Source organism: Halomonas halophila, assembly GCF_030406665.1.
Classification (GTDB): Bacteria; Pseudomonadota; Gammaproteobacteria; order Pseudomonadales; family Halomonadaceae; genus Halomonas; species Halomonas halophila.
The window spans coordinates 1-451334 of sequence record NZ_CP129121.1; the positions used below are offsets into that span (position 1 = coordinate 1).

The window sequence follows — 451334 nt, forward strand, 5'->3', positions numbered from 1 at the left end:
AGGTTTTCCACAGCGATGTCCGCAGGCGTCATCCATGTGGATAACCTGCGGGTGGCACGATACAATATCCGGTCGTTCTTCAACCGAATGGTGAGGTCGCGTGTCGCTCGCTCTCTGGCAACAATGTCTGGATACCCTGCAGGACGAACTGAGTTCCCAGCAGTTCAACACCTGGATTCGCCCCTTGCAGGCGGAGGAAGGGGACGCCAACCAGCTGCGGCTGCTGGCCCCCAATCGCTTCGTGCGCGACTGGGTCAGTGACAAGTACGCCAAGCGGATCAGCGAACTCATGCGCGAACTGTCGCCGGCCAAGCCGCCCAAGGTGGTGGTGACCGTGGGCAGTCGTCGTGTGGCGTCGCCGGCCCCGCAGACCCGCGAACTGGGCGACCCGGTCTCCGCCGCGCCTCGCGCCCCGGCGGTGCAGACGCCACCGCGTGGCGACGTGGCCGACGAGAGCGAGATCGACCAGCTGCGCGACGAGGGAGCGGAGGCGCCCCGCCGGCCTGGCAGCGAGCGCCAGGTACAGGTGGAAGGCAGCCTCAAGCACAACAGCGGCCTGAATCCGAGCTTCACCTTCGAGACCTTCGTCGAGGGCAAGTCCAACCAGCTGGCCCGGGCCGCCTCCCGCCAGGTCTCGGAGAATCCCGGCGGCGCCTACAACCCGCTGTTCCTCTATGGCGGCGTCGGCCTCGGCAAGACCCACCTGATGCATGCCGTCGGCAATGCCCTGGCCGGTCGACGCGAGAACGCGCGGGTGGTCTATCTGCACTCCGAGCGCTTCGTCGCCGACATGGTCAAGGCGCTGCAGCTCAATGCGATCAACGACTTCAAGCGCTTCTATCGCAGCGTCGATGCGCTGCTGATCGATGACATCCAGTTCTTCGCCGGCAAGGAGCGCTCCCAGGAGGAGTTCTTCCACACCTTCAACGCCCTGCTGGAGGGCGGCCAGCAGATGATCCTGACCTCGGATCGCTATCCCAAGGAGATCAGCGGCGTCGAGGAGCGCCTCAAATCGCGCTTCGGCTGGGGTCTGACGGTGGCCATCGAGCCGCCGGAGCTCGAGACCCGGGTGGCGATCCTGATGAAGAAGGCCGACCAGGCCAAGGTCGATCTGCCCCATGACGCTGCCTTCTTCATCGCCCAGAAGATCCGCTCCAACGTCCGCGAGCTGGAGGGCGCCCTGAAGAAGGTCATCGCCGACTCCCACTTCATGGGGCGGCCGATCACCCAGGACTTCATCCGCGAATCGCTCAAGGACCTGCTGGCCCTGCAGGACAAGCAGGTCGGGGTCGACAACATCCAGCGCACCGTCGCCGAGTACTACAAGATCAAGCTCGCCGATCTGCTCTCCAAGCGGCGTTCACGCTCGGTGGCACGCCCCCGCCAGGTCGCCATGGCCCTGGCCAAGGAGCTGACCAACCACAGCCTGCCGGAGATCGGCGATGCCTTCGGCGGGCGCGACCACACCACCGTGCTGCATGCCTGCCGCAAGGTGCAGGCGCTTCAGGAAGAGAACGCGGACATCCGCGAGGACTACAAGAATCTGCTGCGTCTGCTGACCAGCTGATTGCCCGAATGCGAAGGGCCGGGCCCGGCCTCAATTCCTCCAGGACAAGAGAAGTGGAGTCGACATGAAATTTTCCATCTCCCGTGAAGCGCTGCTGCGCCCGCTGGCGCTGGTCGCCGGCGTGGTGGAGCGTCGCCAGACCCTGCCGGTGCTGTCTAACGTGCTGATCCAGGTCGAGCAGGACCAGGTCTCGCTGACCGGTACCGACCTCGAGGTCGAGCTGATCGGGCGCACCGTGGCCAGCCAGGTCGAACAGCCGGGCGGCATCACCGTGCCGGCGCGCAAGCTGATGGACATCTGCAAGTCGCTGCCGGACCAGTCCGAGATCCAGCTGTCGCTGGAAGAGGGGCGGGCGGTGCTGCGCAGCGGCCGCTCGCGCTTCACGCTCTCGACTCTGCCGGTGGCCGAATTCCCGAGCATCGAGGACGGCCAGAGCAGCGTCGAGCTGAGCCTGCCCCGCGGCACCCTCAAGCACCTCATCGACTCCACCTCCTTCGCCATGGCGCAGCAGGACGTGCGCTACTACCTCAACGGCATGCTGCTGGAGTTCGCCAGCAACCTGGTGCGCGCGGTGTCCACCGACGGCCACCGCCTGGCGGTCTGCTCGCGCCCGGCCGAGATTCAGGTCGAGCCGTCGCAGAAGTTGATCGTGCCGCGCAAGGGCATTCTCGAGCTGGTACGCCTGCTCGACGACAGCGACGAGCCGGTCAGCCTGACCCTCGGCGCCACCCATATCCGCGCCCACACCGGCGACTTCACCTTCACCTCCAAGCTGGTGGACGGCAAGTTCCCCGACTACGAGCGCGTCGTGCCGCGCAACGGCGACAAGGTGTTCATCGCCGAGCGTTCCGAGCTGCGTCAGGTACTGTCGCGTACCGCCATCCTCTCCAACGAGAAGTATCGCGGCGTGCGCCTCAATCTGGAGGAGGGCAACCTGCGGGTCATGGCCAACAACCCCGAGCAGGAAGAAGCCGAGGAGAACGTGGCCATCGAATACTCCGGGCCGGCCATGGAGATCGGCTTCAACGTCGGCTACCTGGTGGACGTGCTCAACGTGCTCGACCAGGAGCGGGTGCAGATGACCCTGGCCGATCCCAACAGCAGTGCGCTGATGGAAGAGACGGGAGGCGGCGACGCCCTCTACGTCGTCATGCCCATGCGTCTCTGACGGGATGCCACTCGATCGTCTCGCCTTCCAGGGCCTGCGCAACCTGCAGGCCCTGGAGCTCACGCCCGGGCCGGGCATCAATCTCTTCGCGGGCGCCAACGGCAGCGGCAAGACCAGCCTGCTCGAGGGCATCCACGTGCTCGGCATGGGGCGCTCCTTCCGCACGCGCCGCTTGCCCAATGCCATCGCCCACGATGCCGAGAGCCTGACCCTCCACGCCCGCCTGGCGGGCGATCCCCCGGTGCCGCTCGGCGTGCGCCGCCGCCGCGATGCCGAGGAGCTCGAGCTGCGGCTGGGCGGCGAGCGCCTGGACCGCCTCTCGGGGCTGGTCGAGGTGCTGCCGCTGCAGCTGATCAATCCTGACGCCTTCCGCCTGCTCAAGGGCTCGCCGGCCGGTCGCCGCGAGTTTCTCGACTGGGGCGTGTTTCACGTGAAACACGATTTCCTCGACGCCTGGCGGCGCTATCGTCGCGCCCTCAAGCATCGGAATGCCCTGCTCAGGCATGGTAGAATGCACGATGCTTCACTGGATGCCTGGGAGCAGGAACTGGTGCTGTGGGGCGAGCGACTGGACACCCTGCGCCGTGACTGGATGGCGGACTTTCAGCCGGTGTTCAGCGAGACCCTGGCCGGGTTGATCGAGCTGCCGGGCCTGACCCTGCGCTATTCGCGGGGCTGGGATCGCAAGCGCTCCCTGGCCGAGGTGCTGCAGCAGGGGCGGGACACCGATCGCCAGATGGGATTCACGCAGCAGGGGCCGCAGCGGGCCGACCTGGGTATCCGCCTCGACCGACGGCCGGCCGTGGAGGTGCTTTCACGGGGACAGCAGAAACTGGTGGTGAGCGCCCTGAAGCTGGCCCAGGGGCGTCTGCTGGAGCAGGCCACGGGCCAGTCCTGCGTCTATCTGATCGACGATCTTCCCGCCGAGCTGGACGAAGCGCACCGCCGGGTCTTCTGCGCCTGGCTGGAGCAGATGCGCTGCCAGGCTTTCATCACCAGTGTCGACCCGGAGGCGCTGGCCGGCGCCTGGGATTCGCGGACGCCGGTGGCGATGTTTCACGTGAAACGCACCGAATCGGGGCAGGGGCAGCTGCTGCCAACGGACAGACAGACTTCATGACGGAGTAGTCAATGAGCGAACAGGCTTACGACTCATCGAGCATCAAGGTTCTCAAGGGCCTGGATGCGGTACGCAAGCGGCCCGGCATGTACATCGGCGACACCGACGATGGCACAGGCCTGCACCACATGGTGTTCGAGCTGGTGGACAACTCCATCGATGAGGCCCTGGCCGGCTATTGCAGCGAGATCCGGGTGATCATCCATCCGGACGAGTCGATCACGGTCAGCGACAACGGCCGCGGCATTCCGACCGACGTGCACGAGGAGGAGGGTGTGTCGGCGGCCGAGGTGATCATGACCGTGCTTCACGCCGGCGGCAAGTTCGACGACAACTCCTACAAGGTTTCCGGTGGCCTGCACGGCGTCGGGGTCTCGGTGGTCAACGCGCTCTCCGAAGAGCTCAAGCTGACCATCTGGCGCAACGAGCAGGTCCACGAGCAGGTCTACCGTCACGGCGTACCCGTGGCGCCGTTGTCGGTGGTCGGCAAGACCGAGCAGAGCGGCAGCCGAGTGCACTTCAAGCCCTCGCCCGAGACCTTCCACAACATCGAATTCCACTACGATGTGCTGGCCAAGCGGTTGCGCGAGCTGTCCTTCCTCAACTCCGGCGTCGCCATCCGGCTGATGGACGAGCGCTCCGGCAAGGAAGAGCTGTTCCACTACGAGGGCGGCCTCAAGGCGTTCGTCGACCACCTGAACACCAACAAGACGGTGCTCAACCCGGTCTTCCACTTCAACGTCGAGCGCGAGGACGGCGTCGGCGTCGAGATCGCCATGCAGTGGAACGACACCTTCGCCGAGAACATCTTCTGCTACACCAACAACATCCCCCAGCGGGATGGCGGCACCCACTTGGCCGGCTTCCGCGCCTCGCTGACGCGCACGCTGAACCACTACATCGAGGCCGAGGGCCTGCTCAAGAAGGCCAAGGTCAGCACCTCCGGCGACGACGCCCGGGAGGGTCTGACCGCGATCATCTCGGTCAAGGTGCCGGACCCGAAGTTCTCCTCCCAGACCAAGGACAAGCTGGTCTCGTCCGAGGTGAAGACCGCGGTGGAGCAGGAGATGGGCCGGCAGTTCGCCGAGTACCTGGTCGAGAAGCCGAACGAGGCCAAGTCCATCGTCAACAAGATGCTGGACGCGGCTCGCGCCCGCGAGGCGGCCCGAAAGGCCCGCGACATGACTCGCCGCAAGGGGGCGCTGGACATCGCCGGCCTGCCCGGCAAGCTGGCCGACTGCCAGGAGAAGGACCCGGGCCTCTCCGAGCTGTTCCTGGTCGAGGGCGACTCGGCCGGCGGCAGCGCCAAGCAGGGCCGCGACCGTCGTACCCAGGCGATCCTGCCGCTCAAGGGCAAGATTCTCAACGTCGAGAAGGCGCGCTTCGACAAGATGCTGTCCTCGGCCGAGGTCGGCACCCTGATCACCGCGCTCGGCTGCGGTATCGGGCGCGAGGAGTTCAATCCCGACAAGCTGCGCTACCATTCCATCATCATCATGACCGATGCGGACGTGGACGGCTCGCACATCCGGACCCTGCTGCTGACCTTCTTCTTCCGCCAGATGTCGCAGCTGATCGAGCGCGGTCACGTGTTCATCGCCCAGCCGCCGCTCTACAAGATCAAGCGCGGCAAGCAGGAGAGCTACCTCAAGGACGAACAGGCGCTCACCGACTACCTGACCACCACCGCCCTGGACGGCGCACGCCTGCACGTGAGTGCCGATGCCCCGGGGATCGGCGGCGAGCACCTGCAGTCGCTGGTGGATCAGTATCGTGACGTGATGCGCCGCATCGAGCGCCTGTCGCGGGTCTATCCGGACGTGGTACTGCGCAAGATCGTCCACGCCGCCCGCGTCGAGGGCGAGGAGAGCCTGCGCGATCGTGCCGCCATGCAGGGCTGGATCGACTACCTGCAGCGCGAGATGGATGCCCTGGTCGACTACGAGGGCGGCCCGCGCTATAGCTTCCGCCTGGAAGAGGACAGCGAGCGTGGCTTCTACCTGCCGGCGGTGACCCTGCTCGCCCACGGCGTCACCACCGACTTCGTGTGGGGCGTCGACTTCTTCACCAGCGCCGACTACCGCGCCATCGCCGGCCTCGGCGAGACGCTGGACGGTCTGGTCGAGGAGGGCGCCTTCGTGGCCCGCGGCGAGCGTCAGCAGCCGATCGGCAGCTTCTACGACGCCCTGGAGTGGCTGATGAACGAGGCCCAGCGTGGCCTGTCCATCCAGCGCTACAAGGGCCTGGGCGAGATGAACCCGGAGCAGCTGTGGGAGACCACCATGGATCCCGAGACGCGCCGCCTGCTGCGCGTGTCCATCGAGGATGCCGTGGCCGCCGACATGATGTTCAACACTCTGATGGGTGACGAGGTCGAGCCGCGCCGCGACTTCATCGAGCGCAACGCCCTGGTGGCCAACCTGGATATCTGATCGCCCGGTTCGATGTTTCACGTGAAACATCGCTAGCGCCGAGCTACAAGAAAACCCCGAAGGCTCAGCCTCCGGGGTTTTTCTTTTTGCTCTGGGCGATTCCAGGCTGTCGACTTGCAGCTTACGGTTGTCGTTCGAGCAGCCAGTCCACGAAGCCGGCCAGATCGTCGAACACCTGGGTCCGATCGTCGCCGGACCGCTCGGGGTGCCTGGCGAGGGTGCGCTCACCCTTGCCGGTGCGCACCAGCACCGGTCGGCAGCCGACTGCTTCGCCGGCTTCCAGGTCGCGCAGGCTGTCGCCGACCATCCAGCTGCCTGCGAGGCTGTCGATCCCGAGCTCGGTGCCCAGTCGTTCCAGCAGCCCTGGCAGCGGCTTGCGGCAGTCGCAGCCATCGTCGGGCCCGTGAGGGCAGTGCACGATGTGGGCGATCTCGCCACCGGCCGCGGCAACGAGCGCATTCAGGCGCTCGTGCATCGCGGCCAGCGTCGTCTCGTCGTAGTAACCGCGGGCGATACCCGACTGGTTGGTGGCCACCGCGACCGTCCAGCCCGCTCGGGAAAGTCGGGCGATGGCGTCGATGGCCTGGGGGTAGGGCAGGAACTCGTCGAGCGACTTCACGTAGTCGTCGGAATCCTGATTGATCACGCCATCCCGGTCGAGGATGACTAACTGGGCGGCAGGCTTCTCGGCACGCGGCATGACGGCTCCGGGCAGGATGGATCGGAAGCGGAAGTGTTTCACGTGAAACAGGCGATGCCAAGCAGGCGGGACTTGGAGAAGTGAGCGGGTCGCGCCCTGGCTGGATGAGTGTTCCACGTGAAACATCGGCGACCGGTGAGAGGTAACAGGTAAGAGGAGTCGCGAGAGAGGAGATAGTAGCGATTAGCGGGGGAGAGGGGAGAGGAAACCGGTAATCGGTGTCGGCGCGGTGATCGGAGCGATGTTCCACATGAAACATCGGCACAAAAAGAAGGGCCGGCGAGTCGCCTCGCCGGCCCTTTCACGTCGCTGGCTCCGCTTAGTGCTGGAGCTCAGCGATGTCCGCGACCTCGAGGAACAGCGCCTGGAGGCTGGCCAGCAGGGCCAGGCGGTTGCGCTTCACCGCCTCGTCATCGGCCATCACCATGACGTCGTCGAAGAAGCGGTCGACCGGCTCGCGCAGGGTCGCCAGCACGTCCAGGGCATCGCTGTAGCGTGCCTCGGCGAACAGCGGGGCGACCTTCTGGTGGCAGCCGCTCAGCGCCTCGGCAAGGGCCTTCTCGGTGTCTTCCTGCAGCAGGCCGGCGTCGACCTCGACGGTCACGTCGCCGCCCTGCTTGGCGAGGATGTTGGAGACCCGCTTGTTGGCGGCGGCCAGGGCCGCGGCTTCCTCGCGGCGGGCGAAGGCGTTCACCGCCTGCAGGCGACGGGCGAAGTCCAGCGGCTTGGTGACCGGGCGGGTACGCACGGCCAGGTAGACCTCGGCGCCGATGCCTTCGTCCTGTGCCCAGGCGCGGAAGCGGTCGAGCATGTAGGCCAGCACCTCGTCGACCAGGCCGTCGGCGTAGGGCAGTTCCTGATGCTGGGCGGCGGCCAGCTCGAGCAGCTCGCGCAGGTCCAGATCCAGCTCGCCCTGGATCAGGATGTTCAGCACGCCGATGGCGGCGCGGCGCAGGGCGAATGGGTCCTTGGTGCCGGTGGGGCGCTGGCCGATGCCGAAGATGCCGGTCAGGGTGTCGAGGCGGTCGGCCAGGGCCAGGGCCTGGCCGGCGCGGGTCTGCGGAATGGCGTCGCCGGCGAAGCGCGGCAGGTACTGCTCCTCGAGCGCCTGGGCGACTTCGGCGTCCTCGCCGTCATGGGTGGCGTAGTAGCGGCCCATGATGCCCTGCAGCTCGGGGAACTCCAGCACCATCTCGGTGACCAGGTCGCACTTGGCCAGCTCGGCGGCGCGGCGAGCCTGGTGCACGTCGCCGTCGATGCGGCCGGCGATGAAGGCGGCCACGGCGGCGTTGCGGTGGGACTTGTCGCCCAGCGAGCCGAGCTTCTGCTGGAAGACCACGCTGGCGAGGCCCTCGACGCGGGCGGCCAGCGGCTGCTGGCGGTCGGTCTCGTAGAAGAAGGCGGCATCGGCCAGGCGCGGGTGGATCACCTTCTCGTTGCCGCGGATCACCTGCTCCGGCTCGGCGCTGTCGATGTTGGAGATGGTGATGAAGCCGGGCTTGAGGTTGCCCTCGGCGTCCAGCAGGTGGAAGTACTTCTGGTTGGCCTTCATGGAGGAGACCAGGCACTCGGCCGGCACCTCGAGGAAGCGTTCGTCGAAGCCGCCGGCCAGGGCGACCGGCCATTCCACCAGGCCGCTGACCTCGACCAGCAGGTCCTCGTCGATGACCGCCTGGGCCTCCTGTACCTCGGCCTCGGCCAGCACCTGCTCGCGGATGCGCTCGCGGCGCTTGTCGCGGTCGGCCAGCACCCAGGCCTGCTCCAGCGCCTCGAGGTAGTCGTCGGCGTGGGCCAGCTCGAGCGGCTCGGGGGCGTGGTAGCGATGGCCGCGGGTGGTGCGGCCGGAGCTCAGGCCGAGGGCGCTGGCCTCGACGACGTCGCTGCCGTAGAGCATCACCAGCCAGTGGGCGGGACGGGAGAACTCGATGCGCGAGGCGCCCCAGCGCATGTTTTTCGGCACCGGCAGGCCGGCGATGGCCTTCTCGACGATGGCGGGCAGCAGGGCGGTGGTGGCCTCGCCCTGCTGCTGCTCGCGGTAGCCGAGCCAGGTGCCCTTGTCGGTTTCGAGGTGGATCAGCTGGTCGACCTCGACACCGCAGGAGCGGGCGAAGCCCTGGGCGGCCTTGGTCGGCTCGCCGTCCTTGAAGGCGGCGGCCAGCGCGGGACCGCGGCGCTCGACCTCACGGTCCGGCTGCTTGTCGGCAAGCGCCTCGACGCGCACGGCCAGGCGGCGCGGGGAGCCGTAGGCGGTCACCTCGCCGTGGGCGATATCGGCGTCGGCCAGCCCGCGGGACACGCCCTCGGCCAGGGCATCGGAGAGTTTGTCGATCGCGCCCGGCGGCAGTTCCTCGACGCCCAGTTCGACCAGAAAGCTATCGGCTGCCATCTCAAGCGTCTCCTTCGGCAAGCAGTTCGCGGCGCAGGGCTTCGGGGGCCAGCGGGAAGCCGGCGGCCTTGCGCGATTCGTAGTAGGCGTGGGCCACGTCACGGGCCATGGTGCGCACGCGCAGGATGTAGCGCTGGCGTTCGGTCACCGAGATGGCGTGACGGGCGTCGAGCAGGTTGAAGGTGTGCGAGGCCTTGAGCACCTGCTCGTAGGCGGGCAGCGGCAGGCCGGCCTCGATCAGCTTGCTGCATTCGCCTTCCTGATGATCGAAGGCGGCGAACAGCGCCGGCACGTCGGCGTGCTCGAAGTTGTAGGTCGACTGCTCGCGCTCGTTCTGCAGGAAGACGTCGCCGTAGGTGACCCTGGTGCCGTCGGGGGCGACGGTCCACACCAGGTCGTAGACGCTGTCGACGTCCTGGACGTACATGGCGATGCGCTCGATGCCGTAGGTCAGCTCGCCGGTGACCGGGTAGCACTCCAGGCCGCCGGCCTGCTGGAAGTAGGTGAACTGGGTCACCTCCATGCCGTTGAGCCACACTTCCCAGCCCAGGCCCCAGGCGCCGAGGGTGGGGGATTCCCAGTTGTCTTCGACGAAGCGGATGTCGTGAACCAGCGGGTCGAGGCCGAGACGCTTGAGCGAGCCCAGATAGAGCTCCTGGAGATTGGCCGGGGACGGCTTCATCACCACCTGGAACTGGTAGTAGTGCTGCAGGCGGTTGGGGTTCTCCCCGTAGCGGCCGTCGGTGGGGCGGCGGGAAGGCTGCACGTAGGCGGCGTTCCAGGTCTCGGGACCGATGGAGCGCAGGAAGGTCGCCGGGTGGAAGGTCCCGGCGCCGACCTCCATGTCCAGGGGCTGAAGGACCACGCAGCCCTGTTCGGCCCAGTACTGCTGCAGGGCCAGGATCAGGCCCTGGAAGGTTGTCACGTCTGGCGTCGACTGTGTCATTGCGGAAGCACCGTTGGCCATGAATTCACGAGCGGTCAAGTATACAATCACGGGCAGATCGGTTATAGGCGCAGCCCGGAATACCTGGGTTACAGGGCTGCGGGAAATCGCGAGGGGCGCCGGGGACAGCTCGCAGAGGAGGTCCTACGCCAGGGGTGAGGAGGATTCCTCCGAACGGGCTGGCCATGGATGGCCAGCACCGGCCCTGCAAGTGGCGCAGGATGCAAGAACGCCGCAGGGCGTCGGTAGCGCCCAGGGAAGGGGTCACAGCACCTCCTCGGAGAGCTGTCGCCGGATCAGCCCCGTTCGGAGGCACCCGGCTTGCCCGCTAGTGCCCGCATAGAGAGGAATCCCCATGATCGTAGTGACAGGCGGAGCCGGCTTCATCGGCTCGAATCTGGTCAAGGCACTCAACGAGCGCGGCCGCAACGACGTGCTGGTGGTCGACGACCTGAGCGACGGCACCAAGTTCGTCAATCTGGCCGACTGCACCCTCGGCGACTACCTGGACAAGGACGACTTCCTGGCCCGGGTGAAGGCCGCCCTCAACGGCGAGGCCTCGCACCTGCCGCCCATCGAGGCGATCTTCCACGAGGGCGCCTGCTCCGACACCACGGAGTGGGATGGCCGCTTCATGCTCGAGAACAACTTCGAGTATTCCAAGGAGCTGCTGCACTTCTGCCAGCTCAAGGGCATTCCCTTCATCTACGCCTCCTCCGCGGCTACCTACGGCGGCAGCGAGGTGTTCCGCGAGGAGCCCGAGCACGAGAAGCCGCTCAACGTCTACGGCTACTCCAAGCTGCTGTTCGACCAGTACGTGCGCGCCCGCCACGACGAATTCGAGAGCCAGGTGGTCGGCTTCCGCTACTTCAACGTCTACGGCCCCCGCGAGCAGCACAAGGGCAAGATGGCCAGCGTCGCCTACCACCACCACACCCAGATCAGCGGCGGCCAGGACCTCAAGCTGTTCGGCGCCTGGGACGGCTACGAGGCCGGCATGCAGAGCCGCGACTTCATCTACGTCGGCGACGTGGTCGACGTGAACCTGTGGTTCCTCGACCATCCCGAGGCCTCCGGCATCTTCAACCTCGGTACCGGCCGTGCCGAGCCGTTCAAGGCGATCGGCGAGGCGGTGGTCGACTACTACGGCAAGGGCAAGATCGAGTACATCGACTTCCCCGACGAGCTCAAGGGCCGCTACCAGAGCTACACCCGGGCCGACATCGCGCGGCTGCGCGAGGCCGGCTACGACCGCGAGTTCCATACCGTCGCCGAAGGCGTGAAGGCCTATCTGGAGTGGCTGAATGCCTGACCCGGGCGAGCGCATCCTGGTCGTCGGCCCGTCCTGGGTCGGCGACATGGTCATGGCCCAGAGCCTGTTCAAGACGCTCAAGGAACGCGACCCGGCGGCGACCATCGGCGTGGTGGCGCCGGCCTGGTCGCGGCCTATCCTCGAGCGGATGGAAGAGGTCGACGAGGTGGCCGCGCTGGAAGTCGGCCACGGCGAGTTCGGCTGGGCCGCGCGGCGCAGGCTGGCGGCCTCGCTGCGCGGGCGCTTCGACCGCGCCATCGTGCTGCCGCGCTCCTGGAAGTCGGCGCTGGTGCCCTTCCTGGCGCGCATCCCGCGGCGCGTCGGCTTCCACGGCGAGCAGCGCTACGGGCTGCTCAACGAGCGTCGCCGCCTCGACAAGGCCGTGCTCGACCAGACCGTGAAGCGCTTCGTGTCGCTGGGGCTGCCGGCCGGCGAGGCGGCACAGGGCGACTTCCCGGTCCCGCGCCCGGCGCTGCAGCGTGACGATGCCAATCTGGCATCGCTGCACGCCTCGCTCGGTATCGGGAGCCGCCCGGCCATCGCCATGATGCCCGGTGCCGAGTACGGCCCCGCCAAGCAGTGGCCGCTCGAGTACTTCCGCCGCCTGGCCGAGGCGCTGATCGCCGAGGGCTTCGAGGTGCGGGTGATGGGCGGCCCCAAGGACGAACCCGCCGGCGAGACCATCGCCGGCGGGCTCGAGCATGCGCATAACCTGTGCGGCAAGACGCGGCTGGCCGACGCGGTGGACCTGCTCGCCGACTGCCGCCAGGCGGTGACCAACGACTCGGGGCTGATGCACGTGGCCGCCGCCGCGGGCACCCGCATCCAGGCGATCTACGGCTCCTCGTCGCCGGCCTATACGCCGCCGCTCACCGGCGACGCCGAGATTCACTACCTGGCGCTGGACTGCTCGCCCTGCTTCGAGCGCACCTGCCCGCTGGGTCACACCAACTGCCTCAAGCAGCAGCCGCCGGAGAGGGTCCTGTCGGCCATCCTGGCCGGCTAGGCAATGCTGAAAAGTGTCTGCGCTCGGCTATACGGCGTTAAAACTCAACTCAAAGTCCTCATTTACAGCTCGTAAACTCCGGCTTTTCGTTGATTTTTGCCTTGTCTAACCTTCGCTCGCCGACTTTTCAGGCAATGCCCGCGGCTCTTCGCCGGAATGTTCCGCCCGGACCGACGCCGGCTCCGGGCGGGGCAGGTCGAGCCCCTCCCACAGCCGGCGCTGCAGGGCGGTCTCTTCCTTGAGCCGGGCATTGATCGCCTCCAGCCCGTGGCGCTCGACCAGCGTCGGTTCCCGCGACAGCAGCGAGACGCCGAGCCCCGCGCGGTGGTGCGCGATGCGAAAGCCCATGGCCTCCAGCACGGTGGGCAGCACGTCGAGCGTCGACCCCTCGCGGTCGAGACGGCGCGGAATCAGGTCGTTGTGCAGCAGCATCAAGGTATTGGCGCGGGGGCCGGCGATCAGTTGCTCCCAGGCCGAGACGCGCATGGTCAGGTGATCGCTGGCGAGCACCACCAGGGTGTTGGCCAGCAGCCCCTCGGCCTCCAGCCGTTCCACCAGCCGCTTGGCCAGCCAGGCCGAGCATTCCACCGCATAGAGGATGTCCTCGCCGTCGTGATCGCCCTGGCGCGCCTCGCAGGCCCGGGCCGGGTAGCCGGCGGGCGGATGGGTGCCGAGGCTGAGCGCGATCACGCCCCAGGGGCCGCCCTCCGCCTCGCGGCGGCGGATCTCCTCCCGGGTGAAGGCATAGAGGCTGTCGTCGTACAGCCCCCAGCTGTTGAGATAGTCGGGGTCCTCGAGCCGTGGGGCCAGGGTCTCGCGGCCGCGCACCCGCGTGACGCCGTGGCCGGTATAGAAACGGCCCTTGCCGGCGAAGCGGGTGCTGGCGCCGCCGAGATAGCTCAGGGCATAGCCCTGGGCCGACAGCAGGTCGCCCAGGCAGTCGACGCCCGGCACGACCCGGTCCAGGGGCTCGAACTGGCTGTCATGCAGCAGTCCCGCCGGCATCAGCGGCGTGCCGCACTGGCTGGCGATCATCCCGGCCATGGTCCAGCCGGTGTTGTCGAGCTGACGGATTCCCTCGAAGACCACGCCGCGTCGGCCCAGCTCGGCGAGTGGCCCGTAGGCGTCGCCGAAGCGTTCGCGGTCGGCATAGGTGCGTTCCAGGCTCTCCAGGTAGAGCACCAGCAGGTTGGGCGGATCGGCCGGCGCCGCCTGGATCACCGGCGGCACGTAGCGGCGATCGAGCCAGGCGCCGTCCTCGGTGACGAAGGCCATGCCGCGCTGGCCGAGCCCCAGCAGCATCGGATTGCCGAGCAGCAGTACCGCGGCCAGCAGGCGTTCATGGCGAGCCCAGCGGCCGTCGCGCCGCACCAGCCAGGTGAAGGCGGCCAGTACTGCCAGCATGGCGAGGGTATAGAGCACGGCGGCGACCAGCCGCTCGCCGCCGCCGTGATCGCTGATGCCGGCCTGCAGGTGGAAGAACACCGCCCCCAGGTCGACCTCGCCGAAGCTGTCGGCCAGATAGACGTAGATGCCCCACAGGCTCAGTGGCAGCAGCGACCAGGGCCAGCGGCGCCGCGGCATTGGTGCGGCCGCGTCCTCGCCCCAGCGCAGGCGATGGGCCAGCCACAGCCAGCCGGCGGCGATCGGCCACAGCGCCAGGGTCGGCAGCCGGGTCACGGTGACGGCGGCAAAGCCCAGGGCCACGCCGAGGGTCAGCAGTGCCCATCCGCGCGGCCGCTTCAGGCGGGCGGGGATGGCATCTTCAGCGTTCGTTCTGTTCCGCACGCTCGTTCTCGTAGAGCTCGTTGAGTTTGGCGTACTTCATGTAGGCGTGGAACGCCGTGGTCATGGCCACGGTGAAGCCGTCCGCGCCCTGGAAGAGGCCGCCCTTGAGGATCAGCTTGCGAAAGGTGGCGGTGGCCGCATGCAGTGCCGGCCGCACGGCCGAGGGCCGTTTGCCACGCTCCTTCATTGCCCAGGCATCGCGGCTGGAGAGCGCGTCGATGCGGCTGATCCAGTGTGACAGGTCACGATAGGTGAAGTGGCGAAGATGGGCGTCCAGATCCGTCACCGAAGGGGCCTGCACCGAGGAGTGCGCCTTCTTGGGCAGGTAGCCCGAGGTGGTGCGGTTGTAGAGCCGGGTGACCGGGTCGGGGTAGAAGCCCGCGGCGCGGATCCAGTGGCGGCCGGCAAAGTTGCGGCGCCTGAAGCGAAAGGCCTGCTGCGGATCGTCCAGCGCCAGGCCCTGGATCGCCGCGACGGCGTCGTCGTCGAGGCGCTCGTCGGCGTCCAGCGCCAGGATCCAGTCATGGGCGGCCTGGGGCACCGCGAAGGCCTTCTGCGGGCCGTCGCCGAGATAGGGCTGATGAATCACCCGGGCGCCGGCGGCCTCGGCGAGCGCCACGGTGTCGTCCTGGCTGCCGGAGTCGACGACGATCACCTCGTCGCAGACCCGTTGCAGGGAGGCGATGCAGTCGGTGACGTTGTCGGCCTCGTTGAGCGTGATGATGATGCCGGAGATGGGCGTCATGGGCGGGTCTCGCTGATCGAAGGAGAGGTCAGGTGCGCGGCGATGGACTCGGCGGCGGCGGCCAGGTCGATGGCCGCCATGTCCGCCTCGTGGGCGTCCTCGGGCGGGCAGAAGGCCAGGCGCCGGGCCTCGGCGTTGCAGGTCTGCCAGCGTAGCGGCGTGGCCGAACGCCGCGCAGGATAGAAGCCGGCGGTGGGGCGGTCCAGGCAGGCGGCGACGTGCAGCGGTCCGGTGGAGCCGGCGATGAACAGGTCGGCGGCCACGAGGCTCCTGGCGAAGGCCTCGAGCCCCGGGCTCGGCGGCAGGCGCCGGGCCTCGAGTCCGGCCTCGCGCAGCGTCTCGCACAGGGCATCGGCGTTGTCGGTCTCCCCGGGGCCGGCGGTGATCACCCAGGCCGGCTTCTTGCCCGCCTCGTGCAGCCGGGCATCGACGTCGCGGGCCAGCCGCGCGTAGGCCTCGGGCGTGAGGTTGACCGCCGAGCCGCCGCTGCCGGGGTGAAGGAACAGCCACGGGCGGTCATCACCGAGCCCGGTAGCCTCGGCCACGAGTGCCCGCTGGCGGGCGTGCTCGCCATCATCCAGCGGCCAGCAGGGCGGCGCCGGCCGCGTCGGCACCGCGATGCCCAGCGCCTCGAGCAGCGCCTCGGCGAGCTCCAGGTTGTAGACGTACTCGGGTTTCTCCGAGCGCGACCTGCGCTGGGTGACGCGGCGGTTGTAGAATAGCTGGGCCCACTTGGTGGCCGGCGCCAGGCGCAGCGGAATGCCGGCGCGCCAGCCCAGCCAGCCGACGCGCGGCGTGGAGTAAAGCGTCAGCAGCGCATCGAAGCGCCCGGCCTTCAGCTCGGCCAGCAGTTCGCGTCGGCCCTCGCGGCCGGCGTTGTCGCCCGGGTCGAGGATCACCTCGTCGATCCACGGGCAGGCGCGGGCCAGCGGGGCGGTATAGCTCGGCACCAGCACGCTGACGTGGGGGCGCGGCGAGGCGGCCTTGAGGGCCGCCAGGGCCGGCCAGGCCAGCATGAAGTCGCCGAGCTTGTCGTTGCGAACCACCAGCAGGCGCGGCGGCCGTTGATCGGAGAAACTCGTCATGGGGCTCCCGAGCCCCGACACCGAATGGAGGATGCCTTGAGACCCAAGGTCATGCAGCTCTGCCTCTCGAACGGCTGGGGCGGACTGGAAATGTATCCTGCGCGGATTATACCCGAGCTGGCCCGCCAGGGGTGGGAGGCCCACGGCCTGGCGCTTGAAGGCTCGCGGGTGGCGGCGAGCCTCGAGGCCGCCGGCGTCACGCCGCTGACGGTGCCGTCCCGCGGCCAGGCGCTGTGGCGGGTCGGGCGGATCCTCGCCTACCTCAAGGCCCACGGCATCGAGGTCATCCACTGCCACAAGTCCAGCGACCTGCGCCTGGGCGCGCTGCTGGCGACCCTGCGCCCGGGGCTCAGGCTGTTCTTCACCGATCACATGGGCGTCACCCGGCCCAAGCGCGACCCCTATCACCGCTGGGCCTACGGCCGGGTCACCCGGCTGTTCTCGATCAGCGAGGCGACCCGCGCCCGCAATCTCCAGGCCTTCCCGCTGCCCGCCGAGCGCATCCGCCGGCTCTACCTCGGCATCGATCCGGCGCCCTACGTGGCCGACCTGGGCGATCACGAGCGCGCGACGCTGCGCGGCGAGCTGGGCGTGCCCGAGGGTGCGGTGGCGATCGGCCTGCCGGGGCGCATCACCCCGGGCAAGGGGCAGCGGGTGTGGGTCGAGGCGCTGGCGGCGCTCGCAGAAAACCGGCCCGATTCGGCCTGGCATGGCGTGATGATCGGCGGGCTGACGGCCGAGGAGGGCAGCAACGCGGCCTTCGTCGAGGCGCTGCGCGAGCGCGTCGAGACGCTGGGGCTCGGCGCGCGGCTCACTTTCGCCGGCTTCCGCGCCGACCTGCCGCGCTGCCTGCAGGCGCTGGACGTGGTCTGCACGCCGTCGCGCAACGAGGCCTTCGGGCTGACGGTGATCGAGGCCATGGCCGCCGGTCGGCCGGTGGTGGGCGCGTCGAGCGGAGCGATTCCGGAGCTGGTGAGTCCGGACACCGGGCGGCTGGCCGATCCCGAATCCCCCGAGGCCTGGGCCGCGGCCCTGGCCGAGCTGGTCGACGACGGCGCGCTGCGCGAGCGGCTCGGCGTGGCGGGCCGGACGCGGGTGCTGGAGGATTTCACCTTGGCGCGCCACGTCGAGGCGCTGGTGGCGGAGTACGGTGCGTAGCAGATCCTAGTCGATGAGCGCCGGGGGTAAGGTGGAGCGAGGATTTTTTGCCAAGGAAGGCAAAAGTAGCTTACAGGGAGGTATTTACAGCGCCCTCGCGGAAGCTTGGGCGCCGGCAAAGCTCATCGCTAATCTTGAATAGAGTCATAGCCGCGACGGATGGCGTCCATGGCGGGGGTGGCGTCGAACTTGGTCAGCGAGCGGGCCAGCCGTTCGAGGTTGGCCTCCTGCCACTGGCCGGGCGCGCGCAGACGGCAGCGGTCGAAGTCGATCAGCCACACGCTGTCGTCGTCATCGACCAGCAGGTTGCGGGCGTTGAGGTCCACGTGGTCGAGGCCGGCGTCGTGGAAGCGGCGCACCGTGGCGCCGACCCGGGCCAGCAGGGCGTCATCGGCGTCATGGAGCCGCTCGGCCAGGGCGCGGGCGCTGTTCAGGCGCACGGTGATCAGGGCGGCCTCGTAGCTGGGGCCGTGGCGTGTCGTGACCGCCGCCACCGGGCGGGGCACCGGCAGGCCGAGCGAGAACAGGTGGGCGGTCAGGCGCAGCTCGCGGAAGGAACGGCTGCGTTCGGCGCCGGTCCACAGGTAGCGCGATTCGCTGATCCTGGCCACCAGGCCACCGCGGCGGTAGGGGCGCAGCACCCACTCGGCATCGCCGGCGGCCAGGAACAGGCTGGCCCCGCGGCCGGGTGCCTCGCCGGTGACGCGGCCCTGCCGGCGCCAGTGGTCGGGATCGAAGGTGAGCGGGCCGATTTGTGGCGCCCCATCGGCGTCACATAAACTGTCCGCATCATATAAAATGTAAACCTTTCCCGTTTGAAGCGTTGCCAATCGCATGAAGCATCCTCTGCCCGCCAGCCCCGCCCATATCGGCGTGCTGCGCCTCTCCGCCCTGGGCGATGTCTGTAACCTGGTTCCGACGATCCGCGCGCTGCAGCGTCAGTGGCCCGATGCGCGCATCACCTGGATCATCGGCAAGGGCGAGCACAGTCTACTGGCCGGCATGTCGGGGGTCGAGTTCGTCGTCTACGACAAGGCCACGGGCCTGGCGGGGATGCGCGAGCTGTGGCGGCAGCTGGCGGACACGCGCTTCGACGTGCTGCTGCACATGCAGCAGGCGCTGCGGGCCAGCGTGCTCTCCCTGGGCCTCAAGGCCGACCTGCGCGTCGGCTACGACAAGGCCCGTGCCAAGGATGCCCAGCACTGGTTCACCCACCGCCAGCTGGCGCCGCACCCCCGCGCCCACGTGCTCGAGTCCTTCCTCGACTTCGCCCGGCTGCTGGGCGTCGAGGATCTCTCGCTGGCATGGGACATGCCGATCCCCGACGCCGCCCGCGACGAGGCCGCGACGCTGACCGGGGATGCGCCCTACCTGCTGATGAGCCCCTGTGCCAATCCGCGGCTGCGCAACTTCCGCAACTGGTCGGCGGAGGGCTACGCCAGCGTGGTCGAGCACGCCTGGGTCCAGCACGGCCTGAAGACGGTGCTGACCGGCGGTGGCAGCACCCAGGAGCGCGAGATGGGCAGCCGCATCCAGGCGCTGTCCCAGCCCGGCGCGGTGATCGACGCCATCGGTGGCTCCTCGCTCAAGGGCCTGCTGGCGCTGATCGACGGCGCCCGGGCGGTGGTGGCGCCGGACTCGGGTCCGGTGCACATGGCCAACGCCCTGAACACCCCTGTGGTCGGCCTGTTCGCCACCACCAACCCGGACCGGGCCGCGCCCTACTGCTGGCGCGAACACGTGGTGAACCGCTATCCCGACGCGGTGCGCCAGTTCCTGCACAAGGACCCCGAGACGCTCCCCTGGGGGCAGCGGGTCCGTCATCCCGACGCCATGTCGCTGATCCAGGCCGACGACGTCATTCGCCATCTCGAGGCGGTGCTGGACACCGCCGCGTCCCGTCAGGAAAGGGAGCCTTCCGATGAAGCTTGATCTGACCGCGCTGGAGCATTCCCGTCTGCTGGTGGTGGGCGACGTGATGCTCGACCGCTACTTCCATGGCGGCACCTCACGGATCTCGCCCGAGGCCCCGGTGCCGGTGGTGCGGGTCGAGGAGGCCGAGGATCGCCCCGGCGGCGCCGCCAACGTGGCGCTCAACATCGCCTCGCTGGGCGCGCGGGCGGCGCTGGCCGGCCTGGTCGGCGACGACGACAACGCCGACCTGCTGAGCCGCCGCCTCGAGGACGCCGGTGTGAGCACTCACTTCGCCCGAAGCGCCGACATACCCACCATTACCAAGCTCCGTGTGATGAGCCGCAACCAGCAGCTGATCCGCCTCGACTTCGAGCAGAGCCTCGGCGACGTGGACACCGGCCCGCTGGCGGAGAAGGTCGAGACGGCCCTGGACGCCGCCGACCTGGTGATCCTCTCCGACTACGGCAAGGGCACCCTGGCCGACGTCCAGGGGCTGATCGGCCGGGTGCGGGCCGCCGGCAAGCGGGTGCTGGTCGATCCCAAGGGCAGCGACTTCCGCAAGTACCGCGGTGCCAGCGTGATCACCCCCAATCTGGCCGAGTTCGAGGCCGTCGCCGGGCCCTGCCCGGACGATGCCACCCTGTCCGAGCGCGGCGAGGCGCTGCGCGCCGAGCTGGAGCTCGAGGCGCTGCTGATCACCCGCAGCGAGAAGGGCATGACCCTGATCCGCGAGGGCCACGAGCCGCTGCACCTGCCGACCCGCGCCCGGGAGGTGTTCGACGTCACCGGCGCCGGCGATACCGTGATCGGCGTGCTGGGTCTGGCGCTGGCCGCCGGCCACGGCTTCCCCGAGGCCATGACCCTGGCCAACCTGGCCGCCGGCCTGGTGGTCGCCAAGCCCGGCACCGCCACGCTGTCCGTCGCCGAGCTCTACACCGCCCTGCACGGCGACAAGCTGGCCGAATTCGGCGTCATCGCCGAGGCGCCCCTGATCGAGGCGGTGCGGGCCGCTCAGGCCCGTGGCGAACGGGTGGTGATGACCAACGGCTGCTTCGACATCCTCCACGCCGGCCACGTGGCCTACCTGGAGCACGCCCGCCGGCTCGGCGACCGGCTGATCGTGGCGGTCAACGACGACGCCTCCATCGGACGGCTCAAGGGACCCAAGCGGCCGATCAACCCGCTGGCCCGCCGCATGCAGGTGCTGGCCGGGCTGGGCGCGGTGGACTGGGTGGTGCCCTTCGCCGAGGACACCCCGCAGCGGCTGATCGAGGCGGTGCTCCCTGACGTGCTGGTCAAGGGCGGCGACTACCGCCCCGAGGACATCGCCGGCGGTGAGGCCGTGCGCGCGGCCGGCGGCGAGGTGCGGGTGCTGGGCTTCGAGGACGGCGTGTCCACCACGGCGATGATCTCCACCATCCTCGACCGCGAGGCCTGATGGCCGGCCACCCCTGGGTGCGGCGCGGCTACTCCGCCGCGCTGCTTGCGCTGTCGCCGCTGGTCTGGCGACGGGTGTGGAAGGAGAGCCTGCCCGGGCGCTCCCGCGCCGAGCGGCTGGGGCGCATCGTCGGCTCGCCCGAGGGCGCCCACAGCCTGTGGCTGCACTGCGCCTCGGTGGGCGAGGTGCAGGCCGCCCGGCCGCTGATCGAGGCCCTGGCGCGGCGTCATCCCGACCACCGCCTGGTGATCACCACCATGACCGCCACCGGCGCAGAACGCGCCCATGCCGTCGCCGAACGCCTGCAGGGCGAGGCGCATACAGCCGAAGTGAGTCATCACTTCGTGCCGCTGGACTTCCCCGGCGCCGCCCGGCGCTTCCTCGATCGCCTGCGCCCCGATCTCGCCATCTTCTTCGAGACCGAGCTGTGGCCCAACCTGCTGGCCGGCTGCGAGCGGCGGGGCATTCCGGTGGCGGTGGTCAACGGCCGGCTCTCGCCGCGGGCCTTCCAGGGCTATCGTCGCCTCGGCAGGCTGATGGCCGAGGCGCTGTCTCACGTCAGCTGGCTGGGGGCCAAGTCCGAGGCCGACGCCGAGCGCTTCCGGGCGCTGGGCATGGCGGCGGAGAAGGCCGAGGTGACCGGCTCGCTGAAGTTCGATCTGGACCGTGATGACAAGGCCTTCGAGGTGAGTGAGCGCTTGCGCACCGGGTTCGGCCGGCGCCCGGTGTGGGTGGCGGGCTCGACCCATGAGGGCGAGGACGAGGCGCTGCTCGAGGCCCACGCGCGGCTGCGGGAGCGCTATTCCGAGGCGCTGCTGATCCTGGTGCCGCGCCATCCGCGGCGCTTCGAGGCGGCGGCGGAACTGTGCCGCCACGAGGGCATGCCGCTGGCGCGGCGCTCGCGGGACGAGGCGGTGACCTGCGAGATGGCGGTCTATCTGGGCGACACCATGGGCGAGCTGTCGGCGCTCTATGGCGCGGGCGATGCGGCCTTCGTCGGCGGCAGCCTGGTGCCGATCGGTGGCCACAACCTGCTGGAGCCGGCCGCCATGGGCGTGCCGGTGTTGACCGGTCCCGAGCTCGCCAACTTCACCGACGTGGCCGAGGCGCTGCGCGAGCGGCAGGCGCTGGTGGACGTCGACGATGCCGCGACGCTCGCCGAGGCGCTCACGCGCCTGCTCGGTGACGCGGCGGAGCGTGAACGCCTGGCCGCGGCCGGGCGTGCGGTAGTCGAGGCCAACCGCGGCGCCCTGGCGCGCACGCTGGAAGGCCTCGAACGGCTTCTTTAGCCGAAGTAAACGCTTACCCTCTTCACGCTTCCGGCGTCAGGCGTGGCCCCCGGGGCGGGCTGAAAGGCGGCTGCAGCATGAAGGTCTGATAGGTGAGCCGCTGAAACTCACGATCCAGCATGCCAAGGCCGACCAGGGACGTGATCAGGAGTGCCAGCGCATAGCCGTAGCCATAGAAGGCCGGCCCCAGCTGCTGGCTCACCACCGTCAGCCCCAGGTTGGTTCCCGCGAACAACAGGCACAGGCACAGCGCCGGCCTCAGGCGATCGAGATAGAACAGCACGTTGAGGATCGCCATGAACAGCACCTGGATGCCCACCGCCACCAGGAAGATATTGAACAGCGGCAGATACCAGGCCGAGAAGCCTAGCCAGTCGAGCAGGGCCGGTCCGGCCAGCAGCAGGGCCAGGATGGTGATGCCCTGAACCTTGAAGATATCGTAGATCCCGCGTCGTACGCTGGTGATCATCTGGCTGCGCTGTATCTCGATATGCTCGAGGGTGTCGCCGCCGCGGACGGCCTCGTAATAGGCGCTGCAGCGCTCGGCGAAGTCCGTCTCCATGCGCATCAGGAACACCGCCATGCCGGGGACGATGGAGAGGTAGGCGAGAAAGAGCGGCAGGTCGTGAATCGGCGCGGCGCGCAACGGGCCGATGATCGACTCGGAGGTGTCGGGATTGAACCAGAAGGCCAGCTTGTCGACCCAGATGCCCAGGTTGTAGCTCAGGCCGATCAGGATCAGCGAGAGATGGCGTTGTCCCCGGCGGTGGAGGTCGAAGGCCCATAGCCGCTCGCTGGGGTAGTGGCGGATCACCATGAAGAGCAGGCTGTAAAGCAGCAGGCCCTGGCCCAGCACGAAACCGCCCAGCAGCCCTTCGAGCCCCAGGTCGCGCAGCAGCAGGCCCGCGCCGAGTGTGGCGCCGTAGCCCAGGGCAAAGGCGCCCAGCACCTGATGGTAGGCCTTGACGCCCGCCACGAAGACAGCCACGCACCAGATGTTGCTCAGCAGCACGAAGGCGACCACCATCTCCAGCCGATAGATCAGCCCGGTGCCGGCGAAGGCGGGCATCGCCGCCAGTCCCAGCGTGCCCGCCGCCAGCGTCACCAGGGTCAGTAGCCCGAGGAGATTGGGCAGAACCCGCTCGGCGCGGTTCTCGAATAGCCGGTCGGCCACGAAGCGGGTGAACAGCAGCTGCACCAGGCCGGTAAATATTAGCGACGCGGCCACCAGCCAGGTCACCGAGACCAGGAACTCGGTGACGTGCCAGCTGGCATCCTGCTGGGTCGAGGCCGAGATCATCCCCAGCGCCATCACCGCCAGGATCGACAAGACCCAGGGGCCGGAGCCGATGATGCCCGCGTAGCTGTAGGCACGCAGCAGGCCCAGGTAGCTGTCCTGCTGCAGCAGCCTACGCAGTTCGAATCCGATCCCCGCCATCTTTGCTCGTCTCCTTCCCGTCACCGGGCAGTGTCCCGGTATCGACGTAGAGTTGCCGGTAGCGCGAGAGCATCAGCGCCTCGGTGTATTCCACTTCGACGCGGGCGATGCCCGCCTCCCGGGCCTGTTGCCAGGCCTGGTCGTCTTCCAGCAGTTCCGCCATGGCGGCGGCCGTGGCGGCGGGGTTGGCGATCGGCACGATGCGCCCCGAGGGCCGCTCCGTCTGGCCGTTTCCCAGCACCAGTTCACGACAGGCGCCGACGTCGCTGCACACCGCCGGCACCCCGGCGGCCATGGCCTCGAGCACCACCAGGGGCTGGGCCTCGCTGATCGAGGTCAGCACCACCAGGCGGGATTGGGCGAGTATCGTTTCGGTGCGCTGGAAGCCGAGAAAGCGTACCCGCGTCTCGAGGCCGAGCTGCTGTACCAGGTCGTGACACTCACGCGCATAGTCGGGATCCTCGCTCTCCGGCCCGACGATCCAGCCCTCGGCCTGGGGCACGCGCGACAATAGCTGATGCATGGCGCGTATGAAGGTCTTGATGTCCTTGATCGGCGTGACCCGGCCGAGCAGCGTCACGACCGGCCGGCTTGCGGCGCCTGTCGCGTCGCGCAAGGGGCGAAAGCGCTCGATGCCGATGCCGTTGGGGATCACCCGAGTGCGTTCCTCCGCGGCGCCATCGAGCAGCTGGCGCTGACGGTTGCCTTCGTAGAGGGTGGTGATGCCGCTGGCCGAGGCGTAGGTCATGCGCCCGAGACTCTGGAAGAAGCGAACCCACATGCGCCGCAGGTAGCCCGTATCGGTCTGGAAGCCGTGGGTCAGCGGATCGGTCGGGTCGCGTATCCAGTCGGCCTGTACCAGGTCGATCTGGCGTTCCTTGGTGTAGATGCCGTGCTCGGAGACCAGCAGCGGCCGTCGGGTGATGTGGTGCGCCAGGGCCCCGAGAAAGCCGGCATAGCCGGTGGAGATGGCATGCAGGCAGCGCCCCGGCGGCAGCTGCCTGGCGATGCGCGAGAGCAGGAATAGCGGGATGTGCATGTTGCGCACCGACCAGAAGTAGTCGATGAAGGAGGGGTCGGGGTAGTCACGATGGTAGTGCTCGAGGACCTGCTCCCAGGCGGCCTCGCTGTACAGGAAGTCGTCCTGGCTCAGGCCGCCGGTACGGCCCAGCAGCCGGGCGGCCTGGCACAGGGCGGCGTCCGGACTGACCTCGGGGGCGCGCAGGGTCTCATGCAGTTCGCGACTCGCCGCGAAGGCGCGCTTGTTGCCGCGCCGTTGACGCGGCGCACCGGCCCGGGGCATGTCGTCGAACAGATAGTGGCGCTCGAGGTGCACCACGTTCTCCGGTCGCGCGTAGAGGATGCCCTGATAGTCTTGTCGTCGTCCGCCCAGGAAGACCAGGGCGAAGCGCAGGTCGGGCAGCCCTCGAATCAACTGGTCGACCCAGCCGGCGACCCCGCCGCGTACCATGGGGTAGGTGCCCTCCAGCAACAGGATGATGTCGGCGGGCGGGTCGCGCCGCCTGAGTGTCGGCCAGCCGTCTGTCATCGCCATGTTTCCGTCCTGTCCCATGCGGCGGTCGCGGCCGTGTCGCCTCGAGGGGCGGCATCGGGATGCCAGAAGCTGGCCACCGGATGCAAGGTGGGGTCGCCGGCAGCGGCGGCACTGAGCCGGGCCAGCTGCCGGCGCACTTCCGGGAAGCGTCGCTGCTGGAAGGCCAGCTCCGCGCGGCGTGGTGCCAAGTCGTCGTCGTCCATCCCCAAGTGTTCGCAATGCGCGAAGGCACGTTCGGCACCCGCGACATCGCCCAGCATCGCGCACAGCCTGCCGCGCTGCAGCCAGCGCTGGGCGGTTGCCTGATGGTCCAGCGCCTGGTCGATAAACGCCAGGGCCTGTTCGAGCAGGTAACGCAGCGTGCTGCCCTGGGCCAGGCCCAGGTAGGCATACTCCCAGTACAGGGTCGAGATGGCCTCGGCGCGGCGGCCGGTCGGGTCGTCGCCGTGTTCGATGGTCCGGGTCAAGGCCAGCAGCCGGCTATCCAGCTCGCGCTCGATGGCGTTCAGCATCGAGTAGGCGAGCAGGCGGACATCGTCGGCGGCGTCCATCAGGCCTTGGCGTAGCAGAGGGACGGCCTGTCGCCGGGGCAGGTGCCGGCAGGCGAGGATCGCCTGCTGGCGCTGCTGGGGGGCGCCGGCTCCCGACAGCACGCTGCCCAGGCCGTCGCGGAGGGCCGGGTCGTTCGCCGCCAGAAGCGGCACGGCGCGGAAGGGCAGGTCGGGGAGGGGAAGCGGGCGCCAGGCCGCCGGCCTGGTGCGGCGAGCGCCGTGCAGGGCGGGCAGCACCCCCAGCACGATCCCCAGGGCGCCGATGCCTGGCAGCATGATCAGCGAGGCCAGCAGGAAGGCCAGCGTACCCGTCGCGGGGTGTGATATTCCCCTCGGCAGCCCCTGCCAGAGGCCGATGGCGAGTAGCAGGCTGGCCATCAGGTGCTGCGGCAGGCTGCGCCACCAGAGCAGCTCGGGAGTGAGCAGCAGGTAGTAGGCGGCGATGCCCTCCAGCGTCAGCCCGGCGAGCAGGCACAGGGCGATCACCGGCAGCGGAGAACGCGGTGCAGCGTCAAGCCGCCGCATGGCGGCGCTCCTGAAGGTCGAGCCCGTCGAGCAGTGCCCTGGCCGAGCGGTGGCCGTCGATGAGCCGGTGGCTCAGTCGTGCGCCCTCCTGGCGAGGGTCTTGTGGCAGCTGGGTCTCCAGACGCTGCCAGAGACGCTCGGCGAAGGCCGTGGCGGCCCGCTCGTCGGCCAGCGGCATCAGGATATGCAGGCAGGTCGCGTGCTGCCGCGTGCCGAACACCCACCCCTGATCCAGGGCGCGCAGCTGGGTGAAGGCTTCGTCGATGATGGTTCGGCCGTGCGCCTCGGCCAGTGTCCTCGGGAGCTCCAGGGTCACCAACAGTGAGGTCAGGCGGTTGCGACGGGCCTGGGCGACCCAGCGCGCCAGGCTGGTGGCGATGTCGGCGGGTGAGGCGTGTCCCTGGCGGACGTCGGCCCGGTGAAGCAGGTCGCCGAGCTGGGCGCCGAGCACCGCCAGCAGATGCAGCTGCCCGCGATGGAAGTCGAGGAAGGGCATTTGCGTGACCGCGACCAGGGCATGGATGCGCTCATGCACATCGATCAGCGGCACCACCGCGAGCAGCGACCCCTGCTCGGATAGCTGGGGATCGACGGCGCTGCCCGCATAGAGCATCTCGCGTCGCTCGAGGCAGGCGCGGATCATCGGATCGTGGCGATCGATGCTGACCTCGCCGCCGTAGCAGAGCGGCGCCTCGGTGAGGGGGCGGTGATGTTCGTCGAGGCGAATCAGCGCCGCCTGCTGGATACGGGCATTGAGCGCCAGGAAGCTCAGTATCTCGCCACCGTGCTGCTGGAGTGGTGTCCCCTGCTCGGCCAGATGCTGAAAGCGCAGGGCGAGCCGATGCAGCGAATCGCGCAGGGTGAACGGGTTGGCGGCCAGCCGCTCGGCCAGCTGATCGTGCGAGACGCGCAGCAGATGGTAATGCCGGACGAACTCGTCGAGCCGGGTGGCCTGGTCGCGGTTGATGGTCGCCAGCTGGCGCAGTCGACGCTGCCAGGTGTCGGCCATCTCGCCCGACAGCATGCCCACCAGCACCACGGCCACGGCGTTGGGCAGTGCCTGCTCGTTGTCCGGTACGAGCGCGCCGGTTCGCCACCAGGTCTCGACGCCCATCAGGGCGACACTGATCAGGGCGCTGCAGAAGCCGAAGGCAAACCCGTAGCGAATGCCGATCAACAGCGGTCCCGCCACCAGCAGCCAGGCCGTCCCACCCTCCAGCAGCAGCGGATCCTCGGGATGCAGGACGAGGCCGAACGCGGGCAGCGCCAGGCTGAGCACCAGGGTCTCCAGCATCCGCAGCCAGCGCGGTGGTGGCTCGACCGGGATATCCTCGAAACGCGTCGCCATACGCACCTCAGCGCTGTAGGGGAAGTTCGTCGACCAGGTCGGCCATCAGTTCCTGGCCGACGCCGCTGGTGGTGCTGAAGCCCCAACCGCTGCGTGCGCCACTGGCGCTCCACAGCGTCTCGCCGCTGTTGACGTCGACCACCCGCAGGCTCAGCCCCACGGCGGGCTCGCCATCCAGGCCGGCCTTGTACTGCCATTCGTCCACGGAGCCCGTGACGCCGTAGCGGATACCCTGCTGCTGGGCCCAGTCGAGGGCCTCCTGCAGGTCATGGCCGCCGGTGAGGTCGAGCAGCCCGGAGGGGGGCTGGCGGGGCGCCTGGGTCAGCGAGGTGACGCCGTGCTGGTGCAGCAGGGTGGTCAGGCCCGATTCGGCGCGCCGGCCGGCCAGCGGCGTTTCGGAGTGGTTGGCGATCGGCAGCAGCGCCCAGCGTGCGCCGGGATCCAGAGAGGCCGAGCGGTGCACGTCGGTCACGGCGCAGCCGCCGAGCGGGAGCAGGCCGATGAGCGTCGCCATGGCCAGTGAGGAAGCGAATGAACGGGACATGGGCATCACTCCTTGCTAGTGGCGGGCGGCCGTTTGGCGGCCCAGGAAGTACTGATAGGTCAGGGCAATGGCGAAACGCGTGTCGTCGCTGTTGCTTGCCCCCTGTTCGGTGCCCTGATCGAGAGTGAGCCGCAGCCCCAGCTCGTCATTGCCCAGCAGCCGGGAGCCGACAGCGAAGGTGGTGTTGATGGCGAACTCGTCGTTCGGCATGTGGTAGCCGGCATCCAGGTCGAAACGCAGCCTGGGAGAGGCCACCCGGGGGTAGGCGTGGCCCGGCTCGCCTCGCGCAATGCCTATCCCGACGCCCACGAAGGTGTTGCTGTCGTCGAGCAGCTGGTCCGGTGTGCTGCCGGCGGGCAGGCGGGCGGCGGTGTCCTCGGGCAATTGGTCCACCGGATCGTGGCGCTCGTGACTGGCCATCAGGCGTAGCTCCAGCCGCCGGCTGGCGCCCGCCATCAGGGCGTGGCTCCAATCCGCCTCCAGGCGCATGCCGTCGCCCAGTCGTTCATGCTCCTCGCGGCTGCGGAAGATCAGGTGACTGGCATCGAACGACAGGACGTCACGGGCCGTGGGCTGCCATTCGAGATTGGCGCCGACTCGGTCTTCGACCCCCAGTACTCGCATCAGGTCGCCGATCTCGGAGGTCTGGCCCAGCGCGCCGTAGACGCCGCCCGCCAGGCGCGACGTCGCCTGCCAACGCTGGTCGAGCCGGAGCTGGACCCGGGTGTCGTCGTCGCTCTCGACGCCGCCCAGCTGTAGCCGGGTATCGCTGCGTGCGCCGTTCCAGCCGAGGGTCAGCCCTGCGACGCTCTCTTGTTCCAGGCCGTCCGCATCGAGATCGAGATGCCCGGTATCCAGCCGTCGCTTCGCCAGATCGAGCCTGCCCCACCAGCGTTCGCCGGCTCGCTCGTAGCTCAGCTGGCCGCCGTCGATGCTCAGGTCGCCGAGTTCCTCATGGGAGGCACGAGTGACGAGGCGATGGGGCAGCTCGTTGGCCAGCGCCACGGCGTCGGCTCGCTGGTCATGGCCGGCGGCGGTCAGGTCGGTGGCCAGCGCCAATGCTTCCTGGCGGCGGTCGAGCCGCTGGAGGGCCGCGAACCGGTCGGCCGCTGACAGGGCGGCCGTGTCATCGTCGAGCAATCGCTTCAGGGTGGCGCGATCATTCTTCTCCAGCGCGACCGACAGGCGCTGCCAGTCGGGGCTGCGATGGCCCAGGTCGCGGGTCCGCAGCAGCAGGTAGCGGGCGTGCAGCGGTCGGTTCAGGGCCAGGTTGGCGTCGAACAGCCAATCGCTGTCTTCCACCGTCGGTGGCGTGTCGTCGAACGCCTGCAGCAGCAGGGTGTGGTACCAGCCCCGGCCGCTGTCGGGGCCGGCCAGTGTCGTCAGTGTGCCCAGTGCCCGGACCCGATCTTCCCGGCTGTCAAGGCCCGGCTGCGTCGAGGCGTTCGGGTTGGCCGCGAGTTGGGGCAGCAGGTCGGCCAGCGCCTGATGACGCAGCCGGAAGGCGGCTGCCGCGTGACCGGTCAATGCCAGGGTGTCGGCATGATCGAGCTGGAGCCAGGTATCCCGCGGCGCAGCCTGGGCTGCCGAGCGATACCATCTCAATGCCCGGTCGAGCTCCCCCAGCTGGCGATGGCCATTGGCCATGGCGGCCATCAGGTCGGTATGACCGCGGGCGGCGGCGGCCCATTCGCCGAGGCGTTGGCGAAGCATCTCGTGCTCCCCGTCGGCGGCCAGTGCATAGAGCATCCCGGCGCGGAGGTAGGGCTCGCCGGGGGCCAGGGCGAGGGCTTCCCGGTACGCCGAGACGGCACCGGGAGCATCCCGTTCCCGCAGCCGTTGAGCGCCCAGGGCCCCCCAGTAGTGGGGCGAGTCGGCCAGGGGGGCTGGATCCTGCTCGACCATCGCTAAAAGCGCTCGCGTGAGGTCGGGGCGAGACTCACGCTGGGCAAGGTCAAGCATCTCCATGATCGCGTCGGTGTCGCGCTCGGCTTCCCAGCGTTCGCGAGTCACCCGCATGGCCAGCGACAGGTCGCCGCCGTCGCCCGCGGTGCGGATGAGGCGCGTCGCCTCATCGTTCTCCAGGCTATGGCGGGCGAACAGGGCCTGATAGGCCTGCCGGCTGCTCCTCGCATCGCCGACTTGCCAGGCCAGCTCGGCGCGCTGGCGCCAGTATTCGTCGGCCATGGCCGAGGTGCTGTCGGGGTCGATGCGGCCGAGGACGGTCAGGGCCTCGTCGAGTCGCCACTGCTGGGTCAGAAGGCGACTCCGCTCGCGGGTCGCCTCGACCTCCAGCCCGGAATGCCCCGCTAGCCTGGCCCAGGCATCTTGTGCGTCCTCGAGACGGCCGACCTGTTCCAGCCAGGTGGCCAGGCGAATGCGCAGTTCCCGATCGCCGTCGCCGGCGGCTTCCCAGCGGCGAATCTGGGCGATGGCGGCGTCCGGCTCGCCCAAGGCATCGAGCAGGTCGACCAGCAGATGGCGTTCATCAGGCGTCAGTTCGCCGCGCTCGTTGAGGCGCCGCAGGGCGGCCAGGGCGGTGGTGCGATAGCGCAGACTCAGCGCGAGGGTCACGACCTCGCGATCATGCTCGGCCCGTTCGCTGGCCCGGGCCAGTCGCTCCAGAGTGTCCAGCGCCTGCCGGTGTTGGTCGGCCCACTGCTGGGTGTGGGCGAGGCGCTCGAGGTGGTCGAGCTGATTCGGTTCCAGGCGCTGCAGCCGCTCCAGGCCCTCGATGGCCGACTCCAGACGGTCGAGGCCCAGGGCGATCGAGACGTGGCGCTCGAGGGCATCCACGTCATCGGGATACAGATCGAGATAGTGCTGTGACCATTCGAAAGCCTGTTCCGGTTCGTCATGAGCCAGTGCCAGGCGAATCCCGAGCGTCAGCAACGTTTCATCATCGGGATAGTGGCTCAGATATTCCCGTGCATACGCCACGCCGATGTCGCTCTGGCTCTGTTCGGCGGCAGACAAGGCGGCCAGGGCGGCTTCCCGGCGTGGCGGGTCCTCGGAGCCGAGGGAATCCTGCTGGGCATGGGCCGCGGGGATCACCCACCCCAGCCAGCCGAGATCGTGAGGGGCATCCCCGGCGATCTGCCACGCCCGGTGCCAGGCCCTGGCCGAGCGCTCCGGTGCGCCGGCCTTGAGCCACCAGTAGCCGGCCTGGGTCAACCAGTGGTAGCCCTTCGGTGAGTCACGCTCGGCCAGCTGCTCGTAGCATTGGGCCGCGCGGGCGGGATGGCCGATTGCCAGCCAGTGATGGGCGATCGTGGCCAGGTGCGGTGGTGGAAGATCATCGCGCGACTCGAGCGCAGCGAGTTGCCGGGTCAGCCGCTCGAGGTGGCGAGCCCGCTCGGGAGCCTCTGCGGGCAGGGCCGCATAGGCCTGCCAGTTCAGCTCCAGCAGCAGCCACTGGATGTCGATGTCGTGGTTGCCGCCCAGTGGCGCCAAGGTCTCGCGTGCGGCGGCGAGCTCACCGATCTCCATGAGCTGGCGGGTCAAGGCAAGGCGCAGTCCGACGTTGTCGGGGCTGACCCTGAGCAGGGCCTGATGGTAGAGGATCGCCATGCGTTCGTAGGCGGTCTCCGGTGAGGCGCCGAGCTGCAGGAAGTGGCGGGCCGGGAAGAGGCCGATCAGGATAAGCGCCAGCAGGATGCCCAGCCCCCGCAAGGTCAAGGGCCGGATCAGGTGACCGTCGCGCATTGGATGCCGATGTCGGGAACGAAGGGGATCAGTCGTCACAGGACACCTCGATGCGATCGGAGTGGCTCCCCGCGTAGCTCAGGATCACCTGGTCGCCTTGCTGCTGCTGTCTGGCACCGGGGGCGTCGATATCGCAGCCCTCCATGCCGGCCAGCGCGATGTGCAAGGAGACCTGTTCGGCGGCAAGGCGCAGCGAGAGGCGTTTGGCGTCGTGTCGCTCCCAGCGGGAGATACGGCCGTTGGCCAGCCTCAGGTGGGGGGTCTCGGGGGGGTGTGGCGACAGCTGAAGAAGGGAATCACCGGCGCCGCTCAAGGCGACATAGCGCCCGGTGTCGGTGTCCCTGACGCCGGCCACGCCCCGGGAGGCTGCCAGATCCGGCCAGCCCAGGGCAGGGGGCAGGCGCAGGGTGCGAAGCTGAGTGGCGGCGCGGATCTGCCAACCACCGTCGAGCCTGCGGGCGATACCCAGGTCGTACCACTGGCTGGCAACATCGCTCCACGTGCTGGTATAGACCGGGAGCGTCTCCTGGGTGCTGACGTAGTCGTAGACTTGCTGCAGCGCCTTCAGTGCGGCAGGGCTCGCCGCCGAATAGAAGTGGTAGTAGATGTCGATCGGCTTGAGCCGGCGGGGACGATCGGTCAGCCGGTAGGTTTCGATGACACGGCGATAGCCCCACAGTGGTCCGCGCATGTGGTTGGTGTAGATGTTCTCGTTGGTCTGAGGAGCGTATACCTGCAGGTAGTCGCCCTGGGGACGCAGCATGGGCGACACCCGGGTCAAGGTGGGAAAGCTGTCGGTGATGTGGGTGTTGCCGCCGTTCATGTTTCGCAGGCCGATCCGTTCGGCGTGCGCAAGGGCCTCTTCCGGAGGCAAGGCGTTGCCGCTCCACAGCACCACGGACACCGACTTGTCGGGCGGCGCTAGGTGGTCATTGATGTATGCCGTGGCGCCGGCGATCTCGCGCTCCAGAGAGAACGCGTAGCCTGGTATCGGCAGGTTGTAGTTGAAGCCGGCCTGGGTCTCGCCCTGTCCGGCGAGATCGCCTTCGTCGAGCTTTTCCCACTGGAAGGGGTGACTGAAGGTGTGATTGGCAATCTCGACCCAGGGCAACTCGAAGATGCGTCGGGCGAGTGGTTCCAGCTGTGAGCGGAGATGTGGATGCAGGCTATGCGGTCCGAACTCTCCCTCGATCACCGAAACGGTGGTCGGCACACGGTAGCGTTGCAGGACCTCCGTCAACATGAGTTCGCCGGTGAAATGCGAGCCGGGAAAATCGGCTCGACTGACAAAGGCGTCGCCGTCGATCTGTGTCATCCAGTAGCGGGCGCCATTCTCTGTGGTGGGGTCCGGTACGGGGATCTCGGGGAGGGCCAGTGCGGTCTCGAGGAACGCAAAGGGATCGAGAATCCAGCGCTGCTGCGCCTCACCGGCCTGCTGAAGGATCCATGGCCAGGTGGCGATCCCGCCCCAGGGGCCGCTCAGTACCGGGGACAGGGAACGGCCCCCCGGGGCCTCCAGGGTCAGGTGGCGGATGATGTCGGCACGTGTTGTCTGATAGCCGTGCTGATAAGGCGCGGGGTGTGAAGGCATGCCTTCGAATCCCAGCATGTCGTCGTGGTCCGCGATGCGCAGCTGGCGCTGCTCGGAGCCCTCGATGAGTCCCATGTGGTTGCCCAAGGCGCCATTCAATGGGATCCCGGGGTCACCCAGGATGACGACGCGAAGACCATTGCGCATCTGTTCGAGCAGCCAGTCGGCGTAGCGTTGTCCATGGGGGATCGGACCATCGAACCAGCTGACAATGCCGGCGTAGCGGCCATTCAGGACGTCGTCGGGCAATGCGGCGTTGACGTCATGATACTCCGCCGCATAGCCCATATATTCCAGCGGCATGGCCAGGTAACGGTGGGCATTGGTGTTGGCCAGCTCACCCGCCTCGGTAGATGCCTTGTCATACAACATCAATATGCGACGAGGCACCGGCTCGATGAGCCCAACGCCCACCTGATTAAGCTGTGCCACGCTGACCCAAGGGATGAACCCCTCGGCAGCTATCCGCTCGGCGGTCCGGCGCGCCAGCTCACGATCAGCGGCCGGCACGTAATCGATGGCGATGGTGGGCAGGCCGTATTCGTCCCTCGCACGACTCAGGTGATCATGCAGCCACTGACTGTCCGTGTCTGGCACCGAACCGTAGATGCCGGTCGCTGGGTTCCAGCGTCGATAAAGGGACTCGGCTGCGATACCGACGATATCGCCATGGATGCGATCGAGTACCTCGAAACCGCGGTTGACCAGCAGCTTCATGTCGGGGAAGCGTTGACGTATCTCGCCGATCAGCTCGACCAACGCCTGCTGCTGACGCCAAGCGGCCCTGCCCTCTGGGGCAAACAGCCGATAGCTGTCGAGGGTGTCGAGGAAGAGTCCTCGGTAGCCGTCGTTCCACAATGGCTGGATGCGTTCCTCCAGCAGGTAGCGTTGCCACTCGTCGCTGGTGAGGTCGGCCACCCTGCTGTTCCAGTGAGGGTTGTCTTCGAGGAGGACCGAGTCCGGAAGATGCGAGGGCTGGGGACGCCAGGCATCGAGTTCGCCGACACTCACGTAAGCAAAGGCCTGCGTACCATGGCGCTCCAGCCGTTCCCGCTGCTTGGGTGCGAGATTGGCAGCTTCTATCGCCACCCAGTCGAACTGATCCAGTAACTCCAGTGGGGCGTCATTTCCATAGTAGAAGGCTACGCTGGGCGAAGAAGCGCCGTCCGGGATGACCGCACGAGCGGTGACAGGGGGCACTGCCAGCGCTATCGCGATGAAGAGTAGCCCAACGATGTTGCGCATCTTGTCTACCTCGCACGCGGTGCCGTGCTTCTCTCAACCATGGGACGTCGTCGTGATGGCATCGGCTGGCTGCTGCTGAATCGTGCTGGACACCAGGGCGTCGAGTCCGTCTTCCAGCGACCACTCCGCCTGTATGCCGAGCCACTGCTCGAGGCGCTGGGTATGCCCGCACGAATCGCGAATATCGTCTTGCCTGGCCGGCGAAAACTGAAGGGTGGGAGGGTGATGGGTCAGCGAGCCGAGAGTATCCAGCAAGCCCAACAGATTGGTGCGCTGCCCTGTGGCCACGTTACAGACGCCCTGGTGTCCTGTTTCCAGGGCCGACACGTTGGCTCGCGCGACATCCCGAACGTAGATGAAATCGCGAGTCTGTAGGCCATCGCCGAAGATCCGAGGGGACTGTCCGAGCAGGAGAGTGTCGAGGAAGCGTGCAATGACACCAGCATAGGGCGATTGCGGGTCCTGACGAGGGCCGTAGACATTGAAGTAGCGCAGCCCCAGGCTCGACAGACCCTGGGAGGTTTGCAGCAGCTCTGCGTAACGTTCATCCGCCCACTTTTCCAGCCCGTAGGGCGAGATCGGAGATGGAGTGAATGTCTCGCGTATTGGCAAATATCTGGGGATGCCGTAAACGGCCGCAGATGAGGCATAGACGATGCGCTCGACGCCAGCCGACGTTGCGGCGTGAAACACATTGAGCGTACCGAGGATATTGTGACTGGCCGAGGCGGCCGGGTCTTCAACGGAGCGTACGACCGACACTTGAGCCGCCAGGTGGAGACAGAGGCTGATGTCACGCATGGCCTGTGCCACGCTCGAGGCATCGCGAATGTCGCCTTTGACGAACTCCAGACGCCTGTTCTGCAGAGGCAGGTTGGAGAGGTTGCCGCTGGAAAGATTGTCCAGCACACGCACTTTATAGCCTTTTGCCAGCAGTAACTCGACGCTATGGGAGCCGATGAAACCGGCACCGCCGGTGACCAGCACCCGATGGGCGAACTGCGTCATGTTCCCTTCCCCCGTGTTGTTATAGCGGACGGCTTCTTCTGGCCGCTGTCATCTCCGTAACTGGAAGGTTGCTCAGTTACAGAAATTAACCTATGGGGTGCAGGATAAGAGGGCGGGCATACCGCTACCGCCTGTAATGGCTAATTATGCTGTGGTGGTTTTTCTCGTGGGGGAGTATGAGAGATGGGGCAGGGCCGAGCGATATCCGGCCCTGTGCAAGTGGAAGTCAGGCCGACGTCAGACGCTCGACGCCCTGGTCGGTGCCCAGCAGCAGCACGTCGGCGCCGCGGGCGGCGAACAGGCCGTTGGTGACCACCCCGACGATGGCGTTGAGCTGCGCTTCCATGGCCACGGGATCGTCGATCATGAACTCATAGCAGTCGAGGATCTGGTTGCCGTTGTCGGTGACCACGCCCTCGCGGTAGACCGGGTCGGCGCCCAGCTTGACCAGCTCCCGGGCCACGTAGGAGCGGGCCATGGGAATCACCTCCACCGGCAGCGGGAAGTCACCCAGGCACTTCACCTTCTTGGAGCCGTCGGCGATGCACACGAAGCGCTGGGCGCAGGCGGCGACGATCTTCTCTCGGGTCAGGGCCGCACCGCCGCCCTTGATCATCTGGAGGTGAGCGTTCACTTCGTCGGCGCCGTCGACATAGACGGGCACGGTGCCGACCTCGTTGAGCTCGAAGACGTCGATGCCGTGGCCGCGCAGGCGCTCGGCGCTGGCTTCCGAGCTGGCCACGGCGCCGCGAAAGTCGCCGCTCAGCGCGGCCAGCTGGTCGATGAAGCGGTTGGCGGTGGAGCCGGTGCCGACGCCGATCACCACGTCGCGCCCGAGCAGCGGGCGGATCTCGTCGATGGCGGCAGCGGCCACGGCGTCCTTGAGTTCGTCCTGGGTCATGGAGGGCTCGTCTGGCTGGAGGGTGGAAATGCCGCGCCATTATAGGCCATGGCGCCTCGCCGTGCTGGACGCCGTGCCGGCGCGAATGCTACCAATAGAGGTTCCCTCCGCGCCGCGTCACGCGGCCCCTCGCGCTACTATCGGAATGTCAGGATGCTCGAAGATACCGTCAAGAAGATTCTCCAGGCCCGGGTCTATGAGGCCGCCCGGGAAACGCCGATCTCGTCGGCCCCCTTCCTGTCCCGCCGGTTCGACAACCAGATTCTGATCAAGCGCGAAGACCTCCAGCCGGTCTACTCCTTCAAGATTCGCGGCGCCTACAACAAGATGGCGCAGCTCAGCGACGAGCAGAAGGCCAAGGGCGTGATCGCTGCCTCGGCGGGCAACCATGCCCAGGGGCTGGCCATGGCCGCGAAGCAGATGGGGGTCAAGGCGGTGATCGTGATGCCGCGCATCACCCCGGAGATCAAGGTCGCCGCGGTGCGCGCCCGGGGCGCCCGGGTGGTGCTCAAGGGCGATGCCTTCGGTGAGGCCGCGGCCCACGCCCAGGAGCTGATCGAGGAGCACGGCTACACCTACATCCCGCCGTTCGACGATATCGACGTGATCGCCGGCCAGGGCACCGTGGCGGTGGAGATCCTGCGCCAGAACCCCGGTCGGCTGGACGCCATCTTCGTGCCGGTGGGCGGCGGTGGCCTGATCGCCGGCGTGGCCGCCTACGTGAAGTACCTGCGCCCGGAGATCAAGGTGATCGGCGTGGAGTCCGAGGACAGCGCCAGCCTCAAGGCGGCCCTGGACAGCGGCGAGCGCGTGGTGCTGGACCAGGTCGGCGTGTTCGCCGAGGGCGTGGCCGTGGCCCAGGTCGGCGAGGCACCCTTCGCGGTGATGCGCGACCTGGTGGATGACGTCATCACCGTCAACACCGACGAGATGTGCGCCGCGGTGAAGGACATCTTCGAGGACACCCGCGCGGTCTCCGAGACCTCCGGAGCCCTGTCGCTGGCCGGCCTCAAGAAGTACATCCAGCAGACCGGCGCCAGCGGCGAGACCTTGGTGTGCATCAATTCCGGCGCCAACACCAACTTCGACCGCCTGCAGCACATCGCCGAGCGCACCGAGCTGGGCGAGCAGCGCGAGGCGATCCTGGCGGTGACCATCCCCGAGAAGCCGGGCAGCTTCAAGAAGTTCTGCCGGACCATCGGCAAGCGCATGGTCACCGAGTTCAGCTATCGCTATGCCGATCCCGAGCAGGCGCACATCTTCGTCGGGGTGCAGGTCAAGCCGGGCGGCGAGGACCGTCAGGCGGTGATCGACAAGCTGCGCGAGGCCGACTATCCGGTGGAGGACCTCACCGACAACGAGCTGGCCAAGCTGCACTTGCGTCATCTGGGCGGCGGCCGTCCCCAGGAGCGCTTCGACGAGGAGGTCTATCGTTTCGAGTTCCCGGAGCGCCCCGGCGCGCTGATGAACTTCCTCACCCACCTGCCCCACGACTGGAACATCTCGCTGTTCCATTACCGCAACCACGGCGCCGCCTACGGCCGGGTGCTGGTCGGCATGCAGCTGCCGGAAGACGATCGTGGCCACGTCGAGGAGCACTTCGACGAGATCGGCTATCGCTACTGGAAGGAATCGGACAATCCCGCCTATCGGCTGTTCATGGCCTGAGGATGGCGGGGCGGGTGAGTGAACGTTTGCTCGCTCGCCATATCAGGCCATGACCGTGTTGCTTTTCTTCATCCTCCGGGCATGACGGTTGTCATGCCCGGAGCCTTCCTCTAGGCTATGGCCTCGTTCGAGAATGCCGGCCGCCGGTTCCAGCGCCTGGCCGCTCTGCCCCTTCACTCGCCCGCAAGCGGCGAAGAAACAGTGTTTACGGGGTCAAATGGGCATTTCGCGGCGTCTTCGACGCCGTATAGTCGAGACAGTCACATTGTTATCCGCGCCCCGGAGCCGCCCGGGCGCGCCGTTGTCATAGCGATCGAGGGAGTCGACGATGAAGCGCAAGCCCGACCTGGTCATGATCCTGGTGCTGATCTTCGGTATCGGTGTCGTGGCGACCGGCTACGCCCAGGCGTTGGTCGGCCAGTAGGCGCCAGCGCTCAGGACGATTCCCGAAAAAAAGCGGCCGATGCTCAAGCATCGGCCGCTTTTTTCATGTCGGAACGATCCGCGAGGCGCTCAGGGGCGCACCACGCGCCGGTCGCTGACGATGGCGTCCAGCGGCACGTCCCAGGGCGCCACCGGCAGGCGGTCGACGCGCTGGCAGTCGTGGGCCAGGCCGATCAGGCGCGGCCGCGGCCCGCGGCCGCGGGTGAAGGCCAGGGTACGGTCGTAGAAGCCGCCGCCCATGCCGATACGCTGGCCGTCGTCGTCGAAGCCCACCAGCGGCATCAGGATCAGGTCCAGGGCCCAGGCCGGCGTGCGGCGGGCGCGATGGGCGCCGTGGCGGGTGCAGGGCTCCGGGATACCGAAGCGATTGGTCACCATCGGCGTGCCGGCGTGGTAGTGCACGAACCACAGGGCGTTGTGGGAAAGCGGACGCAGCACGGGCAGATAGACGCGGGCACCGCGGCCGTTCAGCCAGGGCATCAGTCGGGTCGGATCGATCTCGCCGTCGTTGGGCAGGTAGAGGGCCACGCGCCGGGCGCGCTGGACTTCGGGGAGATGCCGCAGGCGATGGCACAGTCGCCGGGCGGCCTGATATTGCTCTTGCGCGCTCAGCTGGCGGCGGCGACGGCGAAGGTCACGACGCAGGGCGCGTCGTTCGTCGTCTCTCACGGCGTGAGCGGCGGTGTCTTGCAGATCGGTCATGCGGAAAGGAGTTCCCCAGAGTGCCGCTGTCATTCTGGCCCTTGAACCCTGTGGTTCAAGGTGGGTGGCCGCAGCCGGACCGTCAGGCTTTCCGTCGCACGGACATGCACACGGGTCCGGACTAGCTGTTGGCCCCCTGGGTACTGCGCATAGGCTCGAGGGACTTAACGACTGGCGAACACCCCAGGGAACGCCTCTATCCTAGCAGAGCGAGGCCTACGTCCAAAGCGAAGAATCCTCAGCGAGGGGATGATGCCGATGGTAATGGACCAGAGCATCGGGGGCAGGACGTAGAGGGGGTTTTTGGCCAAGGATGGCCAAAGTAGCGCCCAAGGATGGGTTCATAGCGCCCCTCGTAGGCCTGTCCCCGAGTCGGCACTGAACACGATCCTCTAGCGCGAGGGTGCGTCGGCCAGCGCCTTCTCCAGGCGCGCGCTGAGCTCGCCGAGGCTCTTCTCGCCGGCGCGGCGCTCCTCGAGGGTCTCGAGCAGCTCGTGGGTGATGTTCAGGGCCGCCATGATGGCGACCTTCTCCCGGTCGACCACCTTGCCCTGGGCGTGGATGCCCTGCATGGCACGATCCAGGTAGCGGGCGGTACGCTCCAGCTTGTCGCGCTCTTCCGGCGGACAGGCGATGACGTACTGGCGCTCCAGCAGGGTGATCTCGGTGGTGGGCCGCGAGGCGTCGGTCATGGGGGGCTCCGGCGGGCCCGGACGAGCGCGCGGGATGCGGCGCCAAGGGGGCCCGATGCGTTAACATCGTGGGGTATACGTACGTCAAGTCACTATAAGAGAGCCGTTTGCGGCCGGTCAACGCGCCGCGCGGCCCTCGCACCGGATGGTCCCATGTCTCTGATCAACGAACGCCAGGATTTCTCCGACATCGCCGACACCTTCCTGTTGCACGGCAGCATGCAATCGCCGGCCTTCCTCGACGGCCGCCTGTGTGCCTCGCTGGCGCTGCACGACCTCAGCGCCGAAGGCTGGCTGGAAGTCGTGTGCCAGAACCTGGGCGTCGAGCAGCCTCGCGACGAGCCGTCCGCCGAGCGCCTGCTGGGATGGCGTCGCCAGACCGTCGAGGCGCTCTCGGCCAGCGAGATGAACTACGAGCCGCTGCTGCCCGATGAGCTGTTCTCCCTGGCCGAGCGCGCCGAAGGCCTCAAGGACTGGACCCTGGGCTTCCTCGAGGTGATCGAGGATGCCGGCGCCGCGCCGCGCAAGCAGTGGTCCGAGGCCCTGCGCGAGGCGGTCGACGACCTCAAGGGCCTGACCAGCATCGAGACCGACCTCGATGACGACCCGGAGAACGAGAACGACCTCTTCGCCCTCACCGAGCACGCCCGCATGGCCGCCATGATGCTCTACACCGAGCAGCATCCCGGTCAGCCGCAGGTCGAGAAGGTCGACGACCCCGAGGCCTACACCAAGCACTGAGGCGGTCCGGGCCGCCGGCCCGGACCGCGAGATGTCCGGCCCCGCCGCTCGGCGGGGCTCCCGCCTGCCCGAGGAACTGCCATGCCGCCCGAGATCCTGCCTCGCCCCGCCGCCATCGGCGCAGCCGAATTCCGCGAGCGCCGCCGCCGCCTGATGGCCACGCTGCCCGACGATGCCGCCGTGCTGCTGCCCGGCGCCGCGCTGGTCACCCGCTCCGGGGACAGCGAACATGCCTTTCGCCAGAACAGCGACTTTCACTATCTCACCGGCTTCCCCGAGCCCGACGCCCTGCTGCTGCTGCTCCCCGGCCGTGACGATGGCGAGAGCGTGCTGTTCTGCCAGGATCGCGACCCGGAGATGGAAGCCTGGACCGGGCGCCGGCTGGGGGCGGAAGGCGCCGAGCGCGTGCATGGCCTCGACCAGGCCTTCGGCAACGCCGAGCGCGACGAAGTCCTCGCCGAGCTGCTCGACGGCCGCACCGCCCTCTACCTGCCGCTGGACGACAGCGAGGCGCTGCACCTGGCCGAGTCGATCCGCGCCGAGCTGCAGGCCGGGGCCCGTCGCGGCGCGCGGCCACCGCTGGCCTTTGCCGACGTGTCCGTGCGCCTGCACGAGCAGCGGCTGGTCAAGAGCCCGTCGGAGCTGGCGCTGATGCGCCATGCCGGCGCGGTCAGCGCGAAGGCCCACTGCCGGGCGATGCGCGCCTGTGCCCCCGGGCTGACCGAGTACCAGCTGCAGGCCGAGCTCGAGCATGAGTTCCGGTGGCAGGGCGGTAGCGGCCCGGCCTACGCCAGCATCGTCGCTGGCGGCGGCAATGCCCGTGTGCTGCACTACATCGAGAACGCCGATGTGCTGCATGACGGTGCCCTGGTGCTGATCGACGCTGGCGCCGAGTTCGACCTCTATGCCGGTGACATCACCCGTACCTTCCCGGTCGGGGGCCGCTTCGGCGAGGCGCAGCGCGCCCTCTACGAGGTGGTGCTCGGCGCCCAGCAGCGCGCCATCGAGGCCGTGCGCCCCGGCACCACCCTGGTCGCCATCCATCGCGGTGTGGTGCGCGATCTCACCGCCGGGCTGATCGAACTCGGCCTGCTAGAGGGTGAGCTGCAGGACTGCATCGAGAACGAGGCCTGGCGGCGCTTCTATCTCCACGCCACCTCCCACTGGCTGGGCCTCGACGTCCACGATGTCGGCCAGTACCGCCAGGACGGCGAACCACGCCCGCTGGTGCCGGGCATGGTGCTGACCATCGAGCCCGGGCTCTACGTGCCCGAGGACGACGACATCCCCGCCGCCTATCGCGGCATCGGCATTCGCATCGAGGACGACGTGGCGGTGACCGAGGCGGGTCACGAGGTACTGACCGCCGACGTGCCCAAGCGGGTGGCCGATATCGAGGCGCTGATGGTCAAGGAATAACCGTTAGCAAGTTCGATAATTTATGGGTTACGTAACGTACATTATGGAATATTGGCCGTGAATCGGCATTCCAGCGCCGCCCCAGCAGGGCGGCATAAGGAGCGCCGGCTGACAGGGCCGTCAGGATGAAGGTCGTGAGGATGAGGACCGTGATGACAGCCGTAATGCAAGAGAGGAGCCGGCCATGAGCGATCTGGGCGGGGGCGAGGCCCCGCGGCACGTGGACATCGCCATCGTCGGCGGAGGACTGGTGGGCGCCAGCCTGGGCTGCGCCCTGGCACCGCTGATCGAGCGGCTGGGGCTGACGGTGGCGGTGATCGAGGCCGCGCCCATGACGGCGAAGCTCGACGCCCCCTGGCAGCCGAGCTTCGATGCCCGGGCCAGCGCCATCGCCCAGGGCTCGGTGGCACACTTCCGCACCTTGGGGCTGTGGGACGGCCTGGCCGAGCAGGCCTCGCCGATCCGCCGCATCCACGTCAGCGAGCAGGGCCGCCTGGGCGCGACCCGGCTGAATGCCGAGGAGCTCGGCGGCGAGGCCCTGGGCCAGGTGATTCCCAATGCCTGGCTGGGACGCGTGCTGCACCGCCGCCTGGCCGAGCTGCCGCTGGACTGGCACTGCCCGGCCCGGGTCGAGGAGATCCGGCCCGTGGCCGGGGGTCACCGGCTGACGCTCTCCGACGGTGCCTGCCTCGAGGCCGGTCTGACGGTGCTGGCCGACGGCGGCCGCTCGGGCCTCAAGGAGCGCCTCGGCATCGAGAGCCGCGAGCGGCCCTACGATCAGGTCGCGCTGATCGCCGGCGTCGAGGTCGACCGGCCCCACGACGGCTGGGCCTATGAGCGCTTCACCGGCGACGGCCCGATCGCCCTGCTGCCGCTCAAGGGCCAGGCCATGGAGCTGGTCTGGACCCATGAGGCAGGGCAGGAGACCGACCGCCTGGCGCTCTCCGACGGCGACTTCCTGGCCCAGCTGCAGCGCGCCTTCGGCGACCGCGCCGGGCGCTTCCGCCGGGTCGGCAAGCGCCACGCCTACCCGCTGTCGCTGGTCACGGCCCGGGAGACCACCCGGCCGGGACTGGCGGTGATGGGCAACGCGGCACACGCGCTGCATCCGGTGGCCGGTCAGGGCTTCAACCTGGCGCTGCGCGGGGTGATGGACCTGGTGGCCGCCATCGAGGCCGGCGCCGCGCGCGGCGAACCCGCCGGCAGCGCCTCCACCCTGGGCGACTTCGAGACCCGCCGCAGTGGCGACCGCCACGACGTGATCCGCTTCAGCGACGGCCTGATCCGGCTGTTCGGGCTCGACAGCCCCTTGCTCTCCCACGCCCGGGCCGCCGGCCTGGTGGGGCTCAACCTGTTGGGGCCGCTGCGTCGGACCCTGGCCCGCCGCGCCATGGGGGTGGAGCGATGACCGAGGCGCCCGTGAAGGAGGACGACAGCGTGAAGGACGAGGCGAGCGGCATGAACCGAGACGCGACGCCGGCCGGCGAGGCGATCATCGTCGGCGGCGGCATGGTCGGCGCGACCCTGGCCTGCCTGCTGGGCGAGGCCGGCGTGGCGGTGACGCTGGTGGACGCGCGCCCGGCGCCGCTGGACGCCGAGGCCGTGGGCCGCGGCCGCCCGGAGCGGCGGGTCAGTGCCCTGACACCGGTCTCCCAGCGCCTGCTCGAGGGGCTGGGCGCCTGGGCGTGGATGCAGGGCCGGCGCGTGACGCCCTATCGCGGCATGCGGGTGTGGGACGCCGAGGGCACCGGCGAGGTGGCATTCTCCGCCGAGGAGGCCGGCCTGCCGGTGCTCGGCCATATCGTCGAGAACGACGTGGTGGTGGCGGCGCTGGAATCGCGGCTGGCCGGCCTGCCGACGGTGACGCGGCGCTTCGGGGCCAGGGTCACGGGCCTCGAGGACGGGCCGGCGGGGCGTGAGCTGGTACTGGAGGGCGGCGAACGCCTGAGCGCCCCGCTGGTGGTGGCCGCCGACGGTGCCCGCTCGCCGCTGCGCGAGCTGGCCGGCATCGGCGTGACGGCGCGGGAGACCGGCCATTCGGCGGTGGTGACCACGGTGCGCACCGCCAAGCCCCATGGCGGCGTGGCGCGCCAGGCCTTCCTGTCCGACGGCCCGCTGGCCTTCCTGCCGCTGACGGTGGAGGGCGACGATCATTACTGCTCGATCGTCTGGTCGACCACGCCGGAGCACGCCGACCGGCTCTGCGGGCTCTCTCCCGAGGCCCTGGGTCAGGCGCTGACCACGGCCTTCGACGGTAGGCTGGGCGAGGTCGAGGCGGTCGACGGCGCCCTGGCGGTGCCGCTGACCCAGCGCCACGCCGAGCGCTACGTGCTGCCGGGGCTGGCGCTGGTGGGCGATGCCGCCCACAGCATTCATCCGCTGGCCGGGCAGGGCGTGAACCTGGGGCTGATGGACGCGGCGGTGCTGGCCGAGGAGCTCCTGACGGCGCGGCGGCGCGGCGTGGGGCCGGGCAGCGAGGCGTGGCTGTCGCGGTACGCGCGGCGCCGTCGCGGCGACAACGCCGCCATGCTGAAGCTGATGGATGGCTTCCGGCTGCTGTTCGGGGCCCGCCATCCGGCGCTGACCCTGGTCCGTAACCTGGGCATGTCCGGGGTCGACCGGCTGTCGCCGCTCAAGCGGTTGCTGATGCAGCAGGCGGCGGGGCACCGGGGGCGGCTGCCTGTCTCTTGTAAATGAGGGCTCTTTATCAGGCGCTGAAGGCTCTCGCCCTCCGCTGAGGGCTCTTGTCGGTAAGGGCCGCGCCCTACGCTGAGGGCTCCTGTCGACAAGGGGCTCTTTATGAGGCGCCGAAGGCTCTCGCCTAAGAGCTCTTCATGATTCGTGGAGGGCGCTTGTCGGGGCTGAGGGCTCTACGCCTGTCGCGCAGAGCCCTCGCCGTCTGCCGGGCACGGGGCTAGCCGTCGTCGGACGATTCGACCGTGGCCGCGGCGCCGCGCTCGCCCAGCACGTTCAGCGCCTTGAGCAGGTTGAGCGCCTCGCCGAGCTGGTAGTCGTCGCGCAGCCGCTCGCTCAGCTCGCTGCGGGCGTCCTTCTCGCCGTTGCCGGCCAGGTGGCCTTCCAGGTCGGCCTCGCGCACCCGCAGGCCGGTGTTGTCGGCGACCTCGAGGCGGCCGCGCACCACCTGCACGTCGGGTTCGATGCCCAGCGCCTGGATGGAGCGCCCGCTGGGGGTGAAGTAGCGGGCGGTGGTCAGCTTCAGCGCCTCGTCCTCGCCCAGCGGCATGATCTGCTGTACCGAGCCCTTGCCGAAGCTCTCGGTGCCCATCACCACGCCGCGGCGCTGGTCCTGCAGGGCGCCGGCGACGATCTCCGCCGCCGAGGCGCTGCCGCCGTTGATCAGGATGACCAGCGGCACGTCCGGTGCGGCGGTGTCGCGCCGGGCGGAGAAGCGCATGGCGCTGTCCGGCAGCCGGCCCTCGGTGTAGACGACCAGGCCGCTCTCGAGGAAGGCGTCGGCCACGTCCACCGCGGCCTGCAGCACGCCGCCGGGATTATTGCGCAGGTCGAGCACCAGGCCCTTCAGCGGGCCCTCGTCGCGCAGCGTCTCCAGGGCGTCGACGACCTGCTCGCCAGTGCGGGTCTGGAACTGGCTGACGCGCAGATAGCCGTAGCCCGGCGCCAGCAGCTCCTGCTTCACGCTCTCGGTACGAATAATCTCGCGTTCGATGGCCACCTCGCGCGGGGCGTTCTCGCCTTCGCGCATGATGGTCAGGCGGATCTCGGTGCCGGGATCGCCGCGCATCAGGTCGACGGCCTCCTGCAGCGATATGCCCTCGGTGGGCGTGTCGTCGATGCGCAGGATGATGTCCTGGGCCTGCAGGCCGGCGCGGGAGGCCGGGGTGTCGTCGATGGGGGTGATCACGGTGAGCTGGCCGTCGCGCTTGCCGACCTCGATGCCCACGCCGCCGAACTCGCCCTGGGTGGATTCCTGCAGGCTCCGGTAGGCGTCGGCGTCCAGATAGGTGGAGTGCGGGTCGAGCTCGCTGAGCATGCCGCGCATGGCGTTGCGCATTAGGGTGGCGTCGTCGACCTCCTCGACGTAGGCCCGCTTGATGCGCTCGAACACCTCGGCGAAGGCCTGGATCTCGGCCACCGGCAGGTCGTCGCCGGCCGGCTCGACGTCGGAGGCGGCCTGCAGGGGCAGCGGCAGGGTCAGCAGGGCGACCGGCAGCAGAACCGCCTTCAGGTGCCGCAGCGGGGCGTTCGTCGGGAACATGCGCTCTCTCGCGGTGTGTCGCAGATGGGTTTCCAGCATAGCGTGGCGGCGGACGCGATTGGAATAGCGTGGCAGTGGACGCTAATAAATGGCGTGGTAGCGGACGCTAATGGGATAGCGCGACGCTGATCCGGAGAAAGCCCGGCAACACGACTCGAGGAGACGCATGAATACCTCCCTGTAGCTCCCGACGCCCTGCTGCGCTCTCGCTTCCTGCTCCGCTTGCAGGGCCGGTGCTGGCCATCCATGGCCAGCCCGTTCGGAGGAGTCCTCCCCACCCTTGGCGTAGGAGCTCCTCTCGACGTGCCGCCGGGCGGCCATTTCTCGGAAAGGCGATGCTTGTTGCTAGCGTCGGGCGATCCAGCGGTTGGGATCGATGGGCTCGCCATTGCGGCGTACCTCGAAGTAGAGCCCGGCGGATGACTGGCCGCCGCTGGCGCCCACCGCGCCCAGGGTCTCGCCGGCGCTGACCGCCTCGCCGACGCCGACCGTGAAGCGCTGCAGGTGGGCGTGCAGGGTCATCACGCCGTCGCCGTGGTCGAGGATCAGCAGGTTGCCGAAGCCGCGCATCCAGTCGGCGAACACCACCCGGCCGGCATGGACCGCCTCGACCGGCGTGCCCTCGCTGGCGCGGATCACCAGGCCGTTGCGGTGCACGCCGTCGCCGCGGCCGAACGACGAGGTCACGCTGCCCTGCACTGGCCACGGCAGGTCGCCCTGGGTGGCGGCGATGTTGGTGGAGGGCGGCGGCTGCTGCATACGCGCCAGGCGTTCCTGGACCTGGCGCAGCACCCGCTCGGCGTGGGCGCGATCCTGGTCGAGCTCGGTCAGCCGCGCCTGCTCGCTGGCGAAGCGGTCGTCGAGTTTCGCCACCAGGGCTTCGCGCTCGTCGACCCGGCTGGCGAGCTCGGCGCCCTGTTCCTGCAGGGTCTCTGACAGGCGCGCCAGGCGATCGCCGCGCGCGTCGAGGGCCCGGCGATTGTCGGCCAGCGCCGCGTCGAGCCGCTCGAGCTCGTCGAGCCGCTGCCGGCGGGCTTCGGCGAGGCGGTTGAGGTAGGCCTGCAGGCGATCCAGTCGGGCCGGATCGTCCTGATTGAGCAGCAGCTTGAGCTGCGGCGTCGGCCCCAGCCGGTAGAGGGCGTCGAGCTGCTCCTCGATCGCCGTCAGCTGGGCCCGGCGCTCGTCCTCGAGGGCCTGGCGCCGGTCCTCGAGCGCCGCGACCTCGTCACGCAGGTCGCGCTTCTCGGCCTGGAGCGCGTCCAGTCGGGCATGGGTCTCGGCCAGGGCGGTCTCGACCTCGCGTAGGTCCTCGTTGGCGTCGTCCCGCGCGTCGCGGGTGGCGGAGAGGTCCTGGGTGGCCGCCTGGATGCGCTCGCCGATGGCATCCAGGCGCTGCTGCGCCTCGCGTTCGTCCACCGCCGCCGCCGGGGTGGCCAGGGCGGCGCTCAGCGCGGCGGCCATCACGAGGCCCGGCAGCCATCGCCGCCGGGCCGGGCAGCGCCGTCGGCTCACGCCTCGATCAGCACGCGGCCGGTCATTTCCTCGGGCACCGGCTGGTCCATCAGCGTCAGCAGGGTCGGGGCGAGGTCGCACAGCCGGCCGTCCTGGGCCAGGCTCAGCGGGCGCGGGCCGACGTAGATCAGCGGCACGTCGAAGGTGGTGTGAGCGGTCTGGGCGACACCGGTCTCGGGGTGGACCATCTGCTCGGCGTTGCCGTGGTCGGCGGTGATCAGGCAGGCGCCGCCGACCTTCTCGAGCGCCTCGACCACGCGGCCGACGCAGGCATCGACGGCCTCGACGGCCTTGACCGCGGCGTCGAAGTCGCCGGTGTGGCCGACCATGTCGCCGTTGGCGTAGTTGCACACGATCAGGTCATGGGCGCCGGACTCGATGGCCTCGACCAGGCGGTCGGTGACCTCCACGGCGCTCATCTCGGGCTTCTCGTCGTAGGTCTTCACATCCTGAGGCGAGGGCACCAGCACGCGGGTCTCGCCCTCGTACTCGGCCTCGCGGCCGCCGGAGAAGAAGAAGGTGACGTGAGCGTACTTCTCGGTCTCGGCGATGCGCAGCTGGGTCAGGCCGCGTTTCTCCATCACCTCGCCCAGGGTGTTGTGCAGCTCTTCCGGCGGGAAGGCGGCCGGGGCCGGGATGTCGGCGGCGTACTGGGTCATGCTCACCAGGCTGCCGCCGGCCAGCTGCGGGCGGGCCTGGCGCTCGAAGCCGGCGAAGTCGTCCTCGACGAAGGCGCGGGTCAGCTCGCGGGCGCGGTCGGCGCGGAAGTTCATGAAGAAGGCGGCGTCGCCGTCCTCCATGCGCACCGGGGTGTCGCCGGCGAGAATGGCGGTGGCGGTGACGAATTCGTCGCTCTCGCCGCGGTCGTAGGCCGCGTCCAGGCCGGCCTCGGCGCTCTGGGCGGCGTGCTCGGCGGCGCCCTCGGTGGCCAGGCGATAGGCCTGTTCGACGCGGTCCCAGCGGTTGTCGCGGTCCATGGCGTAGTAGCGGCCGATCAGCGAGGCCACGTAGCCGTTCTCGGCGCCGACCAGCTCGGCGAGCCTGGCGTTGACGCGCTCGATGGAGGCGCGAGCGCTCTTGGGCGCGGTGTCGCGGCCGTCGAGGAAGGCGTGGACGTAGATGCGCGTGGCGCCGCGCTTGGCGGCCAGCTCGGCCATGGCGAGGATGTGATCCTCGTGGCTGTGCACGCCGCCCGGCGACAGCAGGCCCAGCAGGTGCACGGCGCGGCCGGCCTCGGCAGCGGCATCCAGCGGGCCGGTGAGGATGGCGTTGTCGGCCAGCGCGCCGTCCTCGACGGCCTTGGTGATGCGGGTGAAGTCCTGATAGACGATGCGCCCGGCGCCGAGGTTCATGTGGCCGACTTCCGAGTTGCCCATCTGGCCGTCCGGCAGGCCGACGTAGCGGCCGTCGGTGTGCACCAGGGCGTGGGCGCGGGTCTCCCACAGCCGGTCCATCACCGGGGTGTCGGCGGCCAGGATGGCGTTGTCGGTGGGGTCCGGGTTGTAGCCGTAGCCATCGAGGATGATCAGGGCCACCGGGCGGGGCGTCGGGGTCGAAGAGTCGGTCATGGGTCGAAGGCCTCGTGGTTGGGGCGGTACCGCCCTGGCCCTGTGGCCTCGGACGGGGTCGCGACTTGCCTCTGCTTGCGGCATCATATCGCACGGTCCCGCCGGGCGTCATATCGCACGCCCTCGGCGGCCCCACGGCATCATGTATACTGGCGCCGCCGGCCCGGCCGGTTTTCGTTCACCGCGTACCCGAAGAAGAGTCTTTCCGAATCATGATCGATCAGCTGTTCGAATTCGTGCAGAACCACCCGCTACTGGTCGCCGCCTTCGCGCTGGTGCTGGTCGCCTGGATCGCCTACGAGATCCGCAGCGGCGGGGCCAACGGCGTGACCACCAGCGAGGCCACTCAGCTGGTCAACCGCGAGGACGCCGTGGTGCTCGACGTCCGCGACAAGAACGACTTCAAGGCGGGTCATATCGCCGGCGCCCGCAACATTCCGCAGAGCAGCCTCGACAGTCGCCTGGGCGAGCTCGAGAAGTACAAGGGCAAGCCGATCATCGTGGCCTGCAAGCATGGCCAGACCGCCGGCGTGGCGATGGCCAAGCTGACCAAGGCCGGCTTCGAGCGCGTCTACAAGCTCAAGGGTGGGATGACCCAGTGGCAGACCGACGGCCTGCCGCTGGTCAAGAAGTGATCGCGCCCTCCTAACATTCCAACGACCAAAGGATTGCTTTCCATGGCGGAAGACAACAACCCGAACAGCGGCGCCAACGGCGAGGCCGCCGGCCAGCAGGACAAGCCCCAGGTGCAGTTCGCCCTGCAGCGCATCTACGTCAAGGACATCTCCTTCGAGGCGCCGAACTCTCCGGCGGTGTTCCAGCAGCCGTTCAAGCCGAAGGTCGGCCTGGACCTGAACACCACCCACCAGAAGGTCGGCGAGGATCTCTACGAGGTGGTGATCAAGGTCACCGCCCAGGTCACCCACAGCGAGGAAGGCACCACCTCCTTCCTGGCCGAGATCGAGCAGGCCGGCCTGTTCCGCATCGGCGGCATCGAGGGTGCCCAGCTCGACCATACCCTGGGCGCCTTCTGCCCGAACATGCTGTTCCCCTACGCGCGTGAGTGCATCGACAACCTGGTCAATCGCGGCGGCTTCCCGCCGCTGATGCTCTCGCCGGTCAACTTCGAGGCGATCTACGCCCAGAAGAAGCAGCGCGAGGCCCAGCAGCAGCAACAAGGCGAGCAGGCCACGCAGTAAGCGGCCGCCGCCGGCAGCATCGCGCCGGGGCAGAGCGGCGCGAGGGCATCCCCCTCGCGCAGGCCTGCCCCGGCGCTTATCGTTTCGACCGTCCTCAGGAGAGCGTTTCGTCCATGGCGATCAAGGCCCCCCGTATCCATGTCGATGCCGCGCTGGCCGCCGGCGCCGACGTCGTCCTGCCGGAAGGCCCGGCACGCCACGTGGCCCGAGTGCTGCGCCTCGGCGAGGGCGCGCCCCTGAGGCTGTTCGACGGCCACGGCATCGAGGCCGAGGCGGTGCTGGTCGAGGCCGGTCGCAAGCGCGTGGTGGCCCGCGTCGAGGCGCTCCATGAGGGCCGCGGCGAGTCGCCGCTGGCGGTGCACCTGGGTCAGGCGATCTCCAAGGGCGATCGCATGGACTACGCGATCCAGAAGGCCGTGGAGCTGGGCGTGGCCGAGATCACCCCGCTCTACACCGAGCACGGCGACGTGCGCCTCAAGGGCGAGCGCGAGGCGAAGAAGCTGGCCCACTGGCAGGCCGTGGCCGCCAGCGCCTGCGAGCAGTGCGGCCGCGCCACCGTGCCGCCGGTGCATCCGCCGGTCGGGCTCGCCGACTGGTTGGCCGGCCGCGACGAGGCGCTGCGCCTGGTGCTGCATCCCGGCACTCCGGGCGCCCTCGACCGCGAGGACGCCATCGCCCGCGCGGCGCTGCTGATCGGCCCCGAGGGCGGCCTCTCGGACGCCGAGATCGACGCCGCCACCGCCGCCGACTTTGCCGCCCTGACCCTGGGGCCGCGCATCCTGCGCACCGAGACCGCCCCGGTGGTCGCCCTGACGCTGCTGCAGGATCGTTTCGGGGACGTCTGAGCCCCGTTCGCTCCTCCCCCTCGCGCCCGGCGCCTTTTCCCGTCGTCGGGCCGCGCCCATAATGACGGCACACTCGCAGTGGAATCCCGATCATGTCCGACTCCCGCCGATCCGCCCCACGCGCGGCCCATTCCCGTCGTGAGCCCATGCGCCGCACCCGCGAGCCGCGAGCCAGCGTCGGCGAGGTCGCCTACCTGCCGGTGGTGAAGGTCAACGAGACCGGCGCCTTCCTCGACTGGGGCCACTCGCGGGACCTGCTGCTGCCCTTCGGCGAGCAGCGCTTCCGTCCCACGGTGGGACGCCGGGTGCTGGTGATGATCCGCGAGGATGACCGCGAACGGCCCTTCGCCACCCAGCGCCTCGACCGCTACCTCGACGATCATGCCGAGGGCCTGGCCGCCGGCAGCGCCGTGGCGCTGGTGATCGCCGACCAGACCGATCTCGGTTACAAGGCGGTGGTCGACGGCCGCTTCTGGGGCCTGCTCTACCACGACGACGTGACCCGGCCGCTGCGCCGCGGCCAGCGCCTGGAGGGCCACGTGAAGCGGGTCCGCGAGGACGGCCGCCTGGACCTGTCGCTGCTGCCGCCGGGCCCGGCGCGGCTGGACGTGGTCGGCGAGGCCGTGCTCAAGGCGCTGCGCGAGAGCGGCGGCTACCTGCCGCTCTCCGACGCCAGCCCCGCCGGCGAGATCAAGGCCCGGCTCGGGGTCAGCAAGAACGCCTTCAAGCAGGCCATCGGCCGGCTCTACAAGCAGCGCCGCATCACCATCGAGAGCGGCGGTATCCGCTTCGCGCCCGGCGGGGAGCAGGACTGAGCGCCTTGGAGTCCATGGCGGCCCTGCGGCATACTGCCAGCCATCATTCCCCGCCGGGATCGCCCGGCGCCGACGAGTAGAACGATGAGCCAACGCCCCCTCAAGGTCGGCGTGGTGATGGATTCCATCGCCGACCTCAGCTTCAAGAAGGACACCAGCCTGGCCATGCTGTGGGCCGCCCAGGACCGCGGCTGGTCGTTGCACTACATGGAGCAGGAAGACCTGTTCCTGCGCGACGGCCGGGCCCACGCCCGGATGTGCGACCTCGAGGTGTTCCGCGACGCCGAGCGCTGGTACGCGCTGGGCGAGGCCGAGGCGCGCCCGCTGGCCGAGCTCGACGTGGTGCTGATGCGCAAGGACCCGCCGGTGGACGGCCACTTCCTCAACGCCGTGCACCTGCTGGGCTTCGCCGAGCGCGAGGGCGTGCTGGTGGTGAACCCCACCCGCGCGTTGCTGGAGTGCAACGAGAAGCTGTTCGCCCAGCAGTTCCCGCAGTGCTGCGCGCCGACCCTGGTGTCCTGCCGCGATGCCGAACTGCGCGCCTTCCACGCCGAACACGGCGACGTCATCCTCAAGCCCCTCGACGGCATGGGCGGCAGCGGCATCTTCCACGTCCAGCCGGACGGCCGTAACCTTGGCGCGATCATCGAGACTCTCACCGAGGGCGGCCGGCGCCAGATCATGGCCCAGCGCTACCTGCCGGAGATCAAGGACGGCGACACCCGCATCCTGCTGGTCGACGGCGAGCCGGTCGAGTTCGGGCTGGCGCGCATTCCCAGCGCCGGCGAGACTCGCGGCAACCTGGCCGCCGGCGGCCAGGGCGTCAGCCGCGAGCTGACCGACCGCGATCGCTGGCTGATCGGCCAGGTGCAGCCGATGATCCGCGAGAAGGGCCTGATGTTCGTCGGCCTGGACGTGATCGGCGACTACATCACCGAGATCAACGTCACCAGCCCGACCTGCGTGCGCGAGATCGACGACCAGCGCGGCACCGACATCGCCGGCCAGCTGATGGACGCCGTCGCCGACCGCCTCGCCGCGCGCCGGGGCTGACCCGGGAGACGCCACCGTGGCCGCCCCCGTCAACGACCCGATCCGCTATGCGCCGGTGACGCGCTCTTACCGCTACTGGCTGGCCTGGGCGGTGTCGCTGCTGCTGCATCTGGCGGTGATCGGCGTGGTGGCCAGCCGCCAGTTCGCCCCGGCGCCGCCGGAGCGCACCAGCCTCGACGTGGTGCTGGTGACACGGCCCGCCGAGGCGCCGGTGACGGCCGAGGCGCTGGCCGAGTCGGCCCAGCGCGCCGCCGGCGAGGCGGTGGAATCGCCGCCGGCGGAGTCCCATGCCGCGCCCCGGGCCGAGTCGTCGGTACCGCCGGCGGAGGTCGAGCGGGCGGTGGACCCGGCCTCGCCGGCCGAGCCCGAGGCCCAGGCGCCCCCCGAACCCGAGGCGCGCCCGCTGCCGGAGGCGCCGGCCACCGCCGAGCGACCGCGGCAGACGGCCAGCCCCGAGCCGCGCGAGAGTGCGCCCCGCTCGGCCGAGGCCACGGCCCCCGCGGCCGCCAGCGTGCCCTCGACCTCGGGGCGCGATCTGCTGGCCCAGGCCACCGCCAGCATCCGTGAGCAGGGGCTGTCCGCCGACTATGCCGGCGACGCTGCCGGGGCGGTGCGGCCGGCGGCCCAGCGGGCCGCCGAGGCCCGCTACATCGACGACTGGACGCGCCGGGTCGAGGACTACGGCAACCGCGTCCATCCGGCGCCGCCAGCGCTGGATGGCCAGCTGCGGATCCGCGTGGTGATCGGCCGCGACGGTCAGGTCAGGCGGGCGGAAGTGATACAATCCTCGGGACATTCCGAACTCGATCAGGCGGCCCTGGACACCGTCCACGGCGCCGCGCCGTACCGCCCCTTCGATGCGGGCATGGGCGAGCTGGACAGCCTGTCCATCACCCGCATCTGGCGGTTCGGCGAAGGCAACGATTACGGCGTGCGCTAGGCACCGGACGACGGCGCGCGCAGACACACGGCAGGCGCGCCCGATGCGCGCCGCCTTCCGCTGGGGAGCTCCATGCAAAGCTTGAAAAACCACTTCCTGATGGCGATGCCGCACCTGGAAGATCCCAATTTCGCCGGCACCCTCAGCTACCTCTGCGACCACGACGACAAGGGCACCATGGGCGTGATCGTCAATCACCCCATGGAGGAGCTGACCCTCGAGGCGCTGTTCGAGCAGCTCGAGCTCGAGTGCAGCACCAGCCCTCACCTCAGCGCCCCCGTCTACTACGGCGGCCCGGTGCACAAGGACCGCGGCTTCATCCTCCACGAGGGTGACAGCCAGCAGTGGGACTCCAGCCTGCAGGTGACCGACGACATCGCCCTGACCACCTCCATGGACGTGCTCGAGGCGCTGGCCGCCGGCCGTGGCCCGGAGAAGTTCCTGGTCTGCCTGGGCTGCGCCGGCTGGGAATCCGGTCAGCTCGAGCAGGAGCTGATGGACAACACCTGGCTGACCGTGGAGGGCCGTGCCGACGTGCTCTTCGAGGTGCCGCCGGAGCAGCGCCTGAGCGCCAGCGCCAATCTGCTGGGCGTCGATCTGAACCTGATGACCCGCGAAGCGGGCCACAGCTGATATGAAAGGAGCGGCCTGCGCTCGCTCAGGCGGCGTCGCCCGGAGGGACTCATGAGCGGTCAGCGCCTGATACTGGGCTTCGACTTCGGCACCCGGCGCATCGGTGTGGCGGTGGGCAACGAGCTCACCGCCAGCGCCCGGGCGCTGGAACCGCTGCCGGCGCGCGACGGCATCCCCGACTGGGACCAGATCGCGCGGCTGGTGGAGGAGTGGCGGCCCGACCTGTTCGTGGTCGGCCTGCCGCTCAACATGGACGGCAGCGAGAGCGTGATGAGCACCCGTGCGCGCAAGTTCGGCAAGCGGCTCTACGGCCGCTACGGCGTGCCCTGCGAGATGGCCGACGAGCGCGGCTCGACCCACGAGGCCAAGAGCATCGCCCGGGAGGCCGGGCACCGCGGCAACTACCGCGAGGACAGCGTCGACGGCCTGGCCGCGGTGCTGATTCTCGAAGGCTGGCTGGCCGACCGGGAAGGCCTGCCCCGCTAGGCCGTTCCCTCCTGCTTGCCTGCGGCGTCCGGCCCGCGGCGCGGCCCGCCGAGGGCTTCCCGCACGTCGATGCCGGCGAACGTCTCGATGAAGAAGGCCAGCGTGGCGGGGCGTCGGAAGCACGCTTCGAAGCGCTCCGCCGCCTCGCCCCGGCCGCGCTCCACCCGTGCCAGGTAGCGCCCGCCCTCGCGGCTGACGCGCACCACGGCCGGGTGGAGAGTGTCCCGCCCCTGCATCGTCAGCTCCCGCTCGTGTTCCAGGCGCTCGCTCAGGGCCGCCCCGTCCTCGAGCTCGGCGGGTGTGGCCCACAGGTCCTGGTCGTGATCGCCGTAGCGGAACAGCAGCAGCGCCGGCGGCGCGGCGAAGATGCTGTAGGCCAGCAGCCAGGTGAGCTCGGTGCCGGAGGGCGAGCCCGCGATCAGCCGCCAGACGCTGACGGCGATGCCCAGCACCAGCACCCCGACGAAGGGGCGCCAGCTGCGGAAGCTCATGACCCGCCGGCCGCGCAGATAGCCCCAGAGCCCGGCCACGGTCACCGCGCCGATAGCCAGGTAAAGCAGCGCCAGCGGCGTGCCGCCGCCCATCACCACGGCGGTCACACCCACCGCTAGCAGCGCGGTATAGAAGATCGCCAGCAGCGCATAGGCCCGTTTCAGGTTCATCGGCACGCCCTCCCGTCGCTAGGTGGTGTTCCTGCCAGCTTAGGAGAATCCCGCCGATCGGGCCCATCGGGCCGGGCAAGGCTTTGCAGCGTTGGCGGTCATCCACGTCGACGGTCCTGGCGGATATCCGGGGCGGCGGGCCGCCGCCCCGTTGAACGCCGGGCTCAGCCCTCGATGCTGAGCTCGGGCGTCGGCCGCTGGAAGCCGCGCGTCATCCAGGTCAGCCACAGCGCCCCGCAGGCCAGCCAGGCGCCACCGAGCAGGATCGCCTTGGCATCGAGGCTCGCCATCAGCCACAGGATGGCGCCCAGGCCGATCAACGGACAGACCAGGAACCACAGGGTGTTGAGGCCGCCACGCCGTCTTTCCCGCAGGTAGTAGTGAGCGATGACCGAGGCGTTGACCAGTGCGAAGGCCAGGAAGGCGCCGAAGTTGATGAACGAGGCCGCGGACAGCACGTCCAGCGTCAGGGCCAGCAGGGCCACGGCGGCGCTCAGCATCAGGCCGCCCACCGGGGTACCGAAGCGACCGAGTTGGCCCAGCAGGCGCTTGGGCAGCACATCGTCGCGGCCCATGGCATACAGCAGTCGCGAGCCGCTGGCCTGGGCGGCGATCCCGGAGGCGAACTGCCCCACCACGAGGCCGATCAGGAACAGCGAGACGAACATATCGCCGCCGATGTTGCGGGCGATGTCGTAGGCCGCCGCATCCGGATTGGCGAAATCGTGGCCGGGAGCTGCCAGCTGCACGAAGTACGAGACAACGATGAAGATCAGCCCGCCGCAGAGGGTGATCAGCAGGATCGCCCTGGGCAGGGTGCGCTTCGGCTCATGGGTCTCCTCGGTGAGGGTGGTCACCGCATCGAAGCCGAGGAAGGAATAGCAGGCCACCGCGGCCCCGGCCATCAACTGTGGCAGGGGAAAGCCCTCGCTGGCGCCGAGGAAGGGCGTCAGGCTCCAGAACGGCTGGGAAGGATCGCCCAGCACGTAGTGCATGGCGAGTCCCACGAAGGCGGTCAGTACCAGCATCTGCACCAGCATCATCACGCTGTTGACCGCGCTGGCGAGCTTCAGGCCGATCACGTTGATCAGGGTGGTGACGGCGATGAAGGCGAGCAGCCAGACGGCCACCGGGATCGCCGGGAAGGCCGAGTGCAGGTAGGCGGCGCCGATCAGCCAGATCACCATCGGCAGGAAGAGGTAGTCCAGCAGGATGGCCCAGCCGGCCATGAAGCCCAGCCGGGCATCGATGGATTTCCTGACGTAGGTGTACGCCGATCCCGCTACCGGGAAGGCGCTGGCCATGCGGCCATAGCTGTGGGCGGTGAACAGCATGGCGACCAGGGCGGCGATGTAGGCGCCCGAGACGGCGCCTTCGGTGACCACCGCCAGCACGCCGAAGGTGCCGAGCACGATGATGGGAGTCATGTAGGCCAGGCCGAAGAGCACGACCTGGCCGAGGGTGAGGGGCTTCTTCATGTCGGTCATGGTGTTGTCCCGCTTGTGGTTGTTGTGGGGGAAGCTGCCGGCCGCTCGGTGAGACGGGCCGGGGGGCGGATCACTCGAATCGCCAGCCGGGACCCCGCGGCGTGTCCTCGCGGGTGCCCGCGAGGCCGATCCGGCGATCGGCGAGATAGTCGTAGTCGCGGCGGGCGTCCGCGAGGCGCTGGCGGTCGAGGGAGAGAGCCGCGATATCGCGGTCGCGACCGGCGTGGAACAGTAGCTCGCCGTCGGGAGCGACCAGGGCGCTGCCCCCGGCGAAGGTGAAGCCGGCTCCCTCGCCGCAGCGGTTGGTCATGGCCAGGAAGCACTGGTTGTCCTGGGCACGGGCCTGGGCGGCGCGCGTGTGCACGGGGCCATAGGGGTCCATGTTGCCGTTGGTCACGATCAGCAGGTCGGCCCCGAGCTGTGCGATGCCCCTGGCGACTTCGGGGAACTCTAGGTCGTAGCAGATCATCAGCCCGATGGTGTGGCCCCGCCACCGGGTGCAGCCGAGCCGGTCGCCGGGGGTGACCAGGTCACGCTCGTCGGGCCACAAGTGGGTCTTGCGATAGCGCAGGGCGACCCCGTCCTCCGGGGTGATCAGGACCGTGGTGTTGAACACCCGCTTGCCGTCTCGTTCGAGCAGGCCCAGCGCCAGGGCGCAGTCCTGCTCGCGGCTGGCCTCGATCAACCGGGCGATCTCGGGGCCGTCGAGGCTCAGGGCGCGGTCGATGACGTGGCCCTCCTCGGCGAAGCCGGTCAGATGGGTCTCGGGAAACACGATTAATGAGACCTCGGGGCCCTGGGCGGCGATGACCGCCAGGGCCTCGCCGAGGTTGTGCGCGATATCGCCCTCTCGTCCGGGGAGCTGCGCCAGTGTCAGTTGCATGCTTGCCTCCGTTGTGTGTTGTACTCGTCGCCTGGAGTCGCGATATCACTCAGTATGCGGATTCCCGTTTCCATGCCTATTCCATGACGGGGTTACCCCTGTAGGGAGAGGCACCGTCGAGCGAGGCCCACCATGACACGCCCCCCTTATGCTGCCCCGCGCCCTCGGGCACCGGCCGAGCTCCTCGACGAGCTGGACTGGCATCGTGCCTTCGGGAGCCTGCTGAGCCGGGTGGACGAGGACGATTTCTGGATGGCCGTGGTGCGCCGGCTGGCGCGGCACCTGGCGTTCAACACCTGGGTGGCGTTGATCTTCCACCAGCACCGGCCGCCCACGATCCTGGCGGATAGCGACGAGGACGACGGGACCGACGAGGCGCTCTTCCAGGACTACCAGCGCGGCCTCTACCTGCTGGATCCCTTCTATGTCGCCTGCCGGGAGGCGAACGAGTCGGGCCTAGTGACGCTGGACGAGGTGGCGCCCCGCCACTTTCGCCGGACCGAGTACTATCAGCAGTACTTCAGCCGCAACATCGTGGCGGACGAGATCCAGCTCAATCGGCGGCTGGACGGGGAGCGGACGCTGTGCCTGTCGCTGGGGGCGACGACCCCCTTCGGCAGTGCCGAGCTGGGGGTGCTGCAGCTCGTCCAGCCCTGGCTGCTGGAGCTGATGCGGCTGCGCATGCATTTCGAGCCGAGCGGCGAGGTGCCGGGCCCGCACCCCTGGCATCCCCATCAGGGAACGTCCGAGCAGGTGGCGTCACGGCACGGGCTGACCCAGCGTGAGCGCGAGGTCAGCCAACTGATGCTGGGTGGTGGATCGACCAAGGAGATCGCCCGGCGGCTAATGATCTCCGTGGAGACCGTGCGGGTCCACAAGAAGCATCTCTACGCCAAGCTGGGCATCAACTCCCAGGCCGAGCTGTTTTCCTTGTTCTGGCAGGAGCGCCCCTAGGCGCCTTGCGGAGGTTCGGGGGTCAGTCGGCATCATCCACGCCGAGAGTCTTCGGCACGAACCAGGGCACGTCGCGCAGGTCCTTCTCGATCTGGTCCTCGACCTGCAGCAGGGTGGCGAAGATCGCCATGCGTACCGGGATGCCGTTGTCGGTCTGGCGGAAGATCGCCAGGCGCGGGTCGCCGTTGAGGTCCACGTCCAGGTCGTTGGCATCCGGGCGGCTGTCGCGGGGCAGCGGGTGCATGACGATGGCGTGGTCGTTGACGCGCTGGTCCATGAACGCCTTGTCCACCGTGTACTCCCGCGACAGGCTGAAGCCCTCGCTCATCTCGGCGGTGAAACGCTCTTTCTGGATGCGCGTGGTGTAGACCACGTCGACGTCGGAGAAGTCGCTGGCCAGGCTCTCGCGGGTCTCGACCCGATGGCCGCGGGAGGCGACCAGCTCGATCAGGTGCTGCGGCATTTCCAGGCCGGGGGGCGAGACCAGGGTCAGGCGCATCGGCTCGTGGAGCGACAGCAGCTTGATCAGCGAGTGCACGGTGCGGCCGAACTTCAGGTCGCCGGTCAGCAGGATATGGGCGCCGGTCAGGGCCTTGCCGCGCCGCTCGAACTCCTTCTCGATGGTGTAGAGGTCGAGCAGCGCCTGGCTGGGGTGCTCGCCGGGGCCGTCGCCGCCGTTGATCACCGGCACGTTGGTGGCCTGGGCGAACTCGGCCACCGCACCCTGTTCTGGGTGGCGCATCACGATGGCGTCGCAGTAGCCGCTCATCACCCGGCTGGTGTCGTAGAGCGACTCGCCCTTGGCCATGGACGAGAAGGTGAAGCCGGTGGTGTCGCAGACGCTGCCGCCGAGCCGGCAGAAGGCGGTGTGGAAGCTGACGCGGGTGCGGGTGCTGGCCTCGAAGAACAGGTTGCCGAGCACCGCGCCCTCCAGCACCCGGGTGACCTTGCGGCGTTGGGCAATCGGCTCCATGCGCGCCGCCACGCGCATCAGGTGATCGACGTCATCTCGTGACAGGGAATCGACGGAGAGCAGGTGAGAACTCATGCGCGGGCCTCGGCTGGCGGTGGGGGTCGCGCGCTAGTGTACTCCGCGTGGCGGCTGGCTTCAGCCCTCCCGCGCCAGGATATCCTCGTCCGGCGCGGGCATCTGGGCGCACTCGTCGAAGACGCGCAGGGTGCAGGTCCGGCATACCTCCGGGTCCAGCGTCGGCACGATGGCGTCGAGCGCCTCCGCGGACGATTCGAAGAAGCGCTCCTCGCCCAGCCGGGCCAGGTCGCCGCGTCGGCGCAGCTCGTCGAGCACGGTGCCCTTGAGCGAACTGATCATCAGGTCGCCGCCCTGGTCGCGCAGGCGCTCGGCCTCCTGCAGCAGCAGCTCGACGCCGGCGGTGTCGATGAAGTTGATGCCCTTGCCGATCAGCAGCACCCGGGTACCGGGCGCGGCGCTGAACACCCTCAGGCGACGCTGCACGTGGTCGGTGGCGCCGAAGAACAGCGAGCCGTCGATGCGCAGCATCTTCAGTTGCGGGCACTGGGTGAGCTCGTAGCGGTGGACGTTGCGGATATGGCGGCGCGGATGATCCTGACGCGGCGCCACCTCCATCACCGTCGGCCGCGAGGTGCGCTTGAGGTAGAGCACCAGCGACAGCAGCACGCCGATGTAGATGGCGAACTCCAGCGCCACCAGCAGGGTGGCGGCGACGGTGGCCGCCAGTACCATCGCCTCGTGGCGGCTGGCGCGCACCAGCTGCACGATGTGCCGGGCGTCGATCAGGTTCCAGGCGATCAGCAGGATGCCGCCGGCCATGGCCGGCAGCGGCAGGTAGGCGGTGATGCCCGGGGCGAACAGCAGGATCAGCACCAGCAGCGCGGCGGCGAACACCGAGGCCAGCGGGGTGCGCGCGCCGGCGTCGTAGTTGGCGCCGGAGCGGGTGAAGGAGCCGGAGCTGGCGTAGCAGGAGAAGAAGCCGCCGACGATGTTGGACAGCCCCTGGCCGATGAACTCCTGGTTGCCGTCGATCACCTGGCGCGAGCGCAGGGCGATGGCGCGGGCGATCGACACCGCCTCGATCAGCCCCAGCAGGGCGATGGCGAAGGCGCCGGAGGTCAGGGTGCGCAGGCTGTCCGGCGACAGCTCGGGCAGCGTCAGCGGCGGCAGGGTACCGGGCAGGGCGCCGACCAGCGCGACGCCATGGCTCGCACCGTCCATCAGCCAGCAGGCCAGGCTGCCGGCGGCCAGGCCGAGCAGTAGGTGCGGGCTGCGGCGGTTGAGGCGCCGCGCGACCACCGAGGTGACCAGCGAGATCAGGCCGACGGCCAGCGCGTAGAGGTTGGTTTCCGGCAGCGCCCGGATCAGGCCGGCCAGCTCGACCAGGAAGCCCTGGCCGTCGACGGCGACGCCGAGCAGATGCTGCATCTGGCTGGTGGCGATCAGGATCGCTGCCCCGGTGGTGAAGCCGATCACCACCGTATGCGAGATGAAACTGACCAGGCTGCCGAGGCGCAGGAGCCCCATGGCCAGCTGGATCACCCCGACCAGCAGGGTGACCGTGATCGCCGCGCCCAGGTACTCCGCCGGCGTCAGCGAGCCCAGGCCGCCGACCACGCTGGCCAGCACGATGGAGAGCGCCGCGGTGGGCCCCGAGACCATGTGCCAGGAGCTGCCGAACAGCGCGGCGACGGTGGCGGCGACGATGGCGGTATAGAGGCCGACCTCCGGTGGCAGGCCGGCGATGAAGGCGTAGGCGACGCCCTGTGGCAGCACCAGGATGGCGCCGGTGAGCCCGGCCATCAGGTCGGCGGAGAGCATCTTGCGGTCGAGGTCCCGGCCCCAGCTCAGGAACGGCAGGTAACGCGAGAGTCGGGACGCCATGGGGGAACCTCGAGTGGTGGTGCATGAGAGGCACTAGCCTAGGCAATGCCAAAAAGTGCCTGTGCTCGGCTATACGGCGTTAAATATCCGCTCAAAATGCTCATTTACCCCTACGTAAACTCCGCTTTCTCGCTGATATTTGCCTTGTCTAGCCTTCGCTCGTCGACTTTTCGGACATAGCCTATGGAAAAGTCGTTATCCTGAAAAACAAAATTTTTTGGCCTTCATGAACGGAAAAACCGAAGGTGGTCGCCCTGGATACTCAACTGCTGCAAACCTTCCTCGAGGTGAGTCGGCTGCGCAACTTCGGCCGCGCCGCCGAGAGCCTCAGCGTCTCGCCCTCCACGGTCAGCGCGCGCATCCGCCAGCTCGAGGCGCACATGGGCCTGGCGCTGTTCAGCCGCGGCCATCATCGCATCGGCCTGACCCCCGCCGGGGAGCGCATGGAGCGCCACGCGCGCTTCCTGCTCGACGCCTGGGAGCGGGCCTATGAGGACACCGCGCTCAGCGAGCGCCACCAGCGGCGGCTGGTGGTGGCCGGCGTCGCCAGCCTGTGGGACATCTTCCTCCAAGAGTGGCTCACCGACATCTATCGTGCCTACCCGGCGCTCGGCATCCGCGCCGAGGAGAGCACGCCGCTGCGGGTGGTGGAGAAGCTCGAGCAGAACATGATCGACGTCGGCTTCCTCTACGATACCCCGCGCATCCGCGAGGTGGGCGTCGAGGAGGTGGCGACCCTTCCGCTGGTGATGGTGTCGAGCCGCTCCGGCCAGCGCGCCGAGCAGGCGGTGGGCGACGGCTACATCCGGGTCGAGTGGGGCACCGCCTTCGCCAGCGTTCACGAGGGCCACTTCCCCCAGCGGCTGCTGGCGCGGGGCCGGGTCAACAGCGGGCGCATCGCCCTGAACCTGCTGCTGACGTGCGGCGGGGCCGCCTACCTGCCGCGGGACATAGTGGCGCCCCACTGCCGGGAGGAGCGCCTGTTCCCGGTCGAGGACGCGCCGCCGATCGAGCTCAAGGCCTACGTGGCCTATCGCTTCCACGGCGAGCATCGTGAGCTGATCCGGGAACTGCTCGGCAAACTGGGGTGAGGCACTTGGCGTTACGTTGGCAAGGGGGTATACGAGGAAGGGTAATGAGGGGCATGGCCGCCCCCTGGCAGGGGCGGCGGCGGGTCTCAGAACGAGGTGCGCAGGGTCAGGGTCGCGCTGCGAGGGCTGCCGTAGATGGCGCCGGCATAGAAGCCGTAGCGGTCGTAGTAGTGCTGGTCGAACAGGTTGTCGACGTTGAGGCTCAGGCGGGTGTCGTCGGTGATGTCGTAGCGGGCCATGGCGTTCCAGATCGCATAGCCCGGCCACTTGACCGCGGTGGAGCCGGTGCTGACGCCATGGCTGGGCTGCCCCGCCGGGCTCGAGACGGCATCGATATGGCTCTGGGCGTAGACGCCGCCGCCGAAGGTCCAGCGGTTGAGCCGGCCGCCGGGTTCATAGGTCGTCGACAGCTTGAACAGGTGCGAGGGATCGCTGCGCCCGTCGCTATCCACCCGGCGAAAGTGCAGATAGGTGTAGCCGCCGTAGACGTTCCAGTTCGGCGTGATGGCACCGGCCACTTCCAGGTCGACCCCCTCCGTCTCGTTGCCGGTGCCGGATTTGTAGGCCTGGGCCCCATCGGGCGTGAGGTTGCCGCCATCCATCACCGCCAGGTGTTCCTGGCGGGTGCGGAAGAGCGCGGCGGAGGCGTTCAGCTGACCGTCGAACCACTCTCCCTTGATGCCGGCTTCGTAGCTGTCGCCCTCGACGGGGTCGACGGTGGCCCCGCCGGTGTCGCGCTGGCTCTGCGGCGTGAAGATGTTGGTGTAGCTGGCGTAGAGCGAGTAGCGGTCCGACAGGTCGTAGATCGCCCCGGCGTAGGGCGTGAAGACGTCGTGTTCGTGACGGCTCGTGGTAGCGCCGTCATAGGCGTCGGTGTCGGTCTCGTAGTCGCTGACGCGCCCGCCGAGGATGATCGACAGCGGCTCGGTGACCTCGAGTCGCGTCGCGGCATAGAACCCGCGCAGCCGGGTCTCGGTAGTCTTGACCCGCCCGGTGCGGGAGGCATCCAGGCGGATGTCGTCGTCGACGCCGTGACGCCAGTCGGAGATCGCCAGGCCGTTGGTGGCGCGGAACATGCAGTAGGAGGAGTACTCGGAGGCCGTGCCGCTGGACATCGTGCATTCCTGCTCCGGGGTGCGCTCGCGCGTGCGGCTCTCGCTGGCGCCGAGCATCAGGTCGTGCCGCCGCCCGAACAGGTCATACGCGCCGCTCAGGTCGACCCCGACCGAGCGCTGTCGCGTCTCGTTCCTCTCGCGCAGGGCGTTGAGGATCGCCCCGCCGCCGTCCTGATCCCAGTAGCCGATGAAGCCGCCTGAGGGGCCGCGGTTGACCTTGGCCAGGGCGAGATTGTTGAGAGCGTCGGTGTCGCTCTGGGCCGCGTGAACGTCGAGGGTCCAGTCGTCGTTGAAGGCATGGTTCAGCGAGGCGAAGACCGTGTTGGTCCTGGACTCGGCATGGCTCCAGTCCGGTGCCAGGTTGGTGCTGCGCGAGAGGTGCGTCCTGCTGCCGTCGGCGAACCAGATGGGCACGTTGGCGCCCCAGCCCGCGCCGTCGGTCTTGCGATACTCGTATTGGTAGCCGAGGCCGAGGGTGGTGTCGTCGGTCGCATCGAAGGCGAGATTGGCCAGCGCCGCACGACGGCGCTCGGACTCGTTGTCGCGAAAGGTGTCCCCCTCCTGCTGGGTCACCACGACGCGCGAGCGAACGCGGCCATCCTCGGTCAGCGGCACATTGAGGTCCGCCCCGACCCGCGACCGGTCCCAGCGTCCGTAGGCGCCGTAGACGCTGCCGCCGAACTCCCGTTCCGGGCGCTTGCGGATCAGGTTGACCGTTGCCGAGGGATCCCCCGTGCCGCCCAGCAGCCCGTTGGCGCCGCGCACGATGTCGATGCGCTCGTAGAGGTCCATGTTCAGGGCGTTGCCGCCGCCGCCGAATCCGGAATCGCCGGAGAACTGCAGCCCGTCGACCTTCCAGTTGCCGATGTCGTAGCCGCGCGCCCGGAACGACGTGCGCACGCCGACTTCGGCCTTGCTTGCCGTGATGCCCGGCGTGAGCTCCAGGGCATCCTCGATATCCACGGCCTCACGGTCGTCAAGCTGCTGCCGGGTGATGCTGGTGACCGACTGCGGCGTTTCCCGAGGCGAGAGCGCAAGGCCGGTGGCGCTGTTCGTCTCGGGGATCGTGTAGCTCCGCTCGGGTGCCGCCTGGCGTCCGGCCTCGACCGTCATGGGAGACAGCTGGACGGGCGATTCGTCGTGGTTGGCATCGGTTGGTGTCTGGGCCACGACCGCCGTGCTGAGCATGCAGCCGCCGAAGGTGGCGGCAAGGGCACCGGTGAGCGGCTTTGCTGGTGTCCTGGCGGCGTTTCCGGTGGCCTGCGAGGCGCGATGTTTCATGAACGATCCTGTTCGAAATAATAATGATTAGCGTTTTACTGAATGAGGACCGACGATTATATTGACGCCTCAGGCGGAGAACCTTTGGCTCTGTGGGGCATATGTAATGGATGGTATTGACGACGCTCCGGCCTCGGCCTCCCGGGCCGGAGCGCACGATGAAAGCGCCCTCGCGCTGGTGGTGGACGACGACGACGAGATCCGTGAGCTGATCTGCGACTATCTGGCCGGCATGGGATACCGCACCCGGGGAGCGGCCAATGGCCGCGAGATGTGGTCTCGTCTGGACGAGGGCGTGGACCTGGTGATCCTGGATCTCATGCTGCCGGGAGAAGACGGCTTGAGCCTGTGCCGCACGCTGCGCGATCGGCGTGCGCTGCCGGTGATCATGATCAGCGCACGAGGCGCCTGCTCGGAGCGCATCATCGGCCTCGAGATCGGCGCGGACGACTACCTGGCCAAGCCTTTCGACCCTCGCGAGCTGCTGGCCCGGGTGCGTGCCGTCCTGCGTCGCAGCGCGCCGCGCCAGGACGCCCGGCCCCCCAGCGTCACCCTCGGTTCCCGACGACGCCGAACGGCGTTTCGCCGGCTGGCGCCTGAACCTCCGGACCCGGCGGCTGCAATCGCCCGAGGGGCGATCCTTCGAGCTGCCGCGCTCCGATTTCATGGTGCTGCAGGCCCTGAGCGCATCTCCCGACCGGATCGTCAGCCGCAACATGCTGAGCCGGCAGGCCTTCGGGCGCGACCATCTTCCCGGTGACCGCGCCATCGATGTCTGCATCAGCCGCCTGCGCCGCCTGCTGGAGGATGAGGCCCGCCGCCCCCGCTTCATTCGCACCGTGCGCAACGAGGGCTACCTGCTCGAACTCTCCGCCGACGCCGGCTGATGGGGGCCGCTAACGCCTGGCGCCGGCGGTGGCCCGACTCGCTCTTCGGCCAGCTATGCGTGATCGTGGTAGTCGGGGGCCTGTCGGCCCAGCTGCTGTTCGGCAGCCTCTGGTATGACGTGCGCTACAGCCAGGTGCTCGAGGAACCCGCCCGCCTGGTGATCTTTCGTACCGCGGCCGTCGTGAACCGGCTCGCCGACGGCAAGGCGATCGACGACCTGGCCACCGAGGTCTTCCACCCCCAGCTCCGTGCGGCGCCGCTTCCCTCACCGCCTCGCCAGGACGATGCCCGTGCGAACGTCGCACGCCTGATGCAGGACGCGCTGCGCCGTGAGACGGGAGAGGCCTTACCGCTGTCGCTGCTCGACGTGGATATTCGCAACGACCGCGGCGACGCCAGCACCTGGGCCGGCCTGACCGGGCTCTCGCCGGTGGTCGGACACTTCGACTTCCAGCTGCGTCTCGCCCCGAGGCGGTGGCTGCGCATCCGGGCGGACCAGGCGCAGGGGTGGAACGCCCGGCCCGCCTGGATCGTGCTGGGCGACTATGCGTTGCGCGTCTATCTGCTGCGTGCCCTGGCGCTGATCGCGGTGGCGCTGGTCGTGGTACGCGTGAGCACCCGGCCGCTGCGTCGGCTGATACGAGCCGCCTCGGCGCTGGGGCGGGATATCGAGCGGCCGCCTCTGCCGGTCGAGGGGCCGAGAGAAATGCGCCAGGCCGCTGAGGCGTTCAATGCCATGCAGCAACGGCTGATCGACCTGATCCGGGAGCGCACCGAGCTGCTGGCCGCCGTCTCCCACGACCTGCGCACCCCGCTGACCCGCATGCGGCTCCGGGTGGAGGGCATCGGGGAGGATGCGCTCAGGGAAAAACTGGTCGGCAACATCGTTCAGATGGAGACGCTGATCGCGGCGCTGCTGGATTCGGTCGGCGACGGCGCGGGGCCGGAGGAGTCGTCCGCCTTCGACCTGGCCGGGCTGGTGCGAGAGGTGGTGGACGACTTCGTCGAGACGGGCAGCGATATTCGCTGGGACGGGGCCGCCGAGGCGTTCGTCTCGGGTCAGTCCGCGAGCATTCGGCGGGTGCTGCACAACCTGATCGAGAATGCCCTGCGCTATGCGGGCAGCACCAGGCTCACGCTGCGCCTGGCCGGGCGCTGGGTCGAGCTGACGATCGAGGACGACGGCCCCGGCATCGAGATGCAGCGGCTCGCCGACATCATGCAGCCCCGTGTGCGCGGCGACGCCGAGGCGGGCGGCGCTCTCGGCTACGGCCTGGGGCTCAGCATCGCGCGGAGCATCGTGATGGCGCACCGCGGCCGGCTGAGGCTCGAGAATCGCACCGGCGGCGGGCTGAGGGTCGTGATGGCGTTGCCGGCGATGGCGTGACGATAATCGCCGGCGCACCCCCGGGAGGGGCGGGCGCCGGCCGATATCACTCGGCGCTGCCGGAGGCGGCGGCGCGAAGGTCGCCCTCGGGCTCGGGGGCGGCGAGGTTGCCGGCGAGCCGGCAGAGCGCGATGGCCGCCAGGCCGCACAGGGCCAGCACCAGGGGCATGACGTGGGGCCCCTGCACGACCAGGCTGGCCAGGTAGCCCACCGCGGCGGCGACCAGGTAATGCAGGGTGCCCATCAGGGCCGATGCCACGCCGGCCCTGGCACCGCCGGCATTCATGGTCAGCGCCGTCAGGTTGCCGAACACCAGGCCGAATGCGCCGATCGCCACGCCCAGCAGGGTGCCATAGACCGCGAGGGTGTCCATGTCCGTCATCACGGCCAGGAACAGCAGCGCACCGGCCAGGGCATGCAGGCCGAGCCCGATGAAGGTGACGCGTGCGGGCGTCATGCCGCCGGCGGCCAGCTTGTTGGCCAGGGTGCCGCCGAGGATCAGGCCCACCGAGTTGGCGGCGAACAGGTAGCTGAAACGGGTCGGCGTCATGCCGAAGTGCTCGGTGAACACGAAGGCGGAAGCGCTGATGTAGGTGAACAGCGAGCCCAGCACGAAGCCGCCGGCCAGCGTATAGGCCATGAAGACCCGGCGGCGCGACTGGGCGAGGTAGCCGCGCATCACGCTGCCGGGGTTCAGCGGCGTGCGTCGCTCGGGGGCCAGCGACTCGGGAATGGCCGTCAGGCTCCACAGCAGGCCGATGCCGCCGCACGCCGCCAGCACCCAGAAGATGCCGCGCCAGCCGCCGTGCTCGAGCATGAAGCCGCCCATCATCGGCGCCAGCACCGGTGCGACCATCATCACCTGCATCAGCAGCGAGAAGATCCTGGCGGAACTCTTCACGTCGCAGAGGTCGGCCACGATCGCGCGCGGTGCCACCAGGCCGGCGGCCGCGCCGATGGCCTGGGCGAAACGGGCGACCAGCAGCCACTCGAGGGTCGGCGCCAGCGCCGCCCCCACCGAGCCCGCCACGAAGACCACCAGCCCCACCAGGAGCGGCATCCGGCGTCCGAAGCGTTCCAGCAGCGGGCCGTACAGGCACTGGCCCAGCGCCAGTCCGGCGAGGAACACGGACAGCGTCTGCTGGACGCTGCCGGCCGAGACCCCGAAGTCCTGGCCGATCATCGGCATGCCGGGCAGGTACATGTCGATGGCCATGGCATCGAGGGCCGTCAGCAGGGCGAGCAGCACCACCAGGGCCATGCCCACGGTGCCTTGGCGGGTCGTCGCGTCAGTCATGTCGTTCTCCTTCGTTCAGGCGGTCGATGCTGTCGCGCATCAGGCGTTCCAGGGCATGCAGGCGCGCTTCGAAGCGCTCCTGGCCGATATAGATCAGGGCCACGTGGAGGCTGTCGACCATGCCCATGAAGGCATGGCCCATGACCTCGGCGTCCCGGTCGGAGAGCGCCCCGCGGACATGGCGACGCAGCGCTGCCGTGAAGCCGGCCAGCAGCTGCTGCATGTAGCCCTCGTAGCCCTGCTGGAACTCGTGGAAGAGCGCCTCGGAGGGGATGTAGGACGCCCGCAGCAGGAAGCGGAGGTGCTCGGAGTCGGCGTAGCGCGCCTGCAGGGCCTCGCAGTAGCGCTGCCCCGGCAGCGAGGGGTCGGGGTGCGCGAAGCATTCGCGGGCGAAGCGCGTCTCGATCTGCAGGGCATCCTCGAAGACCGCGCGAAACAGCGCGTCCTTGTTTTTGACATGCGAATACAGCGATGCCTTGCGAATCCCGGCATCGGCCGCGATGTGGGACAGCGAAGCCCCTTCATAGCCATGCCGGGCGAACTGCGCGACGGCGGCATTGAGTACCCGGCGCAGCGCGGGCGTCGTGGCGGATGACATCTCGTTGCTCCAGTGAATCCAGGCCTTGATGACGCTCGCCCGAGGGGGCGTGGCGTCGGGGGGGGGGGGGCGGCATCCTAACCCAAAAAGCTACCGAACGGTAGGTAGCTTTTGTGGCGTCAAAAAATGGCCGCCCGGGCCATTCCTCGATCGGCGCCCTGCGGCGCCTCTCGACAGCTCGGCCGGCCCGGCCACGCGCGATGCGATCGTGGCCGGGCCGGCGGCGTCATGCGTTTCAGAACATGGTGTTCTCGTTGGCCGACTCCTCGGGCACCGGCTGGATCACGTCCCAGTGCTCGACGATCATGCCGTCCTCTACGCGGAAGATATCGACCACGGCCTCGCCGAGGTCTTCCTCGCCGTTGGTCGAGTGGACGTGGAGCCAGACCAGATCGCCATCGGCCGCGCTGCGCACGATCTCGCTCTGGTAGTCCGGGTTATCCTGGAAGTAGCCCGCGAAGTAGTCCACGAAGGGCGCCTTGCCGTCGGGCACGCCCGGGTTGTGCTGGATGTAGTCCTCCGCGATCACGCCGGCGCTCTCGACGGTCTCGTGCTCGTTGAAGAACTGGTTGTAGAACTCGGTGACCAGCGCCCGGTTGGCTTCCTCGGCCTCGACATCGCGATCGGGCTGCGCCATGACGGCGGCCGGTGCGGTCAGCAGCAGCGCGGTGGCGGCCGCACTCAGGGATTTCAGGATCGACATGGCAGTTCCTCGTGATGTGATGTGGTGGGGAGGGAGGCACGGCCGGCGGCTCGCCGGCTATTGGTCTATAAAGTGGACCGTGGGCTAAACTTAGGCCAGCCCCGGGGCCGGCGCAAGACGTCATCTTCTCCTGACATGGTCACATCGAGATGACCTTTGGGCCGTTCTCCTGCCACTGAACCACTCGTTGAGGGAGATACCATGACAACGCCGTCCGACGACGATGCGATCGTGCTCGAACAGCCCTGCCCGATTCGCGACGTGCTCGACCGCATCGGCGATCAATGGAGCCTGCTGATCCTGGAGGCCCTGGCCCCCGGGACCCTGCGCTTCAACGCCCTGCGGCGCGAGATCGGCGATATCTCGAGGCAGATGCTCTCGCGTACGCTCAAGCAGCTGGAGCAGGATGGCTTCATCACCCGCACGCTCTACGCCGAGGTGCCGCCGCGCGTGGAGTACGCACTGACGCCCCTGGGGCGCTCCTTCCTCGAGCCGATGCAGCAGCTGGTGGACTGGGCCGAGGCCCATCACCGCACCATCGTCGCCGCTCGCGCTCGCTACCGGGCCGAGCGCGAGCCGGCCTGACGCCGGCGGCGGCTTCAGTCGAGGCCGCCGCCGGCGCTCAGTGACTGGCGCACGAACTCGCGAAAGACCCGCACCCGCGCGGGAGCATTCTGGCCGCCGAGGCTGATCGCATAGAGTCGCCCCTCCGACAGGCTCCAGTCCGCCAGCACCGGGACCAGGGTCCCCTTGGCGGCGTGTGCGGCGGCCACCAGGTCGGGCAGCGGGCCGATGCCGGCCCCCGCCAGCGCCAGCCGCAGCACGCTGGCGTAGTCGCCGGTGCGGATGACCGGGCGGATCCTCAGCTCGCGTGACCGCCCGCGGCGATCCGTGAGCGTCAGCTGCGTGGCGCCCGTGAACTCGTGCGAGACGATCAGGTGATGTTCGGCCAGCGCATCGGGGGCGTCGACGGGATGGCCATGCGCCGCCAGGTACTCCGGCGCGGCATAGAGCCCCATGCGGAACGGCGCGACCGACGAGGCCCGATAGACCATGTCCGGCAGGTTCCCGTCCTGTGCCCTCAGCGCGAGGTCGATGCGATGCGCCGCGAGATCCAGGGGCGTATCGGTGATCAGCAGCTCGACGGTGATCTGCGGGTGCCGGCGGCGGAACGCCGCGATGATCTCCGGCATGAGCTCGAGGCCGATATCCACCGGCGACGTCACCCGCAGATGGCCCTGGGGCACGTCCTGGGACTGGCGTGCGCCTTCCGCCGCATCGTCCAGCCAGGCCAGGGCCTCCTGTGCCTTGGCATAGAAGGCCAGGCCTTCCTCCGTCGGCGAGACCGCCCGCGGTGCACGCGCCAGCAGGGCAACCCCGAGGCGCTGCTCCAGGCGCGACAGACGGCGACTGATGCTGCCCTTGCTTTCACCGACCTGCCTCGCCGCGGCAGAGATGGTGCCGAACTCGGCGACGGCACAGAAGGCGCGGATATCCTCGAGCGCCCCGCCAAGAGTTGTCAGATCGTTAACCATGGGTTCCATTCCCGGCGTCTTATGTGTGTGCAGAAACTAATGCATGCTGCGCGCCTGGCCCAGTCCCCATGCTGGGCGGGGCGGGTCATGGTGGCCTTTCCCGCGCCGTCACGCCGCCAGGCGGTCGGCCATGGCGGCGCCCGGCGCCGATCCCTCCGGCGGCAATGACGTTCCGCCTTCGCCGAGCGAGCGCGAGCCCTCCGGCATGCCGGCGTCACGCCCCTCTCGCCCCATCCCATCCATAGCCGAAGCGGGCCCTCGGGCACCGCACATGAAGGAGTATGCAACATGGTCACCAGACGATCTTTCCTGCTGGGTGCCGGGGCGGGGCTGGCCACCTTCGGCCTGGGCGCCGGTACCGGCGCCTTTCTGACCGCCGATGGCGGCTGGCGTCGCGGCGCCGACCTGCCCCGCGCCGAGACGGTCGGCGCCTCCGGGTCGCTGCCCGTCCAGGCGGATGTCGTGGTGGTCGGCGCCGGCATCGCGGGGCTCTCCACCGCCCACGCGCTGCGGGATCGGGGGCTGTCCGTCGTGGTCCTGGAGAAGGGCGTGGTCGCGGGCGAGCAATCCTCCCGGGCCTTCGGCTGGATCTACAGCGCGGGCTGGCACCCGGACAAGCTGGAACTGGCGAATCGTTCGAAGACGCTGTGGGCCGACTTCGCCCGGGCCAACGAGCGCGACATCGGTTACCGCCGCACCGGCAACCTGTCGCTCCTCGAGAGCGAGGAAGCGGTGGAGGGCCAGCGGGCCTGGCTGGCCGAGGCGAAGGAGCGGGCCCCCGACATGGACGTGCGGCTCGTGTCCGGCGCAGAGCTCGAGCGGCTGACCCCCGGCGCGGGCAAGGCCTACCAGGCCGCGCTCTATTCGCCCTCGGACGGCATCGCGGAGCCGACCATCGCGGCGCCGCGGATCGCCCGTGCCTTGCAGGCGAAGGGCGTACCCGTCATCCAGCGCTGCGCCGTGCGCAGCGTCGAGACCGAGGGCGGCGCGATCCGTCATGTGGTCACCGAGCAGGGCGTGGTGCGGACCTCGAATGTGGTCGTGGCCGGCGGCGCCTGGAGCCGGCTGTTCCTGGGCAACCTGGGCGTGCCCTTCCCCCAGCTGGGCATCGCCTCGCCGCTGATGCGCGTCACCGGGGCGCAGGGCCCCGACGGTGCGGGCTATGCGCCCAATTTCACCTGGCGGCGCCAGATCGATGGCAATTACGTGGTGGGCGCGCTGCGCAACGTGGCGCCGGTGACGCGGGCCAGCTTCACCGAGCTGCTGAGCTTCCTGCCCACGCTGCGTCATGCGTCGGGCCTGGTCACCATGCGCTTCGGGCAGGACTTCTTCGAGTCGCTGCGGATGCCGACCCACTGGTCGAGCGACGAGGTCACGCCCTTCGAGCGCAACCGCTTTCTCTCGGCCAAGCCGTACCAGGACGAGCTGGATCGCCGCTTCGAGGCCCTGCGCGAGGCCTTCCCGGATTTCCGGGCGTCCGCGCCCATCGAGTCCTGGGGTGGCGTCATCGATGCCACGCCGGATTCGACGCCGATCATCTCCGCCGTCGACCGCCTGCCGGGACTGTCGCTGATCAGCGGCTTCTCGGGCAACGGCCTGACCGTCGGCCCTGCGGCGGGCGAGATGATGGCCCAGATCATCGCCGGCGAAACACCCACCGTCGATCCGGCGATCTACCGCTACGACCGCTTCTTCGACGGCTCCGACCTGACCTTCCGACACTGAGGTGCTGATGGATTCCTTGCTTCCCCCGATCGGCTTCGGCCTCGACGAGCTGGACGACCGGCAGGTCGCCCGGCTGATCCCCGCCGCCTGGCAGGCGGGCTTTCGCGCCTTCGACACGGCCCAGCTGTACGGCAACGAGGCGGCACTGGGCCGTGCCCTGAGCGACATCGGCATGGCGCGCGACGCGGTCTTCGTCACCACCAAGGTGATGAACCGCTATTTTTCGGAGACGCACTTCCTGGCCTCGGTCGAGCAAAGCCTCGACCGGCTGGCGCTGGATCACGTCGATCTGCTGCTGGTGCACTGGCCCGGCCACGGCATGCCCATCGAGCGCCAGATCGAGCTGCTGAACGAGGCGCGCGCACGGGGCTGGACGCGTCATATCGGCGTCAGCAACTACAATGCGACCCAGCTGGCCCGCGCGGTCGAGGTCAGCGAGGCGCCGATCGCGACCAACCAGGTCGAGATCCATCCCTATCTGGATCAGTCGACGCTGCGCCAGCGGGCGCACGCGCTCGGCGTGCCGCTGACCGGTTTCTTCGTGATGGCCATGGGCGCGGTGCCCCGCGACCCGCTGCTGGCCCGCATCGGCTCGGCCCACGGCAAGAACGCGGCCCAGGTGGTCCTGCGCTGGGTGCATCAGAAGGGGGACGTGCCCCTGACTCGCACCACCCGCCCCGAGCGGGTCGCGGAGAATGCCGCCATCTTCGATTTCGCCCTGTCGGACGAGGAAATGGCCATGATCGACGGCCTGGCGCGCCCGCAGGGGCGCATCCTCAGCCCGGCCAATCTGGCCCCGACCTGGGATCGATAAGGGCTGGGGGTGAAGGGGAAAGCTACCGGCGCTCAGCGCGCGTCCGGCTGCTCGCCCGGGGCGGCGCGCCGGAAGGCATCCAGGGCACGGGCATTGTCGGCGATGCGTCGGATGCGCGGGTAGGCCGAGAGGTCACACTCGAAGCGCTCGGCGTTGAACACCTGGGGCACCAGGCAGGCGTCGGCCAGGGTCGGGGCGTCGCCGTGGCAGAAGTCGCCGCTGCCGGCCTCGCGGCTGAGCATGGCCTCCAGCGCGGTGAAGCCCTCGTGGACCCAGTGGCGATACCAGCCAAGCCTGGCGGCCTCGTCGACGCCGAGCTCGCCGGTCAGGTACCTGAGCACCCGCAGGTTGTTCGGCGGATGCATCTCGCAGGCCACCAGCTGGGCCAGGGCGCGCACCCGAGCGCGCTCGGCGGGGGCCTCGGGCAGCAGCGCCGGCTCGGGGTGGACCTCCTCCAGGTACTCGCAGATGGCCAGCGACTGGGTCAGCCGCAGGCCGTCGTCGGTGACGAGCGTCGGCACCAGCCCCTGGGGATTGTCGGCGAGGTAGGCCTCGCCGCGCTGCTCGCCGGCCACCAGGTCGATCGGGGCCTGGTCGTAGGCCAGCCCCTTGAGGTTCAGCGCGATGCGCACCCGATAGGCGGCGGACGAGCGGAAATAGCCGTAGAGCGTGGTCATGGCCGGCCTCCTTACTTCGCCTCGTGCTTCACGACCCGCTGGTCGATGGCGCCGAAGATGCTCCGGCCCTCGCGGTCGAACATCTCGATGCGCACCCGGTCGCCGAAGTGCATGAAGGGGGTGCGGCTCTCGCCGTGGAGGATCTTCTCGACCATGCGCACCTCGGCCAGGCAGCTGTAGCCCACGCCGCCGTCGGCGACTGGCTTGCCGGGGCCGCCGTCGGCGTCGGGATTGGACACGGTGCCCGAGCCGATCACCGCGCCGGCGCCCAGGTAGCGGGTGCTAGCGGCGTGGGCGACGAGCTCGGGGAAGCCGAAGATCATGTCCGGGCCGGCCTCGGGCTCGCCGAACTTCTCGCCGTTCAGGTGCACGGTCAGCGGCAGGTGAACGCGGCCGTCCTGCCAAGCGTCGCCCAGTTCGTCCGGGGTCACGCAGATCGGCGAGAAGCTGGAGGCCGGCTTGGCCTGGAAGAAGCCGAAGCCCTTGGCCAGCTCGCCGGGAATCAGGCCGCGCAGGCTGACGTCGTTGACCAGCATGATCAGCTTGATGTGACCGGCGGCCTGCTCCGGCGTCACCGCCATCGGCACGTCGTCGGTGATCACCGCGAGCTCGCCCTCGAAGTCGATGCCGTGGTCCTCGCTGACCGCCTCGATGTCCTCGGTGGGCGCCAGGAAGCTGTCGCCGCCACCCTGGTACATCAGCGGATCGGTCCAGAAGGTCTCGGGCATCTCGGCGTCGCGGGCGCGGCGCACCAGCTGCACGTGGTTGAGGTAGGCGGAGCCGTCGGCCCAGTGATAGGTGCGCGGCAGCGGCGAGTGCAGGGCGGCGACGTCGAGGTCGAAGGCGCCCTCGGCGCGACCGGCGTTGAGTGCCGCGTAGCGCTCCTCGAGGCGCGGGGCGAGCTCGTCCCAGCGCTCGATCGCCTGCTGCAGGGTGGCGGCGATGTCGGTGGCGCGCACGGCGCGGGTCAGATCACGGGAGACGACGATCAGTTCGCCGTCGCGGCCGACGTTCAGGGTGGCGAGTTTCATGGGGCGTTCCTGTTATTGAGATCGTTTAAGTGCGTTGTCAGAGGGATTATCGACGGCGGAACTCAGCGCTTGTCCGGATCGAAGTGCGAGGCCAGCCCCTGCCACACGTCGACGTAGTCGCGCTGGCGGAAGTCCGCCGCCAGCGCCGTCTCGGTGGGCTGGAAGACGTAGCGGCTCTCGAACATGAAGGCCAGGGTGTCGCCCTGGTACCGGGGCTCGAGCTCGGCGTGGGTGGCCTTGTCGAAGGTCTCGGCGTCCGGGCCGTGGGGCGACATGGCGTTGTGCAGGCTGGCGCCGCCGGGCAAAAAGCCCTCCGCCTTGGCGTCGTATTCGCCGTGGATCAGGCCCATGAACTCGCTCATCAGGTTGCGATGGAAGTAGGGCGGGCGGAAGGTGTCCTCGGCCACCATCCAGCGCGGCGGGAAGATCACGAAGTCGAGGTTGGCGGTGCCGGCGGTGTCCGACGGCGAGGTCAGCACGGTGAAGATCGACGGGTCGGGATGGTCGAAGCTCACCGTGTTGACGGTGTTGAAGTTGGCCAGGTCGTACTTGTAGGGCGCGTAGTTGCCGTGCCAGGCCACCACGTTCAGCGGCGAGTGGTCGAGCCGGGTGCGCCAGAAGCGACCGGAGAACTTGGCCACCAGCTCGATGTCGCCCTCGACCTCCTCATAGGCGGCCACCGGGGCCAGGAAGTCGCGCGGGTTGGCCAGGCCGTTGGCGCCGATCGGCCCGAGGCCGGGCAGCTCGAAGGGGCTGCCGTAGTTCTCGCAGACGTAGCCCCGGGCCTGCTCGGCGCCCTGGGCCAGGCGCACCTGGAACTTGACTCCGCGCGGGATCACCGCGATCTCGCCGCCGCCGATCTCGAGCTCGCCGAACTCGGTGCGCAGCCGCAGGGCGCCGAGCTGGGGCACGATCAGCAGCTCGCCATCGGCGTCGTAGAAGAAGCGCCCGGTCATGTCGCGGTTGCAGGCGAAGAGATGCACGCCGCAGCCGGTCTGGGTGGCGGCGTCGCCGTTGACGGCGACGGTCAGCAGGCCATCGAGGAAGTCGGTGGGCGCCTCGGGCAGCGGCAGCGGGTCCCAGCGCATCTGGTTGGGGTCGGCGGCGGGGCGCGCCGGCGGCGCGGTGGCCACGCGGCCGGCATCGAGCGGCTCGTAGGCGCTTTGCGCCACCGAGGGGCGGATGCGATACAGCCAGCTGCGCAGGTTGTGCGAGCGCGGCGCGGTGAAGGCCGAACCGGAGAGCTGCTCGGCGTAGAGGCCGTAAGGGCAGCGCTGGGGCGAGTTCTGGCCCTCGGGCAGCGCGCCAGGCAGCGCCTCGCTGGCGAAATGGTTGCGAAAGCCCGGCTGATGGTCGAGCGATGTTGTCATTGTGTTGCCCTCGCGGGATATGGTTTCAAATGAAACTATATGGGCAGGCTAGCCCCCATTGGTTTCATATGCAACCATCACACGACCTTGGTAGTACGCCCGACACCGCCCCGACGAGATGCCCATGACGCCCGATGACGCCCCCGCGGAACGCTTCGACCTCGACCAGTTCCTGCCCTACCGCCTCAACCACCTGGCCGACCGCATCAGCCAGGCGCTGGCGCGCCTCTACGAGACCCGCCACGACCTGACCGTGGCCCAGTGGCGGGTGCTGGCCTGGCTGCATCATCGCGAGGAGTTGACCGCCAAGCAGATTCGCGAGGCCACGCGCATGGACAAGGCGCGGGTCTCGCGGGCGGTGCAGGGGCTGGAGGCGCGGGAGCTGATCCGCCGGCGGCCCTCGCCGGAGGACCAGCGCCGCCACGAGCTCAGGCTGACCGCGGCGGGCGAGGGGCTGCTGGCGGAGCTGATTCCCGAGGCGCGCGCCTGGGAGGCCGAGCTGGTGGCGCCGCTGTCGATCGACGAGTATCGCCAGCTGTTCGAGCTGATGAGCCGACTGGAGAGCCAGCTGGCGAAGCTGGAGTCGTAGGCGATGCCTGAAAAGTGGCTGCGCTCGCTGACTTTTCAAACACCGCCTGGGGAAAGCGGTCGAATCAGGCCGGCAGTTCGTCGGCGGCGGGAATGCGGCCGCCCAGCCGGGCGGTGATTTCCTCGGCGGCCTCGCGGATCTGCTCGCCGAGTTCGGACAGGCGCTCCTCGGGAATCCGCGCCTTGGGGCCGGAGACCGAGATGGCGGCCAGCGGAGTGCCCTGCTCGTCGTGGATGCAGGCGGCCACGCACTGCAGGCCGATGGCGTGCTCCTCGCGGTCGCAGGCGTAGCCCTGGCGGCGGATCTCGGCCAGGCTCTCGCGCAGCGTCACCGGGTCGTGGAGGGTGTTGACGGTCACCCGTGCCAGGCCGCGTTCGTCGAGCACCCGCTCCAGCTCGTCGTCGGGCAGCCAGGCCATCAGCGCCTTGCCCACGCCGGAGGCGTGCAGCGGCGCCCGGGAGCCCAGGCGGGTGATCATGCGCATCATCTGCGGCGATTCGCTCTGGGCCAGGAACACCGCGGTGCTGCCGTCGCGCACGCCGAGGTTGGCGGTCTCGCCCGTCTGGGCGGTCAGCCGGCGCAGGAAGGGCCGGCTGGCGGCGACGAAGTCGCGGGCCTCGAGGAAGCTGTTGCCGATGCGGAAGGTCTTGACGTCGATCTTCCACAGCCCGAGCTCGTTGTCCTGGGTGATGAAGCCCTGGCTCTGCAGGGCCTGGAGCAGCCGATGGGTGGTGGAGGGGGCGAGGTCGGCCTGCTCGGCGATCTCGGACAGCGCCAGGCCGCCGGGATTGCCCGCCAGGCGCTCCAGCAGGTTGAGTCCGCGCACCAGAGACTGGCTGTGGCCGCCGCTGCCCTTGCCGCTTGCCGGGCGCCCCGCCGTTCTGCGCTTGCCTTCACTCACTGCCTGATCTCCTGCTGCGACTGCTCGAGTAGTCGTTCAGCATACCGCGTCGGGCGAGAACTGTCTTGCCAGCGGAAATGGTTTCCAACTTGCCGGCCTGAGCGCAGGGCACAAACGAGACGGCCGCCTCGGGCGAGGCGGCCGGGAGGGAGTCGTTGGGCTGGCCGGAGCGGGATGCCCGGGCGCGTCGCGCGTCAGACGTCGTTGCGGAACACGCGGTCGCGGCCGGGCAGCACCAGGTTGAGCACGATGGCGCACAGCGCGCCGGGAATCAGCCCGGACTCGATGATCGCCTGGACGTTGTCGGAGAGGCCGGCGTAGAGCCCTTCCTGGGCCGGCAGGCCGATGGCCGCCGACAGCGAGACGCCGATGATCACCATGTTGCGGCGGTTGAAGGGGATGTGGGAGAGCATCTTGATGCCGGCACTGGCGATCATGCCGAACATGATCAGCACGGCGCCCCCGAGCACGGCATTGGGGATGCTCGAGATCAGCCCGCCGAGCTTGGGCAGCAGCCCCGCCAGCACCAGGAAGACGCCGCCGATGGCCACCACGAAGCGGCTGACCACGCCGGTCAGCGCCACCATGCCGACGTTCTGGCTGAAGCTGATCTGCGGGAAGGCGTTGAACAGGGCGGCGAACACGCTGGCCAGGCCGTCGGCCATCACCCCGCCGGAGAGCTCCCTGGCCGTGGGCTCGCGGTCGAGGCCGCCGGCGGTGGTGCCGACGATGTCGCCGATCGACTCGGCGCAGGTCACCACCGCCAGCAGCACCACCGGCAGGATGGCGGCCAGGTGGAACTCCAGGCCGATGGTCAGCGGCATGGGCAGCGAGACCCAGTCCGCCGAGGCGATCTGGCCGAAGTCCACCAGGCCGAAGGCGGTGGCCGTCACGTAGCCCGCGACCAGGCCGATCAGCGGCGCGGCCTCGGACCAGATGCCGCGGCCGAACTGGTGCAGGCCCAGGGTGACCAGCAGCACCAGCGCCGCCAGCAGCAGGTTGTGCAGGGCACCGAAGTCCTCGGCGCCGAAGCCGCCGCCGGCGTAGGCGAAGCCCACCGGCATCAGCAGGGTGCCGAGCATGATCACGAAGGTGCCGGTGACCACCGGCGGGAACAGGAAGCGGAACCAGGGCAGGAAGAGCCCCACCAGCGCCATGGCGATGCCGCCGCACAGCGCCGCGCCGAGCGCGGCCGGCAGGCCCATGCCCACGGCGATGGGAATCAGCACCGGCACAAAGCCGAAGCTGGTGCCCATGACGATCGGCAGCCGGGCGCCGATCGGCCCCAGCCCCAGCGACTGCACCAGGGTCGCGATGCCGGCGACGAACATCGCCGCCTGGATCATGAAGGCGGTCTGGTCCTCGGGCAGGTCGGCGGCGCCGGCGATGATGATCGGCACGGTGACGTTGCCGACGAACATCGCCAGCACGTGCTGCAGCCCCAGCGGAATGGCCCGGCGCAGGGGCGGCATGGCGTTGACGTCGTGGGTGCTGCGCACCGGTGGCGTAGCCGCCTCGCCGGCGGTCTCGGGGGTCGACATGGTGGTGGCTCCTGTTGTCGTTGTTGAAGCGGAAACCCTGTGATGTGTCCTGTCTCTCTATTGTTCGCTACGCCCTCAGCGCCCGGGCCGCGCGGTCGTGGCGGGCCAGCAGGTCGTCGAGGTCGACGCCCAGCGGCCGGCCCTCGGCCACCCGCCACTGCCCGGCGACCATCACCCGGTCGGCGCGATGGGCGCCGCACAGCAGCAGCGCGGCGACGGGATTCTCGGCGCCGGAGAAGCGGGCCTCGTCGAGCCGGAACAGCGCCAGGTCGGCCTGCTGGCCAGGCGCCAGGCCGCCGATGTCGTCGCGGCCCAGGCAGCCGGCCGAGCCGCGGGTCGCCCAGCGGATCACGTCATCGTGGCTGACCTCGCTCGGCGCGTAGCGCAGCCGGCCGAGCAGCAGCGCCTGGCGCATCTCCTCGGCGAGGTTGGAATGGTCGTTGGAGGCCGAGCCGTCCACCGCCAGGCCCACCGGGCAGCCGGCGGCCTCCAGCTCCAGGGTGCGGCACAGCCCCGAGCCCAGCACCATGTTCGACGACGGGCAGTGGGCGATGCCGGTGCCGGCGGCGCCGAGCCGGGCGATCTCGCCGTCGTCGAAGTGGATGCCATGGGCCAACCAGGTGCGCGACGAGAGCCAGCCGGTGGCCTCCAGATAGTCCAGCGGGCGCATGCCGAACAGACGCTCGCAGTAGGCGGTCTCGTCCTCGGTCTCGGCCAGATGGGTGTGCAGGCGTACGTCCCTGGCCTCGGCCAGCCGCGCGCTCTCCTGCATCAGCTCGCGACTCACCGAGAACGGCGAGCAGGGCGCCAGGGCGATGGTGGTCATGGCGCCGTCGCCGCGCTGGTGATAGGCGTCGATCAGTCGCGCGCTCTCGTCGAGGATGGTGCGCTCGTCCTGCACCACCGACTGCGGCGGCAGGCCGCCGTCGTCGCGGCCCACGCTCATCGAGCCGCGGGTCAGGGCGGCGCGCACGCCGAGCCGGCGGGCGGTCGCCACCTGGACGTCGATGGCGTTCGTCAGCGCGCCGGAGAACACGTAGTGATGGTCGGCCACGGTGGTGCAGCCGCTCATCAGCAGCTCGACCATGGCCAGCTCGCTGGCGACTTCCAGCTGCTCCTCGGTGAGGTTGGCCCAGACGTCGTAGAGCGTCGTCAGCCAGGGGAACAGCTCCTTGTTCAGCGCCGGCGAATAGGCGCGAGTCAGGGTCTGATAGAAGTGATGGTGGGTGTTCACCAGGCCCGGCAGCAGCACGTGCTGCGAGGCGTCGAAGCTGGCATCGATCGGCGTGGCGGGCGTGGCACCCGCCGGCACGGCCTCGACGATGCGCTCGTTGCGGATCACCACTCCGGCGGCGGCGGCGGGATCGCTGCAGGCACGCGGGTGGCGAATCCACAGGGTCTGGGCATTGGCGGTCATGTTGTCCTCCCGAGGGTGCGGTGGACAACAAAGGGTTACCCAAGCCCCGTCAGGCATCGGAGCGGAGTCTTGGTTCAGGTGCCTTTGTTGTGTTGTGTACGGCGTCTGTGTCGCATGCCAGAACAGTATTGTGTACAACCCGGGGCGCTGTCGAGCCCGTCTCACGACGAAAGTCTTAGAGAGTCTAACGGAGCCGGGCGTTTTCGCCCGGCCAAAAAAACCGCCGCGTCGAGGACGCGGCGGTGGCGAGAGGCAAGGCCGGCGGCGTACGGGGCGCCGTGACGGCTCAGTGGGTGTCGTCGTCGGTCTGCCGGGCCGTGGCTTTCATCTGCCTCGGATCGCGGCCCAGCGGATGCGGCTCGCCGCGTTCCTTGGCCAGGCGGATCTGCTTCTGGCGCTCGCGGGCGGCGGCGCGGGTCTTCTCCGGCAGCGAGTCGAAGCAGTGCGGGCAGCTGACGCCGGGCTCGTAGGTCTCGGCCTGCTGGTCCTCGGCGGAGATCGGCATGCGGCAGGCGTGGCACTGGTCGTACTCGCCCTCGCTGAGGTCGTGGCGCACGGTCACGCGGTTGTCGAACACGAAGCAGTCGCCGCGCCACATCGATTCGTCCTCGGGCACCTTCTCGAGGTAGTTGAGGATGCCGCCCTTGAGGTGGAAGACCTCCTCGAAGCCCTCGTTGAGCATGAAGCTGGAGGCCTTCTCGCAGCGGATGCCGCCGGTGCAGAACATCGCCACCTTCTTGTGGCGGCTCGGGTCGTAGTGCGCCTTCACGTACTCCGGAAACTCGCGGAACGACTTGGTCTGCGGGTCGACGGCGCCCTCGAAGGAGCCGATGGCGACCTCGTAGTCGTTACGGGTGTCGATCACCAGCACCTCGGGGTCGTTGATCACCGCGTTCCACTGCTCGGGATCGACGTAGGTGCCGACGGTGTCGTTGGGGTCAACGCCGTCCACGCCCATGGTCACGATCTCGCGCTTGAGCTTGACCTTGGTGCGATAGAAGGGGTGCTCGTCGCAGAAGGATTCCTTGTGATCGACGTCGGCCAGGCGCGGGTCGCGGGCCAGCCAGGCGAGCAGGGCGTCGATGCCCTCGCGGGTGCCGGACACGGTGCCGTTGATGCCCTCGCGGGCCAGCAGCAGGGTGCCTTTCACGTCGTGCTCGAGCATGGCCTGGCGCAGGGGCTCGCGCAGGTCTTCGAAATCGTCGAGGGTGACGAACTTGTACAGGGCGGCAACGACGATGCCCCCCGCGGTCTGAGGTGTGGTCATGGTGATCTCCTGGTTGTCGTCCTCGCAAAGGACGGACCGGGTTGGGGTGGCGGCATTCTACCCCTCCGCCGACGCGTGCGCATCCTGGGCTCGGACGCAACGACCCCGGCGCGGGGCCGGGGTCGTCAGCGGGGCGAGAGGGCTGTCGGGCGATCAGCCCTCGAAGCTGGTCTCGGAGTAGAGCACCCGCACGCGCTTGGTGTGGGCGACCTGGCTCAGGGCATCCAGCGCCTTCTGGCCGTAGTCCTTGTTGACGTCGATCACCACGTAACCGATGCGATCGTTGGTCTGCAGGTACTGGCCGAGGATGTTGATGTCGTTCTCGGACAGCACCTTGTTGATCTCGGACATCACGCCCGGCACGTTGTCGTGGATGTGCAGCAGGCGATGCTTGCCCGGATGCGACGGCAGCGCCACCTCGGGGAAGTTGACCGAGGTGATGGTGGTGCCGTTGTCGGAGTAGGTCACCAGCTTCTCGGCGACCTCGATGCCGATGTTCTCCTGGGCCTCCAGGGTGGAGCCGCCGATGTGCGGGGTGAGGATGACGTTGGCCAGGCCGCGCAGCGGGCTGACGAACTCCTCGTTGTTGCCCTTGGGCTCGACCGGGAAGACGTCCACGGCGGCGCCGTTGAGGCGGCCGGCCTTGAGCGCCTCGGCCAGGGCCTCGATCACCACCACGCTGCCGCGGGAGGCGTTGATCAGGATGCTGCCCGGCTTCATCAGCGCGATCTGCTCCTCGCCGATCATCCAGCGGGTGGAGGGCAGGTCCGGCACGTGCAGGCTGACGATGTCGGCGCGGGCCAGCAGCTCTTCGAGGCTACCCACCTGGCGGGCGTTGCCCATGCCCAGCTTGGTCACCACGTCGTAGTAGATGACGTCGAAGCCGAGCGATTCGGCCAGCACCGAGAGCTGGGCGCCGATGCTGCCGTAGCCGACGATGCCGAGCACCTTGCCGCGAGCCTCGTGGGAATTCTTGGCCGACTTCAGCCAGCCGCCCTCGTGGGCACGGGTGCTCTTCTCGGGGATGCCGCGCAGCAGCATGATCGATTCGGCCAGTACCAGCTCGGCCACCGAGCGGGTGTTGGAGTAGGGCGCATTGAAGACCGGGATGCCACGCACCAGGGCCGCGTCCAGGTCGACCTGGTTGGTGCCGATGCAGAAGCAGCCCACGGCCACCAGTTTCTCGGCGGCGCTGAACACGCGCTCGTTGAGCTGGGTACGGGAGCGGAGGCCGATGAAATGGACGTCGCGGATCTTCTCGATCAGCGTTTCCTCGTCCAGCGAGGTCGGCAGGTGCTCGATGTTGGTGTACCCGGCGTTGAGGAAGTGGTCCACCGCGCTCTGGTGGATGCCCTCGAGCAGCAGGATCTTGATCTTGCTCTTGTCCAGGGACGTCTTGGCCATGGTCGAATCAACCCTTCTACGGTGCGCGCCGCATACCGCTCAGGCCGGTGCTGGAGCCCTCCGGAAGGGCGGAAGCCTGAACCGCTGTCGGCTCGAAATGAGGTGGCTCATGCTACCACAGCGCGGAAATCCCAGGATGAAAATGCTGCGTCGCCGACTTGAGCTACGTGCATGATGAGGCGCGCAGCGGGACCGTCGGCCGGGATGCTCGGGGCAGACGACCCCCGGGGGGGAGCGTGTATACTGTCGCCCTCATGGTGGGAGCGACCGACGAGGAAAGCCATGGCGGAACAGCAAAGCCGTCCCCCGGACGAGGCCGATGGCCGGACCAGTGACGAGTCCGCGCCGGCGGACTTCGCCGCGACCGTCGAGCGCCTGGAGGCGCTGGTGGAGCGGCTGGAGTCCGGCGAACTGACGCTGGAGGGTTCGCTGGACGCCTTCGAGCAAGGCGTGCGCCTGACCCGTGACGCCCAGCGCCGCCTCGACGAGGCCGAACTCAAGGTCCGTACCCTGACCGAAGGCGAGGGCGGCGGCATCGACCTGCAGCCCTTCGCCCCGCCCGCGGAGGACGATGGTGAACGCTGACACTCTGGTGGCGCGACTGGCCGCCGATCGCGCACGGGCCGATGCCCGCCTGGAGACGCTCTTCGCCCGCCCGGCGGTCGCCGATGCCCGCCTCGAGGCGGCGATGCGCCACGGCGTGCTGGTCGGCGGCAAACGGCTGCGGCCGGTGCTGGTCTACGCCGCCGGCCGCGCCCTGGGCGCCGCCGATACCGAGCTGGACGCCCCGGCCGCGGCCCTGGAGCTGGTCCACGCCTACTCGCTGGTCCACGACGACCTGCCGGCGATGGACGACGACGATCTGCGCCGTGGCCAGCCCACGGTGCATCGCGCCTATGACGAGGCCACGGCGATCCTCGCCGGCGACGCCCTCCAGGCGCTTGCCTTCGAGGTGCTGGCCGAGACCGCCCATCCGCGGCTGCCGGCGATGATCGCCACCCTGGCCCACGCCGCCGGCCGTGACGGCATGGTCGCCGGCCAGGCGCTGGACCTCGCCGCGGTGGGCGGCCACCCTGACGTCACCGCGCTGGCCACCATGCATCGCCACAAGACCGGCGCGCTGATCCGCGCCGCGGTGCGCCTGGGGGGACTGGTCGCGGTGACCGAGGACGATCCCCGGCTGGCCGCCATGGAACGCTACGCCGAGGCCATCGGCCTGGCCTTCCAGGTCCACGACGACGTGCTCGACGTCACCGGCGATACCGCTACCCTGGGCAAGGCCTCCGGCGCCGATGCCGCCCGCGCCAAGCCCACCTACCCGAGCCTGCTGGGCCTCGAGGGCGCCCGCGCCCGGGCCGATGAGCTGGTCGAGGAAGGCGTGGCGGCGCTGGCGCCGCTGGGCGAAGCCGCCGCGCCCCTGGCCGAGCTGGCCCGATACATGATCGAGCGTGACCACTGAGGCGGCCTCCGGCCGCCCTGACAGATAGAGTCTTCATGAAGCTGTTCGATGACATTCCGCGCGAGCGTCCGGCCACGCCGCTGCTCGACACCCTGGAAACGCCGGCCGCCCTGCGTGCCATGGACGACGCCCAGCTCGCCCGGGTGGCCGACGAACTGCGCGCCTACCTGCTCTACAGCGTGGGCGTCTCGGGCGGCCACTTCGGCGCCGGCCTCGGCGTCGTGGAGCTCACCGTGGCGCTGCATCATGCCCTGGAAACGCCCCACGACCGTCTGGTGTGGGACGTCGGCCACCAGGCCTATCCGCACAAGATCCTCACCGGGCGCCGCGAGGCCATGACCGGCATCCGCCAGTACGGCGGGCTGGCCGCCTTCCCGCGGCGCGCCGAGTCCGAGTACGACACCTTCGGCGTCGGCCACTCCAGCACCTCGATCTCCGCGGCGCTGGGCATGGCGCTGGCGTCCCGGGCCCGCGGCGAGAACCGCCGCGCCTGCGCGGTGATTGGCGACGGCGCCCTGACCGCCGGCATGGCCTTCGAGGCCCTGGCTCACGCCGGCCACGTCGACGCCAATCTGCTGGTGGTGCTCAACGACAACGAGATGTCGATCTCCGAGAACGTCGGCGGCCTGGCCAGCTATCTGGCGCGCATTCTCGCCAGCAAGCCCTACACCAGCATGCGCGAGGGCGGCAAGAAGGTGCTCTCGCACCTGCCCGGCGCCCTGGAGCTGGCGCGGCGCACCGAGGAGCACATGAAAGGCATGGTCAGCCCGGCCACGCTGTTCGAGGAGATGGGCTTCAACTATATCGGCCCCATCGACGGCCACGACCTGCCGACGCTGGTCCACACCCTGCGCAACATGCGCGACATGGACGGCCCGCAGTTCCTGCACGTGAAGACCCGCAAGGGCCGCGGCTTCCTGCCCGCCGAGGCCGACCCCATCGGCTACCACGCCATCACCAAGCTGGAAAAGGGTGAGCCGGAGAAGAAGGACACCCCGCCGCCGCTCAAGCCGGCGCCCGCGCCTGCGCCCGAGCCGGAACCCAAGCCCAAACCCAAACCTAAAAAGTACTGCAACGTCTTCGGCGACTGGCTGTGCGACATGGCGGCGGCGGACGAGCGGCTGATCGGCATCACCCCGGCGATGCGCGAGGGCTCTGACCTGATTCGCTTCTCCCAGGAATACCCGGAGCGCTACTTCGACGTGGCGATCGCCGAGCAGCACGCGGTGACGCTGGCCGCCGGCATGGCCTGCGAGGCCATGAAGCCGGTGGTGGCGATCTACTCCACCTTCCTGCAGCGCGGCTATGACCAGCTGATCCACGACGTGGCGGTGCAGGAACTGGACGTGACCTTCGCCATCGACCGCGCCGGCCTGGTCGGCGAGGACGGCCCGACTCACCACGGCGCCATGGACCTGTCCTTCCTGCGCTGCGTGCCGGGCCTGGTGGTGCTGGCGCCGGCCGACGAGGCCGAGTGCCGGGCCATGCTCAGTGCCGCCTACCATCACGACGGCCCCGCGGCGGTGCGCTATCCGCGCGGGACCGGCCCGGGCAGCGAGATGCCCGAGCACCTGGAACCGCTCGCCATCGGCGAGGCCGAGCCCCGGCGGCGCGCCGGCGGCGAGGGCCTGAAGATCGCCCTGCTGGCCTTCGGCAGCCTCAACGGCCCCGCCGCCGAGGTGGCCGAGCGACTCGACGCCACCCACCTGAACATGCGCTCGGTGAAGCCGCTGGACCGCGACGCGGTGCTGGCCGCCGCGGCCGAGCACGACCTGCTGGTGACCCTGGAAGAGAACGTGGTCGCCGGTGGCGCCGGCAGTGGCGTCAATGAGCTGCTGATGGCGGAGGGCCACCGCGGCGCGGTGCTCAACCTGGGGCTGCCCGACGCCTTCGTCGAACACGGCAAGCCCGCCGAGCTGCTGGCCGAGTGCGGCCTCGACGCCGACGGCATCGAGGCGGCGATCCGCCGCCGGCTGGCGGGCGATGCGACCGAATCGGGAGAAGCCCCATGAGAATGATGATCTTCATCGGCGCCCTGCTGGGCTTCCTGGTCGGCGGCCCCATCGGGCTGCTGGTCGGCGGCGGCCTGGGCTACTGGCTGGCGCGCCGCCTGCGCAAGAGCATGCTCGGCAAGCTGGCCGGCATCCAGGCGCAGTTCCTCGAGTCGACCTTCGCGGTCATGGGCTGCCTGTGCAAGGCCGACGGCCGGGTCTCCGAGGACGAGCTCGAGGCCTCGCGCACCCTGTGGGACCGCCTGCGCCTCAACGAGCAGCAGCGCGCCAAGGCCCGGGCCGACTTCACCCGCGGCAAGGCGGCGGACTTCGATCTGGACGCGGAGCTGGCCAAGGTGCGCCAGATCGTCGGCGCCCAGCCGGCGCTGCGTCAGGTGTTCCTGCAGGTGCAGCTGGCGGCGGTCGCCGCCGACGGCCAGATGCACCCCGCCGAGCACGAGATGCTGATGCGGGTGATGCGCGGCCTGGGCTGCTCCGAGGAGGAGATCGCCCGCATCGAGGCGATGCTCCGCGGCGGCGGTGGCGCCGGCGCCGCGGCCGAGTCCGGGCCGACCCTCGAGGAGGCCTACCAGGTGCTGGGCGTGTCGTCCGAGGCCAGCGACGCCGAGATCAAGAAGGCCTATCGCCGTCTGATGAGCGAGAACCACCCCGACAAGCTCGCCGCCAAGGGCATGCCGGAGAGCATGCGCGAGGTGGCCAAGGAGCGCACCAGCGAGATCGGCAACGCCTACGAGCGCATCCGCAAGGCCCGCGCCGCTGCCTGACCGCACGCACCTCACCAGGCACCATCACCACAAGCCCTCGGCCTCGGTCGGGGGCTTCGTGCATCGGCCGGGAGGCGAGATCGTGCTTGCCGGATCGTCGCGCGCCCCCTAGGATGCGCGGCGCCTCGCCGTGACCGCGGCGAGCGACACGACGATCCCGGAGATTCCCCTGATGTCATTCGGAGCCTTTTCCCTCCTGCCGCCCGTGCTGGCTATCCTGCTGGCGCTGGTGACGCGCAACGTCATTCCGGCGTTGTTCTGTGGTGTCTGGCTGGGCGCCACCATGCTGGCGGGCGGCAACCCCGCGGCCGGCCTCTACAACAGCTTCGGCGACTTCATCATTCCCAGCGTCGGCGACGAATGGAGCGTCACGGTGCTGATCTACTGCGGCCTGTTCGGCGTGCTGATCGGCGTGCTGCAGCGCACCGGCGGCGCCCAGGCGATCGCCCGCGCGATCTCCGCCCGGGTCGCCTCCCGGCGCGGCGCCCAGGGCGCCACCCTCGGGCTTGGCGTGCTGATCTTCTTCGAGGACTACTTCAACGCCCTGACCGTGGGCAGCGTGATGCGGCCGATCACCGACCGGCTGCGGGTGTCCCGCGAGAAGCTGGCCTATATCGTGGACTCCACCTCGGCGCCGATGTGCCTGCTGGGGCCGGTCTCCACCTGGGTGGTGTTCGTGATGGGCCTGATCGGCACCCAGCTGACGACCATGGGGCTCGAGGGCTCCGAGTACCTGATCTACCTGTCGTCGATCCCGCTCAACTTCTACGCCTGGCTGGCGCTGGGGCTGATCGTCTTCCTGGTCGTCACCCAGGGCGATTACGGCCCGATGGCTCGGGCCGAGCAGCGCGCCCGTACCACCGGCGAGGTGATGGCCGAGGGCGCCAACCCGCCTTCCGGCCACGAGGTCGAGGAGATGGTCTCGGTGCCGGAACACCAGGCCCGCAAGCGCAACATGCTGGTGCCGATCGGCGTGCTGGTGGGGATGATTCCCCCGCTGTTCCTGTGGACCGGAGGCTACCCCGAGAACGATCTGGTCACTGCCGTGGGCGAGGCCGACGGCGGCCAGTCGATCCTGATCGCCACCTTCGTGGCGGTGGCCGTGGGGCTCGTCATGGGCATGGCCCAGAAGCTGTTCGACTTCCGCGAGGCCATGGAGATCGTGGTCGACGGCATCAAGAGCATGACCCTGGTCTACATCATCCTCACCCTGGCCTGGTCGATCGGCAGCGTGACCACCGAGCTCGGCACCGCCGACTACCTGGTGACCCTGGCCGAGGCCAGCATCGCGCCGAGCCTGGTGCCGGTGCTGCTGTTCCTGATCGGCGCCCTGGTGGCCTTCACCACCGGCACCTCCTACGGCACCTTCGCCATCCTGATCCCCATCGCCATGCCGGTGGCCATGGCCATGGACCTGCCGCTGGCGCTGGCCATCGCGGCGGTGCTCAGCGGCGGCATCTTCGGCGATCACTGCTCGCCGATCTCGGACACCACCATCCTGTCCTCGGCGGGGTCGTCCTGCGACCACATCGATCACGTGCGCACGCAGCTGCCTTATGCGATCACCGCGGGCCTGGCCGGCATCCTGGCGTTCTTCGTCGCCGGCCTGTCCGGCAGCGCCCTGATCGGCGGGGCCACCGGTGCCGTCGCGATGGTGGCCACGGCCCTGGTGCTGCGTCGCTGCTGGGGCCTGTCGGCCGAGCGGGCCGGTGCCTGACCCCGCCGAGCGCTCGCACGTCCACATGCGAAGAAGCCCTCGACCTCGGTCGGGGGCTTCTTGCGTTCGGGGCCGGCCCCGCCTAGCTGCCGCGGTAGGTGGAATAGCCGTAGGGGCTCAGCAGCAGCGGAATGTGGTAGTGCTGGTCGGTGTCGGTCACCTCGAAGGGCACCGGGATCTCGGGGAAGAAGGTCCGGGTGTCGTGATCGGCGAACCAGTCGCCGGTCTCGAAGGTCACGCGGTAGACGCCCGGGGTGAAGGCCCGGCCGTCGGGATAGAGCGCCGAGATGCGGCCCGACTCGGCGGTGGTGCCGGTGGCCAGGGCCTCCCAGCCGCTCTCGGTGCGCTGCTCGAGCTGGACCTCGACGCCCGGGGACGGCTGGCCGGACTGGATGTCGAGCACGTGCACGCTGAGCGGATTGTCGGCGGCCAGGGCCGGGGCGGCGGCGCACAGGCCGAGGGCGGCGATCAGCGTTCGGGAAAGGCGCATGGGAGAATCTCCTGTGGGGATGGAGACGCCAGCCTGACAGCGCCTCGCCGTCGCCTCCCTGACGGCGAGATGACGACTTTGTAATGGGCAGCCCGCGCGCGACGGGCTAGCCTGTGGCGTCATTTCACGAGGGCCCGATCGATGCGCATCCTGATGGTGGAGGACGAGAGCAAGACCGCCGACTACCTGGCCCGGGGGCTGGGCGAGGCCGGCTATCGGGTCGAGGTGGCCCGGGACGGGCTGGACGGCCGCCACCTGATCGAGGAGGCCGACTTCGACCTGATCATCCTCGACGTCATGCTGCCGGGTCTCGACGGCTGGGAGCTGCTGCGCCTGATCCGGCGCCGCAGCCAGGTGCCGGTGCTGTTCCTGACCGCTCGGGACGCCGTGGAATATCGGGTCAAGGGGCTGGAGCTGGGTGCCGACGACTACCTGGTCAAGCCGTTCTCGTTCGTCGAGCTGCTGGCCCGGGTGCGGACCCTGCTGCGCCGTGGCCCACCCCGCGAGCGGGAGCGCTTCCAGGTGGCCGACCTGCACATGGACGTGCTGAAGCGGCGGGTGACCCGGGGCGAGTCGCGGCTGTCGCTGACCAACCAGGAGTTCGCCCTGCTGCAGCTGCTGCTCGAGCGCGAGGGCGAGGTGCTGTCGCGGACCCTGATCGCCGCCGAGGTATGGGGGATGAACTTCGACAGCGACACCAACGTGGTCGAGGTGGCCGTGCGGCGGCTGCGGGCCAAGGTGGACGATCCCTTCCCGCGCCGGCTGATCCACACCGAGCGCGGCATGGGCTACGTGCTGGAGGAACGCCCGTGATGCGCGTGCCGGCCTCCCTGTCGCTGCGGCTGTCGCTGCTCTTCGCCCTGGTGACCCTGCTGCTGCTCGGCGGCCTCGGGGCCTATCTCTATCACGCCCTGGGCCAGCAGATCGCCTGGCGCGACGACCGGATGCTGCAGGGCCGTCTCGAGCGCATGGAGGCGCTGCTGGACGACGGCGAGAGCATCGCGGCGCTGCGCCGCCGGCCGCTGCTCTACGCCAACATGCTGGGCAATCGCGAGAGCCTGCTGTGGATGCTCGACGCCCGAGGCGCGCCGCTGATCGAGGTCAACCCGCCGGGCCTGCCGGTGCCCGCGCTGCCGCCGGCCCCGGAGGGACGGCTCGGCGAGCATCCCGCCGTCGCATCGACGCGGCTGGCCTGGCGCAGCGTCGAGCACGACGGGCGCCGCCTGACCCTGGTGGCCGGCAAGACCCTCGAGGAACGCGAGCGCATGCTGGCCGCCTATCGGCTGCGGCTGTGGCTCGCCATGGGCGCGGGCGCGGTGCTGGCCTGCGGGCTGGGCTGGGTCGTCGCCCGGCGCGGACTGCGTCCGGTCAGGCGGCTGGCCGAGCGGGCGCGCACCATCGACGTGGCGCATCTGCATCAGCGGCTGGAGGCCAGCGACGAGACGGCGGAGCTGCGAGAGCTGAGCCGCGCGCTCAACCAGATGCTGGCGCGTCTGGAGGAAGGCTTCGCCCAGCTGTCGCGCTTCTCCGAGGACCTGGCCCACGAGATGCGCACGCCGCTGGGCAACCTGCTGGGGGCGACCCAGCAGGTGCTGCAGCGGGAACGCTCGCCGGAAGAATATCGCCAGCTGCTGGGTTCCCACGTCGAGGAGTACGAGCGCCTCTCGCGCATGATCGAGACCATGCTGTTCCTGGCGCGCACCGAGCAGCCGTCGAGGACGCTGCCGCGTGAGGCGATCGAGCTGCGGGCGCTGGTCGAGCCGCTGTGCGACTACTTCGAGGGCATGGCCGAGGACGATGGCCGCGCACTGATCAACTGCACGCAGGGGCGGGTGACGGCCAACCTCGACCTGCTGCGCCGGGCGCTCGCCAACCTGATCGACAACGCGCTGCGCCATGGCGACGGCGGCACCGAGATCCGGCTGGTATCGCTCGCGGAGGACGGGTGGCTGCGCATTGGGGTGGTCAGCCACGGGGCGCCGATTCCCGATGCGCAGCGGGAGCGGCTCTTCGAGCGCTTCTATCGCGGTGATCCAGCACGGTCGCGGCCGGCGGGCACCGGCGGCCTGGGGCTGGCCATCGTGCGCTCCGTGGCGCAGCTGCACGGCGGGGAGGCCTGGTGCGAAAGCGACGCGGCCGCTACCGTCTTCTGGCTCAGTCTGCCGGTGGACGGCGGTCGAGCCGCCAACTGAGCGCTCTGGCAGCTTGTGCCAGCACAAAAAAGCCCCCGACCGAGGTCGGGGGCTTCTTGCATCGGGACGCCGGGATGCGGTCGCGATCAGGCTAGCGGCGGACGGCCGGGGGCGAGGTTCCTTCCTCAGCCCTGAGTGGCTTGGCGGGCCAGCTCGGTAGCATTGTCGCTGGAGGCGATGTGGGTCTGCTGCTGGCGAGCGTTCAGCCGCAGGCGCGCCTGGGCCATGGCCTCGCTGGCGCCCCAGGTGGCGACGACGTCTTCCTGGCTGGCGTCCTGCGCCGCGGCGCCCTGGGCGGAAGCGGTGGACAGCGGCTGCTGGTTCAGCGTCAGGGCGCGTTCGGACGCGTTGTCGGCCTGGGCGGCGAGGGGCAGGGCGGCGAGCAGCAGGCTGGCGGCGATCATCTTGGTCTTCATGGGGGACTCCTCTCTCGAATCGGTATCTGGTACGTGTGGCATCCGGTGTGTCCCGGGCCGTTCGATGTGGAGAATAATAGTAGCATGCTAAATGTAATCAAAGACACATTTAGCTATGGCAGCGATAAGATCGGCCTATCCGACGATGTCGAATGGATGGGGCGTCAGCCCGAATAGGGCAGCACGTCGACGACCACGGCGGCGAAGTGGCAGGCGCTGCCGCCCATCACGCACAGGTGCCAGGCCGCGTGGTTGAAGGGGATGGCGCGGACGGCGAAGAACACCAGGCCCAGCGAGTAGGTCAGCCCGCCGCCGACCAGCAACGCGAGGCCGGTGGCGGTGAAGGCGGTGGGCAGTTCACCGGCGGCCAGCACGATCAGCCAGCCCATCAGCAGGTAGTTGCCCATGTGTAGGCCGCCCAGCGTGAAGGGACGCATGAGTTTCAGGCCGATGCCGGCCACGGCCAGGGTCCAGATCACCGCCAGCAGCGGCGTGCCGACGGAGTCGCGCAGGTTGACCAGCAGGAAGGGCGTGTAGGTGCCGGCGATCAGGGCGTAGATCGCGCAGTGGTCGAGCATGCGGAAGGCGCGCTTGAGGCCGGGATGGCGCGTGCCGTGATAGAGGGTGGAGGCGGTGTAGAGCAGCACCAGGGTGGTGCCGTAGAGGGAGACCGCGGTGAGCTTGTAGGGGCCGTCGTTCAGCTCGCGGCTGCCCAGGGCGATCAGCGTGACCAGGCCGGCGACGCTGAGCAGCGCGCCCACGCCATGGCTGACGCTGTGCAGCAGCTCCTCGAGGAGCGAATAGCCGGGGTCGTCGCGGGGCGAGGGTCGAGGCATGACGGGCACCTCCCTTTGTCCTTCGACGGCGGCGTCGAAGGGGAGGTTCCCGTCAGTTCACTCCGCTGAGACGGTGTCCGAACGTCGGCGAGCGCAGACGCGGCTCGGGCAGCGCCTAGGACTTGCGTTCGATATCCACGTCGCTGGCCTGGGTGAAGTCGTCCAGGGCCATCATGTGGCCGAGCTTGCCGGCCTTGGTGGAGAGGTAGTGCTCGTTGTGCGGGTTGAGGCCGGTGGTCAGGCTGACCCGCTCGCTGACCTCGACGCCGACCCGGGTCAGGGCATCGACCTTGCGCGGGTTGTTGGTCATCAGCCGGAGCGCGCCGATGCCCAGCCGTTCGAGCATCGGCAGGCAGAGGTCATAGCGGCGCAGGTCGGCATCGAAGCCGAGCTGCTCGTTGGCTTCCACGGTGTCGGCGCCTTGGTCCTGCAGGTGATAGGCGCGGATCTTGTTGAGCAGGCCGATGCCGCGGCCTTCCTGGCGCAGATACAGCAGCACGCCGCGGCCCTCGGCGGCGATGCGCTTGAGCGCCTCCTGCAGCTGATAGCCGCAGTCGCAGCGCATCGAGAACAGGGCGTCGCCGGTCAGGCACTCGGAATGCACACGGCCCAGCACCGGCGCGCCATCGTCGACGTCGCCCAGGGTCAGGGCGATGTGATCCTTGCCGGTGGCCTCGTCTTCGAAGCCGTGCATGGTGAAGGTGGCCCAGGGAGTGGGCAGCCGGGAGGCGGCGATGTAGCGAATCGTCACGGTGTACCTCGATGCATGACCATGGCGTGGCCGATGGGTATTCCCGCATTCTATCAGGACGATGACGGGCTCACGAGCAGCCCGTGCGGTTCCGATGGGGTACAATGTCGCCACATTTTCCGTGGATGAGCGCCCGCATGGAACTCAAGAACGATCGCCTTCTGCGCGCCCTGGCGCGGCAGCCCGTGGACCGCACCCCGGTGTGGATGATGCGTCAGGCCGGCCGCTACCTGCCGGAATACCGCGAGGTACGGGCCCAGGCCGGCAGCTTCATGGACCTGTGTCGCGATCGCGATCGCGCCTGCGAGGTCACCCTGCAGCCGCTGGAGCGCTATCCGCTGGATGCCGCCATCCTGTTCTCGGACATCCTCACCATCCCCGACGCCATGGGCCTGGGGCTCTACTTCGAGACCGGCGAGGGACCCAAGTTTCGCAAGCCGGTGCGCACCGCCGAGGCGGTGGACGCGCTCACCGTGCCCGACGCCGAGCGCGACCTCGACTACGTGATGAACGCGGTCTCGACCATCCGCCGCGAGCTGGGCGGCCGGGTGCCGCTGATCGGCTTCTCCGGCAGCCCCTGGACGCTGGCCACCTACATGGTGGAAGGTGCCTCCAGCAAGGACTTCCGCCACGTCAAGGCGATGCTCTACGACACGCCGGATACCATGCACCGGCTGCTCGACACCCTGGCCCACGCGGTCACCGACTACCTCAACGCCCAGATCCGCGCCGGCGCTCAGGTGGTGCAGATCTTCGACACCTGGGGCGGGGCGCTCTCGACGCCGGCCTACCTGGAGTTCTCGCTGCGCTACATGGAGCAGATCGTCGCCGGGCTGATCCGCGAGCACGAGGGTCGCAAGGTGCCGGTGATCCTGTTCACCAAGAACGGCGGCCAGTGGCTCGAGGAGATGTCGGCCTCCGGCGCCGATGCCCTGGGACTGGACTGGAGCACCGAGCTGTCCGTCGCCCGGGAGCGGGTCGGCCATCGCGTCGCCCTGCAGGGCAACCTGGACCCCAACGTGCTGTTCTCGCGGCCGTCGGCGATCCGCGCCGAGGTGGCGCGCATCCTCGACAGCTACGGCGAGGGCCCCGGCCACGTGTTCAACCTCGGTCACGGCATCAGCCAGTTCACCGACCCGGATCACGTCAGCGCCTTCATGGACGCCCTGCACGAGCTGAGCCCGGCCTATCATCAACGCATCGCCCATGACTGAGCCGGCTCGGCTCACCGCCCTGCTGCGGCGCTGGCACGACCGGCGCCGCCTGTGGGCCGGGCTGGCGCTGGCCGCCGCGCTGACGGTGGCCTGGGGCAGCCTGGTGCCGGGCGATGCGCTGCCGCGCTCGCTGCCCTGGGACAAGCTCAACCACTTCCTCGGCTATGCCGCCATCGCCGGGCTGAGCGGGCTGGCCGGGCTGCGCCTGACACTGGCCTTCGCGGCGGCGGCGCTGTTCGGCGTGGCGATCGAGTTCGCGCAGATCGCGGTGCCCGGGCGCTTCGGCGGCGATCCCGCCGATATCCTGGCCAACGCCCTGGGCGCCGGCTGTGCCGTGCTGGTGCTGTGGGGGCTTCGCCGCCGTATCATGCGCTAGATGCTGACGCTTCTGCCGGCCGCCGCGGCGGTCATGGTTTCCTTTTACTCGTCATCCTGAGGGTTTCCGATGAGCTCCTCTCTTGATACCGGCCCCGACGCTGGCCTCGATTCAGGCCCCGACGCTGGCCTCAATTCCGCTGATTCCGGCTGGTTCACCGAAGTCTTCGACAGCCACGGCAGCGCCTTCTCGCTGAAGGTGTCCGAGAAGCTGCACGAGGTGCAGAGTCCCTATCAGTACCTCGAGGTCTACGCCACCGCGACCTTCGGCCATCTGATGGTGCTCGACGGCTGCGTGATGCTGACCGACCGCGACAACTTCCTCTACCACGAGATGATCGCCCACCCGGCGCTGTTCACCCACGCCGACCCGAAGCGCGTGGTGATCATCGGCGGCGGCGACTGCGGCACCCTGCGCGAGGTGCTGCGCCATCCGGGGGTCGAGAAGGTCACCCAGATCGATATCGACGAGGAAGTGACCCGGGCCTCCGAGCGCTTCTTCCCGGCGCTCGTCGAGTCCAACGACGACCCGCGCGCCGAGCTGCGCTTCGACGACGGCGTGAAGTGGATCGAGGAGGCGGACGACGACAGCATCGACGTGCTGATTATCGACTCCACCGACCCGGTGGGCCCCGCCGAGGGCCTGTTCAAGACCGACTTCCTGCGCCGCTGCCATCGCGTGCTGCGCCCGGGCGGCGTGCTGGTGCAGCAGAGCGAGTCGCCGCTCTATCACAGCGGCTCGATCATCCGCGAGCTGCGCCATGACATGCGCGAGGCCGGCTTCGACAGCGTCGCCACGCTGCCCTTCCCGCAGCCGGTCTATCCCTCCGGCTGGTGGAGCGTGACCCTGGCCGGCAAGGCGACCGATGTGGCCACCTTCCGCGAGGTGGAGGCCGCGGCCAGCGAGATGCCGCTCGACTACTACACCGTCGAGGCCCATCGCGGCGCCCTGGCGCTGCCGCCCTTCATGCGGCGGCTGTTGAACGACTGACGCTGGCGTGCAGCGCTCATAGCAACGAACCCCGGCCAAGGCCGGGGTTCGTCGTTTCATGGCGGGGCGACCGCTGTGCGGCAGACAGCGCCTACAGCCGCGGCTCGTTGGCGGGGGCCGGTTCCGCGTGGCCGCCGGCCAGGTCCAGGCTCGGCTCGTCGTGGCGACGCGGTGGCGGCGCCTGGCGCGCCACCCGGGCCGGGCTCAGCACCGCGTCTTCGGCGTCGACCTCGCGGCCGCCGGTCACCCGAGCGTGCTGTCGATCGTGGACCGCGGGTCGGCGCTCGACCGATCGGGTGACCACCGCACCGGCGGAGAAGCCGGCGCGCTGGGCGGCCAGGTGATGGGGCAGCAGCCACAGCTCGGCCAGCAGGCGCAGGGCGACCATAGCCAGCAAGATGACGCCGCCGCCCAGGGTCAGCTCGGGCCAGGCCGACAGCCAGTCGGTCTCCGCCAGCCAGGGCGTGTGCGGCGCCAGCCACAGGCCACCGGCCGCCAGCAGGCCGAGCTGCAGGACGGCGTGGCAGAACAGCAGGGTGCGGCGCGGCAGGGGATGCCGCGGGAACAGGAAATGGCGCATATCGAGTCCTCCGGGAGTCGGCCGTCGGGAGGCCGGGTAGTCGTGCCGGCGCTCCGTGCCGGCGAGGGCGGCATCCTATCCCAGCCGGCGGCCGCGCGGCAGTGTCCGCGGATGCCGACGCCTGGGAGCCTGTCGGGCTTGACGCTGATCTATTGCAAATCCCGGGCCTTCGGCCGACGTCATTCGATCGCTCTCGCTCCTGGTGTCGCCGTTTGACGCTGGGCGTCTGCTTGCCAATGCTGTGGGGATGGGAACGAAGTCTTCCTCCCGCTCATTCACCGCGTTGGCAAGGAGCGACTATGACGACCTATATCGTGGTGGCCGATGCCGCCAGGGCCCGGGTGTTCACCCGCGACGCCCTACAGCTGGAAGAGAAGGACAGCCTGGTGCACGCCGAGGGTCGCCTGCACGAGGGCGACCTGGTGACCGACCGCGAAGGCGACGTGCACGAATCGTCCGCCACCGCCGCCCGTTCCGCCGGCGGCGAGAGCACGGCCTCCGACCATCACGAGGTCCTGTTCGCCCGTGAGGTGGCCGACCGCCTCTACCGGGCGCGGGTCGAGAACACCCTGGAGAAGCTGATCCTGGTGGCGCCGCCGCGCTTCCTGGGGCTGCTGCGCGACAAGCTCGACGGCCCCACCGCCAAGACGGTCATCCACTCCCTGGCCAAGGATCTGACCAAGGCCAGCGTCGAGGACATTCGCGAGGCGGTGAGCGACCTGCGCTGAGCCGGCGGCGACACGCGGCAACGGTTTTCCGCCCGGGGACGTCAAGTCTCCGGGCGGTTTGCCGATAGGGGCAGGGAACGGCGTTATCCCGCGTCGTCACAACGAACAATGGCTCGGCGCGGCCACGCGCCGGCATCGCACTTCCTTGTCCCGATACGCGAGAGTTCCCATGACCCCTCATGTCCCGATGCGCGGGGTGGCCCGGCCACCTCGCCGACCCCTGCCGAGCGTCCGCCTCACCGGCGCCTCTTCGCCAGAACGCCAGGAGGCCGGCCATGCAGTTTAAGTCCCTGCGTACCCATGTCGCCCTGCTGGTAGGGCTGTGCATCCTGCTGGTGGCGGCGGTGCTGGTCGGCTATGCCACCGTGTCCGCCTCACGCTCCCAGGCGCTGGTGGCCGATCAGGCCGGCGAGCTGCTGGAGGAGAACGCCGAGCAGCGCCTGCGGGCGCTGGCCGAGGCCCGCAGCGAGGAGATCCAGGGCGAGCTCGAGGGTGCCCTGGCGGTGGCCCGCGGCCTGGCCAACACCAACGCCCTGATGGGCAAGCAGGACGACGAGGGCCGGCCGCGTCTGACCATGGGGCGTCGCGAGCTCTCCAACCTGACCCGCGACGCCGTGGTCGAGAATCCCGACCTGCTCGACGCCTTCATCGGCTGGGAGCCTGACGCCTTCGGTGCCGACGCCTACTTCGCCGACATCGAGGACGGCGGCTACGGCGACGACGGCCGCTTCATGCCCTGGTGGTATCGCACCGCCGACGGCGATATCCGGGTGCTCGCGCTGGGCGACGGCATGGAGAGCGAGGAGCTCGACGATCTGGGCATCCGCCAGGGCGAGTATTACCTGTGCCCGAAGGAAACCGGGCGCACCTGCGTCATCGATCCGCACTATTACGACTACGACGGCGAGCGCAAGCTGGTCACCTCCTTCAACGTGCCGATCCAGGTCGACGGTGAGTTCCGCGGCGTGGCCGGCGTGGACTTCGACGTGGCCTTCCTCCAGGGCCTGCTCACCGAGGCCAACCAGGGGCTTTACGACGGCGTGGGCGACATGGCACTGGTGGCCTCGCGCGGCATTCTCTCCGCGGCCACCCAGGCGCCTGACGCGCTGGGACGCGCGGCCGCCGACTCGCTGGATGAATCGACCCGCGAGCCGCTGGCCGCCGCCGCCAACGGCGAGACGGTCTATCGCTTCGACGAGGAAGCGGGCCGCTTCGAGCTCTATCGCCCCTTTACCGTCGGTGATGTGCCCGACCCCTGGGTGCTGGCGATCCGGCTGCCCGAGGACGCCGTGCTGGCGGGCCTGCACAGCCTCGAAGGGCAGCTGGCCGATCAGCGCCAGGCCGACTTCTGGGGCATGACCCTGGTGGGGCTGATCGTGGCCGGGCTGGGGCTGCTGGCGAGCTGGCTGATGGGCAGCGCCATCGCCCGGCCGCTGCGCCTGCTGGCCGATCGCATGCGCGAGATCGCCTCCGGCGACGGCGACCTGACCCGCCGGTTGCCGATCCGCGGCCGCGACGAGAAGGCCGAGCTGGCGCGCCAGTTCAACGCCTTCGCCGACAAGGTCAACGACGTGCTGGTCGACGTGCGCGACAGCAGCGAGTCGGTCAACGTGGCGGCCACCGAGATCGCCCAGGGCGGCCAGGACCTGTCGCGGCGCACCGAGAACGCGGCCTCCAGCCTGCAGCAGACTTCGGCCTCGATGGAGGAGATCACCGGCACCGTGGAGCAGACCGCCGAGTCGGCGCAGCAGGCCAGCGGGCTGGCGAGTTCGGCCAGCGAGGTGGCGCGTCGCGGCGGCGAGGCCATGGGCCAGGTGCGCGAGACCATGCAGGGCATCACCGAGTCGTCGCGCCAGATCGCCGAGATCGTGAAGATGATGGACAGCATCGCCTTCCAGACCAACCTGCTGGCGCTGAACGCCTCGGTGGAGGCGGCCCGGGCCGGCGAGCAGGGCCGCGGCTTCGCGGTGGTGGCCGGCGAGGTGCGCCAGCTGGCCAGCCGCAGCGCCGAGTCGGCCAAGCAGATCCGCGAGCTGATCGACACCTCGGCGACCCGTACCGAGGAAGGCGAGCGCCAGGTGCAGGTTGCCGGCGAGACCATGGAGGAACTGGTGCAGAGCGTCACTCGCGTGGCCGACGTGCTGGGCGAGATCACCAGCGCCACCGGTGAGCAGAGCGACGGCATCGGCCAGGTCAACGTGGCGGTCTCGGAGCTGGACAACATGACCCAGCAGAACGCCGCCCTGGTGGAGGAATCGACCACCGCCGCCGAGCACCTCAAGGCTCAGGCCGATCACCTTGCCCAGCTGGTCGGCGGCTTCACCCTGGCCCAGCGCTCCACCGGCGGCGCCCCGGCCCTGAGCGGTGGCCAGGCACGCCCGGCGGCGCTGCCGCACACGCACCGGGAGGAAGAACCGGCCTGAGGTGTCGGAGCCTTTCGCTCCCTCTCCCGAACGGAAAAGCCCGGCCATATGTGCCGGGCTTTTTGGTGTCTGAAGCAAAGGCGGGGCCGCGTCAGGTAGCGAGCTCCTGAGCCCGACGGTAGAGCATACGGGCGCTTTCGACGGCCACGGTCTCGTGCGCATCGAGCGTCAGCGAGGCGTTGCTGTTTCCTCCGCCCTGCCGTGCGGCCTTCATCTGCTGAGCGTAGCGCGACATCAGATGCTCGAGATTCATGCGTATCATGGTGAGCTTCAGCTCGAACTCGGCCTGAAGCTCCTCCAGGCCGACACGCTCGGCGGCATTCGCGCAGCGCTCGATGTGGTCTTGCAGCGTGTTGTCCACAAGCCGCTCGGTGGCCTGGAATCTGGGGATAAGGTCGTGGGTGATGTCGTGGACGGAGATGGTGTCGGTCATCAGTAGCTTCCTTGCATCTAGCAGATGGTCGCCCAATAAAGCCTTCCTCGATGGCCTGGGCGTTTGCGATGAGCCCCTACTCGGCCTCTCCGAGTCATACTTTAGACTTTGCGTATAGATGTCCGCTTTATGACGGATTCATGGTTGTGGCGATGAGGCTCAAGTAAGGTGCGTGTCGGCCGATAGATCCAGAAGATTCCAAACAGCTTTCATCGTGGAGGTGATTACCATGGCAGCCATTTCAGCACTCGGCGTCGGGTCCGGTCTCGATCTCAATGGCTTGCTCGATCAGCTGCGCACGTCCGAACAGCAGAAGCTTGTGCCGATCTCGGAGCAGAGAACGGAAGAGAAGGCCAAGATTTCGGCCTATGGCAGGCTGCAATCCGGCCTCGAGAAGCTGCAGGGCGCGGTGGATACGCTCAATGATGCGTCGACCTACACCAACCTCACGGCGAATGTACAGGGTGAAGGCATGACGGCCACCGTCGGCGAGGATGCCAGTGCGGGGCGCTACGAGATCACCGTGAATCAGACCGCCCGGGCCGGCAGCCTGGCCAGTGTGGGCGTGAGTGATCCCGACGCTGCTCTGGTCGGCGCGGGAGGCGACGAACTGACCCTCACGTTCGGTGACGGCAGCACCAGTGGCCCTATCAGCCTGGGGGAGGGTGATTCCCTCGAGGACATCCGCGATGCCATCAACGCGGATGAGACGGCAGGCGTCGATGCCTCCATCATCAATGACGGCACCAGTTCGCGTCTGGTGCTCAGCTCGCAGGAGAGCGGTGCTGCTGCGGGGATCGAGAGCATGTCCTTTGCCAATGGAACGCTGGCCGGTGATGCCAGCACGAAGCAGGCGGGCCGAGATGCTTCGCTCGATATCAACGGCATCGCCATCACCAGTACCAGCAATACCGTTGAGGATGCCATCCAAGGGGTGACGCTGGAGCTGGAGCCCTCGTCAGCGGGGGAGACCATGAGCCTGGTGGTCGAGCCGGATACCGAGTCGCTCAAGGAGTCGGTGCAGGCCTTCGTCTCGGCGTATAATGAGATGAAGTCCACGGTGGGTCGTATGACAGAGGCCACCGGCGACGTGGAGACCGCCGGCGAACTCGTGGGTGATCGAACGGTGCGCACCATCCAGTCGCAGCTCAGTCGTGACCTGACGAATCCTGTCAGCGGTGGCGATCTGGAGATCATGTCGGCCGTGGGCATTTCTCTTGACGAAAACGGCCGCCTGGAGCTGGATGAAGGAAAGCTGGACGAGGTGATCGCCGACAATCCACAGGGGCTGCAGGACTTTTTCGCCGGCACGACCGAGGAAGGCGGTTTTGCCGGGCGCTTGGCGGGCAGCCTCGACAACATGCTCGATAGCGAGGGCATGGTCCAGCGTGCCATCGATACGTCCGAGGGTCAGGTCGGGCGTCTCGAGGATCGTTTCGATCGCACCGAACAGCGGATCGAGCGTACCGTGGAGCGCTATCGCAGCCAGTTCAGCCAGCTGGATGGACTGATCGCCCAGATGAATTCCACCAGCGCCTATCTCTCGCAGCAGCTTGCCGGGCTCAATATGCAGAATAGCTAAGTCGTTCTGCTGGATGATCGTGCATGGCCCCGGCCCTCCGGCCGGGGCCATGTGTTTCGGATGACGGCGATGGCGGAACGAGAGGTGGTGAGGACCAGCAAAAAAATGCTTGTGTCCCCTAAAGTTTCCTCGCTGGACACCGTTATAGGGAGTAACGGCCAACGGCGCCGTTGTGGCAGGGCCCAATGCCGGGCCGTCGATCAAGACCCGAAACGGGCCTCCGCCACTGGAGCCCTCAACAGCTAGGAAGGTAATCACCATGTCCGTGATCAATACCAACATCACTTCTCTGATCGGTCAGAACAACCTGCGTTCTTCCCAGGATATGCTGGCCAAGGCCCAAGAGCGTCTGTCCTCCGGCATGCGCATCAACAGCGCCGCCGACGATGCCGCCGGCCAGGCCATCGCCAACCGCATGAGCGCTCAGATCACCGGTATGAGCCAGGCCAGCCGTAATGCCAACGACGGCATTTCTCTGGTGCAGACCATGGAAGGTGGCCTCGACCAGATCAGCGACAACCTGCAGCGTATCCGTGAGCTGGCGGTCCAGGGTGCCAACGACACCAACACCGCGGCTGACCGCTCCTCCATCCAGCTGGAGATCGACGAGCGCGTGTCCGAGATCACCCGCGTCGCCGAGTCCACCAAGTTCAACGGCACCGAGCTGCTGAGCAACGCCACTACCCTGAGCATGCAGATCGGCGCGAACACCACTGCCGCCGACCAGATCGACGTCGATACCGTCAGCATGACTGCGTCGGATCTGAGCGTTCAATCTCTGAGTGTGGCTTCCTTTGCTAGCTCTCAGTCTGCCATCACCGCCGTCGACTCCGCACTGCAGCAGATCGACGATCAGCGCGCGACCCTGGGTGCGACCCTCAACCGCTTCGACTCCGTGGTCCAGAACCTCGAGAGCAACAGCACCAACCTGACCGAGGCGCGTTCCCGCATCGAGGATGCCGACTACGCGGAGGAGGTGTCCAACATGACCAAGGCCAACATTCTCCAGCAGGCCGGTACCTCCATGCTGGCCCAGGCCAACCAGACGCCTCAGAGCGTGCTGTCCCTGCTGGGCTAAGCATCACCCGGCACCGCGGCTTATGTCGCGAACACAAGAGGCTGGCCTTAGGGCCAGCCTCTTTGTGTTTCAGGAGCGCAAAACTCCGGAAAGTGGTCGCTCCCAAGGGGTATTCGAGCGAGTGCCGTGGACGGCTAGTCGCTACTGTGGCGAGCATCCCGCGAGACCATCCTAAATCGACCGGCAAGGTGGTGTGCCCATGGCCAGGAAAAAGACAAGTCGTCCATTGAACAACCAATCTTCACAGGCCGCGAATGGCCTGAAGCAGGCTGATGCGAAGGCCTTCGAGTCGGCATTCTCTCGCGGGGACTATCCTCGAGCTCTCAAAGCAGCCAATGCTCTGGTGCAGCGTTCACCGGACTCTCCTCAGGTGCACGAGTGGCAGGCCAATGCTCTGGGACGCCTGGAGCAACTGGATGAGGCCGTCGAGGCGATGCAGCGAGCGGTCGAGCTCGTCAAGGAGCCGAGCGCCGATCATCGACTGAAGCTGGCGCAGTACCAGGTGTTGGCGGGGAAGGCTGCTCGAGCCGTGGAGGTGCTGGAAAGCGTCGTCGCGGATGAGCCCGAAAATGTTGTGGCCCTGGCCTGGCTAAGCCGTGCTTACCATCAGCTTGGTCAGAATAGCCGTGGCCTGGAGGTCAATGACCGTCTCATGTCGTTGGATGACCGCCATGAGGAAGGTCTTCTGTGGCGCTCTAGAATCCTTGATCAGCTTTCCAGGCACGACGAGACGATGGACACGCTTTGGAAGCTTCAAGAGGTCAATCCGAAGCGGGTCGGTGTACATAATCATATCGCTTCGCTTTTCACTAAAGAGGGCGACTATGATGAGGCTGAAGGACATTTTTATAGAGAAGTCGAGCTGGACCCGGCTAATGGGAAAGTACACTCGAATCTCTGGATGACATCGCACTACAACCCGGCTTATAGCGGCGCTGATCTCTTCCGGATGGCCGTCGAGTGGGATAGGCAGTTCGGCGAGCGTTCGTCATTAGGGCGGGCCTCCACGGAACGCGATGTCGGAAAGCGGCTGCGTGTCGGTCTGCTGTCGGGCGGTTTCAGGATGCATCCTGTCGGCCAGATGATCCTGCCAGCCCTGCAGAGCTTGCCGGCCGATCAGTTCGAGCTGATGTTCTACAGTTCTAACCAGTACATCGACAAGCTGACCCAGTCCATGCAGGTCATGGCGCTTCGATGGCAGTCCATCGAAGGGTTGAGCGATGGCCAGCTGGATCAGAAGATTCGCGAAGACGAGATCGACATCCTGATCGATCTCAACGGCGCCGGAGACGGGAGTCGGTATCGTACGTTGACACGTGAGCCCGCTCCCCTGATCGTCAAGTGGGTGGGTGGCCTCGTCGATACCACTGGGCTCGAGAGTGTCGATTACCTGTTGAGCGATCACATCGAAACCCCTGTGGGCGTCGATGATCGCTACACGGAAAAACTGATCCGATTGCCCGACGACTATATCTGCTACCACATTCCCCGCCATGCGCCTGACTGTAATGCACTGCCAGCCCTTACGAACGGGTATATTACCTTTGGCTGCCTGAACAATCCTGCCAAGCTGTCGGCTCCTCTGCTCGAGGAATGGGCGACTCTGCTCCATGAAGTTCCGAACAGCAAGCTGCTGCTTCGTGGTATTCAGTTCGAGAGCGAGCGTTTCCGAAACAAGATTACGGCCACCTTCACCGGACATGGTATCAGTGAAGACCGGCTCCTGCTGGAGGGGCCTGCCAAGCACGCAGAGTTCCTGGAGACCTACCAGCGCATCGATATCGCCCTGGATACCTGGCCGTACTCTGGTGGCTTGACGACCTGTGAATCGCTGCTGATGGGCGTGCCCGTCGTTACGCGGACAGGACCGACCTTCGCCGGGCGCCATAGCGCCACGCACCTGGTCAACGCCGGACTGCCTGAGCTGGTCACCGACAGCTGGGAAGATTTTCGAGCACGGGTGAAGGAACTGGTCGCTGATCTGCCCAATCTGGCGGTCATCCGCGCCGCCCTGCGCACCATTTTGCTGGATTCGCCCGTTTGCGATGGGCCGCGCTTTGCCAGCCACTTGACCACGGCGCTGCGTGCCATCTGGCAGCGTCATTGTGAAGGCAAGGCGCCGGAGGCCCTGAGTTTCCGCAAGAGCGGTGCGGCACGGTTTGCCGATGAGGAGGCTCCCGTCAAGCTGGCCCTGGCGGCTCCAGGGCAGGGGGTCGACTGGCAGCTCGAGAGCCCCGTTCTGGCCGTGGATAACGGTGCCGTTCTGGCCTCCAGGCCGGATGCGCGAGAGCTGCTGGGCAGCGGCCGTGTCGTCATGCTGAGTTTCGATCCGGCCGGCAAGATGGAAACGGTGGACCATCTTGCCCAGTATGGCGAGATTCAGCACTTCCCCTATACGGCGCTGGGTAATGGCCAGCCTGCAACTCTCTATATGGGCGAGGAAGTCGAACCGACATCGCTGCCTCCGGTCGATTCTGAAGATGATGTGGAAGCCCATGAAATTCCTTCGATAGCGCTCGACAGCGTCGAAGGGTTGCCGGCCATCGACGTTCTCGCTCTGGATGCCCGTCACGATAGCCTCGGTATCCTGCAGCATGCGTCGGAAGCACTTAAGAATACTCTGGCGGTTCAGGCCGGCGTTGTCCTGGAGCCTGCTTCGGAGCAGCATCCTGATTTTTCAAATGTGCAGTCGCTGATGCGCAAGCAGGGGTTCCGATTCCACTGTTTCGTTGGTGAGAAGAAGAAGAGCTGGTTCCCCGATGATATGGCCATCGAGCCCCGAATGGCTTCCGAAGTGGAGTCTGTCGAGGCACTTTTCATTCCCGGTCATGAGCGTATGAGAAGCTTGAGTGAGGCACAAAGGGTCAGGTTCGCCTTTATTCTGCATGCCATTTTTGGTGCCAAGGACGTGGCATTCCGTATCCTGAACGAGATGGATGGAGGCCTGGCCGCACAATACCTCGAGAGTGAGCGGCTCGTGAAAGTCAGTGATGAATCAGAGTGTGTGGCGGCTGTGTCGGCGATTGATGAAGAAGACACGATCGCCGGAGAGCTGGAAAAATTAATGAGCGAAGCATACTGAGGTGAGATGATGATGCCGCCGATCAACAAGAACCCGGATCTAGAAAATCGAGGTACAGGCCGCCAGGAAACGCCAGCTGCCTCGTCTCGAGAAAGTGATTTCATGGCGCTCCTTAAGACGGCAAAGAAGAATGAGCTGGCTGCCATGGCCAAGCTTCTGATGCCTTTCATCGCTCAGGCGGAGCTGGGGCAGCTTCGAATATGGGGGGACTCCAGCCGGCTCCATCTGGAGCGTGCGACGATCTCTGTCAACGATCTTCTGGTCAATACCCGTTCCGGCCATGTCACCGTCGAGGCTGATTGTTTCTTTGGCCATCGCTGCATGCTGTTGACCGGGACCCACGACTACACCAAGACGGGGCGTGAGCGCCTTCTGGCGGTGCCGGATTCCGGTCGGGATATTCATCTGAAGCAAGGCGTATGGCTCGGCTCCGATGTCACGGTGCTTGGCCCGGCCGTGATCGGTGAGAATGCCGTGATCGCCGCCGGCAGCCTGGTGACGGGAGACGTACCGGCCAACACCATCGTGGCCGGGCGACCGGCAAAGCCCGTGAAGAAGATTGACGGGACTGCGCTATGAAGCCGACCAAGAACCTCGTGTTTACCGTGACACACGGCAGAACCGGCACCACCATGCTGACGGAAGTCTTCAAGATGTTTGATGACACGTTGTCGGAACATGAGCCGGAACCCAATTACGCAACCGTTTTTCCGGCCGTCAAGGATGATCCACGACATGCGTTCGGCTTCCTGGAAAAGAAGCTGGCACATATCGATGGCATCGCTCCGTCGAGCTATGTGGAAACGAGCAATGTCTTCGGCAAGGGCTTTTTGATTCCTCTCCTGAGATTGGGCTTGAGGCCGGGGCTGATTTTTCTGAATCGAGAATTCCGGGAAACGGCAAAGAGCCTTTATAAACGCGGCAGTACTCCGATGCGAACCGAGCGGGGCAGGCATTACTCCGCTGATCCAAGAGTGCCCGGGAGCCTCCCTGTCTTTTCTCCGGAGCAGCTGTCGGACTATCAGCTATGTTTCTGGGGTGTGCTGGATTCCTACTATCGTCAGCTCATGGCTCGCGATATCTATGATGCCGAGGGGGGCGTCTACCACTGGGTGACCGCCACCGACTTCCATGACTTCGAGACGACGCTGGAGGTGGGGCGGAAGTTCGGTCTCGGCGTCAAGGACATCGAGGCGGCCAGAGCGTTCCACGCCTCCGTCACGCAGGAGCACCACAACCCGAACCGCGGCGGGCGAAGCGCCGATGGCATGGAACTGACTGCTCAGGAAGTCGAGGTCCTCGATCGTGTCTCGTTCTTTGCGCCAGGCTTCGTCGATGATGTGCTGGGAAGCCGGTTCATTGACCAGGGAGTCGTTGATGCCATCCACGGGGGAGCGGAGAGCTAAGCACGTGAGCGTTGCCGTGCTTCCTCGTGTGTGGCTCAGATGTCACTCTTATCATTCACCATGCCCACCATCGATATCGCCTTGAGCCTCACCCCCGCCGCCTGCCTGGCCCACTACGAGGGCCGGGCGGGCGTCGTGCATACCCGCAGCTTGGACGGTCGCAGCGTGCAGTTCCCCGCCGAGGCACTTCGCCGAGTGGTGGCCCGGGACGGGGTGAATGGTGTCTTCCGGCTATATTTCTCCCCTGAGGGGCGCTTCGAGGGCATCCTGCGTCTCTCGTCCTAGTCCTTGTGCTCAAGCTTTTCCACCACCGGCCGATAACCCTCGATCTGGTGAAAGAATGATCCGCGAGAGGCACAGGGATGGCAGAGGACGGTTACACCCGCATCGACAACCCCATGGAGATCGAGACGCTGCTCGAGACGCTCAGCGAGCCGGGCGGCGCTTCGCTGCAGTTCGGTGAGCAGGGCGAGCCGATGCCCGTGCTGCTCGCCGGGCTGGAGGCCGGCGAGGCGCTCGAGCTGGATATCAGCGCGGTCAGCGAGATCGCCGGCGAGCTGAGGGGCGGCAAGGCCTTTCGCCTGCTCGGCCAGGCCCACGGCAAGCTGGTGCGCACCCCCGAGATGACCATGGAGCACTGCAGACAGGACGATGGCCGCTTGCTCTGCCGCTGTGCCTATCCCCATCGCCTGGAGGTGCTGCAGCGTCGCGACACCTTCCGCGCGCGGCTGCGGCTGGGCATGGAGGTCAGTGCCGTCCTGCGCGATGCCGAGGGTAACCGTGCCCAGGGCGATCTCAAGGACCTGTCGCTCGAGGGCTGCCGGCTGGAGCTGCCGCTGTCGGCGACCAACCTGCTGGCCGAGGCGCCGCTGCCGCTGGATATCGCGCTGTGTTTCCCCGATGGCACGCACTTCCAGGCGCGCGGACGAGCGCGACATCGGCGGGCGGACACCGAGCGACAGACGTTGACGGCCGGCTTCCAGTTCGAGGGCCATGGTCCCGAGCAGGAGCGCCGGCTGTGGTATTTCGTGCGCGAGATCGAGCAGGAGGCGGCCCGCCACATCGAGGGGGGCGAGGCCACGCGGCCGCCGTCGCCGCTGTTCCAGGGGCCGGCCGGCGCCGAGCCGAAGGTGGGGCGTCGCGGCGCTCAAGGATACGCCACGCCGATGACACGCCGCCTGGCGCATGTCGCCGGCTATCTGGACACCCAGCTGCTCGAGCTGCGTGAAGGCGGGGAGATCGATGGCGTACAGCTGTCGCGCCATGCCGATCGCCTGTTACGGCTACACGAGGAGGACCGCGAGGGGCTGCTGTTCGCCTGCGATGCCCTGTATGGCGAATCCTGGCTGGTGGGGCACGGTCTGGGGGTGGCAGTGCGGCTGCTCGATCTGGTCGGCCGTGACTCGGTGCCTCAGGAACTGCGCAAGGCGCTGGTGGCGTCCGCCATGGTCCATGACCTGGGCAAGGCGCTGTTGCCGGATGACGTCTGGCGGTCTGCCATGCCCGACGACGGCGGTTCGCCGGAGCTGCATGAACACGTCGCCCTGCTGGAAGCGCGCATGGGCGGCTGCCAGTGGCTGTCGACGGCGGTATTCACCTCGGTGGTGCGCCGCATCAGCGAACGCCTGGACGGCAGCGGCTACCCGGCCGGTGTCACCGGCGAGGTGCTCGGCGAGCTGGAACGTGCCGCGGCGGTGGTCGATGCCGTGGATACCCTGCGTCGCCCACTCGGCGAACGCCCTGCCTGGCGCGTCGGGGCCATCTATCGCTACCTGCTCGGCCGCGAGCAGGCCTTCGACTCGCGCTGGGTCAAGCGCTACATCCGCCGCTTCGGTCTCTACCCCATCGGCACCCTGGTGCGCTTCGACGGAGGGCAGCTGGCCTGGGTTCAGGGGCTCGACGATGACGGCCGGCCATCCCGGGTCCAGCTTGCCGGCGGAGTCGAATCGTCGGGCGAGGGGCTGCATACGGTCCTGGGTGACAAGGCGCTGGAGGGCGAGGTGCTGAAAGGCGAGGTCACTCGTCGCCTCGGCGAGCCGCGCGAGGAAGTGCGCGTGGCTAAAGTCGCCACGGAGGCCGCCGATATCCCGAATTAGACCGTCCAGCGGGTCATGTTCGCCTGACTCGTGCCCCCGTCGGCTGTCAGACTGGCGACGGTTCACCTGCTGCAGACTGGGCGGGTTATCTTACCGATCGAAGGAGTAGCGGAATCATGGCGGCGATGAAGGGCGCAAATGCCTACGCAAGAGTGGGGGTGGAAAGCGGTGTGAATTCCGCCAGCCCGCACAAGCTGATCGTGATGCTGTTCGATGGTGCCCTGGCAGCCATTCGTGCGGCGCGTATCCATATCGAGGCCGGCAACACCGCGGAGAAGGGCAAGTCGATCAACAAGGCGCTGGATATCGTCAGCGGTGGCCTGGCGCCGGCCCTGGACGCCGAGCGTGGCGGCGAGATAGCAGCGAATCTGGCCTCGCTCTACGACTACATCGCCCGGCAGCTGCTGGCGGCCAATCTGCGTAATGACGTGGCCAGGCTCGACGAGGCCGAGCGCCTGCTGGGCGATATCGCCTCGGCCTGGCGCGAAATAGAGCCCCAGGCCCAGGCTGCAGGAGGCTGAGATGACGAGCGCTCGCGAAGCTTCTGTGGAGGCGGTGATCGAAGGCTATCGGACGCTGCTGGAGTGTAGCGAGCGCATGCTGTTTCTGGCGCGCGAGGCCGACTGGCCGGCGCTGCTGGAACTGGAGGCTATCTACGTACAGCAGGTCGAGCATGTTTCGGAGCTGGACGCACAGCATTCATTGATGGAAGCCGGTCAGCGACGCAAGGCGATGCTTCTGGAGGGAATCCTCGAGAACGACCGGGAGATTCGTCAGCGCCTGGCTCAGCGCCGTGACGAGCTGGGCGAGCTGATCGGTACCTCGCAGCGTCAGCGCGATCTGCAACGTGCCTACGGTAGCGGCGGGGGGCGCGTCATCCCGGGTAGCACGCGACACGATCAGGGTGCGTCGTGAGCGGTATCACGCCGCTGATCGATACGCTCCTGCACCAGGTGCTGGGCAAGCGGGTCGATACGCCCGCGCCTCAGCCGCTCAATCAGCCGGTCAAGCCGACCTCGCCGGCCGATGCGCCGCGGGCCTTGCACAGCGACTCACGCCTCGATGCGCGGGCGCCCGGTCCCGTCGTCGGCGAGGTGGCTCGTGGCCAGGGGCGCGAGGCGCCTGCGCCACAGGCGCCATCTGGTGGCGCACCCGGCTCGGCCCTGACCCACTTCAGCGCCACGGCGCGTACCATTGCCGACCTGCTGGGGCGCTTCCCGGCGCCGCCGTCGGCGGTGTCGCCCGCCGCGCCGCTGCTGGCCGCCGGTGAGTCGGCCACGCCCGAGCAGCTCGCCCAGCGGCTCTCGGGCAGCATTCGCGACAGCGGCCTGTTCTACGAATCCCATCTGGCACGCTGGTATCGAGGCGACATGCCCCGCCAGCAGCTGAACCGCGAGCCGCAGATGCTGCAGCTTCTTCAGCAGCTGCGCTTCACGCCGGTGGCTTCCGCGCCGGGCGGCTCTTCCGCCGTGGCGCTGGCCACGGCCGCCGCAACGGCGGCTTCCGTGTCTGCTTCCGGCGCGCCTGCCTCCGGCAATGCTGAGGTGCTGGCCGCGCGCGTCCAGGCGCTGCAGCCGCCCGTCCCCTTCCTGATCCGAGCCGCCATGCCCCGGGGCGAGGCGCCCGTGCTGATGCCGAGCGTCGCGGCCGGGGGGAATCCCCAGGCGCCGTCGCCCGCGCCCATGATGCCCGGCACCGCGGCCACACCGGCAGGTAACGAGGTGGCGTCGGCCCGGGGGGGCGTGAGCGCCGCCGATGCGGCACGTGCGGCTTCCGCCTCGATGGCCGATGAGGCGGCTCGTGTCGTCGAGGGGCGTCGTGAACCGGTCGCCGACGGCCTGCAGCACCTGGTGCGCCATCAGCTGGAGATGCTGGCCACCCCCCAGCTGCGCTGGGAGGGTGACGTCTGGTCCGGGGTGTTCATGGCGCTGGTGATCCAGTTGCCACACGGACGTCGCGACGGTCACCAGCAAGGCGAAGAGGGCGACGAATCGCGCCAGGACGAGTCCGGCGGATGGCGTTCCCGACTGACGCTCGAGGTGGCCGGGCTGGGGCCGCTGGAGGTCTCGCTGTGGATGCGTGAGGTGCGCCTCGATATCGACGTGCAGGTCCGTGACGCCGCCGTGAAGTCACGGCTGGAGGAAGGGCTGGAGACCCTGCGCCAGCGGTTGGCGGGGCACGGTTTCGATGACGTGCGCCTGCGTCTGACTCTGGCCGCCGAGGGGGCAGAATGACCGAGCGATCCCGGGAGACCCGACGCCAGGCGGTGGCGCTGGCCTATCAGGACGCCGAAGGCGCGCCGCGGGTGGTGGCCCAGGGCTATGGCGAACTGGCCGAGCGCATCGTCGAGGAAGCCCGGCGCCAGGGCGTCTACGTGCATGATTCGCCGGAGCTGGTGGGGCTGCTGATGCAGCTCGACCTGGACGAGGAGATTCCGCCGCGCCTCTATCAGGTGGTGGCCGAGCTGCTGGTCTGGGTGCGAGAACTGGCGGAGGCGCCCGGCGCCACGGAGTAGTGCCGCGACGGTTTCAGTCGTCGCTTTTCCGGTCGTTGAATGGCGCGATACCGCTTTCGATGAGCACCTTTCCAGTACTTTTTCATTAGATTGATCTGGGTCAATAGCATTGCGCCATTGAGCGTTGGAGACTATATGTTGCACATGCTCCCCATCGAGGGCAGTGTTACAAAAATGAAAACAACAGGCGCTACGCTCTGTCAGACGCAGACGATGGCTTGCCTATAACAACGAACGCGGCAAAAGACCGTGAAGTGGAATAAGTCAATAAAAGCAGGGAATTATGAAAACCAATCCGCACGTCGCCGAGATTCGCGAGCTGAATCTCGGCTATCTGTTGCTCGCCCAACGGTTGCTGCATCACGACCGCGCCGAGGCCATGTTCCGTCTCAAGATCGATGACGAAATGGCCGATCTGCTGACATCGTTGAGCGCGCAGCAGCTATCGCGCCTGGCCAGCACCAACCAGCTGTTGTGCCACTTCGGTGGTGAGAGCGCCGAGCAGCTGCGCCAGGTGGTCGACAACCCCCGTGATCAGGGGCTATCCCATATTCACTCCTCGCTGCTGATGGCCTCGCGCTCGATGCTGTCGGAAGGAGGTGGCCATGTCGACTAAGAGTCTGCTGGAGGAGTTGGAACAGGTGCAGCTCGCCATCGACCTGATCGAGCTGGGCGCCCGCCTCCAGGTGCTCGAGACCGAGACCGACCTCAGTCGTGCCCGGCTGATCCGGCTGTTCAAGGAGGTGCGCGGCATGTCGCCGCCCAAGGGCATGCTGCCGTTCTCCACGGACTGGTTCATCACCTGGATGCCCAACGTCCACTCCTCGCTGTTCTACAACATCTATCGGCGTCTGCTCGAGGATCTCGGCTGTCAGCGCATGGAGGCCTTCATCAAGGCCTATCGGCTGTACCTGGAGCAGGTGGCGATCGACGATGCCGAGGCCGTGTTGGGGCTGACCCGGGCCTGGACCCTGGTGCGCTTCTTCGAGAGCGACCAGCTCCAGCTCTCCGAGTGCGGCCGCTGCCACGGCCACTTCGTGGCCCATGCCCACAGCCCCTCCCACGACTATGTCTGCGGGATCTGTCAGCCGCCCTCCCGGGCCGGCAAGACTCGCAAGCGACGCGACCAGGCGGCGGCCGCCGATGCCGCATCGGCCAAGGTCGTACGCCAGGCCTGAGGCCGCTCGCCGGAGCGGGTATCTTCCCGCTCCGGCATCAACATTCTTTCTCCTCTTCCCCTCAAGTCCCCGTCGATTCCGGCCGATAACCTTCGTCAGCAACATCATTCACGTGTCGGCGAAGGAACTCGTTGTGCTGATCCTCATTGGTTATCTGGTTGTCCTGATCACGGTCTTCGGCGGCTTCGTGCTGGCCGGCGGCAGCCTTGGCCCACTTTTCCAGCCCACCGAGCTGCTGATGATCGGCGGCGGCGGTCTCGGCGCCTTCATCGCCGCCAACAACGGCAAGGCACTCAAGGCCTCGTTTCGCATCCTGCCGCGACTGCGCCGCTCCAAGAAGTACGACAAGGCGTTGTACATGGAGCTGATGGCGCTGCAGTACAAGCTGCTCGCCAAGATCCGCCGCGACGGCATGCTGGGCATCGAGCGCGATATCGACAATCCCCAGGAGAGCGCGCTGTTCAACGAGCATCCCAAGGTGCTCGCCGACCCGACCATCATGACCTTCCTCACCGACTATCTGCGCCTGATGGTCAGCGGCAGCATGGACCCCATGGAGATCGACGAGCTGATGCTCCATGAGATCGAGGCCTTCGAGCAGGAGGCGCACATCCCCGCCGATGCCATCCACAAGGTCGGCGATGCCATGCCCGCCTTCGGCATCGTCGCGGCGGTGATGGGCGTGGTGAAGGCGCTCAGCGCCTCCAACGCCGACCCCGAGCAGATGGGCGTGATGATCGCCCATGCGCTGGTCGGCACCTTCCTCGGCATCCTGCTCGGCTACGGCTTCATCCTGCCGCTGTCGAGCCGCATCGAGCGTCAGACCAAGGAGGTCGAGAAGGTGCTGCAGTGCATGCGCGTGACCCTGCTGGCCAGCCTGCACGGCTATGCGCCTCAGCTGGCGGTGGAGTTCGGCCGCAAGGCGCTGCACAGCCAGGAGCGTCCCGGCTTCAGCGAGCTCGAGGAATACGTGCGTGAATCCAAGGCGGGTGTGGGCAGCGCATGAGTCAGGGGGACAATCGCCGGCCGATCATCATTCGGCGCAAGAAGGTCGTTCAGGGCCATCATGGTGGCAGCTGGAAGATCGCCCTGGCGGACTTCATGACCGCCCTGATGGCGCTGTTCCTGGTGATGTGGATCCTCTCCACCTCCAGCCCCGAGCAGCGCGAGGGCGTGGCCGACTACTTCAGCACGCCGCTGGTGGCGGCGATCACCAGCGGCGACAGGTCCGCCGTCAGCCAGAACGTGATTCCCGGCGGCGGGCCCGATCCGACCTATCAGGAAGGCGAGCGTGCGCGCATCGACCTGCGTCAGCAGACCCGCCCCAGCGAGCGGCAGCGCCGCGCCTTCCGCGATCTGCAGCGGCGCATCGAGGCGGCGATCGAGGCCGATCCGGACCTCAAGGAGCTGCGCGACCAGCTGCGCTTCGACATGACGCCCGAGGGGCTGCGCATCCAGCTGCTGGACAACGAGCAGCGGCCCATGTTCGAGCTCGGCAGCGCCCGGGTGGCGCCCTACATGCACGATCTGCTCTACCTGATCGCGCCGCTGCTCAACGAGCTGGACAACGACCTGAGCATCAGCGGCCACACCGACAGTCTGGCCTATCTCAACGGCCAGCGCGGCTACGGCAACTGGGAGCTGTCCTCCGCCCGCGCCAACGCCTCACGCCGCGAGCTGGTGGCTGGCGGGCTGGATGCCGACAGGCTGCTGCGCGTGGCGGGCTTCGCCGATCAGGTGACGATGCCCGACACCGTGCCGAGCGACCCGATCAACCGGCGCATCGAGCTGCTGGTGCTGTTCGAGGTCGTGTCCGAGCGCATTCGCTCGCCGCGGGTGGTCGATGGAATCGGCCTGCCGTCAACGCTGGGCGGCGGCCGCCAGCCGTCGCCCGACGAATCGCCGATGGAGCGTTTCAACCAACGACTCAACGAGGCCCTGGGCCCGGCATCATCGCCCTGAGAGGCGCCATACACCCTGGGTAGGGAACCGCATGGATATCACCGATTTCTATGACACCTTCTTCGAGGAGGCCGAGGAGCTGCTGGCCGACATGGAGCGCCATCTCCTCGAGCTCGACGTCGATGATCCGGACGCCGAGCAGCTCAACGCCATCTTCCGGGCGGCACACTCGATCAAGGGTGGCGCCGGCACCTTCGGCTTCGACGTCCTGCAGCGGACCACGCACCTGTTCGAGAACCTGCTGGATCACGCGCGCCAGGGCGAGCTGACGCTGCGCCGGGATATCGTCGACACCTTTCTGGAAACCAAGGACATGCTGCACGACCAGATGGACGCCTATCGCAACGGCGACGAGCCCGATCAGGAGGCCTTCGCCCGCATCTGCGAGACCCTCAAGCGCCTGGCGCTGGAGGAGATCGGCCAGTCGCTGGACGGCGGCGAACCCGCCCCCAAGGCCGCCGAGCCGGCACCTGCTCCGGCCCCCGAGCCCGCCCCTGAGACCGCTTTTGAGACCAAGCCGGCGCCCGCCGAGGCGCCGTCCCAGGAGGGCGAGAGCCGCCTGACGGTCTCGCTGCTCAACGTCGGCGACGAGAATCGCGCCCTGCTGGTGGAGGAGCTCGAGCAGCTCGGCACCATCGAGTCGCAGGCGGGCGACGCGGCCTGCTATCGCGTCACGCTGGCCACCTCGGTGAGCGCCGAGGACATCGAGGCGGTGATGTGCTTCATCGTCGAGCCCGACCAGCTCAAGATCGAAACCGCGGAGGCCGAGACGAATGATGCATCGGCCGCCGGCGAGCGCCGGCTGGTCGTGTCGTTGCTCAAGGTCGGCGACAAGGACCGCGACCAGCTGCTGGAGGAGCTCGGGCAGCTCGGCACCGTCGAGGGGCAGTCGGGCGACGCGGCCTGCTATCGGGTGACGCTCTCCACCTCGGTCAGCGTCGAGGACATCGAGGCGGTGATGGGCTTCATCGTCGATGCCGATCAGCTGAAGATCGAGCGGGAGGCCGAGTCGGCGCCCGCGGCACCGGCCGCCTCCGAAACGCCGGCGGCGACCGAGCCGGAAGCCTCCGGCCAGGACGCGCCGCAGCCGGCGGCGAAGCCCAAGGCAGAGAAGCCCAAGGCGGCGAAAGCCGACAAGCCCAAGTCGAAGGCCAAGTCCGGTGGCGGCGAGTCCTCCTCGATCCGCGTCTCGGTGGAGAAGGTCGACCAGATCATCAACCTGGTCGGTGAGCTGATCATCACCCAATCGATGCTCGACCAGACCGTCAGCGAGCTTGACAACGTCAACCACAGCGGCCTGCACAACGGCATGAACCTGCTGCAGCGCAACGCCCGCGACCTGCAGGAAGCGGTGATGTCGGTGCGCATGATCCCGATGGATTTCGTCTTCAGTCGCTTCCCCCGCGTGGTGCGCGAGACCGCCGGCAAGCTGGGCAAGGACATCGAACTGGTCACCGAGGGCGCGGCGACGGAGCTCGACAAGAGCCTTACCGAGCGCATCATCGACCCGCTCACCCATCTGGTGCGCAACAGCCTGGACCACGGCATCGAGTCGCCGGACGCCCGCGAGGCCGCCGGCAAGCCGCGCACCGGCAAGCTGACGCTCTCGGCCAAGCACCAGGGCGGCAACATCCTGATCGAGGTGATCGACGACGGCGGCGGCCTGAACCGCGAGAAGATCCTCGCCAAGGCGCGGGAGAGCGAGCTCAGCGTCTCCGACAGCATGAGCGACGACGAGGTCTGGCAGCTGATCTTCGCCCCGGGTTTCTCCACCGCCCAGGAGGTCAGCGACGTCTCCGGCCGCGGCGTGGGCATGGACGTGGTCAAGCGCAACATTCAGGGCATGGGTGGCAACGTCCAGATCATGTCCACCCCCGGGGAAGGCACCACCATTCGCATCGTGCTGCCGCTGACCCTGGCGATCCTCGACGGCATGTCGATCAAGGTCGGCGACGAGGTGTTCATCCTGCCGCTGTCCGCGGTGCTGGAGTCGCTGCAGCCGAGCCCCGACGACCTCTACGCCATGGCCGGGGACGACGTGGTGCTCAAGGTGCGCGACGAATACCTGCCGGTGGTGCCCGTGCACGAGGCGCTGGACGTCACCGGCGCCAAGACCGAGCTGGCCGAGACCATTGCCGTGATCGTCCAGGGCGAGGGCCGCCGCTACGCGCTGCTGGTGGATGAGCTGGTTGGCCAGCAGCAGGTGGTGGTGAAGAACCTCGAGACCAACTATCGCAAGGTGCCCGGCGTGTCCGCGGCGACCATCCTCGGCGATGGCAGCGTGGCGCTGATCCTCGACATCACCGATCTGCACCGTCTCAACCGAGCCAAGAAGGAGGCGCGGCGCGACGCCCGTCCCGCCGTCTCCACGACCCTGAATCCCAAGGAGGTAGAGCCGTCATGAGCATCGAGACCACCGAAGCGGCCCTGGCCGCCACCGAGGCCGAAAACCGCGAATTCCTGGTGTTTTCGCTGGGCGACGAGGAATACGCCATCGATATCCTCAAGGTGCAGGAGATCCGCGGCTACGAGAACGTCACCCGCATCGCCAACGCCCCCGAATTCATCAAGGGCGTGACCAATCTGCGCGGTGTGATCGTGCCGATCGTCGACCTGCGCATCAAGTTCCATCTGGAGAACGTCGAGTACGGCGGCCAGACCGTGGTGATCGTGCTCAACGTCGGCGAGCGCATCGTCGGCATCGTGGTCGACGGCGTCTCCGACGTCATGACCCTGACGCCCGAGCAGATCAAGCCGGCGCCGGAGTTCGGCGTGACCCTGTCCTCCGACTTCCTCAGCGGCCTCGGCAGCCTCGAGGACCGCATGCTGGTGCTGGTGGACATCGACAAGCTGCTGACCAGCCAGGAGATGGCCCTGGTCGACAGCGTGAGCGAATAAGCCGGCACGTTCGGGCGCTCACGGCGGGAGGCGACGCGCCCGGCGTGCCGGACCATCGCGAGCAGGCTGTCATCACGTTCCTGGGCGCTGCGCTTGGCGCCCAGGCACCGACATCCTCGCGCCGCCTCGTGCCCGGCGCTCGTCTGCCATCCCCGGCAAGCAAGCCGCGCTCTGCCAATAACAACACACCCGACAAGAGGTGACGCATGCGCCAGCTGACAACGACAACAAAACTGTGGGCCACCCTGGGCATCATCTGGCTGGCCATGGGCCTGATGATGGCCTGGAGCGCCTGGGAGAATCGCCAGACCATGCTGGAGGAGCGCCGCGGGGCCCTCCAGGACACCGTCCATCTGGCCCAGAGCCTGATCGCGGGCCAGGCCGAGCGGGCCGCGGCCGGTGAGATCTCGACGGACGAGGCCAAGGCCAGGGCCGCGGCGCTGATCGAGGACATGGAGTACGACCACGGCCGCGGCTATCTCTACGTCTTCGACGACGACTTCGCGATGCAGAGCCACCCGCGCCTGGCCGCGGGCACCGACGTCGGAAGCTTCGAGAACGTCGAGGGTCGCCTGCTGTTCCGCGAGTTCGCCGAGGACGTGGCCAGCGACGACGGCTATGTCGACTACCTGTGGCCGCACACCGAGGGCAGCGAGCCGATTCCCAAGTCGTCCTACCACGAGCGCTTCGCGCCCTGGGGCTGGACGATCGGCACCGGCGTCTACATCGACGACGTCAATGCCGCCTTCATGGCGTCACTGGCCCGCTCGTTGATGGCGCTGCTGATCATCGGCGTGCCGGTCAGCCTGCTGATGGGATGGGTGATCCGTGGCGTGACCCGCTCGCTGGGGGGCGATCCCCGCTACGCCGCCGCCTCGGTGCGGGCCATCGCCGACGGCGATCTGACCCGGGAAGTGCGACTGCGCGGCGGCGACGAGCGCAGCCTGCTGTTCGATATCGAGCGCATGCGCCGGGCCCTGGTCGACACCATCGGCGACATCCATCGCGACAGTGATGCGGTGCATCAGGACGTGGAAGCGCTGGGCGAAGGCAACGACGAGCTGGCCACCCGCACCGAGCAGCAGGCCGCGGCGCTGGCCCAGACCGCCTCGAGCATGGAGCAGCTGACCACCACCGTTGGGCACAACGCCGAGCACGCCGAGCAGGCGCGCGCGGTGGCCGACGAGACCGCCCAGGGCGCCGAGCGGGGCCGCCAGGCGATGGGCGAGGTGGTCAACGCGATCGACGCCATCAATGCCAGCGCCAGCGAGATGAGCGGCATCGTCGATACCATCGATTCGATCGCCTTCCAGACCAACATCCTGGCGCTCAACGCCTCGGTGGAGGCGGCTCGGGCGGGCGAAGAGGGCCGCGGCTTCGCGGTGGTGGCCGAGGAGGTGCGCCAGCTGGCCAGCCGCTCGGCCGAGGCGACCCGGGAGATCAAGGCATTGATCGATCGCGCCGATGGTCAGGTCGTGGCGGGCAGCCGGCGCGTCAAGGAGACCGACGAGGTGATCGTCGGGATGGTGGATGACATCCGCCGTCTTTCCGGCCTGGTGGAGGAGATCTCCACCGCCACCGGCGAGCAGCGTCAGGGCATCGAGCAGGTCGGCGAGGCGGTCACCCAGATGGATCGCATGACGCAGCAGAACGCGGGCCTCGTCGAGGGCAACAGCGACGCCTCTCAGCGCCTGGTGGCGCGAGCACGAGGCCTGCGCGAGCGGGTGGCCCACTTCCGCTTCGTGGCGGGGGCCGACGTCGAGACGCCCGCCGCGCTGCCGGCGGCCGCGGCCTCGGCGCGCGAGGCCGAACCGGCCATGGCCTGATACCGAGAATTCGTGATTCGGGGCGGCAAGGACCGCCCCTCCAAGAAAGGGAGTGCGTGGTGAGGAAGCTTCTCGACAACATGACCGTGCGGGTCAGCTGGAGCCTGGTGCTGGCGCTGTTCGCCGTGCTGATCCTGGTGCTCAGCGCCCTGGGGCTCTATGCGGTGCGCTACAGCGAGGATTCGCTGCGCACGCTCAACGAGGTCAACGTGGACCAGCAGTCCTCCCTCAACCGGGCCAATGCGCAGATGCTGTTCGCGCAGACGGAACTGCGCGGCCTGCATGCCCGGCTGGGGCAGGCGGTATGGCCGGAGGAGCGCGAGTCGGTGCAGGCCGAGGCGGCCGCGCTGGGCGCGACCCTCGACGAGATCGAGGCGACCTTCCAGGACTTCCTGGCGCTGCCGCGCCAGGCGGGGCAGGACGCGCTGATCGCGTCGATCGAGGAAGACTTCACGGCCCTGATGGACCAGGGACTCAGGCCCCAGCGTCAGGCCCTGGAGGAAGGCAGCGCCCAGGCCTTCGCCGACCTGAACGAGGACGTCGACCGCCTGACCCAGGCCTTCTACACCGATGCCGTGGCCTTCTTCGAGGCCTCGGAGGCCAACGGCGCCGCTCTCTACGACGACTTCTTCGACCTGTCGCGGCTGATGAAGGGGCTGATGATCGCCGTGCTGGTGATCGCCGCCCTGGCCATCGCGGTGGTGATGTGGGGCGTGACGGCCAACGTCATCCGCCCGCTGGGCCGCCTGGTCGGCTACTTCGAGCGGGTCGAGGGGGGAGACCTGTCCCAGGATATCCCGCAGTACGGCAACAACGAGATCGGCCGCCTCTATCGCTCGCTGGACGAGATGCAGCGGGGCCTGGCGGCGACGATCGGTAGCGTACGCAGCAGCGGCGAGTCGATCTACGCCGGCTCGCAGAGCATTGCCAGCGGCAACAATGATCTCTCGTCGCGCACCGAGCAGCAGGCCTCCTCGCTGCAGGAGACCGCCTCGAGCATGGAGGAGCTGTCCTCCACCGTCGGCCAGAACGCCGACAACGCCCAGCAGGCCAGCCAGCTTGCCGTCGAGGCCACGCGCACCGCTGAAGAGGGCGGCCAGGTGGTCGGCGAGGTGGTCTCGACCATGCACGAGATCCAGCATAGCTCCCAGCGGGTGGCCGAGATCATCGGCACCATCGACTCGATCGCCTTCCAGACCAACATCCTGGCCCTCAACGCCTCGGTGGAGGCGGCCCGGGCCGGCGAGCACGGCCGCGGCTTCGCGGTGGTGGCCGAGGAGGTCCGCAGTCTGGCCAGCCGCTCGGCGGACGCGTCCAGCGAGATCCGCGGCCTGATCGAGGCCTCGGTGAACCAGGTGGAGGCCGGTACCGCCCGCGTCGACAAGGCCGGCCAGACCATGACCGAGATCGTCGCCGCCGTGCAGCGGGTCAGCGACATCATGGACGAGATCGCCGCGGCCTCCAGCGAGCAGAGCAACGGCATCTCCCAGGTCAACGACGCCGTCACCCAGATGGATCAGGTGACCCAGCAGAACGCCACCCTGGTGCAGCAGGCGGCCAGTGCCGCCACCCAGCTCGAGGCCGAGGCCGGTCGGCTGCGTGACGTCACCGGCCGCTTCCGCTTGCCCTCGGGGGCCCAGGCACCGAACCACGAGGCCGCCCGCCAGGACGACCTGGCGCGCTGGATGCCGTCGCTGGTGGCCGCTGGCGGCCAGGACGGTGGACGCACACCGGACAGCGCCCGTGGCTCGCAGCCGCCGCGCCAGCGCGATCAGGACCCGAACGAGGAGTGGGAATCCTTCTGAAGGCCGATGCGCCGCCGGTGTCATTCGGCGGCGCTCCAACTCCATAACAAATGGCCAGCATCCAGGCACGCCGTAGGGAATTGATGACATGAGAAACAATCAGCCGATCACGCAGCGGGAGGTCGTGCTCGACGACGACCACTTCCTGATCTCGCGCACCGATCTCAAGGGGCGCATCACCTATGCCAACCCGGCCTTCATCGAGGTCAGCGGCTTCTCCAAGGAGGAGCTGATCGGGGCGCCGCACAACCTGGTGCGCCACCCGGACATGCCGCCGGCGGCCTTCCAGGACCTGTGGGATACCCTGGCCGCCGGCGAGACCTGGCACGGCCTGGTCAAGAACCGCTGCAAGAACGGCGACCATTACTGGGTCGACGCCAGCGTGTCACCGATCCTCGAGGACGGCGAGGTGGTCGGCCATGCCTCCATGCGCACCAAGGCCGATCCGGCCGACATCGAGCTGGCCGAGACCGTCTATGCGCGGATGCGCGAGGGCCACAAGACCGGCTATCGCCTCGACAAGGGATGGCTGGAGCGACGCGGCCTGCGCGGCGCGCTGGGCCGGCTGAACCTGAGCAGCATGCGCGCCAAGATGGTGGCCATGGTGGCGGTGGCCGGCGGGCTGCTGGCCGTGACCGGCGGCATGGGGCTGTTCGGCATCGACGATGCCGGCCAGCGCCTGCAGACCCTCAACCGCGACGGCCTGCAGGACGTCGCGCGGCTGCAGCAGATCGACCAGGTGATCACCCAGAGCCATCAGGATCTGACCCGTCGCGAGCCCTTCGAGCTGATCAACCAGCGTGAGGAGGTGATCGCCGGGCTCGAAGAGGCCGAGACGCGCCTCGCGTCGCTGTGGGAGGGGTATCGAGGCGACGGCCGTAATGCCTCCGCGGTGGCCGATGACTTCGGCGAGGAACTCGATCACTATCGCCAGGCGGGGCTCTCGCATGCGGTGTCGCTGCTCAATTCCGACGACAACTTCCAGGTCTTCTCCAACCTGCCGCCTCATGCCAAGGAAATGCGCGACTGGGGCGAGGGGCTGTCGAGTGACGTCAACGAACTGATCGCCGAGGAGCAGCAGGCGGCCACGGCGCTGGCCGACGAGGCGAAGGCGACCGAGCAGCGTATGACCCTGGTGCTGGCGATGATGCTGGGCATCGGCCTGCTGGCGCTGGGTCTGCTGGGCTGGCTGCAGCTGCGTGCCCTGATCCGGCCGCTGCGCGGCGCGCAGCAGTTCACCCTGCAGATCGCCTCCGGCAACCTCGGCGCCACCCCGCCCCACCGCCGCCGCGATGAGGTCGGGCGCATGCTCGGCGCGCTGGAGCTGATGCGCAAGAGCCTGGGCAGCATCGTCGGTGACGTCAGCAACGGGGTCGAACGGGTGGCCCCGGCTGCCCGGGACATCGCCTCCGGCAACGAGGAACTGGCTTCGCGCACCGAGCAGCAGGCCGCCTCGCTGCAGCAGACCGCCTCCAGCATGGAGGAAATGACCACCACGGTGCAGCACAACTCCGACAACGCCCAGCAGGCCAGCGGCCTGGCCTCGGACAATGCCACCCAGACCGCCGAGACCGGCGAGCTGATGCAGCAGCTGGTGGGCACCATGGGCGAGATCACCGAAGGCTCGAAGAAGATGACGGAAATCATCGACGTCATCGATTCGATCGCCTTCCAGACCAATATCCTGGCCCTCAACGCCTCGGTGGAGGCGGCCCGGGCCGGCGAGCAGGGCCGCGGCTTCGCCGTGGTGGCCGGCGAGGTGCGTCAGCTGGCCAGCCGCTCGGCGTCCGCCGCCCAGGAGATCAAGGCGCTGATCGACGGCTCGGCCCGGCAGATCGAGGGCGGCGCCCAGCTGGTCAAGCGCGCCGAGAGCTCGCTTTCCGAGGTGCTCGAGGCCTCGACCCGGGTCAACGACATCATGGGCGAGATCACCGCGGCCTCCACCGAGCAGAGCAACGGCATCGGCCAGATCAATCAGGCGGTGATGGAGATGGATCGGGTGACCCAGCAGAACGCCGAGCGCGTGCAGGCCTCCGCCCAGGCGGCCACCGAGCTCGATCAGCAGGCCGCCGAGCTGGCCCAGGCCGTGGCCGCCTTCCGCCTGCGCGGCGCGGGCCTGGAACGAGCGCCGTCGCTGAGCGAGCGGCGCGGTGCCGCCGAGCGCCAGCCGCTGCCGGCCGCCTCCGCAAAGGCTCGCACCGCGTCCAGTGCCTCGGCCGAGGCATCCCGCGGGACGATGTCCCCGCAGACCCGCACGTCCCAGGCAGCGGACCTCGAGGAATGGGAGGAATTCTAACGTGACACAGGAGCTGCCCTCGTCGGGGCCGGGAAGCTGGGCGGGCGGCGGTCAGTTCGAGCGTGACCTCGAACTGACCGATGCGGACTTCGCCCGCATCCGTCAGCTCATCTACCAGCGGGCCGGCATCGTGCTGGCCGAGCACAAGCGGGAGATGGTCTATAGCCGCTTGGCCAAGCGGCTTCGCCATCATGGCCTGACGCGCTTCGCCGATTATCTGGCACGCCTCGAGCGCCAGCCCGATGCCCGCGAGTGGGAGGCCTTCACCAATGCCCTGACCACCAACCTCACCGCCTTCTTCCGCGAGGCGCATCACTTCCCGCTGCTGGCGACCCACGTGCGCGAGCGGCGTGGCCCTGTGCGGGTGTGGAGCTCGGCGGCGTCCACCGGCGAGGAGCCCTATTCCATCGCCATGACGCTGGCCGAGGCGCTGGGCTCGCGGGCCGGCGACGCCGAGGTGGTGGCCACGGACATCGACACCGAGGCGCTGGAGAAGGCCCGCGCCGGGGTCTATGCCATGGAGCAGATCCACAAGCTCGACGAGGCGCGGGTCAAGCGTTTCTTCCAGCGCGGCCGCGGCGCCCACGAGGGGCTGGCCCGGGTGCGGCAGGAGCTCAAGGACATGGTCGACTTCCAGCCGCTCAACCTGCTGGCGCCCTCCTGGTCGATCCAGGGGCCCTTCGATGCGATCTTCTGTCGCAACGTGATGATCTACTTCGACAAGCAGACCCAGGCGCGGATCCTCGAGCGCTTCGCCCCGTTGCTCAAGCCCGACGGCCTGCTGTTCGCCGGGCATTCCGAGAACTTTTCCTACACCACCGAGGCCTTCCGGCTGCGGGGACAGACCGTCTACGTGCGCAAGGCGCGTTAAAGAACGGGCGCGTTAAAGAACCGGGAGCGCCGGCCGATAGTGACCCCATCGGCCGGCGACGGGGGTGGCATGCCGTCCGCCGCCCGCCCGCATGGAGAGGAGACATCCCTTGAGCGCACCCAAGATCAAGGTGCTGTGCGTCGACGATTCGGCGCTGATACGCGACCTGCTGACCGAGATCATCAATCAGCAGCCCGACATGGAAGTGGTGGCCGTGGCGCCGGACCCGCTGGTGGCCCGCGACCTGATCAAGCGCCACGACCCGGACGTCATCACCCTGGATGTCGAGATGCCGCGCATGGACGGCCTCGACTTCCTGGAGCGGCTGATGCGGCTACGGCCGATGCCGGTGCTGATGGTCTCGTCGCTAACCCAGGCCGGTTCCGAGGTGACCCTGCGCGCCCTGGAACTCGGCGCCCTGGACTTCGTGGCCAAGCCGTCGCTGGGCATTCGCCACGGCATGCAGGCCTACGCCGACGAGATCGCCGAGAAGCTGCGCGCGGCGGCACGCTCGCGGCCGCAGCGCGCCCGTCGCCGTGACGCTCCGGCGCCGAAGACCCTCGAGGCTCCGCTGGTGTCGAGCGAGAAGCTGATCATCATCGGCGCCTCCACCGGCGGCACCGAGGCCATCCGCAGCGTGCTGGAGCCGCTGCCAGCGGGCAGCCCGGCGATCCTGATCACCCAGCACATGCCCGGGGGCTTCACTCGCTCCTTCGCCGAGCGCCTCGACCGGTTGTGCCAGATCACGGTCAAGGAAGCCGAGGACGGCGAGCGCATCCTGCCCGGGCACGCCTACATCGCGCCGGGGGACACTCACCTCAAGCTGGCGCGCAGCGGCGCCAACTATGTCGCGCGGCTGGACAGCGGCCCGCCGGTCAACCGTCACCGGCCCTCGGTGGACGTGCTGTTCCACTCCGCCGCCACCCAGGCCGGCCGCAACGCCATCGGCGTGTTGTTGACCGGCATGGGCAAGGACGGCGCCGCCGGGCTGCTGGAGATGCGCCAGGCCGGGGCCCAGACCCTGGCCCAGGACGAGGCCAGCTGCGTGGTGTTCGGCATGCCGCGCGAGGCCATCGCCCTGGGCGGCGCGGCCGAAGTCGTCGCCCTGGACGCGGTGGCGCCGCGGCTGCTCAAGCTGGTCGCCGCCTCCGGTCGCGCCCAGCGGGTGTAAGAAGGACTGTCATTTCGGCTCAGGAGTCGCCTCGATGCTCAACCTATTGCGCAATTTCAAGATCAGCCGGGTCGTCAACGGCGTGCTGGTTTGCTTCCTGCTGTTCCTGGTGGTGGTGGCGGGCCTGGGCTGGACGGCCAGCCGCACGGCCCATGACACCCTGTCGACTCTGGACCGGATCAACGTCGAGCAGCTCAACGAGATCAACCGCGCCGATGCGCTGCTGACCGGAGGCCTGGTCGACCTTCAGACCGCCTCCGGCCACTTCCTGATGGGGCGCACCAGCCAGGCCGATAACGCCCTGGCCTCGGCCCTGGACAAGATCGAGCGCGCCGAGGCGCGCTACGAGAACTACGCCGGCGTGCCGCGCACGCCCCAGGGCGAGGCGCTGGGCGCCCGCGTCGAGGCAGATTTCGACGCCGTGCTGGCGCTGGTGCGCGAGGGCTACGAGACCCTGGACCGGGTGGATACCCAGGGCTTCTCCCAGCTGCGTCAGCGCATGACGGAACCCCGCGAGGCCCTCGAGGCGTCGCTGACCGAGTTCGTGCGCTACGCCGGGGAGCGCGGCGACACCCTGATGGCCGACTACAGCGTCATGGAGGGCCGCTTCGGCATGATCGGCCTGGCCATCCTGGCGCTGGCGGCGCTGATCATGGGGGGCATCTACCTGACCCTGCGCCGGCTGCTGGTGCTGCCGCTGCGTCAGGCTGTGCGCGATCTCGAAGGCATCGCCGAGGCCGACCTGTCCCGCGAGATCCAGGTCAAGGGGCGCAACGAGATCGGCCAGCTGTTCGCCGCCATGCGCGACATGCAGGGCAACCTGGGTCGCATCGTCGGCGACGTGCGCCAGGGCAGCGGCGCCATTCACGGCCGCGCCCGGGAGATCTCCCGCGGCAACGCCGATCTGTCCTCGCGCACCGAACAGCAGGCCGCTTCGCTGGAGGAGACCGCCTCCAGCATGGAAGAGCTCACCGCCACGGTGCGCCAGAACGCCGACAACTCCCGCCAGGCCAGCGGCCTGGCCCAGGAGGCCACCAGCACCGCCGAGCGCGGTGGCGAGGTGGTCCAGCAGGTGGTGCAGACCATGCACGGCATCGCCGGCAGCTCGCAGAAGGTCGCCGACATCACCGGGGTGATCGACTCGATCGCCTTCCAGACCAACATCCTGGCGCTCAATGCCTCGGTGGAGGCGGCGCGGGCCGGCGAGCAGGGCCGCGGCTTCGCGGTGGTGGCCGGCGAGGTGCGTCAGCTGGCCAGCCGCTCGGCCGAGGCGGCCAAGGAGATCAAGGCACTGATCGACGGCTCCGTGACCCAGGTGCAGGAGGGCTCGGCGCTGGTCGAGCAGGCCGGTTCGACCATGCAGGAGGTGGTCGCCTCGGTGCGCCGGGTGACCGACATCATGGACGAGATCTCGGCGGCCTCCCAGGAGCAGAGCGACGGCATCGAGCAGGTCGGTCAGGCGGTGGGCCAGATGGACCAGGTCACCCAGCAGAACGCTGGCCTGGTGCAGGAGGCGGCCTCCGCCGCGTCCGAGCTGGAGGCTCAGGCCACGCGCCTGGAACAGGCCGTGTCGGTGTTCCGGCTGAGCGGTGGTGAATCCGCCGCCCTGCCGGCGGCCGGTCCGGCCGCGGCCCCCCGTCAGGCTCCTGCCCCAGCGCCGCGCGCCGAGGCCGCGCCTCAATCCCGGCCCGAGCCGACCCGCCCCGCCCCGCGGGCGGCGACCGCGGCCGAGGACGACTGGGAAGAATTCTGAACATGGCCGGTGGCGTGCCGCCGGCCCCGCAACGCAATTGCCCCGACTAGCAAAAGAAGAGGAATCCCGATGGCGGACAAGAACATGAGCATCCTGGTGGTGGATGACTTCCCGACCATGCGGCGTATCGTGCGCAGCCTGCTCAAGGAACTGGGCTTCACCAACGTCGAGGAGGCCGAGGACGGTCAGGAGGCGCTCAACAAGCTCAAGGCCGGCGGCTTCGAGTTCGTGGTGTCCGACTGGAACATGCCCAACCTGGACGGCCTGGAGATGCTCAAGCAGATCCGTGCCGATGATGATCTCAAGGAGCTGCCGGTGCTGATGGTCACCGCCGAGGCCAAGAAGGAGAACATCATCGCCGCCGCCCAGGCCGGCGCCAACGGCTACGTGGTCAAGCCCTTCACCTCGGCGACCCTCGAGGAGAAGCTCAACAAGATCTTCGAGAAGCTGGGCATGTGATACCCGGCCGGGTCCGCGCGGGCCCGGCATGCAGGAGAGGCGATGATGAGCACCGAGACACAGCCTGGCGACCACCAGGCGAACGGAGACGAACTGGTCCAGCGCATTGGCCACCTGACGCGCATGCTGCGCGACAGCATGCGCGAGCTGGGGCTGGACAAGGAGATCGAGCGGGCGGCGGACGCGATTCCCGATGCCCGCGACCGCCTGAGCTACGTGGCGACCATGACCGAGCAGGCGGCGGAGCGTGCCCTCAACGCCATCGATCGTGCCCAGCCGCTGCAGGACCGCCTCAGCGAGGGGGCCGAGGCCCTGGACGCGCGCTGGGCCGAGTGGTTCGCCGAGCCCAAGGAGCTCGACGACGCCCGCGAGCTGGTCAAGGACACCCGTGGCTACCTGGCCGAGGTGCCCCAGACGACCCAGGCGACCCACAAGGAGCTGCTCGAGATCATGATGGCCCAGGACTTCCAGGACCTGACCGGCCAGGTGATCAAGAAGATGATGGACGTCATCCGCGAGATCGAGCATCAGCTGGTGCAGGTGCTGATCGACAGCGTGCCCCAGGGCGAGGCCCGCGACAGCATGCAGCGTCGCGCCGACGGTCAGCGCGAGAGCGAGGCCAGGAAGCGCGACGAGGAGGACAGTCTGCTCAACGGCCCGCAGATGAAGCCCGAGGCCGAGGACGTGGTGGCCGATCAGGATCAGGTGGACGACCTGCTCGACCAGCTGGGCTTCTGAGTCATCGCCGAACACCGTCTGCGCCCGGCCAGCCTGGGGTCAGACCCCGGCGGTGTCGATGTGGCCGGAGAGGTGTCCGATGACGGGCCGGGTGGCGTGGCCGGGGGCTGACCCCTGAGCCATGCCCACCGCCGTCCTTTCTTCCCGCTTTCCCCTTCCGGCAAGCGGCCGAGGCGCGTGGATAAGCCCACGAAAATCGGCCCTTTTCGCCTGACCGTTCCTACCTTCCTCCCCGGATAATGGCCAGGGTGCGCACGAGTGCCCGGTGACTGGCCATGGCCGACGACAGCAGCGACGACGAGAAGACAGAAGAGCCCACGGCTCGACGCCTGGAGAAGGCGCGCGAGGACGGGCAGGTAGCCCGTTCCCGGGAGCTGGCCACCTTCATGCTGCTGCTCGGCGGCGTGATCGGCCTCGGAGCCATGGGCGCGAGCCTCTTCGAACTGGTCGGTGGCGTCATGGAGCAGGCCTTCCTGTTCGAGCGTCGGCAGGCCATGGAAACCATCCCGATGCTGGTCCAGGCGCTGGCACTGGGGCAGCGCACCCTGATCGGCATGCTGCCGCTGTTCCTGTTGCTGGCGGTGATCGCGCTGGTGGCGCCGGCGCTGCTGGGCGGCTGGGTGATCTCCGCCAAGTCGCTCAAGCCCCAGGCCAGCAAGCTCAATCCGTTCAAGGGGCTCAAGCGCATGCTGGGCGTCCAGGCGCTGGTGGAGCTCGCCAAGGCCATCGCCAAGTCGGTGCTGGTGGGCGGCGTGGGCGTGGCCTACCTCTACCTGCACCGCGGCGAGTTCATGGCGTTGATGGGCATGCCCGTCCAGCGGGCCCTGGCCGACGCCATGTGGATGGCCGCCGAGGCCTGCGGCCTGATGGTGCTGACCCTGCTGGTGGTGATCCTGATCGACGTGCCCTACCAGCTGTGGAACCACACCAAGCAGCTGCGCATGTCGAAGGACGAGATCAAGCGCGAGCACAAGGAGTCCGAGGGCGACCCCCAGGTCAAGGGCCGCATCCGCCAGCAGCAGCAGGCCATGGCGCGCGGGCGGATGATGAGCCAGGTGCCGGAGGCCGACGTGGTGATCACCAACCCCACGCACTACGCCGTGGCGCTCAAGTACGAGCAGGCCGGCATGAGCGCACCGCGGGTGGTGGCCAAGGGCACCGACGCCGTGGCGGCGCGCATCCGCGAGGTGGCCGAGGAGGCCGGGGTGCCGCGCCTGGAGGCGCCGCCGCTGGCTCGCTCGCTCTATCACCATGTGGATCTGGAGGCCGAGATCCCCGCCGACCTCTACACCGCGGTGGCGGAGGTGCTGGCCTGGGCCTTCGGCCTGAAACGCGTTGCCGAAGAGGGCGGCGAGGCCCCGCCGACCCCCGAGAACCTGCCGATTCCGGACGCCGTGGCGGCGCCGGGAGCGGGCCCTGACACCGACGAGGCACGAGCATGAAGGCCCTGAGCCAATACCTGCCGCGACGCAACCTGATGGCCGACGTGCCGATGAAGCTGCTGGCCGGCCCGCTGCTGATCATCATGATCCTGTCGATGATGATCCTGCCGCTGCCGCCCTTCGCGCTGGACCTGCTGTTCACCTTCAACATCGCCATGGCGGTGATGGTGCTGCTGGTCAGCATGTTCACCCAGAAGCCGCTGGACTTCGCCGCCTTCCCCGCGGTGCTGCTGTTCACCACCCTGCTGCGGCTGTCGCTCAACGTGGCCTCGACCCGCGTGGTGCTGATGAACGGCCACGAGGGCGGCGATGCCGCCGGCAAGGTGATCGAGGCCTTCGGCCAGTTCCTGGTCGGCGGCAACTTCGCCGTCGGCCTGGTGGTGTTCGCCATCCTGGTGATCATCAACTTCATGGTCATCACCAAGGGCGCGGGGCGCATCGCCGAAGTGGGCGCTCGCTTCATGCTCGACGCCATGCCCGGCAAGCAGATGGCCATCGACGCCGATCTCAACGCCGGCCTGATCGGCGAGGAAGAAGCCCGTCAGCGCCGCGCCGACGTGTCCCAGGAGGCCGACTTCTACGGCTCCATGGACGGCGCCAGCAAGTTCGTGCGCGGCGACGCCATGGCCGGCCTGGTGATCATGGTGGTCAACATCATCGGCGGCCTGCTGATCGGCCTGCTGCAGTACGACATGGCGTTCTCCGACGCCGCCCGCACCTACGTGCTGCTGACCATCGGCGACGGCCTGGTGGCGCAGATCCCGGCGCTGGTGATCTCCACCGCCGCCGGCGTGACCGTGTCCCGGGTGACCACCGACCAGGACGTCGGCCAGCAGATGATCAGCCAGCTGTTCGTCAATCCCAGGGTGCTGTTCCTGGCCGCCGGCGTGATGGGGCTGCTGGGCCTGGTGCCGGGCATGCCCAACCTGGTGTTCCTGCTGTTCACCGCGCTGCTCGGCGGCCTGGCCTGGTGGATGCTGCGCCAGCAGGAGCGCCAGCTGGTCGAGGAGCAGACCCAGGTCGCCCCGCCGCCGGCGCCGGAAGCCCCGGAAGCCAGCTGGGAGGACGTGCAGCTGGTCGACACCCTGGGCCTCGAGGTCGGCCACCGGCTGATTCCCATGGTCGACGCCCAGCAACAGGGCGAGCTGCTCGGCCGCATCAAGAGCGTGCGCAAGAAGTTCGCCCAGGAGGTCGGCTTCCTGCCGCCGGTGGTGCACATCCGCGACAACCTGGAGCTCTCGCCCAACGCCTACTCGCTGAGTCTCAAGGGCGCCGAGATCGGCCGCGCCGAGGCCTATCCGGGGCGCTGGCTGGCCATCGACCCGGGCCAGGTCTCCGGCGAGCTGTCCGGCACCCCGACCCGGGACCCGGCCTTCGGCCTGCCGGCGGTGTGGATCGACACCGAGCAGCGCGAGCATGCCCAGGTCTACGGCTACACCGTGGTCGACGCCAGCACCGTGGTGGCCACGCACCTCAATCACCTGTTGCACCGCCATGCCGCCGAGATGCTCGGCCGCCAGGAGGTACAGAAGCTGCTCGACAAGCTGGGCGAGGACCAGAAGTCGCTGGTCGAGGAAGTGGTGCCCAAGGCGATCTCGCTCACCGTGCTGCAGCGGATCCTCCAGCACCTGCTCGACGAGGACGTCTCGATCCGCGACATGCGCACCATCCTCGACGCCCTGGCCGAGCACGCGCCCCAGCAGCAGGATCCGGGTGAACTCACCGCCGTGGTCCGCGTGGCGCTGGGGCGCGCCATCACCCAGCAGTGGTTCGCCGGCCACGAGACCCTCAACGTCCTGGGGCTGGACGGCCAGCTCGAGCAGGTGCTGCACCAGGCCATGAACGGCAGCGGCGCCCTGGAGCCGGGCCTGGCCCAGACGCTGATGGACCAGGCCGAGCAGGCCCTGAGCCGCCACGAGGCCAGCGGCGAGCCGCCGGTGCTGGTGGTGCAGCACTCGCTGCGCCCGGTGCTGGCGCGATTCCTGCGCCGCCGCCTGAATCATCTGGTGGTGATGTCCCAGGCCGAGATTCCCGATGACCGGACCCTGAAGGTCACTACCCTGATCGGAGGACAGTGAGCGACATGAGCGTCATGCGATTCGTCGGCGAAACCAGCCGCGAGGCGATGCGCAAGGTGCGCAGCGCCCTGGGCGACGAGGCCCTGATCCTGGCCAACCGACCCACCGAGACGGGCGTCGAGATCCTGGCCATGGCCGACGAGGCGGCTGAGACCATGGTGGCGTCCACGCTTCCTGAATCCACCGCGCCGGCGCCCGCCGAGCCCGCCTCCCGGCCGCCGAGCGAGCCGGCTCCCACATCCGCGGCGCCCGACGGCGGCGGCCTGGAGGCCATGAGCGAGCGGCTGCTGCGCGAGATGCAGGACATGCGCGCGCTGCTGGCCCGGGGGGCCGCGTCGCCCGCCGCCCCGACGACATCGTCGTCCGCGGGTCGCGAGACGCTGGCCGAGACCCTGCGCGATGCCGGCTTCGGCCGCGTGGTGATCGACGAGCTGCTCCAGGGCCTGCCGGCCGAGCTGGCCGGCGCCGAGGCCGAGCCCGCCGCGGCCCAGGCCTGGCTGAGCCGCCGCCTGGCCGGTCGCCTGCCGGTGGGCATCGACCCCGAGACCTTCCTCGACACGCCCGGCATCCTGGCGCTGGTCGGTCCCACCGGGGTCGGCAAGACCACCACCACCGCCAAGCTGGCCGCGCGCTGCGTGCAGCGCCACGGCGCCGAGCATGTCGCCCTGGTCACCACCGACGGCTTCCGCGTCGGCGCCCACGAGCAGCTGCGCATCTACGCCGAGCTGCTCGGGGTGCCGCTGCACGCGCTGTCGCCCGAGCAGTCCATGGACGAGCTGCTGGCCGAGCTTGCCGGCCGGCGCTGGATCATCATCGACACCGTGGGCATGAGCCAGCGCGACCGCCGCATCATCGCCCAGGCGTCCCAGCTGCAGGGCGGCGCCGAGCGGGTGCGCATGCTGCTGGTGCTCAACGCCGCCAGCCAGCCGGGCACGCTGGAGGAAGTGGTCACTCACTATCGTCAAGCCGCCCGGGCCGCGGGCGTGGCCCTCGACGACTGCCTGCTGACCAAGCAGGACGAGGCCGGCCAGCTGGGCCCGGCCCTGGACACCCTGATTCGCCACGGCCTGCGGCTGCGCTATGTCTCCACCGGCCAGCGGGTGCCGGAGGACCTGGCGCCGGCCGAGGCCGCGCCGCTGGTCGAGGCTGCCCTGGCGGCGGCGCGCCCCGGCGATGACCTGCCCGCGGCCAGCGTGAAGAGCGCTCGCCCCGACGCCGACGCGCTGCTCGGCCAGGGCCGCCGCCTCGGCGCCCTGCTCGCCACGCTGCGTCGCCGGCTGACCGGCTTCGCCACCCTCGAGGCCGCCTGGGACCTGAGCGCGCTGCCCGCCTGCCTGCAGGAGGATCACCTCTCGCGCCTGCTGGAGGCGCCGCCGCAGCGGGCCGGCATGCTGTGGGCGGCGCGTCGCTCGCTGCCCGGGGCCGACTGGGCGATGCCCGATCTGGGCATCGACGACCGCGGCGGCTGGGTGGTGCTGCCCGACCTGCAACATCGCCAGCCGGCGGGCTGGCCGGCGCGGCTCGGTCAGGCCCGGGAGCGGCAAGGCGTGGCCGTGCATCTGCTGCCCGGCCTGCCCGACGCCGACACCTGGCTGTGGCTGGACGAGACCCGCGCCCCCTGGCTGTGCCAGGTGCGCCCCGCCCAGCGCGTCGTCCACGACGGCGAGCGCCGCTCGCTGTCGAGCCTCGAGCCGCTGGCCGAGGCCGCCGAGACCCGGGATGCGCGCTTCCGCGGCCAGACCGTGCGCGTGCGCTTCGCGCGCCTGGCGGTGGAGGCCGGCCCCGGCGGTCGCCGCGGGCCTGTGGCCTCCTGTGCCATGACCGCCTGGTTCGCCAGCCTGGTGGACCCGGAAAGCGGCCGCGTGCTGGCGCGGCGCCAGTGGCTGACCCCGCTGCCGGCCGGCGCCGACGTGCTGCCGCTGCTGATCGGCCAGCTCCACGGCGAGGCTCTGCCGCGCCAGGCGCGCCGCGCCTGGGAGCGCCTGCCGGCGCTGCTGCCGGCGGAGACCGATCGCGAGCTGCGCCAGCTGCTGGCCGCCGGGCTGGCCGCTGCGGCGGGCCATCTCGATCAGTCCTCCGATGACGATGCGGAGGAGCTGCGCGGCGATCTGCTGGCGCTGCTGGGCGGCCGTCGCCGTCGCCGCGAGGGTGCCCTGCTGGAGGCGCTGCTGCAGCTGCTGACGGCGCGGGATGCCATTCGCCACGTCGGCGCCGCCGGCCTGGAGGGGCTGCGGTGATGGCCGGCGATCAGGCCGCGGGGCTGCGCGCCTGGGCGGCCAGCCTCGATCGCCCGGCCGCCGAGGCCGGAAGCGACTCCGTGCCCGAACCGGCAGGCGTCGAGACATCGCCGGCCGAGTCGGCCGAGGCCCCGCCGACCACCCTGGTGGTGGTGGGGCTGCCGAGCACCGCGCCGGAACAGGCCGAGCGAGTGACCGCGCTGCTCGATCACTGGGCCGAGCGAGGACGGCGCTGGGTCGGCGACCCGCGGCGCTGGAAGGTGGTACCCGTGGCCATCTCGAGCCCGCATCTGGCCGTGCTGGCGCAAGAGCAGCCGCGCTGGGCGCTGTGGGTGGGCGCCGACGGCGAGGCCTTTCGCCGCGCACTGGGCGTGCTCGGCCGGCTGGCGGAAGGCGGCGGGCCGCGGCGCCTGATCGCCGTGCATCCGCCGGGGATGCCGCGCCGCGGGCTGCTCGACAACCTGCGCCAGGCCGCTGGGCATTACTTCGGCATCGACCTGCTGGTGCTGGCATGAGGCGCCGCCTGATGCTCGGGGCGCTCGCCGCCCTCGCCGGTTTCGTCCCGACGGCCCACGCCGCCGGCAGCTGGGTGGCCGAGGCGCCCTCGGTGCGTGCCGCGATCGTCGGTCGGGAGACCGCCAGCGAGGCGCTGACGCCGCCCGCCGGCACCGAGGGCCGCATCCGCGAGGTGCGCTGGCGCTTCCGTACGCCGCCCGGCCAGGGCGGGCACGCGCGGCTCTGCCATCCGGCCGGCTGCGTGACGCTGCCGGCCCCACGCGGGCGCAGCACGGCCCTGGCGGGACTGCCCGCCGGCGAGCCGCTGAGTTTTCGCTTCTCGCCGCTGCCGGGGCAGGCCCCGCTGGCGGTCGAGAGGCTGCAGGTGATCGTGAACTTTCAGTAAGGCCCAAGGCCCGTGAGAGCAGAGAGGCGAGGCTGAGCCATGTACACAGCACAAGGCAAGATCGAACAGGACGCGCTGCTGGATGACTACCTGCCGCTGGTGCGCCGTCAGGCGCTGGCGCTGCAGGTGCGTCTGCCGGCGAGCATCGAGCTGGACGACCTGATCCAGGCCGGCACCGTGGGCCTGCTGGAGGCGCTGGGGCGTTTCGATTCGTCCCAGGGCGCGAGCTTCGCCACCTTCGCCAGCCAGCGCATCCGCGGCGCCATGCTCGACGAGCTGCGCAGCCGCGACTGGCTGCCGCGCAGCGTGCGGCGTAATGCCCGGGCCGCCGACGAGGCCGCCCGCCGGCTCGAGCAGGAGCTGGGGCGCCCGGCCGAGGAGACCGAGATCGCCGCGGCCCTGGACATGGACCTCGAGAGCTATCGCCGGCTGCTCAGCGATACCAACAGCGGCCAGCTGCTGCCCTTCGAGGAGCTGATGGCCGAGGGCGGCGAGGGCCGGCTGCTGGAGGACGGCGTCGCCGAGACGCCCTTCGCCCGGCTGATCGACCATCAGCAGCGGACCCAGCTGGTGGAGGCGATCGAGGCGCTGCCGGAGCGCGAGAAGCTGCTGATGGCGCTCTACTACCAGGAAGAGCTCAATCTCAAGGAGATCGGCGCCGTGCTCGGCGTCACCGAGTCCCGGGTCTGTCAGCTGCACAGCCAGGCCGTGGGGCGACTGCGCGGGAAGCTGCGCGACAACTAACCGCATCAAGCTTGGCCGGTCGAGGCCGATAACCATCCACCGGATGGCGACAGGGCTCGGAGGCAATGAGCTTTCCCGGCGCCAGACCGCTGCGAGGGCGCTGTGAACCCTTCCCTGGGCGCTACTTTTGCCATCCATGGCAAAAACCCCTCGCATCGGCCTGTCCCCGGCGCTCATCGGCCCGTATCTCGGGCCACGAACGTCATCCACTTAATCGTCGAAACGCGACAGGGAGTCCCCCATGAACCCGTCCACCCTGATCGGGATCCTGGCCAGCATCGTGATGCTGGCGAGCGTCCTGCTGTTCACCGCCGAGTCGCCGCAGAGCTTCGTCAATCTGCCGGGCCTGGCCATCGTGCTGGCCGGTACCCTGGCCGCGACCTTCATCAGCTATCCGCTCAAGGAGGTGGTGCGGGTGGTGCGCCTGGTGGGCATCGTCTTTCGCCGCGAGAACACCTACATCCGTGACGACATCAAGGAGCTGGTGGACATGTCGCGGCTGTGGTTCAAGGGCGACGTGCGGGCCGTGGAGTCGGCCCTGGAGCAGGCCCGCAATCCCTTTCTCCGCACCGGTATCCAGCTGGTCATCGCCAACACCAAGGAGGAGGAGATCTTCGACCTGCTGCGCTGGCGCATCGCCCGGCTCAAGGCCCGCGAGCACGCCGAGGCGCAGATCTTTCGCACCATGGCCACCTATGCCCCGGCCTTCGGCATGATCGGCACTCTGGTGGGGCTGGTGAACATGCTCGAGGTGATGGAGGCCGGCGACCTGAACGTCATCGGCCCACGCATGGCGGTAGCGCTGCTCACTACCTTCTACGGCATCCTGCTGGCCAACCTGGTGTTCAAGCCCATCGCGGTGAAGCTCGAGCGGCGCACCGAGGAGCGCCTGATCGCCATGAACATGGTGCTCGAGGGCATCTCGCTGATCACCAAGCGGCGCCTGCCGTCGTTCATCGAGGAGACGCTCAACTCCTTCGTCGCCAACTATCACGACGAGATCCGTGACCCGGCGAAGGGCGGCGTTCCCAGCGGCGAGGAGGCCGGGCAGCGTGCTTGACCACGATACCCGCCAGGCGCTGGCGCCGCCCGGGCAGGGCGGCGAGGAAGGCGAGAGCTGGCTGATGAGCTATCTCGACGTCCTGACCCTGCTGATCACCCTGTTCGTGCTGCTGCTCTCCATGAGCAGCCTGGCCACGGGGGAGGGGGAAAGCGAGAAAAGTGAGATCGCCGCGCCGGCCATGCGGGCCGCGCTGGCGGTGGGCGAGGGGCTCCGACCGCGCCATGCCGGGCTGCAGCCGCGCTTCCAGGGGCTCGGCATGGACGGCGTCAGCGTCGAGCGCACCCACCAGGGGCTGACTCTGCGCATCGAGGACCGGCTGCTGTTCGACAGCGGCCGCGCCCGGGTCACCGAGGGCGGCCGGCAGGTGCTTTCGCACCTCGCCGAGCGGCTGGTCGACCTCGGCGGCGAGATATCGGTGGAGGGCCACACCGACAGCCTGCCGATCGCCACCTCGCGCTTCCCCTCCAACTGGGAGCTGTCCACCGGGCGCGCCAGCGCCGTGGTGCGCGCGCTGGCCGAGGAAGGCGTGGCGCGGGACAGCCTGCGGGCCATCGGCTACGCCGACACCCGGCCCCTGGCCGCCAACGACGATGCCGCGGGGCGCGCCGCCAATCGCCGTGTCGAACTGGTTTGGCAGGAGCCCGAGCCCGGCGCCTGAGGCGAACGCAGGCGGAGCGAGAAGCATCGATTAGCTCTTGGCTATCGTCAGCATCGCCCTATTCAATTTAACCAATGAGAGGGGGCTGGGTATTCTGATCGCGTCTTCCCCACACACGCACTCAAACAGGAGCGACGCGATGTCCCTGCTCAACACCGAAGTCAAACCGTTCAACGCCACCGCCTATCACAACGGCGATTTCGTCGAGGTCAGCGAAGAGAGCCTGAAGGGCCAGTGGAGCATCTTCTTCTTCTATCCGGCCGACTTCACCTTCGTCTGCCCGACCGAGCTGGGTGACCTGCAGGACAACTACGAGGCCTTCAAGGCGCTGGGCGTCGAGATCTACGGCGTGTCCACCGACACCCACTTCACCCACAAGGCCTGGCACGACAGCTCCGAGACCATCGGCAAGCTCCAGTACCCGATGCTGGCCGACCCGACCCACGTCGTGTCGCGCAACTTCGAGGTACTGATCGAGGAAGCCGGCATCGCCGACCGTGGCACCTTCGTCGTCGATCCGGACGGCAAGATCCAGATCATCGAGCTGAACGCCGGCAACATCGGCCGTAACGCCGAAGAGCTGCTGCGCAAGGTCAAGGCCGCCCAGTACGTTCGCGCCAACCCCAACGAGGTCTGCCCGGCCAAGTGGGAAGAAGGCGAAGAGACCCTGGCGCCGTCCCTGGACCTGGTCGGCAAGATCTAAGGACACGCCGATTTATTGCTGCGCTCGATATCCTGACCGCCGGCGGTGCTCGCTCTCCTCATGTAGCGAGCTACACTCCGGGAGCTGTGCTCCGGCGGCGGCCAGTCTCTCATCGCTCGCGACATAAATCTGCGCATCCTTTATTGGATCGCTGACCGGCGGGATTTTCCCGCTCCCCGTTACCCCGCCGAGGCGCTGCGCCTCGATCGCCCAACCAGTCGCGCAAGCGAGATCGGGACGACGTCCCGGCGGGGCCCGATTCCGGTTTTTCCTGACACGCTCCCGGGCGCGAGGCTTCGCGACCCGCACGGGGAAGTCGTGTCTGCGAGTCACATATCATCAAGGATTGCCGCCGTTATGTTGGACGACTCTCTGAAGCAACAGCTGAAAGCCTACCTCGGCAAGGTCACGCAACCCTTTGAGCTGGTCGCCACCCTGGATGACGGCGCCAAGTCCAAGGAACTGCACGCTCTTCTCGAGCAGATCGCGGGCCTTTCCGACAAGATCACCCTGTCCACCGAGGGCAGCGACCGGCGCGTGCCGTCCTTCGCCCTGCACCGCGACGGCGAGCCCACTGGGGTAGTGTTCGCCGGCATTCCCATGGGTCACGAGTTCACCTCCCTGGTGCTGGCCCTGCTGCAGGTGGGCGGCCATCCGCCCAAGGCCAGCGACGAGGTCATCGAGCAGATCCGCTCCCTCGACGCCGACCTGCACTTCGAGACCTACTTCTCGCTGTCGTGCCAGAACTGCCCGGACGTGGTCCAGGCGCTGAACCTGATGGCGATCCTCAACCCGCGCATCTCCCACGACGCCATCGACGGCGCCCTGTTCCAGGACGAGGTCGAGGCCCGCGAGGTGATGTCGGTGCCGAGCGTGTTCCTCAACGGCGAGACCTTCGATCAGGGCCGCATGAGCCTGGAACAGATCCTGGCCAAGGTCGACACCGGCGCCGTCGAGCGCGAGGCCGCCAAGCTCAGCGAGAAGCCCGCCTTCGATACGCTGATGATCGGCGGCGGCCCGGCCGGCGCCGCGGCGGCCGTCTATGCGGCGCGCAAGGGCATTCGCACCGGCGTGGCCGCCGAGCGCTTCGGCGGCCAGGTGCTGGACACCCTGTCGATCGAGAACCTGATCTCGGTGCCCCACACCGAGGGCCCCAAGCTGGCCGCGGCGCTGGAGGAGCACGTCAAGGAATACGACGTCGACATCATGAACCTGCAGCGCGCCGTCGAGCTGGTCCCGGGCGAGCCGGGCGGCGAGCACGAGGTGCGCTTCGCCTCCGGCGCCAGCCTCCGGAGCAAGACCCTGGTGCTGGCCACCGGCGCCCGCTGGCGCGAGATGAACGTGCCGGGCGAGGCCGAGTACCGCAACAAGGGCGTGGCCTACTGCCCGCACTGCGACGGCCCGCTGTTCAAGGGCAAGCGCGTGGCGGTGATCGGCGGCGGCAACTCCGGCGTCGAGGCGGCCATCGACCTGGCCGGCATCGTCGGCGAGGTCACGCTGATCGAGTTCATGGACGAACTGCGCGCCGACGAGGTGCTGCAGAAGAAGCTCGCCAGCCTGCCCAACGTCGAAGTGATCAAGGGCGCGCGCACCACCGAGGTCAACGGCGACGGCAACCGCGTCACCGGCCTGACCTACGAGGAGCGCGCCTCCGGGGAACTGCGCGAGCTGGCCCTCGAGGGCGTCTTCGTGCAGATCGGTCTGGTGCCCAACACCGAGTGGCTGAAGGACTCGCCCATCGAACTCTCCGAGCGCGGCGAGATCGTGGTCGACGAGCGCGGCATGACCTCGGTGCCCGGCATCTTCGCCGCCGGCGACGTCACCACCGTGCCCTACAAGCAGATCGTCATCGCCATGGGCGAGGGCTCCAAGGCCGCCCTGGGCGCCTTCGATCACCTGATCCGCAGCTGATCGCCCCGCGGTTCATGCGGGACGCCCTCGCCGCTTTGCGGCGGGGGCGTCCTGCGTTGGGCGGGAAAATAACGGCGAGGGCTCACCCCGCGCGGCAGAGCGTCTCCATGCGGGCCAGCGCGGCGTCGGCGCCGTCCAGGCTGAAGACCAGGAACCAGTGGTCGTCCTCGGCGCGATGGAGGCGCAGGCGCAGCGTCTCGCCGCCGCGCATCTCGTCGAGCACCTCGTCGGTGTCGGGCAGCACCAGGCGCGCGTAGAAGCCGCTGTTGCCGCGCTCGGTGATGAACTCGGCCCGGCCCTGGTGGACCCAGCCCTCATCGATCAGCAGGTCCACCGGTACCCGGTTGACGGTGCCGGTCTCGGCCTGGACCTCGTCGAGCTCGACGCGCAGCTCGAGCCAGGGGCGATCGCAGGCGTCCGGCGTGGCGTTGACGCTGAACACGCTGTCGCTATAGCTGTGCTGCTCGATGGCGCGCACGTGGCGTTCGTTCCCCAGCCGCAGCACCAGCGAGTGCCAGTCGCCGTGGGCTCGGGCGTCGTCGACGTTGTAGCTGCCGGCCAGCGCCGGGGTGGCGAGGGTCATGCCCATCAGCGCGCTTAGCGAGAGAGGCATCAGGCAAGAGAGGAAGGGGCGTGAGGAGAACATGCGGGCATCCATGACCGTGGCGTCGGGAGACTAGCACGCGGTGTCGAAGCTGTCGGCCTTACGAGGCCTGTGAGGCGTCCTCGATATTCAGCAGCTGGACCAGCTCGGCGCGCTGCTGGCCCAGCAGGTCGGCGAGGGTGTAGCGGTCGAGCACCGACAGGAAGGCCGCCAGGGCCTCGCCGAGGATCGGCTTCAGCCGGCAAGCGGGGGTGATGGTGCAGGCGTTGCCGTCGCGGAAGCATTCCACCAGGCTGAGGTCGGGCTCGGTGTCGCGCACCAGCCCGCCCAGCGAGATCTCGGCGGGCGCCCGCTTCAGCCGCAGGCCGCCGTGCTTGCCGCGGGTGGCGGTCAGGTAGCCGAGCCGATTGAGCTCCTGCACCACCTTCATCAGATGGTTGCGCGAGATGGCGAAGCGCTCGGCGATCTCCGAGATGGTCGCGCGCTCCTCGTCCTGCCCCTTCACGGCCAGATAGATCAGCACGCGTAGCGAGTAGTCGGTGAATCGGGTCAGGCGCATGGGGTCTCCGGACGCGGCGGGAAGCGGTCTTCATTCTATCACGGCGAGGGCGGGCTCCCGGCACGTCGCGTCGCCGCGGCGTTTCGCCGCGATCGGCGGCGGTGAATTGACCGGCATCAAGCCGGCGCCGGGTGGTACCCGTGGGGCCGCGGGCGGGCTGGCATAATATGGGCAGCGTTCATGGAGGTCCGATCATGCCCCAGCCACAGCCGTTCATCCGCCCCCTCGTCGAGAAGTACGACCGCCCCGGGCCGCGCTATACCTCCTATCCCACGGCGCCGCAGTTCCATGCCGCCTTCGCCGAGGACGATTATCGGGCCCAGGCCGCCCAGAGCCATCGCGTCGCCGCGCCCAAGCCGCTGTCGGCCTACGTGCACGTCCCCTTCTGCGAAAGCCTCTGCTATTACTGCGCTTGCCACAAGATCGTCACCCATCGCCGCGAGCGGGCGGCCGAGTATCTCGCCCTGCTGAAGCGCGAGATCGGTCTCCAGGCCGAACTCTTCGATAGTGAGCGCACGCTTGCCCAGCTGCACCTGGGTGGCGGCACGCCGACCTATCTGAACACTGCCCAGCTCGGTGAGCTGATGGAGGCCCTGGCGGCGGGCTTTCGCTTCGCGCCCCCCGAGGCCCGGGAGTTTTCCCTGGAGGTCGACCCGCGTACCGTCACCCCGTCGCAGCTGCATGAGCTGCGTGCGCTGGGCTTCAATCGCCTGAGCTTCGGCGTTCAGGACTTCGACCCCGAGGTGCAGGCGGCGGTCAACCGCGTCCAGGGCGAGGCCGAGGTGGCCGCCTTGATGACGGCCGCCCGGGACGCCGGCTTCCACTCGGTGAGCGTCGATCTGATCTACGGCCTGCCACGCCAGACCGTGGCCAGCTTCGCGGCCACCCTGGACAAGATCGTCGCCCTGCGGCCGGATCGCATCGCCACCTACAGCTATGCCCATCTGCCCGAGCGCTTCAAGGCCCAGCGGCTGATCCGCGACGAGGACATGCCGCCGCCCGAGCGCAAGCTCGAGCTACTGGAGCTGACCATCCATCGCCTGACCGACGCCGGCTACGTCTACATCGGCATGGACCACTTCGCGCTGCCCGACGACGAACTGGTCCGGGCCCAGCGCGAAGGTACCCTGCAGCGCAACTTCCAGGGCTACTCCACCCACGCCGACTGCGATCTGATCGGGCTTGGCGTCAGCGCCATCGGCGAGGTCGGAGACGGCTACAGCCAGAACGTCAAGGAGATCGCCGCCTATCGCGAGCGCCTCGAGGCCGGGCGGCTGCCGGTGCTGCGCGGCTACCGGCTCGACGACGAGGATCGCCTGCGCCGCGACGTCATCCACGCCCTGATGTGCCATGGTCGCGTGGACGTCGATGCCATCGAGGCGCGTCACGGCATCGACTTCGCCGGCCACTTCGACGATGCCCTGAAGGCCCTGGCGCCGATGCGTGACGATGGCCTGATCACGCTGGGCGAGCGCCGCCTCGAGGTGCGCCCGGCCGGCCGTCTGATGTTGCGCAACCTGGCCATGGTCTTCGATGCCTACCTGGACGGCGACAAGGTGCGCTACTCCCGGACCGTCTAGGCGTGGTCCCAGGGGAGCGTGATCGCCCTGTCACCCCGGTACGAGTTTCCTGCCGTCTGCCAGGCAGCCGTTTGCCTGATTCCCTCGTCGCGATAATCAGCGGCCCTTCCGATGGTGAAGCCTGCGTTCTGTGACGATGCTTAGCTTGCGTGTAACAAAATGTTGTATGGCGTTATGTCGCGTCGACGGCGAGGGCCGGCGGCGGGGGAGGGCGAGATGCAAGGGTTCAAGTTGGCTGCCCTGGTCGTCGCCGTGGGCTGTCTGTCAGCCGCCGGCGTACAGGCGCAGTCGGGAGTCGAGGGTTCCGGGGGCAGCACGCTCTCGGAAGACGAGATGGCGAGGGTCGCCAACGATCAACTGACCGAGCCGGCCGGGTCGGGGAGCCTGACCGATGCCGAGATTGACGCGTTGCTCGAGGACCTGCCGGCGCCGGCCGCCGGGGGCGGCGGTGGTGGCTGCGGCGGTGGGCTGCTGGACGGATGCGACGGCACCTTCCTGCCCCTGATTGCCGCCGTGCCGAGCGAGGAGGTCATTCCCGCGCCGACTGTGCCCACCACGCCCACTGGCGCACCCACCACACCAACGAATGGTAACGATGGCGGCGGCGATGGCGGTAATGGTGGCGGGGGTGACGGCGGCGGTAATGGCGGCGGCGGTGACGGCGGCGGTAATGGTGGCGGCGGCGGCGGTGGTTCCGGCGGCGGCGGCGGTGGTTCCGGCGGCGGCGGTGGTTCCGGCGGCGGCGGTGGTGGTTCCGGCGGCGGCGGTGGTGGTTCCGGCGGCGGCGGTGGTGGTTCCGGCGGCGGCGGTGGTTCCGGAGCCGGTGGTAATGGTGGCAACGCTGGAGGAGGTGGCGGAGCCGGTGGTACCGGTTCAGGTGCCGGCGGCGGCTTCTGACGCGTGTTGCCTGATGCCAAGCTTGGCGCCCGACCTTCACGGTCGGGCGCTTTCTTTCGTCCGCGGCTCGGGCGGATGATCCATATCATGTGTGTTGAGAGTGATTTTCGTCTATATATGGTAGTCAGATATCGCGCCGTCGGGAGCGGGCCCGTGCCATGCGACCTCCGCCGCCGGGATGCTCCGCGACAGGCGGTCGTGCGCGACCGCTGCCGTTTTCACCGCACATGAGAGAGAATCGATGCGTACCACCACTGCCAAGGATGCGCCCAGCGTCGACGAGGTGCCGCTGCAGGCGCCTTCGCTCGATATCTGGGACAGCAAGTATCGCCTCAAGGACCGTCACGGCCGGCCGGTGGACGCCGACCCCGCCGCCACCCGGGAGCGGGTGGCCCGGGCGCTGGCCGCGGTGGAGGACGACGCCGAGGCCTGGCTGCCCCAGTTCCGCTGGGCGCTGGACAACGGCGCCATCCCGGCCGGGCGCATTGTCGCCAACGCCGGGGCGGAGGCCGTCAAGCCGGCGGTCAGCCTGATCAACTGCACGGTCTCGCGCACCCTCCACGATTCGATGCGTGACATCCTCGAGGGCGTGGTGGAAGCCGGCATGACCCTCAAGGCGGGCTGCGGCATCGGCTATGACTTTTCGACCCTGCGTCCCCGCGGCGCCTTCGTGTTCGGCGCCGGGGCCGGCACTAACGGCCCGCTGGCGTTCATGGATATCTACGACAGGATGTGCTTCACCGTGGCTTCGGCGGGCGGGCGCCGCGGCGCCCAGATGGGGACCTTCGACGTCGGCCATCCGGACGTGAAGAGCTTCATCGAGGCCAAGCGCGAGGCCGGCCGGCTACGCCAGTTCAACCTCAGCCTGCTGATCACCGACGAGTTCATGGAGGCGGTTCGCGCCGACGCCGACTGGCCGCTGGCGTTCCCGCTGCATCCCGCCGAGAAGGACGACGTCGACGACAGCGAACTGATCTACCGCGACTGGCCGGTGGTCGAGGAGGGCTACACCCTCGACGACCAGGGCCGGGTGGCCTGCCGCGTGGTCGAGACGGTCCGCGCCCGCGGGCTGTGGGACACCATCATGCGCTCCACCTACGACTTCGCCGAGCCGGGCTTCATCCTGATCGACCAGGTCAATCGCATGAACAACAACTGGTTCTGCGAGGAGATCCGCGCCACCAACCCCTGCGGCGAGCAGCCGCTGCCGCCCGAGGGCGCCTGCCTGCTGGGCTCGATCAACCTCACGCGCTTCGTGCTCGAGCCCTTCGGCGAGGCGCCGCGCTTCGACTGGGAGCGCTACCGCCGGGTGGTGGCGATCTTCACCCGCATGCTCGATAACGTGGTGGAGATCAGCGGCCTGCCGCTCGACGGCCAGCGCCGCGAGATCGCGGCCAAGCGCCGCCACGGTATGGGCTTTTTGGGGCTGGGCTCGGCGCTGACCATGCTCAAGCTGCCCTACGGCTCGCCGGAGTCGCTGGCCTTTACCGAGGAAGTCAGCCGGGTGCTGGCGGTCGAGGGCTGGAAGCAGGCCCTGGCGCTGGCCAAGGAGAAGGGCATGGCGCCGGTGCTGGCCGAGTCGTTCGAGCTGACGCCGCGCATGCTGCGCGAGCGCCCGGAGCTCAAGCAGGACGGCTATCAGGCCGGCGACCGGGTGCCGGGGCGAATCCTGCACGCCCGCTACAGCCGCTACATGCAGAAGGTCGCCGAGGTCGAGCCCGAGCTGGTGGCCGAGCTCGCCGAGCACGGCGCGCGCTTCACCCATCACAGCTCCATCGCGCCCACCGGCACCATTTCGCTGTCGCTGGGCAACAACGCCTCCAACGGCATCGAGCCGTCCTTCTCGCATCGCTACTTCCGCAACGTCATTCGCGCCGGGCGCAAGACCAAGGAGCAGATCGAGGTGGTCTCCTTCGAGCTGGCGGCCTATCGCCATGTCGTCGCCCCCGAGGCCGTGGAGAGTGACCTGCCGGACTACTTCGTCACCGCCGACGGCGTCTCGCCGGCCCAGCACGTGGCGGTGCAGGCCGCCGCCCAGGCCTGGATCGACTCGGCGATCTCCAAGACCGTCAACGTGCCCACCGATTTCGCCTACGAGGACTTCCAGGATCTCTACCTGGACGCCTACGACAGCCGGCTCAAGGGCTGCACTACCTTCCGCTTCAATCCCGAGGCCTTCCAGGGCGTGCTGGTGCGCGAGGACGACCTCAAGAATACCGTCTACGTCTTCGAGCTGGAGAACGGCGAACGGCTGGAGCTTTCCGGCGACGAGACGGTGATCTACGAGGGCGAGGAGCACACCGCGGCGAACCTGCACGATGCGCTCAAGGAGGGCACCTATGGCAAGTGGTAAACCAGGGCTCGCGACGGCCATGAACGGCCGTCCGTCAAACGACACCGCATCGGCTTTCACAGGAGCCCCGTCATGAGCATCGAGATCACCTCCAAGATCCTGTCGTCCCGTGTCCGACAGCCCCAGGACGTGCCGCCGCCGGCCGACGAGGACCCGCTGACGCGGCGCATTCCCTCGCGCCCCGAGGGCACTCTGGAGGCGGTGTCGGAGAAGATCTCCTACGTCGGCGCCGAGGGCCGGCGCAAGGTCTACCTGCTGGTGTCCTTCATGCCGGTGGAGGGCGTGTTGAACGGCGAGCGGGTGGTCATCGAGCGCCCGGTGGAGTTCTTCCTGCCCTCCGGGCAGCTGTCCAGCGAGCACCAGTGGATCACCGCCACCATGCGCAGCCTGTCGCTGGCCGCTCGCGGCGGCTACGTCACCCAGGCGGTGGCCGACCTGCGCAAGGTGGCCTGGGACAAGGGCCGGGTGCGCTGCGGCATGAACCGCTGGGGCAAGCCGATGTTCCACGATTCCGAGGTCGCCGCCATCGCCTGGTCGATCCAGCAGATCCTCTACCGGCGGGGCTTCCTCGACCAGGACGGCCTGCAGGTGCCGGTGGAGGAGCTGGTGGCGCGCCACGCCCGGCGCCTGGCCGGCCGGCCCTGGCATCCGCCCGGCCCCGAGGAGCAGGCCCATGCCGAGCGCGCGGCCGAGGCCGGCCAGGGCGGGCCCATCGTGGTCGGCCAGTGCCCGGAGTGCGGCGGCGATCTGGTGATGATGGACGGTTGCCCGACGTGCTATTCGGGGTGCGGCTGGTCGAAGTGCGGCTGAGCGTCGTACGAAAACGCTCTGCGCTCGCCGAGTCTTCGTTCCAGCACTGATTCGCGCGATGGACCGATGCGAATCGCCGAGCCGGTCAACGCTCGGCGAGGTGTCGGACGATCCCCGACACGACCGTCAGCCCCGGCCGGTGCCGGGGCTTGTTTGTTGCGATGCAGCACAACAGATCGAATCGAACGTTTAAATGCAAGCCCGTGCGCCGACTCTCGGCTCTGTTATGTTCGTCCTTGCTGAATAACAAGCACAAACATTTTCTCAACAGCAATGGAGTCTAGGATCATGCGCTACAACAACAAGACGCTGATCGCCCTGTCCGTCGCGACCCTCGGCCTCGCGGCGGTCAGCACCACCGCCTCGGCCGCCACCCTCGACGAGGTGAAGGAGCGCGGCAACCTGCGCTGCGGCGTCAACGTCGGGCTGTCCGGCTTCTCCTCGCCGGACGAGAACGGCAACTGGCAGGGGCTGGACGTCGAGACCTGCCGCGCGGTGTCCTCGGCCATCTTCGGCGATCCGGAGAAGGTGGTCTTCACCCCGCTGACCGCCAAGGAGCGCTTCACCGCCCTGCAGTCCGGCGAGATCGACGTGCTGTCGCGCAACACCACCTGGACGGCCACCCGCGACAACTCCCTGGGCCTCAACTTCACCACCACCACCTTCTACGACGGCCAGGGCTTCATGGTCGCCAAGGACCTCGGCATCGAGAGCCTGGAGGACCTCGACGGCGCCTCCATCTGCATCCAGTCGGGCACCACCCACGAGCTGAACCTGGCCGACTACTTCCCCTCCCGGGGCATCGACATCAACACCGTGACCTTCGACACCCCGGACCAGACGGCCCAGGGCTTCGCCAGCGGCCGATGTGACGTGCTGACCTCCGACACCTCCCAGCTCAGCGCCCTGCGCCTGCAGCTGCCGGAGCCGGACAGCGTCGAGATCCTCACCGAGCTGATCTCCAAGGAGCCGTTGGGTCCGGTGGTGCGCCAGGGCGACGATCAGTGGCTGGACATCGTCCAGTGGTCGGTGTTCGCCATGGTCAACGCCGAGGAACTGGGCGTGACCAGCGACAACGTCGACGAGATGCAGCAGAACCCGCCCAATCCCCAGGTCGCACGCCTGCTAGGCGACGACGGCAACTACGGCGAGCAGATGGGCCTCGAGAACGACTGGGCCTACGACATCATCGCCCAGGTCGGCAATTACGGTGAGGTGTTCTCCGCCACCGTGGGCGAGGAGTCCCCGCTCGCCATCGGCCGCGGCATGAACGCGCTGTGGAACGAGGGCGGCATCCTCTACGCACCGCCCATCCGCTGATCGGCGTCGATCCTTCGTCTCCCCTCACCCCCGCCCGGGGGTGAGGGGCCGTTACCCTGCATTCGAGGCTCGACATGCTGCGTTCTTCGTCTTCCGAGCGGGGGCCGCTGTGGCGCGACCCCGCCGTGCGCGCGCTGGTGATCCAGGCCCTGCTGCTGCTGGGGCTGGCGGCGCTGATCGTGATGCTGGTGACCAACACCCTGGCCAACCTCGAGGCCCGGGGCATCACCACCGGCCTGGGCTTCCTCCAGGAGCGGGCCGGCTTCTCCATTCCCCAGACGCTGATCGCCTACAGCGGCGACAGCACCTACGGCCGCACCTTCGTGGTGGGGCTGCTCAACACCTTGCTGGTGTCCGGCCTCGGCATTGTCGCGGCCACGGTCATCGGCTTCGCGGTGGGCATCGCCCGGCTCTCGAGCAACTGGCTGCTGGCCCGGTTGGCCGCCGCCTACGTCGAGATCTTCCGCAACATTCCACTGCTGGTGCAGATCCTGTTCTGGTACTTCGCCGTGCTCCAGGCGCTGCCCAGCCCGCGCCAGAGCCTGTCGCTGTTCGAGGCGCTGTTCCTCAACGTGCGCGGCCTGGTGATGCCGGCCCCTGTGGCCCAGCCGGGCTTTGATGCCACCCTCTGGGCGCTGGCCCTGGCGGTGGCCGCGGTGGTGGGGCTTTCGCTCTACGCGCGGCGGCTGCAGACCCGCACCGGCAAGGCACTGCCGGTCTACCGGCTCGGCGCGCTGATCCTGCTCGGCCTGCCGCTGGCGGTGTTCCTGGTGACCGGGCGGCCGCTGGCCTGGGACGTGCCGGCGCTGGCCGGCTTCAACTTCTCTGGCGGCGTGACGATCATCCCCGAGCTGATGGCGCTGTGGCTGGCGCTGTCGATCTACACCGCCTCCTTCATCGCCGAGATCGTGCGCTCGGGCATCCAGTCGGTGCCGAGCGGGCAGGTCGAGGCCGCCCGGGCGATCAGCCTTCCCGGCAACATCACCCTGCGCAAGATCGTGATTCCCCAGGCGATGCGGGTCATCGTGCCCCAGCTCACCAGCCAGTACCTGAACCTGATCAAGAACTCCTCGCTGGCCACGGCCATCGGCTACCCGGACCTGGTGGCGGTGTTCGCCGGCACCACCCTCAACCAGACCGGCCAGGCCATCGAGATCATCGCCATGACCATGGCGGTCTACCTGCTGATCAGCCTGGTGGTGTCGGCGCTGATGAACCTCTACAACGCCCGCACCCTGATGAAGGAGCGCTGACATGGCCGAGATGGCGACACGAATCGAGATGATCGAGGCGCGCCGGCCGCCGGACCTGCGCCGCGGTGTGATGGGCTGGCTGCGCGCCAACCTCTTCAACGGGCCGCTCAACAGCGTCATCACCCTGTGCGTGCTGGCGGTGCTGGGCTGGGGGCTGTGGCCGCTGGTGCAGTGGGCGCTGATCGACGCCGACTGGCTGGGCTCGACCCGCGAGGCCTGCAGCGGCGAGGGCGCCTGCTGGGTGTTCATCAGCGCCCGCTACGAGACCATCGTCTACGGCTTCTATCCCGAGGCCGCTCGCTGGCGGGTCGATACGGTGTTCATGATGCTGGGGCTGCTGATCGCCTGGCTGGCGATTCCCCGGCTGCCGGCCAAGCGCTGGGTGGGTCTGTTCGCCCTGGTCGGCTTCCCGGCGGTGGCCTACGTGCTGCTGCTCGGCGGCCACTTCGGGCTGATGGCGGTGCCGACCCGCGAATGGGGCGGGCTGATGCTGACCCTGACGGTGGCCGTCGTGGGCATCGTCGGCTCGCTGCCGCTGGGCGTGGTGCTGGCGCTGGGGCGTCGCTCGCAGATGCCGTTGGTGCGCGGCGTGTGCGTGGTGTTCATCGAGTTCTGGCGCGGCGTGCCGCTGATCACGGTGCTGTTCATGGCCTCGGTGATGCTGCCGTTGTTCGTGCCCAGCGAGGTGGAGTTCGACAAGCTGCTGCGGGCGCTGATCGGCATCATGTTCTTCTGGAGCGCCTACATGGCCGAGGTGGTGCGCGGCGGCCTGCAGGCCATTCCCAAGGGACAGGAGGAGGCCGCCAAGGCGCTGGGCATGGGCTACTGGCGACGCATGGGGCTGATCGTGCTGCCCCAGGCGCTGAAGCTGGTGATCCCCGGCATCGTCAACACCTTCATCGCGCTGTTCAAGGACACTTCACTGGTGCTGATCATCGGCCTGTTCGATCTGCTGGCGATCATCCGCTCGGGGCTCACCGACAGCAACTGGCTGGGCTTCGCCACCGAGGGCTACGTGTTCGCGGCGCTGATGTTCTGGATCTTCTGCTTCAGCATGTCGCGCTACAGCCAGTACATCGAGCGGCGCCTGCATACCGGCCACAAGAGCTGACCGGCAGGCACGGAATAACAAGCACTTAACAAACGCTTTCAAGAACGAGGAAACACCGGCATGGCGACCACCAACACGGCCAGCGCCCCCGCCGACGAGCCGATGATCTCGGTCGAGGGGCTCAACAAGTGGTACGGCGACTTCCACGTCCTGCGCGACATCGACCTGAGGGTGGCGAAGGGCGAACGCATCGTCATCTGCGGCCCTTCGGGGTCGGGCAAGTCGACCCTGATCCGCTGCCTCAACCACCTCGAGGAGCATCAGCAGGGCCGCATCGTCGTCGACGGCGTGACCATGACCCAGGACGTGAAGCGCATCGAGCAGATCCGACGCAACGTCGGCATGGTCTTCCAGCACTTCAACCTGTTCCCGCATCTGTCGGTGCTCGACAACTGCTGCATCTCCCAGACCTGGGTGCAGAAGAAGCCCCGGGCCGAGGCGGAGAAGACCGCCATGGAGTTCCTCGAGCGAGTGCGCATCGCCGACCAGGCGCACAAGTATCCCGGCCAGCTCTCCGGCGGCCAGCAGCAGCGCGTGGCCATCGCCCGGGCGCTGTGCATGCGCCCCGAGGTGATGCTGTTCGACGAGCCCACGTCGGCGCTGGACCCGGAGATGATCAAGGAGGTGCTCGACGTCATGGTCGAGCTGGCCCAGGACGGCATGACCATGCTCTGCGTGACCCACGAGATGGGCTTCGCCAAGACCGTGGCGGACCGCGTCATCTTCATGGACCAGGGCCAGATTATCGAGCAGGCCCCGCCGGAGACCTTCTTCAATCACCCGGAATCGGACCGAACGAAGCTGTTCTTGAGCCAGATACTCGGCCACTGAGCCGGTTCTGGTCGGGGCTACAAAAACGGCCCGGACGCCAAGGCGTCCGGGCCGTTCTTTATGAGGCGAGGATGATCAGGCGGCGTCGAGGGGACGCGCCGGGCCGAAGTGTTCGTAGTGGCGACGCTCGTCGGGAATGCCCAGCGCCTTCAGGCTGCGGTCCACGGCGGACATGAACCCCTGGGGGCCGACGAAGTAGCAGCGCGCGCCTTCGGGCAGGTAGCGGGCCAGCAGGTCGCGGTCCACGCGGCCGAGGTGATCGGCGCCGTCGCCGCTTTCCTGAACGCTGACCGCGGTCAGCCGCTCGGGATGCTCGTCGGCCAGGGCCGCGAGCTCGTCGGCGAAGGCGCGCTGCTCGGCGTCCTGGGCGGCGTGCAGGTAGACCACCCGGCGGCCCTCGGCCAGGGCCTGGCGGGCGATCGGCAGCATCGGCGTCTGGCCGACGCCGCCGCTGGCGAGCAGCAGGGGCTCGTCGCCGGCCATCAGGGTCAGCTCGCCGGCGGGCGGCAGCAGCTCCAGGGTGTCGCCCACGGCCATGGCATCGTGCAGGTGCCGGCTGGCTACGCCGCCGTCCTCGCGTTTCACCGAGATGCGAACGCTGCGGCCGTTGGGCAGCGCCGAGAGGCTGTAGTGGCGATGGACCGGCTGGCCGTCGATGGTCAGGCGCACGCCGATGTACTGGCCGGGGAGATGCTCGGCCACGGGGCCACCGTCGGTGGGTTCCAGCACGAAGGAGCGGATCACCGAGCTTTCCTGGCGGGTCTCGGCGATGCGGAACTCGCGCGGGCCACGCCAGCCGCCGGGCCGCTGTTCGAAGGTCCAGTAGCGCTTTTCCTCGAGCTCGATCAGCAGGCCGGCGAGCTCCTCGTAGAGCGCGCCCCAGGCGTCGGCGATCTCCGGCGTCACGGCATCGCCCAGCACCTCGCCGATGGCGGCCATCAGGCACTCGCCGACGATCGGGTACTGCTCGGGGCGGATGTCCAGCGACACGTGCTTGCTGACCACCGTGGCCAGCACCTCGTGCACCCGTTCGGGGTCCTGGCGCAGCTGCACGTAGGCGAGCACCGCCGCGGCCAGCGCCCGCGGCTGTCCGCCGTTGGCCTGGTGGGTCTGGTTGAACAGCGGCGCGACCTCGGGGTAACGCTCGAACATCAGCGGATAGAAGCGCTGGGTGATGGCATCGAGATGCTCGGCGACCACCGGGGCGGTGGCGGCGATCAGGCTTTCCTGGGCTTGAGTCAGCATGGGCGGCTCCTGGGCAAGAGTGGGCGGCGCGTCTCTTTAAGATGCATTTAAAATACCTCTAAAGAGGGGCGGCCCACCAGCCCCCGAGGTGGGCAAGATTGTCGCAGTCGCGTCTTGTCCTGATCTCGGTCAAGAATGACGGCCCGAGCCTCGCACATCGTCGGGAAAGGGAGGGGCGGCTAGGCTGGTAGGCAGGCGACGCTTCGGCGGGGAGGGCGCATGGATATCGTCAGGGTCTTCGATGCCAGCTATGCACGAGCCCTGGCCCATGAGGTCGAGGGTCAGGGGTTCTTCGATGCCTTCTACCGACGCTTCCTGGAGGGGTCGACGGAGGTGGCCGAGAAGTTCCGCGGCATCGACATGGATCGCCAGCAGGCGATGCTCAAGAAATCCTTCTATCACCTGATCAGCCTCTACGCGGCCAGCCATGACGGCGACTACCTGGCGCGGGTGGCGATTCGCCACAACCGCGCGCATCTGGACATCCGTCCGGCGCTCTATGATCGCTGGCTGGAGGCAATGATGGCGACGCTGCGCGAGTACGATCCCGAGTGCGGCGACGAGGAGGAGCTGGCCTGGCGGCTGGTGATGGCCCCGGGGATCGCCTACATGAAGTTCCACTACGACCGTGAGGCACCAGTGGGCGATAGGGACGCCGAGGACGACGCATTCGACGGATAAGGACGTTTCTTGATGCCTGTCATGGTCCGGGCCGAACGCCGCGGCGCACAATGCCGATACCCAAGTTCCACCCTCGGATATGGTGCATGATGGCTCCTCGTTCCCTCACGACACGCCTGCCGGTGGCGGGCCTGGCCTTTCGCCCCTTCTTCCTGCTGGCCGCCCTGTTCGGCATCGTCGCGCTGATGGCGTGGCTGGCCTTCTGGCAGGGCGACGTCCTGCTGCGGCCTTGGGGCGGCATGCTGTGGTGGCATCAGCACGAGATGCTGTTTGGCTTCGGTGCTGCCGTCATCGCCGGTTTTCTGCTCACCGCGGCGCAGAACTGGACCGGCCGTCCCGCCCCGACCGGCCTGCCGCTGCTGGGCCTGGTGGCGCTGTGGGCCGTGGCCCGCGGACTGCTGGCCTTCCCCATCGGTCTGCCGGGGTGGGGCGTGATGCTGATCGATGTGGGGTTCCTGGTCGCGGTGGCGGGCGTGATGGCGCGGATGGTCATCGCCGCCGGGCGCTGGCGGAATCTGGTCTTCCTGCCGCTGCTGGGGCTTCTGGCCGTGGCCAACCTGGCCATGCACCTGGGAGCCTGGTGGGGAGATGGCGAGCTGGCACGGGCGGGGGCTCGCCTGGCGGTGCTGCTGATCGCTGCCGTGATGGTGGTGCTGGGCGGCCGAGTGATACCGCTGTTCACCGCCAATCGCCTGGGCGGCCCCCGGCCCCAGTCCCGGCGCTGGCTGGAGGGGGCGACCCTGGGCAGCATGGCGGCGGTGCTGGGGGCCCAGCTCGCCGTCCTGCCGGGGATGGCGCCGCCCGAGGGCGTGATGGCGGGGGCGCTGGCCCTGGCGGCCCTGGCCAATGCGCTGCGGCTGGCGCGCTGGGGCGGGCTGCGTACGTGGCGAGAGCCGCTGCTCTGGGGGCTTCATGTCAGCTATGCCGCCCTCCCGCTGGGCCTGGGCATGTGGGCGCTGGCGGCGCTCGGCGCCTTTCGCGTCGAGCTGGCGGTGCACACGCTGACCGTCGGGGCCATGGGGACCATGATGCTGGCGATGATGGCGCGGGTCTCGCTGGGGCACACCGGCCGCCCCATCGTGACGCTGCCGGGCATGGGGGTGGCGCTGGGCCTGCTGGCCGTGGCCGGCCTGCTGCGTGGCCCCTTGCTGGCCGCGTTGCCGGGTATCACGCATCTGACCTACAGCCTGACCATCATCCTGTGGTGCCTGGCCTATGCGATCTTCCTGCTGCACTACGCGGTCCCGCTGAGCTCGGCGCGCAGCGACGGAAAGGCAGGCTAGGCGCGAAGACAAGCGACCGAGTCCGGCCAGTCGTCGAGGCCCCTTCCATGGAACACTATCTGCTGATCAAGCATCTTCACATGAGCATCGCCGGGTTCAGCCTGGCCTTGTTCATGCTCCGGGCCTGGTGGTCGGTGCGTGGGTCGCCCAGGCCGGCGCGTCGCTGGGTTCGCGGGCTGCCGCACCTGGTCGACAGCGCCCTGCTGGGGTTGGGTGTCTGGATGATGGTGGGGCTCTCGCTATGGCCACACCAGCAGCCGTGGCTCGCGGCCAAGCTGTTGGGGCTGCTGGTCTACATCGGGCTCGGGAGCGTGGCCATCAAGCGCGGGCGCACGCCGGTGATCCGCGGGCTGGCGGCCGGCGCCGCTCTGCTGGCCTTCGCCTTCGTGGTCGGGGCGGCCATCCGCCATAGTCCCTGGTCCTGGCTGGCCTGAGACGTGGCTTCCTATACTGTGGGCGTCATTCGTCGTCAGAAGGAGTCCCACATGCCGAGACAGGAACTTCCCGCCGGTGCCGGCCGGGTCGCCGAACGTCACCCGGAGGTATGGCGCGCCTATGCGGCGCTGGGCAAGGCCTGTGCCGAGAGCGGGCCGCTGGATGCCCGCACTCGCCGTCTGGTCAAGCTGGCCCTGGCGGTGGGCGCCGGCTCCGAGGGCGCCGTGCATTCCCATGTCCGTCGTGCCCTGGCCGAGGGCGAGTCGTCGGCGGCGCTGGAGCAGGTCGCGCTGCTGGGCGTTCCGACCCTGGGGCTGCCGGCCAGCGTCGCGGCCCTGACCTGGATCGGCGACATCATCGATGACGACGACTGAGGTGCCCCGCAGGACGCTCCGGGCTACTTCTCGACCCCCATCTGCACGGCCCACACCGCCGCCTCGACCCGTGAGCGCAGCCCCAGCTTCTTGAGCAGGTGCTTGACGTGGACCTTGACCGTGCCCTCGCTGATCGCCAGTCGACGGGCGATCAGCTTGTTGCTCAGGCCTTCCGCCAGGGCGGCCAGGATCTCGCCTTCACGGGCGGTCAACGAGTCCAGCAGGTTCTCGCCCGGTTCCGGGCGAGGGCCGCTCAGTGCTTTCGCCAGCAGGCCGGCGAGGCGTGGGCTGACCGCCATGCGCCCCTCAGCGGCCTCCTTGATCGCCGCCAGCAGGTCTTCGGGTTCCATGTCCTTGAGCAGATAGCCGTCGGCGCCGGCGCGCAGGGCAGCGACCACGTCCTCCTCGGCATCGGAGACCGTGAGCATGACGATGCGAGCCTCGACGCCGTACTCGCGCAGCGCGCGCAGGGCGTCGAGGCCATCCCGCCGCGCCATGTTCAGGTCCATCAGGATCAGCGTCGGGGACAGGCGGCCCGCGGCCTCGATGGCGGCTTCCCCGTCGGCGGCCTCTCCGGCGATCGCCAGTTCGGGATCCATCTCCAGCAGCTGGCGCACCCCCCGACGGAACAGCGGATGGTCGTCGACGATCAGGATCGCGGTACTCATGGCGTGTCTCCCGGCAATGAGGTGGCCGTCGTCTCTCGGTGGAGCTGAGGCGTGAAGTGCAGCCTGACCTCGGTGCCCCCTTCGGCCGGCTCGTGCAGCTCGAGGCGACCGCTCAGGCTGGCGGCGCGTTCGTGCATGATGATGGTCCCGTAGTGTTCCGGCTGGTTCGATGTGCCCCCCAGACCGACGCCGTCGTCGCGGATGCTGACCGCCACGCGGCCCGCCTCGTCGGTGCTCAGGCTGACCTCGCAGCGCTTCGCCCGGGCGTGATGGACGACGTTGGACAGCGCCTCGCGAACGATCTGCAGGGTATGCACCTCCTCATTGGGTGACAGTGGGCAGTGATCGAGGCAGTAGTCGAGGCGAAGGGACAGCTCACCGCGACGGACGAATTCGCGCACCGTCTCCTCGAGGGCAGCCTCCAGCCCGGCGTCAGACATCTTCAGGCGGAAGGTGTTGAGCAGCTCGCGGAGCTGACGGTAGGCGGCGTTGAGGCCTTCGCGCAGTTCATCGACGATCGCCTCGGTGTCGGCATGGGCCCCGCCGGCCCGGGCCTGGGCCTGCAGGCGGGAGACCTGGATCTTCAGGTAGGAGAGCGACTGGGCCAGCGAGTCGTGCAGTTCTCGAGCGATCACCGCGCGTTCGTCCATCAGCGCCAGCCGGCGCTGCTCGGCGTAGCCCTGGGAGAGCGATAGCGAGGTGGCGATCAGACCGGCGATGGTTTCGACCAGGTCGCATTGCCAGCGCCGAGGCGGCGACTCGGGCGAATATTCGAGCAGCAATACCCCGTAGTTCCGCCCCGCCTCGTTCACCGCGACCCGATACACCCAGGGGGTGTCCCCGTTGCCGTCGAGACAGGGCTGGCAGGCCGGCGCGCGACAGAAGTCGGGGCAGTCGTCGGGTCGGGTGGAGAGCCGCAGGTAGGCGCGCTCGGCATCGCTCTGGCTCAGGCACAGGGTGACGGGGCCCAGACCGGTGACGGCGGCGAGGTCTTCGAGCACCCGGCGGTAGCTGGCATCGCCGATGGGGGCGCCGTTGAGCTGGCGCGCGGCCTGGTAGAGCACCTCGAGCGTCTCGTTGCTGCGCTCGAGCTCGGCGGTCTTGGCCTCGACGCGCGCCTCGAGCTGACCGTAGATCCGGGACAGGCTGTCGTTCATCTGGTTGATGGTGCGCGACAGAAGGCCCAGTTCGTCGTCGGCCGCGTAGCGGGTGCGGCCGCTGAAGTCGCCGCGCCGTGAGCGATCGACGACCCTGAGCAGGTCACGCAGCGGCGGCATGACATCGGTGGTCAGCTTGTACATGGCCAGGAACACCAGGCCCAGGGTCAGGAACAGGATGACCCCCTGGAACAGGCGCATCAGCTGGATTCGCGACTCGGCCTCGCGCTGGAGCTGGTCGACCAGGCGGTCCACCTGGTCGACGAAGTCGCCGACCGGTAGCGTGGCCGGAACGCCCGCCGCTTGCATCCGCGGCCGCAGCCGGTCGTGCCATTGCGCGATGACGGTGCGGTACTGGCGGTTCAGCGGATGCCGTGGATCGTCCGCCAGGCGTCCGGTGATCGCCGGCGAGGCGAGGCTGCGCTCGAGTTCGGCGATCTGCGCCCGGCGAGCCTCGCTGTCGGCATCGGCCCGTTGGGTGGTGCTCAGCAGACGATAGGCCTGCATGCGCAGGGCGCCGGCCTGGTTGATGGCGGCCGCGTCGCCACGGGCGTTCTCGGCGATGATGATCGAGCCGAGCATGCTGGTCAGCGCCAGCAGCACGATGCCGGCCATCGCCAGGCCGGCGCGGAAGGACAGGGAACGGGGCATGACATCCGGCATCGCGCCAGGGGCGCCGCCTACCTCCAAAGAGTCGCCTTTGTCACCACGCCCGGTGCAACACCGGGCGGCAGAAGCAAATGCTAGTTGAATCAGTGGGTTGTGAAAAAACTCCTGCTACCTCCAAAGAGGTAGACACGGCTAGGGTCGGGGATGGCGCTCCGAAGCGCCTTGACCCAGGTCAACGGCCTCGCCTCACCGCCGGCGCTAAGGTCCTCCTACCGCGTCTTTCGCACCTTCGGTCCGGTGGAAGGGCGCTCCCGGAAGCCTTTCACCGAGCCAGAGGGGGAGATCATGGCCAACCCCGCCCCATCGACCAGGCGCGCCCAGAATCGCGCCCTGTTCCTGTCCACGCTGGCGTTCACGCTGTGCTTCGCGGTGTGGACGCTGTTCTCCATTCTCGGCCTGCAGATCAAGCAGGAGTTCGCCCTGTCGGACACCCAGCTCGGCCTGCTGATGGCGACCCCGGTGCTCACCGGGTCGATCAGCCGCCTGTTCCTGGGCATCCTCACCGACCGCTTCGGCGGGCGCTGGGTGTTCAGCCTGCTGATGCTGGCCACGGCGGCCTGTGTCTACCTGCTGACCTTCGCTACCAGCTACCCCATGCTGCTGCTCGGCGCCCTGGGCGTCGGCCTGGCCGGGGGCTCCTTCATCGTCGGCGTGGCCTACACCTCGGCCTGGTTCGAGCAGGAGCGCCAGGGCACCGCCCTGGGGATCTTCGGGGCCGGCAACGTCGGCGCCGCGGTGACCAACTTCGGCGCCCCCTTCCTGCTGCTGGCGCTGGGCTGGCAGGGGGCGGCGCTGGTCTACGCCACGGTGATCGCGATCATGGGCGTGGCCTTCCTGCTGCTGGCGCGGACCGATCCGCAGAGCGAGCGTCGCCGCGCCGAGGCCGTGCCGCTCAGGCAGCAGCTGGCGCCGCTGGTCGAGGTTCGCGTGTGGCGCTTCTCGCTGTACTACTTCTTCGTGTTCGGCGGCTTCGTCGCCCTGGCGCTGTGGCTGCCCCACTACCTGGTCGAGGTCTACGGCCTGAGCATCACCGCCGCCGGCATCGTCGCCGCGCTGTACACCATTCCGGCGTCGCTTTTCCGCGTCCTTGGCGGCTGGCTGTCCGACCGCTACGGCGCGCGGCGGGTGATGTACTGGACCCTGATCGCCTCGGTGGCCTGCACCTTCCTGCTCAGCTACCCGCCGACCCGCTACCGCGTGCAGGGCGTTCACGACATCCTGGAATTCTCGTTCGCCATGAACCTGGTCGGCTTCGTCGTGCTGATCATGGTGCTGGGCTTCTTCATGTCGCTGGGCAAGGCGGCGGTGTTCAAGCACATCCCCAGCTACTATCCGCAGCACGTCGGCGCGGTCGGCGGGGTGGTGGGCATGATCGGCGGCCTGGGCGGCTTCTTCCTGCCGTTGACCTTCGGCATGCTCAACGATGTGGCGGGCATCTGGCAGAGTTGCTTCATGCTGCTGTTCGCGGTGTCCGCCGCGGCGCTGGTGTGGATGCATTACGCCATCCTGCGTGCCAGCCGTCAGGAGTGGCGGGCCGGCCGGGAGGTCACCGACCTGCCGGAGCTCGCCACGCCCAGCCGTTTCGTGCTGCAGGACTGGCGCCCGGAGGATCCGGATTTCTGGTCCGAGAAGGGCAAGCGCATCGCCACCCGCAACCTGTGGATCTCGATTCCCAATCTGCTGCTGGCCTTCTCGGTGTGGATGGTGTGGTCGGTGGTGGTGGCCAAGCTGCCCCAGGTGGGTTTCGACTACACCTCCAACCAGCTGTTCTGGCTGGCCGCGCTGCCGGGACTGTCCGGCGCCACGCTGCGCATCTTCTACAGCTTCATGGTGCCGATCGTCGGCGGCCGGCGCTTCACGGCGCTGTCGACCGCCTCGCTGGCGTTGCCGGCGCTGTGGATCGGCTTCGCGGTGCAGAATCCCGACACCCCCTATCTGGTGATGCTGATCCTGGCGCTGCTGTGCGGCTTCGGCGGCGGCAACTTCGCCTCGAGCATGGCCAACATCTCGTTCTTCTATCCCAAGCGCGAGAAGGGCAACGCCCTGGCGCTCAATGCCGGGCTGGGCAACCTGGGCGTCAGCGTCATGCAGTTCCTGATCCCGCTGGCGATCACCGCCGGGGTGTTCGGCGCGCTGGGCGGCGAGCCGCAGACGCTGGGCGACGGTGAGCGCCTGTGGCTGCAGAACGCCGGCTTCGTCTGGGTGCCGTTCATCCTGCTCGGCGCCGTGGCGGCCTGGTTCGGCATGAACGACATCGCCAGTGCCCGCTCCTCTTTCAAGGATCAGGCGGTGATCTTCAAGCGCAAGCACAACTGGCTGATGTGCGTGCTCTACACCGGCACCTTCGGCAGCTTCATCGGCTACTCCGCGGGTTTCCCGCTGCTGGCGTCGAACCAGTTCCCGGAGGTCGACGTGCTGCAGTTCGCCTTCCTGGGGCCGCTGGTGGGCGCCCTGTCCCGGGCCGGCACCGGCTGGGTCTCGGACCGCTTCGGCGGGGCCAGGGTCACCCTGTGGGTGTTCGCGGCGATGATCGCCTGCGTGGCCGGGGTGCTGTTCTTCCTCGGGATCAAGGACCAGCCGGGCGCGTTCTGGGGCTTCTTCGCGATGTTCCTGCTGCTGTTCTTCTTCACCGGCGTGGGCAATGCCAGCACCTTCCAGATGATTCCCGAGATCTTCCGCCAGGAGGTGGCGCGACTGATGCCGACCCTCGACGAGGCGGCTCAGCGTCAGCAGAGCGAGAAGGAAGCCGCGGCGACCATCGGCTTCACCTCGGCGATCGCCGCCTACGGGGCCTTCTTCATTCCCAAGACCTTCGGCAGCTCCATCGCGCTGACCGGGGGGGCCGAAATGGCGCTGTACGGCTTCATTGCCTTCTACGCGATCTGCGTGGCCCTGACCTGGTTCTACTACACCCGCCGCCACGCCGAGATCCGCCTGCAGGCGCCCGAGCACGCGGCGCAGACGCCAACCGCCTCGCCGAGCCGCTGAGGAGAGAGCATCCATGAGTCACTTTCTGGACCGCCTGAAGTACCTGACCCGCCGCCCCGACGACTTCGCCGGGAGACACGGCGAGACCCGCGACGAGACCCGCGACTGGGAGGACGGCTATCGCGCGCGCTGGCAGCACGACAAGGTGGTGCGCAGTACCCACGGGGTCAACTGCACGGGGTCGTGCAGCTGGAAGATCTACGTCAAGAACGGCCTGGTCACCTGGGAGACCCAGCAGACCGACTATCCGCGTACCCGCCCGGACCTGCCCAACCACGAGCCCCGCGGCTGTCCGCGCGGGGCCAGCTACTCCTGGTACCTGTACAGCGCCAACCGCCTGAAACATCCGCTGATCCGCAAGCCGTTGCTGGCGCTGTGGCGGGAGGCCCTTGCCGAGCATGGTGACCCGGTGAACGCCTGGGCCTCCATCGTCGAGGACCCGGCCCAGGCCAGGCAGTACAAGCGCGCCCGCGGCATGGGCGGCTTCGTGCGCGCCGACTGGGACGAACTCAACGGCCTGATCGCCGCTTCCAACGTCTACACCGCCAAGCAGTACGGGCCGGACCGCATCATCGGCTTCTCGCCGATTCCGGCCATGTCGATGGTCTCCTACGCCGCCGGCAGCCGCTATCTGTCGCTGATCGGCGGCGTGTGCATGAGCTTTTACGACTGGTACTGCGACCTGCCGCCGGCCTCGCCGATGACCTGGGGCGAGCAGACCGACGTGCCGGAGTCCGCCGACTGGTACAACTCGGGCTACATCATCGCCTGGGGGTCCAACGTGCCCCAGACCCGCACCCCGGACGCCCACTTCTTCACCGAGGTGCGCTACAAGGGCACCAAGACCGTCGCGGTCACCCCGGACTATGCCGAGGTCGCCAAGCTCACCGACGAGTGGCTGTCCGCCAAGCAGGGCACCGACGCGGCCCTGGCCCTGGCCATGGGCCACGTCATCCTCAAGGAATTCCATCTCGACAACCCCAGCGCCTATTTCACCGACTACGTGCGCCGCTACACCGACATGCCCTGCCTGGTGGAGCTCGAGGTTCGCGAGGACGGCAGCCACGTGCCCGGCCGGCAGCTGCGCGCCAGCGACTTCGCCGATGGCCTGGGTCAGGACAACAATCCCGAGTGGAAGACCCTGGTCTGGGACGAGCTCGGCGATCGCCTCGTCGTGCCGCGCGGCTCCATCGGCTTCCGCTGGGGCGAAGCGAGCGGCGACGACGAGGACGAGAGCAAGGGCAAGTGGAACCTCGAGTCTCTCGACGCCGACGGCACCGAGATCCGGCCGAGGCTCAGCCTGGCCGAGGCCCATGACGAGGTGGCTCGGGTGGCCTTTCCCTACTTCGGCGGGATCGAGCATCAGCACTTCGATCACGTGAAGAGCGGCGGCGCCAGCGACGAGCTGCTGTTCCACTGCCTGCCGGCCAAGCGGATGACCCGGGCAGACGGCCGCGAGGTGCTGGCGGTCACCGTGTTCGACCTGATGTGCGCCAACTACGGCATCGACCGCGGGTTTAGAAGCAAAGAGGGCAAGGACGACGGCGCCACCGCCTTCGACCAGGTCAAGCCTTATACCCCGGCCTGGCAGGAGAAGATCACCGGCGTGTCCGCCGAGCAGTGCCTGCGCATTGCCCGGGAGTTCGCCGACAACGCCGACAGGACCGGCGGGCGTTCCATGATCATCGTCGGTGCCGGGATGAACCACTGGTACCACATGGACATGAACTACCGTGGCCTGATCAACATGCTGGTCATGTGCGGCTGCATCGGCCAGAGCGGCGGCGGCTGGGCGCACTACGTGGGCCAGGAGAAGCTGCGCCCGCAGACCGGCTGGCTGCCGCTGGCCTTCGGCCTGGACTGGCAGCGGCCGCCGCGGCAGATGAATTCCACCTCCTTCTTCTACAACCACTCCAGCCAGTGGCGCTACGAGAAACTCGAGGTCAAGGAGATCCTCTCGCCGCTGGCCAAGGCCGAGGACTACTCCGGCAGCCTGGTCGACTTCAACGTGCGCGCCGAGCGCATGGGCTGGCTGCCCTCCGCGCCGCAGCTGGCCACCAATCCCCTGTCGCTGGCCGGCCAGGCCGCCGAGGCGGGCCAGGCCACCGCGGACTACGTGGTCGACCGGCTCAAGGCCGGCGAGCTGCGCTTCGCCGCCGAGGATCCCGACGACCCGAAGAACTTCCCGCGCAACCTGTTCATCTGGCGCTCCAACCTGCTCGGCAGCTCGGGCAAGGGCCACGAGTACATGCTCAAGTACCTGCTGGGCACCCGCCACGGCATCCAGGGCAAGGACCTGGGCGAGGCCGGCGGCCAGACGCCCGAGGAGGTCGTGTGGCGCGAGCAGGCGCCTGAGGGCAAGCTCGACCTGCTGGTGACGCTGGACTTCCGCATGTCCACCACCTGCCTGTACTCGGACATCGTGCTGCCCACGGCGACCTGGTACGAGAAGGACGACCTCAACACCTCCGACATGCACCCCTTCATCCACCCGCTGACCGCGGCCACCGACCCGGCCTGGGAGTCGCGCAGCGACTGGGAGATCTACAAGGGCATCGCCAAGGCGTTCTCCAAGGTCTGCGTGGGCCACCTGGGCGAGGAGACCGACCTGGTCACCCTGCCGCTGCAGCATGACTCCCCCGCCGAGCTGGCCCAGCCCGAGGTCCGCGACTGGAAGAAGGGCGAGTGCGAGCCGGTCCCCGGCAAGACCCTGCCGGCGCTGGTCGAGGTCAAGCGCGACTACCCGGCCACCTACGAGCGCTTCACCTCGGTGGGGCCGCTGCTCGACCGCCTGGGCAACGGCGGCAAGGGCATCGGCTGGAAGACCGAGAAGGAGGTGGAGCTGCTCGGCAGGCTCAATCAGGTGAAGTCCGAAGGGCCGGCCAAGGGGCGACCGCGCATCGAGTCGGCCATCGACGCCGCCGAGGTGATCCTCACCCTGGCGCCCGAGACCAACGGCCAGGTGGCGGTCAAGGCCTGGGGCGCGCTGTCGGCGATCACCGGCCGCGACCACAAGCATCTGGCCGTGCCCAAGGAAGAGGAGAAGATCCGCTTCCGCGACGTGGTGGCCCAGCCGCGCAAGATCATCTCCAGCCCGACCTGGTCCGGCCTCGAGGACGAGCACGTCTCCTACAACGCCGGCTACACCAACGTCCACGAGCTGATCCCCTGGCGCACCGTCAGCGGCCGCCAGCAGTTCTATCAGGATCATGCCTGGATGCGCGCCTTCGGCGAGAGCCTGCTGGTCTATCGGCCGCCCATCGACACCAAGGCCGCGGTCGGCCTGGCCGATGACAAGGGCAACGGCAACCCGGAGATCGCGCTCAACTGGATCACGCCGCACCAGAAGTGGGGCATCCACTCCACCTACTCCGACAACCTGCTGATGCAGACCCTGTCCCGGGGCGGGCCCATCGTCTGGCTGTCCGAGGACGACGCGGCGTCCATCGGCGTCGAGGACAACGATTGGATCGAGCTCTACAACGCCAACGGCGCCATCGCCGCCCGGGCGGTGGTCAGCCAGCGGGTCAAGAACGGCATGGCGATGATGTACCACGCCCAGGAGCGCATCCTGAACATGCCGGGCTCCGAGATCACCGGCACCCGTGGCGGCATCCACAACTCGGTCACCCGCGTGTGCCCCAAGCCGACCCACATGATCGGCGGCTATGCCCAGCTCTCCTACGGCTTCAACTACTACGGCACCGTCGGCTCCAACCGCGACGAGTTCGTCATCGTGCGCAAGATGAAGCGCATCGACTGGCTGGACGGCGAAGGCAACGACTATGAGCAGGAGGCCGTGAAATGAAGATTCGTTCCCAGGTCGGGATGGTCCTGAACCTCGACAAGTGCATCGGCTGCCACACCTGCTCGGTGACCTGCAAGAACGTCTGGACCAGCCGCGAGGGCGTCGAGTACGCCTGGTTCAACAACGTCGAGACCAAGCCCGGCATCGGCTATCCCAAGGAGTGGGAGAACCAGCACAAGTGGAACGGCGGCTGGCTGCGTCGCCAGGACGGCCGCATCGAGCCGCGCATCGGCGGCAAGTGGCGGGTGCTGGCGAACATCTTCGCCAACCCCGACCTGCCGGAGATCGACGACTACTACGAGCCGTTCACCTTCGACTACCAGCACCTGCACACCGCCCTGCCGGGCGATCACCAGCCCACCGCCCGGCCGCGCTCGCTGATCTCCGGGCAGCGCATGAACAAGGTCGAGTGGGGGCCGAACTGGGAGGAACTGCTCGGCACCGAGTTCGCCAAGCGACGCCGCGACGCCAACTTCGAGCAGGTGCAGGCCGATATCTACGGCCAGTTCGAGAACACCTTCATGATGTACCTGCCGCGGCTGTGCGAGCACTGCCTGAACCCCACCTGCGTGGCGTCCTGCCCCAGTGGGGCGATCTACAAGCGCGAGGAAGACGGCATCGTGCTGATCGACCAGGACAAGTGCCGCGGCTGGCGGATGTGCATCTCCGGCTGCCCCTACAAGAAGATCTATTACAACTGGAAGAGCGGAAAGTCCGAGAAGTGCATCTTCTGCTACCCGCGCATCGAGGCCGGCCAGCCGACGATCTGCTCCGAAACCTGCGTGGGCCGCATCCGCTACCTGGGCGTGCTGCTCTACGACGCCGACCGCATCGAGGAGGTGGCCGGTGCCGCGGATGAGCGCGACCTCTACCATCGCCAGCGCGAGATCTTCCTCGACCCGAATGACCCTGAGGTGATCGCCCAGGCCCGCCGCGACGGCGTCGCCGATAGCGTGATCACCGCGGCCCAGCAGAGCCCGGTCTACAAGCTGGCCATGGAATGGGGCCTGGCGCTGCCGCTGCACCCGGAGTATCGCACCCTGCCCATGGTCTGGTACGTGCCGCCGCTGTCGCCGATCCAGTCCGCCGCCGAGGCGGGTCAGGTGGAATACGACGGCGTGCTGCCGAAGATCGAGTCGCTGCGCATCCCGGTGAAGTACCTGGCCAACCTGCTCACCGCCGGCGAGGAGGCGCCCGTGGTGCTGGCCCTCAAGCGGCTGATGGCGATGCGCCTCTACATGCGCGGCAAGCACGTGGACGGCGCGGCCGACGCCGCGGTGCTCGAAGAGGTCGAACTCAGCGAGGCCCAGGTCGAGGAGATGTATCGCTACCTCGCCATCGCCAACTACGAGGATCGTTTCGTGATCCCCACCGCCCATCGGGAGATGGCCGTCGACGCCTTCCCCGAGCGAGGCGGCTGCGGCTTCAGCTTCGGCGACGGCTGCCACGGCGGCGACAGCGAAGCCAGCCTGTTCGGCGGTCGCAAGCAGACCACCACCCTGGTCCAGCCCGTCGAGGTCTTCGACCCGCATGGCGGCAGCGCCGAGGAGGCCCGTCATGACTGATGCCGCCCGCGTCCAGCCCGAACCGGCGGATGACATGCTGAGCCTGCGGGTGCTGGCCCGGCTGCTGGATTACCCCGATCGTGAGCTCCAGGCCGCCGTCGGGGAGATGAACGCGATCCTCGACGCCGAGCGGCGGCTGCCGGGCAATCTGCGCACCGCCCTGATGGACTGGTGCCGACGCCTGGCCGCGGCCGATCTGCTGGACCTGCAGGCCGAATACGTGGCGCTGTTCGACCGTGGCCGGGCCACCTCGCTGCTGCTCTTCGAGCACGTCCACGGCGAGTCCCGCGACCGCGGCCAGGCCATGGTCGACCTGCTGGCCGAGTATCGCGCCGCCGGCTTCGAGCTCGACGCCCGGGAGCTGCCCGATCACCTGCCGCTGTTCCTGGAGTATCTCTCCACCCGGCCCGAGGCCGAGATCGGCCGCTGGCTAGGCGAGGTCCGCCACATCCTGGCCAGGCTCACCGCACGCCTCGAGGAGCGTGAGGCCGATCACGCCCTGGCGATACTGGCCCTGCTGGCGCTGATCGGCGCCGAGGACGACGTGAACGCGCATCGCGAGCCGGTGAGTCAGGAGGCGCGGGACGATACCCCCGAGGCCCTGGACGCCGTCTGGGAAGAGGAGGCGGTGCGCTTCTCCGCCGGCTCCGACCAGGACTGCGCCCTGCAGTCCGCCGAGGGTCGGCGGCTGGCCGAACGCAAGAAGGCGACGCACGACGAGGCGGTCCGGATCCTCGAGCCCGGCGCCCCGAGGCAACAAGGAGAATCGTCATGAGCTATGTCCACACCCTGCTGTTCGGGCTCTATCCCTATCTCGCCGGCAGCGTCTTCCTGATCGGCAGCCTGCTGCGCTTCGACCACGGCCAGTACACCTGGAAGACCGGCTCCAGCCAGATGCTCAGCTCAAGGAACATGCGCCTGGCCAGCAACCTCTTCCACGTCGGCATCCTGGTGATCTTCTTCGGCCATCTGGTGGGCCTGCTGACGCCGCACTGGGTCTATGCCCCCTTCATGAGCGCCGGCACCAAGCAGCTGGTGGCCATCGTGGTGGGCGGCATCGCCGGCGTGATGTGCCTGATCGGCGGTGCCATGCTGGCCTGGCGCCGCCTGACCAACGCCCGGGTCAAGGCCTCGTCGGGCCCGATGGACACCGTCATCATCCTGCTGCTGGTACTGCAGGTGTCGCTGGGCCTCGCGACCATCATCCCGGCGCTGGGCCACCTGGACGGCGGCGTGATGCTCCGGCTCGCCAGCTGGGCCCAGGCCATCGTGTTCTTCCAGGGCGGCGCCGCCGAGCATCTCGTCGGCATCGGCCTGATCTACCAGCTGCACATCCTGGTGGGGCTGACCATCGTGCTGGTCTTCCCCTTCACCCGCCTGGTGCACGTCTGGAGCGCGCCGCTGGGCTATCTGATGCGGCGCTACCAGATCGTGCGCCGTCGGGCCTGAGCGACCCTCCAGGGAGAGGCGACATCATGCAGAAGATCGATATCGAGACCGTACCGGGCGGCGCGACGCCGCCCCCGATCCGGGTCGGCGAGGCATCCATCGACCATGCCGCGATCGCCCGCGAGATGCAGTACCACCCGGCGGACAGCGCCGGCGACGCCCGGGGCCGGGCGGCCCGCGCCCTGGTGGTGCGCGAGCTGCTGCGCCAGCGCGCGGGGCAGCTGGGGCTGGCGGTGGAGGAGGACGCGGACATCGAGGCCGCCATCGCCGCGTTGCTGGAGCGCGAACTGGACGTCCCCGAGCCCGGCGAGGAGGACTGCCGGCGCTTCCACGGTGCCCACCCCGAGCGCTTCAGCGAGCCGACCCGGCTGCGGGTGCGCCACGTGCTGCTGGCGGCGGCGCCGGACGACGCCGAGCGCCGGGACGGCGGCTATCGACGCGGACAGGCGCTCCTCGAGCAGCTACGAGAGGCGCCGCAGCGCTTCACCGAGCTGGCCCAGCGGCATTCGGATTGCCCCTCGAAGGAGCAGGGCGGCGAGCTGGGTTGGCTGGTGCCCGGCCAGACGGTGCCCGAGCTGGACCGCGCCCTGCGGCATCTGCCGGTCGGGCTCCACGGCCGGCCGCTGGCCTCCCGCTACGGCTGGCACCTGGTGTGCATCGACGAGCGGCAGGAGGGCCGGGCGCTGCCCTACGACGAGGTCGCCGAGCGGGTCCGGCACAGCCTGCGCGAGCGCGCCACCCGCCGCGCACTGCGCCACTACCTGCTGGCGCTGGAGGCAGAGGTCGGCGTGGAGGGGATCGCGCTGGACGACGATGCCGCGGGCAGCCTGATGCAGTGACGTCCAGGCCGATGGCGGCCGTCGGTGTCAGTGAAGAGATGAAAGAGGACGTCGCCATTCCGGTAGGGCGAAACGCCCCGCTCTGCTTAGATGGAAGGCGACCCTTTCGCCACCCGAGGATGCCTCATGACCGCCACCGCCACGGACGTCGTCTCCGCCGACGAGATCCGCGACCGCTTCTCCCGGGCCATGTCGGCCATGTACCAGGCCGAGGTGCCGCAGTACGAGACCCTGCTCACGCTGGTCGACGAGGTGAACCGCGAGACCCTGGCGCGCGATGCCGCCCTGGCCGAGCGGCTCGAGGCCTTCGATGAGCTGAACCGTCTCGGCGTCGAGCGCCACGGCGCCATCCGCGTCGGCAGTGCCGAGGAACTTTCCATGCTGCGCCGGCTGTTCGCGGTGATGGGCATGTATCCGGTGGGCTACTACGACCTCGCCGAGGCCGGCGTGCCGGTGCACTCCACCGCCTTCCGCCCGGTCGACGACGCGGCGCTGGCGCGCAACCCCTTCCGCCTCTTCACCTCGCTGCTGCGCCTGGAGCTGATCGAGAGCGAGGCGCTGCGCGAGCGGGCCGCGGCGATCCTGGCCGAGCGCGACATCTTCACCCGCGAGGCCCGGGAGCTGATCGCCCTGGCCGAGGACCAGGGCGGGCTCACCGACGAGCAGGCCGATCGCTTCGTCACCGCGGCGCTGGAGACCTTCCGCTGGCACCGCGACGCCACCGTGGACCTCGACACCTACGAGGCGCTGAACGCCGAGCATCGCCTGATCGCCGACGTGGTCTGCTTCCGTGGGCCGCACATCAACCATCTGACGCCGCGCACCCTGGACATCGACGAGGTCCAGCGGCGCATGCCGGCGGCCGGCATGAACCCCAAGGCGGTGATCGAGGGCCCGCCGCGCCGCGACTGCCCGATCCTGCTGCGCCAGACCAGCTTCAAGGCGCTGGAGGAGCCGATCCGCTTCGCCGGCGATCGCCAGGGCACCCACACCGCGCGCTTCGGCGAGATCGAGCAGCGCGGCGTGGCGCTGACCGCCGAGGGCCGGGCGCTCTACGACCGCCTGCTCGCCGCCTCCAAGGAAGGCACCGCCGGGCTCGCCCACGAGGCGCACCAGCAAGCCCTGGCCGAGGCCTTCGCCGACTTCCCGGACGACGAGGCCGAGCTGCGCCGCCGCGGCCTGGCGTTCTTCGAATATCGGCTCACCGACGCCGGGCGCGCCTCTGGCCCGGTCGACGCCTCGGATCCCGAGGCGCTGATCGCTCGCGGCCTGGTGGTCGCCCGGCCGATCACCTACGAGGACTTCCTGCCGGTCAGCGCGGCGGGCATCTTCCAGTCGAACCTGGGCGACGGCGGCGGCGAGGCCTACGCCGGCCACGCCAACCGCGCGGCCTTCGAGGCCGACCTGGGGGCGGCGGTGACCGACGAGCTCAGCCTCTACGCCGAGCGGGAACGCGCCTCGCTGGCCGCGGTACGCGAGGCGCTGGCCGGCTAGCGGTCGACGATGAATAAGCCGGGCGCCGCCTTGTCTTGCGAGGGCGGCGCTCGGCTATGATGGGGTGTCGCCCATGGACCGGGACTCCGCATGCCGCTGCTGTCTGTTCTCGATACGCTGTCGCTGTCGCCGCTGTCCGGCGGCCTCGACCTCACGCTGATCCTGCTGTCGGTGCTGACCTCGGCCTTCACCGCGGCCTTCGGTGCCGGCGGCGGGGTGCTGATGATCATGGCCCTGGCCCAGGTGATGCCGGCGGCCGCGCTGATTCCGGTGCACGGCATGGTGCAGCTGGGGTCCAACGTCGGCCGCGCGGGCATGACCTGGCGCCATCTCGACCGCGCCACCCTGCTGGCCTTCCTGCCCGGGGTGGCGCTCGGTGCCCTGGCGGCCGCCTGGCTGCTGATTCGCCTGCCCGCCGGGATGCTGGAGCTGTGCATCGCCGCCTTCGTGCTCTTCACCCTGTGGGGCCCGGGGCTGCCCGGGCGCGCCCTGGGCCGGCTCGGCACCCTGATCGTCGGCGCGGCCACCACCCTGCTCTCGAGCCTGGTGGGGGCCAGCGGCCCGGTGGTGGCGGCCTTCATCAAGCAGCGCCAGGAAGGCCGCCTGGCCAAGGTGGCGACCTTCTCCGCCTGCATGGTGGCCCAGCATCTCACCAAGGCCTTCGTGTTCGGCGCCGCCGGCTTCGTGTTCCATGACTGGCTGGGACTGATCCTGGCCATGGTTGCGGCGGGTTTCGTCGGCACCTGGCTGGGCCTGAACCTGCTGAAGCGGCTTTCCGATCGCCGCTTCGACGACCTGTTCCGGCTGGTGCTGACGCTGCTCTCGCTGCGCCTGGCCTGGCTCGGCGCCGCGCGTCTCTGGGGCGGCTGAGCGGCGCGTCCGAGCCGCACGTTGAAAGGCGTTCCCGCAAGGCGCCGTCATCCTCGGCGGACTTGGCGTATCTTGAAAGGCAGCGCCGGCACCTCGTCGGCGCCTGAATCGTCGCTGCCGAGGCCACCCATGCGCCGTTCCCTCTCCCTTCGCGCGCTGACCGCCGTGTCCATCGTCGGCCTGATGCTGATCGTGGCCGGGGTGCTGCTGTGGCATGGCGTCCGCGGTGCCGACAAGCTGATGGTCCGCGCCGTGGAAGACACCGGCCGCCAGCTGGCCGTGACCACCGAGGAGCGGGCGCGGCGGCTGATCGATCCGGCCCGGGTGGTGGTGACGCTGCTGGCCCAGGACGACCTGGCGTCGCGCCAGCGGCTCGTCGATCGCCTGCGGCACCTGCCGCTGCTGGCCGCCTCGCTGGAGGCGCACTCGGCGGCCAGCGCCGTCTACGTGGGCTATGAGGACGGCGACTTCCTGCTGCTGCGTCCGGCCGGGCGGGTGCCGCAAGAGCGGCTGCCCGAGGTGCCCGACGCCGACCAGGCGGCCTATCTGGTGCAGGCGGTCGACCGCGATGCCAGTGGCAACGCCCAGGCCGAGTGGCGGCTCTACGACCGCGACCTGAACCTGCTGGGCCGGCGGCTCCAGCCGGGCGACGCCTTCGATCCCCGGGAGCGCCCCTGGTATCGGCGGGCGATGGCGGCCAGCGGCGCCTGGCTCACCGAGCCCTATGCCTTCTTCACCACCCGCGAGATCGGCATCACCCTGGCCCGGCGCAGCCGCCACGGGCGCGCGGTGGTGGGGCTGGACGCCTCGCTGGCCGATCTCGGCAGCGAGATGGACGCGCTGGGCATCACGCCCGGCACCCGGCTGGCGGTGGTGTCCCGCGACGGCCGGCTGCTGGCGCATCCCGACGTGGAGGCGCTGCTCGCCGAGCATGGCGGCTCGCCGCGGCTGGCGACGCTGGATGAACTGGACGACCCGGTGCTGCGGCGGCTCGGCCGCCTGACCCGGGGCGAGGGTGCCTCGCTGGGGGCCGCGGCCCCGGGCGAGGCGGCCTCCGACGACGACGCCTTCGGCGCCTCGGCCCGCTTCCGGGTCGACGGCGAGGACTGGTTCGGCATGCGGCTGCCGTTCCGCATTCCCGGCGTGGAGCCGGCCACGCTGCTGATGGTGGTGCCGGAGCGCGGGCTGCTCGCCGGCACCCGTGAGCTGCTGTGGCAGCGCTCGCTGGTGGCCGTGCTGCTGGCCCTGGCGCTGCTGCCGCTAGGCGTGTGGGTCGGCCATCGGCTCAGCCGCCCGCTGAACGCCCTGGCCGAGCAGGTCCGGGCGCTGGGCGATTTCGACTTCTCCGCCTGCCGCGGGGTGCGCTCGCCGGTGCGCGAGGTGCAGCAGCTGAGCGGCGCCCTGACGGGCATGGCCGAGGGCATCGCGGGCTTCCAGCGCATGACCCGCACGCTGAGCCGCGAGCCGCGGCTGGACACGCTGCTCGCCACCGTCCTCGAGGACCTGCTGAACATCACCGACAGCCGCCACGGCGCCATCTACCTCGAGGACGAGAGCGATCCCACCCGCTTCGCCTGTGAGGCCGAGCAGGGCCAGGGCGATCCCGACGATCCGCTGCCGGCGTGCCTGACCCTGAAGGCCCCCGACGAGACCGGCATGGCGGCGCTGGAGCGCCGGGCCGCGGCCAGCGGCTATCTGGTGCAGCCGCTGTGCAATCGCAGTGGCCATCGCATGGGGCTGCTGATACTGGCGCTGCGCGCGTCGGGATCGGGCGGCGATCGTTCCTGGCGGCGCTTCGTCGAGGAGCTCTCCGGGGCGGCGGCGGTGGCCATCGAGACCCGCCGCCTGCTGGAGGGCGAGAAGCGCCTGCTGGACGCCATCGTCGAGCTGATCGCCGGAGCCACCGACGCCAAGTCGGCGCATACCGGCGGCCACTGTTCGAGGGTGCCGCAGCTGGCCGAGATGCTGCTGGAGGGCGCCCACCGCTCGACCAGCGGCCCCTTCGCCGACGAGACGCTGGATGACGACCGTCGCACCGCCTTCCACCTGGCGGCCTGGCTGCACGACTGCGGCAAGCTGACCACGCCCGACGAGGTCATGGAGAAGGCCACCAAGCTGGAGGCCCGCTACAACCGCATCCACGAGATCCGCACCCGCTTCGAGGTGCTGTGGCGCGACGCCGACGTCGCCTACTGGCGCGGGCTCGCCGAGGGCGGCGACGAACCCGCGCTGGCCGAGGCGCGACGGCGCCGGCAGGACGAGCTGCAGGAGGCCTTCCGGCTGGTGGCCGAGCTCAACCGCGGCGGCGAGGCGGTCGACGAGACTCGCCTGGCGCGGCTCGAGGCGATCGCCGACTGGCGCTGGTGGCGCCACTTCGACGACCGCCTCGGCGTGTCCGAGGATGAGTCCGCACGACTGGCGCGCGAGCCCGAAGCCCCGCCGCCCGCCGAGGAGCGGCTGCTGGCCGATCGCCCCCGGGACCGCCTCGACTGGGCCGTCGCGCCCCCGCCGGTGGCCGAGGGCGACCCGCGCAACCGCTGGGGCTTCGCCATGCAGCCGCCCGAGGTGGCCGGCGACCAGGGCGAGCTCTACAACCTGCGGGTGGCCCGCGGCACGCTCAACGACGTCGAGCGCTTCCGCATCCAGGAGCACATCGTCCAGACCATCATGATGCTCGAGTCGCTGCCCTGGCCGGCACACCTGCGGCGGGTGCCGACCATCGCCGGCAACCATCACGAGCGCATGGACGGCCGGGGCTATCCGCGCCGGCTGGTGCTGGCCGAGGCCAGTCTGGAGGAGCGCATCATGGCGGTGGCCGACGTCTTCGAGGCGCTGACCGCCGCCGACCGGCCCTACAAGCCGGGTCTGACGCTGTCGCGCTCGCTGTCGATCCTGGCCGGCATGGCCCGCGACGGCCATCTGGATCCCGACATCTTCGTCCTGCTGCTCGACAGCGGGGTGTGGCGCGACTACGCCGAGCGCTTCCTGGCGCCGGCGCAGATCGACGAGGTGGACATCGACGCGCTCAAGAACGAGGCTGGATGTCCGACAATGAAAAGTGGAAATGGCGCCTCGGGCCGCGTTTCGCCCTGTACAGGGCAGGCCCCTGGGTCATAATGCACTCATAAAGCGCGTCATTCTTCAGGGGAACACCGATGCTGCCGACTCCGATTTCCGGCTGGCGAGTGAGTCTGCTCGCCGCCCTCGTCATGGCCAGCGTGCTGCTGGCACCGCTCGCCCAGGCCGAGAATCCCCGCTATGCGGGCATCGTCATCGACGCCGACTCCCACGAGATCCTCTACGCCGAGAACGCCGATGCGCCGCGCTATCCGGCCTCGTTGACCAAGATGATGACCCTCTACATGCTGTTCGAGGCCATCGAAGGGCGCAGCATGAGCCTGGGGCAGCCGCTGCCGGTGTCGCGGGCGGCGGCGGCCATGCCGGCCACCAAGCTCTATCTCAAGCCGGGCGACAGCATCCCGGTGGAGACCGCCATCGAGTCGCTGGTGGTGCGCTCGGCCAACGACGTGGCGGTGGTCGTCGCCGAGGCGCTGGGCGGCAGCGAGCGCCACTTCGCGCGGATGATGACCGAGCGCGCCCGCGAGCTCGGCATGCGCCACACCACCTTCCGCAACGCCTCCGGCCTGCCGGACGACGCCCAGGTCACCACCGCCCGCGACATGGCGGTGCTGGCCCGTCGGCTGATGCTCGATTTCCCGCAGTACTACCACTATTTCTCGCTGCAGGACTTCACCTGGCGCGGCAACACCTACCGCGGCCACAATCGCCTGCTGGCCAACTACCCGGGCGCCGACGGCCTCAAGACCGGCTTCATCCGCGCCTCCGGCTTCAACGTCGCCACTTCGGCGGTGCACGGCGGCCGGCGCATGCTCTCGGTGGTGATGGGCGGCTTCACCGCCGCCTCCCGCGACGAGCACATGGCCGACCTGCTGAACCGCGGCTTCGCCCGCGCCGCCCTGGCCGACGGCCACGGCTGGCTGGCCCGCACCGAGATCGCCGACGAGCGCCTGATGCCGCTGCCGGGCCGCACGCTGCCGCCGGCCGGTCAGATGCTGGCGAGCCGCGACAGCGCCGCGCCGGCACCGGCCGCGACGGTATCCGCCCGGGCGCCCGAGCCGGCCTCGACGCCGGCGGCCAGCGAGCCGAGCCGCGCCGCCGCGCCGGGGCCGGTGGTACAGGAGGTCGCCGCCCCCTCGCCGGACGAGGCGATCGTGGCCTCGGCGCCGAGCGCCGACGCGGCCGTCGGCGGTGCGGCGGAGGCGGATCCGCTGACCGCGCTGATCGACCGCGACGAGCGGACCGGCGGCTGGGGCGTGCAGGTCGGCGCCTTCAGCGACGCCGATCACGCTCGTCGCCTGGCCGACCGCGCCGCGGCCCGACTGGCCGCGGAGCTGGATGACGCCCGGGTCGACGTGCCCTGGGTGGCGCAAGCCGGCGTCTACCGGGCGCGGTTGGTCGATCTGGGCGAGCGCCAGGCCCGCAGCGCCTGCCAGCGTCTCCAGTCCCAGGGCATGGACTGCATGGTGGTCCAGGCCTCGCTCTGACCCTCGGTTCCGGCCCCTCTCACCGCCCCGACGGTCAGGCCGTCGGGGCGGTGTCGTTTCCCCTCCCTCGACGCGCGCACGGAGGCGCTGCATGGCTCCCTCTCTGAAAGGCATCCTGTTCATGTGCGGCGGCGTGCTGTGTCTGGCCCTGGGCGATGCCCTCACCAAGTGGCTGGGCGCGGTGCATTCGCCGCTGCAGATCATCTTCTTCCGCACCCTGGTGTCGCTGCCGCTGATCGTGCTGATCGCGCGCTTCAATGGCGGCCTGCGCACCCTCGGCACGCGGCGTCCGGGTGTGCACCTGCTGCGCGGCCTGATCTTCACCGCCACCATGATCACCTTCATGTGGGGGCTGGTGCTGCTGCCGCTGGCCACCGCCACGGCGATCGCCTTCGCCGCGCCGCTGTTCGTGACGCTGCTGTCGGTGCCCTTGCTCGGCGAGCGGGTCGACCGTCCGACCTGGCTGGCCACGCTGCTCGGCTTCGTCGGGGTGCTGGTGGTGGTGCGGCCCGGGGCGGCCGGTTTCCAGCCCGCCATGCTGGTGGTGGTCGCCGCGGCGCTGTTCTATGCCCTGACCATGATCACCGCGCGCCGCTACGGCGAAGGGGAGCACCTCTGGGCCATGGTCTTCTACACCACCCTGGTGCCCTGCCTGGCCGCCTCCCTGACCCTGCCCTGGGTCTGGCAGGCCCCGGCGCCGCTGCACTGGCTGGGCTTCCTGGGCGCTGGCGTGCTCGGCGTCGGCGCCATGGTGGGCCTGACCCAGGCCTTCCGCTACGCCCCGGCGGCCATTGCCGCGCCCTTCGACTACACGGCACTGCTGTGGGCGACCCTGCTGGGCTGGGGCTTCTGGGGCGAGATGCCCGACCCCTGGGTGTTCGCCGGCGGCAGCCTGATCATCGCCAGCGGCCTGGCCATCGCCTATCAGGAGCGGCGCGTCGCGCTGAACCGGCGGCCTTCCCTGTGACGCAGGTCGCGTCGGCGACCCGGCGGGAAGGCGCGGGCGGCGGCCTCCGGGTCCGGGGTGCCGCAGATCGCCGAGACCACCGCCAGGCCGCCGGCACCGGCGCGGCGCACCGCCTCGACGTGCTCGACCTTGAGCCCGCCGATCGCCACCGTGGGCAGCGGGCTGGCGGCGGCCAGCGCCGCCAGGCCGTCGACGCCCAGCGGCGCGGCATGGTCCTGCTTGGTGGCCGTGGCGAACACCGGGCCGAGGCCCAGGTAGTCGAGGCGCCCGGCGTCCAGCCGTGCCAGCTGTTCGTGGGTCTGCACCGAGAGGCCGAGGATGGCGTCCGGGCCCAGCGCGGCACGGGCATCGGCGACCTCGCCGTCGTCCTGGCCGATGTGCAGGCCGTCGGCCCGACTGGCCAGCGCGACCTCGAGGCGGTCGTTGATGATCAACGGCACGCCGCTGCCGGCCAGGGCAGCCTTCAGGCGCCGGGCCAGCGGGATCATCTCGGCGTCGGCGGCGTGCTTGTCGCGCAGCTGGACGACGCTGACGCCGCCGCGCACCGCGGCCCGTACGGTCTGCTCCACGCCGAGGGCGGCGCACAGCTCGGGGTCGGTGACCAGGTAGAGGGACAGATCAAGGCGCATCGGTGAGCTCCAGGTGGATACGGTCGGCCAGCGGCGTAGCGAGGGTGTCGGGATCGAGGGCATAGAGGGCGTCGAGGAAGGCCACGGCGAAGCTGCCGGGGCCGGCGGCGGTCTCGGCGGCGATCTCCCCGGCCGCGGCGTAGGCGGTCAGCGCCGCCACCGTGGCCTCGAACGGATCCTCGGCGCCGGCCAGGAAGGCGCCGACCACGCCGGTCAGGGCGCAGCCCATGGTGGTGACGCGAGGCATCAGCGCATGGCCGCCGCAGACCCGCGTCAGGCGTCGGCCGTCGGTGACCAGGTCGACCTCGCCGGTGACCGCCACCACGGTGGCATGCTCGCGGGCCAGCGCCACGGCGGCGCGCTCGGCGCTGTCGGCGCTGTCGGTGCTGTCCACGCCGCGCCCGCCGCCGCCCTGTCGGGCCAGCGCCAGGATCTCCGAGGCGTTGCCGCGGATCGCGGTCGGCCCCAGCGCCAGCAGCCGGGCGCCGGCCTGGCGACGAAAGCGGGTGGCGCCCACCGCCACCGGGTCGAGCACCCAGGGCGTGTCGGCGTCATTGGCGGCGCGGGCGGCGTCGTCCATGGCGTCGAGCCAGTGGGGCGAGAGGGTGCCGATGTTCAGCGTCAGGGCGGTGGCCAGGCCGGCGAACTCGGCGGCCTCCTCGCGGGCGTGGACCATGGCGGGCGAGGCGCCCAGCGCCAGCAGCGCGTTGGCCATGAAGTTCATCGCCACGTGGTTGGTGATGTTGTGAACCAGCGGGGTGGTGCGGCGCACGCGCGCCAGATGCGGCGCGGGATCGAGGGAATGCATCGGGCCTCCTGGCGACGGGAGGCGCGGCCACCGAGGGAGCCGGCACGACTCCCTCCGCCGGCATTATCCGGGTCAGGTAGTGAGGGTGCCTCTCAGCCGCGGCGGATCATCGCCCCGGCGCCCCTGTCGTCGGGCCTCACTATCGCCCTTCGTCCGATGCATGTAAAGCCGGCGGGCGTCGCCTCAGGCGGCCAGCTGGAGCACGGCCAGGGTCAGCAGGCTGGCCTGGGAGACGCTCTGGAGATCGGCGCTCATGCCGTTGCCTTCCTCCTCGGGTTCGAGGCGCATCGCCGCGTTCAGGGGGCGAAGCAGCAAGGCGGCGCCGGCGGCCAGGGCGACCAACGCCAGCGGCAGGCTACCCACGCCCCAGGGGCTGATCAGCCATTCGACGACGAGCAGCAGCACGCCGCCCAGGGCCAGCCACAGGGGGCGGCGCAGGGCGGCGTCGAGAGAGGTCGGGGGCATGGCGTGCATGTCGATGTCTCCTTTCCGGTTGTCGTTGGGCTATTCAGCCCACCACCGTAACGGCGTTGGCTTAAAGTCGGCTTACACCAACGCTAAGGGAGCGACATGACGATGCCGTGTCAGGCGCGGGGCAGCCGCACGCTCACGCGCAGCCCGCCGCCGGGGGCGTCGCCCAGCGTCAGGCGGCCGCCGTGGCGCTGTACCAGACGGTCGACGATGGACAGTCCGAGGCCGGCCCCGGCTCCCGCACCGCCGCGGTGGAAGCGCGCCAGCGCCTGCTGGCGGCCGTCCTCGGGGATGCCGGGACCGCTGTCGTCCACCCGCAGCACCAGCACTCGCTCTTCCGCCGTCAGTGCCACGTCGATGCGGCTGCCGGCGGGGGAGTGACGGATGGCGTTGCCGACCAGGTTCTTGATCAGGGTGGTGACGGCGCCGGGCTCGGTGGTCAGCGCCCAGTCGGCCGCCTCGTCGGCCTCCAAGTGCAGGCTCTGGTCGTGGTCGGTGGCCAGCGGCATCAGCTCGGCCAGCGACTCGCGCACCTCGTGCAGCAGGTCGATGCGCTGATCCGGGGCGCCTTCCTGCTCCGGGTCCAGGCGTGCCAGGGTCAGCAGCTGGCCGACCAGCCGGGTGGCGCGGGCCAGGCCGTCGCGCAACAGGGTCAGCGCCTCGCGCCGATCCGCCGGATCCTCGGTGGCCAGGGCGTTCTGGGCGTGCAGGTCGAGCACCGTCAGCGGGGTGCGCAGCTCGTGGGCGGCATCGGCGATGAAGCGCTTCTCGCGGGCCCGCAGGGTGCGGATCCGCGCCAGCAGGCCGTTGAGGGCGCCGACGATGGTGGCCAGCTCGCGGGGCAGTGGGTCGTCGGGCAGCGGGTTCAGGCGCTGGGGGTCGCGGGCTTCGATCTGGGCGGCCAGCCGTGACAGCGGCCGCAGCCCCCAGCCGATCGCCCACCACAGCAGTACCGCCAGTGCCGGCAGGCCCACGAGGTCCGGTACCAGGGTGCGCAGGGCGATGCCCCGGACCAGCTCGCCGCGCACGTCGCCGCGCTCGCCGACCAGCACCCGCAGGTCGTCGCCGCCGAGGACGAAGACGCGCCACTCGCGTCCGTCCAGGGTCGCGTCGCCGTAGCCGGCACGACGCTCGGTGAACGGCGCGGTCGGCGCGCCGGCGGAGCGCAGCAGCAGCCGCTCGTCGCGCCAGACCTGGAAGGCCACCTCGCCCTCGTAGCGGTGGCCGCCGTCGGTGCCCGGCGTGTTGCGGCGCAGGGCGTCGTCGAGGCTCGCCAGCAGCGCCTCGCGCCGGGCCTCGGGCAGCGGCGTGCGCACCAGGCCTTCCAGCAGCCGGGCCTGCTGGGCCAGGCGGGCGTCGAACAGCGCCGCCACTTCGCGGGCGGCGTCGCGATAGCTGGTCACGCCGATCGCCAGCATGCACAGCGCGACCACCAGCAGCGCGATGCCCAGGGTGCGGCGGCGGATGGAGCTCATGGGATCCTGTTTCCGGGTGCCTCGTCCGCCGGGGCCTTGTCCATGATGTAGCCGATGCCGCGCAGGGTGCGGATCAACTCCGGGGCCAGCTTCTTGCGCAGGTGGTGAACGTGGACCTCGATGGCGTTGCTCTCCACGTCCTCGTCCCAGCCGTAGAGCAGGCGGGCCAGGGTGTCGCGGGTGAAGGCGTGGCCCGGGTGGCTGAGGAATTCCTGCAGCAGGGTGAACTCGCGGCGCGACAGCGTGACCGGCTGGCCCTGGTAGGTGACGCGGCGGTTCTCCGGGTCGAGCACCACGCCGCGGTGGCGCAGCTCGCTGCTGACCAGGCCCTGGCTACGGCGCAGCAGGGCGCGCAGCCGTGCCTTGAGCTCGTCGACCTCGAAGGGTTTGGTCAGGTAGTCGTCGGCCCCGGCATCCAGGCCCTGGATGCGCTGCTCGATGCCGTCGCGGGCGGTCAGCACCAGCACCGGCACGCGATGGCCGCCGCGGCGCAGCCGCGTGAGCAGGTCGATGCCGTCGAGCCGGGGCAGGCCCAGGTCGAGGATGACGGCATCGAAGGGCTCCTCGTCGCGCAGGGCGTTGAGGGCCTCGATACCGTCGCCGAGGATGTCGACGGTGTAGTGCTCGGGTTTCAGCGCCAGGCGAATGCCCGACGCCAGGCTGGGATCGTCTTCCACCAGCAGTATGCGCATGGGCCTTCCTTGTCGGTGCTCCGGTCATGCCGATACTCGCCTCGAAGGCCGCGCCTGTCGACCCTGGCGGCTCAGGGTGGCGGGGTGATGAAGCGGCGGATGGTGGGCAGCTGGCGGCGCAGGGCGCGATCGATCAGCCCCGGCCACAGAGCGTTGAGCCGGGCGAAGATCGGCTCGGCGCGGCCCAGCCGGGTCTCCTTGCGACCGCGTTCGATGGCGCGGCGGATCTGGACGGCCACTGTTTCCGGGGCGTCCATGGCGTTGCCCAGCGCCCGGTTCATCTCCTCCATGGCCGGGGCGTTCATGGCGGTGCGGGTGGCCCGCGGGGCGATGTAGTGCACCGCGATCGGCGAGTCCGACAGTTCGCGGCGCAGCGCCTGGGTGAAGCCGTAGAGCGCGAACTTGGTGGCGCAGTAGGCGGCCTGGCCGGGATAGCCGATATGGCCGAAGGCCGAGCCGACGTTGACCACCAGGCCCTGCTCGGCGCGGCACAGCCGGGGCAGCAGGGCGCGGGTCAGCTGCAGGGTGGCGGTCAGGTTGACCGTCACCAGGCGCTCGATGGCCTCGTCGTCGGCGTCCTTGAACAGCTCGGCGCGGTTGGCGCCGGCGGCGTTGATCAGCATGGTGCACTCCAGCCGTTCGGCGGCCGCCACCAGCCGGGCGCGATCCTCGGCGCGAGTGAGGTCGGCGGCCTGGGCCGTGATCTGGCCGGGATACAGGCGGCACAGCCGCTCCAGGGCCTCGGCGTCGCGGCCGGTGACCAGCAGCTGGGCGCCGGCGGCGGCGAGTTCGTCGACCAGCGCCTGGCCGATGCCGCCGCTGGCGCCGGTGATCAGCACCCGCTGGCCGGGCCAGCCCTGGGTGAGATAGTGCGGTTCAGACCAGCGCATCGGTCAGCCCCCGGGCGGCTTCGCCCCCCGTGCAGCGGGCGGTGACGCCCCGGAACATGGCGCCGTAGAGGCGATAGACCATGCGCGCACCTTCGATCACCGCGTTCAGATCGTCCTCCTCCAGGCTGTCGATCAGCGTCTCGAAGAAGGCCAGGTGGCCGATATCGAGGCTGCCGTGGGAGCTCAGGTAGCGCACGGCGTTGTCGGGCAGACCGAGGCGCGCCTGGAGCTGTTCGGCGGCGCGGGTGGCCACCGCGGTGCTGGTGCCCTCGAGCACCTGGACCATGCCGAAGAAGACCACCGGATTGCCGTGCTCGATCCGGTCGCGCACGTAGGCCACCATCAGCGTCGTGGCCGGGTCGGGCGAGGCGGCGGCCGCCGCCTCGGGGTCGCCGCCGGCGGCGCGGATGTCGTCGAGGATCCACTGCTCGTGGCCGTATTCCTCCTCGACGTACTCCACCAGGGCGCCGCGCAGCCAGCCCAGCCGGTCGGGCAGGCGGGCGCCGCAGGCCATCATCAGCGGCACCGTGAAGCGCACGTGGTGGTAGGCCTGGCCGAGGAAGGCCAGGTACTCGTCGCGCCCGACCTCGCCCTGCATGGCGCGGGTCATCATGGGCGTGTCGAGCAGCCATTCGCGCTCGGCGCGGGTGGCGTCCTGCAGGCGTTGATAGGCACTCATGGGGTCACTCCTCGGTGGTCGTGATGGGGCGGACTCGATAGGTCGGCCGCGATGCGTCGGTCGTGGTGACATTCGCGCCGGGGCGGGTCGGCCAGTCCCGGTAGGCGGCCAGGATGGCCGCGCGGCGCAGGCGGCCGTTGGCCGTCAGCTGGTCGTTGTGGGGGGTAAAGGGCGCGCAGCGGCGCCATTCGCTCACCCGCGCGTAGTCGGGCAGGGTGGTGTTGGCGGCGGCGATCTCGGCCTCGATGGCGGCGTCGGGCAGGTTCGCGGCGGCCGGCACGATCAGCGCCCGGTTGTGGGCCAGGGCCTCGCCGTGGACCAGGGCCTGGGCGATGCCCGGCCGGGTGGCGAGCACGCCCTCGACCCACTGGGGATCGACGTTGCGCCCATAGGCGGTGATGAAGACCTCGCGGCGGCGGCCCTCCAGCACCAGGGCGTTGCCCTCCCAGCGGCCCAGATCGCCGGTGGCGTGCCAGCCGGCGACCGGCGGCTCGCCCAGATAGCCGAGCATGGTGGCGCCGCTCACCTCGACCTCGCCGTCGGCGCGCAGCCGCACCCGGGCGTGGGGCAGCGGGCGGCCGACGCCGCAGGGCGCCTCGCCGGGCCGGTTGAGGCACACCACCGAGGCGCACTCCGAGAGGCCGTAGCCCTCGGCCACCGGCCAGCCGGCGGCCAGGGCGCGCTCGAGCAGCGGCGCGGCGACCCGGGCGCCGCCCACCGCCACCAGCCGCAGCCCCTCGGGCGCGCGGGGCGCGGCGTCGACCAGCGCCTGGAGCTGCTGTGGCACCAGGATCAGGCTGTGCGGCCGGTAGCGCTCGATGGCGGCCAGCGCGGCCCCGGCGTCGAAGCCGCTGGCACCCTGCCAGCCGAGCTCGGCGGCGCCGGGCAGCGCCACCCCGGCGCCGAGCCACAGCGGCAGGTAGAGCCCGCCGAGGTTCTCGAGCAGGGTGGCCAGCGGCAGCATCGCCAGATGACGCTCGATCTCCACCGGGGCGACCGCCTCGGCAAGGCTCGTTGCCACCGCCAGCACCGCCTCGGTGTCCAGGCACACGCCCTTGGGCGCGTCGCTGGTGCCGGAGGTGAAGGTGATGCGGGTGGTGCCGGGATGCAGGGCCGGCGGGGCCGGAACCGGGCGTGTGGCGACGCCGCCCGGGTCGGGCGTACCGAAGCCCAGCGCCTCGCCGCCGGGGCCGATCCAGGCATCGAGGCCGGCCCGCTCGACCAGGTGGCTACGCTGGGCGTCGCCGAAGAAGGCCGGCACCGGCACCGCGACGCGGGAATCGGTCAGCAGCGCCAGGTCCCACAGTGCCCATTCGACGCCGTTGTCCAGCGCCAGGCCCACGCGGGTCGCGCCGACCGCCGCCAGCCGAGCGCGCCGCGCGTCGATGGCGGCGGCCAGCTCGCCGTAGCTCAGCCGCTGCGTGCCGTCCCACAGCGCCGTGGCCTCGGGGGCGCGCTCGGCGTGGGCGGCCAGGCGGTCGAGGAAGCGTTCACGCCGGTCGGACATGGTCGCCCTCCCGTCGCGTCGAGAGCAGGCCGGCGGCGCGCAGCCGCTCGCGGGCCAGGCGCAGGTCGCCGGCCATCACCCAGGGGTGCTGATCGTAGTAGTGGCCCCAGGCCTCGCGCTCCTGGCCCAGCCAGGCCGGATCGGCCAAGCGCAGCGGCATCAGCTCGATGCCCAGCCGGCGGATGCCGTTGATCACCGCCGGGATGGCCGTGAACAGCACCCAGTGCAGGCCTTCCTCGGCCAGCTGGTCGATCAGGTAGGAAAACAGCACCCGCTGCAGCCCGCGCCGGGTGCTCACCAGGTTGCCGATCTCGGCGATGCCGCCGCGGGCGATCGGTGTGCCCAGGGCCTGGGTCAGGCTGGCCTCGGCGGAGGCGTCGAGATAGCCCTCCTGGAACAGCCGGCCCTCGTCGGCGCGCCGCACGCCCACCGCGGCCACGGGCCGCTCCTGCTGCCACAGGCCGAACAGGCGCGGCAGGTACTGGGTGATGCGGGCATCGTGCTGGGTGGCGAAGCAGTGGCTGACCAGCTGCTCCAGTCGGTGGCGCTCCGACCAGTGGCGGGCTTCACGCCACTCGATCGGCGACTCGGGGGTGGGGCGTATGACGGTCAAGGACATCGGGGTGTCTCCGTGACGATTCCCCGACAGTCTGGGATTTAATACTTAACCGGCCCTTAATATCGCCAGACGCATACGAAAACGCCGGCCCTGGGGCCGGCGTCGAGGAAGCGAGGCGAGCGCTGGCTTACTTGCCGGGCTGCTTGACCAGCCGCAGGTAGGGTTTCTGCTCGTCCCAGCCCTCGGGGAACAGCTTGGCGGCTTCCTCGTTGCTGAGCGCCGGCACGATGATGCAGTCGCCGCCCGGCTGCCAGTTCACCGGGGTGGCCAGCTTGTGCGAGTCGGTCAGCTGGAGGCTGTCGAGCACGCGCAGGATCTCGTCGAAGTGGCGACCGGTGCTGGCCGGATAGGTCAGCATCAGGCGGATCTTCTTGTTCGGGTCGATGATGAAGACGCTGCGCACCGTCAGGGTGTCGTTGGCGTTGGGATGGATCATGTCGTAGAGATCGCTGACCTTGCGGTCGGCGTCGGCCAGCAGCGGGAAGTTCAGGGCGCAGCCCTGGGTCTCTTGGATGTCGCCGACCCAGGCCTTGTGATCCTCCAGCGGGTCCACCGACAGGCCGATGGCCTTGGTGTTGCGCTTCTCGAACTCCGGCTTGAGCCGCGAGACCTCGCCGAGCTCGGTGGTGCACACCGGGGTGAAGTCCTTGGGATGGGAGAACAGGATCACCCAGCTGTCGCCGGCCCATTCGTGGAAGTGGATCGGGCCTTCGGTGCTTTCCTGGGTGAAGTCCGGGGCGATGTCGCCGAGTCGCAGTGCCATGCTGGCCTCCTGAATCGTGTTCGAAGTTCGATGCGTCGGGTGGCATCGCGGCGCGATGCCGGGAAATCGGAGAGGGCGAGCCCTCAGGGCGCCGGAGCGGCGGCGCCCAGGAAGCGTTCCTGCCAGTAGTCCAGCGCCAGCGAGGTCACGCTGACCCGTCGACCGCGGCCGGGGGCGTGAATCATCTCGTCGTCACCCATGTAGATGCCGACGTGGCTGGCATCCCCGCCGCCGGCGGTATCGAAGAACAGCAGGTCGCCGGGGCGCGCCTCGTCGATCGGTGGCAGCTGCTCGAACTGGCGGCGCGAGGTGCGTGGCACGGGGATACCCGCCCGCGAATAGACCCGCTGCACCAGCCCCGAACAGTCCAGCCCGCTGGCATCGGTGCCGCCGAAGCGATAGGGCGTTCCCAGCGACTGGCGGGCTTCGGACAGGATCATCGCCCGATCCATCGACAGCCCCTCGGCGTCGCGGGTGGCGAGCTGGGGGCCGGCGCAGCCGGCGAGTGTCAGCAGCGCCAGCATCACCAGCGGCATCAGTCGCTCGAGGCGTATCTCGACGCAGGGCGCCGGGGTGGATGAGGCTGGCGTCGCTGACATGGGCATCTCTCGGGGCGTTCGTATTCCCTCTCGTCGTTCCCAGCCTAGCCGTCCAGCCCGCGGCTGTGAACATCAGCGGAAGGCGATTCTGGTGCCGTGGGTCAGCATCTCGTCCGGGGTCATGGCATGGCCGGGCACGCCGATCATCTCGTCGCCGCACTGGTCGGCCCAGGTCAGCACGCCGTGGCTCAGGCCCAGATCGCCCAGCAGGTCGCGGATCTCGCCGGTGCCGAGGAAGGTGAGGGTCTTGCCCTGCTTGTCGGAGAGGGTGGAGATGCCGTTGGCGTGGTGGAAGCGCACCGTGTAGATGCCGTCCATGGACTCCACCTCGACGATCGGCGAGAAGCCGTGGCCGAGGGCATGGGCGAGCTCCTTGAGGGTGATGTGGTCTCCCAGGCTCTGGTCGATGTTGGCCATCTCGGACTCCTGACGCGTGGTGGGTTGTACAGACAATGTAGAATCGGGAGACGCCCCTCGCCAGTGGCGATCCTGCATGTCAGGATACGAGAACAGGCGCAGCAGGCGTGGCCGGGGTGTTTGGCGTGGAAATCAGTATTTGTACAATCTCCGTATCGGAAAATCTTCGCGGTAGCATGACGCTCGGGGTGGAAAAGTCGCCATCTTGCCTCCATACCTGAGGCATCGCATCGATTCGACGACGTTCGAGCCCTGACCAGGAGATCCCATGAGCTTCAACGGCGAGCAACATCCCGGCGTGAAGACCGCCACCGGTGACACCGATGGCTTCCGCCTCAACCACACCATGCTGCGGGTCAAGGACCCGGAGGCTGCGCTGGCCTTCTACTCCCGGGTCTTCGGCATGTGCGTGCTGCGCCGCCTCGACTTCGAGGAGATGCAGTTCTCGCTCTACTTCCTCGCCAAGCTCGAGGACGGCGATCAGGTGCCGGAAGACACCGACGAGCGCACCGTCTGGACCTTCTCCCAGAAGGGCCTGCTGGAGCTGACCCACAACTGGGGCACCGAGCACCAGCCCGACTTCGCCTATCACGACGGCAACGCCGAGCCCCAGGGCTTCGGCCACATCTGCTTCACGGTGCCGGACCTGGACGCCGCGGTGGCCTGGTTCGACGCCAACGAGGTCGAATTCATCAAGCGCCCCGACCAGGGCAAGATGAAGGACGTGGTCTTCGTCAAGGACGTGGACGGCTACTGGATCGAGGTGGTCGAGGCCGCGAAGATGATTGGCAAGGGCGACTGAATCGGGCCCGGGTCGTCGGCGAGCGTTGACGGCCTGGCTTGTCGATATAGCCCAGGGGCATTAGGGTCTGCGACGTGTTTCACCACGGCGCATCCCGCCAAGGAGTCCCTATGTCCCTGTCCCGTCGTCCCCTCTCTCTCGTGCTGGCCGGCTCCCTGCTGGCCGTGAGCGGCGTTTCCCAGGCCGCCGAACCGGAACAGGTTCGCTTCTCCGTCCCCGCCTGGCCCGGCGTGACCGTCAAGACCGCGCTGGCGTCCACCCTGCTCGAGACTTTGGGCTACGCGCCCCAGTCGGCCGAGCTCGGCTCCACCATCACCTACGAGGCGCTGGCCCAGAACGAACTGGACGCCTTCCTCGCCGCCTGGCTGCCGGGCCAGCAGAGCATGTACGAGGCCGCCCTCGAGCGTGAGTCGATCGTCGACCTGGGCAACAACGTGGACGGTGCGCGTCTCGGTTTCGCGGTGCCGACCTACGTCTACGAGGCCGGCCTGACCTCGGCCGAACAGCTCGACGATCCGGAGTATGCCGACCAGCTCGACAGCGCGATCTACTCCATCGAGGCCGGTTCCGGCATGAGCGAGATCCTCAACGGGGCGGTGGACAACGACACCTACGGCCTGGGCGACTGGCATCTCTCCGAGACCTCCACGCCGGGCATGCTGAGCGCGGTGAAGAGCGCCATCGATCGCGAGGAATGGATCCTCTTCGCCGCCTGGACGCCGCACTGGATGAACATCGAATACGACGTTCAGTACCTCGACGATCCCGAGAACATGTGGGGCCCGGACGAGGGCGCCAGCGACGTGAAGACCCTGGTGACGCCGGCGTTCGCCGAGTCCAATCCCAACGCTTCCAGGCTCCTCGACCAGCTGAGCTTCAGCGCCGACGACCAGAGCGAGATGATCCTCGGCTTCAGCTATCAGGAGCGTGAGCCGGACGCCGTGGCCCTGGAATGGCTGCGCGAGCATCCGGCCCGGGTCAAGGCCTTCCTCGACGGCGTGACCACCCGCGACGGCGAGCCTGCCTGGCCGGCGGTGCAGCAGGCACTGGAGATTCCGGACGCCTGATGCGCGATGCGCCATCGCACGACGCAAGAGGCCGCCCTTCGGGGCGGCCTCGCTGCGTTCAGGGGACCGATCGCTTCAGGCGAAGGCGTAGAGGTCCATCGCCAGTACCCCGTGCTCGACGCTGTGGTGCAGCCGCTCGGCGGGCCCACCGGCGCCCATGGCCACCAGCAGCGGCTGGAAGTGCTCGGGCGAGGGATGGTTGGCCCGCGCTTGGGGCGCGGCCTGCCAGTCGAGCAGGGCCTCGCGGTCGCCGGCGGTGAGGCGCTGGTGCGTCCAGTCGGCGAACTCGCCGACCCAGCCCGGCATCGGCGCGTCCAGCGCCTGGGTCGAGCGCAGGTCGTGGGTCAGGCTGCCGGAGCCGATCACCAGCATGTTCTCCTCACCCTCCGGTTTTCTCAAGAGCGCCTTGAGCCGATCCCCGAGCGCCACCAGCTCGGCGTTGGACCAGACGGTGGGCAGCGACAGCGAGACCACCGGCACGTCGGCCGCGGGAAACATCAGCGACAGTGGCACCCAGGCGCCGTGATCCAGGCCGCGCTCCACCGGCACGGCGTTGAGCTCGCGGGCCAGGCGCCTGGCCAGCTCGGGCTCGCCCGGGGCCGGGTACTGGCACTCGAACAGCGCGCGCGGAAAGCCGCCGAAGTCGTGGATGGTCTCGGGCCGCTCGCTGACGCTGACCATCAGGCGTCGGCTGGCCCAGTGGGCCGACACGATCACCACGGCGGCGGGTTTCAGGTGGCTGCCCAGCTCGCGCAGGAACTCGTGGGCCGGTGTGCGCGTCAGCGCCAGCATCGGCGATCCGTGGGAGATGAACAGGCTGGGTAATATGAGCACGGCCTCCTGATCGGGAGCGGGAGAAGGGCTCGACGCCGCCCGGCGGGCGGCGTCTCGGTGCTGTCGAAACGCGGCTCAGGCGAAGCGGCGGCTGAGCACCAAGCGCCCTCCGCCGAGGCCGGCCTGCGCCAGCAGGGCGATGGCCCAGAACAGCGGGAACTCCCAGCCGCCGCCCTCGTTGGAGAACATCCAGCCGTTGCCGGAATGTACCCAGGTGGCGCCGAGCAGGGTCGGGATCATGGCCAGGGCGACCCAGCGAGTGTAGACGCCCAGCAGCAGGGCGGCGCCGCCGCCGATCTCGGCCAGGATCGTCAGGTAGGCGAACTCGCCCGGCAGGCCCAGCGACTCGAAGTAGCCGACGGTGCCGGGCACCGTGAACACCAGCACCTTGAGCAGGCCGTGGGCCAGCGCCATGACGCCCAGCGACAGGCGCAGCAGGGTGATGGCCGCCGGCTGGAGGCGGTCGAGGGCGTTCGGCTGGGCGGCGGTGTGGGTCGTCATGGTGTCTCTCCGTCAGCGGGATGTTGTCGTGATGGACGGACACTCTAAACGCGGGCGATGGCGCGATAATCCGCTGCTAAGACACATTACTATTGCCTATTTGGCAACAATGTCGGAGGGAAATCCGGCGATCAGAGACCCAGCTCGTGCTCCCAGCAGGGGGGATCGCCCCAGGCATCGGCGAGCAGGGCCAGGAAGCGGTCGACCTTGGCCGGCAGGTGGCGGCGGGCCGGGTAGAGGCCGTTAACGTCCAGGACCGGGGCGGCCTCCTCGAGCTCGAGCGGCACCAGGCGGCCCTCGCGGATGCTGTCGGTGACCAGGAAGCTCGGCTGCTGGGCGATGCCGAGCCCGGCCTCGGCGGCGTGGGTCAGCACGTCACCGTTGTTGCTCTCCAGCGGCCCGTTGACCCGGAAGCGGCTGTCGACGAACTGCCATTCCCCGCCCCGGCCGCCGGGTCGGTAGCGCAGGCAGCGGTGCCGTTCCAGGTCCGCCAGACGACGCGGGGTGCCGTGTTCGGCCAGGTAGCCCGGCGAGGCGCACAGCACCAGCTTGCAGCGGGTGAGGCGGCGGGCGACGTGAGTGGAGTCGGGCAGGTGGCCGATGCGGATCGCCAGATCGTAGCCCTCCTCGAGCAGGTCGACCCGGCGGTCGTTGAGGTCGAGGCGCACCTCCAGGGCGGGATGCTCGACCATGAAGCGGGCCACCAGCGGCGCCAGGTGGCGGGTGCCGAAGCTCATCGGCCCGTTGAGGCGCAGCCGGCCGCGCATCTCGCTGGCGCCGCTGCCGACCTCCGCCTCGGCCTCCTCCAGCGACTGCAGGATGCCCTGGGCGCGCAGCAGGTAGCGCTCGCCGGCCTCGGTCAGGTGCAGCCGGCGGGTGGTGCGTTGGAGCAGGCGCACGCCGAGGTGATCCTCGAGTTCCATCACCTGCCGCGAGACGCGGGTGCGCGACAGGTCCAGCGCCTCGGCGGCGCGGGTGTAGCTGCCGAGCTCGGCGACCCGCACGAAGGCGGTCATGGCATCCAGCAGGTTCATGGGGCGCTCCCTGGCGTGGCCGACGGGGCTATCTTCGCACGCCCGCCCCCGAAACGACGACGGCGCCACCCGAGGGCGGCGCCGTGTGGAGCGAGCCTGGGAGGCGGCTCAGTGGTCGTGGTCGGCGTGCTCGTGGGCCGCGTCCTCGGTGGCCAGGGCGTCGTGCAGCAGCCAGGCGTTATGGCGCATCATGCCCAGCCAGGTGCTGGCCTCGCCTTCGGCCGCCAGGGCGCCGGAGTAGAGGGTGCCGGCGATCGGCAGGCCGGTTTCCTCGGCCAGCTGCTCGATGATCGCCGGGCTGGTCATGTTCTCCTGGAACAGCGCCTGAACGCCCTGGTGGTTGATCACCTCGATCAGCTCGGCCATGCGCGCGGCGCTGGGTTCGGCCTCGGTGGAGAGTCCGGCCGGCGACAGGAAGTCGACGCCGTAGGCGCGCGAGAAGTGGTTGAAGGACTGGTGGCCGGTGATCACCGCGGTGTGCTTGGGCAGCTCGTCCATCAGGGCGTGGACCTCGGCGTCCAGGGCATCGATGCGCTGCTGATAGTCCGCCGCGCGCTCGCGGTAGTCGGCCTCGTGGGACGGGTCGACGGCGATCAGGCCGTCGCGGATGTTGTTCACGTAGAGCTCGCCGAGGCCCAGATCCAGCCAGGTGTGCGGGTTCATGCCCTCGTGAGCGTGGGCATGGCCGGCGTGGCCGTGATCGTCGTGGCCGGGCTCGTCGTGGTCATGCTCGTCGTGGCCATGTTCTTTGTGACCGTCGTCATGGCCGTGCTCCACCTCGTCCGCGTGGGCGGCCTCGCCGAGCGCCTGCTCGATGCCGTCGGTGGCCACCACGGTCGGCCCCGCGTAGTCGCTGGCCTCGACCAGGCGCGACATCCAGCCCTCGAACTGCAGGCCGTTGAGCACCACCAGGTCGGCCTCGGCCAGGGCACGGGCGTCGGTAGGGCGCGGGGTGAAGACGTGGGCGTCGCTGTCGGCGCCGACCAGCGAGGTGACCTCGACGTGGTCGCCGCCGATCTGCTCGACCATGTCGGCGAGCACGCTGAAGCTGGCGAGCACCTGCACGGGCTCCTTGGCCTGGGCGGCGGGCAGGGTCAGCAGGGCGGCGGCGCCGGCGGCGAGGGCAGAGGGCTTGGCGAAGGTCATCAGTGGGCTCCGAGACAGGAAAGGAATGACGGGTGAGGCGTCAGTGGTCGGCGGTCGGCGCGTTCAGCGGCGCGGCGCGGCGCCGATAGCGGGCGGTGAGGCTGTGCTGGCGCCCGAACAGCGCCGAGAACACGTAGGCCACGCCGGCCATCAGGATGATCGCCGGGCCGGAAGGCAGGCTCAGGTGATACGACAGCAGCAGGCCGCCGGCGCTGGCCACCATGGCCACGCCGATGGCGATGACGATCAGGCCCTCCAGGCGATTGCTCCAGAAGCGCGCGGTGGTGGCCGGCAGCATCATCAGGCCCACCGCCATCAGGGTGCCCAGCGTCTGGAAGCCGGCGGTGAGGTTGAGCACCACCAGCCCCAGGAAGACGCCGTGCACCAGGCCGCCGCGCACGCCCTGGCCGCGCAGGAACAGCGGGTCCAGGCATTCCACCACCAGGGCGCGGAAGATCACCGCCAGCGACACCACGATCAGGCTGGCGATGCCGGCGATCAGCAGCAGCGCGGTGGAGTCCACGGCCAGGATCGAGCCGAACAGCACGTGGGTCAGGTCGACGCTGCTGCCGCCCAGCGACACCATCATCACCCCCGCGGCCAGCGAGATCAGGAAGAAGCTGGCCATCGCCGAGTCCTCGCGGTGGCCGGTCATCTGCGACACGCTGCCGGCCAGCACCGCCACCAGCAGCCCCGAGAGGATGCCGCCGAGGCTCATCATCGGCAGCGAGAAGCCGGCGAACAGGAAACCCAGCGCCACGCCGGGGAGGATGGCGTGGGACATGGCGTCACCGATCAGGCTCATGCCGCGCAGCATCAGGAACACGCCCAGCGGCGGGGCGGCCAGCGACAGCGCCATGCCCGCCACCAGGGCGCGCTTCATGAAGCCGTAATCGAAGGGGGCGGCGAGCCAGGCATCAAGCAGGGCCAGCATGGGAAACCTCAGGAAAATCGAAGGGCAGGCGCGGGGCGCGGGCGGGCTGGCCGGCGTTGTACTCGAGCAGCGCCTCGGGGCTGACCCAGCGGCCATGGCCGCCGGAGAGCATCAGCACGTCGTCGGCCAGGCGCGAGAGCTGTTCCATGTCGTGCAGCACCACGATCAGGGTGGCGCCCTTGGCGGCCATGTCGCGCAGCACGTCCATCAGCACCTCGACGGTTTCGGCGTCGACGTTGGCGAAGGGCTCGTCGAGCAGCAGCAGCTCGGCCTCCTGCATCAGGGTGCGGCCGATCAGCGCGCGCTGGCGCTGGCCGCCGGAGAGCTCGCCGAGCTGGCGGTGTGCCAGGTGCGAGATGCCCAGGCGCGCCATGATCTCGCGGCCGCGGCGATAGTGCGGGCCGCAGTAGCCCTTGAAGGCGCCGTGGCTGGGCCAGGTGCCGCTCATGATCAGCTCTTCCACGCTCATCGGGAAGGACAGGTCGAGGGCCAGCTGCTGGGGCAGCCAGGCGCGGCGCTCCTTGGGCACCTGGCTTTCGACGCTGCCGGATACCGGCGTCAGCATGCCCATGATGGCGGCGATCAGGGTGCTCTTGCCGGCGCCGTTGGCGCCGATCAGCGCGGTCACCGCGCCGTCCTGGAAGCGGCCGTCGAGGTGCTCGAGCACCGTCTGGCCACCGCGGGCGAGCTGAAGATCGTGCAGTTGCAGGCGTGCCATCAGGCGAAGCCTCCCGTGGCCCAGACCACCGCCAGCCACAGGATCGCCAGCGGGGCGGCGACCAACAGCAGCCGGCGCGGGGCGGACAGCGACATCAGCGAGAAATGGCAGGGCCCTTCGGGGCGATGGCGATGGGATCGATGCGCCATGGTGATACATCTCCGCGAAAGTGGCATGCGTTATAACATAACAATACGGGCGCTCGCCAGCGCCGTCTCCCGCGACTGGCGCGGCATCGACGCATGTGCGGCGCCGGGCCCCTGATCCTAGCACCGCGACGAGGCGCCGGGCCGGCCACGGGCGGCGGGCACCGCACCACCAGCGACCTGACCCGCCGGCGGCCGGCGCGCTACACTGCGCGCTCACTCCCTGTGCTCGGAAGGAATCGTCATGACCCGCAAGACGCCCCTGCGCTCCCTGCTTGCCGCCACCCTGGCCACCGGCCTGGCCGTGACCGCCGCACCCGCCTTCGCCATCGGCGCCACCGGCCTCTACCTGGGCGGCGGCCTGGGCCAGATGCACGGTGATAACGACTTCGACGACGAAGCCGGCATGTATAAGCTGACCGCCGGCTACAATTTCGGCTGGCTGCCGTTCCTCGACCTGGGCGCCGAGCTCGGCTACGTCAACGGCGACAGCCTGCACGGCGACGTCGACGGCCGCTCCGGCACGCTGGAGGTGGAGGCCTTCGAGGCCATGGGCGTGGCCGGGCTGAGCTTCGGCCCGCTGGGCGTCTACGCCAAGGCCGGCATGGCCGACTGGGACGCCGAGCGTCGCGGCCGCGGCCTGACCCGCGACGACTCCGGCACCGACCCGGTCTACGGCCTGGGCGCGCGCGTCGAGCTGCTCGACATCACCGGCCGCGTGGAGGTCGAGCGCCTCGACACCGACGAGATCGGCGATATCGACATGGTCACCGCCGGCGTCGTTTACACCTTCTGATGGCGTGGTCGCTGCTGAATGACGCGGGGCACGCCGATGGCGTGCCCCGTGTTTTTGTTCCCGGCGTCTCTGCCCCGGCCTGGGGGCAAGGAAGGCGGAGTCAGGCGCCGAATTCCTCGGTGTCGACATCCGCCTGCGCGGCCGCGCCGTAGCGGCCGCCCCTCACCTGGTCGGGCGTCAGCATGGCGTCCAGCCGAGCGATGGTCGCGGCGTCCAGGTGCAGCGATTCCGCCGCCAGGTTCTCGCGCATATGCGCGATGGAGCGCGAGCCGGGAATCGGAATGATGTCGTCGCCCTTGGCCAGCAGCCAGGCCAGGGCCAGCTGGCCGGGTGTCGTGTCCTGCTCTCGCGCCACGGCCTTGAGGTCGTCCAGCAGGCGCAGGTTGTGCGGGAAATGCTCGGCGCTGAAGCGCGGCATGCTGCGGCGCATGTCGCTCTCCTCCAGGCGGGCAGGATCTTCCACCGTCCCCGACAGGAAGCCCCGGCCCAGCGGGCTGAACGCCACCAGCGCGGTGTTCGACTCTCGGCACGCGGCGATCAGCCCGATCTCCGGGTTGCGCGTCCACAGCGAGTACTCCGACTGCACCGCGGCGATGGGATGCTCGGCCCGGGCACGGCGCAGGGTGGCGGCGGATACCTCGGACAGGCCGACGCCGCCGATCTTGCCTTCCTCCACCAGACGCCCCAGCTCGCCCACGCTCTCCTCGATCGGCACCGATTTGTCCCAGCGATGCAGGTAGTACAGGTCCAGATGGTCGGTGCCCAGCCGCGCCAGGCTCGCCTCGCACTGCCGGCGCAGCGTCGCCGGGCGGCCGTCGATCACTTTCTTGCCCTGCTCGGGATCGATGGCCATGCCGCACTTGCTGGCCAGCAGGATCTCGTCTCGCCGGCTCGCCAGCGCCTTGCCCACCAGCGACTCGTTGGCCGTGGCCCCGTAGAGGGTCGCGGTATCGACGTGGCGATAGCCCATGTCGACGGCCGCCTGCAGGGCGCGCACCGCCTCGGGCTCCGGCATCGGGCTGCCGTAACCGTGGGAGAGGTTCATGGCGCCCAGGCCGATGCGGGGCGAAGCGACTTCCTTGAGGCGAGCGAAGACGGTCGACATGGAGACTCCTCGTGGGGATGGGGCTAAGAGGGGGCAAAGCGGAAGAGGGCATCATGCCGGCTCAGGCCCGGGTGATCCAACCAGCGCGTTCAACTTCGAGCCGTGCAAAGCAACCTGAAACGTTGGCATCAAGAGGCGGGTGACGGTGGCGGATTTTGCTTAAGCCTGCTTAGCTAATTGCGTCGTTTCCTTATGGGCGCGCCGGTATCCCGACAGGGAACGGTATCCCTGTTATGAAGTCGGCACGGTGGCAGGTGTTATGACGCCTAATGGTGATTAATTTTATTGTTTTTTCAATGGCTTGAGAGACGGATGTTGGCGGTATAACCCGAATTAACGTGACGGCACGTTCCAGTGAACAAGCGAGCTGGCCACCTAATACCTGTTATACCGGAGAGGACTAACACTTCTAGCCTTCTCCGGCTTTTCCTTTCCTGCCAGCCTTACTCCACCAACCCACTTAACCGATCCGGGAAGTTGGTGAACATCCCGTCCACGCCCCAGTCGAGCAGGCGCTGCATCTGCTCGGGGTCGTTGATGGTGTAGGGGTGCACCAGCAGGCCGTTGTCGTGGGCCTGTTCCACAAAGCCGGCGTCGATCACGTCCTCGCCGTCGTAGACGACGTTGGGGCCGATGCCCACGGCGTAGTCGGCGATGGCCTGGAAGTCGGCGTCGCTGATCTCGGCGGGCGGCGGGGTCACCCCGGTCCATTCGGTCAGGCCGCTGCCGTCCTCGGCGGGGGAGTACCACACCAGCTGCACCAGCGGGATGTCGGCGTTGAGCGCGTGGACCTGCTCGAGGCTGTCCTGGCTGAACGACTGAATCACCACCGAGCCGGAGGCCACCAGCCCCTCGGCCTCGAGGGTCTCGACCAGCGCACGTTGCAGCTCCGGGTAGCGCTCCGGCGACTTGGTCTCGATGTAGTAGCGCACGTCGCTGCCGTAGCGGTCGATCACCTCGTCGAGGGTCAGCAGCTCGGCGCCGGCATAGGCGTCGTCGGCCCGCTCGGGGTGGGCGGCGTTGAACCAGCTGCCGGCGTCCAGCGCCTTGAGCTCGGCCAGGCTGTGGTCCTTCACCGGGCCGCTGCCGTCGGTGGTGCGGTCCAGGGTGTCGTCGTGGATCACCATCAGCTCGCCGTCGGCGCTCATGTGCAGGTCCAGCTCGAGGTAGTCGGCGCCCATCTCGCGGGCCTGCTGGTAGGCCGGCCAGGTGTGCTCCGGCGCGTGGCCGCTGGCCCCGCGGTGGGCGATGATCTGGAAGTCCTGAAGGTCGTCGAGCTGCTGCTGGAGGGCGTCGGCCTGGGCCGCGAGCGGGGCGGCGAGGCCGAGGGCCAGGGCGGTGGCGAGGGGAAGGCGGATGGCGATCGTCATGGGAGTCCTTTTATTGAATGATCGTACAACAACGTAGCGCGCCTGGCCCGAGTGAGCAAACGGCCGTTCGACGTGCGGGCTGTCAACGCTGCCTCGACATGCTTCCATGGGAAGATGACCGCTTCGCGGCCGTGCCATCACCCTGCCATCAGCACGAGGAGACACCATGAGCGATTCGTCCCCCTATGAGCGGACCCAGGCCGCGCTGGATGCCCTGCACGCACAGGACCCGCGCCGGGTGGAGGTGGCGGGGGAAACGCTGCCGCTGGAGCTGTGGCACGCCGGACGCATGAGCGACTGGCTGAACGCGCTCGACGAGGCGCCGGACGAGCTGGTGCGCCTGGCGGTGCACAACCAGCACCTGCAGCGCTGGCAGGTGCCGCGGGGCGATTATCCCGAAGGCCGGGTGGGCTACCTGACCTGGCGCCGCGACCAGGGCAAGCGCGCCGGCGAGACGACCGCCCGGGCGATGCGCGAGGCCGGCTACGCGGAGGAGGACGCCGAGCGGGTGGCGGCGATGATCCGCAAGCAGGGCCTGGGGCGCGACGCGGGCACCCAGGCGGTGGAGGACTGCGCCTGCCTGGTGTTCCTGGAGAACTACTTCGCCGATTTCTCGAAGCAGGTCGATCACGACCACCTGATCCGTATCGTGCAGAAGACCTGGAAGAAGATGTCGCCCCGGGCCCACGAGCTGGCCCTGGGGCTGCCGATGAGCGACGAGGCGCGGCGGTTGGTGGAGGAGGCGCTGGCGGGCTGAGCGCCGGCCCGTCGTCACGGGCGCGCCGCCGCCGGATTGCCCGGCGGCGGTGCAGCGACTGGCCGGCCGCGTCCTTCAGCGTCACGGTCAGTGTCTCGCTCTCGCCGTCCAGGTCGACCTGACCGAAGAACTGGTAGCCGTCGGAGGGTGGCAGGTTGGCCTGGCCTTCCGGCGGCGCCTTCTGGAACACCACCTCGGGGCCGAAGGTGGCGTCGAGCTCGCCGGGGCCGAAGGTGCCGGCGTGCAGCGGGCCGCTGACGAACTCCCAGAACGGGGCGAAGTCCTGGAAGCTCGCGCGCTCCGGCGAGTAGTGATGCGCCGCCGTGTAGTGCACATCGGCGGTCAGCCACACCACGTTGTGGATCGCCTCGTCGCGGATCGCCTTGAGCAGCCGGGCGATCTCCTGCTCGCGGCCCAGCGGCTGGCCGGGCTCGTCGTTGGCCACGGCCTCGAAGCGATCGTCGTCGCGCACCACCAGGCCGATGGGCATGTCGGAGGCGACGATCTTCCAGGTGGCGGTGGAATCGCGCAGCGAATTCAGCAGCCAGCGCAGCTGCTCCGCGCCGAGCAGATCGGCGCCGCGCTCCTGACGGTTGCGGTCGTTGGCGCCGCGGAAGGTGCGCATGTCGAGCATGAACACTTCCAGGCCCGGGCCGTAGGCGAAGCGGCGGTAGATGCGCCCGGGCGCCTCGGGGCGCTGACGCAGCGGCATGTGCTCGAGGAAGGCCTGGCGGCCGCGGGCGGCCAGCAGCGAGGCGTTCTTCTCGGTGTAGCGGTCGTCTTCCAGCAGCTCGCCGGGATACCAGTTGTTGGTGGTCTCGTGGTCGTCCCACTGGGCCAGCATCGGCACCTCGGCGTTGAAGCGCCGCACGTTGGCGTCCAGCAGGTTGTAGGCGTGCTGGCCGCGGAATTCCTGCAGGGTCTCGGCCACCTTGAGCTTCTCCGGCGTCACCCGGTTGCGCCACAGGCTGCCGTCGGCGAGCTCGACGCTCTCCTGCAGCGGGCCGTCGGCGTAGACGGTGTCGCCGGAGTGGATGAAGAAGTCGGGGCGCTGGTCGAGCATGGTGGCGTAGGTGGTCATGCCGCCGCGCGACTCGTCGATGCCCCAGCCTTGGCCCACGGTGTCGCCGGACCACACGAAGCGCACGTCGCGTGGCGTCTGCGGCGGCAGGCGCAGCCGGCCGGTGACCGGTTCGCTGATCGCACGGTGGTCGCCCAGGGCGGCGAAGCGCACCCGGTAGTGCACCTCGTCCATGCCGCCGAGCCCGGTGGCGTCCAGCTTCGCGGTGAGGCCGCCGGTCGGCAGCGCTTCGGGGCCGTGAAGCTGGCGGGCGGCGCGGAACTCGGGGTTGTCGGCGATCTCGAGCAGCATCCGGGCCGGGCGGTCGACCCGCGACCACAGCATGGCGCGGTCGGCGAGCATGTCGCCGCTCATCACGCCGCCGTCGACGACCGGGCGCCGGGCTTCGGCCAGCACGATGCCGGGGGCGACCAGGCCGGTGCCCAGCGTGGCGCCGCCGGCCAGGCCGAGCTTGAGTACGCCGCGTCGCGTCATGCGCATGATCCGTCTCTCCTCAGGGGTGAATCCCCTAGGATGGCGGCGGTCGATGACGCTGGCTTGGCAGCCGTGTGACGTCGCGGTGACCTTGACCTGCGTCATGCCATCGTTGCCCTCGCTTGACAGATCGGCCCCTCCCTCCCCATATTTGCACTTGATAATCGTTATCATTAAATAGCCCTATCGGGAGGGTGACATGGCCTATCACATCCGGGCGGCGTCTCGCGGTACCAGCCCCAGCCTGCAGATCTGCGATGTCAGCGCCTGTTCCGTACGCATGGCCTGGCAGCCGTGCGTGGCGTCGGGCGAAGAAGAGGATGAGGCCGAGCTGGAGGCGCTGCGTCGCGATGAGGCCATCGCCGAGCATCTGCGCCGCTTCCTGCAGACCACCGAGCGCTATCTCAAGGGCGAGCTGGATGGCATGCCTCGCCTGGGCGCCTGGCGCCGAAGCTGAGCCAGCGGCCGAGCCGGCACTCAGGCGTCGCCGAGCGTCACCGTCAGCGTGTCCTCGCCCTCGCAGGGCTTGCCGTGGCGCAGCACCAGGCGCCGCTGGCGCAGGTTCATGACCACCGCGAACAGTGTCTCCATGCGTTCCTCGGCCGGCTGGTCGGGGTTGAAGTGGCGGCAGATCGAGAGCGGGGCGTTGTCGTGGTCGGCGAGCATCGCGAACAGCGCCTCGGCATCGACCGCCGCGCCCAGCGGCAGCCGTTCGCGCAGCAGCGCGTCGATGCGCGTGAGCCGGGTGCCGGAGTCCGGCCGCGGGAAGTCCTCCACCTGGCAAGTGGCGGTCTCGGCGTAGAGGTGGTTGGTGTGGGTGACCGCGCCGCCGCGGGGCTCCAGCACGCCGGGCAGGCCGGGATGCACCTCGAAGCCGGCGGAGCGGCCATCGCCGCTGGCGATCAGGAAGTGGGCCGGCGAGCAGACCCGGTCGTGGGTGACCACCCGGGTTGCCGCGTCGAACGACTCGGCCTCGAGGATCTTGCGCAGCGCCACGTGGATCGGCAGCCCCTCGCCCAGGGTCCGCGAGCGAATGGCGTTGAGGCACACGCCCACCCCGTTCTCGTTCAGGCCGATCTTGGCCACCATTCCTGCCTCGCCGACGCTGACCAGGCTCGGCGCGCCCGTCGGGCGCAGCTCCATCGCCACCACGTTGTGCAGCTGGTCGCTGCGCCAGTCCCAGTTCTGGGCCAGCCACTGGGTGCCGTCGCGGTTGATCGAGAGCGCGGTGCAGCCGCCACTGGCCTGGGTCAGCGAGATCTCGCTGCGGCAGTTGAGGGTGAGGATGTCCTCGAGATCGAGCCCGGCGCCGCGGGCGATGCCGGCCATCTCGTCGAGAATCTCGGGGAAGCCGCGTTCGATCATCGGCACGAAGCGCTCGGCGACGCGGCGGGCCTCGGCCCAGCGCAGGCCGACGAAGTCGTGGAACAGCCGATCGTAGACCTCGATGCTCGAGGTGATCAGGGCGGCGTGGGTGCGGCCGTGGGCCTCGCCGATCTCGGCGCGGGAACCGGAAAAGACGCTGAGCATGCAGACCTCCAGAGCGAGAGAGGGAATGCGCTCAGCCTAGCAGGATCGGAAGGTGCGCCGGGCGGAAGCCTCGCCCGGCATCTATGTGGTACGGGACTGATCCGTCGACAGGTCGACGAGGGGCGCTGTGAACCCGTCCATGGGCGCTACTTTTGCCATCCATGGCAAAAACCCCCTCTATGACCTGTCCCGGCGCCCCGTTTCATGCTGGGCAGCGGGGCGGTATCAGCTCTTGCGCGGGGCGTTGTAGACGCTTTCGTCCAGCTCGCCTTCGCTCTTGCCGACCAGGGTGGTGACCATCAGGTCGCCGGCCACGTTGACGCTGGTGCGCGCCATGTCGAGCAGGCGGTCGATGCCGGCGATCACCGCGATGGCCTCCAGCGGCAGGCCGATCTGGGCCATGACGATGGACAGCATCACCAGACCGGCGCCGGGCACGCCGGCGGTGCCGATCGAGGCCAGGGTGCCGGTGACGATGATCATGCCGTAGTCGGCCAGGCTCAGGTCGAAACCGATCAGCTGGGCGATGAACACCGCGACCACGCCCTGATAGATGGCGGTGCCGTCCATGTTGATGGTGGCGCCCACCGGCAGCACGAAGCCGGACACGCCCTCGGAGACGCCGAGGTTGTTGCGCGCGCAGCGCAGCGATACCGGCAGGGTGCCGGACGACGAGGCCGAGGAGTAGGCCACCACCAGGGCGTCGAGGATGCCCTGCAGGTAGCGCAGCGGATTCAGCCTGCCGATCAGCGCCAGCAGGCCGGAGTAGACCAGCAGCACGTGCAGGGCGCTGGCCAGGTAGGCCACGCCGATCACCTTGGCCAGCGGCAGCAGCACCTCGAGGCCGTAGCTGCCGGCCACATGGGCGATCAGGCCGAACACGCCGATCGGCGCGAAGGCCATGACGATGTTGGTCAGCTTGACCATGGCCTCGGCGAAGCCTTCGAACACGCGCACCACCGGCTCGCCCTTGTCGCCGATCAGGGTCAGCGAGATGCCGAGCCCGATGGCGAAGACGATGATCTGCAGGATGTTGCCGCTGGCCAGGGCATCGATCGGGTTCTGCGGCACCAGGCCGACCAGGATCTCGCGCAGGCTGGGCGCCTCCTTGGCCTCGACGCCGCCGTCGAAGCTCATCTCCAGGCCGGTGCCGGGCTGGAACAGCCAGGAGGCGAACAGGCCGATGGCGATGGCGAAGGCCGTGGTCAGCAGGTAGAGAGCGATGGTGCGCGCGCCGATGCGGCCCATCTTCTGCGGGTCGCGCATGGCGGTGATGCCGACCACCAGGGTCGAGAACACCAGCGGCACGATCAGCATCTTGATGGCGTTGATGAAGATATCGCCGAGCGGCTTGAAGAGGCTGGCATCGTCGCCGAGCAGGGCGCCGGTCAGGACGCCGAGCGCCAGGCCGGCGAGGATCTTCTGCCACAGCGGGATGCGCCGCCAGAGGCCGCCGCCGGTGGTCGTCGTGGAATCGGTCAAGGGAATGGCTCCTTTCTGTTTTGTCGGCTTTTAGTAGCGGGAAATCATGCCGGAGCGCGATTCTACAGAAAGGAGTATTTAAAAACTTACGTGAGTGCGGCAGTGATTCACTGCTGTGGCAGCACCTCGTCCAGCAGTGCCATGAAGGCCGACCATGAGCGCTCGTCGGCGCGCTGCCGATAGCGGTCGGTGTCGAGGACGGTGAAGGCGTGGGGCGCGCCCGCGTAGATGCCGATCTCGTAGTCGACGCCCGCGCCTTCCAGCTGACGGGCCAGCGATGTCACGTCTTCCAGCGGGATGGCCTCGTCGCCGCCGCCGTGGGCGATCAGGATCGGCGGGGTGTCCGGCCCATAGCCCTGGCCCTCGGGGGTCGCCAGGCCGCCGTGGAAGGTGGCGTAGCCGTGCACGTCCTCGGCTGCGTCGCTGCGCGCGAGCTCCAGCGCCACGGCGCCGCCGAAGCAGTAGCCCATCACCACGGTCGGCGTTGCCGCGCCCTGGGCGCGGGCCTCGGCCAGCCCGGCCAGGGTCAGCTCGCGCATGCGCTTGCGGTCCTGGTAGAGCTTCGCCGTCTCGGCCTTCTTGGCGTCGGTTTCCACCGGGCGGTTGCCCTGGCCGTAGAGGTCGAGGGCGAAGGCGTCATAGCCCTGTTCGGCAAGCATCTCGGCGCGCCGGCGCTCGTAGTCGGTCAGGCCGTCCCAGTCATGGACGATCAACACCGTGCCGCGGGGTTCGTCGTCGGCCGGGGCGAAGTAGCCGGTGAAGGCTTCGTCGTTCACGCGATAGTCGATTTCCCGGCCGTCGGCCTGGGCGGTGCTGGCCAGCGCGGCCAGGGTCAGAAACGTCAGCGGTCGCATCGTGGGGCTCGGCGATGGAGGAATGGATCCTCAGTATAGGCGGCCAGCGTTGAAGCGCTCGTTCGATCGCTGAAACGCGGGAAGGGAGGCTTGCCAATCAAGATGTTGCAGGCGGCTTGGCGGTTTCCAGCGTTGGCAGCCACGGGTTGTGTTTTAGGCGGAGGCCTTCCAGATTGAGGGGGTGTGATTCGCGCAGCGGATGATTCGAGCAACCAGAGCGAGACCAACAATCATGAAGAAACGCGTTCTAGCATCGGCGGTGGCCGCGACCACCCTGGCCCTCTCCGGCATGGCCCAGGCCGAGGTCAAGATCGGCTTCCTCGGCGGCTTCACCGGCGGCATCGAGAGCCTGACGCCGCCGATCTTCGATGGCGCCAATCTGGCGGTACAGCAGATCAACGAGCAGGGTGGTCTGCTGGATGGCCAGGACATCGTCATGCCGACCGGCGATACCACCTGCTCCGACGCCTCGGCGGCCTCCAATGCGGCCGACCGCATGGTCAACACCGAGCAGGTCACCGCCATCGTCGGCGCCCTGTGCACCGGCGCCACCGTGGCCGCGGCCAACAATGCCGCCATCCCGGGCGGCGTGACCATGGTTTCCCCGGCGTCCACCGCGCCGGCGGTCACCGAGCTGGATGACAACGACCTGGTCTTCCGCACCGTGCCCTCCGACGCCTTCCAGGGCGAGATGCTGGCCAAGCTGCTGCTCGACAAGGGCATCCAGGAAGTCGCGGTCACCTACGTCAACAATGACTACGGCCGCGGCCTGGCCGATGCCTTCGTGGCCGCCTACGAGAACGGTGGCGGCATGGTGCTGGAGAACCTCGCCCACGAGGATAACCGCGCCGACTACCGCTCCGAGCTCGGCTCGCTGGCCGCCACCGGTGCCCAGACACTGGTGGTGCTGGCCTACGCCGATACCTCCGGCCAGACCGTGGTCCGCCAGGCCTACGAGAGCGGCATGTTCACCCAGTACGTGGGCGGTGACGGCATGGTCGGCGACAGCCTGGTCGAGGCCATCGGCGCCGACGTGCTCAACGGCATGATCGCCACTCGTCCGGGCAGCCCGGAGCTGCCGGGCACGGCCATGTTCAACCAGCAGGCCAACGCGGCCGGCATCGATCCCAGTGCGGTGTTTGCCGCCCAGGCCTACGACGCCGCCTTCCTGCTGGGTCTGGCCATCGAGGAAAATGGCAGTGCCGACCGCGAGGGTCTGAACGAGGCGCTGCGCAGCGTCGCCAGCGCCCCGGGCGAGGTGATCCTGCCCGGTGAATGGGAGAAGGCCAAGGAGCTGATCGCTGCCGGCACCGAGATCAACTATGAAGGCGCCTCCGGTACCCACGAGTTCGATGCCAACGGCGACGTGCCGGGCGTCGTGCAGGAGATGCTGGTCGAGGACGGCACCTTCACCATCCAGGGCTACGTCGACGCCGAGGAATAAGCGCGACCGTACCGTTCCAACGAACGCCCCGCCCTCGTCTTCAGAGGGCGGGGCGTTTTTGGCTGCGGCCGCTTCGCCACGACACGGGGCGAGGTACGATCCGTTCGGGAGGTCGGATCAGAAAGTCCTTGCACTATCCCGGTGATAGCCCGTAGGATACGCATCCGCTGCCGGCGACGGGCAACGTTGCAGGCGGTGATGAGTGGCAAAAGCGCTTGTTTCTCTTGAGATTTTTCGGCGATTGTCGGAATCGCTCGATTGACAGGGTCAGCGGAATCGGTAAAATGCCCGCCACTCGCTACGGTAGCCCGCTGAGGGCTCGATCGGACCTCGCTTCACTCGCTGAAGACGGCCGCTCGGTCATCCGCTTCGCTCTCTCGAGAGCTTGAAGATCCCCGGTTGACACGACGCGCCGATCACGTAGAATACGCCTTCCTTGCGAGGCACTGGTCAAGCGGCCGGGAACGCAAGATGCTCTTCTCCTTATTGAGTAGAGCTGCTCTTTAACAATCGATCAGATAATTCATGTGGGCGCTTGTCGGGATGTCGGTGACCAGTCACTAGATATCAAGACAAGCGACTCGTCAAAGAGACGTTTGAATCTTGAACCAGGTTTGGTTCCACCTTAGGAACTATCAAGCTTTTAACTGAAGAGTTTGATCATGGCTCAGATTGAACGCTGGCGGCAGGCCTAACACATGCAAGTCGAGCGGAAACGATCCTAGCTTGCTAGGAGGCGTCGAGCGGCGGACGGGTGAGTAATGCATAGGAATCTGCCCGGTAGTGGGGGATAACTTGAGGAAACTCAAGCTAATACCGCATACGCCCCAAGGGGGAAAGCAGGGGATCTTCGGACCTTGCGCTATCGGATGAGCCTATGTCGGATTAGCTAGTTGGTGAGGTAATGGCTCACCAAGGCCGCGATCCGTAGCTGGTCTGAGAGGATGATCAGCCACATCGGGACTGAGACACGGCCCGAACTCCTACGGGAGGCAGCAGTGGGGAATATTGGACAATGGGCGAAAGCCTGATCCAGCCATGCCGCGTGTGTGAAGAAGGCCTTCGGGTTGTAAAGCACTTTCAGCGAGGAAGAACGCTTGTGGGTTAATACCCTGCAAGAAGGACATCACTCGCAGAAGAAGCACCGGCTAACTCCGTGCCAGCAGCCGCGGTAATACGGAGGGTGCAAGCGTTAATCGGAATTACTGGGCGTAAAGCGCGCGTAGGCGGCTTGATAAGCCGGTTGTGAAAGCCCCGGGCTCAACCTGGGAACGGCATCCGGAACTGTCAGGCTAGAGTGCAGGAGAGGAAGGTAGAATTCCCGGTGTAGCGGTGAAATGCGTAGAGATCGGGAGGAATACCAGTGGCGAAGGCGGCCTTCTGGACTGACACTGACGCTGAGGTGCGAAAGCGTGGGTAGCAAACAGGATTAGATACCCTGGTAGTCCACGCCGTAAACGATGTCGACTAGCCGTTGGGGTCCTCGAGACCTTTGTGGCGCAGTTAACGCGATAAGTCGACCGCCTGGGGAGTACGGCCGCAAGGTTAAAACTCAAATGAATTGACGGGGGCCCGCACAAGCGGTGGAGCATGTGGTTTAATTCGATGCAACGCGAAGAACCTTACCTACTCTTGACATCGAGCGAACCATCCAGAGATGGATGGGTGCCTTCGGGAACGCTCAGACAGGTGCTGCATGGCCGTCGTCAGCTCGTGTTGTGAAATGTTGGGTTAAGTCCCGTAACGAGCGCAACCCTTGTCCCTATTTGCCAGCGATTCGGTCGGGAACTCTAGGGAGACTGCCGGTGACAAACCGGAGGAAGGTGGGGACGACGTCAGGTCATCATGGCCCTTACGAGTAGGGCTACACACGTGCTACAATGGCCGGTACAATGGGCTGCCATCCCGCGAGGGGGAGCTAATCTCATAAAGCCGGTCTCAGTCCGGATCGGAGTCTGCAACTCGACTCCGTGAAGTCGGAATCGCTAGTAATCGTGCATCAGAATGGCACGGTGAATACGTTCCCGGGCCTTGTACACACCGCCCGTCACACCATGGGAGTGGACTGCACCAGAAGTGGTTAGCCTAACTTCGGAGGGCGATCACCACGGTGTGGTTCATGACTGGGGTGAAGTCGTAACAAGGTAGCCGTAGGGGAACCTGCGGCTGGATCACCTCCTTAATCGACGACGTCACCGCCACCCGGCAAGTGTCCACAATGAATTATCTGATCGGCCAGAGCAAAAGACTGTTTGGGTATAGACCCAGCGTGACCAATGGGTCTGTAGCTCAGTTGGTTAGAGCGCACCCCTGATAAGGGTGAGGTCGGCAGTTCAAATCTGCCCAGACCCACCAAATTTTATCCAGTACCGCGTTGTTTTGTGACTCGCATAGCAGGCTATGCGTCGCCACAAAACGCCTTGTCCTGAATAAAATTCCCATGTCACGTATGGGTATTCAGAGGGGCCTTAGCTCAGCTGGGAGAGCGCCTGCCTTGCACGCAGGAGGTCAGCGGTTCGATCCCGCTAGGCTCCACCACGCTCCACAGGGTCCTGCAGTCGGTTTTATGTGAATCCGCAGTCACAAACGATCATTGCAAAAGGCAATGACACGTTTGTGACTGTCGATTGACAGTCGCTCTTTAACAATGTGAATCATGCTGACAAAGTCCCTCTCCTACCCGGGAGAGGGCATGAGATACGTCTCAAGCGTATCCGGCAATTGTCGTGGTTGTCATCGCGGATCAGACCCCTTGGGGTTATATGGTCAAGCGATGAAGCGCACACGGTGGATGCCTTGGCAGTCAGAGGCGATGAAAGACGTGGAAGCCTGCGATAAGGTTCGGCGAGGTGGCAAACAACCTGCGACCCGGACATCTCTGAATGGGGAAACCCACCTATCGTCAGATAGGTATCGTGCACTGAATACATAGGTGCACGAGGCGAACCGGGGGAACTGAAACATCTAAGTACCCCGAGGAAAAGAAATCAACCGAGATTCCCCCAGTAGCGGCGAGCGAACGGGGACCAGCCCTTAAGCGGGTGAAAGGTTAGGCGAATGAGTTGGGAAACTCAGCGATACAGGGTGATAGCCCCGTAGTCGAAAGCCTGATCCCGTGAAATCGAGTAGGTCGGGGCACGTGAAACCCTGATTGAAGACGGGGGGACCATCCTCCAAGGCTAAATACTCCTGACTGACCGATAGTGAACCAGTACCGTGAGGGAAAGGCGAAAAGAACCCCGGAGAGGGGAGTGAAATAGACCCTGAAACCGTGTGCGTACAAGCAGTGGGAGCGGGCTCGTCCCGTGACCGCGTACCTTTTGTATAATGGGTCAGCGACTTATATTCAGTGGCGAGCTTAACCGTATAGGGGAGGCGTAGGGAAACCGAGTCTTAACTGGGCGACCAGTCGCTGGATATAGACCCGAAACCGGGCGATCTATCCATGAGCAGGTTGAAGGTTGAGTAACATCAACTGGAGGACCGAACCAGGATCTGTTGAAAAAGATTTGGATGACTTGTGGATCGGAGTGAAAGGCTAATCAAGCCCGGAGATAGCTGGTTCTCCTCGAAAGCTATTTAGGTAGCGCCTCACGTATCACCGCCGGGGGTAGAGCACTGTTTCGGCTAGGGGGTCATCCCGACTTACCAACCCGAGGCAAACTCCGAATACCGGTGAGTGCAGCGTGGGAGACACACAGCGGGTGCTAACGTCCGTTGTGAAAAGGGAAACAACCCAGACCGTCAGCTAAGGTCCCCAAATCCTGGTTAAGTGGGAAACGATGTGGGAAGGCTCAGACAGCTAGGAGGTTGGCTTAGAAGCAGCCATCCTTTAAAGAAAGCGTAATAGCTCACTAGTCGAGTCGGCCTGCGCGGAAGATGTAACGGGGCTCAAACCAGGTACCGAAGCTACGGGTGCATCGAATGATGCGCGGTAGAGGAGCGTCGTGTACGCCGACGAAGGTGAGTCGAGAGGCTTGCTGGAGGTATCACGAGTGCGAATGCTGACATGAGTAACGATAAGGGGGGTGAAAAACCTCCCCGCCGGAAGACCAAGGGTTTCTGTTCGACGCTAATCGGAGCAGAGTGAGTCGGCCCCTAAGGCGAGGCCGAAAGGCGTAGTCGATGGGAAACGGGTCAATATTCCCGTACTTCACTGTATTGCGATGGGGGGACGGAGAAGGCTAGGTGAGCCAGGCGTTGGTTGTCCTGGTGAAAGTCAGTAGGCTGGGGGATTAGGCAAATCCGGTTCCCCAAGGCCGAGAGACGAGACGAACAGACTACGGTCTGGAAGTCATCGATGCCACGCTCCCAGGAAAAGCCTCTAAGCTTCAGATACAGTGGAACCGTACCCCAAACCGACACAGGTGGTCAGGTAGAGAATACCAAGGCGCTTGAGAGAACTCGGGTGAAGGAACTAGGCAAAATGGTGCCGTAACTTCGGGAGAAGGCACGCCGGTATTAGGTGAAGCCCCTTGCGGGTGGAGCTGACGCCGGTCGAAGATACCAGGTGGCTGCAACTGTTTATTAAAAACACAGTACTCTGCAAACGCGTAAGCGGACGTATAGGGTATGACGCCTGCCCGGTGCCGGAAGGTTAATTGATGGTGTTAGCGTAAGCGAAGCTCCTGATCGAAGCCCCGGTAAACGGCGGCCGTAACTATAACGGTCCTAAGGTAGCGAAATTCCTTGTCGGGTAAGTTCCGACCTGCACGAATGGCGTAATGATGGCCACGCTGTCTCCACCCGAGACTCAGTGAAATTGAAATCGCAGTGAAGATGCTGTGTACCCGCGGCTAGACGGAAAGACCCCGTGAACCTTTACTACAGCTTCACACTGGACGCTGATGTTGCTTGTGTAGGATAGCTGGGAGGCTTGGAAACCCGGTCGCCAGATCGAGTGGAGCCAACCTTGAAATACCAGCCTGGCATCATTGGCGTTCTAACTCCGGTCCGTTATCCGGATCGAGGACCGTGTGTGGTGGGTAGTTTGACTGGGGCGGTCTCCTCCCAAAGCGTAACGGAGGAGCACGAAGGTACCCTCAGCACGGTTGGAAATCGTGCAATGAGTGCAAGAGCATAAGGGTGCTTAACTGCGAGACAGACACGTCGAGCAGGTACGAAAGTAGGTTCTAGTGATCCGGTGGTTCTGTATGGAAGGGCCATCGCTCAACGGATAAAAGGTACTCCGGGGATAACAGGCTGATACCGCCCAAGAGTTCACATCGACGGCGGTGTTTGGCACCTCGATGTCGGCTCATCACATCCTGGGGCTGAAGTCGGTCCCAAGGGTATGGCTGTTCGCCATTTAAAGTGGTACGCGAGCTGGGTTTAGAACGTCGTGAGACAGTTCGGTCCCTATCTGCCGTGGGCGTTGGAGATTTGAGAAGTGCTGCTCCTAGTACGAGAGGACCGGAGTGGACGACCCTCTGGTGTTCCGGTTGTCACGCCAGTGGCATCGCCGGGTAGCTATGGTCGGACGGGATAACCGCTGAAAGCATCTAAGCGGGAAGCCTCCTTCAAGATGAGATCTCCCCGAGGCCTCGAGCCTCCTGAAGGGCCCAGCGAGACGAGCTGGTTGATAGGTCGGGTGTGGAAGCGCTGCAAGGCGTTGAGCTAACCGATACTAATGGCCCGTGAGGCTTGACCATATAACACCCAAGTGGTCTGTGATGGACAACAGACGACGGCGGATACGCGAGAGACATATCTCGTCAGCATGATTCGCATTGCCTTTTTCGCCTGACGACCATAGCGTGCGGGAACCACCTGATCCCATGCCGAACTCAGCAGTGAAACCGCTCAGCGCCGATGGTAGTGTGGGAGTTCCCATGCGAGAGTAGGTCATCGTCAGGCACTTATACCGGAAAAGCCCCGACCTCAGATGAGGTTGGGGCTTTTCTCATTGGGCCGGCGAAAAATAGGAGACAAGGGGAGTTCCCATGGAGAGTCGCGGGAGCCGCCCTCCGGGTCGCCGGCCGGATCCTCGTCAGGCACTTATATCGAGAAAACCCCGGCTCATCGAGTCGGTTTTTTTTCATTCGGGGCGATGAAAAAGAGAAGACAAGGGCGTTCACCTGGAGAGTATCGGCACGCCGACCGGGCTCCGTCAGGCACTTATTACCGAGATAACCCCGAGCCTAGAAGGCTTGGGGTTTTTCATGTCTGGACGGTCGAACAGGGTGCCGAGACCGAGCCTGGATCGATATTCGAAAAAACGCCCCGTCCTCTTCAGGAGGGCGGGGCGTTCGTGGGCGGGACGAAGCGCTAGTCGACGTGCTTGGTCTTCTCGGGTAGCAGCCCCTTGGGCGCGAAGCGCAGCACCAGGGTGATCAGCAGGCCGATCACGAACACTCGGGCCTGAAGCGCGCGGCTGTCGAGGCTGGCCGGAGCATCCCAGCCGAAGGTGCTCTCGCCGAAGTGCACGGCCAGCTCCATCAGGAACAGCGCCAGCGGCTCAGACATCAACCAGATGATGTACACCGCCACGGCGCCGAAGATGGTGCCCAGGTTGTTGCCGGGGCCGCCGAGGATGACCATCACCAGCACCAGGAAGGTGTGGTTCAGCGGCAGGTAGCCCTGTGGGTCGAACAGGCTGTTGAAGCTCGCCAGCACGGCACCGCCAATGCCCATCAGGATGCAGCCCAGCACGAAGATCTCCAGGCGGCGTCGGTTGATGTTCTTGCCCATGGCCGCGGACGAGATCTCGTTGTCGCGGATGGCGCGGATCATCCGCCCCCAGGGGGCGTGGTAGGCGCGGTGCAGCAGGAAGAAGATCGCCGCGATCACCACCGCCGTCACCGACAGGTACAGCGCGCGGGCCAGGGTGAAGCCCACTTCGGCGGGGCCGGGCACCGGCCAGGGCAGCGGCGATACGGTGGCGGTGCCGCGGGTCAGCCAGTCGGAGTTCTTGAGGAACGCCTTGATGATCTCGGCGATGCCGATGGTGGCGATGGCCAGGTAGTCGCTGCGCAGGCCCAGGCAGACGTGGCCGATGAAGTAGCCCACGCCGCCGGCCAGGGCGCCGCCGACGATCCAGCCGACCCAGGGCGGCAGGCCCAGGCCGCCGACGAAGCCGGCCTGGGACTCGATCTGCCCGGTCACGCTGCGGAAGGCGCTGATCACTACCAGGTAGAGCACCACGGCCAGCACCACGGTGATGACGGTGCGCAGCTTCTTCGGCACGCCGATGCGGTCGAGCCGCGAAGCGCCGAACACCACCAGCGCGGCGCCGACGATATAGCCCAGCACCACGGCGAGCTCGCCGGGCAGCTCGGAGTCCCAGAAGGCCTCGTTGACCGGCACGCTGAAGAACATGGCGCAGAAGCCGCCCAGGGCGACGAAGCCCATGACGCCGGCATTGAACTGGCCGGCATAGCCCCACTGGATGGTCAGGCCCAGGGCCAGGATGGCGTAGCAGGCGGCCTCGACCAGCATGCGGGTGCTGTAGGCGGCGCCCATGATCCCGTAGACGCCGAGCACGGCGATCAGCAGGGCCACGAAGATGACCACCTCGCGCAGCGGAAAGCGGCGCGGGGCGGCGACGGTATCGGTGCGTTTCGTGCTCATCAGATCACCTTGCCCTTGAAGATGCCGGTGGGGCGCCACACCAGGATGGCGACGAGGATGAAGAAGGGCACCACGATCTTGTACTCGGTGCCGACGAAGGCCAGGTTGCCGGGCAGCGACAGCCACTCGGGCAGGCTGTCACGGAACGGCCGGAGCAGGATGCCCCAGTTGAACACCGCCAGCGTCTCGGCGAAGCCGACCACGAAGCCGCCGGCGATGGCGCCGTAGGGGTGGCCCACGCCGCCGACGATGGCCGCGGCGAAGATCGGCAGCAGCAGGAAGAAGCTGAGGTCCGGCTTGAAGGTCACGTCCAGCGACAGCAGGGTGCCGGCGATGGCGGCCAGGCCGCCGGCGAGCACCCAGGTCACGGCAACGATGGTGTTGGTGTTGATGCCCGAGGCCTGGGCCAGCGAGGGGTTGTCGGACATCGCCCGCATGGCCTTGCCCAGCCGCGAGCGCGACAGGAAGAAGTGCAGTGCCACCACGCTGATCAGCGTCAGCGCGAACAGGTAGAGCTGCGGCTCGGTGATCACCACCGGCACTCGCACGCCCTCGATGGGCAGCGGAATGCGGAAGATCTCCTTGCGGTCGTCGACGTAGAGGCTCTCGCCGCCGGTGCCGGCGAACAGCCGGATCAGCCCCTGCAGCATCAGGGTCACGCCCAGCGAGGCGATGACCATGACGATCGGCTTCACGCCGTGGGCACGCAGCGGCTTGTAGAAGGTGCGGTCGATGCCCACCGCCAGCAGCGCGGTCAGCGCCATGGCCAGCGGCAGCATGATCAGCGGCGTGGGCACGCCGATGGCGGCGCCGGCCTGCGGGAAGAGGGTGGTCAGCAGCAGCACCATGAAGGCGCCGAAGGTCATCATGTCGCCGTGGGCGAAGTGGGCGAAGCGCATGATGCTGAAGATCAGCGTCACGCCCACCGCGCCGATGGCGTAGATCGAGCCGGCCACGCTGCCGGCGATCACCACGTTGTTGATGAAGAAGACGAGTTCGTTCACGGGGTCTCTCCGATGTGCCGTCGGGGCGGTCTCAGCCGCCGAGGAAGCTCTTGGCGACGTCCGGGTCGGCCAGCAGGGCCGCGCCGGTGTCGGTGAAGCGGTTCTGGCCGGCGGCCAGCACGAAGCCCTTGTCGGCGATGGCCAGCGCCTGCTTGGCGTTCTGTTCGACCATCAGGATGCCGACACCGGCGGCGTTGACCTCCTTCACCCGCTCGAAGATCTCGTTCATGTACAGCGGCGAGAGCCCGGCGGTGGGCTCGTCGAGCAGCAGCACCTCGGGCTCGGCCATCAGCGCGCGGCCCATGGCGACCATCTGGCGCTGGCCGCCGGAGAGCTCGCCGGCGGGCTGGTGGCGCTTGTCCTTGAGCGGCGGAAAGAACTCGTAGACCCGGGACAGCATGCGCTTGACGTTACCGGGCTTGAGGTAGGCGCCCATCTCCAGGTTTTCCTTCACCGAGAGGCTGGGGAAGACGTTGTATTCTTGGGGCACGAAGCCCATGCCCTTCTGCACGAGCTTGTTGGGCGGCAGGTTGTGGATGGGTTCGCCGCGCAGCAGGATCTCGCCCTGGCTGACGTGGAGCAGGCCGAACACGGCCTTGAGCATGGTCGACTTGCCGGCCCCGTTGGGACCGACGATGACGCCGATCTCGTCCGCCTCGATGGCCATGTCCACCCCGTTGAGGATGTTCATGCCGCCGTAGCCGCCGTGCACGTCGCGTGCGTCGAGTAGTGGCATAGCTGGTTCTCTGCGTTGTCGTTATCGGGCGGGATCCGGCCGCCCGTCGTTGTTGTTGCTGCGACGGGCATTCCTCGGGTGACGGGGAATGCCCTGGTGTCGCGGACCCGCTCCTTGAGCCCCGGGAGCGTCGGTGCCCCTAGGCCGCCGGAGAACCGAAGTAGGCCTCGATGACCTCGGGGTTGTTCTGGATCTCCTCGATGCTGCCCTCGACCATCACGCTGCCCTGGGCCAGCACGATCACCGGGTCGCAGAGCCGCGCGATCATGTCCATGTCGTGCTCGATGACCAGGAAGGTGTAGCCCATCTCGCGGTTGAGGCGCTCGATGTTGCCGACCAGGTCGCCGAGCAGGGTGCGGTTGACCCCGGCGGCGATCTCGTCCAGCAGCACGACCTTGGCGTCGGTCATCATGGTGCGGCCGAGCTCGAGCAGCTTCTTCTGGCCACCGGAGAGGTTGCCGGCCAGCTCGTTGCGCACGTGGTGCAGGCCGACGAAGTCGATCACCTCCAGCGCCCGGCGCCTCACCTCGGCTTCCTCGCGTCGCACCTGACCCGGCTTGAACCAGGAGGCGAACAGGTTCTCGCCGGCCTGGGCGGGCGGCACCATCATCAGGTTCTCCAGCGCCGTCATGTTCGAGAACTCGTGGGCGATCTGGAAGGTGCGTAGCAGGCCCTTGTGGAACAAGGCGTCGGCGGGGCGGTTGGTGATGTCCTCGCCGTCGAAGAGGATCTGGCCCGAGTCGAGCGGCAGGGCGCCGGCGATGATGTTGAACAGCGTCGACTTGCCGGCGCCGTTGGGGCCGATCAGGCCGGTGATCGAGCCTTCCTCGACCTGAAGGGAGCAGTCGTTGATGACCTGGAGGCCGCCGAAGGCCTTGTTGACGTGTTGGACGTCGATGATGGCGGACATGGTGCCCTCGTTATGCATTGTTCATTGTTATGGGGTGGAGCGAGGGGCCTCATGAGCCGTGGCGCTCCACCAGGAAGCTGTGTGCGGCGGCGAAGGCGCCGACGATCACCGCCGCGCCGATGGCCGGAACCCAGTAGCCCTGTACCTGGGGAATGCTGCGCAGGAACACGAAGGCCACGGCGGCCGGCGCCACGAAGCGTACCAGCAGGCGCCAGACCCGGAACCAGCTCGCGCCGGTGCGCATCTCCTTGGTCACTTCGCCATGGGTCAGTACCCAGCCGGCGAACAGCGCGATCAGCAGGCCGCCGAGCGGCATGAAGATGTTGGTGAGCAGCTCCAGCACCGCGAAGGGGCTGCGGCCGAACAACTCGTGGAAGGGCGAGTCGCTGGCCCAGGCGTTGAAGCTGAACACCGTGAGCAGGCCCAGCGCCCAGCTGGCCACCACCATGGCGGACACCGCCTGGGGGCGGCTGAGGTCGAAGCGCTCGACCAGGTAGGCGGCCACCGGTTCGATCAGCGAGATCGCCGAGCTCAGCGCCGCGCCCAGCACCAGCAGGAAGAAGACGGCACCGAGCAGCGTGCCGCCGGGCATCTCGCCGAAGGCCAGCGGCAGGGTGACGAACATCAGCCCCGGGCCCTCGGCCGGGTCGAGCCCGGCGCCGAAGACCAGGGCGAAGATCGCCAGGCCGGCGACCAGCGCCACGGCGGTGTCGACGATGGCCACGGTGAAGGCGGTGCCGGTCAAGGAGGCGTCGCCGGACATGTAGGCCCCGTAGGCCATGATGGCCCCCATGCCGAGGCTCAGGGTGAAGAACGACTGGCCCATGGCCTCCAGCCAGCCCTCCAGGCTCAGATCGGCCAGGTGGAAAGTGAACAGAAAGTCCGCGGCGGCGGCCATGTCGCCGATCATCACCGCGTAGGCCAGCACCACCATCAGGATCACGAACAGTGCCGGCATCAGGATGCGCAGGCCGTTCTCGATGCCGCGATGGACGCCGAGCCCGACGATCAGCGCCGAGGCGCCGATGAACAGGCTGTGGTAGAGCGCCAGCAGCGGCGGCGAGGCCAGCAGGACATCGAAGCTCGCGGCCACGCGCTCGGCATCGGCGTCGATCAGTCTACCGCTGAGCATCAGCCCGGTGTAATGAATCGCCCAGCCGGCGATCACCGAATAGAAGCTGAGAATCACGAAGGCCGAGACCGCGCCCAGCCAGCCGATGGATTCCCAGGCGCGGGAGGTGTGATGGGTGCGGGTCAGGAAGCGCATGCCCATGATCGGGCTGCGTCGGCTGTTGCGGCCGAGCATGGTCTCGGCGATCAGGATCGGGATGCCGACCGCGAAGATGGTCAGGGCGTAGACCAGCAGGAAGGCCCCGCCCCCGTTCTCGCCGGCCAGGTAGGGAAAGCGCCACAGGTTGCCCAGCCCTACCGCCGAACCGACGGCGGCGAGCAGGAAGGTGCCCTTGTGCGTCCAGACGTTGTTGGTGCTCATCGGTTCCCGGCGCTCGCGGCCTCGTGACTCGGGCCCCACGGCCACGAGCGGGCCATGGGGGCTGCGTGGGGCGGTGCCGCCCCATGGTCGTCACTGTGCGCCAGACGCGGGGTACTTGACCAGATGGCTAGCGTTTAGGGGCCGTTGGCGATGGCGGATGGTAATCCGGTCGCCGGCTCAGTCGGGATCGTCGTCCGCCTCGGGGTGACGCGGCTCGAGCGCACGCAGGGCATCGGGCAGGCGCACGGTGTCGCCGAGCGCCAGGTCGCCGACGTGCTGCTCGCGGCGTCCGTTGTCGTCGGCGATCAGCGCAACCACCTCGCCGATGCTGGTGTCCTCGACGTGGGCGTCGACCCGCACCCGCACCGTGAAGCCGCGGAAGTGGGCGCTGATGATGCTGCCCTCGTGGGGCTCCGGGTAATCCTGGGGATGGTCCTGGTAGTAGCGCAGCACGCTGGCGCTGCCGGGATCGTCCCATTCGACGTGCTTGTGCATCGGGCTGGCCTCCATGGCGAATGCTGGAGCCTCAGCATAGTCCCCGGCCGGGGGGCGAGGCCACCGATGGAGGGAAAGGGCTGGCACGGCGGCCGCTGAAACGAAGGAGCCCGCCATGATGGCGGGCTCCTTGTGCGCAGCGAATCGCGGCGCTCAGACGCGCGGTGCGGCGAAGACGCTTACTTCTTCTTGGCGCGCTTGCGCTCGTTCTCGGACAGCAGCTTCTTGCGCAGGCGGATGTGGTTCGGGGTGATCTCCACCAGCTCGTCGTCGTCGAGGAACTCGATGGCCTGCTCCAGGGTGAAGCGGATCGGCGGGGTCAGCACCAGGTTCTCGTCGTTGCCGGAAGCGCGCATGTTGTCGAGCTTCTTGGCCTTGGTCGGGTTGACGACCATGTCCTCGGCACGGCTGTTGATGCCGATCAGCATGCCCTCGTAGACCTCGGTGCCGTGCTCGATGATCAGCTTGCCGCGGTCCTGCAGCGCGAACAGCGCGTAGGCCAGGGCCTTGCCGGAGACCATGGAGACCAGCACGCCGTTGCGACGCTCGACCGAGGCGTCCGGCTTGAGGTCGCCGTAGTGGTCGAAGCGGCTGGTCAGGATGCCGGTGCCCGAGGTCAGGGTCAGGAACTGACCGCGGAAGCCGATCAGGCCGCGCGCCGGGATGATGAAGTCGAGACGCACCCGGCCCTTGCCGTCGGGGTTCATGTTCTTGAGCTCGCCCTTGCGGTAGCCGAGCTCTTCCATGATGGCGCCCTGGTGCTGCTCCTCGCAGTCGATGATGACTTCTTCGTAGGGCTCCTGCTCCTGGCCGTCGATCTCGCGGATGATGACCTCGGGGCGGCCCACGGCCAGCTCGAAGCCTTCACGACGCATGCTCTCGATCAGCACCGAGAGGTGCAGCTCGCCGCGGCCGGAGACGATGAACTTCTCGGGGGAGTCGCCCTGCTCGACGCGCAGCGCCACGTTGTGGATCAGCTCCTGGTCGAGGCGATCCTTGATGTTGCGGCTGGTGACGAACTTGCCGTCCTTGCCGGCGAACGGCGAGTCGTTGACCTGGAAGGTCATGGACACGGTCGGTTCGTCGACGGTCAGCGCCGGCAGCGCCTCGACGGCAGACGGGTCGCACAGCGTATCGGAGATCGCCAGATCCTCGATGCCGGTGATGCAGATGATGTCGCCGGCGGTGGCTTCCTCGGTCTGCACGCGCTCGAGGCCGAGGTGGGTCATGACCTGGCCGATCTTGCCGCGGCGGGTGTTGCCTTCCTTGGAAACGACGGTGACCTGCTGGTTCGGCTTGACGCTGCCGCGGGTGATGCGGCCCAGGCCGATGACGCCGACGTAGCTGTTGTAGTCCAGTGCGGAGACCTGCATCTGGAACGGCGCTTCCAGCTCGACCTTGGGCGGCTCGACGATGTCGACGATGGCCTCGAACATCGGGCGCATGTCATCGCTCAGCTCTTCCGGCTCGGTGCCGGCGATGCCGTTGAGCGCGGAGCAGTAGATGATCGGGAAATCGAGCTGCTCGTCGGAGGCGCCGAGGTTGTCGAACAGGTCGAAGATCTGGTCGATGACCCAGTCCGGGCGGGCGCCCGGGCGGTCGATCTTGTTGACCACGACGATCGGCTTGAGGCCCTGGTCGAAGGCCTTCTGGGTCACGAAGCGGGTCTGCGGCATCGGGCCGTCGACGGCGTCGACCATCAGCAGCACGGAGTCGACCATGGACATCACGCGCTCGACCTCGCCGCCGAAGTCGGCGTGTCCAGGGGTGTCCACGATGTTGATGTGGTAGTCGCGGCCCTTGCCATCATCCCAGCGGATCGCCGTGTTCTTGGCCAGGATGGTGATGCCGCGTTCCTTCTCCTGGTCGTTGGAGTCCATGATGCGCTCCTGGCCTTCGGCCTTGCGGTCCAGGGTGCCGGACTGCTGGAGGAGCTTGTCGACCAGGGTGGTCTTGCCGTGGTCGACGTGAGCGATGATGGCGATGTTGCGAAGATTCTCGATCACGACGGGATCCTGCTGGGAAATTGGGGTGGCATTATAGGGTCAGGACCTCGACGCTACCAGCCTTGTAGCCGCCGGAATCCGGATCGTCGAGGTGTTTTTCGCCATGGGGCGCGTCGCACGGCGTCCGAACGGCGGAAGCGTCGGTTTGGTGCGCGAGAAAAGAAGGTGTGCACGCGTTTGGTGCAAAGAGGCCTTCCAGGCTCCATTTTGGGGCGTTCGGCACGGCCTGGAAGGCGTCATGAGCGGGCATGGTACGGGGTGGTCGGCTTTGCACTCTCATGGAGCAATTTTTTTCTTCTTTCTCTTCAGCTGTTTATAGATCGGTGTCGGCGTGCGTCGTCATTTTGGCACGCTGTATGCTTTGTTTCGGACAATGCCATGGTCGTGCATGGCGGCGTGGGCATCGCGCCGACGCCATGCTACAACGTCGACTGGACACACCCACGACCGACGACAGACCGATTCAGCGGAATACCAACACCAGCCACTGTACCCTGGAGGACCTCATGTCCGAGAAGACTCTCGCCCTGATCGAAGAGCATGACGTGAAGTGGATCGACCTGCGCTTCACCGACACCAAAGGCAAGGAACAGCACGTCACCATTCCGGCCCGTGACGTCGACGAAGAGTTCTTCGAGAACGGTCAGATGTTCGATGGCTCCTCCATCTCCGGCTGGAAGGGCATCAACGAGTCCGACATGATTCTGCGCCCGGAAGACGGCACCGGCTTCCTCGACCCCTTCACCGAAGACGCCACCCTGATCCTGCGCTGCGACATCATCGAGCCGGCCACCATGCAGGGCTACGAGCGTGACCCGCGCTCCATCGCCAAGCGCGCCGAGGCTTACCTGCAGTCCACCGGTCTGGGCGATACCGCCTTCTTCGGTCCGGAGCCCGAGTTCTTCATCTTCGACGAGGTGCACTGGAAGGCCGACATCGAAGGCGCCATGTACAAGATCACCTCCGAGGAAGGCGCCTGGGCCACCGACCGTCAGGTCGAAGGCGGCAACCTGGCGCACCGTCCGCGCGTCAAGGGCGGCTACTTCCCGGTTCCGCCGGTCGACAGCTTCCACGACATCCGTGGCGCCATGTGCAACACCCTCGAGGCCATCGGCCAGTCCGTCGAGGTGCACCACCACGAGGTCGCCAACGCCGGCCAGAACGAGATCGGCGTCAAGTTCAACACCCTGGTGAAGAAGGCCGACGAACTTCAGGAAATGAAGTACGTGGTGCACAACGTCGCCCACGCCTACGGCAAGACCGCCACCTTCATGCCCAAGCCGCTGGTCGGTGACAACGGTTCCGGCATGCACGTCCACCAGTCCTTCTGGAAGGACGGCCAGAACCAGTTCGCCGGCGACGAGTACGCGGGCCTGTCCGAAATGGCGCTGTACTACATCGGCGGCATCATCAAGCACGCGCGTGCCCTGAACGCCTTCACCAACGCGTCCACCAACTCCTACAAGCGTCTGGTGCCGGGCTTCGAAGCGCCGGTCATGCTGGCCTACAGCGCCCGCAACCGCTCCGCTTCCATCCGTATCCCGTACACCGCCAGCCCGAAGGGCAAGCGTGTCGAGGCGCGTTTCCCCGACCCGACCGCCAACCCCTACCTGTGCTTCGCGGCGATGCTGATGGCCGGCATCGATGGCATCAAGAACAAGATCCATCCCGGCGACGCCATGGACAAGAACCTCTATGACCTGCCGCCGGAAGAAGGCAAGTCCATCCCGACCGTCGCCGAGAGCCTGGACCAGGCCCTCGAGGCGCTGGCCGAGGACCGTGCCTTCCTGACCGAAGGTGGCGTGTTCACCGACGAGATGATCGATGCCTACATCGAGCTCAAGGAAGAGGACGTCGAGCGCCTGCGCATGACCACGCATCCGGTCGAGTTCGACATGTACTACAGCTGCTGATGCCGCGCGGCGCCTGGCGCCGCGCTCCAGCACGCGAAAGGCACGCCCGAGGGCGTGCCTTTTTTGTGCGTCTTTCTTTTGCGTGTCTCGATGCCGCGGGCTGACCCCGTCATGGCCATCAGTGGATCAGCATGTGACCGACGATGCCCATGGCGAAGCCGAGCACTGCGCCCAGCGGCGGCCCCCAGTGGCGTTCGAGGCGGGCCTGGGGGGCCAGGTCCTGAAACACCGAGTAGAGGATGCCGCCGGCGGCGAACAGCATGATCGCGGCCACCGGGGTGGGGTAGTCGCCCAGCCACCAGAGCCCGCCCAGCCCCGCCAGCGGGCCCAGCCAGGCCATGGCGAAGAACAGCGTCAGCAGGCGCCGGGCCGAGTAGTGGGTGGTCTCGCGCAGCTCGCGATAGGCGTTGAAGCCTTCCGGCAGGTTCTGCAGCGTCATCAGCAGGGCCAGCAGCACGCCGCTGCCACCGCCATAGGTGAAGGCGGCCCCCAGAGCCAGGGCTTCGGGCAGGAAGTCGGAGAGCATGGCCGTCAGCTGGCTGGCGGAGGTGCCGTTGCGGTCGAGCAGGATGTCGATGCCCATGAAGGCCAGGCCGCCGGCGAGGAACCAGAGCATGGCCGGCCCCGGGGCCAGCGCCTCTAGGCTGTTGGGCACCAGCACCAGGGCCACCGCCGAGAGCAGGGCGCCGCCGCCGAAGGCGATGATGCCGTGGCGCAGCTCGTTCTCCAGCCAGTTCGGCCCGAGGCGTTCCACCTGGGCGACCCAGCCCCCCAACGGCATCGCCATGCCGGCCACCAGGGTCAGCAAGACCACTTTCTCCCATGCCTCCATGCCCGTCGCTCCTTGGCTGTTGGTGTCGCCGCCTCATCCTACTCTTCTTCACCCGGGGCGCGAACGTGGATTCCGTTCCGGGTCGACGGTGGGCTAGGCTTGGAGCAGGACGATGGCAGGCGCACGGCGCGCCGCACGGGACCGTCACGGAGCTCGGGAGAGACGCATGCAAAAGGTTGTCATGACACTGGCGCTGGGCCTGGCGATGAGCCTGCCGGCCGTCGCGCAGACCATCTATCGCACCACCGATGCCCAGGGCAACGTCGTCTTCACCGACGACCCCGGGCGCGGCGGCGAGGCGGTGGAGCTCGATCCGCTCACCGTGGTGCCGTCGCGGCCGGTGCAGCCGCTGTCGAGCGCCTCGTCCGGTCGGCCCGAGAGCACCACGCGCTACGGCGAGCCTGGCCAGCCCTTCATGCCCTACGACGTCTTCGCGATCGCCTCCCCCGAGCAGCAGACGACCCTGCCTACCGGGGCCGCGGGCAACGTTCAGGTGCAGCTCGCCATCCGCCCCGACCTGCGCGACGACCATCGCGTGCGGCTGCTGGTGGACGGCCAGGTCAGTCAGTCCGCCATGCACACCGACACCTTCCTGCTCTCCAATCTCAACCGCGGTGAGCACCGGGTGCAGGCCGAGCTGCTCGACGCCTCCGGCGCGGTGCGCCACCGCACCTCGCCGCTGACGCTCTACGTTCAGCGGGCCAGCGTCAATCTGCCGAGCAATCCCAACAATCCCGCCAACCATTAGCTGCCCCCTCGCCGGCCGCATCGACCGCTGTGTCCGGATGGCTCCCCGAGGCCCTGTATCCCACCGCCGGCGCGTGACGACGGGCACTTCGATGCCTTCGATCACGCCGACCGGGTGAGCGAGGGCAGCGCCTTCCGCCATGCCGAGGCGCTGCGCGGCGATCGTCCGCCCGGAAGCGATCGCCGTCGGCACGACCATGAAGCATGGCGAGCGCATCACGCCCCGCGAGCGCACTTCAGGAAGCCGCTCGAGCCGGAGTGAGCGCTGCCTCGCAGTGCGTGCACCAGCGTGGTGCACTACCATGGTGCATGATCCCCATGTCGGATCAGCCGGGAGGCGACGCCATGCCGTCTTCCCCAAAGTGGCGCGCTTCTTGCAGCACATGAGGGAGGCGCCGCATCGTTTCGCCGCCGGAATGCACCAACGGGAATGCCTTCATGTATCAACGCCTGATGGAACACCTCACCACCGCCGTGCTGCTGCTGGATGGCCGGCTGCAGCTGCGCTGGATGAATCCGGCGGCGGAGGCGTTGCTGGCATTGAGCCGCTCGAGGGTCACCGGCCTGCCGCTGCCGGGGCTGGTGAACTCGGATGACGATATCGGCGAACTGCTGGCCAAGGCACGCGACGAGTTCCATCCCTACACCCAGCGCGAGGCGCGCCTGACCCTGCCCACCGGCGACGCGCTGACGGTGGACTACACCGTCACGCCGCTGTCGGCGGACGAGCTGCTGATGGAGCTGGAGCCCCGCGACCGGCTGCTGCGCATCTCACGCGAGGAGGCGCTGCAGACCCGCCAGGAGACGATCAAGGTGCTGGCGCGGGGGCTCGCCCATGAGGTCAAGAATCCGCTGGGCGGCATCCGCGGCGCCGCCCAGCTGCTGGAGCGCGACCTGGGCGACTCCCAGCTCACCGAGTTCACCCGCATCATCGTCGAGGAGGTCGATCGGTTGCGCGACCTGGTGGATGCCATGCTCGGCCCCCATCGGCTCAATCGTCCCGAGCCGCTCAACATCCACAAGGTACTGGAGCGGGTCCGGGCCCTGGTGTCGGTGGAACACCCCGAAGTGACCTTCACTCGCGACTACGATCCCAGCCTGCCGGATCTGATGGGCGACGAATCCCAGCTGATCCAGGCCATCCTCAACGTGGCACGCAACGCCGTGCAGGCGATGACCGAGGCCGGCATCGAGGGGCCGACCCTGGTGCTGAAGACCCGCGCGCGTCGCCAGTTCACCCTCGGCGCCGAGCGCCATCGCCTGGTCTGCCAGGTGAGCCTCATCGACAACGGTCCCGGCATCCCCGAGGAGCTCAAGGAGACGCTGTTCTACCCCATGGTGTCCGGCCGCGCCGAGGGCAGCGGCCTGGGGCTGTCGATCGCCCAGTCGGTCCTGCACCGCCACCAGGGGCTGATCGAATGCGACTCCCGGCCGGGCCAGACCGAATTCCGACTGCTGATACCGCTGGAGACATCCCATGACTGAAGCCGCACGCGTCATGATCGTCGATGACGATCGCGCCATTCGCTGGGTGCTGGAGCGCGCTCTGGCCCAGCCCGACCTCGAGGTCGAGAGCGTCGAGCGTGCCGACCGGATCCTCGAGCGGCTGCTCGAGGATCCGCCCGACGTGCTGGTCACCGACATCCGCATGCCGGGCCTGGACGGCTTGGACCTGATGGCGAAGGTGCGCGAGGCGCATCCGGAGCTGCCGGTGATCGTGATGACCGCCCATTCCGACCTCGACAGCGCGGTGGCCTCCTATCAGGGCGGTGCCTTCGAGTACCTGCCCAAGCCGTTCGACGTCGACGAGGCCCTGGCGCTGGTGCGCCGCGCCGTGGCCCATGCCCGCGAGCGCCAGCGCCCGGTGCACGCCCCCGAGGGGCTGGACGCCGAGATCATCGGCGAGGCGCCGGCCATGCAGGAGGTGTTCCGCGCCATCGGTCGGCTGTCGCAGTCGCACATCACGGTGCTGATCAACGGCGAGTCCGGCACCGGCAAGGAGCGCGTCGCCCAGGCGCTGCATCAACACAGCCCGCGGGCCGGCAAGCCGTTCATCGCCCTGAACATGGCGGCGATCCCCCGCGACTTGATCGAGTCCGAGCTGTTCGGCCACGAGAAGGGCGCCTTCACCGGCGCCACCGCCCAGCGCCAGGGGCGCTTCGAGCAGGCTGATGGCGGCACCCTGTTTCTCGACGAGATCGGCGACATGCCCGCCGAGACCCAGACCCGCCTGCTGCGGGTGCTGGCCGACGGCGAGTTCTACCGCGTGGGTGGCCACACCTCGGTGAAGGTCGACGTGCGCATCATCGCCGCCACCCACCAGAACCTGGAGGGGCTGGTCGAAGACGGCCGCTTCCGCGAGGACCTGTTCCACCGCCTCAACGTCATCCGCATTCACCTGCCCAAGCTCGCCGACCGCCGCGAGGACATTCCGCGCCTGGCCCGCCACTTCCTGGCCGAGGCCGCCAAGGAGCTCGCCACCGACGTCAAGGTGCTGACGTCGGAGGCCGAGACCCACCTGACGCGGCTGGCCTGGCCGGGCAACGTGCGCCAGCTGGAGAACACCTGCCGCTGGCTGACGGTGATGGCCTCCGGCCACGAGGTGCTGGTCGAGGACCTGCCGCCGGAGCTGCGCGAGGCCGACGAGGGCGGCGCCGCCGGCGACTGGCGCCTGGCCTTCCGCGACTGGACCGATCGCGCGCTCGCCGCCGGCCACACCCATCTGCTGGAGGAGGCGGTGCCGGACTTCGAGAAGATCCTCATCGAGACCGCGCTCAAGCACACCGGTGGACGCAAGGGCGAGGCCGCCGAACTGCTTGGCTGGGGGCGCAACACCCTGACCCGCAAGCTCAAGACGCTGCTGCCGGAGATGGCGGAGGACTGAGCCGCCGAGCCGCTGGGCTGGGGGCGCAATACGCGCTCTCTCAAGGGCCGGCAAGCTCAAGACGCTGCTGCCGGAGATGGCGGAGGATCAGTTGCGAGGTGCGAGGTACGAGGAGCAAGAGGTGAGGAGTGAGTAATAAAGAAGGGCGCCCTGCGGGGCGCCCTTCTTCTGTTCCGGGCTCAGGAACGCCGCTTCCGCTCAGCCGCGCTCGAGCGGCTGGGTGCGCTTCTCGAGCCAGGCCAGGGCCTCGCCCTCGAGCTTCGGCGCGAGCCGGCTGCGGACCTCGGCGTGATAGGCGTCGAGCCAGTCGGCCTCGGCGGGGTCGAGCAGGGCGACGTCGATCGGCCGGGCATCGATGGGGCACAGGGTCAGCGTCTCGAAGCGCAGGAAGTCGCCGAACTCGCTGGCCTCGGCGGGGCGGTTGGCGGCCAGGTTCTCGATGCGGATGCCCCATTGGCCCGGGCGATACACGCCGGGCTCGATGGAGGTGATCATCCCCGGCTGCATGGCGGTGTGCGGCGCCACCGGCGCGTACCAGGCGATTACCTGCGGGCCCTCGTGGACGTTGAGGAAGTAGCCCACGCCGTGGCCGGTGCCGTGGCCGTAGTCGCGGCCGCTGGCCCACAGCGGGGCGCGGGCGATGGCGTCGAGCTGCGGCGAGGGGATGCCGCGCGGGAAGTGCGCCCGGGACAGGGCGATGGTGCCCTTGAGCACCCGAGTGTAGTCCTCGCGGTGGGCGTCCGTGATGGTGCCCACCGGCACCACCCGGGTGATGTCGGTGGTGCCGCCGTGGTACTGGCCGCCGGAGTCGATCAGCAGCAGGCCGTCGCCCTCGATGGTGGCGTGGGCCTCCGGCGTGGCGTGGTAGTGCGGCAGCGCACCGTTGGCGTTGTAGGCGGCGATGGTGCCGAAGCTGCGGCTGACGAAACCGGGGCGGCGGGCGCGGGCGGCGGTGAGCTGCTCGTCCACGGTCAGCTCGGTGACCGCCTCGCCGCGCTCCAGCGCGGCCTCGAGCCAGGCGAAGAACTCGCACAGGGCCGCGCCGTCCTCCTCCATGGCCTCGCGCACGTGGGCCAGGTCGGCGTCGCTCTTGCGGCCCTTGGCCAGGGTGCTGGGCTGGTAGGCCTCGGCCAGCGCCACGCCCTCGGGCAGCGCCTCGCGGGTGCCCAGGGTCAGCTTGGCCGGGTCGATCAGCACCCGGGCGTCGGCCGGCAGCGCATTGAGCCGGCGATGCCAGTCGGCGTAGTCCGCCACCGCGATGCCGTCGTCGGCCAGCGCCGCCGTGAGCTCGTCGTCGAGCTTGCCCGGGGCGATGAACAGCGTGGTGGTGTCGCGGCCCACCAGCAGGTGGGCGAGGAACACCGGGTTGAACGCGACGTCGGCGCCGCGCAGCTGGGTCAGCCAGGCGATGTCGTCGAGGGTCGAGATCGGGTGCCAGTCGGCGCCGTGCTCGGCCATGGCCTCGCGCACCCGGGCCAGGCGCTCGCCGCGGGTCTCGTCGAGATAGGCCGCCGGATGGGCGTAGAGCGGCGCCTCCGGCAGCGCCGGGCGCTCCGGCCAGATGGCGTCGAGCAGGTCCAGGTCGCCGCGCAGGCGAACGCCCGCCGGGGCCAGATGCGCCTCGAGCCGGCGGGCATGAGCCAGCGCCACCACGTCGGCGTCGAAGCCGAGGGTGGCGCCCTCGTCGAGCCGATCGGCCAGCCAGCGCATCGGCGCGTCGGCCTGGCCGGGCTGTAGCTTCATCAGCGCGATGCCGCTGCCGGCCAGCTGTTCCTCGGCCTGAACCCAGTAGCGGCTGTCGACCCACACGCCGGCGGCGTCCTGGGTCACCACCAGGGTGCCCACCGAGCCGTCGAAGCCGGACAGCCAGGCGCGGCCGGCCCAGTGCTCGGGCAGGTACTCGGAGTTGTGCGGGTCGGAGGAGGGCAGCCACCAGGCGTCGATGGCGTGTTCGCGCATGACCTCGCGCAGGGCGTCGAGACGTTGGCGGGCGGTGTCGGCACTGGGTGAGGTCATGCTTGGGCTCCTGAGTCGAGGGTGGCATCGGCGCCCGCGCGACGGGCGGCCGCCGGGTCGATGAGACGATGGTGTCCGAGCATGCGCTTGAACACCGGGACGAGCAACAGCAGCACCGCGGCGAAGATCACCAAGGCGATGGCGGAACGGCCGAACAGCTCGGGCAGCTGCTGGACTTCCTCGGGATTGACGTGGCCGCCGATCAGGCCGGCCACCAGGTTACCGAGCGCCGAACCGGTGAACCACAGGCCCATCAGCTGACCCTGGGTGCGCCGCGGCGACAGGCCGGACATGGTGGAGAGGCCCACCGGGCTCAGGCACAGCTCGCCCAGCGTCAGCAGCAGCATGCTGGCGATGATCCACAGCGGCGAGACCAGCCCCGGGCCGCTCAGCACCTGCTGGGCGGCCAGTACCATCAGGCCGAAGCCGGCGGCGGCCAGCAGCAGGCCGAGCACGAACTTCATCGGGCTGCCGGGTTCCAGGCGACGGCGCCCCAGCGCCGGCCACAGCCAGCCGAACAGCGGGCCGAGCAGCACGATGAAGATGGGGTTCAGCGACTGGAACCAGACGGTGGGAATCTCCCAGCCGAACAGTCCGCGGTCGGTGTAGTTCTGGGCGAACAGGTTGTAGGAGGTGGGCTGTTGCTCGAAGGCCGCCCAGAAGAAGGCCGCGGCCACGATCAGCACGAAGCACACCGTGACCCGGGCACGCTCGTCGCGGTTCAGGCCGTTGAACAGCATCAGGTAGGCATAGAAGCCGATCGCCACCACGATCAGCACCGTGGTCATGACCTCGGCCAGGGCGCGGGCGTCGATGTGGATGACGTCGGTCGCGCTCAGCACCACCAGCCCGGCGATCAGCGCCATGATGCCGGCGACCCAGCTTCCGACGTGGCGGCGGCTTTGGGCCGGGGCATCCCAGCTGGCCTCGCGGCCGCGCTCGCGGTCGGCGCGCTGCATGGCCGGCACCGCCCACAGGCGGAAGATCAGCAGCGCTGCCAGCATGCCGAGCCCGCCGATGCCGAAGCCCCAGTGCCAGCCCCAGCGCTCCAGCATCACGCCGCTGATCAGCGGCGCCAGCAGCGCGCCGAGGTTGATGCCCATGTAGAAGATGGCAAAGCCGCCGTCGCGGCGCACGTCGCCGTCATCATAGAGGCCGCCGACCATCACCGAGATGCAGGTCTTGAACAGTCCCGAGCCGAGCACGATCAGGATCAGGCCGACGAAGAAGGCCGGCGCGCCGAACGGTGCCGACAGCGCGATGGCCAGGTGGCCCAGGGCGATCAGTACCGAGCCGTACCACACCGCCCGGCGCTGGCCGAGCCAGTTATCGGCCAGCCAGCCGCCGGGCAGGGCGGCCAGATAGATGGCGCCGGCGTAGAGACCGACGATGGCCGAGGCGGTCTTCTCGTCGAACCCCAGGCCGCCGTCGAAGAGGCTGGCGGCCATGAACAGCACCAGCAGCGGGCGGATGCCGTAGTAGGAGAAGCGTTCCCACATCTCGGTGAAGAACAGCGGCCCCAGCGGGCGCGGATGGCCGAAGAAGCCGCGATCCCGTCGGGAGGTCGCGGCGTCGGAGGTGGAGGTCATGAAACGTCTGCCTTGTCGCTTGCTTGTGCATTGTCGACCGCGCCCGGCGAGAGTCCACGACGCCATATGTTGGCGTTTGCTGCTGAATAACCAGCAGTGTGGATGGCATTTTTTCTGTCTGGCGCGGTTCAGGCGGGCGATTCTATGGTGTTTTGTTAGCCAACGAAATACGACGGAAGCGGTATGGCGAGGCGCGCCTCGGGGAAGGGGCGGCGCGCCACCGCCAAAAGACTAATGTGAGCGGTTTCGAGCGCTGCCTATAGTGACTCGACGCGTGCCTTGCACGCCGTCTTTCGGAAGGGAGTCCGTCGTCATGTCCGTCGCCGATCGCCTCGAGCGTCAGCCTTCGCGAGTCCATGTCACCGAGGTGGGGCCGCGGGACGGCCTGCAGAACGAGTCCGTCATCCTGAGCACCGCCGAGAAGCTCGAGCTGGTGCATGCGCTGATGGATGCGGGCGTCCGCGCCTTCGAGATTTCCTCCTTCGTCAGCCCCAAGGCGGTGCCGGCGCTGGCCGATGCCGGCGAGCTGGTCGCCGCGCTGCGCGGCTTCGAGGGCCTTCACCTGTCGGCCCTGGTGCCCAACCGCCGGGGTGCCGAGCGCGCGCTGGAGGCCGGCGTCGACGCCGTGGTGATGTTCGTCTCGGCCTCGGAGACCCACAACGCCAAGAACGTGAACCGCTCGGTGGCGGCCTCGCTCGAGGGCTTCGAGGAGGTGGCGCGGCTGCTCGAGGGCAGCGGCGTCGAGCTGCGCGGGGCGATCGCCACCAGCTTCGGCTGTCCCTTCGAGGGCGATATCGAGGTCGGTGCGGTGGGGCGGATCGCCCGCCACTTCGCCGACATCGGCGTGCGCCACGTCTCGCTCGGCGACACCACCGGCATGGCCACGCCGCCGCTGGTCAGCGAGCGCATCCGGCACCTGCGCGAGGACGCCCCGTCGATCGTCCCCACCCTGCACTTCCACAACACCCGCGGCATCGGCCTGGCCAACGTCATGCAGGGGCTCGCCCTCGGCGTGGACCGCTACGAGAGCTCCATCGGCGGCCTCGGGGGCTGCCCCTTCGCGCCCGGGGCCTCGGGCAATATCGCCAGCGAGGATCTGGTCTACCTGCTCGACGAGATGGGCATCGACACCGGTATCGATCTCACCGGCATGATCGAGGCCGCCCGGGTCGCCACGCGGCTGATGGGCCGCGACCTGCCGGGGCAGGTGTCCAAGGCCGGGGCGCGCCTGACGCTCGGCGACTGTTCCGCCGTTCCCACCGCACGAGGATGAGCATGCTCGACTCCGCCACGTCTTCTTCGGGTTCCCTGCAGGGCATCCGCGTCATCGACCTGACTCGGGTGATCTCGGGGCCCTTCTGCACCCAGATACTGGGCGATCACGGCGCCGAAGTGATCAAGGTCGAGCCGCCCGGACGCGGCGACATCGTTCGCTCCCAGGGCAACATGGTGAACGGCTTCAGCTGGTACTTCGCCCAGTTCAACCGCAACAAGCGTTCCCTGACCCTGGACCTGCGCCAGGAGGAGGGCAAGGCCGTGCTGAGCCGGCTGCTGGAAGACGCCGACGTGCTGGTGGAGAACTTTCGCCCCGGTGTCATGGCCAGGATGGGCTTCAGCGACGAGGTGCTGCGCGAGCGCTTCCCGCACCTGGTGGTGGGGCGCATCAACGGCTTCGGCTCCAGTGGCCCGTATCGAGATCGTCCGGCCTACGACTTCATCGCCCAGGCGATGAGCGGCTTCATGGGCGTGAACGGCCACGAGAGCGGCGAGCCCATGCGGGCCGCGCCGCCGATCAGCGACATGGTCGCCAGCCAGAACCTGGCCTTCGGCATCAGCGCGGCGCTGGTGCGTCGCGAGCGCACCGGCCAGGGCGATATCGTCGAGACCGCGCTGACCAACGGCCTGATCAGCATGATGGGGTATCTGGCGGCGGAGTACTTCGCCACCGGCGAGGTGCCGAAACGCACCGGCAACGACCATCCCATGCTCTACCCCTACGGCTTGTTTCAGGCCAGCGACGGCGAGGTCGCCATCGCGCCGAGCAACGACACCATGGTCGAGCGCTTCCTCGGCGCGCTCGACATGCTGGAACTGCTGGAGGACGAGCGCTTCCTCGACAACCGCCGCCGCATGGACAACCGCGAGGCGCTGCGCGAGATCCTCGACCGCGAGATCGCGCGGCGCAGCGTGGCGGAGTGGATCGAGCACTTCAACGAGGCCGGGGTGCCCTGCGGCCGAGTCTACGACCTGCACGAGACGTTCGAGGATCCGCAGGTCCGCGAGCAGCAGATGGCGCTGGAGCTCGACCAGGGCGAGCGCGGCAAGGTGCCGACCACCGGCTTCCCGGTGAAGATGTCCGAGGCCCCGGCGGCCATCCACCACCCGGTGCCGGAGCTCGGCGAGCACACCGAGGAGATCCTCGCCGCGCTGGGGTTGGCGGCCGCCGAGCGCGGGGCGCTGCGCGACAAGGGCGTCATCTGAACCGCCCCTGCGGGGCAGGCACAGCAGCACGACAACAACAAGGACCAGGAGCGACGACATGCCGATCACTTCCATGACACCCCGCCGCCTGATGGCCTCCACCCTGCTGGGGCTGGGCCTGACGGGCGGCCTTGCCGGCCAGGCGCTGGCCATCGACGAGTGCATCGCCCCGGCCGACCCCGGTGGCGGCTGGGACTTCACCTGCCGCTCGGTGGGCCAGCTGCTGCGCGAGCTGGACCTGGTCGACGGCAACGTCCAGGTGACCAACATGCCGGGCGGCGTGGGCGCCGTGGCGTTCTCCAACGTGGCCGGCAAGCGTGCCGACGACAGCGATCTGATGGTGGCCACCAGCACCGTGGGCATGACCCAGATCGCCCAGGGGCGCTACCCGGGCGACGCCGACACCATGCGCTGGCTGGGGATGCTCGGCACCGACGTTGGGGTGATCCTGGTCGATGACGAGAGCGCCTATCAGACCCTCGACCAGCTGCTCGAGGCGATCGTTGCCGACCCCACCTCGGTGGTGATGTCCGGCTCCAGCGGCGCCGGCGGCTGGGACCATATCCGCGCGCTGATGCTGGCCAAGGCCGCGGGGCTGCCGGGGGATCGCATCGGCGCGCTACGCTGGGTGCAGTTCGACGGCGGCGGGCCGGCCGTGACCCAGATGATGGGTGGTCACGTGGATGCGGTCTCCACCGACCTGGGCGAGATCGCCGGCTTCATCGAGTCCGGCGACGTGCGGGTGCTGGCGGTGCTCTCCGACGAGCCGCTGCCCGAGCCGTTCGACGCGCTGCCGACGGCCGTCTCCCAGGGCTACGACGTGACCGGTTACAACTGGCGCGGTTTCTATACCGGTGGCGAGGTCTCGGACGACGATTACGCGGCCATGGTCGAGACCCTCCATGCCCTTTATGAAAGCGACGAGTGGAAGGCGGTCGCGGCGCAGAACGGCCTGGTGCCGCTGTGGCGCGGTGGCGACGAGTTCAGCGACTTCGTGCGCGAGTCGATCGACAGCGTCGAGGCCATTTCCCGCGAGATCGGAGTCATTCAGTGAGCGCCGCCCCGCCGATTCGCCATGCCGCCCTGGGCGACCGCATCGCCGGGGCGGCGCTGGCACTGCTGGCGCTGGGCGCCTGGTGGCACTCGCATACCTTCGTCACCGGTTTCATGCAGCCGGTGGGGCCGGGGGTCTTCCCCCGGCTGGTCAGCGTGCCGCTGGGCGTGCTGTCGCTGTACCTGATTGCGCGCCCCGGCATCAATCAGCGCTGGCCGGAGAAGACGGCGCTGGTGCGCCAGCTCGGCATGCTGCTGCTGCTGGGCTGCTATGCCATCGTGCTCGAGCCGCTGGGCTTCGTGCCGGCGACGCTGCTGGCCACGGTGCTGCTGATGCGCCTGTTCGGTGCCCGATGGCGTCAGGCCCTGCCATACGGGGCGCTGCTCGGGTTTGCGCTGTACGTGCTGTTCGAATTCGCCCTGGGCATTCCGCTGCCCGACACGCCCGGCTGGAGTGGGTAGCGATACGTCATGGATATTCTCGACTTCCTCGTGCACGGGTTCGCGGTGGCGCTGCAGCCCGAACATCTGCTGCTGGCGCTGATCGGCTGCACCGTCGGTACCCTGATCGGCGCCCTGCCAGGGCTGGGGCCGGTGAACGGCGTGGCGCTGATGATCCCGCTGGCGTTCAACTTCGGGCTGGCGCCCACCGCGGCGCTGATCCTGCTGGTCAGCGTGTATTACGGCTGCATGTATGGCGGCCGCATCAGCTCCATCGTGCTCAACATTCCCGGCGACGAGCCGGCGATGATGACGACCCTCGACGGCTACCCGATGGCGCGCGCCGGCCGCGGCGGCGAGGCGCTGGGGCTGTCCGCCGTGGCCTCCTTCGTCGGGGCGACCATCGCCACCATCGGCCTGACGCTGTTCGCGCCGCTGCTGGTCAAGGTGGCGATCCGCTTCGGGCCCGCCGAGTACTTCGCGCTGTTCATGCTGGCCTTCGCCACCATCGGCGGGGTGACCTCCGGCAGCTTCACCAAGAGTTTCATCGCCGCCTGCCTGGGCCTGCTGCTCGGCACGGTGGGGATCGATCCCGTCAGCAGCGTGGCGCGCTACACCTTCGGCTGGTATGAGCTCTATGACGGCATCGACTATCTGGTGGCGCTGATCGGGCTGTTCGCCATCTCCGAGTGCCTGCTGTTCCTGGAGCGTGATCATCGCCTGGAGATCACGCCCGTGCGGCTCGGCTCGGCCGTGCCGGGCATGCGGCGCTCGAAAAGCTGCGCTTCGACCATCGGCCGCGGCTCGCTGATCGGCTTCATCGCCGGTGTGCTGCCCGGCGCCGGCGCCTCGCTCGGCAGCTTCCTGTCCTATTCGCTGGAGAAGCGCCGCTGGGGCGACAAGGGCGACTTCGGTCGCGGCGACCCCCGCGGCGTGGCGGCCCCGGAGGCGGGCAACAACGCCGCCGCCGGCGGGGCGCTGATCCCCATGCTGTCGCTGGGCATCCCCGGCAGCGGCACCACCGCCATCCTGCTGGCGCTGCTGCTGTCGATGAACATCACCCCCGGGCCGCTGCTGTTCGAGCAGCAGCCGGACATGGTCTGGGGCCTGGTGGCGGCGCTGTTCATCGGCAACGTCATGCTGCTGGTGCTCAACATCCCGCTGGTGGGGCTGTTCGCCAAGGTGCTGCAGGCGCCCTCCTGGTTCCTGATGCCGATGGTGGTGCTGGTGGCCTTCGTGGGGGTCTATTCGCTCAACAACAGTCCCTTCGACCTCTTCATGATGCTGGCCTTCGGCGTGCTCGGCTATGTGCTGCGCAAGCTCGAGATTCCCACCGTGCCGGTGGTGCTGGGGCTGCTGCTGGGTGGGCAGATGGAGTTCAACCTGCGGCGGGCGATGTCGATCACCGGCGGCGACTGGAGCATCCTGTGGAGCAGCGGGATCTCGATCGGCATCTATGTCTTCGCCGCGACCCTGCTGTGCGCCGGGCTGATCTATGCGCTGCTGGTCAAGCGCCGGCTGGTCTGACGGAAAGCGAAAGCCGCGCCGGCGGCTTGGGTGGCGTGCCTCCCGGTGCCAGAATGAAGGCCTCAAGGAGGAACGCCCATGACGCAGATGACCTGGGAGCGGCTGCTCGACCCGGCCCGGCTCCATGACCGGCGCGGCACGTCCCGCGACGAGATCGGCCGCAGCCCCTTCCACAAGGACCACGACCGCATCGTCTTCGCCGGCTCCTTCCGCCGCCTGGGGCGCAAGACCCAGGTGCACCCGCTGACCGACAACGATCATATCCACACCCGCTTGACCCACTCGCTGGAGGTCGGCTGCGTAGGGCGCTCGCTGGGCATGAGCGTCGGCGAGGGGCTGCGCCACCGGCTGCCCGAGGACATCACGCCGGCCGATCTCGGCGTGATCGTCCAGGCCGCCTGCCTGGGCCACGACATCGGCAACCCGCCCTTCGGCCACGCCGGGGAGTACGCGATCCGCGACTGGTTCAAGCGCGCCGAGAGCGACGGCAGCGGGCTGCTGGAGGGGCTGTCCGACGCCGAGCGCGCCGACCTGCTGACCTACGAGGGCAACGCCCAGGGCTTTCGCATCGTCACCCAGATCGAATACAACCAGTTCCGCGGTGGCATGCGCCTGACCGCGGCGACGCTGGGCACCCTGCTCAAGTATCCCTGGACCGTCGAGCACGGCGGCAGCGCCGGCAAGTTCGGCTGCTACCAGAGCGAGGCCCATCTGCTGACCGAGGTGGCCGAGCGGCTGGGGCTGCTGCCCCAGGGCGAGAACCGCTGGAGCCGGCATCCGCTGGCCTGGCTGGTCGAGGCCGCCGACGACATCTGCTACGCGCTGCTCGACCTGGAGGACGGCCTGGAGATGGGCATCCTCGGTTTCGACGAGGTGGCCGGCATCCTGACCCAGATCGCCGGCGGCGAGCCCGGCGACTTCGCGACCATGCGCGAGGAGGGCGTGTCCCAGCGGCGGCGGATCGCCGCGCTGCGCGGGGCGGCCATGGAGCGGGCGGTGACCGAGGTGGCCGGAGCGTTCGTCCAGCACGAGGCCGAGCTGCTCGGCGGCCGGCTGCGCCACGACCTGCTCGAGCTGTGCCACCCGGACCTGGACTGGGGGGTGAAGACGGCCAAGCAGCTGGCGCGGGAGCGCATCTTCCGCAACGAACGCAAGGCCAAGCTGGAGATCGGCGCCTACACCACGCTGGGCATCCTGCTGGAGGCCTTCATCGGCGCCGCCCACGAGCTGCACCACACCGGCGGCTCGACCTTCAAGCACCAGCGGGTGCTGGCGCTGATCGGCGAGAACACCCCGCGCCCCTCCTGGTCGCTCTACGACAGCTACCGGCGCATGCTCGACTTCATCGGCGGCATGACCGACCACTACGCGGTGGATCTGGCTCAGGAGATGGGCGGGCGGCTCAGGGGCGACTGAGCGGCGGGCCTCTGCGGCGCCGGTTCAGGCCGTCAGCTGCAGCGGCGGCTCCCCGTCAGGATCGCGATCGTCGTCGTCCAGGCCGATGACGCGGCGGATGGCGTCGCCGATGCGCCGGCTGCTGTTGGCGATGCCCTGGTTGCCGAACAGGCGGTTGAACTCGAACACGTAGGGATGCCCGTCGACCATGGCGATGTCGAAGCCGGCGTGGTCGATGTCGAGCTCGCGGGCCAGGCGGCGGGCCAGACCGATGGCCGCCTCGGGAATCGCCGCGTGGTCGATTCGTCCGCCCTGGCTGACGTTGGCGCGATAGCCCTCGAGCGGCGTGATCCGCCAGTAGGCGGCGATCACCTCGCCGACGACCAGCACGATGCGCAGGTCACGGTCGATCGGCAGCCGCGCCTGGGCATACAGCACCGGCTCCTCGGCGACGTGGTCGTCGAGATCCTGGCGCGACGCGATCAGCCGTACGCCCTCGCCCATGGCGCTCTTGATGCGCTTGGCGATGAAGGGGTAGCCGAAGCGCGCCTCGATGTGGTCGAGAGCGGCGCGGGAGGTGCCGCGAATCTCGGTGGGCGGCACGTGCTCGGGGCACAGTGCCAGGAAGGCGCGGGTCTGCTGGACCTTGTCGTGGCCCAGGTGGTAGCTGGCCAGACTCGGGAAGATGCGCGCGCCGAGCCCGTAGGCCAGGGCATTGACCTGCCAGTATTCGGGGAACAGCAGCCAGTCCGCCTGACGGATCTCCTCCAGGTGATCGTACATGCGTTCCGGCTTGATATAGCGCACCCCGGGAATCCCCAGGGTGCGAAAAACGTCGAACGTGATGAGTTTCATGGTGATGAAAAGGCCATCTCCTGCGAAGGCGGCGAATTATTATCCGCCTTCATGGTTCTGGCAAGCGTTATCGGCCCTCGGGCATCCCCGAGGCAGGCATGATGAGGAGGAGCGCACGACAGTGAAGCGTGCTAGACCGTATTGGCGGCCGAAGAAGGTGCTGCTGATGGGGCTGCTGGGCGGCTGGCTGGCCGTGACCTCGGCCCTGCCGGCCTCGGCGTCATCGCCACTGGCGCTGGACGGTGTCGATCACTACACCTTGGCGCTGACCTGGCATCCCGGCTTCTGCGCCAGTCGCTCGCGGCCGCCACGAGAGTGCCGGGAGGCCCGGCTGCGGCGCGGGGCGGACGACGGCTTCGTGCTGCACGGGCTCTGGGCCTCGCTACCCGACGACTTCCGCGAGCGCGGGGTCACGCGTCGTGACTGGTGGCGCCAGGGATGCTTCCTGGAAACGCCACGGCCGGACGGTGGTTTCTGCCGCGCCCATGCGCCGCTGGCGCTGCCGGACGCCCTCGGGCGGCGGCTGGATCGTGCCATGCCGGGGCGGGCGAGCTGCCTGGATCGCTACCAGTACGCCAAGCACGCGGCCTGCCTGGCGCTGCCCGAGGAAGCGCTGTTCGCGACCTCGCTCGAGCTGCTTGAGGCAGTGAACGACAGCGCCTTCGGCGACTTCGTGGCGCTGCATCGTGGCGGCGTGGTGGGGCGCAACGCCCTGATCGATGCCTTCGAGGCGGCTTTCGGCGAGGGCCGGGGGCGGGCGCTGCGCCTGGAGTGCCGCGGGCGCGGCAACCGGCTGCTGACCGAGGTGCGTATCGGCATCGATGCCGAGGCCCTCGACCGCTTCCCGTCGGCCGACAGCCTGGTACGGCTCGGCCGCGGGCGCTGCGCGACGCGGGTCAGGATCGCCGATTTCGACTGACGGCCATCCCTCAGTGCGGGGCGCGGCGGTGGATCGCGGCGATCACCGCCTCGCGGGTGGCGTCGTCGAGGGCATCCAGACGCCGCTCGGGCAGCCGCTCGGCCAGGGCATCGCCGCTGACCACCAGCAGGTCATCGGCGGCCTCGGGGTGCTCGATCTGCCAGCCAGGCAGGGCCAGCACGCCCTGCACCGGCACCGGTTGGCCCAGCTCTTGCTCCAGCCATTCGGCCAGCCAGCGCGCGGCGCGGCGGGTGTCGCGCAGCGGGCGTCGCTCGATCCAGCCCGGGAAGCGCAGGCGAGCGTGTTCGACCGTGACGCGGTTGTCCTCCTCGCCAGAGGGGCGCACCGTCGGGCTGCGGGCCCAGGTCTCGACGGCGAACACGCCATGGGGCGTGATCGCCACGTGATCGAGCGTGTCGCCTTCGGCGGGCACGTCGTGGAAGATGACGTAGGGGTGTGACTCGGGGCGGATCAGTCGCTCGAGCTCCTGGCCCACCGCCAGTTCGCAGGCCAGCCCCAGCTTGAGGCGGCGGATGCGCTGGAAGTCGCGGATCAGTCGGAAGCAGAAGATCAGCACCAGCAGCGTGGAGAGCGCGCCGTAGAGGGTCCATTCGACCCATTCCGGTTCGTCGGAGAACAGCATGCGCCCCATGCCGTAGACCAGCGGCGTCATGATCACGATCGGGCCCAGGGCGCCGTTGAGGAACAGGCCGGCGAAGGCGCGGTCCAGACGGTCGCGCAGCGACTGGCCCGGCTCGCGCAGCGGGTGGGCGTCGAAGGGCGAGCTGACCCGGGCGTCGTGCAGATTGCGCAGCCCGACCACGATCACCGCGGTCGCCGCCAGAGGAAACAGGAAGATGAGGGGAATCAGGTATTCCAGCCAGGCCATCGGGAGTCCTTGCCCGTGGGGGATCCCGTCTATTGTAGACAGGATCGGCGCCCCGAGGCCATGCTCGGCGCGCATGCCGAGAAGCGAGGAGTGACATGAGCGATCGTCAGGCGCCGCTCGGCGCCGATCTCGAGGCCCTGGCGGCCTTCGTGGCGAGCACGCCGCGCCTGGCCGTGCTGACCGGGGCCGGCGTCAGCACGGCCAGCGGCATCCCCGACTATCGCGACGACGGCGGCGACTGGAAGCGCTCGCCGCCGATGCAGCATGGCGTCTTCATGGGCAGCCAGGCCGCCCGGCAGCGCTATTGGGCGCGGGCGCTGATCGGCTTCCGCACGCTTCAGGAGGCGCGCCCCAACGAGGCCCATGGTGCCCTGGCGCGGCTCGAGGCCGAAGGGCGGGTGATCGGCATCATCACCCAGAACGTCGACGGCCTGCATCGCCGCGCCGGCTCGCGTCGGGTGATCGAGCTGCATGGCCGGGCCGACCTGGTGCGCTGCATGGGCTGCGGGGCGACACGCATGCGCCATGATCTGCATGCCGAGCTGGCCCGCCACAATCCCGACTGGCTCGACACCGGCGCCCGGGCCGGTCCGGATGGCGATGCCGACCTGGAAGCGGACTTCGCGGGCTTCCGTGTGCCGGACTGCACCCGCTGCGGTGACGGCATCTGGAAGCCGGACGTGGTGTTCTTCGGCGACAGCGTGCCTCGCCCCCGCGTGGACGAGGCCTTCGCGTTGCTGGAGGAGGCCGACGGGCTGCTGGTGGTGGGCTCGTCGCTGATGGTCTACTCGGGCTTCCGCTTCGCCCGCGAAGCCGCCCGGGCCGGCAAGCCACTGGCCTGTCTGAACCTCGGACGCACCCGCGCCGACGACCTCTATACGCTCAAGGTCACGGCCGGCGCCGAGGCCGGGCTGGCCGCGCTGGTCGAGACGCTGAAGGAAGGGCCTAGCCGCCGGCCAGCCTGACCTTGAACCCTCGCTTCTCCAGCTCGCCCTTGAGCACCTCGCGCTGGTCGCCTTGAATCTCGATCACGCCGTCCTTCAGGGCGCCGCCGGTGCCGCAGCGTTTCTTGAGCTCCTTGGCCAGGGTCTTGAGCTCGTCGGCCTTGAGCGGCACGCCATCGACCAGGGTCACGCCCTTGCCCTTGCGGCCCTTGGTCTCGCGGCGTAGGCGCACGATGCCGTCCAGGCCCGCCAGGCGCTCCTCTTCGGCGGCCTCGGCGCAGCGGCAGTCGTCGACGGGCTGGCGGCACTCGGGGCAGGTGTCGCCGTGTTCGGTGGAGTAGACCAGGCCACGCAGCTGGTCCTGGAGAGATGCCATGGGGCCTCCTCGGCAATGGATGCGGGCCCCAGATGATACGAGGCCCGGCGGCGGCGGTCGATGCGGGCGGGCCTTGCGCGTCGGCTCATGTGTGCCGACGGTCGGGCCCGAGGACCTCGGGGCCGAGCTCGGAGGCCTGGCTCAGCCCCAGCAAGCCGATCGTCCGGTCCACTTCTCCGCGCAGCAGGTCGAGGGCATGCGCGACGCCGGCCTGGCCGCCGGCGGCCAGGCCGTACAGCGTCGCTCGCCCCAGCCAGACCGCATCGGCCCCCAGGGCCAGCGCCTTGACGATATCCGTGCCACGCCGGAAGCCGCTGTCGATGAACAGCTGGCAGCGTTCGCCGACGGCCTTTCTGGCGTCGGGCAGCACCTCCAGCGGCGAGCAGGCGCTATCGAGCTGGCGCCCCCCATGATTGGAGAGTACCACCCCGTCGACGCCGAGTGTCGCGGCCTGCTCGGCCTCGGCCGGCGCCAGGATGCCCTTGACGATCAGCTTGCCCTGCCAGTGATCGCGCAGCCAGGCGATATCGTCCCAGTTGAGGGAAGGGTCCAGCTGCTGGCCGATGATGGCCGAGGCGCCCTGCACGCTCTGCTTGCCGGGCGGCAGCAGGTCGCCGAGGTTCTTGAAGGTGGGCATGCCGTCGGGGATCAGCACGTCGGCGATCCAGCGCGGGCGGGTCAGCAGATGCAGGAGATTGCGCAGCGTGGGCTGCATGGGCTTGCGGAAGTTGCGCAGGTCCCACTCCCGGTTGCCGTAGATGGCGCTGTCGGTGGTGACCACGAGCGTCTCGTATCGCGCCGTTCGGCAGCGTTCGACCAGTTTCCTGACGTAGTCGCGGTCGCGATAGAAGTAGATCTGCATCCAGGCCCTGAGGTCTTCGACGTCGGCGATCTCCTCCAGCGAGGTGGTGGCCACGTTGCTGAGCACGAAGGGGATGTTCGCAGCGGACGCCGCCGCGGCCAGCTTCAGGTCGCCGTTCTTCGTCATCATGCCGTTGTAGCCGGTCGGTCCGATCACCAGAGGCAGGGCATGTTGCCGGCCCAGCAGGGTGGTGGACAGGTCCCGGGGGCCGACGCGCGTCAGGGTTTTCGGTTCGAACCGGTAATCGTCGAACACCCGGCGGTTGCGATCCAGCGTGCGTTCATCGTCGGCACCGCCCTCGAGATACTCATGGACAAAATGGGGCAGTCTGCGGCGGGCGATCCGCGCCAGGTCCTCGATGTTGAGTGCCTTTCGATAGTCGGTTCCGGCATAGCTGGCGCGTTCCACGTGGGTCTCCCTTTGCCGATGGCGCATGACACCAATGTCTAATAACGAAGCGCTTTTCGCTCTCCTGCCATACTACCATACTAGTTGCATCGAAAAGGCGAGGGCCCATGGCCGTGCCGATAACGGGGTGACGTCATGAACACGACATTGCAGGCGCTGTGGCAGGAGATGCGCGACGAGGGGGCGGTGCGCCAGCGGCTCTACACGGTGCTGCGGCAGTCGATCATCCGCATGGTGCTGGCGCCGGGGCAGGCGCTGTCGGAGAAGGAGCTGGCCGAGACCTTTTCGGTCAGTCGTCAGCCCGTCCGCGAGGCCTTCATCCGGCTGTCGGAGGCCGGACTGGTCGAGGTGCGCCCCCAGCGTGGCACCTTCGTGGTCAAGATTTCGCAGCAGGCCGTTCTCGAGGCCCGTTTCGTGCGCGAGGCGGTCGAGGTGGCCGTGGCACGAGAGGCCGCCAGCAAGGGGCTGAGTGATCGCACCCTGGCGGAGCTGCACGAGCTGATCGCGCGACAGCGCCGGTGCATCGAGCCGGCGGATCACGATCGCTTCTTCCTGCTGGATGAAGAGTTCCATCGCACCCTGTCGCTGGGGGCCGGGCAGCAGACCGCCTGGAAGGTGGCCGAGGAGGTCAAGGCGCAGCTCGATCGCGTGCGCTATCTGAGCGTTCCCGAGAGCACGCCGCTCGACAAGCTGATCGCCCAGCACCAGGCGATCGTCGATGCAATCGAGCGACGCGATGCCGACGCGGCCGCCGAGGCGATGCGTGTTCACCAGTGCGAGATCCTGCAGTCGCTGCCCGACCTCGTGAGCCGATTCCCCGAAATGTTCCAGTCCGCCCTGATACCACCGCTTGTCGAGGAGAGCCAGGCATGAAGATCGAACGGGCCTATACCATCGTCACCGCACCGGGGCGCAACTTCGTCACCCTCAAGATCGTTACCGACGAGGGCGTCTACGGCATCGGTGATGCCACCCTCAACGGCCGCGAGCAGGCGGTGGTGGCCTATCTCGAGGAACACGTGATCCCGGCCCTGATCGGCCGCGATCCCCAGCGCATCGAGGACATCTGGCACTACCTCTATCGCGGTGCCTACTGGCGCCGCGGTCCGGTGACCATGACCGCCATCGCCGCCGTCGACATGGCGCTGTGGGATATCAAGGCCAAGGTCGCCGGGATGCCGCTGTACCAGCTGCTGGGCGGCAAGAGTCGCGAGCGAGTGATGGTCTACGGCCACGCCACCGGCAAGGACATCGAGTCCTGCCTCGAGGAGGTCGCGCGCCACGTCGAGCAGGGCTATCGCGCGGTTCGCGTGCAGGCCGGCGTGCCGGGGATCGCCAGCATCTACGGCGTGGCCAAGCGCCCCGGCGAGCGCTACGAGCCCGCCGATGCCGACCTGCCGGCCGAGCACGTCTGGAGCACCGCCAAGTATCTCAACCACGTGCCCAAGCTGTTCGCCGCCGTGCGCGAGCGCTTCGGCGATGACCTGCACGTGCTGCACGACGTCCACCACCGACTGACGCCCATCGAGGCGGCGCGACTGGGCAAGGAGGTCGAGCCCTACCACCTGTTCTGGCTCGAGGACTGCGTGCCGGCCGAGAACCAGGAGAGCTTCGGCCTGATCCGCCAGCACACCACCACGCCGCTGGCGGTGGGCGAGGTCTTCAACAGCCTCTTCGATGCCAAGGCGCTGATCGAGAACCAGTGGATCGACTATATCCGGGCGACCCTGACCCATGCCGGCGGCATCACCCACATGCGGCGGCTGGCCGACCTGGCCGGGCTCTATCACGTGCGCACCGGCTTCCACGGCCCGACCGATCTGTCGCCGGTCTGCCTGGGGGCGGCGATCCACTTCGATACCTGGGTGCCCAACTTCGGCATCCAGGAGTACATGCCTCATGCGGACGTGACCAACGAGGTCTTTCCCCACGACTACCGTTTCGAGGATGGCCACTTCATCGTCGGCGAGACGCCTGGACACGGCGTCGATATCGACGAGGACGCGGCCGCCCAATATCCCTATCGCCGTGCCAGCCTGCCGGTCAACCGGCTCGAGGACGGCACGCTGTGGCACTGGTAACGAGGTGAATCGATGAAAGCCTTTCAGGTAAACGCGCCCCAGGACTACCGGCTGGTCGAGGCCGAAGCCCCCGCGGTGGCCGCGGGCGAGGTCCAGGTGAAGGTGGCCTTCGCCGGGATCTGCGGCTCCGACATGCACATCATCCACGGTGACAACGCCTTCGTGCGTTTCCCGCGGATCACCGGCCACGAGTTCGCCGGGCTGGTCGAGGCGGTGGGCGAGGGTGTCGAGGGCGTGGCCGTCGGCGACCGGGTGTGTATCGATCCGGTGATCAGCTGCGGCGAGTGCTATCCCTGCCGCATCGGCCGTCCCAATGTCTGCACCGCGCTGGAAGTGATCGGCGTGCATCGCAACGGCGGCTTCGAGGAGCGGGTCAACGTGCCGGCCGGCAACGTCCATCGCCTGCCCGAGGGGCTCGGGCTGGATGCCGCGGCGCTGGTCGAGCCCTATACCATCGCCGCCAACGTGCTGAGTCGCATGCAGCCGCATCCGGGCGATCGCCTGCTGATTCTCGGGGCCGGCGTGATCGGCCTGACCATTCTGCAGGTGGCTCGCGCCCAGGGCATCGAGGACATCACCGTCAGCGACGTCATCGACGCTCGCCTGGAGACCGCTCGCGAGCTGGGCGCCACCCGAACCCTCAACGGCGCCGAGCAGGACGTCGAGGCCGAGGTTGAGGCGCTGACCGGCGGTGAAGGCATGCCGCTGATCGCCGATGCCGCCTGCGTGCCGGCCCTGCTGCCGCAGATGCTGCGCATGGCGTCGCCGGCGGGCCGCATCGGGCTGCTTGGCTTCAACCCGACGCCCAGCGATCTGGTGCAGCTGGAGGTGATCAAGAAGGAGCTGACCCTGGTCGGCTCGCGACTCAACAACCGCAAGTTTCCGGAAGTGATCGAGCTGATGGCATCCGGGCGACTCGATCCGCTGGCGCTGGTGAGCCATCGCCTGCCCTTCGACGACATGCCCGGGGCCATCGAGATGATCGATCATCATCCCGAAAGTGCCCGCAAGGTACTGATCGAGATCGGTGCCTGAGGGCTGCACTCGCGCCATCCAGCCAACAACACACAACAGCAAGTGCCAGGAGAACACGCCATGTTCAAGCGACTCGTCACCAGCGCCGTCCTCGGCGCCGCCCTGCTCGGCAGCCAGGCCAGCCTCGCCGCCGACTACACCCTGAAGTTCGGCCATCTGGCCAACGAGCAGCACATCTGGAACCAGGCGGCCCTCAAGTTCAAGGAACTGGTCGAGGAGAACTCCGACGGGCAGATCGAGGTTCAGGTCTATCCCAACGAGCAGCTCGGCGCCGAGATGGACGTCATCAACAGCATCCAGCTGGGCACCGCCGACATGACCATCACCGGCGAGAGCCTGCAGAACTGGGCGCCCAAGGCGGCGATGATGGCCGTGCCCTATGCCTTCCGCGACTCCGAGCACCTCAGGCAGGCCGTGGAAGGGGATATCGGCGACCAGATCGAGGCTCAGATCACCGAACGCGCCAACCTGGTGCCGCTGGCCTGGTTCGAGCGCGGCCCGCGCGAGCTGACCAGCAACCGTCCGATCACCTCGCCCGAGGATCTGGACGGCATCCGCCTGCGGGTGCCCAACGTGCCGCTGTTCGTCGACGCCTGGGAGGCGCTGGGCGCGCGGCCGACGCCGATGGCCTTCAGCGAGGTCTTCACCGCGCTGCAGCAGAGCACCATACAGGCCCAGGAGAACCCGCTGAGCCTGATCGAGAGCGCCAGCTTCGATGAGGTGCAGGACTACGTGAACCTCACTGGCCACGTGCGCAGCTGGATCTACGTGGTGATCGGCAGGAACCAGCTCGAGGCGATGCCCGACGACTTGCAGCAGGTCGTGCGTGATGCCGCCCAGGAGATGCAGGCCTACGAAGCCGACCTGTTCGCGACGGACCAGGAGCGTCTGCGCCAGAGCCTGGAGGAGCGCGGCATGGAGTTCGTCGAGGTTGACACCGAGGCCTTCGCCGAGAAGGCGCGCCCGGCGGTGCTCGAGGCGCTGAACGACGAGCAGCGTGCGCTCTACGACGCGATTCAGGACCTCTAAAGTACGGGGCGGGCACTTCGGTGCCCGCCACTTCCTTCCTGTTGCCATTGGGGTGGCCGATCACCCCCGAGAGGTGTACCCATGGATGCTTCCGAGCAGCGGGCCGTCGAGGAGCTCGACGCCCTGTCGGCGGTGCCACGCCTGCCGGGCCTGGCCGGTCGTGTGATCGGCTGGCTCGATACCCTGTTCACCTTCCTCGCGACACTGGCACTGGTGGGCATCGCCGCCACCGTGCTGCTGCAGGTCGTCGGGCGTCTGGCGCTGCCTTCCTCGCCGGCCTGGACCGAAGAACTGTCGCGTTACCTGTTCATCTACATGGTCGCCCTCTCCGCCGGCGTGGTGATCCGCCGGCGCCGCAACGTCAACGTGGAGCTCTTCCATCACTGGATGGGGCCGCGCGGGCGGGCGATCTACCAGGTGCTGGTATGCCTGCTGGTGGGGGGCTTCGCCCTGATCGTGCTGCCCTACGCCTGGCAGTACGCCGCCAATGGCACCTGGCAGACCTCGCCGACCCTGAGGGTGCCCATGCTCTACATTTTCTTCTCCACCGTGGTGCTGTTCGGGCTGGTCCTGCTGTATAGCGCCATCGGTGTCATCGAAGGCCTTTGGGGTGCCTGGCACCCGGCCTCCCACGCCGATACGGAGACCCCGTGATGGAAGTGATCGCGCTGTTCGCCGTCTTCCTGGTGCTGCTGCTGGTCGGGGTGCCGATCGCCTTCTCGCTGGGCATCGCCTCGCTGAGCTATCTGCTGCTGGCGGGGATTCCGCTGACCATCGTGCCGCAGCGCCTCTACTCGGGAATCGACACTTTCGTGCTGTTGTGTATTCCCGGTTTCGTGCTGGCCGGGAACCTGATGAACGTCGGCAACATCACCGAGCACATCGTGCGTTTCTCCAACGCCCTCGTCGGCCACATCCGCGGCGGCCTGGGCCTGGCCAACGTCGGCGGCTCGATGATCTTCGGCGGCATCTCGGGCACGGCCGTGGCGGATGCCGCCAGCATCGGCTCGGTGATGATTCCCGGCATGTCGAAGGCCGGCTACGACAAGCCGTTCTCGGCCGCCGTCACTGCGGCCTCCTCGACCATCGGGCCGATCATCCCGCCCAGCGTGCCGATGATCATCGCCGGCTCGCTGACCGGCGTCTCGGTCGGCCGCATGTTCCTGGCCGGCGCCATCCCGGGCATCCTGCTGGGCGTGGCGATGATGGTCACTGTCTACCTGCTGGCCATTCGCCGCGGCTATCCCAAGGAGAAGCGGGTATCCCTGCTGCAGCTGGTGCGCGAGGGGCGCACCGCCTTCTGGGCGCTGCTGATGACCGCCATCATTCTCTACGGCATCATCGGCGGTTTCTTCACGCCCACCGAGGCCTCCATCGTCGCCAGCCTCTATGCGCTGGTGGTCGGCATGTACGTCTACAAGGGGCTCTCCTGGCGCAAGCTGCCGGCCATCCTCACCGACACCGTGCTGACCTCTTCCGCACTGCTGCTGCTGGTGGGGCTGGCCAACCTGTTCGGCTGGATCCTGACCAGCGAGCAGATTCCCCAGATGGTCGCGTCCGGCATCCTGGCGATCAGCGAGAATCCGCTGGTGGTGATCCTGATCCTCAACCTGATCATGTTGTGCGTCGGCGCCTTCATGGAGACGATCGCTGCGCTGATCATCCTCTTCCCGGCGCTGCTGGGCGTGGCGACCGGGGTGGGCATGGACCCGGTGCACTTCGCGGTGATGGCGGTGCTCAACCTGATGATCGGCCTCACCACACCACCGGTGGGCGTCTGCCTGTTCGTGGTCTCGGGGATCGGCAACCTGCAGGTGCTGACCGTGGCCAGGGCGATCCTGCCGTTCCTGATCTGCAACCTTGCCGTGCTGCTGCTGGTGGCCTACGTGCCGGCCATCTCGATGTGGCTGCCCAACCTGATCCTCGGCCCGTAAGGCCGCGCCCCTGACATGGAGAGCATGATGCAGAGTGTCAAACGGCTGCCGGCCAGTGCCGGCAGGGTTCGAATCGGCATGGTCCATCTGGGCCTGGGCGCCTTCCACCGCGCCCACCAGGCGGTCTACCTGGAGCGCTATCGCCAGCGTACCGGCGATGACGCCTGGGGCGTGAGCAGTGCCAACCTGCGTGCCAGCGTGGCGCTGGTCGATGCCCTGCGCGAGGCCGGCCATCGCTATCACGTGGCCGAATACGCCGACAGCGAGCATGTCACCGTGCGCGAGATCGGCGTGATCGAGGAGACGCTGTTCACCGGCAAGGACGAGAACGGCCGCTGGGGGCGCGACGTCGAGACGCTGCTCGAGCGCATGGCGTCCCCCGAGACCCGCATCGTCACCCTGACGGTGACCGAGAAGGGCTATTTCCTGAGCCCGGCCAGCGGCGAGCTGCTGGTCGACGACCCGCTGGTGGCCGCCGATATCGCTCATCCCGAGGCGCCGCGTACCGCGCCGGGGCTGCTGGTCGAGGCGCTGGCGCGACGTCATGCGGCAGGGCAGGCGCCGTTCACGGTGCTCAGCTGTGACAACATGCCCGACAACGGCAAGCGCACCCGGGCCGCCGTGATGGCGCTGGCGGCGCGGCGCGATGCCGGGCTGGCCGACTGGATCGCGGACGAGGTCGCCTTCCCGTGCAGCATGGTCGACCGCATCGTGCCGGCCATGACCGAGGCCGACTTCTCGCGCCTGGCAGTGCTCGGCATCGAGGATCGCAACGCCGTGGTCGGCGAGTCGTTCAGTCAGTGGGTGGTCGAGGACGACTTCCCCCAAGGGCGTCCCGACTGGGCCGCGGACGGCGTGGAGATGGTGGCCGACGTGGCCCCCTTCGAGACCATGAAGCTGCGGATGCTCAACGGCAGTCATTCCCTGCTCGCCTACCTGGGCGCGCTGGGTGGCATCGAGACGGTGGCCGAGGCCGTGGGCCGCGAGGATCTGACGTCGCTGCTGCGCCGCTACATGCTCGACGAGGCCGCCTCGACCCTCGCCATGCCCGAGGGCACGGACCTCGACGCCTACGCCGAGCAGCTGCTGGCCCGCTTCGCCAACGACAGCCTGCACCACCGTCTGCAGCAGATCGCCATGGACGGTTCCCAGAAGCTGCCCCAACGCTGGCTGAGTGGTGCCGAGATCCACCTTGCCGCCGGGCGAGACGTGGCCTGCACGGCGCTCGGTGTGGCCGCCTGGATTCGCTACACGGCCGGCACAGACCTGGCCGGCACCCCCCACGCCGTGGACGACCCGCTGTCCGACCGCCTGGCGGCGCTGCATGTGCGTCATGGCGATGACATCGCCGGTCTCGTTTCCGCCTTCATGGCCGTGGAAGACGTTTTCCCGCCGGCGCTGGCGGCCGAGCCGCGTTTCGTCGCCGCCGTCACCGCCGCCTACACCGATCTGACACAACAGGGGCTGGCCGGGGCGCTGGACGCCCTCGGACGGGCCTGATCGAGAGGACACTCCCATGGAACATACCTGGCGCTGGTTCGGCCCCGCGGACCCCATCACCCTCGACGAGATTCGCCAGACCGGTGCGACCGGCATCGTCACCGCGCTGCACGAGATTCCCAACGGCGAGGTCTGGCCGGTGGAGGCCATTGAAGAGCGCAAGCGAATGATCGAGGCCGCCGGCCTGTCCTGGTCGGTGGTCGAGAGCGTGCCGGTACACGAGGACATCAAGAAGGGGTTGCCGGAGCGTGACGCCCATATCGCCGCCTACCAGCAGACGCTGCGCAATCTGGCGGCCTGTGGCATCGACACCGTCTGCTACAACTTCATGCCGGTGCTCGACTGGACGCGCACCGACCTGAGCTGGCGCCTGCCGGACGGCGGACTGGCGCTGCGCTTCGATCAGGTCGCCTTCGCTGCCTTCGACCTCTACCTGCTGGCGCGCCCCGGCGCCGAGGCCGAGTACTCCGATGCCGAGAAGACCGAGGCGAGGGCGTATTTCGACGACCTCGACGAGGCCGGGCGAGCGCGCCTGAAAGACACCATCATCGCCGGGCTGCCCGGCGCCGAGGAGCACTACACGCTCGAGCAGTTCCGGGGTGTGCTGGCGGAGTATGCCGAGATCGATGCCGAGCGGCTGCGCGAGCATCTGGGCGACTTCCTGGAGGCCATCGTTCCGGTGGCCGAAGAGGTAGGCGTACGCCTGGCGATTCACCCCGACGACCCTCCCCGGCCGCTGTTCGGTCTCCCTCGGGTGGTGTCCGACCCCGAGGACGCCCAGTGGCTGCTCGAGCGGGTGCCGAGTCCGGCCAACGGGCTGACGCTTTGCACCGGCTCCTACGGCGTCAGCGCCGATATCGACCTGGTGGGCATGGCCGAACGCTTCGCGCAGAATATCTACTTCGCTCACCTGCGCTCCACGCAGCGCGAGGCACCGGACTCGCGCTCCTTTCACGAGGCTCCGCACCTGGGCGGGGACGTGGACATGGTCGGCGTGGTCCGGGCGCTCGTCGCCGAGGAGCGTCGTCGCGAACGCGAAGGCGGCCCGCGGCTGCCGCTGCGCCCCGACCATGGCCATCACATCCTCGACGATCAGCACCGCGATACCGCCCCGGGGTACCCGCTCTACGGGCGCCTCAAGGGGCTGGCCGAGCTGCATGGCGTCGAATTGGCGGTGAGGCAGCTTGGGGCGTAACGCCATGTCTCCCGCAGGAAATGAAAAAGGGGCGGCCCGCGTGGGCCGCCCCTTTTTGTGTGCCGGCGGAGTGTTTACGGCTTATCGATGCTTCGCCATATCCGCCATCCACTGGCGGATGCCGTAGGTCCAGGGCGGCAGCCGGTCCGAGCGATCGACGCGATTGACCAGCGCGCCCAGCGACGGCGTGGCGATGGTCACCACGTCGCCCAGGTGGTGGGTGAAGCCCTGGCCTTCGCCGTCGCGGTCCTGGATCGGCGAGAACATGGTGCCCAGGAACAGCATGAAGCCGTCCGGATACTGGTGATGCGCGCCGAGGGTCTGGCCCACCAGGTCGAGCGGATCGCGGCTGATCTGGCGCATGTCGCTGGAGTCCTCCAGCACGAAGGCGTCGTCGGCGCCCTCGATGCGCAGCGACACCCGGGCCCGGCGCACCGTGTCCAGGGTGAAGCGCTCGTCGAACAGGCGAATGAAGGGGCCGATGGCGCAGGAGGCGTTGTTGTCCTTGGCCTTGCCCAGCAGCAGGGCGCTGCGCCCTTCCACGTCGCGCAGGTTGACGTCGTTGCCGAGGGTGGCGCCACGGGGCCGGCCGGCGGCGTCCACCGCCAGCACGATCTCCGGCTCCGGGTTGTTCCACTCGGAGGCCGGATGCAGGCCTACGCCGCGGCCGAAGCCCACCGCCGACAGCGGCTGCGCCTTGGTGAAGACCTCGGCGTCCGGCCCGATGCCGACCTCCATGTACTGGGACCAGGCGCCGCGGGCCTGGAGTTCGGCCTTGAGCGCCATGGCCGCCTCGGAGCCGGGCACGATCTTCGACAGATCGCCGCCGATCACCTGTTTCAGCTCCTCGCGCAGCTCGCCGGCCCGGGCCGGATCGCCGCCGGCCTGCTCCTCGATCACCCGCTCCATCAGGCTGACCGCGAAGGTCACGCCGCAGGCCTTGATCGCCTGGACGTCGCAGGGCGCGAGCAGGTAGGGCGCCTCGGGCGCCTCCGCCAGGGAGCGCGCGAGCAGTTCCTCGACCGGGCCGAGGTCCTCGCCCTCGGCCGTGGCCACCAGCTCGGCCGCGTTGTCGCGCTCGAGCAGGTCGGCCATGCAGGCGACGCGCGCGCTGATGTCGACCACCCGGCCGTCGCGGACGACGACCAGGGCCGGGCCCGGATGGGGCGTATCGCGCCAGACCCGGCCGACCAGCAGCGCCTGGTCGGCATCCTCGGGCAGGGCGAAGGTCATGCTATCGGACATGAACGCCTCCTCAGGCCTCGCGCTGGCCGTCGACCAGGCGGCTGACGCCGGCCGGGTTGCCGTCCTTGATGGCCTCGGGCAGCAGGCCCTGGGGCAGGTTCTGGTAGCACACCGGGCGCAGGAAGCGATGGATCGCCGCGCTGCCCACCGAGGTGGTGCGCGCGTCGGAGGTGGCCGGGTACGGGCCGCCGTGGACCATGGCGTGGCACACCTCGACGCCGGTGGGCCAGCCGTTGGCCATCACCCGGCCGGCGCGACGCTCGAGGGTCGGCAGCAGCGCGCGGGCGGCGTCCAGGTCGGCGTCGTCCATCTGCAGGGTGGCGGTGAGCTGGCCTTCCAGGGACTCGGCCACGCGTTTGACCTCGTCGAGGTCGGCGCACTCGACCACCAGCGAGGTAGCACCGAAGACCTCGGCCTGCAGCGCCTCGTCGCTCATGAAGTCCTCGGCGGAGGCCACGAACAGCCCGGTCTGGCAGGCGTTGGGGCCGTCGCCGGCGTTGCCGCGGGCGATCTCGCGGGCCTTGCTGCTGGCGACCAGGCCGTCGACGCCCTGCACGTAGGCGTCATGGATGCCCGGGGTCAGCATGGTCTGGGCCGCGGAGCCCTTCACCGCCTCGGCGGCGGACGCCACGAAGGCATCCAGCGCCTCGCCCTTGACGGCGATCACCAGGCCGGGATTGGTGCAGAACTGGCCGGCGCCCATGTTCAGCGAGCCGACGAAGGCCTCGCCCAGCGCCTGGCCACGCGCCTGGAGCGCTTCCGGCAGCAGGAACACCGGGTTGATGGAGCTCATCTCGGCGTAGACCGGGATCGGCTCGGGGCGCTCCTGGGCGGCCTGCATCAGCGCGGTGCCGCCGCCGCGGGAGCCGGTGAAGCCCACGGCCTTGATGCGCGCGTCGCGCACCAGCGCCTGGCCGACCTCGCGGCCGGAGCCGTAGAGCAGCGAGAACACGCCCTCGGGCAGCTCGCATTTGGCCACGGCGCGCTGCACGGCGCGGCCGACCAGCTCGGAGGTGCCGGGGTGGGCGGAGTGGGCCTTGACCACCACCGGGCAGCCGGCGGCCAGCGCCGAGGCGGTGTCGCCGCCGGCCACGGAGAACGCCAGCGGGAAGTTGGAGGCGCCGAACACGGCCACCGGGCCCAGGGCGATGTGGCGCTGGCGCAGGTCGACCCGCGGCATCGGCGCACGCTCGGGCAGGGCCGGATCCAGGCGCACGTCGAGCCACTCGCCGGCGCGCACGACCTTGGCGAACAGGCGCAGCTGGCCGCAGGTGCGGCCGCGCTCGCCTTCCAGGCGGGCCCGCGGCAGGCCGGACTCGGCCATGGCGCGAGTGATCAGCTCATCGCCGATGGCCTCGATCTCGTCGGCCACGGTCTCGAGGAACGCGGCGCGGGCTTCGAGGCCGGTCTCGCGGTAGGTATCAAAAGCGGCCCAGGCCAGCTCGCAGGCGCGCGCGACCTCGGCCTGGCCACCCCCGGGATAGACCGGGGACAGGGTCTCGCCGGTGGCGGGATCGACGGCCTGGATCGCCTTGCCGTCGCTGAGCACGGCCTGCTGGCCGATCAGTTGCTTGCCTTCCAGTGTCATGGGGTCTCCTCTCGTCGTTACTTCGACTTTGAGATGAGTTTGAACTAAGTGAAGGTATGTTCAATCTTTTTACTTACTGTGTAAGCGAGACCTTCGTCTAATTTCGGTGGAGATACGGCCTGAATTGCAGGCTCGGGAGGCCTCAGGCGGGGCCGTGGATGGTGTTGGCCAGCACTTCGGCGGCGGCACCGCGTGCGGCGGTGAAGGTGCTGTCTTCGATGATGCGCAGCGGGAGCCGCTGTGTCGCGCCGAGTAGTCGGTTCTGATTGGCCGTGAAGTAGTCCAGGGCCGGTGTCAGAAGGGGGGGGCCGAGCCGTGTCAGGGAGCCACCCAGGACGATCTCGGCGGGGTCGAGGGTGTGATACAGGTTGAGCAGCAGGGTGCCCAGGGCTTCGCCGGCGCGCCGGATTGCCAGGTCGACCTCCGGCGCTTCCAGCCGCCCCAGCAGGTTGGTGACCAGGTCCTCTTCCTCGCCGACGCCCAGGGCGGCCCGAAGCGCCCAGCCGCTGACGAGTGTCTCGGCGCAGCCGCGATTGCCGCAGTGGCAGTAGAGCCCGCCGGGTTGCAGCACAGTATGTCCGATTTCTCCGGCCAGGCCGTGGATACCGCGAGTGACCGCCGGCCAGTGGCCGCCACCGACGATGCCGCTGCCGATCCCGGTGCCGGCACTGACGTACAGGAGGGATTCCGGTGTCTTGTCGGTGCGGAAATACAGTTCGCCGAAGGCGGCCGCCTTGGCCTCGTTGTCCAATAGCCATAGGCCGGCGATGCCCGGCAGCGATTCGCGCAGGAGGTCGAGGAACCGTACGTCACGCCAGCCAAGATTGGGCGCCAGGCGCAGGAGGGGGCGGTCGGGGGCGATGGGGCCAGGGAGCGCGACGCCGAGCCCCAGGCACTGGCGGTCGTTGAGCTCGGGATGGTCGATCACCTCGCGGATCAGATCCGCGAGGGCCTGGGCGGCGGTCTCGGGAGCGGTCGGCTCCATGCGCACATGGCGCTGGTGGATCGTCGTGCCGGACAGGGTGCAGGCGACCACCTGCAGGCCGTGGACACTGACCTCGGCGCCCAGCAGTACATGGCGGTGTTCATTGAGGTGCAAGGCCCGCCCCGGTCGTCCCCCGCTGCTCTTGAGCAGATCTCCTTCGACTAGCCATCCCTGCTTCAGCAGCGTCTGAACGCCGCCCCCCACGGTCGCCTTGGTAAGCTGTGCCCGCGTGGCGATGTCGGCCCGCGTCATGCCGGGGTTGCGGCGCACCATTTCGAGAATGGCGCTGCGGTTGAGTCGCTTCAGGAAATGAAGGTCCCCTGCCTGATGCTGATTGGAGGTGATGGTCATGATGCGGCTTGGGATCGTCCGTCGTTGACGCAGGGCTTCGCCGGCTGGCAGCGGTGTGTGGTCGATGATGCCCGCCGTGGCGAGTGAGCCGATTATGACATCTGGACGGAGGGGAGGCGATGTCGAGGACGGCGCTCGTCGCTGTCTGACGGCGGCCTTCCCGCTTGGCACGATGTCGTTGCCAGGGTGAGGGGCGTTTTCCGGGGAGCTCAGGTTCCTGAAATAGACCTTTGTCTCATGGAAGTCGTCATGGGTGAGGCGGAATACTTGCTGCTTAGTAAGAGGTATTAACTAAAGGCGGGCTCATTTCCGCCTTCGGCCTCGGGTATCCCGCCCCTGTCATCTCGGATCGGCATATGCACAGGGCACAGCAGAGAGAGGTTTCGCATGAATTCGGCTATCTATCCCAGCCTCACCGACAAGCGCGTGGTGATCACCGGTGGCGGCTCCGGCATCGGAGCGGCACTGGTCGAGGCCTTCGTCAATCAGCAGAGCGAAGTGCACTTCATCGACGTGGTCGAGGACGAGTCGCGCGCGCTGGTGGACCGGCTGGGCGGCAAGCCGGTCTTTCACCACTGTGACCTGACCGATCTCGAGGCACTGTCGAAGGTATTCCAGCGGATCGGGACCGTCGACGTCCTGGTCAACAACGCGGCCAACGATGACCGCCATACCCTGGGCGACATCACGCCGAGCTACTGGGACGAACGGATCGCAGTGAACCTGCGCCACGTGATGTTCGCCATCCAGGCCGCGGCGCCGGGTATGAAAACGCGCGGTGGCGGCTCGGTGATCAACCTCGGCTCGATCAGTTGGCATCTCGGCCAGGAGAGTCTGGCGATCTACGAAACCGCCAAGGCGGGTATCGAGGGCATGACGCGTGCGATGGCCCAGGAACTGGGGGGAGACAACATCCGCGTCAACTGTGTGGTTCCCGGCAACGTCAAGACGCCGCGTCAGTCGCGTTGGTACAGCCCCGAGGACGAGCAGCAGATCGTCGCGGAGCAGAAGCTCAAGGTTCGGATCCATCCCCATCATATCGCCAGCATGGTGCTGTTCCTGGCCTCCGATGACGGCGCTGCTTGCACCGCGCACAACTACTGGGTGGATGCCGGGTGGTGTTGAGCCATCCGGGGCGCGATGACGAGACGTCATCTGCCACGTAGTCAGTCAATTCCCGACCATAACGCATAATGAAAGGGAGGTAGCATGCCTCAAGACAGGTCTCCGCAACGTACCGCTTACATCTTCATCATCTGCTGCGTGGCCGCCATCGGCGGCTTCCTGTTCGGCTTCGACAGCGGTGTCATCAATGGCACCGTCGACGGCCTCCAGGAATCCTTCGACTCGAACAGCGTCGGCACCGGCTTCAATGTCGCCTCGATGCTGCTGGGCTGTGCCGTAGGCGCCTTCTTTGCCGGCCGGCTGGCGGACCGATATGGCCGTCGCACCCTGCTGATCGTCTCGGCGACCTTCTTCCTGGTGAGTGCCTGGGGATCGGGCGTTGCCGACGGCTCCCTGGAGTTCGTCATCTATCGTGTGCTTGGCGGCATGGCCGTCGGTGCGGCCAGCGTCATGACGCCGGCCTATATCAGTGAGGTGGCTCCCTCCCGCTATCGCGGCCGTCTGGCGACGATCCAGCAGGTGGCGATCATCGGCGGTCTGTTCGTCTCCTTCCTGAGCAACTATTTCCTGTCCGGCATCGCGGGCTCCTCCGTGTCCGAATTGTGGCTGGGGCAGGCGGCCTGGCGCTGGATGTTCTGGATGGAGTTGCTGCCGGCCGGGGTCTTCCTGGTGGCCCTGATGTTCATCCCCGAGAGCCCGCGTTACCTGGTGAGCGTGGGCAAGACGGCGCGCGCCGAGCGGGTGCTGGGCCTAGTGTCCGCCAGTGATCGGGTCGCCACCAAGCTGTCCAATATCGAGGCCTCGCTGGAGCGCGATCGCAAGCCGAGCCTGCGTGACGTGCTCGACCCCGTCAGCGGCAAGGTACGCAGCCTCATGTGGGTCGGCGTCGGGCTGGCGGTCTTCCAGCAGCTGGTCGGTATCAATGTGGTGTTCTATTACGGCGCCGTGCTGTGGCAGTCGGTCGGCTTCTCGGAAAGCGATGCCCTGCTGATCAACGTGATCAGCGGCGCGGTCAGCATCGGAGCCTGCCTGGTGGCGATTGCCCTGATCGACAAGATCGGCCGCAAGCCGCTGCTGTGGGGTGGCTCGGTCGGTATGGCCCTGACGCTGTCGATGATGGCGTATGCCTTCGCCAGTGCCGACATGGTCGACGGTGGTCTCGAGATGTCGGATCACATGGGCACGATGGCGCTGCTGTCTGCCAATGCCTATGTGCTGTTCTTCAACGTCTCCTGGGGGCCGGTCATGTGGGTCATGCTGGGCGAGATGTTCCCCAACCAGATGCGCGGTTCCGGCCTCGCCATCTCGGGGCTCTGCCAGTGGACCGCGAACTTCGGTATCACGATGACCTTCCCGATTCTCCTGGCGACCATCGGCCTGGCTGGCGCCTATGGCTTCTATGCGCTGTGTGCGGCGCTGTCCATCCTGTTCGTGGTGAAGTTCGTCAGGGAGACCAATGGCAAGGAGCTGGAGGAGATGGCATACGAATAAGCCTGTTTCGCGCCACCTGCCATCCGCGGCGGCGCGTCATGCCTCTTCAGCAACCGCTCTCCTCTATTGACGAGATAGTGTCATGAACGACCTTAATCACAAGATCACTCCCGACCGGCTGCGCTCGCGCGACTGGTTCGACAACCCGGATCATCCCGGCACCACCGCGCTGTGCCTGGAGCGCTACATGAACCAGGGCATCACCCTGGAGGAGCTGACCAGCGCCCGGCCGATCATCGGCATCTGCCAGTCGGGATCGGACCTCACGCCCTGCAACCGCCACCACATCGAGCTGGTGAAACGGGTCAAGGACGGCATTCGCGCCGCCGGCGGGGTGCCCTTCGAGTTCCCGCTGCATCCGATCCACGAGAACGTGCGCCGCCCCACCGCGGCGCTGGATCGCAACCTGGCCTATCTGGGCCTGGTCGAGGTGCTGCACGGCTATCCGCTGGACGGCGTGGTGCTGACCACCGGCTGCGACAAGACCACGCCGGCCAGCCTGATGGCCGCGGCCACGGTCAACATCCCGGCCATCGTGCTGTCCGGCGGGCCGATGCTCAACGGCTGGCGCGGGGCCGAGCGCGTCGGCTCCGGCACCGTGGTGTGGGAGATGCGCAAGCGTCTGGCCGCCGGCGACATCGACTACCCCGAGTTCCTGTCGCGGATCGCCGATTCGGCGCCCTCGGTGGGCCACTGCAACACCATGGGCACCGCCTCGACCATGAACTCGCTGGCCGAGGCACTGGGCATGAGCCTGCCCGGCTCGGCGATGATCCCCGGGCCCTACAAGGAGCGCGGCGCGGTGGCCTACCAGACCGGCGAGCGCATCGTCGACATGGTGTGGGACGACCTGCGGCCGAGCGACATCCTGACCCGCGAGGCGTTCGAGAACGCCGTGGTCACCTGCTCGGCGCTGGGCGGCTCGTCCAACGCGCCGATCCACATCAACGCCATCGCCCGCCATGCCGGCGTCGCGTTCGACAACGACGACTGGCAGCGGCTGGGCCACGAGGTGCCGCTGCTGGCCAACGTGATGCCGGCCGGGGCCTATCTCGGCGAGGAGTTCCATCGCGCCGGCGGCGTGCCGGCGGTGATGTTTGAGCTGCTCGAGGCCGGGCGACTCCACGGCGAGGTGGCGACCGTCAACGGCCGCACCCTGGCCGAGAACCTGGCCGGCCGCGAGACCGCCGACGACGAGGTGATCCGCCGCTACGCCAACCCGCTGGTCGAGTACGCCGGCTTCCTCAACCTCAAGGGCAACCTGTTCGATTCGGCGCTGATGAAGACCAGCGTGATCGCCGCGGACTTCCGTGAGCGCTTCCTCAGCGACCCCGAGGACCCCAACGCCTTCGAGGGCAGGGTGGTGGTGTTCGACGGCTCCGAGGACTATCACGCCCGCATCGACGACCCCGCGCTGGAGATCGACGCGCGCACCATCCTGGTGATGCGTGGCGCCGGCCCGGTGGGCCATCCCGGCGGCGCCGAGGTGGTCAACATGCAGCCGCCCGAAGCCCTCATTCGTGCGGGGATCGAATCCCTGCCGTGCCTGGGCGACGGCCGCCAGTCCGGCACCTCGGGTTCGCCGTCGATCCTCAATGCCTCGCCGGAGGCCGCCACCGGCGGGCCGCTGGCGCTGCTCGAGAGCGGCGACCGGCTGCGCGTGGACCTGGGCCGCTGCGAGGTGACGCTGAGGGTCGACGACGCCGAGCTGGCCGCGCGCCGCGAGCGCCTGGAGGCCGACGGCGGCTATCGCTACCCGGGCCACCAGACGCCCTGGCAGGAGATTCAGCGCTCGATGGTCGAGCCGCTGGACCGCGGCATGACCCTGGCGCCGGCGACGAAGTATCGCGACGTGGCCCGGCTCAGCCCGCCGCGGGACAATCACTGAGCGAGTCGGGAGAGAGGCAGTGACGGAATCGGATATCCGGGTCGCGCTCGATCTGGACATGAGCCTGGGGGAGAGCCCGCTCTGGTCGGTACGGCACCAGACGCTGTACTGGGTGGACATCAATCGCGGCCACCTCTACGCCTGGCAGCCGCAGAGCGGCGACGCGCCGACCGTGGTGGAACTGGGCGAGAAGGTGGGGTGCATCGCCCTGCATCGGGACGGGCTGCTGGCGGCGAAGGCCTCCGGCATCGACCGGCTGACGCTGCCCCTGGGCGGCCGGCACGAGCGGCTGGTCGACAACCCCGAGTGGCAGGCACGCGGCAATCGCTTCAACGACGGCCGCTGCGATGCCTCCGGACGCTTCTGGGTGGGCACCATCGACGCCGACGAGACGCATGCAACGGCGGCGCTCTATCACCTGGAAGACGGGGCGCTGCATCTACGCCGCTCCGGCATCGGTATCGCCAATGGCCTGGCCTTCAGCCCGGATCGACGCTGGCTCTATCACACCGATTCGCTGACGCGGTGTATCCAGCGCTATCCCTTCGACGTCGAGAGCGGCGACATGGGCTCGCCCGAGATCTGGGTGGACCTGGAAGCGCACGGGCTGCCCGGGGTGCCCGACGGAGCCGCGGTCGACAGCGACGGCAACTACTGGAGCGCGCTCTACGGCGGCGGGCGCATCGTCTGCTTCTCGCCGCAGGGTCAGCTGCTCGCCAGCCACGCGCTGCCCTGCCTGCACCCGACCATGGTGGCCTTCGGGGGGGCGGATCTGCGCACGCTGTATATCACGACCGCGACCCAGCATCTCGATGACGAGGCGCGCAAGCGCTGGCCCCTGGCGGGCAGCCTCTTCAGCATGACGGTGCCCACCCCGGGGCAGCCCGAACCGGAGTGCGCCTCGAGCGCGCCACTCGCCGACGCGACCTGACGCGTCGAGGCGCCCTCCACCGCCGGCTCAGGGAGCCGGCGTCACCTCCGCCGCCAGGGCGACGATCGCCACCGGCAGCTCGCTGGCGTGGCCGATGGCAACGGCGCCCTCGGGCGTCGTCTCCTCCTCGGGGAAGCGGTTCAGGTGCACCACCCGCATGCCGGCATCGAGGCCGGCCGCCACGCCTACCGCGGCATCGTCGATCACCACGCAGCGCTCGGGTGGATGACCCATGGCTTCGGCGGCCTTGAGATAGAGCGTCGGGTCGGGCTTCCACACGCCCAGGGTATAGGCGCTGAACAGCCGGTCGCCGAAGTGGTGGCCGAGCCCGGAGCTTTCCATGGCGCAGCGGATCTTGCGCTCCGGGCCGTTGGAGACCACCGCACGGGGATGCTCGGCGAGGGCCTCCAGGGCCGCCGGCATGCCGTCGATCGCGGCCAGCTCCGCGCGCATCCGCGCTTCCATCCGTGCCCGCATCTCGTCTTCCGCCGACCGGCGGCGCGCCTCGTCGAGGCTGCCGTGGTGGGCTTCCAGTGCCTGCACGATGGACAGGAAGCGCACGCCGCGAAACTCGTCCATGTACTGGCGGGCGGTGAAGGGCAGGCCGTGGCGCGGCAGGATCTCGGCCATCACCTCGGCCAGCAGGATCTCGCTGTCGACCAGGGTGCCGTCGGAATCGAAGAGCAGGCAGAGGGGCTGGGGCATGGTGTCCTCGTGATCGATCATGGAGTCAGGCCGGCGTGCGGGCCGGTTCGTTGAACGGGCTCAGCGGCCGCTCGCCGGACAACGCCAGGCGGATGTTGTCCACCGCGCGCTTGGCCATGTCATAGCGGGTCTCGTGGGTCGCCGAGCCGATGTGCGGCAGGGCGACCACGTTGGCCATGCGGGGCAGTGGGGAATCGGCCGGCAGTGGCTCGCGCTCGAAGACGTCGAGCCCGGCGGCGCGGATGCGTCCGGTGTCCAGCGCCTCGATCAGCGCCGCCTCGTCGACCACCTTGCCGCGGGCAATGTTGACCAGGATCGCCGAGTCGCGCATCAGGCCGAGCTCGCGTTCGCCGATCAGCCGCTCGGTCTCGGCGCTCAGCGGCACGGTGACGCAGACGAAGTCGGCCTCGGCGAGCAGTTCGTCCAGCTCGCGGCGCCGGGCGCCGAGTTCGTCCTCGAGCGCCGGCTTCGGCGAGGCGTTGGAATAGAGAATGCGCATGCCGAAGCCCAGCGCGCCGCGCCTGGCGATGGCGGCGCCGATACGCCCCATGCCGACCATGCCCAGGGTCTTGCCGTGCACGTCGCTGCCGTAGTGGGCCTCGCCGATGCTGGCCTGCCAGTCGCCGCGACGAACGAGGTTGGCCAGCTCCACGGCGCGGCGGGCCGTCGCCATGATCAGCAGGAAGCCGGTGTCGGCGGTGGTCTCGGTGAGCACGTCCGGGGTGTGGCACAGCTGGATGCCTCGGCGTGCCAGTTCCTCGACCGGATAGGCGTCGACGCCCACCGAAACGCTGGAGATCGCCTCCAGCTGCGGAGCGGCATCGAGCAGCTCGGCGGTGATCGAGCGGCCGGCGCCGATCAGGCCGTGGGCCTCGGCCAGGGCGGCGCGGAAGCCCGGGTCGTCGAGGTCATCCAGATGGCCGAAGTCGTCGACGTGGAAGTCGCGCTTCAGCTCGGCGAGCAGGTCTTCGGGAAGAGGGCGATAGACGGCAATTCGCTTCGACATGGGCATCTCCTTGCTCCTTGGGTGTCGGTCATGCCTCGAGCTCGGTGAGGCGTTCGCGTGAGGGTAGCCCTTCCATATCGCCCGGCACCTGCACGGCGAGGGCGCCGATCAGGTTGCCGCGCCGCAGGGCCTCACGCGGCGAGCGGCCGTCGAGCAGGGCGCTGATCGCCCCGACCGCGAAGCCATCGCCGGCGCCCACGGTGTCGACGACGTTGGAGACGGCCACGCCGGGAATCTCGAAGCTCTCCTCGTGCCCGTCGAGCGTACCACGGTAGTAGCTGCCTTCCGGGCCCAGCTTGATGATCACCGCCCGGGCGCCGCGGTCGAGGTAGAAGCCGGCGATGTCGTGGGGCGTGTCCAGCCCGGTCAGGCGGCGGCCCTCCGCCAGGCCCGGCAGCACCCAGTCGGCGTGGCCGGCCATGGCGTTGAGGGTGTCGCGCATCTCGGCCTCGCTGGCCCACAGCGACGGGCGCAGGTTGGGGTCGAAGGAGATGCTGGCGCCGGCCTGGCGGGCCCGCTCGAGCATGTGCCAGGACAGCTCGCGGCAGCTGGCCGAGAGGGCCGGCGGGATGCCGGTGGCGTGCAGGTGACGGGCGGCGCCGAAGTTCACCGCCCGGGCATCTTCCGGCGACAGCCGGCTGGCGGCGCTGCCGCGGCGGAAGTATTCGACGTGCGGATCGGCGCCGCCCTGGGCGCGTTCCTTGAAGATCAGTCCGGTGGAGGCGTCCGGGTCGCCGGTCAGGTGACGGCAGTCCAGGCCCTCGGCCTCGAGGGTGTGGCGGATGTAGCGGCCGAAGCCGTCGTCGCCGACCCGGCTCAGCCAGCCGACGCCGAAGCCCAGTCGCGCCAGGCCGATGGCGACGTTGGTGTCCGCGCCGGCGATGCGTCTCTGGAAGCGTTCGACCTCGGCCAGTTCGCCGGCGGCCTCGGCGACGAACAGGGTCATGGCCTCGCCGAAGGCGAGAATCTCGGGGCTGGGGGAGGGTGTGGTCATTGGCGGTATCTCCTGCATCATGATGGGAACGTTACCATCGAGCGGCGAGTCGCGCCGCTCGATGGCGCTATGGTGTCAGCGGCGGGTCGAGCCGCGGGCGATCAGGGTCGGTGAGAAACGGACCTGCCGGGGCGGGCGCCGGCTATCGGTCAGGCGCTCCAGCAGGCTGTCCATGGCGGCCCGGCCGATCGCCTCGGTGGGCTGGGCGAGGGTGGTGATGCCGGGGCCGACCAGGCCGCACCAGTCGAGTTCGTCGATGCCCATCAGGCCGGTGGTGCCGAGGGTGTCGCCGCGGGCCTGCAACACGCGGGTGACCGCCAGAGTGACGTTGCCGTTGGCGCACAGCACGGCCCTGGGGGCGGCGGCCGGGCGGTCGAGGAAGTCGGCGATGGCGCGCTCCAGGGCCGGGCTGTCGTCGAGCGGCAGACAGCAGACCTCACCCTCCAGCCCATCGGCGCCGAGCTTGGTCCAGAAGCGCTCCAGGCGGCGCTGGCGCGAGCTGGCGCGTTCCGGCGGCTCGCTGATGTACAGCAGCTCGCCGTAGCCCTGGGCCCGCAGATGCTCCAGGGCGGCGTCGATGGCGCGGTCGTTGTCGAGGCCGACCATGTCCGCCTCGAGATCGTCCAGCGAGCGGTCGAGCAGCACCAGCGGCGTGTCCCGCTCGGTCAGGGCCGCGAGCTCCTCGCCGGGGTGGCCGGCGACGTTGAGCACCAGGCCTTCGACACGGTACGACGCCAGCAGCGCCAGATGATCGCGTTCCTGGGCGGGGTCGTTGTCGGTGTTGCAGACCATCAGCGAGAAGCCGTGGGCGCGGCAGGCCTGCTCCACGCCGTGCATCACCGCCACCGAGAAGGGGTTGCGGATGTCGGCGACCAGCATGCCGATCAGCCCCGACTGTCCGCCCTTGAGGCCGCGCGCGATGCGGTTGGGCCGGTAGCCGAGTCGGCTGGCGCTGGCGGCGATGCGCTGCTGCATGTCGGGCGACAGCCGGCTGCGCTCATCGCCGAAATAGCGCGAGACGCTGGTCTTGGAGACGCCAGCGTCGCGGGCGACTTCCAGGATGGTGGCGCGGGATCGGCGTGTCGGAGCGGTCATGAAGGGGCATCACGAAAAATGGGAACGTTCCCAAATTAGTGGCAAGCGCCATGACATGACAAGTCCGACGTGATTAGACCATGGTGGAGAAGCGGGCCCCTAGGCCCGTGACAGCGAGCGCTGGCGGTCGTGTTCCAGGCGGGCGATCACGGTGGGCAGCTGGAACATGCTGGTGATCATGATGGCGCCTTCCGGCGTCTCTTCTGCGTCGGGGAAGCGGTTGAGGTGGATCACCGTCATGCCGGCATTCAGCGCCGCCTGGACGCCGACCAGGGCGTCGTCGATGGCCACGCAGTCCTCGGGCGCGTAGCCCAGCATGGCCCCGGCGTGGCGATACAGGCAGGGGTCGGGCTTCCAGCACTGCGCCTCGTAGGCGCTGAACAGGTGATCGCCGAATACCGGCTCGAGGTTGGTCGCCAGCAGCGAGGTGCGGATCTTGTTGATCGGCCCGTTGGAGACCACGCCCATGGGATGGCCGGACAGGGCGGCCAGGGCCTCGGCGGCGCCGGTGATCGGCGTCAGGTCGGTGGCCAGGCGGCGGTTGAGGTTGGCGCGCATGTCGCGCTCCAGCACCTCGAGGCGGTCCGGGTCGACGGCGCCATGGCGGCTCTCCAGCTCGGCGACGATATGGCGGAAGCGGGCGCCGCGGAACTCGCCGGCGTAGTCGCTGGCCTGGAAGGGCAGGCCGGCGGCGGTCAGACTGGTTTCCATCTCGGCGGCGAGCAGGGGCTCGCTGTCGACCAGGGTGCCATCGCAATCGAAGAGTAGGCAGAGAGGGCGGGCCATCACCGGTAACCTCGCGGGCGTGTCATTCGGCTTTAACGCTATTGTCTCATATCGGCAGCGTTCATCTTTAGTTTAAGACCATTTCCGCGACTTTGTGAACAGTGTTTTTCAATTCAATCTTTGCTGCACATTCTTCATGCGCCGGGTGAGATCAGCCCGGCGCCATCACCAGCATCGCCGCCCCGGCCAGATAGCAGCCGGCAATGGCCAGGCTCTCGAAGCCGATGCGGCCGGGCCCCAGGCGCTCGCGGTGGATCATGCCGACCATCAGGATGGCGGTCATCAGCAGCGAGATCGCCACCCACAGCGCCACGCCGTCGGGCATGGCGTGATAGATCGAGCCGCCGCGATAGGCCGCGTCCGAGGCGGCCACGAACAGGGTGTCGAAGGCATTGCCGCCGATGATGCCGGCCACGGCCAGGGTCAACGCGCCCCGGCGCACCGCCGCGATCGAGGTCACGAGCTCCGGCAGCGAGGTGACCACCGCGGTCATCAGCACGCCCACCACCGACTGCCCGAGGCCGGTGTCCTCGGCGATCACCGAGGCCACGCCTTCCAGCAGCCAGCCGCTGGCGCCGAGCACCACGGCCAGGCCCAGGAAACTCAGCCACAGCCGCGTCGCCGAACGGTTCCGGGCCTGCTCGTCCGGCACGTCCGGCGTCGTTTCCCGGGTCTGGGCCGGCCGCCACATGGGGCGGTCGCGGGTACGCTCCGCCAGCCGCAGCCCGAACAGGTAGCTGATCACGATCAGCGGTGTGACGGGGTGGACCTGCCACAGGGTCCATTCCGGGGCGAAGCGGCCCACCAGCACCAGGGTCAGCAGGCACAGCAGCAGGCCGCCCTGCATCAGGTTGCCGATGGAGGCGGCGGCGTGCTCCAGGTTGGCGCGCCGGTGGGTCAGGTCGGCGATGGTCAGGAACAGGGTCTGGACGGCGATGCCCCCCAGGGCGTTGCTCATCGCCAGGGTGGGGCGGTCGGCCAGCGCCGCCGAGACCGACAGCACCAGTCCCGACAGCGAGGTGGCCATGCCCAGCAGCACGGCGCCGGCGATGGCCTCGCCGAGGCCGGTGCGGTCGGCCAGGTCGTCGACGATGTGCGTCAGCCGCGTGCCGGCGACGCCGATCACCAGGGCGCAGGCGACGAACGCCGCGAAGGCGAGGGGCAGCGAGAGGGCGCTCAGCATGGCCGGCGGCCGTTCGGCATGAGGACGGGATGTCGCGAGGGGGACGGAAAGGCCGAGGGCGGCGCGGGCATGGGAGCTCCTGGCTGGGCATGACGGCGGCGATGCGCGAGCCGCCAGTCCAGCGCGAAGCCGGGTGTCGCGTCAAGGCGCCGAGGGGATCGAGCGCCTTGAAACGCCTCGGCCCCGCATGAGCGGGGCCGAGGGCGTGGGGCGGTGAATCGCGGCGTGGATCAGCCGCGGTTGCGGGCCGGGGCGTTGCCCAGTGCCTGATGGGCGCGCTCGAGGTCCTCGGGTTCGAGCTCCCAGGCCTTGGGGTCCAGGTCCAGATCCGGGTGATCCTTGGCGTTGAAGACCGGTTGCTCCACGCCGGCGCGCATCTGGCCGTCGAAGTCCCGCAGGATGCGCAGGCCCGGCTTGAACAGCATGATCAGGGCGATCAGGTTGGCCACCGCCAGCAGGCCCATGGTCACGTCGGCGAAGCCGAACGCGGTGCCCAGGTCGGTGGTGGCGCCCCAGCAGACCAGCAGCACGATGGTCACGCGGAAGGCATTGAACAGGCCCTGATTGCGGCGGCTGAAGAAGTTCAGGCTGTTCTCGCCCAGATAGTAGTTGTAGAGGATGGTGCTGAAGGCGAACAGCAGCAGCGCGATGCTGACGAAGGTGCGGCCCCATTCGCCGACGTGGTCGGCCAGGGCGGCCTGGGTCAGGGCGATGCCGGCGACGTCGACGCCGGCGCCCGCTTCATAGACGCCGCTGAGCAGGATCACGAAGGCGGTGGCGGAGCAGATGATCACGGTGTCGATGAACACCGAGAAGGCCTGCACGATGCCCTGGTTGGCCGGGTGCGGCACGTAGGCCACGGCCGCCACGTTGGGCGCGCTGCCGAGGCCGGCCTCGTTGGAGAACAGGCCGCGCTTGAGGCCCATCATGATGGCCGCGCCGATGCCGCCGCCGATGGCCGGCTCGAGACCGAAGGCGCTCTTCACGATCAGCGCGATGACGTCCGGAATCTGGGTGATGTTCAGGGCCAGCACCACCAGCGCGATCAGCAGATAGCCGCCGGCCATGATCGGCACCAGGAACTCGGAGATGCGGGCGATACGCTTGATGCCGCCGAAGATGATCAGGCCCACCAGCAGCGCCAGGCCGAGACCGCTGTAGAGCACCGGCACGCCGAAGGCGTCGCCGAAGGAGGTGGCCACGGAATAGGACTGCAGGGCGGTGAAGGCGAAGCCGAAGGTCACCAGCAGCAGCGCCGAGTAGACGCCGGCCAGCCAGTTCCAGTGGCGGCCAAGGCCACGGGAGATGTAGTAGGCCGGGCCACCGCGATAGGTGCCGTCGCCTTCGGCGGTCTTGTAGGTCTGCGCCAGGGTGCACTCGAGGAAGCTGGTGGCCATGCCCATCAGGCCGACGACCCACATCCAGAACACGGCGCCGGGGCCGCCAAGGGTGATGGCCACGGCGACGCCGGCGATGTTGCCGCCGCCGACCCGGCCGGCCACCGACAGCACCAGCGCCTGGAAGGAGCTCAGGTGGCCGTGCTTGTCCTTCTTGAAGGCCTGGCTGGCGCCCAGGATGCGGAACATGCGGCCGAAGTAGCGGAACTGCACGAAGCGCGAGGCGACGGTGAAGCCGATGCCCACGGCGATCAGCAGTACGATCAGGACCTTGCCCCATAGCAGGTCGTTGAGGAAAGCCAACATTCCATTCATCTCCATCTTGGCGTTATTCGCGGTGCGGGGGATTTAAGCAGGCCGCGGTCACGCTGTGATTTGACGCTATGGTGCAGCCTGGCGCACCATGCGCCGCACCCAGTGCACCAGGGTGCACCATCTTGGGGCGAGCGCCCGACAGGAACCCACCGACATGCATGACGACTTCGCGGCCAACCTCCGGCTGCTGTGCAGCTACTACCGCTCCATCGCCGAGGTCTGCCGCCGGCTCGACATCAATCGGGCCCAGTTCAACCGCTATCTCAGCGGCCGCTACAAGCCCGCCAGCAACACCATGCGCCGCATCTGCGACTTCTTCGGCGTCGAGGTGCACGAGATCCTGCTGCCCCACGACGAGTTCCGCTCGCTGGTGCGGCTGCATCCGACGCCGGACGGCGAGTCGCCCGAGCGGGCGCCGTCGCTGGGGCTGCCCGCCGCGCTGCTCGAGCAGGGGCGTCAGGGCATGTCGCGCTATCTCGGCTGCTACCACGAGTATTACCTGGCCATGTCGCGGCCCGGGCAGGTGCTGTGCACCCTGGTCTGCCTCGAGCGGCGCGGCGAGGACGTGCTCTACCAGCGCACCGAGCGCATGCCGCCCCGTGCCGGTGGCCGCCACTGGCACAACCGCTATCAGGGCGTGGCGCTGCTGCTGACCGACCGCCTGTTCCTGGCCGATCACGAGTCGCTCAACGGTCACGAGATGACCCAGACCATCCTCTTCCCCAGCTTCAAGAGTCACGTCGCGCGACTCACCGGGCTCAAGCTGGGCGTGGCCGACAGCAGCGAGCGCATGCCCTGCGGCGTGCGGGTGGTCTACGAGCGCATCGCCGACACGGTCAGCCCGCGCCAGGCGCTGGCGCAGTGCGGCCTCTACGATCTGGACGACCCGGCCCTCGATCCCGATATCGTGGCGGCGATCCACAACGACATCGGCCCCGGAGAGTGGCATTTCCGGGCGCGCTACCTCTAGGCAGGCACGTCAGCGTGCGGCGTGGCGGCCGCAGTTCTCGCGGTAGGCCGGGGCGTCGGCGCCCAATGCCAGCTGCTCGGTGACGGTGTGGTAGTAGAACGGCAGGGCGGGGCGGTCGGCGCGCACGGCGTCGCCGCACAGGCCGTAGCCCTTGTTCACCTCGAGCAGGCGCTCGATCTCGACGTCGTCCTGGGCGTTGAGGCGCTCGGCGATACGGGCGGCGATCTGGTCGTTGCGGTCGTTGTCGGCCATCCACTGGCCGCCGAAGATCAGGCCGGCGACGAGCAGGATGGCGACCACGGGAATCCACAGATTGTGCATGGCGGGGCTCGCATGATGCCCGCCGGCACGGAGGCCGGCGGGGCGGGGACGCTTACTTGACGCGCGGGTCCAGTTCGCCGCGCTCGTAGCGCAGGAACATCTCTTCCAGGTTGATCGGCTTGATCTTGCTGGCCTGGCCGGCGGTGCCGAAGGCTTCGTAGCGGGCCTTGCAGACTTCCTTCATGGCCGCGGTGCTGACCTTGAGGAACTTGCGCGGGTCGAACTCGGCCGGGTGCTCGGCCAGGAAGCGACGCACCGCGCCGGTGGAGGCCAGGCGCAGGTCGGTGTCGATGTTGACCTTGCGCACGCCGTGCTTGATGCCCTCGACGATCTCCTCGACCGGCACGCCGTAGGTCTCGGGGATGGCGCCGCCGAACTCGTTGATCACCTCGAGCCACTCCTGCGGCACGGAGGAGGAGCCGTGCATCACCAGGTGGGTCTCGGGGATGCGGGCGTGGATCTCCTTGATGCGCTGGATGGAGAGGGTGTCGCCGGTGGGCGGCTGGGTGAACTTGTAGGCGCCGTGGCTGGTGCCGATGGCGATCGCCAGGGCGTCCACGTGGGTGGCCTTGACGAACTCGGCGGCCTCTTCCGGGTCGGTCAGCAGCTGGTCGTGATCGAGCTTGCCCTCGGCGCCGACGCCGTCTTCCTCGCCGGCCATGCCGGTTTCCAGGCTACCCAGGCAGCCCAGCTCGCCCTCGACGGAGACGCCGCAGGCGTGGGCCATCTCGACGGTGCGACGGGTGACGTCGACGTTGTAGTCGTAGCTGGTCGGGGTCTTGCCGTCGGTGCCCAGCGAGCCGTCCATCATCACCGAGGAGAAGCCCAGCTGGATGGAGCGCTGGCACACCGCGGGGCTGGTGCCGTGGTCCTGGTGCATGACCACCGGGATGTGCGGGAATTCCTCGACGGCGGCCAGGATCAGGTGGCGCAGGAAGGGCGCACCGGCATACTTGCGGGCGCCGGCGGAGGCCTGGACGATCACCGGAGAGTCGGTCTCGTCGGCGGCTTCCATGATGGCGCGCATCTGCTCGAGGTTGTTGACGTTGAACGCCGGGATGCCGTAGCCGTGCTCGGCGGCGTGGTCCAGCATCTGGCGCATGCTGATCAGTGCCATGAAGTCACCCTTTGTCGTTTGAGGCGGCGGGCTGCGCCGCCTGCATCGCAGTAATGATGGTTTATTTTGCGGCGGCTTCGAGGGCCGCGACCGCCGGCAGCACCTTGCCCTCGACGTATTCGAGGAAGGCGCCGCCGCCGGTGGAGATGTAGGAGACCCGGTCGGCGATGCCGTACTTGTCGATGGCCGCCAGGGTGTCGCCGCCGCCGGCGATGGAGAAACCGTCGCTCTCGGCGATGGCGTAGGACAGCGCCTCGGTGCCGTGGCCGAACTGGTCGATCTCGAACACGCCGACCGGGCCGTTCCACAGGATGGTGCCGGCGGCCTTGAGCTGCTCGCCGAGCCTGGCGGCGGTGTCCGGGCCGATGTCGAGGATCATCTCGTCATCATTCACCTGGTCGACCGGCTTGGTCACCGCGGTGGCGCTGTCGGAGAACTCGGTGGCCACCACCACGTCGGAGGGCAGCGGGATCTCGACCTTGTCCATCAGCGCCTTGGCGGCCTCGACCAGGTCGGCCTCGTGCAGCGACTTGCCGACGTTGTAGCCGGCCGCGGCGATGAAGGTGTTGGCGATGCCGCCGCCGACGATGATGCGGTCGCACTTCTCGGACAGCGCGTTGAGCACCTCGAGCTTGGTGGAGACCTTGGAGCCGCCGACGATGGCGGTCATCGGGCGCTTGGGCGTGGCCAGCGCCTTCTCCAGTGCCTCGAGTTCCTGGGCCAGCAGCGGGCCGGCGCAGGCGGCGGGAGCGAAGCGCGCCACGCCGTGGGTCGAGGCCTGGGCGCGGTGGGCGGTGCCGAAGGCATCCATCACGTAGACGTCGCACAGCGCGGCGTAGGCCTTGGCCAGCGCCTCGTCGTCCTTCTTCTCGCCCTTGTTGAAGCGTACGTTCTCCAGCAGCACGACCTCGCCGTCGGTGAAGGCGGGTGCCGTCTCCAGGTAGTCCTCGACCAGGCGCACCGGGCGACCGAGCAGGCCGGAGAGATGCTCGGCCACCGGCGCCAGGGAGAACTCCTCGGCCGGCTCACCCTCGGTGGGGCGTCCCAGGTGGCTCATCAGCATCACCTTGCCGCCGGCCTCGAGTGCCGCCTGGATGGTCGGCAGGGCGGCCCGCAGGCGGGCGTCGCTGGTCACCTGGCCGTTCTTGACGGGCACGTTCAGGTCCTCGCGGATCAGCACTCGCTGGCCGTCGAGGTCGAGGTCGGTCATCTTGCGCACGTTCATGGAAGCAGATTCCTCGTCTGGGAAAGCCGAAGGGGTCTCAGGCATCGGAGGGTGGCACCGGGCCCAGTCGCGCGATGCGGCCGGCGACGTCGAGCATGCGATTGGCGAAGCCCCACTCGTTGTCGAACCAGCACAGCATCTTGATCAGGCGGCCGCCGGCCACCCGGGTCTGGGTGGCGTCCACGATACCGGAGCGCGGATCGTGGTTGAAGTCGACCGAGGCCATGGGCGTTTCGGTGTAGCCGAGCAGCCCGGCGAGCCGTCGGGCGCTGGCCTCGCGGAGCAGGGCGTTGACCGTCTCGGCGTCGGTATCGGTGCGCACCGAGAGGGCCAGATCCATGGCCGAGACGTTGATGGTCGGCACCCGCACGTGCAGGCATTCGAAGCGGTCGGCCAGGTGCGGCATCAGGCGGTTGATGCCGCGCGCAAGGCCGGTGTCCACCGGCACGATGGAGTGCATTGCCGAGCGCGTCAGGCGCAGGTCGGTCTGGTGATAGGCGTCGATCACCGGCTGGTCGTTCATCGCCGAGTGAATGGTGGTGGTGACGCCGTGGTCGAGGCCCAGCGCCTCGTCGAGCACCGTCAGCACCGGCACCAGGCAGTTGGTGGTGCAGGAGGCGGCGGAGATCACCCGGCACTCGGGCGTCAGGTCGGCGTCGTTGATGCCGCTGACGATGGTGGCGTCGACGTCGCTCTCGGCGGGCTGGGAGAACAGCAGTCGCGCGGCGCCGGCGGCCAGGTGGGCCTCGGCGACATCGCGCTCCTTGAAGCTGCCGGAGCATTCCAGCACCAGGTCGATCCCGAGCTCGGCCCAGGGCAGGGCGGCCGGGTCGGCCTCGGAGAGCACCCGGATCGGACGGCCGTCGATCACCAGGTGTTCGCCGTCGACTTCCACGCTGCCGGGGAAGCGACCGTGGGTGGTGTCGAAGCGGGTCAGGTAGGCGATGGTGTCGAGCCCGGACAGCTCGTTGAGGGCCACTACCTCGAGTTCCGGCATGTCGCGCTCGACGAGCGCGCGCAGCACGCACTGGCCGATGCGGCCGTAACCGTTGATGGCGATGCGTAGGGCCATGGCCTGTCCTGGGCTCCCGAATCCGGTGGGCGAGAGGCGGCGATTCTAGCCTATTTCGCGATCGGCGTCGCCGGTCGGGGCGGCCGAGGCATGCGCGTCGGCGCCGCTCATGCTGCCGTGTGCGACGAAAGTCGCCCGCTGGCGGAGGTGGCGTCTAGAGGCCCAGCAGCCGCCAGGCCAGCGGCAGGCACAGGGCGGTGAGGATGCCGGTCAGGCTCATCCCCAGCGAGGCGAAGGCACCGGCGGCGGGGCTCATCTCGAAGGCGCGCACGGTGCCGATGGCATGGCCGTTGACCCCCAGGGCGAAGCCGAGGATACGATGGTCGCGAATGCCCAGCGCCGGGGCCAGCAGGCTGACCGCCAGGGTCGCCATCACGCCGGTGAGCAGCAGCCCGCCCATCAGCAGCGGCACCGAGCCGCCGAGTTCCTCGACGATGCCGAGCGCGATCGGTGCGGTCACCGACTTGGGGGCCAGCGAGGCCAGCACCTCGGGGCTGGCGCCCAGCGCCCAGGCCAGCGCCAGCGAATAGCACGAGGCCAGGGCCGCCGCCGGCGGCAGACTCAGCGCCAGCGGTTTCCACAGCGTGCGGATGTGGGGCAGCTGCTGGTAGAGGGGCACCCCGAGCGCCACCGTGGCCGGGCCGAGCAGCAGCATCAGCCAGTCGGCGCCGCGCCGGTAGTCGGCGACGTCGATGGACAGCCCCCACAGTGTGGCGGCGACCAGCAACGCGGCCAGCAGCACCGCCGGGCACCAGCCGGGGCGCCCCAGGCGCTCGACGGCCCACAGGGCGGCGAGATAGGCGGCCAGCGTCAGGGCGATGGCCGACAGCGGAGTGGCCAGCAGCGCTTCGCGCACCGCCACCAGGGCGTCGCTCATGAGCGGGACTCCGGCGGCGCGTCCGCGTCGGGCTCGGCGGGCATGCAGCGGCGCATCAGCAGCAGGGTGGTCAGCACGCTGGCCAGGGTGCCGACCACCAGCGCCACCGCGACGGCCAGCCACTGGCCGGCGAAGTCGTCCGCGACGAAGAACACGCCCACCACGCCGGGCATGATCAGCATCGCCAGCAGGCCGATCAGCGGCTGGCCGGCGGCGGCGATGTCATCGAGCCGGCCGATGCGCAGCATCAGCAGGATAGTCATCAGCAGCATGCCCACCACCCCGGCCGAGACCGGCAGGTCGAGCAGCACCACCAGCGTCTCGCCGGCCAGCCACACCCCCGTGAGCCACAGAAACCCGCGCAGTACTGCGATCACCTCGTCCTCCCTGACGGATTGTTCCACTCAGGCGTCATCATGCCAGAGCGGCGGGGGGAAATCCGTTCGCCGTCGCTGGCCGCGCCCTGTGGGCGCCCGGAGACTGTCGCTGGCGGGAGGCGCCGACAAGTCGGGTTCGGGGGAGCGAAGACGACGCCGTTTTCGTCGCGTCGGTGGGCTGTCGACGGCCGGCGCTTGCTCTAGGCTAGGGGAACCGTCCGTCAATCATCAGGAGAGAGGGTGCGATGACCGATATAGCGCAGTTGCTCGGCAGCGAAACGGAAAGCCTGCTGACCCACCAGTGCCGGGGCATTCCGGCGGCGTCGATTCACGCGCCGGGCCCGGACTACGTCGACCGGGTAATGGCCCACAGCGACCGCCGGCCCCACGTGCTGCGCAACATGCAGGCGCTGTTCGATCACGGTCGGCTCGGCGGCACCGGCTACCTGAGTATCCTGCCGGTGGATCAGGGCATCGAGCACTCCGCCGGGGCGTCCTTCGCGCCCAACCCGCTCTACTTCGACCCGGCCAACATCGTCGAGCTGGCCATCGAAGGCGGCTGCAACGCCGTGGCCTCGACCCTGGGCGGGCTGTCCTCGGTGGCGCGGCAGTACGCGCACAAGATCCCGATGCTGCTCAAGCTCAACCACAACGAGACGCTGACCTATCCGGCGGTCTACGACCAGACGCTGTTCGCCCAGGTCGAGCAGGCCTTCGAGATGGGCTGTGCGGCGGTGGGGGCGACCATCTACTTCGGCTCGCCCGAGAGCCGCCGCCAGATCGGCGAGATCAGCCAGGCCTTCGAGCGCGCCCACGAGCTGGGCATGGTCACGGTGCTGTGGGCCTACCTGCGCAACCCGGCCTTCAAGCACGAGGGCCAGGACTACCACACCGCCGCCGACCTCACCGGCCAGGCGATCCACCTGGCGGCGACCCTCAAGGCCGATATCGTCAAGCAGAAGATGGCCGAGACCAACGCCGGCTATCGCGACATCGGCTTCGGCCACACCCACGCCAAGGTCTACGACGAGCTGACCTCCGAGCATCCCATCGACCTGGCCCGCTACCAGGTGGCCAGCAGTTACATGGGCCGCGCCGGGCTGATCAACTCCGGCGGTGCGGCGGGCGGCGAGAGCGACCTGGCCCAGGCGGTGCGCACCGCGGTGATCAACAAGCGCGCCGGGGGCATGGGGCTGATCTCCGGCCGCAAGGCCTTCCAGAAGTCGATGGCCGAGGGCGTCGAGCTGCTCCATGCCATCCAGGACGTCTACCTGGACGACGGCATCACCCTGGCTTGATCCGGGGCGCGAGAGGCACAACGAAAAAGGCACGGCATAAGCCGTGCCTTTTTCGTTGTCACCTCGCCGAGCGGGCGCCAGACATGGCTCAGGCGTCGATCAGCTTGCGCGCCTCGCGCAGGTTGGCAAGCGTCATGGCGCAGGAGTCGGCGGCCTCGCGGCCCTTGGTCACGAAGTGTTCGTGGTAGAAGGCCGTGTGGGTGGCGTGCTCGTGGAAGTGGTGGGGCGTGAGCACCACCGACAGCACCGGCACCTCGGTGTCCAGCTGGACGCGCATCATGCCGTCGATCACCGCGTGGGCGACGAAGTCGTGGCGGTAGATGCCGCCGTCGACCACGAAGCCGGCGCCGACGATGGCGTCATAGCGGCCGCTTTTCGCCAGCAGCTTGGCCTGCAGCGGGATCTCGTAGGCGCCGGCGACGCTGACAACGTCGATGCGGTCGGCCGCGATGCCGTGCTGCTCGGCGAGGGTGGCGGTGAAGGCCTCGCGGGCCTGGCCGACGATGTCGCTGTGCCAGCTGGCCTGGATGAAGGCGATGCGGGGGGCGTGTTCGAACTTCGACTGATTCATGGTCTTCCTCGAAAAAGCTACCAGAATCAGGGCATGCGGAACCGTCGACGGATAAACGGGGCGTGCGGCATCGACCGCGCGTCCGCGCCTTCCCGGCTGGGGTGCCGTTCTCTTTCATCCGGACTGTGACCGTCGGCTTCGGGATCTCACCGAATCTGCTGACCCCGGCAACCGTGTTGGCCGGCCGGGCGCTCGCGGGCTCGTGTCGCTGGCAGGCTCGTATCGAACGAGGCGCGCGGGACCATCACCGCCGGTGGGGACTTTCACCCCGCCCTGAGAACAGTGGCCATGGGACATGGCCGAGGCTTCATCATAGGGGCTCGCGCGGGGCGCGCCAAGGCGTGGCGTCCACAAAAAAGGCACGGCGTGAGCCGTGCCTTCTCGATGTCGCAGAGAGTGTTGCGATCAGTCGTCGTCGGCATCGTCCAGCAGCTGCTCGGCCTCGCCCACCACGTTTTCCACGGTGAAGCCGAAGTGCTTGAACAGGTCGCCGGCCGGGGCGGACTCGCCGAAGGTGCTCATGCCGACGATGCGGCCCTCGAGACCCACGTACTTGTACCAGAAGTCGCGATGACCGGCCTCGACGGCGATGCGGTTGCCCACTTCGGCCGGCAGCACGGCCTGGCGGTAGGCGGCGTCCTGGGCGTCGAAGACGTCGGTGGACGGCATCGACACCACGCGCACCGCGCGGCCCTGCTCGGCGAGCACGGCGGCGGCGTCCATGGCCAGGCCGACCTCGGAGCCGGTGGCGATCAGGATCAGCTCCGGGGTACCGTCGCAGTCCTTGAGCACGTAGCCGCCGCGCTGGATGTCGGCCAGCTGCTGGGTGTCGCGCTGCTGGTGCGGCAGGCCCTGGCGGGACAGCACCAGCGCGGTCGGGCCGGCCTGACGCTTGATGGCCGCGTTCCAGGCCGCGGCGGTCTCCACGGCGTCGCAGGGGCGCCAGGTGGAGAGATTCGGCGTGGTGCGCAGGCTGGTCAGCTGCTCGACCGGCTGGTGGGTCGGGCCGTCCTCGCCCAGGCCGATGGAGTCGTGGGTGAAGACATAGGCCGCGCGCTGGCCCATCAGCGCCGCCATGCGCACGGCATTGCGCATGTATTCCATGAAGATCAGGAAGGTGGCGCCGTAGGGCACGAAGCCGCCGTGCAGGGCCAGGCCGTTCATGATCGCGCCCATGCCGAACTCGCGCACGCCGTAGTGCAGGTAGTTGCCGCCCGGCACGTCGGTGGAGATCGCCTCGGCGCCCTTCCAGAAGGTCAGGTTGGACGGCGCCAGGTCGGCGCTGCCGCCGAGCAGTTCGGGCAGCTGCGGGCCGAGCTCGTTGAGGCAGGCCAGCGAGGCCTTGCGGCTGGCGACGGAGTCGCCCTTTTCCTGGGCCTGCTTGATCATCGCCTCGCTGGTCAGCTCGGCGGGCAGCTCGCCCTTCTGGCGGCGCAGGAACTCGCGGGCCAGCTCCGGGTGGGCCTCGGCGTAGCGGTCGAAGCGCGTCTGCCACTCGGCCTGGCGGGTGCTGCCGGCCTCGTTGGCGTCCCAGCCCTGGTAGATGTCTTCCGGCACGTGGAAGGGCGCGTGGGACCAGCCCAGCTGCTGACGGGCCGCGGCGACCTCGTCCTCGCCCAGGGCGGCGCCGTGGCACTCTTCCTTGCCCTGCTTGTTGGGCGCGCCGAAGCCGATGATGGTCTTGCAGACGATCAGGCTCGGCTTGTCGTCGTGCTGGCGGGCCAGCTCGATGGCGGCCTTGATCTCCTCGGGCTTGTGGCCATCGACGGCGGGCACCACGTGCCAGCCGTAGGCCTCGAAGCGCTTGGCGGTGTCGTCGGTGAACCAGCCCTCGACCTCGCCGTCGATGGAGATGCCGTTGTCGTCGTAGAAGGCGATCAGCTTGCCCAGCTGCTGGGTGCCGGCCAGCGAGCTGACCTCGTGGGAGACGCCTTCCATCAGGCAGCCGTCACCCAGGAAGCAGTAGGTGTAGTGGTCGACGATCTCGTGGCCCGGGCGGTTGAACTGGGCCGCCAGGGTGCGCTCGGCGAGCGCCATGCCCACGGCGTTGGCCAGGCCTTGGCCCAGCGGGCCGGTGGTGGTCTCGACGCCCGGCGCGTAGCCGTATTCCGGGTGGCCGGCGGTCTTGGCGTGCAGCTGGCGGAAGTTCTGCAGCTGTTCCAGGCCGAGCTCGTAGCCGGAGAGGTGCAGCAGGGAATAGAGCAGCATGGAGCCGTGGCCGTTGGACAGCACGAAGCGGTCGCGGTCCGGCCAGTGCGGGTCGGCCGGGTTGTGCTGGAGGTAGTCGTTCCACAGCACCTCGGCGATGTCGGCCATGCCCATGGGGGCGCCGGGGTGGCCGGAATTGGCCTTCTGGACGGCGTCCATGGACAGGGCGCGAATGGCATTGGCCAGTTCGAAACGGGACGGCATGGGGGTCAGCTCCTCGCCTGCGGCAGATAAGTAGCAATGACGCAGCCCGGTCGGGGGTGGCCGGGCATGGATCTCGGCTGGAATGTGCCGCGAAATGGGGCGGCACGCACGAATCAGGGCGAACATTGTCGCCGAATGGGCCGCGGCCTTCAAATCGCCGCGCCAGCGTGCGCGCCTGGCGGCCCCGGCGTCGGAGCGGCGCTAGGAAGCCCCGCGGCGAGCGTGTAAAATCCGCTCCCAGCCGGTCCGCCCGGGCCTCGGCGCCATGCCACCGCCCGAGCCTTGGGGCCAGATGCCTTCCTCCCATTTCCTGAGGGCCGAGGACGCCATGAGCGAATACTCCCTGTTTACCTCCGAATCCGTCTCCGAGGGGCACCCGGACAAGATCGCGGATCAGATCTCCGACGCGGTGCTCGACGCCATCATCGCCCGCGACCGCAACGCCCGCGTGGCTTGCGAGACCATGGTCAAGACCGGCGTGGCCATCGTCGCCGGCGAGATCACCACCTCGGCCTGGGTCGACCTGGAGGACCTGGTGCGCCGGGTGATCCTCGACATCGGCTATACCTCCTCCGACGTCGGCTTCGACGGCGAGACCTGCGGCGTGCTCAACCTGATCGGCAAGCAGAGCGTCGACATCGCCCAGGGCGTCGACCGCAGCAAGCCCGAGGACCAGGGCGCCGGTGACCAGGGCCTAATGTTCGGCTACGCCACCGACGAGACCGACTCCTACATGCCGGCGCCGATCCACTACTCGCACCGTCTGGTGGAGCGCCAGGCCGAGCTGCGCCGCAACGGCATGCTGCCGTGGCTGCGTCCGGACGCCAAGAGCCAGCTGACCTTCCGCTACGACGAGCACGGCAAGCCCTGCGCCGTCGACGCCGTGGTGCTCTCCACCCAGCACGACCCGGAGATCGACCAGGACGACCTGCGCAAGATGGTCAAGCGCGAGATCATCGAGCAGGTGATCCCGGCCGAGTGGCTGACCGAGACCACCGAGTACCACATCAACCCGACCGGCAAGTTCGTGATCGGCGGCCCGGTGGGCGACTGCGGCCTGACCGGGCGCAAGATCATCGTCGACACCTACGGCGGCATGGCCCGCCACGGCGGCGGCGCCTTCTCCGGCAAGGATCCGTCCAAGGTCGACCGCAGCGCCGCCTACGCCGGCCGCTACGTGGCCAAGAACATCGTCGCCGCGGGCCTGGCCGAGCGCTGCGAGATCCAGGTCTCCTACGCCATCGGCGTGGCCGAGCCGACCTCGGTGTCGGTCAACACCTTCGGTACCGGCCGCATCAGCGACGAGCGCATCATCGAGCTGGTCCGCGAGCACTTCGATCTGCGGCCCAATGCCATCACCAGGATGCTCGACCTGCTGCACCCGATGTATCGCCTGACCGCGGCCTACGGCCATTTCGGCCGCGAGCCGTTCGAGACCTCCTACACCTGGACCGACACCCAGGGCGAGGAGCACACCGAGACCTTCACCGCCTTCCCCTGGGAGAAGACGGACCGCGCCCAGGCGCTGCGCGACGCCGCCGGCCTGTAAGCGACCTCGCCTCCGGGTGACTCGGGGCCCCGTCCGGCACATCGCCGGGCGGGGCCCTTTGCTAGGGTTGAGGCAGGCCCTCCGGAGTGCCCGCCATGCCGCGCCGTCTTTCCCTGCTTCTCCTCTGCCTGTGGTCGTTGCCGCTGCTCGCCGACTGTCCGAGCTGGTCGACGCCCCGGGCCGAGCGCGAGCTCAGCGCATTGCACGACCGCCTGAGCGCCTGGAACGCCGCCTATCGCCGCGACGGTAGCTCGCCGGTAAGCGACGCCGTCTATGATCAGGCCCGAGCGCGTTTCGACGCCTGGCGCCGCTGCTTTCCCGAGCAGGCCCCCGATGCGCCGGCACCCGACACCGGCCCGGCCGGCGAGCTCGCCCATCCCGTCGCCCAGACCGGGCTTGCCAAGCTCGCGGATGAAGACGCCGTGCGCGCCTGGCTGGCGCGACGTGACGATGCCTGGCTGCAGCCCAAGGTGGATGGCGTGGCGGTGACGCTGGTCTACGAGGACGGCCGGCTGGCCCGGGCGATCAGCCGCGGCGACGGCGAAAGCGGCCAGGACTGGACGCGGCAAGTACGGCGCTTGCCCGCGGTGCCCGAGCGGCTGACGGGCACGCCGCCGGCCCGCGTGGTGCTGCAGGGCGAGCTCTACCGGCGCCTCGACGGCCACGTTCAGGCGGAGACGGGAAGCGCGGGCGCGCGCAGCGAGGTGGCGGGCTGGCTGGCGAGGGAAGAGCTCGATGCGACCACGGCCGGCGAGATCGGCCTGTTCGTGTGGGCCTGGCCCGACGGGCCGGCGACCATGGGCGAGCGCCTCGAGGGCCTCGCCGCCATGGGCTTCCCCGAGACGGCGCGCTGGAGCCGCCCCGTGGCGGCGTTTGAGGAGGTGAAGCGCCTGCGCGATCGTCGCTATCGCGGTGCGCTGCCCTTCGCCACCGACGGCGTGGTGCTCAAGCAGGGCCGTCGGCCGGACGGCGAGCGCTGGCGAGCCGAGCCGCCGGACTGGGCCGCGGCCTGGAAATATCCGCCCCGGGAGGCGCTGGCCGAGGTGCGCGGCGTCGAGTTCCGCGTCGGCCGCACCGGGCGCATCACGCCACTGCTGCACCTGGTGCCGGTCACCCTCGACGGACGCCGCGTGAGCCGGGTGTCGGCGGGCTCGCTCGAACGCTGGGAGACACTCGATATTCGCCCCGGCGATCGCGTGGTCGTGGCCCTGGCCGGGCTGACGATCCCGCGGCTGGACGGCGTGGCCTGGCGGGCGGTCGAGCGGCCCGACCTCTCGCCGCCGTCCGCCGATGACCATGGCCCGCTTTCCTGCTGGCACCCGACGCCGGGCTGCGAGGGCCAGTTCCTCGAACGGCTGACCTGGCTCTCCGGCGGATCGGCGCTGTCCATCCCCGGGCTCGGGCCGGGCACCTGGCGCGCCCTGCTCGAGGCCGGCCTGGTGCGGGATCTGCTCGACTGGCTGGCGCTATCGCCCGCCACCCTTGAGGGCGCCTCCGGCATCGGCGAGACCCGAGCCCGGCGGCTGGCCGAGCGCTTCGCGGCGACCCGGGCACGGCCGTTCGCCGCCTGGCTCGAGGCCCTCGGGCCGCCGCCCGGCTGGGACGCGGGGGACACCACGGGCTGGACGACCCTGGCGTCTCGACGCGAACGTGACTGGCGAGGCCTGCCCGGCGTGGGACCGGTGCGGGCCGAGGCGCTCGCGGCCTTCTTCGCCGACCCACAGGTACGAACGCTGGCGGCCCGGCTCGAGGCGGCCGGCATCGATGGTTTCTCGGGCGCCGCGAGCGTCCTCCCCGCGCAGCGTTGATTGTCCGCCGCTCGGCGGGCTGCCTATAGTGAGAGTCACGCTTTTCGTCGAGAAGAGGTGACCCATGAACCAGCCCGTCGTATCCGCCCCGCCGACCACGGACCACAAGGTGGCCGACCTCGAACTGGCCGACTGGGGCCGGCGCGAGATCCGCATCGCCGAGACCGAGATGCCGGCGCTGATGGCGATCCGCGACAAGTACCGCGACCGCCAGCCCCTGGCCGGTGCGCGCATCGCCGGCTGCATCCACATGACCATCCAGACCGCGGTGCTGATCGAGACCCTGATCGACCTCGGTGCCACGGTGCGCTGGTCGTCGTGCAACATCTTCTCCACCCAGGATCACGCCGCCGCGGCCATCGCCGCCGCCGGCATCCCGGTGTTCGCCTGGAAGGGCGAGACGGAAGAGGAGTTCTGGTGGTGCATCGAGCAGACCGTGAAGGGCCCCGACGGCTGGGCGCCCAACCTGGTGCTCGACGACGGCGGCGATCTCACCGCGCTGCTGCACGACAAGCGCCCCGAGTTGCTCGACGCGGTCCACGGCATCAGCGAGGAGACCACCACCGGCGTGCACCGGCTGCTGGAGATGGCCCGGGACGGCTCGCTGCGGGTGCCGGCGATCAACGTCAACGACGCCGTGACCAAGTCCAAGAACGACAACAAGTACGGCTGCCGCCACTCGCTGAGCGATGCCATCAAGCGCGCCACCGACCACCTGCTGGCCGGCAAGCAGGCGCTGGTGGTCGGCTACGGCGACGTGGGCAAGGGCTCGGCGGCCTCGCTGCGCCAGGAAGGCATGATCGTGAAGGTCAGCGAGATCGACCCGCTGTGCGCCATGCAGGCCTGCATGGACGGCTTCGAGGTGGTCTCGCCCTACTCGGGCGGCGTCAACGAGGGCATGCCTAGCATCGACCGCGCGCTGCTGTCGCGCATCGACCTGGTGGTGACCGCCACCGGCAACATCGACGCCTGCGACGCGGCCATGCTCAAGACCCTCAAGCCCGGCGCGGTGGTGTGCAACATCGGCCACTTCGACAGCGAGATCGACACCGCCTACATGCGCCGCCAGTGGCACTGGGAGGAGGTCAAGCCGCAGGTCCACAAGGTCTACCGCGACAGCGATCCCGGCGAATACGACCCGGACAGCCGCGACTACCTGATCCTGCTCTCGGAGGGGCGGCTGGTGAACCTCGGCAACGCCACCGGCCACCCGTCGCGGGTGATGGACGGCTCCTTCGCCAACCAGGTGCTGGCGCAGATCCACCTCTATGAGGGGCGCTTCGCCGAGCGCGACGAGGCCGAGCGGCGCGCAGCACTCACCGTCTCGGTGCTGCCGCGCCACCTGGACGAGGAAGTCGCCCGCTACATGGTGGAAGGCTTCGGCGGCGTGGTCACCCGCCTGAGCGAGGCCCAGGCCGAGTACACCGGCGTCGCGCCCGAGGGTCCGTTCAAGCCCGATGGGTATCGCTACTAGGTCTGGCTTCGACCGGAGCTGGAAGAACGCCCGCTTCGCGGGCTTAAGCTGGAAGCTTGAAGAAGACTCTTGACCCCATGATGGCGGGTTCATGCTGTCTTCCAGCTTCCCGCGACATGGGATCGTCACCTCGTCGCCCGGGGACTGTCATGCGCGGCGGGCATCCTGACCGGGTCACGTCAGGAGAATGCCCATGTCGACGCCCCCACGCGCGCGAACCCTCTTCGTGTCCGACATCCATCTCGGTACCCGGGACTGCCAGGCCGAGCTGCTGGCCAGCCTGCTGCGCCGGGTGCGGCCGGAGCGGCTCTATCTGGTCGGCGACATCGTCGACCTGATCGCCATGCAGAAGCGGGCGGTGCTGCCGCCGGCCCAGCAGCGGCTGGTGGCCAGGCTGCTGCGGCTGGCCCGCGGCGGCTGCGAGATCATCTATATCCCCGGCAATCACGACGCCGCCCTGCGCCGGCTGTGTGGGTTGCGCGTCCATCGGGTGCAGATCGAGCGCCGGGCGATCCACGTCACCGCCGACGGCCGGCGGCTGTTGGTCAGCCACGGCGACGAGTTCGACACCCACGTGCGCATCGCGCCCTGGATGCTGGCGCTGGGCGACGGCATGCACCAGTTCGTGCTGGCGCTCAACCGCTGGTGCAACCGTGCCCGGGGCGTGCTGGGGCTGCCGTACTGGTCGCTGGCCAGCGCGCTGAAGCGCCGGGTCGGCGCGGCCCAGCGCTACGTCGCCCAGTTCGAGCAGGCCGCCCTGCATCAGGCGGCCCGGGAGGGGCTCGACGGCTACGTCGGCGGCCACATCCACAAGGCCGGCTTCCGCGCCCGGGACGGCGTGCTCTACTGCAACGACGGCGACTGGGTCGAGCATTGCACCGCGCTGCTCGAGACCCCGGACGGCGCCCTGCGGCTGATCGACTGGCGGGGCGAGCTGATCGAGCGCGAGCCGCTCGTCGACGCCCCGGCCGTGCCCGAGGACGCGGATCTGGTCGGCGCCGCCCGGGTGCCGTGAGGCGCGGCTGGCCCGAGCGCGATCAGCCGCTGATCAGCGGCAGCATCCAGCCGAGGTAGAGCGGGATCAGCAGCGGGGCGGCGAGGGTGGTGAGCAGCACGGCCAGGGCGCCCTTCTCCGGGGCCATGCCGAGCTCCATGGCGACCACCACCACGTTGGCGGCCATCGGCACCACGCCGATCAGCAGCAGCGCCGTGGCCAGTGCGGGCGACAGGCCGGTCGTGGCCTGCAGGGCCAGTACCGCGCCCAGCGCCAGCAGCGGCCAGAAGACGTAGCGCACCGCCACGCAGGCGCCGATGAAGCGCCAGTCGAACTGGCGTATCGAGACCCGCCCCAGCGTCATGCCGATGATCATCATGCCGAGCAGGGTATAGGCGGGCGGGAAGACCTCGAGCCCCTCCATCACCGCGTTCGGCACCTCGAGGTCGGCGCCCTCCACCAGCAGCGCCGCCAGGAAGGCGTAGATCAGCGGCAGGCGCAGGATCTTGGCCAGGCTGTCGCGCACCGAGAAGCGACCCCGGGCGCTGAGATAGAAGCCCAGAGTGAACTCGTAGAGGGTCACGCCCAGCACGCCGAACAGGTACAGCGTCACGCCCTCCGGCGGCAGCAGCACCAGCGCCACCGGCAGGCCGAAGTAGCCGGTGTTGCCGGTGCCGGCGGAGAAGGCCAGCACCGCGCCTTCCTCGCCGGGCAGGGCGCGCCGGGCCACCGCGCTGACCAGCAGTGCCACCAGGCAGGCGGCGGCGAACAGCGAGGCGGTGATCAGCAGGTAGGCCGGGGTCGGCCCGCCGAGGATCAGCCCGCGGAAGAAGGTCAGCGGGGCGATCAGGTAGATCAGCAGGGTAGCGATGGGGCGGGGATCGACGGCCAGCCGCCGGGCCGCCAGCCAGCCCAGGCCGACGAAGGCCAGCAGCGTCCACAGCGGGCCCATTAGGGTATCGGGATCGAGGCTCATGCGTCGTCGTCTTCCTTGTCGAGCGAGGCCTCATGATGCCTGTTCGAGGCAGGACTGTCAGGCGGCCGCGGCGGGTATCTGGAGTCTCAGTCATGAGGAACCCGGGCTCTACATGAAAGAAATCGATACAGGACCGACGAAACTTTCATTGGTCGGCGCGCCGCCGGCTGTCCACAATAGGCGCATTCATCCGCCGCCCGTCGCCGACGCGGCTCCTTCACCGCTCCATCAAGAGGACTGGATCGATGAGCGCACAAGAGCACCCGCTGGGTATCAGCTTCGAATTCTTCCCGCCGAACACCGAGGCCGGGCGTGACAAGCTGATGCAGACCCGGGATGCCCTGGCCACCCGCGGCCCGCGCTTCTTCTCCGTCACCTACGGCGCCGGCGGCTCCACCCAGCATCGCACCACCGACACCGTGCGCATGGTGCGCGAGTCCGGCTTCACCACCGCGCCGCACCTGTCCTGCATCGGCAGCGAGAAGGCGGCCCTGCGCGACCTGCTGGCCCAGTATCGCGAGGAAGGCATCGACAGCCTGGTGGCCCTGCGCGGCGACCTGCCCTCCGGCATGGGCGGCATCGGCGAGCTGCGCTATGCCAACGAACTGGTCGAGTTCATCCGCGAGGAGACCGGCGACCACTTCAACATCGCCGTGGCCGCCTATCCGGAGACCCATCCTCAGGCGCCGAACGCCGACCGCGACGTGGAGAACTTCGCGCGCAAGATGAAGGCCGGGGCGAACCTCGCCATCACCCAGTACTTCTTCAACGCCGACGCCTATTTCCGCTTCGTCGAACGGGCCCGCGCCCTGGGCGTCGAGGCGCCGATCGTGCCCGGTATCATGCCGATCACCAACTACACCAAGCTGGCACGCTTCTCCGATGCCTGCGGCGCCGAGATTCCGCGCTGGATCCGCAAGCAGCTCGAGGCCTACGGCGACGACAGCGAGTCCATCGCCGCCTTCGGCGAGGACGTGATCTCACGCCTGAGCCAGCGCCTGCTCGACGGCGGCGCGCCGGGGCTGCACTTCTACACGCTGAACCAGGCCGAGCCCTCGCTGCGGGTGGTGGACAACATCTGCGGCTGAGCCCAAGGGCAGCCCCGGCTGCACTTCCCTTTCTATCTCGGCCTGAGCCAGGCCGAGCCCTCGCTGCGGGTGGCGGACAACATCTGCGGCTGAGCCGATGGCGCAGCGTGACGTAAGAAGGGCCCTGCCAGCGATGGCAGTGCCTTTTGTTTTCCGGCTCGTGGGAAGCCGGCGCATCGACGGTCCGTCTCCCGAACACATCTGTCTCCTGAATAGGCCGCGAGCCGTATCGGCTGGAGCCCGTGCCCGGTGACGCGGACAACGCAAAAGGGCCCGCCAATGGCGGGCCCTTTCTGCATCCATGCTTCGGCGATGGCGATCGCGTCAGCTCGACGTCGCCGTGCGGGGCGTGCCGCCGCCGTGACGGCCTCGCTGCATCAGCAGCAGGGCCGCGCCGATGGCCAGTCCCGCCACGTCGGTGACGATGCCGCCGTAGATCATGCACAGCGCGCCGACCAGCATCACCAGCCGCTGCCACTGCTTCACCGGGCCGAAGAACCAGGACTGCACGGTGGCCGACAGCAGCACGATGCCGAGAGTGGCGGTCACGCCGACCCGCAGGATCTGCAGCCAGGAGCCTTCCATCAGCATCGCCGGGCTGTAGAAGAACATGAACGGCACGATGAAGGCGGCCAGGCCGATCTTGAACGAGGCCACCGAGGTGCCCATGGCGTTGTCCCCGGAGATGCCTGCCGCCGCGTAGGAGGCCAGCGCCACCGGTGGAGTGATCGCCGAGACCACCGCGAAGTAGAACACGAAGAAGTGCGCTACCAGCGGCTGGATGCCGATCTCGATCAGGCCGGGGGCGACCACCGAGGCGGCCACCGCGTAGGCGGCCGTGGTCGGCATGCCCATGCCCAGCAGGATCGAGATGCACATGGCGAAGAACAGTGCCAGCAGCTGGCTGACGCCGGCCAGGCCGAGCAGCAGCGAGGAGAAGCGTGCGCCGACGCCGGTCAGGGCGATGACGCCGACGATCAGGCCGGCGCAGGCGCACACGGCGATGATCTGGATGGCCATGGTGCCGGCCAGCTGCAGGGCCTTGAGGATGGCGCGGGGGCCCATCTTGTAGGGCGAGATCCAGCTCACCATGGCGGCCGAGGCGGTGGCCAGGGTGCCGGCGCGGATCACCGAGTAGCCCATGAACAGCGCGGCGATCAGGATGATGATCGGCGCGAACAGGTAGACCTGCTTGACCAGCTTCGAGAACAGCGGGATCTCGTCCTTGCGCATGCCGCGCATGCCCTTGCGGGCGGCCTCGAAGTCGACCATGCAGTAGATCGACAGGAAGTAGAGGATGGCCGGGATCAGCGCGGCCACGGCGATCTCGGTGTACGGGATGCCGGTGACCTCGGCCATGATGAAGGCGCCCGCGCCCATGATCGGCGGCATGATCTGCCCGCCGGTGGAGGCGGCGGCCTCGATGGCGCCGGCGCTGCGGCCGGGGTAGCCCACCTTCTTCATCAGCGGGATGGTCAGCGAGCCGGTGGAGACCACGTTGCCGGCGCTGGTGCCGTTGATCATGCCCATCAGGCCGGAGGCGAAGATCGACACCTTGGCCGGGCCGCCGCGGGCGCGGCCGGCGGCGGCGAAGGCGAAGTTGACGAAGTAGTCGCCGACCTTCGAGGCCTGCAGGAAGGCGGCGAAGATGATGAACAGGATGATGTAGGTCGAGGACACCGCGGTGGTCGGCCCGAGCACGCCGGCGTCGGTGTAGACCTGGCTGAAGAAGCGGCCCACCGAGAGGCCCGGATAGCCGAGGAAGCCCGGCAGGTAGGGGCCGGCGAACACGTAGATCAGGAAGATGGAGGCGATGATCACCAGCGCCAGGCCGGCCACGCGGCGGGTCAGCTCGAGGATCAGCGCCGCGCCGGCGATCGCCGCGTAGGAGATGCCCATGGGCGCGAAGGGCGTGCCGGTGGAGGCGCGCAGCGGGCTGTTGAACATCACCAGCAGGTAGCCGGCGCTGGCCACGGCGCAGACCATCAGCACCAGGTCGGCCGGCGACAGGCGGTTGCGATACTGGCGGAAGCTCCACGACAGCACGATGGCGGCGGCGGTGGCCAGCATCAGCGGGTAGCCGTAGTGGAAGGCCTCGACCTCGGGGGCGATGCGCATGGCGCCGTCGTTCATGGCGCTCTGCATCATGAACACCTGGAACAGCGCGTAGCCCGCGGGAATCAGCAGCGCATAGCTCAGCCAGCCCAGCCAGGCGGGCGAGCGGGCACGGCCTTCGTCGGCGAAGCGGGTGCCGGCATAGAGGCCGTAGCCGAGGATCAGCGCGCCGCAGATGTGCACGATGCGGAACGACCAGGTCTCCATCGGATAGAGGTTCAGCGAGATCAGATGGAAACTGGAGTAGGCGATGGCAATGGCGGCGAATAGCAGCCACTGCCAACCGGTGTAGAGGCGGCGGTTGGATTCCACCGCATCGTCGTCGACGCCCTCGGCGACGACGGGAGTGACCTCCTCGTCGTCACGCTCGGCGTGACGGGGATCGGGATGCTGGGACATGGGAGTCACCCTCGGGGAACAGGCGATGATGCGACGGACGCCCCCGCGCCGGGATGGCGCGGGGGCGCGGAACGGTCAGTGGATCAGAGCTTCTGGTCTTCCGGGATCTCGTAGCCGTTTTCCTCGTACCAGCGCACGGCGCCCGGGTGGAACGGCAGCACGGTGTTGTACTGGATGTTCTCCGGCACGCTGAACTGGGCGCTGCGGTGGATGTCGCGCATGCGGTCGTTGTTTTCCAGGCTCAGCTTGGTGATCTCGTAGACGAAGTCCTCGGGCAGGTCACAGCCACCGATGGTGAAGTTCCACATGGAGACCGCCTGAGCGTCTTCCTCGAGGGTCTGGTAGGTGCTGGCCGGGATCTGGAACGGCGAGACCGGGAAGGCGTCGACGATCTGCTGCTGCTCTTCGTCGGTGAACTCGATGATGTTGACGTCGGTCTGCACCTCGAGCTGGCTGACCGCCGGCACCGGGATGCCCGCGGCGAAGGCGATGACGTCGATCAGGCCGTCCTGCAGCTGGCCGCCGAGGTCGTTCCAGCCGCCGTTGCGGCGCTCGAAGTCCACGCCCAGTTCCTCGAGGATCTTGGGGAAGTAGGTGTCGGACGTGGAGGCCGCCGGGCCGAAGCCGATGGTGGCGCCGTCGGGGATGTCGGAGATCGACTCGATGCCGCTGTCGGCCAGGGTGGTGATGGAGAACGGGGTCTCGTACATCGGGAACAGTGCGCAGACGTTGTCCATCGGCACGCCGGGAGCCAGCGGGCTCTGGCCGGCCTTCGCCTCGGCGGCCGGACCCATGGTGGTCAGGCCCAGGGCCAGGTCACCGGTGTGCACCAGCGCCAGGTTCTGGTTGGGGCCGCCGGTCACTTCGCCGCCGCCGGAGAGGCCCAGCTCGTCGGCGATCATGTTGGCCCAGCCGGAGCCGTAGACGAAGTAGGTGCCGCCCTGGCTGGCGGTGCCCACGGTGAAGCTCTCCGGCCATTCGCTGCGATCGGCCTGGGCGCTGCCGGCGACCAGCATGGCGCCGGCCAGGGTGCCGGTGAGGATCCGGGTGGTGGTGGACATGGCGTTTCTCCCGTCGGGATTGTTCATTGTGGTCGGTCCGAGCGGAGAGTGCTCGGGCCGGCTTGCGACGCCCATGCAGCAGCAAGGGCCGTTCCACAACGGGAAAAGTTTCTTTATTTCATGGAGTTAAAAAAGAGTGTTTCGACAAAGGTCGAAGTCGCCTGGATGGGGATGTTCCGGGAATCCGCACATGGGGTGGCTCGCCATGTGCGGAATTCCGCACAGGTTCAGTCGGCGGCGTCCGGCGGGCTCAGTGCCTCCAGCAGGCGGCTGGCCTGATGCAGGTCGTTCATCAGCGAGGAGGCCTGCCAGGCGTCGAGCCGCTGCCGGCGCAGTCGCTCGGCCAGCTCGTGCTGCCAGTGGCGGCGGGTCTCTTCCAGCCCGCTGCCGGCCTGGGCGCTGTCCGGGGCGTTGGCCAGGCGGTTGAGGCCCTCGGCCACCGCCATGCGCAGGTCGTCGTGGGCCTCGCGCAGCGGGCTGTCGGGGGCGGCGTGGCGCAGCAGGCTGCGCTGCAGCACTTCGCCGAAGCGCACCGCCTCGACCAGCCGCAGGCTGCGCTCGTAGAGGGCGTTCAGGCGTGCTTCCTGCGCCTCGGTGAGCGGTACGTCGATGCGGGCGTAGAAGTCGAGGATATCCGCCAGCAGTGGCTTGATGCGGGCGTGGTAGCGGGCGTTGACCGAGGGCCAGTCGTCGGGATCGATGGCGGCCCGGGCCGCCTCGCGGTCCGGCGGGTGGCCGATGACCTCGGCGCTGGGCATCAGGATCGCCGCGCACAGCAGGTGATAGGCGCGCCGCTCCAGGCGCCGCGCTTCCTGTTCCATGGCCGCCACGGCGGTGTCGGCGTGCTCCAGGGCGGTGTCGTCCAGGTAGCGGGCCTGGGCCGGGTCCTGGCGCGCGGGATCCGGCATCCAGCGCTCCAGCCACCCGGCCAGGCGGGAAATCCAGGGCAGCATCAGCAGGATGCCGAGGCCGTTGAACAGGGTGTGGAAGAGTGCCAGCTTCAGCGTCCAGTCGTCCGCGGCGATGCCGAACAGGCCGGCCAGGGCGTCGACCAGCCAGGCCAGCGGCAGCAGCAGGGCCAGGGCCACGCAGGCGGTGATCAGGTTGAAGATCACATGGGCGCCGGCCAGCCGGCGCCCGGCGCTGCCCGCGCCCAGGGCGCCCATCAGGGCGGTCACGGTGGTGCCGACGTTGGCGCCGATGGCGATGGCCAGCGCCGGCAGGTAGGGCAGCTGCCCCGAGGCCAGCGCGGTGAGGATGATCAGCAGCGTGGCGTGGCTCGACTGCATCACCACGGTGGCGACCACGCCGAACAGCACGAACAGCGGCCAGTGCCAGATGTGATCGCCGGCCAGGCCGTCCAGCGACAGGCCGTCCTGCCAGGCCTCGAAGCCCAGCTTCATGAAGTCGATGCCGAGAAACAGCAGCCCCACGCCGAGCAGCAGGGTGGCGATTCCGGCGCGGGCGCCCTGCAGCACCCGCCCGCCGATCAGCCCCAGCGCCAGCAGCGGCATGGCGTAGCTGGCCAGGTCGATCTTGAGGCCGAAGGCGGCGATCAGCCAGGCGCCGGTGGTGGTGCCGAGATTGGCGCCGAAGATCAGGGCGATGGCGCCGGGCAGAGCGACCAGCCCCGCGCCGACGAAGGACATCGCCAGCAGGGTGACCAGCGAGCTGGACTGGACCAGGGCGGTGGTCAGCGCGCCGACGCCGATGGCTCGCAGCGGGCCGCGGGTGGCGTCGTGCAGCCAGCGGTCGAGGGTGCCGCCGGAGAGGCGCTTGATGGCGTCCTCGAGATGGGTCATGCCCCACAGGAAGACGCCGAGGCCGGCGGCCAGGGTGGCCAGGTCGACGCGTGCCACCAGCAGGGCGGCGGCCGCGGCCAGGCCGAGCGCCTCGAGCACCCGGCGGGGCGGGATCAGCGGTCGGGCCGCGGCGAACACGGGTGGCTCAGCCCTTGGGATCGAGGATCTTCACGGTCTGCAGGTCGTCGGCCTGCGGCTCGCTCGGCTCGCGGTTGACCCGGGTCTCGAGCTCGGGCATCGCCTGCTCCTCGATGGGCAGCTGCTCGAAGAAGTCGCAGCTCACGCACTCGCGGTAGCGGATACCGTGCTGCTCCCAGCTGCGGATGCGATCCATCTCGGCGCAGCGCGGGCAGATGGCGCCGGCGATAAAGCGTTTCTGGGTGGCCATGAGGCCTCCTGGGAATCGATGAATGTGGCGTGTCACGGCACGTCGTGCCGTCATTCTAACCGACACGGCGCGCCGGGGTGGGCCGGCGCGCCGTGTCGATGACGTCGGTCAGGCGGCTGTCTCGGGTCGCTTGATCAGGCCGCCCGGATGCCGCTGTGACGCAGCAGCGGCTCGACGCTGGGCTCGCGGCCGCGGAAGGCGCGGAACAGCGCCGCGGCGTCGCGGGAGCCGCCGCGCTCGAGGATCTCGGTGCGGAAGCGACGGCCGGTCTCGGGGTCGAAGATGCCGGCCTCCTCGAAGGCGCTCCAGGCGTCGGCGGACAGCACCTCGGCCCACTTGTAGCTGTAGTAGCCCGCCGCATAGCCGCCGGCGAAGATGTGGCCGAAGCCGTTCTGGAAGCGGTTGAAGGCCGAGCGCGGCACCACCGAGACGGCGTCGCGCACCTCGTCGAGCAGCGCCTGGATGTCGGCGGCGGAGGGCGCGGCGGCCTCGCGGTGCAGGCGGAAGTCGAACAGCGAGAACTCGAGCTGGCGCGCCATGCCCATGGCCGACTGGAAGTTCTTGGCCGCCAGCAGCTTGTCGAACAGTTCCGCCGGCAGCGGCTCGCCGGTGTCGACGTGGCCGGCGATCAGATCGAGGCCCTCGCGCTCCCAGCAGTAGTTCTCCATGAACTGGCTGGGCAGCTCCACCGCGTCCCAGGCCACGCCGTTGATGCCGGAGATGTCGGCGACGGTCTGGCGGGTCAGCATGTGGTGCAGGCCGTGGCCGAACTCGTGGAACAGGGTGGTGACCTCGTCGTGGGTCAGCAGCGCCGGCTTGTCGCCCACCGGGCGGGTGAAGTTGCAGGTCAGGTAGGCCACCGGCAGCTGCAGCGCATCGCCTTCCAGGCGCCGCACCCGGCACTCGTCCATCCAGGCGCCGCCGCGCTTGCCCTCGCGGGCGTAGAGGTCGAGGTAGAAGCCCGCGATCGGCGCGCCGTCATCGAGGATGCGGAAGTAGCGCACGTCGGGATGGTAGCGCGGGGCGTCCTCGTCTTCCTCGAAGGTCACGCCGTAGAGCCGCTCGACCACCTGGAACAGGCCGTCGACCACCCGCGGCGCGGGGAAGTAGGGGCGCAGCTGCTCCTGGGAGATGGCGAAGCGCGCCTCGCGCAGCTTCTCGCTGGCGTAGCCCACGTCCCAGGGCTCGAGGGCGGCCAGGCCCAGCTCATCGCGGGCGAAGGCGGCCAGCTCGTCGAATTCCTCGCGGGCCTGGGGCACGGCGCGCTCGGCGAGGTCCTCGAGGAAGCCGATCACCTGCTCGGGCGACTCGGCCATCTTGGTGGCCAGCGAGTAGTCGGCATAGGTGGCGAAGCCCAGCAGCTCGGCCAGCTCGCGGCGCAGCGCCAGGGTCTCTTCCATCACCGGGGCGTTGTCGAACTCGCCGGCGTTGGGCCCCTCGTCGGAGGCGCGGGTGACGAAGGCGGTGTAGACCTCGCGACGCAGCTCGCGGTCGTCGGCGTGGGTCATCACCGGCAGGAAGCTGGGGAAGTCCAACGTGATGCGGTAGCCCTCGCGGCCCTTGGCCTCGGCGTTGGCCGCCAGCGTGGCCAGGGCGCTCTCGGGCAGGCCGGCCAGCCGGGTGGCGTCCGGCAGGTCCAGATGCCAGGCCTGGGTGGCGTCCAGCAGCTGGTTGGAGAAGGTGTTGGCGAGGCTCGACAGCCGCGACTGGATCTCGCCGTAGCGGCGCTTCTGTTCGGGCGGCAGGTCGACGCCGGCCAGGCGGAAGTCGCGCAGGGCGTTGTCCACGGTGCGGCGCTGGCCTTCGTCGAGCGCGGCCCAGGCCGGGCCGTCCTTGAGCGCCTGCCAGGCGCGGAACAGCCCCTCGTGCTGGCCGAGCCAGGTGCTGTAGTCGGAGAGCAGGCCAAGGCTGGTCTCGTAGGCCTGGCGCAGCGCCTCGTTGTTCATGGTGCCGTTGAGGTGCGAGACCGGCGACCAGGCCCGGGACAGGCGGTCGTTCAGCGCCTCCAGCGGCGCGGCCAGGGTCTCCCAGGTCGGCGTTTCCCGCTCGGCCCTGGCCACCAGGGCCTCGATGGCCTCGCGGTTCTCCGCCAGCAGCGTCTCGATGGCCGGCACCACGTGCTCGGGGCGGATCTCGGCGAAGGGCGGCAGGGTGTGGGCGTCGAGCAGGGGGTTCGTGGACATGCGCACCTCGGGATGCAAAGGAGTGACAGCGCTTAGATGCGGGCGGCCGGGCCGGGTTTCAATGTGCTAGGCTTGGCGCCCTTTGCAACTTCAGGCCGGAGACGAGGCGATGAACGAGACCCTGGAGCGCTGGAGCAGCCGCCGCGCCTTCATCCTGGCGGTGACCGGGGCCGCGGTGGGGCTGGGCAACATCTGGCGCTTTCCCTATATCACCGGGGAGAACGGCGGCGCCGCCTTCCTGCTGCTCTACGTGGCCTTCGTGCTGCTGCTGGGGCTGCCGGTGATGATGGCCGAGATCCTGATCGGCCGCGCCGGGCGTAGAAGCCCGATGCAGTCGCTCAGCCACCTGGCGACCCAGGCCGGACACAGCCGCCACTGGCGGTGGCTGGGGCTGTTCGGCGCCTTCACGGTGTTCTGCATTCTGTCCTTCTACTCGGTGGTCTCGGGCTGGTCCATCGAGTTCCTCGTCTCGTCGATCAACGGCGACTTCGTCGGCCAGGACGCCGCCAGCATCGGTGCCGGTTTCGATGCCTTCCTCGCCGATCCCGCCCGCATGACCTTCAACCACACCCTGTTTCTGGTGATGACCATGCTGGTGGTGGCCGCCGGGGTGACCAAGGGGCTGGAGCGGCTCAACAACATGCTGATGCCGCTGCTCTACCTGCTGCTGCTGGTGCTGGCCGGCCACGCTGCCACCACCAGCGGCTTCGGCCCGGCGCTGGCCTGGCTGTTCACGCCGGACCTGTCGGCGATGACGCCCATGGTGATGATCCATGCCATGGGCCATGCCTTCTTCACGCTGGCAGTGGGCGCCTGCGCGCTGATGGCCTACGGTGCCTACATGCCGGACCACCAGAGCCTGCCGCGGGCGGCGGCCGGGGTCGCGGTGCTGGACGTGACCGTCGCCCTGCTGGCCGGCATCGCCATCTTCTCGGTGGTGTTCGCCCAGGGCATGGACCCGGCCGAGGGCCCGGGGCTGATGTTCGTGACCCTGCCGGTGGCCTTCGCCGACCTGCCGTTCGGCGCCTTCTGGCTGTCGCTGTTCTTCCTGCTGCTGCTGCTGGCCACCTGGACCTCGTCGATCAACCTCGCCGAGCCGATGGTGGCCACGCTTCAGGGCTGGGGGCTCGGTCGCGGACAGGCCGCCGCCGTGGTGGGGGTGACGGTATGGCTGGTCGGCCTGCTGTCGGTGCTGTCGTTCTCGACGCTGGCCGACGTCCATGTGCTGTTCGGCATGAACGTCTTCGAGCTGGTGACCACGGTGCCGCCGGAGATCTTCCTGCCGGTCGGCGGCGCGCTGATCGCGGTGTTCGCCGCCTGGGTGCTGCCCGAGGTGGAAGCACTGCGGGCCCTGGACGCCGGGCCCACCGGCTTTCGCGTGTGGCGCACCACAGTGCGCTGGGTGTCGATTCCGCTGACGCTGGTAGTATTGATCTCCGGACTGATCTGACGACGGGAGGCGTGTGATGAGCGAAGCCAAGACCCTGAGGCCCTGGAAGGGCACGAGCCCGCAGCTGGGCGAACGCGTCTACATCGACCCGGCCTGCATGGTGCTGGGCGACGTGGTGCTGGGCGACGACTGCTCGGTGTGGCCGATGGCGGTGATCCGCGGCGACATGCACCGCATCCGCATCGGTCAGCGGGTGAGCATCCAGGACGGCAGCGTGCTGCACATCACCCATGCCAGCGACTTCAATCCCGACGGCTTCCCGCTGACCGTCGGCGACGATGTCACCGTCGGCCACAAGGCGATCCTGCACGGCTGCACCCTGGGCAATCGCATCCTGGTGGGCATGGGCGCCATCGTCATGGACGGCGTGGTGGTCGAGGACGAGGTGATCATCGCCGCCGGCGCCGTGGTGCCGCCGGGCAAACGCCTGGAGGGTGGCCACGTCTATGCCGGCAACCCGGCCAAGGCGCTGCGCCCGATCAAGGACAAGGAGCGCGCCTTCTTTCCCTATACCGCTGGCAATTACGTCAAATTGAAGGATGAGTATCTGGCGGCCAAAGAGTGATGGGCTGTGGCTCCGAGCGAGCGCTGGCTCGGGGCTCAGAGTCATCCGGCGAGGACACGCATGAATACGTCCCTGTAGCTCCCGGCGCCCTGCAGCGCTCTCGCATCCTGCTCCGCTTGCAGGATCGGTGCTGGCCATCCATGGCCAGCCCGTTTGGAGGAATACTCCTCACCCATGGCGCAGGAGGTCCTCGTCGGATGACCCGTCGCCCCTTGTCCTGTCTGAGTACTGGACCTGGGGAGGCAGCGTGGCCTCAATGATGTGCAATAAAGGCGTAACCCGCCAACCGCTTGTTTTCTTTGGCCATGCCGAGCGCTAAACTGTTGTTTTATCCAGTCAGTGAGGCGCCGCGGGCATGGCCGACTTCCGAACCCACCTCGGCGTGGCCGCGACCCTGGGCGCGGTGGTCGCCCACGGCGGCTGGCAGGCCGGGCTGTGGGCGTTCTCCGAGGGGCTGCCCGTCCTCGCGCTGATCACCTTCGGCGGCATTCTCCCCGATATCGACGCCGACCGCTCCAAGGCAATTCGCCTGATCTTCAACCTGCTGGCGATCCCCGCCGTGGTCGCCGGGGCCCTGTGGCTGCAGGCCCGGCTGGACCCGGGGCCACTGATGGTGGCCTGTGGCGGCATCTACCTGGGCGTGCGCTACCTGGGCGGGGCGCTGTTCTGCCGTTTCACCGTGCATCGCGGCATCTGGCACTCGCTGCTGGCCGCGGCGCTGTGCGGGCTGACCGCCACGGCGCTCAGCCATCGGCTGTTCGCGCTGCCCGACCGGCTGGCCTGGATCTACGGGGCGGCGCTGGCGCTGGGTTTCGTGATCCACCTGCTGCTCGACGAGCTGTACAGTGTCGATCTCACCGGGGCACGCCTCAAGCGTTCCTTCGGCACCGCGCTCAAGCCCTTCGACTGGCGTCAGCCCGGCAACTCGCTGGCCATGCTGGCGGTCATCGTCAGCCTCTCCCCCTGGCTGCCGCCCTGGCAGCCGCTGGTCGACCTGGTGGCTCAGGGCTCGGCGTTCTGGCGGTAGTCCTCGGCCCTCAGGCCATGTTTCTTCAGCTTGTCGTAGAGCGTCTTGCGCGGCACGTCGAGGGCGTCGCAGACCTCGCTGACGCGGCCCTGATGGCGGGCCAGCGCCTGGCTGATCAGGCTCTTCTCGAACAGCTCCACCTGGCGCGGCAGCGGCAGCTCGCCACCCTCGCTCTCGCCGCCTTCCAGCAGCGTCTCCAACCGGTAGTCGCAGGTGATTCCCAGCAGCACGTAGCGCTCGGCGAGATTGCGCAGCTCGCGCACGTTGCCGGGCCAGTCGTGGGCCAGCAGCGCCGAGGTGCCGGCGGCGTCCAGTGGCGGCGCCTCCAGGCCGCTGCGGTTGGCGGCCACCACCGCGAAGTGCTGGAACAGCAGCGGAATGTCCTCGCGGCGCTCGCGCAGCGGTGGAATCGGCAGGGTCACCACGTTGAGGCGGTAGTAGAGGTCCTCACGGAAGTCGCCGGCCTCGGCAGCGGCCTTGAGGTCGACCTTGGTGGCGGCGATCACGCGGATGTCCAGCGGTACCGCCTGATTGGAGCCCAGCCGCTCGATGCTGCGCTCCTGCAGTACCCGCAGCAGCTTGACCTGCAGCGACAGCGGCATGGATTCGATCTCGTCGAGGAACACGGTGCCGCCCTGGGCGTGCTCGAACTTGCCGATGCGCCGCTCCACGGCGCCGGTGAAGGCGCCCTTCTCGTGGCCGAACAGCTCCGACTCGATGGTGCTCTCCGGCACCGCGCCGCAGTTGATGGCGACGAAGGGCCGGCCGCCGCGGGCGCTGCGCTCGTGGATGGCGCGGGCCACCAGGTCCTTGCCGGCGCCGGTCTCGCCGAACAGCAGCACGTCGGCCTCGACCTGGCTGATGCGCTGGACCATCGAGGCCAGCCGCTGGATCGCCGGGGTGCGGCCGACCAGGCGCGGGCCGGGGGCCGACTGCTGGGCCTCGAGTTCGGCCTTGAGGGTGCGGTTCTCGAGGCTCAGCCGACGCTTGTCGATGCCACGTCGGACGACTTCCACCAGGTGCTCGCCGGCGAAGGGTTTCTCGAGGAAGTCCCAGGCGCCGTCGCGCATCGCCGCCACCGCGGTGGAGACGTCGCCGTGGCCGGTGATCAGCACCACTGGCAGGTCCGGGTCGCGATCGCGGATCTCGCGCAGCAGCGCCATGCCGTCCATGCCAGGCATGCGGATGTCGCTGATCACCACGCCGGGGAAGTCCGGGGTCAGGGCCGCCAGGGCGTCCTCGGCGCGTTCGAAGGCCCGGGGCTCGTAGCCGGCCAGCTCCAGGGTCTGGCCGGCGGTGATGCGCAGGTGCGCCTCGTCGTCGATGATCATCACCGGGGTCGCCGGGGACTCATGCATGGGATTGCCGCTCCTCGCTGGATGCCGGGGTATCGGTGCCCGCGTCGCGTGGCAGGCTGATGGTGAAGCGGGCGCCGCCCTCGGCGCCGTTGGCGACCTCCAGGCGGCCGCCCAGGTCGTCGATGATACGCGCCGAGATCGACAGGCCCAGCCCCAGGCCGCTGCCGGCGGCCTTGGTGGTGTAGAAGGGCTCGAAGATGCGCGACAGCCGATCCTCGGCGATGCCGGGGCCGTTGTCGGCCACCGCCAGGCGCACCCGGTCGCCCTCGGCGGCGATCTCGAGCGTCAGCCGCGGCGATGGCGTCTCGGCCATGGCCTGCAGGGCGTTGCCGATCAGGTTGACCAGCACCTGCTCGAGGCGCACCGGGTCGGCGCGCACCCAGAGCTCGTCCTCGGGCCAGCGGCGCTCCACCGCCACGTCACCTTCGCCGAGCCGGGCCTGGAACAGCCGCAGGGCGTAGTCGAAGCAGGAGGGGGCCGAGACGGCGGTCAGGCTGTCGCCGCTCTTGCGCGAGAACTGGCGCAGCTGGGCGCTGATCTCGGCCATGCGTTCGGTGAGCTCGACGATCTGACCGAGGTTGGCATCGGCGGCCTCGCTGCGGCTGCGGGCGATGAAGGCGCGGGCGTTCTCGGCGTAGGCGCGGATCGCCGCCAGCGGCTGGTTGAGCTCGTGGTTGATGCCGGCGGCGAGCTGGCCGAGTACCGCCAGCTTGGCGGCCTGGACCAGTTCGTCGCGGGTCTCGCGCAGGCGCTGTTCGGCCAGGCGGCGCTCCTCGATCTCGTCGGAGAGGCGCCGATTGGTGGCGGTCAGGTCGCGGGTGCGTGCCTCCACGTGGCGCTCCAGCTCGTCGCGGGCCCTGGCCAGGGTGCGGCGTTCGCGCTCGGCGAAGCGCTCGCGCTCGCGGCGCAGCCGCAGCCGCTGCCAGCCGATGCCGCCACCCAGCACCACCAGCCCGTAGAGGCCGCCGGCCAGCGCCGCCGCCAGCCACTGGGCGTCGACCACCGGGGTGAGCGGCTTGAGGATGTGCATGTCCCAGCCGAAGCCGGGCACCGGCCGGGTCAGGCTCAGGTAACGCTCGCCGGCCAGCGGGCCATCGGAGAAGCCGACCAGCCGGGCGTTCTCGCCGCGCCGTTCGAGCTCGCGGATGCCGGCTGGCGGCAGCGGTTCATCGCCGTAGCGCCGCGAGGCGTGCAGGGCGGCGAGCTCCGTCTCAGCGAGGGGCTCCAGGGCGGTGAGGCGCAGCGCTCGCCGGCTGGCCATGAACACCACGCCGTCGCCGTCGGTGACCAGCAGCTCGGCGTCCTGTTCCGCCCAGCTGTCCTCGACGGCGTGCAGCAGCACCTTGAGTACCATCACGCCGTCGGGCCGGGCGTTCGGCGCGGTGTCGTCGAGCCAGATCGGTGCCGAGAAGTAGTAGCCGCGCTCCTGGGAGCGCAGGCCGAGGCCGAAGAAGCGCCCCTTCTGGCCCTGCATGGCGTCCTGATAATAGCGTCGGAAGCTGTAGTTCTCGCCGATGAAGGTGCTCTCGCGGTGCCAGTTGCTGGCCGCCAGGGTGTCGCCGTGGCGGTCGAGCAGGTAGATGTCCGAGACGTCGGCGGTGGCGCGGAAGCGGTCGAGCAGGCGGTTGAGCGGCATCGGATCCTGCTGGGCAGGCGTCGCCAGGAAACGCTTCACGGCCTCGCGGGAGGCGAGCAGCTCGGGCAGGTAGTCGTGACGGGACAGGTGCCCGGTGAGCCCGGCCACCGACAGTCGCAGCTCGTTCTCGGCGTCGTCGCGCAGCGCCTGAAGGGCCTGTTCACGGGCGACCTGGGCGGTCTGCCACAGGCACAGCGCCAGGCCGGCCAGGCCGATCAGGGCCAGCAGCAGGCGTAGACGACGCCGGCGAGGGGAGGGCGAGGCGGTCGTCATGCGTCGGGCGCGGGCATGGACTGGGCGCGGCGCAGCGAGCGCTGGGCGCGGGTCTCGGCGCGGGCCGCGGCCAGCAGGTTTTCCTCGACGTAGACCAGATGGTCGTGAGCGCAGGCGCGGGCCTCCTCGGCGCGGCCCTGGAGGATGGCATCGAGCAGTGCGCGGTGTTGGGTCATCAGCCGCTCGCGGGCGTCGGGCTTGGCGAACAGCGCCTCGAGGTTGTCGACGATGCTCTTCTCGAGCAGGTGAAAGATGCCGCGAATGGTGTGCAGCAGCATCACGTTGTGGGCGGCCTCGGCGATGGCCAGGTGGAAGGCGGCGTCGGCCTTGGCCTCTTCGGCCGGGTCCCGGGCCTCGAAGCGGTCCTCGAGCTCCTCGAAGCGCTGCAGCAGCACCGCCTTGTCGGTGGGCGTGGCGCGCAGCGCGGCATAGTAGGCGGAGAGTCCTTCCATGGCGTCGCGAAATTCGAGCAGGTCGAGGTGGAACTCGCCGTGGCGCGAGAGCATCTCCAGCAGCGGGTCGCTATAGCCGCTGTGCAGGTCCTCGGTGATGAAGGTGCCGCCGCCCTGACGGCTGTGCAGCAGGCCGCGGGCGGCGAGCTTCTGGATCGCTTCGCGCAGCGAGGGGCGCGAGACGCCGAAGCGTTCGGCCAGCTCGCGTTCCGGTGGCAGGCGCTGGCCGGGCTTGAGGCTGCCCTCGAGAATCAGTGCCTCGAGGCGTTCGGTGATCACGTCGGCGAGGCGCGGCTGGCGCAGGGTCTGGTAGGACATGGCGGCGTTCCTGGGCGCGAGGTCTTTCGGCGCATGGTAGCGTCATTCAATTGGTATTACCAATATGGCGCATTTTTTGTCGTATGCCGTTGTGCTGGTTTTTCAAGGTCTTGCGTGGCGCTTTTCATGGCTTAATACCAAGGTATAAGCGCCTTTTGCGGCGGGAATTTTGACACCCTCGCGGCCGGGCCATAGGGTGCGGTAACCAGTCGATGTCAATTGGTTTTACCAATTATGGCTTGCGAGGCGCCGAGCGTCTCGCGCTGTGCCGAAGCGCCGCCCGACTGGAGAGATTTCTTGCGCCCGCGTGCGCCCGTGCCTGAAGGCCTTCGAGTCGTCTTCGTGGTGCTCGCGCCGGCCTCTATTGATCGCTCATCCATTGTACAGGGCCCGCCATGATCATCTCCGCCGCCACGGACTATCGCCAGGCCGCCAAGCGTCGCATCCCGCCCTTTCTCTTTCACTATGCCGACGGTGGCGCCTATGCCGAGCATACGCTCAGGCGCAACGTCGAGGACCTCGGCGAGATCGGTCTGCGCCAGCGCGTGCTGAAGGACATGTCCTCGCTGTCGCTCGAGACCGAGCTGTTCGGCGAGTCCATGGCCATGCCCGTCGCCCTGGCACCCGTGGGGTTGACCGGCATGTACGCCCGGCGGGGCGAGGTGCAGGCGGCCAGGGCTGCCGCGGGAAAGGGCATCCCGTTCACCTTGTCCACGGTGTCGGTCTGCCCCATCCATGAGGTCGCCTCGGCCGTGGATCGGCCCATCTGGTTCCAGCTCTACGTGCTGAAGGATCGGGGCTTCATGAAACATGTGCTGGAGCGGGCCAAGGCCGCAGGCGTGAAGACGCTCGTCTTCACCGTCGACATGCCGGTGCCCGGGGCGCGCTATCGCGATGCCCACTCCGGAATGAGCGGCAAGCATGGCGGCATCCGGCGCATGCTGCAGGCCGCGACCCGTCCGCGCTGGGCCTGGGACGTGGGTATTCACGGTCGCCCCCATGATCTGGGCAACGTCTCGGACTACCGCGGCCAGCCGACGGAGCTCGAGGACTATATCGCCTGGCTCGGCAACAACTTCGACCCTTCCATCTCGTGGAAGGACCTGGAGTGGATCCGCGAGTTCTGGGGCGGCCCGATGATCATCAAGGGCATCCTCGACCCCGAGGACGCCCGCGATGCGGTGCGCTTCGGCGCCGACGGAATCGTGGTTTCCAACCACGGCGGTCGCCAGCTGGATGGCGTGCCGTCCTCCGCCCGCGCGCTGCCGGCCATCGCCGATGCGGTGAAGGGTGACCTGGCCATCCTCGCCGATTCCGGGGTGCGCAACGGCCTCGACGTGGTGCGCATGGTCGCCATGGGGGCCGACAGCGTGCTGCTGGGCCGGGCCTTCATCTATGCGCTGGCCACCGCCGGCGAGGCGGGCGTGGCCCATCTGCTCGAGCTGATCGACAAGGAGATGCGCGTGGCCATGACGCTCACCGGGGCGCGCACCATCGCCGACCTCGGGCCGGACTCGCTGGTCACCGAAGCGCGTCTTCGCGGCAGCAACGCCTGAAGCCCCGCCGGGCGTCGCGTTTTCCGCTATAGTGCGGCTGTCCCGCCGTCGCGGGGCATCGTCACCATATGTAGGGAGACATGATGTGGATACCCAAGGAATTCGGAAGCATGCCACCCCGGGCCGCCTGCTGGCGGGTCTGGTCGGCCTCACGCTGCTGGCCGGCTGCGGCGACGACGAGGCGCGCTTTGTCTCGGCGCCGGAGATGCAGGCCGGCGACAGCCTCGAGGGCGAGCTGACCTCGACCAGCCCGGTCAACCTCAACAACGGCACCCGCTATTCGGCGCACTGGATGTGCGGCAGCGGCGAGGCGGAAAGCTACCGCTACACGCTGGACGCGCCTTTCGCCGCCTCGCTGGCGGCCTTCGACGACCAGGGGCGCTGGATCGGTTCGGCCGAAAGCGGCCCCGACGGCGAGCCGGCGATCCTGCTGAGCGCGGCCGAGGCGCAGCGCTGCACCTTGGTCGTGATCAACGGGCAGGATGGCGCCGCCTTCGGGCCCTATACGCTGGCAGCCGAGGCAACCGGCGACGAGGACGGGCTGCAGGCCGACCGGCCGTTGGTCGGCCGGTTGGACGACGGCAGCGCCGAACACTCGCTCAGCCTGGACGCTCCCGCCCACCTCAATCTGGCGCTGTCCGGCGAGGAAGGGCTCGACATGCATCTCGTGGGAGAGGGGGTGAATCAGCGGGCCGAGTCCTGTGCGCCGGGCGAACTTCGTCTCGATGCCTATCTGGAGCCTGGCGACTACCGCGTTCAACTGGGGCAGGCGGCCAAGCCCAACGTGGCGGCGACGGAGTGCGACAGCCAGGTGCTGAGCACCGGCGGTGCTTATCAGCTGGTCGCCGAACAGCGCGACCTCTCCGACGGTCGACGCAACGGCGGGCCGCTGCGAGATGGCGATCGCATCACCGGTACGCTCGAAGGTGAGTCGACCAATCACTACACCCTGCATCTCGATGAGCCCTCCGAGGTGACCCTGGATCTCGGTTCGACGGCCTTCGATACCGTGTTGCACCTCAGTGGCAATGACACCCAGATCAGCGACGACGATGGCGGCGGTGGCACCGATTCGCGCATCCAGACGGTGTTGATGGCCGGCGACTATCGCGTCGAGGTGGCCAGCTACGGTGGCAATCGCGGTGACTACGCGATCGAGCTGCGGCGCAGCGAATTCGACGGCGAGTTCCGTAACGACGGGCCGATTGCCAGCGGCGAGGAGGTGCGCGGGCAGTACGTCGGCGTCGCCGAGAACCGCTATCGCTTCACCGTCGAGGAGACGGCCGAGGTGAGTCTGGCGCTCGACTCGCAGGACTTCGATCCGATGCTGTATCTGCAGGGGGAGGGCGTCGAGCTGACCGACGACGACAGCGGCGGCGATCGCAACTCGCTGATTAACACCGTGTTGCAGCCCGGCGACTACACCCTGGAAGTGCAGAGCTACAGCGGCAGCGGTGTCTACACCCTGCGTGCCGGGTCGAATGCCTTCGAAGGCCGCATGAGCGACGGCGGCCAGGTGGGGACGGGCGACACGGTCTACGGTCAGCTGGCGGTCGGCAGTCGACTCGACTATCAGCTGGTGGTGGAAGAGGAGCGTGACGTGGTGCTGGAGAGTACCTCCAGCGCCGTGGATACCGTCATGCGCCTGACCGGCAATGGCGTCAACGAGCAGAATGACGATGCCCCCGGCCTGGGGCTCGGCTCGCGAATCACCAGGCATCTGCAGCCCGGGACCTATGACGTGGAGATCAGCGCCTTCGGCAGCAGCTCCGGCATGGTGCGTCTGTTCATCGGCGAGTAAGGGATAACGTCGGGGCGTCGCGTCGGCGGCGCCCCGATGATACATCCTGGTGCAGCGAGAAAGTCCTTGCACCATGCCGGGGAAGTCCGTAAAGTACGCATCCGCTGCCGGCGACGGGCAACGTTGCAGGCGGTGATGAGTGGCAGAAGCGCTTGTTTTTCTTGAGATTTTTCGACGGTTGTCGAAAGCGCTCGATTGACAAGGTCAGCGAAATCGGTAAAATGCCTGCCACTCGATCGGATGTCGCTTCACGCCGTTGTCGCGATGGTCGGTCGCCCGCTTCGCTCTCGAGAGCTTGAAGATAACGGGTTGACACGACGCGTCGATCACGTAGAATACGCTTTCCTTGCGAGGCACTGGCCAAGTGGCCGGTAACGCAAGATGCTCTTTAACAATCGATCAGATAATTCATGTGGGCGCTTGTCGGGATGTCGGTGACCAGTCACTAGATATCAAGACAAGCGACTCGTCAAAGAGACGTTTGAATCTTGAACCAGGTTTGGTTCCACCTTAGGAACTATCAAGCTTTTAACTGAAGAGTTTGATCATGGCTCAGATTGAACGCTGGCGGCAGGCCTAACACATGCAAGTCGAGCGGAAACGATCCTAGCTTGCTAGGAGGCGTCGAGCGGCGGACGGGTGAGTAATGCATAGGAATCTGCCCGGTAGTGGGGGATAACTTGAGGAAACTCAAGCTAATACCGCATACGCCCCAAGGGGGAAAGCAGGGGATCTTCGGACCTTGCGCTATCGGATGAGCCTATGTCGGATTAGCTAGTTGGTGAGGTAATGGCTCACCAAGGCCGCGATCCGTAGCTGGTCTGAGAGGATGATCAGCCACATCGGGACTGAGACACGGCCCGAACTCCTACGGGAGGCAGCAGTGGGGAATATTGGACAATGGGCGAAAGCCTGATCCAGCCATGCCGCGTGTGTGAAGAAGGCCTTCGGGTTGTAAAGCACTTTCAGCGAGGAAGAACGCTTGTGGGTTAATACCCTGCAAGAAGGACATCACTCGCAGAAGAAGCACCGGCTAACTCCGTGCCAGCAGCCGCGGTAATACGGAGGGTGCAAGCGTTAATCGGAATTACTGGGCGTAAAGCGCGCGTAGGCGGCTTGATAAGCCGGTTGTGAAAGCCCCGGGCTCAACCTGGGAACGGCATCCGGAACTGTCAGGCTAGAGTGCAGGAGAGGAAGGTAGAATTCCCGGTGTAGCGGTGAAATGCGTAGAGATCGGGAGGAATACCAGTGGCGAAGGCGGCCTTCTGGACTGACACTGACGCTGAGGTGCGAAAGCGTGGGTAGCAAACAGGATTAGATACCCTGGTAGTCCACGCCGTAAACGATGTCGACTAGCCGTTGGGGTCCTCGAGACCTTTGTGGCGCAGTTAACGCGATAAGTCGACCGCCTGGGGAGTACGGCCGCAAGGTTAAAACTCAAATGAATTGACGGGGGCCCGCACAAGCGGTGGAGCATGTGGTTTAATTCGATGCAACGCGAAGAACCTTACCTACTCTTGACATCGAGCGAACCATCCAGAGATGGATGGGTGCCTTCGGGAACGCTCAGACAGGTGCTGCATGGCCGTCGTCAGCTCGTGTTGTGAAATGTTGGGTTAAGTCCCGTAACGAGCGCAACCCTTGTCCCTATTTGCCAGCGATTCGGTCGGGAACTCTAGGGAGACTGCCGGTGACAAACCGGAGGAAGGTGGGGACGACGTCAGGTCATCATGGCCCTTACGAGTAGGGCTACACACGTGCTACAATGGCCGGTACAATGGGCTGCCATCCCGCGAGGGGGAGCTAATCTCATAAAGCCGGTCTCAGTCCGGATCGGAGTCTGCAACTCGACTCCGTGAAGTCGGAATCGCTAGTAATCGTGCATCAGAATGGCACGGTGAATACGTTCCCGGGCCTTGTACACACCGCCCGTCACACCATGGGAGTGGACTGCACCAGAAGTGGTTAGCCTAACTTCGGAGGGCGATCACCACGGTGTGGTTCATGACTGGGGTGAAGTCGTAACAAGGTAGCCGTAGGGGAACCTGCGGCTGGATCACCTCCTTAATCGACGACGTCACCGCCACCCGGCAAGTGTCCACAATGAATTATCTGATCGGCCAGAGCAAAAGACTGTTTGGGTATAGACCCAGCGTGACCAATGGGTCTGTAGCTCAGTTGGTTAGAGCGCACCCCTGATAAGGGTGAGGTCGGCAGTTCAAATCTGCCCAGACCCACCAAATTTTATCCAGTACCGCGTTGTTTTGTGACTCGCATAGCAGGCTATGCGTCGCCACAAAACGCCTTGTCCTGAATAAAATTCCCATGTCACGTATGGGTATTCAGAGGGGCCTTAGCTCAGCTGGGAGAGCGCCTGCCTTGCACGCAGGAGGTCAGCGGTTCGATCCCGCTAGGCTCCACCACGCTCCACAGGGTCCTGCAGTCGGTTTTATGTGAATCCGCAGTCACAAACGATCATTGCAAAAGGCAATGACACGTTTGTGACTGTCGATTGACAGTCGCTCTTTAACAATGTGAATCATGCTGACAAAGTCCCTCTCCTACCCGGGAGAGGGCATGAGATACGTCTCAAGCGTATCCGGCAATTGTCGTGGTTGTCATCGCGGATCAGACCCCTTGGGGTTATATGGTCAAGCGATGAAGCGCACACGGTGGATGCCTTGGCAGTCAGAGGCGATGAAAGACGTGGAAGCCTGCGATAAGGTTCGGCGAGGTGGCAAACAACCTGCGACCCGGACATCTCTGAATGGGGAAACCCACCTATCGTCAGATAGGTATCGTGCACTGAATACATAGGTGCACGAGGCGAACCGGGGGAACTGAAACATCTAAGTACCCCGAGGAAAAGAAATCAACCGAGATTCCCCCAGTAGCGGCGAGCGAACGGGGACCAGCCCTTAAGCGGGTGAAAGGTTAGGCGAATGAGTTGGGAAACTCAGCGATACAGGGTGATAGCCCCGTAGTCGAAAGCCTGATCCCGTGAAATCGAGTAGGTCGGGGCACGTGAAACCCTGATTGAAGACGGGGGGACCATCCTCCAAGGCTAAATACTCCTGACTGACCGATAGTGAACCAGTACCGTGAGGGAAAGGCGAAAAGAACCCCGGAGAGGGGAGTGAAATAGACCCTGAAACCGTGTGCGTACAAGCAGTGGGAGCGGGCTCGTCCCGTGACCGCGTACCTTTTGTATAATGGGTCAGCGACTTATATTCAGTGGCGAGCTTAACCGTATAGGGGAGGCGTAGGGAAACCGAGTCTTAACTGGGCGACCAGTCGCTGGATATAGACCCGAAACCGGGCGATCTATCCATGAGCAGGTTGAAGGTTGAGTAACATCAACTGGAGGACCGAACCAGGATCTGTTGAAAAAGATTTGGATGACTTGTGGATCGGAGTGAAAGGCTAATCAAGCCCGGAGATAGCTGGTTCTCCTCGAAAGCTATTTAGGTAGCGCCTCACGTATCACCGCCGGGGGTAGAGCACTGTTTCGGCTAGGGGGTCATCCCGACTTACCAACCCGAGGCAAACTCCGAATACCGGTGAGTGCAGCGTGGGAGACACACAGCGGGTGCTAACGTCCGTTGTGAAAAGGGAAACAACCCAGACCGTCAGCTAAGGTCCCCAAATCCTGGTTAAGTGGGAAACGATGTGGGAAGGCTCAGACAGCTAGGAGGTTGGCTTAGAAGCAGCCATCCTTTAAAGAAAGCGTAATAGCTCACTAGTCGAGTCGGCCTGCGCGGAAGATGTAACGGGGCTCAAACCAGGTACCGAAGCTACGGGTGCATCGAATGATGCGCGGTAGAGGAGCGTCGTGTACGCCGACGAAGGTGAGTCGAGAGGCTTGCTGGAGGTATCACGAGTGCGAATGCTGACATGAGTAACGATAAGGGGGGTGAAAAACCTCCCCGCCGGAAGACCAAGGGTTTCTGTTCGACGCTAATCGGAGCAGAGTGAGTCGGCCCCTAAGGCGAGGCCGAAAGGCGTAGTCGATGGGAAACGGGTCAATATTCCCGTACTTCACTGTATTGCGATGGGGGGACGGAGAAGGCTAGGTGAGCCAGGCGTTGGTTGTCCTGGTGAAAGTCAGTAGGCTGGGGGATTAGGCAAATCCGGTTCCCCAAGGCCGAGAGACGAGACGAACAGACTACGGTCTGGAAGTCATCGATGCCACGCTCCCAGGAAAAGCCTCTAAGCTTCAGATACAGTGGAACCGTACCCCAAACCGACACAGGTGGTCAGGTAGAGAATACCAAGGCGCTTGAGAGAACTCGGGTGAAGGAACTAGGCAAAATGGTGCCGTAACTTCGGGAGAAGGCACGCCGGTATTAGGTGAAGCCCCTTGCGGGTGGAGCTGACGCCGGTCGAAGATACCAGGTGGCTGCAACTGTTTATTAAAAACACAGTACTCTGCAAACGCGTAAGCGGACGTATAGGGTATGACGCCTGCCCGGTGCCGGAAGGTTAATTGATGGTGTTAGCGTAAGCGAAGCTCCTGATCGAAGCCCCGGTAAACGGCGGCCGTAACTATAACGGTCCTAAGGTAGCGAAATTCCTTGTCGGGTAAGTTCCGACCTGCACGAATGGCGTAATGATGGCCACGCTGTCTCCACCCGAGACTCAGTGAAATTGAAATCGCAGTGAAGATGCTGTGTACCCGCGGCTAGACGGAAAGACCCCGTGAACCTTTACTACAGCTTCACACTGGACGCTGATGTTGCTTGTGTAGGATAGCTGGGAGGCTTGGAAACCCGGTCGCCAGATCGAGTGGAGCCAACCTTGAAATACCAGCCTGGCATCATTGGCGTTCTAACTCCGGTCCGTTATCCGGATCGAGGACCGTGTGTGGTGGGTAGTTTGACTGGGGCGGTCTCCTCCCAAAGCGTAACGGAGGAGCACGAAGGTACCCTCAGCACGGTTGGAAATCGTGCAATGAGTGCAAGAGCATAAGGGTGCTTAACTGCGAGACAGACACGTCGAGCAGGTACGAAAGTAGGTTCTAGTGATCCGGTGGTTCTGTATGGAAGGGCCATCGCTCAACGGATAAAAGGTACTCCGGGGATAACAGGCTGATACCGCCCAAGAGTTCACATCGACGGCGGTGTTTGGCACCTCGATGTCGGCTCATCACATCCTGGGGCTGAAGTCGGTCCCAAGGGTATGGCTGTTCGCCATTTAAAGTGGTACGCGAGCTGGGTTTAGAACGTCGTGAGACAGTTCGGTCCCTATCTGCCGTGGGCGTTGGAGATTTGAGAAGTGCTGCTCCTAGTACGAGAGGACCGGAGTGGACGACCCTCTGGTGTTCCGGTTGTCACGCCAGTGGCATCGCCGGGTAGCTATGGTCGGACGGGATAACCGCTGAAAGCATCTAAGCGGGAAGCCTCCTTCAAGATGAGATCTCCCCGAGGCCTCGAGCCTCCTGAAGGGCCCAGCGAGACGAGCTGGTTGATAGGTCGGGTGTGGAAGCGCTGCAAGGCGTTGAGCTAACCGATACTAATGGCCCGTGAGGCTTGACCATATAACACCCAAGTGGTCTGTGACTGACAACAGACGACAGCGGATACGCGAGAGACATATCTCGTCAGCATGATTCGCATTGCCTTTTTCGCCTGACGACCATAGCGTGCGGGAACCACCTGATCCCATGCCGAACTCAGCAGTGAAACCGCTCAGCGCCGATGGTAGTGTGGGAGTTCCCATGCGAGAGTAGGTCATCGTCAGGCACTTATACCGAGAAAACCCCGGCTCATCGAGTCGGGGTTTTTTCATGTCCGAACGTTTAATGTGATCTCCTCCAAAAAACGTCCCGTCCTCTTCAAGAGGGCGGGGCGTTTTTGGTTTGGCTGACACGGTGGATCAGTCCGTGACTTCGTATAGCTCGATCGGAGTGCCGTCGGGATCGGCCAGGAAGGTGAAACGCGCGCCGGTGAACTCGTCGACGCGGATCGGCTCGGGCGCCGCGCCGCGTGCCTCGAGCAGAGCGACACAGGCATCGAGGTCGGGCGTGGCGAGCGCCAGGTGGCGAAGCCCGCAGGCCTCGGGGTAGCTAGGACGCGGCGGCGGCGAGGGGAAGGAGAGCAGCTCGAGCTGAATGCCGCCCGGCAGGCGCAGGTCGAGCTTGTGGCTGTCGCGTTCCTCGCGATAGGCCTCGTTGAGGATTTCGGCGTCCATCACCTCGAGGTAGAAACGTCTGGCGCGTGGGTAGTCGGCGGTGATCAGCGCCACGTGGTGCACGCGGCTCAGGGGCAGTCGTGAGTCGGCCATGGGGGCCTCGGTATCGGTCGGGAGAGTATCTGTCCGGCGGGGCGGGCGAGGGGCGTCGAGCGACGCCCCTGACGTTCAAGGTCGGCTCAGCGGCAGAGTTCTTCCAGCACCTCGACCAGGCTGTCCATCTCGTCCTCGGTACCGATGGAGATGCGCAGCCAGCCGTCCAGCGCCTCGGTGTTGAAGTGACGCACCAGCACGCCGCGCTCGCGCAGGCCGACGAACAGCTGGGCGGCATCCTGCTCGGGGTGGTGCACCAGCAGGAAGTTGCTCTGCGACGGCAGCACCTGGAAGCCGAGGCTCTCGAGGCGCGTGCGCGTGCGCTCGCGGGTGGTGATTACCGCCTCGCGGCAGGCGTCGAAGTGCTCGCGGTCCTCCAGCGCGGCGACGCCGATGGCGCTCGCCAGGCTGTCGATCGGGTAGGAGTTGAAGGAGTCCTTGACCCGCTCCAGCCCTTCGATCAGCTCCCGCGAGCCCACCGCGTAGCCGAGCCGCAGGCCGGCCAGACTGCGCGACTTGGAGAAGGTGCCGGTGACCAGCAGGTTGGGGAAGCGCTCGATCAGCGGGATGGCGCTCTCGCCGCCGAAGTCCACGTAGGCCTCGTCGACCAGCACCACCGACTCGGTGAGGCGCTCGAGCAGCGCGGCGATCGCCTCGCGGCCGTGGCCGTGGCCGGTCGGCGCGTTGGGATTGGCGAAGATGGCGCCGCCGGCGTCCGGCGAGAAGGCCTCGAGGTCGACGCGCCAGTCGGCGTCCAGCGGCAGGGTGCGGCGCTCCACGTCGTAGAGCCGGCAGTACACGGGATAGAAGCTGTAGGTGATGGCCGGCATCTCGAGCGGGCGGCCGTTGGCGAAGAAGGCCTGGAAGGCCAGGGCCAGCACCTCGTCGGAGCCGTTGCCGACGAACACCTGCTCGACCTCGACGCCGAACTCCCGGGCCAGCGCCTCGCGCAGGCCATGCGACTCGGGATCGGGATAGCGGCGCAGATGGTCGGCCGGAAACTCCCGCAGCACCGCCTCGACGCCCGGCGCCGGCGGATAGGGGTTCTCGTTGGTGTTCAGCTTGATCAGGCGCTCGCGGGGCTGCTCGCCGGGAACGTAGGGCGTCAGCTCGCGGACCTTGGGGCTCCAGAACTTGCTCATCGTCACTTCTCGGATCGTGGGGCAATCCGTTCATGGTCGCCCGGGGGCGACGCCCGCGCAAGCCGGCCCGCGGATGATCGCCGGACGAGGGGCAAGCCGGTGCTGTTCGGGCTGTGCGCTGTTCCCACGAGAGGTTATGCTGTGGGGCAGGCTGCCGTGAAGGCGGCGTCATGCCCATTGGTTAGGAGGACGAATATGCAAATCAGGACGTTGCTGGCCGGTTCCGCGATGCTTGCCCTGCTGGCAGGCTGTGCGGGTGGCCCTGGCGGGCAGGGCACCGAGCCCGGAATGGAAGCGACCCAGAGCACCTACCAGGGCACGCTGCCCTGCCGTAACTGCGAAGGGATCGATCTGAACGTGACCATGATGGGCGATGCCCAGAGCCCTGCCGCGGATCGCACCTTCGACCTGCAGGCCTCCTACCGCGGCCACCCGCAGAATCCGCCGGACGAGAACTACGAAGGTCGCTGGCAGCTGCTCGACGGCACCGCGGACAATCCCGATGCCACCGTCTACGAGCTGACGCCCCAGGGCGAGGGCCAGACCTACTTCTTCCTGCGCCTCGACCCGCAGACCCTGGAACTGATCGACCCCCAGCGTCGCCGCTTCCAGAACAACGAGATGCTGCGCCTGAAGCGCCTGTAAGGCAGCGGAACGCGTAGCAGCGAGGGGCGGCCGGCGGGCCGCCCCTCGTCGTTGGGCCTTCGGGCCTGTTATTCCAGAGAAACCGTCGTCGGACATTCCATGGCCAAAGCGAAAAGCGCCTTCGTGTGCACCGAATGCGGTGCCGAGTACAGCAAGTGGCAGGGGCAGTGCACCAGCTGCCGCGAGTGGAACACCCTGAGCGAGATCCGGCTGTCGGCCGCCCGTCCCGGTGCGGGCAATGGCGGCGGGGGCGGCTCCGCGGGGCGGGGCGGCTATGCCGGGGCGGTCTCCCGCGAGGTGATCGACCTCGCCAACGTCGATCTCAGCGAGGTGCCGCGGCTCTCCTCGACCTTCGAGGAGTTCGACCGGGTGCTGGGCGGCGGCCTGGTGCCGGGCTCGGCGGTGCTGCTGGGCGGCCATCCCGGCGCCGGCAAGTCGACCCTGCTGCTGCAGACCGCCTGCAAGCTGGCCCAGCAGCGCAAGGTGCTCTACGTCACCGGCGAGGAATCGCTGTCCCAGGTGGCGATGCGCGCCCACCGCCTGCAGCTGCCTACCCAGGGCCTGCAGATGCTGGCCGAGACCAGCATCGAGACGATCCTCGGCGTGGCCGAGCGCGAGGGTCCCGATATCCTGATCATCGATTCCATCCAGACCACCCACCTCGAGGACATCTCCTCGGCGCCGGGCGGCGTGGCCCAGGTGCGCGAGTCCGCCGCGGCGCTGACCCGCTTCGCCAAGCAGTCCAGCACCGTGCTGCTGCTGGTCGGCCACGTGACCAAGGACGGCACCCTGGCCGGCCCCAAGGTGCTGGAGCACATGATCGACGCCTCGCTGCTGCTCGAGGGCGGCGCCGACTCGCGCTTCCGCACCTTGCGCGGGCAGAAGAACCGCTTCGGCGCGGTCAACGAGCTCGGCGTGTTCGCCATGCTCGAGCACGGCCTCAAGGAGGTGAAGAATCCCAGCGCCATCTTCCTGTCGCGCACCGAGGAGCAGGCGCCCGGCAGTCTGGTGATGGTGGTCTGGGAGGGCACCCGGCCGATCCTGATCGAGGTGCAGGCGCTGCTCGACGACTCGGCGCTGGGCAATCCGCGGCGGGTGGCGGTGGGCGTCGACCAGAACCGTCTGTCCATGCTGCTGGCGGTGCTGCATCGCCACGGCGGACTGTTCACCGGCGATCAGGACGTGTTCCTCAACGTGGTCGGCGGGGTCAAGGTGCTCGAGACCAGCGCCGACCTGGCGGTGCTGCTGGCGGTGGTGTCGAGCCTGCAGAGCCGCCCGCTGCCGCGTGAGCTGGTGGTGTTCGGCGAGGTCGGCTTGTCCGGCGAGATCCGCCCGGTGCCGAGCGGCCAGGAGCGCATCGTCGAGGCCGCCAAGCACGGCTTCCGGCGCGCCATCGTGCCGCGCGGCAACGCCCCCAAGCACTCGCCCGAGGGCATGGAAGTGGTGCCCGTGGACAAGCTGGCCGATGCGCTGGAAGCACTCTAGGCGCCCACCCCGCGAAGCGTGAAATCGCCGTCCAGCGACGGGGCGGGGGCGCGGTGTTGTAGAATGCCGGGAAACGACGCCAAGGAGACCGTGATGAGTGCCATCCGTCTGACGCAGTACAGCCACGGCGCCGGCTGTGGCTGCAAGATCGCCCCCGACGTCCTCGACGGCATCCTCGCCAAGGCCGGGCCGGGTGCCAGCCACTCGCGGCTGATCGTAGGCAACCAGGGCCGCGAGGACGCCGCCGTCTACGACCTGGGCGACGGCCGCGGCATGATCGCCACCACCGATTTCTTCATGCCGATCGTCGACGATCCCTTCGACTTCGGCCGTATCGCCGCCACCAACGCCATCAGCGACGTCTACGCCATGGGCGGCACGCCGATCATGGCGCTGGGCATCCTCGGCTGGCCGATCGACAAGCTCGGCGCCGATATCGCCGGCGACGTGGTCGGCGGCGCCCAGGCGGTCTGCCGCGAGCTGGGCCTGGCGCTGGCCGGCGGCCACTCCATCGACGCGCCGGAGCCGATCTTCGGCCTGTCGGTCAATGGTCTGGTCGACCTCGAGCACCTCAAGCTCAACAAGGGCGCCCAGGTCGGCGACCTGCTGTACCTCACCAAGCCGCTGGGCGTGGGCCTGCTGACCACCGCCGAGAAGCAGGGGCTGATCCAGCCCGGCCACCAGGGCCTGGCGCGGCGCACCATGCTCGCCTCCAACCGCATCGGCGCCGAGCTGGCGAAGATTCCCGGCGTGCATGCCATGACCGACGTCACCGGCTTCGGCCTGGCCGGTCATCTCAGCGAGGTCTGCGAGGCTAGCGGTGTGGCCGCGCGCATCGACTTCCGCCGCCTGCCGCGTCTCGCCGAGGCCGAGTCCTACCGCCGCCAGGGCGCGGTGCCCGGCGGCAGCGCCCGCAATCGCGAGGCCCTGGGCAAGGCCCTGCCGGCCATGGATGACGCCCACTGGCAGTGGCTGTGCGACCCGCAGACCTCCGGCGGCCTGCTGCTGTCGGTGCATCCGTCCTGGGAGGATGACGTCGAGCGCGTCGGCCGCCAGTACGGTCTCGAGCTCGAGCCGTTCGGCGAGGTGATCGCCGAGCGCGGCGAGACGCGCATCGAGGTGAAGGGATGAATCTGCCGCTGGTCGAGCCGGACCTCGCGCTGCTGCGCGAGGGTCGGGCCCTGATCGACGTGCGCGCCCCGGTGGAGTTCGCCCAGGGCGCGCTGCCCGGGGCGGTCAACCTGCCGCTGATGGACGACGAGGAGCGTCATCTCGTCGGCATCGCTTACAAGCAGCAGGGCCAGCAGGCCGCCATCGAGCTGGGCGAGCGGCTGGTCAGCGGCGGCATCAAGGCCGCCCGGGTCGACGCCTGGCGGCGCGAGCTGGAGGTCCATCCCGACGCCATCGTCTACTGCTTCCGCGGCGGGATGCGCTCTCAGATCGCCCAGCAGTGGCTGGCCGAGGCCGGCATGACCCGGCCGCGCATCCGCGGCGGCTGGAAGGCCATGCGCCAGGCGCTGTGCGCGCACATCGACGCCGCCGCCGAGCGGCCGATGCTGGTGGTGGGCGGACTCACCGGCTGCGCCAAGACCTCGCTGATCACCGCCCTGGATCAGGGCCTGGACCTGGAGGGCTGCGCGCGCCATAAGGGCTCGGCCTTCGGCCGTCATCCGCTGCCGGCGCCGTCGCAGATCGACTTCGAGCACGCCATGGGGCTGCGGCTGCTGGAGCTGCCGGGGCCGCTGGTGCTGGAGGACGAGTCGCGCCACATCGGCTCGGCCAACGTGCCGCTGACCTTCTGGCGCGGCATGGAGGCCGCCCCGCGGATTCGCGTCGAGATGCCGCTGGACTGGCGGCTGGCGCAGATCCACAAGGACTACATCGACGATCTGTGGACGGTCTATCGCCAGCAGTTCGGCGACTGGCTGGGCTGGACGCTGATGCGCAAGCAGCTGTCCGGCGCGCTGGGTCGGCTCAGGAAGCGCCTCGGCGGCGCCCGGCTGGCGCGGCTGCAGCGCTTGCAGGAGCTGGCCTTCCGCGAGCACGAGCGCGGCAATCGCCAGGCCCACGAGGCCTGGCTGGCACCGCTGCTCACCGAATACTACGACCCCATGTATCGCTACCAGCTGGAGAAGCACGACGACCAGCGCTTCCTCCACGTGGGCGACTGGGACAGCTGCCTGGCCTTCGCCCGCGACTGGGTCGCCGAGGCCGAATCAGCGCGCCGGCCGAGCGCCACCGCCTCTGCCTGAGGGGTCAGCGCATCGTGGCGTGCCTGGCCCACTGGGTGAGCACCCGGTCGAGCAGCGGCGCCAGGCGGTCGAAGCGCCGTGAATCGTCGAGCATCGCCTCGCGCTCCTGGCGATAGGGGCTCTCGGCGTCGCCCTCCGGGCGCGGCAGGTGGTCGAGCATGGCGGTGACGCTCTCGGCGGTGGACTCCAGATGGCACAGCAGGCCGATCACCCGGCCGGCGTCCCAGGCGAAGCCCTGCAGCGGGCTCGCCGCGGTGCCGCCCAGCGGCAGGGCATCCTCGGGCAGGGCGAAGATCTCGCGGTGCCAGGTGAAGGCCTCGAAGCGCTCGGGCAGGTCGAAGGGGCTGGCCTCGGCCAGAGTCACGGTCTGCCAGCCGGTCTCGGCCAGGGTGCCGCGGGACACCGGGGCGTCCAGCGCCTCGGCGATGCGCCGGGCGCCGTGACCGATGCCGAGCAGTGGCTTGCGGCCGTCCAGGGTGCGCTCGATCAGCTTGCGCTCGCCACGATCCCAGGCGGCGGGCGCCTCGCCCTCGGGAGCGTCGAGCACGATCAGCGCCTCGACGTCGCCGGGCCGCGGCGGCAGCTCGCCCTCGTCGAGGTGGAACACGGTGTGGCTGTGGCCCATGCTGTCGAGCCAGTCGCCGATGCGGGCGGGCCCCAGATGGGGGCTGTGCTGAAGCAGGTGAACGTGCATGCGGGCGACCTCGCCATATCGGCAAAAACTTCAGGGAAGGCAGGGTACATGAACGCGGCCCTCAAGGAACAGATACTGACCGTGCTGGCCGAGATCCCGCCGGGGCGGGTCACCACCTACGGGCGCATCGCCGCCATGACCGAGGGCGGCACGCCCCGGCTGGTGGCCCGGGCGCTGCGCGAGCTGCCGTCCGGACACGGCCTGCCGTGGTTTCGGGTGATCACCGCCTCGCGCAAGCTGGCCGACCATCCCGGCGCCGACGAGCAGCGCCGGCGGCTGATCGGCGAGGGTGTGGCGTTCGATGCGCGGGGCAGAGTGGCCCCCGAACGGCTCTGGCCTTGAGTGAGCACAGGGACGATGTCGAGACAGCGATATTCCAAGGAGAATCCATGAGCGGTTTCTTTCAGCGCCTGCAGCGGCTCGAGCCGCGCCGTCAGCAGGCCTTCATGGCGGCGCTGTGCGAGCGGCTGCTGCCCAACTATGCCTTCTACGCCGAGGCCACCGGCCACGGCGATCCCAAGGCGCTGCGGGTCGTGCTCGATCTGGTGTGGGAGCGGCTGGCGGTCAAGGACGCGCGCATCGACTTCGATCGCCAGGCCGAGAAGCTGGCCGAGCTGGAGCCGCCGGCCGAGGATGACAGCTTCGGCGCCCGTCGCGCGCTGGAAGCGGTGGTGGCGATCTCGTCGCTGCTCGACACCCTGCGCGGCGACTCGCCGGAGGCGGTGCTGGAGGTGAGCCGGACCTCTCGCGGCGGCGTGCGCGCCTTCATCGAGCTGACCGAGGGCGAGGAGGACGGCGAACGCCTCGCCGCCATCGTGCGCGAGCATCCGCTGATGGGGGACGAGAACGGCTTCCAGGATGCGGTGCTCGAGGCGGTGGAAGGCGAGCTCGGCCGCGACGCCCTCAAGGCGCTGCGCCGGCTGGGCCGCAACGAGGGCGTCAGCAACCTGGGGCTGTCGATGGACTAGCGGCTAGAAGCGCGCACCGGCGGTCACCATCATGCCGGCGGTGCCGAACACGATCAGGTCGGACTCGAAGCGTCCCCATCGCGCGCCCACGCTGGGCAGCGCTACCGGCGCGGTCTCGAAGCGGTTGAAGGGGATCTTGTCGCGGTACTCGTCCTGGTAGCCGTGCAGCAGGCCGCCGGTGAGCTTGGCGCGTATAGTCAGCCGCTCGGTGGGCTGCCAGAAGGGGAACTCGCGCCCCGCATACCAGTACCAGGTGGGCTGGTCGAAGGAGTTCTTGAACCAGGCGGTGCCGGCGAGCCAGCGCTGCGGGTTATGCAGCTCCAGGCTGACAAGCTGCTGCCGGTTGTTGTGTTCCGGGTCGGCGCTGAAGTGTCGGGTGTAGAGGCTGGTCTGCACCAGCACATGGTCCAGCGTCGGCGCCGGGGGCCAGGCCGGCTCCGCCTCGGCGGCGGCCGGGCCGGCGAGCGCCAGCATTGCAGGCAGGGCCAGCCTGCCTGCCACCTTCCATGGTGATGTCATTCGTGTCCTTGTCTCCGGAGGCCTGTCAGAGGCGCATTTCGATGCCGCGTTCGGCCATGTAGCGCTTGGCCTCGGGGATGGTGTACTCGCCGAAGTGGAAGATGCTGGCCGCCAGCACCGCGTCGGCGCCGCCGTCCTTCACGCCCTCGACCAGGTGGTCGAGGTTGCCCACGCCGCCGGAGGCGATCACCGGCACGCTCACCGCTTCCGAGATGGCGTGGGTCACGCCGATGTCGAAGCCGATCCTGGTGCCGTCGCGGTCCATGCTGGTCAGCAGCAGCTCGCCGGCGCCCAGGTCGACCATCTTCCTGGCCCACTCCACGGCATCGAGCCCGGTGGGGCGGCGGCCGCCGTGGGTGAAGATCTCCCAGCGCGGTGCCTCGCCTTCCTCGGAGACCTTCTTGGCGTCGATGGCCACCACGATGCACTGGCTGCCGAAGCGCTCGGCGGCCTCGTGCACGAACTCGGGGTTGTGCACGGCGGCGGTGTTGATCGACACCTTGTCGGCGCCAGCGTTGAGCATGGTGCGGATGTCGTCGCAGGTGCGGATACCGCCGCCCACGGTCAGCGGGATGAAGACCTCGCCGGCGATGCGCTCGACCATCTCCACCGTGGTGCCGCGGTCCTCGTGGCTGGCGGTGATGTCGAGGAAGGTGATCTCGTCGGCGCCCTGCTGGTTGTAGCGCTGGGCGATCTCCACCGGGTCACCGGCGTCGCGGATGCCGATGAAGTTGACGCCCTTGACCACCCGGCCGGCATCGACGTCCAGGCAGGGGATGATGCGCTTGGCGAGTCCCATGGTGTCAGCTCCCGTCGCGTTGGCCGGTGAGGCGGTCGCACAGTGCCTGGGCCTCGGCCACGTCCAGGCTGCCTTCGTAGATGGCGCGACCGGTGATGGCGCCGAGGATGCCCGGCTCGCCGGCCGCGATCAGTTCGCGCAGGTCGTCGAGGTTGGTCACGCCGCCGGAGGCGATCACCGGCAGGCCACCCTCGCGGGCCAGCTCGGCGGTGGCCTCGACGTTGACGCCGCCCATCATGCCGTCGCGGGCGATGTCGGTGTAGACGATCGAGGACACGCCGTCGTCGGCGAAGCGCTTGGCCAGTTCGGTGGCCTTCAGGGTCGAGACCTCGGCCCAGCCGTCGGTGGCCACGAAGCCGTCGCGAGCGTCCAGGCCGACGATCACGTGGCCGGCGAAGGCCTGGCACATCTCGGTGACGAAGGCCGGTTCCTTGACCGCCTTGGTGCCGATGATGACCTGGGACACGCCGGCGTCCAGGTAGTGCTCGATGGTCTCGGCCGAGCGGATGCCGCCGCCGATCTGGATCGGCAGGTTGGGGTAGGCGCGGGCGATGGCGGTGACCGCCTCGCCGTTGACCGGCTCGCCCTCGAAGGCGCCGTTGAGGTCGACCAGGTGCAGGCGGCGGGCGCCGGCCTCGACCCAGCGCGCGGCCATGGCCACGGGATCGTCGCCGTAGGTGGTGGCATCGTCCATCCGCCCCTGCTTGAGGCGAACGCACTTGCCGTCCTTGAGATCGATGGCGGGGATTACCAGCATGTCCAGTCCTCTACGGGCGCTCAGCGGGCGCCCCTTTGATTGTCAGGCGCGGCAGCGGGCGCCCTGGAAATTGTCGTAGGCGCGGCAGCGGGCGCCCTGGAAATTGTCGTAGGCGCGGCAGCAGGCGCCCTGGAAATGGTAAGGGGCGCGGGGTCGGGCGCCCTTGAAACCGTTGTCATGGGCGCGGCAACGGGCGCCCTGGAAATGCTGCAGTGGCCGCTCAGGGCTCCCACTGCACGAAGTTTTCCAGCAGTCGAAGGCCGGCCCGGGAGCTCTTCTCCGGATGGAACTGCACGGCGAAGGTGGCATCGCGGCCGGTGGCCACGTGGGCGGTGACGCGACCGTAGTCGGTGGTGCCGAACACCTGGGCGTCCTCGCCGGCCTCCACGTAGTAGCTGTGCACGAAGTAGAAGTGCTCCTGGTCGTCGATGCCCTTCCACAGTGGGTGGTCGTGGCGCTGGCGCACCAGGTTCCAGCCCATGTGCGGCACCTTCAGGCGATGGTCCATGTCGTCGCGCATGTCGACGGGGAAGCGGCGCACCTGGCCGGTCATGAAGCCCAGGCAGTCGATGCCGCCGTTCTCCTCGCTGCGCTGATGCAGCATCTGCTGGCCGACGCAGATGCCGAGCAGCGGCTTGGCCTGCTGGGCCAGCAGCTCCTCGACCAGGCCGCGCAGCTCGGTGCGCTCGAGTTCGCCCATGCAGTCGCGGATGGCGCCCTGGCCGGGCAGCACCAGGCGCGTGGCGCCCTGGATGCGGCGGGCGTCGCGGGTCACCACTACGTGCTCGTGGGTGACGTGCTCCAGTGCCTTGGCGACGGAATGCAGGTTGCCCATTCCGTAGTCGATGACGGCAATGGTCATGGGACGCTCCTCGTGTCGGTCGGCGGGATCACAGGCTGCCCTTGGTGGACGGCATCTGGCCGGCCATGCGCGGGTCTTCGGCGGCGGCCATGCGCAGCGCCCGGCCGAAGGCCTTGAAGATGGTTTCCGCCTGATGGTGGGCGTTGAAGCCCTTCAGGTTGTCGATGTGCAGGGTGACCTTGGCGTGGTTCACGAAGCCCTGGAAGAACTCCCAGAACAGCTGGGTATCCAGGCGGCCGATGCTGGCGCGGGTGAACTCGACGTCCATGAACAGGCCCGGGCGCCCGGAGAAGTCTACCACGACCCGCGACAGCGCCTCGTCGAGCGGCACGTAGGCGTGGCCGTAGCGGTAGATGCCGCGCTTGTCGCCGATCGCCTGGTCGAAGGCCTGGCCCAGGGTGATGCCGAGATCCTCGACGGTGTGGTGGTCGTCGATGTGCAGGTCGCCCACTGCCTTGATCTCGAGGTCGATCATGCCGTGGCGGGCGACCTGGTCGAGCATGTGGTCGAGGAAGGGGACGCCGGTCTCGCAGACCAGCTGGCCCTTGCCGTCGAGGTTCACGGTGACCGTGATCTGGGTTTCCTTGGTGTCGCGGGTGACCGTGGCGATACGCTCGGACATGTCGGGTCTCCAGCGCCTGGGCGCGTGTCGTGATGGGGGGGCCGCCGTCGGGGCGGAAAAGACGGGGCGGCCCCGCCGTTGCAAGGCTGCCATTATAGTGAAACGCTACCCCCATTCGCTACAATGCCCCAACCATGCGGCAGGCCCGGCCTGCCTCTTTCAGGGAGATACCTGCATGCCGGTCACGCTACAGCGCGTCGATCAAGCGACCTGGGAAGCGGACGCCCAGGTACGCCACGATCTGACACGCATCTACGCCGATGCCCCCGCCGAGCGCCTGCCGGCCCCGCCCGAGCGATTCGTCGACGACCATCTGGCCGCCGAGCGCTTCTTCTTCTGTGCCCGTTTCAATGATCGTCTGCTGGGGGCGCTGGCCGTCTCCCCGGATGACCAGGCCTGGTGGCTGTCGCACCTGTGCGTGCGCCAGACCACCCGCCGCCGCGGCGTCGGCTCGCGGCTGCTGGCCCTCACCGGCGAGGCCGCCCACGCCGACGGCCGCCGGCTGCGCGTGCTGGCCTCCCAGCTGCCCATGGCCGATCAGGTGCTGCTGAGCCGCATGGGCTACCGCCTGACCCAGGAAGGCGACTACTTCGAACTGGATCTCTCGCCCAAAGGAGCCGGGCAATGAAGCGAATCCTGCGTACTCTGCTGGCCGCCATCGGGGTCCTCGGCCTGGTGCTGGTCGGTGCCGTGGTGTTCATCACCACCTTCTTCGACCCCGAGGACCTCAAGCCACGACTGGTCGACGTCGTGCGCGAGCACAGCGGGCTGGAGCTGGAGCTGGACGGCCCGCTGAGCTGGTCCTTCTACCCGCGGCTGGGTGTCGGCGTGGAAAGCGCCGAGGCGCGCCTGCCGGAACAGGTCGTCGACGACGCGCCCTTCGCCGCCTTCGACCACGCCGAGGTCAGCCTGGCGATGGCCCCGCTGCTGCGCGGCGAGATCGCCATCGACGGCCTGACCCTCGAGGGGGTCGACCTCAACCTCGAGCGCAACGCCGAGGGGCGTGGCAACTGGGAGGCGCTGATCGAGCGCCTGCGCAACCGCGGCGAGCAGGCCGAGGCGGTGCTGGCGCCGGCCAGCGCCGGCCCCAACCCTCGTGGCGATGCCAGCGCCCTGGACGTGGCGCTGAACATCGCCAGCGTGCAGGTGCGCGGCGGCCGCATCGACTATCGCGACGTCCAGGCCGGGCGAGAGATAACGCTCTCGGACGTCGACATCACCGGCAGCAACGTCAATCCCGATCATCCCTTCCCGCTCAGCGCCAGCCTCGACGTCGCGCTGCGCGACGGGCTGGGTGCCGAGACGCCGCAGCTGGCCAGCGAGCTGAGTCTCGAGACACGGGTCAGCCTGGGGCTGGCCGAGGGGCGTCATGTGCTCCAGGGGCTGGCGCTGGACACCCATACCCGCCTCGACGGTGCCGACGAAGCCCAGCGGCTCGAGCTCGCCGCCGACGAGCTGGTGCTCGATCTCTCCGGCGACCGGGTGCGGGTGAATGGTGGCCAGCTGGAGGCCGGCCTGATGGGCCCGCGGCTGGGCGAGCAGCGCCTGCCGCTGTCGCTGGCCTTCGGTCTCGACGCCGACCTGGCCGCCCGAAGCGCTCGCCTGAGCGAGCTGGCGCTGAGCGGGCCCGACGGCCTCGACCTCCAGGGCAACCTGACGCTGACCGAGCTGGTCGAGGCGCCGGCCTACGAGGGCCAGTTGAGCCTCGCCGAGCTCTCGCTACGGCCCTGGCTGGAGCGCTTCGACGCTCTGCCGGACATGGCCGCCGACGCGGCCCTGAGCCAGGTGGCGCTGACCAGCCCCATCGAAGGCGACCTGGAGCGCGTCACCCTCGACGGCCTTAACCTCAAGCTCGACGGCAGCACCTTCAACGGTCGCCTGGGGGCGAACCTCGACGGCACGCGCCTGGAGGCCGACCTGCAGGGCGACCGTCTGAACATGGACGACTACCTGCCGGCCGCTGATCCTTCCGCCGAGACCGCCGGCGGCCCGAGCCTGCCGGGCGTGGGGCGTGCCCTGGCTCAGGACGCACGGCAGGCGCTGCTGCCCGCCGACTGGCTGGCCACGCTTTCCCTCGACGCCGAGCTGAGCCTCGGCGAATTGATCCTGATGGATCAGAGCTTCAGCGACGTCAGCCTGACGCTGGCCGGGAATAACGGCCGTCAGCGGCTGGTGAACTTTGCGTCCGGCCTCCACGAGGGCCGTCTCTCGGCCACCGGCGAGCTGGACGCCCGCGAGACGCCGCTGCGCTGGCAGCTGTCGCCGCGCGTCGAGAACCTGCGTCTGGGCTCGCTGCTGACTTCGCTGGGCGAGGAGCCGGCGCCGCTGGAAGGCAGGCTGAGCGCCGAGGGCGAGCTGACGACCCGCGGCAACAGCGTGCCCGAGCTCAAGCGTGCCCTGAACGGTCGGCTCGCCACGCGCCTGGCCGAGGGGCGCATTCCCGGCGTCAACGTCTCCCAGGAGCTGTGCACCACCACCGCGCGCCTGGAAGGCGAGAGCACCAGCCGCGACTGGGCCCCGGACACCCGCTTCCAGCGCGCCGAGGCCAGCTTCCGCATCCGCGATGGCGTGGCCGAGAGCGATGACCTGAATGTCGCCATCCCCGGCATCGGCCTGGGCGGCGAGGGCAGCTTCGACCTGACCAGCGAGCGCTTCGCCCTGCGCGCCAACGCCCGCTTCACCGGCGAGGACGTGGACGCCGCCTGCGAGGTCAATCGGCGGCTGGTCGACGTGCCCTTCCCGGTGCGCTGCGAGGGTCAGCTGGGCGGCGACAGCGGCGAGTGGTGTCGCTTCGACCGCGACGCCTTCCGCTCCACGCTGGGCGACCTGCTGCGCGAGGAAGTCTCTCAGCGCGCCAACGACAAGCTGCGCGAGAGCCTCGGCAACGCGGTGGAAAAACTCGACGAACGCATCGGCGATGATTCGCGTCGGGAACTTCGCGACGCCCTCGATGGTCTCTTCAATTGAGCAAGCAATAGCCAGTCCCTGCGCCGACTCTTATAGTCGGCGCTTTTTTTCGTGCCGAGACAATGCCCATGACGGAGACGCCCCCCGCCATCCTGCCTCCCGACACCTTCCAGCGACGCCTGCTCGAGTGGTTCGACGTCCACGGCCGCCACGACCTGCCCTGGCAGCACGAGCGCACGCCCTACCGGGTGTGGGTCTCGGAGATCATGCTGCAGCAGACCCAGGTCGCCACCGTGATTCCCTACTTCGAGCGCTTCATGGAGCGCTTCCCCGACGTGCGCTCGCTGGCGGCCGCCGAGCAGGACGAGGTGCTGCATCTATGGACCGGGCTCGGCTACTACGCCCGCGGGCGCAACCTGCACAAGGCCGCCCAGGTAGTCGTAGAAGAACACGACGGCGAGTTCCCGGTGCACAGCCTCGACGCCATGGCCGCGCTGCCCGGCATCGGCCGCTCCACCGCCGGCGCGGTGATCGCCCAGAGCACCGGCCGGCGGGCGGTGATCCTCGACGGCAACGTCAAGCGCGTGCTCACGCGGCTGCACGCCGTGGAAGGCTGGCCCGGCCGGCCCGCGGTGGAGCGTGAGCTGTGGGGCCTCGCCGAGCACTACACGCCCGAGCGCCGGGTGGTCGACTTCACCCAGGCGATGATGGATCTGGGCGCCACCCTGTGCCGTCGCGGCCAGCCCGACTGCGAGCGCTGCCCCTTCAATGACGTGTGCGTGGCCCGGGCACGCGGCGAGCAGAAGCGCTTTCCGGAGTCCAAGCCCAGGAAGGCCATTCCCACCCGCACCACCACCATGCTGCTGCTGCAGGACGAGGCCGGGCGGGTACTGCTCGAGCAGCGCCCCTCCAGCGGCCTGTGGGGCGGGCTGTGGAGCCTGCCGCAGTTCGATACCTCGCTGGAGCTGCGCGCCTGGCTCGACCACCACGCCCCCGGTGCTAGCCTGGAAGCGCCCTGGGAGGCCTTCACCCACGTGTTCAGCCATTTCCGCCTCGAGATCACCCCGCAGCCGGCGCGGGTGAGCCGGCTCGACGGCGTGGGCGAGGCGCGGCGCTGGTTCGACCCCGCCGAGCCGGACAGCATCGGCCTGGCCGCGCCGGTGAAAGGCTTGCTGGACGCGCTGCGCCCCTTCACCCTGAGCGTCCAGGACGCGCCCCATTCTTCCTCATCCCAGGAGCCATGACCGATGAGCCAGACCGTCTTCTGCCGCAAGTACCAGCAAGAACTCGAGGCCCTGCCGTTCCCGCCGCTGCCGGGCAAGAAGGGCCAGGAGATCCAGGCCACCGTTTCGAAGCAGGCCTGGGAGGAGTGGCAGGCCCTGCAGACCCGCCTGATCAACGAGAAGCACCTCAACATGCTCGAGCCCTCGGCGCGCGAGTACCTGATGGAGCAGCTGGAGCGTTTCCTCGATAACGAGCAGACCGATCAGGCGGAAGGCTTTGTGCCGCCCGAAAAGTAGGCGTGACGGGGCCTGCAGCCGTCTTCCAACTTTTTGAATCGAAAAGAGTTGACGACAGCGGGCCATTACGGTTTAATACGCACCGTTGGCGAGGGCCAGATAGCTCAGTCGGTAGAGCAGGGGATTGAAAATCCCCGTGTCGGCGGTTCGATTCCGTCTCTGGCCACCACGTTGGGGTATAGCCAAGCGGTAAGGCACCGGTTTTTGGTATCGGCATGCGCAGGTTCGAATCCTGCTACTCCAGCCACGCCAACATAAGTTTTCGAGAAGCCGTGAACGAAGGTTCACGGTTTTTCTCGCTCAGGGAGGATCTTTCCTCCTCGCATGGGTTGCAGGCGCCGTTGCCGGCATAGCTCAGTTGGTAGAGCAACTGACTTGTAATCAGTAGGTCCCGGGTTCGACTCCTGGTGCCGGCACCATTTAAAGTGCTTTGCGATCAACGCGTTAGAGCGACATCTAAACCGCCCTTGAAGGCGGTTTTTTTGTGCGTGTCAACAAAGTGTCAACGCCTCCCTTCCTCGAAGCAAAAAAAGCCCCTCGGGACATGAGAGGCTGAAAGCCGTACCAAGCGGGGGAATGCTTTGACGGCAAGAAAAAATAAATGAAATAAAGTTTCAAATAAAGCAAATTATTGTTAGTTAACAAATGCTTACCTTGGCTCCGTTTCCTCGTGAAGCTTGGCGATCGCTCGAGACGAGCGACAACCTCGAGGGGGCGGGAGCGAAGTGGCCGTAGCGCAGGGGGGGGCATGGATATCGAGGGGGCCGGCGCTCTCCTTCCGGCAAAAAAAAGACCCGCCGGAGAGGGCGGGTCAGACGGCTTGCGAGCAGGGACATTCGTTAAGCCTGCTCATCATACCCAACGGAGGCATTCTCCATGCTGGAGTATGCGCCCTCATTCAGGGGGTGTTTGCACTCAAGTTGTTGATACGCCTGCCGAAGCAAAAAAAGCCCGCCAAACGGCGAGCCGGAATCTCGGATTTTCCCAAAGCCAGATCCATATCACGTGTCACCTCGTGATAGAGCCATTCTAACTTCGGATTCTTGCACTTGGATGACGTCGGACCTGGGGTGTCCGGCTTCGGACAAAAAAAGCCCGCCGGGGCTGGCGGGCAAAGGGACTTACAGGACAGGGAACTCGGTAAGTGTGCTAACTGTACCGCTCCGACTCCGCGGCGCCCATCCAAGAATCTGCATGGCTCCGTTAGCGTGGGTCTATCGCCGCACCACCGCTCTGGCAAGCAGTGACTCGTTGGATGGCGAGCCAACGTGCCGGGGGAGTCCCGGCGCCTAGACACGATTCCCGTGATGAGCCTCTCGAGGCAGGCGCGTGTCTTCATCCCGCGAGGACAGGGGCGCGTCTAGAGGCAGCTGATCCGGTCGCGGCCATTGCGCTTGGCGGTGTACAGGGCGGTGTCGGCACGCTTGAACAGCTGCGCATGGGTTTCCCCCCTGTGATGCTCGCTGACGCCGCCGCTGACGGTGACCTGGAGTGACTGACCGTCCTCCAGGGTGAGGCGGCCGGCGTCCACATGTTCGCGCACCCGCTCCAGGACGGCGACGGCCCCCGGGGTGCGGGTACCACGCAGTACCACCACGAATTCCTCGCCGCCGGTGCGTGCCACCAGGTCGTCCTCGCGCAGGCTCTCGGCGACCCGTCCGCTCAGCCACTGGAGCACGGTGTCGCCGGCGTCGTGGCCATGCAAGTCGTTGATCCGCTTGAAGTGGTCGATGTCGATCACGGCGAGGGAGAAAGGCTCGTCACGGGCCTCGTGGGCATCGATCAACGCTTCGACGTGCTGGTCCAGATAGGCGCGGTTGGGCAGGCCGGTCAGGTAGTCGCGCAGTGCCTTGTTGGCCATGCGGTCGAGCTCCTGGCGGACCTGCTCGATCTCCGCCTCGTCGGTGATCACGCGCTCCACCGCGTCGGCGATCAGCCGCACCAGCTCGATCTCCATCTGGTCGAAGGGTTCCTGGCGCGGCTGGGCGCTGGAGAAGTTGAGCGTGCCCCAGACCTCGCCGTTGAGGCGCAGCGGCGTACCGATGTAGGTCTCCAGCCCGAAGGTCTGGTAGCAGGGATGGCCACTGATGCGCGTGTCCTGGCCGGCCGCATTGGTGTGGAAGACGTCCTCGGTATCGAGCATCACGCGGCAGTAAGTATCGCCCAGGGCAAAGGTGTCGCCCGGCGAGAGGTCCGCCACGTCGGAGGCGGCCCACTTGAGGATGTACTGCTCGTCGATGATGCGGCTGACCAGGCCGATATCCAGAGACAGATAGGCGAGCGCGTCGCGCAGCAGTTGATCGACGATCTTGTCGGGGCCGATGTCGGTGCGGTTCGTGCTGCTGTGCACGTCGCGCAGCAGCTGGATCATGGCGCGGTACTCGGAGATGTCCTGGATGATCGCGTACAGGCCGACCACCTCGCCCTCCAGGAAATCGGGCGTGTAGTGCACCTTGAAGTAGCAGGTGCGGCCATCCGCGAGGGTCAGGCGATCCTCATAGGTGATCTCCTCGCCCGCCAGCGCTCGCTGCAGGCGCGGCTGGATGCGCTCGAAGGAGGCGGGCGTCATCACCGTGGCGACCGGCCTGCCGTACAGCGACTCGCGATCGATGCCGATGAAGTCCACATAGGCCTGGTTGTTGAAGCGGAAGCAGAACTCACGATCGACGTAGGCCACCATGATGGGCAGCTGATCGGCGAGCCGTCCGATGATGCCCTGGTCGACTTTCATGGTCGTGGTGAGCTTGATGACGAAGCTGCCATCGGCGAGGCCATAGTAGCTGCCGGCGCCGTCCTCGAACCCCCAGGTCTCGCCGGGGCGAATCTCCTGGCGCGCCAGGCTTTCGGCCACGGCGCCACCGAGCCGGGCGCGTATGTCCTTGAGCTCGGGCAGGGCCATGCCGATAAGCGCCGCCGGTTCCCGGTCCAGCAGCATCCGGGTATCGCCCAGGGCGTCGATGATGCGCTGGTCGCGCGAGACATGCAGGTAGGCGGATTGCGAGAGGCTGAGCACCTCCTCCCACCAGGCAGGTTGGTTGGCCACGCTGGATCACCCTTGTGGAGCTTTTGTCGACGATGTTCTTACTCTGCCTCTGTCGCACGCGCGGGTCTATGAGCGATTTTGCGAATATTGATCGTGGGCCGTCATCGAGTCTGTGGTGGTGCGATTCGTTGCTCGATGCCCCTATCCCGAGACGAAAAAAAGCCCGCCCCGGAGGGGCGGGCCAACCTCGCATCTGGTGTGATGCTCGCTCTGCCTGATCACGAGCACGCCTCGTGATGGTTCCATCCTGGCCCCGTTGTCTTGCAATGAGATGACAGGGCTGGGCGGGCCCCGATGATATCGCGCACAAAAAAGACCCGCCGGGACTGGGCGGGTCATGTAAGGCTTACCAAGCGGGGAACTCGAGTAAGCCAAGCTATCATCCCATGTTGCTTATATGACTAATGTTTAAAAATGCCAACATTCTTGCCCGCTTTTTATTGCTCAAGCGTTCAGCGATGCCGCCGGCAGGCCGACCCGACCCGACCCGACCCGACCCGACCCGAGCCGGCATCGGCAACGAGCCCTTGAAATGCCGCCAGGGCGTCGCCAGTGTACGGCCCTGGGGCCGCCATGGCCCCGGCCGTGCGGCTGACCGCCGTCGGTAGCGAGATCGAATCTGAACCCCATTCCGACTGCAAAGGAGGTAGTGGATGTCAGTGCAGACATCGTCCGACCGACCGCATCATCAGGCGACTCCGTTCGATATCGTCGATTCCCCGGATCCCCAGAGCCGGGTGCGCAGCGCCCCACGCCCCGGCGAGGACCCGTATCCCACCCGGCTGTCCGAGCCCCTCGACCTGCCGTGGCTGAGTCGCCACGAGCCGGTGGTGAAGGGTCATGACGGCGAGGGCCCGCTCTCCGCGGCGCAGCTCGACGCGTTCGAGCGCCAGGGCTTCCTGTTCGAGCCCGATTTCCTCACGGGCGACGAGCTCGACGAGCTGCGTCGGGAGCTCAAGGTGCTGCTCGAGAACGACGCCTATCGCGGCCGCGATTTCAGCATCACCGAGCCCCGGGGCAATGAGATCCGCTCGCTGTTCGCCGTGCACTTCCTGTCGAAGGTCTTCGGCCGCCTGACCCATGATCCGCGCCTGACCGGTCGCGCCCGGCAGATCCTCGGCGGCGAGCCCTACGTGCATCAGTCGCGCATCAACTACAAGCCGGGCTTCGAGGGGCAGGGCTTCAACTGGCACTCCGACTTCGAGACCTGGCACGCGGAGGACGGCATGCCGGCCATGCACGCGGTGAGCGCCTCCATCGTGCTGACCGACAATCACGCCTTCAACGGCCCGCTGATGCTGGTGCCGGGCTCCCACCGGGTGTTCGTGCCCTGCCTGGGCGAGACGCCGGAGGACCATCACAAGCAGTCGCTCAAGACCCAGGAGGTCGGGGTGCCGAGCCGCGAGGCGCTACGCCGGCTGATCGATCGGCACGGCATCGAGGCGCCCACCGGCGCCGCCGGCGGGCTGCTGCTGTTCGACTGCAACACCCTGCACGGCTCCAACGCCAACATGTCCCCGGATCCGCGCAGCAATGCCTTCTTCGTCTACAACCGCCGCGACAACCGCTGTGTCGAGCCCTTCGCCGCCGGCAAGCGCCGGCCGCGTTTCCTGGCGCATGCGCCCGACGAGGCCTGGACGCCGGAGGACTGACGCCGCGCCACCCCTGGGCGTAGACTGAACGGCAGTGTCGTTCCATTCGTCAGCCAGGAGTCGCATCGTCATGCGTTTCATTCCCCGTTTCACCGATGGCCGGGCCTGTCCCCAGCCGCTGGGCAAGATCGTCTGCGTCGGTCGCAACTACGCCGAGCATGCCCGGGAGCTCGACAATCCGGTGCCCAGCGAGCCGCTGCTGTTCATCAAGCCGGCCACCAGCGCGGTGAGCCTCGAGGAGGCGATCGATGCGCCCTTCGCCCGTGGCGAGGTGCACTTCGAGACCGAGCTGGCGCTGCTGGTGGGCGAGACGCTGAAGGACGTCGGCGCCGCCGAGGCGGAGCGGGCCATCGTCGGTATCGGCCTGGCGCTGGACCTGACCCTGCGCGACGTCCAGGGCAAGCTCAAGGAGAAGGGCCATCCCTGGGAGGTGGCCAAGGGCTTCGATGGTGCCTGTCCGATGTCCGCCTTCCTGCCGCTCGGCGAGGTGCCGAACTGGAGCGCCCTGGCCTTCACCCTGGCGGTGGACGGCGAGGAGCGCCAGCACGGCCACGGCGCGGACATGCTGTTTCCGGTGCCCGATCTGGTCGCCGAGATGAGTCGCCATTTCACCCTGGAACCGGGCGACGTGGTACTCACCGGCACGCCCGCCGGCGTCGGCGAGCTTCCCCGCGGCGCCGAGCTGCGCCTGTCGCTGACCGGCGGGCTGGAGGTCGTGACCCGCGTGGTCGATTGACGCGACGCGAGGGCTCGGAAACGCGAAGGCCCCCGCCGGCATTGCCGGCGGGGGCCTCGTCGTGAGAGGGCGCCTCGGGCGAGGTGCCCCTGGCCGTTACTGCTGGGGCAGCTTGTAGGCCATCACGTAGTCACCGATGGTGGTGCCGATGGAGCCATGCCCCCCCGCGACCTGGACGACCATCTGCTCGCCCTGGCTGTTGAGGTAGGTCATGGGCGTGGCCTGGCCGCCGGCCGGCAGGCGGGTTTCCCACAGCTGCTCGCCGGTCTCGAGGTCGTAGCCGCGCAGGTAGTCGTCCACGCTGGCGGCCAGGAACACCACGCCGCTGTCGGTGATCACCGGACCGCCGATACCGGGCACGCCCAGGCGGATCTTCAGCGGCAGCGCGGTCATGTCCTCGACGGTGCCGTTCTTGTGCTGCCAGGCGACCTCACCGGTACGCAGGTCGGTGCCGGCCACGTAGCCCCACGGGGGCTGCTGGCAGGGCACGCCGAACGGCGACAGGAAGGGCTTCATCTCGACGGCGTAGTCGGCGCCGGCGTTCTCGTTGAGGCCCTGCTCGCCCTGGTTGGTCTCGCCCAGGTCGGCGCCGTCCTTCGGCACCAGGGTGGAGGTGAAGGCTAGGTAGAGCGGCATGCCGAACATCACCTGACGCTTCGGATCCACTGCCAGGCTGCCCCAGTTGAAGACGCCGAAGTTGCCCGGGAACACGATGGTGCCCTGCTCGGAGGGCGGCGTGTACTGGCCTTCGTAGCGCAGCGACTTGAACTGGATGCGGCACATCAGCTGGTCGAAGGGCGTGGCGCCCCACATGTCCGCTTCGCGCAGGGTCGGCGGACGGAATGTCAGGTCGGAGATCGGTTGGGTCTCGGCGGCGTGGTCGCCCTCGATAGTGCCCTGGGGCGCCGGCCGCTCGGAGATCGGGAAGATCGGCTCGCCGGTCTCGCGGTTCAGAACATAGACGTCGCCCTGCTTGGTGGGAATCACCAGTGCCGGTTGGCGGCCCTCGTCGGTGTCGAGGTCCAGCAGGCTCGGCTGGGCCGGGGTGTCCATGTCCCACAGGTCGTGGTGCACGAACTGCTGGACCCACTCGACCTGGCCGGTCTCGAGGCTCAGCGCCACCACCGAGCTGGCATAGGTCTCCTCGGCTTCGCTGCGGTACATGCCCAGCTGGTCCGGGGTGCGGTTGCCCATCGGGAAGTAGACCATGCCCAGCTCCTCGTCGGCGCTGGCGATCGACCAGCTGTTCGGCGAGCTGGTGCTGTAGGTCTCGTCCTCGGCGATCGGGGCGGTATCATCCGGATGGGCCGGATCCCAGTTCCACACCAGCTCACCGGTCTTGGCGTCGTAGGCACGGATCACGCCGGACGGCGAGTTGACGGCGTAGTTGTCGTTGACCGCACCGGCGACCACGACCTTGCCATCGGCCACCACGGGGGGGGAGGTGGAGTAGTAGAAGCCGGCCTGCTTGTACGGCATGTTGTGCATCAGGTCCAGCTCGCCGTTGTCGGCGAAGTTGGCGCAGCGGGCACCAGTGTTCGGATCCACCGCCAGCAGGCGGGCGTCTGAGGTCGGCATGAACAGCTGGGCGTCGCACTGGATCGGAGCGCGATCCTCGGCCGGGGCGCTGGCAATCTGCACGTCGAGGCTGTCGGCGTCGCCCTCGGCCGGCGGCAGGTAGGACACGCCGCGGCAGGTCTGGTGCTGGCGCGAGCTTTCGTCCGGCACCTTGGCGTCATACACCCACTGTTCCTCGCCGGTGTCGGCGTCCAGCGCGATCAGCCAGTTGTGCGGAGTGCACAGGAACAGCGAGTTGTCGATCTTGAGCGGAGTGACCTCGTAGGTGGTCTCGGTGACGTCCTCCGGGCGCTTCACGTCGCCGGTCTGGTACTGCCAGGCCAGCTCCAGGTCGGCCACGTTCTCGGGCGTGATCTGGTCCAGCGGCGAGAAGCGCTGGCCCATGTTGCTGCGCCCGTAGTCGTGCCAGCTTTCCTCGGGGCTGTCGCCGAGGTCGGGGGTCTCGTTGACGACCTCTCGGTTCAGCTCGCCGTCGATGCGGTGCGGGTCCACGGCCATGCTGCCCAGCAGCCCCACGCCGACGATCGCCCAGACCGGTAGCAGCACGGCGGTGCCGAAGCGCGAGCCGCCCTTGGCCGGCCACAGCAGCGGGATGGCGAGCAGCAGGAAGATGCCCAGGCGCGGCGCCAGCGCCCACCAGTCATAGCCCGATTCCCACAGCGACCAGGCGGCGGTCGCCACCAGGAACAGCGCGTACAGCAGTTGGGCCTTGGGACGGCGCGAGCGCGTCATGGCGCCGACGGCGATCAGCACGATGCCGGACAGGGCGTAGTACCAGCTGCCGTCGAGAGTGACCAGCCACAGGCCGCCCCCGAGCAGGGCCAGCCCCGCCAGCCAGAAAATGAGGGAAAGTATGATCATGATCCCATGCTCCTTGCTCCTTGCGAATAACAATGCGATGCACCCTATGGTAAATCATTAGGGTGCAAATCAAAATGACATCGACAGTTCGTCGCCAGCTGTCGCCCCCGCCATCACGATGCCACCCCTTCACTATGGTCTAATGAAGGAGAGGCGTCAGGCGCGGTCGGTCAATGGCGAGTCATTCGAGGTAGGTATAGCCCTCGAGCCCCTCCGAGAGGTCGTCGAGGAAGCGCGCCTGCTCATCGGCCGTAAGGCCGCTGGCGGCGAGCTGGTCGGCGAGGCGCTGGCGCAGCACCTCGGCGTCGAAGTCCACGTAGCCGAGCACATCGGCCACCCGGTCGCCGCGGCGCCGATGGTCGAGGCGCCAGGCGCCGGTCGCGTCCAGCGACGCATCCACCGAGTCGGTGTCGCCGAACAGGTTGTGCAGGTCGCCGAGGATCTCCTGGTAGGCGCCGACCAGGAAGAAGCCTAGCAGGCGTTCCTCGTCGTCGCCCCACTCGGGCAGCGGCAGGGTGGCCTCGACGCCTTCGCCGTCCACGTAGCCGTCGATGCGGCCGTCGCTGTCGCAGGTGATGTCCTGCACGACCGCGCGCCGGGCGGGCGGACGGTCCAGGCCGGAAAGCGGCAGCACCGGGAAGATCTGATCGATCCCCCAGACATCGGGCACCGACTGGAACAGCGAGAAGTTGACGAACAGCTTGTCGGCCAGCTTCTCGGCCAGTTCGTCGTGGATCTCGCGATGGGCGCGGTTGCGCGGGTCGAGGCGCTCGCGCAGGCGGGCGCAGGCAGCGGTGTAGACGCCTTCGCCCTCGGCGCGGGCCTCGAGCCCGGCCAGCCCCATCACGAAGCGCTCCTGCAGCTCGCCGATGGCCTGGCCCAGGTCGTGCCAGGCCTCGACCAGCCCGCGTGGCGCGGGGGACTCGGCCAGGGCGTCGTGGACCCGCCACAGCTCGGCGACCTGCGGGTCGCCCTCGACCCGGGCGGCTGGTGCCCGGGTCTCGGCGCGCTCCTCGCCGATCACGTTGGTGATCAGCACCGCATGATGGGCGGTTAGGGCGCGGCCCGACTCGCTGATCAGGTGCGGATGAGGCAGCCCCTCGGCGTCGCATACCTGGGCGAAGGCCGCGACCACGTTGCGGGCGTACTCGCGCATCGAGTAGTTGATCGAGCAGAAGCTGCGCGAGCGGGTGCCCTCGTAGTCGATGCCGAGCCCGCCGCCCACGTCCACGGTATCCACCGGCGCGCCCAGCGCGATCAGGCTCTGGTAGAAGCGGGCGCACTCGCGCAGGCCGCGCTGGATGTCGCGGATGTTGGCGATCTGCGAGCCCAGGTGGAAGTGCACCAGCTGCAGGCTGGCCAGGGCGTCGGCCTCGCGCAGCCGCTCGACCACGGCCTGGATCTGCCCGGCGGTGAGGCCGAACTTGGACTTCTCGCCGCCGGTATTCTGCCACTTGCCCTTGCCCACCGAGGCCAGCCGGGCGCGCAGGCCGATGCGCGGCCGCACGCCGAGGCGGTCGGCTTCCTCGAGGATCAGCGGCAGCTCCGAGAGCTTCTCCACCACCAGATAGACGCGATGGCCGAGCTTCTCGCCCATCAGCGCCAGGCGGATGTACTCGCGGTCCTTGTAGCCGTTGCAGACGATCAGCGAGGGGCCGTCGCCGGACAGCGCCAGCACCGCCAGCAGCTCAGGCTTGCTGCCGGCCTCCAGGCCGACCCGGTCGTGGCCGCGTTCGCGGGTGGCGAGGATCTCCTCGACCACCCGGCGCTGCTGGTTGACCTTGATCGGGTAGACCGCGGTATAGCCGCCGCCGAAGCCTTCCTCCGCCATGACCCCGTCGAAGGCGGCACACAGCTGCTCGACGCGGTCATGGAGGATGTCGGTGAAGCGGACCAGCACCGGCAGCCGCAGGCCGGCCTCGCGCAGCTGCGCGATCAGCGGCGCGAGCGGCAGGGCGGGGCCCTCGTCCTCGCCGTGAGGGCGCACCAAGGCCCGGCCGTCGTCGGCCACGTCGAAGTAGCCGCTGCCCCACTGGTCGATGTTCCAGGTGTGCCGGGCGCGCTGCGCGGGTCCGGCCATGCTGCCCATGGTCAGGCTCATCGAGCGGCCTCGAGCAGCGGCAGGGCGCCTTCGGCGATACGCCGCTTGAGCACGCCGCGGAACGCCTCCGGGTCATGAGGCGTGAGGTCATGGGCGGGCGGGTCGACATAGACCACCAGCAGCCGCGACAGCCAGTAGCGCAGCGCGGTCATGCGCAGCATCATCGGCCAGGCCTCGCGTTCGCTCTCCTCCAGCGGACGCCGCGCCTGATAGGCGCCGAGCAGCGCCTCGTAGCGCGCCGGGTCGAGCCGGCCGTCGGCCTCGGTGGCCCAGTCGTTGATCACGATGGCCAGGTCGAACAGCAGGTCGCCGGTGCAGCCGTTGTAGAAGTCGATCAGCCCGCCCAGCTCGTCGCCGTCGAACAGGGTGTTGTCGCGGAACAGGTCGCCGTGGATCGCGCCCTGGGGCAGCGTCGGCGCATCGCCGAAGAAGCCCTGGTAGATCTCCACCTCGTCCTTCATCAGCGCCTGGTCCTCAGGAGAGAGGTAGGCCAGCACCTTGTGGTGCATCGGCAGCAGCCAGTGCAGGTCGCGCGGGTTGGGCCGGTGCCCCGGGAAGCGCTGCGAGACCCGGTGCATGCGGCCCAGGGCGTCGCCCAGCGCCCGGCATTGGGCGAGGTTGGGCGCCTCGGGATGCTTGCCGGGCAGGCGCGGGAACAGCAGCGCCGGCTTGCCGGCCAGGCTGTGCAGGGCGATGCCGTCACGGTCGTGGAGCGGCCCGGGCACGGGCAGGCGATGCTCGTCCAGGTAGTCGAGCAGCTCGACGAAGAACGGCAGCTCTTCGTGCTCGCCCTGCTCGAACAACGTGAGCACCAGCTCGCGACGGTCGGTGGTGACGAAGAAGGTGCTGTTCTCGGTGCCGGCGGGCACGCCCTTGCAGGCGATGAGCGAGCCGGCATCGAACTGGCTCAGGAACGTCTCGACCTGGGAGTCGGTCAGCGGTGTGAATACGGCCATGGATGTCTCGCCCGGGTATGCGAAGCCGCCTATTGTAGCGGCTTGGCGGCGTGATGCACGAACCGGGTAGGAAGGGCGGCAACGTCACGGAGCATGGCTGATCCGGCGACAGGTCTGCGAGGGGCGCTATGAACCCATCCGTGGGCGCTACTTTGGCCATCCCTGGCCAAAAACCCCCTCTACGACCTGTCCCCGGCGCCGCCTGGTTGTCCCGGCCTCAGAAACGCTTGATGACCCACTCGGGCACGGCGATGCGCTGGCCGTTCTGGCGTTCGAAGTCGCCGTCGCCGTCGCGGTCGACGAGGTAGTAGGAGGGCCCGGTGGCGGGCTTGATCTCGATGGCGTAGAGCTCGCCGTTGACTCGGTACTCGCGGATGGTGCGGTCTTCTTCCTGGCGGATGGTGACGTCCGGCTCGACGTCGGTGCTGGACTGGGCCAGGGCCGGCAGGGCGGCGGTGACGAGGGCCAGGCCGGCCAGCGGCGCGAGCAGCGCGGAGCGTATGAGGTTCATGGTGTTCTCCTGACCATGGGGTTGCCCCCAGTGTATGCCCTTGGCGGTCGACCACGCATGCTTTGCCCGGCAAATCGCCTCGGCAATGCGTATCATGACTGACCAGAGTCAGGGGCGGCGTTCGTGATGACCGCCGCTCCCGACACGTGATCATCTGCCCAGCCTGCAAGGGATGCCGATTCATGGCCGACACCCCCATCGTCCTCGTCGACGGTTCCTCCTATCTCTACCGCGCCTTTCACGCCCTGCCGCCGCTGACCACCTCCGAGGGTCTGCCCACCGGCGCCGTCAAGGGCGTGCTCAACATGCTCAAGCGGCTGATCAAGGACTACCCCGACAGCCCCATGGCGGTGGTGTTCGATGCCCCGGGCAAGACCTTCCGCGACGAGCTCTACGCCGAATACAAGGCCCAGCGCCCGCCGATGCCGGACGACCTGCGTGACCAGGTCCAGCCGCTGCACGACTGCGTGCGCGCCCTCGGCCTGCCGCTGCTGTGCATCCAGGGCGTGGAGGCCGACGACGTCATCGGCACCCTGGCGCGCCACGCCACCGAGGCCGGACGCGACGCCGTGATCTCCACCGGCGACAAGGACATGGCCCAGCTGGTCAATGCCCACATCACCCTGGTCAACACCATGAAGGACGAGACCCTCGACGTGGCCGGGGTGAAGGAGAAGTTCGGGTTGCCGCCGGAGCGGATCATCGACTTCCTGGCGCTGATGGGCGACAAGGTCGACAACATTCCCGGCGTGCCGGGGGTCGGCGAGAAGACCGCCCTGGGGCTGCTGCAGGGCATGGAGGGCGGCCTCGAGACCGTCTACGCCGACCTGGAAAAGGTCAAGACGCTGGGCTTTCGCGGCGCCAAGACGCTGCCCAAGAAGCTCGAGGAGCACCGCGACCAGGCCTTCCTGTCCTACGAGCTGGCCACCATCAAGACCGACTGCGAGCTGCCGGTGGGCCTCGACGACCTGGACATCGCCCACCCTGACCGCGAGTCGCTGGCCGAGCTCTATCGCCGCCTGGAGTTCATGGCCTGGCTGTCCGAGCTTCTGGAAGGCAAGGACAAGGGGGTCGATGACGCCTCGTCGGGCGAGGGCGCCGAAGGCGGCGAGAGCGGTGGAGAACGCGAGGGCGAGAGCGGCGGCGCCGAGCGCGAGGATGTGGTGATCCTCGAGCAGGCCGACCTCGACGCCTGGCTTGCGCGTTTGAAGGAGGCCGAGGCCTTCTGCTTCGATCTCGAGACCACCAGCCTCGACTACATGGAGGCCGAGATCGTCGGCGTCGGGCTGTCCCTCGAGCCCGGCGAGGCCGCCTACATCCCGCTGGCCCACGACTACCTGGATGCGCCGGCCCAGCTCGATCGCAAGGCCGTGCTCGAGGCGCTGACGCCGCTGTGGGCGGACGCCGGCAAGGCCAAGATCGGCCAGAACCTCAAGTACGACATCTCGGTGCTGGCGCGTCACGGCATCGAGGTGGCGGGAGCCCTCGAGGACACCATGCTCGAGTCCTACGTGCTGGATTCCACCGCCACCCGCCACGACATGGACTCGCTGGCGCTCAAGTACCTGGGCGAGAAGACGGTCAGCTTCGAGGACATCGCCGGCAAGGGCGTCAAGCAGCTGACCTTCAACCAGATCGCCCTGGAGCAGGCCGCGCCCTACGCCTGCGAGGACGTCGACATCACCCTGCGCCTGCACCGCGAGCTGCGCCCGCGGGTCGAGGCCGAGGGGCGCCTGGCCGAGGTGCTCGACAGACTGGAGCGCCCGCTGATCCGGGTGCTGTCGCGCATGGAGCGCGGCGGCGTGGCGCTGGACGCCGAGCGCCTGCACGCCCAGAGCCAGGAGCTCGGCCAGCGCATCGGCGAGCTCGAGCAGCAGGCCTTCGAGCTCGCCGGGCGCGAGTTCAACCTGGGCTCGCCCAAGCAGCTCGGCCAGATCCTGTTCGAGGAACAGAAGATCCCGGTGATCAAGAAGACGCCCAAGGGCGCGCCGTCCACCGCCGAGGCCGTGCTCGAGGAGCTGGCGCTGGACTACCCGCTGCCCAAGGTGATCATGGAACACCGCGGCCTCTCCAAGCTGCGCTCCACCTACACCGACAAGCTGCCGAAGCTGGTCAACAAGGCCACCGGCCGGCTGCACACCAGCTACCACCAGGCGGTCACCGCCACCGGGCGGCTGTCGTCCTCCGATCCCAACCTGCAGAACATCCCGATCCGCACCGAGCAGGGGCGCAAGATCCGCCAGGCCTTCGTCGCGCGGCCCGGCTATCGCATCGTCGCCGCCGACTACTCGCAGATCGAGCTGCGCATCATGGCGCACCTGTCCGGCGACAAGGGGCTGCTCGAGGCCTTCGCCGCCGACCGCGACATCCACGCCGCCACCGCCGCCGAGGTGTTCGGCGTGGGGCTCGACAAGGTCTCCCCGGACCAGCGCCGCAGCGCCAAGGCGATCAACTTCGGGCTGATCTACGGCATGAGCGCCTGGGGCTTGGGCCGCCAGCTGCACATCGAGCAGAAGCAGGCCAAGACCTACATCGACCGCTACTTCGACCGCTATCCCGGCGTGGCCCGCTACATGGAGCGCATCCGCGCCCAGGCGGCCGAGGACGGTTTCGTCGAGACGGTGCTCGGCCGGCGCCTCTACCTGCCGGAGATCCACTCCCAGAACCGTGCCCGTCGCCAGGGCGCCGAGCGCACCGCCATCAACGCGCCCATGCAGGGCACCGCGGCGGACATCATCAAGCGCGCCATGATCGACGTCGACGCCTGGCTGGCCGAGGGCGAGGTCGACGCCATGATGGTCATGCAGGTCCACGACGAACTGGTGTTCGAGGTCGCCGAAGACGCCGTCGACACCTTCATTCCCGAGGTGAAGCGGCGCATGCAGGCTGCCGCCGAGCTCGATGTGGCGCTGATCGTCGAGGCCGAGAGCGGCGTTAACTGGGACGAGGCGCACTGACACGTTCATCGTGCCATGCTGTGTGAATGGCTGTGAGAACACCGGTGGGTCACGAGGGCCCGATCGAACAAGGAGGAGAGTGATGCGAAGGATCATGATGCCATGGTTGCTGGGCGCGGGCGTGGCCCTGCTGTCCGGTTGCGCGAGCCAGGCCACCGAGCAGACGGCGGCGGAGCGCTTCGACTGCACCGCCCTGAACCAGGCGATCACGAGTGCGGAGACGGGCTTCGAGGACATCAAGGGGCGCCTGGAGACCACCGATCTGACCCGCACCTGGCAGACCGACACCCAGGCGTTTCATGACGCCTGCGTGATCACCTCGGCCCGCCGGCCCGACCACTACCTGTGCTTCGGCCCGCTGGCGACCGACGACCCGCGCGGCGCGCTGGTGGCCGGCGGCGAGGCCCTCGGCCGGTGCCTGGGGGAAAGCTGGCAGTCCGAGCGCACCGCGCCGGACCGACTCGCGTTCACCCGCCAGGGCCGCGAGCCCGTGGTGGTGCTCGAGAGCTTCCTCAACGACCGCGGACGCCGCATGGGCACCCTGGGCGTGTACCAGAACGCCGCGGACGCCGCGCCCCGGCCGGGCGAGGAGTGAGGTGTGCTGAGGGCTTGACGGTAGACTGGATGGCCATATACTAAGCGTGAATAGTGCCCGCGAGGCCTAACTGGCAACCTTATCCGCCAGAGCAGCCTCGCGGGCTTTCTTGTATTCGGACCCCAGAGATGACGATGAAGACGGCCATTCTGATTGATGGTGGTTTCTTCGTGAGGCGCTATCAGGCTATCAAGGCGCGAGTCGCACCGGACGAGAACATCACGGCTGAGACCTTGGCGCGTGATATCTCAGCGTCGGCCTTCCGATGGATTCGTAAAGCCAATCCCCATGGTTATCGACAGCGAGAGCTGTACCGGATCTTTTTCTATGATTGTGCCCCTGAGCGGCATAACGCAGGGCCGCACCCTCTCACGGGCGAGATCGTTCGGGTCGAGGACACGATCGATTTCGCCTTTCGAGAGGCCTTGCATGAGCAGCTGCGGCGTCAGCGCAAGGTGGCGCTCCGCCTTGGCGAGCTTCATGTTAAAAACGGGGATTGGACCCTATCCAAGGATGCGATTCGCCGTCTTCGTGCCGGGGCGACGCTGGACGAGCTGGAGCCTGCGAGCATTTTCTACAAGGTCAAGCAGGCCGGCGTGGACATGAGAATCGGCCTTGATATCGCATCGATCTCTCAGCAGGGGCAGGTAGACCAGATCATACTCGTTGCCGGAGACTCGGACTTTGTTCCTGCCGCCAAGATGGCGCGTCGCAATGGCATCGATTTTATACTCGACCCCATGTGGAATCCTATTCGTCCAGACTTGAACGAGCATATCGACGGCATCTGCTCGGTGATGCCGAATCCCAAGGGAGACGGCCGAGAGAGAAGGTGAGTATCAGGCATGATGCAAAGAGCCCGAGTTCATGACTCGGGCTCTTTGCCGGGGAGGGCGATCAGGCACTCGATAAATGCTGTGCCAGCCCAGTGCTTACCGCCAGCCGACGCGATCGAAGATACGCACCGCCTGCGGATTGTTCTCGCCCAGCACGCTGACGTTCAGGTCGTCGGTCTTGACGTCGCCCCAGGAGGCCAGCACCTCGTCGACCGGCTCGCCCTCGACCGCCGGGAACTCGTGGTTGCCGGTGGAGAAGATCGCCTGGGCGGTGTCGGAGGCCAGGAACTCCAGGAAGCGCACGGCGTTTTCCGGGTGCGGGGCATCCTTGACCATGCCGGCGCCGCCGACGTTGATGTGAGCGCCACGGTCGTCCTGGTTGGGGAACAGGATCTGGAGCTTCTCGGCGGCCTCGCGGGTGGCGTCGTCGTCGGAGGTCAGCATGCGCACGTAGTAGTAGTGGTTGGCCACCGCCACGTCGCACTCGCCGCTGGCCACGCCCAGCAGCTGGTCGGTGTCGCCGCCCTCGGGGTCGCGGGCCATGTTGTCGACCACGCCCTGGGCCCACTGCTCGGCGCCTTCCTCGCCGTGGTGGGCGATCATCGAAGCCAGCAGCGACTGGTTGTAGATGTTGTTCGAGGAGCGGATGCAGATCTCGCCCTCGAAGCGCGAATCGGCCAGGTCCTCGTAGCTCGAGAGCTCGTCGGCGCCGACGGCCTCCGGGTTGTAGAAGATCGCGCGCACGCGCTGGCTGAAGCCGAACCACTTGCCCTCGGGGTGGTGCATGTTGGCGGGCAGGCGCTCGTCGAGCAGTTCGGAGTCGACGCTGGCGAAGATGTCTTCCTGCTCGGCGCGCCACAGGCGGCCGGCGTCCACGGTCATCATCACGTCGGCGGGGCTGGCCTGGCCCTCGCGCTTGATGCGCTGGATCAGCTGGTCGGAGCCGCCCTCGAGCACGTTGACCTCGATGCCGGTCGCCTCGGTGAAGGCGTCGTAGAGGTCCTGGTCGGAATCGTAGTGGCGGGCCGAGTAGACGTTCACCTCGTCGGCGACGGCGGGGGCGGCGAAGGCCGCACCGGCCATCAGAGCGGCGAGGGGCATGACGAGACGACGGGACTGTGACATCGGAGACCTCATGGTCGGGGAAGTCGGTATCGACTTCGAATGATAATAGGTTGTATTAGTCTTGCCATTGAAGCGCCTGGTCGCCGTGGCGTCAACCGGCATCGCGGCGCCGATAAATGGCGACGAAAAGACGAAGGTTTCGCGTTACCATGAAGGCCCTGTCACGTCAGCGCCCGGTGCTTGCCCATGACCAGCCACGCTCAGCTTTCCCCCGCCGCCGCGCCGGAACAGGCCCCGGCCCCGGTGCTCGCCATGCACAACATTCGCCACGCCTACGGCCACCACCTGGCGGTGGAGGACGTAGGCCTGGAGGTGCGTCCCGGCGAGGTGGTCTGTCTTCTGGGGCCCTCCGGCTGCGGCAAGACCACGCTGCTGCGCATCGTCGCCGGGCTCGAGGTGCTCCAGCAGGGGCGGGTCGACCTCGACGGCCGGCCGATCGGGCGCCCCGGCCAGGCCCACCTGCCGCCGGAGAAGCGCAACGTCGGCCTGGCGTTCCAGGATTCGGCGCTGTTCCCGCATCTCTCGGTGTTGCAGAACGTCGGCTTCGGCCTCGAGTCGCTGCCGGCCAAGGAGCGCCGCAAGCGTGCCCTTGAGCTGCTCGACCAGCTGGGCATGGGACGCTTCGCCGAGAGCTACCCGCACATGCTGTCCGGCGGCCAGCAGCAGCGCGTGGCCCTGGCCCGGGCGCTGGCGCCGGCGCCGCGACTGATGCTGCTCGACGAGCCGTTCTCGAGCCTGGACGCCCGGCTGCGCGATCGCATCCGCGACGACACCCTGCACGTGCTCAAGAAGGTCGGCGCCGGCGCCCTGCTGGTGACCCACGACCCGGAGGAGGCGATGTTCATGGCCGATCGCATCGCGCTGATGCGCGACGGCCACATCGTCCAGATGGGCACCCCCCGGGAGCTCTACTGCGCCCCGGTCGATCCCTTCGTGGTGACCTTCTTCGGCGAGGTCAATGAGCTCGAGGGCATGGTGCGCGACGGTCGCGTCGACACCCCGGTGGGTGAGGTGATGGCCCATGGCCTGGAGGAGGGCGCCCGGGCGCGGGTGATGATCCGCCCTGAGGCGCTGCGCGTGGTAGCCCTGGAAGAGCCGCCGGCGGATCACCACAGCCACGTGATCATGGCCAAGCTGTTGGGCCGCACCAGCCTGCTGCACATCTGCGCCCACGGCGGCGGCAGCGAGTCGCATCTGCACGCCCGGGTTCCCGGCGTGTTCCTGCCCGAGGAGGGCCAGCCGGTCACGATCCGGCTGGATCCGTCACAGGTGTTCGTCTTTCCCGCCACTGCCCCCGCCGCTGCCGGGGCGTGAGCCGCGCATCGCCAGGCTGAGCAGGATCACCGGAATGATGCCCACCGCGACGATGGTCAGCGAGGCAGTGGAGGCCTCGGCCAGGCGCTCGTCGGCGGCCAGGTTGTGGGCCCGTACCGCCAGGGTGTCGAAGTCGAAGGGGCGCAGGATGATGGTCGCCGGCAGCTCCTTCATCACGTCGACGAACACCAGGATGCCGGCGGCCAGCAGGCTGCCGCGCATGATCGGCGTGTGCACGCGGCGCAGGGTGCCGCCGGCGGTCTGTCCCAGGGTGCGGGCGGCCGCGTCCATGCTCGGCGTGACCTTGCCGAGGCTCGCCTCCAGGGCGTTGAACGACACCGCCAGGAAGCGCACCACGTAGGCGTAGATCAGGATGAAGGCCGAACCGCTGAAGATCAGCCCGGCCATCACCCCGTAGTGCTCGCGCAGGAAGCCGTTCAGGGTGTCGTCCAGCCAGGCGAAGGGGATCAGGATGCCCACCGCCACCACCGAGCCGGGCACCGCATAGCCCATCGCCGCCACCCGGGTGGCGGTGCGCGTCAGCGGCCCCGGATTCAGCCGCGCGCCGTAGCTCAGCACCAGCGCCAGCCCCACCGCGACCAGCGCCGCCACGGCCGCCAGCAGCAGGCTGTTGCCGGCGAATTCCAGGAACCGGGCGCCGAACAGCGAGTCCCCGCCCTTGATCGACAGGTAGCCCAGCAGGCCGCTGGGAATCAGGAAGCCGACCAGCACCGGCGCCAGGCAGGCCAGGGTGGCGGCGGCGGCGCGCAGGCCGCCGAGCCGGAACTCCGGCAGCTGTTGGTAGCGGCCGGTGGTGTGGAAGTAGCGGCGCTTGCCCCGCGAGGCGCGCTCGAGCAGCACGAAGCAGATCACGAAGGCCAGCAGGCAGGCCGCCAGCTGGGCGGCGGCGACCTGCTCGCCCATGCCGAACCAGGTGCGGTAGATGCCGGTGGTGAAGGTATCGACGCCGAAGTACTGTACCGCGCCGAACTCGTTGAGGGTCTCCATCAGCGCCAGTGACACGCCGCCGACGATGGCCGGGCGCGCCAGCGGGATGGCGATGCTGGTGAACAGCCGCCAGGGGCCGCGGCCCAGGGTGCGGCCGACGTCGAGCACGCACACCGACTGCTCGAGGAAGCTGGCCCGGGCCAGCATGTAGACGTAGGGGTAGAGCACCAGGGTGATCAGGGTCGCCGCGCCGCCCAGCGAGCGGATGTCGGGGAACCAGTAGTCGCCGCGCTCCCAGCCGAAGGTCTCGCGCAGGGCGCTCTGCAGCGGCCCGGCGTACTGCAGGAAGTCGGTGTAGGCGTAGGCGATCACGTAGGTCGGCACCGCCAGCGGCAGCAGCAGGGCCCACTCGAACAGCTTGCGCCCGGGGAAGCGGCACATCACCACCAGCCAGGCGGTACCGGTGCCGATCACGAAGGTGCCGAGCCCCACCGTGATGACCAGGAAGAGCGTGTTGGCCAGGTAGCGGCCGAGCACGGTGCTGGCCAGGTGCTGCCACACGTCACCGGCGGGCATCACGATATGCGCCAGCACGGTGAGCACCGGCAGTGCCACCACGGCGGCGATGAGCAGGGTCAGAACGCTCCATGCATCGAGGCGCCATCTGGACCGCGGGGCAGCCGAGGCGGGTCGATGGCTGAGGGGGCTGGACAACGCAGGATCTCCTTCCGGTGGGCCGTCACCGGCCAGATGCGAGTGGCTGGCGGGTGAAAGATAGTATCAGCTGCTCGGCGGGGTCGCAGCCAGACGGACGGTCCCGCGACGCCCCCGGAGGGCCGGGCGTCGCGGGTGGGTCGGGCGAGGAGGGGGCGTCGGCTGCCGGGCTAGTAGCCCAGCCACAGCGAGGGCAGCCCGGTCACCAGGGCCGGGAAGACCGCCATCAGCACGCAGGCCAGCAGGATCAGCGCGCAGAACGGAATCACCGCCTTGTACAGGTCCAGGGTCTGGATCTCCGGCGGCGCCACGCCCTTGAGGTAGAACAGCGCATAGCCGAACGGCGGGGTGAGGAAGGAGGTCTGCAGCACCACCGCCACCATCACCACGAACCACAGGGTGTCGACGCCCATGGCCTCGATGATCGGCAGCATGATCGGGAAGCTCAGCAGCACGATGCCGGTCCAGTCGAGGAACATGCCCAGCACGAACACCAGCAGGAACATCAGGATCAGCGCGCCGGTGGTGCCGCCGGGCATCGCCAGCACCAGCTCGCTGATCACGTCCATGCCGCCGCCGATCGAGAACACCCCGGTGAAGGCGGTGGCGCCGACCAGCACGAACATCACCATGGTGGTGGTCTTGCCGGCCTCGATGAAGGTGCGATAGCAGGTCGAGACCTTGCGGTCGCCGAAGATCAGGAACAGCACGAAGGCCAGGGTCACGCCGATCGCCGAGGCCTCGGTGGCGGTGGCGATGCCGGTGAACAGCGCGCCCAGCACGCCGAGGATCAGGCTCATCGGCGGCAGCACGTACTTGCCGAGGCGCACCACCAGCTCGCCGGTGGAGAGATCGGCACGCTCCTCGGCGGCCACCGGCGGGCCATAGCTTGGCTTGATGAAGCACACCAGCAGCACGTAGCCGGCGTACAGGGTGCCCAGCAGCAGGCCCGGCACCAGGGCGCCGGCGAACAGCGCACCCACCGAGACCGGCGAGTAGCTGGCCATCAGGATCAGCATGATGCTCGGCGGAATCAGAATGCCCAGGCAGCCGCTGGCCATGATCACGCCGGCCGACAGGCCCTTGTGATAGCCGTACTTGAGCATCGGCGCCAGGGCGATCAGCCCCATCACCGCGATCGAGGCGCCGACGATGCCGGTGGTGGCGGCCAGCAGCACCGAGACGATGACCACGGTCAGCGCCAAGCCGCCGCGCACCCGGCCGAGCAGCAGGCGCATGCTCTCGAACATTCGCTCGGTGACGCCGGAGTCGTTGAGGAAGCGCGCCATGAGGATGAACAGCGGGATGGCCACCAGCACGTAATTGTCCATGGCCCGGCCGTAGATGTTGTTGATGATGATGCCGAGCACCTGGGGGCCGGGGCCGAACCAGGCGCCGAGCACCGCGGTGCCGCCCAGCACGAAGGCCAGCGGATGACCCATGAACAGCCCTACCAGCAGGCCGCCGAACATGAACAGGGTGAGCATTTCCGGGCTCATGAGGCGTCCTCCGATGACGACGGGCCGGCGGTCAGCTCGCCGACGGCACGGATCACGATGGCGATGGCCTGCAGCAGCACCAGCACGCCGGCGATGACCAGCACCGCCTTCACCGGGTAGACCGGGATCGAGACGATGCCGTAGGTGGATTCACCGCGGCTCCAGGAGCGCTCGAAGAAGCGCCAGCTGTAGGTGATGAGCATCAGGATGAAGGGGGTGAAGAACAGCAGGTAGCCGAGCAGCTCGATCAGTGCCCGGCCGCGCCGCGAGAGCAGTCGCTTGAGCACGTCCACCTCGACGTGGGCGTGATGCTTGAGACCGTAGGCGGCCATCAGCATGAAGTGGCTGCCGAACAGCATGGTGGTGACATCGAAGGCCCAGTCGCTGGGCCGGCCGAAGAAGAAGCGCATGGCGATGTCGTAGACCACCACGATGGTAATGATCGCGATCAGCGGGGCGATCAGGCGACCGAAGCCCTCGTTGAGGGCGTCGATGGCCCGGGCGATGGCATGCATCCGGAGAGCCTCCTCGAATAACGTATAAAGCCGGCGGCCTCGAGAGTGCCGCCGGCCGGACAGGGGAATCGGGCCGTGAACCGCTTACGGGTTCATGCAGGCCTCGATGTCCTCGAGGGAGGGCAGGTTGTCGGTGACCCGGCTCATGTTGAAGGGCACCGAGACGTCCCGCCACTGGGCGTAGTCCTGCATGTAGCTGATCATCGAGTGGTAGACCTTGGCGTGCATCGGGTCCTCGCAGGCGCCCTGCACGATCACCTCGTTGGTGATGTCCTGGATCGTCGCCAGGTCTTCCTCGGAGAGCTGGTTGATGGTGGTGCCGTCCTCGAGGAACTGGGCGGTGCCCTCGGTGGACTGCTTCTCGGACCAGGCCAGCGACCAGGCCATGGTCGCCTCGGCGGCGATCTTCAGGGTCTCCTGGGTCTCCTCGGAGAGCGCGTCCCAGGCGTCCTGGTTGATCATCACGCCGAACACGCTGGCCGACTGGTGCCAGCCCGGCGTCATCCAGTAGTCGGCGACCTCGGAGAAACCGGCCTTGTAGTCCACGCCCGGGGTCGAGAACTCGGCGCCGTCGACCACGCCGCGCTCGATGGCCTGGTAGATCTCGCCGCCGGCCAGGGTGACCTGGGAGCCGCCGAGCTGCTCCAGCACCCGGCCCTGGTCGCGGCCCGAGAGGCGCAGGCGCTTGCCTTCCAGGTCGGCGAGGCTCTCGATCGGCGTGCCGCCGCGGAAGCCGGACTCGTTGTTGGTGATGCCGTAGGGCAGATAGACCATGTTGTACTGGCCGTAGACCTCCTGATAGAGATCGAAGCCGCCCCACTGGTTGATCCAGTTCAGGTAGTCCACGCCGTTGAACAGGCTGGTGGTGGTGGCCAGGGGCGAGAAGGCCGGGCTGCGACCCGCCCAGTAGCCCGGCCAGTCGCCGGCGGCCTGGATGCTGCCGGTCTCGGTGGCATCGAACACCTCGGTGCCGGGCATCAGGGTGCCGCCGGCGTAGAACTCGATCTTCAGCTCGTCGCCGGCCAGGTGGTTGACCAGCTCTGCCCAGTGGCGGTCGATCTGGATCAGATCGAGGTTGTCCGGCCAGGTGGTGGTCATGGTCCAGGATTCCTGGGCCTGGGCGGTGCTGGTCAGGCCGGCCAGGGCGATGCCGGCAGCCAAGCCGGTCAGGGCGAAACGCGTCGGCTTCATGGCGATACTCTCCCGAAAGCTTGTTCTGGTTGTGGGGATGATGCGGTGCAAAAAACACGGTCGCCCGCCGGTGAGGGGCTCGGCGTGGCGACCCTGGAAACAAGCTAGCATGGGGCGCAGGGAGCGCGAGAAGGCCTCCAAACGTCGAAGTGGCGGCCGCGCGGGTCGGCAGTGTTGTCCTTCTGGTCAGGAAAAATCCTTGATTTTCAGGTGTATAAAACAAGGGTATGGCCGGTATGCTGCATCGCCGAAGGGGCGCCGGGCGTTGAAAGGGCGTCACCCGCTTAGACCAAAGTTCAGCGATTGAAGAGACTACTGATGGAAGCTTCCGTGCCCGCCGAGCTGCTGGCCTGTCAGCTCTGCCTGGGCGAACGCCGCTGGCGGGGCCTGGTGTGGCTGTCCGGTGAGGTCGAGGATGTGCGTGCCCGGGGACTGGCGCTCTGGCATGCCCTCGGCGTCAAAGCGCCACTGTGGGTCGGCCCCGAGCCGCCTGCCGGGCTCGAAGCCGCGGCCTGGCTGCCCGCCGCCAAGGCGCGGAACCGGCTCGGCGGCGAGCACGACCTGATCGTCTTCGACGCGTTGTCGCCCGGGGCCGGCTTCGACCCCGACGCCTTCGGCGCGCTCTCGGGCACCCTGCGCGCCGGTGGGCTGCTGGTGCTGCTGACCCCCGACGACTGGGGCGCGCGCCCCGACGCCGACTACGCCCGGCTCGCCGCCCACCCGCATGCGGCCGAGGCGCTCTCGGCGCACTATCTGGCGCGTCTCGCCCGCCTGCTGGAGGCGTCGCCGCGGACGATCCGCTGGCCCGCCCAGGGCGTGCCGATGCTGCCCGACTGGCCCGAGGCGTCGCCGTCCGGACCGGCAGCCGAGCCGGCGCCCGACGATGGCGACTGCCTGACCGCCGATCAGGCCGAGGCGGTGGCGCGGCTGGTCCGGCTACGCCGGCGCCGGCCGCTGGTGCTCACCGCCGACCGTGGTCGCGGCAAGACGGCGGCGCTCGGCATCGCCTGCGCCCGGCTGCTGGCGAAGGCGCAGCAAGACGGCGCCGAGATCGAGATCCTCGTCACCGCGCCGCGCCCCGCGGCGGTGGCCGGGCTGTTCGAGCGTCTCGCCGCGCTGTGCCCCGAGGGCCGGCGCCAGGGGAACCGCTTCGAGGATGCCGGCGGCCGCGTGACCTTCCTCGCGCCGGACGAGCTCAGCGCCCGCGTCGCGCGCGGCGAGGCCGGCGGCGCCGGCACCTGGCTGCTGGTCGACGAGGCCGCGGCGATGCCGGCAGGGCTGCTCGGGCAGTGGCTGTCGGCCTTCCCGCGCATCGCCTTCGCCACCACTGTGCACGGCTACGAAGGCGCCGGACGCGGCTTCGCGCTGCGCTTCCGCGCGCGGCTGGAGCGCCTGACGCCGGAGTGGCGGGAGTATCACCTGTCCGCGCCGATCCGCTGGGCCGAGGACGACCCGCTGGAGGCGTTGACCTCGAGGCTGCTGATGCTCGACGCCGAGCCGGTCGCGCCCGATGACATCGGATCGAAGGCCACGGCCGCCTGGCGGGTCGAGTCGCCGGAGGCGCTGGCCCATGACGAGCCGCGCCTGCGGACGCTGTTCGGGTTGCTGGTGCAGGCCCACTACCGCACCACGCCGAGCGATCTGCGCCACCTGCTGGACGGTCCGGACACCCGGGTCGTCACCCTGGGCGATGCCGCCGGCCCCGCGGCCGTGGCGGTGGTGGCCGACGAGGGCGGCTTCGACGCTGCCCTGGCCGAGCGGGTGGCGCGGGGCGAGCGCCGCCCGCGCGGGCACCTGATGGCCCAGTCGCTGGCCGCCCACGCCGGCTCGCGGGAGGCGCTGACCGGTCGCCTGCGACGGGTGCAGCGCATCGCCGTGCATCCGGCCGCGCGTCGCCGGGGCCTGGGACGCGAACTGCTGACGCGGGAGCGAGAGGCGGCCGGTGAAGCGGGCGTCGCCCTGCTGGGGGCGAGCTTCGGCGCCGAGCCGGGGCTGCTCGCCTTCTGGCGCGCCCAGGGCTTTCGCACGGTGCGCCTCGGCCTGACCCGCGAGGCGGCCACCGGCGAGCACGCGGTGATGGTGGTCGCGCCGGCGGGCGAGGGCGGCGAGGCCCTGGCCGAGCGGCTGGCGAGCCATTTCCAAGCCCTGCTGCCGTCGCTGCTGGCCTTCGAGCTGAAGGCGCTCGACCCGGCGGTGGCGCTGGCGCTGCTGGCCGAGGGCGAGCCCCGGCCACTCGATGACGCCGCGCGCCGCGACCTCGAGGACGTGGCCCACGGCCACCGCGACCCGGCGCTGGTGCGGCCCGCGATTCAGGCGCTGATCCGCCTTGTCGCCGCCCGCGAAGGCACCGTCGAGGCGGACGCCGACCTCACGGCGCTCGCCGCCTGGGCCTTCCAGGGCCGCGACACGGCCTGGCTGGCCGCACGGCTGGGGCTCGCCGGCGGCAAGGCGGTGGACGCCTGGCGCCGCCAGCAGGTGGCGCGCCGGCTGGCCGGGCCGACGCTTTCCTCGGGCCGGGGCGAGGGGTAGAGTGCCCGGGTCAACGTCGATACAGAAGCACCATGAACGCACATCTCGAGCAGCTCTCGCCGCAGCCCCTGTGGCGCCACTTCCGCACCCTGTGCAACACGCCGCGCCCCTCCGGCCACGAGGCCGCGCTGGTGGCCCTCCTCGAGGCCTGGGCCGACCAGCGCGGCCTGGCCCACGACCGCGACGCCTACGGCAACCTGCGCCTGCGCAAGCCGGCCAGCCCTGGTCATGAAGGCGCGCCGGGCATCGTGCTGCAGGGCCATCTGGACATGGTCGCCCAGGCCAACGCCGATCATCCCCACGACTTCACCCGCGACCCCATCGATACCTTTGTGGAGGATGGCTGGCTGCACGCCCGCCACACCACCCTGGGCGCCGACAACGGCCTCGGCGTGGCGGCGGCGCTGGCGGTCCTCGAGGATGACACCCTGACCCACGGCCCGCTGGAGGCGCTGTTCACCCTCGAGGAGGAGTCCTCCATGGGCGGCGCGCTGAACCTGGCCGAGGACTGGCTGGACGGCCGGCTGCTGCTCAACCTGGACTCCGAGGATCGCGGTCAGGTCTACATCGGCTGCGCCGGCGGGGCCGACGTGATGGTCGACGCCCAGCTGCCGACCTCGGCGCTGCGCGACGAGGAAGTCGCGGTGCGGTTGTCCCTCACCGGTCTGCGCGGCGGCCACTCCGGCATCGACATCGACAAGGGCCGCGGCAACGCCAACCGCCTGCTGATGCGGGTGCTGCGCGACCTGGAGTCGCTCGACGCGCGGCTGGTCGACTATCGCGGCGGTACCCTGCGCAACGCCCTGCCGAGGGAGGCCTTCGCCACCCTGGCGCTGCCCGTCGACGCCGTCGAGGCCGCCCGCGAGCGGCTGCCGACCCTGGAGGCCCGGCTGCGCGACGAGCTGGCCGGCGCCGACGACGGCCTGGCGCTGGCGCTCGAGCGCGTGTCGGCCCCCGAGGGCGAGGCGCTCACCCGTGATGCCAGCCGGCTGCTGGTGGCCGCGCTGCACGCCGCGCCCTGCGGCGTCGAGCGCATGAGCGTGACCGTGCCCGGGGTGGTGGAGACCTCCAACAACCTGGGCGTGGTGTCGCTGGAGGCGGGTCGCTTCCATCTCTGCGCCCTGGTGCGTTCGCTGCGTGACAGCGCGGTCGAGGATCTGGCCGACCGCTTCCGCGCGCTGTTCGACCTGATCGGCGCCCGCACCCGGGTCGAGAACGCCTATCCGGGCTGGACGCCGGACCCCGATAGCCCGCTGCTGGCCCGCTTCCGCGCGCTGCATGCCGCGCGGCTGGACGTCGACCCCCAGGTCAAGGTGATCCACGCCGGCCTGGAGTGCGGCATCCTCGGCGCCAAGTACCCGGACATGTCGATGATCTCCTTCGGCCCGCTGATCCGCGGCGCCCACTCGCCGGACGAGCGGGTCGAGCTGGCCTCGGTGGAGGAGTTCTGGGGTTTGCTGCGAGCGCTGATAGAAGACCTGGCGTAGAAAGTGGCTGCGCTCGGCTATACGGCGTTAAAAATCAGCTCAGAATGCTCATTTACGGCTCGTAAACTCGCGCGCGAGCCCGGTCCGCTTCTTCGCTGCTTTTTGCCTTGTCTAGCCTTCGCTCGCCGACTTTCTCGAGGTTCGAGTGTCAAGGTCGCTGGTGAGAGTTGGCGTTTGGTTCGATAAACCAGTGCGATTTGCCGACCCGGTCGCGATCGATGCGTCGGGGGCCGTGGGGGTGTCGTGGCCGGGGATCGTGCGGGCGCCAGCGGTCGTCGAGGTCGATCCGCGGCTCGACGATGATCAGCGGCGTCGCGCTATCGTGTCGCCGGGGCTCGGTCTCTCGCGGATGGGTGCGATAGCGGCCCGGCGTCTCCCGATCGTCCGGGCCGTTGCCGTAGTAGGCGGGCCCGTGCTGATGCGTCTCGCCGGTGCCGTAGACCACGGGCCCGTGGCGGATGTCGTCCGCCATGGCCGGCGATGGCAGCGCGAGCGGCAGCAGGAGCGAGGCGAGCAGGGCGGTCGTCGGGCGGCGCATCGAAGCCTCCTCGGCGGGTGAGCGGTGTTCCCAGTATAGTGACGGCGATATCGCCGCGCGGGAGCGTGCGGCGTTCGCGACGGGCGTGATCAGGGAGGGCAGCATGCTCGATGAGATGACGGGAACCGGCGGTGGCGTGATGATCGCCCTCGGCGCGCTGGCGCTGCTGGCCGTGGGCTGGGGCATTGCCCAGCGGCGCCGGCTGGCCGAAACGTGCCGCGAGCGGGATGAGGCGCGCCGCGAGCTGTCCGAGACGCGCGACGAACTGGCCGAGCGCCGGAACGCCGCCGCCCGGCTGGAGCAGGAGCTGACCCAGAGCGACGCCCAGCTCGACGGCTGCCGCGAGCGGCTGGAGAGCCTCGAGGCAGAACTCGGCGAGGCCCGCGACCGGCTGGCCGAACAGCGCGAGCGCTCGGCTCGGCTGGAGGCGGAGCGCGAACAGACGGCGCTCCGCCATCGCGAGCAGCTGGCGCTGCTGGAGGAGGCCCGGGAGCGGCTCAAGGACGAGTTCCACCAGCTCGCCGGCAAGGTCTTCGAGGAGCGTCAGCAGGCCTACAGCGCCCAGAGTCGCGAGAGCCTGGAGGCCTTGCTCCAGCCGTTCCGCGAGCAGGTCGAGCAGTTCCGCCAGCGGGTCGAGACGCTGCACGGCCAGGAGCAGCGCGAGCGCGGCTCGCTCAAGGCCCAGCTCGACCAGCTGGCCGGGCTCAACGCCCGACTCGGTGACGAGGCGGCCACGCTTGCCCGGGCGCTCAAGGGCGATCAGAAGGCCCAGGGCAACTGGGGCGAGCTGATCCTCGAGACGGTGCTGGAGCGCAGCGGCCTGCGCCGCGACGTCGAATACCGTCGCGAGGTGTCGATCGACGGCGAGGCCGGCCGGCAGCGTCCCGATGCCGTCATCTACCTGCCCGAGTCGCGCCATCTGATCGTCGACGCCAAGGTCTCGCTGGTGGCCTGGAACCGGGTGGTCAACGCCGAGGGCGAGGCCGAGCGCGAGGCGGCCATGGGCGATCACCTGCGCTCGCTGCGCGCCCACGTGCGCGGGCTCGCCGCCAAGGACTATCCCGCCCTGCCGGGGCTGCACTCGCCGGACTTCGTGTTCCTGTTCGTGGCGGTGGAACCGGCCTTCGCGGCGGCCTTCGAGCGCGACCCGACGCTGTTCCAGGAGGCCTTCGACCGCCAGGTGGTGATGGTCACGCCGACCACGCTGCTGGCCAGCCTGCGCACCGTGGCCGGGCTGTGGAGCCTGGAGCGCCAGAACGAGAACGCGCGGCTGATCGGCGAGCGCGCCGAGCGGCTGCTGACCAAGTTCTCCGGCCTGGTGGAGAGCCTGCAGGAGGTGGGGCGCCATCTTGAGCGCGCCGGTGACAGCCATCGCCGCGCGGTCAACCGGCTCTCCGAGGGCCAGGGCAGCCTGGTGGCCCAGGCCCGCGAGCTGGAGCGGCTGGGCGTGCGCATGAAGAAGCCGCTGCCCGACGAGCTGGTGCGTGCCGCCGAGGGCGAAGCGTCGGGCGCCGCCGCGTCGGGCGACGAACCGTCCTGACTCTTTCCCGACCAACGCAAGACGCCGCCCCGAGGGGCGGCGTCATCTGGTGCTGGTGCGTTTTCAGGCTCAACCGAGATAGGCGTTGAGCATCCAGACGGTTTTCTCCTGCTCGCGGATGTAGTCGCCGACCTGGGCCGCGGTGCCCTCGTCGTCGGCATCGGAGGCCAGCGAGAGGATCTCGCGCTGCAGCTCGAGCATCTGCTGGTAGCCCTGAACCACGCCGCGCACGCAGGCCTGGCCGTCGTGAACGTTCTTGTCTTCCTCGATGCTGGCGATCTTGAAGTAGTCGCTGTAGGCGTGCACCGGGGTATGGCCCAGGGTCAGGATGCGCTCGGCGACTTCGTCGACCTTGGTCAGCAGGTCGGTGTAGAGCTCCTCGAACTTCTCGTGCAGCTGGAAGAACTGCTGGCCCTTCACGTTCCAGTGGTAGCCGCGCACGTTCATGTAGAAGATCTGATAGTTGGCCAGCAGGACGTTGAGTCGCTCGGCGAGCTGGCTGGCGCTGCCTTCGTGCAGGCCGATGCTGTTGGTGTCGCTCATGTAGATGCCTCCTTGATCTCTGTACTGCCGATGTAGGCGAGCAGTGTATGCGAGCAGAGCATGGGGGATAAGCTAATTGACTGCATCGCCATCATAGCCCTGTTCCATGACATCGAGGCGTCGTCGCCGTCTTTCAAGGGGGCGCGCTGCTAGACTCCAGGCAGATCTAGGAGAAATCGCGCATGTGGCGTCCATTGGGAATCATCCTGCTCGCGGGGCTGGCCGGCTGTCAGGCGCTGCCATCACAGCTGCCGGTGGCCGAGCCGCCGCCCGCCGAGGCGTGCCACTGGCCGCGCGGCGACGACGTGCCGCCGATCACCCTGGCTGGCGCGGTGGCGGCGCTGGAGGACGACGACTTCCTGATCCGCCACACCGAGACGACGCTGGGGCTGGTCAGCGCCGAGCGCTCCCGGCGTACCTTCTTCCACGGCGCCCCCGAGCCGGACATCTTCCTGCTGGGCGCGTCCCGCGGCGCCGTCGGCCACGGGGTGCTGATCGGCGGCGGCGTGGGCTTCGGCCTGCTCGACGACGAGGCCACCGAGATCGAGCGGGTCTCGGTGGCGATCGGCGAGCGGACGGTGCGGGTGAGCCGGGATATCCGCCTGTTCGACTGGCGGGGCGAGCTGCGCCGCTCGCGCACCGCCAGCGACGACGGCTTCTGCCGCGAGCTGCGCGAGGCGATGCGCCGTCGGTCGGAGGAGGCCTCATGAGACGTTCGGGCGTGACACGGGCGGCGCTGCTGGCGCTTGGGCTGATACTGGGACCAGGGCTGGGGCTGGGAGGATGCGCGACGCCGCCGTCGCCGGCCGTGCCCGCCACCCGCACGCTCGCGGTGGCGCCGGCCTCGGTGCTGGAGGCCTCGCTGTCGATGCTGATGGAGCGCGGCTATGTGATTCGCCACGCCGACGCCGAACTGGGGCGCCTGGAGGCGGTGATCGCCCGCTGGCCCGGCTATCGCGTGCAGCTCGATATCGAGGCGGCCGACGGCGTGAACGGCGAGGCGAACGTTGGCCGGAGCCGGCTGGCGATGACCGCCTGGCGCGGCGGCCGGCCGCTGCCGCCGTCGCTGGTCGAGCCGCTGCTGACCGAGCTGAGCGTTCGCCTCGACCGCTAGCCTCTCTGACTTACGACCCGCGCAGGGTGTCGATGCCGTCGACGATCGCCAGCAGCCGGTCGCGCATCGCCGCCAGGCCGTCCAGATCGTAGGGTTCGGCCTGGCCCTGGCCCCAGACCGGCCCCGGCCAGGCGTCGTCGCCTTCCCGGCGCAGCACCACGTGCAGATGCAGCTGCGGCACCAGGTTGCCGAGGGTGGCGATGTTGAGCTTGTCGCCGCCGAGGGTCTCCTTGATGGCGCGACCGAGCAGGCCGGCCTCGCGCCACAGCTGCTGCTGATCGTCCTCGCTCATGTCGAATACCTCGACCACGCCGGTCCGGCGCGGAATCAGCACCAGCCAGGGGTAGCGGGTGTCGTCCATCAGCCGCAGCTGGCACAGCGGCAGCTCGGTGAGCGGGAGGCTGTCCTCGATCAGGCGGGGATCCAGCGTGACGTCCGTCATGGGGGCTCCTGGTGGCATCCTGGGGGCGTGATGGCGCTATGATGGCACAGCGCGGCGCCCGGCGATGCCCCGGGCGCGTCACCGACCGGAAAGGATGCCATCATGACGCCACTCGAGCTCCTGGCCCTGTTCGCCATCGGCGGGCTGGCCGGCTTCATCAACGTGCTGTCGGCGGGGGGCTCGATGCTGACCCTGCCGCTGCTGATCTTCCTGGGGTTGCCGCCCCAGGCCGCCAACGGCACCAACCGGGTGTCGGTCGCCCTGCAGAGCGTGTCGGCGGTGGCCAACTTCTTCCGCGCCGGCGCCCATCACCTGGGCCTGAGCCTGCGCCTGGCGGTGCCGGCGATGCTCGGCGCCCTGCTCGGGGCTCGCCTGGCGCTGGACGTGAGCGACGCCCTGTTCGAGACCGTACTGGTGGTGGTCATGGCGCTGTCGGCGCTGCTGATGCTGCTGCCGCAGCCGAAGCTCGAGACCCGGCCGCTGACGCCGGAGCGGCTCACGCCGGCGATCTATCTGGCGATGTTCGCCATCGGTCTCTACGGCGGCTTCATCCAGGTCGGGGTGGGTATCCTGTTCATCGTGGTGCTCTACCGCTTGCTGAAGATCGACCTGGCCCAGGTGAACGTCTTCAAGGTGCTGATCGTGCTGGTCTACACCCTGCCGGCACTGGCCGTGTTCGTGTTCGAGGGCCAGGTGCGCTGGGGCTACGGCCTGGCGCTGGCCGCCGGCAGCATGACCGGCGCCTGGCTGGCGGTGAAGGTCAACATGAGCCCCAGGGGGGCGCTGTGGGTGAAGTGGCTGACCGTGGCGGTGATCGTGGCGATCATGCTGCGGCTGCTGTTGACCTGATGGGGCTGGCTCAACGCGCCGGGTTTGCTAGATTGAATCGGCACAGGCAGTTCTCATGAACCCATACTCAGGAGCTCATATGAAACGGACTCTTCTGCTGTCGATCGCCGCGCTCTTCACCCTGTCCCTGCTCGCCGGCTGCAACACCGTGCGCGGCGTGGGCCAGGACATCGAGCAGGGTGGCGAGGCGATCCAGGAAACCTCCTACTGAAGCTTCATCCGGCGCCGTGTTCGACCTGGGCACGGCGCTCCTCTTCCTCGGCCTGCTTGCGCCGTTGCTTGCGCATCTCGGCCTTCTCGAAACGCAGCCGCTGGGTATCGGTCTCGAGGGCCAGCTCCGGTACCCGGGCCGGCTTGCCGTGCTCGTCCACCGCCACCATGGTCAGGTAACAGCTGTTGGTGTGGCGGATCAGCTTGTTCTGGATGTCCTCGGCGACCACCTTGATGCCGATCTCCATGGAGGAGCGGCCCACGTGATTGACGCTGGCGAGGAAGGTCACTAGCTCGCCGACGTGGATCGGCTGCTTGAACAGCACCTGGTCCACCGACAGGGTCACCACGTAGTGCCCGGAGAAGCGGCTGGCGCAGGCGTAGGCCACCTCGTCGAGCTTCTTGAGGATGGCGCCGCCGTGCACCTTGCCGCTGAAGTTGGCCATGTCGGGGGTCATCAGCACGGTCATGGTCAGCTCGTGCTGGCCGGAAAGGGCGTGTTCGTCCATCGAGAGGGGATCCTTGGGTCTATTTTCCCCACAGCATAACGCCTTGCCCCCGCAATGGGGACAAGGCGTTCCTGGTTGCCATTGTTTAAAAGAGAGCGCTGGTTACAACCAGGTCAGGCCGACGGCGATGATGATGCCGGTCAGCAGCAGCTGGACCAGGCAGAAGCCCATGATGTCCTTGGCCTTGAGGCCGGCGATGCCGAGCACCGGCAGGGCCCAGAACGGCTGCAGCAGGTTGGTCCAGGCGTCGCCCCAGGCCACGGCCATGGCGACCCGCGGCACGTCGACGCCCAGCGCCTCGGCGGCCGGCAGCATCACCGGCGCCTGCACGGCCCACTGGCCGCCGCCGGAGGGCACGAAGATGTTGACGATGCCGGCGCTGATGAAGGTCCAGAACGGCAATGTGGTCTCGGTGGCCAGCGAGACCAGCGCCTGGGACAGCGTCTCGGCCAGCCCCGACTGCACCATGATCGCCATGATGCCGGCGTAGAAGGGGAACTGGATGACGATGCCGGCGCCACCCTTGATCGCCTCCTGCAGGCTCTCGAGCAGGCTGCGCGGGGTGCGGTGCAGCACGATGGCCAGGAACAGGAACAGGAAGTTGACCACGTTGAGGTTGAGCCCGCCGCCCTGCAGCACGAAGTGGTCGACCAGGAACAGGAGCCCGGGGATGCCGACCAGCCAGGCCAGGGTCATGCTGTTCTCGAGGCGTTCCGCCGGGCGGGTGATGCGCACGCGCCGCTCCTCGTCGTCCTCGAGCAGGCTCGGGTCGATGAACACGCTGTCCTTCTCGTCGGGCAGCATCAGGCGGTTGAACAGCGGTACGGCGACGAACAGCGCCACCACGATGGCCAGGTTGAACAGCGAGAAGATGGTTTCGGAGGTACCGATCACGCCGATCTGCTCGACGCTGAAGTGGCCCTCGGTGGCGATGGTCAGCGGCACCGAGCCGGCCAGGCCGCCGTGCCAGACGATGAAGCCCGAGTAGGCGCTGGCCACCAGCAGCCGGTAGTCGACGCGGATCTGCTTGGCGAGCTCCTTGGCGAACAGCGCGCCGACCACCAGGCCGAAGCCCCAGTTGATCCAGCTCGCCGCCAGCGACACCAGGGTGACCAGTACGATCGCCGCGCCGGCGTTGTTGGCCAGGCCGGCGAGGCGCCGCAGCAGGCGTTTCACGGGCGGCGAGCTGGCCAGCATGTAGCCGGTGACCAGCACCAGCAGCATCTGCATCGAGAAGGTCAGCAGGTTCCAGAAGCCGTCGCCCCAGAAGCGCAGCACCGCCAGCGGCGTCTGGCGTTCCACGGCGATGGCCGCCGCCGCGGCGATCACGGTCAGCAGCAGCACGAAGATATAAGGGTCGGGCAGGTAGCGTTCGACCAGCTTCACGGCCGGACGCGAGATTACCTTCAGCATGGAGACATCCCTTTTCGCTGGTGAAGAGCCGCCGGAGCGGCTGGGAGAGCAAGCCTCGGGTCAATTGACGCCAACGTAAAGGTAAAATGTAGTCAAAGCCGACGAATGTCTAAGTTTTTCCGCCCGACGCGGTTTAAACGTCGGTGCCTGACCAGCGCGTGCGGCGGTAGTGAAGGTAATAGGCGATCAGCACCCCCGAGCGCACCGCGGTGAACAGGGTGAAGGCCAGCCATAGCCCGTGGTTGCCGAGGCCGCGACTCAGCCACCAGGCGGGCAGATAGACCGCCAGGGCGATGAAGATGCTGTTGCGCATCTCGCGCGTGGACGTGGTGCCGATGAAGACGCCGTCGAGCAGGTAGCTCCACACCGCGATCAGCGGCATGGCGACCATCCACGGCAGGTACTCGCCGGCGGTGTCGCGCACTTCCGGCAGCCCGGTGAGCAGGGCGATCAGCCAGGGGCCGCCGATGGCGAAGGCCAGGGAAGCGAGGCCGGCGGTGAGCAGCGAGAAACGCGCCGCGGCGCGCACCGAGGCGGCGAACTCCTCCCAGCGACCGCGGCCCACTGCTCGGCCGGTCAGCGCCTCGGCGGCGTGGGCGAAGCCGTCCAGGCCGTAGGAGGTCAGCATGATGAACTGCAGCAGCACGGCGTTGGCCGCCAGCACGGTGTCGCCCTGGGCGGCGCCGCGGGAGGTGAAGAAGGCCATGGCAAACAGCAGCCCCAGGGTGCGCACGAACAGCTGGGCGTTGACCGCGAACAGCTCACGGTAGGCCGAGAGCCGCAGCAGCCGCGCGCGGCGAAAGCGTCCGCCGAGGCCCGCCAGCTGGTGCCACACCCGCCACAGGCCGAAGGCCAGCGCCGTGTAGTCGGCGATCACCGTGGCCCAGGCCACGCCGTCGCTGGTCATGCCCAGGCCGACCACGAACACCAGGTCCAGGACGATGTTGACGCCGTTGGTCAGCACCAGCAGCGCCAGGGTCACCCGTGAGTTCTGCTGGCCGAGGAACCAGCCGAGGATGGCGTAGTTGGCCAGCACCGCCGGCGCCGAAAGCAGCCGGATGCCGGCGTATTCCGCGGCCAGCCGGGTGGCCTCGGGGCTGCCGTCGAGCAGCCGGAGGCCGAGCGCGATCAGGGGGTCGCCGGCCAGGATCAGCACGACGCCGATCGTCGCCGCCAGCAGCAGCGACTGGCCCAGCAGGGTCTTCACCGATTCGTCGTCCTCCCGGCCCGCCGCCTGGGAGGTCAGCCCGGTGGTGCCCATGCGCAGGAAGCCGAAGCCCCAGTAGAGGAAGCCGAACAGGGTGGCGCCGAGCGTCACCGCGGCCAGGTAGCGGGAGTCCGGCAGATGGCCGACCACGGCGGTATCGACCAGGCCGAGCAGCGGCACGGTGATGTTGGAGAGGATGATCGGCCAGGCCAGAGCCCAGATGCGCTGTGAGGAACGGGCGGTCGAGGCGGTCGCGGTCACGGTGGCTCCGGTCGGTGGCTGGAGGCGGGGAGCATGGCCGCTGGCATCGGGCAGTGCAAGCGGCCCGGCGTCGCCAGTCCGTCTACGCTGGAGAGAAAGCCGGGGAGGCGTCCCCGAATGTCACCATCGCAGGAGGGACGAACCATGACACGAGTGAACGGTGGGAGCCTGGGGCTGGCGTTGCTACTGGCGCTGCTGATGAGCGCACCGTCGGCGCTGGCCACGGACGATGAAGCGCGTCCCAGCGGCGGCGCCATGGCGGTGGATGCCCTGTTCGCCCGGCCGCTGCTGGCCGCGGCCACGGTGGGTGGCACGGCGTTGTTTCTGGTCTCGCTGCCGTTCAGCGCCCTGGGCGGCAACGTCGAGGAGGCCGCGGAGACGCTGATCAAGACGCCCGCCGAGGCGACCTTCCGGCGCTGTCTGGGCTGTGAGGTGAGCCGCCGCGGCGACGAACGCTAGGGCGCCACTGGGTGCCCGGCACAAGACACGACGCCCCGCTCGAGGCGGGACGTCGTGGTGTCTGTCGTCGCGGCGTCTGTAGTGGCGAGACGGTCAGGCGGCGGTGATGCGCTCGTACTTCGCCATCAGCTGCTCCTGGCTCTCCTTGCGCTCGGGGTCGAGCGGGATGCAGTCCACCGGGCAGACCTGCTGGCACTGGGGCTCGTCATAGTGGCCGACGCACTCGGTGCACAGACCGGGATCGATGACGTAGATCTCTTCCCCCGGCGAGATGGCGCCGTTGGGGCATTCGGGTTCGCAGACGTCGCAGTTGATGCACTCGTCGGTGATCATCAGGGCCATGGAGTACCTCACGAAAATCGCGGCCGGCGGGCTCGGGCATCATGCCCGAGTGCCATGGTCAGGTATTGTAATGCCGCTTCAGCGTTTCGGCGACCTCGGGGTGCACGTGCTTCGAGACGTCGCCGCCGAGCCGGGCGATCTCGCGCACCAGGCTCGAGGAGATGTAGGAGTTCTCCACCTCCGGTGTCAGGAACACCGTCTCGAGCTCGGGCATCTGGGCGCGGTTCATGTTGGCCAGCTGCAGCTCGTACTCGAAGTCCGAGACCGCGCGCAGCCCGCGCAGCAGCACCCGGGCCTGCTGCTGCTTCATGAATTCGGTCATCAGCCCCGAGAAACCCGTCACCTCGACGTTGTCGAGGCCCTCGACCACCCGGCGCGCCAGGGCGGTCCGGGTATCGAGGTCCAGCGTCGGCCCCTTGCCGGGGCTGGTGGCGATGGCCACCACCACCTTGTCGAACAGCCGCGAGGCGCGCTCGATCAGGTCGAAGTGGCCGTTGGTAATGGGGTCGAAGGTGCCGGGGTAGACGGCGACGTTCATCACGCTTCTCCGTCGTCGAGGCGTCCGAAGGGGTTGTCCACGGCCAGCGAGACCGGCTTGGCGTAGCCCGGGATGCGGATGCTGTCCGCGCCGACCTCGAGCTCGGGGCCCTCCAGCACGCCCTCGCCGAAGCGGTAGCGCGGCTGGAAGCGGCCACGGTCGGCCTCGTGGCGATAGGCGGCGGCGGCCTGGCGGGTGGCCTCGCGGCGGCTGCGCCATTCGTCCATCGCGGCGTCGCCGTGGCGGGCGGTCATCAGCCGCTCGGTGACGGCCGGCGACAGCACCACGCCGGTGGCGTTGTTGCCGCCGAAGCCCTTGGCGTTGACGAAGGCGGCGTCGGCGGCGAAGCGCAGCGGCTCGCGGAACAGTCGCAGGCGTTCGGCGTGCAGGTCTTCGGGCTGGCTGTCATCCAGGGTCGGGATGCCCGGCAGCAGGTCGTGGGCGAAGCTGCCCAAGGCGCTGGCCAGCTGGTCGCCGGCGGCGCTGCCCTGGGAATGGCCGACGAAGGCCTTGACCGCCACCACCGGCCAGTCCTCGATGCCGTGGGCCTGGGCGACCATGTCGAAGACGTGGGACTCGGTCTCGCGGTTCTTCGGCGTGCTGGTGCCGTGGGCGTGCAGGAAGGTGCGTTCGCGCAGGGCGGTCTCGCCGAGCATCTCGCGCACCAGCGAGGCGGCCTTGCCGAGGGTGATGTAGTTGCCGATGCCGGGCGCCGAGATCGAGCGCTTCCAGCCGTCGGCGTTGACGAACACGTCCGGCACGCTGCCCAGCACCTCGGCGCCGACCTCCAGCGCCAGGGCGTCGTCCATCAGCATCACGAACTGACTGGACTCGCCCATGGTGAAGCCGCAGTTGCGGGCGAACGGGCGGCAGGCGCGCTGGTAGTCCAGGTCGGTGAGCAGCTCGAGGGCGTCCAGCGCCTTGAGACTCTCGTCGTCGGCCAGGGCGCCCATGGTGCGGAAGCCCTCGATGATCTCGGGGGTGATCGGCGCGTCGGCGGTGCCGACCATCACCACCCGGCGGCGGCCGGCGCGGATGTCGTCGACGCCCAGGCGCAGGTTGTAGAGGAAGCTGGCGCAGGCGCCGAGTGCCGCGCCGGTGCTGCCGACGCTGCCGAGGACATAGGCGTTGAGGAAGTCGGCCGGCATCTGGCCGTAGCCCAGCGGCATCTGCTTGGAGGTGGCGCGCTTGCCGGTGGCGAAGCTCTTGAGCAGCCCGCCCCAGCCGTCGTCGTCGAGCTGGCCGATGGAGTTGCCGGCGTAGACGGCGACCTGGTCGGGGTCGAGTCGGTCATGCAGGTCTTCCCAGGCCAGGCCGCTGTCGCCCAGGCAGTCGCTGGCGGCGAAGATCGCCATGGACAGGCCGCGCGGGTGGTGCACGCTGCGGTACAGCTGACCGGGCTCGAAGCCGGAGGGCAGCTGGCCGGCGGCGCGCACCTGGGCCGGGCGAGTCTCGGGCAGCATGACGTCCATCTCGCCGGCCGGCACCGTCACTTCCAGATGCTTGCGGTCGATCTCGCGGACCTGCCAGGTGGGCGGCAGGCTGTCCGGCAGCTGACGACGGCGTACCCGGAAGGTCATCGGCGCCTCGAGATCGAGGCTGGCGCGACGGTTGGCGGGCAGGCCCTCGGCGTTGAAACGGGGGTCTTCGTTGCGACGGATCAGGGTATGGTCGAGCACGCGCTGGCGGGTCTGCTCGACGATGGCCGCGGCGTCGAGGGGGTTGCCGTCGGCGTCGTGCCAGGCATCGTCGGCCTGGGCGCTGGCCAGGCGCATCATGGCCGCCAGGCCGAGCAGGGTCTGGGCTTGGACGTCGTCGGGCAAGGCGTCGAGCACGGTGCGGCGAAACGCCTGATGTCCCGAGGCTCGGCCGGCGGGATTCACGCCACCCATGCCCACGATCACCGGTAAATGTGACAAGCCGGGTTCCTCGTAGTGCGGTTGATATATGGGCTGCTATTGTCCTTTTGGCCAAGGATCATAGCACCCGGCCCGGTGCGCCGTCATGCGGGGCATGGAGGGGTTTTCCACAACCCGGCCGGCCGGGCAGGCGAGAGGCCCTCGGGCCGGCCCATGGCTGGTAGAATGCATGCCTTCCCAAGCCCCCGACCGATCACCGCCATGTCCGAGCGTTCCCGCATCATCACGTCCAACCAGCCCGGCCCCCATCACGATCTGGCACGCCGGGTCGAACGGGCCCTGACCCATCCGCTGCGCAAGCCGCTGGCCGATCATACCCGCGAGGCCTTCGCCGCGGCCGAGGCGTGGCGGGCGTCGTACGGCGAGGCGCCGCTGATCCTCGACGCCTGCTGTGGCGTGGGGCTGTCGACGCGGCGGCTGGCCGAGGCCCATCCCGACTGCGTGGTGATCGGCGTGGACCGCAGCGCCGACCGGCTGTCCCGGGAGCACGGCGCGCCGCCCGACAATGCCCTGCTGGTGCGTGCCGACCTGGTGGACTTCTGGCGGCTGGCGCTGGCCGCCGGCTGGCGCCCGGTACGCCACTACCTGCTGTACCCGAACCCCTACCCCAAGTCGACGCACCTCAAGATGCGCTGGCAGGGGCATCCGGTGTTCCCCGCCATCCTGGCGCTGGGCGGGCGGCTGGAGCTGCGTTCCAACTGGCGGCTCTACGTCGAGGAGTTCTCGCTGGCGGTCGAGCAGGCGACCGGCGTCGCCGCGCCGGTGGAAGCCCACGATCCGGCGGGGGATTTCCTGACCCACTTCGAGCGCAAGTACCACCTCAGCGGTCAGCCGCTGTGGAGGATGGTCGCCGAGCTGCCGCATCGTCCGGGGCTGCTGCCGGTCGAGTGAGGCGGCTCAGCGGCTGCGGCGGTCGCGAAATCGTTCACCCAGCGTCCGCCGCAGCCAGCGGGCGATCGGCCCCTGGGCCGCGTCCCGGCGCGAGACCGTCTCCACGTCGAGGATCGGCAGGGTGCCCAGGGTGTCGTCCGACAGCGTGACCAGGTGCTCGCGGAACGGTGGATAGCGGGCGATGTGCTCGGGGACCAGGGCCCAACCGAGGCCGCGAACGGCCAGCTCACCCATCGAGTAGAAGCTGTTGAGGCGCCAGAACTGGGCGCTGAGCGGCGTTTCGGCGTCGTCCCCCGAACGCGAGGCGATCAGCAGCTGGCGGTGATGGGCCAGATCACTGAGGGAAGGCGGCCCCTGATCGGCCAACGGGTGGTCGCGGCCGACCACCAGCGACTGGCGCAGATGGGCGATCGGCATGCCCTCGAGCAGCGGGCCGCGGCCGAGCCGGCCGAGCAGGATGCCCAGATCGGCGGTGCGATCCTCGACCCAGCCGGCGATATCGCCCTGGGCGCCGTAGAGCAGGGTCAGCTGCAGGGCGGGATAGTGGTGGGCCAGGGCCTCGAGGGTCTCGTCCACCGGCGGCATCTCGACCAGCGCCTCGTCGATGGCCAGCACCAGCCGGGCCTCCTCGCCCTCGGCGATGGCCCTGGCGCGGGAGTCCAGCCGCTGGCACTGGCGCAGCACCGCGCGGGCCTCGTGGAGCAGGGCCTCGCCGGCCTCGGTCAGGCGCGGCAGGCGGCCGTCGCGGTCGAAGAGCGTGCAGGCCAGGTCGGCCTCCAGGTGAGCGACGGCGGTGCTCACCGCCGACTGGGCGCGGCCCAGGTGCCGGGCCGCGGCGGAGAAGGAGCCGCACTCGGCGCAGGCGATGAGCACTTCCAGCTGATCGAGGGTCCAGCGCATGGGTGACCTATCGGATTTGTAGATGGAATCTAACTCGTATCCATCGCCATGGTGGCGAGAATAGTCCGTCAGGTCGAGGCCAGATGGTCTCGTGACGATATCTTGGGAGGTGACGATGCGCTCCTGGAAGGAACGCCTGACGCATACCACGCTGTTCGAGGCCGGCGGCCTGTTGATGGTGACGCCACTGGCCAGCTGGCTGACCGGCCATGACATGGGCGAGATCGGCGTGCTGGCCGCAGGGCTGGCCACCGACGCCATGCTCTGGAACCTGGTCTGGAATCGCGTCTTCGATGCGCTGGTGCCGACTCGTCGCCGCAGCCTGAGACAGCGCTTCGCCCAGTCCTTCGGTTTCGAGCTCGGTCTGCTGGTGATGACCCTGCCGGCGGTCGCCTGGTGGATGGGCATCGGCCTCGTGGAGGCCTTCTGGCTGGACCTCGGCTTCATGCTGTTCTTCCTGGCCTATGCCATGGTCTTCAATACGCTGTTCGATCTCGTGATGCGCCGTCGGCTGGCGCGGGGAGGTGCCTGATGGCCTATCTGTACCTGGCACTGGCGATCGTCGCCGAGGTGGTGGCGACCAGCTCGCTGAAGGCCTCCCAGGAGTTCACCCGGCTGTGGCCGAGCGTGACCGTGGTGGTCGGTTACGTGCTGGCCTTCTACCTGCTGACGCTGGCGCTGCGCACCCTGCCGGTGGGCATCGCCTATGCCTTCTGGGCCGGGCTCGGCATCGTGCTGGTGACCCTGATCGGCGTCCTGGTCTACGGCGAGCGCCTGGATGCGCCGGCGGCGCTGGGCCTTGCCATGATCATCGGCGGGGTGGTGGTCATCCAGGCCTTTTCCCGGGTGTCTGCCCACTGAGGTGGCGCACGGTCGAATCGCGCCTGGGGCACGGGTAGACTGCGGCTCTGCCGCGCTTTCTCCTGTGCCCTTCGACCTCACGGATGATGCCCATGCTGTCTCGCTGTCTCTCGCTCTGCCTGCTGTCGCTGCTGCCCCTGACCGCCCTGGGGCACGGGTTCTCCCACCTCGAGGAACTGGCCGATGACGGCTTCCTGATCGGTGCCGAGGCGCGCCTGCTGGGCAACGGCGAGCCGGGCGAGACCCTGGGCAGCCTCTCGCCGGAGCGCCAGCTGTCGCCGGCCTCGGTGTCCAAGATATATACCGCGGCGGCGGCACTCGAGCGCTTCGGCCCCCAGCATCGTTTCACCACGCAGCTGCTCGGCAGCGCCGAGCCCGACGCCGAGGGCGTGCTGCAGGGCGACCTGATCCTCGATGGTGGCGGCGATCCGGCACTGACCACCGAGGACCTGTGGCGACTGGTGCAGCGGCTGCATCAGGCCGGGGTGCGCGAGGTCGCTGGCCGGCTGGTGGTCAGCCAGTGGCGCTTCGGCCCGGTAGCCTGCCTGACCACCGATCGCTGCGACGGCCAGCGTCGCGTCGACAACGCCTACAGCGCGCTGCTCTCCTCGGCGGCGGTCAACTACGGCAATTGGTGCGTGACCGTGGCGCCGGCGCGTACCGCCGGCGCGCCGGCCCAGGTCACGCCCTGCGACGGCCAGGCCGATCTGGTGCGCATCGACAACCGCATCGAGACCCGGCCGCCCGACAGTGGCACCCAGCTGGCGGCGGAGCGGGTCACCGACGGCGACGGTGACGTGATGCGGGTGTCCGGGCAGATTTCCACCAATGCTCGTCCGCGCGAGCTCTATCGCACCAGCTCCGACCCCGCCGAGCAGGCGGGCCGCACCTTGATGGCAATGCTCGAGCAGGCCGGCATCGCGGTGGCCGGCGGGCACGTCACCACCACGCTGGAGCCGCCGGCCAGCGCCTCACGCCTGGCCGCGGTGGACGGCAAGCCGCTGCAGGAGCTGCTGCTGCGCACGCTCAACTATTCCAACAATTTCATGGCCGACACCCTGACGCTGGATCTGGCCAAGACGCCGCGCCCGTCGCTGAGCCAGGGTGGCGATGCCATCGAGGCCTTCGCCGGCGGCCTGGCGGGCCACGGCCCGCTGCGCCTGGACAGCGGCAGCGGCCTGACGCCGGAGAACCGCACCAGCGCCGCCGGGGTGAACGTGCTGCTCGAGCACATGTTCCGTCAGCCCTCGCTGTTCCCGAGCTTCGTCGCCGCCCTGCAGTCGCCGAGCAACGGCGTGATGCGCTTCATTCGCCGCGGCCCGGCGACTTTCCAGGACCACGTCATGCTCAAGACCGGCACCCTCAACCAGCCGGTGTCGGTGCGCGCCGCGGCCGGCTACTTCCGCACCCGCACCGGGCGCTGGGGCGTGTTCAGCGTGCTGGTCAACGGCACCGGCTCGACGCCCTACCTGAGCTGGTCCCAGGTGCTGGACCGGCTGTCGGTGGACCTCTCGGCGATGATCGAGGCGCACTGAGTCACGTTGGCCGGCGCGTCATAATTGCCCCATTCGGCTCTGCTACCATCGGCGTTCCCACGCCGAAGCTGATGGATGAAATCGATGAAACCCGGATACACCGGCTGGCGCCATCTGGTGCACTCCACTCGTTACTCCCTCAAGGGCCTCGGGGCGGCCTATCGCCACGAGGCCGCCTTTCGCCAGGAGCTCGGCCTGTGCCTGGTGATGGCACCGCTGGCCGTGTGGCTGGGCCGCGAGCCGGTGGAGTGGATCCTGCTGATCGGCAGCTGCCTGCTGGTGCTGATCGTCGAGCTGCTCAACAGCGCCATCGAGAACGTGGTCGATCGCATCGGCCCGGAGCGCCACAAGCTCTCCGGCCGCGCCAAGGACATTGGCTCGGCGGCGGTAATGATGGCGCTGCTGACCGTCGGTCTGACCTGGGGGCTGATCGCCTGGGACCGGTTCCTGGGCTGAGGCGGGCGGCCGCCGGCTAGTGCGCGGCGCCCCGGCTTGGGTATGCTGAGGGCATCGATCAACCGGATGCGAGACGCCCATGGCCCTGCCCGACGACTTCCTGCCGCTGGACGCCATTCCCGAGCCGCTGGCGGCCCCGCTGCAACACGCCCGGGAACGCCTGGCCACGGCCCTCGAGCAGGCCGACAACCTGGCCGACATGCGCCAGCAGGAAGGCCCCGGCGAGAGCTGGGCGGCGCTGGCACCGCATCGCCGCGCGCAGCTGGCGCGGGTGCTGGCGGTGTCGGAGTTCGTCGCCGAGACGCTGATTCGCCACCCCGACTGGCTGCCGCAGCTCGATGCCCTGGGCGAGCTGGACGCCGCGCCGGACGCCGACACCCTGAGCGAGACCCTGGCCGAGCGCCTGGAGGCCGCCGAGGACGAGGCGGCCATGCACGCCGCGGTGCGCCGCTTCCGCCAGGCGCGCATGCTGGGCATCGTGTGGCGCGACCTGACCCGTCCGCCGGGCATCGACATGTGGGCCACCGCGGCCGCCGTCACCCGGCTCGCCGAGACCTGCCTGGAGCAGGCGCTGGCCTGGCTCGAGCGGCACTTCGAGGCGCGCTGGGGCCGCCCCGGGCCGCGCGCCGACGGCGGCGAGCAGCGCCTGGTGGTGCTCGGCATGGGCAAGCTCGGCGCCGGCGAGCTCAACCTCTCCTCCGACATCGACCTGATCTTCGCCTTCCCCGAGAAGGGCGAGACGGTGGGCGGGCGCAAGGCGCTCGAGCACCAGGAATACTTCACCAAGATCGGCCAGAAGCTGATCGGCGCGCTGGACGCGGTGACCGCCGACGGCTTCGCCTTCCGCGTCGACATGCGCCTGCGCCCGCTGGGCGACGGCGGTCCGCTGGTCGGCAACTTCGCCTCGCTGGCCAGCTACTACCAGGACCAGGGCCGCGAGTGGGAGCGCTACGCCATGCTCAAGGCGCGCCCGGTGGCCGGCGATCTCGAGGCCGGTGCCGAGCTGCTGGCGAGCATCCGACCCTTCGTCTATCGCCGCTACCTGGACTTCGGCGCCATCGAGTCGCTGCGCGAGCTCAAGGCGATGATCAACCGCGAGGTGCGCCGTCGCGGCATGCAGGACAACATCAAGCTCGGCCCCGGCGGCATCCGCGAGGTGGAGTTCGTGGTCCAGGCCTTCCAGCTGATCCGCGGCGGGCGCGACACCGAGCTGCAGGTCACCTCGCTGAAGACGGCGCTGTCGCGCCTGCCGGACCTGGGCCTGCTGCCCGCCGCGGTGGTCGACGAGCTGATCCCCGACTACGTCTTCCTGCGTGACCTCGAGCATGCCATCCAGGCGCTGGAGGATCGTCAGACCCAGACCCTGCCGGCCGAGGAGGTCGCCCGCGAGCGGGTGGCCCTGGCGCTGGACATGGAGGACTGGCCGGCGCTGATGGCGCGGCTCGACGAGGTGCGCGATCGGGTCCGCCGGCACTTCGACGCGGTGATCGCCGACCCCGAAGACGCCGACGAGGATGCCCCCGCCCCGGCGGGCGGCCGCGAGCGCGAGGAGTGGCGGGCGCTGTGGCGCGGCGAGCCGGGCGAGGAGGAGGCCGAGGCGCGCTTCCGCGAGGCGGGCTTCACCGATCCGGCCGCCGCCTGCCGGCGCCTGCGTGCGCTGCGCGACTCGCGCCAGGTGCAGGCCATGCAGCGCATCGGCTACGAGCGCCTGGAGGCGCTGATGCCGCTGCTGCTCGACGCCGCCGCGGACAGCGAGGCGCCTGACGTGGCCCTGGAGCGGGTGCTGCCGCTGGTCGAGGCGGTGTTGCGGCGCACCGCCTACCTGGCGCTGCTGCGCGAGAACCCCGAAGCGCTGGAGCATCTGATGCACCTGTGCAGCGCCAGCCCCTGGATCGCCGAGCAGCTGGCCCGCCACCCGATCCTGCTCGACGAGCTGCTGACCCCGGACACCCTCTACACGCCGGCCGACAAGGCGCGGCTGGCCGACGAGCTGCGTCAGGCCCTGGGGCGGATTCCCGAGGGCGACGAGGAGGCCGAGCTCGAGGCGCTGCGCGTGTTCAAGCACGCCCAGGTGCTGCACGTGGCGGCCTCCGACATCGCCGGCACCCGCCACCTGATGAAGGTCAGCGACTATCTCACCTACATCGCCGAGGTGATCCTCGAGACGGTGCTGGCCATGGCCTGGAAGCACCTGACCCGCAAGCACGGCTTCCCGCTGCGTCGCGACGGCGAGCGCTGCGGCCAGGCGCCGGAGTTCCTGATCATCGGCTACGGCAAGCTCGGCGGCATCGAGCTCGGCTACGGCTCCGACCTGGACCTGGTGTTCCTCCACGACGGTGCCACCCGCGGCAGCACCGACGGCGACCGGCCGATCGACAACGCGGTGTTCTTCACCCGCCTCGGCCAGCGCATCATCCACCTGCTCACCGCGGTGACCCCGGCCGGCAGCCTCTACGAGGTCGACATGCGCCTGCGGCCCTCGGGCAACGCCGGGCTCCTGGTGTCGAGCCTCGACGCCTTCGCCGACTACCAGCGCCGCGAGGCCTGGACCTGGGAGCATCAGGCGCTGGTGCGCGCCCGGGTGGTGGCCGGCCACGACACCCTGGCCGAGGGCTTCGACGCCGTGCGCGGCGAGATCCTTGGCCGCGAGCGCGACGTCGAGGCGCTGCGCGAGGAGGTGGTGGCGATGCGCCACAAGATGCGCAAGCACCTGGCGAGCCAGGGCGAGGGCGACGACTTCGACCTCAAGCAGGATCCGGGCGGCATGGTCGACATCGAGTTCCTGTGCCAGTACGCGGTGCTGGCGATGGCCCACGACAGCCCGGCACTGCTGCAGTGGAGCGACAACATGCGCATCCTCGAGACCCTGGAGCAGTGCGGCCGGCTGCCCGCCGAGGACGGCGAGCGCCTGCGCGAGGCCTACCTGGCCTGCCGCACCGCGGCCCATCGCGCGGCGCTGACCGGCGATTCGGCCCGTGGCGACAACGCCGACTTCGCCGCGCATCGCCAGGCGGTCATCGCGGTCTGGCAGCGGCTGCTCGAGCCGGCGTCAGGAGACGCCTGAGGATGACGCCTGGCGCTGCCAGCTCGCGAGCGCGGCCTCCAGGCCGTGCAGATCGAGGGTGGTGGTTACGTCCGCGGGGAAGGGCGAGGCGGCGGGATCGGCGGTGACGCCGACGAAGCCCGTGCCGTTGGAGCTGGCGGCCCGATAGTCGTTGTAGGAGTCGCCGACCATGACCGTGCGGCCGGCGCGGTGTCCGTGGCGGTTCAGCAGCTGGCCGAGCCCCGTCACCTTGTCCGGCGGCGAGCCGATCACCTCGTCGAAATGGCCGGCCAGGTCGCGCCGGGCGACGATCTCGCGCAGCTCGTGCTCGGGCGTGGCGGACAGCAGGTAGATCGGCAGGCGGCCCCGATGGCGGTCGAGGAAGGCCAGGGCGCCGGGGATGGCGGGGGTGGCGAGGATGCGCTGCTCCACGTCGGCCTTGAAGCGCCGGCACAGGGTGTCGATGGACGCCTCGTCGGCCTGGCGGCCGAGGATCTGCGCCTCGATATGGCGGAACTTGACCTCCCGGGGCTGGCCGCCGCGTCGGCCCAGGTAGGCGCGCACCGCCCGGCGCAGGGGCTGGGGCTGGTCGTCGTAGAGGGCGGCGAAGGCCTCGCGCTTGAGATGGGCCGAGTCGAGGATCACGCCGTCGAAGTCGAAGACCAGCACGTTATCCGGATCGGAGAAGAAGTCGCTCACGTCGGGCTCCGCTTCACGCGCGCCACCGGGCCGCGTTGTCGTGGGGAGGGAGCGCGCTTCGGGAAGGCCGGGAAGCCGTGGCCCGGAGGTATCGCCGTTTCCCGTACCGCGCCCGCCAGCAGGGGCATCGGGGCACTGGGTTCGAATGTCGAACTAAAGTGCTTTGGCCGAACAAACTAGAATCGGTTTCCAGTAGTGTCAATGTGGCGTGAGGTCATCTAAGACCAAGGTTGGAGCCCGCCTGCCGGTGAACGTGGCGGCGCCGAAAACGCTGTCGTGGCGGGCTCTAGGTTCTGTCTGAAAAGTCTGCACGCAAACAACGGTCTATGCAGGCCAGGCATACCATCGCCCGGAAGCTGCTGGCCAACTTGTCGTAACGGGTGCAGACCCGGCGTAGCTCTTTGATCCAACCGAAGCAGCGCTCAATGATGTTTCGCTCCCGATATCGGGGCTTGTCAAAGCCCCTCGGAGCGCCAGGGCGCGGTTTTCGCTTCATCTTGCGCCGGGCAATGATCGGCTTCATGCGATGCCGGCCGCAGTAGCGGCGAAGCGGGTCGCTATCGTAGCCCTTGTCCGCCACGATGAAGCGGCAACGCTTACGAGGTCTGCCCTTGGTTCCAGGCAGTTGCACCTCCTCCAGGGTGGGAATGAAGTGCCGCGTATCCGAATCCTGCCCCGGCGACAGCGTGAAGGTCAGCGGCCAACCATGACGGTCACAGACCATATGGATCTTGGTCGTCAGGCCGCCGCGACTCCGTCCCAGGGCATGGTCTACGGGCTCTACCTGTCCCCCTTTTTGCCGCCTCCAGAGGCGGCCCGGGTGGCGCGGATTGATGTCGAATCGATCATCCAGGTGTCCAGATCCATCAGGCCATCCTCTCGCAAGCGAAGTTGGAGGCGCGCCAGAATGGCCTCGAAGGTGCCATCATCGCGCCACTGACGGAAACGGTCATAAACGGTCTTCCAAGGGCCGTAGCGCTCTGGCAGATCACGCCACTTAGCGCCCGAGCAGAGGATCCAGAAGATGCCGTTCAACACCTGGCGGTCATCGCGACGGGGACGGCCTGACCTCTGCGGCGGCGAGACGATGTCTTCAATGAGGGCCCAGCCATTGTCGGAGATCTCGTAGCGTCCTGCCATGGGTCACCTATGCAGCTGCAGCATGGGACACATTAGCAAATCCGACTTTTCGGACAAAGCCTAGGGGAGGAGCGCCGTGAGGCGGGGAACCGGCCGCCGGCAATTGCGGCTTGCCTTGCTACCCGGGATGTCGTGCATAATGCGAACTTTATGACGCTATGCGAACAGTTTGCCAGGGCGTCTCTCGCCGCGTCGACGCGACCCTGCCGGGGATGTGGCGAGGATCTCTCGATCCGATTGTCAGGAGGTTCAGATGCGTGCCATCGCCACCGTGTGCCTGAGTGGAGATCTGCGGACCAAGCTGGAGGCCATCGCGCGCGCCGGCTTCGGCGGCGTGGAGATCTTCGAGAATGATCTGCTGTCCTTCGACGGCTCCCCCGAGGAGGTGCGCGAGCTCTGCGATTCGCTGGGGCTGTCCATCGTCGCCTTCCAGCCGTTCCGCGACTTCGAGGGCATGCCCGAGCCCCAGCGCAGCCGCAACCTGCAGCGTGCCGAGCGCAAGTTCGATCTCATGGAGCAGCTTGGCACCGATTTCCTGCTGGTGTGCAGCAATGTCTCGCCGCAGTCCGTCGGCGATCTCGACCGGGTGGCCGCGGACCTGCGCGAGCTCGCCGAGCGGGCCGGCCAGCGCGGCATCCGCATCGGCTTCGAGGCGCTGGCCTGGGGCCGCCATATCTCCGACTACCGGGATGCCTGGGAAGTGGTGCGGCGCGCCGATCACCCCTATCTCGGCGTGGTGCTCGACAGCTTCCATATCCTCTCCCGCGGGCATGACCTCTCGACCATCGGCAAGATCCCCCGCGACAAGATCTTCTTCGTCCAGGTGGCCGATGCGCCCCTGCTCGACATGGACGTGCTGCAGTGGAGCCGCCATTTCCGCTGCTTCCCCGGCCAGGGGCGCCTGCCGCTCGAGGCCTTCATGCGCGAGCTGGCCCGGTCGGGCTACGACGGTCCGCTGTCGCTGGAGATCTTCAGCGATGCCTTCCGCGCCGCGCCCACCGAGATCACCGCCCTGGACGGCCTGCGCTCGCTGATCTGGCTCGAGAACCTGGTCGAGGATGGCCCCTGGGCGGGGCGGATTCCGCCGGCCCCGCACTACCGCGGCATCCATTTCATCGAGTTCACCCTCGACGAGGAGAGCGCCGCGCCGCTGGGCGAGTTCATCGGCGCGCTCGGCTTCCGCCACGTGGGGCGCCACCGCTCGAAGAACGTCGAGCTGTGGAAGCAGGGCGAAGTGCATCTGGTGCTCAACTTCGAGACCGACAGCTTCGCCCATACCTTCCGCCTGCTGCATGGCACCTCGGTGTGCGCCGTGGGCTTCCGCGTCGATGATGTGGAGCAGGCGCTGGACCGGGCCCGCGCCTTCCAGGCGCCGCGCTTCCGCGGCCAGGTCGGCGAGGGCGAGATGGAGATACCGGCCCTGCGCGGCATCGAGGGCAGCCTGGTCTACCTGGTCGACGACCAGGCGGCCGGCGACCTGCAGTGGCGCACCGACTTCGAGCTGTTCGATCAGGAGAGCCGCGACGAGGCGGGGCTGGTGCGGGTCGATCACCTCTCCTATGTGCTGCCGGCCACCCAGCTGCTGGGCTGGCAGCTCTTCCATCGCACCGTGTTCGGCTTCGCCGCCGAGGCCGAGAACGAGATCGTCGATCCGCGCGGAATGATGGTCAGCCAGGCGGTGGTCAGCCCGGATCGCAGCATCCGTCTGCCGCTCACCGTGTCCCAGGTGCAGGACACCCAGCCCGGGCGCTTCCTCAGCGAGTTCCGCGGCGGCGTGCAGCAGATCGCCTTCGAGAGTCGCGATATCTTCGCCACCGTTGACGAGATCCAGGCCCGTGGCCTGCCGCTGCTGAGGATTCCGGGCAACTACTACGACGACCTCGAGGCGCGCTATGACCTCGACGAGTCGTTGCTTGAGGCCATGCGGGCCCGCAACATCCTCTTCGACCGCAACGACGACGGCGACTTCTTCCATGCCTACACCGAGACCTTCTCGGGGCGCTTCTTCTTCGAGATCGTCGAGCGGCGTGGCGGCTATCAGCAGTTCGGCGAGGCCAATGCCGGCATTCGCCTGGCGGCCCAGTCGAAGAGCGGATGACACGCCACGGGGAGTCTGCGGTCCCCGTCCGAAGATTTGATATCCACACAGGCCCCGGACAGGGCCCGTTCAGGAGATGACGCCATGAAACTGGGGCTGATCGGCAAGGCCATCATGAATTCCAGCTCGCCGGACCTGCACGTGCGGCTGGGCGAGCTGACCGGCATTCCCGCTACCTATGATCTGTTCGATGCCAACGAGCTACCCATCGACTCCCTGGACAGCCAAGTGCGTCGGGTGATGGCCGAGGGCTATCGAGGCGTCAACGTCACCTTTCCCTGGAAGGAGGCGGCGGTACAGCTGGCCGACGAGGCCACCGAGGGCGCCCGCATGGTCGGCGCGGCCAACACCCTGGTGTTCGAGGACGGGCGCATCCTCGCCGAGAACACCGACTTCACCGGCTTCGTCAGCGGCTTTCGCGCCACCCTCGGCGAGCGCGTCCCGGGGCGGGTGCTGCTGATCGGCACCGGCGGCGTGGGCAAGGCGGTGGCCTTCGGGCTCGGCCGGCTGGGCGCCGAGGAGATCGTGCTCCTCGACCTCGACGAGGCCAAGGCCCGTGGGCTCTGTGAGGAGCTCGGGGCCGAGGGCTTCCCGGCCTCGTGGATTCGCCCCGAGCAGCTGGCCGAGACGGTGGCGCGCTGCGACGGCCTGGTCAACTGCACGCCCATCGGCCACGAGAAGAGCCCCGGGTGCCCGATTCCCGGGGAGCTCATCGAGGCCCGTCACTGGATCTTCGATGCGGTCTACGTGCCGGCGGTCACCGAGTTCATTGCCGCCGCCCGGGCGGCCGGAGCCAGCGTGATGAGCGGCGTCAGCCTGTTCGTCTTCCAGGGCGTGGACGCCTTCAAGCGCTTCTGCGAGGATGCCGACAGGCGCGCCGCGGCCGACGAGCAGGCCGCCGCACTGTTCGCCCACTACAAACGGGAACTGCTGAAGGAGAATGACGGATGAGCGTGGGCAAGGTCCTGGTGCTGCACGGTCCCAACCTCAACCTGCTGGGCACTCGCCAGCCGGAGATCTACGGTCACGAGACCCTGGCGGACATCGACGACGCCCTGCGCGCCAGGGCCGCCGATCACGGCTGGGCGATCGACTGCCGCCAGAGCAATCACGAGGGCGAGCTGATCGATGCCATCCACGCCGCCCGCCTGGACGGCACCGGGGCGATCATCATCAACCCGGCGGCTTACACGCACACCTCGGTGGCGATTCTCGACGCCCTGAACGCCTTCGACGGCCGGGTGATCGAGGTGCATCTGTCCAACGTGCACAAGCGCGAGAGCTTCCGTCATCACTCCTACGTGTCGCTGCGCGCCGACGGCGTGATAGCCGGACTCGGCAGTCGAGGCTACCATGCCGCCCTGGAAGCATTGATCGCGGCCGGCTGAGAGCCGCTCCCTGTCCTCCGGGCCCGCCATGATGCGGGCCTTTTTTCTGGAACCTCGTTGCATTTGTCGTCGGCGATGCCCGGTGCCGTCAAGCCGGAGCCTCGCGACGGACGAGCGCTGGAACGCTGTCATGCAGCGGCCTGCAGGCAGGTGGGGAGGGAGTGACTTCAACCTTGGTCGTAATCCGATGGCGCCTCGTTGACACCCCGGCGGGGGGATTCTAGTGTTCGTCTCGTGCACTTAAGTTCGTTAGGCGAACTGAAAGCCTCCGGTCGGTGTTGGAACCAGAGACACAAACCATAATTAAGGGAGATCTCCCATGAACGTCAGAGCCGCCAAGTTAGCCTTTGCTGGTACCGCCCTCGCCGTCGGCGTGGCCTCGGTCGCCGAGGCGCAGCCGCAGACGATTCGTTTCGGCCACGTGGATCCGGATAACTGGCAGAATTCCAAGAAGGGAGCCGCCGCCCGGATCTTCAAGAACATCGTCGAGTCCGAAACCAACCTGTCGGTGGAGCTGTTCCCGGCCGGATCGCTGGGGGACGAGGACGAGATGATCCAGCAGGCCATCGACGGCATGACGCCGGTGGTGATGGTGTCCGGCGCCATGTCCAAGGTCTGCCCGGCCGCCAGCGTGCTGGACATTCCCTACATGTTCGAGTCCCCGGTGGTCGCCTGGGACGTGCTCGACGGCGAATTCGGCGACGCCCTGGCCCAGCACTGCCTGGAGCAGACCGGCCTGCGTACCCTGGGCTACGGTGAAACCGGGTTCCGTCACTTTACCAACAGCGACCACGAGATCCGCACGCCGGCGGACATGGAAGGCCTCAAGTTCCGCGTTCAGGATATTCCGCTTTACGTGGAGATGGTCGAAGGCCTGGGCGCCGAGCCCACGCCGATCGCCTGGTCCGAGCTTCCCACGGCGCTCTCCACCGGGGTAGTCGACGGCCAGGAGAACCCGGTGGGTACCATCTACAACAACAATCTGCATGAACTGCAGGACTACATGACCCTGGACGGCCACGTATACGGGACCGACTTCCTGCTGATCAACGAGCAGTTCTTCAGCATGCTGTCCGAGCAGGATCAGCAGGTGCTCGAACGTGCCGGTGAAATCGCCGGCAACATGGGGCGGTCCATCCAGCAGTTCACCACGGCCGAGGGGCTGAACGCGGTTCAGCAAGAGGGCATGCAGGTCTACAGCCCGACCGCGGACGAGCTGGCCGCCTTTCGCGAACAGGCCCAGCCGCCGGTCATCGAATGGCTGCGTGAGGACCTGGGCGACGATGCCGAATGGATCGACCGCCTCCAGCAGGCCGTGGCCGACGCCACCGCCGACGAATAACGCCGCCCCTCACGCCGTGCCGACCGAGCGTCGGCACGGCGTCTCCCCCTGACAGCATTAGACGGAATACCCATGGCAACCCTCTTCCATTTGACCCGGCGCCTCGCCACGGGGGTCTTCGCCCTTGGCGCCGGCCTGTCGATGGCGTTGATCTTCCTGATCGTGTTCGGCAACGCCTTCATCCGCTATCTCTTCGGCAGCTCGCTTGCCTGGGGCGATCAGGTGCCGGTCTTCCTCGGCATCTACGGCGTGATGTTCGGCCTGGCGCTGGCCTACGTGCAGGACCGCCACGTGCGCTTCGGTCTGATCGTCGACTTCCTGCCGGACCGGGCCCGCGAGGCGCTGTTCGTGGTCGTCGACCTGGCCGTGATCGTGATCGGCGCGCTGCTGGCGCGGTCCGGCTACCTGTTCATGGAGAGCCGCGGCGGGATGCGGATCTCCGGCCTGAGCGGCACGGTGCGCAGTCTTCGGGAGGCCACCGGCATGGAGTGGGTCGCCTCGCTGGGCACCCTGGCGCCGTACCAGTTCGCGCTGTGCCTGGGAGGGGCGATGCTCGCCGTCGCCGCGCTGATCAAGCTCGTCGAGCGCCTGACGTCACTGTGCCATCCGTCTTCCGAGGTGTCCTGACATGGTCTACGCCATCCTCTTGATCGGCCTCGCCATCGGCGTGCCGGTCGCCTTCGCCATCGTCGCCGCGCTGCTCTACTTCATGAGCAACGCCGGCTTTCCCTACCAGCTCTCCACCGTGGCCACCCAGATGTTCTCGGGGCTCAACTCCTTCGCCCTGCTGGCCATTCCGCTGTTCGTGCTGGCCGGCGAGCTGATGAACGAGAGCGGCATCACGGTGCGCATCATCGCCTTCTCCAAGGTGCTGATCGGGCGGGTGCGGGGCGGTCTGGCCCACGTCAATATCTGGGCCTCTGTGATCTTCGCCGGGCTGTCCGGCTCCGCGGTGGCCGATACCTCGGCGCTGGGGCGGGTGTTCATCCCCGAGATGGAGAAGGAAGGCTATCCGCGCGACTTCGCCGCGGCGCTGACCGCCGCCTCCTCGGTGATCGGGCCGATCATTCCGCCGAGCATTCCGGTGATCATCTATGCGCTGATCGTCTCCGGGGTCTCGGTGCCGTCGCTGTTCCTGGCGGGCATCGTGCCCGGGGTGCTGCTGGCGATGTTCCTGTCCGGCTACGTGATGATGTTCGCCAGCAAGTACGAGAAGCGTCGCGACGTCGAGATGCCCAAGGAGGAGAAGCGCTCCATCCTGATCGACGGCATCATCCCGCTGCTGATGCCGGTGTTCGTGGTCGGCGCGATCCTGCTGGGCATCGTCACGCCCACGGAGGCCGCGGCCTTCGCCGTCGCCTACGCGCTGTTCGTGGGGACGGTGCTGTTCCGCAAGCTCAGCTGGCGCGACCTGCCGGGGATCTTCTCGCGCACCATGGTCGACAGCGCGGTGATCATGATCATCATCGCCGCGGTGGGCGCCGCCAACTGGCTACTGACCTACAACCGCGTCCCCAACCTGCTCACCGAGCTCACGCTGTCCTACATCTCGACCCAGTGGACCTTCCTGCTGGCGGTGATCGTGCTGTTCCTGCTGGTGGGGCTGTTCCTCGAGGGCATCGCCGCCATGCTGGTGCTGGTGCCGATCCTGCATCCCATCGCCATGAGCCTGGGCGTGGACCCGGTGCACTTCGGCATCGTGGTGATCTTCAACCTGATGATCGGGCTGATCACGCCGCCCATGGGGCTGTGCCTGTTCGTCGCCGACTCGGTGGCCAAGGTGGGGCTGGGACGGCTGTCGATGCGCATCCTGCCGCTGTTCCTGGTGGAGCTGCTGGTGCTCTTCATCATCACCTTCGTGCCGGTGACGGTGACCGGCCTGCCGAGCCTGCTCGGCTACTGACGCCTCCCTGGCGGGGGATTCGCGGCGGGCGCTCGAGAGGGCGCCCGCCGTTTTTTGTTGTTGCTGTTTTCGCCGGCGGCGTGAATGCCGCGTCAGGCTACGGCGAAGAGATCGATATGGTGGATCAGCCACAGCACCAGGCTGATGGTCATGAAGGCGACCAAGGTGCTGACCATCAGGGTCGCGGCGGCGATCTCGCCCAGTCCGAAGCGCTGACCGAATAACGGGTAGACGCTGATCATCGGCGCGCAGGAAAACAGCAGGGCGGCGGTGATCAACAGGGGATCGACGTCTGGCAGCAACAGGAATATGCCGAGCACCGCCAGTGGGTGCAGCAGCAGCTTGCCTATGGCGATCTGGCTCATGTCCAGCGCCATGCCGTGGGGCCGCAGGCCATACAGCGAACCGCCGATCACGAACAGGGCGGCGGGGCCTGCGGCTTCGGCCAGCATGTCGATGACCTTGGCCGCCGGGCCCGGCAGAGAGAGGCCCGACGCGGCCATCAGCACGCCGATGAGCAGACCGATGAGAATGGGATTGCGCACCAAGCGTCTTCCCGTCTGGTAGAGCGTTTTTCGCAGGCCGTTGCCGGCCTGCTGCCCCATCTCCGCGAGGATCAGCGCCAGTGGAATGATCAGCAGGTTCTCGATCATCATGTTCAGAGCCAGTAACACCGCCGCGGGTGGCCCCAGCGCCATGGCGGCTACCGGATAGCCGATGAAGCCACTGTTGGCGGTGGACATGCCCAGCGCCTGGATGGCGCCGTTGGCCAGCGGCTTGCGCTCCAGCCCCAGGGTGAGGGCCAGGCCGAGCGTGAAGACCGCCAGCGAGCCGATACCGTAGGCCAGCAGATAGGTAGCGTCGAAGACCTCTTTCAACGGGTTCTGGGTCAGGGCGCGGATCACCAGAGCTGGCAGGGCGAAGAACATGACGAAGGTTGCGATGCCCTGCAGCGGCGCCGCCTCGATGATGCCGCCGGCACGGGCCAGATAGCCCAGGCCGATGATCAGGAAGATCGGGGTGGTGATGGCGAGAATGTCGAGCACGTAAGCCTCCTTGCCGTCGTGCCGGGTGACGGAATCAGGTGAAGAGTCGTGAGGACAGCCAGGCCTGGGACAGCTCCTCGGCGGCCTGGCGCAGGCTGGGCGCCAGGCGATGCATGCGCGGCTCGTCGAGTCGCACGCTGGGGCCGGCGACGCTGAGGGTGCCGAGCACCTGGCCGTTCAGCGGGTGCGTCACCGTGACGGCCAGCGCCGCCGTGCCGACCCCGCATGTTCCACCTGCCAGCTGTAGCCGTGGGTCCGGGTCCGGTTCAGGTAATCGATGAGCTCGTCATGGGACCGCGGCGCCTGGGGGCCGTAGTCGTCCGCCGGGCCGGTGTCCTGAGCCTCCACCAGGGCGATCGCCTCCTGATTGCTGAGTCGGGCCAGCCAGGCGTGGCCGGAGGCGGTGCAGAACAGCGGCGCCTCGCGTCCCATGTCGGGGTCGTAGCGCAGCCCGGAGCGGGCCCCTTGGGCCTTGGCGATCCAGATCTGGCGCTGGTTCTCGATGATGCCCAGGCGCACCAGTTCTCCCGACTCCTCGGCCAGCCGGTCGAGGATCGGCTGGACGATATCGGGCGCGCCGCTGCTGGCCAGGAAGCGGCTGCCCAGGGCGACCAGGCGAGTGGTCAGCTGGTAATGGGCGCTGAGCGATTCCTGGCGCACGTAGCCCAGGCGGATCAGCTCCTGGCAGATGCGGTGGGCGGCGCTCTTGGGGATCTCCAGCCGCTGGGCGAGTGTCTGCAGTGGCAGGCCGCGGGCATCGCCGGAGAGGGCGTCCAGCACGCCGAGGGTGCGCTCGATCAGGCTTGATGCCATGGCGATGTCCTTCTGGATGGCAGGGGGCCTTCACCCCCGGTCAGAGACGGGGCTCAGCTGACATGGGTGCGAATCAGGCGCACCTTGTCCTGCAGCAGCGGCAGGAACGACTGGGTCAGGGTGTCGAAGTCGATGCGCGCGGCGTTGGTGCTGACGTTGATGGCGCCGAGCAGCGTGCCGTTGGCGTCGAAGGCCGGCACCGCCAGGGAGCGCAGTCCGGGATCCAGCTCCTGGTCGACGATGCTGTAGCCCTGCTGGCGGACCTGCTCGATGCAGTTGCGCAGCTGGGTCTTGTCGGTGATGGAGCGCTCGGTGTGGGCGCTGAGCGTCACCCGCTCGAGGTAGGCATCGAGCTCGTCGTCGGGCAGCTGGGCCAGCAGCACCCGGCCCATGGAGGTGTAGGCCGCGGGCAGGCGGGTGCCGACCGACAGGGTGATGGCCATCAGACGATGTCGGGCCGACGAGCGGCACACGTAGGTCACCTCGTCGCCGTCCAGCACGCCCAGCGACGAGGATTCGCCGATCTCGGTGGTGATGTCTTCCAGATACTGCTGGATCACCGCGCGATACTGGTTGGCCGACAGATACGAATAGCCGAGCTGCAGCACCTTGGGCGTCAGCTCGAAGTGGCGCTGCTGCTTGCGCACGTAGCCCAGGGCATGGAGCGTCAGCAGGAAGCGTCGGGCGCGGGCGCGGTTCATGTCCGTCTTGGCCGCGACCTCGCTCAGCGTCATGCGCGGGGTGTCGTCATCGAAGGCCTGGATCACCTCCAGGCCACTGGCCAGGGCGGTGACGAAGTCGCGATCGTCCGGGGTCAGGGTGTCGTCTTGCATGGGCGCATCATCGCAGGTTGTCCGTATCGAGTTGATGGGGCATCCGCCAACAATCTAGCATAATGTTCGAACTGCGAACACTTGTGCGACTTTAGTCAGGGTCGCCATGACCGCTCTAGATTGCCACTTCCTGCCCACCGCGGAGATTCTGCCATGCCCGTCGATATGCTCCAGTCCCCCTTCATGAGTCAGGAGGCCCAGGCGGCCAGCCGCGACGAGGACTTCGTCGGCGCGATGCTGGCCTTCGAGTTGGCCCTGGCCGAGACCCAGGAGGCCGAGGGCGCCATCCCCGACGGCACCGCCGAGCGCATGCGGGCCCATCTGGAGGGGCATGCCTTCGACGTGCCCGCCATTACCGCAGGCATCGCCAGCGGCGGCAACGCCGCTATTCCCTTCGTCAAGGCCGGCCGCGCCGCGCTGCCCGACGATCTCAAGCGCTACTGGCACCTCGGCGCCACCAGCCAGGACGTGGTCGACAGCGCCCTGATGCTGCTGCTCGCGCCGCGCCTGGCGCGGCTCGATGCGATGCTGGAGCGCTGCCGCAGCGCCGGCATCGCGCTGATGGTGCGCCACGACGAGACCGTGATGGTCGGACGCACGCTGATGCAGCAGGCGCTGCCGATCACCTTCGGCGTCAAGGTGGCGCACTGGGCGCTGGGCCTCGAGGAGGGGCGCCGGCGGCTGGCCGGGCTGACGCTGCCGGTGCAGTTCGGCGGCGCGGTGGGCGTGCACTCCGGTTTAGACGGGCCGGGCCGGGGCGAGCAGGGGCTTCAGATCATGGACGGTCTCGCCGCGCGGCTAGGCCTGGCGGCGCCGGTGCTGCCCTGGCACACCGATCGCCAGCCGATCCATGCCCTGGCCAGCGCCGTCGATGCGCTGGCCGGCGCCGCCGAGAAGCTGGCACTGGACGTTTCGTTGCTGACCCAGACCGAGCTGGGCGAGGTGGCCGAACCCGCCGGCGAGGGCATGGGCGAATCGTCGTCGATGCCCCACAAGCGCAATCCGGTGCGCTGCGCGATGATCCGCGGGGCCTGCCGCCGGGTCCATGGCCATGCCTCGGTGATCCTCAACGCCACGGCGCAGCCGCTGGAACGCGGGCTCGGCGAGTGGCACGCCGAGTGGATGCCGCTGGTCGACGGCGTGCTGCTGCTGGAAGGCGCACTGGAGCAGGCCGCCGTGCTGCTCGAGGGGCTGGAGGTCAACGCCGAGGCCATGCGCCGCAATCTCGCGGTGACCGGCGGCGCGATCATGGCCGAGCCGGTGGCGCGGCGGCTGACGCCGCAGCTGGGGCCCGATGCCGCCAAGGCGCTGGCGGCGGACGCGGCCGAGCGCGCCCGACAGGCGGCGTTCCCCTATGCGCAGGCCCTGGAAACGCTGCTGGGGGAGCGGCACCCCGAGCTGGCGGGCGAGATCACGCGCGATGAGCTCGAGGCCGCCACGAATCCAGCCTTATACCTTGGTAGCAGCAAGGCCCAGGTCGCGCGAGCGGTCCGCTGGCTGGAAGGCTGAGTAACTCGCTGAAAAAAATGGAAATTCGATCAATGACAGGAGCCGACCATGCCGGCTCCTGGCGTTTCCGGCGTTTGACGCCGCGGGGCGTGCGGATTAATTTGTTCGTACTGCAAATCTATGTGCGTATACCGAACTCTTCGACGCGCATGGAGATCCGAACAGCAACCGTGAACGCCGGCGATCCCTGCACACTCCTCGATCCGGGCGTTCCCATCAGAGGCGACTATCATGGCCGAGATCCTCAGCCTGCATGACGCGGTGGCGCGCTACGTCGAAGACGGCGCCACCGTGGCCATGGAGGGCTTCACCCACCTGATTCCCTTCGCCGCCGGGCACGAAGTCATCCGCCAGGGCAAGCGCGACCTGACCCTGATCCGCATGACGCCGGACCTGGTCTACGACCAGCTGATCGGCGCCGGCTGCGCCAAGAAGGTGATCTTCTCCTGGGGCGGCAACCCCGGCGTGGGCTCGCTGCACCGCCTGCGCGACGCGGTGGAGAAGGGCTGGCCGCATAAGGTCGAGATCCTCGAGCACAGCCACGCCGCCATGGCCTGCGCCTTCGAGGCCGGCGCCGCCGGGCTGCCGCTGGCCGTACTGCGCGGCTACGTCGGCAGCGAGCTGCCAAACGTCAACGACCAGATCAAGTTCATCGAGTGCCCCTTCACCGGCGAGCGCCTGGCCGCGGTGCCGTCCGTGCGCCCGGACGTCTCCATCGTCCACGCCCAGAAGGCCGACCGCGCCGGCAACGTGCTGGTCGAGGGCATCGTCGGCGTGCAGAAGGAGGCGGTGCTGGCCGCCACGCACAGCATCGTCACGGTCGAGGAGATCGTCGACGATCTCGACACCCATACCAACGCCTGCGTGATCCCGGGCTGGGCCATTGACGCCATCGCCGTGGCCGAGCAGGGCTCGCTGCCGTCCTACGCGCACGGCTACTACCCGCGCAACAACCGCTTCTACAAGGAGTGGGACACCATCGCCCGCGACCGCGATGCCTTCACCCAGTGGATCGAAGAGAACGTCATGAACGCCGGGGAGACTGCCTGATGAGTAGCGTCGAGAAGAGCCTGGACTACACCGCCGGCGAGATGATGACGGTGACCGCCGCGCGGGCACTGGAGAACGGCACCACCTGCTTCGTCGGCATCGGCCTGCCCAGCGAGGCCGCCAACCTGGCGCGCTTGACCCACGCCCCGGACGTGGTGCTGATCTATGAATCCGGCACCCTGCAGACCAGGCCCGAGGTGCTGCCGCTGTCGATCGGCGACGGCGAACTGTGCGAGACCGCGCTGACCACCGTCTCGGTGCCGGAAATGTTCCGCTACTGGCTGCAGGGCGGCAAGATCAACGTCGGCTTCCTCGGCACCGCCCAGATCGACCGCTACTGCAACCTCAACACCACCCTGATCGGCGACTACACCGCGCCCAAGGTGCGCCTGCCGGGCGGCGGTGGGGCGCCGGAGATCGCCACCAACGCGGGCGAGGTGTTCATCACCCTCAAGCACTCCAAGCGCGCCTTCGTCGACCAGGTCGACTTCATCACCACCCTGGGCTTCGGCCGCGACGGCAAGGGCCGCGACGGCGTGCCCAACATCGGCAAGGGCCCGACCCGGGTGATCACCGACCTGTGCGTGATGAAGCCGGATCCCGAGACCAAGGAGCTCGTCGTGGTGTCGCTGCACCCGGGCGTGACCGCCGAGCAGGTCCAGGAGGCCACCGGCTGGGAGATCCGCTTCGCCGAGACCCTGGAGAACACGCCGGAGCCCAGCGCCCGCGAGCTCGAGGTGCTGCGCGCACTCAAGGAGCGCACTGCTCAAGCCCACGCCGGCCAGTAAATCAGGAGAGTATCGAATATGACCGATGTCTATCTCTGTCATCCCCGCCGCAGTGCCATCGGCCGCTTCGGCGGCACCCTGGCCAGCGTGCGCCCGGACGACCTGGCCGCCGACATCTTCAAGGCGGTGCTGGCCGAGGCTCCCCGGCTGGAGGCCGCGGCGATCGAGGAAGTCTTCATGGGCTGCGCCAACCAGGCCGGCGAGGACAACCGCAACGTGGCGCGCATGTCGTCGCTGCTGGCGGGCCTTCCGCCCTCGGTGCCCGGCACCACCATGAACCGCCTGTGCGGCTCGGGCATGGACGCGGTGGGCACCGCCTTCCGCGCCATCAAGGCCGGCGAGATGGACCTGGCGCTGGCCGGCGGCGTGGAGTCCATGTCCCGCGCGCCCTACGTGATGGGCAAGGCCGAGAGCGCCTATGCCCGCGGCCAGCAGATCGAGGACACCACCATCGGCTGGCGCTTCGTCAATCCGCTGATGAAGAAGGTCTATGAGACCCACTCGATGCCCGAGACCGCGGAGAACGTCGCCGAGCAGTTCGGCATCTCCCGCGAGGATCAGGACGCCTTCGCCGCGCGCTCCCAGGCCAAGGTCGCCGCGGCCCAGGAGGCCGGGCGCTTCGCCGAGGAGATCGTCGCCATCGAGATCCCGCGCCGCAAGCAGGAGCCGCTGATCTTCGATACCGACGAGCACCCGCGGGCCGGCACTACCGTCGAGAAGCTCGCCAAGCTGCCGACGCCGTTCAAGGCCGAGGGCGGCAGCGTCACCGCGGGCAACGCCTCCGGCGTCAACGACGGCGCCGCGGCGATGCTGGTGGCCAGCGCGTCCGCAGTGGAGCAGCATGGCCTGACGCCGATGGCGAGAATCGTCGGCATGGCCACCGCCGGCGTCGAGCCGCGCATCATGGGCTACGGCCCGGTGCCGGCCGTGCGTCGCCTGCTCGAGCGCACCGGCGTGTCGCTGGACGAGATCGACGTCATCGAGCTCAACGAGGCCTTCGCCGCCCAGGCGCTGGCCTGCATGCGTGACCTGGGCCTCGAGGACGACGACCCCCGGGTGAATCCCAACGGCGGCGCCATCGCCCTGGGCCATCCGCTGGGCATGTCCGGCGCGCGGCTGCTGCAGACCGCCGCCGTGGAACTCCAGAAGAGCGGCAAGCGCTACGCGCTGTGCACCATGTGCGTCGGCGTGGGGCAGGGCATCGCCACGCTGATCGAGAGAGTATAGAAAGAGACGCTCGACCGTCTCCGGGGCCGGCGTCGCCGGCCCTTCCCGTTTCCTGTACGGAGAGAACGCATGGCATTTCTGAACATCGACGGGCGCAGCGTGGCCTATCGCCTGCTCGGCGCCGAGGCCAATCCGCTGGTGATCCTGGCCCATCCGCTGGGCATGACCCAGGCGGTCTGGGACGACGTGCTGGCGGCGCTGCTGCCGCGCTATCGGGTGCTGACCTGGGACCTGCCCGGTCACGGCGCCAGCGAGGCCTGGCCGGCCGACGGCGGCGAGATCACCCCCGAGGCGCTGGCCGCCGAGGCGCTGGCCCTGGCCGAACAGGCCGGCGCGGCACACTTCCACTTCGTCGGCACCTCCATCGGCGGCGTGATCGGCCAGCAGCTGCTCAAGGCGCACGCCGAGCGCCTGCTGTCGGCGACGCTGACCAATACCGGCGCGGTGATCGGCAACGCCGAGCTGTGGAGCACCCGGGCCGGGCGCGTGCGCGAGGAGGGCCTGGCGGCGATGGCCGGCGAGATCGTGCCGCGCTGGTTCGCGCCCGATCTGGTGGCGCGCGTGCCGGCGCTGGACCAGGGCTGGCGCGTGCAGATGGGCCGCACCGACGACGAGAGCTACGCGCGGCTGTGCGAGATGCTCGGTCGCACCGACTTCCGCGGCCAATTGAAGGGCCACGGAGTCGACGTGCACCTGCTGGGCGGCAGCGAGGACATGGCGACGCCGCCGGAGACGCTGCAGACCCTGGCCGCCGAGTGCGGCGGCGTGCCGCTCGAGGTCATCGAGCGCATCGCCCACGTGCCCTCGGTGGAGGCGCCCGAGATGGTCGCCAAGCGGCTGCTCACGTGGATGGCCGCGGATCGTTCGCGGGTCGGCGAGCAGGGCGTGGCCTACGCCGAGGGCCTCGAGACGCGCAAGCAGGTGCTGGGCGAGGCCCACGTGGCGCGCTCCACCGAGAACGCCAACAGCCTCGACGCGCCCTTCCAGCAGATGATCACCCGCCTGGCCTGGGGCGAGCTGTGGAGCAACGAGGACCTGACCCGCGCCGAGCGCAGCATGATCACCACCGGCATCCTGGCCGCCCTGGGGCGCGAGGAGCTGGAGCTGCACCTCAAGACCGCCAAGCGCATCGGCCTCAGCGAGGCCCAGCTGCGCCAGGTGCTGATGCACGTGGCCGTCTACGGCGGCGTGCCGGCGGCCAATCATGCCTTTGCCCTGGCCAAGCAGCTGGGCTGGGGAGAGGCGCAGGACTGACGCCGGAGGAGCCCCGATGCTGAGCTCACGCATCAAGCTGCGTCATCTGCAGGCCTTTCTCGAGGTGGCGCGGCAGCGCAGCTTTGCCCGCGCCGCCGAGTGCCTGGCGATCAGCCAGCCGGGCGTGTCCAAGACCATCCGTGAGCTCGAGGAGATCCTCGGCGCCGAGCTGTTCGAGCGCGGGACCCAGGGCGTGGCGCTGACCCAGGCCGGCCTGACCTTCCTGCGCCACGCCGGGCCGGCGATCCGGGCACTGGAGGAAGGCGTCAGTGCGGTCGGCGATGCCCACCAGGGCGCTCGCTGGCTGCGCGTGGGGGCGCTGTCCACCGTGGAGAGTCGCCTGCTGCCCCATGCCATTCGGCGCTGGCAGGCTGCCCAGTCCTCGGAGTCGGTCGGCGTCGACGTGGTGACCGGGCGCAGCGCCTTCCTGCTCTCGCAGCTGCGCCTCGGCGAGCTCGACCTGGTGGTGGGGCGCATGACCGAGGCGCGCGAGATCCGCGACCTGACCTTCGAGCATCTCTACTACGAGCCGCTGGTGCTGGTGGTGCGCGTCGGCCATCCCCTGGCCGGCGTCGCTTCCCTGGCGCCCGGTCGGCTGGTCGAATTCCCCTGGGTGCTGCCGCCGCCGCAGACCACGCTGCGCCAGCAGGTCGACAGCTTCTTCGTGCGCCATGGGCTGGAGCTGCCCGGCCGGCTGCTGGAGACCCTGTCGCTGCCGGTCAGCGCGGGCTACACGCGGGACAGCGAGGCGATCTGGGTGGCGCCCCGGGAAGCCGTGATCGAGGAGCTCGAGGCCGGCCGGCTGGTCGAGCTGTCGCTGCCGCTGGAGGGGCAGGGCGGTTCGGTGGGGCTGTGTATCAACGCCAGCATGCAGCCGTCGCTGGCGCTGGAGGCCTTCTGCGAGGCGCTGCGCGAGACGGCCTCCGAGCGCTGACGTGATGATGTTCAAGCCATAACCATAGGGTTATGGGGTCTCGGCGAGACGTCAATTGGCAGCCCTGCGACAGGACGCCACACTGCCGATATCGGTCCGGCGCGCCCGAGGTGCGTCGTCCTACTTCACGCCAGCAAGAGAACTCGAGATGCAAAACGACAACAAGCGCTTCGTGGAGCGCGACCGTGACTGGCATCCCCCGGCCTATGCCCCGGGCTACAAGACCAGCGTCGCCCGCTCGCCGAGCCAGTCCCTGGTCAGCCTGCAGACGCCCAGCGCCTCCGAGCTGACCGGTCCGGACTTCCGCCAACTGCGCATGGGGCGCTACGACAACGACCTGCTGATGAACTTCCGCGAGGACCCCGCCCTGGCGGGCAGCGCCGGACTGCCGGCGGGCGAGCGGATCATCATGTTCGGCCGCGTGGTCGATCAGTACGGCAAGCCGGTGCCGCATACCCTGGTGGAAATGTGGCAGGCCAACGCCGGCGGCCGCTACCGTCACAAGAAGGACGGCTACCTGGCGCCGCTCGATCCCAACTTCGGCGGGGTGGGGCGCTGTCTCACCGACGAGCAGGGCTGGTATCGTTTCCGCACCATCAAGCCCGGCCCCTATCCCTGGCCCAACGACGTCAACAGCTGGCGCCCGGCGCATATTCACGTCTCGGTGATGGGGCCGGCAATTTCCACGCGCCTGATCACCCAGATGTACTTCGAGGGCGATCCGCTGATCCCGCTGTGTCCGATCGTGCAGACCCTGCGCGACCCCGAAGCCGTCGAGACCATGATCGGTCGTCTCGACATGGCGCGCAGCCGCCCCATGGACTGCCTGGCCTACCGCTTCGACCTGGTGGTACGCGGCGAGCTGCAGACCTACTTCGAGAACCAGTGACACAGGATCAGGGGACCCTCATGAAACAGCCCAATTCCCAGCCCACCGCCGAGCTGATGCTGCGCGAGACCGCGTCCCAGACCGCCGGCCCGTACGTGCACATCGGCCTGGCCCTGGATGTGGCCGGCCTGCCGGAGCGCGACGAGGAAATCTGGAACCGCATGGCCCGGCCCGAGGCCGATGGCGAGCACATCGAAGTGGTCGGCACCGTCATCGACGGCAACGGCGACCTGGTGCGCGACGCCCTGCTCGAGGCCTGGCAGGCCGACGCCCGGGGCGAGTACCGGCCCGAGTTCGACCTCGAGCAGCCGTTCAACGGCTTCGGCCGCACCGCCACCACCGCGGAGGGTGCCAGTGAGTGGCGCCTCGAGACCATCAAACCGGGCACCGTCACCCGCGGCGACGGGCGGGTCATGGCGCCGCACATCAACCTGGCGATCTTCGCCCGTGGCGTGAACATCCACCTGCAGACGCGCCTCTACTTCGAGGACGAGGCCGAGGCCAACGCCGCCTGCCCGGTGCTGAACGCCGTCGAATCCCCGGCCCGTCGCCAGACGCTGATTGCACGGCGCGAGGAGGCCGACGGCCGGGTGCGCTACCGCTTCGACATCCGCCTGCAGGGCGAGGGCGAGACGGTGTTCTTCGACTTCTAGGCCCGCGACGGTCATCTTTCCCCGAGTGCGACAGACCCTGCTCCGGCGGGGTCTTCGTCGTGGTCGCATGTGCGTTTCAGGGTGGCCGTCGGCTACGACCAAAGTCGCTTTTCGCCCCGGCATTGGGTGGTTTACCTTCAGGTCGTAATCACGAACACATGTTCACCATGCGAACTCGGCATGGCGCATCACAACGATACAAGACGTTCGGAGAAGCCCCATGAAGACTCACGTCACCGCCTGCCTGCTGGCCGCTTCCGTGGCCGGTTTGACCGCCGCCTCCGCCGAGGCCGCCACCACCCTGCGCATGGCCCACTTCTGGCCCGGCGCCTCCGCCATCAACCAGGATCTTTTCGAGGACTGGGCGCAGACCATCGAGGAGGCGTCCGACGGCGAGCTGCGCGTCGAGATGTATCCCTCCGGCACCCTGGCCAAGCCCGATGGCATCTACGAAGCGGCGGCCAACGGCATCGCCGACATCGGCGCCACCGCCCAGGGCTACACCGCCGGGCGCTTCCCGCTGTCGCAGATCGTCGAGCTGCCCGGCGTGGCCACCAGCGCCACCCAGGGCGCCTGCGTGCTGCAGACCCTCTACGATGACGGCCATCTGGACGCCGAGTACGAGGACACCCGCCCGCTGTTCATGTTCACCACCGGTCCGGGGGGCATCCACACCATCGACACCGACGTGCAGGTGCCCGTGGATCTCGAGGGGCTGCGTATCCGCCGCCCGACCTCCGTAGCCGGCGACATCCTCGAGAACATGGGCGCCAGCCCCGTGGGCATGCCGGCCCCGGACATCTACACCGCCATGCAGCGCGGCGTGATCGACGGCCTGAGCTTCCCCTGGGAAGGCATGAAGGTGTTTCGCCTCAACGAGCTGACCGAGCACCACACCGAGGTGCCGTTCTACTCGCTGATCTTCGTCGCCACCATGAGCCAGCGCACCTATGACCGCCTGAGCCCCGAGCAGCAGGCGGTGATCGACGACAACTCCGGCATGCAGTGGGCCGAGAACGCCGGCGCGGTGTTCGACCGCCTCGACCGCGAGGGCAAGCAGGAGGCCGCCGAGGCCGGCCATACCATTCGCGAGATCGCCGATCCGCTGCAGGATGCCGACTGGCAGAAGCCGCTCCAGGACGGCATCGACGGCTACCTCGCCGGCCTCGAGGAGCGCGGCCTGCCGGGCCGCGAGGTCTACGAGGCGGCGCTGGCGGCCAGCGAGTCCTGCGCGGCTCCCCAGGAATAATCCATGATGACGGCCTATCTGGAACGGGCCAGCCGCGGGCTGGCCCTCGTCTGTCGGGTGGTGGCCGGCGTCGCCCTGGTCGCCCTGCTGGCGGTGACTATCGCCGATGTCAGCACCCGCTATCTGTATCGCCTCACCGAGGGCGCCATCGCCCTGCGCGTGACCGGCAGCGTCGAGCTGGTCAGCTATCTGATGCTGTGCTCGCTGCTGGCGGCCATGGCCGCCAACGTCGAGAAGAGCCAGGTGGTGGTGGAGGCCTTTTCCCATGGCCTCGCGCCGGCCATCAAGCATCGCCTGCACGGGGGCTATCTGCTGGGCTTTGCGGCGCTGGGCCTGATCCTGTGCCTGGGCCTGTTCGACTCGGCGCAGAGTGCCGCCTCCCACGGCGAGGTGACCCAGGACCTGCGCCTGCCGATGAGCCCCATCTACTACGCGGCGTCGCTGCTCAGCCTGCTGCTGGGCGTGCGTAGCCTGATCGAGGCGCTGCTCGGTGCGCTGTTCGGTCACGAGTCGGAGGTGTCCCATGGGGAGTGAAATGATCGGCGCGCTGGGCCTCGGCGCGCTGCTGATCCTGATGATCCTGCGCGTGCCGGTGGCGCTGACCATGCTGATCGTCGGCGTGGTGGGCTTCGCCCAGGTGATCAGCTGGGACGCCGCCATCGCCCAGCTCAAGACGGTGCCGGTGGAGGTGCTGTCCAACTACAGCTTCAGCGCGGTGCCGATGTTCATCCTGATGGGCGTGCTGGCGGCCCACTCCGGCATGGCCGGCAAGCTGTTCCAGGCCACCCGGGTGATCTGCGGCGGCTGGAAGGGCGGGCTCGCCATCGCCGCGGTGGGCTCCTGCGGGGTGTTCTCGGCGATCTCCGGCTCGTCGCTGGCCACCGCCAGCACCATGACCCGCGTCGCGCTGCCGGAGATGGAGCGCTACGGCTATCACCGCGGCCTGGCCACCGGGGCGCTGGCCGCCGGCGGCACCCTGGGCATCATGATCCCGCCGTCCATCGCGCTGCTGATCTACGCCATCCTCACCGAGCAGTCGGTGGGCGACATGTTCATGGCCGGCCTGGTGCCGGGGCTGATGGGGCTGGTGATGTACGCCCTGACCGTGACCGTGGTGATGCGCATGAAGCCGTCGCTGGCGGTGGCCGGCGAGGCGACCCCATGGCGCGAGAAGCTGGCCTCGCTGGGTGGGCTGGTGCCGTTCTTCGCGGTGTTCCTGATCATGATCCTGGGCATCTACTTCGGCATCTTCACGCCCACCGAGGGCGCCAGCGTGGGCGCCTTCGCCACCCTGCTCTATGCCCTGGCCAAGGGCCTGCGCGGGCGCGAGCTGTGGCGCGCGGTGCAGGAGACCCTGGCGCTGTCGACGGTGGTGTTCTTCATGCTGGTGGGCGCCGACACCCTGGGCTACTTCATCTCGGTGTCGCGGATCTCGTTCTCGATCAGCGACTTCCTCTACGGCATGGAGCTGGCGCCGATCGTGGTCGTGCTGTGCATCCTGCTGATGTACTTCGTGTTGGGCATGTTCATGGATTCCATCGCCATGCTGGTGATCACGGTGCCGGTGGTGTTCCCGATCATCCAGTCGCTGGGCATCGATCCGGTATGGTTCGGCATCGTCACGGTGCTGACCGTGGAGCTGGGGCTGATCACCCCGCCGGTGGGCATGAACGTGTTCGTGATCAAGGCCATGGCGCCGCACGTGGCGCTGGGCGAGATCTTCCGCGGCGTGTCGCCGTTCATTGCCTCGGACTTCGTGCGCCTGGCACTGCTGATCCTGTTCCCGGCGCTGACGGGGCTGTTCCTGCTCTAGGCCAAGTGCGGCCGAGCCTTAACGCCCGCTGCCCGCCTCGCCGGGCAGCGGGCGTTGTCGTCTGGCCCTAGATTTCCTCCCGCGAGCCATCCCGGTCGGCCACCGGTGATGTCATGCCGTCTTCCATCTCGCCGTTCTCGCTTTCGCCCTGACGCCGGCGGAAGTCGCGCGGCGGCGCGCCGGCGAGGCGCTTGAAGAAGCGCGTGAAGTAGGCGGGCTCGGAGAAGCCGAGCCCGTCGGCCACTTCGCCCACCGTCAGGTTGGTATAGATGAGCTGGCGCTTGGCCTCGAGCAGCAGGCGCTCGTGGAGCAGCTGCAAGGCGCTGCGTCCGGCCAGGCGCCGGCACAGCAGGTTGAGGTGGGCGCTGGTGATTCCCAGCCGTTCGGCGAACCACTCGATCCCGGGCTGCTCGGCGTAGTGCGCCTCGATCAGCGTCTGGTACGCCTGCAGGTGCGTCCTGGTCTCGTCGCGCTGCCGGGGAGCGGGGGCCTGGGCACTCGTGGCCGGGGCGGCCAGCCTGGCCGTTTCCACGATCAGCGCCTCCATCAGGGCCTCCAGCAGGCGACGGCGGCCCGGGGCCGGGTGGCGATACTCGTCGTCGATCTGCCCGATCAGGGTCGCGATGCGCTCGCGCTGCCGCGGCGCGGTCAGGGGATGGGCCTCGGGGCGGGCCAGCACGCCGGCTTGGTCGGCCAGGCGCTGCTGCAGTCCTTCGACCAGCGGGCGCGACAGGGTGACGATGTGGCCCTCGGTGTCCGGCGAGAAGCGGAAGCCGTGGATGCTCATGGCCGGCACCACGATCAGCAGCGGGGCGTCGAAGGCCCGGCTGCCGCCCTCCAGTTCCAGCCGCACGCCGCCCGCCGAGAGATGCAGCAGGTGGTGGAGGTCGGCGTGGCGATGGGCGCGGATATGCCAGTCATGGCGCTGGCTGCGTTCGGGAATCGACTCGCAGTGCAGCAGGTCCGGCGTCGGCCACTGGCGGGTCTCGCCGTAGAGCTTGAACACGGGCACGAGGGAGTCGGGCATGGCGGCGCATCCTGAATGGGGGCTACGACCAATGTCGGTCATGAATGCCGGGAATGTCCAATTTCTGGCGGCGAAATTGCCTTATAACGGCGGCCGGTTAAGGGAAAAATGCAACTCTACAACGATAAACCCCTACACGGTGGAGTTCGCCATGAAGACACGGGTCGCCATCATCGGAGCCGGGCCCTCGGGGCTGCTGCTGGGCCAGCTGCTGAGCCGGCAGGGCATCGACAACGTCATCCTCGAGCGCAAGAGCGGCGAGTACGTGCTGAGCCGCATCCGCGCCGGCGTGCTGGAGCAGGGCATGGTCGACCTGCTGCGCGAGGCCGGCGTGGACGAGCGCATGGACGCCGAGGGCCTGCCCCACGACGGCGTCGAGCTGGCCTTCGACAACCGCCGGGTGCGCATCGACCTGGCCGGGCTGACCGGCGGCCAGCAGGTGATGGTCTACGGCCAGACCGAGGTGACCCGCGACCTGATGGCGGCCCGCGAGGCCAGCGGCGGCACCACGATCTACGAGGCCGGCAACGTCCAGCCCCACGACCTCGAGAGCGACAGCCCCTACATCACCTTCGAGCAGGACGGCGAGACGGTGCGTCTCGACTGCGACTACGTGGCGGGCTGCGACGGCTACCACGGCGTGTCGCGGCGCTCGATCCCCGAGGGCCGCATCAAGGCGTTCGAGCGCGTCTATCCGTTCGGCTGGCTGGGCCTGCTGTCCGATACGCCGCCGGTGGCCGATGAGCTGATCTACGCCCGCCACGAGCGCGGCTTCGCGCTGTGCAGCATGCGCTCCGAGACCCGCAGCCGCTACTACATTCAGGTGCCGCTGGACGAGAAGGTGGAGGACTGGTCGGACGAGCGCTTCTGGGAGGAGCTCAAGCGCCGCGTGCCCGACGAGGTCGCCGAGGCGCTGGTCACCGGCCCGTCGCTGGAGAAGAGCATCGCCCCGCTGCGCAGCTTCGTGGTCGAGCCGATGCAGCACGGCCGGCTGTTCCTGGTCGGCGATGCGGCCCATATCGTGCCGCCCACCGGCGCGAAGGGCCTCAATCTGGCGGCCAGCGACGTGAACACCCTCTACCGGCTGCTGGTCCAGGTCTACCAGGAGGACCGCACCGACCTGATTCCGCGCTATTCCGAGACCTGTCTCCGGCGTATCTGGAAGGCCGAGCGCTTCTCCTGGTGGATGACCTCGATGCTGCACAAGTTCTCCGAGGAGGAGGACTTCGGCACCCGCATGCAGCAGGCCGAGCTCGACTACGTCACCGGCTCCGAGGCGGGGCTCACCACCATCGCCGAGAACTACGTCGGGCTGCCCTACGAGTCGCTGGAATAAGCGGGATAAGTCGCCCCGGCGGCCGAGCGGCGGGGGGCGACCGGCGGCGGGGCCTTTCCCTTGGCAGCGACAGAGGAGGGAACCCTGACCATCATGCGCGTGCTGCTGGTCGGAAAGGGTGGCATCGCCGGCGTCCACATGAAGGTCCTCGGAGCGGTGCCGGGAGTGGAGGTCTCCTGCCTGGTCGAATATCCGCGCCTTCGCCGCCGCCATCCGCGAGGGTCGTACGCCCGAGTCCTCCTTCGACGGCTGCCTGCCGAGCATGCGGGTGCTCGATCGTCTGCAGCGGGACATGGCATCCTCGTCGGGATAAGAGGCGACGACGCCTGACCGACAAGAGAGACCGAGATGCGAGTACTGCTGTGGGGCCTGCTGGCTCTGGTGCTGGCCGGCTGTGACGAGACCCCCACCGGGCGCTCGCAGCTGGCGTTGGTCCCCGATGCCCTGATGGCCAAGCTGGGCGCGGACAGCTTCGACGAGATGCGCGAACGCCGGCCCATCGTGGAAGACGCGGCCCTCGAGCGGCGGGTGCGGTGCGTGGCCGACGCGGTGGTGGACGCCGCCCGGCGCCACTATCCCCGGGCGGACGTGCCCGAGGCCTGGGAGGTGGTGGTGTTCGACGACCCCACGCCCAACGCCTTCGCCTTGCCCGGCGGGCGGATCGGCGTGCACCGCGGCTTGTTGCGGGTGGCCGAGACGCCGGCCCAGCTGTCAGCGGTGATCGGCCACGAGGTCGCCCATGTCCTGGCCGATCACGGCAACGAGCGACTCACCCAGCGGCTGGGCATCAAGGCGGCGCTGCTGGTGGTGGGGCTGTTCAGCGAGGGCGAGCTGGCCGGGGAGCCGCTGAGGCAGGCGCTGGGGGTCGGCGCGCGGCTGGGCATCAGCCTGCCGTTCAGCCGCACCCACGAGGAGGAAGCCGACCTGATGGGCCTCGAGATCATGGCAGCGGCCGGTTTCGCCCCCGAAGCGAGCGTCGCGCTGTGGCGCAACATGGCCGCGGCGGGTGGCGGCCAGCCGCCGCAGTTTCTCTCCACCCACCCCGCCCACGAGTCCCGCATCGAGGCGCTCCAGCGCCACCTGGCGGGAGCCCGACGCCTGGGCCCGGAGGCCGCCCCGCCGGCCTGTGGTCTAGGGGGGAAGGGCGACAAGCGGGCGCCCGGGGCGTAAGGTGCGAAGGCTCGTGCCACGGACGCTGACCGACCCGCCATGAACGATCGCCTTACGCCCTTTCAGCTGCTGATCCTGATCCTGTCCTTCTACGTGCTCGGCGCCTTGGCCGTGGACGTGCTCTTCGACCTGCGGCCCGAGGTCTCGCGGCTGCTGCACTATCTCGACCTGGTGGCCTGCCTGTTCTTCTTCGCCGACTTCTGCGTGCGCTTCCGGGCCGCCCCGAACAAGTGGCGCTTCATGCGCTGGGGATGGATCGATCTGGTGGCGAGCATTCCGGCCGGGCTGCTGTTCGCCGGCCGCCTGGTGAGGGTGGTGCAGGTGATCCGTCTGCTGCGGGCGATCAAGTCGCTGCACATGATCTGGCGGCTGCTGTTCCGCAATCGCGCCGAGGGCATCTTCGCCTCGGCCGCCACCGCAACCCTGCTGCTGGTGGCCTTCGGCTCGGTGACCATCCTGCTGGTCGAGGGGCCCAATCCCGAGAGCGCCATCGACACCGCCGAGGAAGCGCTGTGGTGGGCCTTCGTGACCGTGACCACGGTGGGCTACGGGGACTTCTTCCCGGTCACCACCCTGGGACGGATGGTGGCGGTGGCGCTGATGGTCGCCGGGGTGGGGCTGTTCGGCAGCTTCGCCGCCTACGTCGGCTCGCTGTTCGTCGATGACCAGGACAGCGAGCAGTCGCGGCTGCACCGGGCCAATCGCGACCTGATCCGCGATCTTCATGGCGAGGTGCGCGCCCTGCGCGAGGAGGTGGGCGCGCTGCGCGGCGAGCTGGCTCGCCGGGACGAGGAGGCAATCGGCGACGAGCGCCGTCGGGACTAGGCCGCTTCTGAATCGCCGCCGAGCGGCCTAGCGCTCGTCGTCCTTGACCACGTAATCGCCTTCCAGGGTGTCATGCCCGACGGTACGGCCCTGGCGCGCCTCGCGCTCCCGTGACGGGGGCTCGCGATGGGCGCCGCCGCCCACGTCCTCGGCCTGCTCGGCGCGCATCTGCTCCATGCGCTTCTTCATGCGGTGGCGCAGGAACGGCAGCATCAGCCAGCCGACCAGCAGGAACACCAGGCCGAGCAGGGTGCCGACGATCATCATGGCGCCGAACAGCAGCCAGGTGAGCACCAGCCGGGGGCCGCTCATGCCCCCGGTCGGGCGCGCCTGGCGCGCCCGTTCCCGCCACTGCTTGGCCGCCATCCAGGCGGCGTTGTGGTCTTGCCCTTGGCGTCGATCAGTCATGTTCCACTCCGGTGACCTTCAGGTCGTGATCGAGTGTGAGTTCGAGCTCGCGGCCGTCGCCGTCGAGGCCTTCGATCTCGATATCGTCGACCCCATCGACATCGAGGGTGGAGAATCGTTGCAGACCGTTGCGGCGAGCATTGGCCAGCGCCTGGCGCAGCTGGTCGCCGGTGAGGCTCCAGTCGGGGATCTGGCTGCGGGTCTGGGCCTCGTGAAGCAGCGTACCATCCTCGACCCGCATGTCGACCTCGAGCTCCCAGCCATCGTCGCGCCAGCCCTCGAGCTCCAGGCGATGGCCGTCGTCGAGGTCGAGCTCGGCATAGTGGCTGAAGCCGTAGGCGTCGGCGCCGTCGAGCAGGCGCATCAGGTCATCCTGGCTCAGGCCGCCGCCGTCGGCCAGGACGGTGCCGGTCATGCCGGCCAGTGTCAGGGGGGCGATCCATTGAGTGAGCGTCTTCATCGTGGCTCTCCTTGTCGTGTGGCGTCGGGGTGAAACGTCGGGAGAGGCGTCGTGTGCAGCCTCGTGATGTCGTTATCGCACCGCCCGTCTTGCCGTGGGCTGACGCCGCCGTTCATGTTCGGTTCACGTCGCGGCCCGTTGGGGCGAGGCGTTCCATCAGCCTGCCGCGGGGCGGCTGTCGGTCCGCTGACGGCGGCGTTAATGGTGCATTCATGCGCCGTCTGGCACTCTGCCGCCATGAACACGTTCTCAAGATGGCGGCGATCCCGCCGGCTGGCCGGGCCGCTCGCCGCGAGCCTGCTGATCGCCGCCCTGGGCGGGCCGATGATCGCCGCCCAGGCCGATGACGACGAGGAATGGCAGGCGCTGCACGAGGCGGTGCGCAACGGACGCATCGTGCCCCTGACCGAGGTGCTCGACTGGCTCGAGGCGCGCTATCGCGGCCAGGTGCTGGAGATCGAGCTGGATCACGATGACGGCGAGCGCCGCTACGAGATCGAGATGCTCGGCCCCCAGGGGCAGGTGGTGGAGTTCGAGTTCGATGCCGAGGACGGACGGCTGATGGAGATCGAGGGAGTGAACATCGAGGGCATGCGACGCCAATGAAGGTACTGCTGATCGAGGATGATCGGGCGCTGGCCGAGGCGCTCTCCGAGGCGCTGAGCGAGGCCGGGCTGCTGGTGGAGGCCGCCGGCACCGGCGGCGAGGGCGACTATCTGCTGCGCACTGAGCGCTACGACGCCGTGGTGCTCGACCTGGGGCTGCCCGACGGTGACGGCACCCGCTGGCTGGCCCAGTGGCGCGACGACGGCATCGCCCTGCCGGTGCTGGTGCTGACCGCCCGCGAGCGCTGGTCCGACAAGGCCGCCGGCTTCTCCGCCGGGGCCGACGACTACGTCACCAAGCCGTTCGAGACCGCCGAGGTGCTGTTCCGCCTGCATGCCCTGGTGCGGCGCAGCCACGGCCACGCCCACCCGGTGCTCTCCGCCGGCGCCTTGTCCTACGACACCCACACCGGCAGCGTGACCCTGGCCGGGCGGCCGGTCTCGCTGACCGCTCAGGAATCGCGGCTGCTGGCCTACCTGATACACGCCACGCCGCGGGTGGTCAGCCGCAGCGAGCTGGCCGAGCACGTCTACGACCGCGACCACGAGCCCGACTCCAACGTCATCGACGTCCAGATCAGCCGGCTGCGCCGCAAGCTCGGCGGCGAGCGCATCGAGACCCGCCGCGGCCAGGGCTATCGCCTGGTGGCGCCGGAGGACGAGCCGACGTGATCCCCACCCGCTGGAGCCTGGCGCGCCGGCTGCTGCTGGCCGCCGGGGTGCTGGTGCTGGTGGTGCTGCCGCTGGCCGGCGGCGGGCTCGCCTACACCTTCCGCCAGACCGTCACCGCCTCCTTCGACGAGCGCCTGGATTCGATGCTGCGCGTGCTGCTGGCGTCGGTGGAGCGCGAGCCGCTGAGCGGCCGGCTGACGGTGGCGCCGGCGCTGGGCGACGCGCGCTTCGAGCGGGTGTTCTCCGGCTGGTACTGGCAGGTCGGCGACGGCCAGGGTACGACGCGCATCTCGCGCTCGCTGTGGGACCAGCGCCTGCCGCTGAGCGGGAGCGCCGATGGCGTGACCCGTCGCGACATCACCGGGCCGCGCGGTGAGCCGCTGCGGCTGATCGAGCGCCGCATCCGGCTGGCCAACTATCCCCGCCCGCTGCGGGTCGGGCTGGCGGTGTCGCGTCAGGAGCTCGACGACGAGGTGGCGCGCTTCGAGTGGCTGCTGTGGCTGTCGCTGCTGACGCTGGGCGTGCTGCTGCTGGGCGGGCTGGCGGCGCAGATCCGCTGGGGGCTGGCGCCGCTGCGCCGCCTGCACGCCGATCTGCGCGAGGTGGAGGCCGGCCGCGAGGAGCGCCTCGGCACTCGCCTGCCCGCGGAGCTCGGCGAGCTGGCCGGGGCCATGAACGAGGTGCTGGCCCGCGACCGCCGGCTGATCGAGCGCGGTCGCGCCGCCGCCGGCAACCTGGCCCACGCCCTCAAGACGCCGATCAGCGTGCTGGGCACCCTGGCCGGTCGCCACCCCGAGCCCGAGCGCATCCGCGCCGAGCTGACCCGCCTCGACGAGGCGGTGCGTCACCATCTGGCCCGCGCCTCGGCCGCCGGCGGCGCCTCGCTGGCCGGTCGCGTGCGGGTCGACGAGGCGCTGGCGCCGGTGATCGATGGCCTGGGGCGGCTGGCCGAGCGGCGCGGCATCGTGCTGGACGCCGAGCTCGAGGATGCCCTGTCGCTGCGGGTGGACGCCCAGGATCTGCAGGAAATGGTCGGCAACCTGCTCGAGAACGCCCTGAACTGGGCGCAGGGCCGGGTGACGCTGCGGGTCGCCGGCGAGGCCGGGGAGGCCTGCCTCGATATCGAGGACGACGGCCCGGGGATGAGCCCCGAGCAGCGCGAGGCCGCCTTGGCCCGGGGCGCGCGGCTCGACGAGCGGCGCTCGGGCAGCGGCCTGGGCCTGGCCATCGTCGAAGACCTGATGGCGCTCTACGGCGGCCGGCTGACCCTCGAGGCGGCGCCGCTGGGCGGGCTGGCGGCGCGTATCCGACTGCCGCTCGGGGGGGCGGCGTAGGCCGCCGGCTCGGCTCCCTTCCCGCCTTTTCTCTGTTTCTTATCCGTCAGTCGCCGGCCTGCCACAGGTCGGCGACGATCTCGTAGCTCCTCAGCCGATCCTCGAGGCTGTAGACGTCGGTGTGCAGCATCAGCTCGTCGGCGCCGGTGGCCTCGAGGAAGGCCTCGAGCCCCTCGCGCACGGTGTCCGGGCCGCCGACCACCGCCGCGCCCAGGAACTGCTCGACCTGCGACTGCTCCAGCGGTGACCAGTCCATGTGCTCCGTCGGCGGCTGGGCCAGGATGCGCTGGCCGCGCACCAGGCCGAGAAACTTCTGGCGTGCGGTGCTGGCCAGGTACTCGGCCTGCAGGTCGCTGTCGGCGGCGATCACCGGCAGGCCGACCATGGCGTAGGGTTCGTCGAGCAGCGCCGAGGGCCGGAAGTTGTCGCGATAGACCCGGAGCGCCTCGTGCAGCCGGGCCGGCGCGAACTGGGCGGCGAAGGCGAAGGGCAGGCCCTCGCGGCCGGCCAGCCGCGCGCTGTAGTCGCTGGAGCCCAGCAGCCACAGCGGCACCCGGGTGCCCTGGCCGGGCACCGCGCGCACCCGCTGGCCGGGGCGCTCGTCGTCGAGATAGCCCTTGAGCTCCTCGAGGCGCTGGGGGAAGTCGTCGACCCCGGCGAAGGCGTCGCGGCGCAGGGCGGCCATGGTCGCGGCGTCGGCGCCCGGGGCGCGGCCCAGGCTCAGATCGATGCGGCCCGGATAGAGCGTTTCCAGGGTGCCGAACTGCTCGGCGATCACCAGCGGCGGATGGTTGGGCAGCATGATGCCGCCGCTGCCGACGCGGATGCGCGAGGTCTGGCCGGCAACGTGGCCGATCAGCACCGAGGTGGCGGCGCTGGCGATGCCGTCGATGCTGTGGTGCTCGGCCAGCCAGAAGCGCTCGAAGCCGCGCCGCTCGGCCAGCTGGGCCAGGGCCACGCTGTCGTCGAAGGTCTCGGCGGCGCTGCCGCCCTGGCGGATCGGGGCGAGGTCGAGCACCGAGAGCGGAATCTCGTTGAGGCGGGGCATAGGGGCTCCAGTCATTAGCTTGCTCAATGTTATATGGGGACGACCGCGACGCGACACAATGGCCGTGGTCGAATGGACACGCCCGCTGGCTTCGTCCCGGCAGCCCCCTTAAGCTCAGGGAACAGGATGCACAAGGAAGCTTGCTCATGTCGCCCAGGTCCCCGGGCTCCTCGTCACGACGGCGCGGGGCCACCCCGCATCGCCGGTCGCACCGCCTCGACTGGACGCTCCTCGATCGCTGGCTGGATCGGTTGGTCATCCTGGCGGTGATCACCGCCTTGCTGGTGGGCGGTTCGGCGCTGATCGTCAGCCTGGTCCTGTGAGACGGTACGCCGAGGACGCGTGCCTGACATGGATGCGTCACGACGGGAGGTGAGTGAATGCGCGGAGGGACCCTGATCCTGCTGCTGGGGCTGGTCGGCGTCGGCATCGCCTTCGACAAGGGCGTGTGGACGCTGCCCGCCGGCTGGAATCCCTGGCGGCCGCTGGCCGTGGAAAACCCGCCGACGCCGCTGACGCGCTGGAAGCTCGGCCGCCTGCAGGACGATCCCGAGGCGTGCCTGGCGGTGCTGGCGCGCAGCGACGAGCCGGCGCTGGCCTATACGCCGCTGGCCGATCACGAGCCGGTGGCGGGCTGTCCGCTCGAAAACGTTGTGCGCCTGGAGCGCTCGGGGGTGAGATTCAGCTCGAGCTTCGTGGCCAGCTGCCCGCTGGCGGTAGCCTGGCTGCGCTACGAGCGCCATCGCCTGCAGCCCGCCGCAAGGGCGCTGTTCGGCGAGCCCGTGGCGTCGGTGGAGCACTACGGCAGTTTCGCCTGCCGCAATATCTACGGCCGCGAGGAGGGACGGCGCAGCCAGCACGCCACGGCGGAGGCGCTGGACGTGGCCGCCTATCGGCTCGCCGACGGCCGGCGCATCGCGCTGCCCGGCGACTGGGGCGACGACGATGTCGAGGGTGATTTCCTGGAGCGGGCCCGGCAGGGTGCCTGTGACGTCTTCGGCACCGTGCTGGGCCCGGATTACAACGCCGCGCATGCCGATCACTTCCATCTCTCCATGCGCGGCTGGCGGGTCTGCCGCTGAGCGCGATCAGCGCTCGTCGAGGTTGATGTCTTCCTCGTCGGTGGCCGCGCCGGTGGCCGCGCCCACGCCGCCGCCGATCACCGCACCCTCGCTTACATCGCCGCCGGTCACGGCCGCCGCGCCGGCACCCACCGCTGCACCCACGCCCGCACCGCTCGCGGCGCGCTCGCCGGTCGTCGTGCCGCAGCCGGCGAGGGCCAGGGTCAGCAGTGCGCCGGCGGTAAGCATCATGGTCCGTTTCATGGTGTATCTCCTTTTTCGGATGAATTCCCTCGTGGGATGCACCTTAGACGAATAAGTTTCGGAACGCCGTTTTTCTGGTCCCCTCGAGGTTCCGCCGAGCGATGACGATGGGCCGGGCCCGCTTCTTGCATCGCGTTCTCTGCATTAGCGAATGACGAAACCTGACGCAGGGCACCGCCCCATACGATAACAAGGAGTCTGCTCGTGCAAGAGAATCGTATCCTCGACCTGGCCTACGGCATGTCCGACGTGACCCGCGAGAAGATCGGACGGATCGAGAGCATCACCCGCCAGACCGAGATCCTGGCCCTCAACGCCCGCATCGAGGCGGCCCGCGCCGGGTCGGCGGGCGCCGCTTTCGGCGTGGTCGCCGAACAGATGGGCGAGGTGTCCAGCGACATCCAGCGCATCGCCCGCAGCTTTCGCGACGAGGTCGCCCGCCAGACCGCCGAGCTGCAAGAGGCGGGCACGTCCATGGTCGATGACTTCCGCGGCCAGCGCCTCACCGACCTGGCCCTGAACGCGGTGGAGATCATCGACCGCAACCTCTTCGAGCGCTCCTGCGACGTGCGCTGGTGGGCTACCGACAGCGCCGTGGTTGAAGCGGCCTCGGCGCCGGATGACGCGGCCCGCCAGGCCCACGCCAGTGACCGGCTGGCCACCATCCTGCGCTCCTACACCGTCTATCTGGACCTGTGGGTCGCCGACCGGGACGGCCGGGTGATCGCCACCGGCCGTCCCGACCGTTATCCCGAAGCCATCGGCGCCGACGTCTCGAGCGACGACTGGTTCCAGCGGGCGCTGCGCACCGCCTCCGGGGACGACTTCATCGTCGCCGATATCGAGCGCAATCCCTCCCTGGAAGACGCCGCAGTGGCCACCTACGCCACCGCGATTCGCGAGGGCGGCCGCGAGGACGGCGCGGTGACCGGCGTGCTGGGCATCTTCTTCGACTGGGCGCCCCAGTCCCGCGACGTGGTGCAGGGCGTGGGTCTGTCCGAGGAGGAGCGCGAGCGCTGCCGGGTGATGCTGGTCGACGCCCGCCACGGCATCATCGCCGACTCCCTCGGCGAGGCGGCCCTGGGCGAGACCTTCCCGCTGTCGCCCGAGGGCCGCGAGCGCGGCTTCGACCGCGACGAGCGGCGCCTGGTCGCCTTCGCCGAGACGCCGGGCTACGAGACCTACGAGGGCCTGGGCTGGTATGGCGTGATCGAGTATCGGCGCGATGCGGCCCCGCAGGCCGAGCCGACGCGCGAGCCGGTCCTCGCCGCACCTTGAGAGTGAATCGGTCGTCATCAGCTGCACTTTATTGGTGCGTGTCGTCGGTCGGGGTGGCGGGATGGCCGTGCTGGCCTCATCATGAGACCGTCACCATCGAGACCGGCCGACGGGAGGCCACGACGACGCCATGCTGGGATTCCTTCAGGGAGCCGCCTACGGCCTGTTTCTGACCTGCCTGCCCTGGTGCCTGGCCGGGCTGGCCAGCCCGCGGCTGGCGCTGGCCAGCGAGCACCCCACCCGCTGGCAGGTGGTGGTGCGCTACGCCTTCCTGGTGCCCTTCCTCAGCCTGCTGATGTGGCTGACCTCGCTGTGGGGCGGCTTCGACCCCAGCCTCGGCGGCTGGCTGGCGGGGCTGGTCGGCATCGCCGTGGAGCTGCCGCTGGAGCGTCGCTGGCGACGCTTCCGGGCGCGGCGCCACAAGCGCCGGCTCGAGGAGATGCTGCGCGCCGAGGCCACCCGCCGCCGTCACGAGTCGACCCGCGAGGCCGGCGTCAGCGAGCTCGACCCCGACCACCCGCCGGCGGAGGCCGACGAGGTGGTGCAGGCGCTGTGCCGGGCCAAGCAGGCGCTGCTGGAGGTCGACCGTGCCGATCACGCCGCCCAGGTCGATCGCCTCTACAGCCGCTACGGCAACGTGCTGGAGGTCATGGCCTCGCGCTTCACGGCCGGCGAGCTGGCCCACGAGCGGGCCCGTTCGTTGGTGGTCGAGGTGTGCATGGGCGCGGTGGACAACTTCACCGCCATGGCCTCCCAGGCCCGGGGCGTGGCCGGCCTCGACATCGACTTCATCCGCCGCCGCCTCGGCCATGAGGCCGGCAGTCTGTCGGCCAACGAGACCGACGCCCTGCGCCGCCGGCTGGCGCTGATCGAGGACACCGAGAAATCGCTGCGCCGGCTGGCGGCGCGCAACGAGGCGGCGCTGACCGCGCTGGACGACACCAGCGTGGCGCTGTCGCGCATCGTCACCGGCCGCCCGCGGGCCAGGGTCGGCGCCGACCAGGCCTGCGAGGAGCTGCGCCGCTTCATCGACGGCGCCGGGCGCTACGGCCGCGAGACCTGACCCGGCGCGCCCCCTGGCAACATCAAGGAGAGCCCACCATGACCGACGCGTCTCAGCCCGAGGGCAGCCCGCTGTCGCTGCCGCCCGTGGAACGCATTGCCGAGGAGCTGGAGCGGCCGGCCGCGGACGAGGCCGGACGCGCCGCGGCGGACCCGCAGCTCGCGGCCATGGCCGAGGCCTTCGTGACCGAGACCCTGGGCGACGAGGCCGAGGGTGCCGCCGCCCGGCAGCGTCGGGCGGTGGACGAGATGGGCCTCGAGCTCCAGCAGCAGGCCGCGCGCCAGAGCGAGATGCTCAAGACGCCGCTGCGCCAGCTGGCCCGCCATGGCGAGGAAGGCGGGCCCGTCGCCAAGGCGCTGGTGGCGCTGCGCGGCCGCATGGACGACCTGGACCCTCGCCATCATCGCCTCGAGCCCGGCCGCTTCGATCGGGTGCGTCGCCTGCTGCCGGGCACCAGCAGCCGGCTGCAGCGCTACTTCCACCGCTTCGAGACCGCCCAGCAGGCGCTGGAGGCGATCATCGCCGATCTCCAGGGCGGCCGCGACATGCTGGAGCGGGACAACCTGACCCTCGCCGACGACCAGGAGGCCATGCGCGCGACCCTCGACCAGCTCGAGCGCCAGGTGTCGCTGGGGCGGCTGATCGACGAGCGCCTGATGGCGGCCCGCGACGGGATCGTCGACGACGACCGCCGCGCCTTCGTCGAGGAGGAGCTGCTGTTCCCGCTGCGCCAGCGCATCCTCGACCTCCAGCAGCAGCAGGCGGTATGCCAGCAGGGCGTGCTGGCGCTGGAGGTGATCATCCGCAACAACCGCGAGCTGATGCGCGGCGTCGACCGGGCGGTCAACGTCACGGTGTCGGCGCTGAGCGTGGCGGCCACCGTGGCGCTGGCGCTGGCCAACCAGCGGCTGGTGCTCGACCGCGTCGAGTCGCTCAACGCCACCACCAGCGAGACCATCGCCGGCACCGCCCGGGCGCTGCGCCAGCAGGGCGTGGACATCCAGACCCGCGCCGCCTCCGCCAACCTCGACATGAAGGCCCTCGAGGGCGCCTTCGCCGACGTCATGGCGGCGGTCGACGACCTGGCGAGCTATCGCCGCGAGGCGCTGCCGCGGCTGGGCGAGCAGATCGAGCGGCTCGAGGGGCTGACCCGCGAGGGCGGCGGCGCCGTGGAGCGCCTGGCCCGCGAATCCGGCGAGTCGGGCGAAGCCGGTGAGCCGGGCGATTCCGCCGGGTCAGACAAGCGCTGATCCCGGCGGCGCCAGTTCTTTTAACGCATTCCTTCCTGTCTTTTTCCCTCTCTGATGTCCCGCCGGAGTCGAGCGATGGCCCCGAGCGTGGGCGCCGTGACGCGCCATTGTCTCAATTCAACGACCGAATCGCCGAAGTCAGACTAGGGTGGCAAATAGTGTCATGCGATCGGCGGAGAGTGATTTCCGTCAATCGTCATAAAAAAGCATCAAAAAAGGCAGGGGGAACTCATGCAGTTGAACTACCGCAAGTGGTGGCAGCGTGGGAGCGAAGAGGCATCGGCAGGGGCACCGGTGCTGGATCGCGCGGCGCCCGAAGGGCTCGCCGAGTCGGTCATGGAATCCGCGGTGGACGGCATGGTGGTGATCGATGTCGCCGATCGGGTGGTCCGCTTCAATGCCGCGGCGGAGCGGCTCTGGGGGCTGTCCCGCAAGGCGGTGCTCGGCCAGCCGGTGGACCGGCTGGTGCCGGAGCTGCTGCGCGACGAGCATCAGGACCATCTGCACGTCAGCCGCGCCAGCGGCCGGGACGTCCAGGTGGGGCGGCATCGCGAAGTGATGCTGGAGCGCCCCGACGGCAGCCGGCGGCGGGTGGGCATCGCGCTGTCCCGCGTCGCCCTGGGCGACGGCGAGGGCTATGCCGCCGTGGTGCGCGAACTCGGCGAGGAGCGCCCGTCGGATCAGGGCGCCCATCAGGCGCTTGAGCAGTGCCTGGACGCGGTGGTCAGCATCGACGACCAGAACCGGGTGACCTTCTTCAACGCCGCCGCCGAGCGGCTGTGGGGCTGTCGCCGCGAGCAGGTGCTGGGCGAGAACGTCAATCGCCTGGTGCCCGGGGCGATCCGCGGCCAGCACGACGGCTTCGTCGATCGTCACCGCCGCCACGGCGACGACCGCATCGTCGGCACCAGCCGCGACGTCCAGCTGGAGCGCTTCGACGGCGAGACGCGCTGGGTCAATCTGGCGCTGTCGCGCTTCGTGGTCGACGGACGCCAGTGCTACACCGCCTTCGTGCGCGATATCACCGAGGAGCGCGAGTTCCGCACCCTGATGGAAAGCACCCTGGAGCAGGCCGTCAATGCCGTGGTGACCATCGACGAGCAGAATCGGGTGACCTTCTTCAACGCCGCCGCCGAGCGGCTGTGGGGCTATGAGCGTCGCGAGGTGCTGGGCGAGAACGTCAAGATGCTGGTGCCCCACGCCATCCAGGGAAATCACGACGCCTACGTGCAGCGCAATCGCGATACCGGCGAGGACCGCATCGTCGGCAGGACCCGCGAGGTCGAGGTGGTGCGCAAGGACGGCGATTCGACCTGGGCCAGCCTGTCGCTGGCGCGCATCCGCATCGACGAGCGCCTGGTCTACACCGCCTTCCTGCGCGACGTGGCCGAGGACGTCACCCATCGCGCCAACATGGTCGAGCGCACCGAGGAGTTCGCCAAGGCCAACCAGCGGGTCACCCAGTTCGCCGAGGACATCGAGGCGATCGCCATGCGCACGCATCTGCTGTCGCTCAACGCCTCCATCGAGGCGGCGCGGGCCGGCGAGGCGGGGCGCGGCTTCTCGGTGGTGGCCGAGGAGGTGCGCGCCCTGGCCGAACAGGCCACGGGCTCGGCCAAGGACATCGGCGAGGTGGTCGGCCACACCCAGGCGCTGTTCCAGGAGCTGCAGGACGCCCTCAAGGCCATCGAGGCGAGCGCGCGCGGCGGCTGAGGCGTCTCCGTCTGGACTATGCTGCAGGAGTAATGTTCGCGTCGCCCTGACGGCGCCCGGGATCGGCCCGTGGCGCCGCCGACGGGCGGCAGGGAGCGATCATGAACACCGCAGTACGCAACGTCTTCGTGGTCGGGCTGGACGACTTCAACCGTCAGCGGCTCGAGAGCCTGAAAGGGGCAGAGGACTGCCGCTTCCACGGCGTCATCGCCCCCGAGGCGGTCTACGACACCGAGGTCTTCGACATCGCCGCCATGCTCGAGGAGTCCACCGCCCAGCTGGAGGCCTTCGACGGCACGGTGGATGCCATCGTCGGCTACATGGACTTCCCCGTCTCGACCATGCTGCCGATCCTCTGCGAGCGCTTCGGCACCCGCTCGCCGACGCTTTCGAGCCTGCTCAAGTGCGAGCACAAGTACTGGAGCCGGCGGGTGCAGCAGGAGGTCATTGCGGAGCACATCCCGGCCTTCACCGCCTTCGACCCCTTCGACGACGAGGCCCTGACGCACATCGGCGAGGCGGGGTTTCACTTCCCGTTCTTCGTCAAGCCGATCAAGTCCTCCGGCTCGCGGCTGGGCTTTCGCATCGATACCCCGGAAGACTTCCAGCATGCCATCGAGCGCCTCCGGGCCGAGATCGGCCTGATTGCCGACCCCTTCAACACCGTGCTCGAGCAGGCCCGGCTGCCGGACGAGATCGCCGCCGTGGAGGGCCACTTCTGCATGGCCGAGGCGATCATCGGCGGCTGGCAGTGCACCGTGGAGGGCTACGTCTTCGAGGGCGAGGTGGTCAGCTACGGCATCGTCGACTCGCTGCGCTATCCCCAGGTGCTGAGCTTCTTCCACTACCGCTATCCGTCCGGGCTGCCCGATCCCGTCCAGGCCACCATGCGCGAGCTCAGCGAGCGGGTGATGCGCCACATCGGCTTCGACAACTCGGCGTTCAACATCGAGTTCTTCTGGGACGAGGTGCAGGACCGCATCTGGCTGCTCGAGATCAACACCCGGCTGTCGCAGTCGCACTGCGACCTGTTCGAGAAGGTCGACGGTGCCAGTCACCAGCAGGTCGCCATCGACCTGGCGCTGGGCCGGCGGCCCGGCATGCCCCATCGCCGGGGCGAGTTCGCGGTGGCGGCCAAGTTCTTCTATCGGGTGTTCTTCGTCGATGCCGTGGCCGTCAGGGTGCCGAGCGACGAAGAGATCGCCGCCCTGGAGGCGGATTTTCCGGGCACGGTGATCCACCTGCAGGTGGCGCCCGGCCAGCGGCTGTCGACGCTGCCGGAGCAGGACAGCTACAGCTTCGCGCTGGCGCATGTCTGGATGGGCGCCGACGGCGCCGAGCAGCTGCTGGAGCACTACGAGCGACTGGCGGCGCGGTTGGTGTTCGAGTTCGATGAGATCGTGGGCTGAAGAAGGAGGGCAGCAGGATGCGCATCGTCGAGGACTTTCCCCGCAGGGTCCAGGAGGAGGAAACCTGGATTCCCATGGCCGACGGCACGCGCCTGGCGGCCCGCATCTGGCGGCCGGTGGACGCCGAGGGCCATCCGGTGCCGGCGATCCTCGAGTATCTGCCCTATCGCAAGCGCGACCTGACCGCAGCCCGCGATGTCCAGAGCCATCCCTACTGGGCCGGCCACGGCTATGCCGGGGTGAGGGTCGACATCCGCGGCACCGGCGAGTCCGACGGCGTGCTCACCGACGAGTACCTGCCCGAGGAGCTGGCCGACGGCGTGGCGATCATCGAGTGGCTGGTCGCCCAGCCCTGGTGCAGCGGCGAGGTCGGCATGATCGGCATCTCCTGGGGTGGCTTCAATGGCTTGCAGATCGCCGCCCTGCAACCGCCGGCACTCAAGGCGGTGATCACCTTGTGCTCCACCGACGACCGCTACGCCGACGACATCCACCACATGGGCGGCTGCCTGCTGGGCGACAATCTGTCCTGGGCCTCGACCATGTTCGACGGCAACGCCTGCCCGCCGGACCCGGCGCTGGTCGGCGATCGCTGGCGCGACATGTGGCTCGAGCGCCTCGACGGCAGCGGCCTGTGGCTGGCCCAGTGGCTCGAGCACCAGCGCCGCGACGACTACTGGAAACACGGCTCGGTGTGCGAGGACTTCGCCGCCATCCGCTGCCCGGTGTATGCCATCAGCGGCTGGGCCGACGGCTACTGCAACGCCGTCTTCCGCCTGCTGGCGGGGCTCGAGGTGCCGCGCAAGGGGCTGGTCGGCCCCTGGTCGCACAAGTATCCGCACCTCGGCGTGCCGGGGCCGGCCATCGGCTTTTTGCAGGAATCGCTGCGCTGGTGGGACCAGTGGCTCAAGGGCCGTGACACCGGGATCATGGACGAGCCGATGCTGCGGGTGTGGATGCAGGAGTCGGTGCCGCCCTCGGCGCGCTACGCCGAGCGACCGGGGCGCTGGGTGGCCGAGCCGAGCTGGCCGTCGCCGCGCATCGTGCCGACGTCGTTCCGTCTGAGCGTGGGCCACGACCTGCTGCCCGAGGCGCCGGACGCGCCGGAGGAGGGCGAGGTGATGACGCTGCGCTCGTCGCTGTCGGTGGGGCTCTACGCCGGCAAGTGGTGCTCCTACAACGCGCCGCCGGACCTGCCCCATGATCAGCGCGACGAGGATGGCGGCTGCCTGGTGTTCCAGACGCCGCGGCTGGAGGAGGCGATCGAGATATGCGGCCAGCCTACGGTCGAACTGGAGCTCGAAGCCGACCGGCCGGTGGCCATGGTGGCGCTGCGGCTGATCGACGTCGCCGAGGACGACAAGGCCACCCGGGTGTCCTACGGCCTGCTGAACCTGACCCATCGCGACAGCGACGAGCATCCCGAGCCGCTGGAGCCCGGCCGGCGCTACCGGGTGACGGTGGCGCTCAAGCACATTGCCCAGCAGTTCCCGGCCGGGCACGCGATCCGGCTGTCGCTGTCCACCAGCTACTGGCCGCTGGCCTGGCCGGCGCCGCGGCCGGTCACCCTGACGCTGTGCCCCGGGCGCAGCCGTTTGATGCTGCCGGTGCGCGCGCCGCAGCCCGAGGAGGAGGCGGCGCTGCCGGCCTTCCTCGAGCCTGAGGGCGCGCCGCCCATCGCCAAGACCCTGATCCAGCCCACCCAGGAGAGCTGGCGGGTGATCCGCGACCTGGCCAACGACCAGACCACCCTCGAGGTGATCAACGACGAGGGCCGCTACCGGCTCGACGCCATCGACCTGGAGATCGCCGGCCGGGTCACCGAGCGCTACCGTTACTCCTACGGTAGCTACGACAGCGTCAGCGGCTGGACCGAATGGGAACGCACCTTCCAGCGCGGCGACTGGGAGGTGCGCACCCTGACCCGCACGCTGATGACCAGCGACCCGGACAACTTCCGCCTGCGCGCCACCCTGGACGCCTGGGAAGGCGAGACACGCATCTTCGCCCGCACCTGGGACGAGACGATTCCACGGGATCTGGTGTAGCGGGGTAGGGGGACGTCGTCGATAGTCGGCGAGAGGCGCGGCTGCTATCTTGGCCCCTTTCTCGACAGGGATGCCCCGCCATGAGCGTGACCACCGCCGACGCGCCCGCGACGCCCCGGGCCTCGCGCAAGGAGATCCTGGGCTGGGCGATGTTCGACTTCGCCAACCAGGCCTACACCCTGCTGATCATCACCGTGGTGTTTGGCGAGCTGTTCACCACGGTGATCGTCGGCGACCGCGGCGACGGCTATCGCTGGGCCAACTTCCTGTGGAGCCTGGCGCTGGCGATCAGCTACCTGCTGGTGGTGATCACCGGGCCGCTGTGCGGCGCGGTGATGGACTACCGGGCGGAGAAGAAGCGCTTCCTGTTCGCCAGCTACGTGGTCACCATCGTCGCCACCGCGCTGCTCTATTTCGTCGCCCCGGGTTACGTGTGGCTGGGGCTCGTGCTGATCGTGGTCTCGAACTACGCCTACTCCATGGGCGAGTCCTTCATCGCCGCCTTCCTGCCGGGGCTCGGGCCGCCCGAGTCGCTGGGCCGCATCTCGGGCTTCGGCTGGGCGCTGGGCTACGTCGGCGGGCTGTTCGCCGCCGGCTTCACCCTGGTGGTGCTGGGCGAGGCTAGCGCCGAGAACTTCGAGCGCATCCGCTGGGTCGGGCCCTTCGCCGCCGGCTTCTTCCTGGTCACCGCCATTCCCACCTTCCTGTGGGTGAAGGAGCGCGGCACGCCGCAGAACAGCGGGCTGTCCTACCGCACGATCGCCTGGCGGCGGGTCTCGACCACCCTCCACGAGCTGCGCCGCTTTCGCGACCTGGCCATCTTCCTGGTGTCGCTGCTGTTCTCCATGGCCGGGGTCTACATCATCATCGCCTTCGCCTTCATCTACGGCGCCCAGGTGATCGGCTGGGACGAGTCCGTGCGCAATGTCATGTTCATCATCGTGCAGATCACCGCCGCCGCCGGGGCGATCGGCTTCGGCGCCATCCAGGACCGCATTGGCACCCGGGTGACCTACCTGATCACCCTGGTGCTGTGGGTGGCGGCAATCCTGGCGATCTGGGCCACGCCAACGCTCACCGCCTGGCTCAACGCCGCACTGGAACTCGACTGGCAGGCCCAGCACCTGTTCCTGCTGGTCGGCTGCCTGGCGGGGCTCAGCCTGGGCTCGAGCCAGTCCGCCAGCCGCGCCCTGGTGGGGCTGTTCTCGCCGAGCCGCAAGGCCGCCGAGTTCTTCGGCTTCTGGGGCCTGGCCAACAAGCTCGCCGGGGTGGTGGGCATCGTCGCCCTGGGACTGCTGCAGTCGGTGGTCGGACTGCAGGCCTCGATCCTGCTGTGTGCGGGACTGTTCATCGTCGCCATCCTGATCTGCCTGTTCGTCGATCAGCAGAGAGGCATGCGGGCGGCACGAGAGTGGGAAGCCCGCAACGGCCGCTAAGGCCGATTGACTGCTGCGCTCGATATCTTGGCCGCCGGCGGTGCGCGCCATCCTCATGTAGCAGGCTACATTCCGGTGGCTGTGCTCCGGCGGCAGCCAACCTATCGTCGCTCGCGACGTCAATCGACGCTTAGCTGATTTCCTCGGGAGCCTGCTTGATGCCAAAAATCTACTTGGGGCGTTCGAGGGCGAACAGGTCGGTGGTGCGGCTATAGTCCGAGCCGGCCATGCGGCCGACCGGGCGCAGCGTCTCGATGTCGACGTGGCGGCCGTCCCAGACCTCGGGCGCGGCGTGCACCGCGACCACCTCGGCGAGCACCAGATTGCCGGCCAGCGGGCTGTCGCCGAAGCGGATCACCTCGCGCAGCCGGCAGCCGAAGGCGATCGGCGACTCGGCGATGCGCGGCACCCTGAGTTCGCCCATCGGCGCCTTGGTCAGGCCGGCGTGGTCGAACTCGTCCTCGCCGCGGGGCAGGCTGGCGCTGGTGGCATTGAGCGCCTCGGCCAGCGCCTCGCTGCCGACGTGGATCACGCATTCGCCGACTTCGTCGAGGTTGTGGAGGGTGTCCTTGGCCTTGCCCTCGCCGTTGAGCAGCGGCGAGAAGGCCAGCACCGGCGGGTTGACGCTGGCCACGTTGAAGAACGAGAAGGGTGCCAGGTTGGCGCGCCCCTCGGCGTCGACGGTGGCGACCCAGGCGATGGGGCGCGGGGCGATGGCGCCGGAGAACAGCCGGTAGATCGTGCCGGCCTCGAGGGCGTCGGTGCCGAGGGTGCCGGCAGCGCGAGCAGCGTCGGAGGCGGGGGCATCGTCGGAGAAAGAGGCGTCGCTCATGATCGCTCCTTGAGGGTGAACGAAAGGCTTCATCCCAGCATGGGCGCCGGCGGGCGTCCAGTGTCATGATGGGCGAGCCGGATGACGGGAGGGCGATGAATGAGCGAGCAGGGCGGTGGCGTGAAGCGTACGGGGCTGGGCATGATGCTGGCCTTCTGGGCGCTGCTGATCGGGCTCGGCACCTGGTGGTTCCAGGGCTGGTTCGAGGCGCGGGAGAACCCCAATGCCCACCTCGCCGAGTCGCTGGACGGCGGTCCGCTGACGCTCGAGCGCAACGCCAACGGGCACTTCGTGGCCACCGGGCGCCTCAACGGCGAGCCGGTGACCATGCTGCTCGACACCGGCGCCACTCAGGTGGCCGTGCCCGCGGATCTGGCCGAGCGCCTCGACCTGCCGCGGCGCGCCGCGGCCAGTTTCTCCACCGCCAACGGCCGGGTGCGCGGCCACCTGACGACCCTCGAGGAGGTGCGTCTGGGCGGTCTCGTCGCCCGCGATGTGCCGGGCTCCGTCGTGCCCGGGCTCGAGGGCGGAACGGTGCTGCTGGGCATGAGTTTCCTCGGCCGCTTCGAGCTGCAGATGCGCGGCGACACCCTGACCCTGCGGTTGCCCGAGAAGGGCAAGGGCTGAGCGCCGACGGGGCTCACCCGCCGGCACGAGGCTGATACCATGGCCAGCATGAACAGCGTCACCTCCGCCGCCGCGCTCACGGCCTCCCTGGACGATCCCTTCTACTACCTGGCGAACTTCCAGTGCGTGCTGGACTGGGTGGCCGCGCGCCACGCGGACCTGCTCTCCGAGACCGAGCGTGCCTTCCTCGCCGACTTCCCGAGCCTGCCCCGGGCCTGCCGGGCGTTGCTGGTGCGCATGGTGATGCGCAAGGGCGAGCATTTCCGCGTCTCGCGCCTGGCCTATGACGAGATCGGCGATAGCGAGGCCGCCCTCGGCCCGCTGATCGAGGCCGGCTGGGTCGAGGCGGCCCCGCCGCTCACCCTCGACGAGCTGTTCCGCCAGCTGCGCTTGGCCGAGCTCAAGCAAGCCTTCGCCGACGAGATCGCCGCGGCCGGCCTGCCGAAAAGCGTGGCCAAGGGCGCGCTGCACGCCGCCCTGGCCGAGCGCGGCCACGCGCCGCGCCGGCTGGAGGACTGGTGGCCGGCGGCGCCGGATCGCGTGGTGCGCCTCACCCTGATGGAGCTCTGCGACCGGCTCAGGCTGATGTTCTTCGGCAACCTGCGCCAGGACTGGGCGGAGTTCGTGCTCGCCGAGCTCGGCCTGCAGCGCTTCGAGAGCGTGCCCTTCGGCGCGGACTCCCGCGCCTTCCAGCACCGCGACGAGGTCGACGCCTACCTGGCCCTGCACCGGCTGCGTGAGCGCCTCGACGACGGCGAGTGCCCGGCGGCGCTGGCCGCCGAGGTGCCGCCGGCGCCCGACAACGCCTGGCTGGCCGCCCGCCGCGCGCGGCTGCTGCTGAAGCTGGGCCGCGAGGCCGAGCGTCGGGGCGAGGCCGAGGCGGCCCTCGAGGCTTACGCCGCCGCCGGCCTCGGCGAGGCGCGGGTGCGCCGGCTGCGGCTGCTCGAGCGGCGCGGCGAGTTCGCGCTGGCCCATCGGCTGATCGAGGCGGCCGAACCGGTGGGCGAGGCCGAACGCCAGGCGCTGGCCCGGCTGCGCCCGCGGCTGTGTCGCAGGCTGGGCCTGCCGGCGCCGCCCCACGAGATCGAGCCCGCGTCCGAGCGGCTCGACCTGGTGCTTTCACCGTCTCCCGGCGGCGTGGAGCGGGCGGTGGCCGAGCATCTGGCCACGCCCGAGGCGCCGGTGTGCTTTGTGGAGAACACGCTGATCACCGGGCTGTTCGGCCTGCTGTGCTGGGAGGCGATCTTCGCGCCGCTGCCCGGCGCCTTCTTCCATCCCTTCCACACCGGGCCCGCCGATCTCCATCGCGAGGACTTCGTGGCCCGGCGCCGCGAGCGGTTCGACGCCTGCCTGGCCCAGCTCGACGACGGTCGCCATCGCGAGACCATCCGGGCGCGCTTTCGCGACAAGTGGGGCCTGGCCTCGCCCTTCGTGCACTGGGGAGCGCTCGACGAGGCGCTGCTGGAGCGCGCCCTGGCCGCCATCCCGCCCGCACACCTGCGGGGCCTGTTCGAACGGCTGCTCGACGATCCGCGCGCCAATCGCGCCGGACTGCCCGACCTGATCCAGTTCTTCCCCGAGGGTGAGAAAGGCGAGGGCGGCGCCGGCTATCGGCTGATCGAGGTCAAGGGCCCCGGCGATCGGCTGCAGGACAACCAGCGCCGCTGGCTGGCCTTCTTCCATGCCCATGACATCCCGGTGGCGGTCTGCCACGTGTGCTGGGAAACGCCATGAGCGGTGCGGAGAGTGAGGCCCTGGGCGAATCCGAGAGAGGAGCCGTGAGCGAGGCCGGCCGCCGCGTCGCCGTACGGGCGCTGTGCGAGTTCACCGCCCGGGAGGGCGATCTGGACCACCGGTTCACCCCGGCGCCCAGCGCAAGAGAGGGCATCGAGGGCCACGCCCGGGTGCAGAGCCGACGCGGTGACGGCTTCGAAGCCGAGGTGGCGCTGTCCGCCGACGTCGCCGGCCTGACCGTGAGCGGCCGTGCCGACGGCGTCGACCCCGCGGCCAACCGCCTGGAGGAGGTCAAGACCCATCGCGGCAGCCTCGAGCGCATGGCCGCCAACCAGCGCGCCCTGCACTGGGCCCAGGCCGAGGCCTACGGGGCGCTGCTGTGCGCCGAGCGCGGACTCGAGTCCATTACCCTGGCGCTGGTCTACCTGGATATCGCCACCGGCCGCGAGACCGTGCTGACCCGGGAGGCGAGCGCCGAGGAGTTGTGGGCGCGGCTCGAGGCCCACGCCCGGGCCTACGTGGCCTGGGCCGATCAGGAGGCCGAGCATCGTGCGGCGCGGGACGTGGCCCTCGGCGCGCTGGCCTTCCCCCACGGCGACTTCCGCCCCGGCCAGCGGACCCTGGCCGAGGACGCCTACCGCGCCGCCGCCACCGGCCGCTGCCTGCTGGCCGAGGCGCCCACCGGCATCGGCAAGACGCTGGGCACCCTCTATCCGCTGCTCGCCGCCATGCCCCGCCAGGGCCTCGACCGGCTGGCGTTTCTGACCATGAAAACCCCGGGGCGGCGGCTGGCGCTGGACGCCCTGACGGACCTGGGCGCCGACCGCGACAGCGAGCGATTGCCGCTGCGGGTGCTCGAGCTGGTGGCCCGCGACAAGGCCTGCGAGCATCCCGATTTCGCCTGCCACGGCGAATCCTGCCCGCTCGCCCAGGGCTTCTACGACCGGCTGCCGGCGGCGCGCCGCGACGCCGTGGCCCGCGGCTTCTGGGATCGTGCCTCGCTGCGCGCGCTGGCCCTCGAGCACGGCGTCTGCCCCTACTACCTGGGCCAGGAGCTGGCCCGCTGGGCCGACGTGCTGGTCGGCGACGTCAATCACTACTTCGACGACGGCGCCCTGATCCACGGCCTGGCCCAGGCCGAGGGCGCGCGCCTCGGCGTGCTGGTGGACGAGGCCCACAACCTGGTCGACCGGGCCCGGGGCATGTACAGCGCGGCGCTCGACCAGCGACGGCTCAACCGGTTGCGCAAGGGTGCGCCGCCGGCGCTGTCTCGGCCGCTCTCGCGGCTCTCGCGGCGCTGGCAGGACCTGCTGCGCGAGGCCGAGGATCACGAGTGGCAGGCGCTGGACGAGGTGCCGGGCGGGCTGCTCGGCGCCCTGCAGCAGGCGGTGGCGGCGATCACCGACTACCTGGGCGAGCACCCCGCCGGCGGTGATCCGGCGCTGCAGGAGTTCCTGTTCGAGGCCCTGGCCTTCGCCCGCCGCGCCGAGACCTTCGGCGAGCACTCGCTGTGCGAGCTCGAGCGCCACGGCCGCGGCCGGGCTAGACTCGCGATCCGCAACCTGGTGCCGGCGGATTTCCTGGCGCCGCGCTTCCGCGCCGCCCGCTGCGCGGTGCTGTTCTCGGCGACCCTGAGCCCGCCGGGCTATCATCGCGACCTGCTGGGCCTGCCCGACGATACCGTCATCCGCAGCGTGCCGGCGCCCTTCGTCGCCGAGCAGCTCGAGGTGCGGCTGCGCCGTGACGTCTCGACCCGGCTGCGCGACCGCGAGGCGTCGCTTTCGCCCATCGTCGCCGAGCTGGCCGGCCAGTACCGGCGGCGGCCCGGCCACTACCTGGCCTTCTTCAGCAGCTTCGCCTACCTGGAGGCGGCGCTGGCGCGCTTCCGCGAGGCCTGCCCCGGGATTCCGGTGCGTGCCCAGCGGCGCGGCATGGACGAGGCCGAGCGCGAGGCCTTCCTGGCCGGCTTCGCGCCCGGCGAGACCGGCATCGCCTTCGCGGTGCTCGGCGGCGCCTTCGCCGAAGGCATCGACCTGCCCGGCGAGCGGCTGGTCGGCGCCTTCGTGGCGAGCCTCGGCCTGCCGCCCTTCGACGCCTACCATGCGGCGCTGGAGGCGCGGCTGGAGGAACGCTTCGGCCGCGGCTTCGACTACGCCTACCGGGTGCCCGGGATGATCAAGGTGGTGCAGGCCGCCGGTCGGGTGATCCGCGGCCCCGAGGACCGGGGCGCGGTGGTGCTGATGGACGACCGCTTCGCTCGGGCCGAGAATCTCGCCCTGCTGCCCGACTGGTGGCAGCTGGCGCCCTGATCCGCGCCGCACGTTTTCGCCATTCCGCTCTTGCCGACGAGGACACGCCGATGACCCGAACCCGCCATGAATGCCCCACCTTCCAGCTGCGACTGGTCGCCGATCGCGACGTGGTGCTGGGGCCCGGCAAGATCGACCTGCTGGCGGCGATCGCCCGGGAGGGCTCGATCACCGCGGCCAGCCGCGCGCTGAACATGAGCTACAAGAAGGCCTGGCAGCTGATCGAGACCATGAACCGCCACTTCCCGAGCGAGGTGATCGCCACCAGCACCGGCGGCAGCACCCGCGGCGGGGCCGAGCTCACGCCGCTGGGCGAGGAGCTGCTGACGCGCTATCGGGCGATCGAGCGCCGCCTCGATCCCGAGGCCTGCGACGATGCCCGGGCACTGCTCGCGCTGATGACCGTGGAGGCGCCGGAGGCGTCGAGCTGATCGCGCTTGCCTGGACGTTCATGGAGCGCTAATGTTCCGTTGTTTCCAAAAAGACATAACGGGAGTTTCCATGCCGCGGTTCACCGCTCGTCATCCGCTGCGCGTCCTCGGCGTGGGCCTCGCCCTGGCGCTGGGCGTCGCCGCCGTGCCGGCCCAGGCCGAGCCCGATGCCGAACCCAAGGTGCGAATCTTCGCCGCCGCCTCGCTCACCGACGCCCTGAATACCGCCATCGAGCGTTTTGAAGCGGGCCACGACGTCGACGTGGTGCCGGTCTATGCCTCCTCGTCCACCGCGGCGCGCCAGGTCGCCCGGGGCGCACCGGCCGATCTCTACTTCTCCGCCAACGAGCAGTGGATGGACTGGCTGGGCGAGCAGGGCATCGAACTCGCCGAGCGGGCCGACCTGCTGCAGAACCGCCTGTCGCTGATCGCCGCCGACGACGAGACGGCGTCCTTCACTCCCGGCGACGGCACGCCGCTGAGCGAGCTGCTGGCCGACGGCGAACGCCTGTCGGTGGGCGACCCCGACCACGTGCCGGCCGGCATCTATACCCGCCAGGCGCTCGAGTCCCTCGGCGAGTGGGAGGCGCTGGCCCCGCGTCTGGCCCGGGCCGACAACGTGCGCGCCGCCCTGGCGCTGGTCGAGCGCGGCGAGGCGCCGCGGGGCATCGTCTATCGCACCGACGCCCTGGCCAGCGACCGGGTGCACGAGCTGGGCCTGTTCCCGCTCGACAGCCACCCGGCGATCCGCTATCCGGTGGCGCTGATCGACCCGCCGGCCGATGGCGCCGCCGAAGCCTTCCGTGCCTGGCTGGGGAGCGACGAGGCGATGGACGTCTTCGCCCGCTTCGGCTTCGAAGCCGCCGGCGCCGAGCGCTAGTCGATGCTGTCGCCGGTGGAGGTCGAGGCCATCCTGATCAGCCTGCGCGTGGCGGGCACCGCGGTGGTCTGGATCCTGGTGCCGGGCATCGCCCTGGCATGGCTGATGGCGCGCCGCGAGTTCCGCGGCAAGGCGCTGCTCGACGGCGTGCTGCACCTGCCGCTGGTGCTGCCGCCGGTGGTGGTCGGCTATCTGCTGCTGCTGTCGCTGGGCCGTCAGGGCTGGCTGGGCCGGTGGCTGAACGAATGGTTCGCCGTGAGCCTGCCCTTCACCTGGCAGGGCGCGGCGGTGGCCGGCGGGGTGATGGCCTTCCCGCTGCTGGTGCGCGCCGTGCGGCTGTCGCTGGAGGCGGTGGACGTCGACCTGGAAGCCGCGGCCAGCACCCTGGGCGCCGGTCGCCTGCGGGTGCTGTTCACGATCACCCTGCCGCTGGCGCTGCCGGGGCTCTTGACCGGCACCGTGCTGGCCTTCGCCCGGGCGCTGTCGGAGTTCGGCGCCACCATCACCTTCGCCGCCAACATTCCCGGCGAGACCCGTACCCTGCCGCTGGCGCTCTACACGCTGATCCAGACGCCCGGCGCCGAGGCCGCCGCGGCCCGCCTGTGCGCGATCTCGGTGATCATCGCCATGGTCTCGCTGGTGGCCTCGGAGTGGCTGGCCCGGCGGGCCCGGCGCCGGCTTCGTCAGCGCGATGGGTAATGGAGAGGATGCCATGTCATATGTGACCGCCGCCCATGACGGCGCCGCCGGCGCGCGCTCGGCGCTGACCCTGGATGTCGAGCAGCGCCTCGGCGACTTCTCGCTGTCGGCGTCGCTGGCGCTGCCTGCGAGCGGCGTGACCGCGCTGTTCGGCCCCTCGGGCAGCGGCAAGACCAGCCTGCTCAGGATGATCGCCGGGCTCGATGCGCCGCACCGCGGGGCGATCCGTCTCGGCGACGAGACGCTGGTGGATACCGCGCGCGGCATCCGGGTGCCGCCGCATCGGCGCCACCTGGGCGTGGTGTTCCAGGAGCCGCGGCTGTTTCCCCACTACCGGGTGCGCGGCAATCTCGCCTACGGCATGCGCGGCGCCGGGCACGAGCGCTTCGATGCCGTCGTCGAGCTGCTCGGCCTCGGCGCGCTGCTGGAGCGCTTCCCGGCGACGCTGTCCGGCGGCGAGGCGCGCCGGGTGGCGATCGGCCGCGCGCTGGTCAGCGAGCCGCGACTGCTGCTGATGGACGAGCCGCTGACCGGCCTCGACGGCGCCCGCAAGCAGGAGCTCTTGGACTATATCGCGCGGCTGGCCGGCGACATCGACATCCCCATCGTCTACGTCAGCCACGACCCCGACGAGCTGACCGCCATCGCCGACCACCTGGTGCTGCTCGAGCAGGGCCGGGTGGTCGCCGACGGGCCGCTGGACGCGCTGCTGCAGCGCTTCGAGCTCACCGAACGGCTGGGCGGCTTCGATGCCGCCACCCTGGTCACGGCGACGGTGGAGGACCACGAGCCGCACTATGCGCTGAGCCAGCTGCGCCTGGCCGACGGCCAGCGGTTGACGCTGCCCGCGGTGGACGCCGTGCCCGGCACGCGGCTGCGGCTGCGCATCCCGGTGCGCGAGGTGGCGCTGGCCCTGGGCGAACCCGGTGCCATCAGCTACCGCAACCGGCTGCACGCGACGGTCGAGGAGATCGGCCCGTCGCAGCCCGGGCAGGCCGCCGTGGAGCTGCGCCTGCGGCTCGGTGAGAAGTGGGGCGGCGAGCAGATGCTGCGCGCGCGGCTGACCCGCAAGTCCCTCGACGAGATGGGACTCGAGCCTGGCATGCCGGTTGTTGCCCTGGTGCGCAGCGTGGCCTTTGACACCCGACACTCCTAGAAACACGTCTCCCAGGTATCGATCACGGACAGGCCGTCATCGACGAGGTGGATCAGCCGCCACTTGTCGAAGGTCAGGCAGGGGTGGGAGGCGCCGAAGGCGACCACGTCGCCTACGCGCACGTCGTCCGCGCCTTCCGGCAGGGCGACGAAGGTGTGCTGATCCATCTGCCTGGTGACGTCCCAGCCCGCCACCGACAGCGGCGCCTCGACGCGTCCGCCTTCCCGATAGCGCACCAGCGGCTCGGGCAGGCGGTCGCCGCCGATATCGCGCTTGCCGAGCGCCACGATGGCGAGCCCCGGCTCCGGCAGCGACTGCACCTGGGCGTAGACCGTGAGCGCCGGGCGCAGGCCCTCGTGCAGGTCCGGGCGGCGCGCCAGCACGCCGCGCTGGGCCTCGCGGTAGAGGCCGTGGTCGTGCACCACGTAGCAGCCCGGGCGCAGCACCGGGGTGAAGCGGTCCTCGAGGCCGCCGTCGCGGAAGGTCTCGGCGATCAGGTCGTACCAGGCCGAGCCCGAGGCGGTGACGATCGGCGAGGCGACGCCGAACAGCCCCTCGTCCGCCAGCCGGTGAAGGTTCTCCACCAGCCGCTCGCCATAGGCGCGAACCCTCGCGGCCGGATCGTCGCCGTGGACCACGCCTTCGTAGCCCTCCAGACCGGCCAGCGTCAGCCCCGGCCGCGCGGCGATGTCCCGAGCCAGCTCCGCGACCTGCTCGTCGTCTCGGCAGCCGCAGCGTCCGCTCGCCACGCCCACCTCGATCAGCACCGGCAGCGTCAGGCCGGCGTTGGCGAAGACCTCGCCCAGCTCGGCCACGTTGTCGTGGCCGTCCACGGTCACGTAGAGCTCGGCGCCGGCGCGCATCAGCGCGACGGCGATCGCCATGTTGGCGCGGCCGACCAGCTGGTTGGCCAGCAGCAGGCGCGTGGCGCCCTCGGCGAAGGCGGCGCGGCACTGGGGCAGGGTGGCCAGCGTGATGCCCCAGGCGCCGGCCTCGAGCTGGCGGCGAAACAGTGCCGGGGTCATGGTGGTCTTGCCGTGGGGCGCCAGCCGCGCGCCGTGGCGCTCGGCGAAGGCCTGCATCCAGGCCAGGTTGTGGGCCAGCGGCGCCTGCTGGATCACCGCGGCGGGCAGGCTGACGTCGGCCAGCAGGTCGCGGCCGGTCTCCGGGGTGCCCTTGTGATGGGTCATGAGGTCTCCTGTCACGTTGTGCCGCGCCGCTCCGGCGGACGCTCGGGCGCGGTGGTGGCGATGTCTTCGTCGGCCTCGAACAGCTCCTCGAGCTCGCGGGCGGCCTGCTGGATGGTCTGGATCTGCTCGCGCTTGTTGCCGAACACTTCCAGCTGGCGTTTCAGGGCGCGCTCGTCGTGAGGGCGGAAGGTCTCCACGGTGTGACTGGCCTGCTCGCGGGAGATGCCGACGCCGACCAGCACCTCGCGGGTCAGCTCCAGGCTCGCCGGCAGCAGCTCGCGGATGATGTAGGTGACCTCGGCGCGCATCAGCAGCTGGGCGTGGTAGCGATCCCGGGCCCGGGCGTAGACGCGCAGGTGCGGGAAGCGCCGCTTGACCCGCTGGACGATGCGCATCGAGGTCTCGATGTCGCCGATCGCCACCACCATCACCCGGGCCTTGTCGGCGCCGGCGGCCTCCAGCAGGTCGAGGCGCGAGGCGTCGCCGAAGTAGATGTCGTTGCCGTAGCGGCGCACCACGTCGACGCGCTCGGCGTTGCTGTCGAGCACCGTGTAGGGAATCTTCAGCCCCTGCAGGATGCGGCCCATGATCTGCCCGAAGCGACCGAAGCCGGCGATGATGATCTGCGGGCCGATGGGCGGCGGGCGGTCGTAGTCGCGGCGCGGCCTGTCGGCCTTCAGCAGCGGCCGGATCAGCCGTGCGTGGAGCAGGAACAGCACCGGCGTGGCGGCCATGGACAGCGACACCACCAGCACCAGCAGGCCGACCAGCGAGGCGTCGAGCAGGCCGGCGGCCCCCGCCGCGGTGAGCAGCACGAAGCCGAACTCGCCGCCCTGGGAGAGTAGCGCGCCGAGGTTCAGCGCCGTCTTCCAGTCGCGACGGTAGAGCCGGGCGGACAGGGTCATGGCGAGCCACTTGGCGGCCAGCAGGCCGGCGGCGAGGCCCAGCGCCAGGCCGGGCTTCTCGGCCAGCAGGCCGATCTGGGCGGTCATTCCCACTGCCATGAAGAACAGCCCCAGCAGCAGGCCGCGGAACGGCTCGATGTCGGCCTCGATGCTGTGGCGATACTCGGAGTCGGCCAGCAGCACCCCGGCGATGAAGGCGCCGAGCGCCATGGAAAGCCCGGCCAGCTCCATCAGCAGGGCGGCGCCGATCACCACCAGCAGCGCCGTGCCGGCGAATACCTCGCGGCTGCGAGTGCCGGCGGCGAAGCGGAACAGCGGGCGCAGCAGGTAGCGGCCGCCGACGATCAGCCCGACGAAGGCGCCGACGGCGATCAGCACCTCGGCCAGCAGGTGGGTCCAGTCGCCGCCCAGGGAGGCGCCGCCGGCCAGCAGCGGAATGGCCGCCAGCACCGGAATGGCGGCGATGTCCTGGAACAGCAGCAGGGCGAAGGCGTAGCGGCCGTGGCGGCTGCCCAGCTCGCCGCGCTCGCCGAGCAGCTGCAGCACCAGCGGCGTGGAGCACAGCCCCAGGCTGAAGCCGACCACCAGTGCTGCGGCGGGCGAGAGGCCCGCCAGCAGGGCCAGGCCAGTCAGCAGCGTCGTGGTGACGGCCACCTGCAGGCTGCCGAAGTGGAACACCGCCTTGCGCATCAGCTTGAGGCGGGCCGGCTTGAGTTCCAGGCCGATCACGAACAGCAGGAACACGATGCCGACCTGAGAGAACTGCAGCACGGCGTCGGCGTCCGGCACCAGGCCCAGCGCCGAGGGGCCGATCACCACGCCGGCGACCAGATAGCCGAGCACCTCGCCGAGCCCCAGCCGCTTGACCAGCGGCACGATCAGCACCGCGGCAACGAGGAAGATCAGGACGTTGTAGAGCAGGGCGATGGCCACGTCGGGCTCCTTGGATGGCGGATTGGTGGGAGCGGCTTCCTTTCTATCCTAACGCAGGGCCCCGTTGGCAGGGCCGGCCACCGGCGCGTCGGGCGGCTCAGCGGCGGGATTCGGGCGGAGTATCGACCGGGGCATCGGGCGGCTCGCCGCGGTCGCACTTCACACAGGGCAGCCGCAGGCCCAGCCGCGAGCGGCGCCCGGCCTCGGTGGTCACCCAGGGGCGCTCGGCCCAGGGCGGCTGGTGGCGGACGTGCTGATGGTGGCCGCAGGCCAGCTCGGCGACCCAGTGGCCCTCGTCGTCGCGGTGATAGCCGACGATCGGCTGCTCCATCTCAGGCCTCGGCCAGGCCGGCGCGGGGCAGCACCTCGTCGCGGGTCAGCGGCGCCAGCGGCAGCGCCAGGGCCTCGGCCGGCGTCACCCAGCGCAGCTCGGCGATCTCGGCGGCGGCCTGCAGCGGGCCGTCGAGCTCGGCGCGGAACAGATGGGCGTGCAGCCCGTGGCCGGGCTCGTTGGCGGCCGGGGCGCTGAACTCGCCCAGCGGCTCGAGGCGCGTCGGCGGCTGGCCGAGCTCCTCCTCGAGCTCCCGGATCAGGGCCGCGGCGGGAGACTCGTCGGGCTCGATCTTGCCACCGGCCTGCATGAAGGCCTCGGTGCCGCGCTTGCGCACCAGCAGCAGGCGGCCTTCGGCGTCCTCGATCAGGGCGGCGGCGATATGCAGGATGGGGGTGTCATTCATCGGGGCAGGCTCCTGGAAACGACGCGGGGCCGCCCCTTGAGGCGGCCCCGGGAGAGGCGCGAAGACGCGGCCTAGAAGGCCAGCTCCACGCCGGCATAGACGCTGCGGTCCGGCGCCGTGTTGAAGTAGCGGCCACGTTCGTCGTTGATGACGATGTTGTCGTAGTACTCGCGGTCGAACAGGTTCTGCACGCCCACGTAGGCCTTGAGCAGGGTGTCGTCGCCGAGGCGCCAGCCGTCGCCGGCACGCAGGTTGGCCAGCCAGACGTCGTCGATCTTCACCCTGTTCTCGTCGTCGGCAACCATCGAGCCCACGTAGCGGGTCTCCAGGGTGGCGAAGCGCTCGCCGAGGCCCTGCCAGGTCAGCTGGTTGACCCAGGTGCGCTCGGGCAGGCCCGGGATGCGGTTGTTGGCGAGGTCTTCGCCTTTGTCGTTGACGTAGTCCTGGAACTCGTAGCGCGCCAGGGTCAGGGCGCTGTCGAGTCGCCAGTCCTCGGCGAACTGCCAGCCCAGGGCCACTTCCAGGCCATCCTGGCGGCTGCGGCCGGCGTTGCGGTAGAAGTCGCGGCCGCCGTCCTTGTAGGCGATCAGCGAGTCGCGCACCCGGGTCGAGAACAGCGCCACGTCGTAGTCGAGGCCGGCGTCGACGAAGCTGCCGCGCAGGCCGATCTCGCGGTTCCAAGCCTTCTGCGGCTCGATGTCCGGGTTGAAGCCGCCGACGCGGGCCGGGTTGGCGAACTCGGTGAAGGTCGGCGTCTCGTAGGCGGTGCCGGTCGAGAGGTAGGCCTGGTGGTCGGGCAGGTAGCGATAGCTCAGCCCGGCGCTGCCGCTCCACTGATCGAAGCTGCGATCGCCGCCGTTGTCGCCGTCACTGAGATAGTCGTCGTCGATATCGAACTTGGTGTGGTCGAAGCGGGTGCCGAGCGACACCGTCCAGCGGTCGGTCAGGTCCAGGTCGCCCTGGGCGAAGACGCCGACCGAGCTGGCGGTCTGGGTCTCGTCGGCGACGCGGCCCTGATGGTCGCCGTCGATGGTGACCTCGTCGCGATAGCGTTCGTCCTCCTGTCGCGCCACGTCGACGCCGGTCACGTAGCTCAGCGGCAGGCCGCCGACGGTCAGCGACTGGCGGTACTCGGCGCTGCCGCCGTAGTAGTCGCGATCGTAGGCGACGAAGCTGTCGCCGGCATAGGCCAGCTGCTGCTCGAAGTCGCGCTTCAGGTAGAAGCCGCGCAGGGTCAGCTCGCCGGGGCCGGCGGCCAGGTCCTCGTACTCCAGGCCGAGCAGCTGCTGGTCGACCGACTGTCCCGCATCGATACGAGTCGGTGAATAAAAGTTGCTGCCCGTTATTGTGCCTTTGCGGTCCTCGCTGACCGCCTCGGCGGTCAGGCCGCCCGGATCCTCGGAGCGCGGATTGTCGAGCAGGTTGACGATGGCGGTGATCGAGCGGTCGGCGTCCAGCTCGCGGCGCAGCTTGGCGTTGAGCTGGTACTTCTCGACCTCGCTGTGATCGCGATAGCCGTCCATGCCCAGCGCCGAGACGCTGACGTGATGTGACCAGGGGCCCTCGACGCCGCCGTTGCTGAGGTTCAGCTTGCGATAGCCGTCGCTGCCGCCCTCGACGCGCAGCCTGGTGCCCGGATCGCTCTCGCCGTCGGCGGTGGTGACGTCGATCACGCCGCCTGCGGCGTTGCCGTACTGCACCGCCGCCGGGCCGCGGATGACCTCGATGCGCCGGGCGCTGTCCAGATCGATGGCATCGAGCTGGGCCTGGCCGTCGGGCAGGGTGTAGGGAATGCCGTCGACGCGCACCGTGATGCCGCGCACGCCCCAGGGCGTGCGGGCGCCGAAGCCGCGGATCGACACCCGCTCGCCCTGGACGAAGTTGTGACGGTTCTGGAGATACAGCCCCGGCACGGTGGCCAGCGACTCGTTGAGGCGCTCGCGGGGCTGGCCCTGGGCGATCTGCTCCTCGTCCACCACGGACACGGCGGCGGGCGTGGCATAGAGTTCACGCTCGAGACGCGATGCGCTGACCGTCAGCGGCTCGAGGGCGAGCTCGGCGGCCTGGCCGGCGGCGGGCAGCAGCAACAGGGGCGTCATCAGGGGGGCGAGTGACCGTCGGGGCATGGGGCGTCGAGTCTCCGGGGCGGGAAATGAGGGCGAGAATGTTCTCATTCTAACGAGTTTCAGGCAAATCGAAGGGCGGCGCGGCCCGGACCTTCAGCGTCGACCAGAGCTCAGCCTGGCGCAACGACGACATGCCCGCCTGGCGGCTACCCTGAGAAGACGGCAGCAGGGAGGGCGCGGGGTGCGACGCACGCTGGAGCACGGGGCGGGACGCGGCAGGAGCTCGGTGATCGGCCTGCTGCTGGCGGCCAACGGCCTGACCTTCGTGGCCCAGCTGCTGCTGCCGGGGCCGATGCTGCGCTACCTGGCGCTGTGGCCGCTCGGCGCGGCGCCGGAGGCGCTGCCCTCGGGGCTGCCGGCGGGCGAGTTCCATCTCTGGCAGCTCTTGAGCTATGCCTTCCTGCACGGCAGCCTCTTCCATCTGGCCATCAACATGTTCGTGCTGTGGATGTTCGGCAGCCCGCTGGAGCGCGACTGGGGCAGCCAGCGCTTCGCGCGCTACTACGTCCTGTGCGTGCTGGGAGCGGGGGCGGCGCAGCTGCTGGTGGTGTCGATGTCGACCGGCCCCTTCGCGCCCACGGTGGGCGCCTCGGGTGGCGTCTATGCGCTGCTGCTGGCCTTCGGCCTGCGCTATCCGAACCAGTACATCCTGCTGCTGATCCCGCCGGTCCCGATGAAGGCCAAGTACTTCGTGATCGTCATCGGCGTGGTGGAGCTGTGGTCGGGCATCGCCGGGACCCGCCAGGGCGTGGCGCACTTCGCGCACCTGGCAGGCATGCTGGTGGGGCTGGCGCTGATCCTGAGCCGGCACCGGCGCCCATGAGCCTTCCGGCCTATTGCTTGGGCGGTTCGACGTGGCCGCCGAAGCCGAAGCGCATCGCCGACAGCAGGCGGTTGGCGTAGGTGTTCTCCTTGCGCGAGGCGAAGCGCGAGAACAGCGCGTTGGCCAGCACCGGGGTGGAGACACCCTGTTCCACGGCGGCATCGACGGTCCAGCGACCCTCGCCGCTGTCGGAGACGGCGCCGGAGTAGTGGTCGAGGCGCGGGTCGCCGGCCAGCGCCTGGGCGGTGAGGTCGAGCAGCCAGGAGGAGACCACGCTGCCGCGCCGCCAGACCTCGGCCACGTCCGCCAGGTTCAGGTCGAAGCGCTGGTCTTCCGGCAGGTCCGGCGAGGCCTTGCTCTGCATCAGCTCGAAGCCTTCGGCGTAGGCCTGCATCAGGCCGTACTCGATGCCGTTGTGGACCATCTTGACGTAGTGGCCGGCGCCCACCGGGCCGGCGTGAATGTAGCCGCGCTCGGCGCGCTCGTTCGGGGCGTTGCGGCCGCGGGTGCGCTCCAGGTCGCCGTAGCCGGGGGCCAGGCTGTCGAACAGCGGCTCCAGGCGGTCGAAGGTCGCGTCCTCGGCGCCGACCATCATGCAGTAGCCGCGCTCGAGGCCCCAGACGCCGCCGGAGGTGCCGACGTCGACGTAGTGCAGCCCTTTCGGCTCGAGCGCCTTGGCACGGCGGATGTCGTCCTTGTAGAAGGTGTTACCGCCGTCGATGATGGTGTCGCCCGGCGCCATCAGCTCGGCCAGCGCGTCGATGGTGGCCTCGGTCGGCTCGCCGGCGGGCAGCATCACCCAGACGGCGCGCGGCGCGTCGAGGCTCTCGACCAGCGCGGCGAGGCTCTCGGCGTGGCCGATGCCGTCGTCGACGAGGGCCTGGGCGGTGGCGGCGTCCTGGTCGTAGGCGACGACTTCATGGCCGTCGCGCACCAGGCGGCGTGCGATGTTGCCGCCCATTCGGCCGAGTCCGATGATACCGAGTTGCATGTTGCTTCCTTTGACGTGATACGGGATGGGGTGCGGGACGGCGGCAAAGCCTACCCATTGCGGCGTCGCGACGCAAAGCGGGCCATGTCGCCTGACATGGCCCGCCGAGCGTGACGCTCGCGTCTCGCTAGGAGCAGAGGACGATCAGTCCCAGCTCAGGGCGCCGCCCACCTGGTATTCGGTGACGCGGGTCTCGAAGAAGTTCTTCTCCTTGCGCAGGTCGATGATCTCGCTCATCCACGGGAAGGGGTTTTCCGCGCCCGGGAACTGCTCCTTGAGGCCGATCTGTGCCAGGCGGCGGTTGCAGATGAAGTGCAGGTACTCCTCCATGATCGCCGCGTTCATGCCCAGCACGCCGCGGGGCATGGTGTCGCGCGCGTAGGCGATCTCCAGTTCGGTGCCCTCGAGGATCATCTGGGTGACCTCGTCCTGGAACTCGGCGGTCCACAGGTGCGGGTTCTCGATCTTGATCTGGTTGATCATGTCGACGCCGAAGTTCAGGTGCATCGACTCGTCGCGCAGGATGTACTGGAACTGCTCGGCGACGCCGGTCATCTTGTTGCGCCGGCCCATGGACAGGATCTGGCTGAAGCCACAGTAGAAGAAGATGCCCTCGGTCACGCAGTAGAAGGCGATCAGGTTGCGCAGCAGCTCCTGGTCGGTCTCCGGGGTGCCGGTGTGGAAGTCCGGGCGGGCCAGCGACTGGGTGTGCTTGAGGCTCCAGGCGGACTTGGCCGAGACCGAGGGCACCTCGCGGTACATGTTGAAGACCTCGCCCTCGTCCATGCCCAGCGACTCCACGCAGTACTGATAGGCGTGGGTGTGGATCGCTTCCTCGAACGCCTGGCGCAGCAGGTACTGGCGGCACTCGGGGTTGGTGATCAGGCGATAGACGGCCAGCACCAGGTTGTTGGCGACCAGCGAATCGGCGGTGGAGAAGTAGCCCAGGCTGCGTTCGACGATGCGGCGCTCGTCCGCGGTGAGGCCGTCCGCGCTCTTCCACAGCGCGATGTCGGCGTTCATGTTCACTTCCTGGGGCATCCAGTGGTTGGCGCTGCCGTCCAGGTACTTCTGCCACGCCCACTCGTACTTGAAGGGCACCAGCTGGTTGAGGTCGGCGCGGGCGTTGATCATCCGCTTCTGCTCGACGTCGATGCGCTGGGCGCCCATCTCGAGTTCCTCGAGGCCGGCGGCCACGTCGAGTTCCTCGAGGGACTGCTTGGCGCGGGCCAGACGGTCCTGCTCGGCGACCTGGTAGGCGCCGGCGCTGTCGCGGACCTCCTCGGCGGGTGCCTCGGCCTTGGGTGCGGGCTGCGGCGCCGGAGCCGGCTGCGGGGCTTCGGCGGTGGCGGTGTCGTCTTCGTGGAACTCGTTCCAATCGATCATCTGTGTCTCTCCCGGTGGTCGGCCGGATGGTCCGCAGGCGTTCGCGTCGGGGGAGCGCTGCGGCAAGGGTAGAAGGGGCGGAGCCGGAGGGAGATCCCTCCGGCTCGAGCGGTGGCGCGTGACGCCGTTACTGGCAGGCCTCGCAGCCCAGCTCGTCGATCTCGCCCGCGGAGGGCGCACGGGAGCCGCCGCCGTTCTTGCCCTGCAGGAAGTCGTCGATGCCCTTGGGCTCCTGCTTGGCTTCCGGCGCGGCGGACGGCGTCGGGGCGGCGCCGGGCGAGGCGTTGCTCACCGCGTTGAGGTTGCCGCGGTCCACGGTGGACTTCTCCACCGAGGTGGCGCCCAGGGCGCGCAGGTAGTAGGTGGTCTTGAGGCCGCGGAACCACGCCATGCGGTAGGTCACGTCCAGCTTCTTGCCGGAGACGCCCTTGATGTAGAGGTTCAGCGACTGGGCCTGGTCGATCCACTTCTGGCGACGGGCGGCGGCCTCGACCAGCCACTTGGGCTCGACCTCGAAGGCGCTGGCGTACTTGGCCTTCAGGTCGTCCGGCACGCGGTCGATGGGCTGCACGGAGCCGTCGTAGTACTTGAGGTCGTTGATCATGACCTCGTCCCACAGGCCGCGCTCCTTCAGGTCGTTGACCATGTAGGAGTTGACCACGGTGAACTCGCCGGACAGGTTCGATTTCACGAACAGGTTCTGATAGGTCGGCTCGATCGACTGCGAGACGCCGCAGATGTTCGAGATGGTCGCGGTCGGGGCGATGGCCATGACGTTGGAGTTGCGCATGCCCTGGGCGGCGACCTTGTCGCGGATGCGATCCCAGTCCTGGGTCGTGGAGGTGTCGACCTCGATGTACTTCGCGCCGCGCTCTTCCTTCAGCTTCTCGACGGAGTCGATCGGCAGCACGCCCTGGCTCCATAGCGAGCCTTCGTAGCTCTGGTAGTGTCCGCGCTCGGCGGCCAGGTCGCTGGAGGCCTCGATGGCGTGATAGCTGACCAGTTCCATGGAACGGTCGGCGAAGGTCACGGCGTCCTCGGAGGCGTAGGCGATGTCCTGGGCGTAGAGGGCATCCTGGAAGCCCATGATGCCGAGGCCCACCGGGCGGTGCTTGAAGTTCGAGTTCTTCGCCTGCGGCACCGCGTAGTAGTTGATGTCGATGACGTTATCGAGCATCCGCACCGCGGTCTTGACGGTCTTCTTCAGCTTGTCGCCGTCGAACTCGCCGTCGACCACGTGCTGGGCCAGGTTGATGGAGCCCAGGTTGCACACCGCGATCTCGTCGACCGAGGTGTTCAGGGTGATCTCGGTGCACAGGTTGGAGCTGTGGACCACGCCGGCGTGCTGCTGCGGGCTGCGCAGGTTGCACGGATCCTTGAAGGTGATCCACGGGTGGCCGGTCTCGAACAGCATCGAGAGCATCTTGCGCCACAGGTCCTTGGCCTTGACGCGCTTGAACAGCTTGAGCTGGCCGTTGCGGGTCATCTCCTCGTATTCCTGGTAGCGCTTCTCGAAGGCGGCGCCGTACAGGTCGTGGAGGTCCGGGCAGGTGGCCGGCGAGAACAGGGTCCACTCCTGGTCGTCGAAGACGCGCTTCATGAACAGGTCCGGCACCCAGTTGGCGGTGTTCATGTCGTGGGTACGACGACGGTCGTCACCGGTGTTCTTGCGCAGCTCGAGGAACTCCTCGATGTCGAGGTGCCAGCTCTCGAGGTAGGCGCAGACGGCGCCCTTGCGCTTGCCGCCCTGGTTCACGGCCACGGCGGTGTCGTTGACCACCTTGAGGAACGGCACCACGCCCTGGGACTTGCCGTTGGTGCCCTTGATGTAGGAGCCCAGCGCACGCACCGGGGTCCAGTCGTTACCCAGGCCGCCGGCCCACTTGGAGAGCAGGGCGTTGTCGCGGATGGCGCTGTAGATGCTGTCCAGATCGTCAGGCACGGTGGTCAGGTAGCAGCTGGAGAGCTGGCTGCGCACGGTGCCCGCGTTGAACAGGGTCGGGGTGGAGGCCATGTAGTCGAAGCTTGAGAGCAGCTCGTAGAACTCGATGGCCCGCGCCTCGCGGTCGTCCTCGTTGAGCGCCAGGCCCATGGCGACGCGCATGAACATCACCTGGGGCAGCTCGTAGCGCACCTCGTCGCGGTGGATGAAGTAGCGGTCGTAGAGGGTCTGCAGGCCCAGGTAGGTGAACTGGGCGTCGCGGGTGTGGTCCAGGGCATCGCCCAGGCGCTCGAGGTCGAACTCGGCGAGCTGCGGGTCGAGCTGCTCGAATTCGATGCCCTTCTCGATGTAGGCCTGGAAGGCCGGCTTGTAGAAGTCGGCCATCTCCTGGTAGGTCGCCTCGTCGGCGATGCCCAGGAACGACAGCGCCTCGCGGCGCAGGTTGTCCTGCAGCAGGCGGGCGGTGACGTAGGTGTAGTTGGGATCCTTCTCGACCAGGGTCCGCGCGGTCATCATCAGCGCCTGGGAGACGCCGTCGGCGCTCACGCCGTCGTAGAGGTTCTTCAGCGAGTCCTCGACGATCTTCTGCGGATCGACGTTGGTGAGATTCTCGCAGGCGTCGAAGACCAGGGTCTCGACCCGGCCCAGGTCCAGCGGGCGAGTGCTGCCGTCCGGCGCGGTGACGTTGAGCGTCGGGTGCGGCTTCTCGATGTCGGCGCCGGCCTCGGCGCGGGCCCGGGCGTGCTCCTCGCGGTACAGCACGTAGGCGCGGGCGACCTTCTGCTCACCGGCGCGCATCAGGGCCAGTTCGACCTGGTCCTGGATATCCTCGATGTGCACGGTGCCGCCGTCGGGCATGCGGCGCTGGAAGGCCTGGGCAATGCCCTCGGAGGCCTGCTGCACGAAGTCGCGGACCCGCGAGGAGGTGGCGGCGTTGTCGCCCTCCACGGCGATGAAGGCCTTGCTCAGGGCCACGGCGATCTTGCCGGCATCGAAGGGCGCGACATCGCCGGTGCGCTTGATGACACGCAGGGTCTGCGGAGCGGTGACGGAGACGGACGAGTGGTCCTGGGCAGCGGTGGTATCCATGGCGCCGGGGTCCCTACCTTGTCGATTGAAGAAGGCCGCCGTGGGCACGACGGTTGACAGAATCTGGAGTGGTTGCTATGGCACAGTATATGGTGTGCTAGCCCCAAGCGGGCACAAGATAGTGTGCTTTCCCTCGTTCATCAAGTGGATAACTTTGTGGATGATTTGTGACCTTTCGGGGGGTGTTTCGAGGGCTTCTCGCCAGCCCGCGCGGTTGGGCCGCTGGCGCCGATTCGGGGTGGGCGTCGACGAGCGAAGGAACGCGTTGTCGGGTATTCTTTAGCTATCGGTGGTCGGACGAGTGCCGACGACCCACACCATCCGCACGCCCATTGAGGAAGATGACGCACAAATGGACGACAGCCTGGACCCTTCCGAGCAGGATCACGTACTGATCATCGAGGATGATGAGCGCCTGGCCGAGCTGACCCGCGACTACCTCGAGGCCAACGGCTTTCGGGTGACTCTCGAGCCCGACGGCGCCCGGGGTGTCGACAGCATCCTCGCCCTGCAGCCCGACCTGGTGATTCTGGACCTGATGCTGCCCGGCGAGGACGGCCTGTCGATCTGCCGTCGGGTGCGCGCCGACTACCCCGGGCCGATCCTGATGCTCACCGCCCGTACCGACGACATGGACCAGGTGTTGGGGCTGGAGATGGGCGCCGACGACTACGTGGCCAAGCCGGTGCAGCCACGGGTGCTGCTGGCGCGCATGCGGGCGCTGATGCGTCGCCGCGAGACCGGCGCCGTCGGTGAGGAGCCGCGGCTGGCGTTCGGGCCGCTGGAGATCGACAGCTCGACCCGTGAGGCCTTCCTCTCCGGCGAGCGCGTCGACCTGACCAGCGCCGAGTTCGATCTGCTGTGGCTGCTGGCCAGCAACGCCGGCCGGGTGCTGACCCGGGAAGAGATCTTCTCCCAGCTGCGCGGCATCAAGTACGACGGTCAGGATCGCTCCATCGACGTGCGGGTCTCGCGGATTCGCCCCAAGATCGGTGACGATCCCAACCAGCCGCAGCGGATCAAGACCGTGCGCAGCAAGGGCTACCTGTTCGTCAAGGAAGGCTGATGGCGTCCTTCCGCCTGCTGCCCAGGGCCCTGTCCGACAGCACCTTCCTGCGGGTCTACGTGCTGCTGGCGCTGGCCCTGGTGATGAGTTTCGCCCTGGCGCTGCTGGCCATCACCGTGGTCGACAAGGTGCGGCGTCAGCACTATCAGGAACAGCTCGCCGAGGCGCCGATGACGCTGTTCAGCGCTCGGCTCGAGGCGCTGCCCGCGGAGAGGCGTGACGCCTGGCTGCGCGAACAGAGCGCCCGGCTCGGCATTCGACTGTCGCTGCACGAGATGACCGACTATCCGCTCGGCTACTTCGAGCGCGCGCGGCTCGAGGGCGGCCAGACCCTGGTGCGTCAGACCGAGACCATGGGCTGGCTGCTGCACCGCCGGCTGGACGACGAGCCGCGGCTGCTGCGCCTGGAGCTGGCCTCGCTGGGTGAGCATCAGCTGGTGGGCCTGGCGCGGCAGCTGGGTCAGTGGCTGGTCGAGGTGCCCCCGGAGCGCCGCGCGGCGCGGCTCGACCGGCTGCGTAGCGGGGTGATCCAGCTGAGCCTGACCGACACGCCGCCCGAGGGGCTCGACCCGACGCGTCTGGCTTCGCTGAGCGATGCCGAGGTGGTGGTGCGCCTGCTGCCCCAGCGCTGGGCGATGTCGCTCTATCTTCAGCTGCCGGTCGCGTCGGGCGGGACCCAGTGGGTCGAGGTCGGCCCGCTCAACGCCTTCGAGCCGCTGCCGGCGTCGCTGTTGCTGCTGTTGCTGCTGATGCTGCTGGGCATGCTGGCGGTGATCATCTACCTGATCGTGCGCGGCGTGGAGGCACGCATGGCACGCCTGGAACTGGCCGCCACCCGCATCGCCGCCGGCCGCCTGGACACCCGGGTCAAGGTCGAGGGCAACGATTTCCTGAGTCGGCTGGGCATGGCGCTGAACGGCATGGCGACTCAGGTGCAGTCGCTGCTGCGCGGCCAGCAGGACATGATCCGGGCGGTGTCCCACGAGCTGCGCACCCCGGTCGCGCGTATCCGCTTCGCCGTTCAGATGGTCGAGGACATGACCGACGAGCCGGGCGTGCGGCGCCATCTGCAGGGCATCGACGCCGACATCACCGAGCTCGACGACCTGGTCGACGAGATCCTGACCTACGCGCGCCTGGGCAGCGAGACGGCCAACGGCGTGCCCATGGAGACCTCGCTGGTGGAGTGTCGCGCGATGGCCGAACGCGTCATCGAGGCGCTGCACCCGCTGCACGCCCAGCTGAGCCTCAGCTTGGTGCCCGGCGAGGAGGTGGAGGCCGCGGCCGAGTCGCGCTATCTGCAGCGGGCCCTGCAGAACCTGGTGGCCAATGCCTGCCGCCATGCCCGCGCCCGGGTGTTGATCCGCATCCACGGCGAGCCACGGCTGGTGCGCATCGACATCGAGGATGACGGCCCCGGGGTGCCGGTGGCCAAGCGCAGCGAGATCTTCAAGCCCTTCGCGCGTCTCGACGACAGCCGGGCCCGCAACTCGGGCGGCTACGGCCTGGGGCTGTCGATCGTGCAGAAGGTGATGGCCTGGCACGGCGGCAGCGTGATGGTGGACGCCAGCCCCTCGCTCGGCGGGGCGCGCTTCACGCTGCTGCTGCCCCAGCGCGCCGCGGGGCATGACGCCTGAGCCGGGCGCTCAGGCCGGCTTGACGCCCTCCAGCACCGCAAACGAGGTCTCCCGGGCGGTGCGCAGGAAGTCTTCCATCCAGGGCGCATCGCGCGTCTCCTCGCGGATCGCCGCGAACAGCGTGCTCCACACCCCGTGCTCGCCCAGCGGCACCGCCTTCACGTAGTCCCGCTCCAGATATTCGGTCAGCGCCCAGTTGGGCAGCGCGCAGACGCCGCGGCCGCTGGCCACCAGCTGCATCATCATGATCGTCAGCTCGGCGGTGCGTACCTCGCGGGGCCGGCAGTCGGCCGGGTCGAGGAACTGGGTGAAGACGTCCAGTCGTCCATGCTCCACCGGGTAGGTGATCAGCGTCTCGTCGACCAGGTCCTGCGGCGCCACGAAGGGGCGTCCGGCCAGGCGGTGCTGGCGGGCCACGGCCAGCAGTCCCTCGTAGCGGAACAGCGGTTCGTAGTGGACGCCGGGCAGCGGCTGTGGATCGGCGGTGATCACCAGGTCGAGCTGCTCCCGGGCCAGGGCCGGCAGGGGGTCGAAGTGATGGCCGCCGGGAATGTCGATCTCCACCTCGGGCCAGTGATCGCGGAAGTGGTCCACGGTGGGCATCAGCCACTGGAAGCAGCTATGGCATTCGATGGCCATGTGCAGCCGGCCCTGTTCGTTGCCGGCCAGCCGGGCCAGGTCGCGTTCCGCCATGCGAACCTGGGGCAGCACCTGTTCGGCCAGCGCCAGCAGGCGTAGCCCGGCGCGGGTGAATTCCACCGGCCGGGTCTTGCGCAGGAACAGCGGGCTGCCCAGCCGCTCCTCCAGGTCCTTGATCTGGTGGGAAAGGGCGGACTGGGTCAGGTGCACCCGCTCGGCGGCTTCGACCAGGGAGCCGGCGTCGCGCAGGGCGATGAGCGTGCGGAGGTGGCGGAGTTCGAGCATGCTTTTGAGCTAACTTCATGATGATGAAGAGCAAGTTTAGTTTTATTCAGACGTATGGGCCAGTCGGATGCCGCGGCCCGCGTCGAGGTCGTGCCATGGCTTCGGAGCGCGGGGCATGGCGCCAAATGCGCTCGGCGGCTGGTATGCTGGCGACGATGGAGTCTCGTCGCACAAGGAGTCATTGCCATGTTCCGCCTTTCTTCCTGCCGGATCGCCCTGCCGCTGCTGATGTCGCTGGGCCTGTCCGGCTGCATCACCTACGTCAACTCGCCGACCCCCGAGCCCGCTCCCGAGCCGCCCGAGACCAGTGACGCGGGCACGTCCGCCGAGGCCGACGCGCCCAAGGCGCCGTTGCTGCCGTCGACGCTGTTTCCCGGCGAGGCCGACGAGCTGGTCGGCTGGCGCTGCACCCCGGCCCAGGATCTGGTGACCGCCGAGGGCGACGACGAGCTGCGACTGTGGTCGGCCCTCGGCGCCACGCGGCTCACGCCGTCCGTGGTGGCCAGTGGCAGCCGCTATCAGAACGGCGGGCTGAGCGTATGGCTGAAGGGCGACGAGGCGCTGGTCGAGAGCCAGCGGGGCCGGCTGGACTGCCGGCGCGACATCACCCTCGATGCCCTGACCCGCGAAGGCCATCCCGGCGTGATGTTCCACGGCCGTGGCAACGAGCCGGGCTGGCACCTGGCACTGGCCAACGACGTGCCCGAGCTCGACCTGACGCTCGACTACGGCGAGCGTGAGATGACGCTGCCCTATCGGGTGACCACCCTCGACAACGGCGCCGGCCGGGTGATCCTGGCCAGCGGCCAGGCAGCGCGGCCCTTCACGCTGCGCATCGAGGCCAAGGCCTGTTTCGATGACATGAGCGGCCAGCCCTGGCCGGCCCGGGTGACGCTGTCGCTCAACGGCGAGACCTATCGGGGCTGCGGGCAGGGGATCGCGCCCTGAGGGGCAGGATGTTCGACGCGATCGAATGATAGGCGCGGTTTTTTCCGCTTATCGTGGCCAAAAACGAATATATAATGGCGATCATTCTTACGCTCACGAAGCTTCAAGGAGATCGCCATGACCCGCGTCCTCGTCCTGACCTCTTCCATCCTCGGCGGCAACTCCCAGGCGTTGGCCGATCACTTCAGCACCCTGGCCGGCGAGCGCGACGGCGTGGAGATCACTCGCCGCGATCTGGTGGCCGACGATCTGCCGCACCTGGGGCTGCCGGAGCTCGCCAGCTGGCAGGTGGCCCCGGAAGAGCGCGATGCCGAGCAGCGCGAGCTGGCGGCCCGTTCCGACGCCCTGATCAAGGAACTGCTGGCCCATGACGTGGTGGTGCTCGGCGTGCCGATGTACAACCTCGGCGTACCGTCGCAGATGAAGGCCTGGTTCGACCGCGTGCTGCGCGCCGGCGTGACCTTCCGCTACACCGAGAACGGCCCGGTGGGCCTGATCGAAGGCAAGCGGGCCATTCTGCTGGCGGCGCGCGGCGGCGAGTACGCCGGCTCCGAGCTCGATAGCCAGACCCCGCACCTCACCCACATGCTGGGCCTGATGGGCATCGGCGAGGTGGATACCGTGTTCGCCGAGGGGCTGAACATGGGCGAGGCCAAGCACGACGCGGCCATGAACGAGGCCCGCCAGGCCATCGCCGGCCTGGTCGAGCGCCTCTGAGCCGGCGATGCCGACCTGAGCATCATCCATCGCGTAACAGGGCGACCCTTGGGTCGCCCTGTTCGCGTTCTGGGATAGCCGGTCAGCAGGTGGCGGACGTTGACAGCCGCCAGCGAGGCTCGACGAACTGACCGACGCAGAGCCGCGGTTCGGTGGAGAGGATTCGCGTGCCCAGCCGCCTCAGCGCCGCCTCGCTGTCACGGCGCCGGGGCTCGAGCTGGTAGGGCGCGGCGAGCGGCCGCCAGCCGTCGTCGGTGCGCTCGGCGAGGGCGAAGTGGAAGGCGTGGAAGCCCGGGAAGCCCAGTCGCAGATCGGTGGCCACCAGGGTGGCCGGCTCCCGACTCTCGTCGACCTCGTAGCGCAGGAAGGGGCCGGCGAACCAGTCCAGGCGACGCCCGCTGGCATCGTCCCGGACCACGGTTTCCCACTCGCTGCCGCGGGAGAAATGCTCCAGCCGGGGCCGCCGGTCGCCATCGAAGACGCCGACCAGCGTCTCGTGGTAGCGGTCCGCCTCGGCCACGCTGACGCGCCACAGCAGGATATTGAAGGGCGTGGGCTGGATGAGACGCGGCGCGTCCTCCAGGCCGTTCTCGGCGAGCACCGGCTCCACGCGCTGCTCGATCAGGGTCCGGGCGCCCAACGACAGCACCAGGTACAGGCAGGACAGTGCCAGCCCCCAGCGGGTGGCGCCGATTCGTCCGCTGAACAGGGCGATCAGTACCGTCGCCAGCAGCGGCAGCGAATAGAACGGGTCGATGATGAACACCAGCGGGTAGGCCGTCGGGCGAAGGTCCAGCGGCCACCAGATCTGGGTGCCGTAGGTGGTCAGCGCGTCCAGCAGCGGGTGGGTCAGCAGGCAGAGGCCGAAGAAGGCCAGCCAGCGTCCCGGGGAAATGTCCCGCGCCTTGGCGAAGCGGGCCGATAGCCCGGCGAGCAGGGCCGCGAGTCCGGCCAGCACGAACAGCGAATGGCTGAAGCCGCGGTGCTGGGTGACGTTGGCCACGGCGTCGCCGTAGTCGATGATCACGTCGAGGTCGGGCAGGGTCCCGAGGGCGGCGCCGATCAGCACCGCCTTGCGGCCCAGCCGTCGGCCCAGTACGGTGCCGCCGATCGCCGCGCCCAGCGCGGCCTGTGTCAGGGAATCCATGGGCGAAGAGGGTCCTCGGGTCGCGGTGATATCAGGGGGCGGGGCGTGTCGTCTCGCTGGCCCGGGCCCAGGCGGGGCCGGCGGCGAGGACGCGGGCCTGGACCGGGCAGTCGTCGCGATGGGCGCCGGGCAGGTAGCCGCTGCTCATCAGGAACTCGCCGACGATCTCCGGGCCGGTGAAGCGGAAGGTCCGCTTGAAGAGCCCGACCCAGTCGGCGTGGGGGCGCGGATGATGGGCCTCCAGCCAGGCGTGGAAACTGCCGTGCTCGTCGCGCAGGTGCTGGATCACGCCGGCATTGTGGATGACGGCGTCGACCTTGAGGCGGTTGCGGATGATGCCGGCGTCGGCCAGCAGCCGGGCACGCTCGACATCGCCGTAGGCGGCCACGCGGTCGACGGCGAAACCCTCGAAGGCGTCGTGGAAGGCGTCGCGCTTCTTGAGCACGGTCAGCCAGGACAGTCCCGCCTGGTTGATCTCCAGGGCCAGGCGCTCGAACAGCGTGTCGTCATCGGCAACGGGGAAGCCGTATTCATGGTCGTGATAGGGGCCGTGAAACGGATGGCCGGGGGCCAGGTCACAGTAGTGGCTCATGGAACCTGCTCGTCGAGGAAGGCGTCGGGGAGCATGATGCCTCAGCATGCCCCCGCCGACAGCACTTGTGAAATTCAATCGATCCGCGAAATAGGGAGAGAGACATGCAATATCTGCACACCATGGTCCGGGTCAGCGATCTGGACGCCTCGCTGCACTTCTACTGCGACCTGCTGGGGCTCAAGGAAGTGCGCCGCAAGGAGAACGAGAAGGGGCGCTTCACCCTGGTATTCCTCGCCGCCCCGGCAGACGAGTCGCGCTCCACGGAGCTGCAGGCGCCGGAGCTCGAGCTGACCTGGAACTGGGACCCGGAGACCTACACCGGCGGCCGCAACTTCGGCCACCTGGCCTATCGCGTGGACGACATCTATGCGCTGTGCGAGCACCTCCAGGCCAACGGCGTGACCATCAACCGCCCGCCCCGCGACGGCCACATGGCCTTCGTGAAGAGTCCCGACGGCATCTCCGTGGAGCTGCTGCAGGCCGGTGAGGCGCAGGCACCGAAGGAGCCGTGGGCATCCATGGAGAACACCGGCAGCTGGTAAGCGGCCGCCGGCCTGTCCTGCGGAAATGAAAATGCCGCCGACGGAGGCCCGTCGGCGGCATTGTCTGTGCGGGGCAGTGGCGCGGGCGCTCAGTCGGGCCGGAGCGCCATGCGTCCGCTGCCGAGGAAGACCAGCGCCAGGGCGCCGGCGAAGAACATGCCTTGCAGCTCGAGCTGCCAGCCGCCGTTGTCGTTGAGCATGAACAGCTCGCCGGTGTGGGCCAGCAGCACCGCGACCAGCATGTTGCCGGCCATCAGCAGACCCGCCAGTCGGGTCTGCCAGCCGAGGATGGCCATCACCGGGGCGACGACCTCGCCGATCAGCACGCCGTAGGCGAGCACGGCGGGCAGCCCATAGCCCTCCAGCAGGCCACCGATCCAGTCGAACGAACCGGGGTTGAACAGCTTCGAGATGCCGTGAAACAGGATCAGGCCGCCCACGGCGAGTCGCAGCAGCAGCTTGCCGAGGGGATCGTTGTGCAGGGCGTTGAGCATGGGACCTCTCCTTGTTCGATGGGATGCGCAAAGCATTGTCCGAGACGCCGGCCTGGGGCAAGCTTGATCTCGATATCGATACGCTCCCGCCAACGTTCAAGGATGACGCCATGTCTGCCCCCCTTCGCCTTGCCCTGCCGCTGATGCTGGCCGCGCTGATGGCCGGCTGTGCCGCCGGCCCCGCGCCGGTCCCCCCGCCCGGCGACACCGTTTCCGGCCCGGTGGTCGGGCCTCGCTGGAACCTGCTGCTGGTGGGTACCAGCGAGCGATTGGAGATGCCGGCCACGCCCTGGTTCCAGGTCGCGGCGGACGGCAACGTCATCGGCAGCGACGGCTGCAACCGCTTCACCGGCAGTGTCGCGCTGGATGCGCAGAACCGCATCGAGTTCTCCTCGCTGACCTCGACCCGCCGCGCCTGCCCGGACATGGCCGGCGCCCGCCAGGTCACCGAGATGCTGGACGAGGCCTATCGCTACCTGATCGATCATGACCGGCTGGTGTTCTTCGGCCCCGACCAGCACGTGCTGGGCGGCTTCCGCCGCGTCGACTGAGGCGGTCGATACCGCCAGGACGATCAGAGGAAAAGACGACAAGGGCCCGCCTGAATCAGACGGGCCCTTGTCGTGGGGCGCCGTCGCCGACCGGCTCAGTGCCGGAGCGGGAGGCGCGGCAGGGCCTGTCGAATGGCGCGCGTCAGCCCCTCGGCCATCGGCGTGCACAGCACCCAGGGCAGCAGCAGCAGGGCGATGCTCAGCGCGCCGATGTAGACGTCGCTGAACCAGTGGGCGCCGACCAGGATGCGCGGCGCGCTGAGCAGCACCACGAAGGCCAGGCTCCAGCCGGCGATGCAGCGATCCGCGAAGCGCAGCATGAAGCCGGCGAAGACCATCAGCATCAGGCCATGGTCGCCCGGGAAGCTGTTGGCATCGGAATCCTTGGTCGGGATGCTGACGATGTCGGTCAGCCGCGCGGCGTGCTCGAAGAAGCGCGTCGGGCTGGGGTGGCCGTAGCTGATCGCCTCATTGGTGATCAGCGCCACGATGCCGGCGGTGATCAGCATGGTCACGCCGATGGCGGTCCAGTGTCGGACGCGATCCTCGCGCGTGTCGCGGCGCATGGCCAGGGTGAAGAGCAGGCCCAGTATCCCGAAGGAGATCGCGTCGAAGGCGCGTGAGTTGAGCACCGCCAGCAGGTCGGCCCAGTGGGGGTTCTCCGGCGAGATCCAGGCGTTGAACAGCCAGAAGAGATGGTCGTCCAGGTCGATCCACAGGATGCCATGCGGCACGGCCCAGCTCAGCAGCAACAGCACGCCGGCGAGGTTGTAGGCCGAGATGCGCTTGAGCATGCCCCGCTGGTCGTACAGCCGCCGGGGCCAGGAACGGACCGGACCCAGGCGCCGACAGGCGCCGTCGAAGAACGTCGCCAGCCGCCTGATGAGCGTCGAGATCGAGGCATTGCACAGCACCCAGGGCAGCACGACCAGGGCGATGGCCAGCGATCCGAGATAGACGTCGCTGACCCAGTGGGCGCCGCCCATGATGCGCGGCAGCGTGACCAGCACGCTGAGGGCCACCGCCAGGCTGGCGATCAGCCGGTCGGCGAAGCGCAGCATGAAGCTGGCGAACACCATGGCCATCAGCCCGTGATCGCTGGGGAAGCTGTTGGACGCCTCGTCCTTGGCCGCCAGGGCGGTGTGTTCGCTCAGGAAGTTGACGTCCTGGTGCCACAGCGTGGGGCTCGGGCGTGCCGCCAGCAGGTTCTGGTGCAGCAGCTCGCCGAGCAGGGCGGCCACGGCCGACATCACCAGGCCGATCGCCAGCCACTTCTGCCAGCTGCCCCTGGGGTCTCGGTGCATGGCGAAGAACATCATGACCATGAGCACCGCGAACATCGCCAGGTCGAAGGCGCGGGTGTTGAGTGCCGCCAGGAATTCGGTCCAGTACGGGTAGGCGGGACCGATGAACTGGTTGAAGAAGTAGAAGACGTCGTCGTCGAGGCGGGTCCAGGCCAGCGCGGTGGGGAGCCACCAGCTCGCGATCAAGGCGAAGCCAAGAAGGTTGTAGAAGAGGATTCGGCGCAGCTGCATGACCAATACCCTGATAAGGATTAGCCGGTTATTTTAATCGATGTCGAGAATCAAAAACAGTGTTTGCTAACTGTCCCGATCGATCGCTGTTCGCGGTGGGCGGACCGGCGGGCGTGAAGCACTCGGCCCCGCCATAGGCGGGGCCGAGTGGGAGTAGTGCTTGGCGAAAGAAGGATCAGAGCGCGGCGATCTTGTCGCGCTGTTCGACCAGCACCTTGCGGGCGGCGGCGAAGTCCGCCAGCTTGTCGCGCTCCTTCTGCACCACCGCCTCGGGGGCCTTGGCGACGAAGCTGTCGTTGCCGAGCTTCTTCTCGATGCCGCCGATCAGCTTGTCCTGCTTCTCGATCTCCTTGGCCAGACGCGCGAGCTCGGCGTCCTTGTCGATCAGCCCGGCCATGGGCACCAGCACTTCCATCTCGCCGACCAGCTGGGTGGCCGACAGCGGCGCCTGTTCGGGATCTTCGAGCCAGGTGACGCTCTCGAGCTTGGCCAGCTTGGAGAGGAACAGCCGGTTGGCCTCCAGGCGCTCGCTGTCGCCGGCGGTGCCCTTGGTCAGCAGCGCCTCCAGCGGCTTGCCCGGGGCGATGTTCATCTCGGCGCGGATGTTGCGGATGGCCACGATCACGCCCTTGAGCCACTCGATGTCGCGGGTGGCGTCCTCGTCGATCAGCGCCTCGTCGGCCTGCGGCCATGGCTGGGTCATCACGGACGGACCCTCGACGCCGGCCAGCGGGGCCACGCGCTGCCAGATCTCCTCGCTGATGTAGGGCATCATCGGGTGGGCCAGGCGCAGCACGGCCTCGAGCACGCGCACCAGGGTGCGGCGGGTGCCGCGCTTGGCGGCCTCGGAGGCGCCGTCGTCCCACAGCACCGGCTTGGAGAGCTCGAGGTACCAGTCGCAGTACTCGTTCCACACGAAATCGTAGAGCGCCTGGGAGGCGTGGTCGAAGCGGAACTCCTCCATCGCCCTGGTGACCTGGGCCTCGGTCTTCTGCAGCTGGGAGATGATCCAGCGGTCGGCCAGCGACAGCTCGACCTCGCCGCCGGCGGCGCCGCAGTCCTCGCCTTCGGCGTTCATCAGCACGTAGCGCGAGGCGTTCCACAGCTTGTTGCAAAAGTTGCGGTAGCCGTCGAGGCGGCCCATGTCGAACTTGATGTCGCGGCCGGTGGTGGCCTGGGACAGAAAGGTGTAGCGCAGGGCGTCGGTGCCGTGGGGCTCGATGCCCTCCGGGAACTCGCCGCGGGTGGCCTTGGCGATGGCCTTGGCCTTCTGCGGCTGCATCATGTTGCCGGTGCGCTTCTCGACCAGGGCGTCCAGGTCGATGCCGTCGATCAGATCGATGGGGTCGAGCACGTTGCCCTTGGACTTGGACATCTTCTGGCCCTGGGCGTCGCGCACCAGGCCGTGCACGTAGACCTGCTTGAAGGGCACCTCGCCGGTGAACTTCAGGGTCATCATGATCATCCGGGCGACCCAGAAGAAGATGATGTCGAAGCCGGTGACCAGCACGCTGGACGGGTGGAAGGTCGCCAGCTCCGGGGTCTGCTCGGGCCAGCCCAGGGTGCCGAAGGTCCACAGCCCGGAGCTGAACCAGGTATCGAGCACGTCGTCGTCCTGGGTCAGCGCGAGGTCGTCGGCCAGGCCGTGCTTGGCGCGGGCCTCCTCGGCGCTGCGGGCCACGTAGACGTTGCCCTCGGCGTCGTACCAGGCCGGGATGCGGTGGCCCCACCACAGCTGGCGCGAGATGCACCAGTCCTGGAGGTCGCGCATCCAGGCGAAGTACATGTTCTCGTAGTTCTTCGGCACGAACTCGATGTCGCCGTTCTCCACCGCGGCGATAGCCGGCTTGGCCAGCTCCTCGACGGCGACGAACCACTGATCGGTGAGCAGCGGCTCGATGACGTCGCCGGAGCGATCGCCGTAGGGCAGGGTGTTGCTGACGGTCTCGACCTGCTCGAGCAGGCCGGTGGCGTCCATGTCGGCGACCAGGCGCTCGCGGGCCTCGAAGCGGCCGAGGCCTGAGTAGGCGGCGGGCAGCGAGGTGTCGATGTCGGCCAGCGGGCGGCCCTGGAGGTCGAACGCCTCGGCGGCCTCGAGGACGGCGGCGTCCTTGGAGAAGACGTTGATCAGCGGCAGGTTCTGGCGCTTGCCGACCTCGTAGTCGTTGAAGTCGTGGGCCGGGGTGATCTTCACGCACCCGGAGCCCTTCTCCATGTCGGCGTGCTCGTCGGCCACGACGGGGATGCGGCGGCCGACCAGCGGCAGCTCGACGAACTTGCCGACCAGCGAGGCGTAGCGCGGGTCTTCCGGGTTGACCGCCACGGCGCTGTCGCCGAGCAGGGTCTCGGGACGGGTGGTGGCGACGACCAGGTAATCCTTGCCGTCGTCGGTGGTCACGCCGTCGGCCAGCGGGTAGCGGAAGTGCCAGAACTGGCCCTGCTGGTCCTTGTTCTCGACCTCGAGGTCGGAGATCGCGGTGTGCAGGGTCGGGTCCCAGTTGACCAGCCGCTTGCCGCGGTAGATCAGATCCTCTTCATAGAGGCGCACGAAGACTTCCTGCACGGCCTTGTAGAAGCCGTCGTCCATGGTGAAGCGCTCGCGGGACCAGTCGACACTGGCGCCCATGCGGCGCAGCTGGCGGGTGATGTGGCCGCCGGACTCGTGCTTCCACTCCCAGATCTTGTCGGTGAAGGCCTCGCGCCCGAGGTCGTGGCGGCTCTTGCCTTCCTCGGCGGCGACCTTGCGCTCCACCAGCATCTGGGTGGCGATGCCGGCGTGGTCGGTGCCCACCTGCCACAGGGTGTTGCGACCCTGCATGCGCCGCCAGCGCGTCAGGGTGTCCATGATGGTGTCCTGGAAGGCATGGCCCATGTGCAGGCTGCCGGTGACGTTGGGCGGCGGGATCATGATGGAGAACGGCTCGCCCTCGCCGGAGGGGGCGAAGCGGTTGTCGGCTTCCCAGCGCTCGTACCAGCGGGTTTCGATCTGCTCGGGTTGGTAGGTCTTGTCCATGGGGTCTTCCGGGTCGAAGGAGGTGGCGACGACGCGGCACGGCGGGCCCTCGGGCCGGCGGTGCGGGACGCGAAAAATGGGCTCGATTATAGCCCGAGGGGCCGGGTGGCGTCATGGGCGGCCGGCAGGCTTCTCGATGCAGTGAGGGGCGCCGGGGGCAGGTCGAAGAGGGGTTTTTGGCCATGGATGGCCAAAGAAGCGCCCAGGGATGGGTTCATAGCGCCCCTCGGAGACCTGTCGACGGAATAGCCCCGAACAATGCGGCTCAGGAAAAGGAGGAGCTCAGGCCCCGGCGCGCAGATGGTGCGGCGTGACCGGGTAGCCGCGCTTCTTGTAGGTCTGCCAGCAGCGCCGCTTGGCGGTCAGCACCGCCTGGTGCTGGTTGATGATCTCGGCGACCCGCTCGAAGCGTGAGAACCACTCGGGAATCTCCGGGTGCAGGTTGAGCATCGCCTGCACGCCAGCGTCGCCGGGCGGCGGTTCCTGCCAGCCGAGGGTCACCGGCACGCTGTCGGCCTGCTCGCTGCCGAGCAGCGCGTGGGGCAGGTAGGCGTCGGGCCGGAAGGTCCAGAGGGTGTCGTCCAGCTCCCGGGCCATGGCCTCGTCCTCGGCGTGCAGGTGCAGCCGATAGCCCTTGCGGGCGATGGTCTCGGCGAGCCGGCAGGCGAATGCCAGCCGCGCTTCCAGGGTGGTCTCGGGGAGGATGTAG

Annotated in this window: 390 protein-coding genes, 7 tRNA genes, 6 rRNA genes, 1 other RNA gene, 1 pseudogene and 2 riboswitches (1 of these 407 running past the window's edge); of the genes and pseudogenes, 233 read left to right on the top strand and 172 right to left on the bottom strand. The window is 68.7% G+C overall.

Going from position 1 to position 451334, the window contains the following annotated elements; genetic code table 11:
- The first annotated feature begins 100 nt into the window (after window positions 1-100).
- The 4 genes from dnaA to gyrB all read left to right on the top strand — a co-directional run bounded on the left by dnaA (window position 101) and on the right by gyrB (window position 6287).
- Window positions 101-1567 (top strand): chromosomal replication initiator protein DnaA, encoded by a 1467-nt coding sequence (gene dnaA, locus QWG60_RS00005; protein ID WP_046078887.1) that lies wholly within the window; start codon window positions 101-103, stop codon window positions 1565-1567.
- 64 nt (window positions 1568-1631) lie between these two features.
- Window positions 1632-2735 (top strand): DNA polymerase III subunit beta, encoded by a 1104-nt coding sequence (gene dnaN, locus QWG60_RS00010; protein ID WP_035594570.1) that lies wholly within the window; start codon window positions 1632-1634, stop codon window positions 2733-2735.
- A gap of 4 nt (window positions 2736-2739) precedes the next feature.
- On the top strand, window positions 2740-3855 hold the full coding sequence (gene recF / locus QWG60_RS00015) for a DNA replication/repair protein RecF (RefSeq protein ID WP_146909150.1): 1116 nt from the start codon (window positions 2740-2742) through the stop codon (window positions 3853-3855).
- An 11-nt stretch (window positions 3856-3866) separates the two neighbouring features.
- Window positions 3867-6287, top strand: coding sequence for a DNA topoisomerase (ATP-hydrolyzing) subunit B (gene gyrB / locus QWG60_RS00020; RefSeq protein ID WP_046078889.1), 2421 nt, complete (start codon window positions 3867-3869; stop codon window positions 6285-6287).
- A 121-nt stretch (window positions 6288-6408) separates the two neighbouring features.
- On the opposite strand, the gene gmhB is transcribed toward gyrB, so the two are convergent.
- From gmhB to glyQ, 3 genes are all read right to left on the bottom strand, one after another.
- Entirely contained in the window at window positions 6409-6987 is a 579-nt protein-coding gene (gene gmhB, locus QWG60_RS00025) for a D-glycero-beta-D-manno-heptose 1,7-bisphosphate 7-phosphatase (protein WP_146908840.1), read from the bottom strand.
- 319 nt (window positions 6988-7306) lie between these two features.
- Window positions 7307-9373 carry a glycine--tRNA ligase subunit beta gene (gene glyS / locus QWG60_RS00030; RefSeq protein ID WP_146908842.1) on the bottom strand — a complete coding sequence of 689 codons (2067 nt, stop codon included), beginning with the start codon at window positions 9371-9373 and terminating at the stop codon, window positions 7307-7309.
- Window position 9374: 1 nt separating this feature from the next.
- Window positions 9375-10319 carry a glycine--tRNA ligase subunit alpha gene (gene glyQ / locus QWG60_RS00035; protein WP_107181048.1) on the bottom strand — a complete coding sequence of 315 codons (945 nt, stop codon included), beginning with the start codon at window positions 10317-10319 and terminating at the stop codon, window positions 9375-9377.
- Window positions 10320-10674: 355 nt separating this feature from the next.
- Between glyQ and rfaD the strand changes: the two genes are divergently transcribed.
- Together rfaD and waaF are read left to right on the top strand one after the other, a co-directional pair.
- A complete protein-coding gene (gene rfaD / locus QWG60_RS00040) occupies window positions 10675-11631 on the top strand; it encodes an ADP-glyceromanno-heptose 6-epimerase (RefSeq protein ID WP_046078892.1) in 957 nt (318 codons plus the stop codon).
- Complete coding sequence (waaF, locus tag QWG60_RS00045) at window positions 11624-12637, top strand: lipopolysaccharide heptosyltransferase II (RefSeq protein ID WP_046078893.1); 1014 nt, start codon at window positions 11624-11626, stop codon at window positions 12635-12637. The genes rfaD and waaF overlap by 8 nt, the downstream gene beginning before the upstream one ends.
- A 105-nt stretch (window positions 12638-12742) precedes the next feature.
- On the opposite strand, the gene QWG60_RS00050 is transcribed toward waaF, so the two are convergent.
- The 3 genes from QWG60_RS00050 to QWG60_RS00060 are packed head-to-tail and all read right to left on the bottom strand — an operon-like array spanning window position 12743 to window position 16255.
- Window positions 12743-14425, bottom strand: a complete 1683-nt coding sequence (locus QWG60_RS00050) for a sulfatase-like hydrolase/transferase (protein WP_379825964.1) — start codon at window positions 14423-14425, stop codon at window positions 12743-12745.
- Complete coding sequence (locus QWG60_RS00055) at window positions 14403-15170, bottom strand: glycosyltransferase family 2 protein (protein ID WP_035594596.1); 768 nt, start codon at window positions 15168-15170, stop codon at window positions 14403-14405. The genes QWG60_RS00050 and QWG60_RS00055 overlap by 23 nt, the downstream gene beginning before the upstream one ends.
- Window positions 15167-16255: a glycosyltransferase family 9 protein gene (locus tag QWG60_RS00060; protein ID WP_146908845.1), complete on the bottom strand. Its 1089-nt coding sequence runs from the start codon at window positions 16253-16255 to the stop codon at window positions 15167-15169. The genes QWG60_RS00055 and QWG60_RS00060 overlap by 4 nt, the downstream gene beginning before the upstream one ends.
- A 36-nt stretch (window positions 16256-16291) precedes the next feature.
- Between QWG60_RS00060 and QWG60_RS00065 the strand changes: the two genes are divergently transcribed.
- Window positions 16292-17413: a glycosyltransferase family 4 protein gene (locus QWG60_RS00065; protein WP_246124669.1), complete on the top strand. Its 1122-nt coding sequence runs from the start codon at window positions 16292-16294 to the stop codon at window positions 17411-17413.
- A 128-nt stretch (window positions 17414-17541) separates the two neighbouring features.
- On the opposite strand, the gene QWG60_RS00070 is transcribed toward QWG60_RS00065, so the two are convergent.
- The gene (locus QWG60_RS00070) at window positions 17542-18249 is read right to left on the bottom strand and encodes a 3-deoxy-D-manno-octulosonic acid kinase (protein ID WP_146908847.1); all 708 of its coding nucleotides are present in this window, start codon (window positions 18247-18249) and stop codon (window positions 17542-17544) included.
- Here QWG60_RS00070 and QWG60_RS00075 point away from each other — a divergent pair.
- Genes QWG60_RS00075 through waaA form a run of 3 tightly spaced genes read left to right on the top strand, consistent with a single transcriptional unit; the run spans window position 18248 to window position 22054 of the window.
- On the top strand, window positions 18248-19345 hold the full coding sequence (locus tag QWG60_RS00075) for a glycosyltransferase family 9 protein (RefSeq protein ID WP_146908849.1): 1098 nt from the start codon (window positions 18248-18250) through the stop codon (window positions 19343-19345). The genes QWG60_RS00070 and QWG60_RS00075 overlap by 2 nt on opposite strands.
- Complete coding sequence (gene hldE / locus QWG60_RS00080; protein ID WP_035594610.1) at window positions 19335-20765, top strand: bifunctional D-glycero-beta-D-manno-heptose-7-phosphate kinase/D-glycero-beta-D-manno-heptose 1-phosphate adenylyltransferase HldE; 1431 nt, start codon at window positions 19335-19337, stop codon at window positions 20763-20765. The genes QWG60_RS00075 and hldE overlap by 11 nt, the downstream gene beginning before the upstream one ends.
- Entirely contained in the window at window positions 20765-22054 is a 1290-nt protein-coding gene (gene waaA / locus QWG60_RS00085) for a lipid IV(A) 3-deoxy-D-manno-octulosonic acid transferase (protein WP_146908851.1), read from the top strand. Before hldE ends, waaA begins: the two co-directional genes overlap by 1 nt.
- Before the next feature lie 22 nt (window positions 22055-22076).
- On the opposite strand, the gene pelG is transcribed toward waaA, so the two are convergent.
- From pelG to rpiA, 9 genes are all read right to left on the bottom strand, one after another.
- Window positions 22077-23492, bottom strand: a complete 1416-nt coding sequence (gene pelG / locus QWG60_RS00090; RefSeq protein WP_146908853.1) for an exopolysaccharide Pel transporter PelG — start codon at window positions 23490-23492, stop codon at window positions 22077-22079.
- Window positions 23464-25047: a GT4 family glycosyltransferase PelF gene (gene pelF / locus QWG60_RS00095; RefSeq protein ID WP_246124670.1), complete on the bottom strand. Its 1584-nt coding sequence runs from the start codon at window positions 25045-25047 to the stop codon at window positions 23464-23466. The genes pelG and pelF overlap by 29 nt, the downstream gene beginning before the upstream one ends.
- Window positions 25038-26123, bottom strand: a complete 1086-nt coding sequence (locus tag QWG60_RS00100; RefSeq protein ID WP_146908855.1) for a HEAT repeat domain-containing protein — start codon at window positions 26121-26123, stop codon at window positions 25038-25040. The genes pelF and QWG60_RS00100 overlap by 10 nt, the downstream gene beginning before the upstream one ends.
- Window positions 26110-27471: a PelD GGDEF domain-containing protein gene (locus tag QWG60_RS00105; RefSeq protein ID WP_146908857.1), complete on the bottom strand. Its 1362-nt coding sequence runs from the start codon at window positions 27469-27471 to the stop codon at window positions 26110-26112. The genes QWG60_RS00100 and QWG60_RS00105 overlap by 14 nt, the downstream gene beginning before the upstream one ends.
- A gap of 7 nt (window positions 27472-27478) precedes the next feature.
- Complete coding sequence (locus QWG60_RS00110) at window positions 27479-28015, bottom strand: hypothetical protein (RefSeq protein ID WP_146908859.1); 537 nt, start codon at window positions 28013-28015, stop codon at window positions 27479-27481.
- Between the two features lie 15 nt (window positions 28016-28030).
- Window positions 28031-31720: a tetratricopeptide repeat protein gene (locus tag QWG60_RS00115; protein WP_146908861.1), complete on the bottom strand. Its 3690-nt coding sequence runs from the start codon at window positions 31718-31720 to the stop codon at window positions 28031-28033.
- 28 nt (window positions 31721-31748) lie between these two features.
- On the bottom strand, window positions 31749-34556 hold the full coding sequence (locus QWG60_RS00120) for a bifunctional glycoside hydrolase 114/ polysaccharide deacetylase family protein (RefSeq protein WP_246124671.1): 2808 nt from the start codon (window positions 34554-34556) through the stop codon (window positions 31749-31751).
- Window positions 34557-34589: 33 nt separating this feature from the next.
- Window positions 34590-35564, bottom strand: coding sequence for an NAD-dependent epimerase/dehydratase family protein (locus QWG60_RS00125; protein ID WP_046078907.1), 975 nt, complete (start codon window positions 35562-35564; stop codon window positions 34590-34592).
- Between the two features lie 226 nt (window positions 35565-35790).
- Window positions 35791-36465 carry a ribose-5-phosphate isomerase RpiA gene (gene rpiA / locus QWG60_RS00130; RefSeq protein ID WP_046078908.1) on the bottom strand — a complete coding sequence of 225 codons (675 nt, stop codon included), beginning with the start codon at window positions 36463-36465 and terminating at the stop codon, window positions 35791-35793.
- Between the two features lie 48 nt (window positions 36466-36513).
- Between rpiA and ilvA the strand changes: the two genes are divergently transcribed.
- Window positions 36514-38133 (top strand): threonine ammonia-lyase, biosynthetic, encoded by a 1620-nt coding sequence (gene ilvA, locus QWG60_RS00135; protein ID WP_281288381.1) that lies wholly within the window; start codon window positions 36514-36516, stop codon window positions 38131-38133.
- A gap of 513 nt (window positions 38134-38646) precedes the next feature.
- Here ilvA and QWG60_RS00140 read toward each other — a convergent pair.
- From QWG60_RS00140 to QWG60_RS00150, 3 genes are all read right to left on the bottom strand, one after another.
- Window positions 38647-39279 (bottom strand): 5-formyltetrahydrofolate cyclo-ligase, encoded by a 633-nt coding sequence (locus tag QWG60_RS00140; RefSeq protein ID WP_046078910.1) that lies wholly within the window; start codon window positions 39277-39279, stop codon window positions 38647-38649.
- A gap of 8 nt (window positions 39280-39287) precedes the next feature.
- A non-coding RNA gene (ssrS, locus tag QWG60_RS00145) (6S RNA) lies at window positions 39288-39472 on the bottom strand.
- 199 nt (window positions 39473-39671) lie between these two features.
- Window positions 39672-39971 carry a cell division protein ZapA gene (locus tag QWG60_RS00150; protein WP_035594624.1) on the bottom strand — a complete coding sequence of 100 codons (300 nt, stop codon included), beginning with the start codon at window positions 39969-39971 and terminating at the stop codon, window positions 39672-39674.
- 153 nt (window positions 39972-40124) lie between these two features.
- Here QWG60_RS00150 and QWG60_RS00155 point away from each other — a divergent pair, with 153 nt between their 5' ends.
- From QWG60_RS00155 to QWG60_RS00170, 4 genes are all read left to right on the top strand, one after another.
- Window positions 40125-40712, top strand: a complete 588-nt coding sequence (locus tag QWG60_RS00155; protein WP_046078911.1) for a UPF0149 family protein — start codon at window positions 40125-40127, stop codon at window positions 40710-40712.
- 81 nt (window positions 40713-40793) lie between these two features.
- Window positions 40794-42131, top strand: a complete 1338-nt coding sequence (gene pepP / locus QWG60_RS00160) for a Xaa-Pro aminopeptidase (protein ID WP_046078912.1) — start codon at window positions 40794-40796, stop codon at window positions 42129-42131.
- Window positions 42132-42315: 184 nt separating this feature from the next.
- On the top strand, window positions 42316-43539 hold the full coding sequence (gene ubiH, locus QWG60_RS00165; RefSeq protein ID WP_046078913.1) for a 2-octaprenyl-6-methoxyphenyl hydroxylase: 1224 nt from the start codon (window positions 42316-42318) through the stop codon (window positions 43537-43539).
- Window positions 43536-44828 carry a UbiH/UbiF/VisC/COQ6 family ubiquinone biosynthesis hydroxylase gene (locus QWG60_RS00170; protein ID WP_379825956.1) on the top strand — a complete coding sequence of 431 codons (1293 nt, stop codon included), beginning with the start codon at window positions 43536-43538 and terminating at the stop codon, window positions 44826-44828. Before ubiH ends, QWG60_RS00170 begins: the two co-directional genes overlap by 4 nt.
- 217 nt (window positions 44829-45045) lie before the next feature.
- Here QWG60_RS00170 and QWG60_RS00175 read toward each other — a convergent pair whose 3' ends face one another.
- The 3 genes from QWG60_RS00175 to gpmI all read right to left on the bottom strand — a co-directional run bounded on the left by QWG60_RS00175 (window position 45046) and on the right by gpmI (window position 49448).
- Window positions 45046-46368 carry a S41 family peptidase gene (locus QWG60_RS00175; RefSeq protein WP_146908865.1) on the bottom strand — a complete coding sequence of 441 codons (1323 nt, stop codon included), beginning with the start codon at window positions 46366-46368 and terminating at the stop codon, window positions 45046-45048.
- Between the two features lie 345 nt (window positions 46369-46713).
- A complete protein-coding gene (locus tag QWG60_RS00180) occupies window positions 46714-47829 on the bottom strand; it encodes a murein hydrolase activator EnvC family protein (protein WP_146908912.1) in 1116 nt (371 codons plus the stop codon).
- Between the two features lie 47 nt (window positions 47830-47876).
- Window positions 47877-49448: a 2,3-bisphosphoglycerate-independent phosphoglycerate mutase gene (gpmI, locus tag QWG60_RS00185; RefSeq protein WP_146908867.1), complete on the bottom strand. Its 1572-nt coding sequence runs from the start codon at window positions 49446-49448 to the stop codon at window positions 47877-47879.
- Between the two features lie 212 nt (window positions 49449-49660).
- On the opposite strand from gpmI, the gene QWG60_RS00190 reads away from it, so the two are divergent.
- The 8 genes from QWG60_RS00190 (at window position 49661) to ruvX (ending at window position 55419) form a co-directional block, all read left to right on the top strand.
- Window positions 49661-50083: a rhodanese-like domain-containing protein gene (locus QWG60_RS00190; protein ID WP_035599925.1), complete on the top strand. Its 423-nt coding sequence runs from the start codon at window positions 49661-49663 to the stop codon at window positions 50081-50083.
- Between the two features lie 42 nt (window positions 50084-50125).
- Complete coding sequence (secB, locus tag QWG60_RS00195; RefSeq protein WP_035599928.1) at window positions 50126-50647, top strand: protein-export chaperone SecB; 522 nt, start codon at window positions 50126-50128, stop codon at window positions 50645-50647.
- Between the two features lie 113 nt (window positions 50648-50760).
- The gene (locus QWG60_RS00200; protein WP_146908869.1) at window positions 50761-51492 is read left to right on the top strand and encodes a 16S rRNA (uracil(1498)-N(3))-methyltransferase; all 732 of its coding nucleotides are present in this window, start codon (window positions 50761-50763) and stop codon (window positions 51490-51492) included.
- A 92-nt stretch (window positions 51493-51584) separates the two neighbouring features.
- Entirely contained in the window at window positions 51585-52307 is a 723-nt protein-coding gene (locus QWG60_RS00205; RefSeq protein ID WP_375700443.1) for a CvfB family protein, read from the top strand.
- Window positions 52308-52391: 84 nt separating this feature from the next.
- Entirely contained in the window at window positions 52392-53360 is a 969-nt protein-coding gene (gene gshB, locus QWG60_RS00210; RefSeq protein ID WP_146908872.1) for a glutathione synthase, read from the top strand.
- Window positions 53361-53376: 16 nt separating this feature from the next.
- The gene (locus tag QWG60_RS00215) at window positions 53377-54300 is read left to right on the top strand and encodes an energy transducer TonB (protein WP_146908874.1); all 924 of its coding nucleotides are present in this window, start codon (window positions 53377-53379) and stop codon (window positions 54298-54300) included.
- A gap of 72 nt (window positions 54301-54372) precedes the next feature.
- Window positions 54373-54933 (top strand): YqgE/AlgH family protein, encoded by a 561-nt coding sequence (locus QWG60_RS00220; RefSeq protein ID WP_035599298.1) that lies wholly within the window; start codon window positions 54373-54375, stop codon window positions 54931-54933.
- 51 nt (window positions 54934-54984) lie between these two features.
- Complete coding sequence (ruvX, locus tag QWG60_RS00225) at window positions 54985-55419, top strand: Holliday junction resolvase RuvX (RefSeq protein ID WP_146908876.1); 435 nt, start codon at window positions 54985-54987, stop codon at window positions 55417-55419.
- Here ruvX and QWG60_RS00230 read toward each other — a convergent pair.
- From QWG60_RS00230 to QWG60_RS00240, 3 genes are all read right to left on the bottom strand, one after another.
- Window positions 55416-56081, bottom strand: coding sequence for a hypothetical protein (locus QWG60_RS00230; RefSeq protein ID WP_146908878.1), 666 nt, complete (start codon window positions 56079-56081; stop codon window positions 55416-55418). The two genes, ruvX and QWG60_RS00230, sit on opposite strands and share 4 nt — an antisense overlap.
- Window positions 56082-56245: 164 nt before the next feature.
- Entirely contained in the window at window positions 56246-57568 is a 1323-nt protein-coding gene (locus tag QWG60_RS00235; protein WP_146908881.1) for an APC family permease, read from the bottom strand.
- 70 nt (window positions 57569-57638) lie between these two features.
- Window positions 57639-58451: a carbon-nitrogen hydrolase family protein gene (locus QWG60_RS00240; protein WP_146908883.1), complete on the bottom strand. Its 813-nt coding sequence runs from the start codon at window positions 58449-58451 to the stop codon at window positions 57639-57641.
- Between the two features lie 132 nt (window positions 58452-58583).
- On the opposite strand from QWG60_RS00240, the gene QWG60_RS00245 reads away from it, so the two are divergent.
- Complete coding sequence (locus tag QWG60_RS00245; RefSeq protein WP_146908886.1) at window positions 58584-59405, top strand: helix-turn-helix transcriptional regulator; 822 nt, start codon at window positions 58584-58586, stop codon at window positions 59403-59405.
- 22 nt (window positions 59406-59427) lie between these two features.
- On the opposite strand, the gene pyrB is transcribed toward QWG60_RS00245, so the two are convergent.
- Together pyrB and QWG60_RS00255 are read right to left on the bottom strand one after the other, a co-directional pair.
- Window positions 59428-60453, bottom strand: coding sequence for an aspartate carbamoyltransferase (gene pyrB, locus QWG60_RS00250; protein WP_146908888.1), 1026 nt, complete (start codon window positions 60451-60453; stop codon window positions 59428-59430).
- Between the two features lie 60 nt (window positions 60454-60513).
- Window positions 60514-62280: a SulP family inorganic anion transporter gene (locus QWG60_RS00255; RefSeq protein WP_146908890.1), complete on the bottom strand. Its 1767-nt coding sequence runs from the start codon at window positions 62278-62280 to the stop codon at window positions 60514-60516.
- Window positions 62281-62525: 245 nt separating this feature from the next.
- Here QWG60_RS00255 and QWG60_RS00260 point away from each other — a divergent pair, with 245 nt between their 5' ends.
- Window positions 62526-63371 (top strand): LysR family transcriptional regulator, encoded by an 846-nt coding sequence (locus QWG60_RS00260; protein ID WP_146908893.1) that lies wholly within the window; start codon window positions 62526-62528, stop codon window positions 63369-63371.
- Window positions 63372-63457: 86 nt separating this feature from the next.
- On the opposite strand, the gene QWG60_RS00265 is transcribed toward QWG60_RS00260, so the two are convergent.
- Entirely contained in the window at window positions 63458-65767 is a 2310-nt protein-coding gene (locus tag QWG60_RS00265) for a TonB-dependent siderophore receptor (protein ID WP_046078984.1), read from the bottom strand.
- A gap of 106 nt (window positions 65768-65873) precedes the next feature.
- On the opposite strand from QWG60_RS00265, the gene QWG60_RS00270 reads away from it, so the two are divergent.
- Genes QWG60_RS00270 through QWG60_RS00280 form a run of 3 tightly spaced genes read left to right on the top strand, consistent with a single transcriptional unit; the run spans window position 65874 to window position 68042 of the window.
- On the top strand, window positions 65874-66527 hold the full coding sequence (locus tag QWG60_RS00270; RefSeq protein ID WP_222593864.1) for a response regulator transcription factor: 654 nt from the start codon (window positions 65874-65876) through the stop codon (window positions 66525-66527).
- A complete protein-coding gene (locus tag QWG60_RS00275) occupies window positions 66433-66654 on the top strand; it encodes a winged helix-turn-helix domain-containing protein (RefSeq protein WP_246124672.1) in 222 nt (73 codons plus the stop codon). Before QWG60_RS00270 ends, QWG60_RS00275 begins: the two co-directional genes overlap by 95 nt.
- 59 nt (window positions 66655-66713) lie before the next feature.
- On the top strand, window positions 66714-68042 hold the full coding sequence (locus QWG60_RS00280; protein WP_186810071.1) for an ATP-binding protein: 1329 nt from the start codon (window positions 66714-66716) through the stop codon (window positions 68040-68042).
- Window positions 68043-68088: 46 nt separating this feature from the next.
- Here the strand turns inward: QWG60_RS00280 and QWG60_RS00285 are convergent, their stop codons facing one another.
- The 3 genes from QWG60_RS00285 to QWG60_RS00295 form a co-directional block, all read right to left on the bottom strand.
- Entirely contained in the window at window positions 68089-69339 is a 1251-nt protein-coding gene (locus tag QWG60_RS00285; RefSeq protein WP_146908897.1) for a multidrug effflux MFS transporter, read from the bottom strand.
- Entirely contained in the window at window positions 69332-69937 is a 606-nt protein-coding gene (locus QWG60_RS00290) for a TetR/AcrR family transcriptional regulator (protein WP_046078988.1), read from the bottom strand. Before QWG60_RS00290 ends, QWG60_RS00285 begins: the two co-directional genes overlap by 8 nt.
- 235 nt (window positions 69938-70172) lie before the next feature.
- Window positions 70173-70640 carry a nuclear transport factor 2 family protein gene (locus tag QWG60_RS00295; RefSeq protein WP_046078989.1) on the bottom strand — a complete coding sequence of 156 codons (468 nt, stop codon included), beginning with the start codon at window positions 70638-70640 and terminating at the stop codon, window positions 70173-70175.
- 201 nt (window positions 70641-70841) lie between these two features.
- Here QWG60_RS00295 and QWG60_RS00300 point away from each other — a divergent pair, with 201 nt between their 5' ends.
- A complete protein-coding gene (locus tag QWG60_RS00300) occupies window positions 70842-71225 on the top strand; it encodes a winged helix-turn-helix transcriptional regulator (protein ID WP_046078990.1) in 384 nt (127 codons plus the stop codon).
- Window positions 71226-71239: 14 nt separating this feature from the next.
- Here the strand turns inward: QWG60_RS00300 and QWG60_RS00305 are convergent, their stop codons facing one another.
- Window positions 71240-72175, bottom strand: coding sequence for a LysR family transcriptional regulator (locus QWG60_RS00305; RefSeq protein ID WP_046078991.1), 936 nt, complete (start codon window positions 72173-72175; stop codon window positions 71240-71242).
- 288 nt (window positions 72176-72463) lie between these two features.
- On the opposite strand from QWG60_RS00305, the gene QWG60_RS00310 reads away from it, so the two are divergent.
- Together QWG60_RS00310 and QWG60_RS00315 are read left to right on the top strand one after the other, a co-directional pair.
- Window positions 72464-73900: an NAD(P)/FAD-dependent oxidoreductase gene (locus QWG60_RS00310; RefSeq protein ID WP_146910314.1), complete on the top strand. Its 1437-nt coding sequence runs from the start codon at window positions 72464-72466 to the stop codon at window positions 73898-73900.
- Window positions 73901-73907: 7 nt separating this feature from the next.
- Window positions 73908-74714: an aldo/keto reductase gene (locus QWG60_RS00315; protein ID WP_146910315.1), complete on the top strand. Its 807-nt coding sequence runs from the start codon at window positions 73908-73910 to the stop codon at window positions 74712-74714.
- 32 nt (window positions 74715-74746) lie between these two features.
- On the opposite strand, the gene maiA is transcribed toward QWG60_RS00315, so the two are convergent.
- The 3 genes from maiA to hmgA all read right to left on the bottom strand — a co-directional run bounded on the left by maiA (window position 74747) and on the right by hmgA (window position 77792).
- Window positions 74747-75391: a maleylacetoacetate isomerase gene (gene maiA, locus QWG60_RS00320; protein WP_146910316.1), complete on the bottom strand. Its 645-nt coding sequence runs from the start codon at window positions 75389-75391 to the stop codon at window positions 74747-74749.
- Window positions 75392-75402: 11 nt separating this feature from the next.
- A complete protein-coding gene (locus QWG60_RS00325; RefSeq protein WP_146910317.1) occupies window positions 75403-76422 on the bottom strand; it encodes a fumarylacetoacetate hydrolase family protein in 1020 nt (339 codons plus the stop codon).
- A 62-nt stretch (window positions 76423-76484) separates the two neighbouring features.
- On the bottom strand, window positions 76485-77792 hold the full coding sequence (hmgA, locus tag QWG60_RS00330) for a homogentisate 1,2-dioxygenase (protein ID WP_146910318.1): 1308 nt from the start codon (window positions 77790-77792) through the stop codon (window positions 76485-76487).
- Between the two features lie 124 nt (window positions 77793-77916).
- Between hmgA and QWG60_RS00335 the strand changes: the two genes are divergently transcribed.
- A complete protein-coding gene (locus tag QWG60_RS00335; RefSeq protein ID WP_290130910.1) occupies window positions 77917-78381 on the top strand; it encodes a MarR family winged helix-turn-helix transcriptional regulator in 465 nt (154 codons plus the stop codon).
- Between the two features lie 64 nt (window positions 78382-78445).
- Here the strand turns inward: QWG60_RS00335 and bhcR are convergent, their stop codons facing one another.
- The 5 genes from bhcR to serA form a co-directional block, all read right to left on the bottom strand.
- Window positions 78446-79282 carry an HTH-type transcriptional regulator BhcR gene (gene bhcR / locus QWG60_RS00340; RefSeq protein ID WP_146910201.1) on the bottom strand — a complete coding sequence of 279 codons (837 nt, stop codon included), beginning with the start codon at window positions 79280-79282 and terminating at the stop codon, window positions 78446-78448.
- A 194-nt stretch (window positions 79283-79476) separates the two neighbouring features.
- Window positions 79477-80823, bottom strand: a complete 1347-nt coding sequence (locus tag QWG60_RS00345) for a uracil-xanthine permease family protein (RefSeq protein WP_146910203.1) — start codon at window positions 80821-80823, stop codon at window positions 79477-79479.
- 67 nt (window positions 80824-80890) lie between these two features.
- Window positions 80891-82240, bottom strand: coding sequence for an 8-oxoguanine deaminase (locus QWG60_RS00350; RefSeq protein ID WP_146910205.1), 1350 nt, complete (start codon window positions 82238-82240; stop codon window positions 80891-80893).
- A 286-nt stretch (window positions 82241-82526) separates the two neighbouring features.
- On the bottom strand, window positions 82527-83507 hold the full coding sequence (gene trhO / locus QWG60_RS00355; RefSeq protein WP_146910207.1) for an oxygen-dependent tRNA uridine(34) hydroxylase TrhO: 981 nt from the start codon (window positions 83505-83507) through the stop codon (window positions 82527-82529).
- Window positions 83508-83660: 153 nt separating this feature from the next.
- Window positions 83661-84911 (bottom strand): phosphoglycerate dehydrogenase, encoded by a 1251-nt coding sequence (serA, locus tag QWG60_RS00360; RefSeq protein WP_107180944.1) that lies wholly within the window; start codon window positions 84909-84911, stop codon window positions 83661-83663.
- A 282-nt stretch (window positions 84912-85193) separates the two neighbouring features.
- Here serA and QWG60_RS00365 point away from each other — a divergent pair, with 282 nt between their 5' ends.
- The 5 genes from QWG60_RS00365 (at window position 85194) to QWG60_RS00385 (ending at window position 90863) form a co-directional block, all read left to right on the top strand.
- On the top strand, window positions 85194-85496 hold the full coding sequence (locus tag QWG60_RS00365) for an exodeoxyribonuclease VII small subunit (RefSeq protein WP_035599268.1): 303 nt from the start codon (window positions 85194-85196) through the stop codon (window positions 85494-85496).
- On the top strand, window positions 85483-86370 hold the full coding sequence (gene ispA, locus QWG60_RS00370; protein WP_107180945.1) for a (2E,6E)-farnesyl diphosphate synthase: 888 nt from the start codon (window positions 85483-85485) through the stop codon (window positions 86368-86370). Before QWG60_RS00365 ends, ispA begins: the two co-directional genes overlap by 14 nt.
- Window positions 86371-86405: 35 nt before the next feature.
- Window positions 86406-88382, top strand: coding sequence for a 1-deoxy-D-xylulose-5-phosphate synthase (gene dxs / locus QWG60_RS00375; protein ID WP_146910209.1), 1977 nt, complete (start codon window positions 86406-86408; stop codon window positions 88380-88382).
- The gene (gene djlA / locus QWG60_RS00380; RefSeq protein WP_046079027.1) at window positions 88379-89146 is read left to right on the top strand and encodes a co-chaperone DjlA; all 768 of its coding nucleotides are present in this window, start codon (window positions 88379-88381) and stop codon (window positions 89144-89146) included. Before dxs ends, djlA begins: the two co-directional genes overlap by 4 nt.
- A gap of 172 nt (window positions 89147-89318) precedes the next feature.
- Complete coding sequence (locus QWG60_RS00385; protein ID WP_146910211.1) at window positions 89319-90863, top strand: Na+/H+ antiporter NhaC family protein; 1545 nt, start codon at window positions 89319-89321, stop codon at window positions 90861-90863.
- An 82-nt stretch (window positions 90864-90945) separates the two neighbouring features.
- On the opposite strand, the gene uraH is transcribed toward QWG60_RS00385, so the two are convergent.
- A complete protein-coding gene (gene uraH, locus QWG60_RS00390; protein WP_046079029.1) occupies window positions 90946-91353 on the bottom strand; it encodes a hydroxyisourate hydrolase in 408 nt (135 codons plus the stop codon).
- 141 nt (window positions 91354-91494) lie between these two features.
- Between uraH and QWG60_RS00395 the strand changes: the two genes are divergently transcribed.
- On the top strand, window positions 91495-92166 hold the full coding sequence (locus QWG60_RS00395) for a heavy metal response regulator transcription factor (RefSeq protein ID WP_046079030.1): 672 nt from the start codon (window positions 91495-91497) through the stop codon (window positions 92164-92166).
- Entirely contained in the window at window positions 92166-93545 is a 1380-nt protein-coding gene (locus QWG60_RS00400; protein WP_222593881.1) for a heavy metal sensor histidine kinase, read from the top strand. Before QWG60_RS00395 ends, QWG60_RS00400 begins: the two co-directional genes overlap by 1 nt.
- 125 nt (window positions 93546-93670) lie before the next feature.
- Here QWG60_RS00400 and QWG60_RS00405 read toward each other — a convergent pair whose 3' ends face one another.
- The 3 genes from QWG60_RS00405 to ribA all read right to left on the bottom strand — a co-directional run bounded on the left by QWG60_RS00405 (window position 93671) and on the right by ribA (window position 95548).
- Window positions 93671-93961: a hypothetical protein gene (locus tag QWG60_RS00405; RefSeq protein WP_046079032.1), complete on the bottom strand. Its 291-nt coding sequence runs from the start codon at window positions 93959-93961 to the stop codon at window positions 93671-93673.
- A 164-nt stretch (window positions 93962-94125) separates the two neighbouring features.
- Window positions 94126-94797, bottom strand: coding sequence for a PAQR family membrane homeostasis protein TrhA (gene trhA / locus QWG60_RS00410; protein WP_046079033.1), 672 nt, complete (start codon window positions 94795-94797; stop codon window positions 94126-94128).
- A gap of 115 nt (window positions 94798-94912) precedes the next feature.
- Window positions 94913-95548 (bottom strand): GTP cyclohydrolase II, encoded by a 636-nt coding sequence (gene ribA / locus QWG60_RS00415; RefSeq protein ID WP_035599739.1) that lies wholly within the window; start codon window positions 95546-95548, stop codon window positions 94913-94915.
- Window positions 95549-95685: 137 nt separating this feature from the next.
- Here ribA and hemE point away from each other — a divergent pair, with 137 nt between their 5' ends.
- From hemE to speE, 3 genes are all read left to right on the top strand, one after another.
- The gene (gene hemE, locus QWG60_RS00420) at window positions 95686-96762 is read left to right on the top strand and encodes a uroporphyrinogen decarboxylase (protein ID WP_035599742.1); all 1077 of its coding nucleotides are present in this window, start codon (window positions 95686-95688) and stop codon (window positions 96760-96762) included.
- Window positions 96755-97138: a VanZ family protein gene (locus QWG60_RS00425; RefSeq protein WP_107180950.1), complete on the top strand. Its 384-nt coding sequence runs from the start codon at window positions 96755-96757 to the stop codon at window positions 97136-97138. The genes hemE and QWG60_RS00425 overlap by 8 nt, the downstream gene beginning before the upstream one ends.
- 69 nt (window positions 97139-97207) lie before the next feature.
- On the top strand, window positions 97208-98128 hold the full coding sequence (gene speE, locus QWG60_RS00430; RefSeq protein ID WP_146910216.1) for a polyamine aminopropyltransferase: 921 nt from the start codon (window positions 97208-97210) through the stop codon (window positions 98126-98128).
- Window positions 98129-98219: 91 nt separating this feature from the next.
- On the opposite strand, the gene QWG60_RS00435 is transcribed toward speE, so the two are convergent.
- The gene (locus QWG60_RS00435) at window positions 98220-98708 is read right to left on the bottom strand and encodes a hypothetical protein (RefSeq protein ID WP_107180952.1); all 489 of its coding nucleotides are present in this window, start codon (window positions 98706-98708) and stop codon (window positions 98220-98222) included.
- Between the two features lie 299 nt (window positions 98709-99007).
- On the opposite strand from QWG60_RS00435, the gene QWG60_RS00440 reads away from it, so the two are divergent.
- Together QWG60_RS00440 and QWG60_RS00445 are read left to right on the top strand one after the other, a co-directional pair.
- Window positions 99008-99436: a host attachment protein gene (locus QWG60_RS00440; protein WP_046079037.1), complete on the top strand. Its 429-nt coding sequence runs from the start codon at window positions 99008-99010 to the stop codon at window positions 99434-99436.
- Window positions 99437-99711: 275 nt separating this feature from the next.
- Complete coding sequence (locus tag QWG60_RS00445; RefSeq protein WP_290130911.1) at window positions 99712-101859, top strand: methyl-accepting chemotaxis protein; 2148 nt, start codon at window positions 99712-99714, stop codon at window positions 101857-101859.
- Between the two features lie 91 nt (window positions 101860-101950).
- On the opposite strand, the gene QWG60_RS00450 is transcribed toward QWG60_RS00445, so the two are convergent.
- Complete coding sequence (locus QWG60_RS00450; RefSeq protein ID WP_146909692.1) at window positions 101951-102292, bottom strand: hypothetical protein; 342 nt, start codon at window positions 102290-102292, stop codon at window positions 101951-101953.
- Between the two features lie 229 nt (window positions 102293-102521).
- Here QWG60_RS00450 and fliD point away from each other — a divergent pair, with 229 nt between their 5' ends.
- The 35 genes from fliD (at window position 102522) to ahpF (ending at window position 142745) form a co-directional block, all read left to right on the top strand.
- A complete protein-coding gene (fliD, locus tag QWG60_RS00455) occupies window positions 102522-103874 on the top strand; it encodes a flagellar filament capping protein FliD (RefSeq protein ID WP_146909694.1) in 1353 nt (450 codons plus the stop codon).
- 259 nt (window positions 103875-104133) lie between these two features.
- Window positions 104134-104952 carry a flagellin N-terminal helical domain-containing protein gene (locus QWG60_RS00460; protein WP_146909696.1) on the top strand — a complete coding sequence of 273 codons (819 nt, stop codon included), beginning with the start codon at window positions 104134-104136 and terminating at the stop codon, window positions 104950-104952.
- Between the two features lie 199 nt (window positions 104953-105151).
- Window positions 105152-108034, top strand: coding sequence for an O-linked N-acetylglucosamine transferase, SPINDLY family protein (locus tag QWG60_RS00465; RefSeq protein ID WP_146909698.1), 2883 nt, complete (start codon window positions 105152-105154; stop codon window positions 108032-108034).
- Window positions 108035-108046: 12 nt separating this feature from the next.
- Entirely contained in the window at window positions 108047-108613 is a 567-nt protein-coding gene (locus QWG60_RS00470; RefSeq protein ID WP_222593873.1) for an acyltransferase, read from the top strand.
- Window positions 108610-109440 carry a hypothetical protein gene (locus QWG60_RS00475; protein ID WP_035596915.1) on the top strand — a complete coding sequence of 277 codons (831 nt, stop codon included), beginning with the start codon at window positions 108610-108612 and terminating at the stop codon, window positions 109438-109440. Before QWG60_RS00470 ends, QWG60_RS00475 begins: the two co-directional genes overlap by 4 nt.
- 39 nt (window positions 109441-109479) lie before the next feature.
- Window positions 109480-109725, top strand: a complete 246-nt coding sequence (locus QWG60_RS00480) for a DUF2835 domain-containing protein (RefSeq protein ID WP_307725213.1) — start codon at window positions 109480-109482, stop codon at window positions 109723-109725.
- Between the two features lie 77 nt (window positions 109726-109802).
- Window positions 109803-111536: a PilZ domain-containing protein gene (locus QWG60_RS00485; protein WP_146909702.1), complete on the top strand. Its 1734-nt coding sequence runs from the start codon at window positions 109803-109805 to the stop codon at window positions 111534-111536.
- Between the two features lie 116 nt (window positions 111537-111652).
- A complete protein-coding gene (gene fliS / locus QWG60_RS00490) occupies window positions 111653-112057 on the top strand; it encodes a flagellar export chaperone FliS (protein ID WP_146909704.1) in 405 nt (134 codons plus the stop codon).
- Window position 112058: 1 nt separating this feature from the next.
- On the top strand, window positions 112059-112451 hold the full coding sequence (locus QWG60_RS00495; RefSeq protein WP_146909706.1) for a flagellar protein FliT: 393 nt from the start codon (window positions 112059-112061) through the stop codon (window positions 112449-112451).
- Window positions 112448-113770, top strand: coding sequence for a flagellar hook-length control protein FliK (locus QWG60_RS00500; protein WP_146909708.1), 1323 nt, complete (start codon window positions 112448-112450; stop codon window positions 113768-113770). Before QWG60_RS00495 ends, QWG60_RS00500 begins: the two co-directional genes overlap by 4 nt.
- Complete coding sequence (locus tag QWG60_RS00505) at window positions 113767-114051, top strand: EscU/YscU/HrcU family type III secretion system export apparatus switch protein (protein ID WP_046077938.1); 285 nt, start codon at window positions 113767-113769, stop codon at window positions 114049-114051. The genes QWG60_RS00500 and QWG60_RS00505 overlap by 4 nt, the downstream gene beginning before the upstream one ends.
- A gap of 283 nt (window positions 114052-114334) precedes the next feature.
- A complete protein-coding gene (gene flhD, locus QWG60_RS00510; RefSeq protein WP_146909710.1) occupies window positions 114335-114667 on the top strand; it encodes a flagellar transcriptional regulator FlhD in 333 nt (110 codons plus the stop codon).
- Window positions 114657-115229, top strand: a complete 573-nt coding sequence (gene flhC, locus QWG60_RS00515) for a flagellar transcriptional regulator FlhC (protein WP_146909713.1) — start codon at window positions 114657-114659, stop codon at window positions 115227-115229. Before flhD ends, flhC begins: the two co-directional genes overlap by 11 nt.
- A 133-nt stretch (window positions 115230-115362) precedes the next feature.
- On the top strand, window positions 115363-116235 hold the full coding sequence (gene motA / locus QWG60_RS00520; protein ID WP_107180973.1) for a flagellar motor stator protein MotA: 873 nt from the start codon (window positions 115363-115365) through the stop codon (window positions 116233-116235).
- Window positions 116232-117191 carry a flagellar motor protein MotB gene (gene motB / locus QWG60_RS00525; protein ID WP_046077934.1) on the top strand — a complete coding sequence of 320 codons (960 nt, stop codon included), beginning with the start codon at window positions 116232-116234 and terminating at the stop codon, window positions 117189-117191. The genes motA and motB overlap by 4 nt, the downstream gene beginning before the upstream one ends.
- A 31-nt stretch (window positions 117192-117222) precedes the next feature.
- The gene (locus QWG60_RS00530; protein ID WP_146909715.1) at window positions 117223-119595 is read left to right on the top strand and encodes a chemotaxis protein CheW; all 2373 of its coding nucleotides are present in this window, start codon (window positions 117223-117225) and stop codon (window positions 119593-119595) included.
- Window positions 119592-120089 (top strand): chemotaxis protein CheW, encoded by a 498-nt coding sequence (gene cheW, locus QWG60_RS00535; RefSeq protein WP_035596940.1) that lies wholly within the window; start codon window positions 119592-119594, stop codon window positions 120087-120089. The genes QWG60_RS00530 and cheW overlap by 4 nt, the downstream gene beginning before the upstream one ends.
- Window positions 120090-120295: 206 nt before the next feature.
- Window positions 120296-121915 carry a methyl-accepting chemotaxis protein gene (locus QWG60_RS00540; protein WP_046077931.1) on the top strand — a complete coding sequence of 540 codons (1620 nt, stop codon included), beginning with the start codon at window positions 120296-120298 and terminating at the stop codon, window positions 121913-121915.
- A gap of 59 nt (window positions 121916-121974) precedes the next feature.
- Entirely contained in the window at window positions 121975-123720 is a 1746-nt protein-coding gene (locus QWG60_RS00545; RefSeq protein WP_281288401.1) for a methyl-accepting chemotaxis protein, read from the top strand.
- Window positions 123721-123808: 88 nt separating this feature from the next.
- Complete coding sequence (locus tag QWG60_RS00550; protein WP_146909717.1) at window positions 123809-126016, top strand: methyl-accepting chemotaxis protein; 2208 nt, start codon at window positions 123809-123811, stop codon at window positions 126014-126016.
- Between the two features lies 1 nt (window position 126017).
- Window positions 126018-126887 (top strand): protein-glutamate O-methyltransferase CheR, encoded by an 870-nt coding sequence (gene cheR / locus QWG60_RS00555; protein ID WP_107180977.1) that lies wholly within the window; start codon window positions 126018-126020, stop codon window positions 126885-126887.
- 109 nt (window positions 126888-126996) lie between these two features.
- Complete coding sequence (locus tag QWG60_RS00560) at window positions 126997-128058, top strand: protein-glutamate methylesterase/protein-glutamine glutaminase (protein WP_035596951.1); 1062 nt, start codon at window positions 126997-126999, stop codon at window positions 128056-128058.
- A gap of 34 nt (window positions 128059-128092) precedes the next feature.
- Entirely contained in the window at window positions 128093-129811 is a 1719-nt protein-coding gene (locus QWG60_RS00565; protein WP_146909719.1) for a methyl-accepting chemotaxis protein, read from the top strand.
- A 69-nt stretch (window positions 129812-129880) separates the two neighbouring features.
- The gene (gene cheY / locus QWG60_RS00570) at window positions 129881-130270 is read left to right on the top strand and encodes a chemotaxis response regulator CheY (protein ID WP_035596957.1); all 390 of its coding nucleotides are present in this window, start codon (window positions 129881-129883) and stop codon (window positions 130268-130270) included.
- Window positions 130271-130315: 45 nt separating this feature from the next.
- The gene (cheZ, locus tag QWG60_RS00575; RefSeq protein WP_046077957.1) at window positions 130316-131008 is read left to right on the top strand and encodes a protein phosphatase CheZ; all 693 of its coding nucleotides are present in this window, start codon (window positions 130316-130318) and stop codon (window positions 131006-131008) included.
- 275 nt (window positions 131009-131283) lie between these two features.
- Window positions 131284-132450, top strand: a complete 1167-nt coding sequence (flhB, locus tag QWG60_RS00580) for a flagellar biosynthesis protein FlhB (RefSeq protein ID WP_035596960.1) — start codon at window positions 131284-131286, stop codon at window positions 132448-132450.
- On the top strand, window positions 132447-134528 hold the full coding sequence (gene flhA, locus QWG60_RS00585) for a flagellar biosynthesis protein FlhA (RefSeq protein ID WP_046077926.1): 2082 nt from the start codon (window positions 132447-132449) through the stop codon (window positions 134526-134528). Before flhB ends, flhA begins: the two co-directional genes overlap by 4 nt.
- Before the next feature lie 5 nt (window positions 134529-134533).
- Window positions 134534-136765 carry a flagellar biosynthesis protein FlhF gene (flhF, locus tag QWG60_RS00590; protein ID WP_146909721.1) on the top strand — a complete coding sequence of 744 codons (2232 nt, stop codon included), beginning with the start codon at window positions 134534-134536 and terminating at the stop codon, window positions 136763-136765.
- Window positions 136765-137280 carry a hypothetical protein gene (locus QWG60_RS00595; protein ID WP_146909723.1) on the top strand — a complete coding sequence of 172 codons (516 nt, stop codon included), beginning with the start codon at window positions 136765-136767 and terminating at the stop codon, window positions 137278-137280. The genes flhF and QWG60_RS00595 overlap by 1 nt, the downstream gene beginning before the upstream one ends.
- Window positions 137277-137666 carry a flagellar protein FlhE gene (locus tag QWG60_RS00600; RefSeq protein ID WP_046077922.1) on the top strand — a complete coding sequence of 130 codons (390 nt, stop codon included), beginning with the start codon at window positions 137277-137279 and terminating at the stop codon, window positions 137664-137666. Before QWG60_RS00595 ends, QWG60_RS00600 begins: the two co-directional genes overlap by 4 nt.
- Before the next feature lie 39 nt (window positions 137667-137705).
- Window positions 137706-138410 carry an RNA polymerase sigma factor FliA gene (locus tag QWG60_RS00605; RefSeq protein WP_146909725.1) on the top strand — a complete coding sequence of 235 codons (705 nt, stop codon included), beginning with the start codon at window positions 137706-137708 and terminating at the stop codon, window positions 138408-138410.
- 241 nt (window positions 138411-138651) lie between these two features.
- On the top strand, window positions 138652-139470 hold the full coding sequence (locus QWG60_RS00610) for a motility protein A (RefSeq protein ID WP_046077920.1): 819 nt from the start codon (window positions 138652-138654) through the stop codon (window positions 139468-139470).
- Window positions 139463-140131 carry an OmpA/MotB family protein gene (locus QWG60_RS00615; RefSeq protein WP_046077919.1) on the top strand — a complete coding sequence of 223 codons (669 nt, stop codon included), beginning with the start codon at window positions 139463-139465 and terminating at the stop codon, window positions 140129-140131. Before QWG60_RS00610 ends, QWG60_RS00615 begins: the two co-directional genes overlap by 8 nt.
- Window positions 140132-140270: 139 nt before the next feature.
- On the top strand, window positions 140271-140834 hold the full coding sequence (gene ahpC / locus QWG60_RS00620) for an alkyl hydroperoxide reductase subunit C (protein WP_035599890.1): 564 nt from the start codon (window positions 140271-140273) through the stop codon (window positions 140832-140834).
- A gap of 357 nt (window positions 140835-141191) precedes the next feature.
- On the top strand, window positions 141192-142745 hold the full coding sequence (gene ahpF, locus QWG60_RS00625) for an alkyl hydroperoxide reductase subunit F (protein ID WP_146909727.1): 1554 nt from the start codon (window positions 141192-141194) through the stop codon (window positions 142743-142745).
- Window positions 142746-142827: 82 nt separating this feature from the next.
- Here ahpF and QWG60_RS00630 read toward each other — a convergent pair whose 3' ends face one another.
- Together QWG60_RS00630 and QWG60_RS00635 are read right to left on the bottom strand one after the other, a co-directional pair.
- The gene (locus QWG60_RS00630; protein WP_237022303.1) at window positions 142828-143391 is read right to left on the bottom strand and encodes an invasion associated locus B family protein; all 564 of its coding nucleotides are present in this window, start codon (window positions 143389-143391) and stop codon (window positions 142828-142830) included.
- 58 nt (window positions 143392-143449) lie between these two features.
- Window positions 143450-143908 (bottom strand): Rrf2 family transcriptional regulator, encoded by a 459-nt coding sequence (locus QWG60_RS00635; RefSeq protein ID WP_046077917.1) that lies wholly within the window; start codon window positions 143906-143908, stop codon window positions 143450-143452.
- Between the two features lie 194 nt (window positions 143909-144102).
- On the opposite strand from QWG60_RS00635, the gene hemN reads away from it, so the two are divergent.
- The 8 genes from hemN (at window position 144103) to QWG60_RS00675 (ending at window position 154063) form a co-directional block, all read left to right on the top strand.
- Window positions 144103-145488, top strand: coding sequence for an oxygen-independent coproporphyrinogen III oxidase (gene hemN / locus QWG60_RS00640; RefSeq protein WP_107180996.1), 1386 nt, complete (start codon window positions 144103-144105; stop codon window positions 145486-145488).
- A gap of 333 nt (window positions 145489-145821) precedes the next feature.
- Window positions 145822-146385, top strand: coding sequence for a hypothetical protein (locus tag QWG60_RS00645; protein ID WP_290130912.1), 564 nt, complete (start codon window positions 145822-145824; stop codon window positions 146383-146385).
- A gap of 241 nt (window positions 146386-146626) precedes the next feature.
- Window positions 146627-148738, top strand: coding sequence for an adenosylcobalamin-dependent ribonucleoside-diphosphate reductase (locus QWG60_RS00650; protein ID WP_146909073.1), 2112 nt, complete (start codon window positions 146627-146629; stop codon window positions 148736-148738).
- 72 nt (window positions 148739-148810) lie between these two features.
- Window positions 148811-149548 (top strand): hypothetical protein, encoded by a 738-nt coding sequence (locus tag QWG60_RS00655; protein WP_046077914.1) that lies wholly within the window; start codon window positions 148811-148813, stop codon window positions 149546-149548.
- A 288-nt stretch (window positions 149549-149836) separates the two neighbouring features.
- On the top strand, window positions 149837-150868 hold the full coding sequence (locus QWG60_RS00660) for an amino acid ABC transporter substrate-binding protein (protein ID WP_046077913.1): 1032 nt from the start codon (window positions 149837-149839) through the stop codon (window positions 150866-150868).
- A 74-nt stretch (window positions 150869-150942) separates the two neighbouring features.
- Window positions 150943-152121, top strand: coding sequence for an amino acid ABC transporter permease (locus QWG60_RS00665; protein ID WP_046077912.1), 1179 nt, complete (start codon window positions 150943-150945; stop codon window positions 152119-152121).
- A gap of 1 nt (window position 152122) precedes the next feature.
- The gene (locus QWG60_RS00670) at window positions 152123-153232 is read left to right on the top strand and encodes an amino acid ABC transporter permease (RefSeq protein WP_379825920.1); all 1110 of its coding nucleotides are present in this window, start codon (window positions 152123-152125) and stop codon (window positions 153230-153232) included.
- Window positions 153233-153292: 60 nt separating this feature from the next.
- Window positions 153293-154063, top strand: a complete 771-nt coding sequence (locus QWG60_RS00675; RefSeq protein ID WP_272899144.1) for an amino acid ABC transporter ATP-binding protein — start codon at window positions 153293-153295, stop codon at window positions 154061-154063.
- Window positions 154064-154138: 75 nt separating this feature from the next.
- Here QWG60_RS00675 and hmpA read toward each other — a convergent pair whose 3' ends face one another.
- On the bottom strand, window positions 154139-155308 hold the full coding sequence (gene hmpA, locus QWG60_RS00680) for an NO-inducible flavohemoprotein (protein WP_146909075.1): 1170 nt from the start codon (window positions 155306-155308) through the stop codon (window positions 154139-154141).
- Window positions 155309-155527: 219 nt separating this feature from the next.
- On the opposite strand from hmpA, the gene QWG60_RS00685 reads away from it, so the two are divergent.
- The 4 genes from QWG60_RS00685 (at window position 155528) to QWG60_RS00700 (ending at window position 158081) form a co-directional block, all read left to right on the top strand.
- Entirely contained in the window at window positions 155528-155989 is a 462-nt protein-coding gene (locus tag QWG60_RS00685) for a globin (protein WP_052719249.1), read from the top strand.
- Between the two features lie 86 nt (window positions 155990-156075).
- Window positions 156076-157272 carry an NnrS family protein gene (locus QWG60_RS00690; protein WP_107182516.1) on the top strand — a complete coding sequence of 399 codons (1197 nt, stop codon included), beginning with the start codon at window positions 156076-156078 and terminating at the stop codon, window positions 157270-157272.
- 47 nt (window positions 157273-157319) lie between these two features.
- Window positions 157320-157706 (top strand): SirB2 family protein, encoded by a 387-nt coding sequence (locus QWG60_RS00695; protein ID WP_046077910.1) that lies wholly within the window; start codon window positions 157320-157322, stop codon window positions 157704-157706.
- Window positions 157707-157757: 51 nt separating this feature from the next.
- On the top strand, window positions 157758-158081 hold the full coding sequence (locus QWG60_RS00700; RefSeq protein WP_046077909.1) for a carboxymuconolactone decarboxylase family protein: 324 nt from the start codon (window positions 157758-157760) through the stop codon (window positions 158079-158081).
- Window positions 158082-158104: 23 nt separating this feature from the next.
- Here the strand turns inward: QWG60_RS00700 and narL are convergent, their stop codons facing one another.
- Both narL and QWG60_RS00710 read right to left on the bottom strand, forming a co-directional pair.
- Window positions 158105-158749, bottom strand: coding sequence for a two-component system response regulator NarL (gene narL, locus QWG60_RS00705; RefSeq protein WP_046077908.1), 645 nt, complete (start codon window positions 158747-158749; stop codon window positions 158105-158107).
- Complete coding sequence (locus QWG60_RS00710; RefSeq protein WP_186810079.1) at window positions 158746-160557, bottom strand: histidine kinase; 1812 nt, start codon at window positions 160555-160557, stop codon at window positions 158746-158748. The genes narL and QWG60_RS00710 overlap by 4 nt, the downstream gene beginning before the upstream one ends.
- 303 nt (window positions 160558-160860) lie before the next feature.
- On the opposite strand from QWG60_RS00710, the gene QWG60_RS00715 reads away from it, so the two are divergent.
- The 11 genes from QWG60_RS00715 (at window position 160861) to QWG60_RS00765 (ending at window position 179120) form a co-directional block, all read left to right on the top strand.
- Window positions 160861-163563, top strand: a complete 2703-nt coding sequence (locus QWG60_RS00715) for a nitrate/nitrite transporter (protein WP_146909079.1) — start codon at window positions 160861-160863, stop codon at window positions 163561-163563.
- Window positions 163564-163576: 13 nt separating this feature from the next.
- Window positions 163577-167371, top strand: a complete 3795-nt coding sequence (locus tag QWG60_RS00720) for a nitrate reductase subunit alpha (RefSeq protein ID WP_146909081.1) — start codon at window positions 163577-163579, stop codon at window positions 167369-167371.
- A complete protein-coding gene (gene narH, locus QWG60_RS00725; protein WP_146909084.1) occupies window positions 167368-168936 on the top strand; it encodes a nitrate reductase subunit beta in 1569 nt (522 codons plus the stop codon). The genes QWG60_RS00720 and narH overlap by 4 nt, the downstream gene beginning before the upstream one ends.
- Window positions 168929-169711 (top strand): nitrate reductase molybdenum cofactor assembly chaperone, encoded by a 783-nt coding sequence (narJ, locus tag QWG60_RS00730; RefSeq protein ID WP_146909086.1) that lies wholly within the window; start codon window positions 168929-168931, stop codon window positions 169709-169711. Before narH ends, narJ begins: the two co-directional genes overlap by 8 nt.
- Entirely contained in the window at window positions 169708-170385 is a 678-nt protein-coding gene (gene narI / locus QWG60_RS00735; protein ID WP_146909088.1) for a respiratory nitrate reductase subunit gamma, read from the top strand. Before narJ ends, narI begins: the two co-directional genes overlap by 4 nt.
- 26 nt (window positions 170386-170411) lie before the next feature.
- Window positions 170412-171224, top strand: a complete 813-nt coding sequence (locus QWG60_RS00740; protein WP_146909090.1) for a peptidylprolyl isomerase — start codon at window positions 170412-170414, stop codon at window positions 171222-171224.
- A 126-nt stretch (window positions 171225-171350) separates the two neighbouring features.
- Window positions 171351-172718, top strand: coding sequence for a 2-oxoadipate dioxygenase/decarboxylase HglS (hglS, locus tag QWG60_RS00745; protein ID WP_146909092.1), 1368 nt, complete (start codon window positions 171351-171353; stop codon window positions 172716-172718).
- Window positions 172719-172808: 90 nt separating this feature from the next.
- Complete coding sequence (locus QWG60_RS00750; protein ID WP_146909094.1) at window positions 172809-173588, top strand: sulfite exporter TauE/SafE family protein; 780 nt, start codon at window positions 172809-172811, stop codon at window positions 173586-173588.
- Between the two features lie 129 nt (window positions 173589-173717).
- Entirely contained in the window at window positions 173718-176705 is a 2988-nt protein-coding gene (locus tag QWG60_RS00755; protein ID WP_146909096.1) for an HD domain-containing phosphohydrolase, read from the top strand.
- Window positions 176706-176743: 38 nt separating this feature from the next.
- Complete coding sequence (locus tag QWG60_RS00760; RefSeq protein WP_046077899.1) at window positions 176744-178153, top strand: serine hydrolase; 1410 nt, start codon at window positions 176744-176746, stop codon at window positions 178151-178153.
- Window positions 178154-178244: 91 nt separating this feature from the next.
- Complete coding sequence (locus tag QWG60_RS00765; RefSeq protein ID WP_046077898.1) at window positions 178245-179120, top strand: DMT family transporter; 876 nt, start codon at window positions 178245-178247, stop codon at window positions 179118-179120.
- On the opposite strand, the gene thiE is transcribed toward QWG60_RS00765, so the two are convergent.
- The 12 genes from thiE to QWG60_RS00825 form a co-directional block, all read right to left on the bottom strand.
- Window positions 179078-179749 carry a thiamine phosphate synthase gene (thiE, locus tag QWG60_RS00770; RefSeq protein WP_246124678.1) on the bottom strand — a complete coding sequence of 224 codons (672 nt, stop codon included), beginning with the start codon at window positions 179747-179749 and terminating at the stop codon, window positions 179078-179080. The two genes, QWG60_RS00765 and thiE, sit on opposite strands and share 43 nt — an antisense overlap.
- Entirely contained in the window at window positions 179739-180557 is an 819-nt protein-coding gene (gene thiM / locus QWG60_RS00775; RefSeq protein ID WP_046077896.1) for a hydroxyethylthiazole kinase, read from the bottom strand. The genes thiE and thiM overlap by 11 nt, the downstream gene beginning before the upstream one ends.
- A 32-nt stretch (window positions 180558-180589) precedes the next feature.
- Window positions 180590-180692, bottom strand: a riboswitch (TPP riboswitch).
- A gap of 48 nt (window positions 180693-180740) precedes the next feature.
- The gene (locus QWG60_RS00780; RefSeq protein ID WP_046077895.1) at window positions 180741-181031 is read right to left on the bottom strand and encodes a hypothetical protein; all 291 of its coding nucleotides are present in this window, start codon (window positions 181029-181031) and stop codon (window positions 180741-180743) included.
- 110 nt (window positions 181032-181141) lie between these two features.
- Window positions 181142-182503, bottom strand: a complete 1362-nt coding sequence (locus tag QWG60_RS00785) for an ATP-binding protein (RefSeq protein WP_046077894.1) — start codon at window positions 182501-182503, stop codon at window positions 181142-181144.
- The gene (locus QWG60_RS00790; protein WP_035599536.1) at window positions 182500-183195 is read right to left on the bottom strand and encodes a response regulator transcription factor; all 696 of its coding nucleotides are present in this window, start codon (window positions 183193-183195) and stop codon (window positions 182500-182502) included. The genes QWG60_RS00785 and QWG60_RS00790 overlap by 4 nt, the downstream gene beginning before the upstream one ends.
- Before the next feature lie 71 nt (window positions 183196-183266).
- Entirely contained in the window at window positions 183267-184085 is an 819-nt protein-coding gene (locus QWG60_RS00795) for an SDR family oxidoreductase (protein ID WP_146909099.1), read from the bottom strand.
- Window positions 184072-184764, bottom strand: a complete 693-nt coding sequence (locus QWG60_RS00800; protein ID WP_146909101.1) for a TenA family transcriptional regulator — start codon at window positions 184762-184764, stop codon at window positions 184072-184074. The genes QWG60_RS00795 and QWG60_RS00800 overlap by 14 nt, the downstream gene beginning before the upstream one ends.
- Before the next feature lie 4 nt (window positions 184765-184768).
- Complete coding sequence (locus QWG60_RS00805; RefSeq protein WP_146909103.1) at window positions 184769-186271, bottom strand: AMP-binding protein; 1503 nt, start codon at window positions 186269-186271, stop codon at window positions 184769-184771.
- On the bottom strand, window positions 186255-186890 hold the full coding sequence (locus QWG60_RS00810) for a thermostable hemolysin (protein ID WP_146909105.1): 636 nt from the start codon (window positions 186888-186890) through the stop codon (window positions 186255-186257). Before QWG60_RS00810 ends, QWG60_RS00805 begins: the two co-directional genes overlap by 17 nt.
- Before the next feature lie 127 nt (window positions 186891-187017).
- Complete coding sequence (locus tag QWG60_RS00815; RefSeq protein ID WP_046077890.1) at window positions 187018-187653, bottom strand: peroxiredoxin; 636 nt, start codon at window positions 187651-187653, stop codon at window positions 187018-187020.
- Between the two features lie 83 nt (window positions 187654-187736).
- Complete coding sequence (locus QWG60_RS00820) at window positions 187737-188252, bottom strand: C40 family peptidase (protein WP_246124679.1); 516 nt, start codon at window positions 188250-188252, stop codon at window positions 187737-187739.
- A gap of 72 nt (window positions 188253-188324) precedes the next feature.
- On the bottom strand, window positions 188325-188669 hold the full coding sequence (locus QWG60_RS00825) for a DUF6482 family protein (protein WP_035595751.1): 345 nt from the start codon (window positions 188667-188669) through the stop codon (window positions 188325-188327).
- A 268-nt stretch (window positions 188670-188937) separates the two neighbouring features.
- On the opposite strand from QWG60_RS00825, the gene gloA reads away from it, so the two are divergent.
- Entirely contained in the window at window positions 188938-189471 is a 534-nt protein-coding gene (gloA, locus tag QWG60_RS00830; RefSeq protein ID WP_046077888.1) for a lactoylglutathione lyase, read from the top strand.
- 110 nt (window positions 189472-189581) lie between these two features.
- Window positions 189582-190538, top strand: coding sequence for an ABC transporter substrate-binding protein (locus tag QWG60_RS00835; RefSeq protein WP_146909107.1), 957 nt, complete (start codon window positions 189582-189584; stop codon window positions 190536-190538).
- A 75-nt stretch (window positions 190539-190613) separates the two neighbouring features.
- Here the strand turns inward: QWG60_RS00835 and QWG60_RS00840 are convergent, their stop codons facing one another.
- The 7 genes from QWG60_RS00840 to QWG60_RS00870 all read right to left on the bottom strand — a co-directional run bounded on the left by QWG60_RS00840 (window position 190614) and on the right by QWG60_RS00870 (window position 195854).
- Entirely contained in the window at window positions 190614-191366 is a 753-nt protein-coding gene (locus QWG60_RS00840) for a dioxygenase family protein (RefSeq protein ID WP_146909126.1), read from the bottom strand.
- Between the two features lie 81 nt (window positions 191367-191447).
- Complete coding sequence (locus tag QWG60_RS00845) at window positions 191448-191873, bottom strand: DoxX family protein (RefSeq protein WP_107182498.1); 426 nt, start codon at window positions 191871-191873, stop codon at window positions 191448-191450.
- Between the two features lie 131 nt (window positions 191874-192004).
- Window positions 192005-192907, bottom strand: a complete 903-nt coding sequence (locus tag QWG60_RS00850; protein ID WP_146909110.1) for a LysR family transcriptional regulator — start codon at window positions 192905-192907, stop codon at window positions 192005-192007.
- Between the two features lie 108 nt (window positions 192908-193015).
- Entirely contained in the window at window positions 193016-194053 is a 1038-nt protein-coding gene (locus tag QWG60_RS00855) for a metal ABC transporter solute-binding protein, Zn/Mn family (RefSeq protein WP_146909112.1), read from the bottom strand.
- 40 nt (window positions 194054-194093) lie between these two features.
- The gene (locus tag QWG60_RS00860) at window positions 194094-194987 is read right to left on the bottom strand and encodes a metal ABC transporter permease (protein ID WP_046077882.1); all 894 of its coding nucleotides are present in this window, start codon (window positions 194985-194987) and stop codon (window positions 194094-194096) included.
- On the bottom strand, window positions 194971-195705 hold the full coding sequence (locus QWG60_RS00865) for a metal ABC transporter ATP-binding protein (protein WP_046077881.1): 735 nt from the start codon (window positions 195703-195705) through the stop codon (window positions 194971-194973). The genes QWG60_RS00860 and QWG60_RS00865 overlap by 17 nt, the downstream gene beginning before the upstream one ends.
- Window positions 195705-195854 carry a hypothetical protein gene (locus QWG60_RS00870; protein WP_173834991.1) on the bottom strand — a complete coding sequence of 50 codons (150 nt, stop codon included), beginning with the start codon at window positions 195852-195854 and terminating at the stop codon, window positions 195705-195707. The genes QWG60_RS00865 and QWG60_RS00870 overlap by 1 nt, the downstream gene beginning before the upstream one ends.
- 241 nt (window positions 195855-196095) lie before the next feature.
- Between QWG60_RS00870 and QWG60_RS00875 the strand changes: the two genes are divergently transcribed.
- Window positions 196096-196647: an outer membrane protein gene (locus tag QWG60_RS00875; RefSeq protein WP_146909114.1), complete on the top strand. Its 552-nt coding sequence runs from the start codon at window positions 196096-196098 to the stop codon at window positions 196645-196647.
- 100 nt (window positions 196648-196747) lie between these two features.
- Here the strand turns inward: QWG60_RS00875 and QWG60_RS00880 are convergent, their stop codons facing one another.
- Both QWG60_RS00880 and QWG60_RS00885 read right to left on the bottom strand, forming a co-directional pair.
- Window positions 196748-197752 carry an aldo/keto reductase gene (locus tag QWG60_RS00880; RefSeq protein ID WP_046077879.1) on the bottom strand — a complete coding sequence of 335 codons (1005 nt, stop codon included), beginning with the start codon at window positions 197750-197752 and terminating at the stop codon, window positions 196748-196750.
- A gap of 443 nt (window positions 197753-198195) precedes the next feature.
- Window positions 198196-199122, bottom strand: coding sequence for a glycerophosphodiester phosphodiesterase (locus tag QWG60_RS00885; RefSeq protein ID WP_146909116.1), 927 nt, complete (start codon window positions 199120-199122; stop codon window positions 198196-198198).
- Between the two features lie 166 nt (window positions 199123-199288).
- Between QWG60_RS00885 and QWG60_RS00890 the strand changes: the two genes are divergently transcribed.
- Complete coding sequence (locus tag QWG60_RS00890) at window positions 199289-199879, top strand: DUF4202 domain-containing protein (RefSeq protein WP_107182485.1); 591 nt, start codon at window positions 199289-199291, stop codon at window positions 199877-199879.
- A gap of 139 nt (window positions 199880-200018) precedes the next feature.
- On the opposite strand, the pseudogene QWG60_RS00895 reads toward QWG60_RS00890, so the two are convergent.
- Window positions 200019-201608 (bottom strand): annotated as a pseudogene (locus tag QWG60_RS00895) (alkaline phosphatase D family protein); the annotation flags it as partial.
- A 25-nt stretch (window positions 201609-201633) separates the two neighbouring features.
- Between QWG60_RS00895 and QWG60_RS00900 the strand changes: the two are divergent.
- Window positions 201634-201891 (top strand): hypothetical protein, encoded by a 258-nt coding sequence (locus tag QWG60_RS00900; RefSeq protein WP_046077875.1) that lies wholly within the window; start codon window positions 201634-201636, stop codon window positions 201889-201891.
- 20 nt (window positions 201892-201911) lie between these two features.
- Here the strand turns inward: QWG60_RS00900 and QWG60_RS00905 are convergent, their stop codons facing one another.
- From QWG60_RS00905 to QWG60_RS00915, 3 genes are all read right to left on the bottom strand, one after another.
- On the bottom strand, window positions 201912-202964 hold the full coding sequence (locus QWG60_RS00905; RefSeq protein ID WP_146909118.1) for a C45 family autoproteolytic acyltransferase/hydolase: 1053 nt from the start codon (window positions 202962-202964) through the stop codon (window positions 201912-201914).
- Between the two features lie 225 nt (window positions 202965-203189).
- Window positions 203190-204446 (bottom strand): dicarboxylate/amino acid:cation symporter, encoded by a 1257-nt coding sequence (locus QWG60_RS00910; RefSeq protein ID WP_035595784.1) that lies wholly within the window; start codon window positions 204444-204446, stop codon window positions 203190-203192.
- Window positions 204447-204553: 107 nt separating this feature from the next.
- The gene (locus QWG60_RS00915; protein WP_146909120.1) at window positions 204554-205300 is read right to left on the bottom strand and encodes a dienelactone hydrolase family protein; all 747 of its coding nucleotides are present in this window, start codon (window positions 205298-205300) and stop codon (window positions 204554-204556) included.
- Window positions 205301-205529: 229 nt separating this feature from the next.
- Here QWG60_RS00915 and QWG60_RS00920 point away from each other — a divergent pair, with 229 nt between their 5' ends.
- From QWG60_RS00920 to rrf (QWG60_RS00945), 6 genes are all read left to right on the top strand, one after another.
- Window positions 205530-206744: an ABC transporter substrate-binding protein gene (locus tag QWG60_RS00920; protein ID WP_046077947.1), complete on the top strand. Its 1215-nt coding sequence runs from the start codon at window positions 205530-205532 to the stop codon at window positions 206742-206744.
- Between the two features lie 644 nt (window positions 206745-207388).
- Window positions 207389-208926, top strand: a 16S ribosomal RNA gene (locus tag QWG60_RS00925).
- A 96-nt stretch (window positions 208927-209022) separates the two neighbouring features.
- A tRNA-Ile gene (locus QWG60_RS00930) sits at window positions 209023-209099 on the top strand.
- A 107-nt stretch (window positions 209100-209206) separates the two neighbouring features.
- Window positions 209207-209282: transfer RNA gene (locus QWG60_RS00935), tRNA-Ala, on the top strand.
- A gap of 226 nt (window positions 209283-209508) precedes the next feature.
- Window positions 209509-212395 (top strand): 23S ribosomal RNA (locus tag QWG60_RS00940).
- Between the two features lie 90 nt (window positions 212396-212485).
- Window positions 212486-212600 (top strand): 5S ribosomal RNA (gene rrf, locus QWG60_RS00945).
- The 16S, 23S and 5S rRNA genes sit together here with 2 tRNA genes alongside, the layout of an rRNA operon.
- Window positions 212601-213011: 411 nt before the next feature.
- On the opposite strand, the gene QWG60_RS00950 is transcribed toward rrf (QWG60_RS00945), so the two are convergent.
- The 7 genes from QWG60_RS00950 to typA form a co-directional block, all read right to left on the bottom strand.
- Window positions 213012-214313, bottom strand: coding sequence for a branched-chain amino acid ABC transporter permease (locus QWG60_RS00950; protein ID WP_146909807.1), 1302 nt, complete (start codon window positions 214311-214313; stop codon window positions 213012-213014).
- A complete protein-coding gene (locus QWG60_RS00955) occupies window positions 214313-215317 on the bottom strand; it encodes a branched-chain amino acid ABC transporter permease (protein WP_046078510.1) in 1005 nt (334 codons plus the stop codon). Before QWG60_RS00955 ends, QWG60_RS00950 begins: the two co-directional genes overlap by 1 nt.
- Window positions 215318-215348: 31 nt before the next feature.
- Window positions 215349-216053 carry an ABC transporter ATP-binding protein gene (locus QWG60_RS00960; protein ID WP_035595723.1) on the bottom strand — a complete coding sequence of 235 codons (705 nt, stop codon included), beginning with the start codon at window positions 216051-216053 and terminating at the stop codon, window positions 215349-215351.
- A gap of 139 nt (window positions 216054-216192) precedes the next feature.
- A complete protein-coding gene (locus QWG60_RS00965) occupies window positions 216193-216963 on the bottom strand; it encodes an ABC transporter ATP-binding protein (protein WP_046078509.1) in 771 nt (256 codons plus the stop codon).
- 49 nt (window positions 216964-217012) lie between these two features.
- The gene (locus QWG60_RS00970; protein ID WP_146909809.1) at window positions 217013-218455 is read right to left on the bottom strand and encodes a sodium-dependent transporter; all 1443 of its coding nucleotides are present in this window, start codon (window positions 218453-218455) and stop codon (window positions 217013-217015) included.
- A 177-nt stretch (window positions 218456-218632) separates the two neighbouring features.
- On the bottom strand, window positions 218633-218950 hold the full coding sequence (locus QWG60_RS00975) for a hypothetical protein (protein ID WP_046078508.1): 318 nt from the start codon (window positions 218948-218950) through the stop codon (window positions 218633-218635).
- A gap of 179 nt (window positions 218951-219129) precedes the next feature.
- Window positions 219130-220956, bottom strand: coding sequence for a translational GTPase TypA (typA, locus tag QWG60_RS00980; RefSeq protein WP_046078507.1), 1827 nt, complete (start codon window positions 220954-220956; stop codon window positions 219130-219132).
- Window positions 220957-221462: 506 nt separating this feature from the next.
- Here typA and glnA point away from each other — a divergent pair.
- Window positions 221463-222869 (top strand): glutamate--ammonia ligase, encoded by a 1407-nt coding sequence (glnA, locus tag QWG60_RS00985; protein WP_035595733.1) that lies wholly within the window; start codon window positions 221463-221465, stop codon window positions 222867-222869.
- 118 nt (window positions 222870-222987) lie between these two features.
- Here glnA and QWG60_RS00990 read toward each other — a convergent pair whose 3' ends face one another.
- On the bottom strand, window positions 222988-223701 hold the full coding sequence (locus tag QWG60_RS00990) for a ZIP family metal transporter (RefSeq protein ID WP_046078506.1): 714 nt from the start codon (window positions 223699-223701) through the stop codon (window positions 222988-222990).
- A 166-nt stretch (window positions 223702-223867) separates the two neighbouring features.
- Between QWG60_RS00990 and QWG60_RS00995 the strand changes: the two genes are divergently transcribed.
- From QWG60_RS00995 to ntrC, 3 genes are all read left to right on the top strand, one after another.
- Window positions 223868-224449 (top strand): DUF4124 domain-containing protein, encoded by a 582-nt coding sequence (locus tag QWG60_RS00995; protein ID WP_146909811.1) that lies wholly within the window; start codon window positions 223868-223870, stop codon window positions 224447-224449.
- 437 nt (window positions 224450-224886) lie between these two features.
- A complete protein-coding gene (gene glnL, locus QWG60_RS01000; protein WP_035595739.1) occupies window positions 224887-225933 on the top strand; it encodes a nitrogen regulation protein NR(II) in 1047 nt (348 codons plus the stop codon).
- Window positions 225926-227332: a nitrogen regulation protein NR(I) gene (ntrC, locus tag QWG60_RS01005; protein ID WP_146909813.1), complete on the top strand. Its 1407-nt coding sequence runs from the start codon at window positions 225926-225928 to the stop codon at window positions 227330-227332. Before glnL ends, ntrC begins: the two co-directional genes overlap by 8 nt.
- A 198-nt stretch (window positions 227333-227530) precedes the next feature.
- On the opposite strand, the gene QWG60_RS01010 is transcribed toward ntrC, so the two are convergent.
- On the bottom strand, window positions 227531-229348 hold the full coding sequence (locus QWG60_RS01010; protein WP_146909816.1) for an aminopeptidase P family protein: 1818 nt from the start codon (window positions 229346-229348) through the stop codon (window positions 227531-227533).
- Complete coding sequence (locus QWG60_RS01015) at window positions 229345-230937, bottom strand: peptide MFS transporter (protein WP_146909818.1); 1593 nt, start codon at window positions 230935-230937, stop codon at window positions 229345-229347. Before QWG60_RS01015 ends, QWG60_RS01010 begins: the two co-directional genes overlap by 4 nt.
- A 313-nt stretch (window positions 230938-231250) precedes the next feature.
- Between QWG60_RS01015 and QWG60_RS01020 the strand changes: the two genes are divergently transcribed.
- From QWG60_RS01020 to QWG60_RS01045, 6 genes are all read left to right on the top strand, one after another.
- Entirely contained in the window at window positions 231251-232210 is a 960-nt protein-coding gene (locus QWG60_RS01020) for a hydroxymethylglutaryl-CoA lyase (protein WP_146909820.1), read from the top strand.
- A 2-nt stretch (window positions 232211-232212) separates the two neighbouring features.
- Window positions 232213-233418, top strand: coding sequence for a CaiB/BaiF CoA transferase family protein (locus QWG60_RS01025; RefSeq protein WP_046078500.1), 1206 nt, complete (start codon window positions 232213-232215; stop codon window positions 233416-233418).
- A 58-nt stretch (window positions 233419-233476) separates the two neighbouring features.
- Complete coding sequence (locus QWG60_RS01030) at window positions 233477-234472, top strand: Bug family tripartite tricarboxylate transporter substrate binding protein (RefSeq protein ID WP_107181128.1); 996 nt, start codon at window positions 233477-233479, stop codon at window positions 234470-234472.
- On the top strand, window positions 234469-234933 hold the full coding sequence (locus QWG60_RS01035) for a tripartite tricarboxylate transporter TctB family protein (RefSeq protein ID WP_181454223.1): 465 nt from the start codon (window positions 234469-234471) through the stop codon (window positions 234931-234933). The genes QWG60_RS01030 and QWG60_RS01035 overlap by 4 nt, the downstream gene beginning before the upstream one ends.
- A gap of 9 nt (window positions 234934-234942) precedes the next feature.
- Window positions 234943-236439, top strand: a complete 1497-nt coding sequence (locus QWG60_RS01040; protein WP_146909822.1) for a tripartite tricarboxylate transporter permease — start codon at window positions 234943-234945, stop codon at window positions 236437-236439.
- A gap of 78 nt (window positions 236440-236517) precedes the next feature.
- Window positions 236518-237855, top strand: coding sequence for a deoxyguanosinetriphosphate triphosphohydrolase (locus QWG60_RS01045; protein ID WP_046078497.1), 1338 nt, complete (start codon window positions 236518-236520; stop codon window positions 237853-237855).
- A gap of 24 nt (window positions 237856-237879) precedes the next feature.
- Here QWG60_RS01045 and QWG60_RS01050 read toward each other — a convergent pair whose 3' ends face one another.
- Window positions 237880-238689 (bottom strand): ATP-grasp domain-containing protein, encoded by an 810-nt coding sequence (locus QWG60_RS01050; RefSeq protein WP_146909824.1) that lies wholly within the window; start codon window positions 238687-238689, stop codon window positions 237880-237882.
- Between the two features lie 121 nt (window positions 238690-238810).
- Between QWG60_RS01050 and QWG60_RS01055 the strand changes: the two genes are divergently transcribed.
- Window positions 238811-239608, top strand: coding sequence for a ribonuclease T2 family protein (locus QWG60_RS01055; RefSeq protein ID WP_246124731.1), 798 nt, complete (start codon window positions 238811-238813; stop codon window positions 239606-239608).
- A 10-nt stretch (window positions 239609-239618) separates the two neighbouring features.
- On the opposite strand, the gene QWG60_RS01060 is transcribed toward QWG60_RS01055, so the two are convergent.
- Complete coding sequence (locus QWG60_RS01060; RefSeq protein ID WP_046078494.1) at window positions 239619-240497, bottom strand: nuclease-related domain-containing protein; 879 nt, start codon at window positions 240495-240497, stop codon at window positions 239619-239621.
- 95 nt (window positions 240498-240592) lie between these two features.
- On the opposite strand from QWG60_RS01060, the gene QWG60_RS01065 reads away from it, so the two are divergent.
- Window positions 240593-241462 (top strand): NAD-dependent protein deacetylase, encoded by an 870-nt coding sequence (locus QWG60_RS01065; RefSeq protein WP_107181130.1) that lies wholly within the window; start codon window positions 240593-240595, stop codon window positions 241460-241462.
- Here the strand turns inward: QWG60_RS01065 and QWG60_RS01070 are convergent.
- Window positions 241443-241817 carry a translation initiation factor Sui1 gene (locus QWG60_RS01070; protein WP_107181131.1) on the bottom strand — a complete coding sequence of 125 codons (375 nt, stop codon included), beginning with the start codon at window positions 241815-241817 and terminating at the stop codon, window positions 241443-241445. The two genes, QWG60_RS01065 and QWG60_RS01070, sit on opposite strands and share 20 nt — an antisense overlap.
- An 85-nt stretch (window positions 241818-241902) precedes the next feature.
- Window positions 241903-243087 (bottom strand): alpha-hydroxy acid oxidase, encoded by a 1185-nt coding sequence (locus tag QWG60_RS01075; protein ID WP_107181132.1) that lies wholly within the window; start codon window positions 243085-243087, stop codon window positions 241903-241905.
- A 135-nt stretch (window positions 243088-243222) separates the two neighbouring features.
- Between QWG60_RS01075 and QWG60_RS01080 the strand changes: the two genes are divergently transcribed.
- The 8 genes from QWG60_RS01080 (at window position 243223) to uxuA (ending at window position 251861) form a co-directional block, all read left to right on the top strand.
- Window positions 243223-243960, top strand: a complete 738-nt coding sequence (locus QWG60_RS01080) for a GntR family transcriptional regulator (RefSeq protein WP_046078490.1) — start codon at window positions 243223-243225, stop codon at window positions 243958-243960.
- Window positions 243957-245168 carry a D-mannonate dehydratase ManD gene (gene manD, locus QWG60_RS01085; RefSeq protein ID WP_046078489.1) on the top strand — a complete coding sequence of 404 codons (1212 nt, stop codon included), beginning with the start codon at window positions 243957-243959 and terminating at the stop codon, window positions 245166-245168. The genes QWG60_RS01080 and manD overlap by 4 nt, the downstream gene beginning before the upstream one ends.
- Before the next feature lie 12 nt (window positions 245169-245180).
- Complete coding sequence (locus QWG60_RS01090; protein ID WP_046078488.1) at window positions 245181-246203, top strand: Zn-dependent oxidoreductase; 1023 nt, start codon at window positions 245181-245183, stop codon at window positions 246201-246203.
- 60 nt (window positions 246204-246263) lie between these two features.
- A complete protein-coding gene (locus QWG60_RS01095; protein ID WP_046078487.1) occupies window positions 246264-247232 on the top strand; it encodes a TRAP transporter substrate-binding protein in 969 nt (322 codons plus the stop codon).
- Window positions 247233-247313: 81 nt separating this feature from the next.
- On the top strand, window positions 247314-247886 hold the full coding sequence (locus QWG60_RS01100; RefSeq protein WP_046078486.1) for a TRAP transporter small permease: 573 nt from the start codon (window positions 247314-247316) through the stop codon (window positions 247884-247886).
- Window positions 247886-249166: a TRAP transporter large permease gene (locus QWG60_RS01105; RefSeq protein ID WP_046078485.1), complete on the top strand. Its 1281-nt coding sequence runs from the start codon at window positions 247886-247888 to the stop codon at window positions 249164-249166. The genes QWG60_RS01100 and QWG60_RS01105 overlap by 1 nt, the downstream gene beginning before the upstream one ends.
- Before the next feature lie 27 nt (window positions 249167-249193).
- The gene (locus tag QWG60_RS01110; protein ID WP_146909827.1) at window positions 249194-250666 is read left to right on the top strand and encodes a mannitol dehydrogenase family protein; all 1473 of its coding nucleotides are present in this window, start codon (window positions 249194-249196) and stop codon (window positions 250664-250666) included.
- 16 nt (window positions 250667-250682) lie between these two features.
- A complete protein-coding gene (gene uxuA, locus QWG60_RS01115) occupies window positions 250683-251861 on the top strand; it encodes a mannonate dehydratase (RefSeq protein ID WP_146909830.1) in 1179 nt (392 codons plus the stop codon).
- Between the two features lie 81 nt (window positions 251862-251942).
- On the opposite strand, the gene QWG60_RS01120 is transcribed toward uxuA, so the two are convergent.
- The 3 genes from QWG60_RS01120 to QWG60_RS01130 all read right to left on the bottom strand — a co-directional run bounded on the left by QWG60_RS01120 (window position 251943) and on the right by QWG60_RS01130 (window position 256030).
- Window positions 251943-253106: a fumarylacetoacetate hydrolase family protein gene (locus QWG60_RS01120; RefSeq protein WP_290130913.1), complete on the bottom strand. Its 1164-nt coding sequence runs from the start codon at window positions 253104-253106 to the stop codon at window positions 251943-251945.
- A gap of 10 nt (window positions 253107-253116) precedes the next feature.
- Window positions 253117-254694: an aldehyde dehydrogenase (NADP(+)) gene (locus QWG60_RS01125; RefSeq protein WP_290130914.1), complete on the bottom strand. Its 1578-nt coding sequence runs from the start codon at window positions 254692-254694 to the stop codon at window positions 253117-253119.
- A gap of 142 nt (window positions 254695-254836) precedes the next feature.
- Window positions 254837-256030, bottom strand: coding sequence for an ROK family transcriptional regulator (locus QWG60_RS01130; RefSeq protein ID WP_146910377.1), 1194 nt, complete (start codon window positions 256028-256030; stop codon window positions 254837-254839).
- 387 nt (window positions 256031-256417) lie between these two features.
- Between QWG60_RS01130 and QWG60_RS01135 the strand changes: the two genes are divergently transcribed.
- The 4 genes from QWG60_RS01135 to QWG60_RS01150 all read left to right on the top strand — a co-directional run bounded on the left by QWG60_RS01135 (window position 256418) and on the right by QWG60_RS01150 (window position 261465).
- Entirely contained in the window at window positions 256418-257155 is a 738-nt protein-coding gene (locus QWG60_RS01135; protein WP_146910379.1) for an SDR family NAD(P)-dependent oxidoreductase, read from the top strand.
- Window positions 257156-257239: 84 nt separating this feature from the next.
- Window positions 257240-258646 carry a sugar porter family MFS transporter gene (locus QWG60_RS01140; RefSeq protein WP_146910381.1) on the top strand — a complete coding sequence of 469 codons (1407 nt, stop codon included), beginning with the start codon at window positions 257240-257242 and terminating at the stop codon, window positions 258644-258646.
- A gap of 82 nt (window positions 258647-258728) precedes the next feature.
- A complete protein-coding gene (locus tag QWG60_RS01145) occupies window positions 258729-260534 on the top strand; it encodes an IlvD/Edd family dehydratase (RefSeq protein WP_290130915.1) in 1806 nt (601 codons plus the stop codon).
- Between the two features lie 19 nt (window positions 260535-260553).
- Complete coding sequence (locus tag QWG60_RS01150; RefSeq protein WP_246124716.1) at window positions 260554-261465, top strand: SMP-30/gluconolactonase/LRE family protein; 912 nt, start codon at window positions 260554-260556, stop codon at window positions 261463-261465.
- A gap of 27 nt (window positions 261466-261492) precedes the next feature.
- Here QWG60_RS01150 and QWG60_RS01155 read toward each other — a convergent pair whose 3' ends face one another.
- The 7 genes from QWG60_RS01155 to QWG60_RS01185 form a co-directional block, all read right to left on the bottom strand.
- Window positions 261493-262170, bottom strand: a complete 678-nt coding sequence (locus QWG60_RS01155; protein ID WP_146909640.1) for an HAD family hydrolase — start codon at window positions 262168-262170, stop codon at window positions 261493-261495.
- A gap of 25 nt (window positions 262171-262195) precedes the next feature.
- A complete protein-coding gene (locus QWG60_RS01160) occupies window positions 262196-263176 on the bottom strand; it encodes a 2-hydroxyacid dehydrogenase (RefSeq protein WP_046078514.1) in 981 nt (326 codons plus the stop codon).
- A gap of 28 nt (window positions 263177-263204) precedes the next feature.
- Window positions 263205-264170 carry a sugar kinase gene (locus tag QWG60_RS01165; protein WP_146909638.1) on the bottom strand — a complete coding sequence of 322 codons (966 nt, stop codon included), beginning with the start codon at window positions 264168-264170 and terminating at the stop codon, window positions 263205-263207.
- A gap of 75 nt (window positions 264171-264245) precedes the next feature.
- On the bottom strand, window positions 264246-265265 hold the full coding sequence (locus QWG60_RS01170) for a LacI family DNA-binding transcriptional regulator (protein ID WP_146909636.1): 1020 nt from the start codon (window positions 265263-265265) through the stop codon (window positions 264246-264248).
- A 99-nt stretch (window positions 265266-265364) separates the two neighbouring features.
- Window positions 265365-266051, bottom strand: a complete 687-nt coding sequence (locus QWG60_RS01175; RefSeq protein ID WP_146909634.1) for an HAD family hydrolase — start codon at window positions 266049-266051, stop codon at window positions 265365-265367.
- Between the two features lie 151 nt (window positions 266052-266202).
- Window positions 266203-267234, bottom strand: coding sequence for a sodium:calcium antiporter (locus QWG60_RS01180; protein ID WP_046078480.1), 1032 nt, complete (start codon window positions 267232-267234; stop codon window positions 266203-266205).
- A gap of 230 nt (window positions 267235-267464) precedes the next feature.
- Complete coding sequence (locus tag QWG60_RS01185; protein WP_035597196.1) at window positions 267465-268937, bottom strand: alanine/glycine:cation symporter family protein; 1473 nt, start codon at window positions 268935-268937, stop codon at window positions 267465-267467.
- A gap of 163 nt (window positions 268938-269100) precedes the next feature.
- Here QWG60_RS01185 and QWG60_RS01190 point away from each other — a divergent pair, with 163 nt between their 5' ends.
- Window positions 269101-269916, top strand: a complete 816-nt coding sequence (locus QWG60_RS01190; protein WP_046078479.1) for a helix-turn-helix transcriptional regulator — start codon at window positions 269101-269103, stop codon at window positions 269914-269916.
- Window positions 269917-269925: 9 nt separating this feature from the next.
- Here QWG60_RS01190 and QWG60_RS01195 read toward each other — a convergent pair whose 3' ends face one another.
- The 6 genes from QWG60_RS01195 to QWG60_RS01220 all read right to left on the bottom strand — a co-directional run bounded on the left by QWG60_RS01195 (window position 269926) and on the right by QWG60_RS01220 (window position 274902).
- A complete protein-coding gene (locus tag QWG60_RS01195) occupies window positions 269926-270237 on the bottom strand; it encodes a hypothetical protein (protein WP_146909632.1) in 312 nt (103 codons plus the stop codon).
- A gap of 52 nt (window positions 270238-270289) precedes the next feature.
- The gene (gene fba, locus QWG60_RS01200; protein ID WP_035597188.1) at window positions 270290-271354 is read right to left on the bottom strand and encodes a class II fructose-bisphosphate aldolase; all 1065 of its coding nucleotides are present in this window, start codon (window positions 271352-271354) and stop codon (window positions 270290-270292) included.
- A gap of 61 nt (window positions 271355-271415) precedes the next feature.
- Window positions 271416-272579, bottom strand: coding sequence for a phosphoglycerate kinase (locus QWG60_RS01205; RefSeq protein ID WP_107181137.1), 1164 nt, complete (start codon window positions 272577-272579; stop codon window positions 271416-271418).
- A 37-nt stretch (window positions 272580-272616) separates the two neighbouring features.
- Entirely contained in the window at window positions 272617-273651 is a 1035-nt protein-coding gene (locus QWG60_RS01210) for a type I glyceraldehyde-3-phosphate dehydrogenase (protein ID WP_046078476.1), read from the bottom strand.
- A 154-nt stretch (window positions 273652-273805) separates the two neighbouring features.
- A complete protein-coding gene (locus QWG60_RS01215; protein WP_046078475.1) occupies window positions 273806-274528 on the bottom strand; it encodes an LrgB family protein in 723 nt (240 codons plus the stop codon).
- On the bottom strand, window positions 274525-274902 hold the full coding sequence (locus QWG60_RS01220; protein WP_046078513.1) for a CidA/LrgA family protein: 378 nt from the start codon (window positions 274900-274902) through the stop codon (window positions 274525-274527). The genes QWG60_RS01215 and QWG60_RS01220 overlap by 4 nt, the downstream gene beginning before the upstream one ends.
- Before the next feature lie 248 nt (window positions 274903-275150).
- On the opposite strand from QWG60_RS01220, the gene QWG60_RS01225 reads away from it, so the two are divergent.
- The gene (locus QWG60_RS01225) at window positions 275151-276203 is read left to right on the top strand and encodes a class I fructose-bisphosphate aldolase (RefSeq protein ID WP_035597176.1); all 1053 of its coding nucleotides are present in this window, start codon (window positions 275151-275153) and stop codon (window positions 276201-276203) included.
- Between the two features lie 88 nt (window positions 276204-276291).
- Here QWG60_RS01225 and QWG60_RS01230 read toward each other — a convergent pair whose 3' ends face one another.
- Entirely contained in the window at window positions 276292-276774 is a 483-nt protein-coding gene (locus QWG60_RS01230) for a 6,7-dimethyl-8-ribityllumazine synthase (RefSeq protein WP_107181139.1), read from the bottom strand.
- Between the two features lie 102 nt (window positions 276775-276876).
- A riboswitch (FMN riboswitch) is annotated at window positions 276877-277059 on the bottom strand.
- A 120-nt stretch (window positions 277060-277179) separates the two neighbouring features.
- Complete coding sequence (gene tkt, locus QWG60_RS01235; protein ID WP_146909630.1) at window positions 277180-279186, bottom strand: transketolase; 2007 nt, start codon at window positions 279184-279186, stop codon at window positions 277180-277182.
- A gap of 328 nt (window positions 279187-279514) precedes the next feature.
- Between tkt and metK the strand changes: the two genes are divergently transcribed.
- The 4 genes from metK (at window position 279515) to QWG60_RS01255 (ending at window position 285032) form a co-directional block, all read left to right on the top strand.
- Window positions 279515-280735, top strand: coding sequence for a methionine adenosyltransferase (metK, locus tag QWG60_RS01240; RefSeq protein ID WP_046078472.1), 1221 nt, complete (start codon window positions 279515-279517; stop codon window positions 280733-280735).
- A 95-nt stretch (window positions 280736-280830) separates the two neighbouring features.
- Window positions 280831-282543, top strand: coding sequence for an NAD-dependent DNA ligase LigB (gene ligB / locus QWG60_RS01245; RefSeq protein WP_146909628.1), 1713 nt, complete (start codon window positions 280831-280833; stop codon window positions 282541-282543).
- Between the two features lie 64 nt (window positions 282544-282607).
- Complete coding sequence (gene ahcY, locus QWG60_RS01250; protein WP_146909626.1) at window positions 282608-284017, top strand: adenosylhomocysteinase; 1410 nt, start codon at window positions 282608-282610, stop codon at window positions 284015-284017.
- 193 nt (window positions 284018-284210) lie between these two features.
- Window positions 284211-285032 carry a UDP-2,3-diacylglucosamine diphosphatase gene (locus tag QWG60_RS01255; RefSeq protein WP_046078469.1) on the top strand — a complete coding sequence of 274 codons (822 nt, stop codon included), beginning with the start codon at window positions 284211-284213 and terminating at the stop codon, window positions 285030-285032.
- A gap of 22 nt (window positions 285033-285054) precedes the next feature.
- On the opposite strand, the gene QWG60_RS01260 is transcribed toward QWG60_RS01255, so the two are convergent.
- The gene (locus QWG60_RS01260; protein WP_146909624.1) at window positions 285055-285987 is read right to left on the bottom strand and encodes an AEC family transporter; all 933 of its coding nucleotides are present in this window, start codon (window positions 285985-285987) and stop codon (window positions 285055-285057) included.
- A gap of 245 nt (window positions 285988-286232) precedes the next feature.
- Here QWG60_RS01260 and metF point away from each other — a divergent pair, with 245 nt between their 5' ends.
- Window positions 286233-287075 carry a methylenetetrahydrofolate reductase [NAD(P)H] gene (metF, locus tag QWG60_RS01265; RefSeq protein WP_046078467.1) on the top strand — a complete coding sequence of 281 codons (843 nt, stop codon included), beginning with the start codon at window positions 286233-286235 and terminating at the stop codon, window positions 287073-287075.
- 324 nt (window positions 287076-287399) lie between these two features.
- Here the strand turns inward: metF and QWG60_RS01270 are convergent, their stop codons facing one another.
- The 5 genes from QWG60_RS01270 to prlC form a co-directional block, all read right to left on the bottom strand.
- Window positions 287400-289589, bottom strand: coding sequence for a TRAP transporter permease (locus QWG60_RS01270; protein ID WP_146909622.1), 2190 nt, complete (start codon window positions 289587-289589; stop codon window positions 287400-287402).
- Window positions 289590-289672: 83 nt separating this feature from the next.
- Window positions 289673-290650, bottom strand: coding sequence for a TAXI family TRAP transporter solute-binding subunit (locus QWG60_RS01275; protein ID WP_146909620.1), 978 nt, complete (start codon window positions 290648-290650; stop codon window positions 289673-289675).
- Window positions 290651-290877: 227 nt separating this feature from the next.
- On the bottom strand, window positions 290878-292590 hold the full coding sequence (locus QWG60_RS01280) for a Na/Pi cotransporter family protein (protein ID WP_146909618.1): 1713 nt from the start codon (window positions 292588-292590) through the stop codon (window positions 290878-290880).
- A 7-nt stretch (window positions 292591-292597) separates the two neighbouring features.
- Window positions 292598-292840, bottom strand: coding sequence for a YheV family putative zinc ribbon protein (locus QWG60_RS01285; RefSeq protein WP_035597144.1), 243 nt, complete (start codon window positions 292838-292840; stop codon window positions 292598-292600).
- 134 nt (window positions 292841-292974) lie between these two features.
- On the bottom strand, window positions 292975-295023 hold the full coding sequence (prlC, locus tag QWG60_RS01290; RefSeq protein ID WP_146909615.1) for an oligopeptidase A: 2049 nt from the start codon (window positions 295021-295023) through the stop codon (window positions 292975-292977).
- Window positions 295024-295132: 109 nt separating this feature from the next.
- On the opposite strand from prlC, the gene QWG60_RS01295 reads away from it, so the two are divergent.
- The 3 genes from QWG60_RS01295 to QWG60_RS01305 all read left to right on the top strand — a co-directional run bounded on the left by QWG60_RS01295 (window position 295133) and on the right by QWG60_RS01305 (window position 298065).
- A complete protein-coding gene (locus tag QWG60_RS01295) occupies window positions 295133-296473 on the top strand; it encodes a sodium-dependent transporter (protein WP_035597138.1) in 1341 nt (446 codons plus the stop codon).
- 16 nt (window positions 296474-296489) lie between these two features.
- A complete protein-coding gene (locus tag QWG60_RS01300; RefSeq protein WP_146909613.1) occupies window positions 296490-297038 on the top strand; it encodes a gamma carbonic anhydrase family protein in 549 nt (182 codons plus the stop codon).
- Between the two features lie 355 nt (window positions 297039-297393).
- The gene (locus QWG60_RS01305; RefSeq protein ID WP_046078461.1) at window positions 297394-298065 is read left to right on the top strand and encodes a metal-dependent hydrolase; all 672 of its coding nucleotides are present in this window, start codon (window positions 297394-297396) and stop codon (window positions 298063-298065) included.
- On the opposite strand, the gene QWG60_RS01310 is transcribed toward QWG60_RS01305, so the two are convergent.
- From QWG60_RS01310 to QWG60_RS01320, 3 genes are read right to left on the bottom strand one after another with little or no spacing between them, the layout of a single operon-like run.
- Window positions 298041-299423, bottom strand: a complete 1383-nt coding sequence (locus QWG60_RS01310; RefSeq protein ID WP_046078460.1) for a sigma-54-dependent transcriptional regulator — start codon at window positions 299421-299423, stop codon at window positions 298041-298043. The two genes, QWG60_RS01305 and QWG60_RS01310, sit on opposite strands and share 25 nt — an antisense overlap.
- The gene (locus QWG60_RS01315) at window positions 299416-301332 is read right to left on the bottom strand and encodes a sensor histidine kinase (RefSeq protein WP_146909611.1); all 1917 of its coding nucleotides are present in this window, start codon (window positions 301330-301332) and stop codon (window positions 299416-299418) included. Before QWG60_RS01315 ends, QWG60_RS01310 begins: the two co-directional genes overlap by 8 nt.
- Window positions 301329-302102 (bottom strand): GntR family transcriptional regulator, encoded by a 774-nt coding sequence (locus tag QWG60_RS01320; RefSeq protein ID WP_146909608.1) that lies wholly within the window; start codon window positions 302100-302102, stop codon window positions 301329-301331. The genes QWG60_RS01315 and QWG60_RS01320 overlap by 4 nt, the downstream gene beginning before the upstream one ends.
- A gap of 395 nt (window positions 302103-302497) precedes the next feature.
- Here QWG60_RS01320 and lldD point away from each other — a divergent pair, with 395 nt between their 5' ends.
- The 7 genes from lldD to rrf (QWG60_RS01355) all read left to right on the top strand — a co-directional run bounded on the left by lldD (window position 302498) and on the right by rrf (QWG60_RS01355) (window position 311200).
- Entirely contained in the window at window positions 302498-303658 is a 1161-nt protein-coding gene (gene lldD, locus QWG60_RS01325; protein WP_146909606.1) for an FMN-dependent L-lactate dehydrogenase LldD, read from the top strand.
- An 85-nt stretch (window positions 303659-303743) separates the two neighbouring features.
- Entirely contained in the window at window positions 303744-305459 is a 1716-nt protein-coding gene (locus QWG60_RS01330) for a PPC domain-containing protein (RefSeq protein WP_146909604.1), read from the top strand.
- Between the two features lie 529 nt (window positions 305460-305988).
- Window positions 305989-307526: ribosomal RNA gene (locus tag QWG60_RS01335) — 16S ribosomal RNA — on the top strand.
- A 96-nt stretch (window positions 307527-307622) separates the two neighbouring features.
- Window positions 307623-307699: transfer RNA gene (locus tag QWG60_RS01340), tRNA-Ile, on the top strand.
- 107 nt (window positions 307700-307806) lie between these two features.
- Window positions 307807-307882 (top strand) — tRNA-Ala (locus tag QWG60_RS01345).
- Between the two features lie 226 nt (window positions 307883-308108).
- Window positions 308109-310995, top strand: a 23S ribosomal RNA gene (locus tag QWG60_RS01350).
- A 90-nt stretch (window positions 310996-311085) separates the two neighbouring features.
- Window positions 311086-311200: ribosomal RNA gene (rrf, locus tag QWG60_RS01355) — 5S ribosomal RNA — on the top strand.
- 133 nt (window positions 311201-311333) lie between these two features.
- Here the strand turns inward: rrf (QWG60_RS01355) and gloA2 are convergent.
- Window positions 311334-311741, bottom strand: a complete 408-nt coding sequence (gene gloA2 / locus QWG60_RS01360) for an SMU1112c/YaeR family gloxylase I-like metalloprotein (protein ID WP_146908915.1) — start codon at window positions 311739-311741, stop codon at window positions 311334-311336.
- 86 nt (window positions 311742-311827) lie between these two features.
- Window positions 311828-312883: a histidinol-phosphate transaminase gene (gene hisC, locus QWG60_RS01365; RefSeq protein ID WP_046078134.1), complete on the bottom strand. Its 1056-nt coding sequence runs from the start codon at window positions 312881-312883 to the stop codon at window positions 311828-311830.
- A 195-nt stretch (window positions 312884-313078) separates the two neighbouring features.
- Between hisC and QWG60_RS01370 the strand changes: the two genes are divergently transcribed.
- The 4 genes from QWG60_RS01370 to mnmH all read left to right on the top strand — a co-directional run bounded on the left by QWG60_RS01370 (window position 313079) and on the right by mnmH (window position 317265).
- Window positions 313079-313528: a copper resistance protein NlpE N-terminal domain-containing protein gene (locus QWG60_RS01370; RefSeq protein ID WP_035594702.1), complete on the top strand. Its 450-nt coding sequence runs from the start codon at window positions 313079-313081 to the stop codon at window positions 313526-313528.
- 99 nt (window positions 313529-313627) lie between these two features.
- Window positions 313628-315013, top strand: a complete 1386-nt coding sequence (gene radA, locus QWG60_RS01375) for a DNA repair protein RadA (protein ID WP_046078133.1) — start codon at window positions 313628-313630, stop codon at window positions 315011-315013.
- 90 nt (window positions 315014-315103) lie between these two features.
- The gene (gene selD / locus QWG60_RS01380; RefSeq protein WP_379826044.1) at window positions 315104-316144 is read left to right on the top strand and encodes a selenide, water dikinase SelD; all 1041 of its coding nucleotides are present in this window, start codon (window positions 315104-315106) and stop codon (window positions 316142-316144) included.
- On the top strand, window positions 316141-317265 hold the full coding sequence (mnmH, locus tag QWG60_RS01385) for a tRNA 2-selenouridine(34) synthase MnmH (protein ID WP_046078131.1): 1125 nt from the start codon (window positions 316141-316143) through the stop codon (window positions 317263-317265). The genes selD and mnmH overlap by 4 nt, the downstream gene beginning before the upstream one ends.
- A 4-nt stretch (window positions 317266-317269) precedes the next feature.
- On the opposite strand, the gene QWG60_RS01390 is transcribed toward mnmH, so the two are convergent.
- Entirely contained in the window at window positions 317270-317959 is a 690-nt protein-coding gene (locus QWG60_RS01390) for a type 1 glutamine amidotransferase (RefSeq protein ID WP_146908918.1), read from the bottom strand.
- Window positions 317960-318007: 48 nt separating this feature from the next.
- Here QWG60_RS01390 and QWG60_RS01395 point away from each other — a divergent pair, with 48 nt between their 5' ends.
- Window positions 318008-318301 carry an MGMT family protein gene (locus tag QWG60_RS01395; RefSeq protein WP_146908921.1) on the top strand — a complete coding sequence of 98 codons (294 nt, stop codon included), beginning with the start codon at window positions 318008-318010 and terminating at the stop codon, window positions 318299-318301.
- A gap of 47 nt (window positions 318302-318348) precedes the next feature.
- Window positions 318349-318927 carry a YjaG family protein gene (locus QWG60_RS01400; RefSeq protein WP_046078128.1) on the top strand — a complete coding sequence of 193 codons (579 nt, stop codon included), beginning with the start codon at window positions 318349-318351 and terminating at the stop codon, window positions 318925-318927.
- Between the two features lie 3 nt (window positions 318928-318930).
- On the opposite strand, the gene QWG60_RS01405 is transcribed toward QWG60_RS01400, so the two are convergent.
- The 5 genes from QWG60_RS01405 to hisB all read right to left on the bottom strand — a co-directional run bounded on the left by QWG60_RS01405 (window position 318931) and on the right by hisB (window position 322486).
- Window positions 318931-319446, bottom strand: coding sequence for a hypothetical protein (locus QWG60_RS01405; RefSeq protein ID WP_052719276.1), 516 nt, complete (start codon window positions 319444-319446; stop codon window positions 318931-318933).
- 25 nt (window positions 319447-319471) lie between these two features.
- Window positions 319472-320245 (bottom strand): imidazole glycerol phosphate synthase subunit HisF, encoded by a 774-nt coding sequence (gene hisF, locus QWG60_RS01410; protein WP_046078126.1) that lies wholly within the window; start codon window positions 320243-320245, stop codon window positions 319472-319474.
- 4 nt (window positions 320246-320249) lie between these two features.
- The gene (gene hisA, locus QWG60_RS01415) at window positions 320250-321002 is read right to left on the bottom strand and encodes a 1-(5-phosphoribosyl)-5-[(5-phosphoribosylamino)methylideneamino]imidazole-4-carboxamide isomerase (protein WP_035594723.1); all 753 of its coding nucleotides are present in this window, start codon (window positions 321000-321002) and stop codon (window positions 320250-320252) included.
- A 220-nt stretch (window positions 321003-321222) separates the two neighbouring features.
- Window positions 321223-321864: an imidazole glycerol phosphate synthase subunit HisH gene (hisH, locus tag QWG60_RS01420; protein ID WP_035594726.1), complete on the bottom strand. Its 642-nt coding sequence runs from the start codon at window positions 321862-321864 to the stop codon at window positions 321223-321225.
- A 28-nt stretch (window positions 321865-321892) separates the two neighbouring features.
- Entirely contained in the window at window positions 321893-322486 is a 594-nt protein-coding gene (hisB, locus tag QWG60_RS01425; protein WP_035594728.1) for an imidazoleglycerol-phosphate dehydratase HisB, read from the bottom strand.
- Between the two features lie 175 nt (window positions 322487-322661).
- Here hisB and QWG60_RS01430 point away from each other — a divergent pair, with 175 nt between their 5' ends.
- The 7 genes from QWG60_RS01430 to QWG60_RS01460 all read left to right on the top strand — a co-directional run bounded on the left by QWG60_RS01430 (window position 322662) and on the right by QWG60_RS01460 (window position 327332).
- Window positions 322662-323114, top strand: coding sequence for an acetyl-CoA sensor PanZ family protein (locus tag QWG60_RS01430; RefSeq protein ID WP_035594730.1), 453 nt, complete (start codon window positions 322662-322664; stop codon window positions 323112-323114).
- On the top strand, window positions 323111-325453 hold the full coding sequence (locus QWG60_RS01435) for an AsmA family protein (RefSeq protein WP_146908923.1): 2343 nt from the start codon (window positions 323111-323113) through the stop codon (window positions 325451-325453). Before QWG60_RS01430 ends, QWG60_RS01435 begins: the two co-directional genes overlap by 4 nt.
- 68 nt (window positions 325454-325521) lie before the next feature.
- Window positions 325522-326637: an A/G-specific adenine glycosylase gene (mutY, locus tag QWG60_RS01440; protein WP_046078123.1), complete on the top strand. Its 1116-nt coding sequence runs from the start codon at window positions 325522-325524 to the stop codon at window positions 326635-326637.
- Window positions 326638-326640: 3 nt separating this feature from the next.
- On the top strand, window positions 326641-326913 hold the full coding sequence (locus tag QWG60_RS01445) for an oxidative damage protection protein (RefSeq protein WP_035594738.1): 273 nt from the start codon (window positions 326641-326643) through the stop codon (window positions 326911-326913).
- 93 nt (window positions 326914-327006) lie between these two features.
- Window positions 327007-327082: transfer RNA gene (locus QWG60_RS01450), tRNA-Phe, on the top strand.
- 3 nt (window positions 327083-327085) lie between these two features.
- A tRNA-Gln gene (locus QWG60_RS01455) sits at window positions 327086-327160 on the top strand.
- A 96-nt stretch (window positions 327161-327256) separates the two neighbouring features.
- A tRNA-Thr gene (locus QWG60_RS01460) sits at window positions 327257-327332 on the top strand.
- 941 nt (window positions 327333-328273) lie between these two features.
- Here the strand turns inward: QWG60_RS01460 and QWG60_RS01465 are convergent.
- On the bottom strand, window positions 328274-329956 hold the full coding sequence (locus QWG60_RS01465; RefSeq protein WP_146908925.1) for a sensor domain-containing diguanylate cyclase: 1683 nt from the start codon (window positions 329954-329956) through the stop codon (window positions 328274-328276).
- A gap of 653 nt (window positions 329957-330609) precedes the next feature.
- On the opposite strand from QWG60_RS01465, the gene thpD reads away from it, so the two are divergent.
- Together thpD and QWG60_RS01475 are read left to right on the top strand one after the other, a co-directional pair.
- Window positions 330610-331608, top strand: coding sequence for an ectoine hydroxylase (gene thpD / locus QWG60_RS01470; protein WP_146908927.1), 999 nt, complete (start codon window positions 330610-330612; stop codon window positions 331606-331608).
- A gap of 70 nt (window positions 331609-331678) precedes the next feature.
- Window positions 331679-332344: a fumarylacetoacetate hydrolase family protein gene (locus QWG60_RS01475; protein WP_035594743.1), complete on the top strand. Its 666-nt coding sequence runs from the start codon at window positions 331679-331681 to the stop codon at window positions 332342-332344.
- Between the two features lie 96 nt (window positions 332345-332440).
- Here the strand turns inward: QWG60_RS01475 and QWG60_RS01480 are convergent, their stop codons facing one another.
- From QWG60_RS01480 to QWG60_RS01495, 4 genes are all read right to left on the bottom strand, one after another.
- Entirely contained in the window at window positions 332441-334783 is a 2343-nt protein-coding gene (locus tag QWG60_RS01480; RefSeq protein ID WP_046078121.1) for a glucose/quinate/shikimate family membrane-bound PQQ-dependent dehydrogenase, read from the bottom strand.
- A 181-nt stretch (window positions 334784-334964) separates the two neighbouring features.
- Window positions 334965-336884, bottom strand: a complete 1920-nt coding sequence (gene speA, locus QWG60_RS01485; RefSeq protein ID WP_046078120.1) for a biosynthetic arginine decarboxylase — start codon at window positions 336882-336884, stop codon at window positions 334965-334967.
- Window positions 336881-337840, bottom strand: a complete 960-nt coding sequence (locus QWG60_RS01490) for a homoserine kinase (RefSeq protein WP_146908929.1) — start codon at window positions 337838-337840, stop codon at window positions 336881-336883. The genes speA and QWG60_RS01490 overlap by 4 nt, the downstream gene beginning before the upstream one ends.
- Before the next feature lie 217 nt (window positions 337841-338057).
- On the bottom strand, window positions 338058-338351 hold the full coding sequence (locus QWG60_RS01495; RefSeq protein ID WP_146908931.1) for a DUF2782 domain-containing protein: 294 nt from the start codon (window positions 338349-338351) through the stop codon (window positions 338058-338060).
- A 182-nt stretch (window positions 338352-338533) separates the two neighbouring features.
- On the opposite strand from QWG60_RS01495, the gene polA reads away from it, so the two are divergent.
- The 3 genes from polA (at window position 338534) to QWG60_RS01510 (ending at window position 342739) form a co-directional block, all read left to right on the top strand.
- Window positions 338534-341308 (top strand): DNA polymerase I, encoded by a 2775-nt coding sequence (gene polA, locus QWG60_RS01500; protein WP_146908934.1) that lies wholly within the window; start codon window positions 338534-338536, stop codon window positions 341306-341308.
- An 82-nt stretch (window positions 341309-341390) separates the two neighbouring features.
- The gene (locus tag QWG60_RS01505) at window positions 341391-341903 is read left to right on the top strand and encodes a hypothetical protein (RefSeq protein ID WP_046078116.1); all 513 of its coding nucleotides are present in this window, start codon (window positions 341391-341393) and stop codon (window positions 341901-341903) included.
- A gap of 128 nt (window positions 341904-342031) precedes the next feature.
- Window positions 342032-342739 carry an NYN domain-containing protein gene (locus tag QWG60_RS01510; protein WP_222593866.1) on the top strand — a complete coding sequence of 236 codons (708 nt, stop codon included), beginning with the start codon at window positions 342032-342034 and terminating at the stop codon, window positions 342737-342739.
- 96 nt (window positions 342740-342835) lie between these two features.
- On the opposite strand, the gene QWG60_RS01515 is transcribed toward QWG60_RS01510, so the two are convergent.
- Entirely contained in the window at window positions 342836-343864 is a 1029-nt protein-coding gene (locus tag QWG60_RS01515; RefSeq protein ID WP_046078115.1) for a Fe(3+) ABC transporter substrate-binding protein, read from the bottom strand.
- A gap of 186 nt (window positions 343865-344050) precedes the next feature.
- Here QWG60_RS01515 and QWG60_RS01520 point away from each other — a divergent pair, with 186 nt between their 5' ends.
- Window positions 344051-345178 carry an ABC transporter ATP-binding protein gene (locus QWG60_RS01520; protein ID WP_146908936.1) on the top strand — a complete coding sequence of 376 codons (1128 nt, stop codon included), beginning with the start codon at window positions 344051-344053 and terminating at the stop codon, window positions 345176-345178.
- Here the strand turns inward: QWG60_RS01520 and QWG60_RS01525 are convergent.
- The 4 genes from QWG60_RS01525 to dctP (QWG60_RS01540) all read right to left on the bottom strand — a co-directional run bounded on the left by QWG60_RS01525 (window position 345128) and on the right by dctP (QWG60_RS01540) (window position 350045).
- Window positions 345128-346840 (bottom strand): ABC transporter permease, encoded by a 1713-nt coding sequence (locus QWG60_RS01525; protein ID WP_107181437.1) that lies wholly within the window; start codon window positions 346838-346840, stop codon window positions 345128-345130. The two genes, QWG60_RS01520 and QWG60_RS01525, sit on opposite strands and share 51 nt — an antisense overlap.
- 170 nt (window positions 346841-347010) lie before the next feature.
- Window positions 347011-348339: a TRAP transporter large permease gene (locus QWG60_RS01530; RefSeq protein ID WP_035594767.1), complete on the bottom strand. Its 1329-nt coding sequence runs from the start codon at window positions 348337-348339 to the stop codon at window positions 347011-347013.
- Entirely contained in the window at window positions 348336-348854 is a 519-nt protein-coding gene (locus QWG60_RS01535; RefSeq protein WP_035594771.1) for a TRAP transporter small permease subunit, read from the bottom strand. The genes QWG60_RS01530 and QWG60_RS01535 overlap by 4 nt, the downstream gene beginning before the upstream one ends.
- Window positions 348855-348938: 84 nt before the next feature.
- Window positions 348939-350045, bottom strand: coding sequence for a TRAP transporter substrate-binding protein DctP (gene dctP, locus QWG60_RS01540; protein WP_046078112.1), 1107 nt, complete (start codon window positions 350043-350045; stop codon window positions 348939-348941).
- A gap of 318 nt (window positions 350046-350363) precedes the next feature.
- On the opposite strand from dctP (QWG60_RS01540), the gene QWG60_RS01545 reads away from it, so the two are divergent.
- Both QWG60_RS01545 and QWG60_RS01550 read left to right on the top strand, forming a co-directional pair.
- Window positions 350364-352574, top strand: a complete 2211-nt coding sequence (locus QWG60_RS01545; RefSeq protein ID WP_146908938.1) for a tRNA(Met) cytidine acetyltransferase TmcA — start codon at window positions 350364-350366, stop codon at window positions 352572-352574.
- 32 nt (window positions 352575-352606) lie between these two features.
- Window positions 352607-354061: an aminoacyl-histidine dipeptidase gene (locus QWG60_RS01550; protein WP_146908940.1), complete on the top strand. Its 1455-nt coding sequence runs from the start codon at window positions 352607-352609 to the stop codon at window positions 354059-354061.
- 148 nt (window positions 354062-354209) lie between these two features.
- Here QWG60_RS01550 and QWG60_RS01555 read toward each other — a convergent pair whose 3' ends face one another.
- Entirely contained in the window at window positions 354210-354599 is a 390-nt protein-coding gene (locus QWG60_RS01555; RefSeq protein ID WP_146908942.1) for a hypothetical protein, read from the bottom strand.
- A 103-nt stretch (window positions 354600-354702) separates the two neighbouring features.
- Between QWG60_RS01555 and rmuC the strand changes: the two genes are divergently transcribed.
- Complete coding sequence (gene rmuC, locus QWG60_RS01560) at window positions 354703-356139, top strand: DNA recombination protein RmuC (RefSeq protein WP_107181442.1); 1437 nt, start codon at window positions 354703-354705, stop codon at window positions 356137-356139.
- A gap of 69 nt (window positions 356140-356208) precedes the next feature.
- Here rmuC and QWG60_RS01565 read toward each other — a convergent pair whose 3' ends face one another.
- Window positions 356209-356682 carry a Dps family protein gene (locus QWG60_RS01565; protein WP_035599316.1) on the bottom strand — a complete coding sequence of 158 codons (474 nt, stop codon included), beginning with the start codon at window positions 356680-356682 and terminating at the stop codon, window positions 356209-356211.
- 182 nt (window positions 356683-356864) lie between these two features.
- Between QWG60_RS01565 and QWG60_RS01570 the strand changes: the two genes are divergently transcribed.
- Together QWG60_RS01570 and QWG60_RS01575 are read left to right on the top strand one after the other, a co-directional pair.
- Window positions 356865-357392, top strand: coding sequence for a hypothetical protein (locus QWG60_RS01570; RefSeq protein ID WP_046078107.1), 528 nt, complete (start codon window positions 356865-356867; stop codon window positions 357390-357392).
- Entirely contained in the window at window positions 357389-357796 is a 408-nt protein-coding gene (locus QWG60_RS01575; RefSeq protein WP_052719270.1) for a hypothetical protein, read from the top strand. Before QWG60_RS01570 ends, QWG60_RS01575 begins: the two co-directional genes overlap by 4 nt.
- Before the next feature lie 10 nt (window positions 357797-357806).
- Here the strand turns inward: QWG60_RS01575 and QWG60_RS01580 are convergent, their stop codons facing one another.
- Window positions 357807-358238 (bottom strand): HIT domain-containing protein, encoded by a 432-nt coding sequence (locus QWG60_RS01580; protein WP_146908944.1) that lies wholly within the window; start codon window positions 358236-358238, stop codon window positions 357807-357809.
- A 102-nt stretch (window positions 358239-358340) separates the two neighbouring features.
- Between QWG60_RS01580 and QWG60_RS01585 the strand changes: the two genes are divergently transcribed.
- Complete coding sequence (locus QWG60_RS01585) at window positions 358341-359087, top strand: sulfite exporter TauE/SafE family protein (protein ID WP_107181443.1); 747 nt, start codon at window positions 358341-358343, stop codon at window positions 359085-359087.
- Between the two features lie 79 nt (window positions 359088-359166).
- On the top strand, window positions 359167-359298 hold the full coding sequence (locus tag QWG60_RS01590) for an entericidin A/B family lipoprotein (protein WP_035599326.1): 132 nt from the start codon (window positions 359167-359169) through the stop codon (window positions 359296-359298).
- Between the two features lie 4 nt (window positions 359299-359302).
- On the opposite strand, the gene QWG60_RS01595 is transcribed toward QWG60_RS01590, so the two are convergent.
- The 3 genes from QWG60_RS01595 to QWG60_RS01605 all read right to left on the bottom strand — a co-directional run bounded on the left by QWG60_RS01595 (window position 359303) and on the right by QWG60_RS01605 (window position 362687).
- Window positions 359303-359806, bottom strand: a complete 504-nt coding sequence (locus QWG60_RS01595) for an acyl-CoA thioesterase (protein ID WP_046078104.1) — start codon at window positions 359804-359806, stop codon at window positions 359303-359305.
- A gap of 102 nt (window positions 359807-359908) precedes the next feature.
- Entirely contained in the window at window positions 359909-361219 is a 1311-nt protein-coding gene (locus tag QWG60_RS01600) for a short-chain fatty acid transporter (protein ID WP_046078103.1), read from the bottom strand.
- A 133-nt stretch (window positions 361220-361352) separates the two neighbouring features.
- Window positions 361353-362687, bottom strand: a complete 1335-nt coding sequence (locus tag QWG60_RS01605; protein ID WP_107181445.1) for an MATE family efflux transporter — start codon at window positions 362685-362687, stop codon at window positions 361353-361355.
- A gap of 144 nt (window positions 362688-362831) precedes the next feature.
- Here QWG60_RS01605 and QWG60_RS01610 point away from each other — a divergent pair, with 144 nt between their 5' ends.
- A complete protein-coding gene (locus tag QWG60_RS01610) occupies window positions 362832-363146 on the top strand; it encodes a hypothetical protein (protein WP_146908946.1) in 315 nt (104 codons plus the stop codon).
- Between the two features lie 93 nt (window positions 363147-363239).
- Here the strand turns inward: QWG60_RS01610 and QWG60_RS01615 are convergent, their stop codons facing one another.
- The 3 genes from QWG60_RS01615 to QWG60_RS01625 are packed head-to-tail and all read right to left on the bottom strand — an operon-like array spanning window position 363240 to window position 365918.
- On the bottom strand, window positions 363240-363488 hold the full coding sequence (locus tag QWG60_RS01615; protein ID WP_046078101.1) for a YfhL family 4Fe-4S dicluster ferredoxin: 249 nt from the start codon (window positions 363486-363488) through the stop codon (window positions 363240-363242).
- Window positions 363489-363546: 58 nt separating this feature from the next.
- Entirely contained in the window at window positions 363547-364026 is a 480-nt protein-coding gene (coaD, locus tag QWG60_RS01620) for a pantetheine-phosphate adenylyltransferase (RefSeq protein ID WP_035599346.1), read from the bottom strand.
- On the bottom strand, window positions 364026-365918 hold the full coding sequence (locus QWG60_RS01625) for a beta-ketoacyl synthase (RefSeq protein ID WP_035599349.1): 1893 nt from the start codon (window positions 365916-365918) through the stop codon (window positions 364026-364028). The genes coaD and QWG60_RS01625 overlap by 1 nt, the downstream gene beginning before the upstream one ends.
- A gap of 228 nt (window positions 365919-366146) precedes the next feature.
- Between QWG60_RS01625 and trmB the strand changes: the two genes are divergently transcribed.
- Window positions 366147-366836: a tRNA (guanine(46)-N(7))-methyltransferase TrmB gene (trmB, locus tag QWG60_RS01630; protein ID WP_046078099.1), complete on the top strand. Its 690-nt coding sequence runs from the start codon at window positions 366147-366149 to the stop codon at window positions 366834-366836.
- A 6-nt stretch (window positions 366837-366842) separates the two neighbouring features.
- Here the strand turns inward: trmB and QWG60_RS01635 are convergent, their stop codons facing one another.
- Window positions 366843-367736: a LysR family transcriptional regulator gene (locus QWG60_RS01635; protein WP_046078098.1), complete on the bottom strand. Its 894-nt coding sequence runs from the start codon at window positions 367734-367736 to the stop codon at window positions 366843-366845.
- 115 nt (window positions 367737-367851) lie between these two features.
- On the opposite strand from QWG60_RS01635, the gene QWG60_RS01640 reads away from it, so the two are divergent.
- The 5 genes from QWG60_RS01640 (at window position 367852) to glnE (ending at window position 373652) form a co-directional block, all read left to right on the top strand.
- Window positions 367852-368268, top strand: coding sequence for a PACE efflux transporter (locus QWG60_RS01640; protein WP_146908949.1), 417 nt, complete (start codon window positions 367852-367854; stop codon window positions 368266-368268).
- Window positions 368265-368597: a DMT family transporter gene (locus QWG60_RS01645; RefSeq protein ID WP_173835036.1), complete on the top strand. Its 333-nt coding sequence runs from the start codon at window positions 368265-368267 to the stop codon at window positions 368595-368597. Before QWG60_RS01640 ends, QWG60_RS01645 begins: the two co-directional genes overlap by 4 nt.
- A gap of 92 nt (window positions 368598-368689) precedes the next feature.
- Window positions 368690-370132 (top strand): D-alanyl-D-alanine carboxypeptidase/D-alanyl-D-alanine endopeptidase, encoded by a 1443-nt coding sequence (gene dacB / locus QWG60_RS01650; RefSeq protein WP_107181449.1) that lies wholly within the window; start codon window positions 368690-368692, stop codon window positions 370130-370132.
- An 84-nt stretch (window positions 370133-370216) separates the two neighbouring features.
- Entirely contained in the window at window positions 370217-370588 is a 372-nt protein-coding gene (locus tag QWG60_RS01655) for a diacylglycerol kinase (protein ID WP_035599364.1), read from the top strand.
- A 79-nt stretch (window positions 370589-370667) separates the two neighbouring features.
- Window positions 370668-373652 (top strand): bifunctional [glutamate--ammonia ligase]-adenylyl-L-tyrosine phosphorylase/[glutamate--ammonia-ligase] adenylyltransferase, encoded by a 2985-nt coding sequence (gene glnE, locus QWG60_RS01660; protein WP_146908951.1) that lies wholly within the window; start codon window positions 370668-370670, stop codon window positions 373650-373652.
- Here the strand turns inward: glnE and QWG60_RS01665 are convergent.
- Window positions 373638-374330: an HAD family hydrolase gene (locus QWG60_RS01665; protein ID WP_146908953.1), complete on the bottom strand. Its 693-nt coding sequence runs from the start codon at window positions 374328-374330 to the stop codon at window positions 373638-373640. The two genes, glnE and QWG60_RS01665, sit on opposite strands and share 15 nt — an antisense overlap.
- Window positions 374331-374616: 286 nt before the next feature.
- Window positions 374617-375470 (bottom strand): IS5 family transposase gene (locus QWG60_RS01670; RefSeq protein WP_146910409.1). Its coding sequence is split into 2 segments (ribosomal slippage): window positions 374617-375128 and window positions 375128-375470, totalling 855 coding nucleotides; the frame shifts between segments, so codons are not numbered across the junction.
- Between the two features lie 253 nt (window positions 375471-375723).
- Here QWG60_RS01670 and QWG60_RS01675 point away from each other — a divergent pair.
- From QWG60_RS01675 to QWG60_RS01700, 6 genes are all read left to right on the top strand, one after another.
- On the top strand, window positions 375724-377568 hold the full coding sequence (locus tag QWG60_RS01675) for a bifunctional sugar phosphate isomerase/epimerase/4-hydroxyphenylpyruvate dioxygenase family protein (RefSeq protein ID WP_146910349.1): 1845 nt from the start codon (window positions 375724-375726) through the stop codon (window positions 377566-377568).
- A gap of 84 nt (window positions 377569-377652) precedes the next feature.
- A complete protein-coding gene (locus tag QWG60_RS01680; RefSeq protein ID WP_146910351.1) occupies window positions 377653-378519 on the top strand; it encodes a shikimate dehydrogenase family protein in 867 nt (288 codons plus the stop codon).
- A complete protein-coding gene (gene aroQ, locus QWG60_RS01685) occupies window positions 378516-378956 on the top strand; it encodes a type II 3-dehydroquinate dehydratase (protein ID WP_146910353.1) in 441 nt (146 codons plus the stop codon). The genes QWG60_RS01680 and aroQ overlap by 4 nt, the downstream gene beginning before the upstream one ends.
- A gap of 319 nt (window positions 378957-379275) precedes the next feature.
- Window positions 379276-380298 carry a TRAP transporter substrate-binding protein DctP gene (gene dctP, locus QWG60_RS01690; RefSeq protein ID WP_146910355.1) on the top strand — a complete coding sequence of 341 codons (1023 nt, stop codon included), beginning with the start codon at window positions 379276-379278 and terminating at the stop codon, window positions 380296-380298.
- Between the two features lie 72 nt (window positions 380299-380370).
- Window positions 380371-380925 (top strand): TRAP transporter small permease, encoded by a 555-nt coding sequence (locus QWG60_RS01695; protein WP_146910357.1) that lies wholly within the window; start codon window positions 380371-380373, stop codon window positions 380923-380925.
- Between the two features lies 1 nt (window position 380926).
- On the top strand, window positions 380927-382201 hold the full coding sequence (locus QWG60_RS01700) for a TRAP transporter large permease (RefSeq protein ID WP_146910359.1): 1275 nt from the start codon (window positions 380927-380929) through the stop codon (window positions 382199-382201).
- Window positions 382202-382293: 92 nt separating this feature from the next.
- Here QWG60_RS01700 and QWG60_RS01705 read toward each other — a convergent pair whose 3' ends face one another.
- From QWG60_RS01705 to QWG60_RS01720, 4 genes are read right to left on the bottom strand one after another with little or no spacing between them, the layout of a single operon-like run.
- Complete coding sequence (locus QWG60_RS01705) at window positions 382294-383247, bottom strand: AEC family transporter (RefSeq protein WP_146908797.1); 954 nt, start codon at window positions 383245-383247, stop codon at window positions 382294-382296.
- Between the two features lie 34 nt (window positions 383248-383281).
- Entirely contained in the window at window positions 383282-383440 is a 159-nt protein-coding gene (locus tag QWG60_RS01710; RefSeq protein ID WP_281288380.1) for an IclR family transcriptional regulator C-terminal domain-containing protein, read from the bottom strand.
- Complete coding sequence (locus QWG60_RS01715) at window positions 383437-384060, bottom strand: IclR family transcriptional regulator (protein ID WP_281288379.1); 624 nt, start codon at window positions 384058-384060, stop codon at window positions 383437-383439. Before QWG60_RS01715 ends, QWG60_RS01710 begins: the two co-directional genes overlap by 4 nt.
- Window positions 384061-384113: 53 nt before the next feature.
- Window positions 384114-384893, bottom strand: coding sequence for an IclR family transcriptional regulator domain-containing protein (locus QWG60_RS01720; protein ID WP_146908795.1), 780 nt, complete (start codon window positions 384891-384893; stop codon window positions 384114-384116).
- A 153-nt stretch (window positions 384894-385046) separates the two neighbouring features.
- Between QWG60_RS01720 and QWG60_RS01725 the strand changes: the two genes are divergently transcribed.
- From QWG60_RS01725 to QWG60_RS01775, 11 genes are all read left to right on the top strand, one after another.
- Window positions 385047-386402: a class-II fumarase/aspartase family protein gene (locus QWG60_RS01725; RefSeq protein ID WP_146908792.1), complete on the top strand. Its 1356-nt coding sequence runs from the start codon at window positions 385047-385049 to the stop codon at window positions 386400-386402.
- Window positions 386403-386633: 231 nt separating this feature from the next.
- Window positions 386634-387452: a CoA transferase subunit A gene (locus QWG60_RS01730; RefSeq protein ID WP_146908790.1), complete on the top strand. Its 819-nt coding sequence runs from the start codon at window positions 386634-386636 to the stop codon at window positions 387450-387452.
- Entirely contained in the window at window positions 387452-388240 is a 789-nt protein-coding gene (locus QWG60_RS01735; RefSeq protein WP_146908788.1) for a CoA-transferase subunit beta, read from the top strand. Before QWG60_RS01730 ends, QWG60_RS01735 begins: the two co-directional genes overlap by 1 nt.
- Before the next feature lie 18 nt (window positions 388241-388258).
- Window positions 388259-389467, top strand: coding sequence for a 3-oxoadipyl-CoA thiolase (gene pcaF, locus QWG60_RS01740; RefSeq protein ID WP_146908785.1), 1209 nt, complete (start codon window positions 388259-388261; stop codon window positions 389465-389467).
- Between the two features lie 69 nt (window positions 389468-389536).
- Complete coding sequence (locus QWG60_RS01745; RefSeq protein WP_146908782.1) at window positions 389537-390721, top strand: alpha/beta fold hydrolase; 1185 nt, start codon at window positions 389537-389539, stop codon at window positions 390719-390721.
- A 16-nt stretch (window positions 390722-390737) separates the two neighbouring features.
- Window positions 390738-391655 carry a pca operon transcription factor PcaQ gene (gene pcaQ, locus QWG60_RS01750; protein ID WP_146908780.1) on the top strand — a complete coding sequence of 306 codons (918 nt, stop codon included), beginning with the start codon at window positions 390738-390740 and terminating at the stop codon, window positions 391653-391655.
- A 148-nt stretch (window positions 391656-391803) separates the two neighbouring features.
- The gene (pcaH, locus tag QWG60_RS01755) at window positions 391804-392544 is read left to right on the top strand and encodes a protocatechuate 3,4-dioxygenase subunit beta (RefSeq protein ID WP_146908778.1); all 741 of its coding nucleotides are present in this window, start codon (window positions 391804-391806) and stop codon (window positions 392542-392544) included.
- 20 nt (window positions 392545-392564) lie between these two features.
- Window positions 392565-393197 carry a protocatechuate 3,4-dioxygenase subunit alpha gene (pcaG, locus tag QWG60_RS01760; RefSeq protein WP_146908776.1) on the top strand — a complete coding sequence of 211 codons (633 nt, stop codon included), beginning with the start codon at window positions 392565-392567 and terminating at the stop codon, window positions 393195-393197.
- A gap of 220 nt (window positions 393198-393417) precedes the next feature.
- The gene (locus tag QWG60_RS01765; RefSeq protein WP_146908774.1) at window positions 393418-394446 is read left to right on the top strand and encodes a TRAP transporter substrate-binding protein; all 1029 of its coding nucleotides are present in this window, start codon (window positions 393418-393420) and stop codon (window positions 394444-394446) included.
- Window positions 394447-394449: 3 nt separating this feature from the next.
- Entirely contained in the window at window positions 394450-394980 is a 531-nt protein-coding gene (locus QWG60_RS01770) for a TRAP transporter small permease (RefSeq protein ID WP_307725203.1), read from the top strand.
- Entirely contained in the window at window positions 394970-396259 is a 1290-nt protein-coding gene (locus tag QWG60_RS01775) for a TRAP transporter large permease (RefSeq protein ID WP_146908772.1), read from the top strand. The genes QWG60_RS01770 and QWG60_RS01775 overlap by 11 nt, the downstream gene beginning before the upstream one ends.
- Window positions 396260-396326: 67 nt before the next feature.
- On the opposite strand, the gene QWG60_RS01780 is transcribed toward QWG60_RS01775, so the two are convergent.
- Window positions 396327-397286 carry a helix-turn-helix domain-containing protein gene (locus QWG60_RS01780; protein WP_146908770.1) on the bottom strand — a complete coding sequence of 320 codons (960 nt, stop codon included), beginning with the start codon at window positions 397284-397286 and terminating at the stop codon, window positions 396327-396329.
- A gap of 151 nt (window positions 397287-397437) precedes the next feature.
- Between QWG60_RS01780 and pobA the strand changes: the two genes are divergently transcribed.
- The 3 genes from pobA to QWG60_RS01795 all read left to right on the top strand — a co-directional run bounded on the left by pobA (window position 397438) and on the right by QWG60_RS01795 (window position 400617).
- Window positions 397438-398622 carry a 4-hydroxybenzoate 3-monooxygenase gene (pobA, locus tag QWG60_RS01785; RefSeq protein WP_146908767.1) on the top strand — a complete coding sequence of 395 codons (1185 nt, stop codon included), beginning with the start codon at window positions 397438-397440 and terminating at the stop codon, window positions 398620-398622.
- A gap of 348 nt (window positions 398623-398970) precedes the next feature.
- Complete coding sequence (locus QWG60_RS01790; RefSeq protein WP_146908765.1) at window positions 398971-399792, top strand: M48 family metallopeptidase; 822 nt, start codon at window positions 398971-398973, stop codon at window positions 399790-399792.
- A gap of 39 nt (window positions 399793-399831) precedes the next feature.
- The gene (locus QWG60_RS01795) at window positions 399832-400617 is read left to right on the top strand and encodes an ion transporter (RefSeq protein WP_146908762.1); all 786 of its coding nucleotides are present in this window, start codon (window positions 399832-399834) and stop codon (window positions 400615-400617) included.
- Between the two features lie 27 nt (window positions 400618-400644).
- Here the strand turns inward: QWG60_RS01795 and QWG60_RS01800 are convergent, their stop codons facing one another.
- The gene (locus QWG60_RS01800; protein WP_146908760.1) at window positions 400645-401025 is read right to left on the bottom strand and encodes a hypothetical protein; all 381 of its coding nucleotides are present in this window, start codon (window positions 401023-401025) and stop codon (window positions 400645-400647) included.
- Window positions 401018-401485 carry a hypothetical protein gene (locus QWG60_RS01805; protein ID WP_146908758.1) on the bottom strand — a complete coding sequence of 156 codons (468 nt, stop codon included), beginning with the start codon at window positions 401483-401485 and terminating at the stop codon, window positions 401018-401020. Before QWG60_RS01805 ends, QWG60_RS01800 begins: the two co-directional genes overlap by 8 nt.
- Before the next feature lie 237 nt (window positions 401486-401722).
- Here QWG60_RS01805 and QWG60_RS01810 point away from each other — a divergent pair, with 237 nt between their 5' ends.
- Genes QWG60_RS01810 through QWG60_RS01820 form a run of 3 tightly spaced genes read left to right on the top strand, consistent with a single transcriptional unit; the run spans window position 401723 to window position 404096 of the window.
- Complete coding sequence (locus QWG60_RS01810; RefSeq protein WP_146908756.1) at window positions 401723-402091, top strand: PepSY domain-containing protein; 369 nt, start codon at window positions 401723-401725, stop codon at window positions 402089-402091.
- The gene (locus tag QWG60_RS01815) at window positions 402088-402762 is read left to right on the top strand and encodes a response regulator transcription factor (protein ID WP_146908754.1); all 675 of its coding nucleotides are present in this window, start codon (window positions 402088-402090) and stop codon (window positions 402760-402762) included. Before QWG60_RS01810 ends, QWG60_RS01815 begins: the two co-directional genes overlap by 4 nt.
- The gene (locus QWG60_RS01820; protein ID WP_146908751.1) at window positions 402759-404096 is read left to right on the top strand and encodes a sensor histidine kinase; all 1338 of its coding nucleotides are present in this window, start codon (window positions 402759-402761) and stop codon (window positions 404094-404096) included. The genes QWG60_RS01815 and QWG60_RS01820 overlap by 4 nt, the downstream gene beginning before the upstream one ends.
- A 46-nt stretch (window positions 404097-404142) precedes the next feature.
- On the opposite strand, the gene QWG60_RS01825 is transcribed toward QWG60_RS01820, so the two are convergent.
- Window positions 404143-405144: an LLM class flavin-dependent oxidoreductase gene (locus tag QWG60_RS01825; RefSeq protein WP_146908749.1), complete on the bottom strand. Its 1002-nt coding sequence runs from the start codon at window positions 405142-405144 to the stop codon at window positions 404143-404145.
- Between the two features lie 146 nt (window positions 405145-405290).
- Between QWG60_RS01825 and QWG60_RS01830 the strand changes: the two genes are divergently transcribed.
- Entirely contained in the window at window positions 405291-405467 is a 177-nt protein-coding gene (locus QWG60_RS01830; RefSeq protein ID WP_186810067.1) for a hypothetical protein, read from the top strand.
- A 57-nt stretch (window positions 405468-405524) separates the two neighbouring features.
- The gene (locus QWG60_RS01835; RefSeq protein WP_146908747.1) at window positions 405525-406226 is read left to right on the top strand and encodes an extensin-like domain-containing protein; all 702 of its coding nucleotides are present in this window, start codon (window positions 405525-405527) and stop codon (window positions 406224-406226) included.
- A gap of 6 nt (window positions 406227-406232) precedes the next feature.
- Here QWG60_RS01835 and QWG60_RS01840 read toward each other — a convergent pair whose 3' ends face one another.
- The gene (locus tag QWG60_RS01840; protein WP_146908745.1) at window positions 406233-406469 is read right to left on the bottom strand and encodes a hypothetical protein; all 237 of its coding nucleotides are present in this window, start codon (window positions 406467-406469) and stop codon (window positions 406233-406235) included.
- Window positions 406470-406673: 204 nt separating this feature from the next.
- Here QWG60_RS01840 and QWG60_RS01845 point away from each other — a divergent pair, with 204 nt between their 5' ends.
- The 7 genes from QWG60_RS01845 (at window position 406674) to QWG60_RS01875 (ending at window position 416666) form a co-directional block, all read left to right on the top strand.
- Entirely contained in the window at window positions 406674-407747 is a 1074-nt protein-coding gene (locus QWG60_RS01845) for a methyl-accepting chemotaxis protein (protein WP_281288378.1), read from the top strand.
- A gap of 130 nt (window positions 407748-407877) precedes the next feature.
- Window positions 407878-408810, top strand: a complete 933-nt coding sequence (locus QWG60_RS01850; RefSeq protein WP_107181415.1) for a cobyrinic acid a,c-diamide synthase — start codon at window positions 407878-407880, stop codon at window positions 408808-408810.
- Between the two features lie 38 nt (window positions 408811-408848).
- Window positions 408849-410060 carry a toxic anion resistance protein gene (locus tag QWG60_RS01855; RefSeq protein WP_146908743.1) on the top strand — a complete coding sequence of 404 codons (1212 nt, stop codon included), beginning with the start codon at window positions 408849-408851 and terminating at the stop codon, window positions 410058-410060.
- A 231-nt stretch (window positions 410061-410291) separates the two neighbouring features.
- Complete coding sequence (locus tag QWG60_RS01860) at window positions 410292-411773, top strand: PAS domain S-box protein (protein WP_146908741.1); 1482 nt, start codon at window positions 410292-410294, stop codon at window positions 411771-411773.
- Between the two features lie 101 nt (window positions 411774-411874).
- Window positions 411875-413182, top strand: a complete 1308-nt coding sequence (locus QWG60_RS01865) for an ATP-grasp domain-containing protein (protein ID WP_146908739.1) — start codon at window positions 411875-411877, stop codon at window positions 413180-413182.
- Window positions 413183-413199: 17 nt separating this feature from the next.
- Window positions 413200-415230 carry a CocE/NonD family hydrolase gene (locus QWG60_RS01870; RefSeq protein ID WP_146908737.1) on the top strand — a complete coding sequence of 677 codons (2031 nt, stop codon included), beginning with the start codon at window positions 413200-413202 and terminating at the stop codon, window positions 415228-415230.
- Between the two features lie 80 nt (window positions 415231-415310).
- Window positions 415311-416666: an MFS transporter gene (locus tag QWG60_RS01875; RefSeq protein ID WP_107181410.1), complete on the top strand. Its 1356-nt coding sequence runs from the start codon at window positions 415311-415313 to the stop codon at window positions 416664-416666.
- 169 nt (window positions 416667-416835) lie between these two features.
- On the opposite strand, the gene QWG60_RS01880 is transcribed toward QWG60_RS01875, so the two are convergent.
- The gene (locus tag QWG60_RS01880) at window positions 416836-417498 is read right to left on the bottom strand and encodes a flavin reductase family protein (protein WP_237022341.1); all 663 of its coding nucleotides are present in this window, start codon (window positions 417496-417498) and stop codon (window positions 416836-416838) included.
- A gap of 99 nt (window positions 417499-417597) precedes the next feature.
- Here QWG60_RS01880 and QWG60_RS01885 point away from each other — a divergent pair, with 99 nt between their 5' ends.
- The 7 genes from QWG60_RS01885 (at window position 417598) to modC (ending at window position 425334) form a co-directional block, all read left to right on the top strand.
- Window positions 417598-418125, top strand: a complete 528-nt coding sequence (locus tag QWG60_RS01885) for a retropepsin-like aspartic protease family protein (RefSeq protein ID WP_146908734.1) — start codon at window positions 417598-417600, stop codon at window positions 418123-418125.
- Between the two features lie 48 nt (window positions 418126-418173).
- Window positions 418174-419859 carry a VRR-NUC domain-containing protein gene (locus tag QWG60_RS01890; RefSeq protein ID WP_186810068.1) on the top strand — a complete coding sequence of 562 codons (1686 nt, stop codon included), beginning with the start codon at window positions 418174-418176 and terminating at the stop codon, window positions 419857-419859.
- Window positions 419856-422168, top strand: coding sequence for a helicase C-terminal domain-containing protein (locus QWG60_RS01895; RefSeq protein ID WP_246124666.1), 2313 nt, complete (start codon window positions 419856-419858; stop codon window positions 422166-422168). Before QWG60_RS01890 ends, QWG60_RS01895 begins: the two co-directional genes overlap by 4 nt.
- Before the next feature lie 50 nt (window positions 422169-422218).
- Window positions 422219-422599 carry a winged helix-turn-helix domain-containing protein gene (locus QWG60_RS01900; protein WP_046079578.1) on the top strand — a complete coding sequence of 127 codons (381 nt, stop codon included), beginning with the start codon at window positions 422219-422221 and terminating at the stop codon, window positions 422597-422599.
- Window positions 422600-422669: 70 nt separating this feature from the next.
- Window positions 422670-423479 (top strand): molybdate ABC transporter substrate-binding protein, encoded by an 810-nt coding sequence (gene modA / locus QWG60_RS01905; protein WP_146908730.1) that lies wholly within the window; start codon window positions 422670-422672, stop codon window positions 423477-423479.
- A 3-nt stretch (window positions 423480-423482) separates the two neighbouring features.
- Window positions 423483-424178 carry a molybdate ABC transporter permease subunit gene (modB, locus tag QWG60_RS01910; RefSeq protein ID WP_046079576.1) on the top strand — a complete coding sequence of 232 codons (696 nt, stop codon included), beginning with the start codon at window positions 423483-423485 and terminating at the stop codon, window positions 424176-424178.
- 13 nt (window positions 424179-424191) lie between these two features.
- Window positions 424192-425334 carry a molybdenum ABC transporter ATP-binding protein gene (gene modC, locus QWG60_RS01915; protein WP_146908728.1) on the top strand — a complete coding sequence of 381 codons (1143 nt, stop codon included), beginning with the start codon at window positions 424192-424194 and terminating at the stop codon, window positions 425332-425334.
- On the opposite strand, the gene QWG60_RS01920 is transcribed toward modC, so the two are convergent.
- The 5 genes from QWG60_RS01920 to QWG60_RS01940 form a co-directional block, all read right to left on the bottom strand.
- Window positions 425331-426524: an amino acid deaminase gene (locus tag QWG60_RS01920; RefSeq protein ID WP_146908726.1), complete on the bottom strand. Its 1194-nt coding sequence runs from the start codon at window positions 426522-426524 to the stop codon at window positions 425331-425333. The genes modC and QWG60_RS01920 overlap by 4 nt on opposite strands.
- A gap of 11 nt (window positions 426525-426535) precedes the next feature.
- Complete coding sequence (locus QWG60_RS01925; protein WP_107181401.1) at window positions 426536-428362, bottom strand: monovalent cation:proton antiporter-2 (CPA2) family protein; 1827 nt, start codon at window positions 428360-428362, stop codon at window positions 426536-426538.
- Window positions 428363-428459: 97 nt separating this feature from the next.
- Window positions 428460-428693: a DUF3565 domain-containing protein gene (locus QWG60_RS01930; protein WP_107181400.1), complete on the bottom strand. Its 234-nt coding sequence runs from the start codon at window positions 428691-428693 to the stop codon at window positions 428460-428462.
- Between the two features lies 1 nt (window position 428694).
- The gene (locus QWG60_RS01935) at window positions 428695-429099 is read right to left on the bottom strand and encodes an NUDIX hydrolase (RefSeq protein ID WP_146908724.1); all 405 of its coding nucleotides are present in this window, start codon (window positions 429097-429099) and stop codon (window positions 428695-428697) included.
- A gap of 71 nt (window positions 429100-429170) precedes the next feature.
- Complete coding sequence (locus tag QWG60_RS01940) at window positions 429171-431225, bottom strand: TonB-dependent receptor family protein (protein WP_146908722.1); 2055 nt, start codon at window positions 431223-431225, stop codon at window positions 429171-429173.
- A 181-nt stretch (window positions 431226-431406) separates the two neighbouring features.
- Between QWG60_RS01940 and QWG60_RS01945 the strand changes: the two genes are divergently transcribed.
- Window positions 431407-432048 carry a rhomboid family intramembrane serine protease gene (locus QWG60_RS01945; protein WP_222593862.1) on the top strand — a complete coding sequence of 214 codons (642 nt, stop codon included), beginning with the start codon at window positions 431407-431409 and terminating at the stop codon, window positions 432046-432048.
- A gap of 10 nt (window positions 432049-432058) precedes the next feature.
- On the opposite strand, the gene gnd is transcribed toward QWG60_RS01945, so the two are convergent.
- From gnd to QWG60_RS01960, 3 genes are all read right to left on the bottom strand, one after another.
- Window positions 432059-433039, bottom strand: a complete 981-nt coding sequence (gene gnd / locus QWG60_RS01950) for a phosphogluconate dehydrogenase (NAD(+)-dependent, decarboxylating) (protein WP_046079569.1) — start codon at window positions 433037-433039, stop codon at window positions 432059-432061.
- Window positions 433040-433183: 144 nt separating this feature from the next.
- Window positions 433184-434425: a ribonucleotide-diphosphate reductase subunit beta gene (locus tag QWG60_RS01955; protein ID WP_035599502.1), complete on the bottom strand. Its 1242-nt coding sequence runs from the start codon at window positions 434423-434425 to the stop codon at window positions 433184-433186.
- Between the two features lie 127 nt (window positions 434426-434552).
- Window positions 434553-437456 carry a ribonucleoside-diphosphate reductase subunit alpha gene (locus tag QWG60_RS01960; RefSeq protein ID WP_107181396.1) on the bottom strand — a complete coding sequence of 968 codons (2904 nt, stop codon included), beginning with the start codon at window positions 437454-437456 and terminating at the stop codon, window positions 434553-434555.
- A gap of 352 nt (window positions 437457-437808) precedes the next feature.
- On the opposite strand from QWG60_RS01960, the gene QWG60_RS01965 reads away from it, so the two are divergent.
- Window positions 437809-438522 carry a winged helix-turn-helix domain-containing protein gene (locus tag QWG60_RS01965; RefSeq protein WP_046079567.1) on the top strand — a complete coding sequence of 238 codons (714 nt, stop codon included), beginning with the start codon at window positions 437809-437811 and terminating at the stop codon, window positions 438520-438522.
- Window positions 438522-440159 carry an ATP-binding protein gene (locus QWG60_RS01970; protein ID WP_046079566.1) on the top strand — a complete coding sequence of 546 codons (1638 nt, stop codon included), beginning with the start codon at window positions 438522-438524 and terminating at the stop codon, window positions 440157-440159. Before QWG60_RS01965 ends, QWG60_RS01970 begins: the two co-directional genes overlap by 1 nt.
- Window positions 440160-440168: 9 nt before the next feature.
- Here QWG60_RS01970 and QWG60_RS01975 read toward each other — a convergent pair whose 3' ends face one another.
- A complete protein-coding gene (locus QWG60_RS01975; RefSeq protein WP_035599496.1) occupies window positions 440169-441083 on the bottom strand; it encodes a LysR family transcriptional regulator in 915 nt (304 codons plus the stop codon).
- Window positions 441084-441269: 186 nt separating this feature from the next.
- On the opposite strand from QWG60_RS01975, the gene QWG60_RS01980 reads away from it, so the two are divergent.
- Window positions 441270-442031, top strand: a complete 762-nt coding sequence (locus QWG60_RS01980) for a COG3650 family protein (protein WP_146908720.1) — start codon at window positions 441270-441272, stop codon at window positions 442029-442031.
- Between the two features lie 117 nt (window positions 442032-442148).
- A complete protein-coding gene (locus QWG60_RS01985; RefSeq protein ID WP_046079565.1) occupies window positions 442149-442748 on the top strand; it encodes an FMN-dependent NADH-azoreductase in 600 nt (199 codons plus the stop codon).
- Between the two features lie 82 nt (window positions 442749-442830).
- Here the strand turns inward: QWG60_RS01985 and QWG60_RS01990 are convergent, their stop codons facing one another.
- Entirely contained in the window at window positions 442831-443895 is a 1065-nt protein-coding gene (locus QWG60_RS01990) for a metal-dependent hydrolase (protein WP_146908718.1), read from the bottom strand.
- Between the two features lie 31 nt (window positions 443896-443926).
- Complete coding sequence (locus QWG60_RS01995) at window positions 443927-444487, bottom strand: DNA-3-methyladenine glycosylase I (RefSeq protein ID WP_107181392.1); 561 nt, start codon at window positions 444485-444487, stop codon at window positions 443927-443929.
- Window positions 444488-444591: 104 nt separating this feature from the next.
- Here QWG60_RS01995 and QWG60_RS02000 point away from each other — a divergent pair, with 104 nt between their 5' ends.
- Window positions 444592-445032 carry a VOC family protein gene (locus tag QWG60_RS02000; RefSeq protein ID WP_035599973.1) on the top strand — a complete coding sequence of 147 codons (441 nt, stop codon included), beginning with the start codon at window positions 444592-444594 and terminating at the stop codon, window positions 445030-445032.
- 89 nt (window positions 445033-445121) lie between these two features.
- Here the strand turns inward: QWG60_RS02000 and QWG60_RS02005 are convergent, their stop codons facing one another.
- Window positions 445122-445526: a DoxX family protein gene (locus tag QWG60_RS02005; RefSeq protein ID WP_046079562.1), complete on the bottom strand. Its 405-nt coding sequence runs from the start codon at window positions 445524-445526 to the stop codon at window positions 445122-445124.
- A 110-nt stretch (window positions 445527-445636) separates the two neighbouring features.
- On the opposite strand from QWG60_RS02005, the gene QWG60_RS02010 reads away from it, so the two are divergent.
- On the top strand, window positions 445637-446077 hold the full coding sequence (locus QWG60_RS02010) for an META domain-containing protein (RefSeq protein ID WP_146908716.1): 441 nt from the start codon (window positions 445637-445639) through the stop codon (window positions 446075-446077).
- A gap of 95 nt (window positions 446078-446172) precedes the next feature.
- On the opposite strand, the gene QWG60_RS02015 is transcribed toward QWG60_RS02010, so the two are convergent.
- From QWG60_RS02015 to QWG60_RS02025, 3 genes are all read right to left on the bottom strand, one after another.
- On the bottom strand, window positions 446173-447612 hold the full coding sequence (locus tag QWG60_RS02015) for a phosphatase PAP2 family protein (protein WP_146908714.1): 1440 nt from the start codon (window positions 447610-447612) through the stop codon (window positions 446173-446175).
- 175 nt (window positions 447613-447787) lie between these two features.
- A complete protein-coding gene (locus QWG60_RS02020) occupies window positions 447788-450625 on the bottom strand; it encodes a valine--tRNA ligase (RefSeq protein WP_146908706.1) in 2838 nt (945 codons plus the stop codon).
- Between the two features lie 282 nt (window positions 450626-450907).
- A protein-coding gene (locus QWG60_RS02025; protein ID WP_016855202.1) for a DNA polymerase III subunit chi crosses the window boundary here: on the bottom strand, window positions 450908-451334 show its 3' portion. It continues 17 nt past the right edge of the window; the window shows 427 of its 444 coding nt (coding positions 18-444); the start codon falls outside the window, past its right edge; it ends in the stop codon at window positions 450908-450910.

What these genes read in the sequence shown, in the direction of transcription:
- QWG60_RS01970 (WP_046079566.1), top strand. Translation starts at nt 438,522, where the DNA reads ATGGCGTCCTTCCGCCTGCTGCCCAGGGCCCTGTCCGACAGCACCTTC.
- manD (WP_046078489.1), top strand. Translation starts at nt 243,957, where the DNA reads ATGAAGATCGAACGGGCCTATACCATCGTCACCGCACCGGGGCGCAAC.
- QWG60_RS01445 (WP_035594738.1), top strand. Translation starts at nt 326,641, where the DNA reads ATGAGCCAGACCGTCTTCTGCCGCAAGTACCAGCAAGAACTCGAGGCC.
- QWG60_RS01580 (WP_146908944.1), bottom strand. Translation starts at nt 358,238, where the DNA reads ATGACGGACGTCACGCTGGATCCCCGCCTGATCGAGGACAGCCTCCCG.
- QWG60_RS00305 (WP_046078991.1), bottom strand. Translation starts at nt 72,175, where the DNA reads ATGGTTAACGATCTGACAACTCTTGGCGGGGCGCTCGAGGATATCCGC.
- QWG60_RS00150 (WP_035594624.1), bottom strand. Translation starts at nt 39,971, where the DNA reads ATGACCGACGCCTCGCGGCCCACCACCGAGATCACCCTGCTGGAGCGC.
- QWG60_RS00800 (WP_146909101.1), bottom strand. Translation starts at nt 184,764, where the DNA reads ATGAGTGCCTATCAACGCCTGCAGGACGCCACCCGCGCCGAGCGCGAA.
- QWG60_RS00595 (WP_146909723.1), top strand. Translation starts at nt 136,765, where the DNA reads ATGGCCGGCGATCAGGCCGCGGGGCTGCGCGCCTGGGCGGCCAGCCTC.
- QWG60_RS00270 (WP_222593864.1), top strand. Translation starts at nt 65,874, where the DNA reads ATGGATGGTATTGACGACGCTCCGGCCTCGGCCTCCCGGGCCGGAGCG.
- pelF (WP_246124670.1), bottom strand. Translation starts at nt 25,047, where the DNA reads ATGGCGATGACAGACGGCTGGCCGACACTCAGGCGGCGCGACCCGCCC.
- mutY (WP_046078123.1), top strand. Translation starts at nt 325,522, where the DNA reads ATGACGGAGACGCCCCCCGCCATCCTGCCTCCCGACACCTTCCAGCGA.
- QWG60_RS00200 (WP_146908869.1), top strand. Translation starts at nt 50,761, where the DNA reads ATGGCGATCAAGGCCCCCCGTATCCATGTCGATGCCGCGCTGGCCGCC.
- QWG60_RS02010 (WP_146908716.1), top strand. Translation starts at nt 445,637, where the DNA reads ATGTCTGCCCCCCTTCGCCTTGCCCTGCCGCTGATGCTGGCCGCGCTG.
- QWG60_RS01270 (WP_146909622.1), bottom strand. Translation starts at nt 289,589, where the DNA reads ATGTCCCAGCATCCCGATCCCCGTCACGCCGAGCGTGACGACGAGGAG.
- QWG60_RS01050 (WP_146909824.1), bottom strand. Translation starts at nt 238,689, where the DNA reads ATGAAACTCATCACGTTCGACGTTTTTCGCACCCTGGGGATTCCCGGG.
- QWG60_RS01675 (WP_146910349.1), top strand. Translation starts at nt 375,724, where the DNA reads ATGCGTGCCATCGCCACCGTGTGCCTGAGTGGAGATCTGCGGACCAAG.
- QWG60_RS00905 (WP_146909118.1), bottom strand. Translation starts at nt 202,964, where the DNA reads ATGCTCAGCGTCTTTTCCGGTTCCCGCGCCGAGATCGGCGAGGCCCAC.
- QWG60_RS01835 (WP_146908747.1), top strand. Translation starts at nt 405,525, where the DNA reads ATGCGCGGAGGGACCCTGATCCTGCTGCTGGGGCTGGTCGGCGTCGGC.
- polA (WP_146908934.1), top strand. Translation starts at nt 338,534, where the DNA reads ATGGCCGACACCCCCATCGTCCTCGTCGACGGTTCCTCCTATCTCTAC.
- QWG60_RS01165 (WP_146909638.1), bottom strand. Translation starts at nt 264,170, where the DNA reads ATGACCACACCCTCCCCCAGCCCCGAGATTCTCGCCTTCGGCGAGGCC.
- QWG60_RS00870 (WP_173834991.1), bottom strand. Translation starts at nt 195,854, where the DNA reads ATGGCGCATCGATCCCATCGCCATCGCCCCGAAGGGCCCTGCCATTTC.
- QWG60_RS00055 (WP_035594596.1), bottom strand. Translation starts at nt 15,170, where the DNA reads ATGACGCCCATCTCCGGCATCATCATCACGCTCAACGAGGCCGACAAC.
- QWG60_RS00445 (WP_290130911.1), top strand. Translation starts at nt 99,712, where the DNA reads ATGCAGTTTAAGTCCCTGCGTACCCATGTCGCCCTGCTGGTAGGGCTG.
- pepP (WP_046078912.1), top strand. Translation starts at nt 40,794, where the DNA reads ATGCCGCCCGAGATCCTGCCTCGCCCCGCCGCCATCGGCGCAGCCGAA.
- ntrC (WP_146909813.1), top strand. Translation starts at nt 225,926, where the DNA reads ATGACTGAAGCCGCACGCGTCATGATCGTCGATGACGATCGCGCCATT.
- QWG60_RS00275 (WP_246124672.1), top strand. Translation starts at nt 66,433, where the DNA reads ATGGTGCTGCAGGCCCTGAGCGCATCTCCCGACCGGATCGTCAGCCGC.
- QWG60_RS00760 (WP_046077899.1), top strand. Translation starts at nt 176,744, where the DNA reads ATGCTGCCGACTCCGATTTCCGGCTGGCGAGTGAGTCTGCTCGCCGCC.
- aroQ (WP_146910353.1), top strand. Translation starts at nt 378,516, where the DNA reads ATGAGCGTGGGCAAGGTCCTGGTGCTGCACGGTCCCAACCTCAACCTG.
- QWG60_RS01215 (WP_046078475.1), bottom strand. Translation starts at nt 274,528, where the DNA reads ATGAGCGACGCCCTGGTGGCGGTGCGCGAAGCGCTGCTGGCCACTCCG.
- QWG60_RS01625 (WP_035599349.1), bottom strand. Translation starts at nt 365,918, where the DNA reads ATGGGTGGCGTGAATCCCGCCGGCCGAGCCTCGGGACATCAGGCGTTT.
- QWG60_RS01565 (WP_035599316.1), bottom strand. Translation starts at nt 356,682, where the DNA reads ATGAGCGACACCAACAGCATCGGCCTGCACGAAGGCAGCGCCAGCCAG.
- QWG60_RS00685 (WP_052719249.1), top strand. Translation starts at nt 155,528, where the DNA reads ATGGATATCGTCAGGGTCTTCGATGCCAGCTATGCACGAGCCCTGGCC.
- QWG60_RS01720 (WP_146908795.1), bottom strand. Translation starts at nt 384,893, where the DNA reads ATGCAAGACGACACCCTGACCCCGGACGATCGCGACTTCGTCACCGCC.
- modC (WP_146908728.1), top strand. Translation starts at nt 424,192, where the DNA reads ATGTCATATGTGACCGCCGCCCATGACGGCGCCGCCGGCGCGCGCTCG.
- QWG60_RS00790 (WP_035599536.1), bottom strand. Translation starts at nt 183,195, where the DNA reads ATGCGCATACTGCTGGTGGAAGACGATCCCAGCCTGGCGTCGGGCATT.
- QWG60_RS00915 (WP_146909120.1), bottom strand. Translation starts at nt 205,300, where the DNA reads ATGCGACCGCTGACGTTTCTGACCCTGGCCGCGCTGGCCAGCACCGCC.
- waaA (WP_146908851.1), top strand. Translation starts at nt 20,765, where the DNA reads ATGGCCGGCCACCCCTGGGTGCGGCGCGGCTACTCCGCCGCGCTGCTT.
- hisB (WP_035594728.1), bottom strand. Translation starts at nt 322,486, where the DNA reads ATGTCCGAGCGTATCGCCACGGTCACCCGCGACACCAAGGAAACCCAG.
- ubiH (WP_046078913.1), top strand. Translation starts at nt 42,316, where the DNA reads ATGAGCGATCTGGGCGGGGGCGAGGCCCCGCGGCACGTGGACATCGCC.
- rmuC (WP_107181442.1), top strand. Translation starts at nt 354,703, where the DNA reads ATGCTCGATGAGATGACGGGAACCGGCGGTGGCGTGATGATCGCCCTC.
- QWG60_RS01830 (WP_186810067.1), top strand. Translation starts at nt 405,291, where the DNA reads ATGTCGCCCAGGTCCCCGGGCTCCTCGTCACGACGGCGCGGGGCCACC.
- ilvA (WP_281288381.1), top strand. Translation starts at nt 36,514, where the DNA reads ATGGCGCCTCGCCGTGCTGGACGCCGTGCCGGCGCGAATGCTACCAAT.
- QWG60_RS01935 (WP_146908724.1), bottom strand. Translation starts at nt 429,099, where the DNA reads ATGAATGACACCCCCATCCTGCATATCGCCGCCGCCCTGATCGAGGAC.
- QWG60_RS01840 (WP_146908745.1), bottom strand. Translation starts at nt 406,469, where the DNA reads ATGAAACGGACCATGATGCTTACCGCCGGCGCACTGCTGACCCTGGCC.
- pyrB (WP_146908888.1), bottom strand. Translation starts at nt 60,453, where the DNA reads ATGAGTTCTCACCTGCTCTCCGTCGATTCCCTGTCACGAGATGACGTC.
- QWG60_RS01570 (WP_046078107.1), top strand. Translation starts at nt 356,865, where the DNA reads ATGTGGCGTCCATTGGGAATCATCCTGCTCGCGGGGCTGGCCGGCTGT.
- QWG60_RS01515 (WP_046078115.1), bottom strand. Translation starts at nt 343,864, where the DNA reads ATGTCACAGTCCCGTCGTCTCGTCATGCCCCTCGCCGCTCTGATGGCC.
- narI (WP_146909088.1), top strand. Translation starts at nt 169,708, where the DNA reads ATGAGCTATGTCCACACCCTGCTGTTCGGGCTCTATCCCTATCTCGCC.
- QWG60_RS01300 (WP_146909613.1), top strand. Translation starts at nt 296,490, where the DNA reads ATGAGCGAAGCCAAGACCCTGAGGCCCTGGAAGGGCACGAGCCCGCAG.
- QWG60_RS00220 (WP_035599298.1), top strand. Translation starts at nt 54,373, where the DNA reads ATGCAAAGCTTGAAAAACCACTTCCTGATGGCGATGCCGCACCTGGAA.
- QWG60_RS01255 (WP_046078469.1), top strand. Translation starts at nt 284,211, where the DNA reads ATGTCGACGCCCCCACGCGCGCGAACCCTCTTCGTGTCCGACATCCAT.
- radA (WP_046078133.1), top strand. Translation starts at nt 313,628, where the DNA reads ATGGCCAAAGCGAAAAGCGCCTTCGTGTGCACCGAATGCGGTGCCGAG.
- QWG60_RS01090 (WP_046078488.1), top strand. Translation starts at nt 245,181, where the DNA reads ATGAAAGCCTTTCAGGTAAACGCGCCCCAGGACTACCGGCTGGTCGAG.
- QWG60_RS00755 (WP_146909096.1), top strand. Translation starts at nt 173,718, where the DNA reads ATGCGCCGTTCCCTCTCCCTTCGCGCGCTGACCGCCGTGTCCATCGTC.
- QWG60_RS00965 (WP_046078509.1), bottom strand. Translation starts at nt 216,963, where the DNA reads ATGTCCGCCATCATCGACGTCCAACACGTCAACAAGGCCTTCGGCGGC.
- QWG60_RS01060 (WP_046078494.1), bottom strand. Translation starts at nt 240,497, where the DNA reads ATGGCCTGGCTGGAATACCTGATTCCCCTCATCTTCCTGTTTCCTCTG.
- lldD (WP_146909606.1), top strand. Translation starts at nt 302,498, where the DNA reads ATGATCATCTCCGCCGCCACGGACTATCGCCAGGCCGCCAAGCGTCGC.
- QWG60_RS01395 (WP_146908921.1), top strand. Translation starts at nt 318,008, where the DNA reads ATGAACGCGGCCCTCAAGGAACAGATACTGACCGTGCTGGCCGAGATC.
- hemN (WP_107180996.1), top strand. Translation starts at nt 144,103, where the DNA reads ATGCCCCAGCCACAGCCGTTCATCCGCCCCCTCGTCGAGAAGTACGAC.
- QWG60_RS00885 (WP_146909116.1), bottom strand. Translation starts at nt 199,122, where the DNA reads ATGACGATCGCCATCCGCCTTCCCCTCGCCACCGCCCTGGCCCTCGGC.
- QWG60_RS00880 (WP_046077879.1), bottom strand. Translation starts at nt 197,752, where the DNA reads ATGTCGACCGTCTTCGCTCGCCTCAAGGAAGTCGCTTCGCCCCGCATC.
- QWG60_RS01530 (WP_035594767.1), bottom strand. Translation starts at nt 348,339, where the DNA reads ATGAGCCCGGAAATGCTCACCCTGTTCATGTTCGGCGGCCTGCTGGTA.
- gshB (WP_146908872.1), top strand. Translation starts at nt 52,392, where the DNA reads ATGAGCCAACGCCCCCTCAAGGTCGGCGTGGTGATGGATTCCATCGCC.
- QWG60_RS01210 (WP_046078476.1), bottom strand. Translation starts at nt 273,651, where the DNA reads ATGGCCCTACGCATCGCCATCAACGGTTACGGCCGCATCGGCCAGTGC.
- QWG60_RS00465 (WP_146909698.1), top strand. Translation starts at nt 105,152, where the DNA reads ATGGCCAGGAAAAAGACAAGTCGTCCATTGAACAACCAATCTTCACAG.
- QWG60_RS00480 (WP_307725213.1), top strand. Translation starts at nt 109,480, where the DNA reads ATGTCACTCTTATCATTCACCATGCCCACCATCGATATCGCCTTGAGC.
- QWG60_RS00855 (WP_146909112.1), bottom strand. Translation starts at nt 194,053, where the DNA reads ATGACCTTCGCCAAGCCCTCTGCCCTCGCCGCCGGCGCCGCCGCCCTG.
- QWG60_RS00610 (WP_046077920.1), top strand. Translation starts at nt 138,652, where the DNA reads ATGAACCCGTCCACCCTGATCGGGATCCTGGCCAGCATCGTGATGCTG.
- QWG60_RS01010 (WP_146909816.1), bottom strand. Translation starts at nt 229,348, where the DNA reads ATGACCTCACCCAGTGCCGACACCGCCCGCCAACGTCTCGACGCCCTG.
- QWG60_RS01885 (WP_146908734.1), top strand. Translation starts at nt 417,598, where the DNA reads ATGAGCGAGCAGGGCGGTGGCGTGAAGCGTACGGGGCTGGGCATGATG.
- flhB (WP_035596960.1), top strand. Translation starts at nt 131,284, where the DNA reads ATGGCCGACGACAGCAGCGACGACGAGAAGACAGAAGAGCCCACGGCT.
- QWG60_RS01730 (WP_146908790.1), top strand. Translation starts at nt 386,634, where the DNA reads ATGGCCGAGATCCTCAGCCTGCATGACGCGGTGGCGCGCTACGTCGAA.
- thpD (WP_146908927.1), top strand. Translation starts at nt 330,610, where the DNA reads ATGTCAGTGCAGACATCGTCCGACCGACCGCATCATCAGGCGACTCCG.
- QWG60_RS00900 (WP_046077875.1), top strand. Translation starts at nt 201,634, where the DNA reads ATGGCCTATCACATCCGGGCGGCGTCTCGCGGTACCAGCCCCAGCCTG.
- QWG60_RS00670 (WP_379825920.1), top strand. Translation starts at nt 152,123, where the DNA reads ATGGCCGAGATGGCGACACGAATCGAGATGATCGAGGCGCGCCGGCCG.
- QWG60_RS00645 (WP_290130912.1), top strand. Translation starts at nt 145,822, where the DNA reads ATGGCGAGGGTCGCCAACGATCAACTGACCGAGCCGGCCGGGTCGGGG.
- QWG60_RS00475 (WP_035596915.1), top strand. Translation starts at nt 108,610, where the DNA reads ATGAAGCCGACCAAGAACCTCGTGTTTACCGTGACACACGGCAGAACC.
- flhC (WP_146909713.1), top strand. Translation starts at nt 114,657, where the DNA reads ATGTCGACTAAGAGTCTGCTGGAGGAGTTGGAACAGGTGCAGCTCGCC.
- QWG60_RS00950 (WP_146909807.1), bottom strand. Translation starts at nt 214,313, where the DNA reads ATGAGCACGAAACGCACCGATACCGTCGCCGCCCCGCGCCGCTTTCCG.
- QWG60_RS00810 (WP_146909105.1), bottom strand. Translation starts at nt 186,890, where the DNA reads ATGTCCTTGACCGTCATACGCCCCACCCCCGAGTCGCCGATCGAGTGG.
- QWG60_RS00815 (WP_046077890.1), bottom strand. Translation starts at nt 187,653, where the DNA reads ATGGCACTGCGACTCGGCGACATCGCCCCGGACTTCACCCAGGAAAGC.
- QWG60_RS02000 (WP_035599973.1), top strand. Translation starts at nt 444,592, where the DNA reads ATGCAATATCTGCACACCATGGTCCGGGTCAGCGATCTGGACGCCTCG.
- QWG60_RS00060 (WP_146908845.1), bottom strand. Translation starts at nt 16,255, where the DNA reads ATGACGAGTTTCTCCGATCAACGGCCGCCGCGCCTGCTGGTGGTTCGC.
- QWG60_RS00435 (WP_107180952.1), bottom strand. Translation starts at nt 98,708, where the DNA reads ATGCGCCATTTCCTGTTCCCGCGGCATCCCCTGCCGCGCCGCACCCTG.
- hglS (WP_146909092.1), top strand. Translation starts at nt 171,351, where the DNA reads ATGACCGCCACCGCCACGGACGTCGTCTCCGCCGACGAGATCCGCGAC.
- QWG60_RS00700 (WP_046077909.1), top strand. Translation starts at nt 157,758, where the DNA reads ATGCCGAGACAGGAACTTCCCGCCGGTGCCGGCCGGGTCGCCGAACGT.
- QWG60_RS01930 (WP_107181400.1), bottom strand. Translation starts at nt 428,693, where the DNA reads ATGGAGCAGCCGATCGTCGGCTATCACCGCGACGACGAGGGCCACTGG.
- cheZ (WP_046077957.1), top strand. Translation starts at nt 130,316, where the DNA reads ATGAGCACCGAGACACAGCCTGGCGACCACCAGGCGAACGGAGACGAA.
- QWG60_RS00120 (WP_246124671.1), bottom strand. Translation starts at nt 34,556, where the DNA reads ATGCGCAACATCGTTGGGCTACTCTTCATCGCGATAGCGCTGGCAGTG.
- QWG60_RS01320 (WP_146909608.1), bottom strand. Translation starts at nt 302,102, where the DNA reads ATGTCCTACCAGACCCTGCGCCAGCCGCGCCTCGCCGACGTGATCACC.
- QWG60_RS01180 (WP_046078480.1), bottom strand. Translation starts at nt 267,234, where the DNA reads ATGCTGAGCGCCCTCTCGCTGCCCCTCGCCTTCGCGGCGTTCGTCGCC.
- QWG60_RS01680 (WP_146910351.1), top strand. Translation starts at nt 377,653, where the DNA reads ATGAAACTGGGGCTGATCGGCAAGGCCATCATGAATTCCAGCTCGCCG.
- QWG60_RS00100 (WP_146908855.1), bottom strand. Translation starts at nt 26,123, where the DNA reads ATGCGGCGGCTTGACGCTGCACCGCGTTCTCCGCTGCCGGTGATCGCC.
- thiE (WP_246124678.1), bottom strand. Translation starts at nt 179,749, where the DNA reads ATGCGCCTTGATCTGTCCCTCTACCTGGTCACCGACCCCGAGCTGTGC.
- QWG60_RS01260 (WP_146909624.1), bottom strand. Translation starts at nt 285,987, where the DNA reads ATGAGCCTCGATCCCGATACCCTAATGGGCCCGCTGTGGACGCTGCTG.
- fliD (WP_146909694.1), top strand. Translation starts at nt 102,522, where the DNA reads ATGGCAGCCATTTCAGCACTCGGCGTCGGGTCCGGTCTCGATCTCAAT.
- ahcY (WP_146909626.1), top strand. Translation starts at nt 282,608, where the DNA reads ATGAACCAGCCCGTCGTATCCGCCCCGCCGACCACGGACCACAAGGTG.
- hisA (WP_035594723.1), bottom strand. Translation starts at nt 321,002, where the DNA reads ATGCTGGTAATCCCCGCCATCGATCTCAAGGACGGCAAGTGCGTTCGC.
- QWG60_RS01065 (WP_107181130.1), top strand. Translation starts at nt 240,593, where the DNA reads ATGAGCGATCGTCAGGCGCCGCTCGGCGCCGATCTCGAGGCCCTGGCG.
- QWG60_RS00550 (WP_146909717.1), top strand. Translation starts at nt 123,809, where the DNA reads ATGAGAAACAATCAGCCGATCACGCAGCGGGAGGTCGTGCTCGACGAC.
- QWG60_RS01735 (WP_146908788.1), top strand. Translation starts at nt 387,452, where the DNA reads ATGAGTAGCGTCGAGAAGAGCCTGGACTACACCGCCGGCGAGATGATG.
- QWG60_RS01615 (WP_046078101.1), bottom strand. Translation starts at nt 363,488, where the DNA reads ATGGCCCTGATGATCACCGACGAGTGCATCAACTGCGACGTCTGCGAA.
- QWG60_RS00495 (WP_146909706.1), top strand. Translation starts at nt 112,059, where the DNA reads ATGACGAGCGCTCGCGAAGCTTCTGTGGAGGCGGTGATCGAAGGCTAT.
- QWG60_RS00875 (WP_146909114.1), top strand. Translation starts at nt 196,096, where the DNA reads ATGACCCGCAAGACGCCCCTGCGCTCCCTGCTTGCCGCCACCCTGGCC.
- QWG60_RS00460 (WP_146909696.1), top strand. Translation starts at nt 104,134, where the DNA reads ATGTCCGTGATCAATACCAACATCACTTCTCTGATCGGTCAGAACAAC.
- QWG60_RS01140 (WP_146910381.1), top strand. Translation starts at nt 257,240, where the DNA reads ATGCCTCAAGACAGGTCTCCGCAACGTACCGCTTACATCTTCATCATC.
- dctP (WP_046078112.1), bottom strand. Translation starts at nt 350,045, where the DNA reads ATGAAGCCGACGCGTTTCGCCCTGACCGGCTTGGCTGCCGGCATCGCC.
- QWG60_RS01435 (WP_146908923.1), top strand. Translation starts at nt 323,111, where the DNA reads ATGAAGCGAATCCTGCGTACTCTGCTGGCCGCCATCGGGGTCCTCGGC.
- QWG60_RS00795 (WP_146909099.1), bottom strand. Translation starts at nt 184,085, where the DNA reads ATGCGCTGGTCTGAACCGCACTATCTCACCCAGGGCTGGCCCGGCCAG.
- QWG60_RS00400 (WP_222593881.1), top strand. Translation starts at nt 92,166, where the DNA reads ATGCGCGTGCCGGCCTCCCTGTCGCTGCGGCTGTCGCTGCTCTTCGCC.
- QWG60_RS01765 (WP_146908774.1), top strand. Translation starts at nt 393,418, where the DNA reads ATGAAGACTCACGTCACCGCCTGCCTGCTGGCCGCTTCCGTGGCCGGT.
- pcaF (WP_146908785.1), top strand. Translation starts at nt 388,259, where the DNA reads ATGACCGATGTCTATCTCTGTCATCCCCGCCGCAGTGCCATCGGCCGC.
- QWG60_RS00630 (WP_237022303.1), bottom strand. Translation starts at nt 143,391, where the DNA reads ATGTTCTCCTCACGCCCCTTCCTCTCTTGCCTGATGCCTCTCTCGCTA.
- QWG60_RS00605 (WP_146909725.1), top strand. Translation starts at nt 137,706, where the DNA reads ATGTACACAGCACAAGGCAAGATCGAACAGGACGCGCTGCTGGATGAC.
- QWG60_RS01895 (WP_246124666.1), top strand. Translation starts at nt 419,856, where the DNA reads ATGAGCGGTGCGGAGAGTGAGGCCCTGGGCGAATCCGAGAGAGGAGCC.
- QWG60_RS01405 (WP_052719276.1), bottom strand. Translation starts at nt 319,446, where the DNA reads ATGACATCACCATGGAAGGTGGCAGGCAGGCTGGCCCTGCCTGCAATG.
- QWG60_RS00175 (WP_146908865.1), bottom strand. Translation starts at nt 46,368, where the DNA reads ATGTTCCCGACGAACGCCCCGCTGCGGCACCTGAAGGCGGTTCTGCTG.
- QWG60_RS00540 (WP_046077931.1), top strand. Translation starts at nt 120,296, where the DNA reads ATGCGCCAGCTGACAACGACAACAAAACTGTGGGCCACCCTGGGCATC.
- QWG60_RS01070 (WP_107181131.1), bottom strand. Translation starts at nt 241,817, where the DNA reads ATGGCATCTCTCCAGGACCAGCTGCGTGGCCTGGTCTACTCCACCGAA.
- QWG60_RS00140 (WP_046078910.1), bottom strand. Translation starts at nt 39,279, where the DNA reads ATGACCGATCTGCAAGACACCGCCGCTCACGCCGTGAGAGACGACGAA.
- QWG60_RS01400 (WP_046078128.1), top strand. Translation starts at nt 318,349, where the DNA reads ATGAGCGGTTTCTTTCAGCGCCTGCAGCGGCTCGAGCCGCGCCGTCAG.
- flhD (WP_146909710.1), top strand. Translation starts at nt 114,335, where the DNA reads ATGAAAACCAATCCGCACGTCGCCGAGATTCGCGAGCTGAATCTCGGC.
- QWG60_RS00265 (WP_046078984.1), bottom strand. Translation starts at nt 65,767, where the DNA reads ATGAAACATCGCGCCTCGCAGGCCACCGGAAACGCCGCCAGGACACCA.
- QWG60_RS01030 (WP_107181128.1), top strand. Translation starts at nt 233,477, where the DNA reads ATGCCGATCACTTCCATGACACCCCGCCGCCTGATGGCCTCCACCCTG.
- QWG60_RS01725 (WP_146908792.1), top strand. Translation starts at nt 385,047, where the DNA reads ATGCCCGTCGATATGCTCCAGTCCCCCTTCATGAGTCAGGAGGCCCAG.
- QWG60_RS01700 (WP_146910359.1), top strand. Translation starts at nt 380,927, where the DNA reads ATGGTCTACGCCATCCTCTTGATCGGCCTCGCCATCGGCGTGCCGGTC.
- QWG60_RS01505 (WP_046078116.1), top strand. Translation starts at nt 341,391, where the DNA reads ATGCGAAGGATCATGATGCCATGGTTGCTGGGCGCGGGCGTGGCCCTG.
- ahpC (WP_035599890.1), top strand. Translation starts at nt 140,271, where the DNA reads ATGTCCCTGCTCAACACCGAAGTCAAACCGTTCAACGCCACCGCCTAT.
- speA (WP_046078120.1), bottom strand. Translation starts at nt 336,884, where the DNA reads ATGAGCCTGACCATGGGCAGCATGGCCGGACCCGCGCAGCGCGCCCGG.
- QWG60_RS01315 (WP_146909611.1), bottom strand. Translation starts at nt 301,332, where the DNA reads ATGACGACCGCCTCGCCCTCCCCTCGCCGGCGTCGTCTACGCCTGCTG.
- QWG60_RS01920 (WP_146908726.1), bottom strand. Translation starts at nt 426,524, where the DNA reads ATGACCCATCACAAGGGCACCCCGGAGACCGGCCGCGACCTGCTGGCC.
- maiA (WP_146910316.1), bottom strand. Translation starts at nt 75,391, where the DNA reads ATGACCACGCTCTACGGCTATTTCCGCTCGTCCGCCGCCTATCGGGTG.
- QWG60_RS00890 (WP_107182485.1), top strand. Translation starts at nt 199,289, where the DNA reads ATGAGCGATTCGTCCCCCTATGAGCGGACCCAGGCCGCGCTGGATGCC.
- QWG60_RS00635 (WP_046077917.1), bottom strand. Translation starts at nt 143,908, where the DNA reads ATGCGCCTGACCCGATTCACCGACTACTCGCTACGCGTGCTGATCTAT.
- QWG60_RS00690 (WP_107182516.1), top strand. Translation starts at nt 156,076, where the DNA reads ATGATGGCTCCTCGTTCCCTCACGACACGCCTGCCGGTGGCGGGCCTG.
- QWG60_RS00240 (WP_146908883.1), bottom strand. Translation starts at nt 58,451, where the DNA reads ATGCAACTGACACTGGCGCAGCTCCCCGGACGAGAGGGCGATATCGCG.
- QWG60_RS00385 (WP_146910211.1), top strand. Translation starts at nt 89,319, where the DNA reads ATGTCATTCGGAGCCTTTTCCCTCCTGCCGCCCGTGCTGGCTATCCTG.
- ruvX (WP_146908876.1), top strand. Translation starts at nt 54,985, where the DNA reads ATGAGCGGTCAGCGCCTGATACTGGGCTTCGACTTCGGCACCCGGCGC.
- dctP (WP_146910355.1), top strand. Translation starts at nt 379,276, where the DNA reads ATGAACGTCAGAGCCGCCAAGTTAGCCTTTGCTGGTACCGCCCTCGCC.
- QWG60_RS01475 (WP_035594743.1), top strand. Translation starts at nt 331,679, where the DNA reads ATGCGTTTCATTCCCCGTTTCACCGATGGCCGGGCCTGTCCCCAGCCG.
- QWG60_RS01610 (WP_146908946.1), top strand. Translation starts at nt 362,832, where the DNA reads ATGACACGAGTGAACGGTGGGAGCCTGGGGCTGGCGTTGCTACTGGCG.
- serA (WP_107180944.1), bottom strand. Translation starts at nt 84,911, where the DNA reads ATGGCCAAGACGTCCCTGGACAAGAGCAAGATCAAGATCCTGCTGCTC.
- QWG60_RS01875 (WP_107181410.1), top strand. Translation starts at nt 415,311, where the DNA reads ATGAGCGTGACCACCGCCGACGCGCCCGCGACGCCCCGGGCCTCGCGC.
- QWG60_RS00780 (WP_046077895.1), bottom strand. Translation starts at nt 181,031, where the DNA reads ATGCACGCCATGCCCCCGACCTCTCTCGACGCCGCCCTGCGCCGCCCC.
- QWG60_RS01110 (WP_146909827.1), top strand. Translation starts at nt 249,194, where the DNA reads ATGCAGAGTGTCAAACGGCTGCCGGCCAGTGCCGGCAGGGTTCGAATC.
- QWG60_RS00290 (WP_046078988.1), bottom strand. Translation starts at nt 69,937, where the DNA reads ATGTCATCCGCCACGACGCCCGCGCTGCGCCGGGTACTCAATGCCGCC.
- QWG60_RS01640 (WP_146908949.1), top strand. Translation starts at nt 367,852, where the DNA reads ATGCGCTCCTGGAAGGAACGCCTGACGCATACCACGCTGTTCGAGGCC.
- QWG60_RS01825 (WP_146908749.1), bottom strand. Translation starts at nt 405,144, where the DNA reads ATGCCCCGCCTCAACGAGATTCCGCTCTCGGTGCTCGACCTCGCCCCG.
- djlA (WP_046079027.1), top strand. Translation starts at nt 88,379, where the DNA reads ATGAGAATGATGATCTTCATCGGCGCCCTGCTGGGCTTCCTGGTCGGC.
- QWG60_RS00105 (WP_146908857.1), bottom strand. Translation starts at nt 27,471, where the DNA reads ATGGCGACGCGTTTCGAGGATATCCCGGTCGAGCCACCACCGCGCTGG.
- QWG60_RS01850 (WP_107181415.1), top strand. Translation starts at nt 407,878, where the DNA reads ATGCTGGGATTCCTTCAGGGAGCCGCCTACGGCCTGTTTCTGACCTGC.
- QWG60_RS01860 (WP_146908741.1), top strand. Translation starts at nt 410,292, where the DNA reads ATGCAGTTGAACTACCGCAAGTGGTGGCAGCGTGGGAGCGAAGAGGCA.
- QWG60_RS01285 (WP_035597144.1), bottom strand. Translation starts at nt 292,840, where the DNA reads ATGGCCACCCAGAAACGCTTTATCGCCGGCGCCATCTGCCCGCGCTGC.
- QWG60_RS01040 (WP_146909822.1), top strand. Translation starts at nt 234,943, where the DNA reads ATGGATATTCTCGACTTCCTCGTGCACGGGTTCGCGGTGGCGCTGCAG.
- QWG60_RS00170 (WP_379825956.1), top strand. Translation starts at nt 43,536, where the DNA reads ATGACCGAGGCGCCCGTGAAGGAGGACGACAGCGTGAAGGACGAGGCG.
- tkt (WP_146909630.1), bottom strand. Translation starts at nt 279,186, where the DNA reads ATGCCGTCCCGTTTCGAACTGGCCAATGCCATTCGCGCCCTGTCCATG.
- QWG60_RS01900 (WP_046079578.1), top strand. Translation starts at nt 422,219, where the DNA reads ATGACCCGAACCCGCCATGAATGCCCCACCTTCCAGCTGCGACTGGTC.
- QWG60_RS00865 (WP_046077881.1), bottom strand. Translation starts at nt 195,705, where the DNA reads ATGGCACGCCTGCAACTGCACGATCTTCAGCTCGCCCGCGGTGGCCAG.
- QWG60_RS00075 (WP_146908849.1), top strand. Translation starts at nt 18,248, where the DNA reads ATGAAGCATCCTCTGCCCGCCAGCCCCGCCCATATCGGCGTGCTGCGC.
- narJ (WP_146909086.1), top strand. Translation starts at nt 168,929, where the DNA reads ATGACTGATGCCGCCCGCGTCCAGCCCGAACCGGCGGATGACATGCTG.
- QWG60_RS00440 (WP_046079037.1), top strand. Translation starts at nt 99,008, where the DNA reads ATGACGACCTATATCGTGGTGGCCGATGCCGCCAGGGCCCGGGTGTTC.
- fba (WP_035597188.1), bottom strand. Translation starts at nt 271,354, where the DNA reads ATGGCACTGATCAGCATGCGCCAGATGCTGGACCACGCCGCCGAGCAC.
- secB (WP_035599928.1), top strand. Translation starts at nt 50,126, where the DNA reads ATGGCGGAAGACAACAACCCGAACAGCGGCGCCAACGGCGAGGCCGCC.
- QWG60_RS00970 (WP_146909809.1), bottom strand. Translation starts at nt 218,455, where the DNA reads ATGAGCACCAACAACGTCTGGACGCACAAGGGCACCTTCCTGCTCGCC.
- uraH (WP_046079029.1), bottom strand. Translation starts at nt 91,353, where the DNA reads ATGCGCCTTTCCCGAACGCTGATCGCCGCCCTCGGCCTGTGCGCCGCC.
- QWG60_RS00990 (WP_046078506.1), bottom strand. Translation starts at nt 223,701, where the DNA reads ATGGAGGCATGGGAGAAAGTGGTCTTGCTGACCCTGGTGGCCGGCATG.
- glnL (WP_035595739.1), top strand. Translation starts at nt 224,887, where the DNA reads ATGTATCAACGCCTGATGGAACACCTCACCACCGCCGTGCTGCTGCTG.
- recF (WP_146909150.1), top strand. Translation starts at nt 2,740, where the DNA reads ATGCCACTCGATCGTCTCGCCTTCCAGGGCCTGCGCAACCTGCAGGCC.
- trhA (WP_046079033.1), bottom strand. Translation starts at nt 94,797, where the DNA reads ATGCCTCGACCCTCGCCCCGCGACGACCCCGGCTATTCGCTCCTCGAG.
- uxuA (WP_146909830.1), top strand. Translation starts at nt 250,683, where the DNA reads ATGGAACATACCTGGCGCTGGTTCGGCCCCGCGGACCCCATCACCCTC.
- QWG60_RS01770 (WP_307725203.1), top strand. Translation starts at nt 394,450, where the DNA reads ATGATGACGGCCTATCTGGAACGGGCCAGCCGCGGGCTGGCCCTCGTC.
- QWG60_RS00450 (WP_146909692.1), bottom strand. Translation starts at nt 102,292, where the DNA reads ATGACCGACACCATCTCCGTCCACGACATCACCCACGACCTTATCCCC.
- hmpA (WP_146909075.1), bottom strand. Translation starts at nt 155,308, where the DNA reads ATGCTGACTCAAGCCCAGGAAAGCCTGATCGCCGCCACCGCCCCGGTG.
- QWG60_RS01020 (WP_146909820.1), top strand. Translation starts at nt 231,251, where the DNA reads ATGTCCGTCGCCGATCGCCTCGAGCGTCAGCCTTCGCGAGTCCATGTC.
- QWG60_RS00660 (WP_046077913.1), top strand. Translation starts at nt 149,837, where the DNA reads ATGCGCTACAACAACAAGACGCTGATCGCCCTGTCCGTCGCGACCCTC.
- QWG60_RS00295 (WP_046078989.1), bottom strand. Translation starts at nt 70,640, where the DNA reads ATGTCGATCCTGAAATCCCTGAGTGCGGCCGCCACCGCGCTGCTGCTG.
- QWG60_RS01975 (WP_035599496.1), bottom strand. Translation starts at nt 441,083, where the DNA reads ATGCTCGAACTCCGCCACCTCCGCACGCTCATCGCCCTGCGCGACGCC.
- pobA (WP_146908767.1), top strand. Translation starts at nt 397,438, where the DNA reads ATGAAGACACGGGTCGCCATCATCGGAGCCGGGCCCTCGGGGCTGCTG.
- waaF (WP_046078893.1), top strand. Translation starts at nt 11,624, where the DNA reads ATGCCTGACCCGGGCGAGCGCATCCTGGTCGTCGGCCCGTCCTGGGTC.
- QWG60_RS01495 (WP_146908931.1), bottom strand. Translation starts at nt 338,351, where the DNA reads ATGAACCTCATACGCTCCGCGCTGCTCGCGCCGCTGGCCGGCCTGGCC.
- hisF (WP_046078126.1), bottom strand. Translation starts at nt 320,245, where the DNA reads ATGGGACTCGCCAAGCGCATCATCCCCTGCCTGGACGTCGATGCCGGC.
- QWG60_RS00975 (WP_046078508.1), bottom strand. Translation starts at nt 218,950, where the DNA reads ATGCACAAGCACGTCGAATGGGACGATCCCGGCAGCGCCAGCGTGCTG.
- QWG60_RS01080 (WP_046078490.1), top strand. Translation starts at nt 243,223, where the DNA reads ATGAACACGACATTGCAGGCGCTGTGGCAGGAGATGCGCGACGAGGGG.
- pcaH (WP_146908778.1), top strand. Translation starts at nt 391,804, where the DNA reads ATGCAAAACGACAACAAGCGCTTCGTGGAGCGCGACCGTGACTGGCAT.
- QWG60_RS00715 (WP_146909079.1), top strand. Translation starts at nt 160,861, where the DNA reads ATGGCCAACCCCGCCCCATCGACCAGGCGCGCCCAGAATCGCGCCCTG.
- gnd (WP_046079569.1), bottom strand. Translation starts at nt 433,039, where the DNA reads ATGCAACTCGGTATCATCGGACTCGGCCGAATGGGCGGCAACATCGCA.
- gloA (WP_046077888.1), top strand. Translation starts at nt 188,938, where the DNA reads ATGAGCTTCAACGGCGAGCAACATCCCGGCGTGAAGACCGCCACCGGT.
- QWG60_RS00785 (WP_046077894.1), bottom strand. Translation starts at nt 182,503, where the DNA reads ATGAGCTCCATCCGCCGCCGCACCCTGGGCATCGCGCTGCTGGTGGTC.
- QWG60_RS01160 (WP_046078514.1), bottom strand. Translation starts at nt 263,176, where the DNA reads ATGTCGAAGCGAATTGCCGTCTATCGCCCTCTTCCCGAAGACCTGCTC.
- QWG60_RS00190 (WP_035599925.1), top strand. Translation starts at nt 49,661, where the DNA reads ATGATCGATCAGCTGTTCGAATTCGTGCAGAACCACCCGCTACTGGTC.
- QWG60_RS01130 (WP_146910377.1), bottom strand. Translation starts at nt 256,030, where the DNA reads ATGACCATCACCTCCAATCAGCATCAGGCAGGGGACCTTCATTTCCTG.
- QWG60_RS01805 (WP_146908758.1), bottom strand. Translation starts at nt 401,485, where the DNA reads ATGAAGACGCTCACTCAATGGATCGCCCCCCTGACACTGGCCGGCATG.
- QWG60_RS00300 (WP_046078990.1), top strand. Translation starts at nt 70,842, where the DNA reads ATGACAACGCCGTCCGACGACGATGCGATCGTGCTCGAACAGCCCTGC.
- QWG60_RS00530 (WP_146909715.1), top strand. Translation starts at nt 117,223, where the DNA reads ATGGATATCACCGATTTCTATGACACCTTCTTCGAGGAGGCCGAGGAG.
- QWG60_RS00665 (WP_046077912.1), top strand. Translation starts at nt 150,943, where the DNA reads ATGCTGCGTTCTTCGTCTTCCGAGCGGGGGCCGCTGTGGCGCGACCCC.
- QWG60_RS01775 (WP_146908772.1), top strand. Translation starts at nt 394,970, where the DNA reads ATGGGGAGTGAAATGATCGGCGCGCTGGGCCTCGGCGCGCTGCTGATC.
- gpmI (WP_146908867.1), bottom strand. Translation starts at nt 49,448, where the DNA reads ATGACCGACTCTTCGACCCCGACGCCCCGCCCGGTGGCCCTGATCATC.
- QWG60_RS01990 (WP_146908718.1), bottom strand. Translation starts at nt 443,895, where the DNA reads ATGGATTCCCTGACACAGGCCGCGCTGGGCGCGGCGATCGGCGGCACC.
- QWG60_RS01795 (WP_146908762.1), top strand. Translation starts at nt 399,832, where the DNA reads ATGAACGATCGCCTTACGCCCTTTCAGCTGCTGATCCTGATCCTGTCC.
- QWG60_RS00110 (WP_146908859.1), bottom strand. Translation starts at nt 28,015, where the DNA reads ATGTCCCGTTCATTCGCTTCCTCACTGGCCATGGCGACGCTCATCGGC.
- QWG60_RS01170 (WP_146909636.1), bottom strand. Translation starts at nt 265,265, where the DNA reads ATGACCGCTCCGACACGCCGATCCCGCGCCACCATCCTGGAAGTCGCC.
- QWG60_RS00675 (WP_272899144.1), top strand. Translation starts at nt 153,293, where the DNA reads ATGGCGACCACCAACACGGCCAGCGCCCCCGCCGACGAGCCGATGATC.
- QWG60_RS00860 (WP_046077882.1), bottom strand. Translation starts at nt 194,987, where the DNA reads ATGCTGGCCCTGCTTGATGCCTGGCTCGCCGCCCCCTTCGATTACGGC.
- QWG60_RS00650 (WP_146909073.1), top strand. Translation starts at nt 146,627, where the DNA reads ATGCGTACCACCACTGCCAAGGATGCGCCCAGCGTCGACGAGGTGCCG.
- QWG60_RS01190 (WP_046078479.1), top strand. Translation starts at nt 269,101, where the DNA reads ATGCATGACGACTTCGCGGCCAACCTCCGGCTGCTGTGCAGCTACTAC.
- QWG60_RS01295 (WP_035597138.1), top strand. Translation starts at nt 295,133, where the DNA reads ATGAACGAGACCCTGGAGCGCTGGAGCAGCCGCCGCGCCTTCATCCTG.
- QWG60_RS00315 (WP_146910315.1), top strand. Translation starts at nt 73,908, where the DNA reads ATGGATTCCTTGCTTCCCCCGATCGGCTTCGGCCTCGACGAGCTGGAC.
- rfaD (WP_046078892.1), top strand. Translation starts at nt 10,675, where the DNA reads ATGATCGTAGTGACAGGCGGAGCCGGCTTCATCGGCTCGAATCTGGTC.
- QWG60_RS01880 (WP_237022341.1), bottom strand. Translation starts at nt 417,498, where the DNA reads ATGAGCGACGCCTCTTTCTCCGACGATGCCCCCGCCTCCGACGCTGCT.
- prlC (WP_146909615.1), bottom strand. Translation starts at nt 295,023, where the DNA reads ATGTCCACGAACCCCCTGCTCGACGCCCACACCCTGCCGCCCTTCGCC.
- QWG60_RS00960 (WP_035595723.1), bottom strand. Translation starts at nt 216,053, where the DNA reads ATGCCACTACTCGACGCACGCGACGTGCACGGCGGCTACGGCGGCATG.
- QWG60_RS01175 (WP_146909634.1), bottom strand. Translation starts at nt 266,051, where the DNA reads ATGGCCCGCCCTCTCTGCCTACTCTTCGATTGCGATGGCACCCTGGTC.
- QWG60_RS01120 (WP_290130913.1), bottom strand. Translation starts at nt 253,106, where the DNA reads ATGTCCGATAGCATGACCTTCGCCCTGCCCGAGGATGCCGACCAGGCG.
- dxs (WP_146910209.1), top strand. Translation starts at nt 86,406, where the DNA reads ATGAAGCTGTTCGATGACATTCCGCGCGAGCGTCCGGCCACGCCGCTG.
- QWG60_RS01535 (WP_035594771.1), bottom strand. Translation starts at nt 348,854, where the DNA reads ATGCATGCCATCGCCCGGGCCATCGACGCCCTCAACGAGGGCTTCGGT.
- QWG60_RS00205 (WP_375700443.1), top strand. Translation starts at nt 51,585, where the DNA reads ATGTCCGACTCCCGCCGATCCGCCCCACGCGCGGCCCATTCCCGTCGT.
- QWG60_RS01810 (WP_146908756.1), top strand. Translation starts at nt 401,723, where the DNA reads ATGAACACGTTCTCAAGATGGCGGCGATCCCGCCGGCTGGCCGGGCCG.
- QWG60_RS00720 (WP_146909081.1), top strand. Translation starts at nt 163,577, where the DNA reads ATGAGTCACTTTCTGGACCGCCTGAAGTACCTGACCCGCCGCCCCGAC.
- QWG60_RS01960 (WP_107181396.1), bottom strand. Translation starts at nt 437,456, where the DNA reads ATGGATACCACCGCTGCCCAGGACCACTCGTCCGTCTCCGTCACCGCT.
- QWG60_RS00230 (WP_146908878.1), bottom strand. Translation starts at nt 56,081, where the DNA reads ATGAACCTGAAACGGGCCTATGCGCTGCTGGCGATCTTCTATACCGCG.
- QWG60_RS00125 (WP_046078907.1), bottom strand. Translation starts at nt 35,564, where the DNA reads ATGACGCAGTTCGCCCATCGGGTGCTGGTCACCGGCGGTGCCGGTTTC.
- QWG60_RS00155 (WP_046078911.1), top strand. Translation starts at nt 40,125, where the DNA reads ATGTCTCTGATCAACGAACGCCAGGATTTCTCCGACATCGCCGACACC.
- QWG60_RS01125 (WP_290130914.1), bottom strand. Translation starts at nt 254,694, where the DNA reads ATGACACTGGAAGGCAAGCAACTGATCGGCCAGCAGGCCGTGCTCAGC.
- QWG60_RS01105 (WP_046078485.1), top strand. Translation starts at nt 247,886, where the DNA reads ATGGAAGTGATCGCGCTGTTCGCCGTCTTCCTGGTGCTGCTGCTGGTC.
- pcaQ (WP_146908780.1), top strand. Translation starts at nt 390,738, where the DNA reads ATGCTGAGCTCACGCATCAAGCTGCGTCATCTGCAGGCCTTTCTCGAG.
- QWG60_RS01600 (WP_046078103.1), bottom strand. Translation starts at nt 361,219, where the DNA reads ATGCTGAAGGTAATCTCGCGTCCGGCCGTGAAGCTGGTCGAACGCTAC.
- thiM (WP_046077896.1), bottom strand. Translation starts at nt 180,557, where the DNA reads ATGCATTCCCTCGATCCCGCGCCGCATCTGGCGCGCGTGCGCCGCACC.
- QWG60_RS01585 (WP_107181443.1), top strand. Translation starts at nt 358,341, where the DNA reads ATGACGCCACTCGAGCTCCTGGCCCTGTTCGCCATCGGCGGGCTGGCC.
- QWG60_RS00710 (WP_186810079.1), bottom strand. Translation starts at nt 160,557, where the DNA reads ATGCCCCGTTCCCTGTCCTTCCGCGCCGGCCTGGCGATGGCCGGCATC.
- QWG60_RS01555 (WP_146908942.1), bottom strand. Translation starts at nt 354,599, where the DNA reads ATGCGCCGCCCGACGACCGCCCTGCTCGCCTCGCTCCTGCTGCCGCTC.
- QWG60_RS01100 (WP_046078486.1), top strand. Translation starts at nt 247,314, where the DNA reads ATGGATGCTTCCGAGCAGCGGGCCGTCGAGGAGCTCGACGCCCTGTCG.
- QWG60_RS01185 (WP_035597196.1), bottom strand. Translation starts at nt 268,937, where the DNA reads ATGTTGGCTTTCCTCAACGACCTGCTATGGGGCAAGGTCCTGATCGTA.
- QWG60_RS01800 (WP_146908760.1), bottom strand. Translation starts at nt 401,025, where the DNA reads ATGACTGATCGACGCCAAGGGCAAGACCACAACGCCGCCTGGATGGCG.
- ahpF (WP_146909727.1), top strand. Translation starts at nt 141,192, where the DNA reads ATGTTGGACGACTCTCTGAAGCAACAGCTGAAAGCCTACCTCGGCAAG.
- metF (WP_046078467.1), top strand. Translation starts at nt 286,233, where the DNA reads ATGAGCGCACAAGAGCACCCGCTGGGTATCAGCTTCGAATTCTTCCCG.
- narL (WP_046077908.1), bottom strand. Translation starts at nt 158,749, where the DNA reads ATGAGTACCGCGATCCTGATCGTCGACGACCATCCGCTGTTCCGTCGG.
- QWG60_RS00485 (WP_146909702.1), top strand. Translation starts at nt 109,803, where the DNA reads ATGGCAGAGGACGGTTACACCCGCATCGACAACCCCATGGAGATCGAG.
- QWG60_RS00235 (WP_146908881.1), bottom strand. Translation starts at nt 57,568, where the DNA reads ATGACCGACATGAAGAAGCCCCTCACCCTCGGCCAGGTCGTGCTCTTC.
- QWG60_RS01095 (WP_046078487.1), top strand. Translation starts at nt 246,264, where the DNA reads ATGTTCAAGCGACTCGTCACCAGCGCCGTCCTCGGCGCCGCCCTGCTC.
- QWG60_RS01390 (WP_146908918.1), bottom strand. Translation starts at nt 317,959, where the DNA reads ATGCACGTTCACCTGCTTCAGCACAGCCCCCATCTGGGGCCCGCCCGC.
- motB (WP_046077934.1), top strand. Translation starts at nt 116,232, where the DNA reads ATGAGTCAGGGGGACAATCGCCGGCCGATCATCATTCGGCGCAAGAAG.
- trmB (WP_046078099.1), top strand. Translation starts at nt 366,147, where the DNA reads ATGTCCGAGCGTTCCCGCATCATCACGTCCAACCAGCCCGGCCCCCAT.
- QWG60_RS01745 (WP_146908782.1), top strand. Translation starts at nt 389,537, where the DNA reads ATGGCATTTCTGAACATCGACGGGCGCAGCGTGGCCTATCGCCTGCTC.
- QWG60_RS01430 (WP_035594730.1), top strand. Translation starts at nt 322,662, where the DNA reads ATGCCGGTCACGCTACAGCGCGTCGATCAAGCGACCTGGGAAGCGGAC.
- glyQ (WP_107181048.1), bottom strand. Translation starts at nt 10,319, where the DNA reads ATGACACAGTCGACGCCAGACGTGACAACCTTCCAGGGCCTGATCCTG.
- QWG60_RS00825 (WP_035595751.1), bottom strand. Translation starts at nt 188,669, where the DNA reads ATGGCCAACATCGACCAGAGCCTGGGAGACCACATCACCCTCAAGGAG.
- QWG60_RS00325 (WP_146910317.1), bottom strand. Translation starts at nt 76,422, where the DNA reads ATGAAACTCGCCACCCTGAACGTCGGCCGCGACGGCGAACTGATCGTC.
- QWG60_RS00820 (WP_246124679.1), bottom strand. Translation starts at nt 188,252, where the DNA reads ATGTCAGCGACGCCAGCCTCATCCACCCCGGCGCCCTGCGTCGAGATA.
- QWG60_RS02015 (WP_146908714.1), bottom strand. Translation starts at nt 447,612, where the DNA reads ATGCAGCTGCGCCGAATCCTCTTCTACAACCTTCTTGGCTTCGCCTTG.
- QWG60_RS01145 (WP_290130915.1), top strand. Translation starts at nt 258,729, where the DNA reads ATGAACGACCTTAATCACAAGATCACTCCCGACCGGCTGCGCTCGCGC.
- QWG60_RS01135 (WP_146910379.1), top strand. Translation starts at nt 256,418, where the DNA reads ATGAATTCGGCTATCTATCCCAGCCTCACCGACAAGCGCGTGGTGATC.
- modB (WP_046079576.1), top strand. Translation starts at nt 423,483, where the DNA reads ATGCTGTCGCCGGTGGAGGTCGAGGCCATCCTGATCAGCCTGCGCGTG.
- pelG (WP_146908853.1), bottom strand. Translation starts at nt 23,492, where the DNA reads ATGGCGGGGATCGGATTCGAACTGCGTAGGCTGCTGCAGCAGGACAGC.
- flhF (WP_146909721.1), top strand. Translation starts at nt 134,534, where the DNA reads ATGAGCGTCATGCGATTCGTCGGCGAAACCAGCCGCGAGGCGATGCGC.
- QWG60_RS00765 (WP_046077898.1), top strand. Translation starts at nt 178,245, where the DNA reads ATGGCTCCCTCTCTGAAAGGCATCCTGTTCATGTGCGGCGGCGTGCTG.
- rpiA (WP_046078908.1), bottom strand. Translation starts at nt 36,465, where the DNA reads ATGACCCAGGACGAACTCAAGGACGCCGTGGCCGCTGCCGCCATCGAC.
- QWG60_RS00245 (WP_146908886.1), top strand. Translation starts at nt 58,584, where the DNA reads ATGACACGCCCCCCTTATGCTGCCCCGCGCCCTCGGGCACCGGCCGAG.
- QWG60_RS01155 (WP_146909640.1), bottom strand. Translation starts at nt 262,170, where the DNA reads ATGCCCCAGCCCCTCTGCCTGCTCTTCGATTCCGACGGCACCCTGGTC.
- QWG60_RS02020 (WP_146908706.1), bottom strand. Translation starts at nt 450,625, where the DNA reads ATGGACAAGACCTACCAACCCGAGCAGATCGAAACCCGCTGGTACGAG.
- QWG60_RS01205 (WP_107181137.1), bottom strand. Translation starts at nt 272,579, where the DNA reads ATGAACGTGCGCAAGATGACCGACCTCGACCTCGACGGCCAGCGAGTG.
- QWG60_RS01575 (WP_052719270.1), top strand. Translation starts at nt 357,389, where the DNA reads ATGAGACGTTCGGGCGTGACACGGGCGGCGCTGCTGGCGCTTGGGCTG.
- narH (WP_146909084.1), top strand. Translation starts at nt 167,368, where the DNA reads ATGAAGATTCGTTCCCAGGTCGGGATGGTCCTGAACCTCGACAAGTGC.
- QWG60_RS01025 (WP_046078500.1), top strand. Translation starts at nt 232,213, where the DNA reads ATGCTCGACTCCGCCACGTCTTCTTCGGGTTCCCTGCAGGGCATCCGC.
- QWG60_RS01230 (WP_107181139.1), bottom strand. Translation starts at nt 276,774, where the DNA reads ATGAATCAGTCGAAGTTCGAACACGCCCCCCGCATCGCCTTCATCCAG.
- QWG60_RS01595 (WP_046078104.1), bottom strand. Translation starts at nt 359,806, where the DNA reads ATGGACGAACACGCCCTTTCCGGCCAGCACGAGCTGACCATGACCGTG.
- QWG60_RS00850 (WP_146909110.1), bottom strand. Translation starts at nt 192,907, where the DNA reads ATGAACCTGCTGGATGCCATGACCGCCTTCGTGCGGGTCGCCGAGCTC.
- QWG60_RS01980 (WP_146908720.1), top strand. Translation starts at nt 441,270, where the DNA reads ATGTTCCGCCTTTCTTCCTGCCGGATCGCCCTGCCGCTGCTGATGTCG.
- QWG60_RS00470 (WP_222593873.1), top strand. Translation starts at nt 108,047, where the DNA reads ATGCCGCCGATCAACAAGAACCCGGATCTAGAAAATCGAGGTACAGGC.
- QWG60_RS00350 (WP_146910205.1), bottom strand. Translation starts at nt 82,240, where the DNA reads ATGACCGCCAATGCCCAGACCCTGTGGATTCGCCACCCGCGTGCCTGC.
- dacB (WP_107181449.1), top strand. Translation starts at nt 368,690, where the DNA reads ATGCTGTCTCGCTGTCTCTCGCTCTGCCTGCTGTCGCTGCTGCCCCTG.
- cheW (WP_035596940.1), top strand. Translation starts at nt 119,592, where the DNA reads ATGAGCATCGAGACCACCGAAGCGGCCCTGGCCGCCACCGAGGCCGAA.
- hisC (WP_046078134.1), bottom strand. Translation starts at nt 312,883, where the DNA reads ATGAGCAAGTTCTGGAGCCCCAAGGTCCGCGAGCTGACGCCCTACGTT.
- hemE (WP_035599742.1), top strand. Translation starts at nt 95,686, where the DNA reads ATGGAACTCAAGAACGATCGCCTTCTGCGCGCCCTGGCGCGGCAGCCC.
- QWG60_RS01015 (WP_146909818.1), bottom strand. Translation starts at nt 230,937, where the DNA reads ATGACCTCCACCTCCGACGCCGCGACCTCCCGACGGGATCGCGGCTTC.
- QWG60_RS01370 (WP_035594702.1), top strand. Translation starts at nt 313,079, where the DNA reads ATGCAAATCAGGACGTTGCTGGCCGGTTCCGCGATGCTTGCCCTGCTG.
- QWG60_RS00425 (WP_107180950.1), top strand. Translation starts at nt 96,755, where the DNA reads ATGACTGAGCCGGCTCGGCTCACCGCCCTGCTGCGGCGCTGGCACGAC.
- metK (WP_046078472.1), top strand. Translation starts at nt 279,515, where the DNA reads ATGAGCGAATACTCCCTGTTTACCTCCGAATCCGTCTCCGAGGGGCAC.
- glnA (WP_035595733.1), top strand. Translation starts at nt 221,463, where the DNA reads ATGTCCGAGAAGACTCTCGCCCTGATCGAAGAGCATGACGTGAAGTGG.
- gloA2 (WP_146908915.1), bottom strand. Translation starts at nt 311,741, where the DNA reads ATGGCCGACTCACGACTGCCCCTGAGCCGCGTGCACCACGTGGCGCTG.
- QWG60_RS01985 (WP_046079565.1), top strand. Translation starts at nt 442,149, where the DNA reads ATGACCCGCGTCCTCGTCCTGACCTCTTCCATCCTCGGCGGCAACTCC.
- QWG60_RS00695 (WP_046077910.1), top strand. Translation starts at nt 157,320, where the DNA reads ATGGAACACTATCTGCTGATCAAGCATCTTCACATGAGCATCGCCGGG.
- dnaN (WP_035594570.1), top strand. Translation starts at nt 1,632, where the DNA reads ATGAAATTTTCCATCTCCCGTGAAGCGCTGCTGCGCCCGCTGGCGCTG.
- QWG60_RS02005 (WP_046079562.1), bottom strand. Translation starts at nt 445,526, where the DNA reads ATGCTCAACGCCCTGCACAACGATCCCCTCGGCAAGCTGCTGCTGCGA.
- ispA (WP_107180945.1), top strand. Translation starts at nt 85,483, where the DNA reads ATGGTGAACGCTGACACTCTGGTGGCGCGACTGGCCGCCGATCGCGCA.
- QWG60_RS00845 (WP_107182498.1), bottom strand. Translation starts at nt 191,873, where the DNA reads ATGACGACCCACACCGCCGCCCAGCCGAACGCCCTCGACCGCCTCCAG.
- QWG60_RS00255 (WP_146908890.1), bottom strand. Translation starts at nt 62,280, where the DNA reads ATGGCGTCCCGACTCTCGCGTTACCTGCCGTTCCTGAGCTGGGGCCGG.
- QWG60_RS00505 (WP_046077938.1), top strand. Translation starts at nt 113,767, where the DNA reads ATGACCGAGCGATCCCGGGAGACCCGACGCCAGGCGGTGGCGCTGGCC.
- QWG60_RS01545 (WP_146908938.1), top strand. Translation starts at nt 350,364, where the DNA reads ATGGAAGCTTCCGTGCCCGCCGAGCTGCTGGCCTGTCAGCTCTGCCTG.
- QWG60_RS01955 (WP_035599502.1), bottom strand. Translation starts at nt 434,425, where the DNA reads ATGATCGATTGGAACGAGTTCCACGAAGACGACACCGCCACCGCCGAA.
- QWG60_RS00805 (WP_146909103.1), bottom strand. Translation starts at nt 186,271, where the DNA reads ATGTCCGACCGGCGTGAACGCTTCCTCGACCGCCTGGCCGCCCACGCC.
- QWG60_RS01870 (WP_146908737.1), top strand. Translation starts at nt 413,200, where the DNA reads ATGCGCATCGTCGAGGACTTTCCCCGCAGGGTCCAGGAGGAGGAAACC.
- QWG60_RS01855 (WP_146908743.1), top strand. Translation starts at nt 408,849, where the DNA reads ATGACCGACGCGTCTCAGCCCGAGGGCAGCCCGCTGTCGCTGCCGCCC.
- QWG60_RS00405 (WP_046079032.1), bottom strand. Translation starts at nt 93,961, where the DNA reads ATGAAGACCAAGATGATCGCCGCCAGCCTGCTGCTCGCCGCCCTGCCC.
- QWG60_RS01890 (WP_186810068.1), top strand. Translation starts at nt 418,174, where the DNA reads ATGAACAGCGTCACCTCCGCCGCCGCGCTCACGGCCTCCCTGGACGAT.
- QWG60_RS00070 (WP_146908847.1), bottom strand. Translation starts at nt 18,249, where the DNA reads ATGCGATTGGCAACGCTTCAAACGGGAAAGGTTTACATTTTATATGAT.
- glnE (WP_146908951.1), top strand. Translation starts at nt 370,668, where the DNA reads ATGGCCCTGCCCGACGACTTCCTGCCGCTGGACGCCATTCCCGAGCCG.
- QWG60_RS01780 (WP_146908770.1), bottom strand. Translation starts at nt 397,286, where the DNA reads ATGCCCGACTCCCTCGTGCCCGTGTTCAAGCTCTACGGCGAGACCCGC.
- QWG60_RS01815 (WP_146908754.1), top strand. Translation starts at nt 402,088, where the DNA reads ATGAAGGTACTGCTGATCGAGGATGATCGGGCGCTGGCCGAGGCGCTC.
- QWG60_RS00285 (WP_146908897.1), bottom strand. Translation starts at nt 69,339, where the DNA reads ATGACTGACGCGACGACCCGCCAAGGCACCGTGGGCATGGCCCTGGTG.
- glyS (WP_146908842.1), bottom strand. Translation starts at nt 9,373, where the DNA reads ATGGCAGCCGATAGCTTTCTGGTCGAACTGGGCGTCGAGGAACTGCCG.
- speE (WP_146910216.1), top strand. Translation starts at nt 97,208, where the DNA reads ATGAGCTCCTCTCTTGATACCGGCCCCGACGCTGGCCTCGATTCAGGC.
- QWG60_RS01695 (WP_146910357.1), top strand. Translation starts at nt 380,371, where the DNA reads ATGGCAACCCTCTTCCATTTGACCCGGCGCCTCGCCACGGGGGTCTTC.
- QWG60_RS00995 (WP_146909811.1), top strand. Translation starts at nt 223,868, where the DNA reads ATGCAAAAGGTTGTCATGACACTGGCGCTGGGCCTGGCGATGAGCCTG.
- QWG60_RS00345 (WP_146910203.1), bottom strand. Translation starts at nt 80,823, where the DNA reads ATGTCGACCCCCGAGACCGCCGGCGAGGCGGCTACGCCACCGGTGCGC.
- QWG60_RS01940 (WP_146908722.1), bottom strand. Translation starts at nt 431,225, where the DNA reads ATGCCCCGACGGTCACTCGCCCCCCTGATGACGCCCCTGTTGCTGCTG.
- QWG60_RS00835 (WP_146909107.1), top strand. Translation starts at nt 189,582, where the DNA reads ATGTCCCTGTCCCGTCGTCCCCTCTCTCTCGTGCTGGCCGGCTCCCTG.
- QWG60_RS00180 (WP_146908912.1), bottom strand. Translation starts at nt 47,829, where the DNA reads ATGGCCGCCGCGCTGAGCGCCGCCCTGGCCACCCCGGCGGCGGCGGTG.
- QWG60_RS01715 (WP_281288379.1), bottom strand. Translation starts at nt 384,060, where the DNA reads ATGGCATCAAGCCTGATCGAGCGCACCCTCGGCGTGCTGGACGCCCTC.
- QWG60_RS01275 (WP_146909620.1), bottom strand. Translation starts at nt 290,650, where the DNA reads ATGTCCACCACCACCCGGATCCTCACCGGCACCCTGGCCGGCGCCATG.
- QWG60_RS00600 (WP_046077922.1), top strand. Translation starts at nt 137,277, where the DNA reads ATGAGGCGCCGCCTGATGCTCGGGGCGCTCGCCGCCCTCGCCGGTTTC.
- coaD (WP_035599346.1), bottom strand. Translation starts at nt 364,026, where the DNA reads ATGAACGTCGCCGTCTACCCCGGCACCTTCGACCCCATTACCAACGGC.
- modA (WP_146908730.1), top strand. Translation starts at nt 422,670, where the DNA reads ATGCCGCGGTTCACCGCTCGTCATCCGCTGCGCGTCCTCGGCGTGGGC.
- fliS (WP_146909704.1), top strand. Translation starts at nt 111,653, where the DNA reads ATGGCGGCGATGAAGGGCGCAAATGCCTACGCAAGAGTGGGGGTGGAA.
- QWG60_RS01490 (WP_146908929.1), bottom strand. Translation starts at nt 337,840, where the DNA reads ATGGCCGTATTCACACCGCTGACCGACTCCCAGGTCGAGACGTTCCTG.
- QWG60_RS00395 (WP_046079030.1), top strand. Translation starts at nt 91,495, where the DNA reads ATGCGCATCCTGATGGTGGAGGACGAGAGCAAGACCGCCGACTACCTG.
- QWG60_RS01865 (WP_146908739.1), top strand. Translation starts at nt 411,875, where the DNA reads ATGAACACCGCAGTACGCAACGTCTTCGTGGTCGGGCTGGACGACTTC.
- gyrB (WP_046078889.1), top strand. Translation starts at nt 3,867, where the DNA reads ATGAGCGAACAGGCTTACGACTCATCGAGCATCAAGGTTCTCAAGGGC.
- QWG60_RS01995 (WP_107181392.1), bottom strand. Translation starts at nt 444,487, where the DNA reads ATGAGCCACTACTGTGACCTGGCCCCCGGCCATCCGTTTCACGGCCCC.
- QWG60_RS01965 (WP_046079567.1), top strand. Translation starts at nt 437,809, where the DNA reads ATGGACGACAGCCTGGACCCTTCCGAGCAGGATCACGTACTGATCATC.
- QWG60_RS01590 (WP_035599326.1), top strand. Translation starts at nt 359,167, where the DNA reads ATGAAACGGACTCTTCTGCTGTCGATCGCCGCGCTCTTCACCCTGTCC.
- QWG60_RS01310 (WP_046078460.1), bottom strand. Translation starts at nt 299,423, where the DNA reads ATGCATGAGTCCCCGGCGACCCCGGTGATGATCATCGACGACGAGGCG.
- QWG60_RS01550 (WP_146908940.1), top strand. Translation starts at nt 352,607, where the DNA reads ATGAACGCACATCTCGAGCAGCTCTCGCCGCAGCCCCTGTGGCGCCAC.
- hldE (WP_035594610.1), top strand. Translation starts at nt 19,335, where the DNA reads ATGAAGCTTGATCTGACCGCGCTGGAGCATTCCCGTCTGCTGGTGGTG.
- flhA (WP_046077926.1), top strand. Translation starts at nt 132,447, where the DNA reads ATGAAGGCCCTGAGCCAATACCTGCCGCGACGCAACCTGATGGCCGAC.
- QWG60_RS01195 (WP_146909632.1), bottom strand. Translation starts at nt 270,237, where the DNA reads ATGCACAATCTGTGGATTCCCGTGGTCGCCATCCTGCTCGTCGCCGGC.
- QWG60_RS01305 (WP_046078461.1), top strand. Translation starts at nt 297,394, where the DNA reads ATGGCCGACTTCCGAACCCACCTCGGCGTGGCCGCGACCCTGGGCGCG.
- QWG60_RS00750 (WP_146909094.1), top strand. Translation starts at nt 172,809, where the DNA reads ATGCCGCTGCTGTCTGTTCTCGATACGCTGTCGCTGTCGCCGCTGTCC.
- QWG60_RS01225 (WP_035597176.1), top strand. Translation starts at nt 275,151, where the DNA reads ATGACCGATATAGCGCAGTTGCTCGGCAGCGAAACGGAAAGCCTGCTG.
- QWG60_RS01045 (WP_046078497.1), top strand. Translation starts at nt 236,518, where the DNA reads ATGACGCAGATGACCTGGGAGCGGCTGCTCGACCCGGCCCGGCTCCAT.
- QWG60_RS01520 (WP_146908936.1), top strand. Translation starts at nt 344,051, where the DNA reads ATGACCAGCCACGCTCAGCTTTCCCCCGCCGCCGCGCCGGAACAGGCC.
- QWG60_RS00115 (WP_146908861.1), bottom strand. Translation starts at nt 31,720, where the DNA reads ATGCGCGACGGTCACCTGATCCGGCCCTTGACCTTGCGGGGGCTGGGC.
- QWG60_RS00740 (WP_146909090.1), top strand. Translation starts at nt 170,412, where the DNA reads ATGCAGAAGATCGATATCGAGACCGTACCGGGCGGCGCGACGCCGCCC.
- QWG60_RS00310 (WP_146910314.1), top strand. Translation starts at nt 72,464, where the DNA reads ATGGTCACCAGACGATCTTTCCTGCTGGGTGCCGGGGCGGGGCTGGCC.
- QWG60_RS01480 (WP_046078121.1), bottom strand. Translation starts at nt 334,783, where the DNA reads ATGATCATACTTTCCCTCATTTTCTGGCTGGCGGGGCTGGCCCTGCTC.
- QWG60_RS01510 (WP_222593866.1), top strand. Translation starts at nt 342,032, where the DNA reads ATGACGATGAAGACGGCCATTCTGATTGATGGTGGTTTCTTCGTGAGG.
- QWG60_RS00565 (WP_146909719.1), top strand. Translation starts at nt 128,093, where the DNA reads ATGCTCAACCTATTGCGCAATTTCAAGATCAGCCGGGTCGTCAACGGC.
- hisH (WP_035594726.1), bottom strand. Translation starts at nt 321,864, where the DNA reads ATGACCATTGCCGTCATCGACTACGGAATGGGCAACCTGCATTCCGTC.
- trhO (WP_146910207.1), bottom strand. Translation starts at nt 83,507, where the DNA reads ATGACCACACCTCAGACCGCGGGGGGCATCGTCGTTGCCGCCCTGTAC.
- QWG60_RS01635 (WP_046078098.1), bottom strand. Translation starts at nt 367,736, where the DNA reads ATGCGCTGGACCCTCGATCAGCTGGAAGTGCTCATCGCCTGCGCCGAG.
- gmhB (WP_146908840.1), bottom strand. Translation starts at nt 6,987, where the DNA reads ATGCCGCGTGCCGAGAAGCCTGCCGCCCAGTTAGTCATCCTCGACCGG.
- QWG60_RS01655 (WP_035599364.1), top strand. Translation starts at nt 370,217, where the DNA reads ATGAAACCCGGATACACCGGCTGGCGCCATCTGGTGCACTCCACTCGT.
- QWG60_RS00655 (WP_046077914.1), top strand. Translation starts at nt 148,811, where the DNA reads ATGAGCATCGAGATCACCTCCAAGATCCTGTCGTCCCGTGTCCGACAG.
- pcaG (WP_146908776.1), top strand. Translation starts at nt 392,565, where the DNA reads ATGAAACAGCCCAATTCCCAGCCCACCGCCGAGCTGATGCTGCGCGAG.
- QWG60_RS00335 (WP_290130910.1), top strand. Translation starts at nt 77,917, where the DNA reads ATGACGCCCGATGACGCCCCCGCGGAACGCTTCGACCTCGACCAGTTC.
- QWG60_RS01790 (WP_146908765.1), top strand. Translation starts at nt 398,971, where the DNA reads ATGCGAGTACTGCTGTGGGGCCTGCTGGCTCTGGTGCTGGCCGGCTGT.
- cheY (WP_035596957.1), top strand. Translation starts at nt 129,881, where the DNA reads ATGGCGGACAAGAACATGAGCATCCTGGTGGTGGATGACTTCCCGACC.
- mnmH (WP_046078131.1), top strand. Translation starts at nt 316,141, where the DNA reads ATGAATCTGCCGCTGGTCGAGCCGGACCTCGCGCTGCTGCGCGAGGGT.
- QWG60_RS00365 (WP_035599268.1), top strand. Translation starts at nt 85,194, where the DNA reads ATGGCGGAACAGCAAAGCCGTCCCCCGGACGAGGCCGATGGCCGGACC.
- ligB (WP_146909628.1), top strand. Translation starts at nt 280,831, where the DNA reads ATGCCGCGCCGTCTTTCCCTGCTTCTCCTCTGCCTGTGGTCGTTGCCG.
- hmgA (WP_146910318.1), bottom strand. Translation starts at nt 77,792, where the DNA reads ATGACAACATCGCTCGACCATCAGCCGGGCTTTCGCAACCATTTCGCC.